Raw genomic sequence first — 458307 nt, 5'->3', positions numbered from 1 at the left:
CGCCAGCAGTTGATACTTGACGAAGATTTCCCGGCTGATGAGGAAGTTGGCATTGTTGTCCGCAGCCAGCAGCACGGCAGGCAACTGGTTTGGCAGGCCGGTGGAGTCACGTTCGTTGGTCATGGCCAGTACCCCGAAGATACTGCTTTCCTCGCTGTTCTTGTCGGTGTAGGCGTAGCTCATGGACGTTGCTCGCAGCCATTTGAAATCCTCGCTTTCCTTGCCCATGTTGTTGATCAGTACGGTGCTGAACAGGGTGTCGAACTTCTTCAGGTTCTCGGGCTGGTTCAGCCAGGCTTCAAGTACGCCGCGCATCACACTCTGGTCGATGCCGCTCAAGACGTTGCCCGGGTCCTTGAGGGCAATCACCGCAGCGATTGGGTCATCAGGGTCGGTCGCCTGGGTGTTGATCTGCAGCTCGTATTTACCGTCAGAGGCCGATATCGGGTTGGGCGCCGGGAAGTAGCTGAGCTTGACGTAGACATCCGCAGACATCCCCTGGACCTGGTAGGTCTTGCCACCGAGGCCTTTGTAAGTCCCTGAACCAAAGGGTATGCGTACCTTGACGTTGCGCCCGTCGCCACCGGTGGTAATTGACCAGGCATCGAAGTCGGCCTTGAGCGAGAAGCTGTCGACCCCGGCGTCCATGTTGGCGGGGTAGGTTTTTTCCAGTGCTATGCGCTGGTTTAGCGCGGAGACCCGGCAGATGCTCACGGTATCCCAGCCGTTGGTCGAGACCGGGCTGGCCAATGTTGCGGCATTGGTCAGTAGCTGCGCGGCATGCAAGGCGTCTTCGGAACTGTGTACGCGCGCCGCGTTGCGGTATAGGGGCGATTCGCGCAGGGTCTGGCGCGCGGTTTCGTTGAGGTGATCGAGTCGCAGCGAGATGGGCTGGGCAAACCCGGACAGCATGACCTTGCTTTCATTGCTCATGATACGGCTCCTTGTGTTGGTGGGGTCACACGTAGTTGATGACAAGGGCCTCGGCGAGGTAGCTCGACGAAGCAGTATGCGTGTCGTTACTCCAGGACACGCAATCGATGGTGTCAGCCTTGACCGAGCCGCCACGCGCGGCGATGGCGCTGATCAGGTCGTCCGAGATGACAGCAGTGACGATGTGGGTGATCAGGCTGACGATGGGTGAGAGCCAGGCCAGGTACCAGGGAATATGCACTTCCTTTCTGAAGTCGGATGATTGCTTGACGAAGCTGATGGTGTTGCCATCGAACACCAGCTTCATCCGCAACCAGCCGTTCCACTTCATGTCGATACCTGCGTGCAGGTCGCAATCGCCCTGATAATCGACGGTGATGAAGTCACCGAGCATGCGTGCGGGGTTGCAACCGGCGAATACGACGGGGGTGTACCAGATGGCCCCTGACTTGATTGCCTTCATGCGCAAGGTTGAAATGTTCACCATTTGCGTATTGTCGATGCGGTAGTCCTGCGCCGTGGCGCCCTGGTAGAGCTGCAGCAGCCCAGGCAAGACCAGGTGTTCCAGGACCAGGCGTGGTGACAGCACATAGCTCGACTGCCCACCTTGGCTGATGCCCGACACATCGATATCCAGTGGCAGTTCACCAATGTCGCGTTCGGTACACACCGCCATGATTGCCAGAAAACCCGAATCGAGGTAGGCGTACGTGCATTTGCGTGGCCGGGCCCAATCGGGGGCGCTGGCTTTGCTGAAGTTGATAGTGGCGAAGGTATGGGTGAACTGTCGGGGCTGTTCGACCAGATAGTTGCAGATGCAATCCAGCACCACGGTGGCGAAAGGGCCTAACGAGCCGTCAGGGTCTTGCAGGGTAATACCGCGCAGCCAGCCACCTTCGTCGCCTTGTAGTTGTCGAGTGGAATCGGCTTTATGCAGAAAGGCCGACTTCAACTGCATCTGGCTATCGCCTTGTGGCAACAACGACAACGTGACCTCGATGATGGCTACCGCGCCGGCCAGCGAGCGGCTGGTGCCGCTGGCCTCGAAAAAGCCGGAACGTACAGGCATACGCAAACGCAACAAACGACCACCACCACCATTGATCACCGACCAGCAGTCGAAGACCCCGTGGCAGGCGTAGCCTTCATCCGAGGTGTAGGAAAATTCGTGGTCAAGGTTCTTCCAACTGGCCGCCATGTCACTGTTCACACTGTCCTGGCGAACGATGCTGATGGTGTCCCATCCTTTTGTCTGCATGAACGAACCCTCCGGGCGCACTGGGTAGGCGCCACGTTCCATGGGTGGATGATTTAACGCGCTTGAAGAGTCTGGCAGAGCCGTGTTGCCTGGCAAATGCACGGGCAGATCGTTTGGCGATCAAGCCATGCAAACCTTATAGCGGTGATGTCATTGAGCCTTGACGCTGCTGGGGCAGCTTTGAGTGCTCTTTGTGATCATTGAATTGTCAGTTTCGATCATTGAGCCAATTCAAACGGCTGTTTAATGTCGCTGACAGACAAACGACGGGCCCCGCCGACCAGTGAGGTGCCCGCATACCGTGATCACGCCACCAGGGGACCTTTCCATGGCCGCCGACCGCTACCCGCACCTGCTTGCCCCGCTGCACCTGGGCTTCACCACCCTGCGCAACCGCACCCTGATGGGCTCGATGCACACTGGCCTCGAGGAGCGCCCCGGCGGTTTCGAGCGCATGGCCGCATACTTTGCCGAGCGCGCCCGGGGTGGCGTTGGCTTGATCGTCACCGGCGGTATCGCGCCCAACGATGAAGGCGGGGGATACTCCGGCGCGGCCAAGCTCACTACCGAAGAGGAATCAGACAAGCATCGTGTCGTCACCCAGGCCGTGCATGCGGCAGGAGGCAAGATCTGCCTGCAAATCCTGCATACCGGCCGCTATGCCTACAGCCCACGCCTGGTGGCGCCGAGCGCGATCCAGGCGCCTATCAACCCGTTCAAGCCCAAGGAGCTGGACGAGGCGGGCATCGAGAAGCAGATTGCCGACTTCGTCAATTGTGCGGTGCTGGCGCAGCGTGCCGGCTACGACGGCGTCGAAGTCATGGGGTCGGAAGGCTACTTCATCAACCAGTTCCTTGCCGCCCATACCAACCACCGGACCGACCGCTGGGGCGGTAGTTACGAGAACCGAATGCGCCTGGCGGTGGAAATTGTCAGCCGGGTGCGTGGCGCGGTAGGGCCGAACTTCATCATCATTTTCCGCCTGTCGATGCTCGACCTGGTCGAAGGCGGCAGCACCTGGGACGAAATCGAGCTGCTGGCCAAGGCCATCGAGCAAGCCGGCGCGACATTGATCAACACAGGCATCGGCTGGCACGAAGCGCGTATCCCGACCATCGCCACCAAGGTGCCGCGTGCGGCATTCAGCAAAGTCACCGCCAAACTGCGCGGTGTGGTGAAGATTCCGCTGATCACCACCAACCGTATCAATACCCCTGAAGTGGCCGAGGCGGTGCTGGCCGAGGGCGATGCCGACATGGTCTCGATGGCGCGGCCGTTCCTGGCCGACCCGGACTTCGTCAACAAGGCGGCCGCTGGCCGCAGTGATGAAATCAACACGTGCATCGGCTGCAACCAGGCCTGCCTGGACCACATCTTCGGCGGCAAGCTGACCAGTTGCCTGGTCAACCCGCGTGCTTGCCACGAAACCGAACTCAACTACCTGCCTGTGCGCACGCTGAAGCGCATTGCCGTGGTCGGCGCCGGCCCCGCAGGTTTGGCAGCGGCCACCGTGGCAGCCGAGCGTGGCCACGCGGTGACCCTGTTTGACGCCGCCAGCGAAATCGGTGGCCAGTTCAACGTGGCCAAGCGGGTGCCGGGCAAGGAGGAGTTCTTCGAGACCCTGCGCTACTTCCGCAACAAGGTGAACAGCACGGGTGTTGACCTGCGCCTGAATACCCGTGTCGACGTAAAGGCGCTGGTGGATGGCGGCTACGACGAAATCATCCTGGCCACCGGCATCGCCCCGCGTACCCCGGCCATTCCTGGTGTCGAGCATGCCAAGGTGCTGAGCTACCTGGACGTGCTGCTCGAGCGTAAGCCGGTGGGCAAGGCAGTTGCGGTGATTGGTGCGGGTGGCATCGGTTTCGATGTGTCCGAGTACCTGGTGCACGAGGGCGTGGCCACCAGCCAGGACCGTGAGGCGTTCTGGAAGGAGTGGGGCATCGATACCCATCTTGAGGCACGTGGTGGCGTGGCCGGGATCAAGGCCGAGCCGCACGCTCCGGCGCGGCAGGTCTACCTGTTGCAGCGCAAGCAGTCCAAGGTGGGTGATGGCCTGGGCAAGACGACCGGCTGGATTCACCGCACCGGGTTGAAGAACAAGCAGGTGCAGATGCTGAACAGCGTCGAGTACCTGGGTATCGATGATGCCGGCCTGCACATTCGTGTGGCGGGTGGCGAACCGCAAGTGCTGCCCGTGGACAACGTGGTGATCTGCGCGGGGCAGGACCCGCTGCGTGAGCTGCAGGACGGGCTGGTGGCTGCGGGGCAGTCGGTGCACCTGATTGGCGGGGCAGATGTGGCGGCCGAGCTGGATGCCAAGCGGGCGATCAACCAAGGGTCAAGGTTGGCGGCTGAGCTCTGAGATTGCCGGGGGCCGCTTTGCGGCCTTGTGGGAGCGGGTTCACCCGCGAAGAGGGCTGCGCGGTGTATGGCACCGGCTGCGCCGGTGTTCGCGGGTGAACCCGCTCCCACAGGGGTCGCGACGCGCCCCTATGATTTCGCTGTAAACTCGCACCATGCTTCTCGACCTTCCTCAAGCCCCGCTGCAACCCTTGAACCTACCCTGGCTGCAACAAGCCCAGGTCGAGGCCGCCATCCTGCGCCTGGACCTGATCGACCCTCTGATCAGCGGCAACAAGTGGTTCAAGCTTCGCCATCACCTGCAGCAGGCCAGCACCCGCAAAGCCCCGGGCCTGGTCAGCCTCGGCGGCAACCATTCCAACCACCTGCACGCCCTGGCTGCCGCCGGCAAGCGCTTCGGCTTCGCCACCGCCGGCCTGCTACGGGGCCACGCCCAGGACACACCCACTGTGCGTGACCTTCAGGCGCTGGGCATGGAGCTGCACTGGCTGGGCTACGGCGGCTACCGCGCGCGCAACGAACCCGGATTCTGGGCGCCCTGGCAGGCACGCTACCCCGGCTGGCATTGCATTCCCGAAGGCGGCGGCGGGCCGGCCGGTGCACAGGGCTGTGCCCTGATCATGGAGCAGGCCCGCGCACAGATCGCGGCGCTGGGCTGGCCGGACTACAACACCTGGTGGCTGGCTGCGGGAACGGGTACTACCTTGGCGGGCCTGGTGCTGGCCGAAGCGGGTGCACATGCCGTACATGGCGCACTGGCTGTGCCCAGGGATCATGGCGTGCCGGAGACGGTGGCCGCACTGGCCGGCGCGCATGGCTACCAGCTACACGACGCCTGCCGTGGTGGTTTTGGCAAATTCGACGATGAGCTGCTGGCTTTCATCGCCGAGTGCGAACAGCACAGCGGTGTGCCGTTCGAGGCCCTCTACACCGGCAAGGCCCTGCTGGCCCTGCGTGATCAGGTCGACGCCGGGCTGTTCGCGCCCGGCACCCGCCTGATCTTCGTACACACCGGTGGCCTGCAGGGCCGGCGCGGTTACTTGTAGGGCAGCATGCGCAGCAGCGTGTTGTCGCGCTGCACATAGTGGTGGTACAGCCCGGCCACCGCGTGCAGGCCGATCAGCCAGTAGCCCCAGCTGCCCACGCGTTCATGCCAGCCTTTGATGAACTTGGCCTGGTCCGGGTCCGGGCCGATCAGGTGCGGCAGCTCCAGGCCGAAGAACGGCACCGGTTTGTCGGCGGCGCTGAGGATCAGCCAGCCTGCCAGTGGCAGGCCGATCATCAGCAGGTACAGCGCCAGGTGCATCAGGTGCGCAAGGCCGGTCTGCCAGGCCGGCGGCTTGGGCACGATGGGCGGGGTAGGGCGGCTCAGGCGGACGGCCAGGCGCAGCCAGACCAGCACGAACACGCTGAGCCCGAGCATGAAGTGCAGGTCCTTCATCAGGTTGCGTTCGGCACTGTCCTTGGGGAACAGGCCACGCAGTTCGATGAGTGCATAGACAGCGGCCAGCAGCACCAGCATCAGCCAGTGCAGGGCGATGGACAGGCGCGCGTAATGGGGCGCGGGGGTGGATAAAACCATGATCGGTCCTCGTCATCAGGTCAAAATGGCGCTCTTGCTGGCGCTCAGGTACCACTGTAGTGGTTACCAGAAACAAATCTTTGCGCTGGGTCTGTGAAAATTGTGTTGCCTGTGCCGGCCTCTTCGCAGCACAAGGCTGCTCCTACAGGGGCGGCATGGCTCTCAAGACTTGTGCGGTCCCTGTAGGAGCAGCCTTGTGCTGCGAAGAGGCCGGCACAAGCAACATCATGCCTGCGCTGAAAATGGCCAACTGTCAGCCACCAGAAACACCCGCTCCACCTCCTGCCAGGCACCCTCAGCATCTGGCTCCAACCTCACCAGCAACTGCGCCGGCGCCTGCCGCTCCAGCACATGCAACCAGGCCGCAAACTGCTCCAGCGTCCAGCCTTCGCCTGCCTCGACCCGCGCCGGTGCCAGCCAGGCATGCCGCTGCAACGGCTGCCAATGTTCACCCTCAGCCATGACCCAGTCGCGCCGGCGTACCCAGCGCCCGCGCAAGTGCTGCGGGTTGGCGCCCGCGGGTGGCTCGGCATGCCCAGGCCACGGATAGAACAGGTAGCCACCCAGCCACACGTGTGCCTGCACCTGCTCAACCCCCAACCGCGCCAGCAGCTCGCGGCTGTGCGTGCCGTTCGACATGGGCAACTGGTGCCCGGTCAGGTGCGCAAGTTTGGTCCCCAGCCGGTCATGGCACCCAGGCCCCACCCAGGCATGCGGGTCGTGTGCGGCGCCCTGCGGCCCCAGGTACAGCTTGATCGCCAGTTCCAGGTGGTGCACGCCGTCTCGGTCGCGCAGCACCACGTCCAGCTCGCCCAGGGTGTGCCCAGCGTCACGGATTGCCAGGTTGGCCGCCAACAGCTCGATGCCGGGTGCCTGGTCCAGGGCAAATTGCCACAGCCGTTCGTAGTACAGCCCCAGCCGCCGGCTACCGAGCTTTGCCAGCCACTCGCACAACGGGCGGTCATCGGCATCCAGCGCGCGCAACCAGCCCTCCAGGCGCTGCGGCTGCTCCGCCCAGAGGCTGCCGGTCAGCGGGTGGCGCTGGGGGCAGGGCGGGGCGCTGAGCAGGGGCGGCGACAGCAGGGCCCAGGCCAGGTCGCGCACGGCGGGGCGGCGTAGCTGCCGGGGCAGGTCGATGAGCAGGGCGAATGGCATCATCCAGCGAGCATAGCCGGTTTGCCGCTGCCCGGTGGTTTCGCCCATAATCGGTCCATCGTCACCCGTCGCAGAGCCCCGCAGGAGCCCCATGGAGCAATTTCGCAATATCGGTATCATCGGTCGCCTTGGCAGCTCGCAGGTGCTCGACACCATTCGCCGACTGAAAAAATTCCTCCTCGAGCGCCACTTGCATGTGATTCTCGAAGACACCATTGCCGAAGTGCTGCCCGGCCACGGCCTGCAAACCTCCACCCGCAAGCTGCTGGGCGAGGTCTGTGACCTGGTCATCGTGGTCGGCGGCGACGGCAGCCTGCTGGGCGCCGCCCGTGCACTGGCCCGGCACAATATTCCGGTGCTGGGCATCAACCGTGGCAACCTGGGCTTCCTCACCGACATCCGCCCCGACGAGCTGGAAGAGAAAGTAGCCGAAGTGCTCGACGGCCACTACCTGGTGGAAAACCGCTTCCTGCTGCAGGCCGAGGTGCGCCGCCATCACGAAGCCATCGGCCAGGGTGATGCGCTGAACGACGTGGTGCTGCACCCGGGCAAGTCCACGCGCATGATCGAGTTCGAGATCTACATCGATGGCCAGTTCGTCTGCAGCCAGAAGGCCGACGGCCTGATCGTCGCCACCCCCACCGGTTCCACCGCCTACGCGCTGTCGGCCGGTGGCCCGATCATGCACCCCAAGCTCGACGCCATTGTCATCGTGCCAATGTACCCGCACACCTTGTCGGGCCGGCCGATCGTGGTCGACGGCAACAGCGAGCTGAAGATCGTGGTGTCCAAGGACCTGCAGATCTACCCGCAGGTGTCCTGTGACGGCCAGAACCACTTCACCTGCGCCCCCGGCGACACCATCACGGTGAGCAAGAAGCCGCAGAAGCTGCGCCTGATCCACCCGCTGGACCACAATTACTACGAGGTCTGCCGCACCAAACTGGGTTGGGGCAGCCGTCTTGGGAGCAGGGACGACTGATGCTCGATCCGGCGCGAAGTTTCGACATCATTGGTGACGTGCACGGCTGCGCACTGACCCTTGAACGCCTGCTCGACGCCCTCGGTTACAAGCGTGTGGCCGGCGTATGGCGCCACCCACGGCGGCTGGCGCTGTTCCTGGGCGATATCGTCGACCGCGGGCCACGCATTCGCGAGGCGTTGCACATCGTCCATGACATGGTCGAGGCCGGCCAGGCCTTCTGCATCATGGGCAACCACGAATACAACGCACTGGGCTGGGTCACCCCGGCGCTGCCCGGTAGCGGCAAAGCGTATGTGCGCGAGCACACGCCACGCCATGCCCGGCTGATCGACGAAACCCTCACCCAGTTCGCCCACCACCCCGGCGACTGGCACGACTTCGTCAACTGGTTCTACCAGCTGCCGCTGTTCATCGACGCCGGGCGCTTCCGCCTGGTGCACGCCTGCTGGGACCCTCGGTTGATCGAGCCGTTGCGCCAGCAATACCCCGACGGGCGCATCGATGAACACTTCATCCAGGCCTCGGCGGTGAGTGGCAGTTTCGCCGACACGGTGTGCAACCGCCTGCTGCGCGGCACCGACATGCGCCTGCCGGACGGCCTGACCCTGACCGGGGGCGACGGCCTGACCCGTGCCTTTTTCCGTACCAAGTTCTGGGAAGAAGACCCGCAAACCTACGGCGACATCGTGTTCCAACCCGATGCCCTTCCCGAGGACGTGGCCAGTACCCCGCTCAGCCACAGCCAGAAGAACGCCTTGCTGCGCTATGCCGAAGACGAGCCCTTGCTGTTCGTTGGCCACTACTGGCGCAGCGGCCGACCGGCGCCGATACGGTCCAACCTGGCCTGCCTGGACTACAGTGCCGTGCTCTACGGCAAGCTGGCCGCCTACCGGCTGGATGATGAAACCCGCATCGACCCGCACAAGTTCGTCTGGGTCGACGTCGACCGCCCACAGGCCAACCAATGAACATTATCGAAGTGATGCGCCTGCCGCTGTCGGTCGACCTCAGCGGCTTTATCCACCTGCTGCAGCGCCTGCAGGTGCCGCACCGGGTGAGCGAGGATGGCGATTCCCAGGTGCTCTGGGCCCCTGACACCCTGGTCGAGGACGTGCTGCAACTCTACCAGCGCTACCCCGACGGCAACGCCGACATCCAGGCAACCGACGAACCTGTGGGAGCGGGCTTGTCGGGGCGCCGAACCGCCGCGAATAGCCCCACACAGCCCTCCCTGGTAGAACAGGCCAAAGCCTGCAAGGTCACCACCCTCACGCTGCTGCTGTGCTTCATCGTCGCCGGCCTCACCAGTCTGGGCGACAACTTCACCACCATCAGCTGGTTCACCTTCCTCGACTTCCGCGTCCAGGGCGACTACCTGTACTTCAGCTCACTGGCGCAAGTGCTGGACGAAGGCCAGTGGTGGCGCCTGGTATCGCCCATGTTGATGCACTTCGGTGTGCTGCACCTGGCCATGAACAGCCTGTGGTACTGGGAGCTGGGTAAACGGATCGAACTGCGCCAGGGCCCCTGGATGTTGCTGGGCCTGACCCTGCTGTTCAGCCTGGTGTCCAACCTGGCCCAGCACTACACCAGCGGGCCGAGCCTGTTCGGCGGCCTGTCCGGCGTGCTGTACGGCTTGCTCGGGCATATCTGGCTGTATCAGTGGCTGGCGCCCAACCGTTACTTCGACCTGCCCAAGGGCGTGCTGGTGATGATGCTGATCTGGCTGGTGGTATGCCTGACCGGCGTGGTCGGCACCCTGGGCCTGGGCCAGATCGCCAACGCCGCCCATGTTGGCGGGCTGCTCATCGGATGCCTGACCGGGCTCTTGGGTGGGGCGCTGGCCCGGCGTAAACTGTCGGCTTGAATCAGGAGACACTATGTCCACTTTCGCGCAAATGATTGAAAACATCACACCGGAAATCTACGAGAGCCTGAAACTGGCCGTGGAAATCGGCAAATGGTCCGATGGCCGCAAGCTCACCGCCGAGCAGAAAGAGCTGTCGCTGCAGGCCGTGATCGCCTGGGAGATCCAGAACCTGCCTGAAGACCAGCGCACCGGCTACATGGGCCCGCAGGAATGCGCGTCGAAGTCTGCGCCGATCGCCAACATTCTGTTCAAGTCGGACTCGGTACATTGATCGAACTCGCTCGTGGCTCATTGAGCAAAATGGCGGTAAGCCTGCAGGCACCCGTGGTGCAATACAGCTTCCGCCTGGATGACACGCAGGTGCCGGTCAACCCGCTGATCGGCCAGCGCCTGCGCCTGGAATACCTCGGCGCCATTCACTGCAACCACTGCGGCAAGCGCACCAAGACCAGCTTCAGCCAGGGGTACTGCTACCCGTGCATGACCAAGCTGGCCCAGTGCGACGTGTGCATCATGGCCCCGGAAAAATGCCACTACGACGCCGGCACCTGCCGTGAGCCGTCGTGGGGCGAGCAGTTCTGCATGACCGACCACGTGGTCTACCTGGCCAATTCGTCAGGGATCAAGGTCGGCATCACCCGCGCCACCCAGCTGCCCACCCGCTGGCTCGACCAGGGCGCCAGCCAGGCCCTGCCGATCATGCGCGTGGCTACCCGTCAGCAGTCAGGCCTAGTCGAAGACGTACTGCGCAGCCAGGTGCCGGACCGCACCAACTGGCGCACGCTGCTCAAAGGCGACGCCGAGGTGCTCGACCTGCCGGCTATCCGCGATCAGATCTTCGATGCCTGCGCCGATGGGCTGCGCGAGCTGCACGGGCGCTTTGGCCTGCAGGCGATCCAGCCGCTGCCCGACGCCGAAGTGGTGCAGATGAAGTACCCGGTCGAGGCCTACCCGAAAAAGATCGTCAGCTTCAACCTCGACAAGGACCCGGTGGCCGAAGGCACGCTGCTGGGTGTCAAAGGTCAGTACCTGATCTTCGACACCGGTGTGATCAATATTCGCAAGTACACGGCCTACCAGTTGGCCGTGCTCCAGTAAAAAGGACCTGCACATGCGTACCGAACAACCGCAAGTGATCTACCTGAAGGATTACCAGGCGCCCGAGTACCTGATCGACGAGACGCACCTGACCTTCGAGCTGTTCGAGGACCACACCCTGGTTCACGCGCAACTGGTCATGCGCCGCAACCCGGCACGCGGTGCCGGCCTGCCGCCCCTGGTGCTCGACGGCCAGCAGCTGGAACTGCTGCGCGCCGCGCTGGACGACCAGGAACTGCAGGCGGGCGAGTACCAGCTCGAAGCCGACAGCCTGACGCTGCACCCCAAGGCCGAGCAGTTCACCCTCGACACCAGCGTGAAGATCCACCCCGAGAGCAATACCGCACTGGAAGGCCTGTACAAGTCGGGCAAGATGTTCTGCACCCAGTGCGAGGCCGAGGGCTTCCGCAAGATCACCTACTACCTCGACCGCCCGGACGTGATGAGCACCTTCACCACCACGGTGATCGCCGAGCAGCATCGCTACCCGGTGCTGCTGTCGAACGGCAACCCGACCGGCAGCGGGCCGGCCGAGGATGGCCGCCACTGGGCAACCTGGGAGGACCCGTTCAAGAAGCCCGCCTACCTGTTCGCGCTGGTGGCCGGTGACCTGTGGTGCGTCGAGGACACCTTCACGCGCCAGTCTGGCCGTGATGTGATGCTGCGCATCTATGTCGAGCCCGAGAACCTCGACAAGTGCGACCACGCCATGGTCAGCCTGAAGAAGTCCATGCGCTGGGACGAAGAAGTCTACGGCCGCGAGTACGACCTGGACATCTTCATGATTGTTGCGGTCAACGACTTCAACATGGGCGCCATGGAAAACAAGGGCCTGAACATCTTCAACTCCAGCTGTGTGCTGGCCCGTGCCGAAACCGCCACCGATGCCGCGCACCAGCGCGTCGAAGGCGTGGTCGCCCACGAGTACTTCCACAACTGGTCGGGCAACCGTGTCACCTGCCGTGACTGGTTCCAGCTTTCGCTGAAAGAAGGCTTCACGGTGTTCCGCGATGCCGAGTTCAGCGCCGACATGAACTCGCGCACGGTCAAGCGCATCGAAGACGTCGCCTACCTGCGCACCCACCAGTTCGCCGAAGACGCCGGCCCCATGGCCCACCCGGTGCGCCCGGACAGCTTCATCGAAATCTCCAACTTCTACACCCTGACCGTGTACGAGAAGGGCGCCGAAGTGGTGCGCATGGTGCGTACCCTGCTGGGTAACGAGGGCTTCCGCAAAGGCAGCGACCTGTACTTTGAACGCCATGATGGCCAGGCGGTGACCACCGACGACTTCATCAAGGCCATGGAAGACGCCAACGGTGTCGACTTCACCCAGTTCAAGCGTTGGTACAGCCAGGCGGGCACCCCGCGCCTGGAAGTCAGCGAGGCCTACGATGCTGGCGCTCAGACCTACAGCCTGACCTTCCGCCAGAGCTGCCCGCAAACCCCGGACAAGGCCGAAAAGCTGCCGTTCGTGATCCCGGTGGAGCTGGGCCTGCTGGACGCTGCGGGCAACGACCTGCCGCTGCAACTGGCCGGTGAAGCTGCTGCCAATGGCACCAGCCGTGTGCTGTCGGTGACCGAGGCCGAGCAAACCTTCACTTTCGAGGGTGTCCAGGCCAAGCCGCTGCCTTCGCTGCTGCGCGGTTTCAGTGCGCCGGTGAAGCTCAGCTTCCCTTACGACCGCGACCAGCTGATGTTCCTGATGCAGCACGACAGCGACGGCTTCAACCGCTGGGAAGCGGGCCAGCAGCTGTCGGTGCAAGTGCTGCAAGAGCTGATCGGCCAGCATCAACGCGGCGAAGCCCTGAAACTCGACCAGCGCCTGATCACTGCCCTGGGCACCGTGCTGGGCAACGAGTCGCTGGACCCGGCCATGGTTGCCGAAATGCTGTCGCTGCCGGGCGAGGCGTACCTCACCGAGATCAGCCAGGTGGCCGACGTCGACGCCATCCACGCTGCCCGCGAGTTCGCCCGCCAGCAGATCGCCGCGCAGCTGTTCGACGCCCTGTGGGCGCGCTACCAGGCCAACCGTGACGTGTCGCGCAGCACCGCCTACGTGGCTTCTGCCGAGCACTTCGCCCGCCGTAGCCTGCAGAACATTGCCCTGTCGTACCTGATGCAGAGCGGCAAGCCGCAGGTGCTGGAAGCGACCCTGGAGCAGTTCGATCAGTGCGACAACATGACCGAACGCCTCACGGCCCTGGCGGTACTGGTCAACTCGCCGTTCGAAGCCGAGCGGGGCAAGGCCCTGGAAGCCTTTGCCGAGCACTTCAAGGACAACCCGCTGGTCATGGACCAGTGGTTCAGCGTGCAGGCGGCCAGCGCGCTGCCGGGCGGGCTGGCGCGGGTCAAGGCGTTGATGCAGCACCCGGCGTTCACCCTGAAGAACCCGAACAAGGTACGTGCGCTGGTGGGGGCGTTTGCCGGGCAGAACCTGGTCAACTTCCATGCGGCGGATGGCTCGGGCTACCGCTTCCTGGCAGACCTGGTGATCGAGCTGAATGCGCTGAACCCGCAGATTGCCTCGCGGCAACTGGCCCCGCTGACCCGCTGGCGCAAGTATGACGATGCGCGCCAGGCCCTGATGAAGGGCGAGCTGGAGCGGATTCTGGCTTCTGGCGAGCTGTCCAGTGATGTGTATGAAGTGGTAAGCAAGAGCCTGGCTTAAGTTTTCTGTAGTCAGGGCTGGCCTCTTCGCGGGTAAACCCGCTCCCACAGGTACTGCACCGTCCATGATAACGGTGCAGTACCTGTGGGAGCGGGTTTACCCGCGAAGCTTTTTGGGCCGACAACAAAACATAACACCCCGCCCGTTGTATCCCCGCCAACATCCCCGCTACAGTCCCCTCAAGCTATTGCAGGCCTCTAGATCAGGCTTTTCGCAGTACCTGCAATGCATTGACCCACCAAAAAGAACACAACAAGGGGGCAGTCATGAGGGAACAGCTACCGGCGCCAGCCAGGCGTGGTGCCTGGCCATGGGCGGCCAGCGCAGTGCTGGCACTGGCATTGGGGGTGTGGGCCGACAGTGCCCAGGCCGCCGCCGCCGACGAATACTCCACCGAATCCGCCAAGGCCAGCCAAAGCCTGCTGATCGGCGCCACCCATGCCGGCAAGCGTCTGGTGGTGGTGGGTGATCGCGGCCACATTCTGTTCTCCGACGACCAGGGCAGCACCTGGACCCAGGCCCGGGTACCTACCCGGCAATTGCTCACCGCCGTGTTCTTCCTCGATGACAAACGCGGCTGGGCGGTCGGCCATGATGCGCAGATCCTCGCCAGCAGCGACGGCGGGGCGACCTGGAGCAAGCAGTTCGAAGACCTCGCCCGTGAAGCGCCCTTGCTCGATGTCGCCTTCCTCGATGCCCAGCACGGCTTTGCCGTGGGTGCCTACGGCGCCTTGCTGGAAACCACAGACGGCGGCCAGCACTGGCAGGACGTGGCCGAGCGCCTGGACAACCCTGACCAGTTGCACCTGAACGGAATCGCCCGAGTACGTGACGCCGGCCTGTTCATCGTCGGCGAGCAGGGTGGCATGTTCCGCTCGGCAGACAACGGCCAGACCTGGAGCAGGGTCCAAGGCCCCTACGAGGGCTCGCTGTTCGGCGTGATCGGCACCGCCCAGCCGCACACCCTGCTGGCCTACGGCCTGCGCGGCAACCTGTTCCGTTCCACCGATTTTGGTGACAGCTGGCAGCCGATCGAGCTCAAGGCCACGCGCGGTGACCTCGAATTCGGCCTGGCAAGCGCTACGCTTCTCGATGATGGCACCCTGGTGCTGGTCGGCAACGGCGGCAGCGTGCTGCGCAGTACCGATGGCGGCCAGGCCTTCAGCGTGTACAACCGTGCCGACCGTATCGCCCTGGCTGGCGTCAGCGGCCTGGCCAATGGCGGCCTGCTGCTGGTAGGGCAGGGCGGTGTACACCTGGCGGATGCCCAGGGTGCCGAGGGGGCGAGCCAATGACCAGCAGGGAGAGCATTACCATGCACCCGCACCACCAGGACAAGGCCACGCTGCTCGAACGCCTGATCTTCAACAACCGCCCCGTGGTCATCGCGCTGTGCGTGCTGGTGAGCATTTTCCTGTTCTGGCAGGCCACGCAGATTCGCCCGTCCACCAGCTTCGAGAAGATGATCCCGCTGCAGCACCCGTTCATCGAGCAGATGATGGAGCACCGCAACGACCTGGCCAACCTCGGCAACACCGTGCGCATTTCGGTCGAGGCGGTGAACGGCGACATTTTCGACAAGGACTACATGGAGACCCTGCGTCAGGTCCATGACGAGGTGTTCTACATTCCCGGCGTCGACCGTGCGGGGCTGAAATCGCTGTGGAGCCCCAGCGTGCGCTGGAGCGAGGTTACCGAAGAAGGGTTTTCCGGTGGCGAGGTGATCCCCAACACCTACAACGGTTCGCAGGACAGCCTCGACACCCTGCGCGACAACGTGCTCAAGTCCGGCCAGGTGGGGCGGCTGGTGGGCAACAACTTCAAGTCCAGCATCGTCGACGTGCCGCTGCTGGAGAGCTACCCCGACCCGCAGGACCCCGGCAAGCAGGTGAAGCTGGACTACCAGCAGTTCTCGCACCTGCTTGAAGAGAAGATCCGCGACAAGTTCCAGGCGCAGAACCCCAATGTGAAAATCCACATTGTCGGTTTCGCCAAGAAGGTCGGTGACCTGATCGACGGCCTGGTGATGGTGGCGATGTTCTTTGGCGTCGCCCTGGCCATTACCTGGGTGCTGTTGTACTGGTTCACCTGGTGCATCCGCAGCACCATCGCCGTGCTCATCACCACCCTGGTGGCGGTGGTCTGGCAACTGGGGCTGATGCATGCGGTGGGCTTTGGCCTGGACCCCTACTCGATGCTGGTGCCGTTCCTGATCTTCGCCATCGGCATTTCCCACGGGGTGCAGAAGATCAACGGCATCGCCTTGCAGTCGAGTGACGCCGACAACGCCCTCACGGCGGCCCGGCGCACCTTCCGCCAGCTGTTCCTGCCGGGCATGATCGCCATCCTCGCCGACGCAGTGGGCTTCATCACCCTGCTGATCATCGACATCGGGGTGATTCGCGAGCTGGCCATCGGCGCCTCCATCGGCGTGGCGGTGATCGTGTTCACCAACCTGATCCTGCTGCCGGTGGCCATTTCCTATGTCGGCATCAGCAAGAAGGCCATCGAGCGCAGCAAGAAGGACGCGACCTGCGAGCACCCGTTCTGGCGCCTGTTGTCGAACTTCGCCAGTGCCAAGGTGGCGCCGGTGTCGGTAACCCTGGCGCTGATCGCCTTCGCTGGTGGCCTGTGGTACAGCCAGAACCTGAAGATCGGCGACCTCGACCAGGGCGCGCCGGAGCTGCGGCCCGACTCGCGCTACAACCAGGACAACAGCTTCATCATCAGCAACTATTCGACCAGTTCCGACGTGCTGGTGATCATGGTCAAGACCCCGTCGGAGCAGTGCTCGATCCACTCGACCATGGCGCCGATCGACGAGCTGATGTGGACCATGCAGAACACCCCGGGTGTGCAGTCGGCGATTTCCCTGGTGACCGTGTCCAAGCAGGTGATCAAGGGCATGAACGAGGGCAGCCTGAAATGGGAAACCCTGTCGCGTAACCCGGACATCCTCAACAACTCCATCGCCCGTGCCGACGGCCTGTACAACGGTGACTGCTCGCTGGCGCCGGTGCTGGTGTTCCTCAACGACCACAAGGCCGAGACCCTGGAGCGGGTCACTGCCGCGGCCAAGGCATTTGCCGACAGCCACAACAAGGAGGGCCTGCAGTTCCTGCTGGCGGCGGGTAACGCCGGGATCGAGGCGGCGACCAACGAGGTCATCAAGTCGGCCGAGCTGACCATCCTGATCCTGGTGTACATCTGCGTGGCGGTGATGTGCCTGATCACCTTCCGCTCGTTCGCCGCCACCCTGTGCATCGTCCTGCCGCTGGTACTGACCTCGGTGCTGGGCAATGCGCTGATGGCCTACATGGGCATCGGGGTGAAGGTGGCGACCTTGCCGGTGGTGGCGCTGGGCGTGGGGATTGGCGTGGATTACGGCATCTACATCTACAGCCGCCTGGAAAGCTTCCTGCGGGCCGGGCTGCCGTTGCAGGAGGCCTACTACCAGACCCTGCGCTCGACCGGTAAAGCCGTGTTGTTCACTGGCTTGTGCCTGGCCATCGGCGTGTGCACCTGGATCTTCTCGGCGATCAAGTTCCAGGCCGACATGGGGCTGATGTTGACCTTCATGCTGCTGTGGAACATGTTTGGCGCGCTGTGGCTGCTGCCGGCGCTGGCACGGTTCCTGATCAAGCCTGAGAAGATGGTGGGCAAGGAGGGTGGGTCGATTTTTGCCCATTGAATCGCAGGGGGCCGCTTTGCGGCCCATTCGCAGCACAAGGCTGCTCCTACAAGGGTTACGCGATCCCCTGTAGGAGCAGCCTTGTGCTGCGAATGGGCTGCAAAGCAGCCCCAAGGCTATAATGCCAACTCATTTCAGATTGGTACCCCCATGTCCCCCCTCGCCACCGCCCTGCAGTCCTGCGACATGCTCCTGATCGACGGCCTGCACGCCTTCGATTTCACCGCCGACGAATCCGGCCTCACCGTCGAATGCATGGACGGGCGCCAGCTGCGCCGCTGGTCCTTCACCCCCGATCAAGTCGCAGCCGCCATCGCCACCGGTGATGAATGGCAACTCAACGATGCCAACGGCGAGCATCGGCTAGTCTGTATGAGTGCCTTTCGTGCCCCGGATGATGACCAAGATGAACCGGACCTGGACGAGCCTGCTGACCGCTAGCCTGATGAGCCTGACAATTCACGCCCACGCCGCCACCTTGCTGGTGGGCAGCTACACCGATGGCGCCAGCCAGGGTATCTACCTCTACCAGTTCGACGACAAGGCCGGCCAGATCGACCCCACACCCCTGCAGGTGGTGAAGAGCGTCAGCCCTTCGTGGCTGGTGCTGTCGGCCGACCAGCGTCAGCTGTTCGCGGTGAATGAGACCCCGCAGGGCCATGCCAGCAGTTTCAGCATCAGCAGCGAAGGCGACATCAAGCCGCTCAACCAGGTGGCCTCCCAGGGCGACGAGCCGACCCACGCCAGCCTCAGCCGTGACCAGCGCTTCCTGTTCGTGGCCAACTACGCGGTCAACCCCGACCCCGGTGGCAGCCTGGTGGTGATCCCGGTGGGCAGGGACGGCAAGCTCAAGCCCGTGGTGCAACAGGCCCGGCACAAGGCGAGCGGGGTCAACCCTGAGCGCCAGGCCGGTGCCCACGTGCATTCGCTGGTGTTGTCGCCGGACGGTCAGCACCTGTACGCCAGCGACCTGGGTGCCGACAAGGTGTTCATCTACCGCTACGACGGTGCCAGTGCGGACCACCCGTTGACGGCGGCGATACCTGCGTCCGTGGCCTTGCCGCCGGGCAGCGGGCCGCGTCACCTGCTGTTCGACGCCAAGGGCCGGCACGCCTACCTCACCCTGGAGATGAACGCCGAAGTGGTGATGTTCGATGTGCAGGACGGCAACCTGATTGAACGCCAGCGCCTGCCACTTACCGAGCGCCCAGAGGCGGCGGCGAAAGCGGGGGGTGGCTTGCACCTGTCGGCGGATGGGCGCTTCCTGTACGTGAGCAACCGTGGCACGGCCAATGAAATTGTGGCGTTCAGCGTGGGCAAGCAGGACGGCCAGCTGAAGCTCCTGCAGCGTCGCTCGGTGGAAGGCGATCACCCCCGGGAGTTTGCCCTGGACCCGAGTGACAACTTCCTGCTGGTGGCCAACCAGAAGAGCAACCAGATTGTGGTGATACGTCGCGATCCGCGCAGTGGCAAGCTGCTGGAGACGGTGCAGACGCTGAAGCAGGAGGCACCCTCGGACCTCAAGTTCATCGAGTGATATCGATCAGCGTGATAATCGGTACTGCCGCAATGAATTTTTGCGTGCGGCCTTGGCGGCGTAAGTTTGACCCAAGGCCCAAACGGGTCACCGTCAAACCACCGCCGTCGAGGTCAGCCCAGATGAACTTCAATCTCTTCCCGGTCATTGCCGCATCCGCCATTTCCGCATCGGTCGTATTGCCAACGCATGCCCATGCCGACAGCAGCGCCAAGGCGTCCGCTACCCACAGCTACACCGAACAGTACCTGCGCCAGAGCGCCAACTTCCATGCGGCCCTGAGTGGCAAACAGCACCACTGAATCCTGTACTGGCCCTATCGCCGGCAAGCCAGCTCCCACAGGGGTTATGCAGGCCTTAGGTCCAGCGCTGTACCTGTGGGAGCTGGCTTGCCGGCGATAGGGCCAGTACAGGAAACAGGTTTCATTTGGCCATGACTGACCTGAACAGCGCCGAAGCCAGCCACCCCTCCAGCCAGCTCCGCACCCGCGGATAAGCCGCCTCGGCGAACCACTGCGGTTCGACCCCGGCAAACTGGCGCATCAGGGGCAGCAACGCGGCATCGGCAATGCTCGGGTGGTCGGCCAGCAGGTAGGGTCGCGCTACCAGCAGGCCTTCGAGCTCCGCCAGCCAGGTTTCGGCCTGCTGGCGGTAATGCTCGCGGGAATGCTCCGGGTAGCGCTCGGCATACTTGTACAGGTTCACCTGCGCCTTGAACGTGGTGTCATTGCGCGCAATCAGGGCTTGCGCCTGCTGCGCGGCCACAGGGTCAGCCTGTAGCTGCCAGTCCTGCGGGTCGTTTTGCGTCAGCGCCCAACGCATGATGTCCAGGCTCTCTTCCAGTACCCCGGCACCGGTATCCAGTACCGGCACCGTGCCCTTGGGCGACAAGGCCAGCAGTGCTGCCGGCTTGTTCTTCATCGCCACCTCACAGATTTCCACGTCGCACCCGGCATAACGCAAGGCCAGGCGCGCGCGCATGGCCCAGGGGCAGCGGCGGAACGAGTAGAGGATCACCCGCACACCTCCACATCGCTCAGTCCATTGCCCTGGCGACGCACCTGGATCTGCACCGGGATGCGCTCGTGCATTTCCTGCACGTGGGAGATCACCGCCACTTTGCGGCCCTGGGCCTGCAAGCCGTCGAGTGCGTCCATGGCCAGTTGCAGCGACTCGGGGTCGAGGCTGCCGAAGCCTTCGTCGATGAACAGCGACTCGATGCGCAGGGTGCTGGAGGCCATCGAGGCCAGGCCAAGGGCAAGGGCCAGCGAGACCAGGAAGGTTTCCCCACCCGACAGCGAGTGCACCGAACGCAGCTCGTCGCCCATCTCGGTGTCCAGCACCAGCAGGCCCAGGGCGCTGCCGCCGCGCTTGAGGCGGTAGCGGCGGGCCAGCTGGCGCAGCTGGGTGTTGGCGTGGTGCAGCAGCAGGTCGAGGTTGTAACCCTGGGCGATCTTGCGGAACACATCGCCCGAGGCCGAACCGATCAGGGCGTTCAGGCGCGCCCAGCGTTGCCATTGCTGATGGGCCTGTTCGATTTCTGCCGCCAACGCCTGGTGTGCCTGCTGGCGACGCTGGTCGTCGGCCTGCTGTGCACGCAGTTCGGCGCACTGTTGCTCGTGGCCGGCCAGGCGCTCGCGCAGTTCGGCCAGGGCTTGCTCCAGCGCTTCGCTTGAGGTGTCCACGGTCATTTGTGCGGCGTGTTGTTGCAGGCGCTGCTCGCGCTCTTGCAGCAGCACACGGCCCTGTTCGATGGCTTTTTCGGCGTTTTGCAGGTGCTGGCGCAGCTCACTGACTTGCGCATCGTCCATGGCTAGCAGGCGGTCCAGGCCTGCGTCATCCAGTTCCGGATGCTCACTGCGCCACTGGGTGATCTGGCCCTGCAACTGCTGGCACTCGGCGTCCAGCGCCTGTTGCTGCTGGGCATTGGCCTTGAGCTCACTGGCCAGTTGCACGCCCTGGGTGCGCAAGTCTTGCAGGCGCTGGGCGGTGTCGGCGTCGAGGGCGCGGGCTTGCTCCAGCACGGTGTCCATGTGCTGTTGCCAGGTTTCGGCGCTGGCATGTTCACCGAGCAGTTCGCCAAGCGAGGCCTGGGCTTGCTGGCGTTGCGCGTCGAGGGCGGCCAGATTCTGCTGCAATTGCTGCTGGCCTTGCACACGCGCTTGTTGCTGGTCGCGCAGCTTGTCCAGCTGGGCCTGGCGGGCTTGCTGTTCTTCCAGCTCGTCCTTGCGTTGATCCAGTTGCTGCAGGCGCTGGGCAATTTGCTGGTCCAGGGCGAGGAAGGCATTGGCCGGGTCGTCGTTAAGGGCCTTGACGGCGTCCTCGGGCAACACGCCGGCCAGGTCGTTCAGGCCTTGCTGCAGTTGCTGCTCGTCGTTGGCCAAGGCCTGGTGCTGGTGCTCCAGGTGGCGCTGGGCCTGCTGTTGCGCTTCTTGGGCGGCCTGCAACTGTTGGTTGAGGCGGGATGCATCTTTTTGCAGGGCGAGCAGGGCGCTCTGGCGCTTCTGGTCCTGACCGATTTCTTCTTCAAGGCGCCGCAGTTGGCTGTCAAGCCAGGTGCTGCGGGCCTTGTCGTCCTGCGGGGCGAGGGCAGGCCACAGGCTGTGCGCCTGTACCTCGGCCACCAGCGGCTGCAGCTGTTCGCCCAGTTGCTGCTGTTGTTGCTGGTAGTCCTTGAGCTGGGCGTTGATCACACCCAGCTGGGTACGCAGGTCTACCAGCTTGCTGCTGAGTGCTTCGACCTGCTTCTTCGCGGCGTCCACTTCGGCCTGATCGTGACGACCCAGGCTTTGCAGCAGCGCTTCGGGTTGATGGAACGGGTGCTCGGCGCTGCCGCACACGGGGCAGGGCTCGCCGTCGCGCAGCTGACCGCGCAGTTCTTCGACGCTGGTGTTGCGCGCCAGGCGCTGGCGTTCCAGCAACTGGCGGGTGAGGTTCAGCGCTTGCTCGGCGGCTTCCAGCTCGGCCTTGGCAGCGGTGCCTTCGGTAATCAGTTGCTGGCGTTGCTGCATGGCCTGCTGCTGCCGTTCGCGCACGGCATACAGCTGCTGGCGCAGCTCTTGTTCGCGGCCATGCAGGCGCGACAGTTCTTCGACGGCGCGCTGCTGCTTGCGGTTGTCCTGCAGCATGCCACCGAGCAGGTCGATTTGCTCGGCAAGGGCCTGCGGTTCGGCCTTGGCTTCGCGGAACAGCAGGTCGTAGGCGTCACGCTCGGCCTGCAAGTGCGCGTTGGCCTGACTGGCCTGGGCCTGCAGGCCGGGCAGCTCTTCACGGCCTTTGGCCAGGCGCCCACCGATCACCATCACCTGCTTCAGCTGTGGCAGGTAGGCGTGCCAGGCATTGGCCAGGCCCGCCAAGTGCTGGCTGTCGGCCAGCGCGGTGTCGATCTGGGCCAGTTGCTGCAGGCTGCGCTGCTGGTTGTCTTCCAGCTGCTGCACCTGCTGCTGGCCGTCGGCGACCTGCTGTTCAGCCTGTTGGCTGGTGCTGCGCTGTGCGGCCAGCTCTTGGTCCAGGCGGGCCAGGTTGTCCTGGGCGGCAAAGGCCTGACGCAGGCGCGGTGCGTTCTCGCCATGTTGGGCCTGGCTGTCGGCAAGCGCCTGGCGTGCGGTGCCCAGCGCCTGTTCGAGCTCAAGGGTGCGCACCTGCAACTCGGTTTGCTGCTGCTGTTGCTCAGCGATCTTCGCGGCCACGGGTGCCAGTTGCGCAGTCAGCGCCTGCTGGCGGTGGAACTGGTGGCGCTGCGGGGCCAGGCGCTCCAGGCGAACGAGGTCCAGGCGGGATTCGGCCAGTTGCTGCCAGGTGTGTTCGGCGGCCTGTAGCGCGGTGCCGGCTTCGGCATGCTGGGCCTGCAACTGGCGTTGTTCATTCAGCCAGTTGCGTTGCTGTTCCAGTTGGCGCTCGTCGGCTTGGTCGGCCTTGAACTGCTGTTGTGCTTGTTCCAGGCGCTGGTCAAGCTCGGCGCGGGCTTCGGCGGCCATCGGCAGCAGGTGGCTGGCGCGGTCATTCAGGGCCTTGTGGATTTCACCCGCATCGCGGGCTTTGCTGAAGGCACGCTGGCCAAGACGCGTGTAGATGGCGGTATTGGTGAGCTTTTCCAGCAGCTCGCTGCGCTCTCTGTCGTCAGCCTTGAGGAAGGCGCCAAACTCGCTCTGGGCCAGCATCACTGCACGGGTGAACTGCTCGAAGTTCAGGCCAAGGCGCGCTTCGACCAGTTGCTTGTATTCGTTCTTGCCGCTGCCCAGCACCTGTTCGCTGTCCAGGTCGTAGAAGCTCTGGCGGCTGTGTTGCAGCTTGCCATTGGCCTTGTCGCGGGCGCGGTTGGCTTCCCAGCGGGCGCGGTAGCGGCGGCCGTCGATGCCGACGAAATCGACCTCGGCAAAGCCACTGCCGGTACCACGACGCAGCAGGTTACGTGGGTCGTAGGTGGGGATTTCGCCGTCGGCATCGGGCACCTTGGCCTCGCGGCCGATGTCGTTCAGGCGTGGCACCGTGCCAAACAACGCCAGGCACAGGGCGTCGAGCAGGGTGCTTTTGCCGGCCCCCGTAGGCCCGGTAATGGCGAACAGGCCAGCGCTGGCCAAGGGCTCTGCGGTGAAGTCGATTTCGACCGGGCCGGCCAGCGATGCCAGGTTCTTCAGGCGAATGGCGAGAATCTTCATGGCTGTTCCTCTTCCTGCTGCACGTCCTGCAACAGCAGGGCAAAGTCGGCCAGCGCCTGCTCATCTGCGGGGTTGCCGTAAGCCTGCTCCCAGGCGCGGCTGAACAGGTCTTGCGGGGTCATCTGGGACAGCTCGACAAAGGCCAGGTCATCGTCTTCGGTGTTATTGCGGCCGGCGTATTCGGCGCTGATACGGATCAGCCGCACGGCCTTGCCTTCCAGTGCCGTTTCAACCTGCTGGCGCAGGTCGGGTTGCGGCTCGTCCAGTATCACCCGCACCTCCAGCCAGGGCTGGCGGTTGGGGTCTTCGAGCAGGTCGATTACAGGTAGCTCTGCCAGCTGTGCCAGTAACTCGCCCAACGGCGCCGGGCCGACCCGTTGCAGGGCCACCGCCCGGGGAACCGGGCGCGGTTCGACGCTGACCAGTTCGGTGCCGTCCAGCTCCACTTCCAGCACCTGGTGCGGGTAGTTGATTTCGGCGAACGACAGCGGGATCGGCGAGCCGCTGTAGCGGATGCGGTCTTCGCGGTTGACCTTCTGCGGTTTGTGCAGGTGGCCCAGGGCGACATAGCTGATGGCCTTGTCGAACAGCTTGGCCGGCAGCGCCTCGGCGTTGCCGATGATCAGGCTGCGCTCCGAGTCTTCCGACACCGAGCCACCGGCCATGTGTGCATGGCTGATGGCGATCAGCGCCTGGTCTTTCTTGCGCTTTTTCTGCGCGGCGGCGATCAGTTGCTGGTGCACCTGGGTGATGCCTTGCAGATAGTCGTCGCCCAGGTTCGGGCCGGTGACCTCGGCCGGGCGCAGGAAGGGCAGGGCCAGGCACCAGGCAGCGACCTTGCCGCGGCCGTTGGTCAGCGGGATCAACAGGCGCTCGGCATCCAGCTGGCCTTCGTCCAGCCAGTGCACACGGCCCAGGGCATGGGTACGCAGCCGGCGCATCAGTGCGGCAGGCAGCTCGATGCGCGAGCCGGAGTCGTGGTTGCCGGCGATCATCACGATGTCCAGCTTGGGCTGTTGCTCGTGGGCCTGGACGATGAAGTCGTAGAGCCGTTCCTGGGCTTTGACCGGTGGGTTGACCGTGTCGAAGATGTCGCCGGCAATCAGCAGCGCATCGGGCTGACGCAGGCGCAGTTGGCCGAGCAGCCAGTCGAAGAAGCAGGCGTGTTCGAAGTCGCGTTCCTGGCCGTGCAGGCTTTGGCCCAGGTGCCAGTCGGAGGTATGAAACAGACGCATGGATGACCTGTTGGTGTCGAGTCGAGCAAGCGGGGGAAAGGGCGGTATGGTAACCCATGCATGGGGCCGCTGTGCGGCCCAATCGCGGACAGCCAGCGCCCGCAGATATTGCACAAGGTTCAATGTATGCCCGGTCCCACATGGGCCGCGCTCGCCTGGCATTTTTGTCAGTTGCCTTGCCGTTGTTTATGGCTGAAAAATTGTGCTCGAGCAGACTACAACTGGCTCACTTGCATGAGGCTAGGCGATGGCAACCTTGACGCAGGTCTCTACGGCATTCGGGTACTCCGAACGGCCATTGAATAGCACGGTACTTGGCTTCAATGGTGAGCGGCTGGCCGTCGAGTTGGCGGGTTACCTGTTGGGCAATGGGTATCGAGCGTTCAGCCCGGTTCTGATGCGCTTCCGGTCGCCCGACAGCTTCAGCCCGTTTGGTGAGGGTGGGTTTAATCGCTATGCGTATTGTTCGAATGATCCGGTTAATCGGAGGGATCCCACTGGGCATGTATTTGAACGCAACGTTGGTACCCGGCGACCTATCCGCATCAAGCCTGTTCCCCCAATAAAAATGCAGTCGCTGACTACGGAGCGGCTGGTTAAAAGGTACAACGCGCTGGGCTCGCGAATGATCGAAAACAAACTCTCTAACGCCAGGACAACGCATAGCGAGTTCTACGACCAGCAGATGTTGCTGATCAACGAGCTGGCATCCAGGCAGGTCAAGAGAGGTCCTTCACTCCAAACGATTGAATCACAAGGCATGGTATCGGCAGCAACGCCGATGATCCACGCATTGTTGAATCCGAATGATTCATTTCCTCCCAGGTTTGGTCCTGCCGAAGTGGTCGCAGAACAACCATTGCAGTCGGCTGCGTGGCTGCGCGGCGATGAATGGTTTTAAACATGTCGTCCAGGTATTCGCGGTTCACTGGTGGAGCAACTGTCTTGCACCATCACTCAGGCTACCGCATCACCAGGTAGGAGCAGCCTTGTGCTGCGAAGAGGCCGGTAGGGCTGAAAATCATCTTTGGCTGCAACGGCCTCTTCGCAGCACAAGGCTGCTCCTACAGGTCCTGTACTTGCCTTGGAGTCGAGACAGTCAGTTGGACCAGCTGCCTGGCTGAAAATCTAAAACGGGGCATGCCCCGTGTGGGAGCGGGCTTGCCCGCGAAGAATGCGACGCGGTGGATGTCACCGGCTGCGCCGGTGTTCGCGGGCGCGCCCGCTCCCACAGGGATTGCGTCCAGCCCATAAATTGAGCCAGACACCGGTCCTGTGGGAGCAACTGTCTTGCACCATCACTCAGGCTACCGCATCACCAGGTAGGAGCAGCCTTGTGCTGCGAAGAGGCCGGTAGGGCTGAAAATCATCTTTGGCTGCAACGGCCTCTTCGCAGCACAAGGCTGCTCCTACAGGTCCTGTACTTGCCTTGGAATCGAGACAGTCAGTTGGACCAGCTGCCTGGCTGAAAATCTAAAAGGGGGCACGCCCCCGTGTGGGAGCGGGTTCACCCGCGAAGAGGCCGGTACTTGCAGCGCATTACTTGGGATAGAGCGGCGGCAAGCTGCCGTTTTCACCCGCTGGCAGCAACACCTGCTCGGCCGGCGGAATGGTGCCGATCGCCCGCCACAAGTCCTCACCCTGCCAATACTGCCCGCTCTCGCTGTACAACGCCCCGTTCAACCCGTCCAGCGCATCCGACAACGGCACGAAGCGCGCCGCCATCTCGGCCAGGGTTTCCGGCTGTTGCCGGGCCCAGGCATCCAGCGCCTGGCGGGTAGCCTGCGGGTCGTTGGCCAGGCACGCACGCTTGAGGTCGTCCAGCAGGGTACGCGGGCTTGGCCCGTTCTGCGCAGCACGCAGCACCGCAGGCCGCGAGCGGGCGCGCCACCACAGGGCGAAGCCAAGCAGGGTGGTCAGGGCGAACACCAGGGTGGCCAACTGCCAAGGCCACAGCAGGGTACTGGCGCTGCTGGTGTCACCCACCGGGGTGTCGGCGCTCAGCGCCGGGTTGTCCTGCACGTTCAGCGTGCGCGCCGGCAGGCTGGTGTGCTCCAGGTGGTCTTCGCGGGTGTTCCACCAGGCCACTTCCAGCGCCGGCAGGGCCAGCGTGCCCGCGTGGGTGGGCACCAGGGCCTCGCGCTCTTCGCGGTTGGCGGTCATGCCGCGCTCGTTGATTTCGTTGCGCAGCAGCGGCTGGTCGGGGTAGCGGCGCAGGCCGATGATCTCTGTGGCCGGCAGCGGTGGCAGCTGGGTGCTGGACAGGCCTTCGGCGCGCAGGGTGATGTTGCGCGTCAGCGAGTCGCCAATCTGTACCTGCTGGCTGTCGGGGGCGGGGTTCCAGTGTTCTTCCAGGGTCAGGCTACGCGCAGGCAGCCACGGCACACCGGCTGGCCAGGCGGCCGGTATGGGGCGCACGGCCAGCCGCAGCGGCAGCGAGCTGACCTGTACCTGGCGGCCGGCGCGGGCCGTACCGCTGGCCTGCGGGGCTTCGTCATTGCTGGCTGCGGCGGTGGCAGTGAACGTCAGCGGCGGGATTTCGAGGGTGCCGCTTTGCTGGGCGTACACCGCATAGCGGGTTTCGATCACCCCGTGACGCACGCCGTTGATTTCCTTTTCATACGTGCGCGATTCGCCCAGCGGCTCGACCTTGGCGTTCTCCAGTTGCAGCGGGCTGAGGTTGCTGTCGTCGTACAGCGCCACCGAATGGTAGATGCGCAGGGTCAGCACGGCCTGGGCCTGGACGTAGACGTCGCTGCTGTCGAGGGTGGCTTCGATGAACACTTGCGAGGCGCTGTCCTGGCGGCTGGCGTCGGCCTGCAGCACTTGCAGTTCGATGGCCTGGCTGTGCGACTGGCCCAGCTGCAGCTCGGGAATGCGCAGGCTGCCGCTGCGCCGTGGCAGCAGGGTGATGATCCACCGGGTGCTGGCGCGGGTTTCGCCGTCGAGGGTGTGCAGGCTGTTCAACTGGCGCGTGCCACGCACTTCGAAGTCGCCGTCCAGGGCGTGCAGGTCGGGCTTGCCGAACTGGGTGACGTCCTGGCTTTCCAGGGTCAGCTCCAGGCTCTCGCCGGCTTCAAGGCGGGTGCGGTCAACGCTGGCTTGCAGCAGCGGCTCGGCCTGGGCCAGTACGGCCCAGAGCAGGGTGAGAAGAAAGACGCCGAAGCGACTCATCGTGGGGTTTCCTGATGCAATTGCTGTTCATACCAGAATTTGCGCCGCAGCAGCTCCGCCGGGTTATCGGGGATCTCCCGCAGCCATTGTTCCAGGGCCTGGCGCTGTTCGGTGTCGAGGTTGGTCGATACCGGGCGCTGTGGCGGCTGGATGACATTGTCGTCAGCACCCGCCTGGTTGCCGGGCGAGGCCTGGCTGTTGTTGCTGCCTTCGCCGGGCTGTTCGGCGTTGGCTTGTTCGTCACTGCCGGGCGTGCCTTGGGCCGGGCTGCTGGCTGAACTGCTGTTACCCTCGGTTTCGCTGCCGGGGGTACCTTGGGCATCGCTGTTGGCCGGCTGTTCTTCGGCCTTGGCCTCGCGCTGTTGCAGCATCTGTTGCACCAGCGCCTGGTTGTCCAGCGCGGGTTGCAGGTCTGGCTGCCGCTCCAGGGCTTGCTCGTAGGCGTCCAGGGCGGCCTCCAGTTCGCCGCTGCGGGCCAGGGCATTGCCTCGATTGTAGTGGGCGGCGGCCGTATCGCCTTGGGAAAACGCCTCGGCGGCACCGGCGTAGTCACCGGCCTGGTACAGGGCCATGCCGCGCCACTGCGGGTTGTGGAAGTGGCGAGCGGCGCTGGCCGGGCGGTTTTGCTCCAGCAGGCGTTGGCCTTGCTGGTCGGGGCGCAGCCACAGGTCGGTGAACTCGAAGGCCTGGCTGGGCTGTGGCAGGGCCAGCAGCAGTGGCAGGCAGAACAGCCAGCCACGACGGCCGGCACAGGCAGCCAGCAACAGCAACGGGATCAGCAGCCAGTAACCCTGGTCGGCCCAGCTGTCCAGTTGCAGGGTCTGGCCGTCATTGCGCGCGGTGCGGGGGTTGTCGAACAGGCCCAGGCCGCGCAGGTCGAGGTCGTCGATGCGGGCATGCCGGTAGCGCCCGCCAGTGCCGCTGATGAAGCTTTTGAGGCTGGCGCTGTCCAGCCGTGGCAGCAGGATGCCGCCCTGGTCGTCCTTGAGGTATTCGCCGCTGGCCTGGCGCACCGGGGCGCCTTCGCGGCTGCCGATACCCAGCATCAGCAGGCTCGGGCCCTGCCGGCCGAGAGCCTGGCTGATCCCTTGGCGTTCCGGGGCGCTCAGCGACGAGCCGATCAGCAGCAAACGGCCTTGGCCCAGGCCACTCTGGGCCAGCAGGGCCAGGCCCTTTTGCACGGCCAGGTCGGCGCGCTGGCCGGGTTTTGGCATGATCGACGGGTCGATGGCCTCCAGCAGGTTGCGGGTAGTGGCCAGGTCATCGGACAGCGGCACCAGGGTGTGCGCGGAGCCTGCATACACCACCAGCGCAGTCTGGCTGTCGCGGCGGTGTTCGAGCAGGTCGAGGACCTTGCGCCGCGCCTGTTCCAGGCGGTTGGGCGGGCTGTCTTCGGCGAGCATCTGCGGGGTCAGCTCCAGCAGGATCACCAGTGGGTCGGCCGGGCGTTGGCGGCTTTCTTCCACGCGCTGCCAGCTGGGCCCGAGCAGGGCCAGGACCACCAGCGCCCAGGCCAGGCCCAGTGCTATCCACGGCAGCTTGCTGGAGCTGCCGCTGCCACCGCCCAGCAATACGCCATGGAAGGCGGGCGGCAAGATCATCTGCCAGCGCCCGGCGCGCTTGCGCCGGTGCCACAGCTTGTACAGCAGCCAGCCGAGCAGGGGCACGGCCAGCAACCACAGCGGGCGCAGCCATTGGGGCCACAGGTCGATCATCGCCGCCTCCTCAGGCGCAGGCGCTTCAGGCGCTGGCGCCATTCGGGGTGCGGCTGCAGGAAACGCCGCTTGCGCAGCAGGCGTTGCAGCAGGTTGTCGGGCCATTGCACAGCCACCACCAGCAGCACGCTGAGCAGCAGCGCCAGGGCCAGGGGCCAGGCGTACAGGGCCTGGGCCGTGCGTGCCTGGGTCGGCTGCTGGGCTACCGGCTCCAGTTGGTCGAGGGTGTCGCCGATGGTGTCCAGTTCGGCACCGTCGTGGGCACGGAAATAGGCGCCGTGGGTAATGTCGGCGATTTCCTTGAGTGAGGCTTCATCCAGGTCCAGGCTTGGGTTGAGGCCAAGCAGGCCGGGGGTGCCACTGGCCTCGGGGTTGGCGCCGATGCCGATGGTGTAGATGCGCACCCCTTCCTGGGCAGCCAAACGGGCAGCGGTCAACGGGTGGATTTGCCCGCCGTTGTTGGCGCCGTCGGTGATCAGCACCAGCACCCGGCTTTGTGCCGGCCGCTGGCGCAGGCGCTTGACTGCCAGGCCAATGGCGTCACCGATGGCGGTGTTCTTGCCGGCGATGCCGATCTGCGCTTCGTCGAGGAAGGTGCGCACCGTGCGCCGGTCGAAGGTGAGTGGCGCCTGCAGGTAGGCCTGGCTGCCGAACAGGATCAGGCCCACGCGGTCGCCTTCACGGTCTTGCAGGAAGTCGCCCATCAGCGCCTTGACCAGGTCGAGGCGGCTGATGTCTTCGTTTTGCCACTGCATGTCGGGGAAGTCCATCGACCCGGACACGTCCACCGCCACCAGCAGGTCACGGCCACTGGCGGCCACCGGTACCGGTTCACCCAGCCATTGCGGGCGGGCGGCGGCGCACAGCAGCAACAGCCAGATGACGACGAACGGCGCCTGCTGGCGCCAGGTGGGCAGGTTGAGCCGTGCGCGACGCCCGGCCAGGCCTTCCAGTTCGTCGAGGAAGCCTACCTTGAGCACCGGCTCGCCGCTGTCGGCGGCCGGCAGCAGCAGGCGCGCCAGCCAAGGCAGCGGCAACAGGGCGAAGACCCACGGCCAGGCCAGTTCAAACATGCTTGCGGATCCAGGTTTCGACGGCTTGGCTGAGCCCGACAATGGCCTTGTCGTCGAGCTTGCACTCGGGCTTGTAGGCGCCCTCGACCAGTACCATCCAGCGGGTCAGGCCGGCGGCCGGGCAACGGTTGTCGAGAAACGCCAGCCACTGGCGGCCGTTGAGGGTGTGGCTGTTGGCGCCCGGGTAATGGCTGCGGCACAGGCGCTTGAGCAGGGCATTGATCTGTTGCAGCCAGGCGCCGGCCGGGGCGCCGTCGTACGGGCGCGGCAGGCGTGCCAGCTCGACCAGGGCTTCCACACGCACCGGGTCCAAGGGTTGTTCGGCGCGCACGATGCGGCGTTTGCCCGGGCGCCAACGGCGCAGCCGCCACAGGCCCCAGCCCAGCAATGGCAGCACAGCCAGCAGCAGCCACCAGCCGGGTGCCGGCGGCCACAGGCCGACAGGCGTCGGGTCGATCAGCGGGTGCAGCTGGTCGAGCGGGTTCATGACGCGCTCCTTGGCCGCTGGGCGTTCAGGTATTCGCGCAACTGCTCGATCATGTCGCTTTGGGTGCTGAGTGGCATCAGCACGACACGCAGCTTCTGGGCCATCAGCTCCCAGCGCTCGATGCGTGCTTCGGCCTGCTTGCGATAGGCCTGACGCAGGTTGGCGTCCAGGGTGTCGAGCTCCAGCTGCGCGCCGCGCTGGGCGAAGCGTAACAGGCCGGCAGCGGGCAGGGCGTGGTCGAGCGGGTCGGATACCGGCAACAGCAGCAGGTCGCAGTGGCGCGAGAGCATGGCCAGGTGCTGTTCGCACTGTGCGGTCAACGAACGCTCGTCACAGATGACAATGGCCAGGCTGCCCGGGCGCAGTACCTCGCGCGCCCGGCGCAAGGCCAGGCCAAGGCTGTCGGCCTGGGGCACGGCTTCGGTGTGCAGCGACTGGTTGACCTTGGCCAGGCGGTTGAGCAGTTGCAGCAGGCTCTGCTTGCTGCGCCGGGGCTTGATTTCGTGGGGGTCGTTGTCGCCGAACACCAGCCCGCCGATGCGGTCGTTGTGGCCCAGCGCGGCCCAGCCGAACAGGGCCGCGGCCTGGGCCGCCAGCACCGACTTGAACAGCAGGCCCGAACCGAAGAACAGCCGCTGGCTTTGCTCGACGAGGATGAAGATCGGCCGCTCGCGCTCTTCGTGGAACAGCTTGGTGTGCGGTTCCTGGGTGCGTGCGGTGACGCGCCAGTCGATGTTGCGCACATCGTCGCCGGCCTGGTACACGCGCACCTGGTCGAAGTCCACCCCGCGCCCACGCAGTTTGGAGTGGTGCAGGCCCACCAGCGGGCTGCGCTGGCCGGGCTTGGAAAACAGCTGGATTTCGCGCACGCGGTGGCGCATGTCGATCAGCTCGGCAAGGCCGATGCGGATGCCGGGTTCGGCCAGCTGCGCGGTGGGCATGGGCTCAGGCAACGGCGACGACGTCGAGGATGCGCTGGACCACGCGGTCCTGGTCGATCCCCGCCGCCTCGGCCTCGAACGAGAGGATGATGCGGTGGCGCAGCACGTCGAACAGCACTGCCTGGATGTCTTCGGGGCTGACGAAGTCGCGCCCGGCCAGCCAGGCATGGGCCCGCGCACAGCGGTCCAGCGAGATGGAGCCGCGTGGGCTGGCGCCGTAGGCGATCCAGTCGGCCAGTTCGGTGTCGAACTTGGCCGGGGTGCGGGTGGCCATCACCAGCTGCACCAGGTACTCCTCCACCGCGTCGGCCATATAAAGGCCAAGGATTTCCTTGCGCGCGGCAAAGATGGCCTGCTGGCTGACCCGGCGCTCGGGCTTGGTTTCGCCGCCCAGGGCTTCGCCACGGGCCTGCGCCAGGATGCGCCGCTCTACCGCAGCGTCGGGGAAGCCGATTTTCACGTGCATCAGGAAGCGGTCGAGCTGGGCTTCGGGCAGTGGGTAGGTACCCTCCTGCTCGATCGGGTTCTGCGTGGCCATGACCAGGAACAGCGGCGACAGGTCGTAGGTGCTGCGGCCCACACTGACCTGGCGCTCGGCCATGGCTTCGAGCAGTGCCGACTGCACCTTGGCCGGGGCGCGGTTGATTTCGTCGGCCAGTACCAGGTTATGGAAGATCGGCCCCTGCTGGAACACGAAGCTGCCGGTTTCCGGGCGGTAGATTTCGGTGCCGGTGATGTCGGCCGGGAGCAGGTCGGGGGTGAACTGGATGCGATGGAACTGCGCCTCGATGCCTTCGGCGAGCTCTTTGATGGCCTTGGTCTTGGCCAGGCCCGGGGCACCTTCGACCAGCATGTGGCCGTCGGCCAGCAGCACGATCAACAGCCGTTCGACCAGTTTCTCCTGGCCTAGGATCTGGGAAGAAAGAAAGGTGCGCAGCGCGGTCAGCGCTTCACGGTGTTCCATCGGCGACGGTTCCTGGTATGGGGCCGCAGGCGGGGCTGGAGGCCGCTGCCCTGGCAAGGGGTGATACTTTAATCCATCCGGGGGGGTGGCGACCAATGGCGGCTGGGAAATTTATCCGGTCCCGTGCCATGCAATCACAGAAATGTCCTGCAGATGGCTGGCCATTGGCTGATGTTCTGCGGCGGCGCCCTGGCGCCTGCTTGTGTTTTTGACGCAAGCAGGAGCGCAACGATGATCTTGAGATTTGGCGTGTTTTTCGATGGCACCGGTAATAACCAGCACAATGTGACGCCGACAGAGTCGAACGGCAGCAAGGGTGCCAGTTATTTCAACACCTTGAGCAATGTGGCCCTGCTGCACGCGCTTTATCCGGCAGGGGGGGCCGGCGCCGACGGCTCCATGGCGTTTCTCAGCCGCTACGTCGAGGGGGTGGGAACCCTGGCGGGCGAGGAGGATCATGCGTATGCCTCGGCTACGGGGCGGGGGCGCACCGGCGTCGAAGCGCGAGTCACCGAGGCATTGGCGGGTATCGCCGGGCAGTTGCGGGATTGGGCGCACGCCCATCCGCACGCAAGGCTCGAGGGGGTCGAGTTCGACCTGTTCGGCTTCAGTCGCGGTGCCGCAGCGGTGCGTCACCTGGCCAATCTGCTGCATGCTGACGGGGGCAGGGTGTTGGCCGTCACTTGCCCCATCACGATCAATTTCATAGGCCTGTTCGATACCGTGGCGGCGATCATTGCGCCGTTACAGGGCGACTTTGACCCTGCCGATGCCCGCCATGGCGGTTTACGCCTGGGCCTGGGGGCGGGTATGGCCCGGAAGGTAGCGCAACTGGTGGCAGGGGATGAGCAGCGGTACAACTTCCCGCTGGTGAGCAGTGGTCACGACATCGTGTTGCCGGGTGTGCATTCGAACATCGGCGGTGGTTACCCGGACTTCACCCAGGAGCAGGTGCTGTTGTGCAAACCTCAGTCACAACGTGTGCCATCGGCTATGCGCGCCGAGCAGACGTGTGTGCATGCCAAGGTGAGCGACCTGCTGGGCGCAGCGTTTGGTGGCCTGGGTGCAAGGGTGATTACCTGGGAGGAACCGATTGCCGGCGGGCGTCCGGACGAGGCGCAGAAGCAGGTGTATGCGGCGGTGTACCGGGAGCGGGAGGTGGCTGGCCAGCTTTCACGGGTTTACCTGAGTGTCATGCGTGCGCTGGCGGTGCGTGCGGGGGTGCCGTTTGGTCCGTTGGGCGGGCAGGCGGAGCACCAGGTGCCAGATGAATTGGTGGGTATTAGCCGCAAGCTGCATGATTTTGCCTTGGGTGTCAGTGACGAGATGGGGTTGACCGAACAGGAGCAGTGCTTGCTGCGCGACAGGTACGTGCATACGTCGGCGAACTGGAATGCCTTGAAGGGGTTGCGCAACAGTGTGCTGGATGTGTTGTTCGTCAACAGGCCCGGAGTGGATGGACGTTTAGTGCATGCGACCCCGGCATCCTGAACAACCGGCAGTGCATCGCCGACCTTGTGGGAGCGGACAAACCCGCTCAAGGATCGCCCAGGCTTCAGGCTTATGCAGTACCTGTGGGAGCGGCTTTAGCCGCGAACACCGGCGAAGCCGGTGCCATCCACCGCGCTGGGTTCTTCGCGGGTGAACCCGCTCCCACAGTGATGGCGCAATCTTTTAGGGTATTGAGCAGGACAGTTGGTCCTACACGGTGCGCGCCAGCGGTTCGGCAGCTCGTTTCCTGGCCAGGTACACCTCCTGTGCCAAGGTCAGCAGCACGGTCAGCAGCATGAACACCACCGAAGCGATGAAGATGCCTTCAGGCAGGCGCTGGTCGAGCATCCAGCCAAACGCCACGGGCCCGATGGCGCCGCCGATGTTGAAGCCGGTCGAGACCAGCCCGAAGGTTTTGCCCTCGGCACCCCGTGGCGCTGCTGCCTTGACCAACATGTCCCGCGATGGCGCGATGACCCCGGTCAGCAAGCCAACGGCCCCCAGCACCACCACCAATGCCCAGCCCTGCACCAGCCCCAGCGCCACCAGCGTAGTCAGTGCCGCCGCCAGTGCGAAGGCCAGGGCCGCCACCAGGCCATGGCGGCGGGTGCGGTCAGCCAAGGCCCCGCCGCACAAAACGCCCACGGCACTGCACAGCAGAAAGGCCGTAAGCGCCGTGTTCGCCCAGGCCAGGGTCAGGCCTTGGCCCTGCACCAGGGCGGCCACGGAGAATTTCTCGATGGCACTGGTACTCAGGTTCAGCAGGACGAACAGCACCGTCAACACACCGATCATCGGCGTGAGCAAGCGCACGCCGCCCGGCGCAGCGGCCGCTCCGGCGTCACTTGAGCGGCCATGCCCGAATACCTGATAGACACCGCTGCCTGGCACCGAGATCAGCAGCAGCGCGGCAACACCCACCACTGCACCCGCTGCCAAGGCCGCCTGCGTACCGAACGCGGCGGCAATGCCGAGAAACACCGCTGGCGTTACCGCCGAACCTAGAAAGCCGGCGAACGTATGGATCGAAAACGAGCGCCCCAGGCGGCCTTGCTCGATGCCGTTGGCCAGCAGCGCGTAATCGGCAGGGTGGTAAACGCCATTGGCCAGGCCGGCCATGGCCATCGCTACCAGCAATACCGCATAGCCGGGGCTGACCGCCAGCAGCAGGAAACTGAGGCTGCCCAGCAGCAACCCGGCCTTGAGCACCTTGCGCGCACCGTAGTGGTCGACGGCATAGCCCAGCGGTGCCTGCACCAGGGCGGAAACGATGTTGAACACCGCCAGGGCTACGCCAAGCTCGACGAAGCCCACGCCCAGCAGGCCAGGGAGTACGGGCAGCAATGCCGGGATCAGCATGATGTGCACATGGCTGACGAAGTGCACGGCAGCAATTTGTGTAAGTAGCTTGGGGCGAGCGTGGGGCATGTCGATACCTGTCGAACGGCGTAGGCACATGGCGCAGGGTAGGGGGGCAAGCTTTTACCGGTGTGAGCGATTGATGCGGGGCAGGCGCCCGTTCAGCACGGCATAGGCCAGCAGGCCAATGACCAGCCCCCAGAACGCCCCGCCAATGCCGAACAGGCTGATGTTGGCCGCTGCCGCCAGAAAGGTGACCAGCGCGGCTTCGCGCGAGCGGGCATCGGCCATTGCACTGGCCAGGCTGCCACCGATGGTGCCCAGCAGGGCAAGGCCAGCCAGGGTGGTGATGAAGGTACCCGGCAGGGCCATGAACACACTCGCCAGGGTGACCCCGAATATCCCCACGAGGATGTAGCAGACACCGGCAGCAATCCCCGCCAGCCAGCGCTTGCCCGGGTCTTCATGGGCTTCTTTGCCGGTGCAGATGGCCGCGGTGATGGCGGCGATGTTGAAGGCGTGTGAACCGAATGGCGCCATCAGCAACGAGCCCAGGCCGGTGACCGCGACAATCGGGTTGGCGCTGGTCTTGAAGCCGTCGTTGCGCAGGACCAGCATGCCGGGCATGTACTGGCCGGTGAGGGTGATCAGGAACAATGGCAGGGCCACGCTGAGGGCGGCGTTGAGGGAGAAGGTGGGCGCCGTGAACACCGGTGCGGCGAACTCCAGGCGCAGTGTCGCCAGGCCTGCTTGCCCCTGCAGCAGCAGGTAGCCCAGCCCCAGTGCCAGAATGCCCACCACGGCGTAGCGGGCGGTGAAGCGTTTGAAGGCCACGTAGGCCACAATCAGCAGCCCTGCCAGCGTCGGGTCGACCGACAGGCCGGCAAAGGCGCCGATGCCGAACTGCAGCAGGATACCCGCCAGCAATCCGGCCGCAACGCCTGCGGGGATGATCCGCACCAGGCGCTCGAAGCACCCGGTCAGCCCCAGTACCACGAAGCCGACGGCCGACAACAAGTAGGCACCGATGGCTTCGCTGTAGGGCACGCTGGCCAGGGCCGTGACCAAAAAGGCGGCTGCCGGCGTGGACCAGGCGGTGATCACCGGTTCGCGGCTGTACCAGGACAGCACCAGGCCGCTGAGGCCGACACCGATCGACACGGCCCAGACCCAGGATGAAGTCAACTCCGGGCTCAGCCCGGCCACCTTGGCGGCCTGGAACACCAGGATGAAAGTGCCGCCGTAATTGACGATGACTGAAACGAGCCCCGCCACGATGGGGTGGAGGAGGTCTGTCAGCCGTAATGGCGTTGAAGGGCTGTGAGCAGGCGCGTCCATGGTTGCCTCTGGTCAAAAGTCAGGTTCAGGCACAGCACAAGGCTGTCCCTGCAGGAAAGACGATGCCCGGCAGCGTAGTGCCGCCGGGCGTGTTTCACGGTTAACTGGCCAGTTCGGCCAGCAGGCCTTTCAGGTAAGTGCTGCCCTGCGCATCCAGCGGCTGCAGGGGCAGGCGTGGGGCGCCGACATCCTGGCCAAGCATTTTCAGGCCGGCCTTGATGGTGGTGGGCAGGCCACGGCGGGTGATGTACTCCAGCAGCTCGAACTGGCGGTAGAACAGCGCGCGGGCTTCAGCCAGGTCGCCTTGCTGCACGGCGTCCCACAGCGCCAGGTTCAGTGCGGGGATCAGGTTGGGTGCGGCGGTGCACCAGCCCGTGGCGCCGGCCACCAGCGCTTCCAGGGTCAGCGGGTTGCAGCCGTTGTAGAACGCCACCTGGCCATCGGTGGCCTTGAACAGGCGGTGCATGCGCTGAATGTCACCGGTGCTTTCCTTGACCATGGTCACATTGGGCACTTCGCCGAGGATGCGCAGGATCAGCTCCACCGACAGGTCGGTGCCGCTGGTGCCTGGGTTGTTGTAGAGCATGATCGGGATGTCGATGGCCGCGCCGACGGCCTTGTAGTGGGCGATCACTTCGGCTTCGGTGAGCTTCCAGTAGGAAATGGGCAGCACCATCACCGCCGTGGCGCCGCAGGCTTGCGCCAGGCGGGCGCGCTGCACGGTGCGAGCGGTGGTCAGGTCGGAAACGCTGACCACGCTGGGCACGCGCCCGGCAATGCGTGCCTGGCTGAAGCGCACCACGGTTTCCCATTCGCTGTCGGAGAGGTAGGCCCCTTCTCCAGTGCTGCCCAGCGGGGCGATGGCGTGCACGCCGTCTGCGATCAGGCTGTCGATGGATGTGCCCAGGGCATCCAGGTCCAGCGTGCCGTCAGCCGTGAAGGGAGTGATGGTGTAGCCGATAACGCCGCGAATTACAGGTGTAGACATGACCAGGCACCTCTGCCGTTGTTGAGGAAAGAGTACAGCTTCGATCAGCCCAGGCAGTCGCCGTGGGCACGCAAGGCCCGGCGTGCGTAGTAGCTGAACGCGGCGCCGTGACGTTTGGGGGTGGAGATCCAGTCGTGGGCTTCTTTGCCCAGTGCTTCGGGGATTGGGCGGATGTCACCGGCGCCCATGGCCAGCAGTTGCATCTTTGCTGCGCGCTCGAACAGCAGGGCGAGTACGCAGGCTTCCTCGATCGAGCCACCGGCAATCAGCAGGCCGTGGTGCGAAAGCAGGATCGCACGCTTGTCACCGATCGCCTTGGCGATGATTTCACCTTCCTCGTTGCCCACCGGCACGCCGGGCCATTCCTTGAGGAATGCGCAGTCGTCAAACAGCGGGCACAGGTCCATGTGCGAGATGGCCAGCGGCACCTCCAGCATCGACAGGGCAGCGCTGTGCAGCGGGTGGGTGTGGATGATGCAGTTGACGTCGGGGCGGGCCCGGTACAGCCAGCTGTGGAAACGGTTGGCCGGGTTGGCCATGCCGCGGCCTTGCAACACGGTGAGGTCCTCGTCCACCACCAGCAGGTTGGAAGCGGCGATTTCGTCGAAGCCCAAGCCCAGTTGCTGGGTGTAGTAGGTGCCAGGCTCCTGCGCACGTGCGGTGATTTGCCCGGCCAGGCCAGAGTCGTGGCCGCCGTCGAACAGGATGCGGCAGGTGAGGGCAAGTTTTTGCCGGGCGGTGTAGGTGTTGTCGGCCAGCGCCGTCAGCATCTGTTGCTGGGCGAGTTTGACCAACTGGTCCTTGGGGGTGTGCATGGTGGTCGTCATGGGCGGTACCTGCTTGGAAAAGGGCGGGCACTGGCTGATCGTCGTAGTGGCGCTGCCAGGACACATGGCGATCTTAATGACACCTTGTGTCATATGCAAGCATTGTGTCATCCGCAAGAACGGGGCTGCTGCGGAGCCCATCCGACCGCGCATGCCTGCAAGCATGCGTGGTAGGGTCTGATGACAAACACACTGAAAGGAAGCACAGGTGACCTCTGTACGCAGCTGGCTCGAATGGATGACAGCCAAAAGACCGGTATCCGAATGGGCCGACTGGCGGCGCAACGAAGCGCTGGAGCTGATTGCGCGTGCTGACCAGGACGGCAGCTGGGAGGCATTGAGCCGTCATTCCAATGGTTTTGTGCGCGAGGTGGCAGTGCGGGCATTGAGCACCGATGCTTCGCCTCAGGCATTGGTGGCGTTGGTCGAGCGCCTGAATGACTGGGTCCCGCAGGTGCGTGAATTGGCCGCTGCGGGTGTACAGCCCTACCTGACCAGCGAGCATGTACCGTCATTGCTGCATGCACTCGACCCGTTGATGGCGCTGGCAGGCCAACACCGCATCGATCATGGCGCAACACTGGTCAGCGTGCGTCAGATCCTGCAAGTGCCACAGGTGCGCGCCCAAGTGCTGGGCAATTTCATGGAGCGCCAGGGTAAGGCGGCGCGGTTTCTGTTTGCGCTGCTGCTCGATACCGACGAGCCGGCAACGCCACTTCTGGGCAACGCGCTGGCCCACCGCGAAATCGTCGTGCGCTGCCTGGCCGTTGATGCCTGTCGCAAGCTTCCCCCAGCGCAGGCATTGCCGCTGTTGCATGCGGCCCTGGCGCAGCCGGTTGCTCGGGTTCGTGTCGGTGCGTTGCAAGTACTGCTGCCTTTGCTCGACGACCCGCGGGAGGTGCTGCGTGTGGCGCTGCTGGATGCATCGGCAGCCGTGCGTAGCCTGGCGCGTTGGGAGGCCAAACGACAGGGTATCGATGCCGGGGCGGTGCTGAATGCTGCGCTGGCGGGCAGCATGCCAACCCATAAGCGCGAGTGGCTGGGGCTGCTTGGTCTTGCCATTGAACTTGACCAGCAAGTGCCTGAGGTTTGGTGGCGGTCTGCCCTGCGTTCGCGCTGTTCGTCTGTTCGGCTTCGTGCGGTAAGCATGCCCGGAGATTGGCCGCTGTACGCGTTGCTCGACGCGCTGGACGACCCCTGCGACAAGGTGTTCAAGGGCATGATAAATCGCTTGGTCAAGCTGCCGTGGTCCGCCCTTGGCGAGCCACTGGTTACCAGGCTGGATAGCTGTTGGCAGGAATGCTCGCCAGCGCGTCGGCTGATGATGCTGCAGTTGCTGGCAGGCTGGCAGCAACTGGCATACCTGCTGAAACGGCTGGACAACGAACCTGTGCTCGAGGCCGTCTGGCTGCGCGAAATTGCGCAGTGGTGCGACCGCCAATATCGGATCATCGACCCGGTCACCCCTGTTGCGGAGCGCGATAGGCTGATGGCGACGCTGCGCCGCCTTGCTGAGTTGAACCTTGTCGATCGCGCCGCGATTGATCGGGTGGATGGCTGAATTATTTATACGGTGAAGAAATGGCTTTGGAATCACATATTCGGCTCGCCCGGCAAGCCGACCTTGATGCGCTCTTTGATCTTGATGTCATCGCGCAGCGCGAAGAAAGCCGGCGGGATTTCATTGCCCACGCGGTAGCTTGCGGCCAGTGCTGGGTGGCAATGGATGCTGACGATACTGCGCTGCTGGTGGGCTATGGCCTCCTGGACAACTCATTTTTCGGGCAGGAGTTCATCCCGCTCATCGTGGTACGGGATTCGGCCCGTCGGCGTGGCGTAGGCGCAGCGCTACTTCGTGGGCTGGAGTCCCGGGCCCTGGGGACCAAGCTGTTCACCTCGACCAATGCGTCAAACCTGCCGATGCAGGCGCTGCTTGAAAAGTGCGGTTTTATCGGCAGTGGTCAGGTTGAAAACCTGGATGAAGGCGACCCAGAGCTTGTTTTTGTGAAGTTCAGATCCTGATGCCTGCACGGCAACGCCGATGCCATTCACCGCGCTGGATGCTTCGCGGGCACGCCCGCTCCCACAGGTACAGCGCAGCCTTCAGCCTTATGCAGCACCTGTAGGAGCGGCTTCAGCCGCGAACACCGGCAAAGCCGGTGCCATTCACCGCGTTGGATTCTTCGCGGGTGAACCCGCTCCCACAGGGACAGCGCAGGCTTCAGGCTAATGCAGTACCTGTGGGAGCGGCTTCAGCCGCGAACACCGGCAAGGCCGGTGCCATCCACCGCGCTGGATGCTTCGCGGGCACGCCCGCTCCCACAGGAACAGCGCAGGCTTCAGGCTAATGCAGTACCTGTGGGAGCGGCTTCAGCCGCGAACACCGGCGAAGCCGGTGCCATCCTCCGCGCTGGATGCTTCGCGGGTGAACCCGCTCCCACAGGGACAGCGCAGGCTTCAGGCTAATGCAGTACCTGTGGGAGCGGCTTCAGCCGCGAACACCGGCGAAGCCGGTGCCATCCTCCGCGCTGGATGCTTCGCGGGTGAACCCGCTCCCACAGGGACAGCGCGGGCTTCAAGCTTATGCAGTACCTGTGGGAGCGGGCGTGCCCGCGAACACCGGCGAAGCCGGTGCCATTCACAGTGTTGGATTCTCCGCGGGCGAACCCGCTTCTACAAGGAGGATAGACCGTTGTTCTTGCGTCAATGGGTCACGCGCCCATGCAAAGGTCGTCCAGTCGGGTTGCCACATCCCTTTGCGGATACTGCCGGTAAGCATCTGAAATGGCGGCGATCAGTTGCGCATCCCTGATCCGGTCCAGCCCCGGAAAACGCTTGCCGTTGCAATCAACGTCGTGGGTAAGCACGGCCTCGACACTGGCGTCGTTTTCCCTGTAAACCCGCCTGATGGCCTGCGCTTCCAGCGCCTTGTCGTCTTTGCAGTGCAGGGCATGGTGAATGGCCAGGGCCGCGCCAAACGCCAGCGCCGGGGTTTCAATACCATGCTTGCGTGCAAGGTCGATGCTGCTGAGGATGCGTTCATTGCGTTGAAGCTTGCGCAGCGGGTCGCGCCCCACCCGGGCGCAAGGGTCCTTGAACGAGGTTTTACAGCGTTCCAGGAAGGTATCGGAAAACTGGCTGACCACCTCCGCCATCTCTGGGGACGCGGCCACCAGCGCGGGCCCGACTTCCTGGCGAATCAGGCGTTCGGCCAGTTCGCTCACACGTGCATCGCCCATACCCTGGCCTACCGAGTCATGGCCCAGCAGGCTGGCGTACCAGGCAACGATGGCATGCGGGCCATTCCACAGGCGGTTCTTGATGACCTGGATCTGGGTGATGTCAGGCACCGTCTTCACTTGGCGCAGGCGTTCGAGCAGGTCGCTGCCGTACTCGACATACAGCGGCATGTCGGGTTCGCTGTTGAACAGGATCAGGTGCAACTGGCTCATCGCGCTGCTGGGCTGGGCGAAGGGCCTGAAGCGCCCGATCAGTCGTTCGTATTCCGGCACTGGTGTCGATGCCTTTGCGGCGACTGCCGGCTCGTCTTCCAGGCTGTTCTGGAACATCTGCGACTTGATGCGCAGTTGCCGCACCAGTGCATCGTTGCTGAGCTTGGAGACGATGCGGCTGACGACTGTTTCGGCGAAATGGGTCTTTTCCAGCACCTGCTGGCCGATGGCTGGCGGGCACAGCAATGCCAGCTCTGCCTGCACATGGCGGCGCACGAACGCGGCGCCGCCCACCTTGTTCAGCACGATCAGCAACGTCAGCTCGCGGCCACGTCGTTCGAAACGTTGCAGCAGCCCCTTGGCAATCACCTTCGCCTGGTTGCGGATGGCCTGTTCGGGCAGGCTCAGGCCGATGATTTCGGCCGTGGTGTACATGCCGATGACTGCGTCGTCATCGTCCATGTCGATCATGCGCACGTTGTCGATGGTCTGGTCGAACGATGTAGCACCGTAGCGCACGCTGTAACGGCCGAAGGCATTGACGCTTTCACGCAGCATCCGCGAGCGGGTCGCGGCGATGATTTCACACGGCCGGGTGTAGCCATCCCAATGGGAAAAGACCTGCGTCAGGTAGCCACCCCCGATGGCGCCGAAACCATGAATGCCCACGCGGAACTGGTTCATGGAGGCCGGGAAGCTATCGTTCAGTTCGGGCATGCCCAGGTCGGGAACGCACTCGCTCAAATCGGCCAGGAACTCGGTCATGCTGCGGTAGGCCTTGAGCGCGCCGGCCTTGATTTCGGGGGCTGGTGGCTTGATGTCTTCGATCAGGATTGCCTGGCCTTCTGCACGGATGGCCGAGAGCATGCCGTTCTCCGAATCCTCGACCATGAAGCATTGGCCCGGCTCGCAATTGAGCGCGCGGGCGGCTTTCAGGAAAATCTCGGGGTGGGGTTTGCCCTGGCTGACTTCATCGCCACAGACGGTGATGTCGAAGTACTTCAGCACGTTGGCGTTGATCAGGTATTCCTCGGCTATGGCACGGCGGCTGGACGTGGCCACCGCCATGGTCAGGCCCGACTTGCGCAGGCGCTCCAGCACTTCCAGCAGGCCGGCCTTGATCGGTACGCCATGATTGCGCACGTACTCCAGCTCAAGTTCATCCGCGCGTTTGCGGATCTCGGCGTATGGGAAGTCTTCACCGTTATGCGCCTTGGCCAGCGCTTCGGCCTTGGTCGCGCTCAGCCCCAGCGAGCCGATCAATGTGTCCTCGCTCAGCGCTTTGCCGAAGATTTCCAGCGAGGCTTGCTTCAGCGTCTTGAAGCGCAAGCGCTCGGTGTCGAAGAGGGTGCCATCCATATCGAAGATGGCGCTGAGAATCTGTTTACCTTGAAATAAAAGCATTGAGTGTTGCCCCTGTGGGTGCGTCAGACATCTCGCCTGTAGCAAGCGAGTACGGCGTGTGAGCTGCAGCGTCGGCAGTCAGGTCGGGGGCACGCGTTTGTCAGGTGCACGCTCGGGCGTGACACAGAGATACGGCGGGGCAGAGCGGGGAGTGCAGAGGAGGTTTGCAACCTTTGAGGCAAGGCGGGCGGCTGGTTTGGCCTTGAAGTCACGCCCACTGGCTGCAGTCGGTTTTGCAGGCAGTGGGCGCAAGTAGCGATGGATACGTGTGATTCCAAGCATAAGGTGCTTTGCTTCCTTTTCGTCATGGGTGATCCTTTTTCAGCCTTGCACGTATGCGCCGCGACATGCAAGGCTTGGCCTTTCGCTCGAATCCCGCAACAAGGTGAACCGCAATGACCAAAGCTACCGACCAGGCTTTTTATGACCGTGCCGATGCGCACATCGAACTGGCGAACCAGCAGATCGAAAAGTTCGAGGACCTGGGCAAGGTCAGCGCCTCGCTGACCTTCGGTGCCGCGCGCTTCAGCGCCTGGATGAGCGCCCGCAGCTTCAAGAGTGGCGCCGAGCTTGGCGCCGCGCGGGAAGAGATTCTGAAGTACTTCTGCGATCAGTACCGGATGATGCTTGAGGACAACCTCGACGAGCATATCGAGCATTTTGACCAGTACATGCTGGGCAAGAACGGCTGAGGCTTCGCGGGCATGCCCGCTCCCACAGGGATAGCGTATCCCTGCACTCAACGCGGAACCTGTGGGAGCGGGTTCACCCGCGAACACCGGCAAAGCCGGTGCCATTCACTGCGGTGGCTTCTTCGCGGGTAAACCCGCTCCCACAGGTCCCTTGACGAGTGGTCACAGATGAGGCAGCGGCAGGGTGGGCCAAGCCTCAGCGATTGGTCCATTTCTCCAGCAAGATCGAAACGAACTTCTCCGCTGCAGGCGACAACGATGCGCCGCGCCGGTACACCAAACCCAGGGTGCGGCTAACCTGCGGCTCGATCAGCGGCACGCTGACCAGCGTCGGGTGGTCGGCGTCGGGCATGGCCAGGCTGGGCATGGCGGATACGCCCAGCCCGGCCTCGACCATGCCCAGCGACGTGGACAGGTGTTGCACTTCGTAGAACCATTTGGGCCGCAGGTTGAGCCCGGACAACGCGTGGTCCAGCAGCATGCGGTTGCCGCTCAGGCGGCCGACGCCGATCAGGCGGTAGTCAGCCAGTTCCGTCCAGGTAACGGAGGTCCGGTTCGCCAGTGGGTGGTCGCGCCTGCAGGCCAGCACAAAGTGCTCTTGCACCAGCGTGACAAACTCGATGTCCGGGTGCTGGCCGCTCATCATGTTGATGCCGAAGTCGGCCTCGCCGCGTAACACGGCTTCCAGCCCGTCGTTGGCGCTAAGGTCCAGCAGGCGAATGCGGATTTTCGGGTACTGCTCGTTGTAATCGCGAATCACCGACGGCAGGAAGTAGAACGCTGCGGTGGGAATGCAGGCGAGGGTAACCTGGCCGGTCTGGCGCTCGGCCAGCTCGCGGATGCTGAGGATCGAGTCTTCAAAATCATCCAGCAAACGCCTGGCCTTGGGCAGGAAGTCGCGGCCCACGCTGGTCAGGCTGACCCGGCGGGTGGTGCGCTCCAGTAGCGAGGTGCCCAGGCCTTCCTCCAGCTTCTTGATCCGCCGACTCAAGGCCGGCTGGGACAGGTGAAGCGCTTCGGCGGCCTCGTGAAAACTGCCAAGTTCGGCGATTTTCACGAAAGATCTGATGTCTTGCAGCTCATATTCCATAAGAAGACCCGCTACTGTCGCCGTGTTTGATTGATGTTTGAATCGCAATAATGGCTACGATATTTGCATTGGATTGATTTATCCATGCCTGTCACTCTTTTGCTCACAGCATCAATGATGTCCATTGATCAACAAGAGTGCAAAATCATGCAACGAATTCCTTGCGTACTCATGCGCGGTGGTACCTCGAAAGGGCCGTTCTTCCACGCCTGGGACCTGCCTGCCAATGTTGTCGAACGTGACGAGTTGCTGATCAACCTGATGGGCTCTGGCCATGAGCTGGAAATCGATGGCATCGGTGGCGGCAGCCCACAAACCAGCAAGGTGGCGATCGTCAGCCCTTCGTTGCACCCCGAGGCTGACGTCGATTACCTGTTCGTTCAGGTGATGGTCGCCCAGCGCCGCGTCGACACCGCGCCCAATTGCGGCAACATGCTGTGCGCCGTGGGCCCGTTCGCCATCGAGCAAGGCCTGGTGAAAGGCCAGGATGGCAAGACCCTGGTGCGCATCCGCAACCTGAACACTGGCACCTTGGTCAACTCGCTGGTGGAAACCCCCGGCGGTATCGTGCGCTACGAAGGCCGCACGGCAATCGATGGTGTACCGGGCACAGCCGCCCCGGTGCACCTGACCTTTCTCGATGCTGTGGGCAGCAAGACCGGCAAGCTGTTCCCCACCGGCAAGCCCACGGATGTGATCGATGGCGTACCGGTAACCTGCATCGACATGGCCATGCCCATGATGGTCGTGCAGGCCAGTCAACTGGGGGTGACCGGATCGGAAACCCCTGCAGAACTCGATGCCAATGAAAAACTGCTCAAGCGCCTTGAAGCACTGCGCCTGAAAGCGGGTAAGGCCATGGGCCTTGGCGACGTCAGTGGCATGGTCATCCCCAAGCCGGTGCTGGTGTCTGCGCCACGGTACGACGGCACGTTGCAGGTGCGTTACTTCATGCCGCACAACTGCCACCGTGCGTTGGCCATTACCGGGGCGGTCGGGCTGGCGACTGCCTGCGTCAGCCCCGGCACGGTAATCGCCGAACTGCTTGGCGAGGGCGCCCGGCAGTTGACCGAAGTGCGCCTTGAGCACCCGAGTGGCGGTATCGATGTGGCGCTGTCGCGCAGTGCTGCCGACGGCAAGACAACCCAGGTGTCGGTGGTACGAACCGCCCGGCGGCTCTTCTCGGGCTTCGTCTATGCCCCTACCTTGCGCAGGCTGGCAGGGTAGCCAGAGGCGGCCCAGCCGCCTGCTTTACACATGCACCAAGCGCATCCGCACAATTTCAACAATGGTGATGCCCCATGAAACTCGCCAAATCGCTGTATTTCCAGATCCTTTGCGCCGTCCTGCTGGGTGTATTGGTCGGCCACTTCCGGGCGCAACAGGCCGTTGCGCTCAAGCCCTTGGGTGATGCCTTCATCAAGCTGATCAAGATGATGATCGCCCCGGTGGTGTTCTGCACCATTGTCACCGGCATCGCCGGGATGACCGACAAGCGCTCGCTGGGGCGCCTGATGAGCAAGACGTTGCTGTTGTTCCTGGGCCTCACGGTGGTGAGCCTGGTGATTGGCCTGGCGGCGGTTTACCTGTTCAAACCCGGTGCGGGCATGAACATCGACCCCGCTACCCTCAGCACCGAAGGCCTCAGCCAGTACACCGCCTCGGCAGCCAAGCTGGGCGTGGTCGATTTTTTCATGCACATCATTCCCGATACCTTCATAGGTGCCTTCAACAAGGGCGAGGTGTTACCGGTGCTGTTCATCGCCGTGCTCAGCGGCTTTGCGTTGTCGTCCATGGGGGACAAGGGCAAGCCCGTGCTGGATGTGCTGGAGTCTGCCTCGACCATGGTGTTCCGCATTTTTGGCTACCTGATGCGCTTTGCGCCGGTGGGTGCCTTTGGTGCGCTGGCTTTTACCGTCGGGCAGTACGGCATCACCTCGCTCGGTGCCCTGGCCAAGCTGGTGGGTACGCTGTACATCGCCTGCGCGTTCTTCGTACTGGTCGTACTGGGTGGCATCTGCCGTGCCCACGGCTTCAGCCTGTGGAAACTGCTGCGCTATTTCCGCGAGGAATTCCTGGTGGTGCTGGGTACTTCGTCCACCGAGCCCGTGCTCCCGCGCATGCTGGAAAAGCTCGAAAAGCTGGGCTGCAAGAAAGGCGTGGTAGGCCTGGTGTTGCCAACCGGTTACTCGTTCAACCTCGACGGCACAGCCATCTACCTGTCGCTGGCGGCCATCTTCATCGCCCAGGCTTGCAACATCGACATCACCCTGGGGCAGACGCTGACCATGCTGGCGATCATGCTGCTGTCGTCCAAGGGGGCGGCCGGGGTGACCGGCAGTGGCTTCGTCGCGCTGGCCTCGACCCTGACCGTGATCCACGATATTCCGCTGGCTGGCCTGGCGCTGCTGATCGGTATCGACCGCTTCATGTCCGAAGCCCGTGCCCTGACCAGCCTTGCCAGCAATGCGGTGGCCACCGTGGTGATCTCGCTGTCCGAGAGTGCCTGTGAGCGGGATACCCTGTTGCGCACGCTCAATGGTGAGCAACCGGTACAGCCGGACTGCGCTGCACCCGAACAGACCGCCTGGCCCGCCGAGCCTCGCCGCCACGGCTGATCGCCCTTTGCACTACTGAACATTGACTTAGAATTCCACTCAGCGTCGCAGCGATGCCGAGTGGGGTTGGAGGCTGCCTGCCCGGCGGGCGGCCACGCACAATAAAAACAAGAGAGAAAGACCATGCTCGCACTCCTGGGCCTGATCATGGTGGTGACGTTCACCTACCTGATCATGAGCAAGCGCCTGTCGCCTATCGTTGCGCTGACCGTTGTCCCGATCGTCTTCGCCGTCATCGGCGGTTTTGCCCCCGAACTCGGCAAGATGATGCTCGACGGCTTGAAAATGGTCGCGCCATCGGCAGCCTTGCTGCTGTTTGCCATCCTGTTCTTCGGCCTGATGATCGATGCCGGCCTGTTCGATCCGCTGATTCGCAAGATCCTCAAGCGGGTAAACGGCGACCCGGTCAAGATCGCCATCGGCACGGCATTGCTGTCACTGCTGGTGGCGCTGGACGGCGACGGCACGACCACCTACATGATCACCTGTGCCGCCATGCTGCCGCTCTACAAGCGTATCGGCATGAACCCGATGATTCTGGCCACGGTGTCGATGCTGTCGCTGAGCATCATGAGCGGCCTGAGCCCCTGGGGCGGGCCGGCCACGCGGGCCATCGCCGCCCTTGGGCTGGACGCCAGCGAGTACTTCATCCCGATGTTGCCGACCATGATCGGCGGTGCAGCCTGGGTGGTGTTCACGGCCTTCCTGCTGGGGCGCACTGAGCGCCGTCGTATCGGCAACATCGCCCTGGAGTCCGGTGGTGGCAACTGCTACATCAAGGAAATCCTTGGCGACAAACCGTACAAGCGCCCGCGCCTGGCCTATGTGAACCTGTTGCTGGTGATCGCCGTCATGACCGCACTGGTGATGGGGCTGATGCATGCCGCCATCCTGTTCATGATCGGCTTCGTCGCCGCGCTGATGATCAATTACCCCCAGCTGGAACTGCAGAAGGAGCGCATTCTGGCGCATTCGGGTAACGCCATGACGGTGGTGCTGCTGGTGTTTGCCGCAGGTATCTTTGCCGGGATCTTCTCGGGTACCAAGATGGTCGACGCCCTGGCGCAAACCCTGGTGGACTGGATTCCCGAAGAATGGAGCCACTGGTTCCCGCTGGTGGTGGCGCTGACCAGCATGCCGCTGACCTTCGTGCTGTCCAACGACGCCTACTACTTCGGCGTGGTGCCGATCCTGGCCAACGCCGCAGCGGCGTATGGCATCGACCCGCTGGAAATTGCCCGCGCCTCGGTGCTCGGCCAGCCGGTGCACCTGATGAGCCCGCTGGTGGCTTCGACGTTGCTGCTGGTCGGCATGGTTGACCGTGACATCGGCGACTTCCAGAAGGCCACCTTCAAGTGGGCCGTGCTGACCTCGCTGGTGATCACCGCGCTGGCGTTGCTCACAGGGGCCTTGTCCTTCTTCGTCTGAGTGTTACCGGGCGCTGCCTGGCGCCCGCACCTTGTGCATCCTGAAAACAACAACAAGAGTACCGATCATGTCCCGTGCTGTGTTCCGTGGGGCCACTTGTGGCCTGCTCTGCGGCTGGCTGCCTGTTGCCGGCGCCGCCGGTTTTGTCGATGACAGCAAGCTCAAGCTGCAACTGCGCAACGTCTACTTCAACGAGAATTTCCGCGACGAACAGGGCATGAGTGCGCGTGCTGCCGCCAGTGCCAAAAGCGAGCGGGTGGAGTGGGCACAGGGTTTTCTGCTGGACTACCAATCCGGATTCACCCCCGGTGCATTGGGCGTAGGGCTGGATGCCCTGGGGCTGGTGGGTGTCAGGCTGGACTCTGGCCGTGGGCGCAGCGGCACAGGGCTGCTGCCGGTGCATGACGACGGCCGTGCGGCGGACGAATTCGCCAGCGCCGGGGTAACGGCCAAGGCCCGCGTCGGGCAGACTGTGGCCAAGCACGGTACCTTGCTGCCGAAAACGCCGGTGCTGGTCTACAACGATGCGCGGCTGTTGCCGCAGACGTACCAGGGCACGCAACTGACCAGCACGGATATCGACGGGCTGACACTGACGGCGGGGCACCTGGACCGCTTCAAGCAGCGTGATTCTTCGGACAGCACCGGGCTGTACCTGGATGGGTACGCGGGCGGCAAGACCGGTGACTTCAACTTCGCCGGCGCCGATTATGCCGTCAGCAAACAACTGCGCCTGAGCTACTTCCATGGCCAGCTTGAGCACTTCTACCGCCAGGACTTCGCCGGCCTGGTACATGAGCTGCCGCTGGCCGGCGGGGTACTGACCACAGACTTGCGCTACTTCAGGAGCCGAGACAGCGGCGCGGCCTACGGCGGCGGCATCGATAACCACATGTTCAGCGGCCAGCTGGCGTATGCGCATTCCGGTCATACCCTTGGCGCCGGCTACCAGGTGCTCGATGGTGACGCCGGCTTGCCGTACATCAGTGGTGCGACCGTGTATTCGTTCAGCAACGTCGGCATCGGCAAGTTCATCGAGGAAGAAGAAAAGACCTGGATGGCCAGCTACGTCTACAACTTTGCGGCAGCAGGCGTGCCGGGCCTGACGTTCATGGCACGGTACCTGAGTGGCGACAATGGCCGCTCGGGTGCCGAGGGCATCAAGGAGTGGGAGCGTGACGCCGAGCTTGCCTACGTGGTGCAGGGCGGGCCGCTGAAGGGGCTGGGGGTGAAGCTGCGCAACTATGTCTATCGCTCGGATTTTGCCCGAGGGCGCGACAGCAATCGCGTGTACCTTACCTACGATATCGCCATCTGGTAATGGCGCGGGCCGGATGGCATACCCGGCCCTGGCCCTGCTTGCGGTGCCGTGTTCAGCGGCGCAGCAGGCGCGACACCAGCAGCGTGGCGGCAGCAGTGATGGCCAATGCGGCGAACGGCTTTTCCTTGACGAACGAAGACACCGTGTCCAGGGCATCACCATAGGTCTTGGTCACCTGGCCAGCAGCTTGACGCGCATCGCCCTCGGCTTCCAGCGACGGGTCTTCGACCAGCCTGCCTACAGCGCTCTGCGCTTTGCCTGCAAGGTTCTCTGCAACACCTTCGATCTGTTCGCGTTTCATGATGGCTTAGTTCCTTCCTGTGAGCGGCTAGGGTTAACAGCACAGGCTTAGGGCGTTGGCAGGCCGCAATGGTTCCAAACGATTGCTTATCACCTTCAGGCCACGCGGTCCCTGTAGGAGCGGCCTTGTGTCGCGATCGGGCCGCAAAGCGGCCCCAGGATTTCAGCCACGATGCACAAATTGCCGGGGCTGCCTTGCAGCCCGATCGCGACACAAGGCCGCTCCTACAAGGGATCGCACTTGGCCTGAGAGGTCGAGGCTAGCGGGCCTTCTTCTCAAGGATTCGCGCGCCGGCACCTTCCTTGGCCAGAACATCCTCGGGGTTACGCAGCGGGCAGTCTTCCAGCGACAGGCAGCCGCACCCAATGCAGTTGTCGAGGCTGTCGCGCAACGCCTCCAGCGTGCGAATCCGGGCGTTAAGGTCTTCGCGCCAGGCCGTGGACATCTCGCCCCATTGCGCCGCCGTAAGCTTGCTGTTGGGCGCATACCGGCTGAATGCCTGCTTGATTTCCTCCAGCGGAATACCCGTGCGCTGCGCCACTTTGATGATCGCCAGCGTGCGCAGCACCAGCGAGGGATAGCGGCGCTGGTTGCCTGCGGTACGGACGCTGGCGATCAGCCCCTTGGTTTCGTAGAAGTGCAGCGCAGACACCGCCACGCCACTGCGTTTGGCCACTTCACCCACTGTGAGCATCCGCGTGTTGTCCGCTGCCATGCCTGTTGACCTCAAGTTAAGTTGAGCTCTTATAGTCCTGCCCGATCTTCCCCGCAACCGCTTTCCCCATGATCGGAGCTCTGCATGAACAAACGCACGTTACTGGCCTGGGCCGGCGCTGTAGCCGGCGTGTTGGCCGCTGCCTATGCGCTGGTGGGTAGCGGTTCGGCGGCACCCGCTGCGGCGGCGTGGCCGGCGACCAAGGTGGCGCTGGCCACGGCCGAGCAGGTGCCGCTGGCGCGGCAGAACTTTGCTTCGGGGGAGCTGGAGGCGGTCAACCAGGTGCAGGTAGCGGCCGAGACGGCGGGGCGCATTACCCGCATCGCCTTCGAGTCGGGGCAGGCGGTAACGGCCGGGCAGTTGCTGGTGCAGCTCAACGACGCGCCGGAGCAGGCCCAGCGGGTGCAGTTGCGGGCGAAGTTGCGTAACGCGCAAGTGGTGCTGCAGCGCAGCCGCAAGCTGCGGGCGATGAATGCCGTGTCGCAAGAGCTGCTGGACAACGCCGCCACTGCCGTGGACGTGGCCGGCGGTGAGCTGCAGCATGTCGAAGCGCTGATCGCGCAGAAGGCCATTCGCGCACCGTTTGCCGGCAAGCTGGGTATTCGGCGTGTGCATCAGGGCCAGTACCTGGGCGCCGGCGAGGCGATCGTCAGCCTGGCTGACATCAGCCAGTTGCATGTGAATTTTGCCCTGGGCGAGCAGGCCGCCCCCGAAGTGCACGTCGGGCAAGTGCTGGCACTGACGGTGGACGCGGCGCGCGGGCAAGGCTTCCAGGCCCGGGTGGTGGCGGTCGACCCGGTGGTCAGCAAGGCGCGCCTGGTGCAGGTGCAGGCAGCCTTGCCGAACCCGGACGGGCAGTTGCAGCCGGGCATGTACGCCGCCGTACGGCTGGATGCCGCGCAGCCGTCGAGCGTGCTGGCCGTGCCGGAAACCGCGATTACCTACACCGCTTATGGCCAGACGGTATTCGTTGCGACCCAGGACCCGGCGCATGGCACCCGGGTCAGCCGGGTGCGGGTAACCACCGGTGAGCGCTGGCAGGGGCGGGTGGAGGTTACCTCTGGCCTGGCGCCCGGTGACCGGGTGGTGGTTTCCGGCCAGTTGAAGCTCAGTGACGGCATGCCGGTCGAACCCGTGGCGCAGGACAGCCTGCAGGCCAGCCAGGGAGGGCGGCAGTCGTGAAGTTTACCGATGTCTTTGTGCGCCGCCCGGTGCTGGCGCTGGTGGTCAGCAGCCTGATCATCCTGATGGGGCTGTTTGCCATGGGCAAGTTGCCGATCCGTCAGTACCCGTTGCTGGCAAGCTCGACCATTACCATCAGCACCGAGTACCCCGGTGCCTCCGCCGAGCTGATGCAGGGCTTCGTGACCCAGCCGATCACCCAGGCCGTGTCGTCGGTGGAGGGCATCGACTACCTGTCCTCGTCGTCGCAGCAGGGTCGCAGCCTGATTACCTTGCGCATGGTGCTCAACCGCGATTCGACCCAGGCGCTGGCCGAGACCATGGCCAAGGTCAACCAGGTGCGCTATCGCCTGCCGGAAAAGGCCTACGACCCGGTGGTGGAGCTGTCGGCAGGCGACTCCACCGCCGTGGCCTACGTGGGCTTTGCCAGCGACAGCCTGTCGATCCCGGAGCTGAGCGATTACCTGTCGCGCGTGGTGGAGCCGCAGTTTTCCGGCATCGACGGCGTGGCCAAGGTGCAGTCGTTTGGCGGGCAGCGCCTGGCCATGCGCCTGTGGCTGGACAGCGAACAGATGGCCGGGCGCGGGGTGACGGCAGCGGACGTGGCGCAGGCGGTGCGGGCCAACAACTACCAGGCGACGCCGGGCCAGGTGCGCGGGCAGTACGTGCTGGCCGATATCCAGGTGGACACCGACCTGACCCGGGTCGAGGACTTCCGTGAACTGATCATCCGCAACGATGGCACCGACCTGGTGCGCCTGCGCGATGTTGGCACTGTCGAGCTGAGCGCGGCGGCCACCCAGACCAGCGCCACCATGGACGGCAAGCCTGCCGTGCACCTGGGGCTGTTCCCCACGCCGACCGGCAACCCGCTGGTGATCGTCGAGGGCATTCGCCAGCTGCTGCCGCAGATCCAGCAGACCCTGCCGCCCGGGGTTAAGGTAGCGTTGGCTTATGAGACTGCGCGCTTCATCGATGCTTCGATCCAAGAGGTGCTGCGCACCCTGGTGGAGGCGATGCTGATCGTGGTACTGGTGATCTGGCTGTGCCTGGGTTCGCTGCGCAGCGTGCTGATCGCGGTGGTGGCCATCCCGCTGTCGATGCTCGGTGCCGCTGGGCTGATGCTGCTGTTCGGCTTTAGCCTCAACTTGCTGACCTTGCTGGCGATGGTGCTGGCCATCGGCCTGGTGGTGGACGATGCCATCGTGGTGGTGGAGAACGTGCACCGGCATATCGAGGAGGGCAAGTCGCCGGTTGCTGCGGCATTGGCCGGGGCGCGGGAAATTGCCGGGCCGGTAATCGCCATGACCCTGACCCTGGCGGCGGTGTATGCACCGATCGGGTTGATGGGCGGGCTGACCGGCACGCTGTTCCGCGAATTTGCCCTGACCTTGGCGGGGGCGGTGATCGTGTCCGGCATTGTGGCGCTGACCTTGTCGCCGGTGATGAGCTCGTTGCTGTTGCAACCCGGGCAGCAGCATGGCGTGATGGCCAACATGGCCGATCGGTTGTTTGCTGCGGTGACCGGGGCCTATGGGCGGGTGCTGGCCTACTCCCTGGCGCATCGCTGGATCAGCGCGGGTGTGGCGCTGCTGGTGTGCCTGAGCCTGCCCTGGCTTTACCTGCTGCCCCAACGCGAGCTGGCGCCCCCCGAGGACCAGGCGGCGGTGCTGACCGCCATCAAGTCGCCGCAGCATGCCAGCCTCGAATATGCCGAACACTTTGCACTGAAGCTGGATCAGGTGATGAAGTCCATCGGCGAAACCACCGACACCTGGATCATCAACGGCACCGACGGCCCGGCCGCCAGTTTCGGGGGTATCAACCTCAGCGCCTGGCAGGCGCGCGAGCGCTCTGCCGCACAGGTGCAGGCGCAGTTGCAGCAGGCGGTGGCGGATATCGAAGGCAGCAGCATCTTCGCCTTCCAGGTCGCTGCGCTGCCGGGCTCCAGTGGCGGCCTGCCGGTGCAGATGGTGCTGCGCAGCGCCCAGGATTACCCCGAGCTGTACCAGACCATGGAAGTGCTCAAGCAACGCGCCCGCGACAGCGGCCTGTTCGCCGTGGTGGACAGCGACCTCGACTACAACAACCCGGTGGTCAAGGTGCGCATCGACCGGGCCAAGGCGGCCAGCCTGGGCATCAGCATGCAGGCCATTGGCGAGTCGCTGGGTGTGCTGGTGGGTGAGCAGTACCTCAACCGCTTTGCCCTGTTCGGGCGTTCCTATGACGTGATCCCGCAGAGTATCCAGGACCAGCGCCTGACGCCTGCGGCGCTGAACCGCCAGTATGTGCGCGCCGACGATGGCAGCCTGGTGCCGCTGGCCACGGTGGTGCACCTGGAGATCGAAGTGGCGCCCAACCGCCTGTTGCAGTTCGATCAGCAGAACGCCAGTACCTTGCAGGCCATCCCGGCGCCGGGGGTGTCGATGGGCAACGCCGTGGCCTTTCTCGAACAGCTCACCGCCGAACTGCCGCCGGGCTTCAGCCACGACTGGCAATCGGAATCGCGCCAGTATGTGCAGGAGGGCTTTGCCTTGATGTGGGCGTTTCTCGCCGCTTTGGTGGTGATCTACCTGGTGCTGGCGGCGCAGTACGAAAGCCTGGTCGACCCACTGATCATCCTGGTGACGGTGCCGCTGTCGATCTGCGGTGCGCTGCTGCCGCTGGCGTTGGGCTGGGCCACGTTGAACATCTACACGCAGATAGGCCTGGTGACGCTGATCGGCCTGATCAGCAAGCACGGCATCCTGATGGTGGAGTTCGCCAACGAGATGCAGGTGCGCGACAACCTCGACCGTGCCGCCGCCATTGTCCGTGCCGCGCAGATACGTTTGCGGCCGGTGTTGATGACCACCGCAGCGATGACGTTCGGCGTGCTGCCGCTGCTGTTTGCCAGCGGCGCCGGGGCCAACAGCCGCTTCGGGCTGGGGGTGGTGATCGTGTGCGGGATGCTGGTGGGAACCTTGTTCACCCTGTTCGTGCTGCCGACAATCTATGGGTGGCTGGCGCGGGATCACAGGGTGACCACGGTGCGGGGTCAGCAGTTGATCGAAGCCGAACAACAAATGCGTGCCCTCTAGGATCAACTGTCCTGCTCAAAAGCTAAGCGTTGCGCGATCCCTGTGGGAGCGGGCATGCCCGCGAACACCGGCGAAGCCGGTGCCATGCACCGCGTTGCATTCTTCGCGGGTGAACCCGCTCCCACAGGGGCCCGTATGGGCCTTGCTGTCAGGCGGGTGAGCGATCCCGGCGCATCTGGGTCACCAGGGTGAAGCGGTCATCCGGGTGCACGGTTTCGGAAACCGCCATCAAATCACCATTTTCCTCGCGGTAATGGCGGATGATCTTCAGCCCCGGTGAACCCGCCTCGGCCTTCAGCGCCTTGGCCATCTCTGCCGTCAGCAGCACTGCCCGCACCTGCTGGTCGACCACCGCGATTGCCCGGCCAAAGTGCTGCTCGATCAGCCCGGCAATCAGCTGGTCGGGGTGCTCGCGGGCCCGCTCGATGACCTCGGCATAGTCGCGCTGCGCATACACATCGGTCCAGCACAGCGGCGCCGCATTGTGCAGGCGGTCGACGCGGATGCTCGACACGCAAAAGTAGTGTTCCCCCGGTACCAACCCCAGCCGCGCCGCTTCGCTCAGGTCGGCGACGAAGTGGCGCACGTCCTGGATTTCCCGCTGCTGGGTTTCGGCCAGGTGCGCCAGGTCGGCCACGCTGGCCAGCGACTGCGAGTAGCCGCCGCGTGGGCTGCTGGCCTCGACCCGGGTGCCCACGCGCTTGCGCCGCGACACCAACCCCTGGTTGAGCAGCTGGTTGATCGCCGCGCGCACCGTGTGCCGGCTCACATCGTAAAGGTCGCACAGCTCGAACTCGGTCGGCAGCAGGCTACCCACCGGGTAGCGGCCATTGGCGATGCCTTCCATCAAGTCCTTTGCCACGGTGGTGTAGCGCGTCGGGTTCATACCTTTGGTCTGTCTCGCAAATTTCATCGGTTGACAGTGTAACAGCGGTGGGGCAAGAATTATGTACGGACATAAACAATATGTCCGGTCAAAAAATAACATTTCAGGATCCCTGCCCATGTCCACCACCGTTTTCGATTCCACCCTGTTCCGCGACATGTTCGGCACCGCCGAAATGCGTGCGGTGTTCTCCGACAAATCGCTGATCGAGCGTTACATCGAAGTGGAAGTGGCCTTGGCCAAGGCCGAAGCCCGTTGCGGCGTCATCCCTGGCGAAGCCGCCGTGCAGATTGCCGAGCTATCGCGCTACGAGGCCCTGGACCTGGCGCTGATGCAGCACGAGACCGAAATCGTCGGTTACCCGATCCTGCCGCTGGTCGAGCAGCTGTCGAAGCTGTGCGGCGAAGCGGGCCGCTACGTGCACTGGGGCGCCACCACCCAGGACATCATGGACACCGCCGTGGTCCTGCAGGTGCGTGCCGCCCTGGCTATCGTCGAGCGCGACATCCAGGCCGTGCGCGGCCTGCTGGCCGAGCTGGCGCTGCGCTACCGTGATACGCCGATGGCCGGCCGCACCCACCTGCAACATGCACTGCCGATCACCTTCGGCTACAAGTGCGCGGTGTGGCTGAGCATGTTCGACCGCCATGCCGAGCGCCTGGTCGAGCTGCGCCCGCGGGTGGAAGTGGGGCAGTTTGCCGGTGCCGCCGGTACCCTGGCTTCGCTGGGCGATAAGGGCCTTGAAGTACAAGCTGCGCTGATGGACGAACTGGGCCTGGGCGTGCCGCAAGCCACCTGGCACGTGGCCCGTGACGGCCTGGCCGAAACTCTGAACTTCCTCGGCCTGGTCACGGCCTCGCTGGGCAAGGTGGCGCTGGACATCATGATGATGATGACCAGCGAGCTGGGCGAAGCCTACGAGCCGTTCGTCAAGGGCCGTGGCGCCAGCAGCACCATGCCGCAGAAGCGCAACCCGATTTCCTGCGAGCTGATGTATGCCGCTGCCAAAGGCGTGCGCCAGCAGGCTGGCTTGATGCTCGACGCCATGATCCAGGACTTCGAGCGCTCCACCGGCCCATGGCAGGCCGAGTGGATCGCCATCCCCGAAGCCTTCGCCCTGACTGGCGCTTCGCTGGGCCAGGCGCGCTTCATGCTGGCCGGCCTGGACGTGCGCACCGAGCGCATGCGCAAAAACCTCGACATGACCCAAGGCCTGATCGTGGCTGAAGCAGTGATGATGGGCCTGGCCCCGGCGCTGGGTCGCCAGGTGGCCCACGACGTGGTCTACGCCGCCTGCCGCCTGGCCAATGACCAGGGCATCAGCCTGCTGGAAGCGCTGAAGGCCCAGGGCGAGGCCACCGCGCATGTCGACCTGGCCACCCTTGAGCAGCTGTGCGACCCGACCAATTACCTGGGCCTGGCGCCGCAGATGGTCGACCAGGCGCTGGCCCGCCCGGGTGCCGTCGCCCGTTGATCCGCTCGGGGCCCGGCTGCTGCTGGGCCCCGTCCTCTGCTTTTCGACAAGAACAATGAGAAAACAACCATGTCTTCCACTTCGAAAAAGCCGCTGTACAAAGACCTGACGTTTCAGGTCATCGCTGCGATGCTGCTGGGCATCGCCTTCGGTTTCCTCGCCCCCGAGCTCGCTGCCAAGTTCAAGATCCTCGGGGACATCTTTCTCAAACTGATCAAGACGGCCGTTGCGCCACTGGTGTTCTTCACCGTGGTCCACGGCATTGCCTCGGCCGGTGACATCAAGCGCGTGGGTAAAGTGGGCTGGCGCGCACTGGTGTACTTCGAGCTGCTGTCCACCTTCGCGTTGGCCCTGGGCCTGCTGTGGGGCAACCTGATCGGTATCGGCTCGGGCATGCACGGCGCGCACGCCAGCAGTGCCGCCTCGGCTGCCGCCAGCGCTGCCGTCGCCAAGGGCCACGCGCCGGCGTCGACCATGGACTTCATCTACAACATATTCCCCGACAACTTCGTAGGTGCCTTTGCCGGTGGCCAGCTGTTGCAGGTGCTGGTGATCGCCGTGCTGTTCGGCTTTGCCTTGCTGGCCTTGAAGCATGAGCGGCGTGCGGTGATCGAGGACGGCCTGAATCGGGTGTCGGAGTGCTTCTTCGAGTTCATCAACCTGATCATGAAGTTCGCCCCGCTGGGTGCGTTCGGCTCGGTGGCTTACGCGGTGGGCAGCAATGGCTCGGCCGTGCTCATGTCGTTGGCCAACCTGGTGCTGATGTTCTACGTGGCGATCGCCTTCTTCCTGTTCGTGGTGCTGGGCGCCGTGTGCCGGTTGTCCGGGTTCAGCCTGTGGCGCTTCTTGAAGTACATCAAGGACGAGATCTTCATCGTGCTTGGCACTGCGTCGTCGGAGAGTGCACTGCCACGCCTGCTGCAAAAACTTGAGCGCTTCGGCTGCTCGAAACAGAGCGTGGGCCTGGTGCTGCCGACGGGGTATGCCTTCAACCTGGATGGCACCTCGATCTACATGTCGATGTGCGTGCTGTTCATTGCCAATGCCTACGGCGTGCCGCTGGGGTGGGAGCAGCAACTGGGTATTCTGGCGATCATGCTGGTGACCTCCAAAGGTGCGGCGGCGGTGTCGGGTGGCAGCTTCGTGGTGTTTGCTGCGACGGTGACAGCCATTGGCGTGCTGCCGGTTGAAGGCCTGGCGCTGCTGTTTGGCGTGTACCGCTTCATGTCCATGGCCATGGCGGCCTGCAACACCATTGGCAACAGCGTGGCGACGGTGGTGGTGGCGAAGTGGGCCGGGGAGTTTACCGAGCAGAACGCGCGTGAAGAATATTCACGGGTGCTGGGCCGCGCGCCTGGGGCCGCACTTTAAGCGCATGCCCATTCAGTAGCCGTTATGCATTTCCTGTAGGAGCAGCCTTGTGCTGCGAAGAGGCCATTACTGCCAAAAAATTTGTTGGCTATGCCGGCCTCTTCGCAGCACAAGGCTGCTCCTACAGGGAGATGTGTCGGCATCAGAGCTGGTGTTTTGACCGTAACAGCAATGCCGCTACTGCACACCCGATCAACGCCAGGCAGGCCAGGTAGAACGCATCACTGTAAGCCATCAGGTAAGCCTCCCGCCGAATCGTCCCCGCCAACCCCTCCAGCAGCTGCTGCTGGTGCGGCAACCAGCTCTGCACTGTCTGGTTGATGCGCTCTTGCACGCCAGGCTCGAACACCGTCACTTGCTCGTGAATGCGCTCACTGTGAAAGCGCTCACGGCTCGCCACCAGTTGCGTCAGCCCGGCGGTGCCGATGGCGCCACCGAGGTTGCGCAGCATCGAGAACACTGCCGAGGCCGAGCCGGCTTCACGCTTGTCCAGCCCGGCCACCGCCAGCACCGACAACGCCACCATGATGAAGGGCTGGCCAATACCGCGCACCACCGTGGACGGGATGATCACGTTGTCAGCACTGTCGGCGCTCAGGCTCGCCCCCAGCCAGCAGCCCAGGGCCATGATCAGAAAGCCGCTGGCAACCATGAACTTGGCACTGGTCCAGCCCATCAGCCGGGGCATCAACGGCGCCAGCAGCAACTGCACCACGCCATAGGCAATCAGCGCTACGCCCACGTCGCGGGCGCTGAAACCCTGCAACTGCGACAGGTAGTTGGGCACCAGGAACACCAGGCCGAATGTGGCGCCGCCAAAGATGAACATGGCCGCACTGGCGACGCCGAAGTTGTAGCGCCCGAGCAAGCGCAGGTTGATGAAGGCGCGCTGGCCGAACAGCTGGGTCACCACGAACACCACCAGGGCAATGGCGGCGATAACACTCATGGCGACGATGAATGGCGAGCCGAACCAGTCCAGCCGACCGCCTTCCTCCAGCACGATCTGCAAACCACCCAGGCCGATCACCATGGCGGCGATACCCAGCCAGTCACCTTTGCGTAGCAGCTCAAGCTTCATCGGCCTGGCCTCGATCGACCAGGCGATGGCGAACAGCAGTGCAATGCCGGGGAACAGTTGCAAATAAAAGATCCAGCGCCACGAATAGGCATCGGTCAGCCAGCCACCAATCGATGGCCCAGCCGCCTGCGCGACGCTGTTGGCCAGGCTGAACAGCGCCATGCCCATGGCCATCTTGCTGGCCGGCAGTTCGGTGATGATCAGCTGGAACGACAGGGGAATCAGCACCGCGCCCGCAGCACCCTGGATCACCCGCATAGTAATCATCGCCTCCAGGTTGGGCGCCCAGGAACAGGCCACCGAAGCTACAAGGAATATGAGTGAGCCGGTCCACATCACCCGGCGCAGCGAGAACACTTCCACCAGCCAGGCCGTCAGCGGAATCATCACGATTTCCGCCACCAGGTAGGCGGTGGAAATCCATGAGCCTTCCTCGAAGCTGGCACCCAGCGAGCCGCGGATTTCCGGCAGCGCGGCGCTGGTGACATGCACGTTCATGCCGGCCATGAAACAGCCGAACAAGCCGCCGAGCACCGCCACCCAGGCGCGCAGCGAGACAGGTTGTTCAGTGCGCATCGGCCACCTCTGCGGGGCGGGTGTCAACCGTGCTCACCACCGACATGCCGGGCAGTACCTGCGGGCCATCCAGCGGTGTGTCGAGCAGAATGCGCACCGGGAAGCGCTGGACGATCTTGGTGAAATTGCCGGTGGCATTGTCCGAGGGCAGCAATGCGAAGACATTGCCTGAGGCCGGCGAGAAACTGGCCACATGGCCTTGCAGTGGCTGGCTGGCGAAGCTGTCGACGCGGATTTCCACTGGCTGCCCCGGGCGCATGTTGGCCAACTGGGTTTCCTTGAAGTTGGCCACTACATAGGCCTGCTGCAAGGGCACCACGGCCAGCAGCGGCTGGCCCGGCACCACGTACTGGCCGGCGCGCACGCGGCGTTGGCCGACTACGCCCGTGATCGGTGCACGTATCACGGTGTCCTGTTCGTCCTGCTCGGCCAGCTGTTGGCGGGCCTGGGCGCGGGCCAACGCTGCTGCGCGCTGTTGCAGTTCGGCGTCAGCCTGGGCTGACAGCCCCTTGGCCATGGCGAGTTGTGAGTGTTGCTCGCGCAGCGCGGCCTGGGCACCCTGCAGTAAGGCTTGCGCCTGGGTGGCGCTTGCGCTGGCGGTTTCCAGGCGCTGCACGGTCGCGGCGTTGTCGCGCACAAGGCCACGGTAGCGTTGCATGTCCAGTTCACTGCGGCGCTGTTCAGCAGTAGCGCTGCGCAGGGTTGCTTCAGCCTGCAGGATGGCTTGCTGTTGCTGGTTGATGCGCTCGCTGGCGACCTGTTGGCGGGCCTGGGCGGCGAGCAGTGCCGCCTGCGCCTCGGCCACGCCCGCCTGTGCCTGGTCGAGTCGGGCGCGGTAGTCGCGGTTTTGCAGGCGCACCAGTACATCGCCGGCCTTTACTGGCTGGTCGTCAGCCACCGCGACCTCGGCCACGTAACCGGCCACCCGTGGGCTCAGGGCCACCCAGTCGGCGCGGACGTAGGCGTCGTCGGTGGTCTCCAGGTAGCGGCCGGTGGTGAGCCAGTAGCTGGTGAAGGCCAGCAGCGCGAGTGCTGCCAGGCTGCCGCTAGCGGTGTAGGCCAGGCGGCGACGGGATCTGGCTTGCCGCTCGCCCGCAGCAGGCACGTTTTTTTCTACGGCGACATTCATGTTCGGTTTCCATTCTTGAGTTTGGGGCTGCTGCGCAGCCCATCGCCGGCAAGCCAGCTCCCACCCCGACCGCGTTGAACTCAGGTCATGTGCAATCCCTGTGGGAGCTGGCTTGCCGGCGATGGGGCGCGCAGCGGCCCCATGGATTTTTGCTGCTGGCTACCACCGCCCGCCCAGTGCGCGAAACAGGTTGACCTGCGCCTGCGCCAGCCGCCCTCGGGCTTCTACGTGGCTACCCCGCAGGCGAATCAGTTCGCGCTCGCTGTCGAGCAAGGCCAGCCCGTCCACGGTGCCGGCGCGGTAGTTGCCCTGGGCCAGGGCATAACCGCGCTGGCTGTGTGCCAAGGCGGCATCCAGCGCCTGCAACCGCTGCCGTTCACCGTCATAGCGGGCCAGGGCCTGGCGCACGTCTTTGAGCGCGCTCAGCGCCATGCCGCGGTAATGGGCAACCTGCGCCTGCTGCAAGGCTTCGGCTTTGCCGACCCGTGCGCGGTTGGCCTTGATATTGGGGAACTCCCAACGGATCAGTGGGCCAATGCCGAACATCACCGCGCGGCTGTCGCCAAGGTTGGCAAGGTGATAGTCCGAGGACGTCAGCGAAGCGCCGAAGCTGACCTTCGGGTACAGGTCGGCGCGGACGATGTCGGTTTCCAGGCTTGCAGCCTGCAACTCCCGTTCGGCCTGGCGCACATCCGGCCGACGTTCGAGCAAATGCCAGCCATCGCCAGCCGGCAACGGCGTCGACAGCGTGGGGATGGTTTTGCAAGTCGCGGTGTCAGCCAGCGAAGCCTGGCCACTGAGCATGCTCAGCTCAAAAAGCGCCATCTGCCGCCGGGCTACAAGCATCGGCAGTTGCGCCCGCACCTGTTCCCGCAAACCCAGCAGGCGCTCGCTGTCGAGGGCGGTGGCCACGCCGGCCTGGCGCTGGCGTTCGCTGAGTTGCACGCTGTGGTCGAGGGTTTGCAAGGACTGCCTTGCCTCGTCCAGGCGTGCGGCGTAGACGCACTGGTCGATGTAGGCGCGGCTGGTCTGGGCGACCACTTGCACGCGCACCAGGTCCAGCGCCGCAGCACTGGCTTCGGCCTGGGCCCGGGCGCGCTCGATGGCAGCGCGCACCTGGCCCCAGACATCCACCTGATAGGCCAACTCGATACCTGGGTTGAATTGCCATTGCGACGGCGCGTGGCTGTCGGTCGCCTCGGCCAGGGTCTGGTCATCGGCGCTCTTGCCATAGATAGCGGCGAAGCCCACTGAGGTTGACGGCCATCGCCTGGCATCGAACTCGCCGATGCCGGCCAGCATGGCCTGCACGTTGGCCTCGGCCTGTGCCAGGTCCTGGTTGTGCGTGAGGGCTTGCTGTACCCATTGGTTGAGTTGCGGGTCCTGGAACAGCGCCCACCATTGTTCCGGCAATGCTTGCCGGCTGACACCGGCCGGTACAATCGCCAGCGGGTTAGCCTGCAGCGCTGCGGGTGGCTCGGCAGGTGCGGGTTGCCGGGTGCACGCCGCCAGCAGGCCGAGCATGCCGAGTGCGGCAAGCCGGGCAGGGGAGGGAAATGAAGGCAGTAAGGGCATCACACATGTCGCTCAAGGGTGGTGATGCGAGGTTAACGAGGGTGGGGCGCATGCCGCTGTCGCAAGCGGGACAACCCTGCGCGCAAGTGGGACAACCTGCGGCTCAGTAGCCGCGCGCGGTACTGTTTTGCCAATCGCTCGGCGCGTAGCCGAGAATGCGCTTGAACATGGCGGCAAAGGCGCTGGCGCTCTGGTAGCCGTGCTCCAGCGCCACGTTCAGGATCGGCTTGCCTTCGGCCAGGCACTGCTGGCTGAGCATCACCCGGGCACGGGCGCGCCATTCGCCATACGACATGCCCACCTCACGCTGGAACAGCCGCGCCACGCTGCGGGCACTCATGTTCAGTTGCGCACCGCATTGCTCCAGGGTCAGGTCCTGGGCCGGGTCCTGCAGGAAGCGCTCGCACCAGGTGCGCAGCCGCGCATGGTGCGGCAGCTGCACAAAGGCATCGATGCGCCTGGCAGTGGCCAACTCAAGCTGGATCAGTGCCCGCACGTGCTCGCCGTCACGCAGGTCGAGCATGCGTGACGCAGCCAGGATCAGCTCGTGCAGCAGGCCGGATACCACAATGACCTGGCAACGCTCGATACGTGCTTCAAGCAGCAAGGTCCGCATGCAGACCGCGCCTTCCATGCGGATGGCATGGCTGACCCCGGCGGGCATCCACAAGGCATGCCCGCCGGGGATCACCCAGCTGCCCCCCTCACTGGCGACCCGCATCACGCCGCTGGCGGCGTAGATCAGCTGGTCTTCGGCGTGGCAGTGGCTGGCCACCTCTTCGCCGTGTCCGTAATCCATTTCCAATGCTTGCATGCGGGGCATCCTCGGTGTTGGATCCGATTATACGGCGGATTATTGATGCTGGATTGCGAAGGTTGGTGGTTCGACGCAATTATTCAGCGCCTGTGAGATCGAGCGCCGCCCGCGCGGCGCATCGCGAGCTGCGCTCGCTCCTACGTTTGTTTCGGGCCAGTCATGCCTGTGAAAAACGCGCGCGACCGCCTTGTTTGTACGACACGATATCGAGCCGTGCGCCAAGGCGTTCGCGCGTAAATCCCGCAGGAATAATTGGCCCGAAACAAACGTAGGAGCGAGCGCAGCTCGCGATGCGCCGCGCGGGCGGCGCTCGATCTCACAGGCGCCGAACATGTTGCGGCAAGCACCTGATGGCCCTGACCCGATCCCATGCCAGCCCCCCCAAAACCATACCCTGTAAGACATTTCTGAACATGAAACCAAATGCTTCAGAATCAACCCGTTTAGGAATTATCCTACGCGCGCTGCTGAACTATCGCTGTTGTCGGGGAAGTACCTCAGGGATAACGTTTTCGCGTCGCTCCGGCGACCGGGCGTGAGAACCCGACTGATACAAAGCTCCGTCGTTATGGCGGCCGTGCGCGGGCAGGCTTAGGCCTGGCCGAGTTTTGCCTTTGTTCCTCGGTTTCTCACCCCGCGCACGGCTGCCACCCACAATCCGTGAGAAAGATTGAAGTGGCAGTCTCCTTGGGCAGAACAAAGGTGATAGCCATGAAAAAGCTCGTACCCGATCCACCCCGCCGACCCATCAACACGCCATTCTTCACCGTCAAATCCGACATCTACCCACCCGTCGCCCTCGCACATGTGATCGAACTGCTACGCGGCGTCATCGAAACCCTCGACGAACACTGCCGCAGCCACGCTTGCGATGCCGGCCTGGGCAATGCCCTGCATGCAACTGAAATCGCCCATTCGCTGGTAACCCATTCCCATGCACGGCTGTTCGGCCAAAAGGAAGAGGCGTGAAAACATGGCAGACGAACCCAAGGTCATCGTCACCATCGGTGCAGAAACCTTCCTCGAAGTCGGCAACCCGCCAAAGGATCTGCTGCGGGTTCAGCCCGGCATTCCTATTGATGATGCCTACGAGCAAGTTTCGATCCTGCTGAGCTACATCAAGCATCTGCTGCGTGAAGGCGATATGGAGGACGACCACAAACTCCTGGGCGCCGCCGATTACCTCACGGCGTTGGCCAAGGCGTTGATGAACGAAGTTGAGCTGACCAAAAACACCCTCCGCTGAACAGCTGCCCTGGGGGGGCCGCTTTGCGGCCCTTATTGCGACACATGGCCCGATGGACCGGTCCATCGCGGTGTGTGCCTTCTGGTCACGCCTGGGTGGGCAAGCTCATATGCAGCAACGGGAATGGCCGGCCTTCGCCATCCAGCGGCGAGCGGCCGGTCTGGACGAAGCCGTAGTGCTGGTAAAACCCGGTTGCCTGGGGGTTCTGCTCGTTGACATCGACACTCATCGCGCTACGCGACTGGCGGCCAAAATCCAGCAGCGCCCGGCCAATACCCTGGCCATGTCGCTCGGGGTCGACGAAGAGCATTTCCACGTGGTGTTCATTGAAACCGATAAAGCCCAGCGGCTGGTCATCGGTGTCTACTGCAACCCACAGCTCGACGGCCGGGAAGTACACGTCACGCAGCTGTGGCAACAGCGCGTCGATGTCGGACGGTTGCAAAAAGTGGTGCGTGGCGCGTACGGCGCGCAGCCAGATGTCGAGCAGCTGCGGGTAGTCTGCAGCAATGGCTTGGCGAATGATCATGGGGTCATCCTGAATGTATAGATGGCGGATGGGCACGCCAAAGGTGGCTGCCCTTCGGGTGTCGGCATCATGAATGACCGCTTCGCGATTTAACGCCTGGGCGGTACACGGCAGGGGAGGCCGGAAGGGAAGAGTGCGGAAGGTTACCCGGGTTGCGCAGGGCGGCTCAAGCCTGCTCATCGGACTCTAGCCGCCAGCGCTGTGCAAGGGCTCCAGGGCGTTGTTCAGATACACCAACGCTCGCTGAAAGACTGGATGGCAGTCGTTGCAGGGCAGGTCGTCGAACGCGGCCCAGAAGAACGTGAACAGGTGGCCATGGTCATCCTGTGTCTGGTGGGACCAGTGTTCGGGCAGGGCACCTTCCACCTGGCACAGGTGAAACGACCACACTTGCCCGAGGTGTTCGGCATCCCAGCAGCCCAGGTCCTGCTTGACCGTAGCGTTGGTGATGCCTGATTCCTCACCCAATTCACGCAAGGCGGCCACGGCCGGCGCTTCGCCTTGTTCGATGGTGCCTTTCACCAGTTGCACGCCAGCCAAGGGGTGGCGGAACAGCAGGATTTTCGCAGGCAACGTGGATGAAAGGACCACGGGGCAGGCTTTATTCGGACGCATGAGCGATTTCCCTGTCTGCTAACAATATTCATGGGCTGACGCGGTCCCTTTAGGAGCGGCCTTGTGTCGCGATGGGCTGCGCAGCGGCCCCAGGGTTTCAGCCAGGCTGCACAAATTGCCGGGGCCGCTTTGCGGCCCATCGCGACACAAGGCCGCTCCTACAGGGGTTGCGGCGCGCATTCGGCCGAGTAGACGATGCCGGTTTCGGGCCAGCTTACAACAGTGTCTAGTGCAAGGCATTCAAGGTTGACTGATGTCATTTTGATGCTATTTTTGACGCCTTTTTGACGTCAAGGAATGTTGCAAATGGACCACGTAGGGTTTGCCCTCGCCATGGCCGCGCTGGCAATGGGCGCGCTGTGCGGGCTGTATCGGCAATACGTCATCATGCTGGTGACTGCATTCATCCTCGCCGCGCTGGTGGCCCACGGCGAAGCCGCTCACCACTGGCTGGCCACCTTCGTGGACAACCTGTTCCCGATGTTCCTCTGCAGCGCACTGGCTGCGCACATCGGCTATTTTGTCACCCGCTGGATCCCTGCGGTGTTGAAGCGCGCACGCAGCAAGCCAGCCGAGCCCACGCCTGGTCAAGACCAATGGAAATCCCTCGGTTGAGGCCTGCGCCGTCGGCAGCGTCGATCGACAGCTGGCCGCTGACCTTCCGTTTCGGCCAAGGCAAAGCCTTCACCGAGCGTTGGTCGGTCAACCGCAAGCGGGGTGTATTGCTGGCGCCTGCCAGCTCGGCCCTGCCGCTGATGCTGCATGGCGTCCGCGATCTGATGGTGCTTACACCTGGCCCCACCCGGGCAGACATGCCGTTGGGGTGGATTTATGATCTGGACGGTATCGACCAGGTGCTGGAGCACGTTTGCTTGTGATGGAGCGCCGAAGTCCTGCGTGCCTTGAGCAGGGCTTTGCCGCGGATTTCAGACGCCGCACTGGGCTACCGGGTTGAAATGGCGTGGCCCAGCACGATGCTTTTTAGCTTGGGGGTGGTGACAGTGCGTGGTTGAGTTGATTGCTTGTCAGTTACCTTCATTGAACGCTTGGGGCGTCCGGCGTTTGCGTGGTTTTTTCGTCGGGCGCTTGCCTGGCCGAAGTTGCCATAGGTCGGCATTGGCAAGTAGGCGCTCCTGGGTTGCAGGTGGGTAGTCGCTCAGTGTGGTTACAGGCGGCACAGGTTTGCCTGGCATGCCGGCCTCGCGGATTACTTTCGGCCAGCGCGGTCGCCAGCACAGCAGCAGGCTGAGCCAGTGCCCGGTGCCGATGATGACGAAGGCGGGCCAGACCATCAGCAAGATGACTTTGAACAGCCAGCTGCTTTTGCGGAAGAAACGACCAAGGCCTTCGAACTGGGCGCTGAAGGCCTGGATGGGTGAGGGCAGTTGCGTGCTCAGGCGGGGGCGGGGGACGGCGTGTGGGCCTTCTTCCATGTAGCGGCGAATGAACTCCCACTCGTCACGCAGTTCGCTGCCGCCTTGGCCTTGTTTGCCGAGTAGGGCCATTTCCATGTGCGGTAAACCGGTGCGGCTGGGGTGCCAGACCAGACCGAGTCGCATGCCCACGCTGAGTGAGTCATCTTCTGGGTCGATGCCTGTGCTTGCGGTTGTTCTCCATGGGAAGGTTACGATGCCGCCGCAGTATTTCGGCCGATGGAGGTGGACGTGTTGAGTCACTCGATTGAAGCGAATGACTAGGTGACGGCTTGTCAGCATTTCCAGTCGGCTGATTTTTATGCCGTACTTTGAATAGAAATACAGTGCTGACCCTGAAGCCAAGGCCAATGCAATAGCTAGTATGACTGTCAGAAAGGAGCTGGATTCCGGCTGGGTAAAGTCAAGCCAAATAGATCCGGCAGATATGATCGTGCCGAACGCTATGCCGGGGAGCACTCCGCCTAGCGTGACTAATGTAATAAGGCCACGTTTCTCTTCCGACCCGCCACAGCGCATCTCCATGAATGTTTCATTGAATGCATAAACAGGACCGCGTACGAGAGGACTTTGGCTAACGGGGCGAAAGTGGATTTCTTCGTCTAAGTCAGCCTCATAAAAATCATTCCTTGTGCGCTTTTCTGCTGGCGTCATCTCGGCTTCATAAGCGCTCCTAGCATGCTCCGATTCAGTTGCCATTTGCCAGAAGCCCCATTCGATCAGATACATTATAAAACCTCCGTGAAGGCTGAATGTAGGGTGCTAAGCTCATCCTGCTCTTCGTGGGGCTTGGAATTTTTTTCGATCCGAAAGCTGCTGCGTTTGCACCACTTTTCGAGAGCATCATCTTCAAAGAGGTAAATGATAAGTGTGAGTGCGAGACCTACCCGAAAGGCGCCTAGTACTAGACGCGCAAGTAGCAGGCGAGCGCTTTGTGTTCCCAGCTTTTTTGCAAGCTCACCCATAGAGGTTGCGAGCATTCTCACAACTTTGCTTTTAGCGCTGTGAGAGAGATGGTCAAACAACGGTTTTGCTACAGCAATTGCTGTTCCTGCTTCTGCCAGGGAGAGCGTGATGGTTGCCAGTGCGCGCATTGCGTATGCTAACGCCAGCGTTCTGGTTTTTTTCGTGCCCTGTCCGGTAGGTTCCTGCTGGCGGTATTTAAAGTTTTCGGCTGCGTCGGCAAAGTCCCACCATGCCAATACCAGTCCCCCAGTACCAGCCAGACCAGCCCCCCACAACTTCAACCTCCCCAAGGTTGCCGTAGCACCTCTGCCAGTCACACTTCTGGCGCCGTATCGGGTTACCACCTGGTCCACATAGCTGGCACCGACTTCAAAGCCGGCCGCTGCCGTGGTCATCGCGGCCGCCAGGAGTTCGGTCTTCACCCGCGCATCGCTGTCAGGCAGTTCCCGCGCCTTGAACGCCATTAGCATACCTTCCAGCAGGCATACCAGGCCGGCGGAACGGACTTTATAGAAGTCACTTTTCTTACCGTCAGCCTGCATCAAGCTCTCAGCCCAGGCCTGATCCAGATAGCGCGCAATCTGGCCGCCGCTGCGTTGTGGGTTAATGGGCTGCCCGCTACGCGCCGCTTCGCTCAGGCGTATCTCGACCGCCGTTTCATGTACCGAAGCAAACAACGCCAGGCGTAGTCCGTGGTGCAACGCTCGGTCTGCACTGTTGGGCGCGCCGGTTCGTAGTACTTGTCGCCCAAGCGCCACATACCACGCATGCAGGCCGATGCTGGCGGTGTTGTTGCTCTTCTGCAATTCCTCGTACAGCGAGTTGATACGCCCGAAAGCATTCGCGGCGATATGCGCCTGCCGGGCGAGCGATTCGCGAAGTACGAACGACGACTCTGCCGGTGGTTCGGCCTTGGCCGCTTTCAGCAGCGCCGCAAGCTCCTCCCGGATGTCGTCCTGGTTGTAGCTGATGCCGCGTATTGCCAGGTTTGCCCGGTCGGCCACGTCACTGCGCCACCAGTGGTCCAGCACCTTAGTGCCCCATTCACTCAACTCCATGCCGATCACACACTGGCCGGTCTGCTCGGCAAAGGCCAGTCCGTTGATAAGATCCGCGTTGTCGTAGCGGTCCAGCGCTTGCAGCAAACGCTCGCTGATCACCCAGCGGGCTTGGTCTTTGGCGCGGTCTTCTGCGGCTTGTTGGGCTTGATGCATGGCCTGCTCGAAACCATCGAGCTGATCGTGCATGGCCTGGCGGTCGACCAGGTGGCCGTATTTCTGGTCGAATTGCTTGCTGAACTCGCCGGCCTCCTGACGGGCCTGGACCTTGGCCCGGACGTCGCGCTCGAACTGCGCCAGGTGAGGCTTCATGCGCTCGTCATGTGCATCGGCCTGCTGCCTGGCCCGTTCGGAAAACGCATAGATCTCCGCATGCACGTAGGGTTGGTTACGTATGTTTTCTGCCATGACTTCACGCTTGACGATCTGCTCGGCCATCATCTGCGGGTAGAGCTTTTCGATCTCCAGGAACGACTGCGCGACCAGCAGCTTGCGCTCGTTGTCCACGCCGGGTTCCACGGTGCGCTCCAGCCATTTGGTCTTCACATCATCGACAGCGGCGTTGCGCCAGGCGTTGAGCTCCTGGGTGATACCGATGGCGTCTTCGATGACGATGGCCGCGCCACGGGGTTTGCTCTGGTTCACCAGCGGTGCCAGCGCTTGCCGGGAGGCGTGCGGCGAGACGATCTGGTCATGGTTGAACGGCTGCAGGTCCAGCAGCGCCTGCAGATCTGCATCGTTCTGGGCCTTGAAGTCGGCGACCCAGCCCAGTTGATCGTGCTTGAGCACGTTGGGCTGTGGCGGGGCGTCGGAAGGCTGGATGAAGCGGGCGATATCAATTGCGGGCAGGCTGTTGCGGTACTCATCTTCGAGCAGACGATAGTTGTCGAGCATGCGCGGGGTAAGCGGGGAGGGACTGAACAGCGGGCGCAGCTCCTGGATATCGTCGAGGTCGTAGAGGGTGATGGTCCAGCCGAAGCTGCGGATGATCTCGTCCAGGTTGCCAGCGAGGGGGGCGGGCTCCCAGGGAGCATCGGCGCTGATGTACAGCAGTGAGCCGTTGGGTGCCACGCGGTACTGGCTGTGCCACTCGTAGGCCGGTGCGCTGTGGCGCTTGATCAGCAGATAGAGAAAGCCTTCGCGCAGGGGGCGGATGGCGTAGCTGGAATGCGTCATCTCGCCGACATCCTGGAACGGGCTGAGATAGCCTGGCAGTTTGGGCAGACGGGCGCGTTGTGCCGGGTTGCCGCCGATGGCGGCGTAGCGCAGGGGCAGCAGTTCGAAGCGGCGGGTGCAGTCGGCGACCGGGCTGTTGCGCAGGGCGGGGCGGTAGCCGGTGGTGATGCGCCTGCACAGCTCGAGGGTTTCGTTCAATGAGTCCATGGATATGCTCCAGTGAGCAGGAGTGATCATCAAATGCATGCAACGCGCTGCATTCGACCCGAACCTGGACCCTAGCGAGGAATCACTTCTTGCTGGAGCTTCGCGCTTCCGATGATCGTGTAGGAGATTTCTGAAAATGCGGTGGTATTGACTTCGGTAGGTGTTTTCACCCGCTTTCACGTCAACGATGCGGCTTCTCGTTACGATACGGCAGGTCGGCGGGAGAGCCAGCCTGACAGGTTTTTTTACTGTGGTCTGGCCTCTCAAAAGGGCCGCAAAGCGGCCCAAGGGAATTTAGAGATATGTTTCAGAACGCGCCTTGCAAGGTCACCATGAAGTTGCGCGGTTCGCCATAGAAGTTGCCCCAGGCCGGCGCACCGATGGTGGCGTAGTACTTCTTGTCGAACAGGTTGTTGCCGTTGAGAGCGACGGTCCAGTTCGGATCGATGCGGTACTGCACGCGGCCGTTCCACACGGTGTAGCCTGCCTGCTCGACACGGGTAGTGCCGGTAGTGCGGAAGTTTTCGCTCTGGCTGTTCAGGCCGGCGCCGACGGTGAAGCGCTCCAGTGCACCGCCCAGTTGGTAATCACCCCACACCTTGAGCATGTGCCGCGGAATGAAGCTGGAGGTGAAGGTCAGCTCGGTCGGGTCGGTGTCTTCGATGGTATTCAGGTACTTGGTCTGGGTGTAGGTGTAGCCCGCCAGCAATTGCAAACGCTCGATTGGCGAGCCGCTGATTTCGGCCTCGAAGCCCTGGGCGCGCACCTTGCCGCTGTCGGTGTAGCAATAGCCATCACCTGACGGGCAGGCCTCGTTGTAGTCGCTTTCTGCGCGGTGTTTCTCGACAGTGCGGAACAGGTTGAACGAGGTGTTCAGCGCGCCGCCAAGCAGCTCGCCCTTGATGCCAACCTCGTAGTTGGCACCGGTCTTGGGCTGAAGCGACTGCCGCTCGGCGTTTACCTTGTCGCTTTGCGGCTGGAAGATGTCGGCGTAGCTGGCGTAGGCGGTCCACTGGTCGTTCAGGTCGTACAGCACGGCGGCGAACGGCGTGACCTGGCCGTTTTCCTGGCTGCGGTTATTCACCCAGTAATCGTAGAGCTGGGTGTAGGAGTCGCTCTTGTTGCGGTACCAGCTGACCCGCGCGCCCAGCACCAGGGTCAGTGGCTCCGCCAGCTTCAGGCGCAGGTTGGCGTAGGTGCCGTACTGCGTGGTGGTGGAGTCGGTTGGCACGCTGCCACCGCGGGTCGGGTTGACCAGGTAATCGCCCTTGGACGGGTGTGGGAAGTTCGGCGAGGGGGCGAACGGGTTTTGCTTGCCGTCCAGCAGTATCAGCGCGAAGTAATCATGGGTTTTCTGCCGGCTGGCGTTGGCGCCGATGATCAGCTCGTGCTGCAGGCCAAACGCCTCGAACTTGCCATCGACATAGCTATCGAAGCCGTAGTCGTCCTGGTCGTAGTCGAAACGACCGGCGCGGACGTTCATGCTGGCGGTGCTGGCGCCGACCGGCACCGTGCCTTCGGAGTAGGCGTATTCGATGTCCTGGTTGTTGTGGGTGTAGACCGAGGCGAAATTCAGCGTCCAGTCATCGTTGAAGCGGTGCTTGAGGTCGGCAAAGCCGGTAATGCGCTGGCTTTGCAGGTCGTTCCAGCTGGCCCCCAGGCAGGTGGAGCGCGACAGCTTCAGGTCACTGCCATCGGCGTAGCGTGGCACACCGGCATAGCACGGTGTGGCATCGACATCCTCGTAGGCCAGGCCAAAGCCCAGGGTGGTGTCGGCGGTGACGTCCCAGTCGATCGCGCCATACAGTATCTGGTCCTGGCGCTTGCCCACGTCATAGAAGTACTGGCGGTCCTGCAGCGTCGCCACGGCGCGACCGCGCACGGTACCCGATTCGTTCAGCGGGCCACCCACATCCACCTGGCCGCGATAGTTGTCCCAGCTGCCGGCAGACAGGGTGACGGTGGTGGCAGCCTTTTCCTGGCCACGCTTGCGCACGAAGTTGACGCCGCCGGCGGAGGAGCCGGAGCCCTTCATCATGCCGGCGGCGCCCTTGAGGATTTCGACGCGGTCGTAGAACGCCATGTCGCTGGAAAAGCTGTTGGCCTGCACGTAGTTGCCGCCCACGTCCAGCGGCACGCCGTCGTACTGGTACTGGCCGTCCAGGTTGAAACCGCGGGAGTAGAAATATTTGCCGCCCATGGGCGAGTCGTACACGGTGATGCCCGGGGTCTTGTCCAGCACCTGTTCCAGCGTGTTGAGGTTCTGGTCGTCGAGCATCTTGCGGGTCATCACGGTGACCGATTGCGGGGTTTCCTTCAGCGTGTGCACGCCCTTGCCGATGGTGACGGCACGGGCGGTGTACGACTGGGTGCCCTCACTGGTTGCATCCAGCCGGTTGGCGTCGATGGTCAGCGGCCCCAGTTCCATCGCCGAGCCGTTGTCTGCAGGTATCAGCACATAGCCGCCATTGCCCTGGCGCTGCGCCTGCAAGCCACTGTTGGCCAACAGGCGGATCAGCCCTTCATCGATGCTGTAGCTGCCTTCCAGGCCTGCGCTGCTCAGGTTGTGCGTTTGTGTGGTGTCGAACGAAATGGTCACACCCGCCTGCACGCCAAACTGGGTGATGGCGTTGCCCAGTGGGCCAGCGGGGACATGGTAGGCGGTCTGGCTTTGGGCCATGGCCTGGGCAGGCATCAGCAGCAGGCCCGGCGCGCTGGCCAGGGACATGCCGAACAGCACCAGGCGCACGGCCTGGCTCAGCTTGGTTGCAGGGGTGGGGTGCAGATGGGGCATTGCGTGATCCTTCCGTGTCATGGCAGAAAGTCGCTGTCGTCGCGGCTTGTGTCAGGGACGGGCGAGAATCGAAATCAGCAAGGTGTGGGTGAAATTATTTTTGCGCAGTTACTCAGGCGGGCTCCACGCTTACCCAGTAACGGCTGAGGTAGCGCACCTTCACAGGCAGGGTTTTCGGCAAGTTGGCCAATGCAATATCGGTATCGTCGATGCGGAATGCGCCGGAAATGCTCATGGACCGGATCGAGGCGGCGCAGCGCAGCACCCCTTGTCGGTAACGCCCCAGCTCCTCGACAAAGTCGCCCAGGTGCCAGTCGTTCACGCTCAACATGCCCTGCAGCCAGGCTGTGGAGTCGACGGGAAGGGCATGGGCGATGGCGAAGTCGTCGCGGTCAAAACTCACCTGCTGCCCGGCCTGCAGTTGCAGGACCCGATCAGGGTGGTGCTGCGGGCGTACTTCGACAGAGGCTTGCAGCACGCCTACGCGCGTTTGCTGGGCAAGTTTGCGGATGCTGAACTCGGTACTGCGGGCAAGTACGCTGCCATCTTCGGTGTGCACGATGAACGGGCGCTGCTGATGGCCACTGATCGGGCGGACGAGGATTTCCCCTTGGTAAAGCTGAATAGCCCGTACTTTTGCGTCATAGCGCACATCCAGCGCAGTATCCACGTTCAGCTCAAGCTGCGAGCCATCTTCCAGTTGCACGGTACGCCGTTCGCCGCTGCGGGTAAGTTGCTGGGCCAGCAAGGCGCGATAGGGCACCTGTTCGACTGCCAACCAGCTCCCAGCGCCCATGGCCAGTAACAGGCTCAGCACCTTCAGCACATCGCGCCGCTGTGCCTGCGCCGCGCCCAGGCTGGACAGCGCCGCCTGCGGCGGCACCATGGCCCATTGCTGCTGCAGTTTTTCTACCCGCGCCCAGGCGGCAGCGTGTTGCGGGCTGGCCTGCAGCCACTGCCGCCAGGCGTGGGTGCGGGCCTCGTTGCTGGCGCCATCGTTGAGCTGCACATACCAGGTGGCAGCGGCTTCGAGTGTCTTGATGTCCATTGCCCTCAGCCTTCGACTGCGAGCAGGCAGCGGGTCATGGCCTTGATCAGGTGGTTCTTCACGGTGGTAACCGACACGCCGAAGCGCTCGGCCGCAGCACCGTAGGTCAGGCCTTCGAGTTGAACGGCGAGGAAGATGGCGCGGGTCTTGGCGCCGAGTTCGTCGAGCAGGGTGTCGACGGCCACCAGCATTTCGATGATCGACAAGCGCACCTCCGGCGATACCTCTACCGGCTCCGGGCGTAGGGCCAGGGCTTGCAGGTACGCTTTTTCGATGGTTCGACGGCGGGCTTTGTCGATCAGCAGCGAGCGGGCGATCGCGCTCAGGTAGCTGCGCGGCTCGCGGATCGGCAACTGATTACGCGCGGTCATTACCCGCAGGAAGGTGTCATGCGCCAGGTCGGAAGCATCGGCGGCGTTGCCCAGGCGGGCGCGCAGCCAGCCCTTCAGCCAGCCGTTGTTTTCGCTGTACAGCTGGTGCAGGGCCTGGGGATCGAGCGTCGACATGGCGTCAAATTCGCAATATGAATAGGAATTGATCGCATTGTCGCGATGAGCCAAGGTGATTGCAAGGAGGGTTTGTGCCATTGGGGCCGCTTCGCGGCCCATCGCAGGCAAGCCAGCTCCCACAAGTTCGGCGCAGACCTCAGGCATTGCACATCCCTGTGGGAGCTGGCTTGCCTGCGATGGGCTGCGCAGCAGCCCCAAGTGTTGTGATTAGAAACCCGCCTCCAGGCTCAGCAGGTCCTGCACCGTCTGCCGGCGGCGGATCATCCGCAGCGCCCCGTTCTCGATCAGGAACTCCGGCAGCAGCGGCCGGCTGTTGTAGTTCGACGACATAGACGCGCCGTAGGCGCCGGCGTCGTGAATCACCAGCAGGTCGCCCACCTGTGCCTGAGGCAGGTCCTGCGGGGTCAGTTCCTGGTCATCCTGGGTGAACACGTCACCCGATTCGCACAACGGCCCGGCCACCACGGTCGGCTGACGTGGGCGGTCTACCGGCTGGCCGTTGGCATCGAGCAGGGTCATGCCGTGGTAGGCGCCGTACATCGCCGGGCGCATCAGGTCGTTGAAGCCGGCATCGATCATGACGAAGGTATTGCGGCCCACTTGCTTGACGGCCCGTACTTCCGCCACCAGGTAACCCGACTCGGCCACCAGGAAGCGCCCTGGCTCGATTTCCATGCGCACGGGGTGGCCCAGCATGGCTTCGATTTCCTTGCGCGCCACCGCCCAGGTCTGGGCGTAGCGTTGCAGGTCGACCGGCTTGTCGGTGCTGCGGTAAGGGGTAGACAGCCCGCCACCGATGGAGAACGCCTCGATGTCCACGCCCAGGCGGCCGATCAGCTCGATCATCGAGCGGGCCACCTGCTCCAGGTGCTGGTAGTCCACCCCGGAACCAATGTGCATGTGCACGCCCACCAGGTGCAGGTCATGGGCCGTGATGCACGCCAGCGCCTCGTCCAGTTCCTCGTGCCAGATGCCATGCTTGCTGTTTTCGCCGCCGGTGTTGGTCTTGCGGCTATGGCCATGGCCGTAGCCCGGGTTGATGCGGACCCACACGCGGTGGCCGGGCGAGCGTTCACCCAGTTGGCGCAGCATGTCGATGGAGCCGGCGTTGACTTCGATCTTCTCTGCCACCACCCGCTCCAGGGTTGGCCGGTCCAGCGCGTCGCAGGTCAGCACCACGCCGGCAGGGTCACCGTCCACGCTCGCACCTGCGGCGAAGGCCCGCTCCATCTCGCCCAGCGACACGGCATCCAGCACCAGGCCGTGGGCGCGCATCAAGCGCAGTACATGCAGGTTGGGGTTGGCTTTCTGGGCGAAACGCACGGTGTCGAATACGTTCAGTTGCTCGACACGCTCGGCGATGGTGCTGGCGTCGTATGCCCACAGCGGCGAGCCGTGCTGGCGAACCGCCTCGGCCAGAAGGGTGAAGGGTGCGGTCATGGTGGCGTTACTCGTATAAGGAAGGCCACGAGAATGAATCAAACCGTGAATTCAGAAAAATAGCTATTTTTCTGCAAGCCATTCATATCTGATATACCCATTGTCGACTCACCGGGTGTTGCCGTGAAACTGTCCGTCCGCCACATCGAAGTGTTCCGCGCCATCATGGCCGCTGGCAGTGTCACCGGGGCGGCGCGCCTGCTGTTCACCTCGCAGCCCACTGTCAGCCGCGAGCTGGCGCGGCTGGAGCAGGTGACTGGCTTGAACCTGTTCGAGCGCGAGGGTGGGCGCCTGGTGGCGACGGCCCAGGCATTGCTGTTGATCGAGGAGGTCGAGCGTGCCTACGTCGGGCTGGAGCGCATTGATCGCTTTGCCCAGGCCATTCGCAATTTCGAGCAGGGGCGGCTGGCCATCACCTGCCTGCCGTTGTTCTCGCAAACCTTGCTACCCAAGGCCTGCCAGCGTTTTCACCTGCAGCACCGGGGTGTGAGCGTGAGCATCGTGGCGCAGGAATCGCCGTTGCTGGAGGAGTCACTGGTCGCCCAGCAGCATGATCTTGGCTTGACCGAGGTCGAGCAGATACCGCGCGGCGCTTATGGTGAACTGCTGTTCAGCGCCAACATGGTGTGCGTGCTGCCCGAGCATCACCCGTTGCAGGCCAAGGCCGAGCTGGAGCTGAGCGACTTTCACGAAGTCGATTTCATCAACCTGGCCAGCCTGGACACCTACCGCCAGCGCCTGGACCAGCACTTTCGCGCGGCAGGGGTGAACCGCCGTACGGTGATCGAGACCACCAGTGCCGCCTCGGTGTGCGCCATGGTCAGGCAAGGCCTTGGCGTGGCGATCATCAACCCGCTGAGCGGCCTGGAGGCGGCGCAGGGCGGGCTACCCATCCGCAGGCTGCGGGTGTCGGTGCCGTACCAGGTGATGCTGATACGCCCGGACCACCGGCCGGCATCGGCAGCGGTGGAACCGTTTTGCGAGGCGCTGCGGGTGCAGGCGCAGCAGATGCAGGCAGCGTTGATTTAAGGCCTGGTGTGCGCCCACCTGCCCTGTGTTGATTTAAAGGCAAGCACAAGTCCTGTAGGAGCAGCCTTGCGCTGCGAAGAGGCCATTGCAGCCGCAGATAGTCTTGAGCCTTACCGGCCTCTTCGCAGCACAAGGCTGCTCCTACAAAGTGATGCGGCAGCCTGATGATGTGCAAGGCAGTTGCATCCACAAGGGACCGCGTTCAAATTTCGCAGACGAAGGTCCCGGTGCCGGCCAGGATGTTTTCCAGGGTTTGCTTCACTTCATCCAGGTCACTCAGGTCGCTGGTCAGGTTGATCTCCAGCACCTCGTCCCCCTTCAACGCATCCTGGTCGCCGGCCGCCACTTCGATCAGCAGGCGCTTGGCACTCAGCGTCACTTTCAGGCCATCCAGCGTCGACGGCTCGTCATCCAGGGTCAGGTCGACGGTGTCTTCGTCCGGGTAGCGGGTAAGCAGGAACATCTGACCCTTGTCGCTGTGGCAGCACAGGGTCGCCATGTTGTCTTCCTCGTCATCGCAAGGGGTGGCGAACAGCAGGGCGGTGTTGATTTGCATGAGCAGGCTCGGATCAAAGGAAACGGAAGGGAATTCTGACAGTCTTGCGTACAGGCATAAACGTAAAGTTACCGCCCCTTGACCGAAATTGTCGCAGCGCTGCAAGCGTTGATGACCGATCAGTCGTTAAGCTTCGGCGAGCCCTGAGCGTGCCTGCGCACGTTCAACGCCTGGTTTTACCGTCCGCCTTGCCACGGGTTGGCTATCGTTGATCCGTACACGGCGCACGCAGCGACGCTTCAACTATTACAAAGCCCAAGCGGAGTACCACAGATGGCGTTTTTCACCGCAGCCAGCAAAGCCGACTTCCAGCATCAACTGCAAGCGGCCCTGGCGCAGCACATCAGCGAGCAGTCCCTGCCACAAGTGGCGCTGTTCGCCGAGCAGTTCTTCGGCATCATCTCTCTGGACGAACTCACCCAACGCAGGCTTTCCGACCTGGCCGGCTGCACCCTCTCAGCCTGGCGCATCATCGAACGTTTCGACCCCGAATACCCGCAAGTGCGGGTGTACAACCCCGATTACGAACGCAATGGCTGGCAGTCGACCCATACTGTGGTCGAAGTGCTGCACCACGACCTGCCGTTTTTGGTCGACTCTGTGCGCACCGAGCTCAACCGCCGCGGCTATAGCATCCACACCCTGCAAACCACCGTGCTCAGCGTGCGCCGTGGCGCCAAGGGCGAGCTGCTGGAACTGCTGCCCAAGGGCACCCAGGGCGAAGGCGTGCGCCATGAGTCGCTGATGTACCTGGAGATTGACCGCTGCGCGAACGCTGCCGAACTGACGGTGCTGACCCGCGAGATCGAACAGGTGCTGGCCGAGGTACGGGTGGCTGTGGCCGACTTCGAACCGATGAAGGCCAAGCTGCGTGAAGTGGTAGCGCAGGTGGAACAGACCGCCTTTGGCCCTGCCCAGCACGAGAAGGGCGAGGTCAAGGCCTTCCTCGAGTGGCTGCTGGACAACCACTTCACCTTCCTGGGCTATGAAGAATTCACCGTCAAGCGCGACGCCGACGGCGGCCAGATGGTCTACGACGAGCCGTCGTTCCTCGGCCTGCCGCGCCGCCTGCGCGTAGGCCTGACGGCCGAAGAGCTGCGCATCGAAGACTACGCCGTGGCGTACCTCAACGAACCGCTGCTGCTGTCGTTTGCCAAGGCCGCGCTGCCCAGCCGCGTCCACCGCCCGGCCTACCCGGACTATGTGTCGATCCGCCAGCTGGACGCCGACGGCAAAGTCATCAAGGAACACCGCTTCATGGGCCTGTACACCTCGTCGGTGTATGGCGAAAGCGTGCATGCCATTCCGTATATCCGCGTGAAGGTGGCTGAAGTCGAGCGCCGCTCGGGCTTCGACGCCAAGGCCCACCTGGGCAAGGAACTGGCCCAGGTACTGGAAGTGTTGCCGCGCGACGACCTGTTCCAGACGCCGATCGACGAGCTGTTCACCACCGTGATGGCGATCGTGCAGATCCAGGAGCGCAACAAGATTCGCGTGTTCCTGCGCAAAGACCCGTACGGCCGCTTCTGCTACTGCCTGGCCTATGTGCCGCGGGAGATCTACTCCACCGAAGTACGGCAGAAGATCCAGCAAGTGCTGATGGAGCGCCTGAAGGCCAGCGACTGCGAATTCTGGACCTTCTTCTCCGAGTCGGTGCTGGCACGCGTGCAGCTGATTTTGCGGGTCGACCCGAAAAACCGCATCGACATCGACCCACAGCAGCTGGAACGCGAAGTGATCCAGGCCTGCCGCTCGTGGCATGACGACTACTCGACGCTGGTGGTCGAGAACTTCGGCGAAGCCCAAGGCACCAATATCCTGGCCGACTTCCCCAAGGGCTTCCCGGCCGGCTACCGTGAGCGCTTCGCCGCGCACTCGGCAGTGGTCGACCTGCAGCACGTGCTGAACCTGTCGGAAAGCAAGCCGCTGGCGATGAGCTTCTACCAGCCGCTAACCCAGGTTGGCGAGCGCATCCTGCACTGCAAGCTGTACCACGCCGATACGCCACTGGCGTTGTCTGACGTGCTGCCGATCCTGGAAAACCTCGGCCTGCGCGTGCTTGGCGAGTTCCCCTACCGCCTGCGCCATGCCAATGGCCGCGAGTACTGGATCCACGACTTCGCCTTCACCTACAGCGAAGGCCTGAGCCTGGATATCCAGCAGCTCAACGACACCCTGCAGGACGCCTTCATCCACATTGTGGGTGGCGATGCCGAGAACGATGCCTTCAACCGCCTGGTGCTCACCGCCGGCCTGCCATGGCGCGACGTGGCGCTGCTGCGCGCCTACGCCCGTTACCTGAAGCAGATCCGCCTGGGCTTCGACCTGGGCTACATCGCCAGCACCCTGAACAACCACACCGACATCGCTCGCGAGCTGACCCGGTTGTTCAAGACCCGCTTCTACCTGGCCCGCAAGCTCACCCAGGAAGACCTGGACGACAAGCAGCTGCGCCTGGAACAAGCGATTTTGACCGCGCTGGACGACGTACAGGTCCTCAACGAAGACCGCATCCTGCGCCGCTACCTGGACCTGATCAAGGCCACCCTGCGCACCAACTTCTACCAACCGGACGCCAACGGCCAGAACAAGTCGTACTTCAGCTTCAAGTTCAACCCCAAGCTGATCCCCGAACTGCCCAAGCCGGTGCCCAAGTTCGAAATCTTCGTCTATTCGCCGCGCGTCGAGGGCGTGCACCTGCGCTTTGGCAACGTCGCCCGTGGCGGCCTGCGCTGGTCCGACCGCGAGGAAGACTTCCGTACCGAAGTACTGGGCCTGGTAAAAGCCCAGCAGGTGAAGAACTCGGTCATCGTGCCGGTCGGCGCCAAGGGCGGCTTCCTGCCGCGTCGCCTGCCACTGGGTGGCGGCCGTGACGAGATCGCCGCCGAGGGCGTGGCGTGCTACCGCATCTTCATTTCCGGCCTGCTCGACATCACCGACAACCTCAAGGACGGCGGCGTGGTGCCACCGGCCAACGTGGTGCGCCACGACGATGACGACCCGTACCTGGTGGTGGCGGCCGACAAAGGCACGGCAACCTTCTCCGACATCGCCAACGGCATCGCCATCGACTACGGCTTCTGGCTGGGCGACGCCTTTGCCTCGGGCGGTTCGGCCGGTTACGACCACAAGAAGATGGGCATTACCGCACGCGGCGCCTGGGTGGGCGTGCAGCGCCACTTCCGCGAGCGCGGCATCAACGTGCAGGAAGACCCGATCACCGTGATCGGCGTGGGCGACATGGCCGGCGACGTATTCGGCAACGGCCTGCTGATGTCTGACAAGCTGCAATTGGTGGCGGCGTTCAACCACCTGCACATCTTCATCGACCCGAACCCGGAGCCCGCGTCCAGCTTTGCCGAGCGCAAGCGCCTGTTCGACCTGCCGCGTTCGGCCTGGAGCGATTACGACGCCAGCATCATGTCCGAAGGCGGCGGGATCTTCCCGCGCAGTGCCAAGAGCATCGCCATCAGCCCGCAGATGAAAGAGCGCTTCGCCATCGAAGCCGACCGCCTGACCCCGACCGAGCTGCTCAACGCGCTGCTCAAGGCACCGGTCGACCTGCTGTGGAACGGCGGCATTGGTACCTACGTGAAGGCCAGCACCGAAAGCCACGCCGATGTCGGCGACAAGGCCAACGATGCGCTGCGGGTCAACGGCAACGAACTGCGCTGCAAAGTGGTGGGCGAGGGCGGCAACCTGGGCATGACCCAGCTTGGCCGGGTCGAGTTCGGCCTGAGCGGCGGCGCCACCAACACCGACTTCATCGACAACGCCGGCGGCGTGGACTGCTCCGACCACGAGGTCAACATCAAGATCCTGCTCAACGAAGTGGTGCAGGGTGGCGACATGACCGAGAAGCAGCGCAACCAGCTGCTGGGCAGCATGACCGACGAAGTGGCCGGCCTGGTGCTGGGCAACAACTACAAGCAGACCCAGGCGCTGTCGCTGGCGGCCCGCCGTGCCCGCGAGCGGATTGCCGAGTACAAGCGCCTGATGGCCGACCTGGAAGCCCGTGGCAAGCTGGACCGTGCCATCGAGTTCCTGCCGTCCGAAGAGCAACTGGCCGAGCGCCTGGCTGCCGGCCATGGGCTGACCCGCGCCGAGCTGTCGGTGCTGATCTCGTACAGCAAGATCGACCTCAAGGAGCAGCTGCTGAAGTCGCTGGTGCCGGACGACGACTACCTGACCCGCGACATGGAGACCGCCTTCCCGCCGTCGCTGGTGAGCAAGTTTGCCGAAGCCATGCGCCGTCACCGCCTGAAGCGCGAAATCGTCAGCACCCAGATCGCCAACGACCTGGTCAACAACATGGGCATCACTTTCGTCCAGCGCCTGAAGGAGTCGACTGGCATGAGCCCGGCCAACGTGGCCGGGGCCTATGTGATCGTGCGTGACATCTTCCACCTGCCACACTGGTTCCGCCAGATCGAGGCACTGGACTACCAGGTGCCGGCAGAAGTCCAGCTCACCCTGATGGACGAGCTGATGCGCCTGGGCCGCCGTGCCACACGCTGGTTCCTGCGCAGCCGCCGCAACGAGCAGGACGCCGGGCGTGATACCGCGCACTTCGGGCCGAAAATCGCGCAACTCGGGCTCAAGCTTGATGAGCTGCTCGAAGGCCCGACCCGCGAACGCTGGATGGTGCGCTACCAGGGCTTTGTCGATGCCGGTGTGCCAGAACTGCTGGCGCGCATGGTGGCGGGTACCAGCCACCTGTACACCCTGCTGCCGATCATCGAAGCGGCCGACGTCACCGGTCACGACCCGGCACAGGTGGCCAAGGCGTTCTTCGCCGTGGGCAGCTCGCTGGACCTGACCTGGTACCTGCAGGAAATCAGCAACTTGCCGGTGGAGAACAACTGGCAGGCGCTGGCCCGCGAGGCGTTCCGCGACGACATCGACCTGCAGCAGCGGGCAATCACCATCTCGGTCCTGCAGATGGCCGATGCGCCGGATGACATGGACGCCCGTGTGGCGCTGTGGGCCGAGCAGCACCGGGTGATGGTGGAGCGCTGGCGTGCCATGCTGGACGACCTGCGCAATGCCACTGGCACCGACTATGCGATGTACGCGGTGGCCAACCGCGAGCTGGTCGACCTGGCCATGAGCGGGCAGGCGGCGGTGGTGCCGTCCTGAGCTTGAGCTGAAATGAAAAACCCGGCAGAGATGCCGGGTTTTTTTATCCCTGTGCTGGCCCTTTCGCGGGTAAACCCGCTCCCACAGGGATATCACAGGGCTTGAGTGCAGTGAGGTCCCTGTGGGAGCGGGTTTACCCGCGAAGAGGCCGGTTCAGGCTTACTTGAATCGCCGCTCCACGCCTTTCTCGACCAGAATCTTCGCCGAAATCTCTTCCACCGAAAAATGCGTGGAATTGATGTTGGGAATGTTCTCGCGGCGGAACAGGCTCTCTACCTCGCGCACTTCGAACTCGCACTGGGCAAAGCTGGAGTAGCGGCTGTTGGGCTTGCGTTCGTGGCGGATGGCGGTAAGGCGATCGGGGTCGATGGTCAGGCCGAACAGCTTGCTGTGGTGCTTTTTCAGCACCGCCGGCAGCTGCAGGCGCTCCATGTCATCTTCGGTCAGCGGGTAGTTGGCGGCACGGATGCCGAACTGCATGGCCATGTACAGGCAGGTGGGGGTCTTGCCGCAGCGTGACACACCCACCAGAATCAGGTCGGCCTTGTCGTAGTAGTGGGTGCGCGCGCCGTCGTCGTTGTCCAGGGCGAAATTCACCGCCTCGATGCGTTCCATGTAGTTGGAATTGCCGCCAATCGAGTGCGATTTGCCCACGGAATACGACGAATGGGCGGTCAATTCCTGCTCTAGCGGGGATAAAAACGAAGAAAAGATGTCGATCATGAAGCCGTTCGACGTCGCCAGGATCTCCCGGATGTCCTGGTTGACGATGGTGTCGAAGATGATCGGGCGCACCCCGTCACGCTCGGCCGCAGCGTTGATTTGCTGCACCATGGCCCGCGCTTTGTCTGGCGAATCGATGTACGGACGGGTGAATTTGTTGAACGGAATGCTCTCGAATTGCGCGAGCAAACTCTGGCCCAGGGTTTCGGCAGTGATACCGGTGCCGTCGGAGATGAAGAACGCGGTTCGTTTCATTTGCGATCTGGGCCTTAAGCTGATGACGATTCTTGGATATGATAAGTTCGGTTTGCCGAATGCGGCTGTCGGCATTCTCACTTATTTTCCAGGTACAGGCCACAAACGCCCGGCCAAGTCACCGAAGACAGGCGGGCGCCTTTTTGAGCTTTTCCAACACAGTTAGTGGAGAGATCACCTTGGTAGAGTACGTAGTTTCCCTCGATAAGCTCGGCGTCCATGATGTAGAGCATGTGGGGGGCAAGAACGCATCCCTGGGCGAGATGATCAGCAACCTTGCCGGTGCTGGTGTATCGGTGCCGGGCGGCTTTGCCACTACGGCGCAGGCGTACCGCGATTTTCTCGAACAGAGTGGTCTGAACGACAAGATTCACGCCGCGCTCGACGCGCTCGACGTGGATGACATCAATGCCCTGACCAAAACCGGCGCACAAATCCGCCAGTGGGTCATGGAAGCCGAGTTCCCCGCGCGTCTGGATTCGGAAATCCGAACCGCCTTCGCCGCCATGGCCGCCGGCAACGACAACATGGCCGTTGCCGTGCGTTCCTCGGCCACTGCCGAAGACTTGCCGGACGCCTCGTTCGCCGGCCAGCAGGAAACCTTCCTCAACATCCGTGGCGTCGACAACGTGATCCGCGCGGCCAAGGAAGTGTTCGCCTCGCTGTTCAACGACCGCGCCATCGCCTACCGCGTGCACCAGGGCTTCGACCACAAGCTGGTCGCCCTGTCGGCCGGCGTGCAGCGCATGGTCCGCTCCGAAACCGGCACTGCAGGCGTGATGTTCACCCTCGACACCGAGTCGGGCTTCCGCGACGTGGTGTTCATCACCGGCGCCTACGGCCTGGGCGAAACCGTGGTGCAGGGTGCGGTCAACCCTGACGAATTCTACGTGCACAAGCAAACCTTGCAGGCCGGCCGCCCGGCCATCCTGCGTCGCAACCTGGGCAGCAAGGCCATCAAGATGGTCTATGGCGAAGAAGCCAAGGCCGGCCGTTCGGTCAAGACTGTCGAAGTTGACCGTGCCGAGCGTGCGCGCTTCTGCCTGAGCGACGACGAAGTAAACGAACTGGCCAAGCAGGCCATGATCATCGAGCAGCACTACCAGCGCCCGATGGACATCGAGTGGGCCAAAGACGGTGACGACGGCAAGCTGTACATCGTGCAGGCACGCCCGGAAACGGTGAAAAGCCGTTCCAGCGCCAACGTCATGGAACGCTACCTGCTGAAAGAAAAAGGCACTGTACTGGTCGAAGGCCGTGCCATCGGCCAGCGCATCGGTGCCGGCAAGGTGCGCGTGATCAACGACGTATCGGAAATGGACAAGGTCCAGCCGGGCGACGTACTGGTCTCCGACATGACCGACCCGGACTGGGAACCGGTGATGAAGCGCGCCAGCGCCATCGTTACCAACCGCGGCGGCCGTACCTGCCACGCGGCGATCATCGCCCGTGAGCTGGGTATTCCGGCCGTGGTCGGTTGCGGCAACGCCACCCAGCTGCTGAAAGACGGCCAGGGTGTGACCGTGTCCTGCGCCGAAGGCGACACCGGTTTCATCTTCGAAGGCGAGCTGGGCTTCGACATCAAGCAGAACTCGGTTGATGCCATGCCGGAGCTGCCGTTCAAGATCATGATGAACGTCGGCAACCCCGACCGTGCCTTCGATTTTGCCCAGTTGCCCAACGCCGGTGTCGGCCTGGCGCGCCTGGAATTCATCATCAACCGCATGATCGGTGTGCACCCCAAGGCGCTGCTGAACTACGCCGGCCTGCCACCGGAGCTGAAAGAGAGCGTCGACAAGCGCATTGCCGGTTACAACGACCCGGTCGGTTTCTATGTCGAGAAGCTGGTCGAAGGCATCAGTACCCTGGCTGCGGCCTTCTACCCGAAAAAGGTCATCGTGCGCCTGTCGGACTTCAAGTCCAACGAGTACGCCAACCTGATCGGCGGCAAGTTGTACGAGCCGGAAGAAGAAAACCCGATGCTGGGCTTCCGCGGCGCTTCGCGTTACATCAGCGAGTCGTTCCGTGACTGCTTCGAGCTCGAGTGCCGTGCGCTGAAGCGTGTGCGCAACGAGATGGGCCTGACCAACGTCGAGATCATGGTCCCGTTCGTGCGTACCCTGGGCGAAGCCAGCCAGGTCGTCGACCTGCTCGCCGAAAACGGCTTGTCCCGTGGCGACAACGGCCTGCGCGTGATCATGATGTGCGAACTGCCGTCCAACGCCATTCTGGCCGAGGAGTTCCTTGAGTACTTCGACGGCTTCTCGATCGGCTCCAACGACCTGACCCAGCTGACCCTGGGCCTGGACCGTGACTCGGGCATCATCGCTCACCTGTTCGACGAGCGTAACCCTGCGGTGAAGAAGCTGCTGGCCAACGCCATTGCCGCGTGCAACAAGGCCGGCAAGTACATCGGCATCTGCGGTCAGGGCCCATCGGACCACCCGGACCTGGCCAAGTGGCTGATGGAGCAGGGCATCGAAAGCGTGTCGCTGAACCCGGACTCGGTACTCGAGACCTGGTTCTTCCTGGCCGAGGGCCAGGGCGCAGCCTGACGCGGTAAAACGCGGGGGGACGTCTGGCGTACCCCCGCCTGGTTTTTTCCAGGGCGTGTTCCAGTAATGGTCCCCGCCCTTTTTTGTGCACCAAGCAACCTTATGCAAAGCAGCAGCACTCTATTTCCTGTGGCCCTGCTCAGTGCCGAGCGCCGCGGCGACCTCAGCGAAGACGTGTACCGGATCAAGGCCGGCAATGGCCCTGACCCTAGCGTCGAGCTTGCCCTTACCCGCCTGGGGCTGGCCGATCAGGGCCAGCCTCTGGGCGTGCCGGTCATTCTCCTGCACGGCAGTTTTTCCAATCGGCGTTTCTGGTACTCGCCCAAAGGGATTGGCCTGGGCGCCTATCTGGCCCGTGCCGGTTTCGATGTGTGGATCCCGGAAATGCGCGGCCACGGCCTGTCGCCGCGTAACCACGCCTGGCAGCACAATAACGTAGCCGCCTATGCCCGTGACGACCTGCCGCTGATTGCCGCGTTCGTGCGCGAACAGTCGGGCCAGGCGCCACACTGGATCGGCCACTCCCTGGGCGGCACCACCCTGGCGGCAGCCCTGGGCGGTGGTTTTCTGGCTGCCGGGCAGGTGGCCAGCGTGGCCCTGTTCGGTACCCAGATCAGCCGCGTGTATTGGCCGCTGAAAGTGCCACCGCTGGCCTGGGGCGCGAAGCTGGTGCTCAAGCGCTGGGGGCAGATTTCCGGGCCGCGTTTCAAGCGTGGGCCGGAGGACGAGCCGATCGGCCTGGCGCTGGAGAGCATGCGCTGGCACGGCCTGTTCGGGCGCTTTGGCGACAAGCAGAGCGACTGGTGGGCGGGGCTGGCAGAGGTGGATGTGCCGCTGCTGGCGGTGGCCGGCGCGGGGGATTTCCAGGACCCGGTGTGGGCCTGCCGCAAGCTGTTCGAGCAGCTGGGGGGTGAGCGCAAGCAGTTCCTGCGGCTGGGGCGTGAGGAAGGCTTCGACGCCTTCGGGCATGTCGACATGCTGGTGAGCAAGGCTGCGCAGGTGCAGGTGTGGCCGCTGGTAGAGCGCTGGTTACGCAACCCGCTGCTGCCGGTGCATGAGTCCACTGTGGCAGCGGAGCCGGTGGCGGTCAGTTAGTTTTGGATTGCCTGTAATGGCCCTATCGCCGGCAAGCCAGCTCCCACAAGTACCCCACAGGCCTTGAGGGCAGTGGTGTTCTTGTGGGAGCTGGCTTGCCGGCGATAGGGCCGGTACAGGATGAATACAAATGACTGCTTGGTCCCGGATGACTGCGACAGCCTTCAAGGTGTAGCCTTGGCCGATACCCGCTTTCGTTGTGACTGACAGGAGCCTCCCATGCAGCATTACGTAACGCCCGACCTGTGTGACGCCTACCCGGACCTGGTACAAGTGCTGGAACCGATGTTCAGCAATTTCGGCGGCCGCGACTCGTTCGGTGGCCAGATCGTCACCATCAAGTGCTTCGAGGACAACTCGCTGGTCAAGGAGCAGGTCGAACTCGACGGCAAGGGCAAGGTGCTGGTCGTCGATGGCGGTGGCTCGCTGCGCCGCGCGCTGCTGGGCGACATGCTCGCGGAAAAGGCCGCCAAGAACGGTTGGGAAGGCCTGGTGATCTACGGCTGCGTGCGTGACGTAGACGTATTGATCCAGACCGACGTCGGCGTACAGGCCCTGGCCAGCCACCCGATGAAAACCGACAAGCGCGGCATCGGTGACCTCAACGTGACGGTGACCTTCGCCGGTGTGACCTTCCGCCCGGGCGAGTACGTGTATGCCGACAACAATGGCGTGCTGGTCTCGCCAAGCCCGCTGAAAATGCCGGAGTGATGCGCCGCACGCGCTGATGGAGCTTTGATGTTCGAGGAAGACAACGCGCAGTGGGGGCTGGTGCATGCCCTGGTGCTCGATGGTAAAGGCGGCGCGCGCTCGATTGCCCGTACCGAACTGGACGACCTGCAGCTGCAACCGGAGCAGAGCCTGTGGCTGCACTGGGACCGCAGCCATCCACAAACCCGCACCTGGCTGCTGCATGACAGCGGCCTGAGCGAGTTCGCCTGCGAGCTGCTGCTGGAAGAAAACACCCGGCCGCGCCTGCTGCCCATGGCGGACGAACAGCTGTTGCTGTTTTTGCGTGGGGTCAACCTCAACCCGGGCGCAGAGCCCGAAGACATGGTCTCGGTGCGCATCTTCGCCCAGGCGCAGCGGGTCATCTCGCTGCGCTTGCGGCCGTTGCGCGCCAGTGACGAGATTCTTCAGTTGCTGGAGCAGGGCAGGGGGCCGAAGTCGGCGTCCGAGCTGTTGCTGCTGATGGGCGAACTGCTGACTGAAAAGGTCCAGGGCCTGGTCAGCGACCTGTCCGAACTGGTCGACCTGGAAGAAGAAAAGGTCGAATCCGACGAACGGTACACTCCGGAGAACGGCAGCCTCCAGCAGATCCGCCGGCGTGCGGCGGGCCTGAGGCGGTTCCTGGCCCCGCAGCGGGACATCTACGCCCAGCTGTCGCGCAGCAAGTGGAGCTGGTTTGCCGATGCCGATGCCGATTACTGGAACGAGCTGAACAACAGCCTGATCCGCTACCTCGAAGAGCTGGAACTGACCCGCGAGCGTGCCGCGCTGGTGCTGGAAAGCGAAGACCGCCGGCGCAGCGAGCGGATGAACCGCACCATGTACCGCTTCGGCATCATCACCTGCATCTTCTTGCCCATGAGCTTTATCACCGGGCTGCTGGGCATCAATGTCGGCGGTATCCCGGGGGCAGAAAACCCCTATGGCTTCCTGTTCGCCTGCATTGTCGTGCTGGGGCTGGCGGTGGGGCAGTGGTGGATGTTCCGGCGGTTGCGATGGGTGTAGGTGTTCATTTTGAAACATTCGTCCCAATCGGATGTGTGACCCATTGCCCGGCCATCTCGTCTCTTGCTGACACTGCGCGAGGTGCCCATGCACGATCCGTTTGAAGAATCCCTGCGTGACCTGCTCAAGGCGTCACCCTCCGGCAATGACCGCGATGACCGGGATGACGCTGCCTGCCTGGGTCGCGTGCTGAAAACCGCCAACCGCCAGGTTGGCGCGGGTGATCTGTTCAGCCTGCTTGGCCGCTGGAGCCAGGCGCTGCTGATTGCCGTCAATAATGGCTCGGCGCATGTCGCGCCGGTGCGTCGACACTCTTCCCGCAACGCTGCCACCGGCGGCAAAGCAGATAAGGCCGATTGAATATGGAACTCGATCTCTGGACCCAGAGCCTGGTCGCCGCGATGACCGCCCTTTGGACCAAGGTAGCGAACTTCATCCCCAACCTGTTCGGCGCGCTGGTCGTGGTGCTGCTCGGTTTCGTGGTGGCCAAGCTCCTCGACACGCTGTTGTCCAAACTGCTGGCCAAGCTTGGCCTGGACCGCCTGATGGGCGGCACCGGCCTTACCAAGATGCTTGGCCGGGTCGGCATCCAGGTGCCGATCTCGACCCTGATCGGCAAGATTGTCTACTGGTTCGTGCTGCTCATCTTCCTCGTCTCGGCCGCTGAGTCGCTAGGCCTGGAGCGGGTTTCGGCCACCCTCGACATGCTCGCCCTGTACCTGCCAAAAGTGTTCGGCGCCGCCTTGGTGTTGCTGGCCGGCGTGCTGCTTGCTCAGGTGGCCAACGGCCTGGTGCGCGGCGCCGCCGAAGGCATCGGCCTGGAATATTCGGCAGGCCTTGGGCGTATCACCCAGGGCCTGGTGATCATCATCAGCATCTCGGTCGCCATCAGCCAGCTGGAGGTGAAAACCGACCTGCTGAACCACGTGATCGTCATCGGGCTGATTACCGTTGGTCTGGCCGTAGCCTTGGCCATGGGCCTTGGTAGCCGCGAAATTGCCGGGCAGATTCTGGCCGGCATTTACGTGCGCGAGCTCTACCAGGTCGGCCAGCAGGTGCGAATTGGAGAGGTCGAAGGGCATATCGAGGAAATCGGCACGGTCAAGACAACGCTGCTGACCGATGATGGCGAACTGGTGTCGCTGGCCAATCGCGAGCTGCTTGAGCAGCGCGTCAATAGCCGCTAACCGCACAAAAGCTGTTAATGTATGCCGCCGCGAAATTCGACCCACGGGGTCGCGCGGCGACATTGACCTGACTGTCGGCCAGATCCGTTTTGAATAAAGTTCATTCGCCGCCCATGCGTTATGACCCCCGCGAGCTCACCGATGAAGAGTTGGTGGCGCGTTCGCATGAGGAGCTGTACCACGTTACCCGCGCCTATGAGGAGCTCATGCGGCGCTACCAGCGGACCCTGTTCAACGTCTGTGCGCGTTATTTGGGGAACGACCGTGACGCGGACGATGTCTGTCAGGAAGTGATGCTCAAGGTGCTGTACGGGCTGAAGAACTTCGAGGGTAAATCCAAGTTCAAGACCTGGCTCTACAGCATCACCTACAACGAGTGCATCACCCAGTACCGCAAGGAGCGCCGTAAACGCCGGTTGATGGATGCCTTGAGTCTGGACCCTATTGAAGAGGCGTCCGAAGACAAGGCCCCGAAGCCGGAAGAAAAAGGTGGGCTGGACAAATGGCTGGTGCACGTGAACCCGATTGACCGGGAAATTCTGGTGCTGCGTTTTGTCGCAGAGCTGGAATTTCAGGAAATTGCAGACATCATGCACATGGGCCTGAGCGCAACGAAAATGCGCTACAAGCGTGCGCTAGACAAGCTTCGTGAGAAATTTGCCGGCCTTGATGAAACTTAGTGGCGTGCAAATATCTCTAACGAATCGGCGAGTTCTGCTAGACTTGCCGTCGAGTTGTCCCCCTTGTTTGTGGTGGGACTGCTTAACTATCACCAGATGGGGATTTAACGGATGAAATTGAAAAACACCTTGGGCTTGGCCATTGGTTCGCTCGTAGCCGCTACCTCGATTGGCGCTATGGCACAAGGCACAGGCGCTGTGGAAGTCGAAGGCTTCTACAAGAAAGAATTCTTCGACAGCCAGCGTGACTTCAAGAACGACGGCAACCTGTTCGGCGGCTCGATCGGTTACTTCCTGACCGACGACGTTGAACTGCGTCTGGGTTATGACGAAGTCCACAACGCTCGTGGCGAAGACGGCAAGAACATCAAGGGCTCGAACACCGCCCTGGACGCCGTTTACCACTTCAACAACCCGTATGACGCCATCCGTCCGTACGTTTCCGCTGGTTTCTCGCACCAGTCGCTGGGCCAGACCGGCCGTGGCGGTCGTGACCACTCCACCTTCGCCAACGTTGGCGCTGGCGCCAAGTGGTACATCACCGACATGTTCTACGCCCGTGCCGGCGTAGAAGCTCAGTACAACATCGACCAGGGCGACACCGAGTGGGCCCCAAGCGTTGGTGTTGGCCTGAACTTCGGCGGTAGCCCGAAGCAAGCCGAAGCCGCTCCAGCTCCAGTTGCTGAAGTCTGCTCCGACTCCGACAACGACGGCGTTTGCGACAACGTCGACAAGTGCCCAGACACCCCGGCCAACGTTACCGTTGACGCCGACGGCTGCCCGGCTGTTGCCGAAGTCGTTCGTGTTGAGCTGGACGTCAAGTTCGACTTCGACAAGTCGGTCGTCAAGCCTAACAGCTACGGCGACATCAAGAACCTGGCTGACTTCATGAAGCAGTACCCACAAACCACCACCGTGGTTGAAGGTCACACTGACTCCGTGGGTCCAGACGCTTACAACCAGAAGCTGTCCGAGCGTCGTGCCAACGCTGTCAAGCAAGTCCTGACCCAGCAGTACGGCGTAGAATCTACCCGTGTTGACTCGGTAGGCTACGGCGAAACCCGTCCGGTTGCTGACAACGCCACCGAAGAAGGCCGTGCTGTCAACCGTCGCGTTGAAGCTCAGGTAGAAGCTCAGTCCAAGTAATTGGCCTGATGTTTCATGAAAAACCCGGCCTCGGCCGGGTTTTTCTTTGCCTGGGTTTTAACCGGCCTCAAAGCCTGCACAGCACCTGTAGGAGCAGCCTTGTGCTGCGAAGAGGCCATTACAGCAACAGAATACCTTTGCCCTTACCGGCCTCTTCGCAGCACAAGGCTGCTCCTGCAGTGACGGGTAATCAGCCCGCGATTGAAACCAGATCCAAAGCCTGCTGTTCCCCAACCACTTCCCCAATCACCAGAATCGCCGGGCTACGCAAGCCAAACCCTCGCGGATCGACCACCATCCCCCGCACATCGCTCCTGCACTCCCGCTGCTGCGGCAACGAGGCATTCTCGATCATCGCCACCGGCATGCCCGCGGCCATGCCGCCATCCAGCAACCCTTGGCGTACCTGTGCCAGGGCCGCCCAGTTCAGCTCGCTGTCGTCCTGGGTGTGCGCCGTCACCAGCGTCACCCCGCGGCTGACACCGCGTGAAGTCAGCGAAATATCGGGGTATTCCTCATCGGCAGGGTGCGTTCAGCCTTTTAGCAGGCTGAGCAGCAAAATCAGGTTGAACAGCAAAGACAGCAGGGCCAGGGTGCGCCACACCTTCAGCGGCTCGCGCTCCAGCAATGGCCGTGGGCGGCTGGGCAGTTCCTGGCGGTCGCCGCGTTCAAGCAGCAGCAACCAGTGTTCGGCCGTTTCGAAGCGTTGCGCCGGGTCGGCGGCCACCGCCTGTTGCAGGTTGTGTTGCAGCCATTCCGGCAGGTCGGGGCGGTAGCGTGCGGCGTTGATTGGCTGGCCGAAACGCGGGCGCTGGAAGGCTTCCAGCTCGCCATAGGGGTAGTGCCCGGTCAGCAGGTGGTACAGCGTCACGCCCACGGCATACAGGTCTTGGCGCGGGCTGGGCGGTTGGCCATCGAAGGCTTCCGGGGCGATGTACGAGGGTGTGCCGGGCACGTCGTGCAGCGGGTCTTCGGACAGGCCCGGGCAGTAGGCCAGGCCGAAATCCAGCAGGCGCAGCTGGCCATCGCTGCCCAGGTGAAGGTTGTCTGGCTTGATATCGCGGTGCAGCAGGTTGCGCCGGTGCAATACACCGACCGCCTGCAGCAGTTGCCGGGCCATTTCCAGCCATTGCGGCAGGGGCAGCGGGCCGCGTTCGGCCAGCAGCGCCGCAAGGGTCTGGCCGGGGTATTCGCGCATCACGTAGTACAGGTGTTGCCGCTGGCTGGCAGCATGCAGCTCGGGGAAATGGCGGCCAGCGACCCGGCGCAGGAACCATTCTTCCAGCAACAGCCCTTGCGCTGCCTTAGGCTCCTGCTCGCGTGCGCCAGGCAAGGTCTTGAGCAGCCAGGGCTGACCTTGGCCGTCGCGCACCCGGTACAGCAGCGACTGGCGGCTGTGCGACAGCAGCTGTTCGGTGTGCCAGCCATCGATCACCTGGCCTTCGCGCAGCGGGCCGGGTAACGGCCATTGCTGTAGCTGTGCCAGGGTGTCGCCGAGGTTGCTCGTGCCCAGTTGCTCGACCTGCACCAGCAAGGCACTGGCGTTGTCCTGGCTACCATTGAGGTGCGCGCTGGCTACCAGCGTGTCGGCTGCCAGTTGCAGGTCGGGCTGCTCACGCAGCACCGCCTGGATGTGCTGGTCACCCAGGCTGGCCCAGACCCCGTCGCTAAGCAGCAGGAAGCACTCACCCGCCTGCAGCTCGCCCTCCAGGTAATCCACCAGCAGGTGTTGGTCCAGGCCCAGTGCGCGTTTCAGCACATGCTGCATGCCCGGCTGGTCCCACACATGGTCTTCGCTCAGGCACTGCAGGTGCCCAGCGCACCAGCGGTACACGCGGCAGTCGCCGACATGGGCCAGGGTGAAGCGCCGGCCCCGCAGCACCAGTGCGCTGAGGGTGGTCAACAATGGCTGGCCGCTACCCTGGGCGCGCAGCCAGCGGTTCTGCGCCAGCAGTAGGCGATCGAGTGCCTGGGCCACGCTCCAGGTGGCGGGGGTGGCGTAGTAGTCCAGGGCCAGGGCCTGCAAGCTGGCGCGGGCTGCCAGGCCGCCATCGGCGCATTGGCTGACGCCGTCGGCAAGGGCGAACAGGTAGCCCTTGCTGGCGGCCAGCTCTGGCGCCGGGGTCACCAGGCGCAGGGCGTCCTGGTTCTCCGCACGCGGCCCGGTGGCGCTGGCCTGGGCAAAACTCAGTTGCAGGCTCACTGGCGTGCCTCAGACCCGCGCTGCAGTGACTGCAGCCGAGCCCCAGGTAGTGCGCCAGCGTTGTTTCACGCCGTGCAGGCCGAACCACGCCAGCAGGCCCAGGCTGGCGAACAGCCACAGCCCCAACTGGTAGTCGCCGGTGTGCTGCTTGATGGTGCCAAGCCCGGCCGCCAGCAGGAAGCCGCCGATGCCGCCGGCCATGCCGATCAGCCCGGTCATTACGCCGATTTCCTGGCGGAAGCGTTGTGGCACCAGCTGGAATACCGCGCCATTGCCAGCGCCCAGGCCAAGCATGGCACTGATGAACAGCGCCAGTGCGGCGGCCGCAGATGGCAGGTTGAAACCGACTGCGGCAATGCAGATGGCGGCCACGCTGTACATGCCCAGCAGGGTGCGGATGCCGCCGAAGCGGTCGGCCAGGGCGCCGCCGAGCGGGCGCATCAGGCTGCCGGCGAACACGCAGGCAGCGGTGTAGTAGCCGGCGGTGACCGGGCTCAGGCCGTACTGGTCGCTGAAGTAGCCGGGCAGGGCGCTGGCCAGGCCGATGAAACCGCCGAAGGTGACGCTGTAGAAGAACATGAACCACCAGCTGTCACGGTCGCCGAGGGCCTTGAGGTAGTCCGCCATGGCTTTTGGCTTGGGGCGCTCTGGGGCGTTGCGTGCCAGGAGGGCGAACACCACCAGCGTCAGCGTCAACGGAATCAGCGCGAAGCCGAACACATTGTTCCAGCCAAAGCCGACGGCCAGCACCGGGGCCAGCAGGGCGGCGAACACCGTGCCGGAGTTGCCGGCGCCAGCAATGCCCATGGCTTTGCCCTGGTGTTGCGGCGGGTACCACTGCGACGCCAGCGGCAGCGAAACGGCGAACGAAGCGCCGGCAAAGCCGAGGAACAAGCCCAGCAGCAGCACCTGTTCATAGCTGTGTACGCCGAAGTGCCAGGCCGCCGCCAATGCGACGATGACCACCACCTGGCCTATCAGGCCAGCGGTCTTGGGCGACAGGCGGTCGACCAGCATGCCCATGGCAAAGCGCAGGATTGCCCCGGACAGGATCGGCATGGCCACCATCAGGCCCCGTTGTTGTGCACTCAGTTGCAGGTCACCGGCAATCTGCACCGCCATCGGGCCCAGCAGGTACCAGACCATGAAGCTCAGGTCGAAGTACAGGAACGCAGCGAACAGCGTGGGCACATGCCCGGATTTCCAGAAGCTGGTACTCATCGAACACCTCACTCGGCATAGCAACGGAACGAAAAAGACGCCGCTACCCGCTCCACGCAGGTGGAGGGGAGAGCGACGTCTTTGTCGGGATTTAAGTGGGGCAACCGCCGTTGGCTACCGGTGATGTTTGTTCAGCAAGAGATGGGCCAACTTCTGGGAGCGGCCGGCATGACATTTTCTGCGCCTGTGAGATCGAGCGCCGCCCGCGCGGCGCATCGCGAGCTGCGCTCGCTCCTACGTTTGTTTTCGGCCAGTAACGCCTGCGGCAGGCACGCGCGACCGCCTTGTTTGTACGGCGCGTTATCAAGCCATGCGACAAGGCATTCGCGCGCAAATGGCGCAGGAATAATTGGCCCGAAACAAACGTAGGAGCGAGCGCAGCTCGCGATGCGCCGCGCGGGCGGCGCTCGATCTCACAGGCGCCAACAATCTCATGGCGAGCACATCAGCCGAGCATCTCGTGCATGGCAATGATCTGTTCTGCCACCTGAATCAGCTTCTGCTGCCGGCTCATGGCCTGGCGGCGCATCAGGGTGTAGGCCTGTTCTTCGTTGCAGTCTTTCATTTTCATCAGCAAACCCTTGGCCTGCTCGATGCGTTTGCGTTCGGCCAGTTGCTGGTCGCGGGCTACCAACTGCGCCTTCAGTGCCTGGTCGCTTTCGAAGCGGGCCATGGCCACGTCCAGAATCGGCTGCAAACGGGCGGCATGAATGCCTTCGACGATATAGGCACTGACGCCCGCCTGGATCGCCTGGCGCATCACCCCGGGGTCGTGCTCGTCGGTAAACAGCACGATGGGGCGCGGCTGGTCACGGCTGACCAGTACCACCTGTTCCATCACATCGCGGTCAGGTGAGTCGGTGTCGATCAGCACCACATCCGGGCGCACCGTTTCGACGCAGGCGGGCAGGTCGATGGTCAGGCCTGGGGCTTCGGTGACCTCGAAGCCGGCCTCGATCAATGCCGCCTTGAGGCGGCCGAGTTTGTGCTGGGTGTCGTCGATCAGCAGGATGCGCAACATGGTGGCCCCCTCACGCGCCGACACGGGCATCGGGCCAGTCGCCCAGTGCATGCAGGCTGAAACTGCGGGCATAGCCGGAGGGGTCGCTGCCGTCCCAGCGGGTGCCGTCGATCAGCAGGCTGCTGCGCATCGGCTGCTCGGGGCACGCTACGCCCATGCTCTGCGCTGCCTCGCTGTACAGTGCCAGTTGCTGTACCTGGCGGGCTACGCCGAGGTAGTCGGGGTCTTCGCGCAGCAGGCCCCAGCGGCGGAACTGGGTCATGAACCACATGCCGTCGGACAGATACGGCAGGTTGGCCCGGCCATGGTCGAACAGGCGCAGGGCATGCCGGTCTTGCCAGTGGTTGCCCAGTCCATCCTGATAGTTGCCAAGCAAGCGTGGCTCGATGCTCTCCAGCGGTGTGTCCAGGTAGGCGCTGCCGCTGAGCAGTTGCGCGGTGCTGCGGCGGTTTTCCGGGCTTTGCTCGATGAACCGGCTGGCGGCGAGGATTGCCTTGATCAAGGCGCGGGCGCTGTTGGGGTACTGTTCGGCGAAGGCGCGGGCGCAAGCCAGGACTTTTTCCGGGTGGTCCGGCCAGATCGACTGGCTGGTTGCCAGGGTGAAGCCCTGGCCCTTGGCCACCGCATCGGCGGCCCAGGGCTCCCCTACGCAAAAGCCGTCGATGCGCCCGGCCTGGATATGTGCGGCCATCTGTGCCGGCGGCACCACCACGCTGTCGACGTCGCGCAGCGGGTGGATGCCCTGGCTGGCCAACCAGTAATACAGCCACATGGCGTGGGTGCCGGTGGGGAAGGTCTGGGCGAAGGTCAGGCGCGCGCCATGCTGGTGCACCCATCGCGCCAGTGCTTCAGGGTTGATCACGCCTTTGCGCTGCAGGGCCGGGGACAGGTTGATGGCCTGGGCGTTCTGGTTCAGGCCCATGAGCACCGCCATGTCACTGGCCGCTACGCCCCCAATGCCCAGATGCACGGCGTAGACCAGGCCATACAGGCAATGTGCGGCGTCCAGCTCACCACTGACCAGCTTGTCGCGCAGCCCCGCCCAGGAGCCCTGGCGCTTGAGGTTGAGGGTAAGGCCATGTTGCTGGGCGAAGCCCTGGGTGGCCGCGACCACCACCGAGGCGCAGTCGGTCAGGGCCATGTAGCCGATGTTCAGGCTGGGCTTCTCGGGCGCATCGCTGCCGTTGACCCAGGCCAGGGGCGTTGCTCGGGGTGCAGTGTTCACAAGGTTCCTCGCCTGTACTGATTAGGCTGTGGGCCAAACCGGTGCAACCGATGTGCCAGGGCTGCAGTGGCCCCATGATTTACTGTCCTGCCGGCGCCACGGTGGCTATAATCGCCCCCTCACTCACCCCGAGTCTTGCCCGCCCATGTATACCCTGGCCCGCCAGCTGCTGTTCAAGCTTTCTCCGGAAACTTCCCACGACCTGTCCCTGGACCTGATCGGTGCCGGTGGCCGCCTTGGCCTCAATGGCATGCTGTGCAAGCAGCCGGCGGCATTGCCGGTCACGGTCATGGGCTTGAACTTCGCCAACCCGGTGGGCCTGGCTGCCGGCCTGGACAAGAACGGCGCGGCCATCGACGGTTTTGCCCAGCTGGGCTTCGGCTTTGTCGAGATCGGCACCGTCACCCCGCGCCCGCAGCCGGGCAACCCCAAGCCACGGCTGTTCCGCCTGCCGGAAGCCTCGGCCATCATCAACCGCATGGGCTTCAACAACCTGGGGGTCGATAACCTGCTCGACCGTGTACGTGCTTCGCGTTACAGCGGCGTGCTGGGCATCAACATCGGCAAGAACTTCGACACCCCGGTCGAGCGTGCCGTCGATGACTACCTGATCTGCCTGGATAAGGTGTACACCGCCGCCAGCTACATCACTGTCAACGTCAGTTCGCCGAACACCCCGGGCCTGCGCAGCCTGCAGTTTGGCGATTCGCTCAAGCAGTTGCTCGATGCCCTGGCCGTGCGCCGTGAGCAGCTGGCCGCCACCCATGGCAAGCGCGTGCCGCTGGCCATCAAGATTGCCCCGGACATGAGCGACGAAGAAACCGCGTTGGTGGCAGCCGCATTGATGGAATCGGGTATGGATGCGGTGATCGCCACCAACACCACGCTGGGCCGTGAAGGTGTCGAGGGGCTGCCGTACGGTGGCGAGGCGGGCGGCCTGTCGGGCGCGCCGGTGCTGGAAAAGAGCACCCACATCGTCAAGGTGCTGGCAGGCGAGTTGGGCGGCAAGCTGCCGATCATTGCTGCCGGTGGCATTACCGAAGGCCGCCACGCTGCCGAGAAAATCGCCGCCGGGGCGAGCCTGGTGCAGATCTACTCGGGCTTCATTTATAAAGGCCCGGCGCTGATCCGCGAGGCGGTGGACGCTATCGCGGCAATGCCACGGGGTTGATCGACAGGCAAAAAAAGGGCCCCTTCAAGGGGCCCTTGGGCCTTCGCCCGCCGCCCGGATGGGGCGTGCATGGTAAATCGAATTCAGTGTCCTCGATCAGCCAACGGCGTGATTTTCGTTGAGTCTATGGATGCCAGCGGTGCCAGTCATTCCGTCCCAGTTATCACCGCGACCTTCGCGCCAGCCGTTGATCCAGGCTTGGCGAACAGAAGGAAGATTGAAAGGGCAAAGTTCGCGGGATTTGCCGGTGACCCCGTATTGGTAGCCACGTGAATATGCTCTTTCCAACGGATCACGCTTAAGTCTTCTCATAGGGTGTTGCCCTCACTTGTTGACTGTAATGTCCCGTCGGCCTCTCTGAGGCCGGGCAGAGTCTTTCTGCCGGTTTGCGCTCGCTGCCGGCGTGGCGAGCTGAAGGTGCCGCCTCGTTGCGAAGCGGCCTGAGACCAGTTCTAACGAATGCGAGTCACGGTGTGAATGATCGATTTGTCATAAGCACGTAACCTTTCATAGGGTCAGGGGATAAGTAAATAAATGCGACTTAACCTTATTTGAGGTTGAGCCCGCTATGATCGGGGTTTGCTGATCATTGACGTCATTTCGCCAGCGTTGCTCGTGGGTGACAGAAATAATTTTAAATGCGACGAAGGGTCACACGGGCCCCGCCATCGCCAGAATTTTTTGTACTGCCTGATGATCTAAGCTGTCTTTGCCACTGTGGCCGAGCGCAGATCGGTCAGGCGGCCCGGCCCTTCGCGGCACGCTTATGTGCCAGAAAAGGCCACCCGCACGCCTGCTGGAAAGGCATGCGGGCAAACATCGCGGGGCGATGCGTCGCCTCGTCAGTCAAATAGCCCAAGGCTCTGGAATACTCATGTCGGACCGTTTCGAACTCTACCTCACCTGCCCCAAAGGCCTCGAAAGCCTGCTTGCCGAAGAGGCCAAGGGCCTTGGCCTTGACGAGGTGCGTGAGCACACCTCGGCCATTCGCGGCGAGGCCGACATGGAAACCGCCTACCGCCTTTGCGTCTGGTCGCGCCTGGCCAACCGGGTGCTGCTGGTGCTCAAGCGCTTCTCCATGAAGAACGCCGACGATCTTTACGATGGCGTCAACGCGGTTGACTGGGCCGACCACCTGGCAGCCGACGGCACCCTGGCGGTGGAGTTCAGTGGCCATGGCTCGGGCATCGACAACACCCACTTCGGTGCGCTGAAGGTCAAGGATGCAATCGTCGACAAGCTGCGCAACCGCGAAGGCCTGCGCCCGTCGGTGGAAAAGATCGACCCTGACGTGCGTGTGCACCTGCGCCTGGACCGTGGCGAGGCCATTCTTTCCCTCGACCTGTCCGGCCACAGCCTGCACCAGCGCGGCTACCGCCTGCAGCAAGGTGCTGCGCCGCTGAAGGAAAACCTGGCGGCAGCCGTGCTGATCCGCTCGGGCTGGCCGCGCATTGCCGCCGAAGGTGGCGCCCTGGCCGACCCGATGTGCGGTGTGGGTACCTTCCTGGTCGAAGCCGCGATGATCGCTGCCGATATCGCGCCCAACCTCAAGCGTGAGCGCTGGGGTTTCAGTGCCTGGCTCGGCCACGTGCCGGCGCTGTGGCGCAAGGTGCACGACGAGGCGCAGGCGCGGGCGCAGGCCGGCCTGGCCAAGCCACCGCTGTGGATCCGCGGCTACGAAGCCGACCCGCGGCTGATCCAGCCGGGTCGCAACAACGTCGAGCGCGCTGGCCTGGGCGACTGGGTGAAAATCTATCAGGGCGAGGTCAGTACCTTCGAGCCACGCCCGGACCAGAACCAGAAAGGCCTCGTCATCAGCAACCCGCCCTATGGCGAGCGCCTGGGTGACGAAGCCAGCCTGCTGTACCTCTACCAGAACCTGGGTGAGCGCCTGCGCCAGGCCTGCATGGGCTGGGAGGCGGCGGTGTTCACCGGCGCGCCTCAGCTGGGCAAGCGCATGGGTATTCGCAGCCACAAGCAGTACGCGTTCTGGAACGGCGCCTTGCCGTGCAAGCTGCTGCTGTTCAAGGTGCAGCCCGACCAGTTCGTGACCGGCGAGCGCCGCGAAGCGCAGGCTGACAACACTGAAGTCCGTGAGCAAGCGCCGGTAGCCAGTGAGCCGGCGCGCCTGTCGGAAGGGGCGCAGATGTTTGCCAACCGCCTGCAGAAGAACCTCAAGCAACTGGGCAAGTGGGCCCGCCGCGAGCAGGTTGACTGCTACCGCCTGTACGATGCCGACATGCCCGAGTACGCCCTGGCGGTCGACCTGTACCACGACTGGGTGCACGTGCAGGAGTACGCCGCGCCACGTTCGATCGACCCGGAAAAGGCCCAGTCGCGCCTGCTCGATGCGCTGGCCGCTATCCCCCAGGCACTGGGTATTTCACCGCAACGTGTGGTGCTCAAGCGCCGCGAGCGGCAGAGTGGTACCCGCCAGTACGAGCGCCAGGCCACCGAGGGCCGCTTCCAGGAAGTGAACGAAGGTGGCGTCAAGCTGCTGGTCAACCTCACCGACTACCTCGACACCGGGCTGTTCCTTGACCACCGCCCGATGCGCATGCGTATTCAGCGCGAGGCTGCCGGCAAGCGTTTCCTCAACCTGTTCTGCTACACCGCCACGGCTTCGGTGCATGCGGCCAAGGGCGGCGCACGCAGCACCACCAGCGTCGACCTGTCGAAAACCTACCTCGACTGGGCGCGGCGCAACCTGGCGCTCAATGGCTTCTCCGAGCGCAACCGCCTGGAGCAGGGCGATGTGATGGCGTGGCTGGAAGCTAACCGCGACAGCTACGACCTGATCTTCATCGACCCGCCAACCTTCTCCAACTCCAAGCGCATGGAAGGCGTGTTCGACGTGCAGCGTGACCACGTGCAGCTGCTGGACCTGGCCATGGCTCGCCTGGCGCCGGATGGCGTGTTGTATTTCTCCAACAACTTCCGCAAGTTCCAGCTCGACGAGCACCTGATGACGCGCTACGCGGTAGAGGAAATCACCGCCCAGACACTGGACCCGGACTTTGCCCGCAACAACCGGATCCACCGCGCCTGGCGCCTGCAATTGCGTTGAGCCGACGAGGTACATTGCGCGGATAATGGCCAATAGCTATAAATGAGAGGAGGGCGAGATAATCCGCAGGACGCTGACGTGACGAGATGGGTGTATGTCAAAGTGTGGCGTGCGTGCGCGGTTATTTGGCCTGTGCACAGAAGCGGTGTCCGCCTGGGCGGTGGCGCTGGTGGCTTTGGTGGCGGGCGGCCTGTTGACGGCCGCCTTGGCGCTTGCCGCGCATACGTTTTACAAGCAGCAGCTGCGCCAGCGTTTCGAGTTGCTGGCCAGCGAGCGCTTTAGCCGCATTGCCGAGCGCTTTGACGAACAGCAGCAGCGCCTGGACGGCCTGCGGCGGTTCTTCAGCTTTTCCAACGAAGTCACCCCGCTCGAATTTGACGGTTATGCCCAGCCGTTGCTGCAACGCACCCTGGCCTACGCTTGGGCGCCGCGTGTCGAAGCCGCACAACGCGTCGAGTTCGAACGCCATGCCAGTGAGCATTCAGGCCCGGGCTATGTGATTCGTGACCAGGACGCACAAGGCCAATGGCGCCCCGCGCCGCTGCGCGATCATTACTTCCCTGTGTTGTATACCCAATCCGGTGAAATGCCAGGGCTGCCCTATGGGCTGGACCTTGCCGGCCAGGCTGCATCCCAAGCTGCCCTGGCACGGGCACTCGGGCCTGGCAGCATGGCGGTGTCCGAACCCTTGGTCATGTACGAGATCCCTTCGTACGCGCGTGGCTTGCTGCTGGTGGCACCGGTGTTTTCCGACGCCAACCCGCATGGCGCAGCCGTAGGCTATGTGACGGCCTTGCTGAGCATGCGCGAGCTGGTCAGCGATGGGCGGCCAGTACCGGCGGATGACAACCTGGTGGTGCGTATCGTTGATCCGTCCGGGATGCAGGGGCCGCAAGTGTTGTTCGACTCGCTGAACCAGGTCGCCCCCTTGTCGCTGGCCAGCAACCAGCTGTTGCACCTCGCCGACCACCACTTCCAGTTGAGCATCCTGCCGAGCCTGGCGTTCGTGCAGGCCAATCGTTCGTCGGCAGTGCTGGCAGTCGTCCTGCTGGGTGGGTTGTTGAGCCTGCTGCTCAGCGCCTTGCTCTACAGCCTGTTCAGCCAGCGTCAGCGCGCCTTGGCCCTGGTCGAGCAGCGCACCGCCGAACTGCGGGTCAGCGAGCAGTCGCTGCGCGGTACCCACAACCAGCTACGCAGCGTGCTGGATGCGGCGACCCAGGTGGCAATCATTGCCACCAACCTCAAGGGTGTGGTCAGTACCTTCAATGCCGGTGCAGAGCGGATGTTCGGTTACCCGGCCAGCGAGGCGATCGGCCAGTTGCGCCTTGAGCACCTGGTGCTGCCCGAGGAGCTGAGCCTGCGCGGCCATGCCCTGAGCCTGCGCTATGGTCGCCCGATTGCCGGTGGCCAGGCGATGTTCGCCGAAACAGTCCAAGAGCATGGCGCAGAGCCTGGGGAATGGACCTTGGTGCGCGCCGATGGCAGCCAGCTGGTGGCCAACATGCTGGTTACCGCCATGCTGGATGAACAGGGCTTGTGGGTTGGCTACCTGGCCATCTGCATTGATGTCACCGAGCGGCGGCGGGTGCACGAGGCGCTGGCCGCGCGCGACCGGCTGCTGGAAAAGCTCAGTGCCGAGGTGCCGGGCGGTATCTACCAGTACCGCCTGGATGCCGACGGCCATTCGTGCTTTCCCTATGCCAGCCAGGGCCTGTACGACATCTACGAAGTGGACCTGCAGCAGTTGCGCGAGGATGCCACGCTGGTGTTCGAGCGCATCCACCCCGATGACCTGGACCGCGTGCGCCGCTCGGTGCGGTACTCGGCCGAGCACCTGGCGCCCTGGCGCGAGGAATACCGGGTGTGCCTGCCGCGTGCCGGCCTGCGCTGGGTGCGTGGCGAAGCGACGCCGGAGGTGGGAGAGCAAGGCTGTACCCTGTGGCATGGCTACCTGACGGATATCTCCGACCTCAAAGGCGTGGAGGAGGAACTGCGGGCGTTGTCGGTGACCGACTCGCTGACCGGCATCCATAACCGCCGCTACTTCCAGGACCGGCTCAAGGTCGAACTGGAACGCGCCCAGCGCGACGGCCTGGCGTTGGCCGTGATCATGCTCGACATCGATCACTTCAAATGCATCAACGACCGCTTCGGCCATGCCATGGGCGACCGCGTGCTGCGCAGCCTGTGTCAGCGTATTGGCCAGCGCTTGCGGCGTACTGATGTGTTCTGCCGGCTGGGTGGGGAAGAATTCATGGTGTTGTGCCCGGGCAGTGATGCCGAGCAGGCGCGGCTGCTGGCGCTTGAGTTATGGCAAGGGGTGCGCACGGTGCCGGTGGAAGGCGTGGGCCAGGTGACCGCGAGTTTTGGTGTGGCGGGCTGGCGGCCAGGGGAGGGCGCTGATGCCTTGCTGCTACGGGCTGATGCGGGTGTCTATGCAGCCAAGCAGGCCGGGCGGGACCGGGTGGAAGGGGAGTCCGCCTGATAGCTGCCAGTTGTCGGTACTGGCCCTTTCGCGGCTAAAGCCGCTCCCACAGGTATTGCGTGGGCCCGAAGCCTGCGCTGTACCTGTGGGAGCGGCTTTAGCCGCGAAAGGGCCGGCACTGGCTGACCAATCAGTTGGCCGCTGTGCTACCGGCCAGCTTCGGCTGGCGATACAGGTCGAGCAGCACCTGGTCGAGCACCTGCGAAGCACCCCACGGTTTCGGGTCGTTGAGGATCGCCGCCACCGCCCAGGTATGGCCGTTGCTGTCGCGGCTGAAGCCGGCAATCGCCCGCACGGTGTTCAGCGTGCCGGTCTTGATGTGCCCTTCGCCGGTCATGGCGGTGCGCTTCAGGCGCTTGCGCATGGTGCCGTCCATGCCTACCAGCGGCATCGAGCTCATGAACTCGGCAGCGTAGGGGCTCTTCCAGGCGGCCTGCAGCATCTCGGCCATTTCCCGGGTGCTGACCCGCTCGGCACGCGACAGGCCAGAGCCGTTCTCCATGACCAGGTGCGGCGCGGTAATGCCCTTTTTCGCCAGCCATTGGCGTACCACGCGCTGGGCGGCGCGGGCATCGTCGCCATCGGCATCGGTGCGGAACTGCGCACCCAGGCTCAGGAACAGCTGCTGGGCCATGGTGTTGTTGCTGTACTTGTTGATGTCGCGGATCACTTCCACCAGGTCTGGCGAGAAGGCGCGGGCCAGCAGGCGAGCACTCTTGGGCACGTTCTCGATGCGGTCGCCACCCTGGATGCTGCCACCCAGCTCGTTCCAGATCGCGCGCACGGCACCGGCGGCGTAGGTGGCGTGGTCCAGCAGCGACAGGTAGGTCTGCGAGTTGCAGCCGTCACCCAGCTGGCCGCTGACGGTCACGCTGATGCCATCGGCCTGGGGCACCGGGTTGTAGCGCACATCGCCTGTGCACTGCTTTGATGCCACCGCCTTGACCTGGTTGTCGATGCGGATGCTGGCAATCGGTGGCTCGACCGCGATGGTGACCTTGCCACCATCGTTACGGGCCACGAAGCGCAGGGCCTTGAGGTTGACCAGCAGCGAGTCGGGCTTGACCAGGAACGGCTTGTTCTCATCACCGCCGTCATCGTTGAACTGCGGCAGGTTGGGCTGCACGAAGTGGCTACGGTCCAGCACCAGGTCACCGGTGATGGTGCGCACGCCATTGGCGCGCAGGTCACGCATCAGCAGCCACAGCTTTTCCATGTTCAGTTTCGGGTCGCCGCCACCTTTGAGGTACAGGTTGCCATTGAGCACGCCGTTGCTCAGGGTGCCGTCGGTATAGAACTCGGTTTTCCACTGGAAGGTCGGGCCGAGCAGTTCGAGGGCCGCGTAGGTCGTGACCAGTTTCATGGTCGAGGCCGGGTTGACCGAAACATCGGCGTTGAACACGGTCGGCGTGCCGGGGCCGTCCAGCGGCAGCATCACCAGCGACAGGGCAGTGTCCTGCAGCTTGTTGGCCTTGAGCGCCTGCTGCACTTTGGCGGGCAGGGTGGTATTGACAGCGGCGGCCTGGCTGGGCAGTGCGAGTGGCAACAGCAGGCTTGCAAGAACGAAGGGACGAAGCGTTTTGATCATAATGGATAAATACCCTGCGGCGAGGGAAAAGGGCATTGGGGCTGTAAGAGATGGTGGCCCCACGACGAAAGAGTACGCATTATGCCCCAAGCGTAGCGACGATGCGCCACGTTCGACGGAAAAGCACCGCCAATAAAAAAGGCCACCCGCAAGGGCAGCCTTTTCAGCAATCAAGCCAGGCAGGGATCACTCAGCCTTGTTGATCGGCTTTTCCGGGTACCAGGCGTCCAGCAGCGGGCTGACTTCGATCTTGGTCAGTTCGCTACGGCCCTTGAGCCAGGCTTCAACGGCGGCGCGCTGTTCTTCGCTGGCCGAGCCGCGCTTGATCGAGCACACCAGGCCGTAATCGTCACCGCCTACATAGTCCAGGCCGTTGGCGTCCATCGCTTCTTCCAGGAACGCATCGAGGAAAGCATCGATAGCCTGGTCATCCAGATCTTCCTTGAATTCCAGGTTCAGCTCGAAGCCCAATTCCTGAAACTCGTCGACACACAGCTTTTTGCGCAGACGACGGGAGCGGTTTGTGGCCATGAAACAATCCTCTTAGGTAATAACGCCGCGCAGTCTACCAGTTAACACGCCTGGTTGCCTGCCTGAGTGCATGCGCCGGTGCCCAGTTCCCTGGCCAAAGCCCGTTCCACCCGGCACATGTGCCGCGCCAGCGCCTGGCGCCGCAACCGCAGCTGGTGGGTAGGCAAGCCGCAGGTCTCCAGCGCTTCGCAGGCCGCCATCAGGTCGGGTGCTTCCAGCATGCGCGCGGCGCTCAGTACCTTGTGGGCCTGCTCGGCAATGGCGTCGCCGTCATGCTCCGGATGCAGCGCCATCAAGCTGGCCAGGTCGGCCTGCAGGCTTTGCTGCAAGGCCAGCAGGAAACGCTGGCGGTCGGCGGGGTCATGCCCGACCACGGCAGCCAGGCCGTCCAGGTGGTACAGCTTGCGCCGGGGCTTTCCTTGGCCGCGCGGGCGAATGCTCGCCAGGCGCTGGCTGAGGGTACCCAGGCTGATTGGCTTGAGCAGGCAGTCGTCCATACCGGCGCTCAGGCACTGGCGGCGTACTTCTGGTTGTGCGTTGGCGGTGTAGCCGAGAATGGTGCAGCGCCTCCGCTTGCCATGGCGTTCTTCGGTACGGACGGCGGTCGCCAGCTGGTAGCCGTTCATGTGCGGCATGTTGCAGTCGAGCACCAGCACATCGAAGTCGCCTGCCCGCCAGGTGGCCAGGCCTTCGCGGCCATCGCGGGCGCTGGCGTGTGCCAGGCCCAGATAGCCGAGTTGCTGCGCCATCAGTTGCAGATTGGCCGGGTGGTCGTCGATCACCAGCACGTTCAGCCGCGGGTCGGGCACGTCGAGGTGCTCCAGAAGCGGTGCTGGCAGCGCGCCGCCATCAATCCGTTGCAGCGGCATCTTCAGGCGTACCTGGGTGCCTACATCTTCCAGGCTCTTGATGGTCAGGCTGCCGCCCATCATTTCGCACAGGCTGCGGCAGATGGCCAGGCCCAGCCCGGTACCCGCACGGGCGCCCTGGCTATGCGGGTTGACCTGGATAAACGGGTTGAACAGGCGCTGCAAATCGTCGGCATGTATGCCGATGCCACTGTCGCGCACCTCCAGCTCCAGCACTGCGGGCGTGGTATTGCCGTTATCCAGCAGGCCGACGCAGATGCGAACCTGGCCATGTTCGGTGAACTTGATGGCGTTGCTCACCAGGTTGGACAGCACCTGTTTGAAACGCAAGGGGTCGAGCAGGGCATGGCAGCGCGCGGCGGGTGTGATGATCACCTCCAGGGCGAGGCCTTTCTGCCGCGCCTGCCCCTCGAAAATACGCCCCACCGATTCGACCAGGGCTGCAAGGTCGACGGCCTCGGGGGCCAGGGACAAGTGCCCGGACTCGATGCGCGCGATGTCGAGAATATCGCCGATCAGGCCAAGCAGGTCCTTGGCTGAATGGTGCGCCAGCTCCAGTGCACTGCGGTCCACCCGGCCTTGGTCGGCGCGTTTGACCGCCAGTTCGAGCATGCCGATCACCGCGTTCATCGGGGTGCGGATCTCGTGGCTGATGGTGGCCAGGAAGGTACTCTTGGCGCGGTTGGCGTCGTCGGCCTGCTGCTTGGCCTGGCGCAGCTCCATTACCAACTGGCGACGCTCGCTGATGTTGATCCAGCCGCCGATGATGCCCTGCACCTCTCCCAGCGAGTCGCGGTACGGCAGTATCCAGTGATAGATGGTCATTTCGCGGCCTCTGATCTGCAGCGTCCGGTCCATGATCAATGGCGAGCCTGCGGCCATGACCTTCAGGTAGTCGGCCTGGATCTGCCGGGTCTGCGCGCCGTCGGCAAACAGGCTGCCGTCCAGCTGTTTGCCGATGACTTCGTCGGAGCGGGCCTGCACGGCCTCCAGATAGCTGTAGTTGCAGCTTTGCAGGCAGCCCTCGCGGTCACGCACGTACATGGGGTGGGGTGTGCCGTTGAGCAGGGCACGCATGAACGCCAGTTGGTCGTTCAGTGCACGTTCGGCGCGTTGGCGCTGGCGGATCTGCAGGCGCAGGCGGGCGTTCCAGAGCAAGGCCAGCAACAGGAGCGCGACCGTACCCAGCACCGCTTGTAACGCAAGCCGGCTATAGCCTTTGTCGTTGCCATCGTCGTGCTGTCCGAAACCGCGCCAGCGGTTGTTGATCACCCCGAGTTCTTCGGGCGAGATGCTCAGCAGCGCCTTGTCGAGGATCGACACCATTGCCTGTGACGGGGTGCTGGTGGCCATGGCGAAGTTGGCGGGTTCGCTGCCGACCGTGGTACGGATGACCAGCCCGGGGTTGCTGGCCAAGGCATGGTTGGCGTCGATCAATGTGGTGATCACCGCATCGACGGCACCGCTGTTGAGCAATGCCATGGAATAGAACGCGCTTTCGGTCTCGACCCAGCCAATTTTCGGATAATGCCGAGACAACATGGCGCCCATGGCGCTATGGCGGGTAATGGCAACGCGATGCTCCTGCAACTGCTCCAGCGTGCTCAGCCCCTTGTCGTCCTTGCGGCCGACCAGCACGAAAGCGCTCTCCAGGTAGGGGCGGCTGACCTGCAGGTCGTTTTCGGTCACCCCGCCAGTGGCCAGAGCGGCAATTACATCTGCACGGCCATCTTTGAGGCGGGTGATCATGTCGGCGATGCCGCTGGCACGCTGCACTTCAAAGCGCAAGCCGGTGCGCAGGCTGATCAGCTCCAGCAGGTCGGCGGTGATGCCGCGAAAATGCCCCGAGCTATTGAAATACGATAGCGGCGCAGCCGTATCATCGATCGTCACGCGCATCACCGGGTGGTCTTGCAGCCATTGTTCCTCGGCGTCGGTCAGTTGCAGCTTGCGGTCGGTCAGCAGCAGGTCGCTGCCGGCGCTCCAGCGTTTGAAGATGCTGGCGCGCAGGGCCGGGGTCTGGCTGTCCAGAGTGGCGTTCACCAGCGCCAGTAAAAGCGTGTCCTGCTGGCGCAAGGCAAAGCCGAAACCAATGGCCTCGTGCTGGCCAAAATTTGCCATGCGCAGGCGCGGCAGGTGGCCGCGGTTGAGCAGGTAGTGGGTGGAGATGGTGTCGCCGATGTACACGTCGGCCTGGCCGAACGCCACGGCGTTCAAGGCTTGGCTGGAGGAGCCAAAGGCCAGCAGCTCGGCCATGGGGTAGGTGCTGCGTACCTCCTGCTTGGGCAAGTAATGGTAAAGCATGCCCAGGCGCATGCCGGTCAGGTCCATGTCGAGCGGGCGGCTTTCGTCTTCGCGTGTCACCAGTACCGGTTGGTCAACGGCATACGGGTGCGACAGGGCCAGCGCGTCGCTGGCAGCTTCGTAGCCATTGGCGGTGCCAAGCAGGTCGATATCGCCCTGCCTGAGCGCCTCTACCGCCGCCTGGCGGCTGGGGAAGCGCAGCACCCGTACGGGTAACTGCAACGCCGCGCCGATCAGGCTTGCGTATTCGGCGGTGAGCCCCTGGTAGTCGCGGCCGCCACTGGTGATGTCGAACGGCGGGTAGTCCGGAGCCGACGTGCCCAGTACCAGTTCCTGACGGCTTTCGAGCCATTGTTGTTGCTCGGCCGTGAGCATGGGTTGGGTCGGCTTGGCAGATGAACGGGCCAGTAAGGTATAGGACGAGGCTTCGTGGTAGGTAGCCTGTGCTACGCCGCTGAAGAGAAGCAGGGCGAGCAGCAGGCGAGTGACGGGGCGCGCCATGACCACCCTCAGACCAGCGCGTTGCGTTTGGCCATTTCGATCAGGTCGACCAGCGTACTGACCTGAAGTTTGTGCATGAGGCGCTTCTTGTAGGTGCTGACCGTCTTGCTGCTGAGGAACATGCCCTTGGCTATTTCCTTGTTGCTGCGGCCTTGGGCAAAGAGTTGCAGTACCATCAGTTCGCGGTCATTTACCTGGCGGAAAAGTTGCAGGTCGGTGTTGGCTGTCTGGTTATGCTTTATTGCCTGGCTGGGGAAATAGTTGTAACCGGCCAGCACTGCCTTGATTGCACTAAGCAGTTCACCCAGGTCTTCCTGCTTGCACACATAGCCTGCGGCCCCGGAGTGCATGCAACGCACGGCAAACAGTGCGGGAGACTGTGCGGTCAGTACCAGCACCTTCAATGGCAGGGCCATGGCCTGGAAGCGGGAAAGCACCTCCAGGCCGTCTAACTTGGGAATGCTGATGTCGAGGATGACCAGGTCGGGAGCCGTTTCACGAATCATCTGCATGGCGTCCACGCCATTGTCCGACTCGCCGACAATCTTGTAGTTCTGGTTTTCCAGCAGCATACGGACGGCCAGGCGGATGACAGGATGATCGTCGACAATAAATATGGAATGCATGTTCAACTTCCCTGCGGGCGATTGAGGGGGACAGCCGGCACCTTATCGCAGTTGCAAGTCATCGGGCATGCGAGGAAGGGCGATTCGCCTCTTATGGGAAATGGATTACAAGATAAAACAAAACGGGCTACGAAATTTAGGTTTTTGACCCAATGTCAAAGCGTGATTAGTAACTTTTCATGGACTTTTATTCGTGCTGTTTAACTTGCCGACAGTATATGTAGGAAGTTTCCTGCAACACCCCGTGCAGCAACGGCTCAAGGGCCGAGGCTGCACGGGCGTGCTTCAGGTGGGGCTGGAGCGGCCGGTCATTTCCCTGGCCATTTCGCTGGCGTAGCTGTCGGTCATCCCGGCGATGAAGTCGATCATGCGCAGGAAGGCGCTGTGCAGAGAGGCATGCGGGTCCGGGGCATTGTTGCCGATCAGGTCCAGCACCCGGCGGCTTTTGAACGAGGGTGTGCGCCCGCCGTGCTGTTCGAGCGCTGCGCCACAAAAGGTGTTGAGCAGAATCTCCAGTGTGGTGTAGGCGCCGATTTCGTGCAGGGTCTTGCGCTTGTCCTGGAAGATCTTGTTGCGCGCCATGTCCTTGGCCTGCAGCACGCAGCGCTTGGCCGGGCCGTGCATGTGCTCGACCAGGTCGCCCGTCAGGTGCCCAGCCAGCAATGCCTGCTGCTGCTCGACGAACGCCTGGGCGGCGGCGTTGGTCAGGTGCTCGATAGCCTTGCCACGCAGAATCGCCAGCTTGCGCCGGCGGGAATCGCGTGGGCCGAGTTGGCGATAGGTTTCTGGCAGGTCTTCGCCGACCAGGTCAAGCAGCAGCGCTTCCACTTCAGTGTATTCCAGCAGCTCCATTTCCAGGCCGTCTTCCAGGTCGATCAGCGCATAGCAGATGTCATCGGCGGCCTCCATCAGGTACACCAGCGGGTGGCGCGCCCAGCGCTGCTCGTCCAGTTGTGGCATGCCGAGCTTGCGGGCGATCTGCTCCAGCAGGGGCAGTTCGCTCTGGTAGCTGCCGAACTTGTGCTTCTTGTAGCCCAGGGCGTCAGCGTGGCGCGCGCTCCAGGGGTATTTGAGGTAGGTGCCGAGGGTGGCATAGGTCAGCCGGGTACCGCCGTCGAACTGGTGGTACTCCAGTTGGGTGAGTACGCGAAAGCCCTGGGCGTTGCCCTCGAAATTCAGGAAGTCAGCCCGCTCGTCGTCGCTCATGTCATCCAGCCAGCCGCGCCCTGCGGCCTGCTGGAACCAGTGGCGGATGGCATCCTCGCCGGAATGGCCGAAGGGCGGGTTGCCGATGTCGTGGGCCAGGCAGGCTGACTGCACGATCATGCCCAGGTCGCTGGGGGCGCACCAGCCGGGCAGGTTGTCGCGCAGGGTTTCACCGACGCGCATGCCCAGCGAGCGACCTACGCAGCTGACTTCCAGCGAGTGGGTCAGACGCGTGTGGATATGGTCGTTGCTGGAAACCGGGTGCACCTGGGTCTTGCGCCCGAGGCGGCGAAAGGCGCCGGAGAAGATGATGCGGTCATGGTCTTTGTGGAAGGGGCTGCGCCCGAGTTCATCGGCGCTGTAGAGGGCTTTACCCAGGCGTTCGCGGGTGAGCAGGGTGTGCCAGTCCAAGGCGCATTCTCCTGTGGATCGAAGGAAGCAGCATAACCTGTAGGAGCAGCCTTGTGCTGCGAAGAGGCCCGGTTGATCGACACACGTGTGTCGCCGGGCCGGCCTCTTCGCAGCACAAGGCTGCTCCTACAAAGGGACGTGCAGTGTTCAGGGGCGGCGGTTGCCTTGCAGGTACAGGCGCACCAGCGGCAGCAGGCTGCTGCCCAGGCGCACCAGCCGTGCCAGGTTACCGCTGCGCACACCTTTGCCGGTGAGGAAACCCAGCGCCACCACGGCGCCAATCCCCCACAAGGGCGCATGCTTGATCCCCAGCCCTTCGTGCAGTGAACTGCCCATGCCGCGCACGCGGCGCAACGGTTCCATCAGTTGGCCGGACTCATGGCGGATTTCCTGGCGGTGCATCTCCATGCGCAGGCGCAGCAGTGCTTTGCGCAGTTCGCGCGGGTTACGGGTGTTTGGCAGTTGTGGCAGGCTCATGGCAACAGGCGCTCCCGGTCCTTGGCGAGTTCGTCGAGGGTGGCCCCGAAGGGCGACGATTCGTCGAACACCGCAGCCTTCAGGCGCAAGCCGCAGTACAGCGCGGCAAGGCCATAGAACACGCACAGGCCGATGATGCCGGCCAGGCGATAACTGTCCCACAGCAGCACCAGCAACAACCCGGAAAGGGCTGTCAGCAGCAGCAGGGCAAACACCAGGGCCAGGCCGGCGAACAGCAGCAGGCGCAAGGTGCGGCCCTTCTGCTCCTGCAACTCGATGCCGAACAGTTCAATGTGGCTGTGCAGCAGCCCCAGCGCAGCCGCGCCCAGGCGCTTGCCCGAGGCGCTGGCGCCGTTGGCTTCATTCTCCATGGGAACCCCTTAGCGCCGGTTGGCCAGCAGGCCGATCAACAGGCCGACGCCGGCCGCGATGCCGATTGCCTGCCACGGGTTTTCCTGCACGTACTGCTCGGCGCTGCCCAGCGCGGCCTGGCCGCGTTCGCGTACCGAGTCCTGGGTCAGTTGCAGGGTTTCGCGAGCCTGGGTCAGGCGGTCGTGAATCTGTTCGCGCAATTCGTCGGCCTGGTCGCCGGCCAGGTTGGCAGTGTCGGCCAGCAGCCGCTCGGTATCGCGTACCAAAGCCTGAAAGTCAGCCATCAGTATTTCTTGTGCAGTCTTTGCCGATTTGCTGGCCATGGGCGTCTCCCTGTCGATGAGTGTTGGTAGTTCGAGTAATAGCACGCGCGGAAGGTTCAAGTGGCGGCGCTGGTATGGGCTTTGCTATGGCTTTGCCACGTTGCGGGGCGTCGCTGGGGCGCATTGCGCCGATTCAGGGCGCCAGCGCAGCGAATATCGATAAACCTTAACCCAATCCACGACAAACCCAAGAAAAAACCACGCAGGCTCCGACCCGCTCACCGAAAGAGGGCAGGGGGCTGGCACCGATTCGGTGCAGGGATGCAGGTTCTTGAACTGTCCTGGTGCCTTTTTCAGCAGGTCTGCCTATTTCATGGAAAACATGCACAGCGCGATGGACTCCCTGGTCCACGGTTCCAACACCCTGTTCATTCTCATGGGCGCCATTCTGGTGCTGGCCATGCATGCCGGCTTCGCGTTCCTCGAGGTGGGCACGGTGCGCCACAAGAACCAGGTCAACGCCTTGTCGAAGATCCTCAGCGACTTCGCCATCTCGGCGCTGGTGTATTTCTTCATCGGTTACTGGATAGCCTACGGGGTCAATTTCTTCCAGCCGGCAGCGGTGCTGGCGGTCGACCATGGTTATGCGCTGGTCAAATGCTTCTTTCTGCTGACGTTCGCTGCGGCGATTCCGGCGATCATCTCTGGGGGCATCGCCGAGCGCGCGCGCTTCGTGCCGCAATTGTGTGCCACGGCATTGATCGTGGCGTTTATCTACCCGTTCTTCGAGGGTGTGGTCTGGAATGGCAACCTGGGGCTGCAAGCCTGGTTGCAGGCCCGCTTTGGTGCGCCTTTCCATGATTTTGCAGGGTCGGTGGTGGTGCATGCCATGGGCGGTTGGCTGGCCTTGGCGGCGGTGCTGCTGCTGGGGGCGCGCCGCGGGCGCTACCGCGATGGCCGGCTGGTGGCGTTTGCCCCGTCGAGCATTCCCTTCCTGGCGCTGGGCTCGTGGATTCTGATCATCGGCTGGTTCGGCTTCAACGTGATGAGTGCTCAGACACTGCAGGGCGTCAGTGGCCTGGTAGCGATCAACTCGCTCATGGCCATGGTCGGCGGCACCCTGTCGGCCTTGCTGGCCGGGCGTAACGACCCGGGCTTCCTGCACAACGGGCCGTTGGCCGGCCTGGTGGCGATCTGCGCCGGCTCCGACCTGATGCACCCGATTGGCGCACTGGCCACCGGCCTGGTGGCCGGCGCATTGTTCGTCTGGACCTTCACCGCAGCGCAAAACCGCTGGAAGATCGACGACGTGCTGGGCGTGTGGCCACTGCACGGCCTGTGCGGCGTGTGGGGTGGCATTGCCTGCGGAGTCTTTGGCCAGACGGCACTGGGTGGCATGGGTGGTGTCAGCCTGGTCAGCCAGTTGCTGGGCAGCTTGATGGGCGTGGTGGTGGCACTGGTCGGCGGCTTTGCCGTCTATGGCGCAATCCGGGCGCTGCATGGGCTGCGCTTGAGCCATGAGCAGGAGTTCCAGGGCGCGGACTTGTCGCTGCACCGTATCGGCGCCACCAGCCAGGATTGAGCCAGGTCAGGTGCATGACGGGCGTGACAGACCTAGAATAGGTTTTTCTGCATGCCAAACCGGGACCTGCCCATGCTGCCTGAATGCCAACTGTTCGGCACCCTCGGCTGCCACCTGTGTGAAGTGGCCGAGGCTGTGCTGATGCCTTTCGTCGATCATGGCCTGCTGGTCGAGCTGGTCGACATTGCCGAGAGCGAGCCCATGTTCGAGCGTTATGGCCTGATCATTCCAGTGTTGCGGCGCTGCGACACCGCCGCCGAGCTGCACTGGCCGTTCGATGCCGAGCAGGTGGTGGCGTTCCTGGGGCAATGAGGGCAACAGGGGAGCTGCAACCCCGCTCCATGGTCTGTGCAGCGAGCTGATGATCAGGTGCCGGCGCACTGGCGCCGATAACTTTCCTCATCATCGGAACAGCTCGTCATGTTGATCACGCCACATTTCAAATTCAATGAAATGACCGTTTCGCAGCTCGCCTCCAGGGACGGGTTCGATAACACTCCCCCTCCCGAAGCTCGGGCCAACCTGCAGCTGCTGTGTTGTGCGCTTGAGCAAGTGCGTGCACTGTTCGGTGTTCCAATTTTCATCAGCAGCGGATATCGCAGTGAGAAAGTCAACCGGCTGATCGGTGGCGCCCCGAATAGCCAGCATGTACAAGGGCTGGCGGCAGACTTTACGGTCGTTGAGGTCACCCCGCGTGAGACCGTGCGCCGGATCAGCGAGAGTGATATCCCTTTCGATCAGCTGATCCTGGAATTTGACAGATGGGTGCACCTTTCGGTGACGCGTGGCACCCCGCGTAGACAGGTGCTGACCATGCGCAAAGGCAGCGGTTACCTGGCAGGCTTGCAATGAAGCGCATTGACGGCGGCAAGGGGATGTTCGTATGCTGTATATAAATACAGTATCGAGGTAAAGCCATGCTCAACGTCGAGCAACTCAAGTACAGCGTCAACCGCATGCCCGTCGAGCGGGTGGCCGACGCCGTGCTGGAACTGCGCCTCGAAGGCCTGGTCACCGATGACCGTACCCCGTTCGGCAAGGTCCACTTCAACACCTGCTTCGCCGAAATCGAAGCCCTGTTCCAGCGTGCCGGTTACCACCGCGGGCTGGACGTGGTGGGCTACCAGGGGTTGTTGTATGCGCTGTATGACCCCGGCCGCTGGGAGCCCGTACAGGTGCTGCGCTGGCTGAAGGCGCGCAGCGAGGCCATGGACGAGGCTGGTTGAGGGCGCTGGCTTGGGGGATAATGCGCGGCCTTGCACGCTTCGAGCCCTGCCATGACCACGCCTTTCGACCCCGCCCACCAGCAAGCCAGCACGGTGTGCCTGCCCCCCGGTAACTGGGCGACAGTGCTCGATTGCCTGTGCGACCATTTCAAGGCCATCGACCGCGCTCAGTGGCTCGACCGCTTTGCCCGTGGCCGCGTACTGGATGCCGAGGGGCGGGCGGTATCGGCCGAGTTGCCGTACAAACGCGGCATGCGCTTGCACTACTTCCGTGAAGTGCCGAACGAGCGACCCATCCCGGTGCAGGAGACGGTACTGCACATGGATGAGCACCTGGTGGTGGCCGACAAGCCGCATTTCCTGCCGGTAACGCCAACCGGTGAATACGTCGAGCACACCTTGCTGCGCCGCCTGATTCGCCGCCTGGACAACCCGCACCTGGTGCCGTTGCACCGTATCGACCGGCACACCGCAGGGCTTGTGCTGTTTTCTGCCAACCCGCACACCCGCAGTGCCTACCAACGGCTATTCCCTGAACGGCGCATCGACAAGCGCTACCAGGCCATTGCCGCAGCCATGACGCAGCACACGTTCCCGCTGGTGCATAAAAGCCGGCTGGTGCATGGCGAGCCGTTTTTCCGCATGCACGAAGTGGACGGGGAGGCCAACAGCGAAACTTTGGCCGAGGTGCTGGAGAAGAACGGTGAACTGTGGCGCTATGGGCTGTCGCCGGTGACCGGCAAGACCCATCAGTTGCGCGTGCACATGGCGGCGTTGGGGGCGGGGATCTGCAACGACCCGTTCTATCCGCAGTTGCTTCAGGAAGAAGATGACTACCAGCGGCCACTGAAGCTGTTGGCGCAGAGCCTGCGTTTCGAGGACCCGTTGAGCGGCGAAGAACGGTATTTCGAAAGCCGCTTGCGGCTGGACTGGTAGCGAGGCAAGCAGATGTGGGAGCAACTGTCTTGATCAAAATCTAAAAGATTGCGCGATCACTGTGGGAGCGGGCTTGCCCGCGAACACGGGCGAAGCCCGTGCCATCCAACGCGTCGCCTGCTTCGCGGGCAAGCCCGCTCCCACACCAATCACGCTGCCTTCTTGATCTACGTTGCATCTGCCGGCTGAGGCAGGATCAAATCTCGCCATGGCGTACCCGTTTTTAGCATCGCATTGAGCCGTACGATAAAGGTCCTCATGCATGCCACGAGAGCGACTTTGGCTACTTTGCCCCGATCGCGAAGCGCCTCATACCGAGCCTTGAGCGCTGGGTTGTACTTCACAGCCACAAGGACGGCCATATACAGCGTCCGCCTGATCTCAAACCGGCCTCCTGAGATTGAACGCTTGCCGACCGACTTTCCGCTGTCGTGGTTAAACGGCGCAACACCGACCAGGGACGCTATTTCCCTGGATTCCACGCGGCCTAGCTCTGGCAGCAACGTTACAAGCTTGCCCGCTGTCACCATCCCAATGCCCTTGACCCGAGTCAGCTGAGTAATTCGCTCATCGTTCAGTTTTACGGCCTGCTGTTTGATCTCTTGCTCCACCAACCTGATCTGCGACCGGAAATACTCGAGGTTGGCTTTCAGGAAATTAGCCACGACAAGTGACTGGGCTTGTTTCAGGCGCCGCCGGTCATCGTCTCGCTGCTGAACCAGGCGATCACGTTGCTGCAGCAGCTCTCGTAACAGCGCCCTGTCGGGGCTGATTCGCAGGGTAGGCTGGTCCGGAATGACCTCGGCGAAGTGGGCCAGCACTTCAGCGTCGAGAGCATCGGTCTTGGCTTTGACGCCCATCGAGTCAGCGAATTTCCTGGCTCGCAAGGGATTGACGCGTATGACCTTGTAGCCAGCGTCCTGCAGAAAGCGCAGAACATCACGCTCGTAGCCACCTGTAGCTTCTAGCAAGACGCGCTTGATACTGAACTTGCGCAGGATCCTTTCCAGCGCCTCAAATCCAGCCGGGTCATTGGTCACAGCAATTTTGACGCCCTGCGGACTCACCCAGCCATCCAGAGAAAGTTTGGAAACATCGATACCCAAGAAGGAAGCCATCACCAAAACCTCCTAAACTCAACACAGTGAGAGGACTTTGGCTTGGCCCACGCTTGTGATTCGAGATCAGAGCCGCATCCAACTGTTCGGGCTCTCGCCAAAGTAGAACGGTGAATGGCAGCTTGTGCTCCCACTCGTGCTCATGGCACCTGCGGCATTCAGCTGGCCATTCACCGCTCTCACTCCAGATTCTAATCCCACCTCAAGACACAAGCGGCCTTGTGTCGCGAAAGGGCCGCGCAGCGGCCCCAGGATTTCAGCTGAGATGCAAAAAATGATGGGGCCGCTGCGCGGCCCTTTCGCGACACAAGGCCGCTCCCACATTGACCGCATCGCCTTCAAGTCAAGCGCCGTACCTGTGGGCGCTTTCACAAGGGCAACTGAAGCCTAGGTAACGTTAGCGGTTGAACCGCTCCACCAAAGAATACTGGCTCCCCGCCGTGCTGGTCAGTTCTTCACTAAGCAGCGCGGAGTGTTGGGCCTGTTCGGCGGTCTGGTCGGCCAGTTCGGCGATGGTGCTGATGTTGCGGCTGATCTCATCAGCCACTGCGGTCTGCTCCTCGGTCGCCGCGGCAATCTGGGTGGCCATGTCGGTGATGTTGGCCACCGCTTCGCTGATCCCAACCAATGCCTCGTCAGCCTGCATCACCCTGTCGACGCCTTCCTGCGCCTGGCGGTGGCCGGTTTCCATGGTCAGCACGGCGTTGCTTGCGGTTTGCTGCAGCTTGGCGATCAGACCGTGGATCTGCCCGGTGGACTCAGCAGTACGCTGGGCCAACTGGCGCACTTCGTCGGCCACTACGGCAAAGCCACGGCCCATCTCACCGGCCCGTGCGGCTTCGATGGCCGCGTTCAGTGCCAGCAGGTTGGTCTGGTCGGCAATGCCCTTGATCACATCGACCACGCCGCCAATTTCGTCGCTGTCCTTGGCCAGTTGGGTGACCGTCTGGCCGGTTTCACCCACCGCCGCCGACAGGCGCTCGATGGCCTCGCGGGTTTCCCCGGCAATCTGCCGGCCCTGGCTGGTCAGGCGGTTGGCTTCCTGGGTGGCGTCGGCGGTGCGCTGTACGTGGTTGGCCACTTCCTGGGTGGTGGCGGCCATCTGGTTGACGGCGGCGGCGACCTGCTCGGTTTCTACCCGCTGGCGCTCCAGCCCCGAAGAACTCTTGTGCGCCAGGGCGTCGGACTGGCGTGCCTGGTCGCTGAGGTGTTCGGCACTGTCCTGCAGGCGGGTCAGGCAGGTTTTCATGCGGGCATCCTGGCTGAGCATGGCCATTTCCAGGCGCGCCTGCACGCCACGGCTGTCGGTGAACATCTGCGCGATCAGCGGGTCGGAAGTGGTCTGTTCGGCCAGGCGCAACAGGCGCTTGAGGCCACGCTGCTGCCAGCTCAAGCCGAGCAGGCCCAGGGGTACGGATAGCCCGGCAGCCAGGGCAAAGCCCCAGGAGTGGCCCAGCCAGTTGCCGATCAGGAAGCCGACCTGGCTGATCAGGATGAACGGCAGCCAGTCCTGCAGCACCGGCAGCCACTTGTCCCTGCGAGGTACAGCTGGCTTGCCCTGGTTGATGCGCTGGTACAGTGCTTCGGCGCGGCGGATCTGCTCGGCGGTTGGCTTGACCCGCACCGACTCGAAACCGACGACCTGGTTGTTGTCGTAAATCGGTGTGACGTAGGCGTTGACCCAGTAGTGGTCGCCGGACTTGCAGCGGTTCTTGACGATGCCCATCCATGGCTGGCCTTGCTTGAGGGTTTGCCACATGTGGGCAAACACGGCAGGCGGCACATCGGGGTGACGGACCAGGTTGTGCGGCGCGCCGGTCAACTCTTCGCGGGTAAACCCACTGATCTCGATGAAGGCATCGTTACAGTAGGTGATCACGCCCTTGGCGTTGGTGGTGGAGATCAACCGCTGCTGGGCAGGGAAAGTCCGTTCTCTCTGGGTAATCGGCTGGTTGTTACGCATGGGTTGATAGTCCGCAGGGCTTTGGACAGGTATCGGCAAGCCACTGGTTTTATTGAATGATTATTTAATATTACTGGGTTTGGGGTTCGTCGTTGGAGCGGTGGCGCCTGTGAAATCGAGCGCCGCCCGCGCGGCGCATCGCGAGCTGCGCTCGCTCCTACGTTTGTTTCGGGCCAGTTATTCCTGTGGCATTTGCGCGCGAACGCCTTGGCGCATGGCACGATTTCGTGCTGTACAAACAAGGCGGTCGCGCGCGCCTGTAACAGGCGTTACTGGCCAAAAAACAAACGTAGGAGCGAGCGCAGCTCGCGACGCGCCGCGCGGGCGGCGCTCGATCTTGAACACGTCGCAAAACGCCAGACAAGCCTGTAAGCCTCAGCCAGCGATCAGCTGGCGCAACACATAATGCAGAATCCCACCTGCCTTGAAGTACTCCACTTCATTGAGCGTATCGATCCGGCACAACACTTCGATCTGTTCCTGTTGCCCGTCCTCGCGTGTAATGCGTAAAGGCAGGCTCATGCCCGGGCGGATCTGTGCACCGTTCAAACCCAGCACATCGATCCGCTCCTTGCCGGTCAGCCCCAGCTGCTTGCGGTCGTGGCCGGCCTTGAACTGCAGCGGCAGCACGCCCATGCCCACCAGGTTGGAGCGGTGAATGCGCTCGAAGCTTTCCGCCAGCACCGCCTTGACCCCCAGCAGGTTGGTGCCCTTGGCTGCCCAGTCGCGGCTTGAGCCGGTGCCATACTCCTGGCCGGCAATCACCACCAGCGGGGTGCCTTCCTGCTGGTAGCGCATGGCTGCGTCGTAGATCGACAACTTCTCGCCAGTGGGCACATGCAAGGTGTTGCCACCTTCTTCACCCCCCAGCATTTCGTTGCGGATACGGATGTTGGCGAAGGTGCCGCGCATCATCACTTCATGGTTGCCACGGCGCGAGCCGTAGGAGTTGAAGTCCCGTGGCTCCACCCCTTGTTCACGCAGGTAGCGCCCGGCGGGGCTATCGGCCTTGATGTTGCCGGCCGGTGAGATGTGGTCGGTGGTCACCGAATCGCCCAGCAGCGCCAGCACCCGGGCGCCGCGGATGTCGGTGATTTGTGGCGGCGGTCCGCCGATGTCGTCGAAGAACGGTGGGTGCTGGATGTAGGTAGAGTCGGGCTGCCACACGTAGGTGGCAGCCTGTGGCACCTCGATGGCCTGCCACTGCGCATCGCCGGCAAACACTTCGGCATATTCCTTGTGGAACATCGCGGTATTGACCTTGGCCACGGCTGCGGCAATTTCCTGCTGGCTGGGCCAGATATCGTGCAGGTACACCGGCTGGCCGTCCTTGCCGGTGCCAAGCGGGTCGCGGGTCAGGTCCAGGCGCACGCTGCCGGCCAGTGCGTAGGCCACCACCAACGGTGGCGAGGCCAGCCAGTTGGTCTTGACCAGCGGGTGCACGCGGCCCTCGAAGTTGCGGTTGCCGGACAGCACCGATGCGACGGTGAGGTCAGCGCTACCGATGGCTTTCTCGATCGCTTCGTCCAGTGGGCCGGAGTTGCCGATGCAGGTGGTGCAGCCATAGCCGACCAGGTCGAAGCCCAGTTGGTCGAGGTAGAGGGTGAGCCCGGCTGCCTCGAAATAGTCGGTGACTACCTTGGAGCCCGGCGCCAGCGAGCTCTTGACCCAGGGTTTGCGTTGCAGGCCTTTTTCCAGGGCCTTTTTCGCCACCAGCCCGGCCGCCATCATCACACTGGGGTTGGAGGTGTTGGTGCACGAGGTGATTGCGGCAATCACCACGGCGCCATCGCGCAGGGTGTGAGTCTGGCCTCCATGGCTGTAGTCGATCTCGCCAGCCTGGTCGGCGTTGCCCACCGCTACACCGCCGCCGCCCTCGCTTTCCAGGCGGCCGACTTCCTTCGCCAGCGGCTTGGGTTGCAGTTCGATGAAATGGTCAAAGGCCTGGCTGACCTGGCCCAGCGCCACGCGGTCCTGCGGCCGCTTGGGCCCGGCCAGGCTGGCTTCGACCTCGTGCATGTCCAGGGCCAGGCTGTCGCTGAACAACGGCTCCTGCCCCGGCAGGCGCCACAGGCCCTGGGCCTTGCAATACTGCTCGACCAGTTGCACGGTCGCGTCCGGTCTGCCCGACAGGCGCAGGTAGTCCAGGGTCACCTCGTCAACCGGGAAGAAACCGCAGGTGGCGCCGTATTCCGGTGCCATGTTGGCGATGGTCGCCCGGTCTGCCAGCGGCAGTTCGGCCAGGCCGTCGCCATAGAATTCGACGAACTTGCCCACCACACCCTTCTTGCGCAGCATCTGCGTTACCGTCAGCACCAGGTCGGTGGCGGTGATGCCCTCGCGCAGCTTGCCGGTGAGTTTGAAGCCGATTACCTCGGGGATCAGCATCGACACGGGCTGGCCGAGCATGGCCGCCTCTGCTTCGATGCCACCCACACCCCAGCCGAGCACGCCCAGGCCATTGATCATGGTGGTGTGCGAGTCGGTACCGACGAGGGTGTCGGGGAAGGCGTAGGTGCGGCCATCGGCTTCACGGGTCCACACCGTACGGCCCAGGTATTCCAGGTTGACCTGGTGGCAGATGCCGGTGCCCGGCGGCACTACACGGAAGTTGTCGAAGGCGCTCTGGCCCCAGCGCAGAAAGGCATAGCGCTCGCCATTGCGCTGCATTTCGATGTCCACGTTCTCGCCGAAGGCCTGCGGCGTGCCGTAATGGTCGACCATTACCGAGTGGTCGATCACCAGGTCCACCGGTGACAACGGGTTGATCCGCTGTGGGTCGCCGCCGGCCTTGGCCATGGCTGCGCGCATGGCCGCCAGGTCGACCACGGCCGGCACGCCGGTGAAGTCCTGCATCAGCACCCGCGCCGGGCGATACTGGATCTCGCGGTCGGAGCGCCGCTCGCTTAGCCACTGGGCAAGGGCGCGCAAATCGTCGCCGGTGACGGTGTGGCCGTCCTCCCAGCGCAGCAGGTTTTCCAGCAGCACCTTCAGCGACATGGGCAGGCGTTGCAGGTCGCCCAGCTGGCGGGCGGCCTCGGTAAGGCTGAAATAGTGATAGGTCTGGTTGCCGACCTGGAGGGTCTTGAGGGTGTTCAGGCTGTCGAGCGAGGGCATTGCCAACTCCTTCTGCGCCGGTGCCCGGCAAATACGCAAGGTCTGCCGGTGTCACCGCTCTGTGTCGATCCGCACGGTACGGACCTGGCTGAGTGGTCAGGTTAGACCGCTTTGCGGCCCCTGACCCTTTTCTGGACCGGCGGGGCGTGTCGCAGGTTCCGAACTTCCTTTATCATCGCCGCCCTGCCGGCGCCTGTTGCGCGCCAGCCGTAGTGGAGTGAGAGATGAATACCCTGTTCATGCATTGCCGGCCCGGTTTCGAGGGCGAGGTGTGCGCCGAAATCAGCGAACATGCCGCCCGCCTGGGCATTGCGGGCTATGCCAAAGGCAAGCCGCACAGTGCTAGCGCCGAGTTTGTCTGTACCGAAGATGGCGGTGCCGAGCGGCTGATGGGGGCACTGCGTTTCAGCGAGCTGATTTTCCCGCGCCAGTGGGCCCGGGGCGGCTACGTCGAGTTGCCGGAAACTGACCGCATCAGTGTGTTGCTGGCGGAGCTGGCCGACTTGCCTGTGTTCGGCAGCCTGTGGCTGGAAGTGCTGGACAGTAACGAGGGCAAGGAACTGTCCACCTTCTGCCGCAAGTTCGAAGTGCCGCTGCGCAAGGCGCTGGAAAAGGCCGGCCGCCTGGTTGAGGACGCCAGCCGCCCACGCCTGCTGCTCACCTTCATCAGCGGCCGGCGGGTGTTCGCCGGCGTTGCCCCGGCCAACAACAGTGCCCTGTGGCCCATGGGCATTCCGCGCCTGAAATTCCCCCGCGAGGCACCCAGCCGCTCGACCCTCAAGCTGGAAGAGGCGTGGCACCAGTTCATCCCGCGCGAGCAATGGGAGCAGCGCCTGGGCGATGACATGACCGGCGTTGACCTGGGTGCCTCGCCGGGTGGCTGGACTTACCAGCTGGTGCGCCGGGGCATGCTGGTGACCGCTATCGACAACGGCCCGATGGCCGAAAGCCTGATGGACACCGGCCTGGTTCAGCACCTGATGGCGGATGGTTTTACCTGGCAGCCGAAGCAGCCGGTGGACTGGATGGTGTGCGACATCGTCGAGAAACCGGCGCGTACCACCTCGCTGATCGAAGCCTGGCTGGGCGAGGGGCTGTGCCGCGAGGCGGTGGTCAACCTGAAGCTGCCGATGAAGCAGCGCTACGCCGAAGTACGCAGGTTGCTCGACCGCATGGAGGCGACGTTCAAGGCGCGCAAGATCAGGGTATCGATTGCCTGCAAGCAGCTGTACCACGACCGTGAGGAAGTGACCTGCCACCTGCGCCGGCTCGATCTGAAACCACGCTGAGCGTAGCGCGCCTATCGCGCTGGTCTTGCTCTTGCCCTTGCTTCGGCTTTTGCTTCTAAGCGCGCGGTAGTCCAGGCGACGCAGATTGCGACTTCAGGAGGCCGAGCGCAGGGCTTGCGAAGGGAGGTGACGGGCATGGATGCCCGTCAAGCGCTGGGCCCCAGGATGGGGCCTGCAGCGCGGTCCTCCCGGGAGCAAGCCCGGAGCGAGGGGACCCCGGAGCGCAGCGCAGGGGCCGGATGATGGGAGCGGACGGTTTTTGGTTTCTTTTTGCCACGACAAAAAGGGACCCGCCGTGAGGGCGGAAAGGTGACTCAGCGCCACCTGCGCGAACGAATGTCTACACTGTGTTGAGGCCCACATCCCGAGATCAAGAGCTTCTGCGGCGGTATTGAAACGGAGAACAGTCCGTTTGTGATGGCGACGCATACTCACCTTTTCGCCCTTACGGCGAGTCACTTTTTGTCAAACGCGACAAAAAGTAACCAAAAAACGCTGCGCTCCGATCATCCGGCCCCTGCGCTGCGCTCCGGGGTTCCCTCACTCCGGCCTTGCTCCCGGGAGGACCGCGCTGCAGGCCCCATCCTGGGGCCCAGCGCTTGACGGGCATCCATGCCCGTCACCTCCCTCCGCAAGGCCTGCGTTCGGCCTCCTGAAGTCGCGAAGATCAAGATCAAGATCAAGATCAAGATCAAGATCAAGATCAAGATCTGGGCTGGCTGGCTGGCAGCTGCGCGTTTCTCAAGCGGTGCTTGGACCGCGTCGCGCTATGCGCGACAATGGCGATCATTTTCGGAGCCCCCCATGACCGATTTCACCCCCGACGCCATCCTCGATGCCACCGGCCTGAACTGCCCGGAACCGGTGATGATGCTGCACCAGCACGTGCGTGACCTGGCCGCTGGCGGCCTGCTCAAGGTCATCGCCACCGACCCGTCGACCCGCCGCGACATCCCCAAGTTCTGCAACTTCCTCGGCCACGAACTGCTGCAGCAGCAAGAAGACGCCGGCACCTTCCTGTACTGGATCCGCAAGAAAGCCGACTGAAGCGCTCTGGAACACGCCCGGCGTTGCGCCTACACTGCGTTCCCCAGACAGGAGAGCGCCATGCTGATAGTTGCCGACGAGAACATCCCGCTGCTCGATGCCTTCTTCCAGGGTTTCGGTGAAATCCGCCGTTACCCCGGCCGAAGCCTCGATGCCGCCAGCGTCAAGGACGCCGATATCCTGCTGGTGCGCTCGGTAACCAAAGTCGACCGGCAGTTGCTCGAAGGCAGCCGCGTACGCTTTGTCGGCACCTGCACCATCGGCACCGATCACCTGGGCCTGGACTACTTTGCCGAAGCCGGCATTCGCTGGAGCAGTGCGCCGGGCTGTAATGCCCGCGGTGTGGTCGACTACGTACTGGGCAGCCTGTTGACCCTGGCCGAGCTGGATGGCGCGGCACTGCCCGAGCGCGTGTATGGCGTGGTGGGCGCGGGTGAGGTGGGCGGCCGCCTGGTGCGGGTGCTGCATGGCCTGGGCTGGAAGGTGCTGGTGTGCGATCCGCTACGCCAGGCCGCCGAGGGCGGCAACTACGTCAGCCTGGAAACCATCGTGCAACAGTGCGATGTGATCAGCCTGCATACCCCGTTGCAGCGCGGTGGCGAGCACCCGACCTGGCACCTGTTGGGCCAGGCGCAGCTGGCGCAGTTGCGCCCGGGCGCCTGGCTGATCAACGCCAGCCGTGGCCCGGTGGTGGACAACGCCGCCCTGCGCGAGCTGCTGCTGGACCGTGAAGACGTGCATGCGGTGCTGGACGTGTGGGAGGGCGAGCCACAGGTCGACCTGCAACTGGCCGACCTGTGCACACTGGCCTCGCCGCACATTGCCGGCTACAGCCTCGACGGCCGCCAGCGTGGCACGGCGCAGATCTACCAGGCGCTGTGCCGTTTCCTGGGTGTGGACGAACAGGTGCAGCTGGCCGACTTGCTGCCCCGACCGCCGCTGGCGCAGATCGAGCTGGATGCCAGCACCGATCCGGCCTGGGCCTTGGCCACCCTGTGCCGCGCCGTGTACGACCCACGCCGCGACGATGCCGACTTCCGCCGCAGCCTGAGCGATGACCCGCAGCAGCAGCGCGCGGCGTTTGACCAATTGCGCAAGCAATACCCGCCTCGGCGCGAGATCGAAGGGTTGGCGGTGCGCTTGCGTGGGGAGTCGCCGCAGCTGGCGCAGCTGGTCAGTGCCTTGGGTGCGGAGCTGGTCTGATAACTCGTTGAAAGCTTTGCTGGCCTCTTCGCGGGTGAACCCGCTCCCACAGGATCCTCACTTGGCTCAGGCCCTGTGCAATCCCGGTGGGAGCGGGTTCACCCGCGAAGAGGCCGGTACAGGATTACGGGCAATAAAAACCCGGCGCAAGGGCCGGGTTGCAAAAATTCGCCGATCAACCTTTGTGTACGCGCTCGACCCGGCTTTCTTCCAGGGCCTTGCAGGCTTGCTGGATCATCTGCTCGGTAATAGGCACTTCGCGCCCCTCGCCGTCGATGATCGAACCGCATGCCTGGGGTGGCGGGGTGGTCTGAGGCTTCTGGTTGTCACTGCCATGTTGCAAGCTCATGCACTGTCTCCTCTTCAGGTTCAAGTTCAGGGTAGCCCTGCGCCGTGACCGGCCTGTGACAGCTTCTGTGTCACGGCAGCAACAGTCCAACAGAAACCCTGTGAAAGCTCCATCCTCTGTTTAGACCGATGCGTTATAGCAACCTGCATCCATTCCCCCAGCCCGGATGAGTGGTAGTCTGCGGTGTCCCCGCCAATGTAGCCGCCGCCATGCCCGAACCGGTTTCCGCTCGCCAACGCCGTGCCTTGCGCCTGGCTTGGCAGTTCGTTCGTCCGTACCGTCGACAGGTGCTGTTGGCCTTGTTGGCCCTGGTGGTCACTGCCGCCATCACGCTGTCCATGGGGCAGGGCATCCGCCTGCTGGTAGACCAGGGCTTCATGACCCGCTCGGCGCACCAGCTCAACCAGACCATCGGCCTGTTCCTGCTGCTGGTACTGGCCCTGGCGGTGGGCACCTTCAGCCGTTTCTACCTGGTGTCGTGGATTGGCGAGCGTTGCGTGGCCGATATCCGCCGTGCCGTGTTCGACTACCTGATCGGCCTGCACCCCGGCTTTTTCGAAGACAACCGCAGCTCCGAGATCCAGTCGCGGCTGACCGCCGACACCACCTTGCTGCAATCGGTCATCGGTTCATCGCTGTCGATGTTCCTGCGCAACGCGCTGATGGTCATCGGCGGTGTGGTGCTGCTGTTCATCACCAACCCCAAGCTCACCAGCATCGTGGTGGTCGCCTTGCCGCTGGTGCTGGCACCGATCCTGCTGTTCGGTCGACGGGTGCGCAGCCTGTCGCGCCAGAGCCTGGACCGGGTGGCCGATGTGGGCAGCTACGTGGCCGAGACCCTGGGGCAGATCAAGACGGTGCAGGCCTACAACCACCAGGCGCACGACCGCGAACGGTTCGCCGACACGGTAGAAGCCGCCTTTGGCGTGGCCCGCAAGCGGATTGCCCAGCGTGCCTGGCTGATTACCCTGGTGATCGTGCTGGTGTTGGGGGCGGTGGGGGTGATGCTGTGGGTCGGCGGCATGGATGTGATCGCCGGGCGTATCTCCGCAGGCGAACTGGCGGCGTTCGTGTTCTACAGCCTGATCGTCGGTAGCGCCTTCGGCACCCTCAGTGAGGTGATCGGCGAGCTGCAACGTGCAGCGGGTGCGGCCGAGCGCATTGCCGAACTGTTGGCGGCGCGCAGTGCGATCCTGCCACCCACCGTGGCGCAAGAGCTACCGCAGCAGCGGGTCAGTGGACGTATCGAGCTGCAGCAGCTGGTGTTCGCCTACCCATCACGGCCTTCGGTGGCAGCCGTCGATGGCCTGAGCCTGGTCATCGAGCCCGGGCAGACCGTGGCCCTGGTTGGGCCCTCGGGGGCGGGCAAATCGACCCTGTTCGATTTGCTGCTGCGTTTTTACGACCCGCAGCAAGGGCGCATCCTGCTCGATGGCCAGCCGGTTACCGAGCTGGACCCCGACCAGTTGCGCCGGCAGTTCGCGCTGGTGGCGCAAAACCCCTCACTGTTTCGCGGAACGGTGGAGGCCAATATCCGCTATGGCCGGCCCGATGCGACCTTGGCCGAAGTCGAAGCAGCGGCGCACGGTGCCCATGCCGACGAATTCATCCGGCAGCTACCGCAAGGCTACCAGACGCCGTTGGGCGAGGGCGGCATCGGCCTTTCCGGCGGGCAACGCCAGCGCCTGGCGATTGCCCGGGCGTTGCTGGTGGATGCACCGATCCTGCTGCTGGACGAGGCCACCAGCGCGCTCGATGCGCAAAGCGAGCACCTGATCCAGCAGGCGTTGCCCAGCCTGATGGCCGGGCGTACCACGCTGGTGATCGCCCATCGCCTGGCCACGGTGCAGCATGCCGAGCGCATCGCGGTCATCGACAAGGGCCGGGTGGTGGCGGTGGGTACCCACCGCCAGTTGATCGAGGAAAGCCCGCTGTATGCGCGGCTGGCGGCCTTGCAATTCACAAGCGGCTAACGCGTCGCTAGTTTGTAACAATTTTGTAGCAATTGCCTGAGAGTATCTGGCTCAACTGTTGCGTAAGTGCTCGACCTGGCTGCCATTGCTTGATGGCAGCTTTTTTTTGGCCTGCCAACAAGGACATGGAATGTCTTACCTGGTGTTGCGGATGCGCGCCATTCCTTTCCTTTCGGTTCCGAGATCCACGATGTTGCGTAAATCCCTCAGAGTGCAAATTCTCTCGCTGCTCGGCGGCAGCCTGGTGGCGATGCTGTTGATCGCCCTGGTGTGTTTCCAGTTTTTGTCGTCCAGCGTGCGCGGTTATGCCGAGCTGGTGGACGGGCCGCTGCGGGCCTCGCAATTGATTGACGAAGCCAACCTGCAATTCAAGATCCAGGTGCAGGAATGGAAGAACGTGCTGCTGCGCGGGCGCCAGCCGGCTGACATGGACAAGTACTGGCAGCAGTTCCAGGCCCGCGAACAGCAGGTGCAACAACTGCTCGGGCAACTGATCGACAGCAGCGACGCCAGGCTCAAGGCGCCGTTGCAGCAACTGCGTGACAGCCACCGGCAGTTGGGCCAGGCCTATGCGCAGGGCCGCCAGGCCTTCCTCGCCGCCGGTGGCGACCCGGTAGCCGGCGACCTGGCGGTGAAGGGTATGGACCGCGCCGCCAGTGAGCAGATGAGCGAACTGGTCGAGCAACTGCGTGCCGATGCCCGCCAGCGTGCGGCCAGCATCAACGCCAGCGCCGAACGCACGGTATGGTTGGGCCTGCTGGTAATGCTGGCCTCGGCGGTACTGGTGGGGCTGCTCAGCCTGTGGCTGGTCAACCGCAGCCTGATCGAGCCGATCCGCCAGTTGATCGAGTACGTCGCGCAACTTAGCCAGGGCCGTTTTGCCGCCCGGGTGGACAGCCGTCGCGAGGATGAACTGGGGCGCCTGGCGCGGGCGGCCAACACTCTGCGCGACTTCCTCGCCGACACCGTTGGTCGGCTGAAGGACAACGCCCAGGAGCTGGAAGGGGCCAGCGGCCAGTTGCGCAGCATTGCCGGCGACATGGCCCGCGGCACCCATGACCAGTTCCAGCGTACCGACCAGGTGGCGACGGCCATGCACGAGATGTCTGCCACCGCCCAGGAAGTGGCCCGCCATGCTGCCGAAGCGGCCCGCGCGGCGGATGACGCCGACCACAGTGCCCAGGCGGGTGAGCAGGTGATGCAGCAGACCATCGATATCATCGGTGTGGTCAACCGCGAAATCGCCGGCACGGCGGCGGTAATCCGCGACTTGGAACACGACAGCACGCGCATCGGCAAAGTGCTGGAAGTGATCCGCGGGATTGCCGAGCAGACCAACCTGCTGGCGCTGAACGCGGCCATCGAAGCGGCCCGTGCCGGTGAGGCCGGGCGTGGCTTCGCGGTGGTGGCCGATGAGGTGCGCAGCCTGGCCCAGCGCACGGCAGCCTCGATTGCCGAGATCCACCAGATCATCGAAGCGGTGCAGTCGGGTGCGGTGGAAGCGGTCAAGGCCATCGAAAGCGGCCAGCAGCGAAGCGAAGAGGGGGCCGAGCAGGTGCAACAGGCCGGGCAGATGCTGCAGCGCATCACCCAGGCGGTAGAGGCGATCCGCGACATGAACCGGCAGATCGCCACGGCGGCCGAAGAGCAGACCAGCGTGGCCGAAGACATCTCGCGCAACCTGATCGAAATCACCCGCATTGCCACCGCCAACCAGGCGTCGGTGCAGTACACCGAGCAGGCAGGGCAACGCCTGCATGGGTTGTCGGGGCAACTGGGTGATGTGACCTCACGCCTGAGTGCCTGACACTTTTCAGGCGCAACAAAAAGCCCGCGCAAGGCGGGCTTTTTTGATGAGGATCTGGTCGGAGAGACAGGATTCGAACCTGCGGCCTTCTCGTCCCGAACGAGACGCGCTACCTGGCTGCGCTACACTCCGATGAACAAAATCCTACTGCATCCCGTTTTCGCCCACAAGCCCTTGTAGTTGAAAGGGGCTTTGCCAAAACGGGTGCCTTGTCAGAGCTCTTTTACGGTGCGGATCTGGTCCTTGTTCAGGCGAGTGCGCTTGCCGTCAAGCTGCTCGAATTCGTAGAAGCCGGAGTCTTCATCGAACTTCGGGGTGTCGGTGGCCTGGATTTCGCGGCCATCGTTCAGGGTAATGACGGTCGGCGATGCACAGCCGGCAAGGGCGCCCAGGCCCAGGGCGAGCAAGAAAGCAGGAAGGGTCCGTTTGATCATCGTGATTCTCCAGTTGCGATGGTGCTGAATGACAGTTAAGACGCAGGGCATTGGTGCAAGTTCCTTTCAAGTGCAGCATAGCGACAAATCTGGCCGGTTGACCCAGGGCAATGATCGTGGGCGCAGCGCTGGCAAAGTTGCGCTGTGTTATAACTGCGGCCATCCATCTTCTGGTGACGGACACCCATGAAAGCCAAGGCAGATACCCCCTTCGTGCCGTTGAATATCGCCGTGCTCACGGTCAGCGACACCCGCACTTTCGACACCGATACCTCCGGGCAATTGTTCGTCGACCGCCTGAGCGCAGCTGGCCATTGTCTGGCCGAGCGTGTGCTGCTCAAGGACGACCTGTACAAGATCCGCGCCCAGGTCGCCACCTGGATTGCCGATGACTATGTGCAGGTGGTACTGATCACCGGTGGCACCGGTTTCACCGGCCGTGACAGCACGCCCGAGGCGGTGGCCTGCCTGCTGGACAAGCAGGTCGAAGGCTTTGGCGAGCTGTTCCGGCAGATTTCCGTGGCCGACATCGGCACCTCCACCGTGCAGTCGCGCGCCCTGGCCGGGCTGGCCAACGGCACTCTGGTGTGCTGCCTGCCGGGCTCGACCAATGCGGTGCGCACCGGCTGGGACGGCATCCTGGCCGAGCAGCTCGATGCACGCCATCGCCCCTGCAACTTCGTGCCGCACCTGAAGCAGGCAGCGGCCTGTGACAGCCGTGGCTGAGGTCATCCAGGCCCGGCCACTGATGCCGGTGGAGCAAGCCCTGGAGCAACTGCTGGCGCTGGCCGAAGCGGCGCCAATTCGTGACACCGAGAACCTGCCATTGGCCGAGGCCGAGGGCCGCGTGCTGGCCACCGACCTGGTGGCCTCGCTCGACCTGCCGCCGTGGCCGAACAGTGCCATGGACGGCTATGCCCTGCGCAAAGCCGACTGGCAGGGCGAGCCACTGCCGGTCAGCCAGCGGATTTTCGCCGGCCATGCACCGCAGCCCCTGCAGCCGGGCACCTGTGCGCGCATCTTCACCGGCGCGCCAGTGCCTGAAGGTGCCGACTGCGTCGAGATGCAGGAAAACATCGAAGTGGCCGACGACGGTCGGGTGCGCTTTCTCGAACCCTTGCATGCCGATCAGAACATCCGCCCCCAAGGCCAGGAAACCCGCAAGGGCGAACAGGTGATGAGCGCCGGTACCCGGCTGGGGCCGATCGAACTGGGCCTGGCGGCGACCTTGGGTCATGGCCGCCTGGACGTGGTGCGCAAGGTGCGGGTGGCGGTACTGTCCACGGGTGACGAACTGGTCGAGCCCGGTTTGCCGCTGGGGCCGGGGCAAATCTACAACAGCAACCGCCGGCTGCTGGTCAGCTGGTTGCAGCGGCTGGGCTGCGACGTGGTTGATGCCGGCATCCTGCCGGATGATCTGGCGCTTACCCGCGCCTGCCTGGCCTCGCTGGGCGACGTTGATCTGATCTTGTCCACCGGCGGTGTCTCGGTGGGCGAGGCTGACTACCTGGGTGCGGCCCTGCGCGAAGCCGGCGAGCTGGCTTTGTGGAAGCTGGCGATCAAGCCGGGCAAGCCACTCACCTTCGGTCACTACCAGGGCGTACCGGTGATCGGCCTGCCGGGTAACCCGGCCTCCACCCTGGTCACCTTTGGCCTGCTGACCCGGCCCTATCTGTTACGTCGCCAAGGCGTGGGCGATGTCACGCCATTGCGTTTCGACATGCCGGCAGGCTTTGACTGGCCCAAGCCCGGCACGCGGCGCGAGTACCTGCGTGCACGCATCGAGCAAGGCCAGGTGCGTATCTACAAGAACCAGAGCTCCGGTGTGCTGCGCAGCGCAGCGTGGGCCGAGGGTTTGGTGGAAGTGCGAGAGGGCAGCACGCCGAAACAGGGCGACAGCGTGCCGTTCATTCCCTTCAGCGAGCTACTTGGCTGAGCGGCCCAGCCAGGCACTGCCCAGCGGCGCGGCCTCGGCCGGCGCTGCCTGCGCCAGGCGCATGTGCACGTTCTCCAGTTGCTGGGCGGCCACGCTCCAGTCGTGGCGCTGGCGGGCGAACTGGCGCCCGGCAGCGCTCAACTGGCTCATGCGCCAGGGCTGGTTGAGCAGTTGGGTGATCAGCAGGGCCAGCTGGTCGCCGTCATCACTGCCCAGATAGTGCTCGCCATTGTTTGCGCTCAAGCCCGATACGCCTTTGCCGGTGGTGATTACCGGTAGGCCTGCGGCCATGGCCTCGAGGATTTTTACCTTGGAGCCCCCGGCATAGCGCAGCGGCGCGAAGAACAGTGCCGAACGTTTTTGCAACTCACGCAGGTCAGGGCGGTAGCCGAGCCATTCGATGCGCGGGTCGTTCCAGTGCAGTTTCCAGCTGGCCGGCAGGGCATGCCCGGCTATCGCCAGGCGCACTGCCGGGTTGCTCATCCACGCCTGCGGCATGATGTCTTCCAGCGCCCACTCGATGGCCTCAAGGTTGGCGCCGTATTCGAAGTTGCCGACGAACAGCAGGCGCTGGCTGTGCAGCGCGGGCTCCACGTGCTGGTAGAAGTCACAATCCACACCATTGACCACCACGTTCACCGGTCGCCCGCTGATCTGCGCGATCAGCTCGGCGTCGTGGGCGCTGACGGCCACCAGCTCGGTGGGTTGGCATAGCACCCGTTGTTCCCAGCGCCGGTAGCGCCAGCGGTCGAAGGCGTTGAGTGGGCGCAGCCACAGGGGCAGCCGGTCGTGGCAGGCACCGCCCATCACCGACTCGAGCGTGTGTTCGCTGAGCATGTAGGGCAGCCCGCGGGCCTGCAGGGCTTTTTCGAACGGTTGAAAACTGTAGCTGTGTTCGATCTGGATCACGTCCCAGGGTTCGTCCAGCAATTGCTCGAAACGGTGCCGCAGGCAAGGGGACAGGCCGTTGATGATGGCCCGCATGGGGTAGTCGATGATGGGCGAAGCCAATAGGTTCAGCGGGCTGTGCAGTGGCCGGCGGGGCATCACGATCAGGCGTTCAAGCAGTGGCTCCAAAGCCTCGCGGGCTGGATCGCTGAGGGGGATTTTCGACTGCGCCAACAGGGTAATGCGGTGGCCCTGCTGTGCCAGTGCGCGCATCAGGTGGTATTGCCGGGTCTTGCTGCCGCTGGTGGTCGGCCAGGGTAGGTAGGGCAGTGTCCAGAGAATGCGCATGACCCGGAATCCTCGTGAAAGGCCGCGGATGAAAAGACGCGCCCATCGGCAGTGTGTTGAACACCACTGCCGGGGCGCGTCCATGGCTAGGGTTTCGAGCCCGGCAAACAGAAGTCAAAAGGCTGACTGCCCAGGGAGCGTTGTTTGCCTAGGTCAAAAACTTGTCAAAAGTTCATTTTCTGAGCATAGCGCGCATTGTCGGGTGTGGGAAAAAGACCACGCTGGCTTCGCTATTTTTTTGTGGGCATGCAACGATCGGGCAGCGTGCATGGTCGAGATCAGGGTCGGTCAACTTCACGGAGACGCGCGATGCAAGGGCGCAAGGCAATGCTGATCCTGCACGGCAAGCAGGCGATGAATGAAGCGCTGCGCAGCGCCGTGTGCGACCTGCGCGATACCGGCTGGGTGCTGGATGTGCGTGTCACCTGGGAGGCCGGTGACGCGCAGCGCCTGGTCGGCGAGGCGCTCGCGGCGGGCTACAGCCATATCGTCGCAGGCGGTGGGGACGGCACGTTGCGGGATGTGGCCGAGGCCATGGGCCTGGCGGATGCCGAGGCCAGCCTGGCGCTGTTGCCGCTGGGCACGGCCAACGACTTCGCCAAGGCCGCTGGCATACCCCTGGAGCCTGCCGAGGCACTTGCGCTGCTGAATACGCCGGCGCAGGCCATCGACCTGGGCCAGGCTGGCGACCAGTTGTTCCTCAACATGGCCACGGGTGGGTTTGGTAGCCAGGTCACCGCCAACACCTCCGAAGACCTGAAGAAGGTGCTGGGTGCTGCGGCTTACCTGTTTACCGGGTTGTCGCGCTTCAGCGAGCTGCAGGCAGCCTCGGTGGAGCTGCAAGGGCCTGACTTCCAGTGGCAAGGGAGCCTATTGGCGCTGGGTATCGGCAATGGTCGCCAGGCTGGGGGTGGGCAAGTGCTGTGCCCCGAAGCGGTAGTGAACGACGGTTTGCTCGACATCGCCATCCTGCCAGCGCCGCAAGAGGTGGTCGGGGCACTGCGCGACCTGTTGGCCGGTGACGGGCTTTTCGTCCGCGCCAGGTTGCCCTGGGTCGAGATCAAGAGCGCGCAGGGCCTGGACATCAACCTCGATGGCGAGCCGTTGCAGGCCGGCAACCTGCGCTTTCAGGCCAGGCCTGGAGCGTTACGCCTGCACCTGCCGGCCGGGTCGCCGTTGCTTAGTCATCCAGGCTGATGATTTTCTCGCGTACAGCGAACAGCACCAGGCCGGCCACGTCATGAATCTGCAGGCGCTTCATGATTTGCGAGCGGTGGGTTTCCACGGTCTTGATCGACAGGCCCAGGCCCGTGGCGATTTCCCGGGTGGACTTGCCGCGCACGATCAGGCGCAGGATTTCCAGTTGTCGCGCAGTGAGGTTATGCCGCTCTCCAGGCGCTTGCTTGCCCTGCTTGGTGTGCCGTAGGGCCTGGTTGATGACGGTGTGGGCAATGGCCGGGCTGAGGTAGCGCTCGCCGTTGCGCACTGCCCCCAGGGCCTGTTCCAGCTCGGTAGCGCTGGTGTCCTTGAGCAGGTAGCCGTGGGCGCCGCTTTCCAGGGCGCGCATGATCAGGTCCGGGTCGGTGTGCATCGACAGGATCAGCACTTTGCAGGTACTGCCGCTTGCCCGCAGTTGGGTGAGGGCGTCCAGGCCGCTGGTCGAACGCATGGAGATGTCCAGCAAGACGATGTCGGGCGCCAGCGCGCGGACCTGTTCTAGCAGTTGGCTGCCGTCGTCGGCCTCCCCGATCACCTCATAGCCGGGGATGTCGCAGACCAACGCGCGCACGCCGGCGCGGATCAGCGAGTGGTCGTCTACCAGCAGCAGTCTACAGGTCATGGGTGGCCTTGCTCCCGGCGCGTTGCCGGGTACGTGCAGGCCACGGGAACACCGCGTCGATCCGCGTGCCCAGGCCGAGCTGGCTGGTGATGTCGAGGCGGCCCTTCAAGGCGGTGACCCGCTCCTGCATGCCGGCCAGGCCGCGCTGGCCAGCCTCGGCCGGGTCCCGTGCCGGGACGAAACCGCAGCCGTCGTCGTGGATCGACAACGCCAGCCCCTCGGGGGTGCGCTGCAGCTGAATGATCAGGTTACCAGCCTGGGCGTGGCGCAGCATGTTGGTCACGGCTTCCTGGGTAATGCGAAACACCGCCATGGCCACGGCCTCGTCGATACCGCCCAGGCGCTGGTTGCACGCCAGGCTCCAGTGCACGCTGCTGCTGGCCAGGGTGCGCACCAGGTGCGCGCGCAGGCTGGCTTCCAGGCCCAGGCTGGCCAATTGCCGAGGGTTTAGCAGGGCGGACACGTCGCGCACGTTGCCCAAGGCGTCATCCAGCGTGCTGCGCAGGGTGTTGCAGTGGCCCTGCAGCTCGTCGGGCATGCGCCGTTGCAGCCACTGCAGTTGCAGTTTGGCGGCGGTGAGCAGCTGGCCGATGTCGTCGTGCAGTTCCCGGCCCAAGTGCTGGCGCTCGTCTTCCTGGACCTTGAGCATGCGCTCGGCCAGTTCTGCCGGGCGCAGGCTGATCGACCTGGCGCTCAGCCCCAGGTAGACGACGGTACCCAGCGTAGCGACCAGTTGCAGCACCAGCAGGCTGGCCGGGACTGCCTGGTCGGCCAGGTAGAGCATCAGGTTGGCGACCAGCGAGGCCACGCATAGCGCGGCCGTCACCCAACGCAGCAGGGCAACGCGGGAGCAGCAACGCAAAGAAGTCTTCAAGCGTGGAAGCATAGGTAGGGAAGCCACTGAAGTATTGCTGATGGAGGCCTTGCACAATGCTGCTCAGAGGCTTTGGCGCACTACTTTCGATGTTTTTTCGAACACGTGATCGTTCAACCTTTCTTCAGGTTGCAAGCGTTTCTGGGGGCGCATATTACCACTTCGCACTGTATAGGTCGCGGCTGGGTAATGCCTTGAAACGCCTGCTGGTCGGGCACTGGCGGGTAGCAAAGTGCCAGCCGTTGATCGCGCATTCCGCACTTGTTGTGCAACTAGCGCGTTTAACATTCATCTGGGCCCGCGAAAACTTGGCTAACTTCCCAAGTTCGATCTGTGCGGGGCTTGAACGAACGTACTTAGTTGCACTTTGTGTCAGGTTAATACGGTGGATTCCACCGGCCTGTGCCTGTGCCGCGTGCCACTGGAGTATGCGGGTGGAGGCACACGCTGCCGTGCTCGTCGCAGGAAGCACAGGCTGGCGCAAAGGGTTGCTTCACGACCTTGGCCAGCTCGCTCAGCAGCACCAGTTGCTCGCCGATGTCCAGGTTCAGCCGCCCGGTACGGGTATCGACCAGCTCCAGTTGCCAGGCCAGCAAGGTAAGGCAGGCCCCTAGTGCGGGCAGGGCTTCACGTTGCAGGCAACCGCTGTGACAGGCGGGGGCAAGCAACTGTTGCAGGGCGTTGGTGTAATGGGCGACTTCACGCAGGCCCAGGCGTGTAGCCTGCCGGGCAAGGCTGTCGAGGGTGTTGTCCAGGCAGCGGCAGGCATCCGGATCGTTGTCGATCAGTTCCAGATGCTGCAGGCACTCCTGGGCCTGGGTCAGCAATACCTGGGCATCCAGCAGGTAACCCTGCAGGGCGTCATCGAACGATAAGGCAGTGTCCATGATCAGGTCCCCGCGCGTGGGGCAGGCGCAGGGGGCGGGCACGCCGAAACGATAGCTAGCAAAAGCCTGACTCCATTCATGCATTGAGAATGGCGTCACATTAATGGCTAAAGGATATCGCGAACATCAGGTTGCACCCGATTGCTGCTAAGGGTTTCCCTGATGTCGGGCTAAGGTGGGGAACTTTTTCGCCCCGGTTGATTCGCCGTGGAATGCCCGCAGTAAAGCATGATGGTAAAGTGATATCAATTGCCTTCACGGCATTTTCCCGCAAGGGTCAAGGTGTGCGTGAAACCGCCGATACAGGGTGGATGTATTCACTTTTTTGACTCAAGCCTGGAGGTTTTCCAATGGCTGGCATTCTCGACACAGTAGACCAACGCACGCAACTGGTGGGTGAGAACCGCCTGGAAATTCTGATGTTTCGCCTGGCCGGCCGCCAGTTGTTCGCGATCAACGTGTTCAAGGTGCAGGAAGTGCTGCAACTGCCCAAGCTGACCCTGATGCCCCAGCGCCACGCCTTCGTCTGCGGGGTGGTCAACCTGCGCGGCCAGACCCTGCCGGTGATCGACCTGTCCCAGGCGATCGGCATGCGCCCGCTGCAGCCGGGGCCGGACAGCACCATCATCGTCACCGAGTACAACCGTTCGGTGCAGGCCTTCCTGGTGGGTGGTGTCGACCGTATCGTCAACATGAACTGGGAGTCGATCATGCCGCCGCCTGCCAGCGCCGGTCGCCAGCACTACCTGACCGCCATCACCAAGGTGGATGAAAAGCTGGTGGAGGTGATCGACGTCGAGAAGGTGCTGGCTGAGATTGTGCCGTACAACGCCCGGGTTTCCGGCGATAAGCTTGCCGACCCGGTGCTGGCCCGTGCCCGCGGCCGCGAGGTGCTGCTGGTGGACGACTCCAGCGTGGCCCTGGCGCAATTGCGCGACACCCTGTCCCAGCTGGGCGTGAAGCTGCACGTGGCCAGTGATGGCCTGAAGGCGTTGCGCATGCTCAAGGGCTGGGCCGATGCGGGCGAGGATGTGTGCGAAAAGCTGCTGATGGTGTTCACCGACGCCGAAATGCCCGAAATGGACGGCTACCGGCTGACCACCGAGATTCGCAGCGATGCCCGTTTGCGCCAGCTCTACGTCGTGCTGCACACCTCGCTGTCGGGCAGCTTCAACGAATCCATGGTGAAGAAGGTGGGTTGCGACAACTTCCTTTCCAAGTTCCAGCCTGATCGCCTGGTCGATGTGGTCAAGCAACGCCTGCTGCTGGATACCGCCACTGCGTGATCGCTGGGCCAGCCAGGTATAAGCTTGGCTTTTGGCATGACGCGAGGCGGCAGGGATGTTTCTCAGTGAGTTGTATCGATACCCGGTGAAGTCGGGCCAGGCGCAAAGCCTGCAGGCATCACCGGTGGGGCTGTTGGGGTTGCAGGGCGACCGGCGCTGGATGGTGGTCGAGGAAGAAAACGGACGCTTCCTGACCCAGCGAGCCTGGCCGCAACTTGGCCAGGTTCAGGCGCACGATGACGACAACGGCCAGCTGCTGTTGCAGGCGCCCGGTATGGCGCCGTTGCGGGTGCCTGTGCCTGCTGCCGATGACGCCCTGCGTGGTGTGACGATCTGGCGCGACACCCTGCGCGTGCCGGACGCCGGCGACGCAGCGGCGGCCTGGTTGAGTGCGTTGCTGGGCAAGGCCGTGCGGCTGGTACATTGCCCGGAGCAGCGGGCGCGTTACCTGCCTAATGGTTACGGCTTCAACAGTGATCGGGCGGCGTTTCCCGATGGTTTCCCCTTGCTGCTGATTGGCCAGGGCTCGCTCGACGAGCTCAACCGGCGTATTGGCCGGCCCATGGAAATGCTGCGCTTTCGACCCAACCTGGTGGTGCAGGGGGCGGAGCCGTTTGCCGAGGATGGCTGGAAGCGGATTCGCATCGGCAGCCTGGAGTTTCGCGTGCTCAAGCCCAGTGTACGGTGCATCTTCACCACGATTGACCCGGCAACAGGGGAGCGCAGTGCGGACCGCGAGCCGATGGTCACGCTCAAGACCTTCCGCGAGAAGGAAGGGGATGTGCTGTTCGGCCAGAACCTGGCAGTGGATGGCAGTGGGTGGCTTGAAGCAGGAATGCAGGTGGAAGTTCTGGAGTGATGGGTTTGCTGTACCGGCCTCTTCGCGGGTAAACCCGCTCCCACTGGTACTCCATTCTTCTCAGGAACAAGGGAATCCTGTGGGAGCGGGTTCACCCGCGAAGAGGCCGGTTCAGGTTCAGCAGGCCTTACATGTCATCGAAATACCGCTCATGCCAATCCACCAGCGGCTGCGGCGAATTCAGCTTCTGCCCGTAGATCACCGAATACGACAGCACGTTCTGCACATATTGGCGCGTTTCGTCGAACGGGATCGACTCCACCCACACATCGAAGCTCAGGTGCTTGGCGCCTTTCAGCCACTGCCGCACGCGGCCAGGCCCGGCGTTGTAGGCCGCCGAAGCCAGCACCCGGTTGCCGTTGAACTGGCTGTGCACCTGGCTCAGGTAGGCCGCGCCCAGTTGGATGTTCTTGTCCGGGTTCAGCACCTGCGCCGGTGATGCCAGCGGGATGCTGAACTTGCGCGCGGTCTCTTTGGCCGTGGCCGGCATCAGCTGCATCAGGCCGCTGGCGCCCACCGGCGAGCGCGCATCCTCCATGAATGCACTTTCCTGGCGGGTGATGGCGAATACCCAGCTCGAATGCAGGCCACGGACCTTGGCTTCGCGCACCAGGGTGTCGCGGTGGGCCATCGGGAAACGGATGTCCAGGTCGTCCCAGTATTGCGCCTGGCTGATGGTGCGGATAGCCGGGAAGTACCAGCGCAGGTCGTAGCCCAGGCGTGCCTGGGCTACCATTTCGTCGCGGGTGAAGTGGCGGCTGACGTGGTACCACTCGCGGCGGCCCTCGACGATCTGGCCACGGGCGTGGAATTCAAGTGCACGCTGGATGCCGGGCGTGTTGCGCACCTTCTTGACCAGTTGCGGGCTCAGCAGCAGCGGTTTGTTGTTCAGCTGGTATGGCGTCTGCGCCCGGTCGGCGGCGAGGAAGCCATAGAAGTCGCGCTCACGTGCCACGGTCTTGTACAGCAGCGGGATCTGCGGGTTGTTCGGCTGGGCCAGCTCCAGGCTGCGTGCCTGCCAGTATTTCCAGCGGCTGCTGCTGGCCAGGTCCTGGGGGAGGCGCTTGGTCAGCTCGTAGGCGTCTCCCCAGCGGCCCAGGCGCAGCAACAGGCGCAGGCGCCATTCGCTGACGGTGTTGTCGCGCAATTCGGGGTCGTAGCGGGTCATCAGGTCGAGCGCACGCGGGTCATAGCGGCGTGCCAGGGTCAGGCCGATTTCGCGGGCGATGGCCACCTTCTCGTCGCGGGAAAAGTGCATGCGCTGGGCGTAATCGTCGAGCAGTGCCATGGCCCGCTCCGGGTCCTGCCGGGCCAGGCGGCGCAGGCCGAGGCTGACGACATCGGACATGGCTTCGTTGACCGGGGTGAAGCGCGACGGCTGGTTGAGCAGCTCAGGCTTCTGCGCCACGTCGACCAGCAGGCGCCCCTGCGGGCCGAGGGTGGTCAGCGTCTTGACCAGGTTGTTGGCCAGCGCGTAGTTGCGCGTCTGGGCCGCCAGTTTGGTGCGTTCCCAGCGCTTGGCCTCGGTCAGCTGGCCTTCGGCCGCCCACATGCCGAACAGCGTGTCGCAGGCGGCAGGTTGCGACTTGCCGACGTTCCACAGTTTGTCGGCGGTGGCGTAGCCCTCGGCGCGCAGGCCATGGCTGAGCTGATACTGACCGTTGAGGCAGTCCAGTTCGGTGAAGTTGAGCTTGGGGTCGTAGTATTTGACGAAGGTGTCCCATTCGCCGCGTTCGGCCAGCCAGCGTAGCCAGCGCAGTTTCATCCAGTTGGCCTGAGGCAGGTCGCCATGCTTGGCGAGAAAGCCTTCGATCTCCTGGTTGCTGGCACTTTTGAGGCGGGCCGTGAGCTCGTCGTAGGCCAGGTAAGGCGTGAGCGGGTAGTCGCTCAAGGCTTGGGCATAGCGCAGGTACGGGCCTTTGTCGCCCTTGGCCAGCGCGCGCTTGGCCTCGTCGTAGTACTGGCGCTGCTGGATGAGGTCGGTGGCCTGCGCCGCGCAGGTGGCGGCGGTGAGCAGCAGGCAGGATGCAATATGTAACAGGCGGCTGCGCATGATACGTCCGGGCAGTTGAACCATGGGGAAGTGACGGCGGAGCCAGCACACTTGGAAGCAATTGCCTTAGCTTAGCCGTTTGCCGGCAGCGGGTGAAAGCACTGTGCTTGTATCGGGATATTAAGTTCGACCAGATGTCGCAAAGCGCTCGTCGGGTGGCCAAGCGGATGCCGTCGAGGGCCAAGTCAGGTAGAATGCGCGCCCGATTTATGGAGACCAACATGACCCTGCTCAAATTCAGCGATGTGTCCCTCGCATTCGGCGCCATGCCGCTGCTGGACAAAGTGTCCTGGCAGATCGCTCGTGGTGAGCGGGTGTGCATCATCGGCCGCAACGGTACTGGCAAATCCAGCATGCTGCGCCTGGTCAAGGGCGAGCAGAAGGGCGACGACGGTGAAGTCTGGCGTGCCCCAGGCCTGAAGATCGGCGAGCTGCCGCAGGAACTGCCGGTGGCCGACGATCGCACGGTGTTCGACGTTGTGGCCGCAGGCCTGGATGGCGTCGGCGAGTTGCTGGCACAGTTCCATCACCTGAGCATGAATATCCAGAACGACGAAGACCTGGAAAAACTCATGCACGTCCAGCACGAGCTGGAAGCCCGTGATGGCTGGCGCCTGCAGCAAGTGGTGGAGAGCACCCTGAGCCGCCTGCAGTTGCCGGCCGACAAGACCCTGGCCGAGCTGTCCGGTGGCTGGCGCCGCCGTGTGCTGCTGGCCCAGGCGCTGGTGTCCGAGCCCGACCTGCTGTTGCTTGACGAGCCGACCAACCACCTGGACATCGGTGCCATTGCCTGGCTCGAAGAGGCCCTGCGCAGCTTCAACGGCGCGGTGCTGTTCATCACCCACGACCGGTCCTTCCTGCAGAACCTGGCCACCCGCATCCTTGAACTGGACCGTGGCGGCCTGATCGACTGGAACGGTGATTACGCCAGCTTCCTGGTGCACAAGGAGGCCGCACTGGCCGCCGAAGAAACCGCCAACGCGCTGTTCGACAAGCGCCTGGCCCAGGAAGAAGTGTGGATTCGCCAAGGCATCAAGGCCCGCCGCACCCGTAACGAAGGCCGCGTGCGTGCGCTGAAAGCCTTGCGCGTGGAGCGTGGCGAGCGCCGCGAACGCCAGGGCAAGGCCAACATCCAGATCGAGTCGGCAGAAAAATCCGGCAAGCAGGTGATGGTGCTGGAAAACGTCAGCTTCCATCACCCCGAAGGGCCGATGCTGGTCAAGGACTTTTCCATGGTCCTGCAGCGCCAGGACCGTATCGGCCTGCTGGGCGCCAACGGCACCGGCAAGACCACCCTGCTCAAGCTGATGCTCGGCGGCCTGGAACCCACTTCGGGCAAGGTCGAGAGCGGCACCAAGCTGGAAGTGGCCTACTTCGACCAGATGCGCCACCAGCTCGAGCTGGAAAAGACCGTGATCGACAACCTGGCCGAAGGCCGTGACTTCATCGAGATCGACGGCCAGAACCGCCACGTGCTGAGCTACCTGGGCGACTTCCTGTTCAGCCCCCAGCGTGCCCGCACGCCGGTCAAGGCACTGTCGGGTGGCGAGCGTGCGCGCCTGTTGCTGGCCAAGCTGTTCAGCAAGCCGGCCAACCTGCTGGTGCTCGACGAACCGACCAACGACCTGGACGTTGAAACCCTCGAACTGCTCGAAGAAGTGCTGTCCAACTACAAGGGCACCGTGCTGATGGTCAGCCACGACCGGGCCTTCCTCGACAACGTCGTCACCAGCACCCTGGTGTTCGAAGGCGAGGGCAAGGTGCGTGAGTACGTCGGCGGCTACGAGGACTGGATTCGCCAGGGTGGCTCGCCGAAGCTGCTGGGCGTGACCGAGAGCAAAGGCGGCAAGTCTGCGCTCAACAGTGCAGTGGTGGAGAAAGTCGAGGACAAGCCCGCGCCAGTGGCTGCGCCGGTGGCGGAAGAAGCTTCGAAGAAGAAACTCAGCTACAAGCTGCAGCGTGAGCTGGAGATGCTGCCAGGGCAGATCGACCAGGTTGAGCAACGCATGGCTGAGGCTCAGGAAGAAGTGAATGCGGCGGGCTTCTACCAGCGGTCGATTGCTGAAACTTCCGCAGTGCTCGCGAAGATCGAAAAGCTGCAGGGTGAGCTGGATGCGCTGGTAGAGCGCTGGGCCGAGCTGGAAGGCTGATCGGCGATAGCCTGATACTGCCTCTTCGCGGGTAAACCCGCTCCCACAGGGGTCGCGCCGCTATTGAGTGCGGCGCAATACCTGTGGGAGCGGGTTTACCCGCGAAAGGGCCGGTACAGGTTAAATCATTCCTTCTTCTGCAACCGCACCGCCAGAACATCGCACGGTGCACCATGCAGCACGTCATTGGCCGTGGAGCCCAGCAGCAACGCCAGGCCATGGCGGCCATGGCTGCCGACCACGATCAGGTCGCACTTCTGGTCCTTGGCCAGTTGGTGGATTTCCTGGCGCGGTTGGCCATAGGTCAGGTGCGAATCACCGCGCTGGATGCCCGGGTATTTGTTGAACAGGCGCTCCATGCGCTCCTTGGCCTGGTCGAACTGTTGCTGTTGCAGCTGCGACAGGTCCATGGGCACGTCACCGCCGAATGCCATGGCCATCGGCTCGACGATGTGTACCAGGGACACCTTGGCGCCTGAGGGCTCGGCGAGCTTCATGGCACGCTTGATCACCGGGTCGCATTCTTCGGTCAGGTCGACGGCGACCAACAAATGTTCGTATTGCATGAGCGGTACTCCTGGCAATCGCGATAGAAGAAGTATGGTCGCTTTCGGGCGGGTCTTCCGTGAAAAATGGCTAACCAGCTCATTTGCAACGCTTTATGGGAACTACTGATATGACGGTATTGCTGGTGGTGTCAATCCTTGCGCTGATTCTCAGCCCGCTTTCCTGGCTGCGCAGCTCGCGCAAGCAGAGCGAGCAGATGAAGCTGCGCCTGGAGGCACGGCGCATGGGGCTTGCCATGCAGCTGGCGCCGCAGCAGTGGCCGCACTGGCTCGAAAAGGAGCCGCCAAGCCCTTGCCCGCAGTACCATCGGGCACGGCGTCGCGGGCATGAGGACAGCTTCAGCTTCTGGCAGATCAGCCCGGGGGTGTGGTGGAACCAGTGGCGCGAGCCCTGCGAAGATCCGCGCTTCATTGAGCCCCTGGCGCGCTTGCCGGCGAGCGTCTACAAGGTCGAAGCCGATGCGCGGATGATCGCCCTGTACTGGACTGAACGGGGCGATACGGCTGTGTTGCAGGATGTTGCCTACGTCCTCGAAACCCTGGCCTGAAACCCCGCGGGACCACGCCGTACCTGTAGGAGCAGCCTTGTGCTGCGAAGAGGCCGGTATGCCTGATAGAGATGTTCCGGGCGTATCGGCCTCTTCGCAGCACAAGGCTGCTCCTACAGGTACGGCGTAGGCGTTCAGGGCTTTAAACGACAAAGCGGCGGCTTGGCATAACCCTGAAGGGATGGGGTGCCAAGTCGCCGCTTTGCGTTCTGCTGCGCAGAAAAGGCCAGGCAGGCCGGGTATTCATTCAAGCAGGTGGCAGTGTAGCCGCCTTGTGTAGCCGCGCAAGCCGAATGTCGCAGCAGAATACAGTCGCGCGTGGTCAATCGCTGACATGAATGGTCGGCGATCACTGTCATCATGTTTTGTACCCGGACGATACAAAGTGACTGGAAAGTCGCGTTTTCGCCGTGCTCGTGAGCATTTGACAACGCTGATCTTTTCGGAGAATGTGTGCACACCCAAATCAAACGGGCGTATGAATTGAGCGTTTGTATGTCATGACGCCAAGCCATACTTCCGACTAGCGCGCTGACGGGTGTGCCTGGGGCAGGGCAGCTAAGCCTGCTTCTGCTGCAGCGATCGGCGTGTACAGTTCAGCTTCCATATCGTGGAGATCAGTTGATGATTTACGAAGGTAAAGCCATCACGGTTAAGGCTCTTGAAAGTGGCATCGTCGAGCTCAAGTTCGACCTCAAGGGTGAGTCCGTCAACAAGTTCAACCGCCTGACCCTGAACGAGCTTCGCCAGGCCGTCGATGCCATCAAGGCCGACGCCTCGGTCAAGGGCGTGATCGTCAGCAGTGGCAAGGACGTGTTCATCGTCGGCGCCGACATCACCGAGTTCGTCGACAACTTCAAGCTGCCCGAGGCCGAACTGGTCGCCGGCAACCTGGAAGCCAACCGCATCTTCAGCGCCTTCGAAGACCTCGAAGTGCCGACCGTTGCGGCCATCAACGGCATCGCCCTGGGCGGCGGCCTGGAAATGTGCCTGGCCGCCGACTACCGGGTCATGTCCACCAGCGCCAAGATCGGCCTGCCAGAAGTCAAGCTGGGCATCTACCCTGGCTTTGGCGGCACCGTGCGCCTGCCGCGGCTGATCGGTTCGGACAACGCTGTCGAGTGGATCGCCTCCGGCAAGGAAAACCGTGCCGAAGACGCCCTGAAAGTGGGTGCCGTCGACGCCGTGGTCGCCCCTGAGTTGCTGCAGGCCGGTGCCTTGGACCTGATCAAGCGCGCCATCAGTGGCGAGCTGGACTACAAGGCCAAGCGTCAGCCCAAGCTGGAAAAGCTCAAGCTCAATGCCATCGAGCAGATGATGGCCTTCGAGACCGCCAAGGGCTTCGTCGCCGGCCAGGCCGGCCCGAACTACCCGGCCCCGGTCGAAGCCATCAAGACCATCCAGAAAGCCGCCAACTTCGGCCGCGACAAGGCCCTGGAAGTCGAAGCCGCAGGCTTTGCCAAACTGGCCAAGACTTCGGTTGCCGAAAGCCTGATCGGCCTGTTCCTGAACGACCAGGAGCTCAAGCGCAAGGCCAAGGCGCATGACGAGATCGCCCACGACGTGAAGCAGGCCGCCGTGCTCGGCGCCGGCATCATGGGTGGCGGCATCGCCTACCAGTCGGCGGTCAAGGGCACCCCGATCCTGATGAAGGATATCCGCGAGGAAGCCATTCAGCTGGGCCTGAACGAGGCCTCCAAGCTGCTCGGCAACCGCGTCGACAAGGGCCGCCTGACCCCGGCCAAGATGGCCGAGGCGCTCAATGCCATTCGCCCGACCCTGTCCTATGGCGATTTCGCCAATGTCGACATCGTCGTCGAAGCCGTGGTCGAGAACCCGAAAGTGAAGCAGGCCGTGCTGGCCGAAGTGGAAGGCCAGGTGAAAGAGGATGCGATCCTTGCGTCCAACACCTCGACCATCTCCATCAACCTGCTGGCAAAAGCGCTCAAGCGCCCGGAAAACTTCGTCGGCATGCACTTCTTCAACCCGGTGCACATGATGCCGCTGGTGGAAGTGATCCGTGGCGAGAAGTCCAGTGAAGTGGCGGTCGCCACCACCGTGGCCTACGCCAAGAAAATGGGCAAGAACCCGATCGTGGTCAACGACTGCCCGGGCTTCCTGGTCAACCGCGTGCTGTTCCCGTATTTCGGCGGCTTTGCCAAGCTGGTCAGTGCCGGTGTCGACTTCGTGCGCATCGACAAGGTCATGGAAAAGTTCGGCTGGCCGATGGGCCCGGCGTACCTGATGGACGTGGTCGGCATCGACACCGGCCACCACGGGCGTGACGTGATGGCCGAAGGCTTCCCGGACCGCATGAAGGACGAGCGCCGCTCGGCCGTCGACGCGCTGTACGAGGCCAACCGCCTGGGCCAGAAGAACGGCAAGGGCTTCTATGCCTACGAAACCGACAAGCGCGGCAAGCCGAAGAAAGTCTTCGACGCCGCCGTGCTGGACGTGCTCAAGCCAATCGTGTTCGAGCAGCGTGAAGTCACCGACGAAGACATCATCAACTGGATGATGGTCCCACTGTGCCTGGAGACCGTGCGCTGCCTGGAAGACGGCATTGTCGAAACCGCCGCCGAAGCCGACATGGGCCTGGTCTATGGCATTGGTTTCCCTCCCTTCCGCGGTGGTGCGCTGCGTTACATCGACTCGATCGGTGTGGCCGAATTCGTCGCCCTGGCCGATCAGTACGCCGATCTGGGGCCGCTGTACCACCCGACTGCGAAGCTGCGTGAAATGGCCAAGAACGGCCAGCGCTTCTTCAACTGAGCGGTCAACGAGCTAGAGCGAGAGATTTGATATGAGCCTGAATCCAAGAGACGTGGTGATTGTCGACTTCGGTCGCACGCCAATGGGCCGCTCCAAGGGTGGCATGCACCGCAATACCCGCGCCGAAGACATGTCGGCGCACCTGATCAGCAAGCTGCTGGAACGTAACGACAAGGTCGACCCGAAGGAAGTCGAGGACGTGATCTGGGGCTGCGTCAACCAGACCCTGGAACAGGGCTGGAACATCGCCCGCATGGCGTCGCTGATGACCCCGATCCCGCACACGTCTGCAGCGCAGACCGTCAGCCGCCTGTGTGGCTCGTCGATGAGCGCACTGCACACCGCTGCCCAGGCGATCATGACCGGTAACGGCGATGTGTTCGTCATCGGCGGCGTGGAGCACATGGGCCACGTCAGCATGATGCACGGCGTCGACCCCAACCCGCACCTGTCCTTGCATGCTGCCAAGGCTTCCGGGATGATGGGCCTGACTGCAGAAATGCTCGGCAAGATGCACGGCATCACCCGTGAGCAGCAGGACCTGTTCGGCCTGCGTTCGCACCAGTTGGCCCACAAGGCCACGGTCGAAGGCAAGTTCAAGGACGAGATCATCCCGATGCAGGGCTATGACGAGAACGGCTTCCTGAAGGTGTTCGATTTCGACGAAACCATTCGCCCGGAAACCACCCTCGAAGGCCTGGCGTCGCTCAAGCCCGCGTTCAACCCGAAAGGCGGTACCGTCACTGCCGGTACATCGTCGCAGATCACCGACGGCGCTTCGTGCATGATCGTCATGTCCGGCCAGCGTGCGATGGACCTGGGTATCCAGCCATTGGCGGTGATCCGTTCGATGGCGGTAGCGGGTGTCGACCCGGCGATCATGGGTTATGGCCCGGTGCCGTCGACCCAGAAAGCGCTCAAGCGTGCCGGGCTGACCATGGCCGACATCGACTTCATCGAGCTCAACGAAGCCTTTGCTGCACAGGCCTTGCCAGTGCTGAAAGACTTGAAAGTGCTCGACAAGATGGATGAGAAGGTTAACCTGCACGGCGGCGCCATTGCTTTGGGCCACCCGTTCGGTTGCTCCGGGGCACGCATTTCCGGCACCCTGCTCAACGTCATGAAGCAGAATGGCGGTACCCTGGGCGTGGCGACCATGTGCGTCGGCCTCGGCCAAGGTATCACCACTGTCTTCGAACGCGTCTGATCGCGTAGCGGGACAGCAACCGGGGCCTTGTGCCCCGGTTTTGTTTTTACAGGATTTATTCAGGAGGGTGGGCAACATGCAGATACAACCAGGCGTATACCGGCATTACAAAGGGCCTGAGTACCGTGTCTTCAGTGTTGCACGGCACTCCGAAAACGAAGAGTGGATGGTGTTCTACCAATGCCTGTATGGTGATTACAGCTTCTGGGTGCGCCCCCTTTTGATGTTCCAGGAGTCTGTCGAGGTTGACGGCGAGCAGGTGCCACGCTTTGCTTTGGTCAAGGCCGAAGAGGGGCTGCCTGGGTTGCTGGGCAAGTCGCACGAGTGAACGTCCGAGCTTGACCTCACACTTTTGCCACTATATATAGCGGTGCCGCGTGTGGCACCTGACGCGTTTTTCATTTTCAGATTCAGGAATACTCCGATCCATGGGCAAATCGCTGGTCATTGTGGAATCCCCGGCCAAGGCCAAGACCATCAACAAGTATTTGGGCAACCAGTACGTGGTGAAGTCGAGTATCGGCCATATCCGAGACCTCCCCACCAGCGGTTCGGCCAGCGCAAGCAAAGAGCCAGCCGCCAAGCGTGGCAAGGCCGCGGGTGAGGCTCCGGCGCTGTCGCCGAAAGAAAAGGCCCGCCGCCAGCTGGTGGCACGCATGGGCGTCGACCCGGATCACGGCTGGAAGGCCAAGTACGAGATCCTGCCTGGCAAGGAAAAGGTGATCGAAGAGCTGCGTCGCCTGGCCAAGGATGCCGACACCATCTATCTCGCAACCGACTTGGACCGCGAGGGGGAAGCCATTGCCTGGCACCTGCGCGAAGCCATCGGTGGTGACGACACCCGCTACAAGCGCGTGGTGTTCAACGAAATTACCAAGAAGGCCATCCAGGAGGCTTTCTCGCAGCCGGGTGAGCTGGACATCGACCGCGTCAATGCCCAGCAGGCGCGGCGGTTCCTCGACCGTGTGGTCGGTTACATGGTTTCGCCGCTGCTGTGGGCCAAGATTGCCCGTGGCCTGTCCGCTGGCCGTGTGCAGTCGGTCGCGGTAAAGCTGGTGGTGGAGCGCGAGCGCGAAATCCGCGCATTCATCCCGGAAGAGTACTGGGAGATCCACGCCGACCTCGGTACCGCCAAGAACGCCAAGGTGCGTTTCGAGGTGTCGCGCGAGAAGGGCGAGGCGTTCAAACCGCTGAACGAAGCCCAGGCCATGGCCGCGCTGGAGAAGCTCAAGGCTTCCAGCTACAGCGTGGTCAAGCGTGAAGACCGCCCGACCAGCAGCAAGCCGTCGGCACCGTTCATTACCTCCACCTTGCAGCAGGCAGCCAGTAACCGCCTGGGCTTCGGGGTGAAGAAGACCATGATGATGGCCCAGCGCTTGTACGAAGCTGGCTACATCACTTACATGCGTACCGACTCGACCAACCTGTCGGTCGACGCCCTGGACATGGCGCGCAGCTATATCGAGCGCGAGTTCGGCAAGCAGTACCTGCCGGAGGCGCCGCTGGTATACGGCAGCAAGGAAGGGGCCCAGGAGGCGCACGAAGCGATTCGTCCTTCCGATGTGAATACCCATCCGACCAAGCTCAGTGGCATGGAGCGAGACGCCGAGCGCCTGTACGAGCTGATCTGGCGCCAGTTCCTGGCCTGCCAGATGCCCCCGGCGCAGTACCTGTCCACCAGCGTCACCGTGGCTGCCGGCGACTTCGAGCTGCGTGCCAAGGGCCGTATCCTCAAGTTCGACGGTTATACCCGTGTGCTGCCGCAACAGAGCAAGCCGGGCGAAGATGACGTGCTGCCAGAGATGGTCCAGGGCGAAGCGCTGAAGCTGATTCAGATCGACCCGAGCCAGCACTTCACCAAGCCACCGGCGCGCTTCACCGAAGCCAGCCTGGTCAAGGAAATGGAAAAGCGCGGTATTGGTCGCCCGTCGACTTATGCGGCGATCATCTCGACCATCCAGGACCGTGGCTATGTGACCCTGCACAACCGCCGCTTCTACTCCGAGAAGATGGGCGACATCGTTACCGAGCGCCTGTCGGAAAGCTTCTCCAACCTGATGGACTACGGCTTTACCGCCGACATGGAAGAGAACCTCGACGACGTGGCCCAGGGCGAGCGTGACTGGAAGAACGTGCTCGACGAGTTCTACGTCGACTTCAGCAAGAAGCTGCAAACCGCCGAGTCGAGCGAAGACGGCATGCGTGCCAATCAGCCGACCATGACCAACATTCCGTGCAAGGAATGTGGCCGGCCGATGATGATTCGCACCGCGTCCACCGGTGTGTTCCTGGGTTGCTCGGGTTACACCTTGCCGCCAAAAGAGCGCTGCAAGGCCACCGTCAACCTGGTGCCGGGTGACGAGATCGCCGCTGACGACGAGGGTGAATCGGAATCCCGCGTGCTGCTGGGTAAGCACCGTTGCCCGATCTGCGCCACGGCGATGGACGCCTACCTGCTGGATGAGAAGCACAAGCTGCACATTTGCGGTAACAACCCCGATTGCGTTGGCTACGAGATCGAAGAAGGCAGCTACCGCATCAAGGGGTACGAAGGGCCGAGCCTGGAGTGCGACAAGTGTGGCAGCGAGATGCAGTTGAAGACCGGCCGTTTTGGCAAGTTCTTTGGCTGCACCAACCCGTCCTGCAAGAACACCCGCAAGCTGCTCAAGAGCGGCGAGGCGGCACCACCGAAGATGGACAAGGTGGACATGCCGGAGCTCAAGTGCGAGAAGGTCGACGACACTTACGTGCTGCGTGACGGCGCTTCGGGGTTGTTCCTGGCCGCCAGCCAGTTCCCGAAAAACCGCGAAACCCGTGCGCCGCTGGTGATGGAGATCGTGCCGCACAAGCATGAGATCGATCCGAAGTACCACTTCCTGTGCGATGCGCCGCAGAAAGACCCGGAAGGCCGCCCGACAGTAATCCGCTACAGCCGCAAGACCAAGGAGCAGTACGTGCAGTCCGAAGTCGATGGCAAGCCGACCGGCTGGAAGGCGTTCTACGACGGCAATGCGTGGAAGGTCGAAGACAAGCGCTGATCTTTCAGTGCTTTGATTGGGGCCGCTTCGCGCCCCTTCGCGGCACAAGGCCGCTCCTACAAGGGATCGCGTTTTCTTGTAGGAGCGGCCTTGTGCCGCGAAGGGGCGCAAAGCGGCCCCAATCATTTATGATGCACACATCCGCCTTGCAGCCTCATGGGAGGGCACAGAGATGGCCCAGGAACTCTACACCCGCACCAACCAGAAACTGTTCTTTGCTGGCCTCGCCCTGGAGTCCATGGCCAAAGCTGAGCAAAGCCAGGCCATGAATGCCCAGGGCCTGGTCCAGGCCGAGCGCGAGTCGGCGCTGTTCCACCTGTATGGTGCGCTGCTGGGGCTGTGCCATGAAATCGGTGGCTTTTACCGCTTGCCGGTTGTAGCAACGGTCGAGCAGGCGCTGGCCGACGATGCGCTCAATGGCATCGCCATACCGGAAGTGGCCGAGTTGCTGGAATTGGCCCGCCAACGCGAAACCTGGTTGGCGCAGATGCTGGGTAGTTATGCCGATTTGTTCCGACCACCGGTCGCCAGAAAAGCGCCCAAGACCGACGTCACCCAGCCATTGATCCAGGCCGTCAATCTCGATGAGCCCGAGCATCCTGCGCTGTCGCGTGCCGAGCTGGAAAGCTGGCGCAACAACCTCAAGGGCTTGGTGAGACGTTTCCGCGACGCGTTGAGTGAGTGCTGATAGCCGTTACGGCTGGTACAATGCTGGCCTTTCGCGGAGAACTGCCATTTATGTCTACGTCTTTTCTGGAAATTGTCGAGTTGCCTGATGGCCGCATCGAACTGCGTCGCGCCGAGGATGAAGGCTCCCTGGTAACCTTGGATTTCTCGGAAGACGCCAAGGCGTTCCTGCAGGGCCAGCATGTAGAAGTGGCCAAGGCCATGCTCAGCGTGGGTGTGCAGATGGCAGGTCGCCTGATGGATGGCGAGCTTGAGCGTGATGAAGGGCCGCGCGTGCTGCACTGAGGTGCAGCAGGGCATCAGGTTTTTTCAAGTGACAGGCAAAGCCTGAACATCAGCCGAGGCGGATGTTCAGGCTTTGTGCGTTTCCGACACTGGCAGCGCGCAGCAATTGCTGGCGTGCGGTGGCGTTGACGTTGCCCAGCCAACTGACCACGGTGTGACTGAGGCCCAGGCGCAAGGCTTCGCAGGCCAGTTGCAGCGGGGTTTGGTTGCCGCGAGGTTGCAGCAGCAGGATGCGTTCACGGTTGAGGCCGGCATCGCGCAGCCAGGCCTGGGTCAGGCTTGACGGCGGGGCGATCAGGGTCAGCCAGCGGGTCTCGTCCTCTTCACTCAGTTCGCGCAGTACCGGTGCCAGCAGGCTTTGGCAGTGCCCGGGGGCGCCGCGCAGCGACAATTCGCTGAACAGTTCTGGCTGGTTGCTCTTGCGCGCCAGCTCGCTGGCTTTCAGGCCCGGTAGTACGGGCTGGGCGAGAAATGCTTCGAACAGGGGCAACTGGGCTTGCTCGGGTGCGTGAATGAACTGCTGCATGAGGCCTCCTGGATCAGCGGCGAATGACGCCGACGCTCAAACCCTCAATCACCAGTTCCTGATCTTTCAGGTCGACTTCGATGGGGGCGAATTCGGGGTTTTCGGCAAGCAGCCAGACCTTGCTGCCTTCACGCTTGAAGCGCTTGACGGTCACTTCGTCACCGATGCGGGCCACGACAATCTGACCGTTGCGGGCTTCGCGGCAGGTGTGTACGGCCAGCAGATCGCCGTCGAAGATACCGACGTCCTTCATGCTCATGCCGTGGACGCGCAGCAAATAGTCGGCCTGTGGGTGGAAGAAGGCAGGGTTGATATTGCAGGATTGCTCAATGTGTTGTTCGGCAAGAATCGGCGCGCCGGCAGCAACCCGGCCGATGATCGGCAGGCCGCTTTCTTCTGTCTTGGTTTCCAGGCCGGGGATGCGGATGCCGCGGGAAGCGCCCGGGGTCATTTCGATCGCGCCCTTGCGGGCGAGGGCCTTGAGGTGCTCCTCGGCGGCGTTGGGCGACTTGAAGCCCAGCTCCTGAGCGATCTCGGCGCGTGTCGGCGGGAAGCCGTTGTCTTCCAGGCAGCGCTTGATGAACGCGAGAATTTCGGCTTGGCGTGGCGTCAGTTTCAACATGGTGAGCGCTCTGTCTTTTTGTACAGTGACTGGGATTATATACAGTACTGGATGCGCTGCAAGCCAAAAGCCGCAATAAACATGAGCGGTGGCGCTTGCAGCCTGCGATCTGGCGTTTTTAAATGGCGACCGCCCGGTCACCGAGCCTTGACAGAAGCAGGGCTGAAACGTATGTTTCAAACACTTGTTTGTCTGGCGGAGTACGCGGAGTAGTCATGGCCCAATCGGAAACCGTTGAACGCATTCTCGATGCTGCCGAGCAGCTGTTCGCGGAAAGGGGGTTCGCCGAAACCTCGTTGCGGCTGATTACCAGCAAGGCCGGGGTCAACCTGGCGGCCGTCAACTATCACTTCGGCTCCAAGAAGGCGTTGATCCAGGCGGTGTTCTCGCGCTTCCTCGGGCCATTCTGCGCCAGCCTCGAGCGGGAGCTGGAGCGTCGCCAGGCCAAGCCGGAGCACAAGCCCAGCCTCGAAGAGCTGCTGGAAATGCTGGTGGAGCAGGCGTTGGCCGTACAGCCTCGCAGCAATAATGACCTGTCGATCTTCATGCGCCTGCTGGGCCTGGCCTTCAGCCAGAGCCAGGGCCACCTGCGGCGTTACCTGGAAGACATGTACGGCAAGGTGTTCCGCCGCTACATGCTGCTGGTCAACGAGGCCGCACCTCGCATTCCGCCACTGGAGCTGTTCTGGCGCGTGCACTTCATGCTGGGCGCCGCCGCCTTCAGCATGTCCGGTATCAAGGCCCTGCGGGCAATTGCCGAGACTGACTTCGGCATCAACACCTCGATCGAGCAGGTGATGCGCCTGATGGTACCGTTCCTGGCTGCAGGCATGCGTGCCGACAGCGGTGTCACCGACGAGGCCATGGCCACGGCGCAGCTGCGCCCACGCACCAAGACTACCGCTATCACCGCCAAAGCCTGAAGGCTGGGCGGGGCAGGGCGCTTCGGCTAAGCTAGCGCCCATGCCCGATCTCGACCTGCTGCACATTTCCCTCGCCGACCAATGCCTGTATGGCTTTGCCCGTGGCCAACTGCGCGTGCGCCTGCCGGTTTCCACGGCGCGCAACGGTGCCGGCGAGCGCAATGGCTCGGGCTGCACACCGCGTGGCCTGCACCAGGTACGGGCGAAGATCGGCGCGGGCCTGCCGCTTAATGCAGTACTGGCCGGGCGGCGCTGGACAGGTGAGGTGTGGTCGCCGGCGTTGCACGCGCAGTACCCCGGCCGCGACTGGATACTGACTCGCATTCTCTGGCTCAGCGGCTGCGAACCTGGTGTCAACCGCCTGGGCGCGGTCGACACCTTCCGCCGCTATATCTACCTGCACGGCACCCCGGATACGGAACCCATGGGCGTAGCGCTGTCCCATGGCTGCATACGCCTGCGCAACACTGACTTGCTTGGCCTGTTCGACCGTATCGGGGTGCATTGCCCGGTGCAGGTCGCAGAGGCTGCATGCCCTGATTGGGCTTCTCTCGTTCTGCAATGAAGGATTACCTATGACCGTCAGCCTGCAAGGCTCCCTGATGGTGGATATCGCCGGTAAATGGCTGACCGCCGAAGACCGTCACTTGCTGCGCCAACCCGAAGTGGCCGGCCTGATCATCTTTGCCCGCAACATCGACAGCCCGCGTCAGGTGCGCGAGCTGTGCGCGTCGATCCGCGCCATCCGCCCCGACCTGATTCTGGCGGTGGACCAGGAAGGCGGTCGCGTGCAGCGCTTGCGCCAGGGCTTCGTGCGCCTGCCGGCCATGCGCGCGCTGGCCGACAATGACAACGCCGAGTACCTGGCGGAGCAGTGCGGTTGGCTGATGGCGACCGAGGTGCTGGCGGTTGGCCTGGACCTCAGCTTTGCCCCGGTGCTCGACCTGGACCACCAGCGTAGCGCCGTGGTCGGAAGCCGTGCCTTCGAGGGTGATCCGCTGCGTGCCACGCAACTGGCGGGGGCGTTCATTCGCGGCATGAACGCGGCGGGCATGGCTGCCTGTGGCAAGCACTTCCCGGGGCATGGTTGGGCCGAGGCTGACTCGCATGTGGCCATTCCCACCGACGAGCGCAGCCTTGAGCAGCTGCGCCAGGCCGACCTGGTGCCGTTCACGCGGCTGAGTGGGCAACTGGCGGCGGTGATGCCGGCGCACGTCATCTACCCGCAGGTCGACAACCAGCCAGCCGGTTTCTCCCGGCGCTGGCTGCAGGACATCTTGCGAGGCGAGCTGGGCTTTGACGGGGTGATCTTCAGTGATGACCTGTCGATGGCCGGTGCGCATGTGGTGGGTGATGCGGCCAGCCGTATCGAGGCGGCGTTGAGCGCCGGCTGTGACATGGGCCTGGTGTGCAATGACCGGGCGGCAGCAGAGCTGGCACTGAGTGCGGCGCAGCGCATGAAGGTCAAGCCATCGCCGCGGATTGCGCGGATGCGCGGGCAAGGTTTTGCGCGGACCGATTATCGCCAGCAGCCGCGCTGGCTGGAGGCGCTGGGGGCGTTGAAGGAGGCTCAGTTGGTCGATTGACCGCGCTGGCCCCTTCGCGGGTAAACCCGCTCCCACAGGGACCGCACCGCTGCCAAAGGCTATGCAGTACCTGTGGGAGCGGGTTCACCCGCGAAGAGGCCGGCATAGGCAGTGCAAAATGGCTGAGTTACCGCCCGCGCTTCCCGGGCAAGGGGGCAAACAAAGCCTCGATTTCTTCATCACCCATGCGCCATTGCCCGGCCTGCCCGCCATCAAGCAGGCTTGCCGCCAGTGCCGCCTTCTCTTGCTGCAATACCTGGATCTTCTCTTCCACCGTACCCCGGGTGATCAGCTTGAACACGAACACCGGCTTGTCCTGGCCGATGCGGTAGGCACGGTCCGTGGCCTGGTTTTCGCTGGCCGGGTTCCACCAGGGGTCGAAGTGGATCACCGTGTCCGCGGCCGTCAGGTTCAAGCCCACGCCGCCGGCCTTGAGGCTGATCAGGAACACTTCGCTGTCGCCCTGCTGGAACTGCTGCACGGGTGTGCGCCGGTCGCGGGTGTCACCGGTCAGCAGGCTGTAGCGGATCTTGCGCTTCTGAAGCTCCTGCTCGATCAGCGCCAGCATCGAGGTGAACTGCGAGAACAGCAGCACCCGGCGCCCTTCGCTCAGCAGTTCTTCGAGCATTTCCAGCAGTGCGCCCAGCTTGCCCTTGTCGGCCTGGTTACCTTTGCTCTCCACGCCTTTGACCAGCCGCAGGTCGCAGCACACCTGGCGCAGTTTGAGCAGGGCGTCGAGGATGACGATCTGGCTGCGTGCCGCGCCATTGCGGGCGATTTCGTCGCGGACTTTCTTGTCCATGGCCACCCGCACGGCCTCGTAGGTATCGCGCTGGGCGTCGCTGAGCTCGACCCAGTGCACCATCTCGGTCTTGGCCGGCAACTCGGTGGCTACCTGCTCCTTGGTGCGGCGCAACAGGAACGGGCGGATGCGGGTGACCAGGTGGCCCAGCCGCTCAGCGTCGCCGTGGCGTTCGATCGGGGTGCGGTAGTCCTGGTTGAAGCGTTTCACATCACCCAGCCAGCCGGGCATGAGGAAGTGGAAGATCGACCACAGCTCGCCCAGGTTGTTTTCCATCGGCGTACCGGTCAGGCACAGGCGCTGGCCAGCCTGTAGCTCGCAGACGGCAAGGGCGGCCTTGCTGGTGCTGCTCTTGATGTTCTGTGCCTCGTCCAGTACCAGCACGTGCCAGGCCTGGGCGCGCAGGTGTTCGAGGTCGCGAGGCACCAGGGCATAGGTGGTCAGGACCAGGTCGTATTCATGCAGCTTGGCAAAATGCTTGCTTCGCCCCGGGCCATGCAGTGCCAGCACGCGCAGGTCGGGGGCGAAACGCTGCGCTTCGTCCAGCCAGTTGGGTATCAGGCTGGTGGGCATGACCGCCAGGGCGGGTGCTTCCAGGCGCCCGGACTCTTTTTCCAGCAGCAGGTGTGCCAGGGCCTGCAGGGTCTTGCCCAGGCCCATGTCGTCACCGAGGATGCCACCGGTGCCCATCTCCCGCAGTGCCTGCAGCCAGTTCAGGCCCTGCTGCTGATAGGGGCGCAAGCTGGCCTGCAGCCCGGCGGGTGGTGCCACTTGCAGGTCGCGGGCATCGCGCAGGCGGCGGCCCAGGTCGCGCACATGCTGGCCACCTTCCCAGTGCAGGGGCAGGCCTTCGATGTCGTTCAGCCGCGCGGCGTCGGCGCGCTCCATGCGCAGGGCCGGGCCTGCTGTGTCTTCGTGCAGGTACAGCTCGCCCAAGGTACCCATCACGGCCTTGATGCGGCCGTAGGGCAGGGCGACGCGCAACGCCGGGGCATCCAGGCGGCCGCGGTTCAGGTCGATCAACAGGTGTTCATCGTCACTGCGCCGCGCCAGTTCGTTGGGGCGCAGCAGCTCCGGGCTGCTGCGCAGCAGTTGCAACACGATGGGCAGCAGGCTGTGGCGCTGGCCATCGACCACGATGCCCAGCTCCAGGTCGAACCATTCATGGCCGGGCGCTTCGTCGATGGTGGCGTACCAGTCGTCCACCTCCTGCAGGTTGAAGGCGAAGTCGCGGTGGACGTCTATGTGCCAACCGGCCTGGCGCAGGCGCGGCAGGCCTTCGCGGGCAAAGCGCAGCCAGGCTTCGTCGTCGGGCAACTGGAACATTTCGCCGGCGCTGTCGGGCAGTGCCTTGCTCTGCCGGGTAGCGGCCTTGAAGCCCAGGTCGCGTAACACCTTGCGCAGGGCCTGCTCGGCTTGCGGCTGGCGGCGGATGCGCTGGCTGGTATTGCCGACCAGGCGGGTCAGTGGTTTTTCGTCGTTGCCGCTGGCGCGCAGGTCGTCGTAGTCGAACGCCAGCGCGGCACGGTGTTGCATTTGCCGCTGCATACGCCCGGTCTTGGGCATATAAGCGCTGAATTCGAGGCTGCCCAGCGTCAATCGCCCTTTTGGCGTGATGTCTTCGATGTGCTCGGTGCTCACGGCAGTGGGCGTGGGGACGTGACGGTTCAAGGCGTTCAATCGATGGCTCAAGGGGATGACCAGGTGCTCGGGCACAATGGGTGCGCGCGCAAGCTGGCTGGCAATGAAGGGGTCGAGGTCGTGGCGCAGCTTGCCGGTCAGATGCTGCTGTCGGTCGACATAGTGCATGGGCTCGATGGGCACCGCCTGCAACTGCTCGTGACCATTGTGGTACCACGCGCCACGGTAGCTGCCATTGTCCAGCCTGACCCAACGGAATTCGGCATGTAGCTCCGGCCCCGGGGCCAGTGGCGCCAAGTCGTCTTCAAACAGCAGGCGGCCCGTGGCCAGGGCATAGCTGTAGAGCTCACCGCCCTGTTTGCCTTCCAGTTGCACCGTGGGCGCCATCGTTTCGCGACGGGCATCGATCAGGCGCAAAAGCCGCGCATCGTCTTCTGAGACGTAGCGAGGCGTGTAGTAGAGCATTTCGGGCATCGATGTGATGCGGCCGATCTTCAATGTGTCGTCTGCCTGGCGGGTGCCTTTGATCGGCTCGAGTCGCCAGAGCCCGTGATCCACTTGAATGCGGTAATAGATTGCCGGGCCTTTGCGCGCTGGCCCTTGAGGCGTTGGTTGCGAGGGGGATTCAAGGGCTTCAACCCACAGGTTGAGGTCCGGTGGCAGCGACAGGGCGGATTGTTCATGGGGCGCTGCGGCGTCGAGGCCGTCCTGCAATTGCAGCAGCGCCGCAACGCAGTGCTTGCAATTGAGCCCGACTGGACAGCTGCAGCGCCCAAATACCCGCAGGTCTGCGTAATTGACGACCAGGCGGATGTGCTGCTGGTAGGTCTCGCCTGCCGAGCCCTTGCAGATGGCCTCGATGGTTGCGCCATCCTGCGACAGGATGCGTGCCCGCGCTTGCGCAGCATAGCTGCGGCCTCGTGCCAGGGTGCCGGCCTCGATGAAGTCGACCCAGGTCGGGTAGGCCCTCAGTAGCTGCTGCGCATCGCCATCGCTCACATCACTGCTCCATCATCTCCGGGTCCATCACCGGCATTTTCGGCGTGCCCGGTGGTGTCACCTTCAGCAGCACCGCCAGGTGGCCGCCGTCGAGGAAGGTCAGCTGGCCGCCCTTGACGTTGCGGTTGCTCTGCTTGAACTGCTCGCTTTGCAGGACGCTGCCGTTGCCGTCCAGCTGGTTGACCCAGAAGTTGGCCTCGACCGCGATAAAGCGGCCTTCAGCGATGCTCAGGTTGCCTTCGATGGGGAAGTGGCCGAACTGTTCGGCGCCTTCGCCCAGGGCGATGCGGCTGGGCTCGCTGCCGACCTGCTGCTGCCATGCCTTGTGCATCAAGACGGTGTAGTCGGCGGTGGCTTCCAGGCGGGTGGCTTCGTCTTCCAGTGCCAGGCGGCGCTCGGCGTCTTTTGCCAGGCGCGGGGCACCGCCGCTCCAGTCTTCGGGGGCGAACGGGCTGGTGAAGGCGGGCACGCTGTTCTGCCGCACGAGGAGCATTTCTACCTGATACAGGCCTTCGGCGAAGGCGGCTGGCGCGAACAGCGCCAGCAGCAGGGTCAGGCAACGGATGGCACGCATGGATCTTCCTTAGGCAGGCTGTGGTGTCAGGCGCTCGAACAGCGCCTCCAGGGTATTGAAGCGTTCGTCGGGGCGTTCCATCGGGACCAGGAAGCGGAACTGGGTGGCGCCTTCGAACTTGTAGCGTTTGGGCTGGCCCTGGATCAGCTTGATGAGGGTCAGCGGGTCGACCGGGGTTTCGGCCTCGAACTCGAGCTTGCCGCCATTGGGGCCGGCATCGACTTTCTTGATGCCGAGCTTTTCTGCGTGCAGCTTGAGCGAAGTCAGGCGCATCAGGTTCTTGGTCGGCTCTGGCAGCAGGCCGAAGCGGTCGATCATTTCCACTTGCAGGTCCTTGAGGCCTTCTTCGTCGGCGGCCGAGGCAATGCGCTTGTACAGGATCAGCCGTGCATGCACGTCGGGCAGGTAGCTCTCGGGGATCAGTGCCGGCAGGCGCAGGTTGATCTCCGGGCCGCCGCCCAGCGGCTGCTCAAGATTCGGCTGGGTACCCTTGCGGATCGCCTTGACCGCGCGCTCGAGCATTTCCATGTACAGGGTGAAGCCCACCGCCTGGATCTGCCCGCTCTGGCCTTCGCCCAGCAGTTCGCCGGCACCGCGGATTTCCAGGTCGTTGGTGGCCAGCACGAAGCCAGCGCCCAGGTCCTGGGTGTTGGCGATGGCCTCCAGGCGTTTTTCGGCGTCGGCGCTGACTTTTTGCCGGGTTGGCGTCAGCAGGTAGGCGTAGGCCTGGTGGTGGCTACGGCCGACCCGGCCACGCAACTGGTGCAGCTGGGCCAGGCCAAACTTGTCGGCGCGCTCGATGACGATGGTGTTGGCGCTGGGCACGTCGATGCCGGTTTCGATGATGGTCGAGGCCACCAGCACGTTGAAGCGCTTGTGGTAGAAATCGCTCATCACCTGTTCCAGCTCGCGCTCGCGCATTTGCCCATGGCCGATGCCGATGCGTGCCTCGGGCACCAGTTCGGCAAGGTCGGCGGCGCATTTTTCGATGGTTTTCACATCGTTGTGCAGGTAGTACACCTGGCCACCGCGCAGCAGTTCACGCAGCAGCGCCTCCTTCACGGTGCTGTTGTTGTGCTCCATGACGAAGGTGCGCACCGACAGGCGGCGCGCCGGCGGCGTGGCGATGATCGACAGGTCGCGCATGCCGGCCACTGCCATGTTCAGCGTGCGCGGAATCGGCGTGGCGGTCAGGGTGAGGATGTCGACCTCGCTGCGCAGGGCCTTCAGCTGCTCTTTCTGGCGCACGCCAAAGCGGTGCTCTTCGTCGATGATGGCCAGGCCCAGGTCCTTGAAGCGCACATCGTCCTGCAGCAGCTTGTGGGTGCCGATAAGGATGTCGATCTTGCCTTCGGCCAGGTCGGCGGCGGCGGCGGCCACTTCCTTGGCCGACTTGAAGCGGCTCATTACTTCCACGGTCACCGGCCAGTCGGCAAAGCGGTCGCGGAAGCTGTTGTAGTGTTGCTGGGCGAGCAGGGTGGTGGGCACCAGTACGGCTACCTGGCGGCCACTGTGCACGGCGATGAACGCGGCGCGCATGGCCACTTCGGTCTTGCCGAAGCCGACGTCGCCGCACACCAGGCGGTCCATCGGCTTGGGCGCCAGCATGTCGGCCCGCACGGCCTCGATGGCGGTTTGCTGGTCCGGGGTTTCTTCGAACGGGAAGCCGGCGCTGAAAGTGGCGTAGTCGGCGGACGGGTCGGCAAACGCATAACCCTTGCGCGCGGCGCGGCGGGCATAGATGTCGAGCAGTTCGGCGGCCACGTCGCGCACCTGTTCGGCGGCCTTGCGCTTGGCTTTCTGCCAGGCTTCGGAGCCCAGCCGGTGCAGCGGTGCCAGGGCATCGTCGCTGCCGGTGTAGCGGGCGATCAGGTGCAGGTTGGCCACCGGCACGTACAGCTTGGCGTTCTCGGCATATTCCAGGGTGAGGAACTCGGCCGCCTGGCCGTCGATCTCCAGGGTGGCCAGGCCCAGGTAGCGGCCCACGCCATGGTCGATGTGCACCACCGGCGCGCCTTCGCGCAGCTCGGTGAGGTTCTTGATGACCGCGTCGTTGGCGGTTTCGCCACGCTTGTCGCGGCGGCGGCGCTGCATCACGCGCTGGCCGAACAACGGGCTTTCCGCGACCAGGGCCAGGCCTGGGTCGTCCAGCACCAGGCCGTCATCCAGCGGGGCGATGGTGATCGCCAGGCGCTCGCTGCCGGTAATGAAGTCGGCCCAGCCGTCGACGGTGTGCGGGCGCAGTTTCAGCCGTTCGAGCAGCTCCAGCAGCACTTCGCGGCGGCCCGCCGACTCGGCGGTGAACAGCACCCGGCCGGGGAACTGGTCGAGGAAGTTGGCCAGTTCGGCCAGCGGCTGGTTGGCCTTGGCCTCGATGGCCAGGTTGGGCAAGGCGCGCGCGGGGAAGCGCTCGCGACCGACGCCCGGTTCGATATCTTCGCTGCTGACCACCACCCGCGGCCATTGCTTGAGCCGGGCGAAGCAGTCTTCCACCGGCATGAACAGCTCGGCGGGCGGCAGCAGCGGGCGGCTGAGGTCGCCGCGGCGGTCTTCATAACGCCCGCGCACGTCGTTCCAGAAGTGTTCGGCGGCCTGTTCCACGCCGGGCAGCGAAAACACCTGGGTGTCGGCTGGCAGGTAGTCGAACAGGGTGGCGGTTTCTTCGAAGAACAGCGGCAGGTAGTACTCGATACCGGCAGGGATGATGCCGCTGGCCAGGTCCTGGAAGATCGCGCTGCGGCGGAAGTCGACGTCGAAGCGTTCACGGAAGCGTGCCTTGAAGCGGGTCACTTCCTCTTTTTGCATCGGAAATTCGCGTGCCGGCAGCAGGCGCACCGAATCCACCTTGTCGATCGAGCGCTGGGTCTCGGGGTCGAAGGTGCGCAGTGTCTCGATCTCGTCATCGAACAGATCGATGCGGTAGGGCAGCTTGCTGCCCATCGGGAACAGGTCGATCAGCGCGCCGCGCACGGCGAACTCGCCATGCTCGTAGACGGTGTCGACGCAACGGTAGCCACTGGCCTCAAGGCGCGTGCGCATCTGCTCCACGTCGATGGTCTGGCCCACGTCCAGTACCAGGCTGCTGCCCAGCAGGAAGCGTGTGGGCGCCAGGCGGTGCAGCGCGGTGGTGACCGGCACCACGAGAATGCCGTGGCTCAGCTCCGGCAGGCGGTACAGGCTGGCAATGCGCTGGGAGATGATGTCCTGGTGCGGCGAGAACAGGTCGTAGGGCAGGGTTTCCCAGTCGGGGAACGGCAGCACTGGCAGGTCCGGGGCGAAGAAGCGCAGCTCCTGCTCCAGACGGTCGGCGGCCTGGCTGTCGGCGGTCAGCAGCAGGGTGAAGCGGCCAGCGTTGCTGGCAGCCTCGGCGATGGCAAGGCTGAGGGCGGCACCGGGCAGGTTACCCCAGGTTTGTTTGCCGGCCGTGGCCGACATGTGCGGTAGGCGCAGAACTGACACGGGAGATTGCACTCCAAGCGTTGCGGCAAAGACACCGATTGTACCGGTGAGCGTGCCGGCTGTCAGGCTCGAAAGGGCGTGAACGCTGGCTTGCATCACTACGACAGGCGCTCATTGCCGGTTCCGCGTCGGGGCGTCATAATGTAGCCCCTTTTTTCTGTCCCTACATGTGGAAGGTTCCCGTGACTCAGAAGCCCGACCAGTGTCTTGGTGAGTGGATTGATCGTGAAGCTCTGGCTGAAGCGATGATCCCGCTTATCGGTCAGCTCTACCGCAACAACAACGTGGTGAGCTCGATTTATGGCCGTAGCCTGATCAACCGTTCGGTTATCTCGATCCTCAAGGCGCACCGCTTTGCGCGTCATCGTCAAGCCGACGAAACCGAACTGTCCGTCCACGAGACATTCCCCCTGCTCAAGGCCATGAGCGAGCTGAAACTGGGCGCCGCTTCGGTCGACCTGGGCAAGCTGGCCAACAAGTTCAAGCAGGAAGGCAATGGCCGTACTGCCGAGCAGTTCGTCCGTGAAGAGCTGGCCGACGTGGTTGGCCAGCAGAACGCTTCGGCGCGCAAAGGCACCGACGTTGTGCTGTACGGCTTCGGCCGCATCGGCCGCCTGCTGGCGCGCATCCTGATCGAGAAGACCGGTGGTGGCGACGGCCTGCGCCTGCGTGCCATCGTCGTGCGCAAAGGCGCCGAGAACGACCTGGTCAAGCGTGCCAGCCTGCTGCGCCGTGACTCGGTGCACGGCCCGTTCGATGGCACCATCACCATCGACGAAGCCAACAACACCATCACCGCCAACGGCAACCTGATCCAGGTTATCTACGCCAAGAGCCCGAGCGAAGTCGACTACACCCAGTACGGCATCGACAACGCGCTGATCGTCGACAACACCGGCGTATGGCGTGATGCCGACGGCCTGGGCCAGCACCTGGCCTGCCCGGGCGCTGCCCGCGTGATCCTCACCGCACCTGGCAAGGGCGCGCTGAAGAACATCGTGCACGGCATCAACCACGGTGACATCGCTGCTGATGACAAGATCATCTCGGCGGCATCCTGCACCACCAACGCCATCGTGCCGGTGCTGAAGGCTGTCAACGACAAGTACGGCATCATCAATGGCCACGTCGAAACCGTTCACTCGTTCACCAACGACCAGAACCTGATCGACAACTTCCACAAGGGCAGCCGCCGTGGCCGTGCCGCGCCGCTGAACATGGTCATCACCGAAACCGGCGCCGCCACTGCCGCTGCCAAGGCGCTGCCAGTGCTGAAGGGCAAGCTGACCGGCAACGCCATTCGCGTGCCGACGCCGAACGTTTCGATGGCCATCCTGAACCTGAACCTGGAAAAGGCCACCAACCGCGACGAAATCAACGAGTACCTGCGCCAGACGGCCATGCACTCGGAACTGCACAAGCAGATCGACTACGTCAGCTCGCAGGAAGTGGTTTCGACCGACTTCGTTGGCTCGCGCCACGCCGGTGTGGTTGACGCTGAAGCCACCATCGCCAACGATAACCGCGTTGTCCTGTACGTCTGGTACGACAACGAATTCGGTTACAGCTGCCAGGTGGTTCGCGTGATGGAAGACATGGCCGGTGTGAACCCGCCAGCGTTTCCACGCTGATTCGCTTGTAAGGCAATGAAAAAACGGGAACCTTCGGGTTCCCGTTTTTTTATTCAGAATCAGTGTTGCCTGTACTGGCCTCTTCGCGGGTGAACCCGCTCCCACAGGGATATCACAGCTCTTGAGGCAAGCGATAATCCTGTGGGAGCGGGTTTACCCGCGAAGAGGGCGGCACAGGCAACCGAGAGCCCGAACCTTGCGCACAGCCTTACTGTTCATCCTCCTGCTGCTCACCGCCTGCAACCAGGGCCCCACCCTGGAGCGCCTGGGCGGCCCGACCATGGGCAGCAGCTACAGCATCCAGTACGTCCGCGAGCCCGGAGGCCCGGCGCCGGCCCAGGTGCAAGCGGCGGTCGAAACCATCCTTGGCGACATCGACCGGCACTATTCGACCTACCGCGGCGACTCCACCGTCAGCCGTTTCAACCAGTTGCCCGCCAACCAGTGCCTGGCCCTGCCGCCCGACATGCTCGAGCTGGTTGCCCTTGGCCAGCACCTTGCCGAGCAGAGCGACGGCGCCTTCGACCTCACCGTCGAGCCCTTGCTCGACCTGTGGGGCTTCGGCCCCCAGGCCCGCCACGAGCAGGTGCCCGACCCGCAAGCCCTGGCCCAGGTTCGCCAGCGTGTGGGCTATCGGCATTTGCACATCGAAGGCCAGGCCCTGTGCAAGGATGCCCCGGTGCAGCTCGACTTCAACAGCATCGCCGCCGGCCATGCGGTCGACCTGATCGCCGCACGCCTGCAGGCGATGGGTGTGGCCAGCTTTGTCGCCGAAGCTACCGGCGAGCTGAAGGCGGTTGGCCACAAGCCCGACGGCAGCCCCTGGCGCATCGCCCTGGAGTTGCCCCGCGAAGACCGCCAGATCGCCCGGCAGATCATTCCGGTCAATGGCCTTTCAGTTTCAACCTCGGGTGACTATCGGCACTATTTCGAGGAGAATGGCCGGCGCTATTCGCACACCTTCGATGCCCGCCTCGGGCGCCCTGTGCAGCACGACCTGGCTGCAGTCACCGTACTTGACGCCTCGGCGTTGCAGGCCGACGGCTATTCGACGCTGCTGCTGATCCTTGGCCCTGAGCGTGGCTGGGATTTTGCCGTGGCGCATGGCTTGGCTGCGGTATTGGTGACTCGGGCCGAGGGTGGCTTCGTCTCTCGAGCGACGCCCGCATTCGAACGGGCAGTGAAAGGCGATTGAAAGCGCAGGCAGGGATGATTGCCGCCAGGGAATGGGTGAACCATATGTAGTGCGGGCGAAATTGGCCTACGACGCGACCAAGGGTTAATGTGCGCGGCGTTCACGCTTGATTAGACTGCACCCGAATTTTCTCATGACGCCCCGGCGGCATGATCGCGTCCCGCAAGCGACCGTGGCTTGCGGGCCAGTTCTGAAGGAGTACGCATGGCTGTCTACAACTACGACGTAGTGGTGCTGGGTTCCGGCCCGGCCGGTGAAGGCGCGGCAATGAACGCCGCCAAAGCAGGGCGCAAGGTAGCGATGGTCGATGACCGTCGCCAGGTCGGTGGCAACTGCACGCACCTGGGTACCATCCCGTCCAAGGCACTGCGTCACTCGGTGCGGCAGATCATGCAGTTCAACACCAACCCGATGTTCCGGGCCATCGGTGAGCCGCGCTGGTTCTCGTTCCCGGACGTGCTGAAAAGCGCCGAGAAGGTGATTTCCAAGCAAGTGGCATCGCGCACCGGCTACTACGCCCGCAACCGCGTCGATCTGTTCTTCGGCACCGGCAGCTTCGCTGACGAGCAAACCGTTGAAGTGGTGTGCCCGAACGGTGTGGTGGAAAAGCTCAACGCCAAGCACATCATCATTGCCACCGGCTCGCGCCCATACCGCCCGGCCGACATCGACTTCCACCACCCGCGCGTCTACGACAGCGACACCATCCTCAGCCTCAGCCACACCCCGCGCAAGCTGATCGTGTACGGCGCCGGCGTAATTGGTTGTGAATACGCGTCGATCTTCAGCGGCCTGGGCGTGCTGGTAGAGCTGGTGGACAACCGTGGCCAGCTGCTGAGCTTCCTGGATTCGGAAATCTCCCAGGCACTGAGCTACCACTTCAGCAACAACAACATCACCGTGCGCCACAACGAAGAGTATGAGCGCGTCGAAGGCCTGGACAACGGGGTGATCCTGCACTTGAAGTCGGGCAAGAAGATCAAGGCCGACGCCTTGCTGTGGTGCAACGGCCGTACCGGCAACACCGACAAACTGGGCCTGGAAAACATTGGCATCAAGGTCAACAGCCGTGGCCAGATCGAGGTCGACCAGGCTTACCGCACCACCGTGCCGAACATCTACGGCGCCGGTGACGTGATCGGCTGGCCGAGCCTGGCCAGTGCCGCCCATGACCAGGGCCGCTCGGCGGCTGGCAGCATCGTCGACAATGGCAGCTGGCGCTTCGTCAACGACGTACCGACCGGCATCTACACCATTCCGGAAATCAGCTCGATCGGCAAGAACGAGCAGGAACTGACCCAGGCCAAGGTGCCGTACGAAGTGGGCAAGGCCTTCTTCAAGGGCATGGCGCGTGCGCAGATCGCCGGGGAGCCGCAGGGCATGCTGAAGATCCTGTTCCACCGTGAAACCCTGGAAATCCTCGGCGTGCACTGCTTCGGCTACCAGGCTTCGGAAATCGTCCACATTGGCCAGGCGATCATGAACCAGCCGGGTGAGCTGAATAACCTGAAGTACTTCGTCAACACCACGTTCAACTACCCGACCATGGCCGAAGCCTACCGGGTAGCTGCCTACGACGGCCTGAACCGGCTTTTTTGAGCGGCTCCGACCGGTGGCCTGAGCCGGTCGGAGAGACCGATTTCAACCCTACCCGAGGGTGGTCTTGGCCAAACCGGGAAAGTCTGTAATCAGGCTGTCCACGCCAAAGTCAGCAAGCCGGCGCATCAGTGCCGGCTCGTTGACCGTCCACACCGACACGTGCAAACCCTGGCCCTGAGCTTTGAGCAGGCGCTCGGGGGTGCACAGTGTCCAGTTCAATGCCAGCAGCTCGCAACCGTAGTTCTGTGCCACCTTCAGCGGGTCGAGCCAGGCGTACTCGGCGACCAGCCCGCGTTTCACGTCCGGCACCAGCTCCAGGGCAGCGCCCAGCACTTCGCGTGAGCTGGAAGTGATGGTGACCTTGTCCAGCAGGCCGTACTGCTGGGCCAGTTCGCGAATCGCCAGCACGGTAGTGGCGGCGCGGGTGCGCGAAGCGCTTTTCACCTCCAGCTGCCAGTGCTCGAACGGGCATTTCTCGAACAGCTCTTCCAGTTTAGGGATAGGGCAGGGCTGCACGTGGCCCGGGCCGCCGTTGCGCGCATCGATCTTCACCAGGTCGGCGGCAGGGTGGTCGACCACCTTGCCACGTCGGCCGGTGGTGCGCTTGAGGGTTGGGTCGTGGATCACCATCAGCTCGTTGTCGGCCGACAGGTGCAGGTCCAGTTCGCAGCGGGTGACGCCGTGGGACAGGCACTGGCGGAAGCTGTGCAGGGTATTCTCGGGCGCTTCGCCCTTGGCGCCGCGATGGCCGTAGATCAGGGTCACGTTCGTTCCTTCAAATCAGAGAAAAATAGGCTCATGAGGCGGGATCGTTCTGTTCCAGCTGCTGGCGCCGTTGTTGTTGCTGGCGCTGCAGGATATAGCGCGCCAGCAGTTGACGCTGGGCGTCGGTCATGTCGATGAATTCGGTGCCGACCTCGAAGCCGCCCTCGGGGCGTGGGTCGCAATGGGTGACCTTGCCGCGCAGCAGCAGGCCATGGGCGCGCGGCATCAGCACCATCTTCACTTTCACCCGGGTGCCCGGGGCAATCTGCGTCGCCTGCGCGAATTCGATACCGCCTTCGGAAAGCACCACCGGCAGCGGCTGGCCTACTTCGCCGAGCAGGGTCTGGGCCACGACTGCGCTGAGCAGATCGAGGCGTTTGTTCTGCGCCCGCAGGAAGGCCGCGAGGGTGCGGTCCTTGTCGCTCAGCTGACGCAGCAGGTGCTGCGACTCGAAGTCGGACAGGTGCAGTTCGCTGAGCAGGTTGAACAGCGGGGAATCATCTTGCAATACATCTGGGTCAAGGGCTTCGGCCGCGCTGAGGGGGCTGATTTGAAGTGCGATCCGATCTTCGATGCGGTAGTATTCGCGGCGATCTTCTTCGTCTAATGTCGTCATGGCGAACCCAAGGTAGCGGCGGTGGTCCGAGTGTAAAGCCGCCGTAGGCGCCTCGCCACAAGGACGTTCCCTTTCATCCGAACAAGCCCCGACATGTTCAGACCTCTTTTCGCATTCATAGGCACGCGTTATACCCGTGCCAAACGCCGTAATCACTTCGTCTCGTTCATTTCCCTGACCTCGATGATCGGCCTCGCCCTGGGCGTGGTGGTGATGATCGTGGTGCTGTCGGTGATGAACGGTTTCGATCACGAAATGCGCACCCGCGTGCTGGGCATGATCCCCCATGCCACGCTGGAGAGCGGCCAGCCCATTGCCGACTGGCCTGCCCTTGCCCAACAAGTAAAGCAGAATCCGCAGGTGGTGGCGGTTGCGCCGTTCACCCAGATGCAAGGCCTGCTGACCCATGACGGCAAGGTGCAGAAGGTGCTGCTCAACGGCATCGACCCGGCCCGCGAGCGCGAAGTGTCGATCATCGACAACTTTGTCCTGCAAGGCCGCCTCGACCAGTTGGCGCCGGGTGAGTGGGGCATCATGATCGGCGACAAGGCCGCGGCCAAGCTGGGTGTGGCCATCGGCGACAAACTCACCTTCGTCGCCCCCGAAGTCAGCGTGACGCCGGCCGGCATGTTCCCGCGCATGAAGCGCTTCACCGTGGTTGGCACCTTCCACGTGGGCGCGGGCGAGATCGACGGTTACCTGGGGCTGACCAACATCAGCGACCTTTCCCGGCTGCACCGCTGGAAGCCCGACCAGGTGCAGGGCCTGCGCCTGAAGTTCGACGACCTGTTCCAGGCGCCACGCGTGGCCTGGAGCATCGCCCAGCAGCTGGGCGACCAGGAGTTCTACAGCCGTGACTGGACCCGCACCCACGGCAACCTGTACCAGGCCATCCGCATGGAAAAGGCCATGATCGGCCTGCTGTTGCTGCTGATTGTGGCGGTGGCGGCGTTCAACATCATTTCCACCCTGGTGATGGTGGTCAATGACAAGCGCGGCGACATTGCCATCCTGCGCACGCTGGGCGCCACGCCGGGGCAGATCATGCTCATCTTCATGGTCCAGGGCACGGTGATCGGGGTGATCGGTACCCTGATCGGCGCCGTGGTCGGCATCATCGCCGCACTGAACGTGAGCGCGGCGATCGCCGGCATCGAGAAGCTGATCGGGCACAAGTTCCTGAACGCCGACGTGTACTTCATCGATTACCTGCCGTCGCAGATCCAGTCCCAGGACGTGTACATGGTCTGCGGTGCGGCGCTGGTCCTGAGTTTCTTCGCCACCCTGTACCCGGCCTGGCGTGCGGCCCGCACCCAGCCTGCAGAGGCGCTACGTTATGAGTGAGTCGCGCATGAGTGATAAAGCCGTTCTGAGTTGCCGCAACCTGGGCAAGTCCTACGACGAGGGCCCGGAGTCGGTGAAGGTGCTGTCCGGCCTCAACCTGGAGCTGCACGCTGGTGAGCGGGTGGCCATTGTCGGTAGCTCCGGCTCGGGCAAGAGTACCTTGCTCAACCTGCTGGGCGGCCTCGACCGGCCGACCCAGGGTAGCGTCTGGCTGGCTGGCGAAGAGCTGTCGGCGCTGGGCGAGCGTGCCCGTGGCCTGCTGCGCAACCGTGAGCTGGGCTTTGTCTACCAGTTCCACCACCTGCTGCCGGAATTCACCGCCATCGAGAACGTGTGCATGCCTCTGCTGATCGGCCGCACGCCCATCCCCGAGGCCCGGGAGCGTGCCGAAGCGCTGCTCAAGCGCGTGGGCCTGGGCCACCGCTTGAGCCACAAGCCGGCCGAGCTGTCTGGCGGTGAGCGCCAGCGTGTGGCGATTGCCCGGGCACTGGTCAACCGCCCCGGCCTGGTGATGCTCGATGAGCCTACCGGCAACCTCGACCACCATACCGCCCAGGGCATCCAGGAACTGATGCAGGAGCTGTCCAGCTCGTCGCGCACGGCGTTCCTGGTAGTGACCCACGACCTCAACCTGGCGCGGCAGATGGACCGTGTATTGAAGCTCGACGACGGCCACCTGGTGGCGATCTGATCGACTGCTCGGGGCGGCAGGTGCCGCCCCGTTTTCCTGTTTTCATTGGGTGATTTCGTACATGTTCAGACCCTTGCCCATCTTCATCGGCGCGCGCTACACCCGAGCCAAGCGCCGCAACCACTTCATCTCGTTCATCTCGATGACCTCGATGATCGGCCTGTCGCTGGGCGTGCTGGCGATGATCGTGGTGCTGTCGGTGATGAACGGCTTCCAGCGCGAAATGAGCTCGCGCATTCTCGGCCTGGTACCGCATGCCGCCATCCTCGGCGTGCAGCCGCTGGACGACTGGCACAAGGTGGCCGACGCCGCCATGCAGAACCCGGCGGTGATGGCGGCAGCGCCGATTACCGAAATGGAGGGCATGCTGTCGTACAAGGGGGCGATGCAGCCGATCCAGGTGGGCGGTATCGACCCGGCCGAAGAGGGCAAGGTCTCGATCGTTGGCCAGCACATTGTCCAGGGCCGCCTGCAGGGCCTGCAGCCGGGTGAGTTCGGTGTGGTCATTGGTGAATTGACCGCACGGCGCTTTCGTCTGAACACCGGCGACAAGCTGACCCTGATCGTGCCGGAAATCAGCAAGGAACCGGGTGGTATTACCCCGCGCATGCAGCGCCTGACGGTGGTCGGCATCTTCAAGGTCGGCGCCGAGCTGGATGGTTCGCAGGCCTACATCCACGTGGCCGATGCCGGTGAGATGCAGCGCTGGGCACCGGGCCAGGTGCAGGGCGTGCGCCTGAAACTGCATGACCTGTATGCGGCGCCGCAGGTGTCCAAGGCGATCGTTGCCGGGCTGGGTGACGCCTACCGCGCCGATGACTGGTCGCACACCCAGGGCAGCCTGTTCAGCGCCATGAAGATGGAAAAGACCATGATCGGCCTGCTGTTGATGATGATCATCGCCGTGGCGGCATTCAACATCATTGCCACCCTGGTGATGGTGGTGAACGACAAGGGGCCGGACATTGCCATCCTGCGTACCCTGGGTGCAACGCCGGCGCAGATCATGGGCACGTTCATGGTCCAGGGCAGCCTGATTGGTGTGGTCGGGACGCTTATCGGGGGCGTGCTGGGCGTGATTGCGGCGTTCAATGTCAGCCAGATCGTGGGTTGGCTGGAGCGGGTGAGCGGGCAGCACATCTTTACGTCGGATGTGTACTTCGTCAGCAGCTTGCCGTCGCAGTTGCAGTGGGGCGATGTGGCGATGATTTGTACGGCTGGACTGGTGATGAGCTTTTTGGCGACTATATACCCGGCTTATCGGGCGTCGCAGGTGCAGCCGGCGATTGGCCTGGCAGTTTGAGTAACAGCTGAAGGCCCTATCGCCGGCAAGCCAGCTCCCACAGGTACTGCGCAGTCCTAGGGCTTGACGCAATCCTGTGGGAGCTGGCTTGCCGGCGATGGGCTGCGAAGCAGCCCCGATTCACCGATCCTGACTGAACTCGATCACAAACCGAGTCCACCCATCCCCACACTCCGCCCGAATGCACCCGCCATGGGCCTGCACAATCGACCGGGTAATCGCCAAGCCCAACCCCGCATGCTCGCTACTGCCTTCCCGCCGTGCCGGGTCTACCCGGTAGAAGCGGTCGAACAGCCGCGGCAAAGCCGCCGGCTCGATGGCCAGCCCGGTATTGGCCACGCTGATTGTCGGCCCCGGCCCCAGCGTCACCCTTATCTGTCCACCCGCCGGAGTAAACCGCATGGCGTTATCCAGCAGGTTGGACAATGCCCGGCGCAGCATATGCCGGTCACCGTGCAGCACGGCTTCCCCCTCGCGCAGCATCTGCACGTTGCTGTCTTCGGCCAGCGGCGCGTAGTACTCCAGCAGTGCATCCACCTCGTCATGCAGCGCCAAAGGCGCTTGCCCCGGTACCAGCAGGCCGTGGTCGGCCTTGGCCAGGAACAACATGTCGTTGATCATCTGCGCCATCCACTGCAGTTCTTCCAGGTTGCCATGCAGCGCCTCGCGGTACTCCTCGAGGCTGCGCGGGCGGGTGAGGGTGACCTGGGTGTGGGTCAGCAGGTTGGACAGCGGCGTGCGCAGCTCGTGGGCGATGTCCGCAGAAAATGCCGACAGGCGCTGGAAGGCATCGTCCAGGCGCTGCAGCATGGCGTTCATGCTGGTGGCCAGTTCGGCCAGCTCTTCGGGCATCTGCGCCACCGGCAGGCGTGTGGTGAGCGAGCGTGCCGATACGCTGGCGGCCACCTGGCCCATCTGCCGTAACGGGCGCAGGCCGCTGCGTACCGCCCAGGCGCCGAGCAGCGCGGTGGCCAGCGCTGAGAGGCCGACTGTCAGCCAGATCAGCCGTTGCATACCCTGCAGGAAATGCTGGTGGTGGGTGATGTCGAGGTACAGGGCAAGCTGTGGCGACTGCACGGCGCCCTGCGCCAGGTGCACAGCCAGGCTGCGGTAATCGGTGCCTTGTGCATGCAGGGTGGCCAGTCCGTTGGGCAGCGGTGCGTGCGGTAGCCCGCTGCGGCTTTCGAACCAGGTGGTACCGTCGCTGCCGCTGATGCGCAGGGCCAGGTCGGCCTGGTGGCTCAGCTCATCGCGCAGGGCGGGCAGGTGTGCCTGCAGCTCGGTCGGGGTGGCGATGCCAGCCAGTTGCGTGCGGAACAGCGACAGGCGCGAGTCCAGCAGTTGCTGGTCGAGTTCGACGAAGTGCTGCTCGCTGGCCCGGCTGAACAGCAGGCCGGCGCCGAGCGAGACGGCGGCGGTGCAGGCGGCGAACAACAGGGCCAGACGGCTGCCGAGGGAAACCTTGCGCATCATTCCGTGCGCTCTTCGAGCACATAGCCCATGCCGCGTACGGTGTGGATCAGCTTGTTGGGGTGCGGGTCGTCGATCTTCAGGCGCAGGCGGCGGATCGCTACCTCGATGACATTGGTGTCGCTGTCGAAATTCATGTCCCACACCTGCGAGGCGATCAGTGACTTTGGCAAGACCTCGCCCTGGCGGCGCAGCAGCAGTTCGAGCAGGGCGAATTCCTTGGCGGTCAGGTCGATGCGCTGGCCGGCGCGCTCGGCGCGGCGGCGGATCAGGTCCAGGCGCAGGTCGGCCAGGCTCAGGGTGGTGTCCTGACTGGGGCTGGTGCCACGGCGCAGCAGGCTGCGCACCCGGGCCAGCAGTTCGGAAAAGGCGAACGGCTTGACCAGGTAGTCGTCGGCGCCCAGCTCCAGGCCATGCACGCGGTCCTCGACGGCATCGCGTGCGGTGAGGAACAGCACTGGCGTATCCAGGCCGGCCTGGCGCACGGCCTGGAGGATCTGCCAGCCGTCACGGCCAGGCAACATCACGTCAAGGATCAGCAGGTCGTGGTCGCCGGTCAGGGCCAGGAACTGGCCGGTTTCGCCATCAGCCGCCAGCTCGGTGGCGAAGCCTGCCTCGCTCAAGCCCTGGCTCAGGTACTGCCCAGTGCGGGCCTGGTCTTCGACGATCAGCAGTTTCATGTTTTTACCAAGATGTCAGGAGAGACACGGTCACTGTGGGAGCGGGCATGCCCGCGAAGAGGCCAACACGTTGGATGGCACGGGCTTTGCCCGTGTTCGCGGGCATGCCCGCTCCCAGAAATTGTGCAGCCTGTTGGGTGTTGGACAAGACAGCTACCCCACAGCGCCCAGGCTTTAGTTGAAATGATACGTGACGAACTGCAGGCACGCCCAAGCTGACAAAGTTGTAATCTCCCTGTCAGGTAGCTGCCAGTCGCCTCTGACTAAGGTGGCTTCATCCCGTTGTGTATTACCGGAGTCATCATGAAACGCCTGTTCATCGCCGCCACCCTTGCCCTGGCCAGCCTGCCGACCTTTGCCGGCGAGGCGCAAACCTTCGCCTTTGGCGAGCCGGCCCCGGCGAACAAAGCCACCCGCACGGTCAACGTGGTGCTCAAGGACATCGCCTTCGAGCCCAAAAACCTGCAGGTAAAAGCCGGCGAAACGGTGCGCTTCGTGCTGGTCAACGAGGGCAAGCTGCCGCATGAATTCAACCTGGGTGACAAGGCCATGCATGCCGAACACCAGAAGGAAATGGTCGCCATGCAAGGCAAGATGTTTACCGAGGCCATGAACCACGAAGGCATGGACCACGGCCAGATGATGGATCACGGCGGCGGCCATGGCCACGGTGGCGGCAACACGGTACTGGTCATGCCAGGCCAGCGCGCCGAGCTGACCTGGACCTTCCGCAAGTCGGCCCCCATCGAGTTTGCCTGCAACGTGCCGGGCCATTACCAGGCTGGTATGGTCGGGGCGTTGACCATCGAGTGACTCTCGCTCCAAGGCGGGGAGCAAAACCGGTAGACTAGGGGCAATTTCGAACCTCTAGGTCAGTTTCCATGCATCCTGCTGCCGAACACTCGCCGCTGGGCAAGTCCAGCGAATACATTGCCACTTACTCCCCGGAGCAGCTGTTCCCGATTCCGCGCACTGCCAAGTGGGCCGAACTGGGCGTTACCGCGCAGACCTTGCCCTGGCAGGGCGTGGATTACTGGAACTGCTTCGAGCTGAGCTGGCTGCTGCCCTCGGGCAAACCGGTGGTGGCGATCGGTGAGTTCGCCATCCCGGCAGATTCGCCGAACATCATCGAATCCAAGTCGTTCAAGCTGTACCTCAACTCGCTGAACCAGACGGTGTTTGCCTCGCTGGGCGAATTGCAGGCCTGCCTTGAGAAAGACCTGTCTGCCGCCGCCGGCAAGCCGGTGGGCGTGAAGGTGCGCACCTTGGCCGAAGTCGAGGCCCAGGGCGTGGAGGCCTTGCCGGGGGTGTGCATCGATGCGCTGGACGTTGCCATCAGCAACTACGAGCAGCCGCAGCCAGAGCTGCTGCGCTGCAACCCGGAGCACATGGTGGAAGAAACCGTGCACAGCCACCTGCTGAAGTCCAACTGCCCGGTAACCGGCCAGCCGGACTGGGGCAGCGTGGTGGTCGAGTACAAGGGCAGGGCGCTGGACCACGCCAGCCTGCTGACTTACCTGATCAGCTTCCGCCAGCATGCCGACTTCCATGAGCAGTGCGTCGAGCGTATTTACCTGGATTTGAAGAACCTGCTGCAGCCCGAGCACCTGACGGTGTATGCGCGGTATGTGCGCCGGGGTGGGCTGGATATCAACCCGTACCGTAGCACCGGGGCGATCAGCCCGGATAACAAGCGGCTGGTTCGGCAGTAAGGCTCAAGTACGTTGGGGGCGCTCTGCGCCCCTTTCGCGACACAAGGCCGCTCCCACAGGTTCAGCGCATGATCAGGGTTTTGCGCTGAACCTGTAGGAGCAGCCTTGTGCTGCGAATGGGCCGCAGAGCGGCCCCAGCTATTTCAGATCCCCATGCTGTGCAACGAGTTGGCAATGCTGCGCAGGGTGGCGGTGAGGTCGGGGTGGTCGGCCTCGAAGCGTTCGATGGCCAGGTTCACGCCATCCACCAGGTTGTTGTCCGGCGTGGCTTCCTCAAGTTTCAGTTGCGCCTCGATCTGGCGTGCTTCTTCGTGCAACGCGGCCAGTTCGTCTTCCGAAAGCGGTACGTTGCGGTCCAGTTGCTCGCGCAAGCTGTTCAGGCGCTCTTGCAATTCGCGGGCAGGCATTGGCATTTCTCCATCAATGGCTTGGCAAGCCATGGACCTCGGCGACGCAGCAAAGGTTCTGGCCTGCCTTCAGCGTAATCCACCTGCCGCCGCTTTGCATGATGCGCGTCAAAGGTGCTGTATCAGGGTTTTTCACCTTTGCGACGGCGCTGGGCGATGTCCTGCAGGCAGGTGTCCAGCGCTTCCAGGTGGTCGATTACCGAGTGCACGCCCAGGCCGAACAGTTCCAGCGTCGCCTTGCCACGGGCCACGTCCTGTTGCTGCGAGGTCATGGCCTGCCATTGCCGCGAGCTGCGGTCGCAGAACGGGCTGCAGGCGGCCAGGCCCACCGTCCACAAGCCCGCGTTAAGCCCGGACTGCAGCAGGCGCGGGTCGCCGCTGACCAGTACGCAGCCATCCAGGCGTTCACTGTCCAGGGTCATCAGCGCCTGCCAACAGGCGTTGGGCGCCGGCCAGCGTACGCCGTTTACCGAATGCCCCGGCAGCCAGTCGGGCAGTACGTGGGCCAGGCGCTTGCTTTGCGTGGCACTGAGGTCATCCAGCCAGATGCACGGCACCTGGTGCTGGCGCAGGCTGGCGAGGGTAGCCAGGGCGCCGGGGGCGGGCGAGGGGGCGCCACCATTGGCGGCCTGTACCAGGCAGCCGCGCAAGCCGAACAGCACAGCAGTGAAGGCGGGTGCAGCGTCCATGGCAACTTCCCCCAAATAGTCCGCAGGCTATGCGGTGATTGTTACCGCCCTGTGACACCCGGTCTCTGCAACAGTTATTCACAAAATATTGAGCAAACATGTGTAAAGCTGTTTATCAGCCCGCAAGCCTCTATACTGCCGCCTTACCAGCAGCGCGACCCGTTGCGTTTGCGGCCGAGAAATTCGATGGAGAGACATCTATGCGTAGGATCGGTGCCAGTGTGATCGAACGAGTCACCCAGGCCTGTGTCTGCGCCAGCATGCTGCTGGCGCCCGTGGCAGCCACCCAGGCAGCCACCGAGGAAGATCCCTGGGAAGCGGTCAACCGCCCGATCTTCCGTTTCAACGATACCCTCGACACCTATGCCCTCAAGCCGTTGGCCAAGGGCTACCAGGCGGTCACTCCGCAGTTTCTTGAAGATGGCATCCACAACATCTTCCGCAACCTGGGTGATGTGACCAACCTGGCCAACGACGTGCTGCAGCTCAAGCCTCATGCGGCGGGCGTGGATACTGCGCGGCTGATCGTCAACACCACCTTCGGCCTGGGCGGTTTCTTCGACGTGGGCACCAAGATGGGCCTGCAGCGCAATGACGAAGACTTCGGGCAGACCCTGGGCTACTGGGGTGTGCCGAGCGGCCCGTACGTGGTCATCCCGCTGCTGGGGCCAAGCACGGTGCGTGACGGCGTGGCCAAGTACCCGGACAGCTACACCAAGCCTTACCGCTACATCGACCATGTGCCGACGCGCAACTCGATCTTCGCCCTGGACGTGATCGACACCCGTGCCGACCTGCTGTCTGCCGAGAAGCTGATTCAGGGTGACAAGTACATCTTCATTCGTAACGCCTACCTCCAGAACCGCGAGTTCAAGGTCAAGGATGGCGAAGTCGAAGACGACTTCTGATCCGTAGACGGGGGCCGCAATGGCCCCTGTTCAATGCATGGCCAGAATGCGCAGCCCGAACTTCTGCTGCCCACCCGGCTGGTCGGCAATCCACACCACTTCGGTGCTGGCATGCAGCCCTTTGAGCGCCGGGTGGTCAGAATCGATCCGCACCTCAATATGATCGCCCACCTGGAACCGCTGTGGTGCCTGCACCTGCATGCCGCCGCTGGACAGGTCCAGGCACACGGCTGCGATCACCTGGCCTTCATGCAGCAGGCTGACCTCGGTGTCGATGCGCATGCGGATGAAATCGCGTTTTTCGCTGTGGCTGGAGGGCGTGTGAGGCATGCTGCATCCTTCCCATCGGGTTGCGCTGGTCGACTTTCTTATAACTCCCGGTGATTTGCCCTGTAAAGAGCGGCGAGGTCGACCCTTGCATGCTTGAAACGCTTGGCGGATGGGAGTACCGTCTGCGCCTTACAAGGTAGCTCTCACAGTTGCCGGATAGTTGCCGGGCAGGTGTTCTTGTCCTACAACTCAAGTAGAGTGTGACCACAAAGAATTCCCGTAGCTGGCCGTCTGCTTTGCCGACACCGCTGCACCAACCTAAATCGGCGCCGTTCGCCCACATGCAGAAAACCAGTGCAACGCTGCTGATTATCGATGACGACGACGTGGTCCGTGCGAGCCTCGCCGCCTATCTTGAAGACAGTGGCTTCAGCGTCCTCCAGGCCGGTAATGGCCAGCAGGGGCTTCAGGTCTTCGAAGAACACCAGCCCGACCTCGTGATCTGCGATCTGCGCATGCCGCAGATGGGCGGCCTCGAACTGATCCGTCAGGTCAGCGAGCGTGCGCCGCAGTTGCCGGTGATCGTGGTGTCCGGTGCCGGTGTCATGAGTGACGCGGTGGAAGCGTTGCGCCTGGGCGCCGCCGACTACCTGATCAAGCCGCTGGAAGATCTGGCCGTGCTTGAGCATTCGGTGCGCCGTGCCCTCGACCGCTCGCGCCTGGTGCTGGAAAACCAGCGCTACCGCGACAAGCTCGAAACGGCCAACCGCGAACTGGAGGCCAGCCTGCACCTGCTGCAGGAGGACCAGACCGCCGGTCGCCAGGTGCAGATGAACATGCTGCCGGAAAGCCCCTGGGTGGCTGGGGAGTTCGCCTTCGAGCACCAGATCATCCCGTCGTTGTACCTGTCGGGTGATTTTGTCGATTACTTCCGCGTGGACGAGCGGCGCATTGCCTTCTACCTTGCCGATGTCTCCGGGCATGGCGCGTCGTCGGCCTTTGTCACCGTGCTGTTGAAGTTCATGACCACGCGGCTCATGTTTGAGCTCAAGCGCAGCAAGATGCGTGAGTTCAAGCCGTCCGAAGTGCTCAGCCACATCAACCGCGGCCTGATCAATAGCAAGCTGGGCAAGCACGTGACCATGGTCGGCGGGGTGATCGACGAAGAGGCGGGTCTGTTGACCTACGCCGTGGGTGGCCACTTGCCGCTGCCCGTGCTGCACACCCCCGGGCATACCCGCTACCTGGAAGGCCGTGGCCTGCCGGTGGGGCTGTTCGACGAGGCGACCTACCAGGACCTGGTGGTGGAGCTGCCACCGCAGTTCAGCCTCAGCCTGATGTCCGATGGCATTCTGGACCTTTTGCCGGGTGACACGCTCAAAGATAAAGAAGCCGCCTTGCCGGAGATCGTCAAGGCAGCAGGTGGCAGCCTGGATGGGCTGCGTCAACGATTCGGATTAGCTACGCTTGGGGATATGCCGGATGATATCGCCCTATTGGTGTTGAGCAGGAACTTTCAATGAGTACCGGTAGAATCCAGTTCGCCGAGCAGAGTGGTACCTTCGTACTGAAGTTCGTCGGTGAAGTGCGCCTGACCCTGTGTTCGGCGCTGGATGCGACGATCGAGAAGATTTTCACGGCGTTGAACTTCTCGGCGATTGTCATCGACCTGACCGAAACCGAGAGCATCGACAGCACCACCCTGGGCCTGCTGGCCAAGCTGTCGATCCTGTCACGGCAGAAGGTAGGCCTGTTGCCGACTGTGGTCACCACCAACCCGGACATTTCCCGGTTGTTGCAGTCGATGGGCTTCGATCAGGTGTTCAACATCGTCGATCGCCCGATTCCGTGCCCCGAGTGCCTGACCGACCTGCCGTCGCAGGACCAGAACGAAGAGGTGGTGCGCTCCAAGGTGCTGGAGGCGCACAAGATCCTCATGGGCCTGAATGACTCCAACCGCGAAGCGTTCCATGACCTGGTCAATGCGCTGGAGCGGACCTGATTTTTAACCTGTGCCGGCCCTTTCGCGGGTAAACCCGCTCCCACAGGGATCTGCACAGGTCTGAAAGGCCCACGATGCCTGTGGGAGCGGGTTTACCCGCGAAGAGGCCGGCACAGGCTGAAGACTATTTGCTGCCAACAAACTCCGTAGCCTCACCCCCACCTGCATCCAGCTGATACACCCGCATCGGCCGCCCCTGTTCATCAAAGAACACCTGCCCCAACCCTGCGCCATTCCACAAGCGCTCCCCGGCCTTGCTGTGGCTGGGCGTACGCGGTACCACCTCCATCTCCCGGCGCTTGGTAAACCAGTTGAGTGGCGAGCGCGGCGCATACAGCCAGCGGTTGAGCCGGTCGAGCACATCCAGCAGGCGCCGGGGGAACTCGTTCTTGATCCCGCTGCTGGTCACCTGCCATAAATGCGGGCTGCGCTGGCGGTGGCGGATCAGCACTTCATAGACGAACGAGTAGTGCACATCCCCGGACAACACCACGTAGTGCCCCGGTGTGCGCGAGTGGCGGAAGATGTTGAGGATGACCTGCGCCGCACCCCGGTGGGCCATCCAGTTTTCGGCATCCACCAACAGCGGGTAGCCCAGCCAGCTGAACACCTTCTGCACGGTCTCGATCAGCTTCACGCCAAAAATCGGCGCAGGCGAGACGATGACCGCTGACGGGTGGTCGAGCAGCGCCTGCTGCAACTCGCTCAGCGCTTCCCAGTCAAGCAGGCCGGACGGTTTAGCCAGGTTGCTTTCGCTGCGCCAGCGGCGGGTACGGGTGTCCAGCACCAGCAAGGGAGGATTTGTTGGCAGGCTGAATTGCCAGCCCTGAAAGCGCAGCAGTTCGCCGATCAGTTCATCGCGGGCCTGGCTGCACAGTGCCTGGCATTGATTGACCAGTGGCTTGCAGCTGTCCGGATCGTTGCCCCAGGCCTGACACAGCAGGTAGCCCAGCAGGGCATTGCCGATGATCCGCCGCGAGAACAGGTGGCCGTAGGCGGTTTCTTCCCACTGTGCCGAAAGGTTCCAGTCGTCGGTGATGTCGTGGTCGTCGAATATCATCAGGCAGGGCAGGTGGGCCATCACCCGCGCCACCTGGCCGAGGTTCCCCGCAAACGCCTGGATCAGCGGCAGCTCCTGCCTATAACGGGCCTGGCGCTGGTCGGTCAGCCCGCTGGGCATCGCCATATCCACCAACTGCCAAGGCACGGGTGACCACACCAGCAGGTACATGGCCATGACCTCGGCGAAGGTCACCAGGTGGTTGTCGGCGTTGCTGGACGAGAAGATCGGCTTGCGCTTGCCGCCAAAAAACCGCTCGCGCAAGGTGTCGTTGGTTTCCTGCGCTGGCAGCAGGTCGGCGCGGTGGTAGTAGCTGGCCGGGTGCCGGTACAGCGCCTGGCTGTCGGCGACCACTGCGCCATCCAGTTGCTCGTCGAACAGGCCCAGGCGCTCAATCAGGCTATGGATAGCACGCAGCATCGGGCCGGCGACATCGTCGGCGTACACCTGGTCGCCGGTCATCAGCAGCACGGCCGGGCGGTCTTCCGGCTGCTCGCAGGCCTGCAGCAGGCGGTCAGCGCACAGCAGGCCATCGGCAGCGGGGTGGTGCGGCTTGCGGCAAGAACCGTGCAGCAGGTGGTCGAGACGGTCGCGCAGCACCAGGCTCGGGCGCTGGGTGCCGGGGTAGAGCAGGTGCGGTGCCCAGCTTGCGATGCCCTGGCCGTTGATCAGCAGGTCGTAGTCAAGCTGCTGGTTGCAGGGCAGGGGGTTGGCGAAGTGGATTTCCAGCAGGTGGATGAAGGCGTGCTGGCCGACCGGGACGACCTGGCAATCAATCTTGGCCTCGCTTGCCGGGAAGATGAATTCGGGTTGTAGCGATCGGGTCGCGACCAGCCAGATGGCCAGGCGCTGGGGTTCCAGACGGCGCAGTACCGGGCCGGTGAGTACGAGGGGCAAGGATGGGGTCATCAACAGCTCTGAAGGCTAGTCGACCCCTTCGCGGGCAAGCCCGCTCCCACAGGTGCGGCAATGCACTCAAGGGCTGCACTTTACCTGTGGGAGCGGGCTTGCCCGCGAAAGGGCCCTTGGATTCAAGAAAATGCTAAAGCCTGGCGCGGAAACGATAGCAAACAAAAACGGGCGGAAAATGCTGAACACTTCCCGCCCGTCAGGCAAATCCGATATGTATCAGGCTTTTTCAGCCATCAACTTCTCCAGCTTCTCCTGGTCCCGCGCAAACTGGCGAATACCCTCGGCCAGCTTCTCGGTGCCCATGGCATCTTCGTTCATCGCCCAGCGGAACTGGCTTTCGTTCAACTGCTGCTTGGGTTCACCCGCATTGCCAGGCTTGAGCACGCGCGGCAGTTCACCCTGGTCATCGCTCAACTGCTGCAACAGCTCAGGGCTGATGGTGAGGCGGTCACAGCCGGCCAGTTGCTCGATCTGGCCGATATTGCGGAAGCTGGCGCCCATGACCACCGTGTTGTAGCCATTGGCCTTGTAGTAGTCGTAGATGCGCGTCACTGATTGCACGCCAGGGTCCTCGGCGCCCACGTATTCCTTGCCGGTGCTCTTCTTGTACCAGTCGTAGATACGGCCCACGAACGGCGAAATCAGGAACACCCCGGCATCGGCGCAGGCCTGGGCCTGGGCGAAGGAGAACAGCAGCGTGAGGTTGGTCTGGATGCCTTCCTTCTCCAGCTGCTCGGCAGCACGGATGCCTTCCCAGGTGGAGGCCAGCTTGATCAGCACGCGGTCTTTGGAGACCCCGGCTGCGTCATACAGCTCGATCAGTTGGCGGGCTTTGTTCAGCAGCGCGGGTTCATCGAACGACAGGCGGGCATCCACCTCGGTGGAGATACGCCCCGGAATGACCTTGAGGATGCCCGAACCCACGGCCACCGCGAACTTGTCGCAGGCCAGGTCGACATCGCCCTTGGCATCGGCTTTCACCTGCTTGAGCAAGTCGGCGTACCCAGGGATGGCGGCAGCCTTGAGCAGCAGGGACGGGTTGGTGGTGGTATCGACCGGCTTCAGGCGGGTGATGGCGTCCAGGTCCCCGGTGTCGGCGACCACGGTGGTGAACTGCTTGAGTTGTTCCAGCTTGGAAGTCATGGGCGTGCTCTGTCCTGTGCATTTACTCGACATTACCCGAGCCCCGACAGCCGCTCAAGGGCTGTAGAAGCGGGCTTGCCCGCGAAGGGCGGTGCGAGAGGTGAAGATTCGAGTGCCAGGCCGCCATGAGGTTCCGCATACACAAATTCCGAACCCTGCACGACCCCTTGTAGGAGCAACTGTCTTGTTCAAAATCTAAGCGTTTACGCGATCACTGTGGGAGCGGGCGTGCCCGCGAACACCGGCGAAACCGGTGCCATCCACCGCGCAGGATTCTTCGCGGGCATGCCCGCTCCCACAGGGGAAAGCGGAGCTTGCCCAAGCAACATCACCGCCCCTGCAACAACTCCACCGCCTGGTCAAACACCGCCAACGGCTCGGCCGCCTTGTGAATATCCGCCGACAGCAATTGACGGAAGCGCCGCGCCCCTTTGAACCCTTGGGCCAGCCCCAGAATATGCCGGGTAACGTGGTGCATCGCGCCACCGCTTTCCATATGCGCCACGATATAAGGCCGCAACTGCGCCAGCGCCTCGCTCCGGCTGACCGCCGGCACATCGCTGCCGAACAGCTGCTGGTCCACCTCGGCCAGCAGGTAAGGGTTGTGATAGGCCTCACGCCCCAGCATCACGCCATCGAAGGTTTCAAGGTGCGCCCGGCATTCGTCCAGGGTCTTGATCCCGCCATTGAGCACGATCTCCAGGTCCGGGAAGTCCGCCTTCAACTGCGCTGCCACGTCATAGCGCAGCGGCGGAACCTCGCGGTTTTCCTTCGGCGACAGCCCTTCCAGAATCGCGATACGCGCATGCACGGTAAAACTCCGGCACCCCGCCTCGCGCACCTGCCCAACGAAGTCGCACAGTTCGGCATAGCTGTCGCGGCCATTGATGCCGATGCGGTGCTTCACCGTCACCGGCGTCGACACCGCATCACGCATGGCCTTCACGCAATCGGCCACCAGCGCCGGGTGAGCCATCAGGCAGGCGCCGATCATGTTGTTCTGCACCCGGTCGCTGGGGCAGCCGACGTTGAGGTTCACCTCGTCGTAGCCCGCTTCCTCCGCAAGGCGCGCGCAGGCGGCCAGGTCAGCGGGCATGCTACCGCCCAGTTGCAGGGCCAGCGGGTGCTCGGAGACATCGTGGCGCAGGAAACGGTTGGCGTCGTTGTGTAGCAAGGCACCGGTGGTGACCATTTCGGTGTAGAGCAAGGTTTGCTTGGAGAGCAGGCGCAGGAAGAAGCGGCAGTGGCGGTCTGTCCAGTCCATCATCGGTGCAACGGAAAACCGGCGGGCCGGCTCCGCACGTTGATTTACAGCTGATTCTTGGGGCATCTGGGGCACGTATCTGATACCCGGCTCGGTTGCCCGGCGCCGGGTGGATTTGGGGAATGGGCATAGTCTACCAATTTGGCCCGCCATGCGTCTGGACCAGTGATGGTTGGCTTCTCCTGCTGCCCGTTGCCCGGCCTACTTCAGCGGCACATAAATATCCGTTTCCCACTGCTCCAGCGGCGTTTCCGGATACACGCTCAGGTATTGGAAGAACAACGGATGGTCGCGCAGCTCTTCATTGCTCGACGGCAGCCAGTCCCGGTATAGCGGATAAATGGTTTCGCCAATGTAGTCAGGCGAGCCACTGTGCCGAATCACCGCACAACGCCCCGCCGGTATAACCCGTTCATGCACACCAAACTCATTGGGCTGCACAGCCTCGTCCATCTCCCCACAAACGGCGAAGCGAAAGGCGTCGGGTGGGGTGGTGTCGGGGTTGTCGTAGGGGATGCCGAAGGTGCGGCTGCTGGCCACCGGCGACTGGCCGCTGTTTATGCGCCATTGGCGAAAACGCGCAACGCTTTCACCGACCAGGCTGGGCGGCCCTCGGTGGTCGAGCGCGGCTACGCGGGTTTCGGCGAAATCCACGATACGGATCTGCATGGTGATACTCCTGGAAAGGTGTGGAACAACGAATACCGCACTCCAGGCCTGCCAGTTCGGCGCCTTGGCGAACACGCTCGGCGCCATGCCGAAGGCACGCTTGAACGCCCTGGAAAAGGCTTCGGGGCTTTCGAAGCCGGCGCCGAATGCGGCTTCCAGTACGGGCGTTGCGGGCGAGGCGACCAGTTGGTGCGCCGCACGTCGAAGCCTCATCAGTTGCACGTAACGTGAAACCGGAACGCCCATGTATGCCGTGAACTGCCGGTGAAAGTGAAACGCCGAGAAGTTGGCGATGCGGCTCAGGGCATTCACCGACAGGTCACCTTCGAGGTGGCTGTCGATGTAGGCAAGCACGGCTTCGAACCGTTTTGCGTAGGTAGGGCTGTGCTGTGAGTCAGTCAACGAACGGAACCTCCGGAAGGTGCGGTGAGCGCTAGCATCCGTTGTTCAGGCATCGTGGTGCCTAGCCGTGATTGCTCTGTTGCGGTTTGGTCTCTTCACGTTCAGCGTGGCTGCAGTGTGCGTACCACGGGGCAGCAGAATCGAGGTGAAGGTGTTTCTGCTGCTTGGGCAGGAAGGGAGTATCAAGCGTGCCCAGCGCTATCGATATCCAGTCGGCAAACTCACCTTGGGTGCGTGACCAGAACAAGGTCGAGCCGCACTCCACGCAGAACTCCCGCGCGACCATCGGCGAAGACGCGTAGGTCTTGATACTGGTGGCGCCGCGAAGGATGCGCAGCATGCCGCGCGGAACGCTGCCGTAGGACGCGAATGCTGCCCCGTGCCCTTTGCGGCACTGGCTGCAATGGCAGTGGCTCACGGCCTTTGGCGGGGTAAGTAGCAGGTAACTGACCGCTGCACACAAGCAGCTTCCTTGGTATGCCTCTTTCACTGGCGCTTCCGTGCAGGTGGAAAACGCCAGCGTAACCGCCCGGGCCTGATCAGTCGACCGTCGCACGCCTGCTTCGGCTTCAGCACGGGATCGATTACAAGCATGCAAAATTATTTTTGGGCCAGTGCATCCAGAACGGCACCCGATGGGTAGTTCTTATCAGGCAGTCGGTGATTGCCTGCCCCATGCCCCTTGAGGAGTTCGCCCCATGATCATCAAGCCCGCTTTCTCCATGCTCGCCGCCTGCCTTGTACTTGCGTCTGCACCCGCCCATGCCCAGTCGGGCGTCCCGGACGCAGTCAAGGTTCCCGATGGCCACGCCATCATGCTGGAAACCGTCGGTGTCGGTGAGATCACCTACGAATGCCGAGACAAGGCCAATGCGCCAGGCCAGACGGAGTGGACTTTCGTCGGCCCCAAGGCGGTGCTCAATGATCGCAGCGGCAAGCCTGTCGGTGACTATTTCGGTCCTCCGGCCACCTGGCAGGCCAAGGACGGTTCGAAAGTGACCGGCACCCAGCTTGCCGTTGCCCCGGCGGCCAAAGGCGATATCCCGTATCAACTGGTCAAGGCCAACCCTGCCGAGGGCAAGGGTGCAATGCAAGGGGTCAGCTACATCCAGCGCCTGGCGACGCGCGGTGGCGTAGCGCCTTCGGTGGACTGCACGGCGCAGAGCAAAGGCGCGCAGCAAGTAGTCAAGTACCAGGCGGACTACGTGTTCTGGTCAGCCAAGTGACGAGGGCTTGAGCGGCACGCCAGCGATTGATCATCTACGCTGCTGGACGTGCCCCAGGCCGGTAAGGCTGGGCACCGTCCAGGTTTCATGATGAAGGAACGACCCCATTTTGAATTCGCCCGTTGTTCCATTTGATTTCGAGGGCTGTCTTGCCGCTTGTGCCCAAGGAGACCGCCGCGCCTTGCAGGCGCTCTACGAGCATGAGGGGCCGCGTTTGCTGGGCGTCGCACGGCGCATCGCGCGCGACCAGGCGAGCGCGGAGGACATCGTTCACGATGCCTTTGTGCGTATCTGGACACGTGCTGCCAGCTATGACCCATCGCGCGGGTCAGCCCGGGGCTGGGTCTACAGCATTACCCGTCACCTGGCGCTGAACTTCGTGCGTGACAGCCGCTGGGAAACCGACCTGGGCGAGACTGGCATGATCGCGACTGTAACCCTGGCCCCGGAGCTGGACGACCTGCAACTGTGGTCAGGCTCGGCGAAAATCTATCGCTGCCTTGAGCAACTGCAACCCGCTCCCCAGCGTTGCATCCTGCACGCGTATGTGGACGGTTGCAGCAATGCCGAAATCGCAGCGCTGCTGGGTGCGCCGCTAGGCACCGTGAAGGCATGGATCAAGCGAAGCCTGAAGGCCCTGCGGGAGTGCATGACATGAAGCGTACCCCAGGTGATGACAGCGCCGAAGCCCTGGACGACCTGGCAGCCGAGTACGTGCTGGGAACCTTGAGTGGCGAGCAGCGTGCTGCCATGCAGGACCGGTTGAACACGGAGCCGGCCGTACGCGCCGCAGTGGATGCCTGGGAGGCCCGCCTGCTCGAACTGACCACGCAGGTTGAACCCATCACGCCAAGCCACCGCTTGTGGGGCCGGATCGAGCGCAGCCTTGAAGAGGCTCAACCGCCCAGGCATCCACGCGCTGGCTGGTGGCAGCGGCTTGGGCTCTGGCAGGGCTTGAGCGCTGCGGGGCTTGCCGCGAGCTTGCTTCTCGCCTTGGCGCTGTTGACCAAGGCACCGCCTGTGACCACCTATATGGTGGTGCTGGTAGCGCCGTCGGGCCAGGCCCCGGGGTGGGTAGTGCAAGCCAATGACGCGAGCATGATCGAACTGATCCCGCTTGGCGTGGACGATGTGCCCGAAGGCATGACCTTGCAGTTCTGGACCAAGGGCGAGCAGTGGCGCGCACCTGTTTCGCTGGGGCTGGTCAAACCGGGCGAACAGTACCGCGTGCCGCTGAGGCGCTTGCCTGCGCTTGAGCCTAATCAGCTGTTCGAGCTGACCCTTGAGAAAGCGGGAGGCTCCCCGACCGGTGCACCAACGGGCCCGGTGAAGTTCATTGGCCGCGCGGTGAAAGTCATATGAGCCCCCGCGGTGAATATCGTGCACAAGCGGCTTGACCCTGAAGTGGCTACAACCCTCACGCTGGTAGCCAGTTTCTCTCTACCAGGCATTCATCATGGACAACCGTATTCCTCCGCCGCTGGTCGCTACCCTGTTCGGTCTGTTGGCGTGGTTCGCAGCTCGACACTTGCCGGGAACACTGGAGCTGACTCTCGAATGGCGCATTGGCCTGGCGCTGGTGGTATTGCTGGCAGGCGTAGCGGTTTGCCTGGCCGGCGTGCTTTCTTTCCGACACGCACGTACAACGGTCAACCCGCTGAAGCCTGAAACGGCTTCGGCCTTGGCCCGCTCGGGCGTTTACAGGTACACACGCAACCCCATGTACTTGGGCTTCGCCACAGTGCTGATAGCCTGGTCGATCTTCCTCGCCTGGCCGCCAGCACTGCTTGGTGTGTTGGGCTTTGTGATCTACATGAACCGCTTCCAGATCGGGCCGGAGGAGCGGGCCTTTGCCAGCCTCTTCGGGGGGGAGTTTACGCAGTACTGCAAACAGGTCAGGCGTTGGCTCTAGGCCCGAACACCCTCATATAAATCCTGACGTGTCGGCAACCCCAAGCGCTGGCAACCTGTTGCCCAAACCCGTGAAAGGTCATTGCCGTCCATCACAGCGGCTGGCCAGGTATTGGGCAATCATTTGAGCTGCTTGGTCGCCCGAAGGCTTTAGGTTTAAAGTCAACTTCAAGGTCGATAGTGCTTCAAGGGTGGGTTATGAGAATTGGCGAACTGGCGAAAATCAGCGGGTTGGCACCGTCACGCATCCGGTTCTACGAGGCTAGCGGCTTGATCAGATCTGTCGAGCGCAAAGCAAATGGCTACAGGGACTACGCGCCGGATACCCAGTGGGTTCTGGAGATCATTACCGGAGCGCAGGCGGCGGGGTTTTCATTGGAAGAAATCCGGCAACTGATGCCGACGAATGCCAGCGGCTGGCAGCACGACGAGTTGCTCAGTGGACTCAAGCAAAAAGTTGAGGAAATTGGTGTTCTACAGCAACGGCTAGCGCAGAACAAAGCCCAACTTCTGCTCGTCATCAAAGGCATCGAGGGTAAGCCCGAAGATATGGAGTGTGCGGAAAATGCGCAAATGCTGATCAATCGTTTGCGTGAAGAAGGGGTTGGCCAAGCTTCAGGCAAGCGTAAAGTGAAACCCTCGTCCCGGCTGGTGCGATGAACCTCGGCTGACCTGAAAAAGGTATTGACCTTAAAGTTTACTTTAATCTTAAGGTGGCCTCATCTTCAGTTGAGGACTGCCCCATGAATGTATTCGACACCCTGATGCTCCCCAACGGTTCGACCATCAAGAACCGCATCGCCAAAGCCGCCATGGAAGAGAACATGGCAGATGCCGATCAGGCGCCTTCCGAAGCACTGATGCGTCTCTATCAAGCATGGGCCGACGGTGGTGCCGGCCTGATTATCACCGGCAACGTGATGGTCGACGGCCGCGCCATGACCGGGCCGGGTGGCGTGGTGTTGCAGGACGATCAGCAACTGGACAAGTTCAAGCGCTGGGCGCGTGTGGGTCGCTCCGGCGGTGCGCAGTTCTGGTTGCAGATCAACCACCCAGGTCGGCAGATGCTGTCCAATCTCGGGCAAAAAACCTGGGCACCCTCAGCCGTGCCGCTGGAACTGGGCCAAATGTCGAAGCGTTTTGCCACGCCTCATGCAATGACCCCTGGCGTGATCGAGGAGGTTATTCAGCGCTTTGCGAGTACCGCACGCCTCGCTGAACAAGCCGGGTTCACCGGTGTGGAAATTCACGCTGCCCATGGCTATTTACTGAGCCAGTTCCTTTCACCGTTGACCAATCAAAGGACGGACGAGTGGGGTGGCTCCCTGGAAAACCGCGCGCGGCTGTTGCTCGAAATCGTCAGGGCGGTCAGGGCTTTGGTGCCCGCGGATTTTGCAGTGGCGGTCAAACTCAACTCCGCCGATTTCCAGCGCGGAGGATTCACCGCCGATGACGCTAAAAAAGTGGTTGAGTTGCTTAACGGCCTGGGCGTCGACATGGTGGAGTTATCGGGCGGCAGCTATGAAGTACCCGCCATGCAGGGTGACGCGCGCGATGGTCGCACCCTGGCTCGCGAAGCTTATTTCGTCGAGTTCGCCCGCGATATACAAACCGTCGCCAAAATGCCGGTGATGGTCACCGGCGGTATACGTCGCCGCCCTGTGGCCGAAATGGTCGTGCAAAGTGGTGTGGACATGGTGGGCATCGGAACGGCGTTAGCCATCAAACCGCACTTGCCTCGTGACTGGTTACAGGGCAAAGACAGCGCCCCGCAATTGCCACCGATCACCTGGAAAAACAAAGCTATTGCGGCCCTGGCGAACATGGCGGTCGTGAAGTTTCAATTGGGCAAACTCAGCCGGGCTAAAAAGCCCAACCCAAGCGTTTCACCGCTCCGCGCGCTGATCCTGCAACAGCTCGCCATGGCCTTTCGCACTCGCCAGTATCGGAGATGGATAGAAAAGTCTTCGCACTACAACGGCCTGGAGGACGCAAGAAGGCCATAGCGATAGAGCATTTCCCAGTGTACTCAGGCAGTGCCGCTCTCGGTCCAGAGCCGGCATAAATGAGCCTCCTTGATTACGAATTCTTCAAGATGGCCTCAAAATGCGACTGACCTACGATGCTCAGCCGTTGCAACCACCTTGCCGCGCTTGAGCACCATCAGCCGTGTCGGCAGGTCGAGAATGACATCGGCCACAGCCCGGCAATCGACCATCACCAGGTCGGCATCATTGCCCACCGCCAAGCCGTGGCGTTTCAACCCCAAGGCTTTGGCAGGGTTTGTCGTGAGCATCGACAACACGGTGGCCTGATCATCCGCGCCGCCCAGGTGGCACGCGGGAATGGCCAGTTGCGCAATGTGCAGCAGGTCGCCAGTGCCATACGGTGTGAATGCGTTGCGGATGTTGTTGGTGGCCAGGCAAACCGTGACCCCGCCGTCGCGCAGTGCACGCACCGGCGTCAGGGTGCGTCTGACATTGTGACTGTCACCCCGAGCCCCCAGGTGCAGGTCGGTGGCGGGCAGGCACATCACGCTGATGTCGGCCTCACGTAGCAACGCAATCACCTGTGCCTGTCGCGCTGGCGAGGCGGCGGCCAGGCTGGTCAGATGCCCAACGCAGACCCGCCCTTGGTAGCCTTCGGCAATGGTTCGACGTGCCACGTACTCGATGGTCATGTGCTCGGCGTCATCGGCGAAGTCCTGGTGCAAGTCGATGTCTTTGCCGTAGCGCTTGGCCAAGTCAAAGACGAAATCAATGTGCTCCAGCGGCGACACGTCGTTGTAGGGAATGCCGCCCACCACATCGGCCCCCATCTCCATTGCCTGGGTCATCATGGCCTGCATGCCAGGCAGCTTGAGAATGCCTTCTTGCGGAAACGCCACGACCTGGATGTCGATCACCTCGCGAAACTGCTCGCGCAACTCCAGCACCACTTCGAGCCCGGTGAAGCCTTGGGCGGGGTCGAACTCGGCATGGGCACGCACATGCGTGGTACCGGCCTGAACCAGTGCGCGCAGCACCTGGATCGAACGTTCGCGGATATCCTCACGGGTCAGTGTGGGCTTCAGTTCGGCGGTGACGGCGATTGCTTCCTTCAAGGTGCCGGAACGGTTGGCCTTGCGCTGCATGACGTTGGCTTTTTCCAGGTGCAGGTGGCCTTCGACAAACCCAGCAACCAACACTTTGCCGTCGCCCTGGATTTCGTGCGCTGCGGTGGTGGCGATGTGTTGTGCGATCTCGGCGATTTTGCCTGCTTGCACGGCCACATCTACCAGCGGCTGGGCGTCGTCAATGCGTACATTGCGAAAGATAAGGTCCATCAACTTCAGTCCTCATATGGAGTGCTGCCGCGCTGCGACGGCCGGGCTCAGTTATTCGAGCAACCATTGCCCATCACTCGGTACTCAAGCACATGCTTGTTGCCTTGGGAGTCTTCGTACGTCATGCGAGCGGGCACCACCCGGCAGACATCAGGGACCTCGCTCATGGAAATGACGCGAGCGATATCGAGGTGCTGGGAGTAGCTGTACTGTTCAACCGGTGCCTGCCCGACCTGTTGCTCAACGTCGGCAGCCATCGCCACGTTGCACAGCCCGCCGAGTATCAATGCGAACAACGCTTTCAATTTTGATCACCTTCAGGTTGTGGCTCGGCCGCAACATTGCGGCCGAGCCCATGTGTCGTAGCCAGATCAGAACGGTTTGGTGGGCAGGTATTTGCCATCCAGGGTGATCACCGCGCGCGAGCCACCCTCGGGGTCTTCGACTTTCTGGATGTCCAGCTTGAAATTGATGGCACTGATGATGCCGTCGCCGAACTTTTCATGAACCAGCGCCTTCAACGTGGTGCCGTACACCTGCAACATCTCGTAGAAGCGGTAGATGGTCGGGTCGGTCGGGATTCCATTTTGAATGCTGCCGCGCAGTGGCACGGTCTGCAGCAGTGCGATGCCGTCCGCGTCGAGGCCAAGCTTGTCACCCACCACCTGGGCGGCGCTCGCCGGCAACGGGTGCTGGCCCAACAGTGCTGCGGTCACGAACGCTTCGGACAAGCCGGTGCCTTCGGTGATCTGGGCGAACGACAGGTCTTTGCGGGCTTTGGCCAGAAGGATGACTTCGCTCAGGGCAAGGCGGGCGTTCTGGCTGATTTGCGATTGGATCATGGTGTTTCTCCTTGGTTGAAAGATGTTCAGGCAACGCGCTTGGGTTGCTGGGAAACGGCGTGTACGTCGGGGTTGTCGGCGAGCGATACGAATGTGTCGGTACTGCCATCGAAGGCCTCGATCAGCCCGCTTTCGATGTCGTAGATCCAGCCATGCAAGGTCACGCGGCCTTCTTCGAGGGCCAGGCGCACCGAGGGGTGGGTCTGGATGTTGGCAAGCTGGGCGATCACGTTTTCGCGCACCATGGCTTCGACCTTGGCCTGCGGGCCGAAATGGTTGTGGGCTTCGTTTACCACTCGGGCGGAATCGGCGTAGCGCAGCCAGCCAGCCACTGCGGGCATGTGGTCCAGGCATTTGCAGGTGGCGATGGCTGTCATGGCACCGCAATCGGAGTGGCCGCAGATGACGATGTCGGAAACCTGCAAGGCCGCCACGGCATATTCGACCGAGGCCGATACGCCCCCAGGCTCGGGCCCGTAGGACGGCACGATGTTGCCTGCATTGCGGATGACGAACAGGTCTCCGGGTTCGCGCTGGGTGACCAGCTCTGGCACCAGGCGGCTGTCGGAGCATGAGATGAACAGGGCACGTGGGCTCTGCTGGTTCGCCAGGTCCTTGAACAGTTTGATGCGCTCGGGATAGGCGTTTTTCTGGAACTTCAGAAACCCGTCGATGATGTCTTTCATGGCTGACTCCTTGGGGTGACGCGATGTGTTGAAGCAAAGGTTACGCAGCACTTTGAATAAGGTAAAAGTCTGATTTATTATCAAGCGGATCAGATAATCTTATAGGTACACCCATGCTTGCCCGACACATCCAGTACTTCATCGCAGTGGCAGAACATCTCAGTTTCACGCGCGCCGCAGCGGCCCTGCATGTGTCTCAACCGGCCTTGTCGCAGCAGGTTCGGCAGCTGGAAGAGAGTCTCGGCACAACGTTGTTCGATCGCTCCGGCCGCACCACGCGACTGACGGATGCCGGCGAGGTGTACCTGCGCTATGCCAAGCGAGCCGCGCAGGCACTGCAGGAGGCAAAACGAGCCATTGATGACCTCGGCGATCTGAGCCGCGGATCACTCCGGGTGGGGGTAACACCGACATTCACCAGCTACCTCGTTGGCCCGCTGGTTGAAGCGTTCCATGGCCGGTACCCGAGCATCACGCTGGTGGTGCGGGAGATCGCTCAAGAGGCGATGGAAGAACTGTTGTTGGCCGACGAGGTTGATGTGGGCATAGCGTTCGACAACGGCCATCATCTGGACCTGGAGGCCCAAGCGCTCCTGGTCGAAACCCTGGCGCTGGTGGTCGGCAAGCAGCACCCTCTCGCCACGACGGGCAGTATTGGCCTGGAGGCGTTGAACTCAGAATCGTTGATACTCTTGAGCGCCGAATTCGCCACGCGTGAGCAGATCGACAGCTACTGCCGCCAGCACAACATTCGCCCTCACGTACAAGTGGAAGCCAATACCATCAGTGCGCTGATCGAAGTGGTCAGCAGGACCACGCTCTCGACCTTGTTGCCGGCCACCATCGCCCTGGCTCACGAGCAGTTGGTCGCTATCGAGCTCGACCAGCAGCGCTTGCAACGCACCGCTGTTCTGATGCAACGAAAAGGGGTTTACCAAACGGCTGCCGCGAAGGCCTTTGTCGAACTGGCGATGAAAGTGGCCAAGCAACTTGAGGCGCCAGGCTGCTCCGCCCGGCTGATGTAGAAGGGCGCGATTGGCTGCTATCGACCTATCGCAGATTTAACGTCAGGCAGCAGCCATCGCGTGCAAGCCCTTCTGGCCAGTAGATTTGGCTACGGAATGCTTCCCCAACAGCGTGGTCTGTTGAACCACTCTGCAAAGGATATGCACCATGTCGATACGCACTGCACGCTGTTTACTGGTCCTGCCATTGTTCGCGGGCTGCCAGTACCTCCCTCATACCGACTACTTCGTCGCGCCTGAAAGCGAGCCCAATCCTGCCTGGGTACGCATCGTCAACTTCACTCAGCATGCCGATATCTACCAATATGAAAACGGTGTGCGCTCGGGCGGCGTGATCCGCACCGGGCCGCTCCCGTTCATCCATACACAGGATCAAAACATGCCCAAGGCAGGGCAGGACTTGACGTTCGACTACTTCGAAACACGCGTCCGGCCCGGTATCGAAACACAGGTGGGGATGTTCTGGGAGGGACCGCGTACCCAGTCGTGCATGGTCACAACCAGGTTCACCCCCCAGGCAGGGCGCTACTATCAGTTCAGGATGACATCAGGTTCGGGCGGTACCTGCACGCTGTACCCGTCGCTGATCGAGCGCGACAAGGACGGCGCCGTGTGGCGCCTTGTCCCCAACCAGGAAGTGATGTACCCGCACGGCGGGCCTACTGCCAAAACCACTTACAGTAACAGTCAGTTCAAGGACCCTGATTACCAGCCTCCAGCAGGCCTGTATCCGGGCATGTAGGGGAGTTGAACCCATGACGGAAAAGCCCGTGTACCTGTTTGCCAAGCTGCGGCAGCCTTGTGAGTACCGCCCCCACGTAACGGCTATCGTGCTGTTTGGTCTTGAGGTCGAGGGAGAAGGCGAAGCGCCGGTCTACCTGGAGATTCGGTATATCGATTACTGCCGTCAGCAGATTGAAGGCGACCACCTGATGTTGTCATTGGAGGAGGCCCTTGAGTCCGCGCGTGTCGACTACGGTATTTTACGGACTGATTGGCGTGCGATGAGCCGAGCGGAGATCAATCGGATTGATGGATAGGGCGCTGTCGACGGCAACACGGCCAAGTACAGGAGGCGATAGTGGAGGCGTGAATGTCCGCTATCGACCCATAGCTGCCATTGCGAAAATGCTGCCATTGCTCATCTTCCGAGGCCGGCACGAACCCTGTTGAAGCAACTGTCCTGTTCAAACTCTGAAAGTTTGCGCGATCACTGTGGGAGCGGGTTCACCCGCGAAGAATCATGCGCGGTGGATGGCACCGGCTTCGCCGGTGTTCGCGGCTAAAGCCGCTCCCACAGGTACTGCATGAGCCTGAATCCTGCGCACTCCCTGTGGGAGCGGGCATGCCCGCGAAGAACCCAGCGCGCTCCTGAGATATGACTGGCAGCTATGGGTCGAAAGCAGCCACAGGTGGCTGCTTCCAATCCCGATCAGTGCTGCGCGCTATCCACCGCAATGCTTTCACCAGATACCTCGGTGTACCTGGCGTTGCGGTTGGCAATGGCGTAATGAATCAACCCGCCCAAACCCGCCCCGAAGAACCAGGAGAACTGCGACAGCGTCTCGAACGCCGGCACCAGCGCCAGCACGATGGCGATCAGCGCAGCCGGGATGAACGCCGCGACGGCGCGCAGGTTGACCCCGCCACTGTAGTGATACGCGGCCTCCGGGCTTTCGCTATACAGCTGCGGCAGGTTCACCCGGCTGCGTCGTACCAGGTAGTAGTCGGTGACGATGATGCCGTACAGCGGGCCGAGCAGGGCGCCCAGGCCGCCGAGGAAATACACGATCACCGACGGGCTGTTGTACAGGTGCCAGGGCAGGATCACCACTGCGATGGCGGCGCTGAGCAAGCCTGCGCGACGGAAGTTCAGCAGGTTTGGCGCCAGGTTGGCCAGCACGTAGGCCGGGGCGACGAAGTTGGCCATGATGTTCACCGCCACGGTGACGATCAGGAAGGCCAGGCAGGCCAGCACCAGGCCGGCGGTGTTGGGGATGGCGGCGACGATTTCGGTCGGGCCCTGCACCAGCTTGCCGTCGATGCTGAACTGCGCGCCGGCGAGCACCACGGCAATCAGCGCGAAGCCGAGCATGTTCACCGGCAGGCCCCAGAAGTTGCCCACGCTGATGGTGCGCCGGTCCGGGCAGTTACGGGTAAAGTCGCAGAAGTTGAGAATCATGGTGCCGTACAGCGAGACCCACAACGCGGCGGCGCCGAGCACCTTCAACCACATTGTGGAGCCGGTTGGCGCGTTGCCGCTCGACCAGGAAATCGACAGGCCACTGCGCCAGTACATCCAGCCCGCCAGGCAGGCGAAAGCCACCAGGATGATCGGCCCGGTGATGGACTCGAAGCGGCGCACCATTTCCATGCCGTAGGCGAAGATTGCCACCTGCACGCACCAGATGCCGAGGAAGGTGACCCAGCCCAGGGTCGACAGGCCGAGGATCGAGTTCTGGTCGTAGGCCTTGAGGTCCGGCGCGATGGCGGTCAGCAGCACGCGCAGGACGACCGAGGCGAGGTAGGTCTGGATGCCGAACCAGGCGATGGCGATCACCGCGCGGATCAGTGCCGGGATCTGCGCCCCATGGATGCCGAAGCTGATCCGGCACATGACGGGGTAGGGCAGGCCGGTCTTCTGGCCCATGTAGCCGGACAGGTTCATCAGGCCGTAGATCACCAGCGCGCCGAGCGCGAAGGCGGCGAGGATCTGCGCGCCGCTCATGCCCAGGGCGAAGAGGCCGATGGCGAAGGAATAGTTGGCGATGTTATGTACATCGTTGGTCCACAGCGCAAACAGGCTGTAGCGCCCCCAGGTGCGATTTGCCGCGCGGGTCGGTGCAAGGTCGGCACTGTACAGGCGCGGGCTCAACGGCAGCGCGCTGGACCCAGCCGTATCGGCGGGGAGCGCATCGAGCTGGTCAACATCGGAACGTGAAATCGACGCCATCGGGACTCCATGATGGTTGTGTACTTTTATTGTTGGATTTGTATACACACAAGAATCATACCAACCCATGCGTTTGGCTAGGTCCATGGTTCCATGGCCTTCATTCGGCATTTTCTGTGGCGTGCGTTGGGCTTTTAAGTGGGAATTTTGTGCACAGTTACCGTGCACAGTTGTTACCACCTGCACCAGGTGTGGTCGCGCGCCAACCCGGTAGCTTGGGCTGGCGCGTTGAACGGGTGGCTTTGCGGGTAATGTTCCGACTAAGCTGGCGGCAGGGTTCTATGGGGGGCAATAGGATGTTGCATGTAACGCTCGGATTGGGTCTGTTACTCGCCGCTGCCTTGGTCGAAGCGGCGCCACTGCAGGTACCCACACCGGCCGCACTCAGGAGCCAGCTTGAAAGCCTCAAGCCTGGCCAGTTTCTCTGGTACCCGCAGGTTTCACCGGTGGGGCCGGTGACCGTAGTGGTCAGCCTTACCGAGCAACGGGCCTACGTCTATCGCAATGGCATCGCCATTGGTGTCAGCACCGTGAGCAGCGGCAAGGCAGGGCGGGAAACCCCCACCGGGGTATTCAGCATTCTGCAGAAGAAGGTCGAGCATAAGTCCAGCCTCTACAACAGCGCACCGATGCCCTACATGGAGCGCCTGACGTGGGACGGCATTGCCCTGCACGCTGGCCATCTACCGGGGTACCCCGCCTCGCATGGTTGCGTGCGCCTGCCGATGGGCTTTGCCAAGAAGTTGTATGAAGTCACCGGTTTCAGTTCGACCACTGTCATCGTTTCCGATACCAGTAGTGCCCCGGTGGAGGTCTACCACCCGGGCGTGCTGGCGCCGACGGTCAGCGATGGCAAGGCCCAAGGCCCGCTGATGCTGAGCAACCAGCAATTCTGGAACGACCCAGACCCCACGGCAGGGCCCCTGTCCATCCTGATCAGCCGCGCCGACTTGCGTGCCTATGTGTACCGGGGTGGGCAGCTGGTTGGCTCGGCGCCAGCACTTTCGCCTGAAGGCAGCCAGCACCGCAGTGGCATGGCGGTGTATTCCCTGCTGCAAAAACCATCCGCCCTGGCACTCGATGGCGCGCTACCCTTACGGTGGTCGGTGGTGGGCCTGAGCAACCCGGAGTACGGCAATACGCCCTATGAACAACTGGGGCAACTGAACATCAACCCGGAGTTTCGCCGTCATTTACGCACGGCGATGGACGTCGGCACGATGCTGGTGATCACCGACTGGGCGTCGACCCGGGATACCCGCACCGAAGGAAAATTCACGGTGATCAGCACCGAAGGCAGTGAAGAATCTAAACCATTGGTCAAGAAGTGATCGGCTTTCCTGAGGTAATCAAGCAAAGTAGCCGCTTTTGGCTGCAAACAAGGCAAGAAAAGCCAGGTTTTCAACAGGGTATTCCATGTCGATGTTCGAACCATTGCGGGGAGCCTTTCGGCTCTCAGCGGCCAGTATTGGCCTGTTTTTCCTCAGCGCCTGGCATGCTGCCTACGCGCAACCCCTGCCTAGCGCTGCCGAGCTGCAGCAGTTGGCGCCTAACGCCAGCCTTTCGACCCTGGCCCTGGCACTCACCGCCTACGCGTGCGCCAGCCACAGCGACGCAGACAAGTTGCTGACGGTGATCGATTACTCCAAGGCTTCGCGTGACAAGCGCCTGTGGGTGTTCGACCTGCTCGCCAGGAAGCTGTTATTCGAGGAGTGGGTCGCCCATGGCAAGAACAGCGGGGCTGATGTGCCGACCACGTTCTCCAACGCGCCGAACAGCTACCAGTCCTCCATCGGCCTGTATGAGACCGGTCAGACCTACAGCGGCAAGCACGGCCGCTCGCTGCGCCTGCAAGGGTTGGAGCCGGGGTTCAATGACAACAGCATGTCGCGGGCGATCGTGATGCATGCTGCCGCGTATGCCGACCCTAAGGTCGTGCCCGGCCTCGGGCGCCTGGGGCGCAGCCAGGGCTGCCCAGCGGTTCGACCGGCGATTGCCGGCAAGCTGATCGAAACGCTGCAACGCGGCAGCTACGTGTTTGCCTATTACCCGCAGCAGAACTGGCTGAAAACATCGCGTTTCCTTAACGCCCAGAGCTGCCCGCTGGCCAACCAGTCGATCGCCAGCAAGTAACAGCATCAACCGTCAGACAAGCACGGCCTTTGTGGGAGCGGCCTTGCGTCGCGAAAGGGCTGCGAAGCAGCCCCAGCAATTTGCGCGTCTGCGCTTGAATCCTGGGGCCGCTTTGCGGCCCTTTCGCGACGCAAGGCCGCTCCCACAGTGATCGCGCCAGCGCTTAGCTTTTGAACAAGACAGTTGCACCCACAAGGCGGCGCTGGGGCACCTGCATGTTTGGTCAGCCCAGATCACCCTCGATAATCAGCACCTCCCGGCGATAGGCGCGTAATGCCATCGCCTTCGCTTCTGCATAAGCCGGGTCGGCGTAGCACGCCTTGGCCTGGGCGTAGCTGTCGAACTCGACAGCCAGTGCGCGTGTACTGGTATGCGATTCCACAAGTGCAGCCGGGTCGAGGACTTTGAGTTTTGCGCCGTACTGCTCGGCGATAGGGCCCCACAACCGCCCGTACTCCTGCTGAGCCTCTGTATCGCTAACAGCGCTGCCCAGAATGATCCAGTAACCCTTCATCAACGACTCCTGTTGTCACTTATCTGAATGAGTGTTTCGGCAGCAGTAGGCTACCTCAGGGCGCTAGCCAGGAGGAATGCCACATGCCCTCGTGGTGCCGGAAGCGCGCCCGCTGCTGAACAGGCTGGGTGAGGTCCAACCACTCCAGCGCCTGTGGCGTGATGCAGATGACCGCGAAATGTTCGAAACCGTCCTGGCTGCGTGCGTAGGCGCTTTCAGGGCTTGCAATGACCTGCCCCGGCACAGCGCCATGTCGAAACAGCGCCTGGGTCTTGTCGCGCGCCGCCGACCAGCACTGTTGGCGCTGGCCGATATCCTCGACCAGGCTGGCCAGCCCCTCCATGCGTACCTGCGTCAGGCCGCAAGGGCTCAATGCGGTCAGTGCTACGCGTGGGTCAGCGGTTATCTGTGCGCATTTGGCCGAGCGCCTGTCGGCATAGAAGTACAACGTGCCGGCACTGGCATCGGCGTCGCGCAGCACGACCGTTCTGGAAGCAGGCCAGCCTTGTTCGTCCAGCGTAGAAAGCTGCATGAGCCTGTAGGGGTTACGCATTGGGCCGACCGGGATGGCCAGCTGCGCCCAGATGCGTTGAAACAGATCGTCGAGCATGCGAGCACCCATGTTGCAGAAGGCGAAGGCCGCAGCAGCGCGTGCTGCGGCCACGGCAATCAGACGCTGCGGGTCACGCCGCCATCGACCTTGATGTTCTGCCCGGTGATGTAGGCAGCGCCCTCGCTGGCCAGAAACGCGATGGTGGCGGCGACTTCTTCGCTGGTGCCATAGCGTTTGAGCGGCACGCTGTCGCGGCGTTGTTCGGTGCCCGGCAGGCTGTCGATCCAGCCGGGGAGGACGTTGTTGATGCGCACGTTATCCCCGGCAAAATTGTCGGCGAAGATCTTGGTGAATGCGGCCAGGCCCGAGCGGAATACAGCTGATGTCGGGAACAGCTCACTCGGCTCGAACGCCCAGGCGGTGGAAATGTTGATGATCACGCCACCCTTCTGCTGCTGCATGTAAGGCGTCACCAGGCGAGTAGGGCGAATGACATTGAGCAGGTAGGTGTCCATGCCCTTGTGCCAGTCTTCGTCGCTGATCTCCAGGATCGGCGCACGAGGACCATGGCCGGCGCTGTTGACCAGCACGTCGATGCGGCCCCACTTTTCCACCACGGCGTCGACCAGGCGTTTCAGGTCTTCAACCGACTGGTTGCTGCCGGTTACGCCAATGCCGCCAAGCTCGGCAGCCAGCGCTTCGCCCTTGCCCGAAGAGGAAAGGATGCCAACCTTGAAGCCGTCAGCGGCCAAGCGCCGTGCTGCTGCCGCGCCCATGCCGCTGCCACCGGCCGTGATAATCGCAACTTTTTCTACTGACATGCTGCCTCCAGAACGTGAACTATGGATTGCTTAGGTGCACTTACCTTAGCAGCAGCCTCAGCGGCGAGGGAGACAGCCAAACTTTACCGTGGCAGTAGATTAACTATCGTCTGCCTGTTGCTTGAGCCAGCGTTGGACGATGCTTAGCGACTCCGGCTGCTGCAGCTTTCGTGGCCACACCAGGTAGAACGACTTGTCCAGCCTGAGTTGCTGAACGAACACCTGAACCAGCCTGCCCGCAACGATGTCATCGCTGACGAACGCCAGGCTGGCCAACGCAATGCCCTGACCACTGATGGCCGCATCGATGGCCAGTGAGGTCTGGTTGAACCGCAGGTTCTTGGCAGTAGGTTGGGCGTGTTGCGGGAACGCAGCAGCAAGGTACTGGGGCCAAAAATTATGGGCATCGTGAAGCATGATGAAGTCTTGAAGCTGCGCAAAGCTGGTAGGGACATGTGTGCCTTCAAACAGCTTCGGGCTGGCTACGGCGACGATGCGCTGCTCCATCAACAGTTCGCTGTTCAGGCCCGCGCCGATTTCGGGCTTGCCATAGCGGACTGCGATATCCACGCCATCGGTGCTGAAGTGCGACAGCCGATCTGTGGCTAGCACGCGCAGGTCAATCTCCGGGTGGCTTTGCGCAAAGCTGCCCAGCCTGGGAATAAGCCACTTGGAGGCAAAGGTGGGGGTAACGCTGACGGTCAGGTGAGAGGTTTGTGGCCGGAGCAGGCGGGTTGCCTCATCGATCATCGCCAAGGCGCTGCGAATGCTGCCGCTGTAGCCCAGGCCCGCATCGGTCAGCGCCAGGCCCCGGGGCAGGCGCTCGAACAGGCGAAGGTTCAGGTTCGCTTCCAGCCCGCGTATCTGTTGCGCAACTGCCGCCTGGGTCACGCCCAGTTCCTCGGCAGCCAGGCGGAAGTTCAGGTGGCGGGCAACCACTTCAAACACGCGTAGCGCGTTAAGCGGGGGTAATTCAGGGAAACCGTTTGGCATGACGAGGGCAATGGCCGGGCTGGGAAGATTCACCGCCGAGGCTACTCCCTGAGCACCTTTAAAGAAACCCGCGCCACCGTTGCCAATCCGCATCCTTGCGCCCCAAACCCTCTGTTCGTTGCAGCACAAATTCAGGGTTCGGCTTGACTCGTGAAAATTTTCATGTAATTTTTCATGAAAAATAACACTAAAAATTTCACGGCAGCCCAATCGATGAAGATGCACGAAGAGGTTGAAGCCCTCGCGATCCTTATTCACGACCTGCGCAAATTCAAGAACCTGACCCTGGGCGAGCTGGCCGAGCGCATCAACCGCTCGGTCGGCTTCCTCTCTCAGGTTGAACGCGGTGTTTCGCGCCCTACTGTGGCGGACCTCACCGCCATTAGCGAAGCGCTCGGCGTGTCCACCGCGTACTTCTACAACCTGAGCAAGCCCCGCAGCATTGGTTGGGTCACGCGCCCCCACGAGCGGCGCACGCTGTACCTGGAGTCGGGCATCACCGATGTGCTGGCTTCCCCCACCATCGCCGGCGCCTTTTCCATGCTCGACAGCCACCTTGAGCCTGGCGCCACCAGTGGCGAGGCGTACCTGAGTGACCGCTCCGAGCAGGGCTGTTTCGTGCTTGAAGGCGAACTCACGGTATGGCTGGACGACGGCGAGGCCGTGACCCTGCAGGCCAACGACTGCTTCCAGGTGCAGCCCCACGCGCAGTTCCGTTACGCCAACCTGACGGCAAAACCCACCCGCGTGCTCTGGGTCTTCAATTGAATTCGTTCACCTCACAAGGATAAGAAGATGAGTGTCATCTTTGCGGATCTGCTGGCTGAAGTGCGCTCGTTCCGGGCGGAGCACCCAGAAATTCGTTATGTCGACCTGATTGCGCTGGATATCCCCGGGCACTTCTACGGCAAGCGCTACCCCATAGACATGCTGGAAAAAGTCGCCGCTGGCGCGCCGCTGAAGCTGCCGCAGAACTGTGTGTTGTTGGGCACCCAGGGCGGCCTTTACCCGATTGGTGATTACTGCTTTGCCGACGGCGACCCGGATGCTGTCCGCCGCCTGGTGCCGGGTACCCTGAAGCCGGTGCGCTGGGAAAAGGAAGTGATTGCCCAGATGCTCATCACCTCCGACGGCACCGCCAAGCCTATCGAGTTCGAACCCCGTGAAGTGCTGGCCCGGGTGATTCAGCGCCTGGCCAAGCGTGGCATCCGCCCGGTGGTGGCCTTCGAGCTGGAGTTCTACCTGTTCGACCGCAAGCTCGACAACGGCCTGCCACAGTACCCACGCGACACGGCGACCGGGGACGAAGACGACCAGCCCAACATGCACATCGAGCGGCTTTCGCGCTTCTCGTCGGTGCTGCACGAAATGGTCGATGGCGCCAACGAGCAGGGCGTGCCGGCGAACGTCATTACCGCAGAGCTGGGCCCTGGCCAGTTCGAGATCAACTTCTCCCACAGCGACGATGCCCTGAGCGCGGCGGACTGGTCGGCGCTGTTCTGCCGCAGTACCCGCGGTATCGCCATGAAACACGGCTACCGCGCCAGCTTCATGAGCAAGCCATACCTGGACGCACCGGGCAGCGGCATGCATGTACACGTCAGCCTGTATGACGCCGCCGGCAACAACATCCTGGCGGGCGCTGAACAGCGCAAGCTGCGCCACGCGGTGGCGGGGTGCCTGGAGCTGCTGCCGCACTGCATGCCGATCTTTGCCCCCAACCACAATGCTTACCGCCGCTACGGCGCCATGGTGAATGCGGCGAGCAAGGCCAGTTGGGGCTTCGAAGACCGTGATGCGTGCATACGCATTCCCGAGTCCGACCCGCGCAACCTGCGCATCGAGCACCGCCTTGCTGGCGCCGATGCCAACCCGTACCTGGTGCTGGCGGCCATCCTGACCGGCATGGAGCATGGCTTGGACCGCGGCGTCGAGCCCATTGCCCCGCTGAACGAAAACCGTCAGAGCGGCATCGATTTCCCCAAGGATGCCCTCAGCGCCCTGGCCGCCATGCGTCACCACCCGGCGGTCAACGAAGGCCTGGGCAGTGAGTTCGTGATGGTCTATTGCGAAAACAAATACCAGGAGCAACTGGACTTCATGCGCCACATCGATGCCCGCGAATACCGCTGGTTCCTGTAGGTGCCGAAGTTCGAACAGCGACGCTGCACCCTCCCTTTCAACACAACGCGCAATATGGATTTGCCGGAGGAAGATATGCCACGTGTGCCCGTTATCGGCATTACCGCATGCACCAGCATGATCGAGCTGCATGCAACCCAGACCATCAGCGAGAAGTACGCACGCGCGGCAGCCAAGGCGGCGTGTGGGCTGCCCATCGTCATTCCCAGCCTCGGTGAGCTGATGGACAGCGCCGATATTCTCGACGTGGTGGATGGGCTGATCTTCACCGGTTCGCCGTCCAACATCGAGCCGTTCCACTACAACGGCGCGGCCAGTGCAGCGGGTACCCATCACGACCCGCTGCGTGATGCCACCACCTTGCCGCTGATGCGTGCGGCCATCGCCGCCGGCGTGCCGGTGCTGGGTATTTGCCGTGGCTTTCAGGAAATGAACGTGGCACTGGGCGGCACCCTGCACCAGAAGGTGCACGAAACCGGTGTGTTCATGGACCACCGCGAAGGCAAGGGTGAGCCCATCGACAAGCAATACGGGCCGCGCCACACCATGCATGTAGAGCCCGGCGGCCTGCTCGACCGCATGGGCTTGCCGGCGATCTTCGACGTTAATTCCATCCACGGCCAGGGCATTGATGTGCTGGCCCCGGGGCTACGGGTGGAGGCGCTGGCACCCGATGGCCTGGTGGAAGCGATTTCGGTCGAGAACGGCAAGGGGTTTGCCCTGGCCGTGCAATGGCACCCCGAGTTCCAGGTCATGGACAACCCGCATTACCTGACCATCTTCCAGTCCTTTGGCAAGGCCTGCCGGCAGCGCTCGGTACTGCGCCAGAGGCTGTTGCTGTCGGCCTGAACACCGACCGTTCCCAACTATGAAAAGTACCCGCGCAGCCTGGCTGCGCAACTTGATGGAGTAGAAGTCAATGAGTGAACAGAATTCGCAGACCCTGGCCTGGCAATCGATGAGCCGCGACCACCACCTGGCCCCGTTCAGCGATGTCAAACAGCTGGCCGAGAAAGGCCCGCGCATCATCACCTCGGCCAAGGGCGTGTACCTGTGGGACAGCGAGGGCAACAAGATTCTTGATGGCATGGCGGGCCTGTGGTGCGTGGCGGTCGGCTACGGTCGCGATGAGCTGGCCGAGGTCGCCAGCCAGCAGATGAAGCAGCTGCCTTACTACAACCTGTTCTTCCAGACCGCGCACCCGCCCGCGCTGGAGCTGGCCAAGGCCATCGCCGATGTGGCGCCGCAAGGCATGAACCATGTGTTCTTCACCGGCTCCGGCTCCGAAGGCAACGACACCGTGCTGCGCATGGTTCGCCATTACTGGGCGCTGAAGGGCAAGAAGAACAAGAACGTCATCATTGGCCGCATCAACGGTTACCACGGCTCTACCGTGGCCGGTGCAGCCCTGGGCGGCATGAGCGGCATGCACCAGCAGGGCGGGGTGATCCCGGATATCGTGCACATCCCGCAGCCGTACTGGTTCGGCGAAGGCGGCGACATGACCGAGGCCGACTTCGGGGTGTGGGCGGCCGAGCAGCTGGAGAAGAAGATCCTCGAAGTTGGTGTGGACAACGTTGCCGCCTTCATCGCCGAACCGATCCAGGGTGCCGGTGGCGTGATCATTCCGCCACAAACCTACTGGCCGAAGGTCAAGGAAATCCTGGCCCGGTACGACATCCTCTTCGTCGCCGACGAAGTGATTTGCGGTTTTGGCCGTACCGGTGAGTGGTTCGGTACCGACTACTACGACCTCAAGCCTGACCTGATGACCATTGCCAAGGGCCTGACCTCCGGTTACATCCCCATGGGCGGGGTGATCGTGCGTGACGAAGTGGCCAAGGTCATCAGCGAAGGCGGCGACTTCAACCACGGCTTCACCTATTCCGGCCACCCGGTGGCGGCTGCGGTGGGCCTGGAGAACCTGCGCATCCTGCGTGACGAGCAGATCATCCAGCAGGTGCACGATAAAACCGCGCCTTACCTGCAACAACGCCTGCGCGAATTGGCCGACCACCCGTTGGTAGGCGAAGTGCGCGGCCTGGGCATGCTCGGCGCAATCGAGCTGGTGAAAGACAAGGCCACCCGCGCCCGGTACGAAGGCAAAGGTGTCGGCATGATCTGCAGCCAGCACTGCTTCGACAACGGCCTGATCATGCGCGCCGTGGGCGACACCATGATCATCGCGCCGCCGCTGGTGATCAGCATCGAAGAGATCGACGAGCTGGTGGAAAAAGCCCGCAAGTGCCTGGACCTGACCTACGAGGCTGTCCGCTAAGGGCAGGGGCTTGGCTGTATATTTTCAACGCCTGTGAGATCGAGCGCCGCCCGCGCGGCGCATCGCGAGCTGCGCTCGCTCCTACGCTTGTTTTTGGCCAGTAACGCCTGTGACACGGGTGCGCGACCGCCTTGTTTTCACGACGCGATAGCGCGCCATGCGCCAAGGCGTGCGCGTGCAAATGGCACAGGAATCATTGGCCCGAAACAAACGTAGGAGCGAGCGCAGCTCGCGATGCGCCGCGCGGGCGGCGCTCGATCTGCGCCCCAACCGCAAAACCCGCGTCAGGTACCTCCCCCAAAGCATTTTGCTTTGTGAGATGAATCATGTACTTTTCAGGGCATTAATTTCCCGTCCGAAAGTCGCGATTCAACTATGAAAGTGCACGAAGAAATCGAAGGCCTGGCAGTACTGATTCGCGACCTGCGCAAGTTCAAAGGCCTGACGCTGGGCGAGCTGGCTCAGCGTATCGGCCGTTCGGTGGGCTTTCTGTCCCAGGTCGAACGGGGCGTCTCGCGCCCGACCGTGGCCGACCTCACAGCCATCAGCGAAGAGCTCGGCGTCTCGACCGCCTACTTTTACAAGCTGGACAAGCCTCGCGAGCTCGACTGGGTCACCCGCCCTCACGAGCGGCGCACCCTCCACCTGGCCGGTGGCATCACCGATGTGCTGGCATCTCCTACGATAACGGGCGCGTTCTCCATGCTCGACAGCCACCTGGAACCGGGGGCGAGCAGTGGTGAAGAGTACCTGGACGACAGCTCGGAGCAGGGCTGCTTTGTGCTCGAAGGCGAGCTGACGGTGTGGCTGGATGGCGGCGAGCCGGTAACGCTGCACGCCAGCGACAGTTTTCAGCTGCAACCCCACGCCAGTTTTCGCTACGCCAACCTCACCGACAAGCCCACCCGCGTGCTCTGGGTGTTCAGCTAAAGGCGCACAGGCTTAGGTTGGTTGTCGCTTACCTTCAGATCAGCAATCCTGGATTTACCCTGTTTGCGCTGGCCACGCACACTGCGCGACTGGTCCAACTAGTCAGGGTTTCTCATGCACTTCCAGGATGAACGCACGATAGCTGTGTCAAAGCCCCTGTTCAGCTTGTTCTGTTTTGCCAGCTACCTGTTGTCGCTGTCCTATGGCTCGACCTTCCTGCTGGCATTGCTGGTGGGCGCGCACGGTGGCAACGAACAGGATGCCGGCCACGTAATTTCAGCCGCCATGCTAAGTACATTTGCTGCCGTGCTGGTGTCCGGGCATTTGTCGGACCGCCTCGGTGCGGCACGCTCGATTGCGCTGTGCGGCCTGGCGCTGGTCATTGCAAACCTTGGGTTCGCCGTGAGTGCCAGCCACCAGCATCTGCTGATGATGTTCGGCTTGCTGCTGGGTGTGGGCTGGGGCGTTTTCTACACCTTGGGCCCGATAATCGTGGCCATGATCGTGCCACCGGCACAGCGCTCGCGGTACTTTGCGCTGCTCTCGGGCAGCATGATGAGCGGTATCGGCTCGGCGCCCCTGGTCGGGCGCCTGGCAAGCCAGCTGGGCCTGCCGGTGACTGCAACGTTTTATGTGGCAGCGCTGGCCAGCCTGATCGGCGTGGCCCTGTTCTGGCGTATGGCGAAACCGTTGGGACAACTGCCCGAGCGCTTCAGTGCTGCTGTCTCCAGGCTGTCCTGGCAGGCCACACAAAAAGTCCTGGGCTCAAGGGCCTTGTTCCCGATCCTCATGGTTGGCCTGGGCGGCGCAATCTTTGGTGGGCTGTCGAGTTTTCAAACGAGCTATGCCCACGAAAAAGCACTCGATTACTCGCTGTTTTTTGTCGGCTTCATGAGCGCTGCCATTGCTGGGCGCATGTTTGTAGCCGGGCTGGTGGTAAGGCGCGACCCCTATCGGATGTCGTGCCTGCTGTCGGGGTTGATCGTGGTATCCCTGCTGATGTTCAAGTTCGTGGTGGCCGGTAGCCTTGGGTACATTCTGGCGGCGATTGTGCTGGGTGTCGGTTATGGCCTCACCTACTCGGTGATCAATGGCCTTGCAGCGAATGAAGCGCCAGAAGGCACCACGACCCAGTCCTTGCTGTTGTTCAGCCTTTCCTATTTCGTCGGTGTATTCGGCTTTCCGTTCCTGGCCGGCAAAATCATCATCGATAACGGGCTATCGATGATGCTGCTGATCCTTCTGGGGATCTCCTTGCTCAATTGGTCGATTACGCTTGGGCGGCTGGTTTGGCGCAAGGCCAATGTACGCAACGCCATGGCGTAGATTTCACTCAACCAAGGCAAGCCATGGCCAGCGTTCCCGGTAGCTGGCGGCTTTTGCCCTGAATAAGTCTGGGCGGGGGTTCAGCTCGTTCATTCTCAGCAGGTTGTTCTGCAAGTCTTCCAGGCCATGCGTGCTGTAGAGCGCACCTGTATGCACATCAACGCCCAGGCAGGTCGAGCGGATCAGGTACCGGTCGATGCCATCCGTGACCTTGAGCAGCGGTGTGTAAGCGCCGCCGAATTTCGCGTGGTACCACAGGTGAACGCGGGCCTGGTTGCGCACTTCCACGTTGACACCCAGATGCGCGCACGCCTGCTGAACCGTGGTGATGACCCGGTCCTCTGCCTCCCAGGACACGTCGGCGTCGAAATAGGCAATGTCATAGTCCTTGATGCCCCACCCGGCAGGCAGCCCTGCGCGGTGGTTCCAGAACGTCTGGAACAGGGCACCTGCCACCAGCATGCAGTGGGGGATCTCCAGCGTTGCCAGCAGCGCCAGGAGCGCCCGGTTTACCGGGTTCTCGCGGATGATCGCCAGCACCTGCTCGTCAGTCAGTGAATGCATGGGTACCGTCCTTGATGGTTGCATTGCGGGGCTGAGCTTACCTTAAAGCGCCGGGGCAGGCGGCCTGCTACAACGCGCCATGAAAGCGTTGGTTACATTGCTGTGCGCCGTTAGCTGGCCTCGGCCTCACAAGCGCTGGATTTGATCCTGGAATTGTCCAGGCGGATGTGCTGGAGGCGCGGGATGAGGAAGTGATTCTGGCCCTGCAGCGGCTGGCGCGGTTGGCTCTTTGATGGGCACAAGCCACGCGAAGTTGTGAGGGGTGCAAGGAATTTTCAGGTAAGGCCTGCTTGGTCCTACAAGATAGAATCAGTTTTTTTCCCTTCCGTGTAGTCCATTTCTGAATCATCCTTTTCAAGCCTTTTACCATTGCGATGGAAACCTGAGCCCCCTAGTCTCGACCTGTCGTTGCAAATTCAACGACCGGGTCTGCAAGCCCGTTGCTTGGTCTGGTCTCAGTTTGCTGTTGGCTTCGGTCAATGGTGGCTGCGTGCGGGTGGCCTTCGGGCCAGCCGGGGAACGACCTCCAAGCCCGGTCTTGCAGGCCCGCATGTAGCCGCCACCCTATCATCTGCAAGTGATCTGGCGACGGTCCGACTTGTCATTGTCTGGAGGCTGTCATGCTTAAACTCGTTCCCGATCCACCTTTCACCGCTGACCCATCGCACCACCTGGAAGACACTCTGATCCAGGCCACCGAATACGTACTCTGTGCCTTGTCCGTAGGCCATCACGCCATCTCCACGCTACCCAAGTCTCCCGCCACCATCATGACCCTGGCGGTCATGCATGAAGTGGAGGCTGTGCGTTCGTTGCTGGAGTCGGCGATTGCGCAGGTGCAGTTCAGGAGCAGGCCGCAGATGCATACGTTGCATTGAAGGCACGGGCTGCGCCCGTGTTCGCGGGTGAACCCGCTCCCACAGGATAGGGGGAGCAGCCCCAGGTTTTGATTACTGCGCGACCGCGTAGCAGGGCCGTTGCAGTAGGGTAGCTTCACTTGCCGGCAAAATCAGAAGAGGTTTCAGATGGATAAAGAGTTGGATGACGACACCGGTACCTTGGGCCTGACTGTAGGCTCGGCCACGTTCCTGGACGGTACCATCGACGGCAAGAAGCTGTTCCGTGTCGAACCCGGTAACTGTTGCGACCATGCCGTCGAACAGGCCTCAGTGTTGATGGACTGCTCGCGGCGGGCATCGTTTATCGGGGTGATGGACAACGAACCGGTGCTGGTCTGGGCCTCGCACTTTCTTTGCGACATGGCCAAGGCCTTGATGGATGATGCTCACATGGGCATGCGCAAAAACCGGTGAGTTAGCAGCAAGCGGCGATGTTGCGCAGGCAACAGTGATCCGACAGCGTGTTTGACCACATGCAGCCAACATCGCCGGCCTGTATCGCTAACTCCTTGAAAACCAAGAAAGCCAGCCGTTGGCACAGTTGCTGCTCCTACCTCCGTGAACCCCCAAGGATTCCCGAGGAGCCGCCCCATGAGCCACACCCCGATCAAGTTCGCCTACTGGGTCCCCAACGTCAGCGGTGGCCTGGTGGTCAGCACCATCGAGCAGCGCACGAGCTGGGACATCGACTACAACCGCAAGCTTGCGCAAATTGCCGAAAAGTCCGGCTTCGATTATGCCCTGTCGCAAATCCGCTTTACCGCTGGCTACGGCGCTGACAACCAGCACGAGTCGGTCACCATCAGCCACGCACTGCTGGCTGCAACCGAAAAGCTCAAGGTCATCGCCGCCATTTTGCCTGGCCCGTGGAACCCGACGCTGGCGGCCAAGCAGTTGGCGAGCATCGACCAGTTCACCAATGGCCGAATCGCCATCAACGTGGTCTCGGGCTGGTTCAAGGGCGAGTTCCATGCGGTCGGTGAGCCGTGGCTGGACCACGACGAGCGCTATCGCCGTTCCGAGGAATTCATCCGCGCGCTGAAGGGTATCTGGACGCAAGACAACTTCACCTTCAACGGCGACTTCTATCGCTTCCGTAACTACAACCTCAAACCCAAGCCGCTGCAGCAACCGCACCCCGAGATCTTCCAGGGCGGCAGTTCGCGTGCGGCGCGGGACATGGCCGCGCGGGTGTCGGACTGGTACTTCACCAACGGCAACAGCGTGGAAGGGATTAAGGCCCAGGTCGATGACCTCCGCGCCAAGGCCGCAGCCAATGGCCACTCGGTCAAGGTTGGGGTGAATGCCTTCATCATCGCCCGCGACACCGAGGAAGAGGCGCGCGCGGTGTTGCAGGAGATCATCGACAAGGCCAACCCCGAGGCGGTGCGGGCGTTTGGCCAGGAAGTGAAGCACGCCGGGGCTGCCAGCCCGGAAGGCGAGGGCAACTGGGCGAAATCCAGCTTCGAGGACCTGGTGCAGTACAACGATGGTTTCAAGACCAACCTGATCGGCACGCCACGGCAAATTGCCGAGCGCATTGTTGCGCTGAAGGCCGTAGGGGTAGATCTGATCCTGTCCGGCTTCCTGCATTTCCAGGAAGAAGTGGCGTACTTCGGCGAGCACGTATTGCCGCTGGTGCGTGAGCTGGAAGCCGGGCGCAGCACGGAAAAAGCGGTTGCCTGAGGCCTGCCGGGGCTGCGCAGCAGCCCCCTTGGCCCTTCAATACCGCTGCAGATGCTCGGCAAACGTCGCCCCGTGATACCGCTCACGGAACAACCCGCGCTCTACCAGCCGCGGCACCACCTCATCCAGAAAGCTGTACACCGAGCCAAACGAGCCCCCCGGCGCAGCGATAAAACCATCCATCACCCCCGCCTCGGCCCAGTCGGCAATTTCCGCAACGGCGTCATCGGCTGTGCCAATCACCTGCCAGTGCGCAGCCGACAGCACTTCCGGGCGCATCAGCAGTTCTTCCGGCAGCAGCGACTCACGTTCGATCAGCCGCCGCAGCAAGCTCACATGGGTCCGGCTGGCGCCGGGCAGCAACTGCAGCGGCGGCAAGTCGGCTGCATGAATGCGCCGGTCACTCGGCCAGTTGGCCAGATCGATGCCGATCATCTTCTCGATGGCAGCGTACTTGCGTGCCTTGTCCACCCGGGCGTGGGTTTCCATGAACAGTTCGCGTGCCTGCTGGCGGGTGGGTGCCAGGTACAGGCTCAGGCCAGGCAGCAGGCGAACATCGTCGGCCTGGCGGCCATGTTTTTGCGCGCGACGTGACAGGTCACGGCGCAGGTCCGCAGCGGCGGCCTGGTCGGGGGTAGGGGCAAAAACGATGTCGGCGACGCGCGCCGCGAAGTCCCGACCGCTGTCGGAGGCGCCGGCCTGGATCAGCGGAATGCGTGCGCCCTGTTCGGGCAGGTTGAGCGGGCCCTGCACCTGCAGGAAGTCACCTTGGTGGTTGATTGGCTGAACCTGCGCCGGGTCGGCGTAAACACCGTTTTCGCGGTCGATGCGCAGCGCCTGTTGCGGGAAGCTGCGCCACAGCTGCTGCACCACCTCGGTGAACTCGGCTGCGCGGGCATAGCGTTCTTCGGCGCTGGGCATGGCCGCCAGGCCGAAGTTCTCGTGGCCTTGCAGGGCGGTGACGATGTTCCAGCCAACCCGGCCCTGGCTCAGCCAGTTCAGCGACTGCAACTGGCGTGCGACCAGGTAGGGTGGGAAAAAGGTGGTCGAGACGGTCGACACCAGGCCGATGTGGCTGGTCTCGCGGGTGAGCGCGGCCAGCAGCACGGTGGGGTCGAGGCTGGTGAAGCCCGAGCCGCTTTCCAGGGCGTCGGCCACCACGCAACTGACGTCGGGGCGGAACACGAAGTCCAGGTGCGCGGCTTCGGCGCGGCGCGCGATGTCCATGGCGAAGTCGCTGCCGAACAGCGTTTCGACGCGGCTGTCGGTACGCCGCCAGCCCTCGCCGCTGAGCCAGGTGGGGGCGAGCGACATGCCAATGTGCAGGCCTTTTTTGAATGTCATCAGGGTCTCCAGATGCTGGCTTTTGGTGGTAGGTCTGCTTTGCAGCCCTTCGCGGGCACGCCCGCTCCCACAGGGGTGGGTGATGACCTGTGGGAGCGGGCGTGCCCGCGAAGGGCCGCAAAGCGGCCCCGGTTGGTATCAGAAGGCGCCTTTGATGCCGACACCCACGGTGCGCGGTTCGGTCATGCTCGCTTCGATACCGCCGATACCACGGTTGGTCTGCATATAGGTCGGGGTGCGCTCGTCGAATACGTTCTTCACGTAGGTGTACACCTGCACCTGGTCGTTGAAGCGGTAGCTCATGCGCGCGTCGGCCACGGTGTAGCCGTCGATGGCATAGCTCTTGGTGTTGGCCACGTCCGAGTAGTAGCCGTCGATGTGCCGCACCTGGGCATTGAAGTTCAGGCGGTCGGTAATGTCCCAGCTCGGGCCGAAGCTGACGGTGTAGCCGGGCGAGCGGGCAAACTCGTTGCCGGCGTAGCTGCTGTTGGCGTCGATGTCGTCGATGCGGGTTTGCAGGGCACCGGCGCTGGCCTTGAGGGTGAGGTTGTCCAGCACCCGGTAGTCCGCCGACAGCTCGAAACCATAGGCATGGGCCTTTTCGGCGTTGATGGTGTAGGACTGGGTCAGGCCGGAGGCCAGCACCACCGGGATGTTGTACTGGGCATCCTGCATGTCCATGTAGAACAGGTTGGCGTTCAGGTGCAGGCGGTCGTCCAGCAGGCTGGCGCGGGCGAACAGTTCGTAGTTCCACATGCGCTCATCGTCGAATTCCTCGAAGCGCTTGCTGCTCAGGTTCAGCGACACGCCGCCCGGGTTGTAGCCGCGGCTGACCATGCCGCCGACAGTCCATTGCGGGGTCAGGGCGTAGGCCAGCGACACTTTGGGCAGGAGTGCGGTGAAGGTCTTGTCGTAGTCCAGCCCGTTGGCGGCGAACGGCGAGGTGCCGCTGCGCTGGATCTTGTCCTGTTGCAGGCGCAGGGCGGTGGTGAGCGTCCAGCGGTCATTCAGGCGGTAGCTGACTTCACCGAACACGCCCAGGTTGCGCTTGGTGTCGTCGAAGTCCGAGATGCCACCGTAATACAGGATTTCGTCCGAGTCGGTGCGCGCCAGGTACAGGCCGGCCATGCCGCTGAGGGTGTCCTGCTGCTCGCCAAAGGTGATGCGGCTTTCGTTGGAGAAGTTCTTCTGGCGAATGTCGGCATCGCCGCCGTTCGCCACGCCAATGACCCGGTGCACGTTGGACAACGAGTACTGGGTCTGGTTGAACAGCTTCATGCCGTTGTCCAGCTCGTAATCCACGTCGACGATGTGCGTGTTGCTCTGCTGGTGCCAGCTGGGCATGGTGGCGCCGGCGTGGTTCAGGTCGTGGAAGGGGCGCGAGGCCGCTTCCTGGGTGGGGCGGTTGGAGTCACCGTGGGCGAAGGTGTACTTCAGGCCCAGGCCGGGTACCGCCTCGGGCAGCCACAGCAGTTTGCCGCGCAGGTTCAGGGCGCGGAAGTCCTGGTCGGTGTTGTGGCTGGCAAACGCGGGGTTGGTGTAGTCGATGAAGGTGTCGCGCGCCGAATAGTCCAGCGCCAGGCGCCCGGCGAGGTTGTCGGTGAGTGGGCCGGACACTGCCAGCGAGCTGCGCCGCGAGTGGTAGCTGCCGATCTCGGCCTGGTAGGCCGCCTCGGGGGTAAAGGTCGGGTCCTTGGTCTTGACCACGATGGCCCCGGCGATGGCGTTGGCACCCTGGCTGGTGGTCTGCGGGCCGCGATACACCTCGATGCTGTCCACGTCCCACATCGACGGCGCGCCAAAGTACATCTCGTTGTAGTTCAGGTAGTGCCCATCGAGGTTGATGGTGGCGCGCGGCACGGTGCCGCCCCAGAACACGTTGGCGCCGTTGTTCGGGCCCTGGGTGTCCTGGCCGCGAATGATCGGCGCGCCCACCGTATCGGTGTAGATCACGTTGGGCACGTCGTTGAGCACTTCGTGCACCGAGGCGTTGCCGGTCTTGAGGCTGTCGATTTCGCTGGCGCTTTTCACCGATACCGAAGAGGCGGTGTTGCGCAGGTCTCGCTCGACCTTTTCGCCGCTGACCAGTACGGGGCTAAGGACCAGTTGCGAGCTCCCGGCAGTGGGGCCTTGTTCGGCCAGGGCGTGGGGTGCAGCAAGCAGGGTAGACAGGGTCAGCACACCGAATCCATGGCTGATCGAGCGTTGCGCAGGGTACTTCAAGACAACCTCCAAATGAGAACGATCCTCGTTTGCGGCGCAAGGTATCACGGTGCCATTGTATTCCGCAATAAAGAATCTATTCCTCAAAGTGGTATGGTGCTGCCGGCGTTTGCCAGCACCCGCGCCAGGCCGGGTTGCGGGCGGTATGATAGGCAGCCGCGCTAACCGGCCACCGTGATGGCGCCTGGCCGGATAATCAGAAATGAGGAGATAGCCCCGTTGAACACTTTGCAGTCCCCCGCCGACACGGAGCCCGAGAGCCCGGGCGAGAAGCGTTCCGGCACCATCCAGTCGGTGTCGATCGCTGCGCGGTTCCTGAATGTTCTGGCCAATGCGGAGAACGAACTGAGCCTGGGCGAGGTGGCCCGGCGCACCGGCACCGGCGGCTCCACGGCGCACCGCTACCTGCAAAGCCTGGTGAAGGAGGGGCTGGCCAAGCAGGACCCGGCCAGTGCGTTGTACGACCTGGGCCCGGCCGCGCTCAGCATCGGCATCGGCGCCCTCAAGCGTGTGGATGCCGTGGAAATCGCCGCCCAGCACATGAAGGGTCTGGCCCAGCGGCATGCTGCCAGCGGTGGGGTGGCGATCTGGACCGACCGCGGGCCGACCCTGGTGCGTTGGTACCGCAGCGCCTACTTCTCGATCAACCCGTTGGCATTGGGCGACATCCTGCCCATCGACAACACCGCCTGCGGGCTGATCTTCCAGGCGTTTCTGCCCAAGGCCACCATCGATGCCGCCCGCAAGTTGCAGCCGGCGCATTTTCGCGGCACCCCGCCCAGCGCCAAGGTGCTGGAGCAGATCCGCCAGCATTGCTGGGCCGAACTGACCAGCCACCTGTTGTCCAGCGTGACCGGGCAGGCGGCGCCGGTGTTTGATGCGCAGCAGGAGATTGTGTGCGTGATGACCACGGTGACCGACCTGGGGCAGCTACGGGCGCCGGAGGATCGCCAGGCGTTGTTCCATGAAGCGGGGCTGGTCAACCAGGCTACCGGTGGGCGCATGCTCGGTGCGCCTGAGCCGGTGTTACCGGATTAAGCCTAACCAAAGCCATTGGGGCTGCTGCGCAGCCATCGCCGGCAAGCCAGCTCCCACAGGGACCGCATGGTGCTGAAGGCTTGCGCAGTACCTGTGGGAGCTGGCTTGCCGGCGATGGGCCGCACGGCGGCCCTGAAGAATACAGCCTTAACGGTTTTCACTGCGCCCACGCGGCACCAGCATCGGCGTCCCGCTTACTGGGTCCTCAATCACCAGCCCCGACAACCCGAACACCTGCTGCACCAGTGCCTCGGTAAAAATCTCTGCCGGCGCACCCTGGGCAACGATGGCCCCATCGCGCATGGCCACCAGGTGGCTGGCATAGCGGCAGGCCTGGTTCAGGTCGTGCAATACCGCCACGATGGTGCGCCCTTGGCGGTTCAGGTCGCGCAGCAACTCCAGCAATTCGAACTGGTGGGCAATGTCCAGGTAGGTAGTGGGCTCGTCCAGTAGCAACAGCGGGGTGTCCTGCGCCAGCACCATGGCAATCCACACACGCTGGCGCTGGCCGCCAGACAACGCTTGCAGCGGCCGTTCGGCCAGGTCTTCGATACCCGTCGCGTGCATTGCCCGCTGTACCGCCTGCTCATCTTCGACCGACCACTGTTGCCACAGGCGCTGGTGCGGGTAGCGGCCGCGCGCGACCAGCTCCGCCACGCGGATGCCGTCTGGTGCGTTGGCGCTCTGTGGCAGCAGGGCCAGGCGCCGGGCCACGTCCTTGGCGGGGCGCAACTGGATGTCCTGGCCATCGAGCAGCACCTGGCCGCAACTGGGCGCCAGCAGCCGCGACAGCGCCGCCAGCAGGGTCGACTTGCCGCAGGCGTTGGGGCCGACGATCACGGTAAAGGCGCCATCGGGGATGTCCAGCGACAGGTCGTGCGACAGTGTTCGGTTATCGCGGCGCAGGGTCAGCGCGCGGGCTTGCAGGCGAGGGCTCATGGTCGGTCCTTGGCAATGCATGATTTGCGGAACGTATTCTACATGATGGAATTATCTGCATGAGAAGTATTATCATGCGCAGCTGACTCCCCCCAAGGCGAAGCCCATCGATGAAGCGTTTTCGAGTTTGTGCAGCACTGGCCGCCGTCGCCCTGACGCTGGCTGGCGTAACCCCGACCGTAGCGGCCGCGCCTGCGCGCATCGTCTCCACCACCCCGAGCGTGACCGGCATCCTGCTGGCCATGCAGGCGCCGCTGGTGGCCAGCGCCGCAGCCACGCCCAGCCGCCTGACCGATGACAAGGGCTTCTTCTCGCAATGGGCCGCGGTGGCCGACCAGCGTGAGGTGCAGGTGCTGTACCGCAACCTGCAGTTCGATATCGAAGCCGTGGTGGCCAGCGCGCCGGACCTGCTGGTGGTGTCTGCCACCGGGGCCGACAGCGCTGCGCCGCATTTGGCGGAACTGAAGGCCCAGGGCGTACAGACGCTGGTGGTGAACTACTCCAACCAGTCCTGGCAGGAACTGGCCACCGAGCTGGGCGCGCGCACTGGCCTGCACCAGCAGGCCAAGGCCGTGATCCAGCAGTTCGACGACTACACCCGCGAAACGGCAGCCCGCCTGCAGCCCTCGCCAAGGCCGGTGGTACTGATCGGCTACAACATCGGTGGCAGTTACTCCATCGGCCGCGCCATCAGCCCGCAGGCCCGGTTGCTGACGGCGCTCGGCTTCCAGGTGCGCGAGCTGCCCGAGGCCATGGCGGGGCAGGTGATTCGCGCCACCGAGTTCCAGTTCATTTCCCGCGAGAACCTGGCCGCTGCCATCGGTGATGCCGATGTGTTCCTGCTCAGTGCCGATGACAAAGACGCCCAGGCCTTCCTCAGTGACCCGGTACTGGCCAACCTGCCTGCGGTGCAGCACCAGCGCGTGTACCCGCTGGGGCCCAGCTCGTTCCGCATCGACTACTACTCCGGGCGGCAGATGCTCGACACCGTCGCCGGTTACTTCCGCTGACCATGGCAGGCCAAACCTTGCGCCCTGCGCTGCTGGCAGGGCTGTTGCTGTTGTTGGTGGCAGCGCTGGCGAGCCTGCTGATCGGTTCGCACCCGATTGCTATCGGCGTGGTGTTCGATGCCCTCTACCAGCCCGACCTGCATAACGACGAGCACCTGATCGTGCGCGAGTTGCGCGTGCCACGCACACTGGTGGCGTTGCTGGCTGGCCTGGCGCTGGGCGCGGCGGGTACGGTGATGCAGGCGTTGACGCGCAACCCGTTGGCCGAGCCCGGCCTGTTGGGCGTCAATGCCGGCGCCGCGCTGGCGGTGATCCTTGGCGTCGCGTTGTTTGGCCTGACCCAGGTCAGCCAGTACATCCCGCTGGCCTTTCTAGGTGCAGGTATGGCCGGCATTGCCGTGTTTCTGCTTGGCCAGGCGGGATCTGCCGACAGTAACCCGGTGCGCCTGATACTGGCCGGCGCGGGGCTGAGCATGCTGCTGGCCTCGCTCACGGCAATCGTGGTGCTCAACACCCCGCCGCAGGTCTACGACCATTTCCGCAATTGGGCGGCGGGCTCGTTGGCTGGCAGCAGCACGGCTGCATTGCCATTGCCGACCTTGGCCATCGCCTTGGGGCTGGCCCTGGCGGCAGCCTTGATGCCACAACTCAACGCCCTGGCGCTGGGCCGTGATCTGGGCCGGGCGCTGGGTGTGAACGTACGCATGACCTGGGCGTTGGCGTGCGTGGCGCTGATGCTGCTGGCCGGCAGCGCAACCGCCATTGCCGGGCCGATCGGCTTTGTCGGCCTGGTGGCGCCACACCTGGCACGGTTGCTGGTGGGGCCGGACTACCGGCGCATGCTGCCGTATGCCGCCCTGATCGCGGCCCTGTTACTGCTGGGTGCCGACTTGCTTGGCCGCGTGCTGGCAGCACCCGCGGAGCTGGCCGCCGGAACCCTGGCGCTGTTACTGGGCGGGCCGGCCTTTATCGTACTGATCGGCAGGTTTCGGCTATGTCAGCTGTGAATGGATTGCGCGTGTTTCGGTGTGGGCCCCTGAGCCTGCGCTTCAGCCTGCGTGCAGTGCTGGTCGGCAGCATCTTGTCGTTACTGGTGATAAGCCTGGCGGTGCTGCTGCTGGGGACGGGTAGCCTGCCGATTCGTGCAAGCGAGGTATTGGCCAGCCTGCTGGGGCAGGGTGATAACGCGATGGTGGACCGCATCGTCAGCCGCGTGCGTTTGCCGCGGGTGCTCACGGCGGTGCTGGTAGGCTCGGCGCTGGGCATGGCCGGGGCGATCTTCCAGTCGATCGCCCGCAACCCCTTGGGCTCGCCCGATGTCATCGGCTTTACCACCGGTGCGGCGAGCGGTGCCATCGTGCAGATCATCCTGTTCGATGCCGGGCCGTTGGCCACCGCATTGGCGGCGGTGGCGGCCGGCATGCTCACGGCACTGCTGGTACTGCTGCTGGCGCGTCGTGGGCAGGGCAGCCAGGGTTATCGGCTGGTGCTGGTGGGCATCGGCATGGGCGCCACGCTGTCGGGCCTGAACCAGCTGCTGCTGGTTACCGGCGACCTTGATCAGGCGTTGTTCGCCCAGCTGTGGCTGGCCGGTTCACTCAACACCCGCACCTGGGCGCATGTGATGCCGGCCGCGCTGGGGCTGGCGTTGATTGTGCCGGTGGCTTTGCTGCACAGGCGTGAACTGGCGCTGATGGAAATGGGCGATGGCACGGCCAGCCAGCTGGGCGTGGCGGTGGAGCGGTCGCGGTTTCGGCTGGTACTTGCCGCTGTGGGCCTTACGGCGATTGCCACTGCCGCGGCCGGGCCAATTTCCTTCATCGCCCTGGCCGGCCCGCAACTGGCACGGCGGCTGACACGTACGGCGGGGGTGCCGCTGGTGTGCGCTGCCTTGATGGGCGCAGCTTTGCTGCTGGTGGCGGACTGGCTGAGCCAGCGCCTGGCGGCCACGGCGCAGTTACCGGTGGGACTGGTGACCGGGGTGTTGGGTGGTTGCTATTTGCTGTGGTTGATCACCGCCCAGCGAGCTCAGCAGCCTGAATAGCTGCAAGACCTTGCGCGCTCTGCTCTTGTGGGAGCAACTGTCTTGTTCAAACTCTAAGAGTTTGCCCGATCACTGTGGGAGCGGGCGTGCCCGCGAACACCGGCGAAGCCGGTGCCATCCACCGCGCTGGGTTCTTCGCGGGCATGCCCGCTCCCACAGAAGCAGACTGCGCCGCTGTAGAAAACATTCGCGTCGGTTTCAGGATGCGCCTGGTCGTTCGCACGCTACCCCCTGGCGCCATAAGTGCCATGCTTGCAGGATGCCTTCGGACCAGCGTGCGCAGATGCGCGGCCGTGGGCAAGGAGGCCGTCAGCGCCGCGCAACCGTGACGTGGCCGACGCGCCGCAGCAGAACACGCCGGATACCTGCCCCCACAACAATTCAGGCGGGGTCCGTGATGCCGAGGTCCGCTGTATGCCTGATGAATTGCTCCACCTGCCCGTGATCCAGCGCATTCTGGCCCGCGACAAGGACGCCCCCGGTGCCCTGTTGCCCATCCTGCATGCCATCCAGCACGACATCGGCTTTATCCCCGATGCGGCTGTCCCCGAAATTGCCCATGCCCTGAACCTCAGCCTGGCTGAAGTGCGCGGGGTGATCAGCTTCTACCACGACTTCCGTACTTCGCCACCGGCGCGGCACACCCTGCGCCTGTGCCGCGCCGAATCGTGCCAGAGCCGCGGCGCCGAGGCCCTGGCCGCGCAACTGCGTGATCAGCTGGCACTGGACGACCATGGCACCAGCGCCGACGGCGCCATCAGCCTGCGCCCGGTGTACTGCCTGGGTGCCTGCGCCTGCTCGCCGGCGCTGGAACTGGACGGCCAGGTGCACGCGCGGCTGACCCCTGAGCGGCTGCGCGCCCTGGTGAACGCTTGCCGGGAGGACGCAGCATGCTGAAGCTCTACATCCCCTGCGACTCGGTGGCCCGTGCCGTAGGGGCCGACCAGGTTGCCGATGCCCTGCAGCGTGAGGCCGAGCGCCGCCAGTTGCCGCTGGGCATCCAGCGCACCAGCTCGCGCGGGCTGTACTGGCTGGAGCCGCTGATCGAGTGCGACAGTGCGCAAGGGCGCCTGGGCTTCGGCCCGGTTACGGCGCAAGACGTGCCGTCACTGCTCGATGCCCTGGCCGGTGAACCCGGTGGCCGCTCGCTGGCGTTGGGGCCTGTCGAAGAAATCCCTTACCTGAAAACCCAGCAGCGGTTGCTGTTCGCCCGCGCCGGCATCACCCGCCCGTTGTCGCTGGACGACTATCGCGCCCATGGCGGTTTCGCCGGCCTTGAAGCGGCCGTGGCCCTGAACGGTGCCGATGTGGTCGCGGCCGTGCTCGACTCCGGCCTGCGTGGCCGTGGCGGTGCGGCGTTCCCGGCCGGTATCAAGTGGCGCACCGTGCGTGACGCCGGCGCTGGGCAGAAGTACGTAGTGTGCAACGCCGACGAGGGTGACTCCGGTACTTTTGCCGACCGCATGCTGATGGAAGGTGACCCCTTCCTGCTGATCGAGGGCATGATCATTGCCGGCCTCGCCGTGGGGGCCGACAAGGGCTACATCTATGTGCGCTCGGAATACCCCGACGCCATCCGCGTGCTCGACCAGGCGTTTGCCATCGCCCGTGACGCCGGCTACCTCGGCACCGATGTGGCCGGCAGCGGCCAGGCATTCGACCTTGAAGTGCGGGTGGGTGCCGGCGCTTATATCTGCGGCGAAGAAACTGCGCTGCTCGAATCCATTGAAGGCAAGCGCGGCATCGTCCGCGCCAAGCCGCCGCTGCCCGCGCTACAGGGCCTGTTCGGCTTGCCCACGCTGGTGCACAACGTGCTCACCCTGGCTTCAGTGCCCATCATTCTGGCCAAGGGCGCAGCGTTCTATCGCGATTTCGGCATTGGCCGCTCGCTGGGCACCATGCCGTTCCAGCTGGCCGGCAACATCCGCCAGGGTGGCCTGGTGGAGCGTGCGTTCGGCCTGACCCTGCGCGAGCTGGTGGAGGGCTACGGCGGCGGTACGGCCAGTGGCCGGCCGCTGAAGGCCGCGCAGGTCGGTGGCCCGCTCGGCGCCTGGGTTCCCCCTAGCCACTTCGACACCCCGCTGGACTATGAGGCCTTCGCCGCCATGGGCGCGATGCTCGGCCACGGCGGTGTGGTGGTGGCCGACGACACCCTGAACATGGCCAGCATGGCGCGCTTCGCCCTGCAGTTTTGCGCCGAAGAATCCTGCGGCAAGTGCACCCCGTGCCGTATCGGCTCCACCCGTGGCATGGAAGTGGTCGACCGGTTGATCGCAACGACTGATTTCACCGAACGCCACGACCAGGCCCTGCTGCTGCGCGACCTGTGCGACACGATGCAGTACGGCTCGCTGTGCGCCATGGGCGGCATGACTGCCTACCCGGTTGCCAGCGCCCTCAAGTACTTCCCCGCCGATTTTGGGCTGACTACCACGGAGGCCGCGCAGTGATCAATTTCTTCGACCCCGCTTCTGATAAAAGCAGCGACCTCGGCACCCCGGCCCGTGACAGCGACGTGCAGGTCAGCCTGAGCATCGACGGCCGCGCCATCAGCGTGCCTGCCGGCACCTCGGTGATGCGCGCTGCGGCCATGCTCGGCACCAGTATCCCCAAATTGTGCGCCACCGACAGCCTCGAAGCCTTTGGCTCGTGCCGCATGTGCATGGTGGAAATCGACGGCATGCGCGGCTACCCGGCGTCCTGCACCACGCCGGTCAGCGAAGGCATGGTGGTGCGTACCGAAACGCCACGCCTGGCCGGCCTGCGCCGCAACGTGATGGAGTTGTACATTTCCGACCACCCGCTGGACTGCCTGACCTGCTCGGCCAACGGCAACTGCGAGCTGCAGACCGTGGCCGGCCAGGTGGGCCTGCGCGAGGTGCGCTACGGTTACGACGGCGCCAACCACCTGGCCGAGAAAAAGGACGTCTCCAACCCGTATTTCGACTACGAGCCCAGCAAGTGCATCGTCTGCAGCCGCTGCGTGCGCGCCTGCGAAGATATCCAGGGCACCTTCGCCCTGACCATCACCGGCCGCGGTTTCGAGTCGCGGGTGGCGGCTGCGGGTGGCGATAACTTCCTCGCCTCCGAATGCGTGTCGTGCGGCGCCTGCGTGCAGGCCTGCCCAACCGCGACGCTGACGGAAAAGAGCCTGGTGCAGCTTGGCCAGCCCGAGCGTTCGGTGATCACCACCTGTGCCTACTGCGGCGTGGGTTGTTCGTTCCGCGCCGAAATGAAAGGCGACCAGCTGGTGCGCATGGTCCCGGACAAGAACGGCGGCGCCAACCACGGCCACGCCTGCGTCAAGGGCCGCTTCGCCTGGGGCTACGCCACCCATCCGGACCGCATCACCAAGCCGATGATCCGCAAGCGCCTGGAAGACCCGTGGCAGGAAGTGAGCTGGGACGAAGCGGTAACCTACGCTGCCAGCGAGTTCCGCCGCATCCAGCTCAAGTACGGGCGCGACTCCATCGGCGGCATCACTTCCAGCCGCTGCACCAACGAAGAAGCCTACCTGGTACAGAAACTGGTGCGCACCGCGTTCGGCAACAACAACGTCGATACCTGTGCGCGGGTGTGCCACTCGCCCACCGGCTATGGCCTGAAACAGACCCTGGGTGAGTCGGCCGGCACGCAAAGTTTCGATTCGGTGATGCAGGCCGACGTGGTGCTGGTGATTGGCGCCAACCCCACTGACGCTCACCCGGTGTTCGGCTCGCAGCTCAAGCGCCGCCTGCGTCAGGGTGCGCGGCTGATCGTGATCGACCCACGGCGCATCGACCTGGTCGACTCCCCGCACGCCCGCGCCGAGTTGCACCTGCAACTGCGCCCGGGCACCAACGTGGCCATGCTCAACGCCCTGGCCCATGTGATCGTCACCGAGGGCCTGCTGGCCCAGCGCTTCATCGATGCCCGCTGCGAAACCGAAGACTTTGCCCGCTGGCGCGATTTCGTCAGCCTGTCCGATAACGCTCCCGAAGTGCTCGGCCCGGTCTGCGGGGTGCCCGCCGAACAGATCCGCGCTGCGGCGCGCCTGTATGCCACCGGTGGCAACGCGGCCATCTACTACGGCCTGGGCGTGACCGAGCACAGCCAGGGCAGTACCGCCGTGATGGGCATCGCCAACCTGGCCATGGCCACCGGCAACATTGGCCGTGAAGGGGTAGGGGTGAACCCGCTGCGCGGGCAGAACAACGTGCAGGGTTCGTGCGACATGGGCTCGTTCCCCCACGAACTGCCCGGCTATCGGCATATTTCCAACGAAGGCGTGCGCGCGGAGTTCGAACGCGCCTGGGGCGTGACCTTGCAGCCCGACCCGGGCCTGCGCATCCCCAACATGTTCGAGGCAGCGCTGGACGGCAGCTTCAAGGCGCTGTACTGCCAGGGCGAGGACATCGCCCAGAGCGACCCCAACACCCAGCATGTCACGGCGGCCTTGCACGCCATGGAATGCGTGGTGGTGCAGGACATCTTCCTCAACGAAACGGCCAAATTCGCCCATGTGTTCCTGCCGGGCAGCTCGTTCCTGGAAAAGGACGGCACTTTCACCAACGCCGAACGGCGCATTTCCCGGGTGCGCAAGGTCATGGAGCCGTTGGCCGGCAAGGCCGACTGGGAAGCCACCGTAGCCCTGGCCAACGCCTTGGGCTACCCGATGAGCTACCGCCACCCGTCCGAGATCATGGACGAAATCGCCCGCCTGACGCCGACCTTCCGCCGTGTCAGCTACGCCGAGATCGACCGCCATGGCAGCCTGCAGTGGCCGTGCAACGACGCGGCGCCCGATGGCACGCCGACCATGCACATCGACCAGTTCGTGCGTGGCAAGGGCCGCTTCATGCTCACCGGTTATGTGCCCACCGACGAGAAGGTCAACAACCGCTACCCGTTGCTGCTCACCACCGGTCGCATCCTCAGCCAGTACAACGTCGGCGCCCAGACCCGGCGCACCGGCAACGTCGCCTGGCATGACGCCGACCGCCTGGAAATCCACCCGACCGACGCCGAAAGCCGTGGTATTCAGGACGGTGACTGGGTCGGCATTGGCAGCCGCGCCGGGCAGACTGTGCTGCGCGCCAAGGTCAGTGCGCGGGTGGCGCCGGGGGTGGTGTACACCACGTTCCACTTCCCTGAGTCGGGGGCCAACGTGATTACCACCGACAACTCCGACTGGGCCACCAACTGCCCCGAGTACAAGGTGACGGCAGTGGAAGTGGTGAAAGTGTTCCAGCCGTCGCAATGGCAGAAGCGTTACCAGGACTTCAGTGATGAACAGCGGCGCTTGCTGAAGGAGCGCCGTACCGCGGAGAAAGCCGAGGTGCGCCGATGAGCAGCGACAACCTGGTCAAGATGGCCAACCAGATTGCCCATTACTTCGACAGCGAGCCAAACCGGGCGCTGGCGGTGCAAGGGGTGCGGCAGCATCTGCAGAGCTTCTGGACGCCGGCCATGCGCCGGCAACTGGCGGAGTGGATCGAGGCCAATGCGGGGGAGGGCCTGGACCCCAAGGTGCGCGAGGCGATGGCCTAGATTTTGAGGCAGAAGGGAAGCCCTGTGGGAGCGGGTTCACCCGCGAATGCGTCGTCACGTTCACTGACGCATTCGCGGGTAAACCCGCTCCCACAGGGACCGTGCAAAATCAACAAATCATGTGTGATCCCACAGTACGGGATCAGCCGCGGGCCAGTTCGGCCTGGTGGGCGATGGCTTCTTCGCTCTTGAGTACCAGCACATCCCCCTCCAGTTCATCCAGCACCACCTCCGAGGTATTGCCAATCAACGCCCCGGAGATCCCGGTGCGGCACACGGTGCCGATCACCGTCACCACCGCATCAAGCTTCTTCTCGGTAAACGGAATCAGCACATCCGCCGGCCCTTCAGCCACATGCAGGCAATCGTCGCTGATGCCGTATTCAGCCTGGAACGCCTTGCACGCTTCGCGGTAGCGCTGTTCGATGGTCTCGCTCAACTGGTACGTCGGGTCCGACGCCGACAGCATCGGCGACGGGTGGGCACTGATGACATGCAGTTCGCCCTTGGCCAGCCCGGCGATGGCATAGCCATGGTCGATGATGCTCGCATGCAGGCGGCGGTGGTCGTCGTCCTGGTTGCCCACGTCCACCGCAGCCAGAATCTTGCCGCCGGTCCACGGCCGTTCGCTCTTGACCATCAGCACGGCACACGGGCACTGGCGCAGCAGCTTCCAGTCACTGGGGGTGAGCAGGGCTTTTTTCAGCGGGTTGTCCGGGCGGTGTTCCTTGATCACCAGCTCGCAGCCCTCGGCCTGCTGTACATAGATGATGGTGTCATGCAGGTTGTCGCGCCAGGCCTCTTCATGGGTGACGTTGTCGTACCCGTCATCGTGCAGCTGGCTGCTCAGCAGGCTCAGCAGTGCGTGGTGGTCATGCTTCTTGTCGCACATCAGCAGGTGCAGGCGTGCGCCAGTGACGCCGGCAATCAGCTTGGCCCGGGTCAGCGCCCGGCTGTGGGCGTGCTCAGGGTCGAGGACGACGAGGATGCTGCGGACGGCTTGCATGGGCGTTAGCTCCCTTCAAAGGTGGCGACCGATGCCTGACTATAGACGGCGCGCCCCCCGCTGGCGCTTGATGTACATCAAGAAGCATAGCCACTGGCGCCGCCCGCCGCCGCCGGTATAATCGCCGGCCCTGCCTGTTCTGTGTGGTTGCACGCTTATGTCCCTGATCCCCGAAATCGATGCCTTTCTTGGCTGCCCGACGCCAGACGCCTGGATCGAAGCGGCGCTCGCCGACCAGGAAACCCTGCTGATCGACCACAAGAACTGCGAATTCAAGGCCGCCAGCACCGCCTTGAGCCTGATGGCCAAGTACAACACCCACCTCGACCTGATCAACATGATGTCGCGCCTGGCCCGCGAGGAACTGGTGCACCACGAACAGGTGCTGCGCCTGATGAAGCGCCGTGGCGTGCCATTGCGGCCGGTGTCGGCGGGCCGCTATGCCTCAGGGCTGCGCCGCCTGGTGCGCTCTCACGAGCCGGTCAAGCTGGTGGACACGCTGGTGGTGGGGGCGTTCATCGAGGCACGCAGTTGCGAGCGCTTTGCCGCGCTGGTGCCGCACCTGGACGAAGAATTGGGCCGCTTCTACCACGGCCTGCTGAAAAGCGAAGCGCGCCATTACCAGGGCTACCTGAAACTGGCGCACAACTACGGTGATGAGGCGGACATCGCCCGCCGGGTTGAACTGGTGCGCGCTGCAGAAATGGAACTTATCCAGTCACCGGACCAGGAACTGCGCTTCCACAGCGGTATCCCGCAAGCGCTGGCCGCCTGATTCGCACCAGGCGGCCCAGGCTTCAGTTGCGCCGCCCCAGCAGCAGCCCCACCACCAGCCCCAGGCCGGCGGAAATGGCGACGGTCTGCCAAGGGTGGCCGCCGATGTAGTCCTGGGTGGCGTCCACCACCGGTTGCGCTTTGTCGCGCATGGTGCCAGCGGCCTGGCGCGCCTGTTTCAGTTTGAGGCTGACCTGCGCTCGCAGGGTTTCTGCTTCTTCGCCGACCAGGGCGGCGCTGTCGTTCAGCAGCTTTTCCGATTCTTCGATCAGCGATTGCAGTTCGCTGAATACCTGGTCCTTGATCTGATCGCTGTCCGCCAGTGTGGCGTTTTTACGGGCCATGAACTCGTCCTCGTTGATGGGGTGGTGTGAACAATGGATGCCGCTGCGTCGGGAAAGTTGCGGCGGCTTTCCGATGTTGCGTTAGCTGGGTGTAAGATAGCGGCCATTTTCAAACCTGCAGGTACCTTCATGAGTTTCAATCTGGCCAACATGAGCTTCGAGGAACGGGCGCAGATCGAGGCAGAGAAGGCGCGGCTGTTCGAGCTGTGGCAGAGCAGCCTGGGCAAGGCCAAGGGCGATGCGGCCCGGCTGATCGCCGAAAAGCCGCGGCGCAAGGGTAAATGGGCCGAGTGGGTGCGCGCCGAACTGGAGGGCATGTCGCCCCCCGAATACGCCAGCATGGTGCGCAGCGAAGTCAACAAGCTGATGGCCGCCGCCAGCGCCAGCCGCTGAATACCCCCGGCGGGCGCTTACCAGTTAGCGCCTTTGGGCAGGTCCAGCTTGCCCTCGTCAGTAAAGCGCACGGTCCCCAGCAACCCGCCCGCCAGCTTGCCGCGCAGCTTGTAGGGCAAGCCTTTCAGTGAGTCCACCGTGCCTAGCCCATAGGCCTGGCGCAGGAAGGAAAATGCCGTGATGCTCACCGGCACCACGATCACCGCTTCGTCATAGCGGCCAATGTGCCCCTGCTGGTCGCTGACCCCGGCGGCCAGCGGCTGGCCGTTCACTTCCAGGTTCAGGGCAATCCCGTTGTAGTCGATCGGCGACTCGTTGGGGTTTTGCACCCGCATTTTCACCGCCATGCGCAGCTCCAGTTCCTGCCCGGGCAACGGCTCGATGCCGATCACGCTGATGTTGACCGGGTCGCGTGGCTGGAACAGTGCGCAGGCACTCATGCCATGCGCCATCAGCAGGACGAGAAACAGGCGGATACAGCGGTGCAGGCGGGCAGTCATTGCGGGCGACCTTGCCAGAGTGAGCGAACCGTCAGTGTGGCAAATGCGCGTCGGCGTTGAAAGTCTCCTTGCAGATGAAAGATACTGTTTCTCATTAACGCCCGATAACTCATCCTACTGGCAGTGCCCAAATCCATGCTGACGTCACCCGTGTCGGGCCTGCTGGCGACTTTCCAGGAGCACTACGACGACCTGTTGCAGTTCCTGACCCGGCGCATGAGCGACCGCCAGCGCGCCGCCGACGTGGCGCAGGAAACCTACCTGAAGCTGGTGAAAGTCGATGAACAGGCGGTGCCGGTGCTGCACGCCCGCAGCTTCATTTTCCGCGTGGCCGGTAACCTGGCAATCGATGCCTTGCGCCGCGAGCAGCGCCTTGCTGCCAGCCATGACGACTGTGACGGCGCCGGTGAACTGACCTGCCCGGCGCCAGCGCCCGAGGCGGCGTTGCTGGCCCGGGAGCGCCTGCAAATCCTTGACGATGCGCTGCTGAAACTGCCCGACAAGGCCCGCCAGGCGTTGTTGCTGAACCGCGTCGAAGGCCTGACCCAGGCGCAGATCGCCCAGCGGCTGGGGGTTTCCGAGAGCATGGTGGCCAAATACATCGGCCAGGCCCTGCGCCACTGTCGCGACTGGCTCAAGCAGGCCGGTGTGGCCGCCTCTGTGGTGTTGCTGGTCGCCGCTGTGGCGGGTTGGCAGCAGGCGCCGATGCTGTGGGCGGACTACCACACTGCGGTGGGTGAACGGCAGGTGATTACCCTGGCGGATGGCACGCGTGTGACGCTGAACAGCGCCAGTGCGCTGAGTGTGGTGTTCAGTGAGCATGAACGCCGGGTGGTGCTGGATGCCGGTGAGGCCCTGTTCGAGACCACTGACGATTCGCGGCCTTTTGTGGTCGATACGGCAGGCGAGCGGGTGCAGGGTGGTGCCGCCACCTTCAGCGTGCGGCGCGATGGCCGCGTGGTGCTGGCACGCGGTGAAGCCAAGGTTGGCGAAACTGAACTGGCGGTGGCGGCCGATGCCGGTGCGCAGATGGCCTGGCAGCGCGGCAAGCTGATCTTCAACGGCAAGCCGCTGGGGCAGGTGCTGACGGAGCTTGAGCGTTACCGTCATGGGCGGATCGTGCTGTCCGACAGCAAGCTGGCGGCGATGGAGGTGAGCGGGGTGTTTGACCTTGACGAGCCTGAGGCACTGCTGCGCACGCTTGAGCAGCGCTATGGGCTGAAGGTGACCTACCTGCCGTGGTTGGCGGTTGTTCATTGACTGCCTGTACCGGCCTCTTCGCAGCGCAAGGCTGCTCCTACAGGGATCGCACATGCCTGTAGGAGCAGCCTTGTGCTGCGAAGAGGCCGGCACAGAAATAAAAATATTTTCCATTTGGCACTGCAAGTTCCTGCAAGCCAGATCGTCGTAGTGGGACTGATCAGCAACCCATTCTCATTTACGACTTGTCAGGAAGCTCATTCGTGCCTCTGATGCTCAAGCCCTTGCACCGCCGTCGCGGTTCTCTTCACCACGCCCTGATGTCCTGCAGCGCCCTGGCCATGCTGGTCGGCCCGCTGCATGCGTGGGCCGCGACCACTGCCGAACAGGCCCAGATGCAGGCCCGCCAGGTTCAGCTCGACCTGCCCGCCCAGCCGCTGGACCAGGCCCTGACCACCTTCGCCGACCAGGCCGGCCTGCACTTGCTGTACACCACAGGCGATGTAGCAGGCGTTGCCAGCCCGGCCTTGCACGGCAGCTACAGCGTCGAGCAGGCCCTGCAGCAGCTGCTGGCCGGCAGTGGCATGAGCTGGCACTTCAGTGACGCGCGCACCGTGACCCTGCGCAAGGCCCAGGCAGCGCCACAGGCGGTGAACCTCAAGCCGATCGAAGTCAGCGTGGCTTCGCGCACCAGTACCGCAATCAGCGAAATCCCCGGCACCGTCTGGGTGGTCGACCAGCAGCAGCTGCGCGAGCAGATCGACAGCGGCGTCAGCCTGAAAGAAGCCATCGGCAAGCTGGTACCGGGCCTCGACCTGGCACCGGAAGGGCGTACCAACTATGGCCAGAACATGCGTGGGCGCAATGTGCTGGTGATGATCGACGGGGTCAGCCAGAACAGCTCGCGCGGTCTGTCGCGTCAGTTCGACAGCATTTCGCCGTTCAACGTCGAGCGTGTCGAGGTGTTGTCCGGCGCCAGCGCCATCTACGGCGGCGGTGCCACCGGCGGCATCATCAACATCGTGACCAAGAAGGGCGAGCCCGGCCCGGCGCGCTTCGAAACCCAGCTCGGCGCCAGCAGCGGCTTCAACAACAGCGATGACCTGGCCACCCGCTTTGCCCAGTCGATAAGCGGCGGCAACGAGCGGGTCAATGCCCGGCTGGGTATTTCCGGTGAGCAGAACGAAGCCTTCTACGACGGCGCCGGCGACCAGATTTTCATCGACAACACCCAGACCGACCTGCAGTACAACCGCACCATCGACGTGCTCGGCACCCTGGGCTTGCAGTTGAACGACCAGCAGAGCCTCGACCTGCTGGCCCAGTACTACGATTCGGGCAACCACGGCAGCACGGGGATCTACTTCCCCAACCTCAACTACAACGCGCCGTCAGACCTGGAGGACGCCGAGCTGCGCAGCGGCTATTCGTCCGACCTGGAGCCGCGTACCCGGCGCTTGTTGCTGAACGCCAATTACCACCACAGCGACGTGCTGGGCCAGGATTTCTACCTGCAGGCCTCGTACCGCAAGGAAGACGACAACTTCTACCCGTTCCCGTACTACAACCGCGCCACGCCCACGGGCTCGCGCGGGGTGTACTTTGCTGCCTCGCAGCAGAACTTCGAGGTCACCAGCCTCAAGGGCCTGTTCGCCAAACAGTGGGACACGTTGAAGCTGACCTACGGCGTCGACCTTGACCGCGAGCGCTTCAATGCCGAACAGACCACCTTCAACGCCCTGACCTCGTCCGAATCGGGCGGCCTGGAGATGGAAAAGGACAGCAAGGCCGCGCGCTATCCAAGCTACCGGGTCGATGGTGTGTCGGTGTACGCGCAGCTGGACTGGCATGCCACCGACAACCTGACGTTCTCCGGCGGCGCCCGTCGCCAACAGATGGACGTGGACGTCAGCGACTTCAAGGGCGTGCCGGGCGGCAACAACGATTACCAGGTCAACCTGTTCAACGTCGGCGCCATCTACGACTTCAAGAACGGCCACCAGGTGTGGACCAACTACGGCGAAGGCTTCGACCTGCCGGACCCTGCCAAGTACTACGGCAAGCCGGGCCTGAGCGTGGCCGACAACCCGCTTGCCGGCATCAAGAGCCGCCAGGTGGAGCTGGGCTGGCGCTATGCCGACCTGGACTGGGATGCCCAGGCGGCGCTGTACTACATCTGGTCGGACAAGATCATCAACGTCGATTCGCAAACGCTGACGATCAACGTGGAAGAGCAGAAAAGCCGCGACTTCGGCTTTGAAGGTGCACTGACCCGGCACTTCCAGACGGGCTGGGAAGCGGGCGGTACCCTGCACCTGACCCGCTCCGAGGAAGAGGCTGCCGACGGCGGCTGGAACAAGCGTGATGCCCGTTATGCATCCTTGTCCAAGGCCACTGCATTTGTTGGCTGGAAGGGCGATGGCCGCAGTGCGCGGCTGCAAGCCAACCATGCGTTCAGCCTGAAGGACGATGCCGACCACGAGATCGACGGTTACACCACCTTCGACCTGCTCGGCAGCCAGGACACCGGCTTCGGCACCTTCAGTGCCGGTATCCAGAACCTGCTGGACAAGCAGTACAGCACGGTCTGGGGGCAGCGCGCGACGCTGTTCTATTCGCCGACCTACGGCCCGGCGTACCTGTATGACTACCAAGGGCGCGGGCGTACCTACACCCTGACCTGGAGCATGGCTTACTGACAGCTGTCGCCTGAACCGGCCTCTTCGCGGGTAAACCCGCTCCCACAGGGATTTCACAATGCCTGAGGGCGGCGCCGTACCTGTGGGAGCGGGTTTACCCGCGAAGAGGCCGGCTCAGGAAAATGCGGCCAGCAAATCCTGCGCAAACGCCCGCTGTGCTTCATCAACCCCCTGTGCCCGGTGCCGGGCCAGGGTAAACGGCACCACAAAATCCAGCCCCGGGTCCAATGCCCACAACAACCCCTCGGCCTCCCACCCCAGCGCGCAATGGCAGGGCAGATAACCAATATGCCGCCCCGACAGAATGAACGTCAGCACGCTTTCAATCTGCTCCGCCACCGCCATGCTGCGCCGGCTCTGAAACGGCTCACCCCCTTTCAGAAACCGGTAGGGATGGCGCACCTGGTCCATCGCCAGCAACCGCTCAAGCCCGACATCCGCCTCGCCGAACAGCACATGCCCCTTGCCGCAATACAGCCGTTGCCGTTCCTCGAACAAGGGCTGGTAATCAAAGGCCGCCTGGTTGCCGGAAAAGTAGCTGATGGCGTAGTCCAGCCGCTGCTCCAGCAACAACCGCTCCAGCTCCGCGGGCGGCGCGCTGATCAGCTCCAGCTGCACCGACTCCTCTCGCTTGCGAAACGTCGCAATGGCCGCCGCCAGCCGCAGGCTCACGGCCTTGTCCTGGTTTTCCGCCATGCCGATGCGCACGGTCCCCAGCAACCGCCCGGCCACGCCGTTGGCTTGCTGGCGGAATTGCTCGATGTTCAGCAACAGGCCGCGCGCCGCTTCCAGTAGCAACGTGCCTTTCTCCGTCAGGTGAAAGCCGCCCTTGCCGCGGCTGCACAGGCGGTAGCCCAGGCGTGCTTCCAGCTGCGCCATGCGCTGGCTGATGGTGGGCTGGCTCAGGCCCAGCACGCCTTGCGCGGCGCTGAAGCCGCCGGCCTCGACTACAGTGACGAACAGCCGCAGCAGGTGCAGGTCGGGGTCGTGCACTTGTCCGAGCATTACATTGCTCCTGATGAATGTCAGCTTTGCAAACTTGCCATTCCTGCAATGTAACCCGGCTGGCATGCTCGCGGCATCCACCCATTTGCCGAGGTGTCCGTCATGCGTCGATCGTTGTGCCTGTTGTCCCTGGTCCTGGCCTTGCCGCTGCAGGCCGAAGAAAAGGTCGTCAACCTCTACAGCTGGGCGGACTACATCGCCCCGCAAACCCTTCAGCGCTTCGAACAGGAAACCGGCTACAAGGTGCGCTACGACACCTTCGACACCACCGAAGTGCTTGAGACCAAGCTGCTCACCGGTGGCAGTGGTTACGACGTGGTGGTGCCATCAACGACCGTGCTGGCCCGGGCGCTCAAGGCCAATGCCCTGCAACCGCTCGACCCCCAGGCCATGCCCGGCTACAGCAACCTCGACAAGGACCTGCTGGCCAAGCTCGCCGAGGCCGACCCCGGCAACCGCCATGCCGTGCCGTACACCTGGGGTACGCTGGGCCTTGGTGTGAATGTGGAGGCCGTGCGCCAGCGCCTGGGCGACGTGCCGCTGGACAGCCTCGACCTGCTGTTCAAGCCCGAATACGCCAGCCGGCTGAAGGACTGTGGCATTGCCATGCCCGATTCGCCGCAGGAAGTGATTGGCGTGGCCCTGAACTACCTGGGCAAGGACCCTTACAGCCAGGACAAGGATGACTTGGCCGCCGCGCAGAAACTGCTGAGCCAGCTGCAACCCTCAATCAGCTACGTCGCCAATGGCCGGCAGATCAGCGACCTGGCCAATGGCAGCGTGTGCCTGGCGCTAACCTACAACGGTGATGCCGCGATGGCGGCCGACCAGGCCCGCCGCGCCGGCAAGCCGTTCGAGCTGATCTACCGCATCCCGCGTGAAGGCACGTTGGTGTGGCAGGACAACCTGGTCATCCCCAAGGACGCCCCGCACCCCGAGGCAGCACGGGCGTTCATCGCCTTCATGCTCAAGCCCGAGTCGGTGGCTGCGCTGACCAACACACTGTTCTTCGCCAATGCCAACCAGGCCGCCACGCGGTTGGTGGACGAGGCGGTGCGCAACGACCCGGACATCTACCCGCCTGCCGAGGTGCGCCAGCGCCTGTTCGCCGACCGCAGCATGGCGCTGGCTGACCTGCGCCAGCGCAACCGCCTATGGACGGCCTTCCGCAGCCGCCAGTGACTGATCACAACCAAGGAGCCCGACCGTGGAGCAAGCCGCAAGCAACGACCAGGCGATGACCCGCGACAGCCTGTATGGCACTGCCGCAGAAAGTACCTACGCCGGTATTACCAGTTTCTCCCGCCGCCGCTACAGCCGCGACTTGCGCGGTGTGGACGTGGTGGTCAGCGGCGTGCCGTTCGACACCGCCACCAGCAACCGGCCAGGTGCGCGTTTCGGCCCGCGGGCGATCCGCGCTGCCTCGGTGCAGCAGGCCTGGGCCCGGCACTGGCCGTGGGCGTTCGACCCGTTCGACCACCTGGCCGTGATCGACTATGGCGACTGCGCTTTCGACAGCGGCACACCGCAGTCGGTACCGGACAGCATCGAGGCCCATGCCGACCATATTCTGGACGCGGGCTGCGCCATGCTTACCCTCGGTGGCGACCACTTCATCAGCTACCCGCTGCTCAAGGCCCACGCCCGTCGCCATGGCCCGCTGGCGCTGATCCACTTCGATGCCCACAGCGACACCTGGCCGGATGAGGAGGGCAAGCGTATCGACCATGGCACCATGTTCTGGCATGCCGCCCGTGAGGGCCTGGTGGACCCGGCCTGTTCGGTGCAGATCGGCCTGCGCACCACCAATGACGACAGCCAGGGCTTTGCCATCCTCGATGCACGACAGGTGCACCGCCAGGGCACCGAGGCGGTGATTGCAGCCATTCGCCAGCGCGTGGGCGAGCGGCCGGTGTACCTGACCTTCGATATCGACTGCCTCGACCCGGCCTATGCGCCTGGCACAGGTACGCCGGTGTGTGGCGGGTTGAGCACGGTGCAGGCGCTGGAGATTCTGGGCGGGCTGCGGGGGATCAACCTGGTGGGCATGGACCTGGTGGAGGTGGCGCCGGCCTATGACCATGCCGATATCACGGCGCTGGCGGGGGCGACGCTGGCGATGGAGATGCTGTGCCTTTATGCGGCGCGGCATAAGGTGGATAAGGCCCAGTAATTTGGGGCCGCTTTGCGGCCCATTCGCAGCACAAGGCTGCTCCTACAGGGGAATGCATACGCCTGTAGGAGCAGCCTTGTGCTGCGAATGGGCGCATACTGAAACATCAGGAATCATCTCCACGCATATTCACACTTTTGCAGCGAACCCCTAGCGCCTTAGGCTATCAAACCCACCAGGCGCGGCATTTTCGTACAGGAGGTGAAGCATGACCCCGACATTGCCCATCCTGGCCCTCGGCCTGGCGTTGTGCCTGCCCGCGCACGCGGCCCCGCCGCAGCCTTTGCAGCTTGCGGCCGGCAACAACAACCCCTACAACAGCCCGATCCAGCGCGCCAACCCCAACAGCCGCCAGGGCAGCATGCCGGCCACGCCCCCCGTGCGCGGCCCGTCCACCGACCCGTACCAGCGCACGCCCAGCCTGGACAACCGCGGCATCGGCAACGGTGACAACTTGCGTCGGCAGCAACAAACCCCAAACCTGGAACCGACCCGGCCACCCCGCGACAGCACGCGTGCGCCGTGAGCCCCTATGAAAGGAATCCTGCATGCCTAAAGCAACCTGGCTAACCACCCTGGCTGCTGCCGCACTCATGCCGCTGTTGGCACAGGCGGCAGCAGAGCAACAGTTTCGCAGCGAAGAAGGCACGTTGACTGTCAGCACCCTGGCCGACGGCCTGCGCAACCCTTGGGCGTTGGCGTTTCTGCCGGGCGGCAAGGACATGCTGGTCACCGAGCGCGCCGGCAACCTGCGGCTGGTCAACGCTGAAGGCAAGGTGGGCGCGCCGATCAGCGGCGTGCCCAAGGTCTGGGCCGAGGGGCAGGGCGGCTTGCTGGATGTGGTGCTGTCACCGGAGTTCGACAAGGACCGCACCCTGTACCTGTCCTACGCCGAGGAGGGCAATGACGGCAAGGCCGGTACCGCTGTCGGGCGCGGCCAACTGTCCGAAGACCGCGCGCGGCTGGAAAACTTCAGCGTGATCTTCCGCCAACAGCCCAAACTGTCGGTGGGCAACCACTTCGGCTCGCGCCTGGTGTTCGACCGCGACGGCTACCTGTTCATCGCCCTGGGCGAGAACAACCAGCGCCCCACTGCCCAGGACCTGGACAAGCTGCAAGGCAAGATTGTGCGCATCTTCCCGGACGGTGAAGTGCCCAAGGACAACCCCTTCGTCGGCAAGGATAACGTGCGGCCGGAGATCTGGTCGTTCGGCCACCGCAACCAGCAAGGCGCCGCGCTGAACCCCTGGACCGGCAAGCTGTGGACACACGAGCACGGCCCGCGCGGCGGCGATGAAATCAACATCCCCGAGCCTGGCAAGAACTACGGTTGGCCAATTGCGACCCATGGCATCAACTACTCGTTGTTGCCGATCCCCGAGGCCAAGGGCAAGCATGTGGACGGCATGGTCGACCCACACCATGTGTGGGAGAAGTCGCCGGGCATTAGTGGCATGGCGTTCTACGACAGCCCCACATTCAAGGCCTGGGACCACAACCTGTTCATTGGGGCGCTGGCGACACAGGAGCTGATCCGCTTGCAGTTGAAGGGAAATAAAGTGGTGCATGAGGAGCGTTTGCTCGGTGATTTGAAGGCGCGTATCCGCGATGTGCGGGTTGGGCCGGATGGGTACATCTATGTGCTGACGGACGACAAGGACGGCGCGTTGCTGAAGGTAGGCCTGGCCGACTGACGCGGTCCCTGTAGGAGCGGCCTTGCGCCGCGAATGGGGTGCGAAGCGCCCCCATTATCGTGCATCAAGCCGAGATTGCCGGGGCCGCTTTGCGGCCCTTTCGCGGCACAAGGCCGCTCCTACACGAATAGCGTTTGCCGTGTAGAATTCGTTATGGCCATCGACCCCAAATCCTTTTATCAGCAAGCCCTTACCAGCCAGGGCTATGTCGCCGACCCAGCCCAGGCCAATGCCGTCGAGGCCCTGCAAGCCTGCTTCCAGTCCGTCGAACAGGGCCGCCCGACTCAGGGCATCTATCTCTGGGGCCCGGTCGGTCGCGGCAAGACCTGGCTGATGGACCAGTTCCACCGCTGCCTGTGCGTAACCAGCCGGCGCCAACACTTCCATCACTTCATGGCCTGGGTCCACCAGCGCCTGTTCCAGCTCAATGGCACCGCTGACCCGCTGATGGCATTGGCCCGGGAGCTGGCCGGGCAGATTCGCGTGCTGTGCTTCGACGAACTGTTCGTCAACGACATCGGCGACGCGATCATCCTCGGCCGGCTGTTCCAGGTACTGTTCGACCAGGGCGTGGTGATTGTCGCCACCTCCAACCAGCCACCCGATCAGCTCTACCGCGACGGTTTCAACCGCGAACGGTTCCTGCCGGCCATCGCCGCCGTTGAGCGGCACATGCAGGTACTGCCGGTGACGGGCGAGCAGGACCACCGCTTGCACCCCGGTGCAGAGCGGCAGCGATACTGGGTGGCAGCGGCAGGGCAGGCTAGCCCGTTGGGCGAGGTGTTTTGCCAGCTCAGCCCGGATCACACGGGTACTGATAAGCCCTTGGTTATCGGCTCCAGGCATGTGCAGGTGGTGCGGCGCAGCGAGCAGGCTGTCTGGTGCCGCTTCACCGACCTGTGCGAACAACCGCTGGCGGCCATGGAATTCATGGCGCTGTGCGACCGTTTTCCGGCCATCCTGGTGTCGGGTATTCCGGCGCTGGGCGGTAAGCAGCAGGCCGGTCGCATTGCGCGTGGCACTGAAGATGGTGCGGCGCGGGTGGTGGCAGGCGACCGTGAACTGCCGGCGCTGTCGCCCAAGGACGATGCGGTGCGCCGCTTCATCGCGTTGGTCGATGAGTGCTATGACCGTCGCGTAGCGCTGTACCTGGAGGCCGAGGTGCCGCTGGAACAGTTGTATACGCAGGGGTATCTGGCATTCCCGTACCAGCGGACCTTGAGCCGTTTGCGGGAGATGCAACTACAGCGGTTTGGCTGAAGATTGCAGGGGGCCGCAAAGCGCCCCCCGATTCACTGGTTCAGCCACTCGACCAGCGTACGGTTGAACCGCACCGGTTCTTCGATCTGCGGGGCGTGCCCCATGCCTTCGAAGGTGATCAGCTCACCCTTGGGGATCAGCTTGGCCACCTGTGGTCCCAGCACTTCATACTTGCCCAGCTTCGCCTTCACCTCCGGCGGCGCGATATCACTGCCAATGGCCGTGGTGTCCTTGTCGCCGATCAGCAGCAAGGTCGGCATCTGCAGGTCCTTGAACTCGTGGTACACCGGTTGGGTGAAGATCATGTCGTAGATCAGCGCCGAGTTCCACGCCACCGCTTCATGCCCCGGCCCCTTGTTCAGCCCCACCAGCATCTGTACCCAGCGCTCGTACTCCGGCTTCCAGCGCCCGGCGTAGTAGGTCTTGCGCTCATACTCGCGCACGCCCTCGGCATCCAGCTTGAGCTCGCGTGCATACCACTGGTCCACCGTACGGTAGGGCACGCCCAGGGCTTTCCAGTCTTCCAGGCCAATCGGGTTGACCATGGCCAGGCGTTCCACCTGCTGCGGGTACATCAGCGCATAGCGGGTGGCGAGCATGCCGCCCGTGGAGTGGCCAAGCACGATGGATTGCTTGATGCCCAGCTGTTCGAGCAAGGCATGGGTGTTGTCCGCCAGCTGCTGGAAGCTGTACTGGTAGTGCGCTGGCTTGCTGGACGTACAGAAGCCGACCTGGTCGGGGGTGATGACCCGGTAACCGGCCTTGCTCAGTGCGTCGATGGTGGTTTCCCAGGTGGCGGCGCAGAAGTTCTTGCCGTGCATCAGCACCACGCTGTGGCCGTTGGCCTGGCCTTGTGCAGGGACGTCCATGTAGCCCATCTGCAGGGCCTGGCCCTGGGACTTGAAGTCAAAATGCTTGAGCGGGTGGGGGTAGCTGAAGCCTTCGAGCTGGGGGCCGTAGGTAGGCGGTTCGGCGGCGATGGCCGGGCTGCCGGCAAGGCAGGCCAGGGCCAGGGCCAGGGCGGTTGCGCGCAGCATGGGGGCACTCCGTGTAGGGCCGTGTAGGAGTGGGCGACTTTAGCAGCCAGGCGCGCGACCGGAACGTGAAAGGTGTTACCAGGCGTGAAACCAGCCCAGGGTAATCATGGCCAGCACCGCGTAACGGCCAGCCTTCGCCAGGGTGACCAGCAGCAGGAAGCGCCAGAACGGCTCGCGCATGATGCCGGCGATCAACGTCAGCGGGTCGCCGATCACCGGCATCCAGCTGAGCAGCAATGACCATTGCCCCCAGCGCTGGTAACGCTGCTGCGCCCGCTCCAGCTGGGCCGCACTGAACGGGAACCAGCGTTTGTCGCGCAGGTGCTCGACGGCGCGGCCCAGCAGCCAGTTCACGACCGAACCCAGCACATTACCCAGGGTGACCACCAGCAGCAGGGTTGCCCAGGCCTCGGGCTGGCGCAGCAACAGGCCGACCAGTACGGCCTCCGATTGCAGCGGCAGCAGGGTGGCGGCGCCGAAGGCGCTAAGGAACAGCGCCCACAGGCTGAGCATCAGTAGTTGGCTACAACGGTGTCCTGGCCATCCTGGGTGACGCCGATGACCTGGTAGGCATCCTTGTGGTCACCCATTTCCATGCCGGGCGAGCCCATGGGCATGCCCGGCACGGCCAGGCCCTTGAGGTCGCTACGCTTGGCCAGCAGGCGCACCTGCTCGGCCGGCACATGGCCTTCGACGAACTTGCCGTCGATCACCCCGGTGTGGCACGACGCCAGGCGCGGCGCCACGCCCAGGCGCTGCTTGACCGCGCTCATGTTCGGCTCGACGTGGTCGTTGACGGTGAAACCGTTGTCACGCAGGTGGCTGATCCAGGCCTTGCAGCAACCGCAGTTGGGGTCGCGGTAGACGTCGATGGTCTCGGCGGCCTGGGCCAGGCCGGTGATGGCGAGCAGGCCCAGGGTCAGCAGGTGTTTGCGCAGCATGGTGAAGCACTCCTTTAAAAACGCAGGCGGATACCGGCGACCAGGCGGGTCTGGCCCAGGTCTTCGCCGTCTTCGCGGGCCTGGTCGGCACGGGTGCCGTGCAGGCGGTTGAAACTGACCCCGACGTAGGGGGCGAAGCCGCGGGTGATCTCGTAGCGCAGGCGCAGACCCACCTCGCTGTCGGCCAGCCCTGCGCCTTGCTCGCGCCCGGCGTCGTTGCGGCCGTAGAGGTTGGCTTCCAGGGTCGGTTCCAGTATCCAGCGGTTGGTCAGCAGCATAGCGTAAGCGGCCTCCAGACGCAGCGCGGTCTGTTGCCGCTCGCCGGCGTAGGCGGTGGCCTGCAGCTCCAGGCCATACAGCGGCGTGCCCTGAATGCCGAAAGCGGCCCAGGCCTGGCCGCTGGCGGGCTTGAAGTCCTGGCGTACGCCGGCCACCAGTTCCCACCACGGGCTCACGGCATGGCCCCACAGCGCCTGCAATTCGGCCTTGTGGGTCTTGCCCTGCTCGCGTTCGCCTTCCGTGCGTAGCCACAGGCGGTCGATATCGCCGCCGACCCAGGCCGTGGCGTTCCAGTTCAGGGCACTGCTGCTCTCGAAGTGCTGGTATTCGAGCTTGTCGACGATCACTGCCCAGTTCAGCGCCCGGTCGTGCACCTGGTGCCCCGGCAGAGGCGGGAAGGCGGCGCGGCGGTCGGCGTCGGTGAGGGCGGGCAGAGGCGTGCGCGGCTGGCTGGGCGTTGCCGGGGCATGGCCCATGCCTTCATGGTTCATCTGGCCATGGTTCATGTGCTCCATGCTGGCGGCCAGCGCGCGTTCACTGGCGAGCAGGGTCAGCAGGGCCACGCCGGCCACGATGCTGCGGTTGCGGGTGTCATTCATCGACGCGTACCTCGCGGAACATGCCGGTCTCCATGTGGTAGAGCAGGTGGCAGTGGTAGGCCCAGCGGCCAAGGGCGTCGGCAGTCACCCGGTAGGAACGCCGGCTGCCGGGCGGGATGTCGACGGTGTGCTTGCGCACCAGAAACTGGCCGTGCTCGTCTTCCAGGTCGCTCCACATGCCGTGCAGGTGGATGGGGTGGGTCATCATGGTGTCGTTCACCAAGGTGATGCGCACCCGCTCGCCGTAGGTCAGGCGCAGCGGCGCGGCGTCGCTGAACTTGATGCCGTCGAACGACCAGGCGAAGCGCTCCATGTGGCCAGTCAGGTGCAGTTCGATGTCGCGCGATGGCGCGCGGCCGTCCGGGTCGGGGTAGGGGCTGCGCAGGTCGGCGTAGGTCAGCACGCGGCGGCCATTGTTGCGCAGGCCTATGCCGGGGTCGGCCAGGTTGGCGCGCGGGGCCATGGTCTGCATGTCCACCAGCGGGTTGCCGGTTTCACTGGCCGGGTGTTGTTGCATCGTGGGCATGGCCGCGTGGTCCATGCCGGCCATGTTGCTGTGGTCCATGCCCGCCATGCTGCTCATCCCGCCGTGGCCCATGTCGTCCATGCTCAGCACCGGGCGCGGGTCGGGTGCAGGCACTGGGGCCTGCAGCCCGGCGGCGCGGGCCAGGGTGCCGCGGGCGAAGCCGGTGCGGTCCATGCTCTGGGCGAACAGGGTGTAGGCAGGCTGGTCGCCCACGGTCACCAGCACGTCATAGGTTTCGGCCACGGCAATGCGCAGTTCATCCACGCTCACCGGCGTCACCGGTAAACCGTCGGCGGCGATCACCGTCAGCTTCAGCCCGGGGATGCGGAAATCGAAGTAGGTCATGGCCGAGGCGTTGATCAGCCGCAGGCGCACGGTTTCGCCCGGCTGGAACAGGCAGGTGAAGTTGCCCTCCGGCGGCTGGCCGTTGAGCAGGTAGGTGTAGGTGGCGGCGCTGATATCCGCCAGGTCGGTAGGGCTCATGCGCATACGCGCCCAGGCCGTGCGTTCGGCGACGGTGGGGGTCCAGCCGTTGTCGGCCACGTCATCGATGAAATCGCCGGCCGTGCGCTTGTGGTAGTTGTACGCGTCGGACTGTTTCTTCAGGGAGGCCATCAGCTGTTCCGGCGCCTGGTCTGACCAGTCGCTGAACAGCAGCACGTGGTCGCGCTGGTAGGCGTGCGGTTCGGGTTCGCGCGGCTCGATCACGATGGCCCCGTATACCCCGGCCTGTTCCTGCAACCCTGAGTGGCTGTGGTACCAGTAGGTACCGCTCTGGCGCAGGGTGAACCGGTACAGGTAGTCGCCGCCGGGTTCGATGCCGGCGAAGCTCAGGCCTGGTACGCCGTCCATGTTGGCCGGCAGGATGATGCCGTGCCAGTGGATCGAGGTGTCCTGTGCCAGGCGGTTGCGCACGCGCAGGGTCACGGTGTCGCCTTCGCGCCAGCGCAGCAGTGGGCCGGGCAGGCTGTTGTTGATGGTCAGTGCGGTGCGTGGCCGGCCGGTGATGTTGACCGGGGTCTGGCCGATGAACAGCTCGAAGTGCTGGCCGGCCAGGTCCTGGCCTTCGGCGGCCTGGGCCAGCGGGCGCCACAGCCCCAGGCCCGCCAGTGTGCTGGCGGCGCCCAGGCCTTTGACGAAGGTACGGCGGGTGGGGGTGCGCAACATGGCGTGGCCTCATGCGGGGGAGCCACGATGTTCGCTGCAGGCGCCTGTCAGGTAGCTGAGGTGCACATTACAGCGTTGTCAGCTTGCCACCTCGTCGGCGCGCAGGTCGCGCATCAGCAGGGCGTAATCGAGTGAAACCTGTTCAGGGATGGGCAGGTACACCACATGGCCGTCGCCCGGTGCCACGTCGATGGCCTGCTGCTGGCGGTTGCACAGGCGGTGCAGGTCGAAGTGGTAGTTGCCACGCGGGGTCATCAGCTCCAGGTGGTCACCCACGGCAAAGCGGTTTTTCACCTTGACCTCGGCCAGGCCATCGACACGTACGCCGGTCAGTTCGCCGACGAACTGCTGGCGGTCCGAGACCGAGTTGCCGCGCTGGTAGTTCTGGTATTCGTCGTGCACATGGCGGCGCAGGAAGCCTTCGGTGTAGCCGCGTTGCGCGAGGGATTCCAGGTTGCCCATCAAGGCACGGTCGAACGGCCGCCCGGCCACGGCGTCGTCGATCGCCTGGCGGTACGACTGTACGGCACGGGCGCAATAGAAGTGCGACTTGGTGCGGCCTTCGATCTTCAGCGAATGCACGCCCATGCCGGCCAGGCGCTCGACGTGCTGGATGGCGCGCAGGTCCTTGGCATTCATGATGTAGGTACCGTGCTCATCTTCGAACGCCGGCATTTCGGTGCCTGGGCGGTTGCTTTCCTGCAGCAGGAAAACCTGCCCGGTAGGGGCGCCCAGGCCAAGGGTGGGCTGCACTTCGCGCACGATGTCGCCGGTGGCGTTCTCGGTGGCCGGCGTGGCGTCGTACTTCCAGCGGCAGGCGTTGGTGCAGGTGCCCTGGTTGGCGTCACGCTTGTTGAGGTAGCCCGACAGCAGGCAACGGCCGGAGTAGGCCATGCACAGGGCGCCGTGGACGAACACCTCCAGCTCCATGCCCGGCACCTGCTGGCGGATTTCCTCGATCTCTTCCAGGGACAGCTCGCGTGACAGGATCACCCGGCTCAAGCCCATTTGCTGCCAGAACTGCACGCTGGCCCAGTTGACCGTGTTGGCCTGCACGGAAAGGTGCACCGGCATCTGCGGGAAGTGCTGGCGCACCAGCATGATCAGGCCGGGGTCGGACATGATCAGCGCGTCCGGTGCCATGGCGATGACCGGTGCCAGGTCCTTGAGGAAGGTCTTGAGCTTGGCGTTGTGCGGGGCGATGTTGACCACCACGTAGAAGCGCTTGCCCAGGGCATGCGCCTCCTGGATGCCCAGCGCCAGGTTGGCGTGGTCGAATTCGTTGTTGCGCACCCGCAAGCTGTAGCGCGGCTGGCCGGCGTAGACCGCGTCGGCGCCGTAGGCAAAGGCGTAGCGCATGGTCTTGAGGGTGCCGGCGGGGGCCAGCAGTTCGGGCTTGGCGGTAGGGTTCATGTGCGCACCGGGGCAAAAAGGCCGGGATGCTAGGGCCGATGGACAAGGCGCGTATTGATTTGCGTCAAGTGAGCACGGCACTTTTGCCCGAGTGCCGTGCACTAAACACTCACAAGCCATGTGAGGAACTGCAATGAACGAAACCGCGCTACAGAACAAAGCCCTGGCAGTACTCCTGGCGCTGGTGACCATTGCCTTCTTCTGGATCCTGCTGCCGTACTACGGTGCAATCTTCTGGGCGGTGATCCTCGGCATCCTGTTCGCCCCGCTGCAGCGCCACCTGCTGATCCGCTTCGGGCGGCGGCGCAACCTGGCCGCGGCCACGACCACGCTGGTATGCCTGCTGGTGGCGATCCTGCCGGTGATCATCACCAGTGCGCTGCTGGTCCAGGAGGGCGCCACGCTGTACCAGCGTATCGAAAGCGGGCAACTGGACATCGCCGGTTACGTCGAGCACGGCAAGGACCTGCTCCCGGCATTCGCCCAGCATGGCCTGGACAACATGGGCATGGGCAACCTCGACGGGTTGCGTGACAAGATCACCAAGTGGGCAACCCAGGGGAGCCAGGCACTGGCCAGCCAGGCGTTCAGCTTTGGCCAGGGCACGTTCGAGTTCGTGATCAGCTTTGGCATCATGATGTACCTGCTGTTCTTCTTCCTGCGCGACGGCCCGGAAGTGGCCCGCCGGGTGCGGCTGGCCGTGCCGCTGCCCGAGCACCAGAAGCGCCGTTTGCAGCTGAAATTCAACCGTGTGGTGCGGGCGACGGTGAAAGGCAACGTACTGGTGGCCATTACGCAAGGGGCGCTGGGTGGGTTCATCTTCTGGGTGCTGGACATTCCCAGTGCGCTGGTGTGGGCGGTGCTGATGGCGTTTCTGTCGCTGCTGCCGGCGGTGGGCGCGGGCATCGTCTGGGCGCCGGTGGCCGCTTATTTCCTGCTGACCGGGGCGATACTGCCGGGGATTATCCTGACCGCGTTCGGGGTACTGGTGATTGGCCTGGTGGATAACGTGTTGCGGCCGATCCTGGTGGGCAAGGATACGCGCATGCCGGACTACCTGATTCTGGTGTCGACGCTGGGTGGCCTGGCGGTGTTCGGGCTCAACGGTTTCGTGATCGGGCCATTGATCGCGGCGCTGTTCGTGTCCAGCTGGGCGATCTTTGCCGCGACCAAGCCGCAGGTGCAATTGCCACAATAGGGCTTTACCGACGGGCCAAAGGTTGGGTTCAATGCCGTCACAGACGCCGTTATGGAAAACAGCCAGATCGACAAGCCCAGCTACACCTACCAGGCGGTCTACCGCTACTTGCTCGACAGGATCGAAGCAGCACCTTGCGATGTGGAGCAGCGCTTGCCGTCGCTGCGCCAACTTGCCCGGCAATTGTGCGTTTCGGTATCCAGTACCAAGTACGCCTATGCGCTGCTGGAAGACGAAGGGCGGGTGTATGCCAAGCCGAAACTGGGCTACTTCAGCCGTACCCGTCCCCCTGCCGCGCATGGGCAGCATTCGCAGAACCTGCTCGACACGGTATTCGCCAGCGCCCGTCAGCCGGGCATGCTGGCCCTGGGCAGTGATGCGCCGGCCATGTTGCTGTCGCTACAGCAGCCGCTACTGATGATCGAGCGCGAGCTGGCGCGCCAGTACCCGCACTCGCTGGCGCCGTTGTTCCAGCCGTTCGGTGAGCCCGAGTTGCGCAGCGTACTGGCCGACCGCTACACCCGTTCGGCGCAGCAATACTGGAGCGCCGATCAGGTGTTCATCGGTGCAGACCTGCGCAGCATCCTCGAATTGTCGTTACGCGCCCTCGACCTTGAAGGGCAGGTGGCGCTGGTGGAGTCGCCCTGTAACTGGGCGGTGCTGAGGCAGTTGCAAGCTGCGCGCATGACCATCATCGAAGTGCCACTGGGCGATGACGGGCGTTTCGACCTGCCGCAGTTTCACCGGCTGCTGTGTGATCATCCTGTGCGCCTGGCAGTACTGTCGTCAGCGGCCAACGTGCCGCATGGTGGCCTGATGCCTGCAGCGGACAAGCAGCAGATCTGCAGCTGGCTGGCCGAGCACGCGGTGTGGCTGTTTGAAAACGATGGCTACGGCGAGTTGTGTTTCGACGCGTCAGCGGCGCGCTACCGGGACTTTGCCGACCCTGACCGGCTGCTGGTGTTTTCGACCTTCGACAAGCTGATCGGCGCGGAGGCGCCCTTTGGCTACCTGCTTTGCCGGCAGCATGCCGCGCGTTTGCAGCAGCTCTTTCTGGAGCGTGCCTTCCGCTTGTCACCGATTCGCCAAAAGGCCATCGCCAGGCTGTTTACCTCGCGCCGGGTCGAGCTGCATGTCCAGCGTTTGCTGCCCATGTTGCGCGAGCGCTTGCAGCAGATGAAGGTGCTGCTGCAAGCGCACGGCCAGGGCTGGCTGCGTATAGCCGAGCCGCAAGGCGGGGCCAGCCTGTGGTTGCAGGCGACCCGGCCGGTGGATATGCGCAGGGTCTTCGAGCGGTTGCTGGCGCAGCGCATCGTTATCGCCCCCGGGGAGCTTTTCAGCCAGTGCGGCCTATGGCGCAGCCACCTGCGGCTGTGCTGCACGCTGGACTGGAGCAAGGATATTGCCCAGGCACTGAAATGCCTGGTCAAGGCCATTCAGGACGAAGCTCAAGCCCCGTAGCAGTGCTGCAGGGCAGGGAACGCCCCATCGCGTACGTCGTCGGCATAACGGGCGCAGGCCTCGCGGATCACCTGGCCGACGTCGGCATACTGCTTGACGAAGCGTGGTACGTGGTCACCCCCCAGCCCCAGCAGGTCTTCAGTGACCAGCACCTGGCCATCGCAGGTGGGTGAGGCGCCAATGCCAATGGTCGGTTTGTCGCTGGCCTCGGTGATGGCGCGGGCCACGGGCTCGGCCACACCCTCCAGCAGCAGGCTGAAGGCACCGGCGTGCAGGTTGGCCTGTGCATCGGCCCGCAGCGCTGCAGCGCTGGCCGGGCTCAGCCCTTGGGCCTTGTAGCCGCCCATGGCATTGACGAACTGCGGCATCAGGCCGATGTGCGCCATGATCGGGATACCCCGTGCAACCAGGAACTCGACGGTGCTCGCCAACGCCTGGTTGGCCTCAAGCTTGAGTGCGTCGCAGCCGGTGCTGGCCATTACCTGCGCGCAGTTGCGAAAGGCTTGTTCGTGGGATTCCTGGTAGCTGCCAAACGGCATGTCGGCGATCACGCAGGCCAGGCGGCTGCTGTCGACCACGGCGCGGGTATGGGCGATGGTCTCGTCCAGGCGCATGCCCAGGGTGGACGGCCGGCCGTATGCGACCATGGCCGTGGAATCGCCGACCAGGATGAAGTCGACCAGCGGGTCGATCACCCGGGCGATGGCGCTTGAGTAGGCCGTCAGCGAAACAATCTTCTGCCGGCCTTTCATGGCCACCAGTTGCGGGACGGTGAGGCGGCTGGTGCGGGCGTGTGTGCTCATCGGGGGCTGGGCATCTCAGGACAGGGATGGCCCATGTTTTGTTAATTGCAGTGGCAACTCAATGTACAGATTCGGGCCAAATCGCAACCCAGAACAAGGGGGCCGTAAAGCGGCCCCAATGGTCAGCTCAGAAGGTTTGCGGCATCTCGCCCTTGGCCAGGCGTCGGTTGATGTCGGCAATCACTTCGGGCAGGTCGTTGATGGTGTCGATCAGGTAGTGCGGGCGCGAGCCGGCGAACAGCGCATGGATGCGTTTGCGCTCGCTTTCCAGCTTCTCGGCACTCAGTGCGCGGAAGCCTTCCCAGGTCAGGCCCAGGGCGTTGCCCGAGCACACCAGCGCCACGGTCCACATGCCGGCACGGCGGCCTTCGAGAATGCCCGGCACGGTGTCGTCGACCTTCACGCAGGCCGCCACATCGTCAATGCCCAGTGCAATCACATTGGCCAGGGCCTGGGCTGGCCATGGGCGGCCGTTCGGGGTTTCGTCGGTGGCCACCACATGGTCGGCCACGTAGCCGTTCTGCGCGGCCAACTCCACCACCTTGTCCATCACCACTTTCGGGTAGCCCGAGCACGAGCCGATTTTCAGGCCTTCCTGGCGCAGCCCGGTGAGGGTGTCCAGCGCGCCGGGGATCAGCGCCGAGTGCACGGCGATTTTCTCGATTTGCAGCGGCATGAAGCGGTTGTAGATGGCGGTGACGTCATCGTCGGTGGGGGTGCGGCCGAACACCTTGCGGTAGCGCTCGGCAATTTCCGGCACATCGCACAGGGTGCGGATGTGGTCCCACTTGCCCATGCCCATCGGGCCTCGGGCTTCTTCGATGGACACCTGCACGTCGAACTCGGCGAAGGCTTCGACAAAGATCTGGGTGGGGGCGAAGGAGCCGAAATCGACCACGGTGCCAGCCCAGTCGAGGATGGCGGCTTGCAGCTGGGTTGGGTTGCTGTAGTTCATGTGCGCTAATTCCTGAATTCGGGTGGGCAGAGGGTCAGATGTCCAGCACTTCCATTTCCCGCAGCACATCGGCCACGGCATTCACGGCGGCTTGCATGCCGTCCGGCCCGACCACGCCGATGCAGCCGACACGGAAGGTTTCGACCTGGGTCAGCTTGCCCGGGTAGAGGATGAAACCCTTGGCCTTGACCCGCTCGTAGAAGTCCTTGAACTGGTAGCGGGCATCGTTCGGTGCGTGGAAGGTGACGATGATCGGCGCCTGGATGTCGGCGGGCAGGAAGCTGCGCAGGCCGATGGCGGCCATGCCGTCGAGCAGGGTCTTGCAGTTGTCGGCGTAGCGCTGGTGGCGGGCTGGCAGGCCGCCTTCCTCATTGTATTGCTGCAGTGCTTCGTGCAGGGCCGCGACCACGTGGGTAGGCGGGGTGAAGCGCCACTGGCCGGTCTTGGCCATGTAGGTGTGCTGGTCGTGCAGGTCCATGGCCAGCGAGTGGGCATTGCCTTCGGCGGCGGCCAGGGCGGCTTTTTCGGCGAAGACGAAGCCCATGCCGGGCACGCCTTCCAGGCACTTGCCAGAGGCGGCGATCAACGCTTCGAAGGGGATTTCGCGGGCATCGATCGGCAGCGCGCCGAACGAGCTCATGGCATCGATGATCAGGCGCTTGCCGTGGCGTTTGATCACCTGGGCGATTTCGGGCAGCGGGTTGAGGATGCCGGTGCTGGTTTCGCAGTGGATCAATGCCACGTGGGTGACGGCGGGGTCGGCGGCCAGCAGGCGGTCGACATCGGCGGCGGTGGTCGGCTGGTCTTCGGCGGTTTCGAAGGTGCTGTAGGTGCGGCCCAGCACTTTGCAGATCTTCGCCAGGCGCTGGCCATAAGCGCCATTGATCAGCACCAGCACCTTGCCATCGCGGGGCACCAGGGTGCCGATGGCCGCTTCCACGGCGAAGGTGCCGCTGCCTTGCAGGGGCACGCAGTGGTGGCTGGCGCTGCCGTCGATGATCGCCAGCAGTTGCTCGCAGACGCTGGCGGTCAGTTGGTTGAAGTCTCGGTCCCAGGAGCCCCAGTCCACCAGCATGGCTTGGCGGGTGCGGATTGATGTGGTCAGGGGACCGGGCGTCAGCAGGATAGGGGCGTTGCTCATTCCGTTTTTCCTCACAAGCGGTGGCGTGAAACTACGGGGCCTAGGTTGCAATTTGCGCTGCCATCAATCAAATTGTTTGTTGTTATCTCAGCTATAAGTAAGACCGATAGATATGAACCTGTTCCAGCTACGCGCCTTCGATGCTGTCGCCCGTGAAGGCAGCTTTACCCGTGCTGCCGAGCGCCTGTTCATCAGCCAGCCGGCGGTGACCGGGCATGTCAAGGCACTGGAGGAGCACTACCAGATCACCTTGCTTCGGCGCACCGCACGGCGCGTCGAGTTGACCGAAGAGGGCATCCGCCTGGCAGCCATCACCCGCGCCATGTTCGGGCTGGCCGAAGAAGCGCAGGCCATGCTCGAAGCCAACCGCCAATTGCTGACCGGGCGCCTGGAGGTAGCGGCCGATGGCCCGCACCGGGTCATGCCCATGCTGGCGTTGCTGCGCGAGCGCTACCCGGGCATCACCGTCAATTTGCGTTTGGGCAATGCCCAGGAAACCTTGGCCGCGTTGCTAAGCGAGCATGCCGACGTGGCCGTGCTGACCGAAATCGAGCCGCGCAAGGGCCTTTATCTGCAGCGCCTTTGCGAGTCGCGCCTGTGTGCCTTGCTGCCGGCCGGGCACCCTTGGGCCAGCGGCGAGGGTGACCTGCCGCTGGCCGAACTGCATCAGCAGATCATGGTATTGCGCGAGCCTAGCTCTACCACCCGGCGCACGTTTGACAAGGCCTGCGGCAAGGCCGGCGTGCAACCGCGCGTACTGCTGGAGCTGGACAGCCGCGAAGCGGTGACTGAAGCGGTGGCGTCGGAACTGGGCATTGGCGTGGTTTCATCCACCGAGGTGGCCAACGATCCGCGGGTGGTGGCGCGGCCATTGTCCGGTGAAGGGCTGGTCAACCAGCACCTGATCGGCTGCCTGGAGCGCCGCCGCGAGCTGCGCCTGATTCAGGCATTCCTCGGCCTGGCTGCGGGGCTGTGATGGCTGTTTCAGGCAGGACGACCTAAGATGGCCAGCACTGAGCCGACGGGACCGTCGATGAGCGAAAAAGACACCATTTCCATGCAGTTGGTGCGTGAAGCCCTGCTGCAAAGCTGCCCTGCTGGCGAGCCGGATGCCGGGTTGCTGGCGCGGGCCGGCATCGACGTGGGGCAATTGCACCTGCCTGCGGCACGGGTCAGCGCCGAGTCCTATGCCCGGCTGTGGCGTTTGCTGGCGCGGCGCTGCAACGACGAGTTCTTCGCCATGGACCCGCGTGGCCTGCGCAGCGGCAGCCTGGCCTTCATGTGCCGGGCGAGCATGGGCCAACCCAACGTGGGCGCGGGGCTGGACACCGCATTGTCGTTCCTGTCGCTGATGCTCGAAGACTTGCAACCGAGCCTGGTGCGCCAGGAAGGCCTGGCCGAAATCGTCATCAACGAGCCGCGTGACGAACCGCGCCGCGCCTTCACCTACTTCACCTTCTGGATGATCGTGCACGGCGTCGCCTGCTGGCTGGCCGGGCGGCGCATTCCGATCCTGGCCATCGACCTGCGTTGTGCCGAGCCGCCATTCTGTGACGATTACCGGGTGATGTTTTCTGAAAACCTGCAATTTGGCCGGCCGCGCACGCGCATGATCATCGCTGCAGATTGCCTGTCCCTGACCCCAAGGCGCACAACGCAAGACCTGCAACGCTTTCTGGCGGAGGCGCCTGGCAACATCCTGGTCAAGTACCGTGATCCGGATAGCCTGGCGCGGCGTATCCGGCACGACTTGCGCCTGTGCGATCCGGCGGCCTGGCCAGACGCCGAGCGTCTGGCGCTGGCGCTGTGCATGTCGGCCTCGACACTGCGCAGGCGCCTGGCAGAAGAGGGGCAGACCTACCAGGGGCTCAAGGACAGCGTGCGCCGCGAATTGGCGATCAGTTGGCTGGCCGACACGGGGCTGGGCCTGGCAGAGGTCGCCGAGCGGCTGGGGTTCGCCGACAACAGTTCGTTCTACAAGGCCTTTCGCAAGTGGTTCGGCTGCAACCCCGGCCATTACCGCACGTTGATATTGCAAGGGGACAGCCCTGCCTGAGCGGTGGCACTTCCGGGTGCACGTGGGGCAGCCGACGGCTCAGGGTGAGGCACTTTGAGCTGACTGGAGCCTGGCCCCATGCCCCGACCGAACCCACCCGAGCGCAGTAACGCAATAACCGACGAATTCATTGGCCATATTCTGCCCACCTGGTTGCGTCAGGCATCGCCTGCCCAGATTCGCACCCTGCGTAGCCTGTTCAAGGCTCACGCCGCAAGCCAGGATCGGGTGCGCAATGCCATGCGGGAGCTGGTACCGCTGCAGCGCTTTGCCCGGCAGGAGCTTGCCACCCTGCTCGCCGGGCGCCTGCCCCACGGAACAGACCCTGAGCCGTTGCAATGGCTGGAGGTCACGCCGAGCTTCGAGCGCGTTCCCGGCGCACTGTGGCCGCTCTATCAACCTGCATACAAGCGCCAGCATGGCACCTTGCGCCTGATGCAGAACTTTGCCGAAGGCGTGTCGTTCTACGAAGGAACCGGGCTTGTGCAACCCGGTGATTACCGTGTGTTGTCGGGCGATGCCGCTACGCTGGTGGCCGATTGCCGAGCGCTCGACCTGGGGGCGCGCTACCAGGCTTTGCTAGGTCGGGTGTTCAACCCGACAACCTGTGCATGGCTGGCCGAAGACAAGCGTGCAGGCCTGAAGCTGGCGATCGAGATCGCCAACCTGCAAGGGCACTTGCAGGCATTCGAACAGATTGCCCTGCGCGAAATTGCGGACGGTAATCCTGTGTTGCAGGAAGCGGGATTGCGCAGTACCGCGAGGACGCTGAAGGTACTGGGCTGCGTCGTTGCCGACGCCATGGTCGTGCAGTTGCGTGACAACAGCGGTGCCGACCGTGGTGCGGTGCTGTATCTGCCGAGCGCGCCGTCCATGGCCTTGCGCTGCTATCCCACATGGGGCGCCTTGGGCGATCAGCTTGTCCATGCGCTCAGGGGCGATGATTATCGGGAGTATTTCAGCCAGCTGATCGCTATCGGCGAACGTAGCACCTTCCTCGACACCTTGGGCCAACGGCTCAAAGATGATCAGCCTGACCTGGGCCTTGAACAGGTCGAGGCAGAGGGTGATATTTTCGCTGCGCTGGTGGGCCAGCAGGTGCAGCGGGCCAAGGATGATGCGCGCTTGCTGCTGGTGTGTACGGCCGACGCAGACGAACATGCCGCCGGGCAACGTTTGCAGCAATGGCGTTCTGCCGGGATGACCCTGGCCAGCCTGGCAGGGCTGTTCATACCGGTGGTCGGTGAACTGTTGCTCGGGCAGTTTGTGGTCCAGGTCACCCGGGAGGTCTACGAGGGCTTGTCCGACTGGCACCAGGGGCATCAGCACGAGGCACTGGAGCACATGCTGGGGGTTGCCGAGGTACTGGCGGTGAACGCAGCGGTGGCTGGCGGCGCCAGTGTGATGGCCTCGGCATTCACCCGCAGCCGCTTCGTCGAAGGGCTGGACCCGGTTGATGTGGAAGGCCGAAAGCGGTTGTGGTCCAACGACCTTGGCCCTTACACCGGCCTTCCGGACGCCGATGGCTCCATGTTCACCGGTGCCAGTGCCCAGCCTCGGCCCTGGTTGCGGCTGCACGGCCATTACTATCAGGTACATCGCCCTGTGGTGAACGGGCCCTGGCGCCTGCTGCACCGGCAGCGGGCGCGGGCTTATGGGCCTGCCGTCGACCGCATCGGTGAGCACGGTTGGCGCCTTCGCCAGGCGCGTCCGCTGGAGTGGCAGGACGAGGCGAGGATGCTTGACAGCCTGTGGCCACAGCAGGCTGGGTTCGATGTGCGTCAGGCACGCCAGGTATTGAACGCGGCAGGCATGGACCAGGATGAACTGCGTGGCCTGCTGGTGGAGAACCGCGAGTTGCCGGTGAACCTGCGCGACACGCTGCAGCGGCTGGGCGCGGATGCACGCATCGAGCGCTTCTTTCGCGCTATCCAGTATGACGCGGCTACCGCACATGACACGGAAATCCAGGAATGGTGCATGCAGCAGGTCGGCATCAGGGGCGTGGAGGAAAACCATGTCGCGTCGGCCCTTCTTGCGGCCGAGCCGGGGTTGCGTGAACCCTTGCTCGAGCACCTTACGCGTGCGGCAGCCAACAATGACCCACTGCTGACACTGTTGCGCCGTGATTTTCCTGGTTTGCCGCAAGCGTATGCCGAGTCGCTGCTGACGCAAGTGACGGGGCTGCAGCGTACGCTGGCGCTTGCCGAAGCCAAATTGCCCTTGAGTGTCGCGGGCAAGGCTCGCTCATTGTCGCAATCGGCCAGGTTGAACCGCAGCGTTGAAGGGCTCTATTCGGCCAGCAGCTGTGGCGATGACAGCGCTGCATTGGTACTTGCCTTGCTTGGGCAGTTGCCGAACTGGCCCAAGGGCGTCAACCTCGCTTTGCACGAAGGCTCACCATTCGGGCGCCGCCTGGCGCTGCTCGACACTCAGGGTGAAGCGGCAGCCACCACGGTGCTGGTCCGCCAACAGGGGCAATTCCGCGTGTATGACAGCCAGGGCCTGGCGCTTGGGCTTGAAGGCGAGGCGCCCACCGGACTGTTCGAGGTAATCACGGCATTGCTGTCGGCCGAGCAACGCAAAGCGCTTTCCCTGGGTGATGACCAGCCTGCTGCGCGGTTGCGCGAAATGCTGCACACCTTGTTGCCCGATACGACTGCGCAGCGAATACGCTTGCTGGGCTGGCGCGAGGAACCTGCCTGGTTCAACCCGGGCAGGCGCCTGCCGGATGGCCGGGTAGGCTACCCGCTCAGTGGGCGAGGGCAAGGTGTGCGTGATGCACGTCAGGTGCTGCGCGATCGGCTGCGGGCACTGTACCCTGGCCTGGCGGATGCGGAGCTTGACCAGGAACTCGAGCAGTTGCTGGCTGAAGCAGGCCCTGCCTACTCACGCCTGTTGGAGCGTGAGGACGATTACGATCAGCTTGAGCAGCACCTGAACCGGTGGGTGAGTGCCGACCTTCAGGAAAGCCGGCAGGCGGTACGCCAGCGGTTTTCCGAAACCGTGCAACGGGCCTGGCGCAGGCAGGGTGACCCCTCACGCAGTGGCCAGGGGCAGCGCCTCAGCGTGAACAACCTGTCGGTACGAACGCTGCCGCAATTGCCGGGGCAGGTGGCGTTCCCCCAGATCACCGAACTGGTCATCAACGACACGCCACTCAGTGTCGTACCGCCGGAGTTCCTGCAGGGTTTCCAGGCGCTGCGTGAACTGAACCTGGCCAACAACCAGTTGCTGCAGTTGCCTGCCGGCATCGGCTATCTGGTCGGCTTGCGCAGCCTCAGGCTGGGTTACAACCGCATTCGTATGGACAGCCGGGCTGTGGCAGCACTGGCCAGCCTGCCTGAGCTCAGCCACCTGGACCTGAGCCACAACCCGATAGGCGCACTGCAGATGCGCTTCAACCAGCTACCGCGCTTGTCTGAGCTGAACTTGCGTCACTGCGGCCTAGTAGCCTGGCCAAGCAACATCGAGCTGTGCGGCTTGCTGCAGCGGGCTGATCTGCGTGGGAACCAGCTGTCTGTCGTGCCGCCGGATATTCTGCAGATGCCTCATGCCTATCGCCGGGTATTTCTGGTAGACGGTAACCCTTTTCCGAGAATGGAAGTGATGCGCCTGTTCGCACTGGACCCGGTGCAGGAACATCTTCACCTGCCCGAGGCATTGCACGTGGTCGATGTGCAGCGCACGCGCAACTTGTGGGTTGCGGCTGACGCCAGCGACGTGGATGCGCAACGCTGGGACGCGTTGCAGTCGATGCCAGGCAGTGCAGGGTTTATACGTTTGCTGGGCCTGCTCGAACATACCAGTGATTTTACCGAGGCCCACGCTGTGCTGGCAGGGCGGGTCAGCGGGCTGCTCTCGGCGATCGAGAGGGATGCCGGGCTGCGCGAGGACGTGTTTGCCCTGGCCGACCAGCCGGTGGCCTGCGAGAACAGTGTCGCGGCCCGCTTCAGTGACCTGCAGGTCAGGCTTGCGACAGCGCAGGCCGACCAGCTTGAACCGGGAGCCATGCAGGGTACCGAACTGCTGGCGTTGGGGCGTGGGCTGTTTCGCTTGCAGCGCCTGGAACGGTTTGCCCTGAATGAAATCAGGGGGCGGGTAGAAGCGCGCGAGCGCGTGGACCGCGACGCTGTCACGCTGTTCTACCGGGTACAATTGCGCCAGCGCCTGAGCTTGCCAGGCCAGCCTGTTTCAATGTTGCACGGCACCGCCGCTGAAGTGAGCCCGGCACAGGTTGAGGCTGCGTTGGCAGCCGTGCGTGCTGCCGAGACGCCCCAAGCACTTGCGCACGATTTGAGCCAGCGCCGGTTCTGGCAGCGCTTTCTGCGCAACCGCCAGGGCGCTGCCTTTACCGCCATCGAGCAAACCTACACCCAGCGCCTCGGGCAACTGGAGGGGCAGGTGCCACCGTTGCCGGACGATGAACTGCGCAGGCAGCGAGGTGAGTTGGCCGGGCAGCAGGCAGCGGAACTGGAATTGCTGATGCACGAACTCACCCGGCAGTTTCTCTATGGGCTGGAGCGCGGTAGAAGCTGACCGGTCATCTGGCGAAATTCCCTGTGCCATGCCGGGCGCCCCTTGCCCACTGTAGGGGCTTCCCCGTCAGCACAGGTGCAATCATGCCGCAAGCCGTCACCACCACCCTCGACAACGCCACGGACCGGTTCGTGGCGTCCCGTCTGCCTCAATGGCTCAAGCAGGCCTCGCAAGGCCAGATCAACACGCTGCGAGACTGCTATGCGGCGCACCGGGCCAGCCATGAAAAACTGCTCAGCGCCCTCGGTGTGTTGCCATCACCCCAAGCGTTCGCGCGCCAGGCGTTCACCGGCCTGCTGAGTGCAGAGGCTGCCAACATTGGCCTTGAGCAGCTTGAATGGCTGGAAGTTCGCCGCCGCTTTGCGGTACAGCCTGGTATCGGACTGCCTGAGGATGAAATCAGCCATGTGCGCAGCCCGGCGTTACTCAGGTTGATGCAGAACTTCCCTGCGGGAGACCCCTTTTATGACGGCAGTGGGCTGGTGCCCAAGGGTGAGGGCACGTTACTGACGGCAGATGTGAATGCGTTCAGCAGACGCTGTCGGGAGCTGGATGCGGGGGGACAGTACCAGACCTTGCTGGGCAAGACGGTAACCGAGGGTGTTCGCGCTGCACTGAGCGATCACAAGCGCACAGGTTTCGACCTTGCCTTGGAACTGGCGGCGCTAAAGGGTGAGATTCCCGATGGTGTACTGGGTGCGGTACGTGCGGTGTTCGGCAAGGACGCTGCGTTGCAACCGGCCAGTGCCTATGTCGGCACGCTCAGCGTGCTGGGGCACGATGCACTGGACGGATTGTTGATCCAGTTGCGTCACACCGAAGGCGAGGATGCTGGCATGGTGTTGTACTTGCCTGCTGCGTTCAAGCATCCATTGCGTCATTTCACCGACCGGCCCAGTCTCAACGAGCACTTGGCCAGCGACCTCAAGACCCCTGCGGTGCACCGCAGAATCGGGGAACTGGTGCAGTTGAGCGACCGTACAGCGTTCCTGAACAAGCTGGACAAGCGCCTGAGTGACAGTGAACCCGACCTTGAACTGGAAGGCCGGACGGTGATCGGCAGTGCATTCATGGCGCTGGCCGAGGCCCATGTACAACGCCTGCGTGCGGATGCAGGCATGCTGCTGGTGCCCACCGTTGAAGCCGACAAGACCGAGGCCAAAGCGCGGCTTGCCCGCTGGGAGAGTATCGGCATGAATGCCCTGGGTATCGCTGGCCTGTTCGTGCCGGGGCTGGGCGAACTGCTACTGGCGCAGTTGGCAGTGCACGTCTGCGAGCAGGCGTACGACGGCATCGCCGACTGGGCGCAGGGGCACCAGCATGAGGCTGTCGAGCATCTGCTAGGCGTTGCCGAAATCGTCGCTGTTACTGCCACGACCGCAGCCGGGGCAGGGTTGATAGCGCGGGGTTTTTCACGCAGCGCCTTCGTCGATGAACTGGAGCCGGTGAGCGTTGAAGGAGATCAGCGCTTGTGGGCCCATGACTTGAGCCGTTACGAGGTTGACCCGGGTCAGGCGTCGATGCAGGACAATGGCCTGTACGGCGAGGGTACACGGCGCTTCCTGCGCATCGAGTCGCGCTACTATGAAGTGCACCGGCCGGAGCAACATGGGCCATGGCTACTGCGCCATCCACTGCGTAGCAATGGCTTCGAGCCGGAGCTGGTCAGCAATGGCGAGCGCTGCTGGCGCCTTCGCCTGGAGCGCCCGCTGGAGTGGGATGACAGCACACTGATGCTCGACCGGCTGTGGCCAAGCCATCCGCCCTTGCAGGCACCGCAGGTCGAACAGATGCTTCGGGTGGCGGGTGTCGACCAGGACGAACTGCGCGGGCTGTTGGTGGAAAGTCGACCATTGCCGGTCAATCTGCGCGATACCCTCCGCCGTTTTGAAGCCGACGCACGGCTCACCCTCATGTTCGAGCGTTTGCAGCAGTCGCCAACGGCAACGGTGGAAGACGACGTGCTTGAGTGGTGCAAGCAGCAGCCGCAGTTGCAGGGGTTGAGCGCTGCGCAGGTTGCCGACGCATTGCGCGAAGACCCGCGCACGTGGCGGGGGCCATTGCTTGAGCACCTGGCATCACCTGTGCTGTCGGATGATGAACTGGTAACGCTGCTCAAGCGTGATTTCCCTGGCCTGCCTGATGCCTATGCCGAGGAAGCCTTGCTTGAGCTGAACCCTGTAGCACGTACTGTCGCCTTGCAGGAACAGCGCGTTCCGCTGGCCCTGGCCTCCCGGGCGCGCTCGCTGTTGCGGCTGGCCCGGGTCAATCGTGCGCTCGAGGGTTTATACCTGCCGGGCGCATACACCGACGAAACCGGCGAGCTGGTATTCGCTTTGCTGAGAAGGCTGCCCAGGTGGCCCCGCAGGCTCAAACTCGAGCTACGCAAAGGCACCGAAAGCGGCCGCTTGCTGGCGCAACTGGATCCGCAGGGCGCCGCTGCTTCACGCACCGTGCTGGTCTATCGGGACGGTGGTTTCAGCCTGTATGACTTGCACGGGCTGGAACTTGACGTGGAGGTCGCAGAACCGGCCAGCCTCTTCGATGCCCTGCTGGCGTTGCTCAGCCCCACCGAACGCACGGCGCTGGGGCTGACACAGGAGCGGGCGGCAGAGCAGTTGCGCGAGCGACTGGCGGAGGGTTTGCCTGGGGCGCGCAGGGAGCTACTGAGCCTGGCGGGTTGGCGTGATGAAGCGCCGTGGTTCAACCCCGGCTCACGCCTGCCAGATGGCCGTGTGGGCTACGAACTGGGGGGGCGTGTACCCAGCAGAGAGACGTCGGCCACAACGCTACGTGACCGTATCCGCGTGTTGTACCCAGGGTTCAGCGAGGCGCAGGTCGAAAGCCTTTTCCAAGGCCTTTTGCAAGAACCGGGATCGCCGTTCGATCTGCTGCTCGAGCACGAGCGCAATTACTCACAACTGGATCGTGCGCTCAATCATTGGGCAGCAGGCGCCTCCGATGGCGCTTTGCGTAACCAACAGCAGCATTTTGCCCAGCAACTGCGGCGGGCATGGCGGCTGGACGGCGAGATAGAGTTCAGTTCTGCCAGCCGAGTCGGCACCATGCGCCTCAACCTCAGTGGCTGGCGCATCAGTCACTTGCCCTCGTTGCCCGCTGAAGTTGACATGAGCCACGTTGGCGAATTGATGTTGGCCGGGATGGGGTTGCAGGAGGTGCCGGCTAATTTCTTGCGTTGTTTCGACCGTGTGCATACGTTGGTGCTTACCAATAATCGCCTGTCGGCCATTCCCTCGGGGCTCGCGCACCTTCGCCAACTGCGTTCGCTGCGGATGATGGCCAACAGTATTCGCATGAACTCGCACAGCCAGACCGTGCTGTCGTCGCTGTGGCACCTTGATACGCTGGACCTGAGCCATAATCCGTTGCGTTCGATCAGCCTGCGTTTCGAGGAGCCGTCGCAGTTGCAGACCCTGCGCCTGGGCCACTGTCAGTTGCGTGCGGTACCCGATGGGCTCGAACAATGCAGCATGCTGGCTTTCGCCGACCTCAGCAACAATCAGATCGAGGCCTTTCCGGATGCGTTGGTACGCATGCCCTGGAGTTTCCGCGCCAGGCTGAACCTGGCCCGCAACCGGATCAGCCCCGCCGAGCAGGAGCGCCTGTGGGGGATGGATCGTCATGGTGCGGCTGCGCGGCTACCCGCGGCAGGCGAAGACCTCATGGGCCGCTGGCTGGGCAACCAGCCCGAGGCAGAGCGTCAGGCGCGCGTTGCGCTTTGGCAGCGGGTGCATCGCGAGCAAGGCAGTAACGGGCTGTTCGAACTGTTGCAAGCATTGACCGATGGCAGCGATTACCGCAAAGCCAGGGATTATGTGAGTGGTCAGGTCTGGGGTTTGCTCGATGCAATCAGCCAGGATGCCGTGCTGCGGGAGCGGATCTTTGAAACGGCGGGTGAGCCTTTGGGCTGTGTCGACAGCTCGGCAGAGCGGTTCAGCCGCTTGCAGATCCAGGTGCTGGCGCACCAGGCCGGCCAGGGCAGTGCCATGGCCGAGTCTGGCGCGCAGTTGCTGGAGCTGGGGCGGCGCCTGTTCCGCCTGGAGGCGCTGGACCGCTTTGCCTTCCGCGCCGTTGACCGGCGGCGCCTGGCCGAGGGCGAAGTGGACGACCTTGAGATCGTGCTTGGCTACCGTATCCAGCTTGCCCAGGCCCTCGACCTGCCTTGCCAGCCACGGACGATGACATTCAACTCGCTGGCTGATATCACGCTGCAACGCGAGCAGGAGGCCTTGCAAGCGGTGCTCGCTGCGCAAACCCCCGAGGCATTGGCGCAGAGCCTGGCGCGTCAGGGATTCTGGACCGGCTACCTGCGCAAGCGACACCCGAAGCCGTTCGCGGCTATCAGTAGCGACTTCGATGGCCGCGGCGAAGCCCTTGAAGCGCAAGCCGAAACGCTGACCACCGAGGTGTATGTCAACCAATGGGATGCGCTCAAATCAGAACGGGAAGCTGCCGAGCATGAACTGTGCCTGCTGTTGACCCGTGATGCCCTGGGCGACGAGGGCACACACTAGCGGCCAAACCGCTCATCCAGATTGACAGCTTTGGCCATTGTCCGAGCGCTGCCTTGGCGTGACCATCATCAGACCTTTGGTGCGATTCCAACAATAAGAAACCAGGAGTCTGACGATGCGCGATTACGCCGAAGCCGTCCGTTCGTTTGCCCATGCCGATGCTGCCAGCACGGCGTTGAAGGGTAACCTGACGGCGCTCAATGCCTGTGTCGAATGTTGCGATCGCCATGCAGGCGGGGACAGGACGGCGCTGATCTGGGAGGATCGTGAGGGTAACGGCAAACGTTACAGCTTCGATCAGCTGCAAGGCATGGCGGCGCGCTTTGCCAATGTCTTGCGCGCGCAGGGCGTGGGCCCGGGGGACCGGGTTGCAGGCCTTTTGCCGCGCACACCGGAACTGCTGGTGACCATTCTTGCCACCTGGCGGCTGGGGGCGGTCTATCAGCCGCTGTTCACCGCTTTTGGCCCCAAGGCCATCGAGCATCGCCTGACCCAATCCCATGCCAAGGTGGTGGTCACCGACCGGGGCAATCGGGGCAAGCTCGATGAGGTAGACGACTGCCCCGCTTGCATCACCGTCGGCGCTTTAGCAGGAGAGCCGGACTTCGGGCAGTTGCTCGCTGCCGCCGAGCCTGAGTGCGACCCGGTCATGCGTAGCGGCAACGACCCGTTCCTGCTGATGTTCACTTCAGGCACCACCGGCCCAGCCAAGCCGCTGGAAGTGCCGTTGCGGGCGATTGTCGCGTTCCAGGGCTACATGCGCGATGCCATCGACCTGCGCCCTGAGGACAACTTCTGGAACCTGGCCGACCCGGGTTGGGCCTATGGGCTGTATTACGCGGTCACCGGCCCGTTGTCGCTGGGCCACGCTACCACCTTCTACGATGGCCCGTTCAGCGTTGAAAGCTGCGCCCGGGTAATCGACAAACTGGGCATCACCAACCTGGCCGGCTCGCCCACAGCGTACCGTTTGTTGATCGCTGCCGGCAGCGAATTCTCGTCACCCATCAAAGGGCGCCTGCGCGTGGTCAGCAGTGCCGGCGAGCCGCTGAACCCGGAAGTGATCCGCTGGTTCGCCGATGAACTGGGCGTGACCATCCACGACCACTACGGCCAGACCGAACTGGGCATGGTGCTGTGCAACCACCACGGCCTTGCACACCCCGTGCACCTGGGGTCGGCCGGCTTCGCCATCCCCGGCCATCGCATCGTCGTGCTGGACGAGCAGGGCAGGGAATTGCCGGCCGGCCAGCCGGGCATCCTTGCCGTCGACCGCGAGCAATCGCCGCTATGCTGGTTCGGTGGTTACCACGGCCTGCCGACCAAGGCGTTCGTTGGCAAGTACTACCTCAGCGGCGATACCGTGGAGCTGAACGCGGACGGCAGCATCAGTTTCGTCGGCCGCAGCGACGATGTGATCACCACCTCCGGGTACCGGGTAGGCCCATTCGACGTGGAAAGCGCCTTGATCGAGCACCCTGCGGTCGTAGAGGCAGCGGTGATCGGCAAACCGGACCCTGAACGCACCGAACTGATCAAGGCGTTCGTGGTGCTCTCCAGTGGCGTACAGGCCAGCATCGAGCTTGAGGATGCACTGCGTCAGCACGTGCGCCAGCGTTTGTATGCCCACGCCTACCCCCGCGAAATCGAATTCGTCAGCGAGCTGCCCAAGACCCCGAGCGGCAAGCTGCAACGCTTCATCCTGCGTAACCAGGAAGTCGCCAAACAAAACGCGCAACAGGCCACCCCTGCCAGCGCCTGAAAGGAAACCGATCATGCAGATAGCCAATAAACACTTCATCGTCAGCGGCGCCGCCTCCGGGCTGGGTGCTGCCACTGCGCAGATGCTGGTCGAGGCCGGCGCCAAGGTCATGCTGGTCGACCTCAATGCCCAGGCCGTCGAGGCCAAGGCCCGCGAGCTGGGCGACAACGCTCGCTTCGCGGTGGCCGACATCAGCGACGAGCAGGCCGCCCAGGCGGCAGTCGATGCGGCCGTCAGCGCCTTTGGGAGCCTGCACGGGCTGGTCAACTGCGCGGGTATCGTCGGTGCCGAAAAGGTGCTGGGCAAGCAGGGGCCGCACGGTCTGGCCAGCTTCGCCAAGGTCATCAATGTCAACCTGGTCGGCAGCTTCAACCTGCTGCGCCTGGCGGCGGCGGCCATGGCCGAAGGAGCAGCCGATGACGGGGGGGAGCGCGGTGTGATCATCAACACCGCCTCCATCGCCGCCTACGACGGCCAGATCGGCCAGGCTGCCTACGCTGCCTCCAAAGGCGCCATCGCCAGCCTGACCCTGCCTGTGGCCCGTGAACTGGCGCGCTTCGGCATCCGTGTGATGACCATCGCCCCGGGCATCTTCGAAACGCCGATGATGGCCGGCATGACGGAAGAAGTGCGTGCTTCGCTGGCTGCCGGGGTACCGTTCCCGCCGCGCCTGGGCCGCCCGCAGGAATACGCCGCGCTGGCCCGTCACATCATCGAGAACAGCATGCTCAACGGCGAGGTGATCCGCCTCGACGGTGCGCTGCGCATGGCTGCCAAGTAAGGAGAGCGAACATGACCCTCGCCAATGATCCGATCGTTATCGTCAGCGCCGTGCGCACGCCCATGGGCGGCCTGCAGGGCGACCTCAAGAGCCTGACTGCGCCGCAACTGGGCAGCGCGGCCATTCGTGGTGCCGTAGAGCGTGCCGGCATCGATGCCGCCAGTGTCGAGCAGGTGCTGTTCGGCTGTGTACTGCCGGCCGGGCTGGGCCAGGCGCCAGCACGCCAGGCGGCACTGGGTGCCGGGCTGGACGAGCACACCACCTGCACCACCCTGAACAAGATGTGCGGCTCGGGCATGCAGGCCGCAATCATGGCCCATGACCTGCTGCTGGCCGGCAGCGCAGAAGTGGTAGTGGCGGGTGGCATGGAAAGCATGACCAACGCCCCGTACCTGCTGGACAAAGCCCGTGGCGGTTACCGCATGGGCCACGGCAGGATCATCGACCACATGTTCATGGACGGCCTGGAAGACGCCTACGACAAAGGCCGGCTCATGGGTACCTTTGCCGAAGATTGCGCCCAGGCCAACGCCTTCAGCCGCGAAGCCCAGGACCAGTTCGCCATCGCTTCGCTCACCCGTGCCCAGGACGCGATCAAGAGCGGCCGCTTTGCCGCCGAGATCGTGCCGGTGGAAGTGACCGAGGGCAAGGAAAAGCGCGTGATCAAGGACGACGAGCAGCCGCCCAAGGCGCGCCTGGACAAGATCCCGCAGCTCAAGCCTGCCTTCCGTGAAGGCGGTACCGTGACTGCAGCCAACGCCAGCTCGATTTCCGACGGTGCTGCGGCGCTGGTGCTGATGCGCCGCTCCGAAGCCGACAAGCGCGGCCTCAAGCCACTTGCAGTCATCCATGGCCACGCGGCCTTCGCCGACACCCCGGCGTTGTTCCCGACCGCGCCGATAGGTGCCATCGACAAGCTGCTGAAACGCACCGGCTGGAACCTGGCCGAAGTCGACCTGTTCGAGATCAACGAGGCGTTCGCCGTGGTTACCCTGGCCGCCATGAAACATTTCGACCTGCCACACGAAAAGGTCAACATCCACGGCGGCGCCTGCGCCCTGGGGCACCCGATCGGCGCTTCTGGCGCACGCATCCTGGTGACCCTGCTGTCGGCCCTGCGCCAGAACAACCTGCGCCGCGGCGTGGCCGCCATCTGCATTGGCGGCGGCGAGGCCACGGCCATGGCCGTCGAATGCCTGTACTGAGGTGAACCATGCTGGTAACTGACGAGCAACAACAGATCGCCGATGCGGTACGCACCTTTGCCCAGGAACGCCTGAAACCCTTTGCCGAGCAGTGGGACAAAGAGCATCGTTTCCCCAAGGAGGCCATCGCGGAGATGGCCGAACTGGGCCTGTTCGGCATGCTGGTCCCGGAACAGTGGGGCGGCAGCGACACCGGTTACGTGGCCTATGCCATGGCCCTGGAAGAAATCGCCGCTGGTGATGGCGCCTGCTCGACGATCATGAGCGTGCACAACTCGGTAGGTTGTGTACCGATCCTGCGTTTTGGCAGCGAGCAGCAGAAGGCGCTGTTCCTCACCCCCCTGGCAACCGGCGCGATGCTGGGTGCCTTTGCCCTCACCGAACCGCAGGCGGGCTCCGATGCCAGCAGCCTGAAAACCCGTGCAAAGCTTGATGGCGACCACTACGTGCTCAATGGCAGCAAGCAGTTCATCACCTCCGGGCAGAACGCCGGCGTGGTGATCGTGTTTGCCGTGACTGACCCAGAGGCCGGCAAGCGCGGGATCAGCGCCTTCATCGTGCCCACGGATTCGCCGGGTTACCAGGTAGCGCGGGTCGAGGACAAGCTCGGCCAGCATGCTTCCGACACCTGCCAGATTGTTTTCGACAACGTGCGTGTGCCGGTGGCCAACCGCCTGGGCGCGGAAGGCGAGGGTTACAAGATTGCCCTGGCCAACCTTGAAGGCGGGCGCATCGGTATCGCTTCGCAGGCCGTGGGCATGGCCCGTGCGGCGTTCGAAGTGGCGCGTGACTATGCCAATGAGCGGCAAAGCTTTGGCAAGGCGCTGATCGAGCACCAGGCCGTGGCCTTCCGCCTGGCCGACATGGCGACGAAAATTGCCGTGGCCCGGCAGATGGTGCTGCACGCCGCCGCGCTGCGTGACGCCGGGCGCCCGGCGCTGGTGGAAGCGTCGATGGCCAAGCTGTTTGCCTCGGAAATGGCCGAAAAGGTCTGTTCGGATGCCTTGCAGACCCTGGGCGGTTATGGCTATCTGAGTGACTTCCCGCTGGAGCGGATCTACCGCGACGTTCGGGTTTGCCAGATCTACGAAGGCACCAGCGACATTCAGCGCATGGTCATTGCGCGCAATCTTTGAAGGAGCAGACTGCATGGCATTCGAAACCATCCTGTTGGACATCCACGGCAAGGTCGGCCTGATCACCCTCAACCGCCCACAGGCGTTGAACGCGCTGAACGCGCAGATCGTTGGCGAGATAAACCAGGCGCTGGACCAGCTAGAGCGCGACCCGAACATCGGCTGTGTGGTGCTCACGGGTTCGGCCAAGGCCTTTGCCGCGGGTGCCGACATCAAGGAGATGGCCGACCTGCAATACCCGCAGATCTACGTCGATGACTTGTTCAGCGATGCCGACCGCATTGCCAACCGGCGCAAGCCGATCATTGCTGCGGTATCCGGTTTCGCCCTGGGCGGCGGCTGTGAGCTGGCGATGATGTGCGACTTCATCCTGGCTGCCGATAACGCGAAGTTCGGCCAGCCGGAAATCAACCTTGGCGTGCTGCCGGGCATGGGCGGCACTCAGCGTCTGACCCGTGCAGTCGGTAAGGCCAAGGCCATGGAGCTGTGCCTGACCGGTCGCCTGATGGGGGCCGAGGAGGCTGAGCGTGCTGGCCTGGTGGCGCGCATCGTGCCGCAGGCGGAGCTGGTGGAAGAGGCGCTGAAAGTAGCGGCGACCATTGCCAGCAAGTCGATCCCGGTGAGCATGATGGTCAAGGAGAGCGTCAACCGGGCGTTCGAAGTTACCCTCAGCGAGGGTGTGCGCTTCGAGCGTCGGGTGTTCCACGCGGCGTTCTCCACTGAAGACCAGAAAGAAGGCATGGCTGCGTTCATCGCCAAGCGCGAGGCGCAGTTCAAGGACCGGTAAACCGTGGGGCGCCCTGACGCCCATCGCCGGCAAGCCGGCCCACAGAGAGGGTGCATTGGCTGTGGGGGCTGGCTTGCCTTCTACAAGGCTTCAGATGGCGAAAAAGTATTGCCGGGCTGCCGCCAGGTCGATCGGGCTGCGGTAGACCTCGACCTCGTGGCCGCTGGCGTCCTTGGCGAAGCGGCCCTGGTCATAGCGCTGGGCGGCCGTCTTCAAGTGGCCTGCGGTATAGGCAACCTGTTCCACATCCTTGTCGGCGTAGTGGAAGTGGGCATACCAGAGCTCGCTGCCGTCATGGCTGATGGCGAACTCTTCCAGGTAGTCGTCGCTACGCCCGGCCCTTCTGGCCAGGAGCCGACGCGGGCCTGTCGCGCGTATCTGCACCTGCTCACGGGCCAGCAGGAATTGCAGTTCGCTCATTCTCGGTTTCTGCAGCAACGCAACCCGGCCCCTTTGGTTGACGGCTTCCTCTGCCAGTGTCGCCGACAGGTCCTCGATGGCCTTGATGTTCAGGGCTGCGTCAGCGTCGGCGACGCGTTCATCCGTCTGGTTTTCACGTGTCAGGCTCAACTCGATGGCTGAACGATGGTCGTCCAGAATATTCCGGTGCTGGAGGAGAATGTCTTCGATGTCCACCGGCAGGTAGCTGTTGGCTTTACTGCCTTGCATCAGCTTGAGCATCTTGCGGGCACTGGCCAGTCGGCTTTCGCTTTGGCTGAGGAGCGTCTTCAGCTTGCCGGGCGAATGGCGGGTGGCTTTACGCGGCTGCGGGCCCAGCGCGATCCACTGCTGTTGCTCGCGCTTGTAGCTGCGGGTGACCGATCCCGTTTCGGCGCCCGGAATGTCCACGATGCTGGCATCATCCGCCCGCGGTTGACCCAGTAGCAGCCCATCATCGCGGGTTTCGATTAGACCGGGCAATTGCCTGCTCAATTGCGATACGGTGCTGCGTTGTGGCAGGTCAGGGTACTCAGCCAGTTCGCCTGCCAGCTCGGCAGCCATGGCTGAGAGGTCTGCTTGCAGTCGCTGAAGCGCAGGCGGTACTGCGGCCTCGTCGAACAGGCCTTGCAAGACGTGCAGGCGACCTTTTGCGGTGGTCAGGTGCTGCCTGATGTTGTCCAGCAACCGGTGTTTCAGTTCGTCGCTGGCTTGGGGGCGCTGGTTCAGTTGCAGCCGCTGACTGATGGCCAGTTCAATGCTTTCCCAGGTGCGGTCCAGCCAGAACGTGCCATTGTCCTCCATCTTTTCCAGACCGATGCGGTTGACACTGTTCTCGATCCGCATGAACCGCCAGTAGAACGGTGTGCTATTGCCGTTTCGCCTTTCGAGGGTGTCGAGCATGTCCACGGTTTTTGGCAGAGAAGGGCTGGCAAGCCTGGATAGCTCTTCCAGGCCTTGCCCGAAGGCCTCGGCATTCTTGAAAAGGTCGTCAATCAGAGCGGCGAGGCCGCCCAGGCGTCGGCCCAGAATCGCCTCGTCCTGAGGCACCGCTTGAGCCCCTTGTTCGGCCATGTCCAGCAAGTGCGCGCGCTCTGGTTTGTACAGTTGCATCAGCAAACCGCGAATTTTCAACAGGCAATCAAGCTGGTGATACAGCGTACCGGCTCGCTTGGCCTTGTAGTCGCTGATCGGCGTCTGGGCATTGAGCTCATGAAGGCGCTGGATGTGCTCGGCGACGAAGGCCTCGAAGACGTGTAGTTTTTCCAGGCAATTGCGGATGATGCGCGGCTCATCGGAGCGTTGCCCCAGCGCGTGTATTTTCCTGATTTCGGGCAACCGCTCGGTCACGCTTTTCGAGTCGGCGATGACCCGGTCACGCAGTGCTTCGGTGGCTTTCTTGCGCTCAGCCTGGAGCTTGGCTACCCGGCTGGAAAATGGCATGCCGCCTCGCAGGCGCAAGCTGAGGTCGAGCGTCCAGCGGCCCACTTCATCGCGCATGAGCCAGGGGCCTTCGTGGTTGCCGTCGGCCCCGCCGACGATTCGCGCCCGTTCAGAGTGCGGGTCGAGTTTCACCTTGAACACCTTGCCTTCGATCAGCCCCCAGAGTTGATCGGCATGCAGGTACAGGCCTTGCATCGGGCCGGTTGGCACTGGCGAGCCCAGGGCGTCGACCGGCACATGGGCCTGTAGTTCGGCGAGTGCCTGGGCTTGTGTCGTGTCGAGTTTCAGCGAGGGTTGCGCCCAGCTGAAGTCGAGCCGGGTTTCGGTCGGGCTGGTAATCACCACGGGGGCGGGCGTCGGCGTGCGGTGTGGGTAAGGGGGCAGGGCGGCGTCCAGAGGGTGTTGTTGCTCCATGCGCTTCATGGCGTGATTGAAGATCAGGAAGGCGACGTTGACCAGCAACTCGATCCAGTCCGCGCTGTGGTCAGCCGGTGGCTGATTCTCGCTGGCTTCCACCAGTCGGGCGAATGCGGTTTCCATCTGCACCAGCCAGGCGGCTTCGGCCACCGGGCCTTCGACGAAGGGCAGTACGCTGTTGAGCAGCAGCCAGCCCAGTTCCTGCCAGCGTTGCCAGCGGCTTGCATCACTGCTGGTCGAGTGCTCCCTGAAGTTGCTCAATGTCTCTTCGACACACGCCAGGTAAATGGCCCGGGCCACATCAGCTGTGGGCGTTTCGCGCGACAGGGTCACCGGTGCCGGCTTGCCCGGCGCGATCGCCCAGTCATCTTCCATTGGGTGGAACAGGTGGGGCTCGATGAAACCACCATGCTTGTAGATGCGCCGGTCTTCCTCAGGTAGCCGGTGGATGATGTCGTTCTGAAGATCGCCCTGCTCACTGAGCGCCACGAGAAGCGCAAGCCGGTCTTTGAACTCCAGGATCGGTTCACTGTGCAGCGGGCGGTACAGCAGGCAACTGGCGTGGGCCAAGCTATCGTTTTCGATCAGCCATGCGTTGCTCGGGTGATCGGGGCTGGCATCCATCGTGCGTAGCAGGCCTAACGGGCGCAGGACCCAATGGCTGTGTTCATCGGCCAGCGGGGCAAACAGGTTTTCGATGGCGATGATCGCCGACAGCGAGGGGTACCCGTGCCGGATATAGCTGGTCATGACCTGCGCCGGCAGTTGAGTGCTCAGTTGGTTGGCCAGCAGCCGTTGGCGGCGGCTGCATTCTTGCGGGTCGTCGAGCAGTATGGCTTTGAGCTTTTGCGGATAGTTTGCGCCGATATCGGCTTCGGTTATCAGGGCGCGCAACGCCGTTGTGTCAAACCAGTCCGGTACGGGTTGGCTATCGCTGGCCTGAAGTGTTACGCGTCCGGGTCTCAGCAGACCAAGATTGGTGATGGCCAACTGGGTCAGGCTGAACGTCACCGGTATCGTGCTGCCCCCACTGAACACTTGACCCGCTCCCGCCGGAATCGCCGTGGCCGTGGTCTGGAGGTTGATCACTTGCACGGTGGCAGGATCCAGGGTCGATTCGGGGTGGTCCCGACGGATCAGTTCGGCCAGGCGCTCACAGGCGAACGCCTGGGCGCTGGGCACATCGTCCAGCCAGGTCTTGCCGTCGGCTTGCGCGCTGCTGCGTGCGACATCGGCAAGCATCGAACTGTAGACGACCAGTGCCCTGGGGTTGCCTTCGCGCATCCAGGCGGGCAGCTGGTCGATCAGTTGTGAATGGCTGGCATCGTCCTCGCGGCTGCACAGGTGGGCCAGCGAGGTGAGGTGGTCCAAGGCATTGGCAAGGTGCTGGGCGCTGCCCTGTGCATGAAAGGCCGTGGCGGCAATCTCGATGCCTTCGAGTTGTTGTTGCAGCAGGTTTGCAGCCTGTCCCTGGAACAATTGCCGATCGGGTGTACCCAGTTTTACGGTCGGGGGCGACTTGGCGAGTATCGCAGGCCAATGCTCGCTGACGGCTTCCAGAAAGCGGCTGCGAGAAGTAAATGACAACAGACGGCCCTCTGGAGTAAACAGCGCGGTGAAGGGTGTACGGTCAGGTGTTTCGCCACCCTCGATCAGCAGGGCGCTGGCCAGGTTAGGGTCCAGTTGCCAGTCGGCGGAAAAGTTGGAGACTACCGTCTGCAAGGTGATGCCATGGTCAGAGCAGAGCTTGATCAGGTCGTCGTGCCCGGCGCAACCGTTGGCCAGCGCCTGGAGCGTGGGTTGTGCTGCGCTCAGCACATGATCCGGGGAGATCTGCGCTACCGCAGTGCGGAATTGCGATTGCAGATGGTTGGCCAGCCAGGACCAGGGTGTCTCACCACTGGCGTCGGCCGCGCACCAGAAGTCGACCAACGCCGCGCTCAGCTTGTCCAGTAGAAGTGGGCCACAGTCGTTGAGCAGGGCTTCCAGTTGCCGCAGATCGACTGGGACGACCTGTTCGGGTTCGTTATCAAGTTCGCGGCAGACGACGTCCTGCCCTGGGGTGAGGTTCAGCGTGGTGCGCAGGCAGAAACGCTCGACCAGCACCTGATACAGCGGGCGGAGATAGACGACACCTGGCACGGGGCCGAAACTGGCCAGTTGCAGCTCCACGGCATCGAGTGCTGTGTCGAGCCCATACGCAGGCCATTGTTCAAGCAGCAGGCTGGCGGCGGCCTCGAACAGGCGTGGGCGGTTGGCGAATGTGCGGGCAATATCGCAGGGCAGCGTGGTGCTGCGGGGGAGCCTTGTAGCAGGCATGGCGGTGGCCTCGGATAAAGGTGACGCCGCCATTGGGCCGTCAGGCCGAAGGCCCCGGGTGCTACAGATCTACTGCCTGGACGAGGGCAGGTATGGAGAAGTGCCAGGGTAACTGAACGGAAAGTGACAGCCGGCAGGCAGATTAACCGTCAATTCGGTCAATTCCACCCTCAATGGTGTTGCCCCTGGCGACGTGGCGCCTTAGACTGCCGCCCCCTGTAAAAGAGTGCCGGTTGGCGCTTGAAGAATTCCGCGGCCGATGCCAAGGCGTCGGCGGCACATGAATCGCCCAAATGCACATTTTTTCATAGAGAAATCGATGACCAAGGAACAGTTGCTGGCCATGTCGGCCGATGACTACATGAACCCTGAACAGCTGGCCTTCTTCACTGAGCTGCTGCAGGCGATGAAAGTCGACACCCATGAGCGCATCGAGCTCAGCCGCACCACCATCGAAGGTCTGGACACGCCGTCGGACCCGGCCGATGTGGCTTCGGTTGAAGAAGAGCGTAGCTGGCTGGTCAATGCCATCGACCGCGACCAGCGCCTGCTGCCTCAGCTGGAAATGGCGCTGGACCGTATCTCCGACGAGAGCTTCGGATGGTGCGATGACAGCGGTGAGCCGATTGGCCTGAAGCGCCTGCTGATCAGCCCGACCACCAAGTACTGCATCGAAGCGCAGGAGCGCCACGAGCAGCTCGACCGCCACCAGCGCCAGGTCTGAACCCGCGCGCGGTGCCAAGCCCCACGGAGCTATCCCTGGGGCTTTTTGCGTTTCTTGCGTGTGCTGGTTTTGTTGCTCCGAACGTAACACTGCTGTACCGCGAAGCGCTGTTTTCTCCAGGCGGGCAGGCGTATCATGGCGTCATCGTTAGGGTGCTAACTAAATGTCGGAGGGCATGATGAATAGCCGGGTCGATGTAGCCGTGATGATAGGTTCGGGTGTGCCAGCCACCTTGCAGGCGCTGGGCAAACGCATTTGCTGGGTGGTGCTGGTCAATGGCGAGCGCCGGGGCACAGCCTTTGCCACACGTGAAGAGGCGCTGGAGTGCCAGGCTGCCTGGCAGCAGCAACTGAAGAAAGGCCTGGCTGCCTGAAATTGTTTATTGCCTCTCGACGGGTTTCAGTGTTTTCGGGCATATTTGTCCTACAGTAATGCGCATACGGATGCCTTGGCTTGTCTTCTTGCAGGCCTACCCCCGTGCTTGCGTTTTCTGGTGAGTGATCTCAGGCATCACCGTTCCCAGGCCGGGAGTGAGCCAAACGCCTTCGGTTGAGGGCGAATCTGGCAAACCAGAGTAAAGATTCCTGCACGCTGCATCGTCAGCGGGCACAGACATTTCGCATATCGCTTTATTACTCTTTTCGCCTATCGATAAGAAATGGCCGTGCCTCCCCGAGCTTGGGGGAGGGCGGGTTGTAACCGGTTGAGGATTACTTCATTGGCAGTCAGCACACTTGATACCCATGCGTTGTTCGCCCTGGGCGACCTGCGCGGTAAATTGGCCCAGCTGTTCCAGGGCCGCTTTATCTACGTTACCGAACAAACTCCTGAAGGCCTTTACATGGCCGAAATCGACACCGAAGACGCATTGGTGGTCGATGACAAGCAGCGCCTTGAACTGAAGGTCGGCGACCACTTCCGCGCCGCTGTGTTGCCCAGCCGTGAAGGTGGCAAGCTGGAAATGCGCTTTCGCGAAATCAAACTGAATGTGTATGGCGTGGGTGATTATGCCTTCGTGTCGGTACCTGAAGGCGAGGGCATCGTGTTGCGCGAGGGGCATGGCGTGATGCTGGTTTTCGCTGCGCAACAGCAGGTGCAGGAAGGCCTGGGCAAACTGCTCAAGGCGGTGACCGGCAAGGTTGCCAAATGGCGCAAAGGCGAGCTGACCACCTTCAAGGCCAGTGAATGAGTGACGGTGCGCTTGCCACACGTGCCGACTTTCATCGGCAGCACCAGGCGCACGCCCTGGCCGAGGCCGAACGTTTGCTGGCCAGGCGAGGGGAGCTGCAAGGCACCTGGTTGAACTGGGTAGCGGGTGAGCTGTACCGGCTCGGCCCGCCACCTTATGTCGCCATGGTGCGGCGGGAGCTGCAGCGCCTCAGCCAAGGGTGAGGCGGCGGCCCTTCAGTTGCCGCGGTCGCGGCCGCTGCTGACTTCTTCAGGCACTGGCTCTTTCGACATGCGCTTGCGAAACAACGCCGCCCGGGCCAGCAGCAGCGTGGTCACCGGCACGGTGATCGACAGCAGGATGGGGATCAGCCAGGCGTGCAGTACCGGTGCTTCCTTGAGCCACGAGAAGTAGATGATCGAGGCCAGCGCCACGCACCAGGCGCCAATGGTCGAAGCCAGCGCCGGCGGGTGCATGCGCTGGAAGTAGTCTTTCAGGCGCACCAGGCCTATCGCACCCACCAGCGCGAACAGGCTGCCGGTCAGCAGCAGCGCTGCGGTGACCACTTCCAGCCAGAAGGGCAGTACCAGAGTCTCGGTCATTCGATCACCTCACCGCGCAGCAGGAACTTGGCCAGGGCGAACGAACCGACGAAGCCGAACAGCGCAATCAGCAGGGCACCTTCAAAATAGGTGTCACTGGCATAACGGATCCCCAGCACCAGCATCGTCAGCATGGCCAGGATGTACAGGTAGTCCAGCGCCAGCACCCGGTCCTGGGCGGACGGGCCACGGAACAGCCGGATCAGCGCCAGGGCCATGGCCAAGGCGAAGATGAACAGGCTGGCAAGGACAGCATTGGCGAGCAGGCCTGTCATTGGAATATCTCCATCAGCGGGCGTTCATAGGTGTCCTTGAAGTGCTGGATAAAAGCTGCCTCATCGTCCAGGTCGAACACATGCAGCAGCAATACGCTGCGGTCCAGCGCCAGCTCCGACCAGACCGTGCCGGGCACGACCGTGGTGATCATCGACAGTGCCGCCAGCCCATGCGCATCGTGCAGGGCCAGCGGAATGTGCACGAACGCCGAGCGTGGTGGTTGCTTGCCGGCACGCAGCACGCCACGGGCCACCAGCAGGTTGGACATGATCACATCGATGCCTACCCGGCCGATCAGCCGGACGATGACCATTGGCCGACGCACGTGGGCATGCTGTGGGCGCAGTGGCGCCATCAGCAGTGGCGCCAGCACGCCAAGTGCGGCAGCCAGCAACAGGTTACCTGGGCTGACCGAGAGGTTCAGCAGCAGCCACAGGCCGAACAGCGAAACCGATAGCAGCGGGGCGGGGAACAGTCGGTTCATGGCTGCACCTGTACGTCGAGCGAGGTGGGGCCAGGAATCGGCCGGGCGGCCATCACGGCTTCGATATAGGCATTGGGGGCCTGCAGGCTGGCGGCGGTGTCCTGGGTGTAGCGCAGCAAAGGCTCGGCCTTGAGGCTGAGGATGATGCACAGGCCAAGCAGGATGACGATGGGCAGGCACTCATAGCGGCGCAGCACTGGCGACGGGCGCTCCTCGGGCTTCCAGAAACGCTGGATGCCGACGCGGCCGAAGGCGATCAGCGAGGCCATGCCGGACAGGATCAGCAGCGCGACCAGGGCCCAGCCCGCTGCACTCAGCGGCTGCTCGGCCGGCACGCCCAGACCCTGTGGGTTGAACAATGCGCTGATGAGGTTGAGCTTGCCGACGAAGCCAGACAGCGGCGGCATGCCGATGATCAGCAAGGCGCAGGCGATGAAGCTGAGGCCGAGGAAGGCCATGGTCCACGGGATAATCTGGCCGATCACCGCTTTTTGTTCATCGTCGAGGTTGATGCCTTTGGGCGGATGCAGTGATTCCAGAGGCGGCGGCATGGCACCTTCCTCATCCTCCAGTGGCGCTTCATTGGCCGAGCGCGAGCGTTCGACCAGTTCGGCGAGCAGGAACAGCGCGCACAGCGCCAGGGTCGAGTTGACCAGGTAGAACAGCGCCGCACCCGTCAGCGCCGACTGGGCAAAGCCGACGGCGCCAAGCAGGGTACCTGCCGAGACCAGGATGCTGAGCGCCGCCATGCGTTCCAGGCGTTGTGCCGCCAGGATCGATACTGCTGCCACTGCCAGGGTGACCAGGCCACCGTACACCAGCCATTCGCCACCGAAATGCGCCGAGGCCCCGGCCTGCCCGGAGAACAGCAGGGTCCACAGGCGCAGCAGGGCGTACAGGCCGACCTTGGTCATGATGGCGAACAACGCAGCTACCGGCGCGCTGGCCGAGGAGTAGGCCGGGACCAGCCAGAAGTTCAGCGGCCAGATACCGGCCTTGACCAGGAAGGCCATGGCCAGGATCGCCGCGCCGGCATGCAGCAGGCCACGGTCGGCCTCCGGTACCAGCGGAATTTTCAGCGCCAGGTCGGCCATGTTCAGGGTGCCGGTTACCCCATACAGCATTGCCGCGCCGATCAGGAACAGCGACGAGGCGAACAGGTTGATGGCGATGTAGTGCAGGCCGGCCCGCACCCGCGCGCGCCCCGAGCCATGCAGCAGCAAGCCATAGGAGGCTGCCAGCAGCACTTCGAAGAACACGAACAGGTTGAACAGGTCGGCGGTGAGGAAGGCGCCGTACAGGCCCATCAGCTGGATCTGGAACAGCGCGTGGAAGCTTGCGCCGGCACCGTCCCAGCGGGCGCGGGCAAACAGCAGGGCGCTGAAACCGATGACCCCGGTGAGGGTCAGCAGCAGTGCCGACAGGTGGTCCACCACCAGGACAATACCGAAAGGTGCTGGCCAGTTGCCCGGCAGGTAGACACCGATCGATTCCGCCTGGCCCTGGGTGCGCACCCACAGCAGCAGGCTGACCGCGATGGCCAGGCCGGCGAAGGTCGACAGCAGGTTAAGCCGGGCTTTTACATGCCGGTGTTTCTCACCCAGCAGCAACATCACTGCCGCCGTCACCAGTGGCAGCAGAATGGGCGCGACAATCAGTTGGCTCATGCCATTCATTCGTCACGCTCCCGGCCATCCACGTGGTCGGTACCGGTCAGGCCGCGAGAGGCCAGCAACACCACCAGGAACAGCGCGGTCATGGCGAAGCTGATGACGATGGCCGTCAGCACCAAAGCCTGCGGCAATGGGTCGGTGTAGTGCAGCAGGTCCTGGGTGACGCCATCCTTGATAATCGGTTCCTTGCCGATGAACAGGCTGCCCATGCTGAAGATGAACAGGTTTACGCCGTACGACAGCAGGCACAGGCCCATGATCACCTGGTAGGTTCGCGGGCGCAGGATCAGCCACACCCCCGAGGCGGCCAGCACGCCGATGGCGACTGCGATGACTTCTTCCATCAGGCGGCTCCTGCTTGACTGGTTTTCGATGAATTGCCCGGGCGGTAGGCGCGCACCGACTGGTGCGCCAGGGCAGTGAGGATCAGCAGGGTCGAGCCGACCACCACGGTGTACACGCCAACATCGAAGAACAGCGCGCTGGCCACGTGCACATCACCGAGCAACGGCAGGTGCAAGTGGGCGGTATGGGTGGTCAGGAACGGGTAGCCCAGCAGCATGGCGCCGACCCCGGTCAGGGTGGCGCACAGCAACCCGGTGCCCATCCAGCGCAGTGGGCGCAGGCTCATCTGCGCCTCTACCCACTGGGTGCCAGCCACCATGTACTGCAGGATGAACGCCACCGACATCACCAGGCCGGCGACGAAGCCGCCGCCAGGCTGGTTGTGGCCACGCATGAACAGGTACATCGACACCAGCAGGGCGATGGGCAGCAGCAGGCGTACCAGCACCGCAGGCACCATCATGAAGCCCAGGGCAGTGTCGGTGGCATGCCGCGGGTTGATCAGGTCGGTGACCACATCCGGCGCGAGCTGACGTTGTTGCGCCGGCAACTGCATGCTCTCTTTCGGCGGGCGGAAGCGCCGCAGCAGGGCGAACACGGTCAGCGCCACGGCCACCAACACGGTGATTTCGCCGAGGGTATCGAAGCCGCGGAAGTCGACCAGCATGACATTGACCACGTTGGTGCCGCCGCCTTGGGGCAGCGCCCGGCTCAGGTAGAACGAGGAAATGTCGTTGGGCGTCGGCCGGGTCAGCATGGCGTAAGACAGCACGGCCATGCCACCACCCACCAGCACTGCCAGCAGCAGGTCGCGCAGGCGGCGCATGCGCGCACGCTCCAGGCTGCCCGGTAGCGGCGACACGCCTTCGATACGCCGTGGCAGCCAGCGCAGGCCCAGCAGGATCAGCACCGTGGTGACCACTTCCACCACCAGCTGGGTCAGGGCCAGGTCGGGTGCGGAGAACCAGACAAAGGTGATGCAGGTCATCAGGCCGCAGACACTGACCATGATCAGTGCCGCCAGGCGATGGTACTTGGCCTGGTAGGCGGCGCCGATGGCGCAGGCGATGGCGATCAGCCATAGCGCGACGAACACGCCCGAGCCCGGAATCTTGGGCCGGTCGCCCCAGCTGAGCCCGCTGTAGAGCATGGGCGTGAGGCCGGCGAGGAAGGCGGCGACCACCAGCATGAACAGCTGCGACTGAAGGCGACGGGTAGTGAGCAGGCGCTCTGCGTGCCGGGCCAGCAGCATCAGGTGCACCAGCCCGTGCTCGAACAGGCGCTTGCCATTGAAGCGCTCGATCACCGGTGGGTACGGGAAGCGGCCCAGGCGCAGCTGCTTGCGCAGCAGCAGGTACAGCACGATACCGCCGCTCATCGCCACCAGGCTCATGATCAGGGGAGCATTCCAGCCATGCCAGATGGCCAGGCTGTACTCCGGCAGGGTACCGCCTACCACGGGGAGGGCTGCGGCGGCCAGCAGCGGGCCAACCGACTGGGCGGGGAAGATGCCCACCACCAGGCAGGTAAGTACCAGCAGCTCGACCGGCGCACGCATCCAGCGTGGAGGCTCGTGCGGGGTGTGGGGCAGGTCCTGGGCGGTGGGGCCGAAGAACACATCCACGGTAAAGCGCAAGGCGTAGGCCACGCTGAAGGTACCCGCCAGGGTGGCGATAACCGGCAGTGTTGCTTCGACCCAGGCAGTGGAGCTGATGAACACCGTTTCGGCGAAGAACATCTCCTTGGACAGGAAGCCATTCATCAGCGGCACGCCGGCCATGGAGGCGCTGGCCACCATGGCCAGGGTGGCAGTGTACGGTACCAGGCGGATCAGGCCGCTGAGGCGGCGGATGTCACGGGTGCCGCTCTCGTGGTCGATGATGCCGGCGGCCATGAACAGCGAGGCCTTGAAGGTAGCGTGGTTGAGAATGTGGAACACGGCGGCGACCGCGGCCAGCGGGCTGTTCAGGCCCAGCAGCAGGGTGATCAGGCCCAGGTGGCTGATGGTCGAATAGGCCAGCAGGCCTTTGAGGTCGTTCTGGAACATGGCGGCGAAAGCGCCGAGCAGCAGGGTGAGGGCACCGGCACCGCCGACGATCCAGAACCACTCTTCGCTGCCCGACAACACCGGCCAGAAGCGCGCCAGCAGGAACACCCCGGCCTTGACCATGGTGGCAGAGTGCAGATAGGCCGATACCGGGGTGGGCGCTGCCATGGCATGGGGCAGCCAGAAATGGAAGGGGAACTGTGCGCTTTTGCTCAAGGCGCCGATGAGGATCAGGGGTAGCAGCACCGGGTACAGCGCATGCTGGCGGATGGTGTCGCCGGCAGCCAGGACCTTGTCCAGGTCGTAGCTGCCGACCACATGGCCGAGCAGCAGGGCACCCACCAGCAGGCACAAGCCACCCGCGCCGGTCACCATGAGCGCCATGTAGGCGCCACGCCGGGCGTCTGCGCGGTGGTGCCAGTAGCCGATCAGCAGGAAGGAGAACAGGCTGGTCAGCTCCCAGAAGAACACCAGCTGGATCAGGTTGCCGGAGATGACCAGGCCGAGCATGGCGCCCATGAAGGCCAGGAAGAAGGCGAAGAAGCGCGGGACCGGGTCCTGTGGCGACATGTAGTAGCGCGCATACAGCGACACCAGCGTGCCGATACCCAGCACCAGCAGCGAGAACAGCCAGGCAAAGCCGTCCATGCGCAGTACCAGGTTCAACCCCAGGCTGGGCAGCCAGAGGAATTCTTCGCGAATTACGCCCCCGTCGGCAATTTGAGGGTACAGCAGTGCTACCTGGACGGTGCCGACCAGGGCCACGAGCCCGGCAAGGATGGACTCGGCGTTACGTGCGTTGTGCGGCAGCACGGCTGCCAGGCAACTGCCCACGAACGGCAGAAGCAATAGCACTATCAATGACATAGGGGCCTATTCTGGAGAAGTTTGCAAAGATCATACGTGCCGGGGGGGTGATCACCAACACGCAAGCTGTCGCAGAATCCTACAAACAGGCTGTGACAAGCTGTTTTTTTATAACAGTTTTTTACAAAGCATAGTCGCTGTTGTCATCTTTACAGCCCGGTCTGGCGCTCGCCTTCACCCTGGACGTCGCGTGCTTCGACGCTTTCGCGGGGGCGGCGTACCTTGAGTTCGCTGACTATCACCGCGATCACGATGAGCAGGCCACCGAGCAGCGCCACACCCGGCAGGCGTTCGCCGGCGATGCGCCCGACAATCCCGGCCCACACCGGTTCACCGGCATAGATGAGGGTGGCGCGGGTAGGCGAGACCGATTTCTGTGCCCAGTTCATGGCTACCTGTATCACCGCGCTCATGGCGCCCAGGCCTACTGCGCTGGCCAGCAGCAGCCAGGAGAAGTCGGGGATGCGTTCCTGAGTTGGCACGATCATCAGGAACGCCAGCAGCGAAGCGGTCGCCAATTGCACCACGGTGACCCGGCGCACATCAACCTGACCGGCGTAACGGCTGATCAGGATGATTTCGGCGGCGATGGCGACGGCGCTGACCAGGGTAACCACCTCGCCCTCGCTGAAGTGCAGGCTGCCGCCTTCCGGCCCGGCCAGCAGCATCAGGCCGATGAATGCCAGGCAAATGCCGAGGCTGGGCATCAGGCCGGGCCGGCGGCCCAGCACCAGCCACTGCAACAGCGGCACGAACGGCACGTACAGCGCCGTGATGAACGCCGACTGGCTGCTGCTGATGGTCTGCAGGCCCATGGTTTGCAGGCCGTAGCCGAGCATGATCGACACGCCGATCAGCATGCCGGCCTTGAGCTCGGTGAGGGTCAGCCCGGGCAACGCCCGCGCCGAAACCACGCCTACGAACAGCGCTGCCGCAGCGAAGCGCAGGCCGACGAAGAACATCGGACCGCTGACGGTCATCACGTTATGCACCAGCAGGAAAGTACCGCCCCACAACATGGTGATGAACACCAGCACCAGTTCAGCCTTGCTCAGGCGGAAGGTAACGGTGGGGGTCGGTTTGTTGCGGGCCTGGCTCATGGTCTTGCGCACTCGGAGGGGGCGGCGCACAATCGCCGCAAAGTGGGCAGTATACTGCGCAATCTCGACCAGTGAGCAATATAGTGCACAAAGATACTTCGCATCGGGCATCGGTGCTGCAACATGTCAGCCTCAACGTACGCAGCCTGCGCAACGCTGCCGGGCTGAGCCAGACTGCATTGGCCGAGCGCTCAGGGGTCAGCCGGCGGATGCTGGTGGCAATCGAGGCGGGCGAGAAGAACGTCAGTCTGACCACTCTCGACCTGATCGCTGAGGCCTTGGGGGTGGCTTTCAGCACCTTGATCCAGGCGCCTGACCAGCGTGACCCCGGGCGCATCGAGGAGCTGGCCTGGGCCGGTGAATACCCACAGAGCAGGGCAGTGCTGCTGGGTAGCAGTGCGGCACGGCGTGAGGTGGAACTTTGGGAGTGGACCCTGGCACCGGGCGAGTGCTATTCCAGCGAGGCAGATGCCGAAGGCTGGAGCGAGCAGATCTATGTGGCAGAAGGGCAACTGACGCTGGTCATCGAAGGGGTTGAGCATCGGCTGCTGGTGGGGCAGTTCCATGTGTTCCCGAGCAACTGCCGGTATGCGTACCGCAACGATGGGGTGGTGGCAGTGCGCTTTGTACGCAATGTTGTGATTTGACAGGGGCGCAGAGCGCCCCCAAAGATCTCAAGCCGATCAGCCTTTCAGTAACTCATCGGTCTTCACCACCGACGCATAGGCAAACGCCAAGGCCGCCATCACCGAATCATGCACCTGCGCCGCCGGCACCTGCTTGCCGTCGAACTCCAGCGGCAAGGTCGCGCAGGCATCATGCGCCACGGTCACCGTGTAGCCCAGGTCGGCCGCGGCCCGGGTGGCGGCATCGATGCACATGTGGCTCATGCTGCCAACGATGGTCAGGGCTTCGACGCCATGCCGGTCCAGCGTGTGCTCAAGGTCGGTGCCCAGGAAGGCGTTGACCTTGTGCTTGAGCACCACCGGCTCACCTGCCACCGGCTCGACCTTGGTGTGGATGGCCGCACCCGGCGAACCGGGCGCGAAAAATGGCGCATCGGCGCTGTCGAACTCATGCCGCACATGCACCACCAGGTCGCCGCGCTGGCGAGCCGCCGCCAGCAGCCGGGCGGCGTTGTCGGCCGCCTGGTCGGCGCCATCGAGGGTCCACTTGCCGCCCGGGAAGTAGTCGTTCTGGATGTCGATGATGATCAGCGCCTGCTTGCTCATGCTGCCTCCTGTGGCAGTAGTCGTCGTGAGACGTTAGTTATAGGCTGTTTGCACAGACTTGAGGATTGGCACGATCGGCACTAGGTAGGCAGAAAGCGCTTGACCTTGACTTTACTTGAGGTTTTACCCTGCTCGGCATTGCCAAGCATGCGTCCGTAACCAGGAGAACGTCGATGTCGGCCAACCCCCATGCGCTGTGGTTCACCCAGATGATCGAATACGAAGTGCCCAGCCTGTGCCAGCAAGCGCTGGCCCAGGCGCTGGTGGCGCGCAGCGAGGCGCTGGCCACGCGCTGCGCAGGGCTGCAGGGTGTCAGCATCCAGGCCAGTGACGATGGCAGCCGGGTGCTGCAATACCTGCAATGGCAATCACGTCAGGCGTGGGCGGCGGCGGCCGTGTACTTCGTCGAGGAACCCTTCCTTGAGCTGCTGGGCCAACATCAGGCGCGTGGCGTCAACTTTGCCGCCTACCAGACCCTGCGCAGCCTGGTGCGTGGCGCCGATGGTGGCCTGCAGTGCGAGGTGGGTGAGCCTCAGGCGTACCAAGGGGCGTAGTGCGGGTAGCGGTCCAGGCGGGCACCGATCACCATTTCGCTGATCCAGGCGGCCAGGATCGAGCTGTAGGCTTTCTGGCTCGCCTCGCTGGACAGTGCGTGGTCGGCACCGTCGACGATGCGATGGGTGAGTGAATGGGCGCTGACGAATGCCGAGCGGTAGCTCATCAGCGTGCTGTGCGGCACATAGTCGTCCTGCTCGGACTCCACCAGCAACACATCGCCGCCGAATTCTGCGCATGCCGCCAGCGCGCGGTTATCCGCCGGGCCCAGCGATTGCTGGCGGTAGGCGTTCAGGCGTTGGCGGTCGAGGGTTTGCTTGGGCGTGTTCCATTCGTCGTCCCAGTACATGGCCGGCACCCGCAAGGCCAGCCATTTGACTGGCCGTTCGCGGGTCAGCAAGGTTGCCAGGTATCCCCCATAGCTGCTGCCGATGATGGCGATGGCACTGCTGTCTACGGCCGGATGGCTGAGCAGCCGGTCGTAGGCTACCAACAGGTCCTGCAGGTTCTGTTCACGGGTGACCGTCAGGCGTTGGCTTTCGGTCTTTTCGTGGCCGCGCAGGTCGAAGGTCATGCACACGCAGCCCAGCCCGGTGATGTGCCGGGCACGGGCCAGATCACGCTGCTGGCTACCGCCCCAGCCGTGGACGAAGAGGATGCCCGGCATCTTGCTGCCTGGGCTGACCAGGGTGCCGACAATGCTGTCTTTGTCGACTTGCAGTTCAACGGTTTCACTCTGAACGGCCATGTTCGCGAATCCGTGCAAATTTGCTGAGTTGTCCGAGTTCACTGTCGTTTCCTTGGTAGAAGAGGGTGGCGTCGGCGGGCAGGTCGGGGGTGCCGAACACTTCATGGGTGGATGCGCGCACCCGCTGCAATGCCGGGTCATCGGCAAATGCCTGCAAGGCCAACAGCTCGGCACTGCTGGCACCGCCCAGGCGCCAGGATTGTTCGAGCACGCCGCTGCGCAGGTGGCCCTGGGGGTTCAGTCCGCGCGCAATGTCGTAGTTGCGCCGCGAGGCGATGAAACCGGGGAAGTGTTGCTCGGCAGCCTGCTCGTAGGCGATGGCCTGGTTGATGGCCAGGCGCAGGTGGTCTTCCAGAGGAAGTTGCAGCAACGCCTGGTAGTCGCCACGTACCACCACCAGGTCGGAGCCGCCGTACACCTCGGTGCCCTGATGGTCGTGCGTCAATTGCTGGGTGCCGTGATAGCTGCAGGTCAGCCCGGCCACGCGTACCTGGCCGACGCTGAAGGTTTCTACGTCGCTCAAATCTTCTTCGAGCACCAGCCCCCACAGCGCCAGCATCTGGTCATCCACGCCCGCCAGCAGCGGCTCTAGCGCGTCTGCAGTGGTGATGACCTGCTGCCCGCGGCCTGCGCAGGCCAGCACGGGCTTGACCCGCACAGCGCCATCAAGCAGCAGCAACTGTGCGGCGGTGCGCGCATCGGCCTTGCTGAACACGGTATAGCCGCGCAGCAGAGCGTCGCTTGCCTGCACGGCGAAGGCATCGGTCCAGCCGGGGGGGAAGCTGGCCCCGGCCGGCAGCGGGTGGGAGATCGCCTTGGTCGCCATGTAGGGGTGTGGCACCAGCCCGCCAAACAGGTCCTGTTCGTTGAGAATGCCCAGGGCGGCATAGCGCTTTGGGTCTATCAGGGTCTCGGTAGGCAGGTAATAGTAGCCATCGGCGGCGGCGGGCTGCTGACTGGGCTGTATATGAGGGCAACCCAGCAGGTGGGCCAGGCCATCGGCAAGCTTGAGGTGCGCGCCGTGCTCATGGTCAGGCGTGTGTTCGCGGGTGTCGAGCAGCACTACGCCGGCTTTCGGTTCGCTGGCACTGGGCATGGTCATTTGCCTGTGTGCAATGAATGTACTGTGTGTGAAGCCAGTGTCCTGGGGAAGTTCAGCGGAACTTGATCGGTGGTCCTGGCCCTTTTGCAGGAAGCGTCCTGATGGCACAGGGCGTGGCGGGCAATGCATGCCGTGTCCTGGTCTTCGCGATTGCAGGGCTCTGGCGGCTGTTCCATTATCAGCGTATTGGATCAACCGTGATGTAGCCGCAGGAGAGCGCATGAACGTCCAGACCACACTTGAACAAAGCGTGCCGCAGCGTTTGGCGCGCGTGCGTCAGGCCATGGCCGCAGAGGGCATCGATGCCTTGCTGGTGCCCTCGGCCGACCCTCACCTTTCCGAATACCTGCCCGGTTACTGGCAGGGGCGCCAGTGGCTGTCGGGTTTTCACGGCTCGGTTGGCACGCTGGTCGTCACGCCCGGCTTTGCGGGCTTGTGGGTCGATAGCCGGTACTGGGAACAGGCGGATTACGAGCTGGCCGGCAGCGGTATCGAACTGATGAAGCTCTCGCCAGGCAAGCCCGGGGCGTTGGAATGGCTGGGCGATAATGTCGAGCCCAACGGCAACGTCGCGGTGGATGGTGCGGTCATGGCCCTGGCTTCGGCGCGCCAGTTGGGTGAGCGGCTGAAGGCGCGTGGGGCACAGCTGGTGACCGACAAGGACCTGCTAAACCAGGTTTGGGACGGGCGCCCGGTGCTACCAGCCAATCCGGTGTACCAGCACTTGCCGCCGCACGCCACGGTCAACCGGGCAGAAAAGCTCGCGCAATTGCGCCAGGGCATCCAGGCCAAAGGGGCCGACTGGCACTTTATTGCAACACTTGATGACATTGCCTGGCTGTTCAACCTGCGTGGCAGCGATGTTTCGTACAACCCGGTCTTCCTGGCCTTTGCCTTGATCAGTCAGCAGCAGGCCATCCTGTTCGTGGGCCAGGACAAGGTCGACACACACTTGCGTCAAGTGCTGGCGGTCGACGGTATCGAGGTGCGCGACTACAGCGAAGCTGGCAAGGCGCTCGGCGCTGTCCCGGTCGGGAGCCGGTTGCTGCTGGACCCCGCACGGGTCACCTGTGGATTGCTGGAGAGCCTGCCTGCCGAGGTGATGCTGGTAGAGGGGCTCAACCCCACCACCCTGAGCAAGTCATGCAAAGGCGATGAAGACCTTGTGCACATCCGCCAGGTCATGGAGCAAGACGGCGCCGCCTTGTGCGAGTTCTTCGCCTGGTTCGAGGCCAACCTCGGCCAGGAGGTCATTACCGAGCTGACGGTTGACGAGCAACTGAGCGCCGCACGTGCCCGGCGCCCGAACTTCGTGTCGCTGAGCTTTTCGACCATTGCCGCCTTCAATGGCAATGGTGCCATGCCGCATTACCGTGCCACCGAGCAGTCGCATGCGGTCATCGAGGGGGATGGCTTGCTATTGATCGACTCCGGCGGGCAATACCTGGGTGGCACCACCGACATCACCCGCATGGTGCCCGTCGGTAACCCCAGCCACGCACAGAAGCAGGACTGCACCCGGGTCCTCAAGGGCATGATCGCCCTGTCGCGTGCCACCTTCCCGCGAGGGGTGCTGTCGCCGCTGCTGGATGCCATTGCCCGGGCGCCGATCTGGGCTGATCAGGTCGATTATGGCCACGGTACCGGGCACGGGGTTGGCTACTTCATGAACGTGCATGAGGGGCCGCAAGTGATTGCCTACCAGGCAGCTCCTGGGCCGCAAACGGCGATGCAGGCGGGCATGATCAGCTCGATCGAGCCGGGTACGTACCGCCCGGGGCAGTGGGGTGTCCGTATCGAGAACCTGGTGGTCAACCGTGAGGCGGGCAAGAGTGCCTTCGGCGACTTCCTGCGCTTCGAGACCTTGACGCTGTGCCCGATCGATACCCGCTGCCTGTTGCCCGAGCTGCTGGCCAGGGAAGAGGTGGAGTGGCTGAATGGCTATCACGCGAACGTGCGCGAGCGTCTGGCGCCGCTGCTCAAGGGGGATGCGCTGGCCTGGCTGCAGGTGCGTACCGCGCCCCTCTAAGGGCAAATGAAAAAGGGCAGCCTGTGAGCTGCCCTTCTTTCTACTTGCAGATGACGATCATGCTGCGGCTGGTGTAGCCCGCCGGGTTGATGCCGAACAAGTAGTCACCGGCCTCTTCGTCGCTATCGCCCGAGCGAGCAATGACCCGATAGCCGCGTGTGCTGCAGGAGGTCGCGGCCTTGCTGTAGCAGTTGTCCCATGAAGAGGAAAGGCCGGAGCAATTGATATGCAGGCCCTTCTTGCCCCTTTTGACCTCAGTCTTGGCTGTGGCGGCACATCCAGCAATAGCCAAGATGGCCAGGATGAGAAAAATACGTTTCATTCCTGTCCTTAAATGCAGGGCGGATCAGCTGCCTGGCCCTGTCGTTATCGCTTTGCTTCTTCCTGAAATATCCCCAGCATCCGTGTTCGGTCTAGTAGATAGCGTAAAGATGATGATTCTGTGACAGCTTAATCAGCGAAACGGGCGGCTACAATCACTAATCCTGTCTCAAATGAAAATATTTCTCATATCAGTCTGCTGCGACAGCCGGGGTGGGCTCCTTGCGCATGGACAGGGTCGTGCCGACCGACGCGGCGATGATTGCCCCGATCGCCAGCCATTGGGTGAGCGTCAGCACCTCGCCGAGGAACAGCAGGCCGGACAATGCACCAAAAGCCGGTTCGATGCTCATCAAGGTGCCGAAGGTGCGTGCCGGGATACGCGTGAGGGCAACCATCTCCAGGCTGTAGGGCAGGGCGGTGGACAACACTGCAACGGCTAGCGCCATGGGGATCAGCGCAGGTGTGAGCAGTGCGCTGCCCGCGTGGGCGATACCGATGGGGGCGACGAACAGGGCGGCGACTACCACCCCCAAGGCTGCACTCTGGATACCGTGCTCGGCCCCGGCGCGTTGCCCGAACAGAATATAGAGGGCCCAGCATACACCTGCGCCCAAGGCGTAAGCAGCGCCCACCGGGTCGAGTGCCTGGCCGCTGTGGCCAGCCGGCAGCAACAGCAACAGGCCGGCGATGGCCAGGGCAATCCACAGGAAGTCGATCGGCCTGCGCGAGGAGAAGATCGCCACTGCCAGTGGGCCGGTGAACTCCAGGGCCACGGCGATGCCGATCGGCACTGTTTGCAGGGCCATATAGAAGAGGAAGTTCATCCCGCCCAGCGCCATGCCATAGATGACCACGTTGCGCAGGGTCGTGGCGGTCATGCGAACCCGCCATGGGCGCAATATAAGCAGCATGATGATGCTGGCGAAGAGCAGGCGCAGGGTGGTCGTGCCTTGTGCGCCGATGATGGGGAACATGCTTTTGGCCAGGGAGGCTCCGGACTGGATCGATGCCATGGCGATAAGCAGCAGGCCGATCGGAAAGAGGGTAGCGGCCAGGCTGCGGGGTTGGGTGTTCATTGAGGTGCGGCGATCCTTGGGCGGGGTAGGGATGAGCAATATAGTGCGCAATTGCTGGGGCGCGTGATAGCCCTCAGGTGGCTTCGCCACAAATATTTCAAATCATTGAAATTAAAGGTTGACCTGCGTAATGAGCGCCCTATAATGCGCACCATTCCAACGGGGTAGCGAAGTAAAGCTAGCCGCCCGGTTGAGTCAAGTGTTTGAAGCTAAACGAGTTTCTCGCAAAAAACTTCAAAATAAACGCTTGACAGGCTCTGAGGAAAGCGTAGAATGCGCGCCTCGGTTGAGACGAAAAGCTCTTAACCAAACGCTCTTTAACAAATTGAATCAAGCAATTCGTGTGGGTGCTTGTGAGTACGGACTGATAGTCAAAAAGATTATCAGCATCACAAGTGACCATGCGAGAAATCACATAGTCATTTGAGATTGCTGAGCCAAGTTTAGGGTTTCTTAAAAACCCAAGTAGTATTGAACTGAAGAGTTTGATCATGGCTCAGATTGAACGCTGGCGGCAGGCCTAACACATGCAAGTCGAGCGGATGAGAAGAGCTTGCTCTTCGATTCAGCGGCGGACGGGTGAGTAATGCCTAGGAATCTGCCTGGTAGTGGGGGACAACGTTTCGAAAGGAACGCTAATACCGCATACGTCCTACGGGAGAAAGCAGGGGACCTTCGGGCCTTGCGCTATCAGATGAGCCTAGGTCGGATTAGCTAGTTGGTGAGGTAATGGCTCACCAAGGCGACGATCCGTAACTGGTCTGAGAGGATGATCAGTCACACTGGAACTGAGACACGGTCCAGACTCCTACGGGAGGCAGCAGTGGGGAATATTGGACAATGGGCGAAAGCCTGATCCAGCCATGCCGCGTGTGTGAAGAAGGTCTTCGGATTGTAAAGCACTTTAAGTTGGGAGGAAGGGCATTAACCTAATACGTTAGTGTTTTGACGTTACCGACAGAATAAGCACCGGCTAACTCTGTGCCAGCAGCCGCGGTAATACAGAGGGTGCAAGCGTTAATCGGAATTACTGGGCGTAAAGCGCGCGTAGGTGGTTTGTTAAGTTGAATGTGAAAGCCCCGGGCTCAACCTGGGAACTGCATCCAAAACTGGCAAGCTAGAGTACGGTAGAGGGTGGTGGAATTTCCTGTGTAGCGGTGAAATGCGTAGATATAGGAAGGAACACCAGTGGCGAAGGCGACCACCTGGACTGATACTGACACTGAGGTGCGAAAGCGTGGGGAGCAAACAGGATTAGATACCCTGGTAGTCCACGCCGTAAACGATGTCAACTAGCCGTTGGAATCCTTGAGATTTTAGTGGCGCAGCTAACGCATTAAGTTGACCGCCTGGGGAGTACGGCCGCAAGGTTAAAACTCAAATGAATTGACGGGGGCCCGCACAAGCGGTGGAGCATGTGGTTTAATTCGAAGCAACGCGAAGAACCTTACCAGGCCTTGACATGCAGAGAACTTTCCAGAGATGGATTGGTGCCTTCGGGAACTCTGACACAGGTGCTGCATGGCTGTCGTCAGCTCGTGTCGTGAGATGTTGGGTTAAGTCCCGTAACGAGCGCAACCCTTGTCCTTAGTTACCAGCACGTTATGGTGGGCACTCTAAGGAGACTGCCGGTGACAAACCGGAGGAAGGTGGGGATGACGTCAAGTCATCATGGCCCTTACGGCCTGGGCTACACACGTGCTACAATGGTCGGTACAGAGGGTTGCCAAGCCGCGAGGTGGAGCTAATCTCACAAAACCGATCGTAGTCCGGATCGCAGTCTGCAACTCGACTGCGTGAAGTCGGAATCGCTAGTAATCGCGAATCAGAATGTCGCGGTGAATACGTTCCCGGGCCTTGTACACACCGCCCGTCACACCATGGGAGTGGGTTGCACCAGAAGTAGCTAGTCTAACCTTCGGGAGGACGGTTACCACGGTGTGATTCATGACTGGGGTGAAGTCGTAACAAGGTAGCCGTAGGGGAACCTGCGGCTGGATCACCTCCTTAATCGACGACATCAGCCTGCTGATGAGCTCCCACACGAATTGCTTGATTCACTTGTATAAAGACGATGCTGTAACGCGACCCTGTTATAGGTCTGTAGCTCAGTTGGTTAGAGCGCACCCCTGATAAGGGTGAGGTCGGCAGTTCAAATCTGCCCAGACCTACCATTACATGGTTTAGCCATGCTGTTGTAACAGATAGACGGGGCCATAGCTCAGCTGGGAGAGCGCCTGCCTTGCACGCAGGAGGTCAGCGGTTCGATCCCGCTTGGCTCCACCACTTTCGCTGTACTCAGTCACTTGCCAGAAATTAGAAATGAACATTCGTTGATGAATGTTGATTTCTGACTTTTGTCAGATCGTTCTTTAAAAATTCGGATATGTGATAGAAATAGACTGACATGCACTTTCACTGGTGTGTGATCAGGCTAAGGTAAAATTTGTGAGTTCTGCTCGAAAGAGCAGCGTGCGAATTTTCGGCGAATGTCGTCTTCACAGTATAACCAGATTGCTTGGGGTTATATGGTCAAGTGAAGAAGCGCATACGGTGGATGCCTTGGCAGTCAGAGGCGATGAAAGACGTGGTAGCCTGCGATAAGCTTTGGGGAGTCGGCAAACAGACTGTGATCCAGAGATCTCTGAATGGGGGAACCCAGCCAGCACAAGCTGGTTATCTTGTACTGAATACATAGGTGCAAGAGGCGAACCAGGGGAACTGAAACATCTAAGTACCCTGAGGAAAAGAAATCAACCGAGATTCCCTTAGTAGTGGCGAGCGAACGGGGACCAGCCCTTAAGTTGGTTTGAGATTAGTGGAACGCTCTGGAAAGTGCGGCCATAGTGGGTGATAGCCCCGTACACGAAAATCTCTTGTCAATGAAATCGAGTAGGACGGAGCACGAGAAACTTTGTCTGAATATGGGGGGACCATCCTCCAAGGCTAAATACTACTGACTGACCGATAGTGAACTAGTACCGTGAGGGAAAGGCGAAAAGAACCCCGGAGAGGGGAGTGAAATAGATCCTGAAACCGTATGCGTACAAGCAGTGGGAGCCTACTTTGTTAGGTGACTGCGTACCTTTTGTATAATGGGTCAGCGACTTATATTCAGTGGCGAGCTTAACCGAATAGGGGAGGCGTAGCGAAAGCGAGTCTTAATAGGGCGTTTAGTCGCTGGGTATAGACCCGAAACCGGGCGATCTATCCATGGGCAGGTTGAAGGTTAGGTAACACTGACTGGAGGACCGAACCGACTACCGTTGAAAAGTTAGCGGATGACCTGTGGATCGGAGTGAAAGGCTAATCAAGCTCGGAGATAGCTGGTTCTCCTCGAAAGCTATTTAGGTAGCGCCTCATGTATCACTGTAGGGGGTAGAGCACTGTTTCGGCTAGGGGGTCATCCCGACTTACCAAACCGATGCAAACTCCGAATACCTACAAGTGCCGAGCATGGGAGACACACGGCGGGTGCTAACGTCCGTCGTGAAAAGGGAAACAACCCAGACCGTCAGCTAAGGTCCCAAAGTCATGGTTAAGTGGGAAACGATGTGGGAAGGCTTAGACAGCTAGGAGGTTGGCTTAGAAGCAGCCACCCTTTAAAGAAAGCGTAATAGCTCACTAGTCGAGTCGGCCTGCGCGGAAGATGTAACGGGGCTCAAACCATGCACCGAAGCTACGGGTATCACCTTTTGGTGATGCGGTAGAGGAGCGTTCTGTAAGCCTGTGAAGGTGAGTTGAGAAGCTTGCTGGAGGTATCAGAAGTGCGAATGCTGACATGAGTAACGACAATGCGAGTGAAAAACTCGCACGCCGAAAGACCAAGGTTTCCTGCGCAACGTTAATCGACGCAGGGTTAGTCGGTCCCTAAGGCGAGGCTGAAAAGCGTAGTCGATGGAAAACAGGTTAATATTCCTGTACTTCCAGTTATTGCGATGGAGGGACGGAGAAGGTTAGGCCAGCCTGGCGTTGGTTGTCCAGGTTTAAGGTGGTAGGCTGGAATCTTAGGCAAATCCGGGATTCCAAGGCCGAGAGCTGATGACGAGTTGCCTTTAGGCGACGAAGTGGTTGATACCATGCTTCCAAGAAAAGCTCCTAAGCTTCAGATAACTGGGAACCGTACCCCAAACCGACACAGGTGGTTAGGTAGAGAATACCAAGGCGCTTGAGAGAACTCGGGTGAAGGAACTAGGCAAAATGGCACCGTAACTTCGGGAGAAGGTGCGCCGGCGAGGGTCAAGGACTTGCTCCGTAAGCCCATGCCGGTCGAAGATACCAGGCCGCTGCGACTGTTTATTAAAAACACAGCACTCTGCAAACACGAAAGTGGACGTATAGGGTGTGACGCCTGCCCGGTGCCGGAAGGTTAATTGATGGGGTTAGCGCAAGCGAAGCTCTTGATCGAAGCCCCGGTAAACGGCGGCCGTAACTATAACGGTCCTAAGGTAGCGAAATTCCTTGTCGGGTAAGTTCCGACCTGCACGAATGGCGTAACGATGGCGGCGCTGTCTCCACCCGAGACTCAGTGAAATTGAAATCGCTGTGAAGATGCAGTGTATCCGCGGCTAGACGGAAAGACCCCGTGAACCTTTACTATAGCTTTGCACTGGACTTTGAATTTGCTTGTGTAGGATAGGTGGGAGGCTTTGAAGTGGGGACGCCAGTTCTCATGGAGCCATCCTTGAAATACCACCCTGGCAACTTTGAGGTTCTAACTCAGGTCCGTTATCCGGATCGAGGACAGTGTATGGTGGGTAGTTTGACTGGGGCGGTCTCCTCCCAAAGAGTAACGGAGGAGTACGAAGGTGCGCTCAGACCGGTCGGAAATCGGTCGTAGAGTATAAAGGCAAAAGCGCGCTTGACTGCGAGACACACACGTCGAGCAGGTACGAAAGTAGGTCTTAGTGATCCGGTGGTTCTGTATGGAAGGGCCATCGCTCAACGGATAAAAGGTACTCCGGGGATAACAGGCTGATACCGCCCAAGAGTTCATATCGACGGCGGTGTTTGGCACCTCGATGTCGGCTCATCACATCCTGGGGCTGAAGCCGGTCCCAAGGGTATGGCTGTTCGCCATTTAAAGTGGTACGCGAGCTGGGTTTAGAACGTCGTGAGACAGTTCGGTCCCTATCTGCCGTGGACGTTTGAGATTTGAGAGGGGCTGCTCCTAGTACGAGAGGACCGGAGTGGACGAACCTCTGGTGTTCCGGTTGTCACGCCAGTGGCATTGCCGGGTAGCTATGTTCGGAAGAGATAACCGCTGAAAGCATCTAAGCGGGAAACTTGCCTCAAGATGAGATCTCACTGGGATCTTGAATCCCCTAAAGGGCCGTCGAAGACTACGACGTTGATAGGTTGGGTGTGTAAGCGCTGTGAGGCGTTGAGCTAACCAATACTAATTGCCCGTGAGGCTTGACCATATAACACCCAAGCAATTTGCTAACGCAGATTGCGGTGGTGAAGATGATACGAACCGAAAGTTCGCAACAAACCACAAATATCGCATATCCGAATTCGCTGGGCTGTCCATCTGGACATTCTGGCTACAGAATTTCTTGACGACCATAGAGCATTGGAACCACCTGATCCCATCCCGAACTCAGTAGTGAAACGATGCATCGCCGATGGTAGTGTGGGGTTTCCCCATGTGAGAGTAGGTCATCGTCAAGATTCATTTCGCAAAACCCCTATCTGCGCATGCAGGTAGGGGTTTTGTCTTTTTGGTCGAAAAACCAATCCAGCAGCCTTGTGCGGTGCCCTGTAGGAGCGGCCTTGTGTCGCGATCGGGCGCGAAGCGGCCGCAAAACCCGCATCCCCGGTTTTCCAGACAAACAGCGGCGCCTGGATTACGGCCGCTTCGCGCCCGATCGCGACACAAGGCCGCTCCTACAGGGGCCGTGCAACCGGTCAGGATCATGAAATGTACGTCATCTATACCTGATAAACCGTAGGGCAATGCTACGCTCGCGGAAATACTCAGCACGGATACCCACCATGGACATGAACTGGCACCAGGCCCTGCAAGAGAGCCTGAGATGGCTGGCAATCGCTTCGTTCATCACCCTTGTCTGCTTTGCCGCTGCCGCGACGCTGGCTGTACGTTGCACACGCTGGGGCAGCCAGTTCTGGCAGCTTGCCGGGCCCTATTTCAGTTTCAGGCGCAGTTGGCGGCCATTGTTGGTGTTTGCGCTGTTGCTGGTGTTGACGCTGTTCTCGGTGCGCCTGAACGTACTGTTCTCGTTCTGGTACAACGGCTTCTACAGCGCCTTGCAGGGCCTGGATCAAGCCGCGTTCTGGTACATGCTCGGCGTCTTTGCCGTATTGGCCACCATCCACGTACTGCGCTCGCTGTTCACCTTTTATGTAACCCAGGCATTCAGCATCCGTTGGCGGGTCTGGCTCACCGAGCGCCTGACCCACGACTGGATGCACGGCGATGCCTACTACCGTGGTCAGTTTCTCGCCGAGCCGGTAGACAACCCTGACCAACGTATCGAACTGGACGCCAATGCCTTTGTCACCAACTCGGTATCCCTCGCCCTGGGCGCAGTCAGTGCGCTGGTGTCGCTGGTGGCGTTTACCGGGATCCTCTGGGCGCTGTCCGCACCGCTGGCGGTTGCCGGTGTAGAGGTCCCTCGTGCGATGGTGTTTGCCGTGTACCTGTATGTCATCGTCGCCACCTGGATTGCCTTCCGCCTGGGGCGCCCCTTGATCCGCCTGAACTTCCTCAACGAGAAGCTCACCGCCAACTTTCGTTATGCACTGATGCGCCTGCGCGAGAATGCCGAGAACATTGCCTTCTACCAAGGTACCTTGGTGGAGCGGGGCACGTTGCTGGGCCGCTTTGGCGCCTTGATCGTCAATGCCTGGGCGCTGGTGTTCCGGAACCTGAAATTCAGTGGTTTCAACCTGGGTGTCAGCCAGGTTGCCGTGGTGTTCCCGTTTATCCTCCAGGCGCCACGCTTCTTCAGCGGTGCGATCAAGTTGGGTGACGTCATGCAGACCGCCCAGGCCTTTGGCCAGGTGCAGGATTCGTTGTCGTTCTTCCGCGAATCTTACGATGCGTTCGCTCAATACAGGGCCACCCTCGACCGTCTGACCGGTTTTCTTGATGCCAACGCGCAGGCGAGCGCCTTGCCGCGGGTCACTACCGAGGCTCAGCAACATGCGCTGGAAATCACTGATCTGCAGGTGCTGCGCCCGGACGGGCACGCCCTTGTCGCTGACCTTGACCTGAGCCTGCACGCAGGTCACGCACTGTTGATCAAGGGCCCGTCGGGCAGCGGCAAAACCACGCTGCTGCGAGCCCTGGCGGGCCTTTGGCCATACGCTGAAGGGAAGGTCAGGCGCCCGCCAGGCCATCAGGCGTTGTTCCTGTCGCAGCGTCCCTACCTGCCGCTGGGCGACTTGCGGACGGTCATCGCCTACCCGGCAGCCAGCAAGCCCGAAGACGAAGTACGTATGCAGCAGGCCTTGCGCCAGGTCAACCTGGCTCATCTGGCAGAGCGGCTGGAGATCAGTTGCGACTGGTCGCATATTCTCTCGGTGGGCGAGCAGCAGCGCTTGGCGTTCGCCCGGGTGCTGTTCAACCGGCCTCAGGTAGTGTTCCTCGACGAGTCCACCTCGGCGATGGACGAAGGGCTCGAGCACGCCCTGTATTCGCTGTTGCGCACGGAAATGCCGGGCGCGCTGCTGGTCAGTGTTGGCCATCGCAGTACGCTTGCAGGGTTTCACACTCACCGGCTGGAGGTGGATGGGCAGGGGGGCTGGTCGTTGCTCAAGCAGGAACCGGCGTTGGCCTAGCCCGGTGTGCTCAACGTAACAGCATCACCCCCATCAGGGTGGTGCTGGCGAGCCCTGCTCCGACCAGGAAGGTTGCCTGGAACCCCGCACCATCCCACAACAACCCCGCCACCACGCTGGCCGCCAGCAGTGCTACCCCGGTCAGCAGGTTGAACAGGCCGAAGGCGGTACCGCGCAGGTTGGCGGGTGCGCTGTCGGCGATCATGGCCGCGAAGATGCCTTGGGTGAAGCCCAGGTGCAGGCCCCAGGCAGCAACCCCCAGGGCCAACCCCCCCCAGCCAGGCATCAGGGCCAGCAGCAGGTCGGCGGCGATCAGCAGCCCCAGCCCCGTCATCAGCACGCCGCGGCGCCCCAGGCGGTCCGACAGCACCCCGGCAGGGTAGGCCGACACCGAGTAGGCCAGCGCCATCAGCACCAGCACCGCAGGCGCCCACATTGGGGCCAGGCCCATGTCCTGGGCGCGCAATAGCAGGAAGGCCTCGCTGAAGCGGGCAAGGGTGAACAACGTGGCCAGGCCGATCAGCCGCCAATAGGCCGGGCCCAGGCGTAGCAGTTCGTGCAGCGCCAGCGGTGCACGCACCGGCCGTGTCGTGGCCGGCGCTTCAGGTTCGCGCACGAAGGCGATGAGGATGTACACCGCCACAAACGCCGGGATCACCGCCACCCAGAACACCGTCTGGAAGTGGCTCGCGGTCAGCCACATCAGCACGATCGCCAGCAACGGCCCGAGGAAAGCGCCAACCGTATCCAGCGCCTGACGCAGGCCGAAGGCGGCGCCACGCAACTCGGGGGGCGTGACATCAGCCACCAGGGCGTCGCGCGGCGCCCCACGGATGCCTTTGCCGACCCGGTCGACGAAACGTGCTGCGGTCAGCCACTCCAGCCCGGAGGCCATGGGGAACACCGGCTTGGTCAGCGCCCCCAGGCCATACCCGAGCACGGTCAGTAGCTTGCGCTTGCCCAGGCGGTCGCTGAGCGCACCGGAAAACACCTTGGTGATCGAGGCGGTCGCCTCGGCGATACCTTCGATAACGCCCACCGCCACCACCGAAGTGCCGAGCACGGTGACCATGTACAGTGGCAGCAGGGCGTGGATCATCCCCGAGGAAATGTCCATGAACATCGACACGAAGCCCAGCGCCCAGACACTGCGCGGGATCTTTGGCAGGGTTCGGCTGGCATTTGCGGCGCTGCTTTCTTCATTGCTGCGCATCTGGGCTCTCGTCAGTGTTGCTACGTTCAAACTGTAGGAGCCCGCGCGCAGGATGCAAACCCGGAAGCAGGCCCGCTCAGGCCAACCTGCGCACCCGTCGCCAGACGGTGCTGCGGCTCACCCCCAGTCGCCTTGCGGCCTCGTCCATGTCGCCATCGCAGCAGTCCAGCACTTGACGCGCATGGGCCGTTTCGGCTGCTTTGCCCAGGCTGCGCAGGTTGTCGACGGCGGCGGGGGGCAGGTTCGCCGCCGTAGCCGCGCCGGTCTTGAAGAACTCCGGAAACAGCGTGGCCAGGTCGACCTCGTCATCGTGGCCCAGCGTACCCAGGCACAAGGCGGCGCGCTCGGCGATGTTTTCCAGCTCACGCATGTTGCCGGGCCAAGGGTGGTGCAGCATCAGTGGCAAAAGGCGCTGCACGTGCACCTCGCTTGAAGGCGGCAAGCCACTTGCACGGCAGTGCCGCGCAAGCAGGGCATTGAACAGCGGAACGATGTCTGCGATGCGCTCGCGTAGCGGCGGTACGGCCAGGCGCAGGATGTTCAGGCGGTAATACAGGTCCTGGCGAAAGCGCTGGTCGGCAATGCGCGCAGGCAGGTCGCAATGGGTGGCGGCAATCACCCGGATATCTACTGCCTTTGGCTCGCAAGCGCCCAAACGCAGCACCTCGCGCTCCTGCAGCACACGCAGCAGGCGGGTTTGCAGGGCCACCGGCATGTCGCCTATTTCGTCGAGGAACAAGGTGCCGGTGTGCGCCAGCTCGATCAGGCCGGGCTTGCCGCCTTTGCGCGAACCGGTGAAGGCACCGTCCTCGTAGCCAAACAGTTCACTTTCAAGCAGCGACTCGGGCAGCGCCGCACAGTTGATCGCCACGAACGGCCCCTGTTGGCGCGGGCTGGCGTGGTGCATGCTTTGCGCCAGCAACTCCTTGCCGGTACCACTTTCGCCGGTGATCAGCACCGTGGCGTCGGCCTGTGCGTAGCGCTGAGCCAGGCTCAGGATGGCGCGAAATGCCGGCGCGTCACCGAGCAGTTGCTCGAAGCGATGGCGCGCCTTGAACGGGCGCGCATCGGGTTGTTCACGGTTGCCCCGTGGCAGGCGGCGTGTGGGTGCCTCATCAGCCTTGGCACTCAGGGTCACCAGGCTGTCGAAGGTATGGCGCAGGCTTTCGGCATCCAGCGCCAGCACACCTTGGGCACCCGCTGCGTCGGCCAACTGACATACCGTTGGCGAGCCGATGATCACCTCGAAGCCATCCGCGACCAAGCGTTCGACCTGATCCTGGGCCTGCTCCAGGCTGATGTAGGTGTGCTCGCGAATCTGCAGGGTGAACAGCGCCTGCATCGCCGCCAGTGCCGGGTACGGCTGGCCGAAGCTGAGAATACCCACCCGGCTGGCCCGGTCGCGGGCCTGCACCAGGGCACGGATCAGGTCGAACTCGCCCAGGTGCAGGGCCCGCACCGAGGTACTCAGGTGCTGCCTCAAGTAATCGGCGGCAGCCCCGGAACACAGAATGACGTCTGCCTGCTGGCGGCTTTCCAGCTCGCGCGCCAGTGGCAGCAGGTCGGCCAGGGTGGTTTCGATGACCTCTATACGGGCTTGTTGCCGGTAGTCGGCGCTTACTTGCTCGATCAATTGCGCCATGCGGCTGGGGGCGGCGGGGCGATGCAGGTGGGTAACCAACGCCACCACGCGGGGCAGGTAAGTGGGGACGGGCATACAGGCTCCTTGTCTGCAGCAATTGAGGTATTACAGAGGGTTTACCAGGTGCCCGCCATCCACGGCCACGATGCTGCCGGTCATGAATGCGCCGGCATCACTGGCCAGCAACAGCAAAGGGCCGTCCAGTTCGTGCAGCTGCCCCAGGCGGCGCATCGGCACCTGGTTTTTGATGTATCCCTGGCCGTCTTCGCTGTCGAAGTAGTCTTCGTTCATCTCGGTCTTGAAGTAGCCTGGGGCAATGGCATTGACGCGGATCCGGTAGCGGGCCAGTTCCAGTGCCATGGCCTTGGTCAGTTGCACCACGGCGGCCTTGGCCGTGCAGTAGTGGCTCAGGCCGCTGCCTACCCGCAGGCCGAGGATCGAGGCGATGTTGACGATGCTGCCTGGCTGCCCGGTCTTGACCAGGCGCTGGGCTGCGCACTGGGCGACATGAAACACACCGTCGAGGTTGGTCGAGAGCATGCGCTGCCAGTCTTGCTCGCTCAGGTCCAGGAAGCGCCCGGGGTCGCCGATACCGGCATTGTTGATGACCACGTCGACCACGCCAAAGCGCGCCTGCGCCTGGTCAAAAGCCAGTTCGACACTGTCGCGGCGGGTCACGTCCAGTGCCACGGCAAGTGCTTCACCGCCATTGACCTGCAGTGCTTCAGCCAGCACCTGCAGGCGCTCGACCCGACGCGCCGCAAGCACCACACGGGCGCCATTGGCCTGGGCCAGGCGTGCGAAATGCGCGCCCAGGCCACTGGAGGCACCGGTAACCAGCACGGTCTTGCCGGCCAGGGAAAATGTGTTTGCAAGCATGTTGTCGCCCTTGGTCAAAGTACTTCGAACAGGCCGGCGGCACCCATGCCACCGCCCACGCACATGGTCACCACCACGTAGCGCACCCCGCGCCGTTTGCCTTCGAGCAAGGCATGCCCGACCATCCGCGCGCCGCTCATGCCATAGGGGTGGCCGATGGCGATGGCACCGCCGTTGACGTTCAGCCGCGCGGGGTCGATGCCCAGCTTGTCGCGGCAATACAGCACTTGGCAGGCGAACGCCTCGTTGAGTTCCCACAGACCGATGTCGTCCATTTTCAGCCCCTGCTGCTTGAGCAGGCGCGGCACGGCGTAGACCGGGCCAATGCCCATCTCTTCCGGAGCCAGGCCGGCCACCGCGATGCCCCGGTACAGGCCCAGCGGCTCAAGGTTGCGCTGCTCGGCCAGGCGCGCATCCATCAGTACGCAGGCGCTGGCACCGTCGGACAGCTGGCTGGCATTGCCGGCGGTGATGCAGCCGCCTTCGAGCACGGGGTTCAAGCCGGTCAGGTCCTCCAGGCGGGTCTGCGGGCGGTTGCCTTCGTCCTGCGTCAGGGTCACCTCGCGGTAACTGACCTCGCCGCTCTGCTTGTCCTTGATCAACTGCTGCGCTGTCACCGGCACGATTTCGGCCTCGAACAGCCCGTTGCGCTGGGCGGCGGCGGTGCGCAGCTGTGACTGCAGGGCGTAGGCGTCCTGGGCGTCGCGGCTGATGCCATAGCGCTTGGCCACGTGCTCGGCGGTCTGCAGCATCGGCATGTAGGCGTGTGGGACGCGTTGGATCACGCTGCTGTCCTGCTCGGCCAATGCCCATTCCAGGTTGCGCGCCTGTACCGCGCTGATGTTTTCCTGGCCGGCGCCGACGGTCACCTGCATGCCATCGACCATGATCTGTTTGGCGGCGGTGGCGATTGCCATCAGCCCGGAGGCGCACTGGCGGTCCAGGGTCTGGCCGCTGACCGACACCGGCAGGCCGGCAGCCAGCGCGCTCATGCGGCCCAGGTTCCAGCCGGCGGTGCCAGAGGGCATCGCGGTACCCATCACCAGGTCTTCGACTTCATCACCGGCGATGCCGGCGCGGACCACCGCCGCCTGGATGGCATGCGCGGCCAGGCTCGGCGAGCGGGTGTTGTTCAGCGCACCGCGAAAGGCCTTGCCGATCGGGGTGCGGGCGGTAGAGAGAATGACGGCTTCTTTCATGTCCGGGGTTCCTTGATGACCAGGGGAGAACAGCTCAGAGGCTGGCTGTGCGCAACTTCGCGCTGGCAGCCAGGCGGCGCAGCAAAGGGGCTGGCTGCAGCCACATGTGGCCATAGGCGCCGAGCGCGTCGCGCTGTTGCTCGATGCCCGCCAGCACGTTGTCCAGGCCCAGCTCGCGGGCATAGTGCAGCGGGCCCCCACGCCAGGCCGGGAAGCCGTAGCCGTTGGTCCACACCAGGTCGATGTCGCCACTGCGCAGGGCAATGCCTTCATCGAGCAACTGCAAGCCCTCGTTGACCAGCATGAACAGGCAGCGGTCGTGGATTTCGGCGTCGCTGATGGTGCGCCGGGTGATGCCCAGCCTGGCGGCCAGTTGTGCCGCGATCTGCTCCACTTCCGGGTCTTCGATGCGTTCGCGGCCTTCGTAGCGGTAGAACCCGCGCCCGCTCTTCTGGCCGTGGCGGCCCAGGCTGTAGAGCTCGTCGGCCAGGCGGAAGTAGCTCGGGTCGTGGGCGATTTCACTGCGCCGGGCCTGGCGCACCAGGTAACCGACATCGATGCCGGCCAGGTCGTACATGGCGAACACGCCCATGGCCAGGCCCAGGCCGGTGAGCACCTTGTCCACCTGGGCCGGCGAAGCGCCTTCAAGCACCAGGCGGTGGGCTTCGCGGGCATAGGGTTCGAGCATGCGGTTGCCGATGAAGCCAAAGCACACGCCCGACACCACTGGCAGTTTGCCGATGCGCTTGGCGACCTTCAGCGTGGTGGCCAGCACGTCGGGCGCCGTCAGCCGGCCGCGCACCACTTCGAGCAGGCGCATGACGTTGGCCGGGCTGAAGAAATGCAGGCCGACCACGTCCTGCGGGCGACGGGTACAGGCGGCTATGCGGTCGACGTCCAGGGTGGAGGTGTTGCTGGCGAGGATCGCGCCCGGTTTGCACACGCGGTCCAGGGTGCGGAACACCTGCTGCTTGATCGACAGGTCCTCGAACACCGCCTCGATCACCAGGTCGGCGTGGGTCAGGTCGGCATAATCGAGGGTGCCTTGCAGCAGGCTCATACGTTGTTCGAGCTGTTCGGCGCTGAGCTTGCCGCGCTTGATGCTGCCTTCGTAGTGCTTGCGGATTTGCGCCAGGCCCCGGTCCAGCGCTTCGGGCTTGAGCTCCAGCAGGCGCACCGGGATACCAGCGTTGATGAAGTTCATGGCGATGCCGGCGCCCATGGTGCCGGCGCCGATCACCGCTACCTGGGCAATGGGGCGTAGCGCCGTGCTGGCATCGATGCTCGGCACGCGCTGTGCCTCGCGCTCGGCAAAGAACTGGTGGCGCAGGGCGGTGGCCTGTGGGTCTTGCAGCGCTTCGCGGAACAGTACCTGCTCGCGGGCAAGTCCCTCGGCCAGGGGCATCTCGCACGCGGCGCGTACCGCGGCCAGCACTCGCAGGGGCGCGTGCTGGCCGGGCTTGCGGGCGATCAGTTGTGCCTCGCGGCTGGCGAAAAAATCGCTTTCCAGGCCGTCGGCCAAGGGTGTTGCCGGGGCGCTTGGCAGGGCAGGTTGGGCCAGTTGCTCGCGGGCGAAGGTGCAGGCTGCGTCGAGCAAGTCCTGCCCGCTTTCGACCAGGCGGTCGACCAAACCCAGGGCAAGGCCCTGACGGGCATCGATCGGGTCGCCGCTGAGCATCATCTCCAGCGCCGGGGCCACGCCGATCAGGCGCGGCAGGCGCTGGGTGCCGCCAGCACCGGGCAACAGGCCCAGGCGGACTTCGGGCAGCCCCAGGCGTGCGGTGGCGGTAGCCAGACGATGGCTGCAAGCCAGGGCCAGTTCCAGGCCGCCGCCCAAGGCCACCCCGTCGATGGCGGCAACCAGGGGTTTTTCGATGCGGGTCAGGGCATCAAGGAGTTCGGGCAGTGCCGGCGCCTCCCAGGTGCGTGGGCTGCCGAACTCGCTGATGTCGGCACCGGCACTGAACGGCAGTTGCTGACCGTGCAGGATGATGGCCTGTACTTCGGGGTCGGCAGCGGCCTTGCTGCAGGCCAGCATCAGTGCCTGGCGCAAGTCATGGCCAAGGGCGTTGACCGGCGCGTGGCGCAGGCCGATCAGGGCCAGTTGGTTGTCGCGGCGATAATCGATGAGTTGCATGGGGGTAACCTTCTTGTTATTGGGCCGTGTGGGAGCGGGCGTGCCCGCTCCCACAGGATAAAGCGGCGCTTATCGGGGCTTTGACACGCGCGGTTGACTCAACGGGCGAAGGCGGCCTCGCTGATGCCCATCAGGTTGTCGCTGCCGGTGCGGATCAGCGTTTCATGCAGGTTGGCGCGTGGCATCAGGCGCTCCAGGTAGAAGCGCGCGGTCTCGCGCTTGCCCTGGTAGAACGCCACCTCGTCGCTGCCGGCAGCCAGTGCCCGTTCGGCCACGCACGCAGCGCGCAGCCAGAGGTAGCCGAGCAGGGTGTAACCGCTGAGCATCAGGTAGTCGTAGGCGCTGCCGCCGATCAGGTTGGCATCGCCTGCGCTGGCGTCACGCAGCCAGGCACTGACTTCACGCCAGGCAATCACTTGCCTGAGCAGCGCCTGGGCCAGGTGGGCAGGGGCGCTGGTGCTCTGGGTGAAGTCTTCGATTTCACCGAGCAGTTCGCCCAAGGCCTCGCCGCCATCGGCCAGCACCTTGCGGGTCAGCAGGTCGAGGCCCTGGATGGTGTTGGTGCCTTCGTAGATCGCGGTGATGCGCACGTCGCGCGCAATCTGCTCCATTCCCCACTCGCGGATGTAGCCGTGGCCACCGAATACCTGGATACCCAGTTGCGCGGCTTCGTTGCCCGTTTCGGTGAGGAAGCCTTTGGCAATCGGCGTGAGCAGTGCCAGGCGGCGCGCCGCAGCCTCGCGCACGCCGGCGCTGGCGCCGTGGTGCAGCTGGTCGACGCCCTTGGCGCAGGTGTAGGCGAGCATGCGGCCGCCTTCGGCATAGGCCTTCTGGGTCAGCAGCATGCGCCGCACATCGGCATGGCCGATGATCGGGTCGGCTGGCTGGTCACTGCGCAGGCGTGGCGTGGCGCGCATCTGCACGCGGTCGCGGGCATAGGCCAAGGCACCCTGGAACGACGTTTCGGCGTGGGCCTGGGCCTGCTGGGACACCGCCAGGCGCGACTCGTTGATATAGGTGAACATGGCGTTCAGGCCGCGGTTGGCCTCGTCCAGCAGGTAGCCGGTAGCGCAGTCGAAGTTGAGCACGCAGGTGGCGTTGCCGTGGATGCCCATCTTGTGTTCGATGGAGCCGCAGCTCACACCGTTGGGTGCGCCAAGCTGGCCTTGGGCATCGACCTGGATCTTCGGCACGGCGAACAGCGAAATGCCTTTGACCCCCGCGGGCGCGCCTTCGATGCGCGCCAGCACCAGGTGGACGATGTTCTCGGTCATGTCATGTTCACCGGCGGAGATGAACATCTTGCTGCCGCTGACCTGGTAGCTGCCGTCGGCCTGAGGCTTGGCGCTGGTGCGCAGCAGGCCAAGGTCCGAACCGCAGTGGGCCTCGGTCAGGCACATGGTGCCGCCCCAGCGGCCGGCGATCATCGGTGGCAGGAAGCGCTGCTGCAGGGCTTCGTCGGCATGCTCGCTGAGGGTGCTGATGGCGCCACCGGCGAGGTTGCCGTACATGCCCCAGGCGTGGTTGGCGCTGCACACCATCTCGTAGTTGACGAACCCCAGCGACGGCGGCAGGCCCTGGCCACCGAAGGCCGGGTCCTTGTCCAGGCCCAGCCAGCCGTTGTCGGCGAAGCGTTTGTAGGCATCGGCAAAGCCGGGCGGGGTGGTGACCTTGCCGTCCTGCCACTGGCAGCCGTGCTGGTCGCCCACGGCGTTGAGCGGGGCCAGTTCCTGTTCGGCGAATTTGGCACCTTCCTCGACGATGGCGGCGAAGGTGGCTGCGTCCGGGGCTTCACAGCCAGTCAGTTGTTGGTAGTGGCGGCTCAGGTCGAGCAGCTCTTGGGCAACAAAGGTGATATCGCGCAATGGGGCGGTGTAGCTGGGCATGCCGGACTCCTGGCTGGGTGGACTCGGCATGTTGTAACAGGCAGGCCCCGGCGCCGCGTCCACCCCCGGGTGGAATGGCGGGTGGAATCGGGGCACGGGCCAGGTGGAGGTCAGCTCAGCAGTTGCAGTTCGCGCGCCGAACACAGGGCGCTGTCGCGGTCGGCCACGTCGAGCTTGCGGAACAGGTTGTTGATGTGGGTCTTGACCGTGCTCAGGCTGACGAACATCGCCTCGGCGATCTGCCCGTTGCTCTGCCCGCGGGCCATGCGCTGCAGCACCTCCAGTTCGCGGCGAGAGAGCGGCACGATCAGGGCGCTTTCCAGGTTTTCCTTGTTCGCCAGCAATGGCCGGAACAGGGCATTCAGGTGCTCGCGCGAGGGCGCTGGGGCCTCCAGGCGCAGGCGTTCGCGCACCTGGGGCAGCAGCAGTTGGCGCAGGGGCTCCAGGCAGGCATCGCCCTCATACTGCAACAGTTGCCCTAAGCCGTAGGTGCAGGCCAATTGCAGCGCCTGTTCGAGGCTGAGCAAGGCGTCGTCGCGGGCGCCACGGTCCTGTAACAGGGCAGCGTCGAGCAGCAGTGCGTCGAGCAGCAAGCGGCGGTTGCCTTGCGCCTGCGCTTGAGCCTGCAAGTGCTGCTGGATCTGCCAGGCCTTGTCGCGCTGGCCGAGGTGGCGTTGCACCCAGGCATAGGCCAGCCACTCTTCGGGCAACAGTTGCTCGCCATACTGGCGCCGGCACCAGTGCCATTGGTCGAGCCAGTCGGGCAGGTAGTCCTGGTCATGGTCGCGCAAGGCCAGGCGCGCGAGCCAGGCGCCGGCCTGGCGGTAGAGGGTGAGCAAACGGTTCTGCCGGGCCAGCCGGCGTACCTCTGCCCAACGTGCCTTGGCCTGGCCGGTCTCACCCAGCGCCCAGTGCAGGCATGCCTGGTGGTGGAACACCCAGGGCAACGCAGCGCTGTGGGGGAAGCCCAATGCCAGCACTTCGGCCTGGGCCAGGGCTTGGCGTGCCGGGGCCAGGCGGTTGGCTTGCAGCAGTGCCAGGCCTTTGCCCAGGTGGCGGAACAGTTCATAGAAGCGCCCCGAACTGCCGGCGGCAGGCAGCTCGGCCATGCCTTGCAGGCGCGCCCAGGCGGCGTCGTTGGCGCCTTGGGCCAGTTCGATCTGCGCCAGCAACAGTTGCAGCAGGTTGGTGTAGCCGCTCAGGCCAAAGCCCTGCAGCTCGCGCAGGGCACGGCTGCCTTCTGTGTGGGCCTGCTCCAGTTGACCGAGCGCAGCCAGGCAGTTGGCGCGGTCGAAATACAGCACCGAGCGCGCCGCGTTGTGCTGGGGAAACTGCTGCAATGCCCGCGCCGCGAGGGCCAGGGCGTGCCCCAGGTTGCCCCCCAGGTAGGCCAGGCGGCTGCGCAGAAACATCACCGTCTGCTGCACCCGCTCGGGGTGGCGCGGCACTGCCTGGCGGCGCTGCAGGGCGTAGAGCTGGTGCAGGCACTGGCAGGCCTGGGCGATGTCGTTGGTGACCATCACCGTGGAGGCCTCGGTCACCGCCAAGGTAAAGCTGTCGTTGCCGGCATGGCCGGCGACCTCGTCGAGCACATCGACCAGGGTGTTGACCTTGCCCTCGCGCAGCAGCTCGAAAGCGTGCCGGTCGACGATGTTGAGCACGGCATCCAGGTCGCGTGCCCGGCCGAACTGGTAGATCGCCTCGGTGTAGCGGCGCTGGGCCAGCAGCCAGTTGGCAGCCTGGCGATGCAGTTGGCGCAGGTGCTGGGGGTCGCGTTGTTCCAGGCGTTGGTAGAGGCTGTTGCGCAGGGCCGGGTGGTAGCGGTACTCGGCGTGGCTGCCCTGGGGGACTTCGATGATCAGGTCCAGGCGCTGCAGCTGGCGCAGCGCGGCGGGCACATCGGCATGGGCGGCCAGTTCGCTGGCAAGGCCTGCATCGAACACCTGGGCCACGGCGGTGTGTTCCAGAAATGCGCGCAACGGCACGGGCAAGCGCTGCAGCCGTTCTTCTTCGAGAAACTGCCGGGCATGGGCATAGGCCTGGCGGGTGATCGGGCGCAGGTCAGCGGGCGCCTGGCCGGTGCTGTGCAGCGCCTCGCGGTAGGCCTCGAACCAGAACAGCACACCACTGGGCCAGCCTTCGCTGCCGGCGCGCAGCTGGTACAGCGCATCGCTGCCCAGGTTGACGTCGCGGGCCTGCGCCAACTGGTGTGTCTCTTCGCTGTCCAGGGCCAGGTCACGGGCGCCCAGCACAATCAGCCGGCCATCGCGGCGCAAGTGGGCCAGCGGCAGCGGCGGCGGCCCTTCGCTGGCGGCGACCAGGCGCAGCGCAGGTGGCGGGTAGTGTAACAGCGTGTCGAGGTACTGCCAGGCGGGCGCGGCGTTGAGCAGGTGCAGGTCGTCGAGCAGCAGCGTCAGCGGCACCTGGCGGGCCTCCAGGTCGGCCAGGATCAGGCTCCACAGGTGCTCGGCCTGGGGCGTCTCGCGTTGTTGCGCAGGCAGTTGCAGCGCAGCGTGCAGGTGCAGCAGCAGGGCCAGTGGCTGATTCTCGGCGCGGGTCAGGCGCAGCCATGCCCAGGGCCCGGCCAGGCTGCGGGTGAACTGGCCAAGCAGTGTGCTCTTGCCATAGCCCAGCGGTGCTTGCAGGAGCACGACGCTGCCTTCGCCCAGGGCGTTGGCCAGCGGCTCGAGCAGCCGCGCTCGCACCACGCCCCTGGTCGGCTCGGCGGGCGGGCGCAGCTGGTTCGGTTTGAGCGCGGGAAGATGCATGGCCAGCAGGTTCCATCGGTTCGGCCAGACATCCTAGCCGAGCGCGCGCCCGGCGCGGGGAAATTCTGCAGGGGGAGGGCGGTGGCTTGCTGTGCAGCATTGAACGGCAGTTTCAGGTTTGCCATGGCGCTGTTCAGGTTTGATTTGAAAGGCGTTGAGAGCGTTTGAAAATTTAATCCAAGTAATTGATTTAAATCGTATTTTTCAAATCAAAAGAAGCTGGCAACCATCTTGCTTAGCGCCATGGCACGTGTGAACAGTGAGTGGGACCGACCATGCCAAGCAGTCATTTCGCGCAGCAATCCAGTGCTCGCATCGACGTCGCAGACGCCCATGAGGTGCTGTCTGCCTATCTACAGGAGCGCCTTCACGGCCAGCCGGTGCGCATTACCCATAGCGAGCGATTGTCGGGTGGCGCCATCCAGGAAAACTGGTTGCTCAAAGCCGAAGTTGCCGGTGTGGCGCAGCGGTGGGTACTGCGCACCGATGCGGCTTCCGCCGTGGCCGCCAGCATGAGCCGCGAGCAGGAGTTCGCTGTGCTCAGCGCCGTTCACCAGGTGGGTGTGAAGGTGCCCGAGCCGTTGTGGCTGTGCCAGACGCCGCAGGTGATCGGGCGCGATTTCTTCATCATGCAGGCCCTGGCCGGCAACGCTGGCGGCCACCGCTTGACCAGCAGCCAAGGCGCCCCCGAGGGCAACCCGGGGCTGTGCCGGGCGCTTGGGGCCAACCTCGCACGCCTGCACCAGCTGCGCCCACCGCAAGCGGCGCTGGCGTTCCTGCCTGCACCGGTGGCCGACGCCGTGCAGGCCAGTGTCGACCAGTACCGCGTGTTCCTCGATGCCTTACCGGGCAGCCATCCCATCATCGAATGGGGCCTGCGCTGGTGCGAGCTGAACAAACCTGCCCCCCTTGCCACCTGCCTGATCCACCGCGACTACCGCACCGGCAACTACATGGTCGAGGGTGGGGAGCTGTGCGGCGTGCTGGACTGGGAATTTGCCGGTTGGGGCGACCCGCGCGAAGACCTGGGCTGGTTCACCGCACGCTGCTGGCGCTTCGCCCGACCCGACCTGGAAGCCGGTGGCGTCGGCCATCTGGACGACCTGCTCGCCGGCTACCGCAGCGTCTCGCCACTCGACCTGGACAGCGACACGCTGCGCTTCTGGCAGGTCATGGCCCACCTGCGCTGGGCAGTGATCGCCCTGCAGCAGGCCGAACGCCATGCCTCAGGCCAGCAACGTTCGCTGGAGCTGGCGTTGACCGGGCGCATGGTCAGTGAACTCGAACAGGAACTGCTGTTGCTCACCCAAGGAGGCCGCGCATGAACCAGCCCGATGCCCAGGACTTGCTGCTGACGGCGCGTGACGCCGTGCTCAGGCAGTTGTTGCCCGCATTGCCAGCGCACCTGCACTACGAAGCGCGGATGGTGGCCAGCGCGCTGCTGATCGCCAGCCGCGAGGCTGCCCAGGGGGCGACCTGTGCCGACATCGAACGCCAGGCCATGGCCGGGTTGCTGCAAGGCCAGGGCTCGCCCGAGCAAGCCCGCAGCGAGCTCGGCCAGCGCATTCGCCAGGGCGTCTACGACCAGGCCGGCGAGCCCCGCGCCCGCCTGCTGGCGGCACTGCGAACCATCAACCGTGCACAACTGAGCATCAGCAACCCCAAGGTACTGACCCATGACTGACCAGGCCGTGCGTCGCCGCCGCTGCTACCTGGTGCGCCATGGCCATGTCGACTACTTCGACGCCAGCGGCCGCCCCCTCGACCCGCGCAGCGTGCCGTTGTCAGCCAAGGGCGTGGCCCAGGCCCAGGCGCTGGGCCAGGTGCTGGCGCACACGCCATTCGACCGCGCCGTGTGCTCGGACTACCCGCGCACCCGGCAAACCCTCGACCAGCTTCTGGGCGGCCGTATCCAGCCTGTGGAAGAGCGCCCCGGGTTTCGTGAAATCCGTGCCGGCCGCTTGCGGGAAATCCCCCGCGAAAGCCTGCACCGCGAAGTGGCCCAGGCCTACCAGCTCGCCGATCGCGCCGACGCAGCCTTCTTGCGCGGCGAGCCGTGGGTGGCATTCCAGCAACGCGTGCTGGGCAGCTTCCAGCAGTTGCTGGCAGCGCCTGACTGGAATGCGCTGCTGCTGGTCAGCCACGACGCGGTCAACCGCATTCTCCTGGCCTGGGCCTGCGGCGCCGGCCTTGGTGCCTTGGCTGCCTTCGAGCAGGACCCGGCCTGCCTGAACATCGTCGACATCGACATGGCCGGCCCGCAGGTGCTGCGTGCCTGCATCCGCACCCTCAACTACTCAGCCTACGACCCTGCCAAGGCAACGATCGACCAGACCGTCATGGAGCATGTGCACGCCTCCATCGACCCGCGTCGCCTGCACGCCTGACCCCTGATGATCCCACTAAGGAACACCGCCATGCATTTCGCCCTGTCTGCCGAGTTGACTGCCCTGCAAGCCAAAGTCCGGCAGTTCGTCGCTGACGTCGTCATCCCCCTGGAGCGCGACCCGCGCCAGACACCCCATGGTCCGTCGCCCGAGCTGCGCCAGGTGCTGATCGAGCGCGCCCGTGAACACGGCCTGCTGACCCCGCATGCCTCGCGTGAGATGGGCGGGCTGGGCCTAAGCCACATCGAGAAGGCGATCCTCTTCGAAGAGGCCGGCTATTCGCCGCTGGGGCCGGTGGCCCTGAATATCCATGCTCCCGACGAAGGCAATATTCACCTGATGGAACAAGTGGCAACGCCTGCGCAAAAAGACCGCTGGCTCAAGCCGCTTGTGCAGGGCCGGATCCGCTCCTGCTTCGCCATGACCGAGCCAAGCCCGGGCGCCGGTTCCGATCCGTCGATGCTGACCACCCAGGCCGTGTGCGAGGGCGACGACTACATCATCAACGGCCAGAAGTGGTTCATCACCGGTGCCGAAGGCGCGCAAGTGGCAATCATCATGGCGCGCATGGAAGACGGCAGCGCGACCATGTTCCTCACCGACACCGACCGCCCCGGTTTCATCCTCGAGCGCATGATGGACTCGCTCGACAGTTGCTTCGCCGGCGGCCACGCGGTGCTGCGCTTCGACAACCTGCGCATTCCCGCCAGCGATGTGCTGGGCGAAGTGGGCAAAGGCTTCCGTTACGCCCAGGTGCGCCTGGCCCCGGCGCGCCTGACCCATTGCATGCGCTGGCTGGGCCAGGCCCGTCGTGCCCATGACGAAGCCTGCCGCTACGCCAGCCACCGGGTGTCGTTCGGCAAGCCGCTGGGCGAGCATCAGGGCGTGGGCTTCATGCTCGCCGACAACGAAATGGACCTGCACACCACGCGCCTGTCGATCTGGCACTGCGCCTGGGTACTGGACCAGGACGAGCGCGGCAATTTCGAGTCAAGCATGGCCAAGGTGCTCAGTTCCGAGGCCATCTGGCGGGTGATCGACCGTTGTGTGCAGGTGCTGGGCGGGCAGGGCGTTACCGGCGAGTCGATCGTCGAGCGGATTTTCCGCGATGCGCGCAGTTTCCGCATCTATGACGGCCCCAACGAAGTGCACCGCATGAGCCTGGCGAAGAAGATCCTCGCCCGTACCGCGTCGGGGGTGGCCGGATGAACCTGGGCAGCTATCGCGACCAGGTGGTGATGATCACCGGCGCCGCCAGCGGTTTTGGCGCGCTGTTGGCCGAGCGCCTGGGCGGGCTGGGTGCCCGGCTGGTGCTCGGCGACCGCGACGTGGCGGGCCTGGAAAGGGTGGCCGGCGCACTGCGCGAGGCCGGCACCACGGTGCTGGCGGTGCCGTGCGACGTGACCCGCGAGGTGCAGGTCAAGGCGCTGGTGGACGCCGCCATGGCCACCTTCGGCCGCCTCGATGTGGGGGTGAACAACGCCGGTATCCTTACGCCAATGAAGCGCTTCGTCGACACCACCGAAGAAGAGCTGGACCGCAGCCACGCGGTCAACACCAAGGGCGTGTTCTTCTGCATGCAGCAACAGCTGCGCCAGATGCTGCCGCAAGGCGGCGGGGTGATCCTCAACATCGCCTCCATGGCCGGGCTCGGCGGTGCGCCCAAGCTGGCCGCCTATGCCGCGGCCAAGCATGCGGTGGTCGGGCTGACCCGAACGGCGGCGGTCGAATATGCCCGCCGAGGTATCCGCATCAACGCGCTGTGCCCATTCTACAGCGCCACGCCCATGGTTACCGGGAGCGATGTGGGCGAGCAGCAGGCGTTTCTCGCCCAGGGCTCGCCGATGAAGCGCCTGGGCACCCCCGAGGAAATCGTTGCGGCCATGTTGATGCTATGTGCACGTGAAAACAGCTACATGACCGGCCAGGCGATTGCCGTGGACGGGGGTATTTCGGCCTTCTGAGCCATTGTCCGCAGTGCCCCGGTGGCGAAACCGCGGGCGCTGTCATGAACTGAAAAACCGTTGTCGTCCGATGATAAGCGGCACATTACGCAACGGCCTAAATTGCCCTTCAAGACGAATGTTGCTGTTCAACAAAAACTACAAGAAGGAAGATTGGCATGGCCAAAGCGGTACGTTTCTACGAAACCGGAGGGCCTGAGGTCCTGCGTTACGAAGACGTCGAAGTCGGCGAACCGGGCCCTGGGCAGGTGCGCCTGCGCCACGTGGCGGTCGGCCTGAACTACGCCGACACCTACTTCCGCAACGGCACCTACCCGATCCCGCTGGCCAACGGCATGGGCGTGGAAGCGTCCGGTGTGGTCCAGGCGGTGGGCGAGGGTGTCAGCCACGTCGCGGTCGGCGACCGGGTGACCTACACCGGCTTCATGAACACCCTCGGCGCCTACAGCACCGAGCGCCTTATCCCTGCCGCGCCGCTGATCAAGCTGCCGGAAACCATCGCGTTCGAAACGGCCGCGGCCATGACCATGCGTGGCCTTACGGCGTCGTACCTGATGCGCCGCCTGTACGACTTCAAGCCAGGTGACAGCATCCTGCTGCACGCCGCTGCGGGTGGTGTCGGGTTGATCGTCTCGCAGTGGGCCAAGCTGCTGGGCCTGACCGTGATCGGCACTGTCTCCACCGACGCCAAGGCTGAAGTGGCGCGTGCCCATGGTTGCGACCACACCATCAACTACAGCCATGAAGACGTGGCCAAGCGCGTGCGCGAGCTGACCGATGGCGTGGGCGTCAACGTGGTGTTCGACAGCGTCGGGCGCGACACCTTCATGGGCTCGCTGGACTCGCTCAAGCGCCGTGGCCTGATGGTCTGCGTGGGCACCGCCTCCGGTACCATCGAGCCGTTCAACCCGCAGATCCTGGCGATGAAGGGTTCATTGTTCATGACCCGCCCGGCACTGGCCGATTACATCGCCGACCCGGCCGAGAAAGCCGCCTTGGCAGGCGAGCTGTTCGGCCATGTGGGCAGTGGCCGCATCAAGATCGAGATCAACCAGCACTACGCCTTGCAGGACGCGGTTCAGGCGCACCGTGATCTGGAATCGCGCAAGACCACCGGCTCGTCGATCTTCGTCATCTGAGGAGGGCACTGCCATGCAAGTCGAACAATTGACCTGCGCCATCGGTGCCGAACTGGTCGGCGTCAGGCTGGCCGATGCGATTCATGATGACGGCCTGTTTGCCGAGGTCCGTGCCCAGTTGCTCAAGCACCGGGTGCTGTTCCTGCGTGACCAGGACATCAGCCGCGCCGAGCACGTGGCGTTCGCCCGCCGCTTCGGCGAGCTGGAGGACCACCCCGTGGTCGGCAGCGACCCGGACCACCCCGGCCTGGTGCAGATCTACAAGTCGCCAGAAACCCCGGTGGACCGTTACGAGAATGCCTGGCACACCGACGCCACCTGGCGTGAAAAGCCACCCATGGGCTGTGTGCTGCGCTGCGTGGAAAGCCCGGCGGTGGGCGGCGACACGATGTGGACCAACATGGTGCTGGCCTACGACAACCTGCCAAGCGAGATCAAGGCACGCATTGAGGGGCTGCGTGCGCGCCACAGCATCGAGGCCAGCTTCGGCGCGGCCATGCCGATCGAAAAACGCCTTGCTCTCAAGGGCCTCTTTCCCGATGCCGAGCATCCGGTGGTGCGTACCCACCCGGAAACTGGCGAGAAGGTGCTGTTCGTCAACGCCTTCGCCACCCATTTCAGCAACTACCACACCCCCGAGCGCGTGCGTTTCGGCCAGGACGCCAACCCTGGCGCCGGTGAGTTGCTGCGCTACCTGATCAGCCAGGCCTACATCCCCGAGTACCAGGTGCGCTGGCGCTGGAAGCCCAACAGCATTGCCATCTGGGACAACCGCAGTACCCAGCATTACGCCGTCATGGATTACCCCGCCTGCCACCGAAAGATGGAACGCGCCGGGATCATGGGGGATGCGACTTTCTGACCCGTCAGACACGTTGGGGCTGCTGCGCAGCCCATCGCCGGCAAGCCAGCTCCCACAGGGACCGCGCAATACTGAAGAGCTGCACAGCACCTGTGGGAGCTGGCTTGCCGGCGATGGGCCGCAATGCGGCCCCAAACGCTACGCGATAGCCTGTAAGCAATAACAACAAAAAACTCAGATATCCGAGGAGGCAGCATGGCCACCTATCACGCCAGTGCGGCAGAACCAGGCACTGATACTTCGCTCGGCATTCCACGGCGCTACGCCTGGATCGTTTTCGCCCTGACCTTCGGCCTGCTGATTTCCGACTACATGTCGCGGCAAGTGCTCAACGCCGTCTTCCCGCTGCTCAAGCACGAATGGCAGCTCAGCGACAGCCAGCTCGGGCTGCTCAGCGGCATCGTCGCGCTGATGGTCGGTTTGCTGACCTTCCCCCTGTCGTTGCTGGCCGACCGCATTGGCCGGATCAAGAGCCTGACCTTCATGGCCGTGATGTGGAGCCTGGCTACCTTGGGTTGCGCCCTGGCGGAAAACTACCAGCAGATGTTCATCGCGCGCTTTCTGGTCGGCGTTGGCGAGGCGGCCTACGGCAGCGTCGGCATTGCCGTGGTGGTGGCGGTGTTCCCGCGTGAGATGCGCGCCACCCTGGCCGGCTCGTTCATGGCCGGTGGCATGTTCGGTTCGGTACTGGGCATGGGCCTGGGCGGTGTGATGGCCCAGCACCTGGGCTGGCGCTGGGCATTTGCCGGCATGGCCTGCTTCGGCCTGGCGCTGGCGCTGCTGTATCCGCTCATCGTGCGCGAGGCGCGCATTGCCCCCAAAGGCCTGGCGGCGACGCCCGACAAGGCTGCGCTCAAGGCAATGCGGCCACTGCGTACCCTGTATTCCAGCCGCTCGGTCATCAGCGCCTACGTCGGCAGCGGTTTGCAGTTGTTCGTCGGTGGCACGGTGATCGTGTGGTTCCCCAGCTACCTGAACCGCTACTACGCCATGAGCACTGACCGCGCCGGCGCCGTGGCGGCGATCATCGTGCTGTGCAGCGGGGTGGGCATCGTGCTGTGCGGCATGCTTTGCGACCGCATGGGGCGCAAGCGCCCGGACCACAAGATCAGCCTGGCCATCGCCTACTGCCTGGGCAGCTGTGTGCTGCTGTCAGTGGCCTTTGCCTTGCCGCCGGGCATGCCACAACTGGTGCTGATTTGCCTGGGCATGATGATCGCCGCCGGCACCAATGGCCCGTCCAGCGCCATGGTCGCCAACCTCACCCACTACACGGTGCACGGCACCGCGTTTGCCACGCTGACCTTGTGCAACAACCTGCTCGGGTTGGCCACCGGCCCGCTGATCACCGGCAAGGTGTCTGACCTGATCGGTTTGCAGTCGGCATTCCAGCTGGTGCCGTTGATCAGCATCGGCGCTGCAGCGGTGTTCATGTATGCCAAGCGTCACTATCACCTGGACATGGCGCGCCTGCCGCTCGGTGAAACCGCCCAGGCGCCCGTCCAGCCAGAACTGGAGGCCCGCTCGTGAAGCGTTCGTTGTCGATTGATGTGTACTTCGATTTTATCTGCCCGTGGTGCCTGATAGGCCGCCGGCAATTGCAAGCCGCCCTGGCGCAGTTCAAGGCAGCGCAGCCAGAGGTTGAGGTCAACCTGGCCTGGCAGGGCGTGCAACTGTTGCCTGAGCTGCCATTCGACGGCCAGCCGTTCGCCGAGTTCTACCGGCGACGCATGGGCAGCGATCAGGCGGTGCGGCAACGTCAGGCCCAGGTGCGCGAAGCGGCCAGCGCCGTCGGCGAGCAGATCGAATTCAGCCGCATCGAGCGCATGCCCAATACCGCCGACGCCCATCGCCTGTTGCTTCACGCCAGTGAGCTGGGCAGCGAAGCACAGGTAGAGGCGCTGCTGGAGCGGTTACTGGCTGCGTATTTCAGGCAGGGTGAAGACCTGGGCGACCGCGCTACGCTGTTGGGCATCGCCGAGCAGTGCGGCTTTGCCCCAGATGCCCTGGCCGGCAGCTTGCGTGGCGATGGCCTGCCGTTCGCCAGTGCCATCGCTGACATCGCCGCCCGCGGCGTGCCGTGCTTCGTTTTCGACGACCGGCTGCAAGTGGTTGGCGCCCAGCCGGCCGAGGCCTTGCTGGAGGCCATGCATCTGGCGGCGTCGGGCCTGGCGGATATGAAGGCATGAGTACGCTGGCGTTTGCCCAGGTCAACAACCGCGTGCGCGACCTGGCGCCGGGCCTGATCGTCAGCTTGATCGCCGCAGGTGCGGCGAGCTTCCTGGCCGAACACTACGGCGCGCCGGTGATGCTGTTCGCCCTGCTGCTGGGGCTGGCACTGAACTTTCTGAGCGCGGACGGCAAGTGCAAGGCCGGCATCGAGTTTACCGCGCGCAGCGTGCTGCGCCTGGGCGTCGCGCTGCTGGGCATGCGCATCACCCTGGAGCAGATGGCTGGCCTTGGCTGGAAGGCGGTGGCGCTGGTGGTGATCCTGGTGGTGGTGACCATTGGCGTGTCGATGGTGGCGGCCAAGGCCATGGGCTTCCAGCGCTTGTTCGGCATGCTCACCGGCGGCGCCACGGCGATCTGCGGTGCTTCGGCGGCGCTGGCGCTGGCGGCTGCATTGCCTAGCCACCCGCAGAAGGAACGGGCCACGCTGTTCACCGTGATCGGCGTGTCGGCGCTGTCGACCCTGGCGATGATCCTCTACCCGATGATCGCCAATGCCCTGGGCCTGTCGCCGCAAGCCGCCGGCGTATTCCTCGGTGCCACCATCCATGATGTGGCGCAGGTGGTGGGGGCGGGCTACAGCATGTCCACCGAAACTGGCGATACCGCCACGGTGGTCAAGCTGATGCGCGTGGCCATGCTGGTGCCGGTGATCGTCGTCGCGGCCATGATCGCCCGTCGCCAGGGTATCGACAGCACCGGCAAGCGCCCACCGTTGCTGCCATGGTTCGCGGTCGGCTTCCTGATCCTTGCCTGCGTCAACAGCACCGGCTGGGTGCCGCTGGTGGTGCAGGGCAGTATCAACGAACTGTCGCGCGGGTGCCTGGTGGTATCGATCGCAGCCCTGGGTATGAAAACCCAGCTCAAGGAGCTGGCCGCCGTAGGCATCAAACCGATTTTGCTGATGGTGGGCGAGACGGTGTTCCTGGTGCTGCTGGTGCTGGGGCTGATGCACGTCGGCATGTAGCCCACAGGCCAAGGGCCGTCAGCGTACGCTGGTGGTTGCCTGGGCGGCGCTGCGGCTGCGCCTGGTTTGTGTGTGCGGCTCATGCTGCGCACGCCAGGTGGCTGGCGGCTGGCCGAACTGGCTGATGAACCAGCGGGTGAACGAGCTGTGCATCGAATAGCCGAGCATGTCGGCGATGCGCCCCAGCGAATAGCCAGGGCTTTCCAGGTAGCGCAGCACCAGGTCGCGCCGTACGCCGTTGACCAGCTCGCTGAAGGTCGCGCCTTCTTCTTCCAGGCGCCGCTGCAAGGTGCGCACGTTCATGCCTTGGGTCTGGGCGATGTGCTCGATGGTGGCGCGGCCCATGGGCATCAGCAGGAAGATCGCCTTGCGCACTTCCAGCGTCAGCGACGGCAGGTTTTCGTCCTGCAGCAACCCCACATAACGTTGCGCCAGCCGCGCCATGCCTTCGTTGGCCTGGGGGTTGGCGGTGTCCAGGTCGGACGCCGAGCAGACGATGCCATTGAAGTCGGTGTTGAACTCCAGCTTGCAGCCGAAGATGCGCCGGTGGATGGCCAGGTCTGCGGGGGCGGCGTGGGTGAAGTTGGCGCTGATCGGGTGCCAGTGCGAGCCCAGCAGCGCCGAGCAGAAGCGGTGCATCACGCCGATGGCCAGTTCGATGGCCTGGCGGCTGTGCATCGGCTGGTCGGTGATGACCTCCTGGCGGATGATCACCGTCTTGCCGATTTCCTCGATGTGGATGGCCAGTGCGTTGTTGAGCAGGTGGCGGTACTGCACGATCACCTGCAGGGCGTCGCGCAGCGAGTGCTGATGGCTGATCAGCAGGCTGACCTGGCCAAAATCCGACAACTGGCGCAGTTCGGCCATGCGCAGGCCGAAGGCTTCGCAGCCGCTCAGCCGCGCCGACTCCTCCAGCACGTTGATGGCGGCGGCCACCGGGATGCGCTGATCGGGGGTTTCCAGCAGCGATGCACTGAGGCCGGCCTGAGCCAGCAGGCCATGGCCGTTGAGGCCCAGATGGCGTGAAACTTCCAGGTAATTGGTGAGGGTTGCAGCACGGGCGAGCACGGTCATTTTATTGTTTTCCACGTGATCTTGATGAGCTTCCGCTGCGCTGGCGGGGTGGTCTTTTATAGCGGTTGTGTCGTCAGATGCAAAGCCATTTCCGAGCAGCGGAGCCCGGGCCTGGGCGGCACAGCCGCCGTGTCATCAACTGAAAAGTTCGTGACGCGCAATGTAAAGCGGCTGGCAGGGCGACTCTTTACTCTGGCTTCAAGCAGTCGGCAATCGACCGAGTTGACCAGAGCAAGGGCCCTGACGTGGAAAAACTGCAAACCGCCGCAACCGTGCTGATCGTGCCTGGCTTGCGTGACCATGTACCCGAACATTGGCAAACCCTGCTGCAAGCGCGCCTGCACAAGGTTCGCTCGGTACCACCGCTGGAAACCGACAAGCTCAGTTGCAGCACGCGCGTTGAAGCGATCGAGCGCGAACTGGCCAGCATCGAAGGCCCGGTGATCCTGGTCGCGCACAGCGCCGGTGTGCTGATGGTGGCGCACTGGGCCGCCCGCTACCAACGCCCGATCAAGGGCGCCTTGCTGGCCGCGCCACCAGACCTGGACATGGACTGGCCGGCCAATTACCCCACCCCCGACACCCTGCGCGCCAACGGCTGGGCACCCCTGCCGAGCGGTCGGCTGCCATTCCCGAGCCTGGTCGCCGCCAGCAGCAACGACCACCTGGCGAGCTTCGAAGCGGTCGCCCGCATGGCCGACGAGTGGGGCAGCGAACTGGTCGAACTCGGCGCCGTTGGCCACCTCAACCCAGCCTCGGGCTTCGGCCCATGGCCACACGCCGAGGCCTTGATCCAGCAACTCGATCGCTAAACCGCGCGGGGCACGCGCACTCAGGGTCAGGCCGGCGCCCGATCGTTGCTGGCACCTTGCACATCCCAAGCAGAGATACCGCATGAACAACAATAAGAACGTTCTCTTCTGCCTTCACCGCCGCAATCTGTTGGCCACCCTGGTACTGGTCGCCGGCGCGCCGGCTGCCCAGGCATTCCAGCTCGACCTCGCCGACCCTGACTGGAACGTGCGCTTCGACAACACCGCCAAGCTCAGCTACGGCCAGCGGGTGGAGGGCCAGAACGCCAAGGTCGCCCGCACCGCCAACCTCAACGACGGTGACAAGAACTTCAGCGTCGGCAGCGCGGTGACCCAGCGGGTCGACCTGCTGACCGAACTGGACGTGGTGTACCAGGGCAGCATGGGTATGCGTGTCAGTGCTGCGAGCTGGTACGACCACGCTTATGACGACGTGGACTCCAACTCCAACCCGTTTCCCGGCCAGGCGGGCAATGCCGGCAACCTGGTGCTGGCGCGACCGGCCGGTGGCCTGCCGGCCGGCACTGTGCTGCAGGGCGGCCCGTCCAGGCGCCATGGCCTGAGCAATTACAGCGACCGGTACTACAACGGCCCGTCTGGCGAGTTTCTCGATGCCTTCGTGTTCTACAGCACCGAAATCGGTGACGAGTCGATGGTGAGCGGCAAGCTCGGCTGGCACTCGGTGTACTGGGGCGAGACCTTGTTCAACGCTGCCAACGGCATCAACTATGGCCAGTCGGCACTGGACCTGGCCAAGCTGTACAACGTGCCCGGCACCGAAACCAAGGAACTGTTCCTGCCGCGCAAACAGCTGTCGCTGAGCTACACGATCAACCCGGAACTGACCCTGGCGGCCCAGTACTTTCTCGAATTCGACAACTCGCGCCTGCCTGAAGGGGGCACCTACATGGGCGCCTACGACATGCTTGGCGACGGTGCCGACATTTTCTGGCTGCCGGTGCCCAACGCGGTCGGCGCTGCCGGTGCCTTTTATGGCGCACCCCGCGGGCATGACATCCGCCCGCACAACAGTGGCGATTTCGGCGTAATGGCCAAGTGGAGCCCGGAATGGCTCGACGGCACCCTGGGCTTCTACTACCGCAACACCTCCGACCCGACCCCCGCGGTGCTGATCAATGCCCCCAACCTGCACACGGGCAGCCTTGAAGGCACCAGCTACATGACGGCCTACGCGGACGACATCGATATCTACGGCATCAGCCTGGCCAAGAGCGTCGGCCCGGTGAGCGTGGGGCTGGACGTCAACTACCGCGAAAACATGCCGCTGATCAGCAACTTCACCACCATCAACGGGCCGTTGTACCAGGCCCTGGCCGGCACCGCCGGCGGCACCAACCTGATCGGCGAAGTGCCAGGCCACGGTGAAACCGGGCTGGCCCGCGGCAAGACCTTGCATGTGGTACTCAACGGCCTGGTGGCGTTCGGCGCCACACCGCTGTGGAACGCTTCGTCGCTGGCCGTGGAAGGCGCCATGACCCACCTGGTCAGCGTCGACAAGGGCGAGCAGACCTTCAAGGGCGACGCCAGCTACGAAGGCGTCGACAAGGTCACCACCAACGCCTACACCCTGGCGGTCAACTTCACCCCGACCTGGTTCCAGGCGCTGCCAGGGGTCGATATCACCCTGCCGCTGTCCTACAACGTCGGCCTCAAGGGCAACTCGGCCGTGCAGCTGGGTGGTAACGAAGACTCCGGCAGCTACTCGATCGGGATCGCCGCCGACGTCTACCAGAAGTACAAGTTCGACCTGAAGTACGTCGACTCCTTCGGCAAGTTCGATACCTGCGAAACCGGCACCGACAACAACACCCCGGGCACCAACGGGCGCTACCAGTGCATCCCCGGGCAGATCACTTCGCAGGCCGGGCTGGCGCCGCTGCTGAAAGATCGCGGCATGGTCACGGCCTCGTTCAAGACCACCTTCTGAAGCTCCTAGTACAACAACAAGCGGAGAAACGCGATGAAGTATCTCAATAGCCTGCTGTCGGCCTCGCTTGCGGTCGTTATTGCCGGTAATGCCCATGCGGCCGCCCCGGCCCAGGACGTCGCCCGGCTGGGCAAGGACCTGACCCTGGTCGGCGCCGACAAGGCCGCCAGTGCCGACGGCGCGATCCCGGCCTACCAGGGTGGCCTGAACACCCCGCCTGCCGGCTTCAAGCAGGGCGATACCGTGCGCCCCGACCCCTTCGCCTCGGAGAAACCGCTGCTGGTGATCGACGGCAAGAACGTCGACCAGTACAAGGATTCGCTGACCGCTACCACCGTAGAGCTGGCCAAGCGCTTCCCGAGCTTTCACATCGATGTGTACCCCAGCCACCGCACCGCGGCGTTGCCCAAGGTGCTGCTCGACAACACCCTGAAAAATGCCGCCAATGCCAAGTCCCTGCAGGACGGCATGGCCATCGAAAATGTGCTGCCCGGCGTGCCGTTCCCGATCCCGCAGTCGGGCGCCGAGGCCATGTGGAACCACCTGCTGCGCTACCAGGGTGTGGCACAGAAAGCCAAGTATGATTCCTGGAACGTCGACTCCGCCGGCGTCGCGGCCCTGGCCACCACGGGCCTGGCGTACAACGCCTACCCGATCTACGAAGACCTGAACAAGGTCATCGAGCCCAAGGACATCTACTTCCAGACCAAGCTGTACTTCGAAGGCCCGGCACGCCGCGCCGGTGAGTCGATGATGCTCAAGGACGCCGCCAACCCGCTGGTGCAAGAGCGCCGTGCCTGGCAGTACCTGCCTGGGCAGCGCCGGGTGAAGCTGGCGCCGAACCTGGCCTACGACACGCCAAACCCCGGCACCGCAGGCTCCGGCACCTTCGACGATGTGTACGTGTTCAACGGTGCGCTGGACCGTTACGACTGGCAGCTGGTCGGCAAGAAAGAAATGTACGTGCCGTACAACACCTACAAGCTCACCTACATCCACGACCCGAAACCCCTGACCACGCCGAACCACCTCTCGCCCGACCAGGTGCGCTGGGAAAAGCACCGCGTCTGGGTAGTGGAGGGCACCCTCAAGGGCAATGCCCGCCACATCTATGCCAAGCGCCGCTTCTACCTGGACGAGGACAGCTGGTTTGCGCTGGCTTCTGACCAGTACGACGCCCGTGGCCAGTTGTATCGCGGCTCGTTCAGCTTCTTCACCCAGAGCTACGACGTGCAGATTCCCAACAACAACCCGCACGTGGTCTACGACCTGGTCGGTGGCACCTACAACGTCAACGGCCTGATCGGCCCGCACGGCGGTATCGAGTACATCGCTCCTCTGTCCAAGGCGCAGTGGTCGCCGGAAGCCCTGGCCGGCGCCGGCATTCGCTGACCCCGACGACCCGTCCGGCGGCGGCCCGCAAGTGGCCGCCGTCAGGTTTTGCAGAGGATGTGGCATGGCTTCTTTGAACAAGTATGCGCCGTGGGCGTTGGCAATCACGCTCGCCCTGGGCGGCAGCTGCGGTATGGCCCAGGCGGCCTACGTCGATGTGCTGGACCTGCCGGCCGAGCCTAGTGCGCTAGCGGTGCACAGCGCCCTGCGCGATGTGGTGCGGGCCGGTGAGCGGCTGGTCGCGGTGGGGCCCCGTGGGCACATCGTGTATTCCGACAACCAGGGCCAGGACTGGCGCCAGGCCAGCGTACCGGTAAGCGCCGACCTCAACGCCCTGGCGTTCCCAACCCCGCAGGAGGGGTGGGCGGTCGGCAACGATGGTGTGGTGCTGCACAGCCGTGACGGCGGTGTGAACTGGGCCGTGCAGCTCGATGGCCGGAAGATCGGCGCGCTGGTCACGGCCCATTACCAGGCCTTGGCACAGGCCTACCCCGACGATGCGCAATGGCCGCAGTTCGTCGCCGAAGGCCAGCGCCTGGATAAGGAGGGTGCCGACAAGCCGTTTCTGGGTGTGTGGTTCACCGATGCCCGGCACGGCTATGTGGTGGGCGTGTTCAACCTGATCCTGCGCACCGACGACGGTGGCGAAAGCTGGGTGCCGATGCAGGACCGCACCGACAACCCGCAAGGCCTGCACCTCAATGCCATCCGGGCGGTTGGCGATGACCTTTACGTGGCCGGCGAGCAGGGCCTGCTGCTCAAGTGGAACGCCCGGCAGCAGCGCTTCCTCGCCCTGCCTGGCCCTTACCAGGGCACCTGGTTCGGCATTCTCGGCAAGCCCGGCGAAGTGCTTGCCTATGGCCTGCGTGGCCATGTGGCACGCAGCCTCGACGGCGGCCAGAGCTGGACCAAGGTCGACACCGGGCTGGGCCAGAGCATCACCGCCGCCAGCCTCGACAGCCAGGGTGACTACTGGCTGTTCAGCCAGGCCGGGCATGTGCTGCGCAGCCACGACGGCGGCCAGAGCTTCGCCCTGCAACCGCAGGTGCCGCTGGCACCCGTGGCGGCTGCCCTGCAGACCCGCGGCAACGGCACCGTGCTGGTAGGTGAGCGCGGTGTGCGCGTGCTGCCAGCCCGCTAAGACCCACAAGCATTCCAAGAGAGCCTCGTGATGGCCAACATCAAGCAAGACACCATGCCGGTGATCCGCGACCTGCGGGATTTCGATCCACGTTCCGGCAACCTGCTCGAACGCATGATCTTCAACTATCGCCCGCTGTTCATGCTGTTCATGGTGCTGGCCACGCTGGTGCTCGGGTATGTGGCTGTCACCCGCCTGGAGCTGCGGCCCAGCTTCGAGAAAATGATCCCGCAGAGCCAGCCCTACATCCAGAACTACCTGGACAACCGCAAGTCGCTGCGCGGCCTGGGCAACTCGGTGCGGGTAGTGGTGGAGAACACCCAGGGCGATATCTTCGACCCCGAATACCTGGACGTGCTGAAAAAGATCAACGACGAGCTGTTCCTTGCCCAGGGCGTCGACCGTGCCTGGATGAAGTCGTTGTGGAGCCCGGGGGTGCGCTGGACCGAGGTCACCGAAGAAGGCTTCCAGGGTGGCGCGGTGATGCCCGATGACTACCAGGGCAAGCCGGCCGACATCGAGCAGCTGCGCCAGAACATCAACCGTGCCGGCATTGTCGGCAGCCTGGTGGCGACCGACTTCAAGTCCAGCATGCTGGTGGTGCCGCTGCTCGACCACGACCTGGCCACCGGGCGCGGTATCGACTACCGGCAGTTCTCGCAGATGCTCGAACAGCAGTTGCGCGACAAGTACGAATACGGCGGCGACAGCAAGGCGCGCGCGTCCGGCAAGGAAGGCGAGGGCAAGTACAAGGTGCGGGTCATCGGGTTTGCCAAACTGATGGGCGACCTGATCGACGGCCTGATCCAGGTGATGATGTTCTTCGCCCTGGCGGTGGTCACCTCGCTGGTGATCATCTTCCTGTACACCCGCTGCGTGCGCAGTACCCTCCTGGTGGTGTTCTGCTCCCTGGCGGCGGTGGTGTGGCAGTTGGGTATTGTCGGCTGGCTGGGCTATGCCATCGACCCGTACTCGATCCTGGTGCCGTTCCTGATCTTCGCCATCGGCGTGTCGCACGCGGCGCAGAAGATGAACGGCATCATGCAGGACATCGGCCGTGGCACCCACAAGCTGGTGGCGGCGCGCTATACCTTCCGCCGCCTGTTCGTGGCCGGGGTCACGGCCCTGCTGGCTGATGCCGTGGGCTTTGCCGTGCTGATGCTGATCGACATTCCGGTGATCAAGGACCTGGCGATCACCGCGAGCATCGGCGTGGCGGTGCTGATCTTCACCTCGCTGCTGTTGATTCCGGTGTCGCTGTCTTACGTTGGCGTGGGCCGCAAGGCGTCCGAGCGTGCCTTGCGCATTGACCAGCGCGCCGCCGAGCACCGGGGCTTCGGCAAGCTGTGGGATGCCCTCGACCGCTTCACCACGCGCAAGTGGGCCACCGGCGCGGTGCTGGTGGCCACGCTGCTGGGCCTGGGCGGCTTCTGGGTGAGCCTGCAGCTGAAGATCGGCGACCTCGACAGTGGCGCGCCGGAGCTGCGCGCCGATTCGCGCTACAACCGCGACAACGCCTACATCACCAGCCACTACGCGCTGTCCAGCGACCTGTTCGCGGTGATGATCAAGACCCCGCCGGAAGGCTGCCTGAGCTACAAGACGCTGATTCTCGCCGACCGCCTGGCCTGGCAACTGCAGCAGTACCCCGGGGTGCAGACCACGGTGTCGCTGGTCAACGCCGTGCGCCAGATCATTGCGGGCTCCTTCGAAGGCAACCCGAAGATGAGCAGCCTGCAGCGCAACCAGGACATGCTCAACTACGCCGCCCAGCAGGCCTCGGTCAACGCCCCGGAGCTGTTCAACACCGATTGCTCGATGATGCCGGTGATCGCCTACCTCAAGGACCACAAGGCCCAGACCCTGGACGATGTGGTGGCCATTGCCGACCGCTTCGCCCGCGAGAACAGCAGCCCCGACCGGCAGTTTCTGCTGGCCGCCGGCAGCGCCGGTATCGAAGCCGCCACCAACATCGTGGTGCGCGAAGCCAACCGCACCATGCTGCTGTTCGTCTACCTGGCGGTCACGCTGTTCTGCCTGATCACCTTCCGCAGCTGGCGCGCCACCCTGGTGGCGCTGCTGCCTCTGGTGCTGACCTCGGTGCTGTGCGAGGCGCTGATGGTGGCCATGGGCATTGGCGTGAAAGTGGCCACCTTGCCAGTGATCGCCCTGGGCGTCGGCATCGGCGTGGACTACGCGCTGTACCTGCTCAGTGTGCAGCTGCACTACCAGCGCCAGGGCCGCACGCTGGGCGAGGCCTACCAGAACGCCGTGGCCTTCACCGGCCGGGTGGTCGGGCTGGTGGGTATCACCCTGGCCGCTGGCGTGGTCGCCTGGGCATGGTCGCCGATCAAGTTCCAGGCCGACATGGGCATCCTGCTGACCTTCATGTTCCTCTGGAACATGCTCGGCGCACTGCTGCTGATCCCGGCCCTGTCGCACTTCCTGCTGCCGGACAAGCGCTTTGTCGCGGCGGCCCCCACGGCCTGCGAAGCCGCACCACAGCCCCGTGACAGCACCCAGGTGCCGCGCGCGCAAGCGCGGGTGCAGGTGTAGTCAGCTTTTTAGTCGAATCGAACATGGAAACGGGAGCCAACGTCATGGCCAAGACAAAAATAATGCCGCCGGCAGCCGGCGCCTATGCCTACCCCTTGCTGATCAAACGCCTGCTGATGTCGGGTGTGCGGCACCAGCCGGACCAGCAGATCGTCTACGCCGACACGCTGCGCTACACCTACCGCGAGCTTGAGCAGCGGGTGCGGCGCCTGGCCAACGTGCTGCGCGCAGCCGGCGTGCAGGCCGGTGACACCGTCGCGCTGCTGGACTGGGACAGCCACCGTTCGCTGGAGTGCTTCTTCGCCGTGCCGATGCTTGGCGCGGTGCTGCACACGGTGAACATTCGCCTGTCGCCGGAGCAGGTGGCCTACACCATGAACCACGCCGGGGATGACCTGGTGCTGGTGCATGACGACTTTGTGCCGCTGCTTGAGCAGCTGCACGGCCAGTTGCGCACGGTCAAAGGCTACCTGCAACTGACGGACGGGGAGGCTGCGGCCACCTCGCTGCCGGTGCTTGGCGAGTACGAAGCGCTGCTGGGGGCAGCCAGCCCCGAGGCCGAGTTCGAGGACTTCGACGAGCAGTCAGTGGCCACGCTGTTCTACACCACCGGCACCACCGGCAACCCCAAGGGGGTGTACTTCTCGCACCGCCAGCTCGTGCTGCACACCCTGAACCAGTTGGGCACCTTCGCCGCCTACGACGGCCAGCCGTTGCTGCGTTCCAGCGACGTGTACATGCCGATCACCCCGATGTTCCATGTGCACGCCTGGGGCGTGCCCTACACGGCCACGATGCTGGGCATCAAGCAGGTGTATCCGGGCCGCTACGAGCCGGACAAGCTGGTGCGCCTGTACCGCGATGAAGGGGTGACATTCTCCCACTGCGTACCGACCTTGTTGCAGATGATGCTCGACAGCGAACAAAGCCGGCACACCGATTTCAGCCGCTGGAAGATCCTGCTCGGCGGCAGCGCGCTTACCCACGGCCTGGCGCGCCAGGCCAGCGAGCGCGGCATGCTGATCTTCAGCGGCTACGGCATGTCGGAAACCTGCCCGCTGCTGACCCTGACCCACCTGCGCGACGAAGACCTGGCCTTGCCCATGGGCGAGCAGGTGGCGCAGCGGATCAAGACCGGCGCCCCGGTGGCGATGGTCGACCTGCGCATCGTCGATGCGGCCGGCGTCGAGGTGGCCCACGACGGTGAGGCGCTGGGCGAGATCGTGGTGCGCTCGCCGTGGCTGACCCAGGGCTACCTGCACGAGCCGCAAATGGGTGTCGAACTGTGGCAGGACGGTTGGCTGCACACCGGCGACATGGGCTCGATCGACCGCCACGGGGTGCTGGAGATCAAGGACCGCATCAAGGACGTGATCAAGACCGGTGGTGAATGGATCAGCTCGCTGGCACTGGAAAACCTGATCAGCCAGCACGCGGCGGTCAATGCCGTGGCGGTGGTGGGCATTCCCGACGAGCACTGGGGCGAGCGGCCGATTGCGCTGGTGGTGTGCATGCCGGGTGACAGCCTCGACCAGGTAGGGCTCGAAGCGCACCTCAAGCAGTTTGTCGACAGTGGCCAGATCAACAAGTGGGCGATTCCGCGGCAGGTGCACTTCGTGGCGGACATCCCCAAGACCAGTGTCGGCAAGATCAACAAGAAGCTGATCCGCGAAATGCATTGCTGAAACCCAATAGCCGTCGGTCTGTACCGACACCTTTCCAACAATCACAAGATAAGGAACACCCCATGAACTTCCTTGATGGCCACCTGTTCACCGAGAACCAGCAGCCGTTGATCATCACCGCAGCGCCCTATGCGCCTTCCTGGGTGCCGTCCGACTTCCCTGAGGACATTCCGGTGACCATGGCCGAGCAGGTACAGAAGGCCGTGGACTGCTACAACGCCGGCGCCACGGTGCTCCACCTGCATGTGCGCGAGCTGGATGGCAAGGGCTCCAAGCGCCTGTCCAAGTTCAACGAGCTGATCGCCGGTGTGCGTGAAGCGGTACCGGAAATGATCATCCAGGTGGGTGGTTCGATCAGCTTTGCCCCGGAGACCGAAGGCGCTGCGGCCAAGTGGCTGAGCGACGACACCCGCCACATGCTGGCCGAGCTCGACCCCAAGCCCGATCAGGTCACGGTCACGGTCAACACCTCGCAGATGAACGTGGTGGAGCACTGGGGCTACCAGGATGTGCGCGGGACCTCGATGGAAGACCCGGCGGTGTATGAGGCCTACAAGGAAATGACCGTGCCCGCGCAGCCGGGCTGGGTCGAGGAGCACGTGCGCCGCCTTAGCGCCGCCGGTATCCAGAGCGCCTTCCAGTGCTACAACCTGAACAGCTTCGAGTCGGTCGAGCGCCTGATGCGCCGTGGCATCTACAAAGGCCCGTTGGTGATGAACTGGGTAGCCATCGGCGGCGGCATGGACGTGCCGAACATCTACAGCCTGGCCAACATCGTGCGGGCCGTGCCCGACGGGGCGGTGCTCACCGTGGAAAGCTCGATGCGCAACGTGCTGCCGATCAACATGATGGGCATCGCCATGGGCCTGCACGTGCGCTGCGGCATTGAAGACAACCTGTGGAACCAGGGGCAGACCGAGAAGATGTCCACGGTGCAGCAGATCGAGCAGCTGGTGCGCATTTCGCGCGAGTTCGGTCGGCCGATCGCCACGGCCAAAGAGGCTCGCGAAATCAGCAAGATCGGCGTGTTCTACGACACCGTCGAAGAAAGCCTGCAGGCCAATGGTTTCGCGCCAAACCGCAATGGCGGCCAGCAGGGTTTCTTGCGCAAGACGGCTGAAACCGCTGACGGCAACTGAGCATTCGTTGAAGAATCCTCAAAGACAGTTGCGCCTACAGGTATCGCATTAGCCTGAAGCCTGCACGGTACCTGTGGGAGCGGGCATGCCCGCGAAGAATCCAGCGGGGTGGATGGCACCGGCTGCGCCGGTGTTCGCGGGCTCGCCCGCTCCCACAATGAATCGCAGGGACATCCAAAGTTTGCGTAAGACAGTTGTTCCGACGGGCGCCGCGCAAGGCTGCAGCTGCCCGGCAACCTCAAATACTCAACCACAGTGCCAGGGCCGCCAAGGTCACCAGCAGCACTGGCACGGTCAGCAGTACGCCGACCTTGAAGTAATACCCCCAGCCGATCACCACCCCTTTGCGCGCCAGCACATGCAGCCACAGCAACGTGGCCAGGCTGCCGATCGGGGTGATTTTCGGGCCCAGGTCGCAGCCGATGACATTGGCGTAGATCATCGCCTCGCGCACCACGCCCTGGGTTTCGCTGGCATGGATCGACAAGGCGCCGATCAGCACACTGGGCAGGTTGTTCATCAGGGATGACAGCAGTGCCGCGATCAGCCCGGTGCCCAGCGTCGCCGCCCACAGCCCATGCCCGGCGAGCCAGTCCAGTACCCCGGCAAGGGCGTCGGTCAGGCCGGCATTGCGCAGCCCGTACACCACCAGGTACATCCCCAGCGAGAACACCACGATCTGCCACGGTGCTTCGCGCAGCACCCGGCGGGTTGAAATCACGTGGCCGCGGGCGGCCACTGCGAAGAGCACGGCGGCGCAGGCCGAGGCCACGGCGCTGACCGGAATGCCCAGCGGCTCCAGCACGAACAGCGCGGCCAGCAACACCACCAGGACCACCCAGCCCGCGCGGAACGTGGCGCGGTCGCGCACTGCCAGGGCAGGCAACTGCAAGTCGTCGGTGGCGTAGCGCAGCGGGATGTCGCGGCGAAAATACAGCCACAGCACCAGCAGGGTGGCCGCTACCGCCACCAGGTTCACCGGCACCATCACGGCGGCGTAGGCGTTGAAGCCGAGCCCGAAGTAGTCCGCCGACACGATGTTCACCAGGTTCGATACCACCAGCGGCAGGCTGGCGGTGTCGGCAATAAAACCGGCGCCCATCACGAAGGCCAGGGTTGCCGTGGGGGAAAAGCGCAGCGCCAGCAGCATCGACATGACGATGGGGGTGAGGATCAGTGCTGCGCCATCGTTGGCGAACAGCGCCGATACCGCTGCCCCCAGCAGCACCATGAAGGCAAACAGGCGGCGCCCGTCGCCATGGGCCCAACGCGCCACATGCAGCGCCGTCCAGGCGAAGAAACCGGCTTCGTCCAGCAACAGGCTGATGACGATCAGGGCGATGAAGGTGGCGGTGGCATTCCAGATGATTGCCCAGACGGTGGGGATATCGTGCAGTGACACCACGCCGCACAGCAGGGCCAGAACCGCACCGAGGGTGGCGCTCCAGCCAACGCCAAGGCCTTTGGGTTGCCAGATGACCAGGGTCAGGGTGAACAGGAAAATCAGCGTGGCTGGGAGCATGAACAGATGGCTCGGGTCAGGGGAAGGCAAGTGTAGCCAGTGCAGAAGGCAATTACTTCAGCATGGCCAGGATTCTGCGTGGGCGGGGATGCGGCGCTCTACCGCGCGGTTCAGCAAAGTTCAGTTACAAACATGTAAACTTCGTAAATAAGATTTACTCGCATTTGCAACTCCCTATATTTACCACCCCTGTTGGCCACCAGACTGTGTTTGCGGGCCGGTGGGCGAGGGCTCCCGGTTTCCGACAGGGATGTGCCGTTTCGCTCATGATTCGCAGGAGATGTACCCATGCAGTGCAGAACTTCACCCAACAGCCTGGCCCTGGCGTTCGTCGCGCTGGCGTCACCGGCCATGGTGGCCACCGCGGCCCAGGCCGAAGAGCAGCGCGCGGGTGAGGTGCTGGAAGTGCCGGTTGCCGATAACGCGCTGGTGATTCAGGACACCCTGATCACTGCCGAGCGCGAGGCGCGCCAGGCCTTGGGTTCGTCGATCATCACCGCCGACGACATCAAGCGCCACCCGCCGTCCAATGACCTGTCCGATATCATCCGCCGCGAGCCCGGCGTCAACCTGACCGGCAACAGCGCCAGCGGCGCACGCGGCAACAACCGGCAGATCGACCTGCGCGGCATGGGCCCGGAAAACACCCTGATCCTCATCGACGGTAAGCCTTCCAGTGCACGCAATGCCGTGCGTTATGGCTGGAACGGTGACCGTGATACCCGGGGTGAGACCAACTGGGTGCCGGCCGAAGCGGTCGAGCGCATCGAGATCCTGCGTGGCCCGGCGGCCGCACGCTACGGCTCTGGCGCCATGGGCGGGGTGGTCAACATCATCACCAAACGCCCTACCGACGAACTGAAAGGCAGCGTCAGCCTGTACACGCAGCTGCCCGAAGACAGCGCTGAAGGCGCCAGCCAGCGGGCCAACTTCAACCTCGGCGGGGGCCTCACCGATAACCTTGGCTTCCGCCTGTTCGGCGGCCTGGCCAAGACCGACGCCGACGACCTGGACATCAACGCCAGCCACGCCAACAGCGCCCTGGTGGCCGGTCGCGAGGGTGTGCGCAACAAGGACATCAACGGCCTGCTGAGCTGGAAGCTCAACGACGAGCACCGCTTCGAAGCCAGTGCGGGCTACAGCCGGCAAGGCAACATCTACGCTGGCGACACCATGAACAGCAACGGCGGCAGCGACGTCGCGCTGATTTCCAGCCTGTATGGCCACGAAACCAACGTCATGCAGCGCAGCACTTACGACCTGACCCACCTGGGTGACTTCACCTGGGGCACCAGCAAGACCACCCTGGCTTACGAATACGTGCGCAACTGGCGCCTCAACGAGGGCCTGGCCGGTGGCCCGGAAGGGGCGATCAACGACAGCGGCGCGGCGATGTCGCGGCTGCGCAACACGCGTTTGAACAGTGAGGTCAACTTGCCGTTCGCCGTGGGCAGCACTGAGCACGTGCTGACCCTGGGGGGCGAGTACCTGTACGAGTCGCTCAACGACCAGGGCTCGTTCCGCCCGCAAAGCTTCGACCCGAGTGGGTCGGGCAATGACGCGATCAGCGGGTTCGACCGCAGCAACTCGAAGATGACTGCCAGAAGTTACGCGTTGTTCGTCGAAGACAACATTGTCATCGGTGACACAACGGTGACGCCTGGCGTGCGTTTTGACCATCACGAGATGTTTGGCGACAACTTCAGCCCGAGCCTGAACCTGTCGCACAAGCTCACCGAGGCGCTGTCGGTCAAAGGCGGTATTGCTCGCGCCTACAAGGTGCCGAACCTTTACCAGTCCAACCCCAACTACCTGCTGTACAGCCGCGGCCAGGGCTGTAGCGTGGAGCAGACCAACTCCGGCGGCTGCTACCTGCAAGGTAACGCCGACCTCAAGCCAGAGATCAGCGTGAACAAGGAAATCGGCCTGCTGTACGACCGCGGCACCTGGCGTACCAGCGCGACCTACTTCCGCAATGACTACAAGAACAAGATCATCGGCGGTACCGATGTGCTCTATGCCATCAACAGCGGCCGCCGCGTGACCGAGTGGGAGAACGCCGGCGAGGCCCGGGTGGAAGGCATCGAAGGCAACTTCTTCATCGAATTGACGCCGACCCTGGACTGGAACACCAACCTGACCTGGATGCTCGACAACGACAACCGCGAGACCGGCGAGCCGCTGTCGGTGATCCCGGAGTACACGGTCAACACCACCCTGGACTGGCGCGCGACCGAGCAGCTGTCGTTCCAGGTGGCGGGCACCTACTTCGGCAAGCAGAAGTCGCCGACCTACAACTACCGCACCCAGGAAAACTACGACCAGGCCGCGCAGCAGGACGTCGAGGCCTATGGCTTGGTGGATCTGAGCGCCGGGTACAAGTTCAACGCCAACTACGACGTGCGGGTGGGGGTGAACAACGTGTTCGACAAGCAGATCCTGCGTGGCGGCAACGCCAGCAGTTCGGGGGCCAATACGTATAACCAGCCGGGCAGGGCGGTGTTTGCTGCGCTGAACATCAACTTCTGATCCAAGGGGCCGCTGTGCGGCCCATTCGCCGGCAAGCCAGCTCCCACAGAATCTGCACGGTCGTCGAGCCCTGTGCAGTCCCTGTGGGAGCTGGCTTGCCGGCGATTGGGCTGCGCAGCAGCCCTGGCCTCATCACTGGACTCAAGGAGCCCTCCGATGATCAAAGCTCCCGCCTGGCTACAGATCCTCTCCCGCAGCAGTGCCGCGTTGCTCGGCGGCTACGCCCTCAGCTACGCCGCCAGTGCCTGCCTGGCCCGCATCCTGCCGCTTTCTGCCGCCGATGCAGTCATCGTCGCAACCCTGCCGGCGTTCATGTTCTACACCGTCGCCATCCTCTGGGCCTTCGCCTGCCGTGATGCCCTGCGCGCCTGGGCGCCGCTGGCACTGGCCGCGCCCCTTGCCCTGATTGGCTTCTGGCCGCAGGTACTGGAGCGGCTGGCATGAAGAATACCTTCACCCAATCGATGGCCTGGCTGCACACCTGGGCCGGGCTGATCTTCGGCTGGCTGCTGTTCGCCATCTTCGTCACCGGCACCCTGGCGGTGTTCGACAAGGAACTCAACCACTGGATGCAGCCGGAAATCCCGGCCACCCAGGTGTCCCAGGCCGACGCTGCCCGGCGCGCTATCGATTATCTGCAGGCCCATGAACCGCAGGCTGGCAACTGGGGTATCAGCCTGCCGAGCGAACGTGCGCCCGGGCTGCGCGTTTCTACGGGCGAGCGCCGCCACGGCGGTGGCGTGCAGCTCGACCCGCGTACCGGCGAGGCCATCGAGGTGCGCGACAGCGTCGGCGGCAACTTCTTCTTCCGCTTCCACTTCACCCTCGACCTGCCACGCAACTGGGGCATTTTCGTGGTCGGTGCGCTGGCGCTGGTGATGCTTGCGGCACTGGTGACCGGCATCGTCATCCACAAGAAGATCTTCAAGGAGTTCTTCACCTTCCGGCCAAACAAGGGCCAGCGTTCGTGGCTGGATTTCCACAACGCCAGTGCGGTGCTGTTGCTGCCGTTCCACCTGATGATCACCTACACCGGCCTGGTGATCTTCATGCTCATCTACATTCCCGCCGGGGTCGATGCGCTGTTTGCCGGTGACACGCGCGCCTACTTCCAGGCCCAGGGCAACGCCCGCGTGGAACAGCCCCGGGGCCTGGCCAGGCAGCCGGCCGCGCTGGTGGATGTAGCACCGCTGCTGGCCCAGGCCGAGGCGCGGCTGGGGCCGATTGGCGGATTGAACATTCGCAACCCGAACACGGCAGCGGCGCGCGTTGAAATCCGCCCCGAGCTGGGCAATCGCATCGCACTGGCCAAGGGGCAGGCCATGGTCTTCGATGGCGTCAGCGGGCAACTGCTCAGCGACGTGCCTGAATGGCGCACGGTGCCTTTGACCCAGCGGGTCATGGTCGGCCTGCAATTCGCCCAGTTCGGTGGTTACCCGATGCGTTGGCTGTACTTCGTCTGCGGGCTGGTCAGCTGCCTGATGATCGCCAGCGGCCTGGTGCTGTTCTGCGTGAAACGCGGGCGCAAGTATGCCAGTGCCACTGCCGACGCGTCGGCACGGCGTTGGTACCGGGTGGCCGAGGTGTGCAACGTGGGCTTCATCAGCGGTTTGCTGCTGGCGTGCGTGGGGCTGCTGTGGGCCAGCCGCTTGTTGCCGGTGGAACTGGTACAGCGCGAGGGCTGGGAAGTACGTGCGTTCTTTGGTGTCTGGCTGCTGGCGCTGTTGCATGCGGGCGTCAGGCCGGCACGCCGCGCATGGGCCGAGCAACTGTGGCTGACGGCCTTGCTGTGCATCGGCCTGGGTGCGTTTGGCGGCCTCGAAGACGCCATGCGCCTGGGCGTAGCGGCCTGTGCGCTGGTGCTGGGCGTGTTGGTTGGGCTGGTGGCCTGGCGGGTGCGCCAAGCACAGCCGGTGCAGCAGAAGGCCCGGGCAGGGCGGCAGCAGGAGGCCGAGGCATGATGATGTGGATTGCAGGCGCAGTGCTGTTCGCGTATGCCGGTATGCTCGGGCTGTGCCAGGGGCTGGAGCGGCATTACAAACAGGTGTGGAATCGCACCTGCCCACGCGTGTGGCGTATCAGCCTGCGCAGTGCCGGTTGGTTGGCGTTGCTGGCCAGCCTTGTGCTGTGCGCCCAGGCCTGGGGCTGGGCCATGGGGCCGGTGGCCTGGTTTGGTGCGATGTCGTTGGCGGGGATGGTGCTGGTAATGTTGCTGCCGTACTGGCCGCGGCTGGCGGTGGGGTTGGTGGGAGCGCTGCCGGTATGGGGATTGGTGCAGGTGGTTACCCATCTATGACCTGAACGCGCCCACACGGGATACGCGTTTGTGCGGGCGGCGACATTGTTGCAGCCAAAAGCCTCGCAGCATGCTAAACCATGGGCCCCAGCCTGCTGCGAGAGAGACCCGGTGAAAGCCGTCCGCCTGACCCTGATCTGCCATGCCCTGACCCAGGCCCAGAAGACCGGGCGCCTGCACCGTGCAGAGGACGGCATCTTGCCGTTGACCCAACAACCTGACGCTATTGTGCCCGGCATGCAGGTGCTGACTGCGCCAGAGCGGCGGGCCTGCGAGACGGCGGCGTGGTTGTCAGAGAAGGTGGAGATCGAGCCGGCATTGGCCGATTGCGACCTGGGGCGTTGGCAGGGTTTGCCGCTGAAGCAGTTGCAAACCGAACAGCCGCAGGCGTTGGCAGACTGGCTGCAAGACCCGGCCAGTGCGATGCATGGTGGGGAGTCGTTCGCTGCTATATGCGAGCGTGTGGCCACCTGGCTGGCGGCTTTCGACACGCCGGGTGAGTGGCTGGCGGTGACTCACCCGATGGTCATGCGCGCCGTGCTGGTACAGGTGTTGGGCTGCCCGATGCAGGCCAGCCAGCGTATCGACGTGCTGCCGCTTTCGCGCCTTGAGCTGAGCTTTACCGGGCAGTGGCGCCTGCGCTTGGGCTGAGGATCAGAACGCCAGCTTGTAGCCGATCAGCAACAGCATCGCCGCCAGGCATGGACGCAGCACGCGGTCGGAGATGCGACCGGTGAGGTGGCTGCCCAGGTAAATGCCCGGCAGCGAGCCCAGCAGCAGGTAACCCAGCAGCGACCAGTCCATGTTGCCCATGCCGGCGTGGCCCAGGCCTGCTACCAGGGTGAGCGGCACGGCGTGAGCGATTTCGGTACCCACCAGGCGGCGCGTAACCAGAAACGGGTACAGCAGGAACAGCGCCACGGTACCCAGTGCGCCAGCACCGATGGAGGTAAGGGTGACCATTATCCCCAGCACCACGCCGGTGAGCACGGTGAGGGTGTTCAGGCTACGGTCGCTGAGGTGGTAGTGGTCACCGGCATGGCGGCTGGCAAAGGCCTGCAGGCGCGACTTGAACAGGATGGCCAGCGCGGTCAGGATCAGTACCACCGCCAGGCCCTGCTTGATGATGGCGTTGAGCGCCGAGGTGTCGGTGTGCAGGGTGCTGAGGAACCACAGCGTCAGCGCTGCGGCCGGCACGCTGCCCAGGCTGAGCAGGCCGGTGATCTTCCAGTCGATGTTCTTCTGGCGCGCATGCACCCAGACGCCACTGGCCTTGGTGATTGCCGCATAGAGCAGGTCGGTGCCGACGGCTGTCGCCGGGTTGATGCCAAACCACAACAGGATCGGGGTCATCAGCGAGCCGCCACCAACGCCGGTCATGCCGACGATGAAACCCACGACCAGGCCAGCAATGGTGAAACCGAAAGAACCTACATCCATACGCTACTCGACTGCCCATCTCTGCCCGTTATCGGATGCAGCCAGCATATAGATTTTTTTATAGCCAAATAGACTTGTTCGTTATTAGGTTATAACCGCGCAGCCCTTCAGCGATCGGTCATCACCACCATCACATGCGCGTCCCCACCATCCTCACTTTCCGACAGGTAGATGTGCCCCACCTGGCTGTCGAAGTATGCGGTTTCCTGCGGCCCGATGCTCACGGCTTCACCGGTTTCGAACTCGATACGCACGCGCCCGCTCAACACCAGGGCGAACTCTTGCCCGGGGTGGCGGATAAAGTCGTCGAACTGGCCCCGTTCGCGGGCGATGATGCGGGCATAGGCGGGGGTCATGCGTCGCTCGGGGAAGTCCCCGGCGATCGGGTGATAGTCGTAGGTGCCGGTGGAGTACCCCGCCGCTGCAGGTAACGAGTCGACCACCACGGTCACCGGCACCGGGGTGGTGACCGTACCGCTGGCGCGAAACAACTGGGCAATGTCGACATTCAACGCCCGTGCGGCGGCGGCCAGCTTCTCGTAGCTGACCGAGACTTGTGCCAGCTCCATCTTCGACAGGGTGGACACCGGCACGCCACTGGCTTCGGACAATTGCTTGAGGGTCATCTGGCGCGCCTTGCGCACCTGGCGCAGGCGCTGGCCGACTACAGTGCGGTCAAGCAGGGGTAGGGCAGCGGGCATTCAGGGCTCTCGGCATACGGCGTTGGTCGGGCATCTTACCTTGGACACTTGCGTATTTCTAAATTCTCATATATTAGAATTCTCATAAATGATAATTAGCCTGGCAGGAGCGCGCATGACCCCGACCTACGACACCCTGATCATCGGCGCCGGCATTGCCGGTGCGTCGCTGGGCTATCGCCTGGCTGGCCAGCAGCGCGTACTGTTGCTCGAGCGCGAGTCGCAGCCGGGTTACCATTCCACCGGGCGTTCGGCGGCCATGTTCATGGAGGCCTACGGCACCCCGCAGATCCAGGCACTGACCCGCGCCAGCCGGGCCTTCTACGAAAAGCCGCCGCAAGGCTTCTGCGAGCACCCGCTGCTGGAGCCGCGCGGCTGCCTGTATGTGGCCAGCGTGGAGCAGCGCGAGCTGCTTGAGCAGACCCACGCGCAGAACCTGGCCAATGGCACCGAAGTCAGCCTGCTTGACCGTGACGCCGCCCTGGCCCTGGTGCCCAGCCTGCGTGGCGAAATCCTGGCCGGCGCAGTGCTTGAACCGGGTGCGATGGACCTGGATGTTCACGCCTTGCACCAAGGCTTCTTGCGCGGTTATCGCGCTGCCGGCGGTGAGCTGCGCTGCAACGCCGAGCTGATCCAGGCCTGGTACCTGGACGGCCTGTGGCAGGTGGAACTGGGCGACGGCAGCCGGTTGCAGGCGCGCCAGCTGGTCAACGCCGCGGGCGCCTGGGCTGACCGCGTGGCCGAGCAGTGCGGCGTGGCGCGCATCGGGTTGCAACCTTGCCGGCGCAGCGCCTTCACCTTCCCCGGCCCTGCAGACCAGGACTTCGCCCGCTGGCCGGCAGTGATCGGCGTCGACGAAAGCTTCTACTTCAAACCCGACGCCGGCCAGTTGCTGGGGTCGCCAGCCAATGCCGACCCGGTCGAACCCCAGGACGCCGCGCCCGAAGAGCTCGACGTCGCCTTGGGCATCTACAACATCGAAGCCATGACCACCTTGGCGATCCGCCGCCCCAGCCACACCTGGGCCGGGCTGCGCTCGTTCGTCGCCGACGGTGACCTGGTGATCGGTTTCGATGCGCACGTCCCCGCGTTTTTCTGGCTGGCGGCGCAAGGTGGCTATGGCATCCAGTCCGCCGCCGGCGCCTCGCGCCTGGCCGCCGACCTGCTGCTTGGCCAACCCCTGTGCCCTGGTCTTGTCAGCCAGGGCGTGGCGCCCGAGCGCCTGTCCCCGGCCCGTTTCCAGCAACCTTGAAAGGAGCATCCCATGAGCAATGACATCCAGCGTTTCCCCAGCAGCCTGCCGTTCCCGTTTTCCCGTGCCGTGAAGGCCGGTGGTTTCCTGTTCCTCTCCGGCCAGGTGCCGATGAGTGCCAGCGGCGAAGTGGTGCGCGGTGATATCCAGACCCAGACCCGCGCCGCCTGCGAGCGCATCGCCGAAAGCCTGGCGGCGTGCGGCGGGCGTTTCGACCAAGTGGTAAAGGCCACGGTATGGCTGTCTGACATGAGCCACTTCGCCGGTTTCAACGAGGTCTACAAAGAGTTCTTCGGCGCGGCGCTGCCGGTGCGTTCGACCGTGGCCTCGGCCTTGGCGCTGGGGGTGGATGTGGAGATTGAAGTGCAGGCGTTTGTCGGCGACGAGTAACCAAACACAGAGCTTTTGTAGGAGCAGCCTTGCGCTGCGAAGAGGCCGGTAAGGTCGTTGCAAGTGCTTTGGCTTTACTGGCCTCTTCGCAGCGCAAGGCTGCTCCTATGTATGGACTCGCCCACACTGTCTAGCTGCTTTTGAACATAGGAGCCCGGTTGCATCTATGTATCAGGCCTATTCGAGGAAGCTTTTCGCTTCTGGCCAACATCGTGGTGAGCTCGCAGCGTGCCGTTTACATTGAGGCCAGTACATCAGGCCTGTAGGAGCGGAGGCATCTGTCTGCGACGGTCTTACCAAAGGTCAATGTTCACTAGCAGGGGTTGGAGCGCTCGGCGCCCCGGTGGCATTGCTCGGTTGGTCAGAGGCTCATAGCAGCCTCCGAGTTGTTGTTCGGTTTGCGTTGGTAAACCTGATTGCTCTGTAACAGGGCCCAGATAATGCGCAGATTTCGATTAGCCAGCCTGATCGCCGCCTCCTTGCGCCCAAGGCGGGACAGCCAGCGCAAGAGGCGGCGATCGTCTGGCTGATCGGAATCAGGCCTCAGCTGACTCAAGACAGCATGCGCGCCTTGGATCATCAGGCTGCGTATGTAGCCGTCACCTCGCTTGCTCATCCTGCCCAGTCTGATTTTGTTTCCGCTGCTGTGCTGGTCGGGCACGATACCGAAGAAAGCAGAATACATTCGGCCACTGGCGAAGCGGCTGGGCTCCGTCTGTTTCGCCACGATTGCCGTGGCAATGATTGGGCCGACGCCACGAATGGTGGTCAGCCGCTGTGCGACCTCATCTTCCTGGGCTGTTGCTTCGAGCCGCCTACTCAGCACCGCAATGCGCTCACCTAGATAGAGCCAGTCAGCCAGCAGCTCATCGAGCAACTCGCGCAACAAATCAGGCAGGGGCAAGGTGGCATCCTCAAGAGCTCGCGGTACATGCGCACTGATCGCGGCATCGCCTTGGGGCATCGACACGCCATGCTCAAGCAGCAAGCCACGTATCTGATTGCCCAGTGCTGTATGCCGCTTGATGCTGCCGCGTCGGACACGGTGCAACGCTTGAATTGCCAATGCTGTGGTGCTCTTGATCGGTATCGAGGCAATGCTGGTATCGCGACCGGCACGCAAAATGGCATGGGCGTCGTTTCGGTCGTTCTTCGCGCCGCTGCGGTGTTCGGCCACTCGTTGCGCAGGCAGGATGCGAACCGGATTACCTTGGGTCTGCAGCAGCCTGGCCCAGGCTTGTGCACCTGGACCGCATTCCATCAAGACGGTCACTGTCGCTGGCAGCTTGAGCAGGAAATCATGGAAAGCCTGCCGTGATTTGATGCGATCTTCGTAGATCACCCGACCGGCAGCATCCTCGCCTGCTAACTGGAAGACCTGTTTGGCCAGGTCTACGCAGATGGTTGTGCAAAGCTCCACATCAGTGGAAGACAGGGGATCGTGCTTCGAACTATGCTTTTTCATGGTCTCGCCCTCGCTGCCGTTGGCTTCTTTGAACGCCACCGTGGCACTGTGATGCCTCGGCGGGGGCGAGTCCATCGATTACAAGAGATATGCAGTGGCAGTAAGACAACAACAATAAATCCAGAGGTTCACATGCAAGAGCAGCTGAAGATTGCCGGTGCATTTGTCGGCGTGATCGTGGGGGCGGGGTTCGCTTCGGGGCGGGAACTGTTGTTGTTCTTTGTCGATTTCGGCATGTGGGGGCTGGTCGGGGCGATGGTCAGCGCCGCCCTGTTCACCTTCCTTGGCATGGCCTTGGCGGCGTTGGGCAACCGCCAGCAGGCCACCTCGCACAAGGATGTGATCCAGGCCATCTGCGGCCGCCACCTGGGCCTGTTCGTCGACTGGCTGATCACCTTTTTCATGTTCGCCGTCACCGTGGTCATGCTGGCCGGCGGGGGCGCGCTGCTGGAGCAGCAGTTCGGCATTCCGGCACTGACCGGCAGCGTGCTGGTAACGCTGGTGGTGGTGGGCATCGTGTGCCTGGACGTACGCAAGGTGATCCTGGCCATTGGCGCCATCACCCCACTGTTGATCCTGGTGGCGTCGGCAATCGCGTTGTACGCCGTGTTCACCCGCGAGCAGAGCTTCGCCGCCCTCGATCACCTGGCCAGCCAGCAGCAGGCCGGCACCCGCCACTGGCTGCTGGGCGCGTTCTTGTATGTGTCTTACAACATCGTGGCCGGCGCGCCGATCCTGGCCATTCTGGGCGGTTCGGCCAAGGGCGAAAAAACCGCCATGTGGGGTGGCCTGCTCGGTGGCGCGGCGCTGGGCGGCCTGATGCTGGTGATGAGTGCCGGGCTCTTGTCGCGCCTGGACAGCGTGGCCGACTTGCCCATGCCGATGCTGTCGATTGCCAACGAGGTGTCGCCTTTGCTGGGGCTGGTGATGTGCCTGATCATTTTCGGCATGATCGTCAACACCGCGGTGGGTACGTTGTTCTCGTTCCTTTCGCGGCTGCTGCCGGCGGGCACGGCGAAGTTCCGCTGGGGCTCGGTGGTTACCGGGGTGGTGGCGTTTGGTTGCAGCCTGGTCGGGTTCATCAGTCTGGTGGGCGAGGTGTACCCGTTCTTTGGCTACCTGGGGTTCGTGCTGATGGCGGCCGTATTGCTGGCCTGGGTACGGCGGGGCAGGGCCGTTAAAGCAGCGGTGGCATAAGGGGCTGCTGCGCAGCCCAATCGCCGGCAAGCCAGCTCCCACAGGTACTGCACAGGCCTTGCGGTCGGCGCGGTCAAGTGGGAGCTGGCTTGCCGGCGATTGGGCCGGTACAGGCGACAACAAGCATTGGCCGTTGCCGCCTGAATCCAGCGGTTAGATCCTGAAGCTGCCCACCAGCTGCTTCAGGCGCCCGGCCTGCTGGGCCAGCTGGTCGCAATGGCGCAGGGTGTCGTTGAGGTTCTCCACCCCCTGCTGGTTCAGGGCGTTGATCTGGGTGATGTCCAGGTTGAGGCTCTCGACCACGGCAGTCTGTTCTTCGGTAGCGGTAGCCACCGACTGGTTCATGCCATCGATTTCACCAATGCGCTGGGTCACGCTGGCCAGGCGCACACCGGCCTGGTTGGCCACTTGCACGGTCTGCTCGCTGGAGACCTGGCTGGTGTTCATGGTGTGCACCGCTTCGCGCGAGCCTACTTGCAGGCTGGTGATCATGCGGTGAATCTCTTCCGCCGATTCCTGGGTGCGGTGCGCCAGGTTGCGCACTTCATCGGCCACCACGGCAAAGCCACGGCCGGCTTCCCCGGCACGGGCCGCCTCGATGGCGGCGTTCAGGGCCAGCAGGTTGGTCTGCTGCGAGATGCCCTTGATCACATCAAGGATCTTGCCGATCTCATCAGTGCTGGCATTGAGCGTTTCGATCTGCGCGCAGGACTCGCTGATGCGCTGCGACAGGGCGGTCATGGCGCTGATCGCTTCCTCGACCACTTCACGGCCACCGTGGGCCTGCTCGCTGGCGCCGCTGGCGTGCTGCGAGGCATCGGCGGCGTTGCGGGCGATTTCCTGGGTGGCGGCACCCAGTTCGTTGATGGCCGCGGCCACGCTGTTGGTGCGCATGCTCTGTTCTTCAGAACCGCTGATCGAGGCGTTGGACGCGCTGACCACTTTCTCCGACAGGTCATGCACCAGGCGGGTGGCCGAGGACACTTCGCTGATCGAGGCATGAATGCGTTCGACAAAGCGGTTGAACGAGGTGGCCAGCTCGCCGAACTCGTCCTTGTTCTGCACGGTCAGGCGGCGGGTAAGGTCACCTTCACCCTCGGCGATGTCGCGCATGGCACGGCCCATGGTGGTCAACGGGCTCATCAGCACCGGGATCAGCAGGCCGAGCAGGCCGGCGATGGCCGCCACGGCAATCAGCATGGCGATGATCGCCGAGGTGCGGAACTGGCTGAGCGCGGCGTAAGCCTTGTCCTTATCGATCGACAAGCCGATGAACCACTGCGCCGAAGGCAGGCCGGCCACCGGGGCGAAGGAGATGATGCGCTCCTGGCCGTTGAGGGTGACATCCTGCATGCCGGCGGCAACCCGCAGGTTGCTGCCGGGGTAGATGTCCTTGAGGTTTTTCATCACCTGATCTTTGTCGGGGCTGACGATGACCTGGCCATTGGCGTCGGCCAGGAAGGCATGGCCGATGCCGCCGAAATCGACCGAGTTGATGATTTCGACCAGGGTGTCGAGGGTCACGTCACCACCGACCACACCCAGCAGTTCGCCATTGCTCTTGCTCTTCACCGGGGTGGCGATGGTCACCATCAGGCCACCGACCGCGCCTTGGTACGGGGCTGTCAGTACGGTTTGCCCGGCGCTGGCGGCGGCGCCATACCACGGGCGCTGGCGGGGGTCGTAACCGGCAGGCATCTGGGTGTCCGGGCGCTGGGTGAACACCCCGTTGGCCTGGCCCAGGTAGGTGAACAGGAAATTGCGCGTGTAGGAAGGCTGCTCGATCAGCCCGGCCAGGGTCTCGCCGGCACCTTGCTGACCGATGTCCTGGGCCAGGTTTTCCAGCACCAGGATGCGCCCGCTCATCCAGTTTTGCACGCTGCTGGCGGTCAGTGCACCGGACTGCTGCACCGAGGCTTCGATGTTCTGGCGAATAGTGTTGCGTTGCAGGTAGTCGTTGTAGAGCGTGAACAGGGCAAATGCCAGGACCACGACGCCGCAGGCGCTGAGCAGGATCTTGTGGCGAAATTTCAGGTTCATGTTTCGAGACCTTGAGCCAATGAGGGGAGGTCGCAGCGCGCTCATGACGCATTGCGGGGCCTATCGACCGGGATATCGGCTCAAGGGGTAAAAGATTGAAGCGCTTACAGAAAATTCTTACGGCTGTTTCGACAGACGGCAATCAATGGCTGCCGAGTTGCTCGATCAACAGCCGTGCGGCTTGCTGTAGCGGCTGCTGTTTGCGCCACAAGACGTGTACCGGCAACTGCAGTTCGTTGCGGGTATTGCGAAAATCCAGGCGTACCAAACGCCCGCTTGCCAGTAGCGGCGCGACCCGCGACAGCGGCAGGTCGCCCCAGCCCAGGCCGGCTTCGACCATCTGCAACGCCAGGTCGAAGCTGTCGGTGGACCAATGCGTTGCGCCGATCAGCGGGCGCGGGTCGGCCAGCGGCAGGTCGCGGCTGCGTACCAGAATCTGGCGCACCCGGGTCAGGTCTTCGAGGTAGTGGATGCGCCCCTCGCGCAAGGCTGGGTGGGTGGGCGACAGGGTCGCCACCAGCGACTCCATGCCGATGTGCTGGAAGCCTCGCCGTGCATCGACCTGCAGGCCGGCAAAGGCCACACAGAGGTCGGCCCGACCACTGTCCAGCAGATGCAGGGCTTCTTCCTGTGGGGCGCTGAGCAGGGCGATGTCCAGCAACGGGTGGCGCTCGCCGAGGCTGGCGATGGCGGCCAGCAACGGGCGGTGGTCGATGTCAGGCACAACGGCCACGCTCAGGCTGCTTTCCAGCCCCTGGGACAGCTCCAGGGCATGCACCTGCAGCAGCCCCAGTTGCTCGGCAATCAGCCTGGCGTGTGGCTCCAGGGCCAAGGCCTTTGCGGTAGGCCGAACCTCGCGTGAGCCGCGTTCGAACAGGCTGTAGCCCAACTCTGCCTCCAGGTTGCCGATGGCCATGCTCACGGCCGAAGGCACCCGCTGCAGGGCGCGTGCGGCGGCGGAAAACGAGCCGCGATCGAGCACGGCAAGAAACAGCTGGATGTTGTCGCTGGAAAAGTTCATGGCAGCCTCCTGTCAGTAGATCTGACAGCTGCTGACTTTTGCTGTCAAGCACGATGAAGCATGATCGCGCCCCATCGCTATTGTCATTGGAGGTAACCCCGGGTGCAGGGACTGAAACGCAAACTGGTCTACGTGACTTTCTATGAACTGATCGGGCTGTGCATGTCGACCCTCGGGCTGGCCTACCTGTCGGACACCCAGGCGTCGCATACCGGGCCGCTGGCGGTCATGATCACCACCATCGCCATGCTCTGGAACCTGGTCTACAACACCCTGTTCGAACGCTGGGAGAGCCGCCAGGCCACGCGTGGGCGCAGCGTGGGGCGCCGAGTGGCGCATGCCATCGGCTTCCAGCTGACCCTGGTGGTGTACCTGATCCCGTTGATTGCCTGGTGGCTGGACATGACGCTGGCTGAAGCGCTGTTGGTGGACATGGCGTTCATCATTCTGGTGCCGTGCTACACCTTTGCCTACAACTGGGCGTTTGACCGGGTGTTTGGGCTGCCTCGCTCGGCCATGGCTACCGCTTGATGTAACTTGTCCCGGCCTCTTCGCAGCACAAGGCTGCTCCTACAGGGATCGCACAACCTTCAGGCGGGTGCGGCCCCTGTAGGAGCAGCCTTGCGCTGCGAAGAGGCCGGCACAGAAAAACGCCTAAGGCGGCAAGCGGATGATCAAAGGTTCTTGCTGCTGCTTCACCTGCTGCTCCACCGGCCGTGGCATGCTGGCCAGCAAGCTGTCCTCAACCTGCCCCGACAGGTAATACACCCCCGCCATGGCCCCGCTCTGGCGGTTCTCCATCAACTCCTGCCATTCCTGGTTCAGTGCCACGTTGAGAATCACCCGCAACTGCTCGACCATCTGCGGCTGTTCGCGGTCATGGGTCATCATGCCGTAGCCGGCCGCGGCGATCGAAATCATGGCCCCTGCCACTTTGCCGACGGCCGATGCCACGGCGCTGGCGATACCGCGTGGGGCCAGGGTAGCGCCGAGCTTGTCGCTCGCCTGGGTGGCCACCGAATTCAGCCCGACATCGGTCCTTCCGGGGCCTTTGCTGGCCAGTTGGTGAAGGTGCTGGCGCATGGCTTGCCAGGCCGGCTGCTGGTCCAGCGGCTTGGCCCGGAGCAGTTGATACAGGCTGGCATTGCGCGCATCCGGTGGCCCTAGGGCGATGGCGGGGATGCGGTTGAGGCGCTGGCTGATTTGCTCAGGCGGCGCGTTGTAGCGGCTGATGATGGCTGGCAGTTGCTGGCCGAACAGCTGCAGGTACAGCTCGCAGGCCCTGTCGCGGATGCCCTCGGGGTTGATCTGTTCGGCCACCGGCTCGATCACCCGCTCGTGGTATTGTTCCTGCAGGTACAGGGCCAGGCGCTTTTCCGCAGGCTCCCGGCCTTTGCCACTGTCCAGTTTGTACCAGGCCACCTTGAGGGTCAGCCACTGCTGGGTCCAGTAGCCGGTGAACCAGGGGATGAAGTCACTTTCGGTACGCTGTTGTACCTGCTCCCGCCATACCCGCATGGAGCGCCGGGCATAGTCGTTGGCCGAACCGGCGGCGCCGACCGAGGCATCGATCAGTTCCTGGTCGATGCGTTGCCAGGTGGCAGGGGTAAGTACTGCTGGCGGTGGCGGGGCAGGTGGGCGTTTGCCTGCGCAACCGGCGAGCGCCAGCAGAAGGCACAGCAACAGAGGGATTCGAGAGCTCACGCAACCGCCTCCCTGGTAGAGGCTGGGGTGGTTCTCGCAGTATAGGGTGGGGGGCGAGCTGCTGCCGTGCAGCCCATCGCCCGGTCAGCACCGACATAAATGCCTGTGTGGACGCGGTCTCTGTGGGAGCGGGCTTGCCCGCGAACACGGGCAAAGCCCGTGCCATCCACCGCGACAGCTTCTTCGCGGGCAAGCCCGCTCCCACAGGGGTGCGCCGTTTTATTTCAGGTCGAGCTTTTCTTCCAGGCGGTCCAGGTGCTTGTGCATCAGCCCAAGCGCCGCCTCGGCATCGCCTTGCTCCACGGCATCGATGATCGCCGCATGTTCCTGCCAGGCGCAGTGGTCGCAGCACGGCGATTCGTAGCGGGCGATGATCAGCGAAGTCATTGGCACCAGGCCATTGAGAAACCGCGCCAGTGGCGCATTGGCTGCTACCTGCGCCAGTTTCAGGTGAAACTCGCCGCCCAGGCGGATCGCTGCGCACCGTTCGCCGCTTTCATGGTGCTGGCGTTCGCGCTCCACCAGTTGCCGCAGCTGGCGCACCTGCGCCGGCCGGGCGCGTTGGGCGGCGAGGGTGATCAGCGTGGTTTCGGCCAGGTGCCGGGCACTGAGTACCTGGCGCGCCTGGTCCGGGTCGGGCGCGGCCAGGTGCGCGGTGTGGCTGGGGCGCTGCACCACCACCTGCTGGTCGGACAGGCGCCCAAGCACACGCCGAATCACGGTGCGGCTGACACCAAAGGCATGGCCCAGCGCCTGCTCGGGCAACAGGGCACCCGGTGGCAGGCGCTGTTCGAGAATGGCGTCGAACAGCCGAGGGTAGATCTGCTCGGCCGACAGGCGGGTTTCGCCAGCAGCCAGCAGGGCTGGCAGGTGGGGGGCGGCGTTCATGGTCGCTCTCCTGGGGTCATGGGCGCGGGTGGTCGTCCGGGATGTTCAACGGGATGCCCATGCGCTGGCCTTCGGCCAGAATGTGCTGGCGCATCTGGGCGCTGGCCTGGGCACTGTTGCGTTCGCGAATGGCGCGTACCACGGCTTCGTTTTCCTTGAGCCGCGCGGCCAGGTGTTCGGGCGAATTGCGCAGCATGTCGGCACTTTGCTTCAAGGCATTGCCGGTCTGCTGCACCACGCTCTGGAAGATCGGGTTGGTGGTGAGGGTGAACAACGCCTCATGGAAGGCGATGTAGGCTTTTACCCCGGCTTCGCTGTCATCGGCCTCCAGCGCTTCACGCATGTCCATCAGGGTGAGGCGCAACTGGCCGACGTCCTGGCTGTTGGCCGACTGCGCCACCAGCCCGACGATGAACGGTTCGAGGGTGTAGCGCAGCTCCAGTACATCGGCCAGGCTGGCCGCGGCGCTGGTGTCCATGCCCGGTTCCTGGGTCACGGCGTCGGCATCCAGCACCAGTACGCCCTTGCCCGGCAGCGAGCGCACCAGGCCCAGGGTTTCCAGTACGGTCACCGCTTCGCGCAGGCTTGGGCGGCTGATGCCCAGCTGTTCGGCCAGCTCACGCTGGCCCGGCAGCATGTCGCCGGTGCGCCATTGGCCCCGGGCCAGGGCCTGGCGCAGTTTTTCCACCACTGAGGTGACGACGGTCGATGAGCTGATCACGGTTCGCTCCTGCAAGGGCCGGCGTCATCGCCGGCCACTTTCGGTCAAAATTCCTGTTGATGGTGGGTGTTGGGCTGTTTGCGCGGCGTTGGGGTAAAGCCGAGCTTGCCGTCGAGCACGTTCTGCGCGCGCTCCAGGTCAATGTCCTTTTCCCAGCGGGCGATGGCCACGGTGGCCACGCAGTTGCCAATCAGGTTGGTCAACGCCCGGCCGATGCCCATGAACCAGTCCACCGCCAGCACCAGCACCAGGCCCACTACCGGAATTGCCGGCACGGCAGTCAAGGTGGCGGCGAGGATTACCAGCGCCGAGCCTGGGATGCCGTGAGCCCCCTTGGAAGTCACCAGCGACACCAGCAGGATGGTCAGCAGGTCGGTCATTTCCAGCGGCGTGCCGGTGGCGTTGGCGATGAACACGATGGCCAGGGTCAGGTAGATGGAGAAGCCGTCCAGGTTGAACGAGTAGCCGGTGGGGATGACCAGGCCGACCGTGGAGCTGCCGATGCCCAGGTGTTCCAGCTTGCGCATGATCTGTGGCAGCACGGCGTCGGAAGACGCGGTGCCAAGGACGATGGTCAGCTCTTCACGCAGGTACTTGATCAGCGGCAGCAGCTTCAGGCCCGACAGGCGCATCACCGTGCCCAGCACGATCAGCACGAAGCCGGCGCAGGTCAAGTAGAACAGTGCCACCAAACCGCCCAGGTGTTGCAGCGATTCCAGGCCGTACTTGCTGGTGGTGAAGGCGATGGCGCCGAACACACCGATGGGGGCCAGGCGCACGATCATGCCCATGATGCGGAAGATCACGTGGCTCAGTTCGTTGATCAGCCGCGAGATGCCGGCGGCCGAGTCACCCACCAGGTTCAGGGCGCTGCCGAACAGCACCGAGAACAGCAGTACCTGAAGAATGTTGTTGTCGGCGAAGGCACCCACCACCGAGGTGGGGATCAGGTCCATGAAGAACGCCGTGGCGCCATGGATATGCTGGCCGCGCTCGGCCAGGCCGTTGGCATCGGCGCTGGACAACTGGTCCAGATGGATGTTGGCACCGGTACCGATGCCACTGCTGAAGGCGAACACCAGGCCGATCACCAGCGCCAGGGTGGTCAGCACTTCAAAGTAGATCACCGATTTCAGGCCGATGCGCCCGACCTTTTTCAGGTCGCCCGCGCCCGAGATACCGCTGACCACCACGCAGAACACGATCAGGCCGATGAGCATCTTGATCAGCTTGATGAAGCCGTCGCCCAGGGGTTTGAGTTGCAGGGAAACTTCGGGAAAACTGAGACCGCAGGCGATGCCGAGGGCAAGGCCAAGCACGACTTGCAGGAATATCGAACGCGAGCACCATTTGAGCATGGAGGGAGTCTCTGATCGGTGTCCTTGCTTCGGTAGCCGCACGGGGCGAAAGAGCGCAGGACTTAATTATTGTGGTCTTACCGGTTTGTTCAGCGCGAAGCCATAAAAGCGCGAAAAATCCGACTTTGCAAGGGTTTTTGGCCTTACCGGTCTGACCAGTTATGGGGCAGTCTGACTTCCCAGGCTCTAGTTCGGTGCGTGCCGTGAATGCGGCTCGTACGAATTTGTGCAGGGCCTGGACAGTGCCCAGGCCAACGTTGCAATCCGCTTGCCAAGCGCAGCAGCGCGCGATCAATCGTCGATAACGTTATGATCCGTAAGGTTTATTTGCTTTATGTGGTGGGGCTCGTAGAATCCGCGCCTGACCGGGCAGTCACTAAGAGGGCATTTGCGGATTTTTTTATCCCGCAAAGGCTCGCAGCAGGCGCCTGGCACCCCCATGAATGGAGTCTCATCGTGCGTCTCAACCTGCCGGTAACCCCGGTCGAGCAACGTTTTCCCTCTGGTCAGCGGCTGATTTCGGCTACCGATACCACCAGCCTGATCACCTATTGCAACCCCGAATTCGCCGCCATCAGCGGCTACAGCCAGGCTGAACTGATCGGCAGCCCGCACAACCTGGTGCGCCACCCGGACATGCCGCCGGCAGTGTACGAGCTGATGTGGCGCTACCTGAAGGCTGGCAAGAGCTGGATGGGCATCGTCAAGAACCGCTGCCGTAACGGCGACTATTACTGGGTCAACGCCTACGTCACGCCTATCCTCGAAGGCGGGCGGGTGGTTGGCTATGAGTCGGTACGGGTGTGCCCCACCCGTGAGCAAGTGGCCCGCGCCGAGGCCCTGTATGCGCGGATGCGTGCCGGCCAGGCGGCACTGTCCGCGCTGCGCCGTCTGAGTCTGCTGGCGCAGGCCCTGGCCTTGCCCCTGGCCGGTGGGCTGTTGGCGCTGGGCGCCAACCAGCTGTGGCCTGGCCTGGTGGGGCAGGGGCTGACCGTGGGGTTGTTCGTGGCCTATGGCCTGTGGGCACGCAACGCCCTCGGGCGCCAGATGCAGCAGGTGGTCGAGGGGGCCGAAGGTACCTTCGCCGACCCGGTCGCGGCGTTGACCTACAGCGACCTGCCTGGCGCTGCCGGGCAGCTTCAGCTGATGCTGATCAGCGAAGAGGCACGGCTGAAAACTGCGTTGACGCGGTTGAGCGACCTGGCCGGGCAAATGGCCGTGGCGGCCCACGATGCCGGGCAGCTGTCACGCGGTACCGAGGCGGCGTTGCTGAAGCAGCGCGCAGAGACCGACCTGAGTGCCACGGCAATGAACCAGATGGCGGCTTCCATCGGTGAAGTGGCCAACCACGTGCAGTTGACTGCGGCTGAAGCCCACACGGCGCACCAGTTGGCCGAACAGGGCAGCCAGGTAGCCGATGCCAGCGGCGCGGCCATTCGCACGTTGGCCAGCACCGTCACCCAGATCAACCAGGCAGTCAGCCACCTGGCCGGTCAGACCGGTGCCATCGCCGAGGCGGCCGGTATGATCCGCGGTATTGCCGAGCAAACCAACCTGTTGGCACTCAACGCAGCCATTGAAGCCGCGCGTGCGGGCGAGCAGGGCCGTGGTTTTGCCGTGGTTGCCGATGAGGTGCGGGCATTGGCTGACAAGACCCGCCAGTCGACCCTGCATATCCAGACCATCATCGACACCCTGCGCAGTGGCGCCGAGGAAGCCGTGGCAATTGCCAGCCAGGGCATCACGGGCGCCGAGCAGGGCGTTGCCCAGGTGCTCGAAGCTCGCCAGGCACTGCATGGCATTCGTGACGCGGTGCAGCGCATCAGCGACATGAGTCAGCAGATGGCCACCGCCTCTCAGCAGCAGTCGGCGGTGGCTGAAGACGTTTCGCGGCAGATCAACGGTGTAGCCGGCATTGCCCAGCACAGCGCCCACAGTGCCAACGCCGCCGCTTCGCGCGGCGCTGAACTGGAGCAGGTGTGCGCCGGGTTGCGCGCTCTGGTGGAGCGCTTCAACCGCTGAGACAGGCTGCTTGATCGGGTTACCGGCAGCGAGCGAATGGGAGGTTGATCGAGGCGATCAGGCAAGCGTGCTGGCCAAGGCCTCGGTCAGGTTGCGCAGCAATGCCTGTTCCGCCTCCCTGCGGGTAGTGAGCAGCAGGGCGCTGGCACGTTGGTAAATGACGCTCTCGTCGACATAGCGTCCGGAAACCAGGTCAACCCGCTGCACCGTACCGTTGCGCCGCCAATGCAGCCCCTCGATGTCGCCCAGTTCCCGCTCCAGCGCATCAATGTAGGCTGCCGGTACACTGGGCCCGGTATAGCCACCTGGGGTGTCCGTGGCTTCGGTCAGTTCGCTGTGGTACTCGCTCGCGGCGTCCCAGTCCCTGGCCAGTGCGTCGAATTCAACAGCACGTAGCCGGCGTAGCCAACTCTGCCAGAACGGCTGGTCGCAGGCCCATTGGCTGAACAGGGCGGGGTTTACCTCGGCCCTCACGGCAGCACCCAGGCGGTTCACGGTCGCGGGGCTCAGGCGGGCGAGATAGTCGAACAGGATCTGCTGCGGTTGGGGTGGCAGCCCGAGTGGTTCGCGCAGCTGCATGCGCGCGTGCAGGGCCATCTCGATTTCGTCTATGTGATAGTCCGGCTCGGTCAGTGCGTGGTCGTCGAGGTCGTCGTCGGCATCCAGGGGCGGTGCGGCTTCTCGCGCTGCGGCGTCTGGTGCTTCTGTCAATGCCCGGCGCCTGGCCACGCGGGCGTTGTACAAGGCGCCCACGCGCTCGTCGAGGCGCAGCTGGCGCAGCAGCCCGGCGGCGCTGTGCAGCACGACTTGCGCGCTCGGCGCATCGGGCGCGGCGGTATTGATCGCGTCCCACAGGATGACATCGGTTTCGATCTGCTGGAACAGCAGGCTGGCCTGGTCGACACAGCCCTCGGTCGCGTCGTTGATCGCTTCCATGATCTGCTCGTGCAGTTGCGCACGGCCCCATCCGCCGCTGCCTGCCTCGCCCGGTGTGGCGCTGAGCGTGCGCAGGACGTGCTGCATGCGGGCTCGCATCTGGGTGGGCTGGCTCAGGTAGTCCGCTGTTCGCGTCAGCCGCTCGAACAGCAGATACAGGGGCTGCCAGGACGGTTCGTTGGCGGTCAGCGCCTGGTGTTCCAGCAGTTCGTCAGGCCAGTCGATGTACCAAGGGTCGTCGGCATCGCCGACACTGATGGCGGGCAGTCCGGCATCGGCCAGGCGTTGTTGGGCCTGCTCATTGAACGGGTTGTTGTCGAAGTCGAAGTATGCACTTGGCGGTTCTGTATTCACGGCCTCGGCGAAGGCGCTGCCTTGCAGGTAGGGCGCATCGGTGAGCTGATTTTCGCTGAGGTCCAGGCTGCGCAGTTGCAAGGGGCGCTGGTGCAGCAGTTCGGTGAGGCCGGTGGGCCATTGGCCGATGCCGGTCTGTTGCAGGTCCAGTGCCTGCAGCTGGTGCCATCCGCTGACATCGGGCGGAAGGTCCAGCGGGTTTTCACTGGCGAACAGGTTGTGCAGGCGGTTCAGCCGGGCGAGGGCGGCCTGGCTTTGCTCGGTCAAGGTGGTGTCGTTTCCGGCCATGCTCAGGTCGGTCAGTGATGGCCAGCGTTCCAATGCCTGGAAGTGCTCGGCAGTGAGGTTCAGTCCATTGCTGTCGATTGCCAGGGCGGCCAATAACGGCAGGTTGGCCAATTGGTCCAAGGCAGCGACCGGCAGTGCCTCTAGCGCATTGCCCAGGTTCAGACGCACGAGGTTGCTGCGCCCTGCCAGCAGATCGAGGGTTGCGTTGTCGGTCAGGTCCAGGCCATTGCTCGACAGATCGAGGTTTTGCAGTTGGTCCATCTGCCCGATCGAGGGCGGGAGGTGTTCAAGCATGTTGCTCTCAAGGTCCAGAACGCGCAGGTTGGGGAACCTGCCGAGGAAACTGTCCAGGCTGGCGTGTGAGGGCTCAGACAAGAAGGTAACGCGCAACTGGCGGACATGAGGCATGGGTGCAGGCAGTGTGGGTAACGTACCGAGGTTGCGGCCATCGAGTTCGAGAATCACGTGCTCGATGCTGCTGGCGACGTTGGTCGATTCCCTGCGCCAGGCCATGCGCAGACGTCTGGCCGCTTCGCTGCGCACTGCGCGTTGTGCGACGAATGTACTGCCATTGGTGACGTGAGGGCTGTGAATCCATAACTGCAGGCTGCTTTCCAGCTGCATGTATTCGTCCCTGAGGCGTTCAAGCAACGTGCCAAACGGTTGTCCACCGGCTTCCTGAATCAGGCGTTGGCGCAGGACCAGGCGCGCTTGCGGCTCGGTGGAAGGGAACAACCGGTTGAACAGCTCATCGTCAGTGATCCACCCTTGGCCGCGTCCGCTCAACGGGTAGCCGATCTGGCCACCGGGCAGCCGTCGTGGCAAGCCGTACCAGGGGCGCACCGGTTGCAGGCCCAGGTACCGCGCTGTTGTGGCGCGTTCGCTGGCAAGCTTGTCGAACAGCGCACCCTTGAGCCTGTCGGGCTCATGGATCTGCACGCCGAGCGAGGTGCGCTCGCTATCGGGCAAGGCATTGAGGATCGCCTGGAAAATATCGTCCCGGTTGGCCAGTGTTTCGCCGTTTTCGCTGCGGGGCTCATACCCTTTTTCGGTGCGTATGACGGTTTTTGCAGGCAGTGTTTCTGTGCCGCAGGCATGCAGCAGGCGGCCGGAAGCTGAACCGTCCCGCAGTTCAATGCGTACCTCGCCCGTCCAGCCGGCCAACTGTTGGAGGGCGCCGAATACCAAGGCGTCGCGATCTGTGACCGGGCCATCGGGCTGGTGCAAACGGGCCAGTGCGCGATTGATACGCGCCTCCCTCAGGTACAGGCGGGCTGTTTCGGCCAGGCGCATGGGCAGGCGCTGGGTCCGTTGCATCTGCAGCAGGTCTGCTGGGCTGGCCTGGTCCAGTATCTCCGCCTGCGCCCTGGCGCTGAGTGAAGGGAAATCCCGTGCCAGCAGGGCGCCGTTGGTTGCGCGCATCGGCGGCGCAGGCAATTGGCCGCCTAGCATCTCCAGGCTGTCGAGGAGCAACGCCGGGGCGGGCTCGCGGTCGACCATTACCCGGCGCAGAATGGCTTCGTCGTACCCGCTGCATTGCAAGGCGCGCTGCAGGGCAGCCTGCTCCAGGCCCGTGGTGCTCTGGGCCAATCGCTGTAATAGCTGTGCGCGGTCCCAGTGCAACGGTTGTTCATGGGCGAAAATCCACGGCCCAGGTTCCTGGCCCTGCAAAGCCGGCTTGATGCGCGGCCCGGCGCCTGCGGCCAGGCGTTGGCCGCGGAAGGGCGTGAGGTCGCCGTGCCATAACCGCGTGCCCACCTCGCTGTCGACCAAATGCCAACCCTGCAATGGCCCGGCGGGTGCGTTCAAGCCCTCCACGGCGCCCAGGGCGGCGAACTGCACCAGGCTCTCGACTACGCCGAACAGGTGGGCGATTGCCTCGTCACTGTCTTGCTGGTTGGCAGCGTGCACGCCTTCGAGGAATTCGTCGACGATCTGGGCGCCGCCCACCACCAGCATCAACTCGGCAAGGCCCGGGACAAAGAAACTGGCCATGTTCAGCACCGTCAGCCCGGCGCCCAGCCAACTCTCCAGGCGCTCCAGTTGCGCGCGTGCGTCGAGCTGGTCGACCGGTACGGCGACACTTGCGGCATCGATGAACTTGCGTTCCACCAAGGTTCGCGCCCGTGCCCGGAAGCAGTCGGCTGGCCATGGCGCCAGGGTCAACGGCAGCCTGACGTTCTTGTCGCGGGTTTCCTGCCAGATGTCACGAGGCCCTGGAAACGCGCGCTTCAGCCAGCTGAACCGGTCACCTTTTTCCACTACCGGCGTTGTGGCTTGCAGCTCGGCATAAGGGTAGTGTGGGTACAGGGTTTCTCGCAGGTGTTGCAGGAACCCGGCCTGTTGGGGCAGCGGAACGTGACGGATGAAGAAGGTGCGGAACGCGTGATCGGCCAAGCGGTCGGTGAGGTGGCTCTTCAAACTGCCCAGCGAGGCATGCTGGCGCAGTGCACCTTGCGGGTCGCCCGGCAAATACAGCAGGCAGGGCTCGTCGGCATCAGGGGCCTCTAGCTGGATGACCAGCGGGCCGTTCAACGGGGTCCCGAACAGGCTGACAAACTGGCACATTACCCTTCGTCTGCCGATCTCGGTCACTGGTTGCGCAGGGTTGTCCAACGCGGCCTGCGCCAGCGCTGCGCCGTGGCTGTCAATGTGGTCACGCAGGCGGGCCATGGCCAGTTCGGCGCACAATGCGCTGCGGTCGTGGGTTTCAAGCAGGGCGCGAAATGCATCGTTATCGACGATGTCGCCCAGGTGGTAGCGGTAGCGCTGGCCCAGGTCCAGGTTGCGAATGCCCTGGATCAGCTTCGCGGCATCCAGACTCAAGGGGTTGAAGTCAGCGCCGAGCAGCCTGGCGGGGGTATCGGCTTCAGCATTCTGCAGGGCGGCTTCGAGCATCGACAGGTGTCTGGGGCGCGCTGCGCCGGTGAACATGACCCGTGCCTGGAGCAATGTTGCCACTGGGGTGTCCGGGAACCAGCGTGCCAATGCTTGCGTCAGCAGCGGCTGGCAGAACGCATCCACGGGCTGCAAAGCCGCCATGGCCTGTTTCAGGCGTTGTGTGTGGCGTTCGCTGTCGCGGATCAGCAGGGCCAGTTCGGCGCGCTGGGCCGGGCTGGCCAGGCGTAACCACTGCGGGATCTGACGCTGGACAAGGGCGAGATGGGAGTGGTGTGCATGTGTCATCGACGGCTCCTGCTGGAAGGGAGCCACGAGCCTAGCGATGACCGGTGCAGGCGGGCGGGTAGATAGACACTACCTGTCGAAAGCACGCAGCCGCTTGTAAAGCGTGGTCCGGCTGATGCCCAGCCCACGCGCCACTGCCGAAAGGTTGCCGTTGGCCTGCTGCACAAGTACTTGCAGGTCTTGTTGTTCTGGCACATTCCACACGGGCAACCGCGATTCGGCAAGAAAACCCGCTGGCAAGTGCTCGATGCCGACCGGTTCATCACCCGCCAAGGCCAGCGCCACCTGCAGCACACTCACCAGCTCACGCAGGTTGCCTGGCCAAGGGTGCTGGTCAAGCAGGTCGATGATGGCGGTGGCCAGCCGCGCAGGTTGCCTGGCGTCACGGTAACGGGCATGCACTTGTTCGATCAGCCGGCGCCGGTCAGCGCGCTCGCGCAGCGGTGGCAATACCACGGCCAGGCCGGCGATGCGGTAATACAGGTCCTGGCGAAAGCGCCCGGCGCGCACTTCTTCGGCCAGGTCGCGGTTGCTGGCCGACACCACGCGGATATCCACTGCCACCGGCTCGCCACTGCCCAGCGGCTGAATGCTGCGCGACTGCAATACGCGCAGCAGGCGTGCCTGGATGGCCAGTGGCATATCGCCGATTTCATCGAGAAACAGGATGCCGTGGTCGGCCTTGCGGATCAGCCCCGGGTTGCCTTTGTGGTGCGCGCCGGTGAAGGCGCCTTTGTCGTAGCCGAACAGCTCCGACTCCACCAGTTCGGCGGGGATCGCCGCGCAGTTGACGGCGACCAGCGGCCGGTTGGCGCGGCTGCTGGCGCGGTGCAGGGTGTCGACGAACACTTCCTTGCCGACGCCGGTTTCACCTTGCACCAACACCGGGATGTCTTTTTCCAGTAACAGGCCGGCCTGTTGCAAGGCTTTTTGCAGGCGCGGCTCACCACTGCCGGCCTCGGGGCGGCGAGCGGTTTCGCGTGGGGGGTGCCACTGGCAATGAAAGCGGTTGCGCCCCGTGGCCTGCAGGGCGAAGGCCTGTTCTCGGGGATGACTGAGCAGCTGTTGCAGGGGCAACTGGAACAGCTGTTCGATGTTCTGCCGCAGCGGGTTACCGCCAAGCAGGCTGTCGGCCCGGTGATTGGCGGCCAGCACCTGGCCGCGCTCATCGAATACCAGCAGGCCGGCCCAAGGGCTGTCGAGGTTGTCGGAGGCACTGTTGAAGATGAGTTGCGCATGCCGGTCGGCATGCTCGGCGAGGATCAGCCGGTTTTCCAGGCCCTGGCCCATCATGCGCACCAGGCCAAGTGTCTGGCTGGCCGGCAGGTAGCCGTCGCTGGCAACGTCGAGCACCCCGACCAGCTGCCGCGCGGCGTCGAACAGTGGGGCGGCGGCGCTGGACATGTAGCGGTTCTGGCGCAGGAAGTGCTCGTCCTGGCCCACGTGGATCGCCTCGGTGCAAATCAGCGTGGTGCCCAGGGCATTGGTGCCGACGCCACGCTCGAGCCAATGGGCACCGGCGCTGAAACCATGCTGCTGGTTCGGCTCGATGAAACGCCGCGAGCCCCAGCTATCGAGTATGCAGCCGCTGGCATCGGCCAGCATCACCAGGTAGCTGGCGTTGCCCAGCAGGTGTGTGTATTGCGGCAGCACTTCCTCGCGGGTCAGGCGCAGCAGGGCCTGGCGCCGTTCCAGCAGGGCGCTGAGCTCGGTGCGGGTCAGGCAGTCGAAATCCGGCGCGTGCTGCGGCTGCAGGCCGTGATCGCGGCAGCGGGCCCAGGAAGCCTGGATCAGCTGGGCGTGGGTCGAAGCGGATGCGGCCATGGGCCTGTCCTGTGGGGTTGTTGTTATGGGCCGACCGCTGTTCAGTGTTGTCCACCGGTGTTCATTGTCAAACCGGCAAGTGTTCAGGTGTTCAGCGATTGTGTTCAGGTGTGAAGCCGCGACTTGCCAGCGCTGCCACCCAAGCCCCGGACCAGAGCACCGGGGAGCGATTGGCACGGAACTGGCTGTACCTGGTGGACAACAATCACAAGAAGGCCACGCCATGTCCCTGGTGCTGGAGCAGGTCAGCCGCAGCGTCGATAACCAGCCCTGGATCGTCGATGCTTCGCTGCGTTTCGAGCCCGGTTCGTTCAACGTGCTGCTGGGCCGCACCCTCGCCGGCAAGACCAGCCTGATGCGCCTGATGGCCGGGCTCGACCGCCCGGACCGGGGCCGGGTGCTGATGGATGGCCAGGACGTCACCGGTGTGCCGGTACGCCAGCGCAATGTGTCGATGGTGTATCAGCAGTTCATCAATTACCCGACCTTGAGCGTGTTCGAAAACATCGCCTCGCCGCTGCGCCAGGCGCGCATGGCCGAGGACCAGATCCGCCGGCGGGTGCAGGAAACCGCCGAGATGCTGCGCATCGAATCCTACCTGCAACGCCTGCCGCTGGAACTGTCCGGCGGCCAGCAGCAACGCACGGCGATGGCCAGGGCATTGGTCAAGGATGCCTCGTTGATCCTCTTCGACGAGCCATTGGTGAACCTCGACTACAAGTTGCGCGAAGGCCTGCGCCAGGAGCTGCGCGAGCTGTTTGCGGCGCGTCATTGCATCGCCGTGTACGCCACCACCGAGGCCAACGAGGCACTGGCGCTGGGCGGCACCACCACCCTCGTGCACGAAGGCCGGATCGTGCAGAGCGGGCCCACCGCCGAGGTGTATCAGCGTCCGGGCAGTGTGCTGGCTGCCGAGCTGTTTTCCGAGCCGCCGATAAACCTGGTGGCCGGCCATATCAGTGGCAACGAGGTGAGCCTGGCCCAGGCTGTGCACTTCGCCCGCAATGCCGACTTGCAGCCGCTGGCCGAAGGCGACTACCGCTTTGGCGTGCGCCCCAGCCATATCACCCTGGTGCCGGCCCATGATGATGACCTGGAGCTGGCGGTGCTGGTGGAACTGGCAGAGATCAGCGGTTCAGAAACCTTCCTGCATGTGCGCAACGAATACTGGCGCATGGTCCTGCACTTGCCCGGGGTGCACGAATATCAGGTGGACACGCCGATCAGGGTGTTTATCCCCACGCACAAGCTGTTCGTCTTCGACAGCGCCGGGGCGTTGGTGCAGGCCCCGGGGCTGCGCCAGGCAAGGAGAGGGTGATGGCCGAAATCCGCCTGTGCCAACTGGCGCACAGTTACAGCCGCCAGCCCGCCAGCGAGGCCGACTATGCCCTGCACGCACTGGATCATGTGTGGGAGCAGGGCGGTGCCTATGCCTTGCTCGGGCCCTCGGGCTGCGGCAAGTCGACCTTGCTCAATATCATTTCCGGGCTGTTGACACCGTCCCATGGCGAAGTGCTGTTCGACGGCAAACCGGTCAACCAGCTGTCACCCCAGGCGCGCAATATCGCCCAGGTGTTCCAGTTCCCGGTGGTGTACGACACCATGACGGTGTTCGACAACCTGGCCTTCCCCTTGCGCAACCAGGGGCTGGATGAAGCCCGGGTGCGTGCCCGGGTGGAAGAAATTGCCGAGGTGCTCGACCTGGCGGGTGTGTTGCGCAAGAAGGCGCGCAACCTCAGTGCCGACGAAAAACAGAAAGTCTCCATGGGGCGCGGCCTGGTGCGCGATGACGTGTCGGCGATCCTGTTCGACGAGCCGCTGACGGTGATCGACCCGCACCTGAAGTGGAAGCTGCGGCGCAAGCTGAAACAGATCCACGAGCAGTTCAACATCACCATGATCTACGTCACCCACGACCAGCTGGAGGCGTCCACCTTCGCCGACAAGATCGCGGTGATGCACGGCGGGCGCATCGTCCAGTTCGGCACCCCGCGCGAGCTGTTCGAGCGGCCGCGGCATACCTTCGTCGGCTACTTCATCGGCAGCCCGGGTATGAACCTGATCGACGTGCGTGCCAAGGCGGACGGGATGGCTTTCGGCGATGTCCACCTGGCGCTGCCCGATGGTTTGCGCGAGCGCCTGGCGGCGACGGCGGGTGGGCGACTGCAGGTGGGCATTCGCCCGGAGTTCGTGCAGCTGTGGGACAGCCCGTTCGAGGGTGCCCACCCGGCACGGGTGCTGGATGTCGAAGACCTGGGCACCTACCGCATCGTCACCCTCGAACTGGGCGGTGTCGCGATCAAGGCGCGGCTGGGCGAGGACCGCCCGTTGCCCGTGGACCAGGCCTGGGTCAGCCTGCCGGCGCAGTGGCTGATGCTGTACGTCGACGATGTGCTGCTGGAGGCCGGGCCATGAACAACAAGGTGCAGAACAACAAGGCCTGGTGGCTGGTGCTACCGGTGTTCCTGCTGGTGGCGTTCAGCGCCGTGGTACCGATGATGACGGTGGTCAACTACTCGGTGCAGGACATCTTCGACCAGTCCAACCGCTACTTCGTCGGTGCCGACTGGTACCGCCAGGTGCTGCGTGACCCAGCGCTGCATGATGCGCTGCTACGCCAGTTCATCTATTCCGCCTGCGTGCTGCTGATCGAGATCCCGCTGGGTATCGGCATTGCCCTGACCATGCCGACCAAGGGCCGTATGGCCTCGGTGTGCCTGATCGTCATGGCGATCCCGTTGCTGATTCCGTGGAACGTGGTCGGCACCATCTGGCAGATTTTCGGCCGCGCCGACATCGGCTTGCTCGGCGCCACCCTGGCCAAGCTCGGGGTCAGCTACAACTACGCCGGCGACCCGTTCGACGCCTGGCTCACCGTGCTGGTGATGGATGTGTGGCACTGGACCTCGTTGGTGGCGCTGCTGTGCTATTCGGGGCTGCGCGCCATCCCCGACGTGTACTACCAGGCTGCACGCATCGACCGTGCCTCGGGCTGGGCGGTGTTCCGCCATATCCAGCTGCCCAAGCTGAAGAACGTGCTGCTGATCGCGGTGATGCTGCGCTTCATGGACAGTTTCATGATCTACACCGAGCCGTTCGTGCTGACCGGGGGCGGGCCGGGCAACGCCACCACGTTCCTCAGCCAGACCCTCACGCGCATGGCCGTGGGGCAGTTCGACCTGGGCCCGGCGGCGGCGTTCTCGCTGGTGTACTTCCTGATCATCCTGCTGGTGTCGTGGCTGTTCTACACAGCGATGACCCATAGCGACAAGGAGTAGGCCATGAGCACGCGCAAATCGCTGGCCCTGCTGCTGTACTTCTTCTTCCTGCTGGTGCCGATCTACTGGCTGCTGAACATGTCGTTCAAGAGCAACACCGAGATCCTGGGTGGCCTGACCCTGTGGCCGCAGGCGTTCACCCTCGACAACTACCGGGTGATCTTCACCGATGCCAGCTGGTACAGCGGCTACATCAACTCGCTGTACTACGTGTGCCTCAACACGCTGATTTCGCTGCTGGTGGCGTTGCCGGCGGCGTATGCCTTCTCGCGTTACCGCTTCCTCGGTGACCGCCACCTGTTCTTCTGGCTGCTGACCAACCGCATGGCGCCACCGGCGGTGTTCCTGCTGCCGTTCTTCCAGCTGTACTCGTCGATTGGCCTGTTCGATACCCATATCGCCGTGGCCCTGGCCCACTGCCTGTTCAACGTGCCCCTGGCGGTGTGGATCCTGGAGGGGTTCATGTCGGGGGTGCCCAAGGAAATCGACGAAACCGCCTACATCGACGGCTACAGCTTCCCGCGCTTCTTCGTGAAGATATTCATTCCGCTGATTGGCTCCGGCATCGGCGTCACGGCGTTTTTCTGCTTCATGTTCTCCTGGGTCGAGTTGCTGCTGGCGCGCACCCTGACCTCGGTGAATGCCAAGCCGATTGCCGCGGTGATGACCCGCACCGTGTCGGCATCAGGCATCGACTGGGGCGTGCTGGCGGCGGCAGGGGTACTGACCATCTTGCCGGGCATGCTGGTGATCTGGTTCGTGCGCAACCATGTGGCCAAGGGCTTTGCCCTTGGCCGGGTGTGAGGAGGGCAACGCATGGAGTGGATGGCCTGGACCTTGCCGACGGCGCTGTTCTTCGTCGCCGTGGGCGTGCTGCTGCTGGGCATGACCCTGCTTGAACTGCGCCGCCCCTGCGTGGAACGACGGGGCTTCTTGCCGCTGGTCACCAGCCGTGGTGACCGCTTGTTCATCGGCCTGCTGGCCAGCGCCTACCTGCACCTGCTGGTGGTCGGCGTCAGCGACTGGCCCTTGTGGGTGGCCTCGCTACTGTCGTTGGCGTGGCTGGTGATGGTGCTGCGCTGGGGCTGAGCGAGCGGCCCTGTGGGATAACTGAAACGGGAGATCACAATGTTCGATAACAAGCACAACAGGCGACATTTGACCCTTGCCGCGTTGCTGGTACTGGCCAGTGTGCACGGCGTTGCCTGGGCAGACCAGTACGAAGAGGCGGCAAAAAAATGGATCGGCAGCGAGTTCAAGCCGTCAACCCTTACCCCTGAACAGCAACTGGCCGAATTGCAGTGGTTCATCAAGGCCGCCGAGCCGTTTCGTGGCATGAAGATCAATGTGGTGTCGGAAACCATCACAACCCATGAGTATGAGTCCAAGGTGCTGGCCAAGGCCTTCAGCGAGATCACCGGCATCCAGTTGACCCACGACCTGCTGCAGGAAGGCGATGTGGTGGAAAAACTGCAGACGCAGATGCAGTCGGACAAGAACATCTACGACGGCTGGGTCAACGACTCCGACCTGATCGGTACGCACTTTCGCTATGGCAAGGTGGAATCGATTACCGACCTGATGGCCAACGAGGGCAAGGCTTACACCTCGCCGACCCTCGATCTGAAGGATTTCATCGGTATTTCCTTCACCACTGCGCCGGATGGCAAGGTCTACCAGTTACCCGACCAGCAGTTCGCCAACCTGTACTGGTTCCGTGCCGACTGGTTCGAGCGGCCAGAGCTGAAGGCCAAATTCAAGGAAAAGTACGGCTATGAGCTGGGCGTGCCGGTCAACTGGTCGGCCTACGAGGACATTGCCAAGTTCTTCACCGAAGACGTCAAGGAAATCGACGGCAAGCGCGTCTACGGGCACATGGACTACGGCAAGAAAGACCCCTCGCTGGGCTGGCGCTTCACCGATGCCTGGTTCTCCATGGCCGGTGGTGGTGACAAGGGCCTGCCCAACGGCCTGCCGGTGGATGAATGGGGCATTCGCGTCGAGGATTGTCATCCGGTGGGCTCCAGCGTGACCCGCGGTGGCGACACCAACGGCCCGGCCGCCGTCTATGCCACACAAAAGTACGTGGACTGGATGCGTGCCTACGCGCCCAAGGAAGCCCAGGGCATGACCTTCTCCGAAGCAGGCCCGGTACCGGCGCAGGGCAACATTGCCCAGCAGATATTCTGGTACACCGCATTTACTGCCGACATGACCAAGCCCGGCTTGCCGGTGGTGAACGCCGACGGTACGCCGAAGTGGCGCATGGCGCCCTCGCCGAAGGGGCCGTATTGGGAAGAGGGGATGAAACTGGGTTACCAGGACACCGGCTCCTGGACCTTCTTCAAGTCCACCCCCGAGAAACAACGCCTGGCGGCGTGGCTGTATGCTCAATTCGTCACCTCCAAGACCGTGTCGCTGAAAAAGACCATCGTCGGCCTGACGCCGATTCGTGAGTCGGACATCAACTCCCAGGCCATGACCGACCTGGCGCCCAAGCTGGGCGGGCTGGTGGAGTTCTATCGCAGCCCGGCGCGGGTGCAGTGGACGCCGACCGGCACCAACGTGCCGGATTACCCGCGGCTGGCGCAGCTGTGGTGGAGCCATATCGCCGAAGTGGCCAGTGGCGAGAAGACCCCGCAGGAAGCGCTGGACGGCCTGGCCCGCGACCAGGACCGCATGATGGAACGCTTGCAGCGCTCCAATGCCCAGGCGACCTGTGCACCCAAGATGAACCCGGAGAAGGACGCCCAGTACTGGTTCGACCAGCCGGGGGCGCCGAAACCCAAGCTGGCCAACGAAAAGCCCAAGGGCGAGACAGTCAGCTACACCGAACTGCTGAAGTCGTGGGAGGCGGCCAGGAAGTGATCGGCTGAGCACGGCGTTGGCTTCTTCGCGGGCAAGCCCGCGAAGAGGCCAGCAAAGCCACTGCATAAACCACAGGCAAAAAAAACGGCACCTGCCAGAGGTGCCGTTTTCGCATCACGCGCTATTACTTATGCAGCTCTTCCGCCGCATACAGCGTGTTTTCCAGCAGGCAGGCCCGGGTCATCGGCCCGACGCCACCTGGCACCGGGGTGATCCAGCCAGCGCGGGGCAGGGCGGTCTCGTAGACCACGTCGCCGACCAGCTTGCCGTCTTCCTGGCGGTTGATGCCCACGTCAATGACGATGGCGCCTTCCTTGACCCACTCACCCTTGACCAGGCCCGGCTTGCCGGCAGCCACGACCACCAGGTCGGCACGCCCGACATGGCCGGCCAGGTCCTTGGTGAAGCGGTGGCAGACGGTCACGGTGCAGCCGGCCAGCAGCAGTTCCATGGCCATCGGGCGGCCGACGATGTTGGAGGCGCCGACGATCACCGCATCCATGCCATACAGGTCCTGACCGGTGCTTTCCAGCAAGGTCATGATGCCTTTCGGTGTGCAGGGGCGCAGCAGCGGAATGCGCTGGGCCAGGCGGCCTACGTTGTACGGGTGGAAGCCGTCCACGTCCTTGTCCGGGCGAATGCGCTCGAGCAGCAGCGAGGCGTCCAGGTGCTCCGGCAGCGGCAGTTGCAGCAGGATGCCGTCTACAGCCGGGTCGTCATTGAGGCGATCGATCAGCTCGGTCAGGGCCTGCTGCGAGGTTTCGCTGGGCAGGTCGAATGCCTGCGAAATGAAACCGACCTCTTCGCAGTCCTTGCGCTTGTGCGAGACATAGACTTGCGAGGCGGGGTCGGTACCGACCAGGATCACTGCCAGGCCGGGCGTACGCAGGCCTTGCTGGCGACGCTCCACGACACGTTGAGCGATCTGCTTGCGCAGGCTGGCGGCGATCGCCTTGCCATCGATTAGGTGTGCAGTCATAGACGCGTGATTAACCATCGAGAAGGAAACAATAAAGAGCGCGTATTCTCGCACGACACGCGCCAAGGGCAAAGGCGGGTGGTCGGGCAAATCCCCTAACCCCTTAAATAATTTAAATTTTTTTGAAAAAGGTGTTGACGACTTTCGGGGTCGCCTATAAGATTCGCCGCACTTGTCGGGCACAGCCTAGCACTGGTTGGCTAAGTCGGGCAGAATGAGTGGTTTGGCAGTTACCTGTTAATGACTCATTCGGTTAGGCTTCAAGCTTAAGCGCCCGTAGCTCAGCTGGATAGAGCATCCGCCTTCTAAGCGGATGGTCGCAGGTTCGAGTCCTGCCGGGTGCGCCATTAGGCAGCATGGGCAAGCAAGTAAGGCTGTAATGCAATATGGTGGGCGTAGCTCAGTTGGTAGAGCGCCGGATTGTGATTCCGGTTGTCGTGGGTTCGATTCCCATCGTCCACCCCATATTCTTCGAAGGCGCCTCGATAGCATCTGGCGCCTTTGTTTTAAGCGTTACGCGGACGTGGTGAAATTGGTAGACACACTGGATTTAGGTTCCAGCGGCGCAAGCTGTAAGAGTTCGAGTCTCTTCGTCCGCACCATGCTTCTGTAAAGTTGTACTGCAACACCGCAATATGGTGGGCGTAGCTCAGTTGGTAGAGCGCCGGATTGTGATTCCGGTTGTCGTGGGTTCGATTCCCATCGTCCACCCCATATTCTAGAAAAGGCGCCTTGATCGTGAGATCGGGCGCCTTTTTGTTTTGGGCTCTGGTTGGTGGCCGCGCGCTCAGGTGGGGGTGGGGCCGTTTTCTGGTACCAGGCGCACCTCTACGCGTTGCCCGAGGGCCCGTGCTGCGCTGGCCAAAGTCGCCAGTGTCATGCCGGGGTCGTTCTGGTCCAGTGCGCGGTCAACCGCAGTTCTGCTGGTGTGCATGCGCTCGGCCAGTGCCTTCTTGCTGACTTTCTGCGCTTTCATGGCTTCGGCGATCTGCCAGGCGATCACGCGCTTGAGGGCGGCTGCAGATACCGCTTCGTCAAGCTGCTCGCTTGCCAGGAAATCGTCGAAGTCAGTGCCGATATGTGGATTCATTGCTGGTGCCTCTCTATGGCGGCTTTGCGCTGCCTGGCGGTGGCTAGGTCTGGTGCTGGTGTTTTCTGGCTCTTCTTGATGAAGCCGTGAAGCAGGATCATGGTGTTTCCGTCCACGGTAAAAAGAACCCGGGCGGTCTGGTTTGCCAGGTTTACCCTGGCCTCCCATAAGCCCTGGCCGAGCTTTCTCACAATGGGCATGCCTAGTGGCCAGCCAATTTGTATTGTCTTGATCTCGGTGCCGATCAGGTGTTTGTCCGCGCGCTGGAGGGATGCCAGCCATTCGCGTACGGGTTCATTACCGCTTTCGGTGCAGAAGAAGCGGGCTTGCAGTGTCAGGTGGTTCCTGTCCATGGAAGTGTACCAAAAAAGGTACTCCATTCAAGCCTCGGGCGGTCGCTCGTGCCATAGGGCTTTTCCTGTGATGTTGTGGGGCTATTTGGCGTGTTGGAAATCAATGCGTTGCGCCCCTTGCAATCCTCTGGTGGCGTCCCAATAAAAGCTGTTAGATTTCAGCCGGTTGAAACACCGGCCTGGTTGGCCGGCAGAGGAACAGCCAATGATTGCAAAAGAATCCCGTCAGGCCCTTGCGCTACAGCGCTTTGCCGAGGCCAACCCGCATTTGCTCGAAGAGATCCGCGAGCTGGATGCGCGCGAGCAGGCCCAGCAGATCGAGTGGGCATTCGAGGATGCGGCCGATGAGCAGGGCATCCAGCCCTGGGAGCTGGCGCTGCAATTGATTGCCGAAACCCCGGCGCAGCTGCAGGCCATGCGCCTGGAAACGCACCGCGAGGTGGCCGAGGCGCTGGGGATGGAGTGGGAAGAGTACTGCCAGTTCAATGAAATCGATCCTGAATAAAGGAAGCGAATTCGCTACTGGCAGTTGTTTGACAAGGTATTTCGGCTGCAGGTCGCCCCGGGCGTCGTGCGGCCCTTATTGAAGCAGGCTCGGCGGTATGCCGTGCGGGCCTTGAAAGCTAATCGACCGGCGTGGTTTCCCGTCGTCCCGAGTGGGGTGACTTCTGCTGCGCGACTCACTAGAATGCTTGCCCTTGATTCTGGAGTCGGGCTAACGCCGGCTAACGTCTGTGCAACGAGGAATATCCATGCAAGTTTCTGTTGAAAACACTTCCGCTCTCGAGCGCCGCATGACCATCGCCGTTCCGGCCGAGCGCGTCGAGAACGAAGTCAACAAGCGTCTGCAGCAGACTGCCAAGCGCGCCAAGATTGCGGGCTTCCGTCCTGGCAAAGTGCCGATGAACGTGATCCGTCAGCGTTTCGAGGCTGACGCCCGTCAAGAGGCTTTCGGTGACCTGGTCCAGGCTTCCTTCTACGAAGCCATCGTCGAGCAGAAGCTGAACCCGGCTGGCGCCCCTGCTGTAGAGCCAAAGTCCTTCGAAAAAGGCAAGGACCTGGAATTCGTTGCCATCTTCGAAGTGTTCCCGGAGTTCACCGTTGCCGGCCTCGAGTCGATCAACGTCGAGCGCCTGAGCGCCGAAGTGGCTGACGCCGACCTGGACAACATGCTGGAAGTGCTGCGCAAGCAGAACACCCGTTTCGAGGCTGTCGAGCGCGCCGCGCAGAACGACGACCAGGTCAACATCGACTTCGTCGGCAAGGTCGACGGTGAAGTGTTCGCCGGCGGTTCGGCCAAGGGCACCCCGCTGGTGCTGGGCTCCGGCCGCATGATCCCGGGCTTCGAAGAAGGCCTGGTTGGCGCCAAGGCTGGCGAAGAGCGCGTTGTCAACGTGACCTTCCCAGAGGACTACCAGAACCTGGACCTGGCTGGCAAAGCTGCCGAGTTCACCATCACCGTCAACAGCGTTGCCGCCCCTGTGCTGCCAGAGCTGAACGAAGAGTTCTTCGCCCAGTTCGGTATCAAAGAGTCGACCCTGGAAGGCTTCCGCACCGAAGTTCGCAAGAACATGGAGCGTGAACTGCGCCAGGCGATCAAGACCAAGGTGAAAAACCAGGTCATGGACGGTCTGCTGGCCGCCAACCCGATCGAAGTGCCAAAGGCCCTGCTGGAAAACGAAGTCAACCGTCTGCGCGTGCAGGCTGTTCAGCAGTTCGGTGGCAACATCAAGCCTGAGCAGCTGCCTGCCGAGCTGTTCACCGAGCAAGCCAAGCGCCGCGTAGTGCTGGGCCTGATCGTGGCTGAAGTGGTCAAGCAGTTCGAACTGAAGCCGGACGACGCCAAGGTCCGCGAGATGATCGAAGAAATGGCTTCGGCTTACCAGGAGCCTGAGCAGGTCATCGCCTGGTACTACAAGAACGACCAGCAAATGAACGAAGTGCGTTCGGTTGTGCTGGAAGAACAAGTTGTAGATACTGTTCTGCAGAAAGCGACTGTGACCGACAAGTCGGTCTCGTACGAAGAAGCCGTAAAACCAGCTGAGGCACCAGCCGAAGCCGAGTAATACGTTTTCTCTCGTAGGAAACCCCCACAAGCCAGCCTTCGCGCTGGCTTGTGCGTATTCAAGCCATGACTATTTGGGAGTGAGCGCAGGACATGTCCCGCAATTCTTATATTCAGCAGAGCTCTGACATCCAGGCCGCAGGCGGCCTGGTCCCGATGGTTATCGAGCAGTCCGCCCGTGGCGAACGTGCCTATGACATCTACTCGCGCCTGTTGAAGGAGCGAGTGATCTTCCTGGTAGGCCCTGTAGAAGACTACATGGCCAACCTGGTAGTGGCGCAGATGCTGTTCCTTGAGGCGGAAAACCCGGACAAGGATATCCATCTTTACATCAACTCCCCAGGCGGCTCGGTGACTGCTGGCATGTCGATCTACGACACCATGCAGTTCATCAAGCCGGACGTCTCGACCATCTGCATCGGCCAGGCCTGCAGCATGGGTGCCTTCCTGTTGACCGCCGGTGCCAAGGGCAAGCGTCACTGCCTGCCTAACTCGCGGGTGATGATTCACCAGCCATTGGGCGGCTTCCAGGGCCAGGCGACCGACATCCAGATCCACGCCCAGGAAATCCTCAGCATCAAGGCGCGTCTCAACGAGCTGCTGGCCTACCACACCGGCCAGGACCTCGAGACCATCCAGCGTGACACTGAGCGTGACAACTTCATGAGCGCCTCGCGCGCGGCCGAGTACGGCCTGATCGACTCGGTCTACGACAAGCGGCAACTGGCCTCCTGAACCGGGGGGTCAGAGCAGGTAGGCGCGGAAACCGCCTACCTGCGGACTTGAAAAAGCCCGCAATTGCCTTCATCTTGTGTTGCAAGCCTACCGGATTGGATCGATCGAATGACTGACACCCGTAACGGCGAGGACAGCGGCAAATTGCTCTATTGCTCCTTCTGCGGCAAAAGCCAGCACGAAGTGCGCAAATTGATTGCCGGGCCCTCGGTATTTATCTGCGACGAGTGCGTCGACCTGTGCAACGACATCATCCGTGAGGAGGTGCAGGAAGCCCAGGCCGAGAGCAGCGCGCACAAATTGCCTTCGCCGAAAGAAATCAGCGGCATCCTGGACCAGTACGTCATTGGTCAGGAGCGCGCGAAAAAGGTGCTGGCCGTAGCGGTATACAACCACTACAAGCGCCTGAACCAGCGTGACAAGAAGGGCGACGAAGTCGAACTGGGCAAGAGCAACATCCTGCTCATCGGGCCGACCGGCTCGGGCAAGACCCTGCTCGCCGAAACCCTGGCACGCCTGTTAAACGTACCGTTTACCATTGCTGACGCCACCACCCTGACCGAAGCCGGTTATGTGGGTGAGGACGTCGAAAACATTATTCAGAAGCTGTTGCAGAAGTGCGACTACGACGTGGAAAAGGCCCAGATGGGCATTGTCTACATCGACGAAATCGACAAGATTTCGCGCAAGTCGGACAACCCGTCCATTACCCGTGACGTCTCGGGCGAGGGCGTGCAGCAGGCGCTGCTGAAGCTGATCGAGGGCACCGTGGCCTCGGTACCGCCGCAAGGTGGGCGCAAGCACCCGCAACAGGAATTCCTGCAGGTCGATACCCGCAATATCCTGTTCATTTGCGGTGGCGCGTTCTCGGGCCTGGAAAAAGTCATCCAGGGCCGTTCCACCAAGGGTGGCATCGGTTTTGGCGCAGAAGTGCGCAGCAAGGAAGAAGGCAAGAAGGTTGGCGAGTCCCTGCGTGAGGTCGAGCCGGACGATCTGGTCAAGTTTGGCCTGATTCCGGAATTCGTCGGCCGTCTGCCGGTGCTGGCTACCCTCGACGAGCTGGATGAGGCTGCGTTGATGCAGATCCTCACCGAGCCGAAGAACGCCCTGACCAAGCAGTATGCCAAGCTGTTCGAGATGGAAAGCGTCGATCTCGAGTTCCGCAGCGATGCACTCAAGGCCGTTGCACGCAAGGCCCTGGAGCGCAAGACTGGCGCCCGTGGCCTGCGTTCGATCCTCGAAGGCGTGCTGCTCGACACCATGTACGAGATCCCTTCGAAGAAGGATGTCAGCAAGGTGGTGATCGACGAGAGCGTCATCGAAGGCACCTCGCAGCCGCTGATGATCTACGAGAACAGCGAGCCGCAAGCCAAGGCCGCGCCAGACGCCTGATTCAGGCAATGGCCGGTGACGGTTGCAAGCAAGAAGGGGGCCTACGGGCCCCTTTCTGCTTTTCCTGCGCTAGCGCTTGTAATTTCCCAAGCGTGCCCCCACATTAGGTCCAAGCATCATTTCCACCGGTTTCCGGCCATAAGGCCGCTGTAGAGGCGAAATCATGAAGACCACCCTCGACTTGCCTCTTTTGCCATTGCGCGATGTCGTTGTTTACCCGCACATGGTTATCCCGCTGTTCGTGGGGCGCGAAAAATCCATCGAAGCCCTCGAGGCCGCGATGACGGGCGAAAAGCAGATCCTCCTGCTCGCCCAGAAAAACCCGGCCGACGACGATCCGGGCGAGGACGCCCTGTACCGTGTCGGCACCGTTGCCACTGTGCTGCAGCTGCTGAAACTGCCTGATGGCACCGTCAAGGTGCTGGTCGAGGGCGAGCAGCGTGGCGCGGTTGAGCGTTTCACCGAAGTAGAAGGGCACATCCGTGCCGAAGTCTCCCTGATCGACGAAACCGACGCCGCCGAGCGCGAGTCGGAAGTGTTCGTGCGCACGTTGCTGTCGCAATTCGAGCAGTACGTGCAGCTGGGCAAGAAAGTCCCTGCCGAAGTGCTGTCCTCGCTGAACAGCATCGAAGAGCCGGGGCGTCTGGTCGATACCATGGCCGCCCACATGGCCTTGAAAATCGAGCAGAAGCAGGAAATTCTCGAAATTGTCGACCTGACCACCCGTGTCGAGCACGTGCTGGCGCTGCTGGATGCCGAAATCGACCTGCTGCAGGTTGAAAAGCGCATTCGTGGTCGGGTCAAGAAGCAGATGGAGCGCAGCCAGCGCGAGTACTACCTGAATGAGCAGATGAAGGCCATTCAGAAAGAGCTCGGTGATGGCGACGAAGGCCACAACGAAGTCGAAGAGCTGAAAAAGCGCATCGAAGCCGCTGGCCTGCCCAAGGATGCCCTGACCAAGGCCCAGGCCGAGCTGAACAAGCTCAAGCAGATGTCGCCGATGTCGGCCGAGGCCACCGTGGTGCGTTCGTACCTCGACTGGCTCGTGCAGGTGCCGTGGAAGGCCCAGAGCAAGGTGCGTCTGGACCTGACCAAGGCCGAGGAAATTCTCGATGCCGACCACTATGGCCTGGAAGAGGTCAAGGAACGCATCCTCGAGTACCTTGCCGTGCAGAAGCGCGTCAAGAAAATCCGCGGCCCGGTACTGTGCCTGGTCGGCCCACCTGGCGTGGGCAAGACCTCGCTGGCCGAGTCGATCGCTGCTGCCACCAACCGCAAGTTCGTGCGCATGGCCTTGGGTGGCGTGCGTGACGAGGCCGAGATCCGTGGCCACCGCCGTACCTATATCGGCTCCATGCCTGGCCGTCTGATCCAGAAGATGACCAAGGTGGGCGTGCGCAACCCGCTGTTCCTGCTCGACGAAATCGACAAGATGGGCAGCGACATGCGTGGCGACCCGGCCTCGGCACTGCTGGAAGTGCTCGACCCGGAGCAGAACCACAACTTCAACGACCACTACCTGGAAGTCGACTACGACCTCTCGGACGTGATGTTCCTGTGCACCTCGAACTCGATGAATATCCCGCCGGCGCTGCTGGACCGGATGGAAGTCATCCGCCTGCCGGGCTACACCGAGGACGAGAAGATCAACATCGCGGTCAAGTACCTGGTGCCCAAGCAGGTCAAGGCCAACGGCTTGAAGAAGGAAGAGCTTGAGGTCGACGTTTCGGCGATCCGCGACATCATCCGCTACTACACCCGCGAAGCCGGTGTGCGTGGCCTGGAGCGGCAAATTGCCAAGGTCTGCCGCAAGGTGGTCAAGGAACATACCGGGCAGAAGCAGGTCAAGGTCAAGGTCAAGGTGGCCAGCGAGCAGCTGGAGCATCTGCTGGGCGTGCGCAAGTTCCGTTACGGCCTGGCCGAGCAGCAGGACCAGATCGGTCAGGTCACCGGCCTGGCCTGGACCCAGGTGGGTGGCGAACTGCTGACCATCGAAGCCGTGGTCATCCCCGGCAAGGGCCAGTTGATCAAGACCGGCTCGCTGGGCGATGTGATGGTCGAATCGATCACCGCCGCACAGACCGTGGTACGCAGCCGCGCCCGTAGCCTGGGGATTGCCGCCGATTTCCACGAGAAGCGCGACGTGCACATCCACATGCCGGAAGGCGCCACGCCGAAGGACGGCCCAAGCGCGGGTGTGGGCATGTGCACCGCATTGGTGTCGGCGCTGACGCAGATTCCGGTACGTGCCGACGTGGCCATGACCGGCGAAATCACCCTGCGTGGCCAGGTGCTGGCCATTGGCGGGCTGAAGGAAAAACTGCTGGCGGCACACCGTGGTGGCATCAAGACGGTGATCATTCCAGAGGAGAATGTTCGCGATCTGAAGGAGATTCCGGAAAATATCAAACAGGATCTTCAGATCAAACCGGTCAAATGGATTGACGAAGTCCTGCAAATTGCGCTGCAATACGCCCCGGAGCCCTTGCCAGATGTGGCTCCTGAGATTGTCGCGAAAGATGAAAAGCGCGACGGCGATGCTAAGGAAAGAATCAGCACGCATTAGTAGTTTTTGGCTGGGGGGCTTTCCTTGACAGTTTTTTCGGGCCCTTGCTATAAAGCGGCACGCTATTGTCATCAAGCCACCCAGCGCACGTTTCATAAGCTTTTCATTACATACTTAGAAACAAACTCAATAGAGAAATAAGGGGACTTAGAGTGAACAAGTCGGAACTGATTGACGCTATCGCTGCATCGGCTGACATTTCCAAAGCTACCGCAGGTAAGGCTCTGGACGCTGTGATCGACTCCGTAACCGGTGCCCTGAAAGCAGGCGACGACGTCGTTCTGGTTGGCTTCGGTACCTTCTCGGTCAAGGACCGCGCCGAGCGTACTGGCCGTAACCCGCAAACCGGTAAGGCGATCAAGATCGAAGCCGCCAAGGTTCCAGGTTTCAAGGCTGGCAAAGGCCTGAAAGACGCCGTCAACTAAGTCGTCTTTCAGCCGGGCCTGGCCTTGCCGGGTCCGAGCACGCTGAAGGCGGGGCGCAAACGTTCCCGCCTGACACGTTTGCTAAGAAAAGGCGCATCCTCGGATGCGCCTTTCTTTTATCAGGATTCTACCCACGCTCCGCGGTTGTCGACGCAGTGGTACAGCCGTTTCTGGGGGACGCATGCTGCAAAATATCAGGGACAATTCACAAGGTTGGATTGCCAAGACCATCATCGGCCTTATCGTCGTCTTGATGGCATTGACCGGTTTCGAAGCCATTTTCCAGGCCGCCACCCATAGCCAGGACGCCGCCAAGGTAAACGGCCAGACCATCAGCCAGAACGAGCTGGCCCAGGCGGCCGACATGCAGCGCCGTCAGTTGATGCAACAGTTGGGCAAGGATTTCGACCCAGCGCTGCTGGAAGACAAATTGCTGCGTGAAGAGGCGCTCAAGGGCCTTATCAGCCGCAAGTTGCTGCTGCAAGGCGCCGAAGATGCCAAGTTTGCCTTCTCCGAGGCCGCGCTGGATCAGGTGATCCTGCAAACGCCGGAGTTCCAGGTGGACGGCAAGTTCAGTGCTGACCGTTTCGACCAGGTCATACGCCAGATGGGCTACGGCCGCATGCAGTTCCGCGAGATGCTCGCCGAGGAAATGCTCATTGGCCAGCTGCGCACCGGCCTGGCCGGCAGCAGCTTTGTCACCGACCAGCAGGTCGATGCCTTCGCTCGCCTGGAGAAGCAGACCCGCGACTTCGCCTCCCTGACCTTCAAGGCCGACCCGGCCGCGGTCAAGGTCAGCGACGAAGAGGTCAAGGCGCATTACGAGCAGCACGCCAAGGAGTTCATGTCGCCTGACCAGGTGGTGATCGACTACATCGAGCTGAAGAAGTCGGTGTTCTTCGACCAGGTCAAAGTGACCGACGAAGAGCTCAAGGCCCAGTACGAGAAGGAAATCGCCAACCTCGCCGAGCAGCGCCATGCCGCGCACATCCTCATCGAGGTCAACGACAAGGTCACCGACGCCCAGGCCAAGGCCCGTGCCGAAGAGATCGAGCAGCGCCTGGCCAAGGGTGAAGACTTTGCCGCGCTGGCCAAGGAGTTCTCCCAGGACCCGGGCTCGGCCAACAGCGGTGGTGACCTCGGCTTTGCCGGCCCGGGTGTCTACGACCCGGCGTTCGAGGACGCGCTGTACAAGCTGCAGGACGGCCAGGTCTCGGCGCCAGTGCGCACCGAGTTTGGCTACCACCTGATCAAGCTGCTGGGTGTGCAGGCGCCTGAAGTGCCGAGTTTCGCCAGCTTGAAGGACAAGCTGACCCGCGACCTGAAAACCCCGCTGGTCGAACAGCGCTACGTCGATGCCAGCAAGCAGCTGCAGGATGCTGCCTACGAGGCTTCCGACCTGGCCCAGCCGGCCCAGGACCTGAACCTCAAGGTGCAGACCTCCGCAGCCTTCGGTCGCGAGGGTGGTGAGGGCATTACCGCCAATCGTTCGGTGGTGCAGGCTGCGTTCTCCGAAGAAGTGCTGGAGGAGGCTGCCAACAGCACCGCCATCGAGCTCGACCCGGAGACCACCGTGGTATTGCGCGTCAAGGAGCACCGCAAGCCGGAGCAACTGCCGCTGGAAGCGGTGGCCACGAACATCCGCGAACACCTGGCCAAAGAGAAGGCAACTGCCGAGCTCAAGACCAAGGCGGACAAGCTGATTGCCGGCCTGCGTGACGGTTCCATTGCAGTAGGCAGCGTGCACGAAGGGCAAGGCTGGAAGGCCTACGAAGCAGTCACCCGTGGCGAGGACGGTATTGACCCGGCCGAACTGCAGGCGCTGTTCCGCCTGGGCAAGCCGCAAGCCAAGGACAAGCCGGTGTATGGCAGCGTCGTGCTGCGTGACGGTAGCCTGGTGGTGCTGCAGCTCAAGGGTGTCAACGAAGGCGCTACCGCCACCGACGAAGAGAAGCAGCAGATCCGCCGCTACCTCGCGTCGCGTGCTGGCCAGCAGGACTTCGCGGCGTACCGCAAGCAGCTGGAAGCCAATGCGGATATCACCCGTTACTAAGGTGATCGCTGCATGAAGAAACAGGCCGCCTCGTGCGGCCTGTTTCGTTTCTGTCGCCTGTGCCGGCCTCTTCGCGGGTGAACCCGCTCCCACAGGTACTGCGCCAGATCCAAGGTCAGCGCGGTCCCTGTGGGAGCGGGTTCACCCGCGAAGAGGCCGGCACAGGCGCTACGACGCTTAGCGCTTCACGCCTTCATAGTTATCCAGCGTATCCCGCGCAATCTCCCGTCCCAGGGCAATCAGCTCGGGCGCCTTGTAGAACTCGAAGAACCGGCACACACGCTTGGGCACGTTGATCAGCACATCCGGTGGATACCCGGCGATCTTGTACTGCGCCAGCGACGTCTGCATGACCTCGAAGCTCTGGTTGATCAGGTCCAGCAGCGAAGCAGGCCCCACGTTGTCGATGATGAACGAGCCAGTCGCGGACTTTGGCGCGCCCTCGCGTTCCGGTGCTGCCGCCGGTTGCTGGCCTTCCGGGGCGGCGGCATCTGCCAGCCACGGGTTGGGCGGCGCCAGGCCTTCGGCGACTATTTCCTGTTCGATGCGCATCAGCTCTTCCGCCTGCTTGCGCCGGAACGGCAAGTGAGAGCCCAACGAGCTCAGCAGGGAGTCAAAACGCATCTTGAAGGCCGCTGGGCGCTCGATCACCGGTAACTGGTATTGCTTCTGGTTGGTGGCGTTAAGGTTGACCGCGATGATCAGGTCGCAGTGGCTGGACACCACAGGCACAATCGGCAGCGGGTTGAGGATGCCCCCGTCCACCAGCATGCGGTTGCCCTGGATCACGGGGGTAAACAGGCTGGGGATGGCCGCCGAGGCGCGCATCGCCTGGTGCAGGCAGCCTTCCTGAAACCAGATTTCCTGTTGGTTGGTGAGGTCGGTCGCAACCGCTGTATAGGGGATGCGCAATTGCTCGATGTTGATCTCGCCAACGATCTTGCGGATTTGCCCGAACACCTTGTCGCCACGAATGGCGCCGAGGCGAAAGCTGACGTCGACCAGGCGCAGTACATCCAGGTAGTCGAGGCTCTCGATCCAGTTGCGATAGTCGCTCAGCTTGCCGGCAGCATAGATGCCGCCAACCACTGCACCCATGGAGCAGCCGGCAATGCAGGCAATGTCGTAGCCGCGCCGCTCGATTTCCTCGATCACACCGATGTGTGCATACCCCCGGGCTCCGCCCGAGCCCAGTACCAGTGCCACGCGTTTGCTCATGAATATTCCCCGTCCAGTGCAACCATGGTCCTACAATGCACCCATCACAGGCTGTGCTTCAATGTAGATCGCGCTGAGCTACTGTAATAAAACCGGCCCGGTACAGCTGGCCAGGCAGGGCACTTTTCAGCTGCCGGGGCGTCGAACAGCCACTGTTTTTCCATTGAGGTATTACTGATGAAAGCCTGGATCTGCCTTCCACTGATTGCCTTGGCCCTTGCTGGCTGCGCGGGCAAGACGGCCTACCGTGACAGCTGCGCGACCCAGCTGGATGCCGCCTGGAAGGAACTGGACCTGGCCAAGGCCGAAGGCTTTGCCGGTGCTGTGAGTTACTCCAAGGCGTTGTCGCTGCTGACCGGGGCCAAGACCCAGCAGCAGTTCGAAGGTTACGAAAGCTGTACGCGCAAAGCCGAAAAGGCGCGCTTCTACATTCGTGAGTCGCGCGCCGGGCGCTGACCAAGGAGCGTCGTATGTCTGCCATGCTAGACCATGTAGTAGCCCAGATACTGACCTTGCAGGTGCGCCTGATGGCCTGCCGCGAACGCCTGGCTGCCGACACCGACAGCGAGGCCTTGCACGACTTGCGCATCAGCTTGCGGCGCCTGCGCAGCCTGCTGCGGCCCCTGCGTGGGCTGCCTGGCGTGGAGCAGCTCGATGATGCCGCCAGCGCGCTGGGTACCTTGACCACGCCGCTGCGTGATCGGGAGGTGCTGGCAGCCGAGCTGATCGGGCGCGGCTATCCTGCCGCCGGCCATCGGCGCCTGGAAGGGCGTGGCAGGACCTTTGCCAGTGTCGCTGCCAGCCCGCAGCTGGCCCGGGTGCTGACGATTGTCGACGCGTTTCCGTTGTTCCTGCGGGCGGCAGGCCGCGAGGGGCTGGTCAAGTCGCTGGACAAACGCATCGACAAGCGCCTGGTGAAGCAGTGGCGCAAGTTGCACGAAGCCTTGCAGGACCCCGCTCACGACCGCCACCGCCTGCGCTTGCTGATCAAGCGTGCGCGCTATGGCGACGAGGCCTATCCGCAACTCGACCACGCCGGGAAGAAACTGCAGCGCCTGCTGAAGAAGGCACAGGGCGACCTGGGCAACTGGCATGACCGCCTGCAGTGGTTGCTGCAGGCGCGCGACCATGCTGACCTGGCCCCCTGCAAAGCTGCTTGGGAGCAGGAACTGCACGAGGCCGAGCGCAAGTCGGATGTGACGCTGGATGCCCTGATGCAGGCGCTGGCGCGTCGCTAGCCCGAAAATTGACCGATATGCGGGCTGATCGCCCGGGGTTTGCTGGCTACGATGAGCAGACCTTTTCGCTGCGGGCAGGAGCCAGCCAATGAACTTCAACCAACTGCTCGACGCCGTGCGGGCCAACCCGGATGCCGTCAGCATCCCGCCCAGCTGGGCCCAGGGCCGCGCTGCCTTTGGCGGGCTGATGGCGGCCATGGTCTACGAGGCCATGCGCCTGAAACTCTCCGACAGCCGCCCTGTGCGCTCGCTGGCCATCAGCTTTGTAGCGCCTGCGGCTGCGGATGTGCCAATCCGTTTCGAGGTGGAGGTGCTGCGTGAAGGCAAGGCGGTCAGCACCTTGCTCGGCCGCGCCGTTCAGGATGGCCAGGTGGTGACCTTGGTGCAGGGCAATTTCGGTGCAGGCCGGCCTTCGGTGGTCGATGTGCCGGCGTTACCGGCGATGGAAATGCCAGCGCTCGCCGACGCAGCGCCCGAGTTGCCCTATATCAAGGGCGTGACGCCCGAATTCATGCGCCATGTAGCCTTGCGTTGGGCGGTGGGTGGGTTGCCGTTCAGTGGCAATCAGTCGCGCAAGATGGGTGGCTGGGTGCGCTTGCGGGATGTGGCGCAAGAGCAGGTCAATGAGTCGCACTTGCTGGCGTTGGTCGATGCCTGGCCGCCGAGCCTGATGCCCTTTCTCAAGCAGCCCGCAGCGGGCAGCACATTGACCTGGACCATCGAGTTCATCCAGCCCACGGCGAAGCTGTCGACCCTGGACTGGTGCCGGTATTGCGTGGAGACCGAGCATGCGCGGGAGGGTTATGGGCACGCTGCTGCCGCGTTGTGGACGGCAGAAGGTGAGTTGCTGGCCCTGAGCCGACAGACCGTCACCGTGTTTGCCTAACCCCCAGTCACAGCAATTAACTGTAGGAGCGGCCTTGTGTCGCGATCGGGCCGCAAAGCGGCCCCGGCAATCTCTGCTGCGAAGCTGCAATACTGGGGCTGCTGCGCAGCCCGATCGCGACACAAGGCCGCTCCTACAAAATATTGCGCATGATCGTCATATCAATGCCGGTGTTTATGCCGCTCCCGCCAGGCCTTCCACCAGGCCCCGCTCAGCAAAAAGCGCGGAAAGGTGATGAACTGCTCTGTCAGTAAGCGCTGCACGGCATCCTGGCGGTTGGCGAACGGCTCGGGCTGCTCGGCCTCCAGGCGGTGGCCATGGCGCTGCAAGCCAAGGCCCGCAATCAGGGCAATCACGCCAACGGCAATCTGGCCCAGGTCCAGGCCGAACAGGCCGGATAGAATCAGCAGTGCGCCGAGGATGAACAGCGGCACGGCAATCAGGTGCAGCACCAGGTTGGCCGGGTGGCGGTGGTTATGGTGGTAGCCGCGCCATTGCCAGGCGGGCAGGTTGGGCAGGCGTTTGCTCATGGGCATTTCCTCTCGGTCATGCTCAAAGCTTAGTGCGGCCCCCGGCCGGGGGCCAATCGATGCAGGCTATGGCAACTATAGCTTGAGCTGGCCAATGACCCTGTTCAGTTCGCCGGCCAGGGTTGCCAGTTCGCTGCTGGTGGTTGCCGAGCCCACCGTCTGTTGCACGGTCTGTTCGGTGACATCGCGGATGCTCACCACGGCGCGGTTCATTTCCTCGGCCACCTGGCTTTGCTGCTCGGCCGCCACGGCAATCTGGGTGTTGCTTTCGCGCATCTGCGCCACAGCACCGGTGATCTCCGCCAGCGCTTCGCCGGCCTCTTGGGCCTGGCGGACGCAATCGTCGGCCTTGTACGAGCTTTCCTGCATGAATTCCACTGCATCGCGGGTGCCCGATTGCAGGGCGGAGACCATGGTGGTGATTTCGTCGGTAGAGGTTTGCACGCGCTTGGCCAGGTTGCGCACCTCATCGGCCACCACGGCAAAGCCGCGGCCCAGATCACCGGCGCGCGCCGCTTCGATGGCTGCGTTGAGCGCCAGCAGGTTGGTCTGCTCGGCGATGCTGTGGATTACGCCGACCACGCTGTTGATCTTCTGGCTGTCTTCGGCCAGTTGGCGAATCATTTCGGCGGTTTGCTGCACACCGCTGGACAGCCCGGAAATCGAATCCTGCACCCGGCTGACCACCTCTTTGCCGCTGCCGGCCAGGGTGTCGGCGGTTTGTGACAGGTCACGGGTGGCGCCTGCATGCTGGGCAATGTGGTGCACCGTCGCCGACATTTCGTTGATGGCGGTGGCAGCCTGGTCTGTCTCGCTCTGCTGGCCGAGCATGCCGTGGCGTACGTTGCTCATGCTGGCCGCCAGGCGTGCGGCGCCCGAATCCAGCTGTGCAGCGGTGTGGGCGACAGTGCTGACCACGCGGTGGTAGGTGGCCTGCATGGCATTGAAAGCCCCGGCCATCTGGCCGACCTCGTCGCCGCAGGCCAGCGGCACACGGGCCGCCAGGTCGCCGGTCTTTTCCACGTGCAGCATCACGTCCTTCAGGGTATTGAGCTGGCTGAGCAGGAAGCGGATCAGCAATTGCGAGGCGCCGAGCATGGCCAGCATCAGGATCAGCACGCATACCGCGTAGTTGCCGAAGCGCTCGAAGAATACCTGGCGCAGGCTTGGCGACTGGGCGAGCACGGCCACCTGTTGGTCGCCGTGGCGCAATACCTGCGCGCCGCGCAGCGGGTTGTCCCCGAGGATCCAGGCGCTCGGTAGCTCCACCCAGCCCTGGGCGTTGCGCAGGCTATCGAGTGCCTCACCGGCGAACGTCGGCGTTTGCCCGGCCGACCAGCTGATGACGTTGTCCGGGCGCGGCAATGCTTGCCCGGCAGGCCAGGCAGCCAGCAGTTGGGCTTGCGCTGCCGCCTGCGCCTGCGCAGCTTCCGCGCGGGCGCGTTGCTCCAGGTGCACGGCGTAGAGCACCAGCAGCAAGGTCGTGACAAAGGCCACCGCATTGACGGCCCAAAATTTGTACTTCAGGGAAACATTGCTAAGCCAGGCACCCATGGGCAGGTCTTCTCTGAGTTGAGCGGAAACAATATCGGCAAGGTGCCATCATTGTGCCTGCACTTGCTCAGCAAGATGTTGACCCATATCAACAGCCAGCGCGCAGGCTTCAGGGGAGCTGGAAGAACGCCCGCGCCGTCGCCGTGCTATGCGCTGCCGTGTGCTCGACCGATTCGCCCCGATGCAGCGCCACTTCGCGCAACACCTCCGGCAGAAACGCCGGTTCGTTACGCCCGTTCTTCGGCTTGGGCCGCAGGCTGCGCGGCAGCAGGTAGGGGGCATCGCTCTCCAGCATCAGCCGCCCTTCGGCAATGTTGCCCACCAGCGGATGCAGGTGGGTGCCGCGGCGTTCGTCGCAGATCCAGCCGGTGATGCCGATGTGCAGGTCCATGTCCAGGTAGGCGAACAGCGCTTCGCGCTCGCCGGTAAAGCAGTGCACCACCGCGCCGGTCAGGTGATCGCGGTAATTCTTGAGGATTGCCAGCAAGCGTTCGCTGGCGTCGCGTTCGTGCAGGAACACCGGCAGGCGCAGCTCTGCGGCCAGGGCCAGCTGGGCCTCCAGGGCTTTTTCCTGCAGTGGGCGAGGGGAGAAGTCGCGGTTGAAGTCCAGGCCGCATTCGCCCACGGCGCGCACGCGCGGTTCGTTCAACAGCTGGCGCAACTGGCGCTCGCTGCCGGCATCCCAGGCCTTGGCATCGTGGGGGTGCACGCCCGCTGTGGCAAACAGGTGCGCACCGCTGGCGTCCAGCTGCTGGCACAACTCCAGCGCTTGTTCGCTGACGGCCAGGCTGGTGCCTGTCAGCACCATTTGTGTGACCCCGGCCTCAAGGGCGCGCTCGACGATTGCCGCTTGTTGGTCGTGGAAACTGCTGTTGGTCAGGTTGACGCCGATATCGATCAGTTGCATGGTGCTACCTCGTGCCGCGGGGCGGCCAGCATAGCAAAATTCGCGTTTTTCTGAAAAAACCAAGAACTTCATGCTGTTACCGTGGTCTTTTACCGTCATTTCTCATTTGGCGGTGCAACCCATGGATGCCGCCCAACCACCACGGACACGTTCTCGCATGCTGCGATGCTGGCTTGTTTTCCTGCTGACGCTCGGGCTCACCCTGACCGGCCCGGCCCAGGCGCGCGCGCCGGGACCGCAGCAGAACATACCGCCCGCCAAGGTGCGTGACCTGCAGCAGGTTCGCACCAGTAAAGTGCTGCGGGTGCTGGTCAACCAGAGCCGCAACAGCTCCGGTGAGGTCAAAGGCGAGCCGGTCGGCATCGAGTATTACCGCCTGCGGGCCCTGGAGCATTACCTCAATGCCCGCGCCGCCGATGACCAGCAGATCCAGCTAAAGCTCATTCCGCGGGCCAAGGAGCAGTTGCTCGGCGCTCTGGCTCGCGGCGAGGGCGACTTGGCTGCGCCGGGCGAGTTGCTCGACCCCAGCACGGTTCGCGGCGTCAGCAGCAGTGCGCCGCTACTCGACCAGGTGCCGTTGATGCTGGTCGGACGCAAAGGCGAGCGCAGCTTCAGCAAGGTCGAGCAGCTGTCCGGGCGTACCGTGGCCTTGACCAGCGCCAGTGCCGCCGGCCCGCTGATCCAGCAGGTCAATCAGCAACTGGCACTGCGCAAGCGCCCGCCGATCAAGGTGGAGTGGGTCGACTCGACGCTGGCGGTGGAGGATGTACTGGAGATGGTGCAGGCTGGCATCTACCACCTGACCGTGGTCGAGCAGCCCATTGCCCGGCGTTGGGCGCGGGTCATGCCGCGCCTGCGCCTGGACAGCCGGGTGCACCTGGGGGCGCCGCAAGCCATGCGCTGGTATGTGGGGCGTGATGCGCCGCAATTGTTGGCCACGGTCGATCACTTCCTCAAAGGTTACCGCGCGCCAGACAACCAGGATGCCGCCTTCGAGCGCATCTACCGGCGCCAGTACCGGGTGCACAACCCCTTGGCCAGCAAGGACCGCCAGCGCTTGGCCTCGGTGCGGGCGGTGCTGCAGAAGCATGGCCAGGCGCAGCAGATCGACTGGCTCAACCTGGCGGCCCTGGGCTACAAGGAGTCGACGCTCAACCCGGCTGCACGCGGCACGGGCGGTGCCCATGGCCTGATGCAGATTACCCCTTCAGCCGCCCAGCGCGTGGGGGTGAGCAACACCACCACGGTAGATGGCAATGTGCAGGCCAGCGCACGCTACCTGGCGCTGATCCGGCGCAAGTTCTTCGCCAGTGCCAAGATCAACGAGCGTGAGCGCATGGCCTTCACGCTGGCGGCCTACAACCTCGGCCCCGAGCGGGTCCAGGGTATGCGTGCCGAAGCCCGGCGGCGCGGCCTCAACGGTGATCAGTGGTTCTTCCAGACCGAACGCATCGCCATGGAGCAGGTGGGCATGGGCCCGGTCAACTTCGTCAACAGTGTCAACAAGTACTTTTTGGCGTTCAACCGCGAGCGGGCTGCGCTGGAGCGTGTGGCAAAGCGCTGAAAAATCGATTTTATCGATTGTTTTGTTGGGGTTTTTGCGATTTTCATATTTATTGAATTGATTATGATGGCGCCCATCCCAACACAACATCTTCGCTTCAAGGACGCTTCGATATGAACAACACTACCCTCAATGCCCTGTTCTCCACCCGCGCCGGCGCCGGTCTCAGCGTTATCCGCATCCTGGTCGGCATCATCTTCATGGCGCATGGCGCGCAAAAACTGTTCGGCCTGTTCGGCGGTTATGGCCTGGAAGGTACTGGCCAGTGGATGGAAAGCATCGGCCTGGCCCCGGGCTACCTGATGGCCCTGTTGTCCGGTAGTGCCGAATTCTTCGGCGGCCTGGCACTGGTGGTCGGCCTGCTGGCCCGCCCGGCGGCCCTGGCGCTGAGCGTAACGCTGGTGGTGGCGATCCTCTCCGTGCACATCGGCAACGGCCTGTTCATGTCAAACAACGGCTATGAGTTCGCCCTGGCGCTGCTGGCCGGCACGGTTGCCGTCATGATCGAAGGCGCTGGCCGCTTCTCGCTGGACCGCCTAATCGCCCGGTAATCAGCTGCAAGCAGTGAGCTGCAAGCCGCAAGCAAGAGCGGGCCAGTACTCGGCCTGCTTTTGCTTGCGGCTTGTCGCTTGCAACTTGTAGCTCATCGCTCTAGCATACCGCCTGCGCCGATTTAAACAGCTACTTGCGGGGCGCAGGAAAGCCCCACCTCCGGGCCATCCGAAATACCGCTAAAGCGCTGGTTCGGTGACGCCTCCCACCGCTGCCCAGCGGGATTTGCGAGGCGGAGAGAAGCTCCATGAGTTGCCCACGTACCAGTGTTTGCTTGAGCCCTTTGCCTGCCAGCCAGGCGTCCCGCACACCGCGCATTCTGCTCGGCGGCCAGCATCAGCCCACCCTTTTGCGTCACCTCGAAGGCCTGTCCCGGCGCAAGGGCCAGGCGCGCGCCTTTCTGATCCAGTTCGTCGATATCGGCTGCTACCTGGCGCAATACGGCAATGACCGTTTCGACCTGGCCGTTATCCAGGCCCCGGCGCCGGACGAGGCCGCCGAAATCATTGGCCACCTCACCCGCATCGCGCGCCAAGGCCTGATTACCCGCCGCTGAGGAGTGCGCTGTTGAGTACCAACATCATCACCACGGAAGGCCATGAGGCGCTGAAGAAAGAGCTGGACCACCTGTGGCGCGTCTATCGTCCGGAGATCACCCAGAAAGTTGCCTGGGCGGCGTCACTGGGCGACCGCAGCGAAAACGCCGACTACCAGTACAACAAGAAGCTGTTGCGCGAAATCGACCGCCGGGTGCGTTACCTGCGCAAGCGGCTTGAAGATGTGAAGGTGGTGGCTTATTCGCCGCAGCAGGAAGGCAGGGTGTTTTTCGGTGCCTGGGTCGAGATCGAGAATGACGATGGCGAGACCATGAAGTTTCGCATTGTCGGCTATGACGAGATCTACGGGCGCAACGATTACATCTCGATCGATTCGCCCATGGCCCGTGCCTTGCTCAAGAAGGAGGAGGGCGATGAGGTGGTGGTGCACACGCCTACCGGTGAAGCGACCTGGTATGTGAAGAGCATCACTTACGGCCAGTAAATTGATGTTGCCTGTGGGGGCCTCTTCGCGGGTAAACCCGCTCCCACAGGTACTGCGTCGTCCTTGAAGCAGTGGGGTCCTTGTGGGAGCGGGTTTACCCGCGAAGAGGCACCCACAAGCCTCCATCAACTGTCGCGCAAGACCGCCAACGGGCTGGCATTCAACGCCCGTCGCGTCCCCAGCACCCCCGCACCGCCCACCAGCAGCGCCCCCATCAGCGGCAACGCCAGCAGCCAAGGGTGCGGGCTCCACTGCAAGTCGAAAGCATAGCGGTACAGCACCAGGGTAATCAGCTCACAGCCCACTGCTGCCAACAACCCGCTGGCTGCCCCCAGCAAGCCGAACTCGATACGCCGTGCCTTGACCAGCAACGGTCGCGCCGCCCCCAGCGCACGCAGCAAGGCACCCTGGCGAATGCGTTCGTCCAGCGTTGACTGCAAGCCGGCAAATAGCACCGCCAGCCCGGCGGCTAGCACGAACAGCAGCACATACTCCACCGCCAGGGTCACCTGGGCGAGGATGCTGCGCAGTTGGTCTAGCAAGGCATCCACCTGCAGGATGGTCACCGCCGGGAATGCCCGTGACAGTGCCACCACATCCAGGTCGTGACCCGGCGCCAGGTAGAAGCTGGTCAGGTAGGTGGTCGGCAGCCCTTGCAATGTGCCGGGCTGGAAGATCATGTAGAAGTTCGGCTGGAAGCTGTCCCAGTGCACGCTGCGCAGGCTGCTGACCCGGGCCTGGCGCTGCTGGCCACCGATGTCGAAGGTCAGCAGGTCGCCCATTTTCAGTTTCAGGCTGCTGGCCAGCTCCGCCTCCACCGATACACCGGGGATTTCGTCGGCGGCGGGCAAGGCTTGCCACCAGTTGCCTGCGGTCAGTGCATTGCCTTCGGGCAGCTCGGCGGCCCAGGTCAGGCTGAGGTCGCGCTGCACGGCGCGCTCGCCCGCCGAGTCCTTGCTGACGATTTGCTGTACCGGTTGCTCGTTGATCTGTACCAGGCGCCCGGGCGTTACCGGATACAGCGGCGCTGAAGTGGCGTTGACCTGGTGCAGGCGTTGAGCGAACGGCTCACGATCATCCGGCAGGATGTTCAGGGCGAAATGGTTGGGCGCATCCTTGGGTAACTGAGCTTGCCAGGTGTCGAGCAATTCTGCGCGTAGCAGGGCGACCAACGCCATGGCTAGCAGGATCAGGCCGAAGGCCAAGGCCTGACCGGCGGCGGCCGTGGGGTGGCGCAGCAACTGGCCCAGCCCCAGGCGCCAGGCCAGTGGCGCCCCGGCCAGCAGCTGGCGCAGGCTGCGCAAGCCGAGCAACAGCAGGCCGCCGAGCAGTAGTGCGGCGACCAGGCCACCACCGAGCAGGGCGAATGTGAGCAACAGATCGAGGCTCAGGCGCCACATGATCAGGCCAAGGGCAAACAGAGCGGCGCCGTACACCAACCAGCTGCTGGGTGGTATTGGCAACAGATCACGGCGCAGTACCCGCAGTGGTGGAACGTGGCCCAGCGCGGCAATGGGTGGCAGGGCGAAGCCGGCCAGTGCGACCAGCCCGGTGCCGATGCCGGCCAGGGCCGGAATGATGCCGCCTGCCGGCACCACGCTTGGCAGCAGGCCGTGCAGCAGGCGGAACAGGCCCAGCTGTGCCAGCCAGCCGAGCAGGGCGCCGGCAAGGGCGGCAACCAGGCCGAGCATCGCCAGCTGCAGGCAATACAGGCCCAGTGCCTGGCGGCGAGAGAGCCCCAGGCAGCGCAGCAGCGCGCTGGCATCCAGGCGGCGGGCGGCATAACGGCTGGCCGACAAGGCCACGGCGACCCCGGCCAGCAGCACAGCCACCAGGCTGGCCATGTTCAGGTAGCGTTCGGCCTTGCCCAGGGCGCCGCCGATCTGCTGGTTGCCATCGCGTGTGTCACGCAGGCGCTGGCTGGCTGCCAGGTCTTTTTCCACGCCCTGGCGGTATTGGGCCAGCGCCTCGGCATCGCCGCGCCACAGGTCGCGGTAGGTAACCCGGCTGCCCGGCTGGATCACGCCGGTCGCGTCCAGGTCGGCCAGGTTCATCATCACCCGCGGGGTAAGGCTGTAGAAGTTGTTGGCGCGGTCCGGTTCGTAGGTCAGCACACGGCTCATTCGCAGGGTTTTCATGCCTACGTCGATGTTGTCGCCAATCGCCAGCCCCAGCGCTGCCAGCAGGCGGGGCTCGACCCACGCCTCGCCAGGTGCCGGGCCGCCGCCAGGTGTTTCCTCGGCATAGGGCGCCGGGGCGCTGCGGACTTGCCCGCGCAAGGGGTAGGCGCCGTCGGTGGCCTTGACGCTGGACAGCTGGATACCGTTGTCGCCGCCGACCACACTGGTGAACTCGACCACCTGAGCATGGCGCAAGCCAAGTGCGGTGCCGGTATCGATCTGCTGCGCGCGGGCGGGGGCGCTGCCCTGCAGCACCAGGTCGGCGCCCAGGAATTCGCTGGCGCGCAGTTGCATGGCGCCGTTCAGGCGGGCACCGAAGTAACCGATGGCGGTGCTGGCTGCCACCGCCACCAGCAGGGCAAAGAACAGCACGCGTACTTCGCTGGCGCGAATGTCGCGCAGCAACTGGCGCAGGGCCAGGCCGCACAGGCGGGACAACGGCATGTGGTTCATCAGGCCTCCACTGGCGCCACCAGGCGCCCCGCGTCCAGGCGGATCTGGCGGCGGCAGCGCCGGGCCAGGCGTTCGTCATGGGTGACCAGCACCAGGGTGGTGCCGCGCTCTTTGTTCAATTCAAACAGCAGGTCGCTGATGCGCTCACCCGTGTGGCTGTCGAGGTTGCCGGTGGGTTCGTCGGCAAACAACACCGCAGGCTGTGCGGCGAAGGCGCGGGCGATGGCCACCCGCTGCTGTTCGCCGCCCGACAATTGGCGTGGGGTGTGGCTCAGGCGCTTGCCCAGGCCGACCCGCTCCAGCAGGGAGCGCGCCTGCTCGCGGGCATCGCGGCGGCCGTCCAGCTCCAGTGGCAGCATGACGTTTTCCAGCGCATTGAGGCTGTCGAGCAACTGGAATGACTGGAACACGAAACCCACATGTTCGGCGCGTACCCGGGCGCGCTGGTCTTCATCCAGTGGCCCCAGGTCGTTGCCGGCGAGGATGACCTTGCCGGCGCTGGGCTGGTCGAGGCCGGCGAGCAGGCCGAGCAGGGTCGACTTGCCCGAGCCCGAGGCGCCGACGATGGCCAGGCTGTCGCCTTTGGCCAGTTCGAGGGAGAGTGCGTGGAGGATGGTCAGGTCACCTTCCGCGCTGGGGACCACTTTGCTAAGGTTCTGCGCAACGAGTATGTTGGGGCCCATGGAGAATCCGATGCGAGTGTGGTGGTTGAGTGCCGGTCTGGCCCTGTATTGCCTGGCCCAGAGCGCGGCGGCGGGAACACTGCTGGTTGTTGGCGATAGTATCAGCGCCGGTTTTGGCCTGGATACCCGCCAGGGTTGGGTCACTCTGTTGCAGACCCGCCTCAAGGACGAAGGTTTCGACGACAAAGTGGTCAATGCGTCGATCAGCGGCGACACCAGCGCAGGTGGCCAGGCGCGGCTGCCGGCGCTGCTTGCAGCGCATAAACCGAGCCTGGTGGTGCTGGAGCTGGGCGGCAACGATGGCCTGCGTGGGCAACCGCCCGCGCAATTGCAACAAAATCTTGCCTCGATGATCGAGGGCGCGCGCCAGGCCGGTGCCAAGGTGGTGCTGCTGGGCATGCGCCTGCCGCCCAATTACGGGGTGCGCTATACCACCGCTTTTGCCAAGGTGTATGAACAGCTGGCTGCGGACAAACAGGTGCCGTTGGTGCCGTTTTTCCTCGAAGGGGTAGGGGGCGTGCCTGAGTTGATGCAGGCCGATGGCATCCATCCGGCCCAGGGCGCCCAGCAGCGCCTGCTGGAAAATGCCTGGCCGGCGATAAAACCCTTGCTGTGACGCTTTAAACGGGGCGGGCTTTCGGCTAATGTTGCGCCCCCCGTTTCGAGTGCCCCCGATGCCGCGCCCTGCCTGGTCCCTGTATGCCTACCAACTGATCGAGCCCGATGAGCAGCTCGACCTGTTCGCCTGCCAGGAAATCCGCGTCCACCTGGTGGCCCGCCAGCTTGAGTTGGGCGTGCCGGTCGACCGTACCTTGTGCGGTGGGCTGCTGCCGGCGCAGCCGCGCTGGTCGGGAGTGCCGCGTGCAATCTACCGCGACAGCCGCCTGTGTGACCTGTGCCGGGCCATCCTCGATGCCCAGCGGCGCGGCATGCGCCCGGTGTGGCCAGAGCTGCACGCCAGCTGAACGGCAAGCACCTTTCATCATCTGAAACGCTTGCATCGCGCCAATGCCTCCCGCTTGCATCGGCGCAGGTGTACAATCGATCGTCTTGACCCACCTTTCGAAGGATTTACCGGATGTTGCCGCGCTTTCCTGCCGTCACCCGTAGCCTGTCCCTGGCCGCCCTGCTGGTAGCGGGTCCCGCTGCTGCGCTGGAGCTGCCACTGCCACCGCCCGGTGAAGACATCGTCGGCCAGGTGCATGTGATCAAGGCAAAGTACGAGGACACGTTCGCCGATATCGGCACCGCCAACGACCTCGGCTACCTGGAAATGATTGCCGCCAACCCGGGCGTAGACCCTTGGCTGCCGGGCGCCGGCACCGAAATCATCCTGCCGACCCGCTACGTGCTACCGCCAGGCCCGCGCGAAGGTATCGTCATCAACCTGGCCGAGTACCGCCTGTACTACTTCCCGAAAGGGCAGAACGTGGTGCATACCTTCCCGCTGGGTATTGGTCGTGAGGGTTGGGGGTCGCCAATCGCCAACACCAAGATCACCGCCAAGACGCCGAACCCGACCTGGACGCCACCTGCTTCGATCCGCAAAGAGCACGCGGCCGACGGTGACATCCTGCCGACCGTGGTGCCGGCTGGCCCGGACAACCCACTGGGGCCGTTCAAGTTCACCTTGGGCGTGCCTGGCTACCTGATCCACGGTTCGAACAAGAAGTTCGGCATTGGCATGCGCACCAGCCACGGCTGCTTCCGCATGCTCAACAACAACGTGCTGGAACTGTCAAAGATGGTGCCGGTGGGTACTCCGGTGCGCATCATCAACGAGCCTTACAAGTTCGGTATCAGTGGCGGCAAGGTCTATCTGGAGGCGCACACGCCGCTGGACGATCAGGGTAACCCGTCGGTGGTCGACAAACACACCGCCGTTATCAACGCCTTGCTCAAGCGTGAAGACCTGGCCAATAACCTGCGTATGAACTGGGACATGGTGCGTGACGTGGTGGCCGCAGAAGATGGCATGCCGGTAGAAATTGCCGTGCCGGTCGAGAACCAGGGTAGTGCACCCATGGTGTCGAGCATTCCGCCCGAACTGCAGTAAGGTAATTGCGACACATCACGGCCCGCCTTAGTGCGGGCCTTTTCGTTACTGCGTGGCGCATTTACCTTGCTGGCAGGCAATAAAAAAGCCGACCCACAAGTGGGTCGGCTTCTTAACAATCCGTGAGGATTATTACTTGCGGCTGGCTTTGTCCAGCATACGCAGAGCGCGCTCGTTGGCTTCGTCAGCGGTCTGCTGAGCCTTCTGAGCGGCTGCCAGTGCGTCGTCAGCCTTACGGTAGGCTTCGTCAGCACGAGCTTGAGCGCGAGCTGCTGCGTCTTCAGTCGCAGTCAGACGAGCTTCGGTTTCTTTGGAGACGCTGCTGCAACCGGTAGCCAGAACTGCGGCCAGAGCCAGAGCAGAGAATTTCAGAACGTTGTTCATCGTGTTCCCCTTCAAGGACTTTCTATTAAATAGCCATCTCTCAGGAAAGAGAAACTGGCCGGCGTACATAGTACCCATTACTTGTAGTAAGTAAACTGACTGAGCGCAAGAACTGCAAAAAAAATGTCGCTTGGCGTCACACCGACAAGATTTGCGACGTGCGTGTGAAAAAAACGTGCAAGGTTCGCAAGCGATTGTAGTACCGGAACTTTTTTGTTGAACTAACGGTGACTTTAACTGTCCTTCGACGTCTTAAGCCCTACAACATCCGGCGGCTGTTGAAGGTAGCAGGGAAGAGTCGCTTTCTCAGCATTTTCGCCATTTTTAGCCGTCGCCACCTTGAGCAATCCCATTTGTGGCGCCTACTATCTTGTGAGTGCCAGAGGATCCGAACGATTACAATCGTCCAGAGGTCGAAGGGGCATCAGGTGGCGTAGAGGATTTAACGCCGGATAAACCACCATCGGTTAAGGTATGGGTCTGCCGAGAAGACCTGCGAGGAGTAGTGATGAGCGAAGCGCTGACCATCCACCATGACCAGGCCGGTCATCAGTTCGAGACCAACGTGGACGGTCATCGTGCCTATCTGACGTACATGGATCTGGGCAAGCAGACGCTGGACATCTATCGCACCTTCGTGCCCAACGCCTTGCGGGGCCGCGGGATTGCTGCCGCATTGACCGAGCGGGCGCTGGAGTACGCTGAACAGATGGGCTACACGGTGATTCCGTCCTGCTCATATGTGGAACGCTACATGGAGCGCCAGCAGCGGCATTCGAGCAAGGCTTGAATCTGTAAATAACAGCGGGGCCGCTTCGCGCCCCATCGCGACACAAGGCCGCTCCTACAGGGATATGCGATCTCCTGTAGGAGCGGCCTTGTGTCGCGATGGGGCGCGAAGCGGCCCCGCTTTTTTACATCGATCAGCCGCGCTTACGCTGCGGCAGCACATCCTTCAACTTGGCATGCATGCTGCGCAGGGTCTTCTCGGTCGCGGACCAGTCGATGCACGAGTCGGTGACCGAAACGCCGTACTGCAATTCGTTCAGGTCTTTCGGAATCGACTGGCAGCCCCAGTTCAGGTGGCTTTCCACCATCAGGCCGATGATCGACTGGTTGCCTTCGAGGATCTGGTTGGCAACGTTCTCCATGACCAGCGGCTGCAGGGCCGGGTCCTTGTTGGAGTTGGCGTGGCTGCAATCGACCATGATGTTGGCCTTGATCTTGGCTTTGGCCAGGTCTTGCTCGCACAGGGCGACGCTGACCGAGTCGTAGTTCGGCTTGCCGTTGCCGCCGCGCAGTACCACGTGGCCGTACGGGTTGCCCTTGGTGGTGACGATCGACACGCCGCCTTCCTGGTTGATGCCGAGGAAACGGTGGGGCTTGGACACCGACTGCAGGGCATTGATGGCAACGGTCAGGCCGCCGTCGGTACCGTTCTTGAAGCCGACCGCCGACGACAGGCCCGAGGCCATTTCGCGGTGGGTCTGCGATTCGGTGGTGCGTGCGCCGATGGCCGACCAACTGATCAGGTCCTGCAGGTATTGCGGGGAAATCGGGTCAAGCGCTTCGGTAGCGGTCGGCAGGCCCATTTCAGCCAGGTCCAGCAGCAGCTGGCGGCCGATGTGCAGGCCATCCTGAATCTTGAACGAGTCATCCAGGTACGGGTCGTTGATCAGGCCCTTCCAGCCGACGGTGGTGCGCGGCTTTTCGAAGTACACACGCATGACCAGGTACAGCGTATCGGACACTTCTGCGGCCAGGACCTTCAGCCGCTCGGCGTATTCGTGGGCGGCCTTGATGTCGTGGATGGAGCAAGGGCCGACCACGACGAACAGGCGATGGTCCTTGCCGTCGAGAATATTGCGCACCACTTCACGGCCGGCAGTCACGGTCTGCAGGGCCTTGGCGCTGAGGGGGATTTCCTTCTTGAGCTGATCGGGGGTGATCAGGGTCTCGTTGGAGGCAACGTTCAAGTCATCGATCGGTAAATCAGCCATCGTGTTACTCGTCAGGTCACGGGTGCCGGCCGCCAACTGTCCCCGTGCGGCCCAGCAGCAAGAATAATCGCAGCGGGGAGCCGAACCTTAGCGCGTTACGGGTGGCGCGACAATGGGCGCAAGTCCCGTCAGCATGCTGTTTTCCCTGCTGCTGTGGCGCGTTGGCGTGCATGGGCTACCTGACAGTGTGCAAGCTGTGTAAAAAGAAAGCTGACATTGACCTGGAGATCGGCATGCATCCGCACACACCACGCATCGGCATCATTGGCAGCGGGGCTATCGGTGGCTTCTATGGGTTGATGCTGGCCCGGGCCGGTTTCGATGTGCATTTTCTGCTGCGCAGCGAGTACCAGGTTGTCCGCGAACAGGGGTTGGCGCTGGACAGTGCAGTGCACGGCCCGCTACAGATGAAGGTGCAGGCCTATGCCAGTGCCGCCGACATGCCGCCTTGCGACTGGTTGCTGGTCGGCGCCAAGGCCACCAGCAATGACCAGCTGGCGCCACTGATCGTGCAGGCCGCTGCGCCCGGCGCCAAGGTCTTGCTGTTGCAAAACGGCCTGGGTGTGGAGGAGCAGTTGCGTCCGGCCTTGCGCCGCGACATGCACCTGCTCGGCGGCCTGTGTTTCATCTGCGTCAACCGCCACGCGCTGGGCGTGATTCGTCACCAGGCGCTGGGGGCGGTCAACCTGGGCTATCACAGTGGGCCGGCCAGTGATGGTGGTGCCGCAGTGGTCAGTGAAGGTGCAAAGTTGCTCCAGGCGGCGGGCATCGATTCGCAGGCCATGGCGAACCTGGACCTGGCGCGCTGGCAGAAACTGGTGTGGAACGTGCCGTACAACGGCCTGTCGGTACTGCTGGGCGCAGGCATCGAAGGGCTGATGGCAAGCAGCCACAGCCGTGAACTGATCCAGGCCTTGATGGCCGAGGTGGTGCAAGGCGCTGCCGCCTGCGGGCATGTGTTGCCGGACGGGTATGCCGAGCACCTGTTCCAGATGACCGAGCGCATGCCGGACTATTGGCCAAGCATGTATCACGACTATGCCCTCATGCGCCCGCTGGAGCTGCAGGCTATCTATGCAGAGCCGCTGGCGCGTGCGCGTGCGGCAGGCTGCAGCTTGCCGCGCATGGAAACGCTGTACCAGGCACTGAGTTTCCTCGACACCAGCGATAGGCCCCGCTGACGACGGCATTGTCCCCGGCGTTGCGTTTTTGCGCGGGCCTGCAGGCCACGCCGGCAGCGCGCCGGACGGCAAAGCGTGCGTTCGGCGCGCTGCTAAGCTGAAGCTTGCTCTGCCGCTGCGGCAGTCGAGGAGGTCGAATGATCCGCTCCATGCTGTACGCCACCGACCTCGGTGTCTACGCCCCTTTTGTGATGCAACACGCGCTGGCCTTGGCGCGCACGTTCAATGCCGAGTTGTATGTGATTCACGCCGTGGAGCCAATGGGCCAGTTCGCCGAATCCCTCCTGCAAAGCTACCTCGATGAGCAGACGCTCGACCAGTTGCACAGCCAGGGGGTGAACGCGGTGATGGCCAACATCGAGCAGCGCGTACTGGAGAACTTTCGTGATGAGCTGGGCGAGGAGGCCGACCTTGCGGTGATCAAGGCGGTGCGGGTTCGTCAGGGCGACCCGGCGCAGGTGATCCTTGACCAGGCACAGCGGCTTAGCGTCGACCTGTTGATTTTCGGCAGCCACAGCGCCGGCGCCGGGGTGGATGTGCCCTTGGGCCGCACGGCAGTGCGACTGCTGCAACTGTCGCCGGTGCCGGTGTACATGGTGCCTTTGGCGCAGCACCTGGGGCGTAGGAAAACGTGAAGAGGGGCGCCTGCTATTTCCGGGGGCACGTAACAAAATAGTTCTAGATTTATTTCCAGAACCACTAATATAGTTATATATCGTCGCTGCCTGCTGCCGCGGACTCATCGCTGAACCGAGGGAAACCTATGAAGCTTCAACAACTGCGCTACATCTGGGAAGTGGCGCACCATGACCTCAACGTCTCCGCGACGGCGCAGAGCCTGTATACCTCCCAGCCAGGTATCAGCAAGCAGATCCGCCTGCTCGAAGACGAACTGGGTGTTGAAGTCTTTGCTCGCAGCGGCAAGCACCTGACCCGTGTCACCCCGGCCGGTGAGCGCATCATCAATACCGCCGGCGAAATCCTGCGCAAGGTCGAAAGCATCAAGCAGATTGCCCAGGAGTTCTCCAACGAGAAGAAGGGCACGCTGTCCATTGCCACCACCCACACCCAGGCGCGCTATGCCTTGCCGCCGGTGATCAGCAGCTTTATCAAGCAGTACCCGGAAGTGTCCCTGCACATGCACCAGGGTTCGCCCATGCAGATTGCCGAGATGGCTGCGGACGGTACGGTCGACTTCGCCATCGCCACCGAGGCGCTGGAGCTGTTCGGCGACCTGATCATGATGCCGTGCTACAAGTGGAACCGTTGCGTGGTGGTGCCGCAAGGTCACCCGCTGGCCAAGCTGCCGAAACTGACCCTGGAAGCGGTTGCCGAATACCCGATCGTTACCTATGTGTTCGGCTTCACCGGGCGCTCGAAACTGGACGAAGCCTTCAACCACCGTGGCCTCACGCCAAAAGTGGTGTTCACCGCGGCAGACGCCGACGTGATCAAGACCTATGTGCGCCTGGGGCTGGGCGTGGGTATCGTCGCGGGTATGGCTGTGGACGCCAAACTCGACAATGACCTGGTGGCCCTGGATGCCAGCGAGCTGTTCGAAGCCAGCATCACCAAGATCGGCTTCCGCCGTGGCACCTTCCTGCGTGGCTTCATGTGCGACTTCATCGAGAAGTTCGCCCCGCACCTGACTCGCGAAGTGATGGCCAAGGCCATCCAGTGCCATAACAAGCAAGAGCTTGAAGAGCTGTTCGCAGGCGTTGAACTGCCGGTGCACTGATCCGCAATTGTAGGGGGCCGCTTTGCGGCCCTGTGGGAGCGGGTTCACCCGCGAAGAAGGCTTCGCGGTTGTATGGCACCGGCTTCGCCGGTGTTCGCGGGTAAACCCGCTCCTACAGAACCCTTCGGCTATCTCAAGCCTTGCTGATCAGGTTGCCTGCGTGCAACCCGCATTCCTTCTGCGTCGACTCTTCCCACCACCAGCGCCCTTCACGCTCATGCTGGTTCGGCAGTACCGGCCGGGTGCATGGCTCGCAGCCGATGCTGATGAAACCGCGCTCATGCAGGCTGTTGTAGGGCAGCTCAAGCATGCGGATGTAACCCCACACCTCTTCACTGCTCATCTGCGCCAGCGGGTTGAACTTGTACAGGGTGCGCTCGGGCGTCGAGAAGGCGCTGTCGACTTCCAGTGCCGCCACCTGGCTGCGGGTGCCCGGGCTCTGGTCGCGGCGCTGGCCGGTGGCCCAGGCGCTCACGGTGGCCAGCTTGCGGCGCAGCGGCTCGATCTTGCGAATACCGCAGCACTCGCCGTGGCCGTCCTTGTAGAAGCTGAACAGGCCCTTTTCCTTGACGAACGGGTCGAGTTTGGCGCGGTCGGGGCTGAGGAGTTCAATCGGCAGGTTGTACTGCTCGCGCACCTGGTCGATGAACCGGTAGGTCTCCGGGTGCAGGCGGCCGGTGTCGAGGCTGAACACCTTGACCTGCTTGTTCAGCTTCCAGGCCATGTCGACCAGCACCACGTCCTCGGCGCCGCTGAAGGAGATCCACAGGTCATCACCAAAATGCTCGAAGGCGAGCTTGAGAATGTCCTGCGGGGACTTGTTGGCGTAGGTCGCGGCCAGGGCGGCGACGTCGAAGGGTTGGCTCATCAGGCGGTTTCCATCTTGGCTGTGGCGCTGTGCGCTCGTAGTAAGGTGATGGTAACAAAAAAACGCGGGCTAGACGGACTCACAAGGCCTGCAAGGTCTGCATCAGCACCCGCACTTTGGCGATCGACTCTTCATATTCGGCCTGCCATTCGGAGTCGGCCACCACCGCACCGCCGCCCCAGCAACTGACCTGGCCGTCCTTGACCAGCAGGCTGCGAATGGCAATCGAGCTGTCCATCTCGCCGCGCACATCCACGTACAGCAGCGAGCCGCAGTACAGCGCCCTGCGTGCCGGCTCCAGCTCGTCGATGATCTGCATGGCGCGAATCTTCGGCGCCCCGGTGATCGAGCCGCCGGGGAAGCTGTCGCCGATCAGGTGAAGGGCATCCTTGTCGGTGGCCAGCTGGCCGGTGATGCTGCTGACCAGGTGGTGGACGTTGGGGTAGCTCTCCAGGCTGAACAGCTCCGGTACCTTCACCGAACCGATCTTGCAGGTGCGTCCCAGGTCGTTGCGCAGCAGGTCGACGATCATCAGGTTTTCCGAGCGGTCCTTGGGGCTGTGCAGCAGCTCCTCGGCATTGCGCTTGTCTTCAATCGGGTCGCTGGCGCGCGGGCGAGTGCCCTTGATTGGCCGGGTTTCCACCTGGCCCTGGCTGACGCGAATGAAGCGCTCGGGCGAGAAGCTGAGCAAGGCGCTGCCATCGGCCAGTTGCTGGTAGCCGGAAAACGGCGTCGGGCAAGCTTGGCGCAGGGCCTGGTAGGCACGCCAGGGGTCGCCCTGGCAGGGCGCGCGGAAGCGTTGGGTAAGGTTGATCTGGTAGCAGTCGCCGGCCTGGATGTAGCGCTGTACCTGGTCGAAGGCGGCCCGGTACTGTTCGGGCTGCAGGTCGCCGGCCATCGGCGCGAGCAGCTGGAAGTCGCCGCTTGCAGTGCTGCTGGCGCCTTCGAAAAGTGTGATCAGGCGTTCGCGTTCACTGCCTGCCAGGCTTGGGTGGAACACCAGTTGGCTGGTGCCGTGCAGGTGGTCGCTGACCAGTGCCCAGGCATACAAACCCAGTTGCGCGTCGGGCAGGCCGAGGTCATCCACGGCCAGGCTTGGCAGGTGTTCCAGGCGGCGGCCGAAGTCGTAGCTCAGGTAGCCGATCAGGCCGCCGGCGAAGGGCAGCTCGCTGCCTTCGGGCAGTTGCGCAGGGCCCAGCTGGGCCAGGCCGGCACGCAGGCGCTGGAGGAAGGTGTGGCCTTCTTCATCGGGGTGCGCTTGCAGCTGTTGCAGCGGCCAGGCGCTGAGCAGGTCGAAGCGGCCGCGTTCGGCGCCGGGGCGGGCGCTGTCGAGCAGGATCGCGCCGGGGGCCTGGCGCAGGCGGGCGAAATAGGCGGCAGGGTCGGGCTGGTAGGGCAGGGGGTAAAGCGTACAGGTCGGCATCAGTGTGGACGGCGATGTAAAAGCGAGGAGGGCGATTGTAGACCTGTGTAGGAAAAGCGCCTAGCACTGGGCGCGACATTCAACAGTGTGTTTGGCCCATTCGCAGCACAAGGCTGCTCCTACAGGTGAAACGCAGCCCTGGAAACCTGCGCAGTACCTGTAGGAGCAGCCTTGTGCTGCGAATGGGCTGCAAGGCAGCCCCGGCAAATCAGCGGTTAGGCACGTGCCCGAACAAGCCCTGAGCTACCCGAACCCGCTGTTCGGCATCTTCGGTAATGCCATCCTTGGCCAGCGCTTCGATGTGCGCCTCGATGGCGTGGGTGCGCTGGGTCAGGCCGCAGTCGTTGGCAATCTGGATGTTCAGGCCCGGGCGGGCGTTGAGCTCCAGAATCAGCGGGCCTTTTTCCTGGTCCAGCACCATGTCCACACCGATGTAACCCAGCCCGCACAGTTCATAGCAACCGGCGGCCAGCTTCATGAAGCCGTCCCAGTTCGGCAGCTGCACGCCGTCCACCGCATTGGTGGTGTCCGGGTGCTTGCTGATGATGTTGTTCAGCCAGGTGCCGCGCAGGGTCACGCCGGTGGCCAGGTCGACGCCCACGCCGATGGCGCCCTGGTGCAGGTTGGCCTTGCCGCCGGACTGGCGGGTCGGCAGGCGCAGCATGGCCATTACCGGGTAGCCCATCAGCACGATGATGCGGATGTCTGGCACGCCTTCGTAGCTGATGCTCTTGAAGATCTGGTCGGGGGTAACCCGGTACTCGATCAGCGCACGGTCGCGGTGGCCGCCCAGCGAGTACAGGCCGGTGAGGATGCTCGAAATCTGGTGCTCGATTTCCTCGTGGCTGATGATCTTTCCCGACACCGTGCGGTAGCGGTCCTCGAAGCGGTCGGCGATGACCAGGATGCCGTCACCGCCGGCGCCTTGCGCCGGCTTGATGACGAAATCGCTGCGCCCGCCAATGATCTGGTCGAGCTTATCGATTTCTTTCTCGGTTTCGATGATGCCGTACATTTCCGGCACATGGATGCCGGCCGCCAGGGCGCGCTCCTTGGTGATGATCTTGTCGTCGACGATCGGGTACAGGCTGCGCTTGTTGTACTTCAACACGTAGTCCGCGTTGCGCCGGTTGATACCCATGATGCCCCGGGCCTCCAGGGCTTTCCACGTCTTGATCAGGCCGAACATCAGGCGTCAGCCTTCTTCAGGAATGCCTTGAAGCGCACCAGCTCGGTCAGGCGGTAGCCGCGGTAGCGGCCCATCGCCAGCATGAAGCCCACCAGGATCAGCAGTACGGCCGGGAAGGTGAACACGAAGTACACCAGCTCCGGCACCATCATCAGCAGGTGTGCAACAGAGGCGGCAAACAGGGTGCCGATGGCCACTTTCATGGCATGGCCGCCGCCACGCTCTTCCCAGGTGATCGACAGGCGCTCGATGGTCATGGTCAGGATCACCATCGGGAACAGTGCCACCGACAGCCCGCGCTCAAGGCCCAGCTTGTGGCTGAACAGGCTGATGGCGGCGATCAGCACCACGACGAAGGTCAGTACCACCGACAGGCGTGGCAGCATTTGCAGCTTGAGGTGTTCCAGGTAGGAGCGTAACGACAGGCCAAGGGCGGTAATCACCGTGAACAACACGATGCCGAAGCCCAGCTGGGTCTCGCGGAAGGCCAGGGCGATCAGCACCGGGGTGAACGTGCCCAGGGTCTGCAGGCCGACCAGGTTGCGCAGCACCAGAATCACCAGTACGCCGATCGGGATCATTACCATGATCATGAAGGTTTGCTGGGTCTGCAGCGGCAGGCTGTACAGCGAGTACTCGAGGAAGTCGGCGTCGGTGTTCTCGTCGGTCAGCTTGGCCAGGCGGATGGCGTTCATCTCGCTGTTGTTCATGCTGAAGGTGACGTTGGCCTTCTTGCCGCCATCGACGGTGATCAGGTTGTCGTCACCGGTCCACCACAGCAGGCGGTCGCTGGGCAGGCCTTGCTCGCCGGTGTCCGGGTTGAAGTACAGCCAGTCGTTACCGTTGAAGCTGCGCAGCCACAGTTCCGGGGTTTGCGGGGTGTCGGCCACCAGGCGGATGGTGTGCACCTTTTCCATCGGCACGTGGGCGATCGACAGCAGCAGGTCGATGATCTGGGCTTTCTTCATCGGCGAGGTGTCGCCGGCCAGCAGCAGCTTGACGTTGTCGTCGTTGAGGTTGTTGACCCGCTTGATGGTCTCGCTGACGAAGGTTTCGACGTCGGCAGAGTGCTGGCGAATCGGCGCCATCAGGGCTTCGGCGGCGATCTTCTCGGGGCCTTCGATAGCCAGGCTGTCACGGAAGGTCGGGCCTTTGACCGTGGTCTTTTCGTTGCTGTAGCGTTTGGTCAGCACCAGGCGGTAGTAGAGGGTCTGGTTGCCGCTGGCGCGGCGGGCCGACCAGGTGACCTTGCGGTTGCCGTCGGCACGGTTGACGCTCACCCCGTAGTTGTTGGAGATGAAGCTCTCGTTGAGGCTGACGTAGTCGCGGTTCAGCGGTGGCACGAACATCTGCACCTTGACCGGGTCCTTGGTGCTGGCCACGAACTCGACCTTGGCGTCGATGTTCCACAGGTCGTCGGTTTCATCCTCGGTCACCGGGATGCCGAGGAAGAAGATCTGGTAAGCCGTGACCGCCACACCCAGTAGCACCAGTACGGTGATCAGGACTTTCAGATGGAGGGTAAGAGAGCGCATCGGAATTACTCTGCTTTGTGAGCGTCGGTGGCACAGGCAGGTTTGCCGGCCGCATATTTAAGGCTTGGGTCGACCAGCGCGTCGAAGTGCTTGAGTGCCTCGGAGCCGATCAGCAGCGGGAACTGGAAGGCGCTGCGGTCGGTGAGGTTGACTTCGATGGTGCGCATGGCCTGGCCCATGCAGATTTCAAGTTCGATGACCGGGCGTGCCGTGTAGGCCTTGCCCGATTCGGCATCATAGTCGCCGGCCCGGCGCTTGATCTTGCTGACGCGTGCCAGCGGGCGCTCGATCGGGTGCGAGTGGGCAGCATCGATGGCCAGGTAGAAGCGCACCCAGCTTTCGCCGTTGCGCTTGAACCGCTTGATATCGCGGGCGCTGAGCGAGGCGGTTTTGGCGCCGGTGTCGAGCTTGGCGGCCACTTCCAGGTCCAGGTCGCCCAGCCGTGCATATTCGTTGAGACCATAGACGGTCTTGCCCGCAGCCTGACCAAGGGCCGGCAGCAGGGTGAGGCATAGCAGCAATAAAACGGGTGTAAGTCTCATAATCCTGGCGCGGTGCAGTGCAAGGTTCTAGGCAAGGTTCTGGTCAAGGCGACTGGCAACTACTGCGCAAGCTTCCTCTTTATATCTGTCAACAAGCATGAATGTATGACAGACAGGCTATCCATACCCCATCGGAGGCGCGGCATTCTATCACGCCGACGTCTTGACGCCAGCGGTGCGCGATCTGACAGCGCCGGGCCGGGGTTAGTTCGTTATTAGACGATTGTCGACAATATTCATTTTGTCTTTGACTGGCGCGCTTGATTTCGTTAATTTCTGGCGAAGAGATTTTCAAGGTGTCGACAATATGCAGGACCTTTCCATCCCCAGCCCGGTGCTGACAGACGAAACGGAAACCTTGTCTGAAAACGTCTTCAGGCGCATTCAGGCGGCCATCGTCAAGGGCGAAATTGCCCCCGGCAGCAAGATTTCCGAGCCGGAGCTGGCGCGCACCTACGGCATCAGCCGCGGGCCGTTGCGCGAGGCCATCCACCGCCTGGAAGGCCAGCGCCTGCTGGTGCGCGTACCGCATGTGGGTGCGCGCGTGGTGTCGCTGAACCACGCCGAACTGATCGAACTGTACGAAATTCGCGAGTCGCTGGAAGGCATGGCCTGCCGCCTGGCAGCCGAACGCATGAGCCAGGGCGACATCGACGAGCTGCGCCGGGTGCTCGATACCCATGAGCGCGATGCCGCGTTCCAGGCCGGTGTGGGTTACTACCAGCAGGAAGGCGACTACGACTTCCATTACCGGATCATCCAGGGCAGCGGCAACCAGACCCTGGTCAAGATGCTGTGCGGCGAACTGTACCAACTGGTGCGCATGTACCGCATCCAGTTCTCTGCCACGCCCAATCGGCCACGCCAGGCCTTTGCCGAACACCACCGCATCCTAGATGCCATCGCCGACCGTGACGGCGAGCTGGCCGAACTCCTGATGCGCCGCCACATCGGCGCGTCCAAGCGCAACATCGAGCGTCACTATCTGGACGCCCACAACAACAGCCCACGAGGTGAGAAATGACTGTGAAGAGCACCCCCGGTCAGCGTTTCCGCGACGCCGTTGCTGCCGAACATCCCCTGCAGGTGGTTGGCGCCATCAACGCCAACCATGCCCTGCTGGCCAAACGCGCCGGCTTCAAGGCCATCTACCTGTCCGGTGGCGGCGTGGCCGCAGGCTCGCTGGGCTTGCCGGACCTGGGCATCACCGGCCTGGACGACGTGCTCACCGATGTGCGCCGCATTACCGACGTGTGCGACGTGCCGCTGCTGGTGGATGTCGACACCGGCTTCGGTGCGTCGGCCTTCAACGTCGCCCGCACCGTGCGCTCGATGAGCAAGTTCGGCGCTGCTGCCATCCATATCGAGGACCAGGTTGGCGCCAAACGCTGTGGCCACCGCCCGAACAAGGAAATCGTCAGCCAGCAGGAAATGGTCGACCGTATCAAGGCCGCCGTCGATGCCCGTAGCGACGACAGCTTCGTGATCATGGCGCGCACCGACGCCTTGGCCGTCGAAGGCCTGAACGCTGCCCTGGATCGCGCCGAGGCGTGCATCGAGGCTGGCGCCGACATGATCTTCCCGGAAGCCATCACCGAACTGCAGATGTACAAGACGTTCGCTGATCGGGTGAAGGCACCGATCCTGGCCAACATCACCGAATTCGGCGCCACGCCGTTGTACACCACCGAAGAGCTGGCCTCGGTCGACGTGTCGCTGGTGCTGTACCCGCTGTCGGCGTTCCGTGCCATGAACAAGGCCGCCGAGAACGTGTACACCGCGCTGCGCCGCGACGGCACGCAGAAAAACGTGATCGACACCATGCAGACCCGCATGGAGCTCTACGATGCCATTGGTTACCACGCCTTCGAGCAGAGCCTCGACGCGCTGTTTGCCCAGAAGAAAGGGTAAGTGATGCTGCCTGTGCCGGCCTCTTCGCGGGTAAACCCGCTCCCACAGGTACAGCACAGCTTTTGAAACGTGTGTTTTACCTGTGGGAGCGGGTTTACCCGCGAAGAGGCCGGCACGGATGAACCGAATTAGCCAGCAAGATATCCATAACAAATTCAAGAAAGGAGAAACACCATGGCCGAAGCGAAAGTACTCAGTGGCGCAGGCCTGCGTGGCCAGGTGGCCGGCCAGACCGCACTGTCCACCGTGGGCCAGGCCGGTGCCGGGCTGACCTACCGGGGTTACGACGTGCGTGACCTGGCAGCAGGTGCCGAATTCGAAGAAGTCGCTTACCTGCTGCTGTACGGCGAGCTGCCAACCCAGGCCGAACTGGTGGACTACAAGCGCAAGCTCAAGGGCCTGCGTGACCTGCCACAAGCGTTGAAGGAAGTGCTGGAGCGCATCCCGCGTGACGCCCACCCGATGGACGTGATGCGCACCGGGTGCTCGGTACTGGGCACCCTGGAGCCAGAGCTCACCTTCGAAGCCCAGCACGACAAGACCGACCGCCTGCTGGCGCTGTTCCCGGCGGTGATGTGCTACTGGTACCGCTTCACCCACCATGGCGTGCGCATTGACTGCACCAGTGACGAAGACACCCTGGGCGGCCACTTCCTGCACCTGCTGCACGGCAAGAAGCCAAGCGAGCTGCACGTCAAAGTGATGAATGTGTCGCTGATCCTGTATGCCGAGCACGAGTTCAACGCCTCGACTTTCACTGCTCGCGTCTGCGCCTCGACCCTGTCCGACCTGTACTCCTGCGTCACCGCCGCCATCGGCTCGCTGCGCGGCCCGCTGCACGGCGGTGCCAACGAGGCGGCGATGGAGCTGATCGAGCGCTTCCAGAGCCCGCAGGAAGCCACTGCCGAGCTGCTGCGCATGCTGGAGCGCAAGGACAAGATCATGGGCTTTGGCCATGCCATCTACAAAGAGTCCGACCCGCGCAACGAGGTGATCAAGGGCTGGTCGAAGCAACTGGCCGACGAAGTGGGCGACAAGGTGCTGTACCCGGTGTCCGAAGCCATCGACAAGACCATGTGGGAGCAGAAGCGCCTGTTCCCCAACGCCGACTTCTACCATGCCTCGGCGTACCACTTCATGGGCATCCCGACCAAGCTGTTCACCCCGATCTTCGTCTGCTCGCGCCTGACCGGCTGGGCGGCGCATGTCTTCGAACAGCGTGCCAACAACCGCATCATCCGTCCGAGCGCCGAGTATGTCGGCGTCGAGCAGCGTCAGTTCGTGCCGATCGAGCAGCGCTGAATAGAAATGAGAGAGGCAACCCGTTTCCCCTGTGGGAGCGGGCTTGCCCGCGAATGCGCCCGACCGGGCAACCGCAGCCGCACCTGCTGACGCATTCGCGGGCAAGCCCGCTCCCACAAGGGGGCGGTGGAGCTTTCCGAATCCTTGACCGAGCCTGAATGATGAATACTGCATACCGCAAAAACCTGCCAGGCACCGACCTGGACTACTTCGATGCCCGTGCGGCGGTCGAGGCGATCAAGCCCGGCGCCTACGACGGCCTGCCTTACACGTCCCGCGTGCTCGCCGAAAACCTGGTGCGCCGCTGCGACCCGGCCACCCTCGACGCCTCGCTGGGCCAACTGATCGAACGCCAGCGCGACCTCGACTTCCCGTGGTTCCCGGCCCGCGTGGTGTGCCACGACATCCTCGGCCAGACCGCGCTGGTCGACCTCGCCGGCCTGCGTGATGCCATCGCCGACAAAGGTGGCGACCCGGCCGCCGTCAACCCGGTAGTGCCGGTGCAGCTGATCGTCGACCACTCGCTGGCAGTGGAGTGCGGTGGCTTCGACCCACAGGCCTTCGAAAAGAACCGCGCCATTGAAGACCGCCGCAACGAAGACCGCTTCCACTTCATCAACTGGACCAAGAAGGCGTTCAAGAACGTCGACGTGATCCAGCCGGGCAACGGCATCATGCACCAGATCAACCTGGAGAAGATGTCGCCTGTCATCCACAGTGACCGCGGCGTGGCCTACCCGGACACCTGCGTCGGCACCGACAGCCACACCCCGCATGTCGACGCCCTGGGCGTGATCGCCATCGGCGTGGGCGGCCTGGAAGCCGAAAACGTGATGCTCGGCCGCGCTTCGTGGATGCGCCTGCCGGAAATCGTCGGCGTCGAGCTGACCGGCAAACTGGCACCCAACATCACCGCCACCGACCTAGTGCTGGCCCTGACCGAGTTCCTGCGTAAACAGAAAGTCGTCGGCGCCTACCTGGAATTCCACGGCGAGGGCGCCCGCGCGCTGACCCTGGGTGACCGTGCCACCATTTCCAACATGGCCCCGGAATACGGCGCCACCGCCGCGATGTTCGCCATCGACCAGCAGACCATCGACTACCTGCGCCTGACCGGCCGTGAAGAGCAGCAGGTCAAGCTGGTGGAAACCTACGCCAAGGCGACCGGCCTGTGGGCCGACAGCCTGGACGGCGCCGTCTACGAGCGCACCCTGAGCTTCGACCTGTCGAGCGTGGTGCGCAACATGGCCGGCCCGTCCAACCCGCACGCCCGCGTTGCCACCAGTGACCTGGCCGCCAAAGGCATCGCCGGCAGCTGGGAAGAAGTGCCGGGGCAGATGCCCGACGGCGCGGTGATCATCGCCGCCATCACCAGCTGCACCAACACCAGCAACCCACGCAACGTGATTGCCGCAGGCCTCATCGCGCGCAATGCCAACAAGCTGGGCCTGGCCCGCAAGCCGTGGGTCAAGTCGTCGCTGGCGCCGGGTTCCAAGGCTGTGAAGCTGTATCTGGAAGAAGCCGGCCTGGAGAAAGAGCTCGAACAACTCGGCTTTGGCATCGTCGCCTTCGCCTGCACCACCTGCAACGGGATGTCCGGCGCACTGGACCCGGCGATCCAGCAAGAAATCATCGACCGTGACCTGTACGCCACCGCCGTGCTGTCGGGCAACCGCAACTTCGACGGGCGTATCCACCCGTATGCCAAGCAGGCCTTCCTGGCCTCGCCGCCGCTGGTGGTGGCCTATGCCATTGCCGGTACCATCCGCTTCGACATCGAGAAGGATGTGCTGGGCGTGGTCGATGGCAAGGAAATCCGCCTCAAGGACATCTGGCCGAGCGATGAAGAGATCGACGCCGTGGTGCGTGCTGCGGTCAAGCCGGAACAGTTCCGCAAGGTGTACATCCCGATGTTCGCCATCGAGGAGGACCGTGGGCCGAAGGTGGCGCCGCTGTACGACTGGCGCCCTATGAGCACTTACATCCGCCGCCCGCCGTATTGGGAAGGTGCGCTGGCCGGTGAACGTACCCTGCGCGGCATGCGCCCGCTGGCGGTGCTGCCGGACAATATCACCACCGATCACCTGTCGCCGTCCAACGCCATCATGCTCGACAGCGCCGCCGGTGAGTACCTGGCGAAAATGGGCTTGCCGGAAGAGGACTTCAACTCCTACGCCACCCACCGCGGCGACCACCTGACCGCCCAGCGTGCCACGTTCGCCAACCCCAAACTGTTCAACGAAATGGTGCGCAAGGAAGACGGCAGCGTGAAGCAGGGCTCGCTGGCGCGTATCGAGCCGGAAGGCAAGGTCACCCGCATGTGGGAGGCGATCGAGACCTACATGCAGCGCAAGCAGCCGCTGATCATTGTTGCCGGCGCTGACTACGGCCAGGGGTCGTCCCGTGACTGGGCGGCCAAGGGCGTGCGCCTGGCGGGCGTCGAGGCGATTGTCGCCGAAGGCTTCGAGCGCATCCACCGCACCAACCTGGTGGGCATGGGCGTGTTGCCGCTGGAGTTCAAGCCAGGCACCGACCGCAAGACCCTGGGCCTGGACGGCAGCGAGACCTATGACGTACTGGGCGCGCGTACGCCACGGGCGACCCTGACGTTGGTGGTTACCCGCAGCAATGGCGAGCGCCTGGAAGTGCCGGTGACCTGCCGCCTGGACACCGCCGAGGAAGTGTCGATCTACGAGGCGGGCGGGGTGCTGCAGCGCTTCGCCCAGGACTTCCTCGAAGCGACCGTGTAATTGCAAGGGGCCGCTTTGCGGCCCATCGCGACACAAGGCCGCTCCTACAACGGGCGGCGCAGTACCTGTGGGAGCGGCCTTGTGTCGCGAAAGGGCTGCCAAGCAGCCCCAGGGTATTTCACCGGACTATCAGGATGCCCAAGACAATGGCACATGTACCCCAGATCAAAATCCCCGCCACCTACATCCGTGGCGGCACCAGCAAAGGCGTGTTCTTCCGCCTGCAAGACCTGCCCGAGCAGGCGCAGGTCCCCGGCCCGGCCCGCGATGCACTGCTGCTGCGGGTAATCGGCAGCCCCGACCCCTACGGCAAGCAGATCGACGGCATGGGCGGTGCGACGTCCAGCACCAGCAAGACCGTGATCCTGTCGCCAAGCATCAAGCCCGAACACGATGTCGACTACCTGTTCGGCCAGGTCAGTATCGACAAGGCCTTCGTCGACTGGAGCGGCAACTGCGGCAACCTGTCGGCTGCGGTCGGTTCGTTCGCCATCAGCAGTGGCCTGGTCGACCCGGCGCGCATTCCGCGCAACGGCATCGCCACGGTGCGCATCTGGCAGGCCAACATCGGCAAGACCATCGTCGCCCACGTGCCGATCACCGAAGGTGAAGTGCAGGAAACCGGCGATTTCGAACTAGACGGGGTGACCTTCCCGGCGGCCGAGGTGCAGCTGGAGTTCCTTGACCCGGCAGCCGATGAAGACGGCGGCGGCGGTGCCATGTTCCCTACCGGCAAGCTGGTCGATGACCTGGAAGTGCCGGGCGTGGGCACCTTCAAGGCAACCTTGATCAATGCCGGTATCCCGACCATTTTTGTCAATGCTGCCGACATCGGCTACACCGGCACCGAACTGCAGGACGCCATCAACGGCGACCCGCAGGCGCTGCTGCGTTTCGAGGCCATTCGTGCTTATGGCGCCGTGCGCATGGGCTTGATTGACAATGTCGACCAGGCTGCCGGGCGTCAGCACACACCAAAAGTGGCGTTCGTTGCGCCACCGAGCACCTACACTGCGTCCAGTGGCAAGGCAGTGCAGGCAGGCGATATCGACCTGCTGGTACGGGCCCTGTCGATGGGCAAGCTGCACCATGCCATGATGGGTACCGCGGCGGTGGCGATCGGCACCGCAGCGGCCATCCCGGGCACGCTGGTCAACCTCGCCGCTGGCGGGGGCGAGCGCAGCGCTGTGCGTTTTGGCCACCCTTCGGGCACCTTGCGGGTCGGGGCCGAGGCCCGCCGGGTGGAGGGTGAATGGACAGTGACCAAGGCAATCATGAGTCGCAGTGCTCGCGTGCTGATGGAGGGCTGGGTTCGCGTGCCTGGCGATAGCTTCTAAAGCACCACTGGCGCTCGGCTTCAAGAGTGGCCGCTTTGCGGCCCTTCGCGGGCTTGCCCGCTCCCACAGGTAATCACAGGGTTTGAATGCTGTGATATCCCTGTGGGAGCGGGCAAGCCCGCGAAGGGCTGCACAGCAGCCCCCTTTCACAGGAGCTGGATATGAGCGCCAATGTAGACCTCAATGACCGCCCGGACTACGACCGGGTGCTGCAAACCCTGGCCGACTACGCCCTCGGCTATCGGGTCGATTCCGCCGAAGCCCTGGCCACCGCACGCAACTGCCTGATGGACACCCTCGGCTGCGGCCTGCTGGCCCTGCGCTTTCCTGAATGCACCAAACTGCTCGGCCCTCAGGTGGAAGGTACGCTGGTCCCCAATGGTGCCCGCGTCCCCGGCACCGCCTACCGCCTCGACCCGGTCAAGGCCGCCTGGGACATCGGCTGCACGGTGCGCTGGCTGGACTACAACGACACCTGGCTGGCCGCTGAATGGGCCCATCCTTCGGACAACCTTGGCGGCATCCTGGCTGTTGCCGATCACCTGTCGCAGAAGCACGTCGCTGCAGGTGAGGCGCCGCTGCTGATGCGTGAGGTGCTTGAAGCCATGGTCATGGCTCACGAGATCCAGGGTGTGCTGGCACTGGAAAATTCGTTCAATCGCGTCGGCCTCGACCACGTGATTCTGGTGAAGGTAGCCTCGACCGCTGTGTGTGCCAGGCTGATGGGGGCCAATCGCGAGCAGATGCTTTCGGCCTTGTCCCACGCCTTTGTCGACGGCCAGGCCCTGCGTACCTACCGCCACGCGCCCAACGCCGGCTCCCGCAAGTCCTGGGCAGCTGGCGATGCTTCCAGCCGGGGCGTGCGCCTGGCCGATATCGCCCTGCGCGGCGAGATGGGCGTGCCGGGCGTGCTCACGGCGCCGCAGTGGGGGTTCTACGACGTGTCGTTCAGTCATACCAACAAGGACCTGGCGCTCAAGCCTGCCGGGCAGTACGAGCTGCGTCTGCCTCAGGCCTTGGGCAGCTATGTGATGGAAAACGTGTTGTTCAAGGTCAGTTTCCCTGCCGAGTTTCATGCCCAGACCGCCTGTGAGGCGGCAGTGACCCTGCATCCGCTGGTACGCAACCGCCTGCATGAAATCGACCGCATCGTCATCACCACCCAGGAATCGGCGATCCGCATCATTTCCAAGAGCGGCCCGCTGGCCAATGCGGCCGACCGTGACCACTGCCTACAGTACATGGTGGCGGTACCGTTGATATTCGGCCATTTGGTGGCGGAGCACTATGAAGATGCTTTCCATGCGAACCACCCGAGCATCGACCGCCTGCGCGAGAAGATGGAGGTGGTGGAGGATCTGCGCTTCAGCCGCGAGTACCTGGAGCCGGACAAGCGCTCGATCGCCAACGCGCTGCAGGTGTTCTTCAAGGATGGCAGCAGCACTGACCAAGTGGTGGTGGAATACCCGATCGGGCACCGGCGGCGGCGAGGGGAGGGCATACCGTTGCTGGAGGCCAAGTTCAGGGCGAACCTGGCGACGCGTTTTGCCCGGCAGCGGTGTGCGGAGATTGTGGGTGTGTGCAAGGACCAGCAGCGGCTGGAGGGGATGGCGGTGCACAGGTTTGTGGATATGTTTGTGATCTGAGGTTGCCTGTACTGGCCCTATCGCCGGCAAGCCAGCTCCCACAGGTGCCCTCCGTCCTCAAGACCTGTGGAGTACCTGTGGGAGCTGGCTTGCCGGCGATAGGGCCAGTACAGGCTGAAACAAAAAAGCCCCGGCATCGCTGCCGGGGCTTTTTCTTGTAGCTTGTAGCTTACAACTTGCCGCTCAGCTTACGCCTGAACCACCGGGATCTTGGCGTTGGCTGCCGCTTCGCGGAACTCGGCGATCTGGTCGAAGCTCAGGTAGCGGTAAACGTCGGCAGCCATGCTATCGATGTCTTTCGCGTACTGCATGTACTCTTCGACGGTCGGCAGCTTGCCGATGATCGAAGCGACAGCAGCCAGTTCGGCCGATGCCAGGTACACGTTGGTGGCGTCGCCCAGACGGTTCGGGAAGTTACGGGTCGAGGTGGAGACCACGGTCGAACCGGTCTGCACACGTGCCTGGTTACCCATGCACAGCGAGCAGCCTGGCATTTCCATGCGCGCACCGGCCTTGCCGTAGATGCCGTAGTAGCCTTCTTCGGTCAGCTGGTGAGCGTCCATCTTGGTTGGCGGAGCCAGCCACAGACGGGTCGGGATACCGCCCTTGACCTTGTCCAGCAGCTTGCCGGCAGCGCGGAAGTGACCGATGTTGGTCATGCACGAACCGATGAACACTTCGTCGATCTTCTCGCCCTGTACCGAAGACAGCAGGCGGGCATCGTCCGGGTCGTTCGGCGCGCAGAGCACAGGCTCCTTGACGTCGGCCAGGTCGATTTCGATGATTTCGGCGTATTCGGCATCGGCGTCAGCCGACAGCAGCTCAGGGTTGGCCAGCCAGGCTTCCATGGCCTGGGCGCGACGCTCCAGGGTACGTGGGTCGCCGTAGCCTTCGCCGATCATCCAGCGCAGCAGGGTGATGTTGGACGTCAGGTACTCGGCAATGGCCTTCTCTGGCAGCTTGATGGTGCAACCGGCAGCGGAACGCTCGGCCGAGGCGTCGGACAGCTCGAAAGCTTGCTCAACGGTCAGTTCGTCCAGGCCTTCGATTTCCAGGATGCGGCCGGAGAAGGCGTTTTTCTTGCCTTTCTTCTCGACGGTCAGCAGGCCTTTCTGGATGGCGTAGTAAGGGATGGCATGAACCAGGTCACGCAGGGTGATGCCGGGTTGCAGTTTGCCCTTGAAGCGCACCAGGATCGATTCTGGCATGTCCAGCGGCATGACGCCGGTGGCGGCAGCGAAGGCCACCAGGCCGGAACCGGCCGGGAACGAGATGCCGATCGGGAAGCGGGTGTGCGAGTCGCCACCGGTACCGACGGTGTCAGGCATCAGCATGCGGTTAAGCCAGCTGTGGATGATGCCGTCGCCTGGGCGCAGCGACACGCCGCCACGGGTGCGGATGAAGTCTGGCAGGGTGTGGTGGGTGGTGACGTCGATCGGCTTCGGATAGGCCGCGGTGTGGCAGAACGACTGCATGACCAGGTCGGCAGAGAAGCCCAGGCACGCCAGGTCTTTCAGCTCGTCGCGGGTCATCGGGCCAGTGGTGTCCTGGGAACCGACGGTGGTCATCTTCGGCTCGCAGTAGGCACCTGGGCGCACGCCCTGGCCTTCTGCCAGGCCGCAGGCACGGCCGACCATTTTCTGCGCCAGGGTGAAGCCCTTGCCGGAATCGGCAGGTTGCTCTGGTTTCTTGAACAGGTCGGAAGCACCCAGGCCCAGCTCGGCGCGGGCTTTTTCGGTCAGGCCACGGCCGACGATCAGCGGGATACGGCCGCCAGCGCGGACTTCGTCCAGCAGTACCTCGGTTTTCAGCTCGAAGTTGGTGACCAGTTCGTCGCTGCCGTGACGGCGCACTTCACCTTTGTAAGGGTAAACGTCGATGACGTCGCCCATGCCCAGGTTGGTGCAGTCGAACTCGATCGGCAGGGCGCCGGCGTCTTCCATGGTGTTGTAGAAGATCGGGGCGATCTTGGTGCCGAAGCAGAAGCCACCGGCGCGCTTGTTCGGCACGTACGGGATGTCGTCGCCGAAGAACCACAGTACCGAGTTGGTAGCGGATTTACGCGAGGAGCCGGTACCGACCACGTCACCTACATAGGCAACCGGGAAGCCCTTGGCCTTGACGGCTTCGATCTGCGCCAGCGGGCCGACCGAACCTGGCTGCGAAGGCTCGATGCCGTCGCGGGCCATTTTCAGCATCGCCAGGGCGTGCAGCGGGATGTCAGGGCGCGACCAGGCGTCCGGAGCAGGCGACAGGTCGTCGGTGTTGGTTTCGCCTGGCACCTTGAACACGGTCAGGGTGTACTTCTCGGCGATGGCCGGGCGGGCGGTGAACCACTCGCCGGCAGCCCAGGAGTCCAGCACGGCCTTGGCGTGAGCGTTGCCGGCCTTGGCTTTTTCAGCCACGTCGTGGAAGGCATCGAACATCAGCAGGGTGTGCTTGAGCTGTTCGGCCGCGACGGCGCCCAGTTCGGCGTCATCCAGCAGTGCGACCAGCGTTTCGATGTTATAGCCGCCCTGCATGGTGCCCAGCAGTTCGGTGGCGTGCTTGCGGTCGATCAGCGGCGACTTGGCTTCGCCCTTGGCGACGGCGGAGAGGAAAGCGGCCTTGACGTAGGCAGCTTCGTCGACCCCTGGCGGTACGCGGTTGGTGATCAGGTCTACGAGGAAGGCTTCTTCGCCGGCCGGCGGGTTTTTCAGCAGCTCGACCAGGCCTGCGGTTTGTTCGGCGTTCAGCGGCTGGGGCACGATACCCAGGGCGGCACGCTCTTCGATGTGTTTGCGGTAGGCTTCAAGCACAGTTATTTCCCTCATCAGTGGTCCCTAAAGGGGGTCCGGGACGCTTATCCAGCATTCAATGCACCCATGCGCTGCCACGGCTTTGTGGGCCGCCCAGCCAGAGTCGCAAAGAATCCTTACAGAAGCTGCTTTCAAAGTTTTACGCCTGCAGAACGGGGAGCTGATGAGGGCTGGCGCGGGCATGCGAGGGATGCATGGCCCGGGCCAACGCCGTTCTACCGGATTAACTGTGCTCGTGACGCTTTGAAAACAGCTTCCAACGGACATTGTTGCCTTTGAAAAGGCCGGATGATTCTACGGCAAAAAAAGCCTGAAAGTAAGGCGCAGAAGATGACTTTAACGAGTGACCCTGGTTAGACAAAGGGCTAACATGGGTCCGTGTTCCTCCGCCAAACTGTTGTTTTTCATGTCCAACAAGTCCATCAAGACCCCTTGCGTCGGCCTGTGCTCCACGGTGTACGGAGACACGGTGTGCCGTGGCTGCAAGCGTTTTCACCACGAAGTGATCAACTGGAACGGCTATGACGACTCGCAAAAGCGCGCGGTGTGGCTGCGCCTTGAGCAGTTGCTGGTGCAGGTGATGATGGCCAAGCTGGAGGTGTTCGACAAAAGCCTGCTGCGTCAGCAACTGGAGCAGCGCTCCATCCGCTTTGTCGAGCAGCAGTCGGAATATTGCTGGGCCTACCAGCTGATAGCCCGCGGGGCGCGGATGATCCGTGACCTGGAGGCCTACGGCATGGTGTTGCTGCCAGAGTTCCGCGACTGGGAACTGCCGCAATTGCGCGATGCCATCGATCGCGAGTTCTTCCTGCTTTCAGAGGCGCATTACCAGCGCTACATCGCCCCCAGTTTCCTGCGTGATGCCTTGCAGGCGGGTCAAGGCTGAAGCCTTTTTGATAAAGCTACCGGCCTCTTCGCGGGCTCGCCCGCTCCCACAGGTACATCACAGCCCTCAAGAACGGTGATAATCCTGTGGGAGCGGGCGAGCCCGCGAAGAGGCCAGCACATCACTTGAATCAGTCGCCGGTGTATTCGCAACCGCTGGTGCAGGTTTCGTGGATGCGCACCTTGGACAGTTCCGGCATCAGCGGCTTGACCTGGTCCCAGATCCACTTGGCGATCACTTCGCTGGTGGGGTTTTCCAGGCCCGGGATGTCGTTCAGGTAGTTGTGGTCCAGTTGCTCGTAGATCGGCTTGAAGATCGCCTTGACCTCGGCGAAGTCGCGGATCCAGCCGGTGTGCGGGTCGAGCGGGCCGGTCAGGTGCAGGCCGACCTTGAACGAGTGGCCATGCAGGCGGCCGCATTTGTGCCCTTCAGGGACGTGGGGCAGGCGGTGGGCCGATTCGAATGTAAATTCCTTGAAGATTTCCACGCTGTCTTAACTCTGTGTGAATCAATAATGCGCGCAGTCTACCAGCATGGCCGTTACAAGGCTTGCAGGCGTTCATGCAGCCGCCCGGTGGCGACCAGCTCCAGCAACTCGTCGCCCAGGCGCTGGCTTTCGGCGATGGCCTTGTACCAATAGCGCTTGCGGCCCGGCGCATCGCCGATGAAGCGCTTGAAGTCGTTGCGGTCGGGCAGCTTGCCGTAGGGCAGGGCGGCCAGGTACTGCGGCGAAGGGGTCATCAGCAGCACGTTCTGCAGGCGGGTGGCATCGCCCTTGCGCCAGGGCAAGGCCTTGTCGAACCAGCCGGGTACCACCTTGTCGGTGAAGTGCGGATACAGTACCAGGTCGTCGCCGCGGTAGGGCAGGTCGAGGTGGTAGTCGAGCAGGCCGCCGTCGCGGTAGGTGCCTGCACCCGCGCCGGGGATGTCTTTCACACCCTGCATGACCATCGGGATCGAGCCCGAGGCGAGCAGGGCGTGGCGCAGGTTGGCCAGGTCCAGCGGCAGGTAGCGTGAAGGGAAGTCGGTCAGTGCGTCGAGCGGCGGCGTGGCGCGCCCGTCGTGCAGGATGATGCGCTCGAAGTGGCGCGCCAGGCGCGAACGGCCGAGCAGGTTGCTGGCGACCACCGAGCCCAGGCCCAGCCCTAGGCGGCCGCGATGGTCGTGGGCAAGCTGGCCATGGCTTTTCACCACCAGGATATTCAGGTGATAGTGCGGGTTGGCCAGCAGCTGGCCGTCGCGGCCCTGCAGCAGGTCATCGAGCATGCGTTGGCAGCTGTGGCTGATTTCGGCCGGGGTGACGCCCTTGGCAAAATCCAGTTCGGTGTACAGCTCGCCCAGGCGGCGGATACCGGCGACCGGGTCGTCGAGGCAAGCACTGGCGAAGCGCCAGGCGCCGATCGAAGCGCCAATCAGGGCGCGCTGGCGCGGTGCCGAAGGCAGCCACTCGCCGAACAGTGCCAGGTCCAGGCCCTGGATGCCCAGCGGCTTCGGGCCACCAGCCGCACCCGGGAGCACCCCGACATCGGCCGCCTGCAGGCCGCGCTCGCGGATGTGCCGCAGGGCGCGCTGGCCGGCCTTGAAGGTGAGGGCGGGGTACTTGATGTGGATGGCGCTCATGGCGGATCTCTTGGGCTTGTAGGAGCAGCCTTGTGCTGCGAAAGGGCCGGTACAGACTACACAACTGTTGTACCTGCACGGGCCCTTTCGCAGCACAAGGCTGCTCCTACAGGGGAGCGAGTCTGGCTGGAGGTGTAACTGCGCTATCATGGCGCCAGCTGTTTTCAGGTTCAATTAAGGACCGGTGGTTAGTCTTGATCCCGTAGACAACTTACACAGTTCTCAGGAGAGAAGAACGATGAAAACCTTTACTGCCCTGTTTACCGCCGCTGCCCTTGCCCTGGGCGCTAATGTCGCCCTGGCCGATGTCCCGGCCCACGAAATCAGCGCGCTGGAAAAAGCTGGCACCGTGCAGTCCCTGCAAAAGCTGGCGGACGTTGCCAAGGCCAAGCACCCTGGCGCGACCATCACCGACTCCGAGCTGGAAAACGAGTACGGCCGCTACATCCTCAAGGTTGAGTTGCGCGACGCGCAGAACGTTGAATGGGATGTTGATCTGGATGCCAAGACCGGTGAAGTGCTGAAGGACAAACAGGACCGCTGATGATCCATTTACCACGGCCGGCGCGCTACCTCGCGCTGGCGCTGCTGGCCGTGTGCTCCCTGGCCGCTGCCCGCGACCTTGACCAGGACGAAGCCCTGAAGCTGCGGCAGAAGGGCGTCATCCTGCCGCTCGAGCAATTGCTGGAAACCGCCTTGGGGCGTTACCCCGGGGCGCGTCTTCTGGAAGCCGAGCTGGAAGAAGACGACGATCGCTACGAATATGAAGTCGAACTGCTGACGGCTGAAGGTGTGGTGCGCGAGATCAAGCTCGATGCCAGCACCGGTGCCCTGCTCAAAGACGAGGAAGACGACTGAATGCGCCTGTTGCTTGTCGAGGACAATGTACCGCTGGCCGACGAACTGACCGCAGGCCTGCAGCGCCAGGGCTATGCCGTGGACTGGCTGGCCGACGGCCGCGACGCGGTTTACCAAGGGCAGAGCGAACCCTACGACCTGATCATTCTCGACCTTGGCCTGCCGGGCTTGCCGGGCCTGGATGTGCTGGCCCAGTGGCGCGCTGCCGGCCTGGCCACGCCGGTGCTGATCCTCACCGCCCGCGGCTCGTGGGCCGAGCGCATCGAGGGGCTGAAGGCCGGGGCCGATGACTACCTGAGCAAACCGTTCCACCCGGAAGAGCTGCAATTGCGTATCCAGGCACTGCTGCGCCGGGCCCGGGGCCTGGCCAACCAGCCGAAACTGGAGGCCGCCGGGCTGCACCTGGATGAAAGCCGCCAGTGTGTGAGCCGTGACGGCATGGATGTGCAACTGACCGCCGCCGAGTTTCGGCTGCTGCGGTACTTCATGCTGCACCCGCAGCAGATCCTGTCCAAAAGCCACTTGGCCGAGCACCTTTATGACGGCGAAACCGAGCGGGACTCCAACGTGCTGGAAGTGCACGTCAACCACTTGCGGCGCAAGCTGGGCCGCAGCGTGATCGAGACCCGTCGCGGGCAAGGCTACATCTACGCCGGGAGCCCCGGGTGAAGTCGATCCAGGCGCGGCTGAGCCTGGGCCTGGTGGCGGTGTTGGTGGTGGCCGGTGTAGTGCTGGCGCAACTGACGTTGTGGCTGTTCGAAGCTGGCCTGCAGCGCTACCTGGAAAACGGCCTGCGCAAGGAAAGCGAGAACCTGCTGGTGGCCCTGGTGCGCGGCCCTTCGGGCTTGCAGCTGGACGAACGGCGTATTTCTGCCGCTTACCAGCGGCCGTTCTCCGGCTATTACTTTCGCATCGATTTTGACCAGGGCACCTGGCGCTCGCGCTCGCTGTGGGACCTGGACATGCCAAAACCCGCCGCCCCCGGCCTTTCCGACAGCCATGAACTAGGCCCGGAAGGGCAGCAGCTGCTGGCCTTGCGTGCCGACTATCGGCGCCTGGGCCAGGACATCTCGATCAGCGTGGCACAGGACTATTCACCGGTGCGCGAAGGCTTCCGGCGCCTGCAGCAGATTGGCCTGGGCATGGGCTTGGTGGCGCTGATCCTGGTGCTGGTGCTGCAGCGCATCACCGTGACCCGCTCGTTGCGGCCGCTGGAGCGCGCACGCCGGCAGATCGCCCAGTTGCAGCAGGGCCAGCGTTCGCAACTGGATGCTGAGGTGCCCAGCGAGCTGGTGCCGCTGGTGGGGCAGATCAACCACCTGCTCAGCCACACCGAAGACAGCCTGCGCCGTTCGCGCAATGCCTTGGGCAACCTCGGGCATGCGCTGAAGACGCCGCTGGCGGTACTGCTGAGCCTGGCCTCCAGCGAACGCCTAAAGGATCTGCCCGAAGTCCGCGCGCAGATGCGCGAGCAGCTGGAGCAGATTCAGCAACGGCTGGCACGCGAGCTGAACCGCGCGCGGCTGGCAGGGGATGCGCTGCCGGGCGCGCAGTTCGACTGTGACGCCGAGTTGCCGGGGTTGCTCGGAACGTTGGGCATGATCCATGGCGAGGGCCTGTTGTTGGCAAGTGATGCACCGCCCGGGCTGTTGTTGCCATGGGACCGTGAGGACTTCCTGGAGCTGCTGGGCAACCTGCTGGACAACGCCTGCAAGTGGGCTGACAGCGAGGTGCGGCTGGGCATTGAGCCGAAGGCCGAGGGCTACCAGCTGTGGGTTGATGACGATGGCCCCGGCATCCCCGAGAGCCAACGGCAGCAAGTGCTGGAACGCGGCTCGCGGCTGGACGAGCAGGTGGACGGGCATGGCCTGGGGTTGGGCATCGTGCGCGATATCGTCGACGCATGGGGCGGGCGGCTGGCCTTGCTGGAGAGCCCGCTGGGCGGGTTGCGGGTGAGCATCGACCTGCCACGCAAGGCTCGGTAATACCGGGGCTGCGATCTCTTGTGGGAGCGGGTTCACCCGCGAAGAAGCCAGCGCGGTGGATGGCACCGGCTTCGCCGGTGTTCGCGGGTGAACCCGCTCCCACAGTTCCAGTGGCCCGCTTGGGCAATGTCAGTACTGCAAAAAAATTGCAGTACAGCCGCAGTTTTTTGAATTAGCCCAAATTCCCCCCACCCGGCAAAATCCCCCCACGAAACCCTGCGGTTTCCATCTCTCCACGGACGGAGCCCCTTGTGGTATTGCACGCGCAATACGAGGCCCAGGCCAGCTCGGCTGGGCTTTCTTTTTAATCAGAACAAACCAAAGACCCCGATTACCCAATGTCTGCCTCGCGTTCCGAAAGCCGTCTGCAGCGCCTGTTGCCGGCGCCCCTGAATACCCCTCCAAAAGAATGGTTGCGTGCCGGTATCGGTGCGTTGCTCGGTCTGTTCCTCGCTGGCTGGCTGACCAGCATGGCCTATGGCCCCGGCATCGCCTTGCACCTGCTGGGCCCGCTGGCGGCCTCGGCAGTGCTGGTGTTCGCCGTGCATTCCGGCCCGTTGGCCCAACCTTGGCCGGTGCTGGGCAGCTACGCGCTGGCTGGCGCGGTCGGCCTGGCCATGCGCCAAGGCTTCGGCCCGGAGCTGTGGGTGGCCGCAGCGGCCCTGGGCGTCTCGATCCTGGTGATGTGCCTGCTGCGTTGCCTGCACCCGCCGGGTGGCGGGGTGGCTGTGAGTGCCGTACTGGCCGACTCAGGGCTGACCGCCATGGGCGATCACCTGCTTGAGCCCATCCTGCTCAACGCGCTGATCCTGGTGAGCGTGGCGGTTGTCTATAACCGCCTGACCGGGGTGCGCTACCCGAAAGGCATGGCGCCGCGCAAAGATGTGCACCACACCCACGACCCGCTGCCCAGTGAGCGGGTCGGCATCCGTGGCGAGGACCTGGACCAGGCCCTGGAAGAGTTGGGTGAGTTCGTCGACGTCACCCGTGACGAGCTGGAACGCATCATCCTGGCCACCGAGCAGCACGCCCTGGAGCGCAGCCTTGGCGGCATTACCGCAGCTTCGGTGATGTCGCGCGATGTGCAGTTCGCCACGCCCGAGACCACCCTCGAGCAGGCCTGGAAAATGCTTGCCAGCCACCACCTGAAAACCCTGCCGGTATTGCAGGAGGGCAAGCTGGTGGGCATCGTCAGCCTCAGCGACCTGGTCGGCCCGGCCATGCAGCGTGGCCGTTTCAGCTGGCGCGGGCTGTTCGGCCGCAAGGCGGTGCGTATGGAGCAGGTGATGAGCCGGCGGGTGGTCAGTGTCAGCAGCCAGCATCCGCTGGAGCGCCTGTTGCCGCTTCTGTGCGAGCAGGGCCTGCATTGCCTGCCGGTGCTCGATGCCGGCAAGCTGGTGGGGGTAATCACCCAGACCGACCTGATCGCCGGCCTCAAGCGCCAGTTGCTCAGCAAAGCCGAGGCTTCAGATAACCGGGTCCCAGCGTTGTGACCAGTCGCTGGCGCCGGCGGCCACCAGCCGGCGCAGGATGGCGAAGGCCTGTTGCAGGGCTTCGCTGTCGCGCTTGCGGGGGTACACCAGGAAGGTCGGGTAGGTGAATTCCGGCGCCTGTGGCACCCGCTCGAACACGCCGCTGTCCAGGTAGGCCTGCACCACCCGCGTGCGGAAGTAACCGCTGCCGCCCTGGTCGAGGATGAACTGCAAGGCCAGTGGGCCCAGGTTGAAGCTGAGCGCCGGGCGAGCGCAGTCGGGCAGGGCGGCATCGTGCTGGCGGCGGAAGGCCTCGCCCCAGTCGATGTAGATGTAGGGTTCTGGCTGGTCGACCCGGCGCACGCGGATCAGCTTTTCTTCCATCAACTGTTCCACCTGCAAGCCCGGCCCGTAGGTCGGCTGGTACACCAGTGCAGCGTCCAGCAAACCCATCTCGACCTTGCGCAGCAGCGACTCGCCGTCACTCACCTCGCTGCGGATGGCATGGCCGGGCAGCTCACGGTGCAGGGTACTGACCCAGTCGAGCAACATCGGGTTGCCCAGGCTTACTTCGCCCCCCACATGCAGCACTTGCTGGCAGCCTTCGGGCAGCGGCAGGTCGCGCCGCGCCGCTTCCCAGGTTTGCACCAGCTGGTTGGCATAACTGACGAAAGCTTCGCCGTCGCTGGTCAGGCTGGCGCCGTTGCGGCTGCGCACGAACAGCTGGCAACCCAGTTGCTGCTCCAGGCGCTGCACGCGGGCGGTAATTGCCGTCTGTGACACGAACAGGCGTTCGGCGGCGGCGACCAGGCTGCCGCAACGCACGATTTCCAGAAAGGTTCGGGCCTGATCGATATCCATGGGCTGCTCGGTGGCTGAAGGGTGGCCTATTCTAGAGGCTTCGCACCGTTATGGGGCGTTTTTGCGTTGTCTGCAAATTTGCAGGTCGGTTGTGACTTTAGTCCCATGGCGGCGCGGGTGTAGCGGTCCATACTCAGAGTTCGCCCTTCAATAACAACAAGTACCGGGTTCCCTTCGATATGAGCTACCAGCACAGCTACGCCCATTCCATTTCCGACCCTGCCGCTTTCTGGGCGGAACAGGCCGCGCACCTGGCCTGGCACCGCAAGCCTGCCCTTACCCTGCAGGACAACGCCGACGGTACCCACCGCTGGTTCGCCGATGGCCGCCTGAACAGTTGCTACCTGGCCCTCGATCACCAGATCGAGTTGGGCCGTGGCGAGCAGGTGGCGCTGATCTACGATTCGCCAGTCACTGGTGTGCAGCAGGCCTACACCTACAATCAGTTGCGCGATGAAGTGGCGCGCCTGGCCGGTTTGCTGCGCCAGCTAGGGGTGAAGAAGGGCGATGGCGTGATCATCTACATGCCCATGGTGCCGCAAGCGGCCATGGCCATGCTGGCCTGCGCGCGGATTGGCGCGGTGCATTCGGTGGTGTTCGGCGGCTTTGCCGCCAACGAGCTGGCCCTGCGCATCGATGACGCCCGGCCGACCCTGCTGCTGACGGCGTCCTGCGGGCTGGAATTCGACAAGGTGATTGCCTACAAGCCGCTGGTCGACCGCGCCTTGCAGCTGGCCCGGCACCAGCCGCGCAATGTGCTGGTGCTGCAACGGCCGCAGGCGCAGGCACAGCTGCAGCCAGGCCGCGACCTGGACTGGCACACCGCCTTGGCCGGCGCCCAGCCGGTGACACCGGTCGAGCTGGATGCCGGTGACCCGCTGTACATCATGTATACCTCCGGCACCACCGGCAAACCCAAGGGTATTGTCCGGGAAAACGGCGGCAATGCCGTGGCGCTGTGCTACGCCATGCGCCATATCTACGGCATGCAGGCCGGCGACATATGGTGGGGCATTTCCGATGTGGGGTGGGTGGTCGGCCATTCGCTGATCGTCTATGGGCCGCTGATGAGCGGCTGCACCACGGTGTTCTACGAAGGCAAGCCGATCCGCACCCCGGACGCCTCGGCTTACTGGCGGGTGGTGGAGCAATACAAGGTCAACGCGCTGTTCTGTGCGCCCACCGCCATGCGTGCCATCCGCAAGGAAGACCCGGAAGGCGAGCTGATCCGCAAGCACGACCTCAGTTCGCTGCGCCAGCTGTTCCTGGCCGGTGAGAAGCTTGATTCCAGCACCCATGAATGGCTGGAGCGGGTCAGTGGCAAGCCGGTGCATGACCACTGGTGGCAGACCGAGACCGGCTGGCCGGTCACCGCGCCCTGCGTGGGGCTGGAGGGCAGTGCGGCGAAGCCGGGCTCCAGCAACCGGGCGGTACCGGGCTATCACGTGCGTGTGGTGGATGACGAGGGCCACTTGCTGGGCCCCAACCACCAGGGCTCGATCGTCATTGCCTTGCCATTGCCGCCCGGGTGCAGCCAGACCCTCTGGGGCGACCACGAGCGTTACTTGCAGGCTTACCTGCGCACCTACCCGGGGTATTACCACACGGGTGACGGCGGCTTTCTGGACGATGACGGTTTCGTCTACATCATGGGGCGCACGGATGATGTGATCAACGTGTCCGGGCACCGGCTGTCCACCGGCGAAATGGAGGACCTGGTGGCCTGCCACCCGGCGGTGGCCGAGTGTGCGGTGATTGGCGTGCACGATGAAATCAAGGGGCAAGTGCCGTTGGCCCTTGTTGTGCTCAAGGACGGCGAGGGCATTGCCGAGGCGCAGTTGCTGGTGGACCTGGTGGGCAGCGTGCGCGAAGCGATTGGCCCGCTGGCCTGTTTCAACCGGGTTCGGCTTGTGAAGCGGTTGCCCAAGACCCGCTCGGGGAAAATCTTGCGGGCGGTGCTGCGCAAGATTGCCGACGGGCAGGACTATGTACCGCCTTCGACCCTGGATGACCCGGCAGTGCTGGGCGAGATCGAGGCGGTGCTGGCGGATTTGCCCAGGGCCGGTTGATGGGGAGACCTTGATGGCCTCTTCGCGGGTGAACCCGCTTCCACAGGTACTGCACAGTACTCAAGGCCTGTGTGACCCCTGTGGGAGCGGGTTCACCCGCGAAAGGTCCGTTTCACGCAATACAGCTCTAAACGGCTACCTGGTGCAGTTGCCCCAACCGGCTGCGGGTACGCATCAGGTCGGCAAGCGGGCCACCGAGGCTTTCTTCCAGCGGCCGTTTGCCAATCACTGTCACCTGTCGGTCCTGGTCATACAGCACATCCACCAGGTTGACGAAGCGCTGCTGAGCCGCCAGCGAACACTCCGCCAGGTCATCCAGCCCATCGATGATCCATTCATCGTACTGCTGCGCCAGCGCCAGGTAGTCGATTACCGCCGTGGCCTTTTCGCACAAATCGTCAAAACCAAGCACCACTCGACGGTCATCGATGGCCAGCGCACGCAGCGGGCGTTTGTTCACATCAAGCATTACCGGCTGCTCGTCCGGCACGCCCAGCGCCTGGCGCTGCGCTGCCGTCCCCGGCCATACATAGTGGCCTTGGGTAAACCGCTGGTGCTCACGGTTGGCCGGCAAACTGCGAAAATCGGTGTCGCCACCCACTTCCAGAACCTGCATGCGCCCGTTGATCAGGCGGATTACCGGCAAGAAGCGCTCGTGGTACAGCGGGTTGGGCAGCAGCCCTTCAGGCGCGTAGTTGGAGGTCACCAGCAGGAACACACCGCGTGCGAACAGGGCGTTGAACAGGCGGGTGAGCAGCATGGCATCGCCGATGTCATGCACGTGGAATTCGTCGAAGCACAGCACCTGGCAGCCACCCACCAGTTCGTCGAGGGTGGCGCCCAGCGCATCATCCAGCGCCCGGTGGCGGTGCATGCCCTGGTGCAGGCGGGCAAAAAAATCATGAAAGTGCAGGCGGCGCTTGGCCTCGACTGGCACCGCCTGGAAGAAGCCGTCCAGCAGCCAGCTCTTGCCGCGCCCCACCGAACCGTACAGGTACAGGCTGCGTGGCTGCCCTTGTTCAAGCAGTGCCAGTTGTTCGGCCATGCAGTGGATCACCCGTCGCTGGCCGTCACTCAGCTGGTAACCCCGGCTTCGGGCTTTGTCCTCGAACCAGTCGAGCAGTTCGCTCTGGCTGGTGGTGGCGCCACGTAGGCGCTGGCCAAGCTGGCGCAGTGGGGCAGGGATCCAGGCAGACAAAAGCAAAGCTCCTTGGGCGATGGCGGGGCAGCGTGCAGCTTGCCCGAGGGCGGCCATTTTGACTAATACAGAAAGTGACCGGCAATGATCACTTCATGCGATAGGTCTGGCTGCACACCTGCATTGCCTAGGCTTTGCGCTCCAGTTGACGCTCGATCATGTATTTCACCGCCAGGCGGCGTTCCTTGAGGTGGCGCAGGTCTTCGTCAACGAAGTTGCCCGCCGAGATCGATTCGGCGGCCAGCACCTGATTGTCGATGTCCATGTACTCGTCCAGCAGCCGGTCCAGCGCTTTGTCCTGCTGGCGGCGCTGCTGGACGATTTCGCGCGGGTAGTGCAGGTCCTGGTAGAGGTCGTGAGAGACAGGCATGGGGTCCTCCTTGGTCAATGCAATGGGCTCAATTGATTGGAAGGGAGGAATACGATTGTGTTGAAGCGAAGCGGGGGGAAAGCGACGGATGGTCGCTGCGCAGACCGCTGAAATGACTAACCCGCTGTTTTTTGACAATTTTTTTTCATCAGGGGCTTCACAGATCAAAACTTTGTTGTTAAAGTGCCGCGCATTCCAAGACAACAACCCAGTTGTCACTCAGTTGGAATTGTCAGAGCAGCGAATGCTGCATCCGATACAGGGGCGTCGCCAAGCGGTAAGGCAGCAGGTTTTGATCCTGCCATGCGTTGGTTCGAATCCAGCCGCCCCTGCCATTTTCCAGATTCAAACGTATTCAACCTAGTGCTTAAAAGCCCTGGGTTTTGTCGTTTCCGTGATTTCAATTCCTAGCGCGATCCCTTGTAGGAGCGGCCTTGTGTCGCGATCGGGCTGCGCAGCAGCCCCAAGATTGCAGAGACAGCACAGATTGCCGGGGCTGCTTCGCAGCCCGATCGCGACACAAGGCCGCTCCTACAAAGGTTTGTGCTTTCCCGAATTAACCTGTAATGCCCAGCAGCTCGTTCAGCACCCTGGCCAGTTCATCCGCTTGCGCCGGCTTCTGAACCACCACGCTGCTCGGCAACTCCAGCCCCTGCAACTCGGCATAGCCAGTCAGGAACACCACCGGCAGGCGCGGGTACCGTTCGCGTGCCGCCAGCGCCAGTTGCGCGCCGTTGAACTCGGGCATGGCGAAATCGGTAAGCAACAGGTCGATCTCGTCGTCCAGCAAGGCCAATGCCTGCTCGCCGCTGTGCGCCTGACGCACCTGGTAGCCATATTGGCGCAACACATCGCCAAGCATGTCACGCACCAGATGGTCATCATCCACCAGCAGCACCGTGCGGTTGCGGCCGCTGTCGCTGACCGGCTGGCCGAGCGTCGGGATCACCGGCTCGCTCACGATCTGGTCCTTGACGGCGGGCAGGTACACCGCCACCTGCGTGCCGCGGCCCGGTGTGGTGTCGATGCGTACACCACCCCCGGACTGCTTGGCGAAGCCGAACACCTGGGCCAGGCCCAGGCCCGAGCCCTTGCCGATGTCCTTGGTGGTAAAGAACGGCTCGAACACCTTGGCCAGCACGTCTTCGCTCATACCGCAGCCGGTATCGCGGATGCTCAGCATCACGTACTCGCCCGGGTCCGGGTCTTCCGGGCGTTGCGGGCGGTTGTCGATGCGGGTGTTGCGGGTGGTCAGCGTCAGCTGGCCGCCGTCAGGCATGGCATCGCGGGCGTTGATCGCCAGGTTGAGGATGATCATCTCGGTCTGGGTGGGGTCGGTCAGTGCCTGCCACAGGGCCCGGTCCAGGTCCAGGCGCACCGAGACGTTGCCACCCAGGGTGCGGCGCAACAGCTCTTCCAGGCCGGCCAGGGTCTGGTTGAGGTTGAGCGCTACCGGCTCCAGGCGCTGGCGGCGGGAAAATGCCAGCAGCTGCGAGGTCAGCTTGGCGCCACGCTCGCCGGCTTCGCGGATATGCGTGACGCGCGTGCGGGCCTTGTCCAGGTTGGCCTTGGCCAGGTCGCGTTCAAGGAAGCTGGCACCGGTGAGGATCACCGTCAGCAGGTTGTTGAAGTCGTGGGCCACGCCAGCGGTCAGTTGACCGACTGCTTCGAGCCGCTGCATCTGCTGCAGCGCAGCCTCGATGCGCTCGCGTTCGTTGATCTGCTCGCGCAGCCGGGCGTTGGCTTCTGCCAGGCCCAAGGCGGCTTCACGCTCGCTGGTGATGTCGCGTGCAACCACGTACAGCAGGGTGTCCTCCGGCACCACCACCCACGACAGCCAGCGCTGCTGGCCGCCAGCATGCATAATTCGCCCTACGAAACGTGCGCTGGTACGGCCATGGGCGAGGGCGGCCAGTTCGGTCAGCAACAATTCCTGGTCGGCCTCGGGCAGCAGATGCAGCAACGACGACTTGCTCAGGCGCTCGCGGGAGAAGCCCAGGCTGGCCTCCCAGGCAGGGTTGAGTGCGACGGGGGTCAGGTCCTTGTTCAGCACGGCCAGCAGGTCTTGCGACAGCTCCCAGGCGCGGTCCCGCTCGCGGGTCCGGCGTTCAACCCTTTCCCCCAGCATCTCGTTGAGCTGACGCAGCGCCTGGGTGGCCAGGCGTTGCGTGTGGATGTCCTGCAGCACGCCGGAAAAGCGTACGCACTGGTCATCGACGAACTGGCTCTGGCCGCTGCTGAGCAACCAGCGCGGCTCCAGGCCATTGGGCTGGGCGATACGGAACTCGACCCGGTAGTGGCCACCGCTTTCCGGGCGCATGGCGTGCTCCACCGCCTCACGCACCAGCGGCACGTCGTCGGGGTAGATGCCGGCATAGAACACAGCCAGGCTCATTTCAGTGCTGGTGGGCAGGCCGAACAAGGTCTTGCAGCGGTCATCCCACAGCAACAGGCCTTCTTGCGGGCGCAGGTCCCAGGTGCCCATGCCGGCAGCGTCGATGGCGATACGTGCACGTGCCTCGACGTCCGCCAGGGCCTCTTCCGCGCGGCGCCGGCGCTGGCGTTCATGCACCTCGGTCAGTGCCCGGCGCACAGCCTTGGGCAGCAGCGGCAGGTTCTTCTTCAGCACATAGTCGGTGGCGCCCAGGCGGATCATTTCCACCGCGTGCTCTTCACCGTAGATGCCGGACAGGAAGATGAACGGGGTGTCGGGTGCCAGGCGTTGGGCGATGGCCAGCACCTCGGTGCCAGACGACCCCGGCAGCACGCAGTCGCACAGGATCAGGTCGTAGCGGGCGTGGTGCAGGGCATGTTCGACACCCACATGGTCGAACACCAGTTGTGACTGCACGTGCAGCCCGCTGCGCTCAAGGCGCATCAGCGTCAGCTCGGCATCCATCGAGCTGTCTTCGACCATCAGTAGTTTCAACGGCGTTTGCTGCATCGTTGCGGCGGCCTCAGTTGCTACCGCGACGATTCAGCCGCAGTGAGCCGGGTGGCGGTTCGTTAAGCACTGCCCAGAATACCCCGAGGTCAGAGATGGCGGCGACGAATTCCTTGAATTCCACCGGCTTGACCACGTAGGCATTGACCCCGAGTTCATAGGCGCGCAACAGGTCGGGCTCCTCCCGCGAGGAGGTCAGCATCACCGTGGGGATGCTGCGCAGTTCGGCGGTGGTGCGCACTGCCTTGAGCACTTCCAGGCCGTCGACCTTGGGCAGTTTCAGGTCCAGCAGCAAGACGGCGGGGTTGCCGTCGTCGCGGTCGGCATAGGTGTTGCGGCGCAGCAGGTAGTCAAGTGCCTCGGCGCCGTCGCGCAGCACGATGACTTCGTTGGCCAACTGGCTGCGCTCCAGGGCCAGCAGGGTCAGTTCCAGGTCCCGGGGGTTGTCTTCGACCAGCAGGATGGGTTTGAGCATGATGGTAGCGGTGCCTCAGGTAGCAGTGTTTCGGGGGAGGGTGAAGTGGAAGCTGGCGCCCTGGTCGACCTGGCCTTCAGCCCAGACCCGGCCGTCATGGCGCTCGATGATGCGGCGCACGCTTGCCAGGCCTATCCCTGTGCCCTCGAAATCTTCCATGCGATGCAGGCGCTGGAAAACGCCGAACAGCTTGTTGGCATAGGCCATGTCGAAGCCCACGCCATTGTCGCGGATGCAGACCTCGGTTTCGCCAGGATGCTCCACGGCACTGATCCCGATGTGTGCAGGGGTACGGCCGCGTGTGTACTTGATGGCATTGGCGATCAGGTTGTGCAATGCCATGTTGATGAACGCCGGGTCGCCGATCACCTTGGGCAGCGGGGCGATGTCCCAAACGATTGCGCGGCCTTCGTAATCGGGGGCCAGTTCGCTGCGAATGGCCTCCACCAACGCGTTCAGGTCGACGTCGGACAGGCGCAAGGCCGAGCGGCCCATCTGCGAGAAGTTGAGCAGGTTGTCGACCAGGCTGCCGGCAAAGTGCGCCGCTTCACCGATATGCTGCAGGAAGCGCTTGCCGCGCTCGCTCAGGCCCTGGCCTTCCATTTCACCCAGCAGCTCGGTGTAGCCGGCGATGTGCCGCAGGGGCGCGCGCAGGTCGTGGGAAACACTGTAGGAAAACGCTTCAAGTTCCTTGTTCGAACGGCGCAAGTCACCCGCCAGCTGTGCCAGTTCTTCGGCTTTGCGCAGGACTATGCCAAGTACGGCGGTGCGCAGTTCCAGCACGCCCTCGATCACCAGCGGGTCCCAAGGCTCGCTGTAGCCGCGCAGCTCTTCCTGCCAGCGTTCGAAACTGTGCCGTGGGTCGAGGTTGCCCTGCGGCCCGACCCGTTTGGTCGGCTGGCCCGCCCAGTTCACCGTGCGCACTTGCTCGGGCCGGAACCACAGCAGGTAGTGCGAGTGGATCTGCGAGATGGCCACCGCCAGCACACCACCGGCGTGATTGGCCAGTTCAGGCAAGTCCGTGATGTCGCGGCGCACGTTGTCACTGTGGAATACAGTGTCTTCGCCGCGCTGGCCAAGCCAGTGCACCAGCGCAGTCACCTGGGCTTCAGGCGGGGTCTGGCCGATCAGGTCACAGCGTTCGGCCGAGATGACGGCGGCGCCCTGGGCGCCGGCAAAGGCCAGCAACACCTGGGGCAGGTCGCGCAGGCCGTCACTGACGCTGTCGTGGTCGGCCATGGACGAGATCATGCGCACGATGTGTTGGCGCAACGCCAGCAGCTTGCGCGTGCTGGCATGGGACTCGCGGGATTCGATCTGCAGCGACAGCACACTGGCCAGCAATTCGCAGGCCGTGCGGGTACGCAGGTCCACCGCACGCGGCTGTTGGTGGTGGCAGGAAATCAGCCCCCACAGCTCGCCGTCGACCACGATCGACAGCGACATTGAGGCCAGCGTGCCCATGTTGCGCATGTACTGCAGGTGCACCGGCGACACACTGCGCAGCGCGGCAAAACTCATGTCCAATGCCTTGTCGGTGCGCGGGTTGATGGCCGGCAGCAGGGGCGAGGGCTGGTAGTTGGCATCCTCGATCACGCGGATGCGGTTGACCCGGTACAGCTCTCGCGCCTGGCGCGGGATGTCAGCAGCCGGGAAGCACAGGCCCAGGTAACCGGGGTAGCCTGGGTCGGCCGCCTCGGCCAGCACCTGGCCGTTGCCCTCGGCATCGAAACGATACGCCTTGACCCGGCCAAAACCGGTAATGCGCTTGAGCTGGAGCACCGTTTGCTGCAGCAGGTCTTCGAGGCTGCTGGCCAGTTGCAGGCTGCCGACAAAGCTGCGCACCAGCGGGTAATAGTCGCCTTGCCCGGCCAGTTCCGGCGACAGACGAGGGGGTTCGAATTCGGCAACCAGCACTTCGTCGTGGCCGTGCACCAGCAAATGCAGCGGGGTGCTGTAAGGCGCACCTTGACGCAAGCGCACGTCGCCGATGTGGAATGGGAAGACTTCATCTTCCGGCAGCCGTTTGAGCTGCGCGTGCAGGTCAAAGCCGTCGCTGACCAGGTTGGCGAAGGGGCAACCGATCAGTTCACGGGCCGGCAAGCCCAGCCAGTGCTCGACGTTTTCACTGGCCTGCAGCACGCACAGGTCGGTGGCATCCAGCACCAGCAGAAAGCCGTGGGGCTGAATGCTGCTTGGCACGTGGATCGGCTCCCGGGCACAGCGCTCCATGGCTTCTGCCAGCGTGTTGTCTGCAGTCATCAATGAAAACGCTCCTGTCATGTCCGTCCATGTACGGCAGAGGTGCCTGGCACAGGATTTGTTTGGTTCACCCTAACAGAAATCAGGCACATTTACCGGCTCTCGGCCATTGGAGGCCCGGGGATGGCCTGGGGTTCTGTGCCGTTCCGGCTTTTTTTGAAGGGGCGCTATCGCTTTATCGCTAATCCAAAAAAACGGCTGGATGCCGCCCCCGTTGCGCGGCCTCGCTGCTACGCTCTGTTCAGGACGTTTCGACAAGGATAATAAGGTGACGGAGCGCTTGGTGGCCGCGTTGTTGGGCCTGTTGTTCAGCGGCAGTACCGTGGCAACGGATTTTCTCGTGGAAGTGCGGGTGCTGGTGCAGCGTGGGTGCATGCTGGTCAACCAGACGCGTGACGCGGGAGCCCAGGCCCTGGGACGGATTGACCTGGGCAGCACGGCACGCCTGGACGGCCCTGGTGCGCCGCTGAGCGGCGTACTGCTGAGCCAGCGCCCGCCGCGCCTTGAGTGCAACCCGGACACCCCCTATCAGGTGCGCGTCGATGGCGGCCAGCACGGCGGCGTCGGCGAGCTGCGTTTCCTGGCCAGCGACGACCACACGGCTCGGCCCATCCCTTATCGCTTGTACCGCGACGCTGCCTGGCGTGAGCCTCTGGCGGTAGGGGTGGCCCAGTCGGCGCGGGTACCGAGCAGCGGCTCGGTCGAGCTGCCGTTGTACGCACGCATCGACAAACTGGCCTGGGTACCGGATGCAGGGGTGTACGCCGACCTGCTCAAAGTCACGGTCACCTGGTAGGGATGCCACCATGCACAAGGACGCCATGCCATGAACCGCACTTCGATCCTGTTGCTTACCCTGGGCCCGCTGCTGGTCCCTGGTGGTGAGGCGCATGGCAGCACCACCGGCTTCATCCAGGCGCGGCTGGTGATCAGCGCGGCCTGCCAGATCAGCAGTAACGACACGCAACCGGCCGTGCTGGGCAACCCGGGTGTACTGGACTTTGGCGAGCGCGGTCCGAACTGGGACCAGCCGCTGCGCAGCCGGGTTGACGAAGCGGGCGGCGAGGGTAGCTTGCAGATCAGCTGCACGCCCGAAGTAAGGGCGTTCAATGTGCGGATCAATGGCGGTTTGAATGGCGACGACGGCGTGCGCCGGCTGAGCAACGGCCGTGAGCTGATCCCTTATCAACTGGCAGTCGACCCGGGTGGCAACAGCCGCTACGTCATCGGCCAGGCGCGAGCCTTCACCATCAACAGCAGCAGGCAAGTACCGATCCCCATTTACGGTGTGGTAGTGGCGCAACCGCGCGCACTGCCGGCCGGGCTGTACCGCGACACCCTCAGAGTGACCCTGGACTGGTAACCACGCAAGGAGACTCCGATGCGAACGAACCTTTCATGCTGCATCCTCGCAGGCCTTGGCCTGGCCTTGGGTTCCCAGGCCCAGGCCGCCACGGTGACCGGCAGCATCAACTCGACCCTGACGCTGATTTCGGCGTGCCAGGTAAATGGTAGTTCGGGCACCTCGGGGCTCAACTTCGGTGCCTTGAACTTCGGTACCCAGGATGCCTTGTTCGTCACCGCCAATGCCCAGGTGCTGGGCGGCGGGGGTGGTGCCATGAGCGTCCTGTGCTCGGCGGGTACGGTGCCTGTGATCAAGGTGCGTGCAGGCCTGCATGACGGCCAGTCGAGCGGTGGCACGCGTGCGCTCGCCGACGGTTCCGGCAATTTTGTGCCGTATGACCTCTATACAGACACCGGGCGTACGACGTTGCTGGCCGTCGACGGCACCATCACCCTGCCGACCAGTACTGGCGTGGCCCAGACCGTCAACCTGTACGGCAAGGCCGTGGGCAAGGCGGGCCTGCCCGCAGGGGTCTACAGCGACACGATCTCGGTCGAGCTGTCGTTCTGACCCATGCGCGGCTGGCTGGCAGGTGGCCTGACCGGAATCGGCCTGCTGTTGGCCGCCCCGTTGGGGGCGGTGACCACCAGCACCTTCACGGTAACGGCACAGATTGTCGCCGGGTGCCTGGTGGGGGGCGGTGTTACCAGTTACGGCACGCTCGATTATGGCTCGCAGTCGGCACTGTCCAAAGCGTTGCTCAGCACCTCGCTGGGCGGCACGACAGTGACCTTCCAGTGCACGCCGGGCGTGGCCATGAGCATGAGCGTGGACGGCGGGCAGAACAGTGCCAGTGGCACGCGCAACCTGAAACGCACCAGCGGCACGCAAGTGCTGGCTTACCAGTTGTACCGGGACGCGGCCTACAGCCAGGCCCTGGGAATCGGCCAGAGCGTGGCCGTGACCTATTCCGACCCGACGGCGATCAAGCTGCCGGTCTACGGGCGGGTCCAGCTGACCGGCGTGCTGCCGGCAGGGACCTACACCGATGTGGTGCAAGTGACGGTGACCTGGTAAACGCCAGCGCACCAACGACAAGTGTCTAAGGAGAGCTGCATGCGGGCAGGCGCGAAGTGGGCGCGTGGATTGATCGGATTGTTGTGGCTGGCAAGCCTGCCGGCCGGGGCGGCCACCTCGGTGCTGATCTGGCCGATCGACCCGGTGCTGGAGGCCGACCAGAAGGCCGGTGCACTGTGGCTGGAAAACCGTGGCACTGAGCCGGCCAATTTGCAGGTACGGGTATTCGCCTGGCGCCAGGGTGATTACCAGGAACAGTTCCAGGCGCAGCGCGAGATCATCGGCAGCCCGCCGGTCGCCAACATCGCCCCCGGGCAGAAGCAGCTGATCCGCCTGACCCGTACCGGCCCTTCACCTGCCGGCCAGGAACAGAGCTACCGCATCATCATCGACGAGATCCCGCCCGCCATCCCGGTCGAAAAGGCCGAGCCCGGCGCGACTGCGGCCATCCGTTTGCAGATGCGTTATTCGGTGCCGCTGTTCGTCTATGGCGAAGGACTGTGGGGCAAGGCCGACCCTGAAGGCAAACGCAATGCCGAAGGCGTGGGCAAGCCGCAGCTCAGCTGGCGGCCGGTGATGGTGCAGGGCAAACCTTACGTTGAACTGCGTAACACCGGCCCCGTGCATGCGCGGCTGACCGATGTGGTGGTGCAGCAAGGCAGCCAGAGCAAGCCACTGGCCGAAGGCCTGTTGGGCTATGTGCTGCCGGGCGCGAGCATGCGCTGGCCTGCCCCCCTGGCGTCCACCAGCGGCAGCGTGCTGAAGGGCAGGGTCAACGGCCAGAGCGCGGCGGACGCCATCCGCCAAGGCCAATGAGCCAACGACTGAATGCAGTGCAGGGGCCAGGGAGGACCCGGCAATGGTTGGAAACCGTGTGTGAAATGGCTTTCGGCGACGACGCGCCGCTGGTGCCTGGGGCTGGCCATGGTCAGCCCCGGGCTGGCGCTGGCCGACGACCTGCCCCCGCCGCCCACGGAGATGTCCGCCATCGCCGACGCCATCCTGTACCTCGACCTGGTGGTGAACCAGATGCCCAGGGCTGAACTGGTACCGGTGCAGCAGCGGGCCGGGCAGTTGTACCTGGGCAGCGAGGTACTGCGGGCCGCCGGTATCTCGTTGCCGGGCAACCCCCAGGGCGAGGTGGCCCTGGACAGCATCGCGGGGCTGCACACCGACTACGACAGCCAGAACCAGCGCCTGCTGCTGCAGGTGCCGCCGGCCTGGTTGCCAGACCAGCAAGTGGGCGACCGCAACCTGTACCCGGCCAGCGATGCGCGCAGCAGTTTCGGCGCCTTGTTCAACTACGACCTGTATCTGAACGACACCGATGAGGGCGGCACCTACCTGGCCGCCTGGAACGAGCTGCGCCTGTTCGACAGTTGGGGGACCTTCTCCAGTACCGGGCAATGGCGCCAGTCATTCAATGGCGCACAGGGGGACGATACCCGCCAGGGCTTCATGCGTTACGACACCACCTGGCGCTTCACCGACGAGCAGCGCCTGCTCACCTACGAAGCGGGTGACTTCGTGACCGGTGCCTTGCCCTGGAGCAGTTCGGTGCGGGTGGGCGGCCTGCAAGTGTCACGCGACTTCGCAGCACGCCCTGACCTGGTCACTTACCCGTTGCCGGCGTTCGCCGGCGAAGCCGCGGTGCCGACCTCGCTCGACCTGTTCATCAACGGTTTCAAGTCCAGCACCACCGAGCTGCAGCCAGGGCCTTACACCCTGACCAACGTGCCGTTCATCAACGGTGCCGGCGAGGCAGTGGTGGTTACCACGGATGCCCTTGGCCGGCAGGTGTCGACTACCTTGCCGTTCTATGTCACCAGCAGCCTGTTGCAGAAGGGCCTGTCGGACTACTCGGTGGCCGCCGGTAGCCTGCGCCGTGATTACGCCGTGCGCGATTTCAGCTATGGAACGGGTGTTGCTTCGGGCAGCCTGCGCTATGGCGTCAGCGACATCTTCACCCTGGAAACCCACGCCGAAACTGCCGAATCGCTGATGCTTGGCGGCTTGGGCGGCAACATGCGCCTGGGCAACTTCGGCGTGCTCAATGCCGCCCTTGCGCAAAGCCGGTTCGACGGTGACAAGGGCCACCAGGTCGCCCTGGGTTACCAGTACAACAGCCAGCGCATCGGCTTCAGTTACCAGCGCCTGCAACGCCACGGCGACTACGCCGACCTGACCCGGGTCGATTCCCCGGACATGCAACTGAGCAAAAGCAGTGAACAGGTCACCCTCAGCCTCAACCTGAACGAATACGGCAGCATCGGCGCCGGCTATTTCGACGTGCGCGCCGGCGATGGCACGCGTACCCGGCTGGTCAACCTGAGTTACAGCAGGCCGCTGTGGGGCAGCAGCAGTATGTACCTGTCAGCCAACCGTGAGGTCGGTGACAGCCAATGGGCAGTGCAGGCGCAACTGGTGATCCCGTTCGACCTGCACGGCACCCTGGCCCTGGGCATGGAGCGCAGCAAGGAAGGCGAGAGCCTGCAAAGGGTCAACTACAGCCATGCAGTGCCGGCGGGAGTCGGCGTCGGTTACAACCTGGGCTATGCCGCAGGCAGCGACCGTGATGCCTACCGCCAGGCCGACGTCACTTGGCGCTTGCAGTCGGTGCAGTTGCAGGCCGGTGTGTATGGCAGCAGCGGCGCGATGACCCGCTGGGCCGACGCCAGTGGCTCGCTGGTGTGGATGGATGCCGGCGTATTCGCCGCCAATCGCATCGACGATGCCTTCGTGGTGGTCAGTACCGCAGGCTACGCCGATGTGCCGGTGCGCTACGAAAACCAGGAGGTCGGCCGCACGGATGCCAAGGGGCATTTGCTGGTGCCGTACAGCAGTGGTTACTACCGTGGCAAATATGAAATCGACCCCATGGACCTGCCACCGGATGTCCTCGCGCCGAACGTCGAGCAGCGTGTGGCGGTACGTCGGGGCAGTGGCTACCTGCTGGAGTTCCCGCTCAAGCGTGTGATGGCGGCCAGTGTCGAACTGGTCGACAGCGACCAGCAGGCGCTCAAGCTGGGGAGCCGCGTTACGCATGCTGAAAGCGGCAGCCAGGCGGTAGTCGGTTGGGATGGTCTGGTGTATCTGGAGAACCTCTCGCCGCATAACAGCCTGCAGGTTGAGGTTGAAGGCGGTGGACATTGTCAGGTGGCCTTCGACCTGCCCAAGGCCGAAGGTTCGATCCCCCTGATTGGCCCGTTGGTATGCAGATGAAGGCTGGTTGGCGCGTGTTGTCCGCCGTTGCCTTGCTACTGTGGGCCGGTTCGGCCTTGGCCAAGTGCACGATAGTGTCGACACTGCCGGTGCTGTTCGGCGCTGTCAATTCGACCCAGGTGCGGCTCGCGAGCCAGGCGGCCTCTACCACCAACGCGGGCTTGCAGTGCAACGGGACGGTGCTGAGCGTGCTCAGCAGCGGCGACTCGTTCAAGCTGACCGTGACCCCGGCCACTGGCGGATTGGTAGGGCCTACCGGTGATGTTATCCCTTACACCCTGTATGCCGATTCCACCACCAACTTCCCGATTACCCGAAATGTGGCTTTCGAGTTTGGTCGCACCGGTATTCTCGACCTGCTCGGCCTGCTCAACGGCACGCCCAAGGCGGTGCCGCTGTATATCCGCACGCAGATTGGCAGTAACGTTGCAGCTGGGTTGTACCAGGAAACCCTCTCCTTGGCGTGGGCGTGGAACTATTGCGAAGGGATTGCCATCGGCGGGCTTTGTATCGGGCGTGACAATAGCTCGGGCTCGGCGAGCCTCACCGTGAGCCTGACAGTGACGAATGACTGCCAGATCACCACGCCTGACATCAACTTCGCCAGCGCGCCAGTGGTGGCTGGGTTCGGCACAGTGAGCCAGAGCCTGAGTGTGTCGTGCACCAAGGGCAGCAGCTACACGGTGGGCTTGAATGACGGGCAGAACGTGGCCAACGGTCGGCGGCGAATGAAGTCGGCCGCCAACAACTACCTGGCCTATGACATTTTCAAAAGTGCCGGGACGGTACGCTGGGGTTCATCCGGGGCCGCCAGGCGTTCCAGCACGGATGCCGACGTCAACCCTGGTGCGGGTACAGGCACGGGGAGCCAGATATTCAACTACAACGCCAAGGTCTATACCGACCAGGCTACGCCGCCGGCAGCCACCTATTCCGACAGCGTGATACTGGATGTGCAGTTCTGACAGAACCCTACTCCTGCCGCAGACGCGGTCCCTTGTAGGAGCGGCCTTGTGCCGCGATGGGCTGCGCAGCAGCCCCAAAATTGCAGAAACAGCACCGATTGCCGGGGCTGCTGCGCAGCCCATCGCGGCACAAGGCCGCTCCTACAGGGACCGTGTGAGGCAAAGCTCAGCGCAAATCGTCCGCCATTTTTGACAGGGTCTCCAGCACCGCCCCGGCCAGCGCCTTCGACCGTTCCCCCGACCACCCGGTTACCGCATCGGGCGCGTCGTCATGGTCCTTGAACGGCATCTCCAGCGTCAGCGACAGGCAGTCATGGGCCATCCCCACCGCATTGCAGGCCAGCGTGGTGTTGGCCTGGCCCGGTTCGTCGCGGGTATAGCCATGCACGGTCTGGAAGTCCTTGGTCAGGCTGCACAAGGTGCTGCGGAACTGCTCTTCGAGTTTTGCCAGCCGCGGCGTGTAACCCGGGTTGCCCTCGCAGGCGGCGGTGAACACATGGGGGATTTCTTCGTCGCCATGCACATCGACGAAGGCATCCACGCCGTACTGCTTCATCTGCGCCTGGGCGAAGAACACCTCCGGGGTCAGCTCGACGCTGGCGTCCTGCCAGGCGCGGTTGAGGTCCTTGCCCTTGAAGTTGGTGCGCAGGTGGCCGAGGAAGGCGCCGTCGGGGTTCATGTTGGGGATCAGGTACAGGTCGGCCTTGGCCAGCAAACCCTGGATCACCGCGTCGTTGGCTTGCAGGCGGTCGATCACGCCTTCCATGAACCACTCGGCCATGTGTTCGCCCGGGTGCTGCTGGGCAATCAGCCACAGTTTGCGCTTGCCTGCGGCGCCATCGCCGGCACGCAGCAGGGGAATGTCGCGGCCCTGCACGCTGCGGCCGCTGGCCAGCAACTCCACCCCCGGCAGCTGCTGCGCGCGTTCGATCAACTGGTTGTGGCGCGCGCGCGGGTAGGGCTCGAAGTAGGCGAACCAGATCTGGTCCTGCTCTGCTTTCACTTCGAACGACAGCGCCGTGCCGTCGAACTGGCTGGGCACGCGGAACCAGCTTTGCTGGTCGTAGGAGGCCACCGCGTTGTAACCGCTCCAGGCATTCTCGTACGAGGAGCCGGAGGCATTGTCGAGGCTGAAGCGATGGACCTGGCCCGGCGTCAGCCCGCTGACCTTGAAGTGGAACCACTGGTAGTGGCCGCTGTGGGTGTCCGGGCGGATGGCCAGGTGCACCTGGGCCGGGTTGCTGGCGTCCAGCACCTGGATGTTGCCGGAATCGAAAGCGCAGTCGATCTGCAGGGGGGACAGCGTCACGGTCATGGGCCGGGCTCCTTTGCGGGCATTGTTGTAGGGGTACTTTACACGGCTTGGCAGGTTTGCTGCGCATTAACGCGGTTGTCATGCGTTCATGGCAGCATCCGGGTCCCCCTTCGCACAGGTGAAACCACAGTGCATTCCGGCATGACCCGCAAGCCCTTCATTCTCCGCTCCCGCGACATGCGCAGCGATGACTTCGGTGCCTTGTTCACCCAGATGTTCGGCAGCCTGTATGCCGACATGCCGCCGCTGGCCGAGGGCATCAGCATTGGCGGCGTGTATGGGCGCTTTGAAGGCATGAGCGTGCGGCGCATGCAGTATGGCGGGGATTTCAGCATCACCCTGCCCACGCCACAGGACGAGATCACCTTCGTGCTGTCCACTGCTGGCAAGATCATTTTCGATCACCGAGGCGAATCGATTGGTGGTGCCCAGGTGGGGCTGGCGGTCGACAAACGGGACATTCGCACGGTGCGTTTTGCCGAAAACCATGCCCAGTGCGGCATGTCGATCCGCCGCGGGTTGTTTGCCGAGCGCCTGTCCCTGTTGTTAGGCCAGCCCTTGGCGGCACCGGTGTGTTTTGCCCCGGTGGTGGACCTGGCGTTGCCGGTGTTCCAGGGCATACGTGCGTTGCTGGAAATGGCCACCGGTACGCAGTTCGACCAGCTGATCAATACCGGCGTGCTGATGCCGGCCCGCCTGCAGGAAATGCTGGTGGATGCGGTGCTGGAGGCCTGGCCGCACAACTACAGTGATGCACTGCGCAGCCCTGCACCCGGGTTGGCGCCGCGCCATGTGAAGCTGGCGATGGCCTACCTGCACGAACACCCGGCGCGCTTGGTCAGTGGCACCGAGCTGGCGGGGTTGGCCAACGTCAGCCTGCGCGCCTTGCAGGATGGCTTTCGCCGTTTTGCCGGGACCTCGATTGTCGGATATCAACGGCAGGTGCGGCTGGAAAGTGCGCGCCAGGTGCTGGCGCGCGGGGAGGGCGAGTCGGTGGCCGAAGTGGCCTTGCGACATGGGTTCAGCAACGCGGGGCGTTTTGCCCAGTACTTCCAGCAGGCGTTCGGGGTAAGCCCGGCCGAAGTACGGCGCGGCGGTTAACACAGCCTGGCAGCGGCTGCGCCGGTTTCGCGGGTAAACCCGCTCCCACAGGTTCAGTACGGCCTTCAAAAATGTTGCAGTACCCGTGGGTGCAGGCCGGATCATAGTCTGCAAGGTCAGCGCCGCCCGTGTGGGAGCGGGTTCACCCGCGAACACCGGCGCAGCCGGTGCCAGCGGTTAAAGGGTTAGAATGCGTAGCTGGCCTTGAGGCTGCCACTCACCCCGTGGCTGTTGCCACCCCCCATCGCCGCCACTTCGGCGCCGACACTCAACGCACCCAGGTTGGCCATCAGGTTCACCCCGCCAGTGAACTGGTCGCGGTTGTCGAACGCTGCCCGTTGCTCGATATCCAGCCCCAGCAGATGCCCCTGGCTGTCCACCTGCTGATCACCCAGGGCATGCTCGTAACCCACTTCCACCCCCGGCACCAACTGCCAGCTGCCTGCGGGAATCGGCGCGAACGACGCCTTGAGGTTGGCCACCACACTGCGACGGGTTTCTTTCAGGTCGTCCACCTGCAGGGCCAGTTCGCTGCCTTTCTCGGTGAAGCCGTTCAGGTCGATGCGGCTGACCCGCACGCCAAGGCTTGGCTCCAGCACCAGGCCATGGGTGGGCAGGCGGTAACCCAATGCCAGGCTGGCACCCGCCAGGGTGCCGTGGCTGTCACCCTTGGCCGTGCCCAGGCCGCCGCCCAGTTCGCGCTTGCTGGAGTAGTCGAGCCAGCCGCCGCTGATGTCGGCATCGATGAACAGCCCGCTGTCCAGGCTCCCAGGGGCAAAGCGTGCGCCCAGGCTGAGGAAGGTCAGGTCGGTATCGGCCTCGCCACCGGCACCGCCCACATTGCCGCGGTTGTAGCCAAAGCCGGCGTGGCCGCTGAGCTGTTCCGAGAAACGCTGGGTCATGCCCACCATCAACCCTTGGCTGTGTTCGTTGCTGCTGGCCGCGTGGGCTGAGCCGTCAGTGCCCAGGTAGCCCGCCAGTGCCGTGCTCCACAGGCGCGCCTGGCCGACCTTGAGGTTGCTGGCGTCGGCGAACGGCGAAGCCGCACGCGCCACCATGGCGCCCTGGCGCAGCAGGTAGCTGGCGGCATCCGCGTGCACCTGGCCGCCAACGGTCGACGTCACGCCACCCAAGGTGCCCGCATCGATGGCCGATTGCAGGTAGTAGTTGTAGGCGCTGTAGCTGCCTGACAGCGACGTGTCCTGCAGCTCGCGCAACAGCTGCGCGCCGGCCGCGGCGTTGCCCAGCAGGCCAGCCTCGCCGGGCAGGGAGCCATAGCGCACCATCTTGCCGCGCAACACGTAGAGGGTTTCCTGGCTCAGGCCCAGGCCCTGCTTGAGGTAGTTGTCCATGCTGCCGTACGCGGCGCTGACTTCATCCAGGCCGGCCTGCAGGTAGCTGGCCTCAACCCCGAGCAACGGCGCGTAGATGGCGGCCATGCTCGCAGGCATCGCCGCCAGGGTCGCCGCCACGCGGGCAGCGGTGTAGTCGTTGGTGGCCAGGTAGTTGCTCATGATGGTGGCATCGTCCACCCCGGCGATGCTCAGCAGCACGGCGGCCGTCCAGCCGGTGCGGTCCTTGCCGGCGGTACAGTGGAACAGCGCGGCGCCGTCGGCGGCAGCCAGCTCGTTGAACAGCACGGTGAACTGGCCACGCATGCCGGCGTCGCTGACGAAGGCGCGGTTGGTTTCCTGCATCATTGCCCGCGCCTGTTCTGCGCTGCTGAACGAAATGTTGGTGATGTTGGCGCCCGAGGTGGTGCTGCCAATGATGTCGATGTTGGTATAGCTGGCGCCGTCCGGCAGGGTATCGGGCGTGCTGGCGATTTCGCTCGGCGTGCGCAGGTCGTACACATCGCTGATGCCCAGGCCATTGAGGGTGGCCAGGTCGGCAGCGGTCGGGGTAAGGGCATTGGAGCGGTAGAACACGCCGGCCCGCATCGTGCCGTCATGGCTTGTGGTGTAGGCGCTGGTGGTGCCGGCGATGTCGCGGAAATTGTCCATGCCGGCCAGGCGCGGTGTGTCGAGCGCTTCGGCGGCGTGGGCGGTGGAAATGGCAAGGGTGAGCAGGGACATGGAGCAGAGCACACGTTGCAGCACGGATAAGGCCTCGGGCAGTGGGTTGGGCTGCCTACTGTCCGGGGGCGATATGAAACTTAATGTTACAAGTTGCGGAAGCGGGTGAATGGGTGCGCGATCGGTCTTTCTCCTGCGCGTTTTGTCTGTCAGGCACTGCTGTTTCCGGTGACAGCGTACGCGCTGCCTTTGGTGGGCAGACATAACTACCGCCGTGGCGTTGCCCCATGGGGTGTGATGGTGCCTTTGCAGAATGGAGAGGCCCAGATGCCAACCCCCGCAGGTTCCGTCGACACCTTGATTGCCAGCCAGTTGCCCGACTGGCTGACGCGAGCCACAGCCACCCGCCTGGCCGAGCTGCATGACTGCTTGCGTGAGCAACAGGCCGTGCAGCAACGTTTGCAGGAATTGTTTGGCGGCCTGGTACCCCTGGATGTCTTTGCTGCACCCTTGCTCCAGGGTGCGCTTGCCGAGCAGCTTGGGCCTACGCTGGATGTGCGCAAGGCCATGCTGAAATTACACTTCATCGAACGTTATCCCGGCTCCCGCCCGGAAGTACCACCAGGTGTTCGCGAGCGCACCCTGCAGCACAGCTTGCTGGCCGCTGCACTGCACAATTTCAGCCACGGCGAGACCCGTTCGCTTGGGCTCGCAGATCAATCAAGGCTGCAGGATGCGCAAGGCAGCGTTCTGCCCATGACGGCCAGGGCCTTTGCCGGCCTCTGCCGCACGCTGGACCTTGGTGGGCAGTACCAGGCCTACCTGAAAGCACAGTTGACCGCGCCGGGGGAGGTTGGGCAGCGTGTGGCGACGTTGCTCGAGCAAGGCCAGCGCCACGCGTTTGAAGCTGCTTTGCGTATCGCTGCCCTCAAAGGTGACATCGATGAGGCTACGCAGGTGCAATGCCTGGCGGCGGTCAGCGTTGAACAAGGCGCGGTAACGCCGATGCACCCGAACGCATTGCGTGTGCTGGGCAAGCGTGTACGGGGGCTGTGGCCTTCGAGCTGCACCGCGAAGGCCTGGGCAAGGGGCAGCTGCAAGGCGTGTTGTGCTGGTTGCCTGACGACCCGCACGGAGCCATGACCTGGCAGGCGTCCTGGGAAGCACTGTTTCACACCCTGGGCAGGCGGTTTCGGTTGCCCGGCTACCCTGAGTACTTCCAGCGGTTCATCAGCGAGCGCGACCGCGAGCGTTTCACACTGACATTGAACCGCGCGTTGGCCCAGGGGGGGACACAAACCGCCGTGGTGCTTGATGGGCGCTACGAAGTTATCCGCGAACCCTTGTTCCGGTTCCTGAGGACAAGCCAGCTCGACACCCTGTTCGACGATGCGCAGGTGCTGGCTGTGCCTACTGCAATCCAGGACAGTGCCGAACGTGATCGGCGGCTGCACTTCTACGCAAGTCTCGGCCTCGACTTGGTGGGGCTGGCGAGCTTCTACGTGCCGGGGCTCGGCCTGCCACTTCTGGGCATCGCGGCGCTGCAAGTGGTGGATGACGTTTATGAGGGCTACGTCGACTGGCAGCTGGGTGACCGGCAGAGCGCGCTGGAACATGCTTTCAGCGTGGCGGTGAACGTGGCACAAACGGCGCTGACTGCCGCGGCAGGAGCAGCTTCGGAGCACCTGCTACGCCGCGCTTCATTCGTTGACACGCTGGCGCCCGTGCAAACGGCGCAGGGGCGGTACAAATTGCTTGACCCACGGTTGGAGGCCTACGCGCTGGATGATGACCATCTTGCCACCGGGCAGTATGCCAGCGTCGAGGGTCAGGCTCACTTACGGACGCACCAGGCGGCTTACCGCGTAGCCGGCGACTTTCACCAAGGTGAGCTGTACATCCAGCATCCGCAGCGTGACGGAGCCTATGCGCCAACGCTGCGCCACCTCGGGGACGGCGCATGGCGGCATGAGCTGGAAACACCGCGGCATGGCAGGGGGTAGCGTTGCTGCGGCGCCTGAACAGTGGTCTGGCCGAGGTGGATGAGCAGGCGGCCCGCGATGTGCTGTTGGCCACGGGCTACGATGAGGACCGGTTGCGGCGTTTGCATCTGGAGGAGGGGGCGGCACCGGCACGGTTGTTCGATGCCCTGCAGCGTCGGGCGCTGCATGAGCAATTTCCGAGGCTGCAAGGGGCTGGGTTCGAGCAGCACTTTCTTGAACAGCAGCGGGTGCCGTCACCTGCCGAACAGGTTTTACTGCGTGATTTCCCGGGGCTGACGGCCAGGGGCGCGAATGAAATCGTGCAACAGGCTGATGAGCTGCTGGTCGAGCGCATGGTTGACCAGCAACGGGTGCCGCTGGCCTTGGCTGAGCAAGCCCGCTGGTTGCTCAAGGACAGCCGCCTGGACCGGGCGTGCGCGGGGCTTGGCCAGGCGGTGGCAGTCAATGCCGACACCGAGCGCCTGGCGTTCGGGTTGCTGGCTGAGTGGTTGAGCTGGCCCGATACGCAGCGAATAGAGCTGCGTGAAGCCGAGCCAGGGGCAGTGGTATTGGCCAGCATGGGCGCTCGCTCCGCAGCCGAAGTACGCGTGGTCGCCAAGGGGCGCTACGGTTACCAGGCTTTGGACGGTTCGGGCTTGCCGCTACCGGGAGCGAGCAGGCATGACAGCCTTGTGCAGGCGCTGCTGTGGCAACTGAATGATGCACAGCGACAGGCGCTGGGGGATGCCGGGCAATCAGCCGCACAGTTGGCACAGGCGCTGGCACAGCGGGCCTGCGCACAGCGCGACCAGTTGGCCACCTTGCTGGGCATGGCACCCGTGGGGGGCAGCGTGCGCCCGCCGGTGCGCTTGGGCGATGGTCGCCTTGGCTACCCGCTCAGCGGGCGGGGAGAAAGCAGCACTGAAGCGTTGCACCGGGCGATCAGGCGTTTGTTTCCGAGTTTCACCGATGCCGAGCTGGAGGCGTTGATCGCCTCGGCCGACCGCCAGGGCGTGACGCCTTGGCATTACTGCTTCCAGCTGCGCGAGCAGTCGCGTCTTCTGGAAAGCGCACTGAGCGACTGGCGGCGAGCGTCTGCCGGCCCGGTGCAAAACGTGCGCCGCGCCTGGGTGGCCAGGGTGATTCGCCGCGCCTGGCAGCGCCAGCATCGGGATGGCCATGGCAGCTACCAGCTGCTCATCAATGGCTGGCGGGTAGGGCGACTGCCAAGGCTGCCTGAAGCCGTGGACTTCAGCCATGTTGCCCGCCTGACCTTGCGCAACATGAGCCTGTTGGAGATCGAGCCCGCTTTCCTTCAGCGTTTCAGTCGGGTGCACAGCCTGGACCTGCGCGGCAACTTGCTGACGGCGATGCCCGCCAGCATCGAGCAACTGGTGGAGCTTGGGGAGCTGAACCTTGCCGAAAACCACATCGTCCTGACACATGAAGGCAGCCAGCGTCTTTCTGCGCTGCACCGGCTGGTGGCCCTCGACCTGCACGGCAACCTGTTGGGGCGGGCCCCTGATGTGCGCCCACTGCACCGCCTGCGGGTGCTCAACATGCGCACGACGGGGCTGCGCGAAGTGCCGGTGGCCCTGCTCGAATCGCCCACGCTGTCCCTGATCGATCTGCGCGAAAACGGTATCAGCGAGCTGCCCGATGCGGCGCTGCAACTGATCAGGCGCGACCCGGGCCGGGTTCATCTGCATGGCAACCCCCTGTCGCCGCGGGCCGTCCGTCAACTGTATGGGCTGGTGGACAACCCGGCAGCATCGGTGTTGCCAGTTCGTGCACATGAGGCGTCGCTTGAAGATGAGCGCCTGCGTTACCTGGACGGCGTGGCGCCCAATGACCGCAGCCAACGCCTGGCGCAATGGAGCAACCTGGCTGCGGAGGAGGGTGCACAAGACCTGTTCCGCTTCTTTGCCGACTTTTCACGGTCCGCGGATTTTCAGCGCCAGTCACATGAGATGAGCCGCCGGGTGTGGGGCATCATCGAGGCCTGCGAGCTGAACGGCGAAGTGCGCGAAGCGGTATTTCAGCAAGCCGCCGGGCCGCGCAGCTGCGCCGACCAGATGTTGTTGATCCTCAGTGCCCTTGAGGTACGCACCCTGGCGGCGCAGCGAACTGCGGGGCTGGAAGGGGCCTATGCCATGCGGGCGCTGCTGCAGTTGGGGAGGGAGCTGTTCCGTCTGGATCAGGTCGACCGTATTGCCGGTCTGCACATCCAGCAAATGCGCATGGCCGACCCCTACCTGGCGATCGACGACGTAGAGGTCCACCTGGCCTACCGGGTTGGCTTGGCACAGGCACTCGGCTTGCCAGGGCAGCCCCCGACAATGAACTATTCAGACATCAGTGGCGTGAGCAAGCATGACCTGGAGCTCGCCAGGCTTGAGGTCGGGCTTGCCGAAAACAGTGAAGCGTTAAGCCGTTCAATGGCCGAGCGCGACTTCTGGCAACAATACCTGCAGCGCCTGTATGGCGACAGGTTCGAGGCCACGAACGGGCCGTTCCATGAGCGGCTCGAGGCAATCTTCGACCAGCGCGAGCAGATGTCGGACCAGGTGTTTCGCGAGTCAGCCGAGGCGGTGCAAGCCGAGCGCTCGGCAGCGGAGCGGGCGTTGTACCTTGATCTGACACGTCAGGCGTATGAGCGGCATCCCGGCTGACGTTTCACGAGGGGCTTGTGATCGAGATATTTTGCATATTAGCTTATATCATTTATTACTTTTATTTATTTGGTGCGACCCGCTAGATTCGCAGTTCCTCAACCTGCAAGGAACTGCGGATGTCCCTCCGATCTCGCCTGCTCCTCGTCGCCACTGCCACACTGCTGGCCACACAGGCATTTGCCAGTGATCGCCTGACCCTGCGCATCGGTGACCAGAAAGGCAATATGCGCGCCCAGCTGGAGGCAGCCGATGCCCTGCGCGACCTGCCTTACGACATCCACTGGGCTGAATTCCCCGCTGCCGCGCCTTTGGCCGAAGCACTCAATGCCGGGGCGATCGATGCGGGCATCATCGGTGATGCGCCATTGCTGTTCGTGCTGGCTTCCGGTGCGCCGGTCAAGGCCATTGCCGTGGACAAGTCCGACCCGTATGGCACGGCGCTGCTGGTGCGCCCCGATGCAGCGCTGCACAGCGCTGCCGAGCTCAAGGGCAAACGCATTGCCACTGGGCGTGGCTCGATTGGCCATCATCTGGCGCTGAAGGCGCTGGATCAGGTCGGGCTCAGCGAAAAGGACGTGGAGTTCCGCTTTCTCGGCCCGGTCGACGCCAAGATCGCCCTGGCCAACGGCTCGGTGGACGCCTGGTCGACCTGGGAACCCTACACCGCGCTGGCCGAGCTGAGCGGTCAGGGCAAAGTGCTGGTCAATGGCCGTGGGTTGTCCAGTGGCAACAGTTTCCTGGCGGCCACCGACAAGGCGCTGGATGACCCGGCGCGCAAGGCCGCATTGCAGGACTACCTTGCCCGCCTGGCCGACGCCCAGGTGTGGGCCTACCAGCACCTGGACAGCTATTCGCAAACCCTGGCTGCGATCATCGGCTTCCCGCAGGATGCCGCCCGCCTGCAGTTCGAGCGGCGCCAGTTGCGCTGGCAGGCCATCGACGCGAGGACCATCGGCGAACAGCAGGAAACCGCCGACTTCTACCACGCCCACGGCCTGATGAACCAACGCCTTGACGTGGCCCCGACCTTTGCCAGTGGCTTTACCGTGCCCGCCTCTGAGCCACTGGCCCAACATTGACCTGGAGACACACCATGCTGCACCGCAAACGCCTGCGCCACCTGGCCCTTGGCCTGCTGCTTGGCGGCCTGCTGCCGTCGCTTGCCAGCGCCGAACAGACCCTGCGCATCGGTTACCAGAAATCATCGACCTTGCTCACCCTGCTGAAGGCCCGTGGCACGCTGGAGCAGCGCCTGCAGGCCGAAGGTATCCGCGTCAGCTGGCACGAGTTTCCCAGCGGTCTGCCACTGCTGGAGGCGCTGAACCTGGGCAATGTCGACCTCTCGGCGGACGTGGCCGATACCGTACCGGTGTTTACCCAGGCGGCCGGTGCCAAGCTCACCTATTTTGCCCGTGAGGCGCCATCACCCACGGCCCAGGCCATCCTGGTACCCGCCGGTTCGCCGCTCAGGACCCTCGCCGACCTCAAGGGCAAACGGGTGGCGGTGACCAAGGCCGCGGGCAGCCATTACCTGTTGATCCAGGCCTTGGCCAACGCCGGCCTCAGCTTCAAGGACATTACCCCGGCATACCTGATCCCTGCTGACGGCCGGGCGGCGTTCGAGAATGGCAAGGTCGATGCCTGGGTCACCTGGGACCCCTACGTGGCCAGCGCCCAGCGCCAGCAGAACGCCCGCGTCCTGGCCGATGGCAGCGGGCTGGCAAGTTACCAGCGCTACTACCTGGCCGGCAGCGACTACGCCAAGGCACACCCTGAAGTGCTGCAGCAGGTGTATCAGGCGCTGCGCGAGATCGGTGCCTGGACCAAGGCCAACCCCGCGGCAGCTGCCCGGGTGCTGGGGCCGCTGTGGGGCAACCTGGACAGCGCCACGGTGCAGCAGGCCAATGGCCGACGCAGCTATGACGTGCAGCCGGTGCAACTGGACAATTTGGGAGAGCAACAGCAGATTGCCGATGCCTTTTATCGCGAGGGGCTGTTGCCCAAACCGGTGGATGCGCGAGCGGTGACTGTATTCGAGCCCAAGGCTGCTGACTGAGGGTGCCTGTGCCGGCCTCTTCGCGGGTAAACCCGCTCCCACAGGTATCGCATAAGCCTGAAGCCTTCACGGTACCTGTGGGAGCGGGTTTACCCGCGAAGAGGCCGGAGCAGACAACCTGTAGCCTGTGGTTTATTTGAAGAACTGGCTGGGCGTGGTACCGAACTGGCGCTTGAACATGCTGGCAAAGGCGCTGGGGCTGTCATACCCCAGCGCCCCGGCCACATCGATGATCCGCTCGCCCAGGGCAATCCGCTCCAATGCCTGCATCAACCGCGCCTGCTGGCGCCACTGGCCGAAGGTCATGCCGGTTTCCTTGCGGAACAACCGTTGGATGGTCTTTTCGTCCACCCCCAGCTGCAGGCCCCAGTCGGCCACGGTGGCGTCATGGTCGGGCCGCTCATGCAGTGCCGTGCAGATCACCCGCAGGCGCTTGTCGCTGGGCTGCGACAGCTTCAGCGGCAAGGTCGGCAGCACGCAGATCTCGTCGAGGATCAGGCGCATTACCCGGGCTTCCCGCGAGTCCTCGGCAAACGGTGCCGTGAAGGCCACCGATGCCTTGATCAGCTCGCTGAGCAGCGGCGAGATACTGATGGCTTTGCTCTGCAGGGGCAGGCCCGCTGCCGCGTCGGTGCGCACGAATACGCTGCGCATTTTCACATCGCCGACACAGCGGATGGCGTGCACCTGGCCGCAAGGCATCCATACACCGCGGCTGGATGGCACCGTCCAGCATTCGTTACCGGACTCGACGATCATCAGGCCTTTGATGGCATAGATCAGTTGATGCTTGGCATGGGTATGGGGCTCGATGAACCAGTCGCTGGGGTAGTCGGTCGCACGGCTACCCACTTCCCACGTCCACTGATCGACCTCCACCAGCAATTCACGCTGCGGCTTTACCATCGTGACCTCGTGTAGATGCGGCCTGGCAGCGCCACTTTAGCAGCAACGGCTGGGCCTGGCCTGTGAGCGGGTTGACGGCAGCAGTGCGGTCGCCAGCCCGAGCAGCGGCAGGAAAGCGATGGCCTGGTACACCCACTCGATGCCATGCCGGTCGGCCAGCTCGCCCAGGCCGGCAGCGCCGATGCCGCTGATGCCGAACATCAGCCCGAACATCACCCCCGAGACCAGGCCGACCCGGCCCGGCACTGCCTCCTGGGCATAGACTACCAGGGCCGCGAAAGCCGATGACATCACCAGGCCGATGGCCACCGCCAGTACCGCTGTCCAGGCCAGGTTGGCATGGGGCAGGGCAAGGGCGAAGGGCGCCACGCCAAGAAACGAAACCCAGATGACCGCCTTGCGCCCGATGCGGTCGCCCACCGGGCCACCGGCAAAGGTACCCAGTGCCACGGCAGCGAGGAATACGAACAGGTACAGCTGGCTGTGTTGCACGCTCAGGCCGAAATGCTCGATCAGGTAGAAGGTGAAGTAGTTGGTGAACGAGGCAATGTAGACGAACTTGGCGAACATCAGCACGGCGACCACCGCCACCGCGCGCCACATGGCGCCCCGCGACAGCCCGGGGGCCTGCTGCCCGGCAAAGCTTTTGAGCCGGGCCTGGCCGTGGCGCATGCTCCAGCCTGTCACCCGCAGCAACACCAGCACGGCCAGCCCTGCCGCCAGCATGAACCAGGCAATGGCGGGCTGGCCGTGTGGAATGACGACGGCAGCGGTCAGCAACGGCCCAAGCGCGGAGCCGGTATTGCCGCCAACCTGGAAGGTCGACTGAGCGGTGCCGAAGCGCCCGCCGGAGGCCATGCGGGCCACCCGCGAAGCTTCGGGGTGGAAGGTTGCCGAACCTACGCCGACCACCGCAGCGGCCACCAGCAGCATTTCATAGCTGCCGGCAAAGGCGAGCAGGGCGATGCCCCCCAGTGTCACCAGCATGCCTGCCGGCAACAGGTACGGTTGCGGGTGCTTGTCGGTGTACATGCCGACCCAGGGTTGCAGCAGAGAGGCAGTCACCTGGTAGACAAGCGCGATCCAGCCGATCTGGGCAAAGCTCAACGCGAAATCGCTCTTGAGCATCGGGTAGATCGACGGCAGCACGGCCTGGATCAGGTCGTTGAGCAGGTGGGCGAATGCAGCGGCCCCGACGATACGGACTACAAAGCCCTGAGGTTGGTCGGTGGGCGTGGCGGCGGCCACTGAGGCGGTGGAAGTTGTCATGGGCAAGGTTCTTCTGTGGCAAGGGAGCAAGGCATTGCCGCAGCAGGTTAGCCAGTGCCTGGGTTGCCTGTCTCACGCCAAACAGGCAGCCACTGTCGCGTTTCGGGCACCCTGGCTCAGTTGCCCAAACGCGATGCTGGTGGGAGCAACTGTCTTGCTCAAAATTCAAGAGTTTGCGCGATGACTGTGGGAGCGGGCGTGCCCGCGAACACCGGCGAAGCCGGTGCCATCCACCGCGCCGGGTTCTTCGCGGGCACGCCCGCTCCCACAGTGATCGCGGCAACGTTTAGTTTTTGTGGAAGACAGTTGATCGCGGTGACAGATCAGTGCGCTGCTTCCTTCAGATTCATTATTGGTGCCGCGCCATCCAGCGCAGCAATGCTGCGATCGGTACGCTGCGGTGAGCCTCGTGCCGGTACGGCTTACCTTCGGCGGTATAGCGTTCGCGATAGCGGCTGAGGACCAGATGACGGCCATCGGCAGACACCCGCGCCTCCAGTTCGTGCAGCAACAACGGTTGCCGGGCGGCGCCTTCCAGCCGGCGGAACAGCAGCATGGCCGCCTGAGCGTCATTCATGGCCGGTTACCTGCGGGCAACCGGCTTTCCACGTTCCGGGCCTGCCGGCCTTGCCTTCTGCTACCAGGCTGCGACGCTGCTGCGCGGTGTAGTCGCGCAGCGCCAGGTAATAATCGGGCCAGGTTTGCAGCAAGTCGGTCACCGGCAGCGCGGCGGCACGGCTGTCCACGACGTGCCCGGCAGTGGCCACGGTACCCAGGGTGTCGACGGTATCGCTGTTGTCGCCAAACGGGTCCACCGCCAGGCTCAACAGGCTGCCCGTTGCGTCACGCAGGTTGTGCGTACCCAGCAGTGGCAGTTCGACGATGGGACCATTGGCGATGCCCCAAACCCCGAAGGTCTGGCCAAAGTCAGACCTGTGCTGGCTCAGGCCCATTCTGCCTGCTACATCGACCATGCCCGCCACACCCAGGGTGGTGTTGAAGATGAAACGTGTGAGGCTGGTCATTGCCCGCTCGCCATTACCCTGCAGCAGGTCATTGACGAACACCTTGGGCTCGCCAAAGTTGTTGGCAAAGTTGTGCACGCCTTGCCGGGCAAAGCCGGGCAGCGCGCCATAGCCCCGGGCGACAGGGGCCAGCAGGTAGTCGTCGACCGTGCGGTTGAAGGCGAATACGGCGCGGTTGGCCGGCTCCAGCGGGTCACTGACCTGATAGGCGAGATTACTGCAAGCGCTGGTGGCGTGAGCGCGTTGGCTACAGCCCCCGGCCGCAAGCAGCGATAACACCAGCGCAGCAGAGCGCGCCGTACGGGAGGTAGATGATGAACGGGACATAGGCACATTCCTGGCAAGAACTGGCGGCGATGCTGCGCAATGTTCGTTGCCCGGTAATGTCCGGATCGTCTCGGCCCTGACACTTTGTTTCCGGGTTGAAATATATGACGACCGCAGGGGCGTGGCCTTAAAGTACGGCTTGTTTACCTTGTCTGTGGTGCGTTTTCGTGAGCCAGTTGCTGATAGTCGACGATGATGTCGAGGTGCTTGACCTGCTGCAGAAGTTTCTTCGCCAGCATGGTTACGAAGTGGACGTGGCCCGGGATGGCCAGGGGCTGTGGCAGGCGCTGGATCGGCGGGTGCCTGACCTGGTCATCCTCGATGTGATGTTGCCCGGCGACAGCGGCCTTGTGTTGTGCCAGCGGTTGCTGGCCCAACACAAGGTGGCGGTGATCATGCTCACGGCCATGGGCGAATTGAGCGACCGCGTCGTGGGCCTGGAGCTGGGGGCTGACGACTACGTGACCAAGCCCTTTGCTGCCCGCGAACTGCTGGCGCGGGTAAGGGCAGTATTGCGTCGGGCCGGCGAAAAAGCAGGGGGCACGGCGGGCCAAACCAGTGGCAGCCTTGAGTTTGCCGGCTGGCAGCTGGACGTGGTGCGGCGCGAATTGCGCTCGCCGGACAACGTCATGATCCCCTTGTCCAATGGCGAATTCGAACTGCTGCTGGTGTTTGCCGAACACCCGCGCCGGGTGCTCAGCCGCCAGCAATTGCTGGACATGGCCCGTGGCGATGCCTACGACGCTTATGACCGCAGCATTGACGTGCAAGTAAGCCGGCTGCGCCGCAAGCTTGAAATCGACAACGGCCATGAGCCCTTGATCCGTACACTGCGCAACGCCGGTTACCTGTTCACCCCCACGGTCGCGAAGCGATGAGCCTGTTTGCCCGGGTCCGCCAAGCCCTGCCGCAGCCCAGAATCACCATCGCCCGGTGGATTGCGTTGACGACGCTGACGGCGATGCTTTTCCTGTTGCTGCTCAAGGGGCTGTTCAGCCTGTTGCTGAGCGTGTGGGCGCAACCACCGCTGCTGGAGAGCGGGGTGATCGAAAAAGTGGCAGCGGTGACCCGCATCCTTGATGCCGCGCCCAGGGCGCAGCGTGCCACTCTCGCCAGCGCCGCAGGTGACGGCTCCTATTCCGTGCGA

The 458307-nt window shown here is 63.5% G+C and carries 383 protein-coding genes, 8 tRNA genes, 3 rRNA genes and 5 pseudogenes (2 of these 399 only partly in view); 230 read left to right on the top strand and 169 right to left on the bottom strand.

Annotated elements, in window-relative coordinates:
* Positions 1–933: the 5' portion of a TULIP family P47-like protein gene (locus ABOC32_RS24275; protein ID WP_426809181.1), read on the bottom strand. 711 nt of this gene lie to the left of the window's left edge; only the first 933 of its 1644 coding nucleotides appear in the window; the start codon lies at positions 931–933; its stop codon lies beyond the left edge, outside the window.
* 25 nt (positions 934–958) lie between these two features.
* On the bottom strand, positions 959–2191 hold the full coding sequence (locus ABOC32_RS24270) for a TULIP family P47-like protein (RefSeq protein WP_426809180.1): 1233 nt from the start codon (positions 2189–2191) through the stop codon (positions 959–961).
* A 328-nt stretch (positions 2192–2519) separates the two neighbouring features.
* On the opposite strand from ABOC32_RS24270, the gene ABOC32_RS24265 reads away from it, so the two are divergent.
* Positions 2520–4556 (top strand): FAD-dependent oxidoreductase, encoded by a 2037-nt coding sequence (locus tag ABOC32_RS24265; RefSeq protein ID WP_426809179.1) that lies wholly within the window; start codon positions 2520–2522, stop codon positions 4554–4556.
* A gap of 154 nt (positions 4557–4710) precedes the next feature.
* Positions 4711–5601, top strand: coding sequence for a 1-aminocyclopropane-1-carboxylate deaminase/D-cysteine desulfhydrase (locus ABOC32_RS24260; protein ID WP_426809178.1), 891 nt, complete (start codon positions 4711–4713; stop codon positions 5599–5601).
* Here ABOC32_RS24260 and ABOC32_RS24255 read toward each other — a convergent pair.
* Together ABOC32_RS24255 and ABOC32_RS24250 are read right to left on the bottom strand one after the other, a co-directional pair.
* On the bottom strand, positions 5592–6137 hold the full coding sequence (locus tag ABOC32_RS24255) for a cytochrome b (protein ID WP_426809177.1): 546 nt from the start codon (positions 6135–6137) through the stop codon (positions 5592–5594). The genes ABOC32_RS24260 and ABOC32_RS24255 overlap by 10 nt on opposite strands.
* A gap of 225 nt (positions 6138–6362) precedes the next feature.
* Positions 6363–7340, bottom strand: coding sequence for a DUF1853 family protein (locus ABOC32_RS24250; protein WP_426809176.1), 978 nt, complete (start codon positions 7338–7340; stop codon positions 6363–6365).
* Positions 7341–7383: 43 nt separating this feature from the next.
* Between ABOC32_RS24250 and ABOC32_RS24245 the strand changes: the two genes are divergently transcribed.
* The 11 genes from ABOC32_RS24245 to ABOC32_RS24195 all read left to right on the top strand — a co-directional run bounded on the left by ABOC32_RS24245 (position 7384) and on the right by ABOC32_RS24195 (position 19446).
* Positions 7384–8274 carry an NAD(+) kinase gene (locus tag ABOC32_RS24245; RefSeq protein WP_008090067.1) on the top strand — a complete coding sequence of 297 codons (891 nt, stop codon included), beginning with the start codon at positions 7384–7386 and terminating at the stop codon, positions 8272–8274.
* Positions 8271–9245: a metallophosphoesterase gene (locus tag ABOC32_RS24240; RefSeq protein ID WP_426811655.1), complete on the top strand. Its 975-nt coding sequence runs from the start codon at positions 8271–8273 to the stop codon at positions 9243–9245. Before ABOC32_RS24245 ends, ABOC32_RS24240 begins: the two co-directional genes overlap by 4 nt.
* A complete protein-coding gene (locus ABOC32_RS24235; RefSeq protein ID WP_426809175.1) occupies positions 9242–10144 on the top strand; it encodes a rhomboid family intramembrane serine protease in 903 nt (300 codons plus the stop codon). Before ABOC32_RS24240 ends, ABOC32_RS24235 begins: the two co-directional genes overlap by 4 nt.
* Positions 10145–10157: 13 nt before the next feature.
* Positions 10158–10418 carry a YeaC family protein gene (locus ABOC32_RS24230; protein WP_016500845.1) on the top strand — a complete coding sequence of 87 codons (261 nt, stop codon included), beginning with the start codon at positions 10158–10160 and terminating at the stop codon, positions 10416–10418.
* Positions 10415–11245, top strand: a complete 831-nt coding sequence (locus ABOC32_RS24225; RefSeq protein WP_426809174.1) for a DUF2797 domain-containing protein — start codon at positions 10415–10417, stop codon at positions 11243–11245. The genes ABOC32_RS24230 and ABOC32_RS24225 overlap by 4 nt, the downstream gene beginning before the upstream one ends.
* A 13-nt stretch (positions 11246–11258) precedes the next feature.
* Positions 11259–13916, top strand: a complete 2658-nt coding sequence (pepN, locus tag ABOC32_RS24220) for an aminopeptidase N (protein ID WP_426809173.1) — start codon at positions 11259–11261, stop codon at positions 13914–13916.
* A 266-nt stretch (positions 13917–14182) separates the two neighbouring features.
* Positions 14183–15211, top strand: coding sequence for a WD40/YVTN/BNR-like repeat-containing protein (locus ABOC32_RS24215; protein ID WP_426809172.1), 1029 nt, complete (start codon positions 14183–14185; stop codon positions 15209–15211).
* A 20-nt stretch (positions 15212–15231) separates the two neighbouring features.
* On the top strand, positions 15232–17607 hold the full coding sequence (locus tag ABOC32_RS24210) for an efflux RND transporter permease subunit (protein ID WP_426809171.1): 2376 nt from the start codon (positions 15232–15234) through the stop codon (positions 17605–17607).
* A 150-nt stretch (positions 17608–17757) separates the two neighbouring features.
* A complete protein-coding gene (locus ABOC32_RS24205; protein WP_426809170.1) occupies positions 17758–18048 on the top strand; it encodes a DUF5629 family protein in 291 nt (96 codons plus the stop codon).
* Positions 18014–19144: a lactonase family protein gene (locus ABOC32_RS24200; RefSeq protein ID WP_426809169.1), complete on the top strand. Its 1131-nt coding sequence runs from the start codon at positions 18014–18016 to the stop codon at positions 19142–19144. Before ABOC32_RS24205 ends, ABOC32_RS24200 begins: the two co-directional genes overlap by 35 nt.
* 122 nt (positions 19145–19266) lie before the next feature.
* On the top strand, positions 19267–19446 hold the full coding sequence (locus ABOC32_RS24195; protein WP_264362313.1) for a hypothetical protein: 180 nt from the start codon (positions 19267–19269) through the stop codon (positions 19444–19446).
* Between the two features lie 121 nt (positions 19447–19567).
* Here the strand turns inward: ABOC32_RS24195 and ABOC32_RS24190 are convergent, their stop codons facing one another.
* The 3 genes from ABOC32_RS24190 to ABOC32_RS24180 are packed head-to-tail and all read right to left on the bottom strand — an operon-like array spanning position 19568 to position 25037.
* Positions 19568–20161: a glutathione S-transferase gene (locus tag ABOC32_RS24190; RefSeq protein WP_426809168.1), complete on the bottom strand. Its 594-nt coding sequence runs from the start codon at positions 20159–20161 to the stop codon at positions 19568–19570.
* Positions 20158–23802 carry an AAA family ATPase gene (locus ABOC32_RS24185; protein WP_426809167.1) on the bottom strand — a complete coding sequence of 1215 codons (3645 nt, stop codon included), beginning with the start codon at positions 23800–23802 and terminating at the stop codon, positions 20158–20160. Before ABOC32_RS24185 ends, ABOC32_RS24190 begins: the two co-directional genes overlap by 4 nt.
* Positions 23799–25037, bottom strand: coding sequence for an exonuclease SbcCD subunit D C-terminal domain-containing protein (locus tag ABOC32_RS24180; RefSeq protein WP_426809166.1), 1239 nt, complete (start codon positions 25035–25037; stop codon positions 23799–23801). The genes ABOC32_RS24185 and ABOC32_RS24180 overlap by 4 nt, the downstream gene beginning before the upstream one ends.
* Before the next feature lie 283 nt (positions 25038–25320).
* Here ABOC32_RS24180 and ABOC32_RS24175 point away from each other — a divergent pair.
* Positions 25321–25549 (top strand): annotated as a pseudogene (locus ABOC32_RS24175) (RHS repeat-associated core domain-containing protein); the annotation flags it as partial.
* 1027 nt (positions 25550–26576) lie between these two features.
* Here ABOC32_RS24175 and ABOC32_RS24170 read toward each other — a convergent pair.
* The 6 genes from ABOC32_RS24170 to ABOC32_RS24145 are packed head-to-tail and all read right to left on the bottom strand — an operon-like array spanning position 26577 to position 33391.
* Positions 26577–28211 (bottom strand): BatD family protein, encoded by a 1635-nt coding sequence (locus tag ABOC32_RS24170; RefSeq protein WP_426809165.1) that lies wholly within the window; start codon positions 28209–28211, stop codon positions 26577–26579.
* Positions 28208–29926 carry a tetratricopeptide repeat protein gene (locus tag ABOC32_RS24165; RefSeq protein ID WP_426809164.1) on the bottom strand — a complete coding sequence of 573 codons (1719 nt, stop codon included), beginning with the start codon at positions 29924–29926 and terminating at the stop codon, positions 28208–28210. The genes ABOC32_RS24170 and ABOC32_RS24165 overlap by 4 nt, the downstream gene beginning before the upstream one ends.
* Positions 29923–30999 (bottom strand): vWA domain-containing protein, encoded by a 1077-nt coding sequence (locus ABOC32_RS24160; RefSeq protein WP_426809163.1) that lies wholly within the window; start codon positions 30997–30999, stop codon positions 29923–29925. Before ABOC32_RS24160 ends, ABOC32_RS24165 begins: the two co-directional genes overlap by 4 nt.
* On the bottom strand, positions 30992–31486 hold the full coding sequence (locus tag ABOC32_RS24155; protein ID WP_426809162.1) for a DUF4381 domain-containing protein: 495 nt from the start codon (positions 31484–31486) through the stop codon (positions 30992–30994). Before ABOC32_RS24155 ends, ABOC32_RS24160 begins: the two co-directional genes overlap by 8 nt.
* Complete coding sequence (locus ABOC32_RS24150; RefSeq protein ID WP_234229554.1) at positions 31483–32427, bottom strand: DUF58 domain-containing protein; 945 nt, start codon at positions 32425–32427, stop codon at positions 31483–31485. The genes ABOC32_RS24155 and ABOC32_RS24150 overlap by 4 nt, the downstream gene beginning before the upstream one ends.
* 4 nt (positions 32428–32431) lie before the next feature.
* Positions 32432–33391 carry an AAA family ATPase gene (locus ABOC32_RS24145; RefSeq protein ID WP_016500830.1) on the bottom strand — a complete coding sequence of 320 codons (960 nt, stop codon included), beginning with the start codon at positions 33389–33391 and terminating at the stop codon, positions 32432–32434.
* A 231-nt stretch (positions 33392–33622) separates the two neighbouring features.
* On the opposite strand from ABOC32_RS24145, the gene ABOC32_RS24140 reads away from it, so the two are divergent.
* Positions 33623–34882, top strand: coding sequence for a T6SS phospholipase effector Tle1-like catalytic domain-containing protein (locus ABOC32_RS24140; RefSeq protein ID WP_426809161.1), 1260 nt, complete (start codon positions 33623–33625; stop codon positions 34880–34882).
* Positions 34883–35092: 210 nt separating this feature from the next.
* Here ABOC32_RS24140 and ABOC32_RS24135 read toward each other — a convergent pair whose 3' ends face one another.
* The 4 genes from ABOC32_RS24135 to ABOC32_RS24120 all read right to left on the bottom strand — a co-directional run bounded on the left by ABOC32_RS24135 (position 35093) and on the right by ABOC32_RS24120 (position 39394).
* On the bottom strand, positions 35093–36310 hold the full coding sequence (locus ABOC32_RS24135; RefSeq protein WP_426809160.1) for an MFS transporter: 1218 nt from the start codon (positions 36308–36310) through the stop codon (positions 35093–35095).
* 54 nt (positions 36311–36364) lie between these two features.
* Positions 36365–37579 carry a benzoate/H(+) symporter BenE family transporter gene (locus ABOC32_RS24130; RefSeq protein ID WP_426809159.1) on the bottom strand — a complete coding sequence of 405 codons (1215 nt, stop codon included), beginning with the start codon at positions 37577–37579 and terminating at the stop codon, positions 36365–36367.
* 100 nt (positions 37580–37679) lie between these two features.
* Positions 37680–38567: a dihydrodipicolinate synthase family protein gene (locus tag ABOC32_RS24125; RefSeq protein ID WP_426809158.1), complete on the bottom strand. Its 888-nt coding sequence runs from the start codon at positions 38565–38567 to the stop codon at positions 37680–37682.
* Positions 38568–38611: 44 nt separating this feature from the next.
* A complete protein-coding gene (locus ABOC32_RS24120) occupies positions 38612–39394 on the bottom strand; it encodes an aldolase (RefSeq protein ID WP_012271240.1) in 783 nt (260 codons plus the stop codon).
* Positions 39395–39602: 208 nt separating this feature from the next.
* On the opposite strand from ABOC32_RS24120, the gene ABOC32_RS24115 reads away from it, so the two are divergent.
* Both ABOC32_RS24115 and ABOC32_RS24110 read left to right on the top strand, forming a co-directional pair.
* On the top strand, positions 39603–40955 hold the full coding sequence (locus ABOC32_RS24115; RefSeq protein WP_426809157.1) for a HEAT repeat domain-containing protein: 1353 nt from the start codon (positions 39603–39605) through the stop codon (positions 40953–40955).
* A gap of 20 nt (positions 40956–40975) precedes the next feature.
* The gene (locus ABOC32_RS24110; protein WP_426809156.1) at positions 40976–41416 is read left to right on the top strand and encodes an N-acetyltransferase family protein; all 441 of its coding nucleotides are present in this window, start codon (positions 40976–40978) and stop codon (positions 41414–41416) included.
* A 689-nt stretch (positions 41417–42105) separates the two neighbouring features.
* On the opposite strand, the gene mtlD is transcribed toward ABOC32_RS24110, so the two are convergent.
* A complete protein-coding gene (gene mtlD, locus ABOC32_RS24105) occupies positions 42106–44250 on the bottom strand; it encodes a bifunctional mannitol-1-phosphate dehydrogenase/phosphatase (protein WP_426809155.1) in 2145 nt (714 codons plus the stop codon).
* Positions 44251–44645: 395 nt separating this feature from the next.
* Between mtlD and ABOC32_RS24100 the strand changes: the two genes are divergently transcribed.
* Positions 44646–44942 (top strand): DUF3144 domain-containing protein, encoded by a 297-nt coding sequence (locus ABOC32_RS24100; RefSeq protein WP_426809154.1) that lies wholly within the window; start codon positions 44646–44648, stop codon positions 44940–44942.
* A gap of 196 nt (positions 44943–45138) precedes the next feature.
* Here the strand turns inward: ABOC32_RS24100 and ABOC32_RS24095 are convergent, their stop codons facing one another.
* Positions 45139–46032: a LysR family transcriptional regulator gene (locus tag ABOC32_RS24095; RefSeq protein WP_426809153.1), complete on the bottom strand. Its 894-nt coding sequence runs from the start codon at positions 46030–46032 to the stop codon at positions 45139–45141.
* A gap of 147 nt (positions 46033–46179) precedes the next feature.
* Between ABOC32_RS24095 and ABOC32_RS24090 the strand changes: the two genes are divergently transcribed.
* From ABOC32_RS24090 to ABOC32_RS24075, 4 genes are all read left to right on the top strand, one after another.
* On the top strand, positions 46180–47259 hold the full coding sequence (locus ABOC32_RS24090; RefSeq protein ID WP_426809152.1) for a 4-oxalomesaconate tautomerase: 1080 nt from the start codon (positions 46180–46182) through the stop codon (positions 47257–47259).
* A gap of 74 nt (positions 47260–47333) precedes the next feature.
* Positions 47334–48650 carry a dicarboxylate/amino acid:cation symporter gene (locus ABOC32_RS24085; RefSeq protein ID WP_426809151.1) on the top strand — a complete coding sequence of 439 codons (1317 nt, stop codon included), beginning with the start codon at positions 47334–47336 and terminating at the stop codon, positions 48648–48650.
* A gap of 123 nt (positions 48651–48773) precedes the next feature.
* Positions 48774–50078, top strand: a complete 1305-nt coding sequence (locus tag ABOC32_RS24080; protein WP_426809150.1) for a CitMHS family transporter — start codon at positions 48774–48776, stop codon at positions 50076–50078.
* Between the two features lie 67 nt (positions 50079–50145).
* Positions 50146–51399, top strand: a complete 1254-nt coding sequence (locus ABOC32_RS24075) for an OprD family porin (protein WP_426809149.1) — start codon at positions 50146–50148, stop codon at positions 51397–51399.
* 52 nt (positions 51400–51451) lie between these two features.
* Here ABOC32_RS24075 and ABOC32_RS24070 read toward each other — a convergent pair whose 3' ends face one another.
* Together ABOC32_RS24070 and soxR are read right to left on the bottom strand one after the other, a co-directional pair.
* A complete protein-coding gene (locus tag ABOC32_RS24070; RefSeq protein WP_426809148.1) occupies positions 51452–51700 on the bottom strand; it encodes a CsbD family protein in 249 nt (82 codons plus the stop codon).
* A 259-nt stretch (positions 51701–51959) separates the two neighbouring features.
* Positions 51960–52415 (bottom strand): redox-sensitive transcriptional activator SoxR, encoded by a 456-nt coding sequence (gene soxR, locus ABOC32_RS24065; protein ID WP_234229564.1) that lies wholly within the window; start codon positions 52413–52415, stop codon positions 51960–51962.
* 84 nt (positions 52416–52499) lie between these two features.
* Between soxR and ABOC32_RS24060 the strand changes: the two genes are divergently transcribed.
* Together ABOC32_RS24060 and ABOC32_RS24055 are read left to right on the top strand one after the other, a co-directional pair.
* The gene (locus ABOC32_RS24060; protein WP_426809147.1) at positions 52500–53597 is read left to right on the top strand and encodes an efflux RND transporter periplasmic adaptor subunit; all 1098 of its coding nucleotides are present in this window, start codon (positions 52500–52502) and stop codon (positions 53595–53597) included.
* Positions 53594–56677 (top strand): MexW/MexI family multidrug efflux RND transporter permease subunit, encoded by a 3084-nt coding sequence (locus tag ABOC32_RS24055; RefSeq protein WP_426809146.1) that lies wholly within the window; start codon positions 53594–53596, stop codon positions 56675–56677. Before ABOC32_RS24060 ends, ABOC32_RS24055 begins: the two co-directional genes overlap by 4 nt.
* Before the next feature lie 148 nt (positions 56678–56825).
* On the opposite strand, the gene ABOC32_RS24050 is transcribed toward ABOC32_RS24055, so the two are convergent.
* Positions 56826–57563: a GntR family transcriptional regulator gene (locus ABOC32_RS24050; RefSeq protein WP_426809145.1), complete on the bottom strand. Its 738-nt coding sequence runs from the start codon at positions 57561–57563 to the stop codon at positions 56826–56828.
* A 118-nt stretch (positions 57564–57681) separates the two neighbouring features.
* On the opposite strand from ABOC32_RS24050, the gene ABOC32_RS24045 reads away from it, so the two are divergent.
* A complete protein-coding gene (locus ABOC32_RS24045) occupies positions 57682–59037 on the top strand; it encodes a class-II fumarase/aspartase family protein (protein ID WP_426809144.1) in 1356 nt (451 codons plus the stop codon).
* 69 nt (positions 59038–59106) lie between these two features.
* On the top strand, positions 59107–60408 hold the full coding sequence (locus tag ABOC32_RS24040; protein ID WP_234229568.1) for a cation:dicarboxylate symporter family transporter: 1302 nt from the start codon (positions 59107–59109) through the stop codon (positions 60406–60408).
* 142 nt (positions 60409–60550) lie between these two features.
* On the opposite strand, the gene ABOC32_RS24035 is transcribed toward ABOC32_RS24040, so the two are convergent.
* The 4 genes from ABOC32_RS24035 to ABOC32_RS24020 all read right to left on the bottom strand — a co-directional run bounded on the left by ABOC32_RS24035 (position 60551) and on the right by ABOC32_RS24020 (position 65583).
* On the bottom strand, positions 60551–62065 hold the full coding sequence (locus tag ABOC32_RS24035; RefSeq protein ID WP_426809143.1) for a DHA2 family efflux MFS transporter permease subunit: 1515 nt from the start codon (positions 62063–62065) through the stop codon (positions 60551–60553).
* A complete protein-coding gene (locus ABOC32_RS24030) occupies positions 62055–63194 on the bottom strand; it encodes an HlyD family secretion protein (RefSeq protein WP_426809142.1) in 1140 nt (379 codons plus the stop codon). Before ABOC32_RS24030 ends, ABOC32_RS24035 begins: the two co-directional genes overlap by 11 nt.
* Before the next feature lie 159 nt (positions 63195–63353).
* Positions 63354–64769: an efflux transporter outer membrane subunit gene (locus ABOC32_RS24025; protein WP_426809141.1), complete on the bottom strand. Its 1416-nt coding sequence runs from the start codon at positions 64767–64769 to the stop codon at positions 63354–63356.
* Between the two features lie 103 nt (positions 64770–64872).
* Positions 64873–65583: an AraC family transcriptional regulator gene (locus tag ABOC32_RS24020; protein ID WP_426809140.1), complete on the bottom strand. Its 711-nt coding sequence runs from the start codon at positions 65581–65583 to the stop codon at positions 64873–64875.
* A 714-nt stretch (positions 65584–66297) separates the two neighbouring features.
* On the opposite strand from ABOC32_RS24020, the gene ABOC32_RS24015 reads away from it, so the two are divergent.
* On the top strand, positions 66298–66555 hold the full coding sequence (locus ABOC32_RS24015) for a hypothetical protein (RefSeq protein ID WP_426809139.1): 258 nt from the start codon (positions 66298–66300) through the stop codon (positions 66553–66555).
* A 4-nt stretch (positions 66556–66559) separates the two neighbouring features.
* A complete protein-coding gene (locus ABOC32_RS24010) occupies positions 66560–66832 on the top strand; it encodes a DUF3077 domain-containing protein (protein WP_426809138.1) in 273 nt (90 codons plus the stop codon).
* An 85-nt stretch (positions 66833–66917) separates the two neighbouring features.
* On the opposite strand, the gene ABOC32_RS24005 is transcribed toward ABOC32_RS24010, so the two are convergent.
* Entirely contained in the window at positions 66918–67361 is a 444-nt protein-coding gene (locus ABOC32_RS24005; RefSeq protein ID WP_426809137.1) for an acetyltransferase, read from the bottom strand.
* Between the two features lie 186 nt (positions 67362–67547).
* Entirely contained in the window at positions 67548–67976 is a 429-nt protein-coding gene (locus ABOC32_RS24000) for an NUDIX hydrolase (protein WP_426809136.1), read from the bottom strand.
* 306 nt (positions 67977–68282) lie between these two features.
* Here ABOC32_RS24000 and ABOC32_RS23995 point away from each other — a divergent pair, with 306 nt between their 5' ends.
* Positions 68283–68591 (top strand): hypothetical protein, encoded by a 309-nt coding sequence (locus ABOC32_RS23995; RefSeq protein WP_426809135.1) that lies wholly within the window; start codon positions 68283–68285, stop codon positions 68589–68591.
* Positions 68573–68854, top strand: coding sequence for a hypothetical protein (locus ABOC32_RS23990; RefSeq protein ID WP_426809134.1), 282 nt, complete (start codon positions 68573–68575; stop codon positions 68852–68854). The genes ABOC32_RS23995 and ABOC32_RS23990 overlap by 19 nt, the downstream gene beginning before the upstream one ends.
* A gap of 147 nt (positions 68855–69001) precedes the next feature.
* Here the strand turns inward: ABOC32_RS23990 and ABOC32_RS23985 are convergent, their stop codons facing one another.
* From ABOC32_RS23985 to lysA, 6 genes are all read right to left on the bottom strand, one after another.
* Positions 69002–70138 (bottom strand): DUF6708 domain-containing protein, encoded by a 1137-nt coding sequence (locus ABOC32_RS23985; RefSeq protein ID WP_426809133.1) that lies wholly within the window; start codon positions 70136–70138, stop codon positions 69002–69004.
* Complete coding sequence (locus ABOC32_RS23980) at positions 70138–72816, bottom strand: T6SS effector BTH_I2691 family protein (RefSeq protein ID WP_426809132.1); 2679 nt, start codon at positions 72814–72816, stop codon at positions 70138–70140. Before ABOC32_RS23980 ends, ABOC32_RS23985 begins: the two co-directional genes overlap by 1 nt.
* Positions 72817–73123: 307 nt before the next feature.
* Positions 73124–75610, bottom strand: a complete 2487-nt coding sequence (locus ABOC32_RS23975; protein WP_426809131.1) for a TonB-dependent siderophore receptor — start codon at positions 75608–75610, stop codon at positions 73124–73126.
* A gap of 112 nt (positions 75611–75722) precedes the next feature.
* Complete coding sequence (locus ABOC32_RS23970) at positions 75723–76658, bottom strand: FecR domain-containing protein (RefSeq protein WP_426809130.1); 936 nt, start codon at positions 76656–76658, stop codon at positions 75723–75725.
* 5 nt (positions 76659–76663) lie between these two features.
* Positions 76664–77164, bottom strand: a complete 501-nt coding sequence (locus ABOC32_RS23965; protein WP_426809129.1) for a sigma-70 family RNA polymerase sigma factor — start codon at positions 77162–77164, stop codon at positions 76664–76666.
* Between the two features lie 210 nt (positions 77165–77374).
* Entirely contained in the window at positions 77375–78607 is a 1233-nt protein-coding gene (gene lysA / locus ABOC32_RS23960; RefSeq protein WP_426809128.1) for a diaminopimelate decarboxylase, read from the bottom strand.
* Between the two features lie 123 nt (positions 78608–78730).
* Here lysA and ABOC32_RS23955 point away from each other — a divergent pair, with 123 nt between their 5' ends.
* Complete coding sequence (locus ABOC32_RS23955) at positions 78731–79636, top strand: LysR family transcriptional regulator (protein ID WP_426809127.1); 906 nt, start codon at positions 78731–78733, stop codon at positions 79634–79636.
* Between the two features lie 202 nt (positions 79637–79838).
* Here ABOC32_RS23955 and ABOC32_RS23950 read toward each other — a convergent pair whose 3' ends face one another.
* The gene (locus tag ABOC32_RS23950) at positions 79839–80192 is read right to left on the bottom strand and encodes a hypothetical protein (RefSeq protein WP_234229583.1); all 354 of its coding nucleotides are present in this window, start codon (positions 80190–80192) and stop codon (positions 79839–79841) included.
* 273 nt (positions 80193–80465) lie between these two features.
* On the opposite strand from ABOC32_RS23950, the gene ABOC32_RS23945 reads away from it, so the two are divergent.
* Positions 80466–85331, top strand: coding sequence for an NAD-glutamate dehydrogenase (locus ABOC32_RS23945; protein WP_426809126.1), 4866 nt, complete (start codon positions 80466–80468; stop codon positions 85329–85331).
* A gap of 159 nt (positions 85332–85490) precedes the next feature.
* On the opposite strand, the gene ppsR is transcribed toward ABOC32_RS23945, so the two are convergent.
* The gene (gene ppsR, locus ABOC32_RS23940; RefSeq protein WP_086976272.1) at positions 85491–86309 is read right to left on the bottom strand and encodes a posphoenolpyruvate synthetase regulatory kinase/phosphorylase PpsR; all 819 of its coding nucleotides are present in this window, start codon (positions 86307–86309) and stop codon (positions 85491–85493) included.
* A gap of 179 nt (positions 86310–86488) precedes the next feature.
* On the opposite strand from ppsR, the gene ppsA reads away from it, so the two are divergent.
* The 8 genes from ppsA to ABOC32_RS23900 all read left to right on the top strand — a co-directional run bounded on the left by ppsA (position 86489) and on the right by ABOC32_RS23900 (position 94706).
* Complete coding sequence (ppsA, locus tag ABOC32_RS23935; protein ID WP_426809125.1) at positions 86489–88864, top strand: phosphoenolpyruvate synthase; 2376 nt, start codon at positions 86489–86491, stop codon at positions 88862–88864.
* A 66-nt stretch (positions 88865–88930) separates the two neighbouring features.
* Positions 88931–89959: an alpha/beta fold hydrolase gene (locus ABOC32_RS23930; RefSeq protein WP_426809124.1), complete on the top strand. Its 1029-nt coding sequence runs from the start codon at positions 88931–88933 to the stop codon at positions 89957–89959.
* Positions 89960–90178: 219 nt separating this feature from the next.
* Positions 90179–90670 (top strand): ribonuclease E activity regulator RraA, encoded by a 492-nt coding sequence (gene rraA / locus ABOC32_RS23925; RefSeq protein ID WP_426809123.1) that lies wholly within the window; start codon positions 90179–90181, stop codon positions 90668–90670.
* Between the two features lie 27 nt (positions 90671–90697).
* Positions 90698–91693: a zinc transporter ZntB gene (locus tag ABOC32_RS23920; protein WP_426809122.1), complete on the top strand. Its 996-nt coding sequence runs from the start codon at positions 90698–90700 to the stop codon at positions 91691–91693.
* An 87-nt stretch (positions 91694–91780) separates the two neighbouring features.
* A complete protein-coding gene (locus tag ABOC32_RS23915) occupies positions 91781–92053 on the top strand; it encodes a CrfX protein (protein ID WP_426809121.1) in 273 nt (90 codons plus the stop codon).
* 2 nt (positions 92054–92055) lie between these two features.
* Complete coding sequence (locus tag ABOC32_RS23910) at positions 92056–92880, top strand: mechanosensitive ion channel family protein (RefSeq protein ID WP_043203343.1); 825 nt, start codon at positions 92056–92058, stop codon at positions 92878–92880.
* A gap of 113 nt (positions 92881–92993) precedes the next feature.
* A complete protein-coding gene (sigX, locus tag ABOC32_RS23905; RefSeq protein WP_016500791.1) occupies positions 92994–93560 on the top strand; it encodes an RNA polymerase sigma factor SigX in 567 nt (188 codons plus the stop codon).
* A 111-nt stretch (positions 93561–93671) separates the two neighbouring features.
* The gene (locus ABOC32_RS23900) at positions 93672–94706 is read left to right on the top strand and encodes an OmpA family protein (protein WP_016500790.1); all 1035 of its coding nucleotides are present in this window, start codon (positions 93672–93674) and stop codon (positions 94704–94706) included.
* Between the two features lie 190 nt (positions 94707–94896).
* Here ABOC32_RS23900 and ABOC32_RS23895 read toward each other — a convergent pair.
* The 5 genes and pseudogenes from ABOC32_RS23895 to ABOC32_RS23875 all read right to left on the bottom strand — a co-directional run.
* A pseudogene (locus ABOC32_RS23895) lies at positions 94897–95208 on the bottom strand (uroporphyrinogen-III C-methyltransferase); the annotation flags it as partial.
* A gap of 30 nt (positions 95209–95238) precedes the next feature.
* Positions 95239–96909 carry a protein kinase domain-containing protein gene (locus ABOC32_RS23890; protein ID WP_426809120.1) on the bottom strand — a complete coding sequence of 557 codons (1671 nt, stop codon included), beginning with the start codon at positions 96907–96909 and terminating at the stop codon, positions 95239–95241.
* Between the two features lie 9 nt (positions 96910–96918).
* Positions 96919–98130, bottom strand: a complete 1212-nt coding sequence (locus tag ABOC32_RS23885; protein WP_426809119.1) for a nitrate/nitrite transporter — start codon at positions 98128–98130, stop codon at positions 96919–96921.
* Between the two features lie 445 nt (positions 98131–98575).
* On the bottom strand, positions 98576–99151 hold the full coding sequence (locus tag ABOC32_RS23880) for an ANTAR domain-containing response regulator (protein WP_016500786.1): 576 nt from the start codon (positions 99149–99151) through the stop codon (positions 98576–98578).
* 10 nt (positions 99152–99161) lie between these two features.
* Positions 99162–100376 (bottom strand): CmpA/NrtA family ABC transporter substrate-binding protein, encoded by a 1215-nt coding sequence (locus ABOC32_RS23875; RefSeq protein WP_426809118.1) that lies wholly within the window; start codon positions 100374–100376, stop codon positions 99162–99164.
* Positions 100377–100521: 145 nt separating this feature from the next.
* On the opposite strand from ABOC32_RS23875, the gene ABOC32_RS23870 reads away from it, so the two are divergent.
* The gene (locus ABOC32_RS23870; protein WP_426809117.1) at positions 100522–101547 is read left to right on the top strand and encodes a quinone-dependent dihydroorotate dehydrogenase; all 1026 of its coding nucleotides are present in this window, start codon (positions 100522–100524) and stop codon (positions 101545–101547) included.
* A 96-nt stretch (positions 101548–101643) separates the two neighbouring features.
* On the opposite strand, the gene rmf is transcribed toward ABOC32_RS23870, so the two are convergent.
* Positions 101644–101859 carry a ribosome modulation factor gene (gene rmf / locus ABOC32_RS23865; protein WP_003248687.1) on the bottom strand — a complete coding sequence of 72 codons (216 nt, stop codon included), beginning with the start codon at positions 101857–101859 and terminating at the stop codon, positions 101644–101646.
* A gap of 562 nt (positions 101860–102421) precedes the next feature.
* On the opposite strand from rmf, the gene rlmKL reads away from it, so the two are divergent.
* Together rlmKL and ABOC32_RS23855 are read left to right on the top strand one after the other, a co-directional pair.
* Positions 102422–104614: a bifunctional 23S rRNA (guanine(2069)-N(7))-methyltransferase RlmK/23S rRNA (guanine(2445)-N(2))-methyltransferase RlmL gene (gene rlmKL, locus ABOC32_RS23860; protein ID WP_086976281.1), complete on the top strand. Its 2193-nt coding sequence runs from the start codon at positions 102422–102424 to the stop codon at positions 104612–104614.
* Between the two features lie 94 nt (positions 104615–104708).
* Positions 104709–107099: a diguanylate cyclase gene (locus tag ABOC32_RS23855; RefSeq protein ID WP_426809116.1), complete on the top strand. Its 2391-nt coding sequence runs from the start codon at positions 104709–104711 to the stop codon at positions 107097–107099.
* Between the two features lie 130 nt (positions 107100–107229).
* Here ABOC32_RS23855 and dacB read toward each other — a convergent pair whose 3' ends face one another.
* The 8 genes from dacB to ABOC32_RS23815 form a co-directional block, all read right to left on the bottom strand.
* Entirely contained in the window at positions 107230–108687 is a 1458-nt protein-coding gene (gene dacB, locus ABOC32_RS23850) for a D-alanyl-D-alanine carboxypeptidase/D-alanyl-D-alanine endopeptidase (RefSeq protein ID WP_234229597.1), read from the bottom strand.
* A 186-nt stretch (positions 108688–108873) separates the two neighbouring features.
* Entirely contained in the window at positions 108874–109218 is a 345-nt protein-coding gene (locus ABOC32_RS23845; RefSeq protein ID WP_043203364.1) for a YggL family protein, read from the bottom strand.
* A 41-nt stretch (positions 109219–109259) separates the two neighbouring features.
* Positions 109260–112892: an ATP-binding protein gene (locus ABOC32_RS23840; protein ID WP_426809115.1), complete on the bottom strand. Its 3633-nt coding sequence runs from the start codon at positions 112890–112892 to the stop codon at positions 109260–109262.
* A gap of 8 nt (positions 112893–112900) precedes the next feature.
* Positions 112901–113518 carry a response regulator gene (locus ABOC32_RS23835; RefSeq protein ID WP_426809114.1) on the bottom strand — a complete coding sequence of 206 codons (618 nt, stop codon included), beginning with the start codon at positions 113516–113518 and terminating at the stop codon, positions 112901–112903.
* Between the two features lie 285 nt (positions 113519–113803).
* Positions 113804–115135, bottom strand: a complete 1332-nt coding sequence (locus ABOC32_RS23830) for a deoxyguanosinetriphosphate triphosphohydrolase (RefSeq protein ID WP_426809113.1) — start codon at positions 115133–115135, stop codon at positions 113804–113806.
* Between the two features lie 147 nt (positions 115136–115282).
* Positions 115283–115612, bottom strand: a complete 330-nt coding sequence (locus ABOC32_RS23825) for a hypothetical protein (protein WP_016500775.1) — start codon at positions 115610–115612, stop codon at positions 115283–115285.
* A complete protein-coding gene (locus tag ABOC32_RS23820) occupies positions 115609–115983 on the bottom strand; it encodes a phage holin family protein (RefSeq protein WP_426809112.1) in 375 nt (124 codons plus the stop codon). The genes ABOC32_RS23825 and ABOC32_RS23820 overlap by 4 nt, the downstream gene beginning before the upstream one ends.
* A gap of 9 nt (positions 115984–115992) precedes the next feature.
* Positions 115993–116307, bottom strand: coding sequence for a DUF883 family protein (locus tag ABOC32_RS23815; protein WP_016500773.1), 315 nt, complete (start codon positions 116305–116307; stop codon positions 115993–115995).
* 313 nt (positions 116308–116620) lie between these two features.
* Here ABOC32_RS23815 and ABOC32_RS23810 point away from each other — a divergent pair, with 313 nt between their 5' ends.
* The 5 genes from ABOC32_RS23810 (at position 116621) to ABOC32_RS23790 (ending at position 119991) form a co-directional block, all read left to right on the top strand.
* The gene (locus ABOC32_RS23810; RefSeq protein WP_426809111.1) at positions 116621–117829 is read left to right on the top strand and encodes an ammonium transporter; all 1209 of its coding nucleotides are present in this window, start codon (positions 116621–116623) and stop codon (positions 117827–117829) included.
* Positions 117830–117901: 72 nt separating this feature from the next.
* Positions 117902–118141 carry a glutaredoxin family protein gene (locus ABOC32_RS23805; protein ID WP_043203376.1) on the top strand — a complete coding sequence of 80 codons (240 nt, stop codon included), beginning with the start codon at positions 117902–117904 and terminating at the stop codon, positions 118139–118141.
* A gap of 108 nt (positions 118142–118249) precedes the next feature.
* The gene (locus tag ABOC32_RS23800) at positions 118250–118681 is read left to right on the top strand and encodes a D-Ala-D-Ala carboxypeptidase family metallohydrolase (protein ID WP_426809110.1); all 432 of its coding nucleotides are present in this window, start codon (positions 118250–118252) and stop codon (positions 118679–118681) included.
* Positions 118682–118746: 65 nt separating this feature from the next.
* Entirely contained in the window at positions 118747–119055 is a 309-nt protein-coding gene (locus ABOC32_RS23795) for a transcriptional regulator (protein WP_264362406.1), read from the top strand.
* Positions 119056–119106: 51 nt separating this feature from the next.
* A complete protein-coding gene (locus tag ABOC32_RS23790) occupies positions 119107–119991 on the top strand; it encodes a pseudouridine synthase (RefSeq protein ID WP_426809109.1) in 885 nt (294 codons plus the stop codon).
* A gap of 167 nt (positions 119992–120158) precedes the next feature.
* Here ABOC32_RS23790 and ABOC32_RS23785 read toward each other — a convergent pair whose 3' ends face one another.
* The 3 genes from ABOC32_RS23785 to acnA form a co-directional block, all read right to left on the bottom strand.
* Positions 120159–121109 carry an IS110 family transposase gene (locus ABOC32_RS23785; protein WP_426809108.1) on the bottom strand — a complete coding sequence of 317 codons (951 nt, stop codon included), beginning with the start codon at positions 121107–121109 and terminating at the stop codon, positions 120159–120161.
* A 397-nt stretch (positions 121110–121506) separates the two neighbouring features.
* On the bottom strand, positions 121507–123072 hold the full coding sequence (locus tag ABOC32_RS23780; RefSeq protein ID WP_049272873.1) for a methyl-accepting chemotaxis protein: 1566 nt from the start codon (positions 123070–123072) through the stop codon (positions 121507–121509).
* A 375-nt stretch (positions 123073–123447) separates the two neighbouring features.
* Positions 123448–126189 carry an aconitate hydratase AcnA gene (gene acnA, locus ABOC32_RS23775; protein ID WP_426809107.1) on the bottom strand — a complete coding sequence of 914 codons (2742 nt, stop codon included), beginning with the start codon at positions 126187–126189 and terminating at the stop codon, positions 123448–123450.
* 224 nt (positions 126190–126413) lie between these two features.
* On the opposite strand from acnA, the gene rlmM reads away from it, so the two are divergent.
* The 3 genes from rlmM to pdxB all read left to right on the top strand — a co-directional run bounded on the left by rlmM (position 126414) and on the right by pdxB (position 129728).
* A complete protein-coding gene (rlmM, locus tag ABOC32_RS23770) occupies positions 126414–127478 on the top strand; it encodes a 23S rRNA (cytidine(2498)-2'-O)-methyltransferase RlmM (RefSeq protein WP_426809106.1) in 1065 nt (354 codons plus the stop codon).
* Between the two features lie 804 nt (positions 127479–128282).
* On the top strand, positions 128283–128525 hold the full coding sequence (gene tusA / locus ABOC32_RS23765) for a sulfurtransferase TusA (protein WP_016500764.1): 243 nt from the start codon (positions 128283–128285) through the stop codon (positions 128523–128525).
* 60 nt (positions 128526–128585) lie between these two features.
* The gene (gene pdxB, locus ABOC32_RS23760) at positions 128586–129728 is read left to right on the top strand and encodes a 4-phosphoerythronate dehydrogenase PdxB (protein ID WP_426809105.1); all 1143 of its coding nucleotides are present in this window, start codon (positions 128586–128588) and stop codon (positions 129726–129728) included.
* Between the two features lie 175 nt (positions 129729–129903).
* Here the strand turns inward: pdxB and ABOC32_RS23755 are convergent, their stop codons facing one another.
* Complete coding sequence (locus ABOC32_RS23755) at positions 129904–130077, bottom strand: PA1571 family protein (protein WP_426809104.1); 174 nt, start codon at positions 130075–130077, stop codon at positions 129904–129906.
* A 209-nt stretch (positions 130078–130286) separates the two neighbouring features.
* Between ABOC32_RS23755 and ABOC32_RS23750 the strand changes: the two genes are divergently transcribed.
* The 3 genes and pseudogenes from ABOC32_RS23750 to ABOC32_RS23740 all read left to right on the top strand — a co-directional run bounded on the left by ABOC32_RS23750 (position 130287) and on the right by ABOC32_RS23740 (position 133857).
* On the top strand, positions 130287–132050 hold the full coding sequence (locus ABOC32_RS23750; RefSeq protein ID WP_426809103.1) for an ABC transporter transmembrane domain-containing protein: 1764 nt from the start codon (positions 130287–130289) through the stop codon (positions 132048–132050).
* Between the two features lie 130 nt (positions 132051–132180).
* A pseudogene (locus ABOC32_RS23745) lies at positions 132181–132924 on the top strand (methyl-accepting chemotaxis protein); the annotation flags it as partial.
* A gap of 165 nt (positions 132925–133089) precedes the next feature.
* On the top strand, positions 133090–133857 hold the full coding sequence (locus ABOC32_RS23740; RefSeq protein WP_426811654.1) for a methyl-accepting chemotaxis protein: 768 nt from the start codon (positions 133090–133092) through the stop codon (positions 133855–133857).
* A 55-nt stretch (positions 133858–133912) separates the two neighbouring features.
* Here ABOC32_RS23740 and ABOC32_RS23735 read toward each other — a convergent pair.
* Positions 133913–133989 (bottom strand) — tRNA-Pro (locus tag ABOC32_RS23735).
* An 80-nt stretch (positions 133990–134069) separates the two neighbouring features.
* Complete coding sequence (locus ABOC32_RS23730; RefSeq protein WP_012271328.1) at positions 134070–134291, bottom strand: YgdI/YgdR family lipoprotein; 222 nt, start codon at positions 134289–134291, stop codon at positions 134070–134072.
* A gap of 186 nt (positions 134292–134477) precedes the next feature.
* Here ABOC32_RS23730 and moaB point away from each other — a divergent pair, with 186 nt between their 5' ends.
* Complete coding sequence (gene moaB / locus ABOC32_RS23725) at positions 134478–135017, top strand: molybdenum cofactor biosynthesis protein B (protein WP_426809102.1); 540 nt, start codon at positions 134478–134480, stop codon at positions 135015–135017.
* The gene (gene glp / locus ABOC32_RS23720) at positions 135001–136227 is read left to right on the top strand and encodes a gephyrin-like molybdotransferase Glp (RefSeq protein ID WP_426809101.1); all 1227 of its coding nucleotides are present in this window, start codon (positions 135001–135003) and stop codon (positions 136225–136227) included. The genes moaB and glp overlap by 17 nt, the downstream gene beginning before the upstream one ends.
* Here glp and ABOC32_RS23715 read toward each other — a convergent pair.
* Positions 136216–137463 (bottom strand): glycosyltransferase family 4 protein, encoded by a 1248-nt coding sequence (locus ABOC32_RS23715; RefSeq protein ID WP_426809100.1) that lies wholly within the window; start codon positions 137461–137463, stop codon positions 136216–136218. The two genes, glp and ABOC32_RS23715, sit on opposite strands and share 12 nt — an antisense overlap.
* A 309-nt stretch (positions 137464–137772) precedes the next feature.
* Between ABOC32_RS23715 and yegS the strand changes: the two genes are divergently transcribed.
* On the top strand, positions 137773–138660 hold the full coding sequence (gene yegS / locus ABOC32_RS23710; RefSeq protein WP_426809099.1) for a lipid kinase YegS: 888 nt from the start codon (positions 137773–137775) through the stop codon (positions 138658–138660).
* On the opposite strand, the gene ABOC32_RS23705 is transcribed toward yegS, so the two are convergent.
* The 3 genes from ABOC32_RS23705 to ABOC32_RS23695 all read right to left on the bottom strand — a co-directional run bounded on the left by ABOC32_RS23705 (position 138644) and on the right by ABOC32_RS23695 (position 141064).
* Positions 138644–139303, bottom strand: coding sequence for a response regulator (locus tag ABOC32_RS23705; protein WP_426809098.1), 660 nt, complete (start codon positions 139301–139303; stop codon positions 138644–138646). The genes yegS and ABOC32_RS23705 overlap by 17 nt on opposite strands.
* On the bottom strand, positions 139293–140189 hold the full coding sequence (locus tag ABOC32_RS23700) for a sensor histidine kinase (protein WP_426809097.1): 897 nt from the start codon (positions 140187–140189) through the stop codon (positions 139293–139295). The genes ABOC32_RS23705 and ABOC32_RS23700 overlap by 11 nt, the downstream gene beginning before the upstream one ends.
* A gap of 365 nt (positions 140190–140554) precedes the next feature.
* Positions 140555–141064: a histidine kinase gene (locus tag ABOC32_RS23695; RefSeq protein ID WP_426809096.1), complete on the bottom strand. Its 510-nt coding sequence runs from the start codon at positions 141062–141064 to the stop codon at positions 140555–140557.
* A gap of 350 nt (positions 141065–141414) precedes the next feature.
* Between ABOC32_RS23695 and ABOC32_RS23690 the strand changes: the two genes are divergently transcribed.
* Complete coding sequence (locus tag ABOC32_RS23690; RefSeq protein WP_426809095.1) at positions 141415–142350, top strand: chemotaxis protein CheV; 936 nt, start codon at positions 141415–141417, stop codon at positions 142348–142350.
* A 55-nt stretch (positions 142351–142405) separates the two neighbouring features.
* Positions 142406–143209 (top strand): MOSC domain-containing protein, encoded by an 804-nt coding sequence (locus ABOC32_RS23685; protein ID WP_426809094.1) that lies wholly within the window; start codon positions 142406–142408, stop codon positions 143207–143209.
* Between the two features lie 127 nt (positions 143210–143336).
* Here the strand turns inward: ABOC32_RS23685 and ABOC32_RS23680 are convergent, their stop codons facing one another.
* On the bottom strand, positions 143337–145262 hold the full coding sequence (locus tag ABOC32_RS23680) for a transglycosylase SLT domain-containing protein (RefSeq protein WP_426809093.1): 1926 nt from the start codon (positions 145260–145262) through the stop codon (positions 143337–143339).
* A 221-nt stretch (positions 145263–145483) separates the two neighbouring features.
* Here ABOC32_RS23680 and ABOC32_RS23675 point away from each other — a divergent pair, with 221 nt between their 5' ends.
* On the top strand, positions 145484–147412 hold the full coding sequence (locus ABOC32_RS23675) for an ATP-binding cassette domain-containing protein (RefSeq protein ID WP_086974581.1): 1929 nt from the start codon (positions 145484–145486) through the stop codon (positions 147410–147412).
* Positions 147413–147537: 125 nt separating this feature from the next.
* Here the strand turns inward: ABOC32_RS23675 and ABOC32_RS23670 are convergent, their stop codons facing one another.
* Positions 147538–147978, bottom strand: a complete 441-nt coding sequence (locus tag ABOC32_RS23670; protein WP_043198370.1) for a universal stress protein — start codon at positions 147976–147978, stop codon at positions 147538–147540.
* A 110-nt stretch (positions 147979–148088) separates the two neighbouring features.
* Between ABOC32_RS23670 and ABOC32_RS23665 the strand changes: the two genes are divergently transcribed.
* From ABOC32_RS23665 to ABOC32_RS23635, 7 genes are all read left to right on the top strand, one after another.
* A complete protein-coding gene (locus ABOC32_RS23665; protein WP_426809092.1) occupies positions 148089–148526 on the top strand; it encodes a hypothetical protein in 438 nt (145 codons plus the stop codon).
* Positions 148527–149150: 624 nt separating this feature from the next.
* Entirely contained in the window at positions 149151–151298 is a 2148-nt protein-coding gene (fadB, locus tag ABOC32_RS23660; RefSeq protein WP_016500746.1) for a fatty acid oxidation complex subunit alpha FadB, read from the top strand.
* A gap of 31 nt (positions 151299–151329) precedes the next feature.
* Positions 151330–152505, top strand: coding sequence for an acetyl-CoA C-acyltransferase FadA (gene fadA, locus ABOC32_RS23655; RefSeq protein WP_426809091.1), 1176 nt, complete (start codon positions 151330–151332; stop codon positions 152503–152505).
* A 76-nt stretch (positions 152506–152581) separates the two neighbouring features.
* Positions 152582–152833 (top strand): DUF1653 domain-containing protein, encoded by a 252-nt coding sequence (locus tag ABOC32_RS23650; RefSeq protein ID WP_016485639.1) that lies wholly within the window; start codon positions 152582–152584, stop codon positions 152831–152833.
* A 100-nt stretch (positions 152834–152933) separates the two neighbouring features.
* Positions 152934–155543 carry a type I DNA topoisomerase gene (topA, locus tag ABOC32_RS23645; protein ID WP_426809090.1) on the top strand — a complete coding sequence of 870 codons (2610 nt, stop codon included), beginning with the start codon at positions 152934–152936 and terminating at the stop codon, positions 155541–155543.
* A gap of 172 nt (positions 155544–155715) precedes the next feature.
* Positions 155716–156231, top strand: a complete 516-nt coding sequence (locus ABOC32_RS23640) for a DUF6586 family protein (protein WP_426809089.1) — start codon at positions 155716–155718, stop codon at positions 156229–156231.
* Between the two features lie 50 nt (positions 156232–156281).
* A complete protein-coding gene (locus ABOC32_RS23635; protein WP_004376430.1) occupies positions 156282–156515 on the top strand; it encodes a hypothetical protein in 234 nt (77 codons plus the stop codon).
* Positions 156516–156564: 49 nt separating this feature from the next.
* Here ABOC32_RS23635 and sulA read toward each other — a convergent pair whose 3' ends face one another.
* Both sulA and lexA read right to left on the bottom strand, forming a co-directional pair.
* Positions 156565–157041, bottom strand: coding sequence for an SOS-induced cell division inhibitor SulA (sulA, locus tag ABOC32_RS23630; RefSeq protein WP_426809088.1), 477 nt, complete (start codon positions 157039–157041; stop codon positions 156565–156567).
* Between the two features lie 13 nt (positions 157042–157054).
* A complete protein-coding gene (lexA, locus tag ABOC32_RS23625; protein WP_426809087.1) occupies positions 157055–157663 on the bottom strand; it encodes a transcriptional repressor LexA in 609 nt (202 codons plus the stop codon).
* Positions 157664–157878: 215 nt separating this feature from the next.
* Here lexA and ABOC32_RS23620 point away from each other — a divergent pair, with 215 nt between their 5' ends.
* The 3 genes from ABOC32_RS23620 to nagZ are packed head-to-tail and all read left to right on the top strand — an operon-like array spanning position 157879 to position 160172.
* Positions 157879–158586: a TetR/AcrR family transcriptional regulator gene (locus ABOC32_RS23620; RefSeq protein WP_426809086.1), complete on the top strand. Its 708-nt coding sequence runs from the start codon at positions 157879–157881 to the stop codon at positions 158584–158586.
* A gap of 40 nt (positions 158587–158626) precedes the next feature.
* Positions 158627–159151, top strand: coding sequence for a L,D-transpeptidase (locus ABOC32_RS23615; protein ID WP_234229441.1), 525 nt, complete (start codon positions 158627–158629; stop codon positions 159149–159151).
* A gap of 22 nt (positions 159152–159173) precedes the next feature.
* The gene (gene nagZ / locus ABOC32_RS23610) at positions 159174–160172 is read left to right on the top strand and encodes a beta-N-acetylhexosaminidase (RefSeq protein WP_172455937.1); all 999 of its coding nucleotides are present in this window, start codon (positions 159174–159176) and stop codon (positions 160170–160172) included.
* 127 nt (positions 160173–160299) lie between these two features.
* Here nagZ and ABOC32_RS23605 read toward each other — a convergent pair whose 3' ends face one another.
* The 3 genes from ABOC32_RS23605 to mfd are packed head-to-tail and all read right to left on the bottom strand — an operon-like array spanning position 160300 to position 167647.
* The gene (locus ABOC32_RS23605) at positions 160300–163614 is read right to left on the bottom strand and encodes an SNF2-related protein (protein ID WP_426809085.1); all 3315 of its coding nucleotides are present in this window, start codon (positions 163612–163614) and stop codon (positions 160300–160302) included.
* A 1-nt stretch (position 163615) separates the two neighbouring features.
* Positions 163616–164188: a CsiV family protein gene (locus ABOC32_RS23600; RefSeq protein ID WP_426809084.1), complete on the bottom strand. Its 573-nt coding sequence runs from the start codon at positions 164186–164188 to the stop codon at positions 163616–163618.
* 9 nt (positions 164189–164197) lie between these two features.
* Positions 164198–167647 carry a transcription-repair coupling factor gene (gene mfd, locus ABOC32_RS23595; protein WP_426809083.1) on the bottom strand — a complete coding sequence of 1150 codons (3450 nt, stop codon included), beginning with the start codon at positions 167645–167647 and terminating at the stop codon, positions 164198–164200.
* Positions 167648–167814: 167 nt separating this feature from the next.
* Between mfd and ABOC32_RS23590 the strand changes: the two genes are divergently transcribed.
* The 3 genes from ABOC32_RS23590 (at position 167815) to sthA (ending at position 172072) form a co-directional block, all read left to right on the top strand.
* A complete protein-coding gene (locus ABOC32_RS23590) occupies positions 167815–169278 on the top strand; it encodes a glyceraldehyde-3-phosphate dehydrogenase (RefSeq protein WP_063425190.1) in 1464 nt (487 codons plus the stop codon).
* 196 nt (positions 169279–169474) lie between these two features.
* Positions 169475–170473: an FAD:protein FMN transferase gene (locus ABOC32_RS23585; protein ID WP_426809082.1), complete on the top strand. Its 999-nt coding sequence runs from the start codon at positions 169475–169477 to the stop codon at positions 170471–170473.
* Positions 170474–170677: 204 nt separating this feature from the next.
* Entirely contained in the window at positions 170678–172072 is a 1395-nt protein-coding gene (gene sthA / locus ABOC32_RS23580) for a Si-specific NAD(P)(+) transhydrogenase (protein ID WP_043198393.1), read from the top strand.
* A gap of 48 nt (positions 172073–172120) precedes the next feature.
* Here sthA and ABOC32_RS23575 read toward each other — a convergent pair whose 3' ends face one another.
* Both ABOC32_RS23575 and ABOC32_RS23570 read right to left on the bottom strand, forming a co-directional pair.
* Entirely contained in the window at positions 172121–172837 is a 717-nt protein-coding gene (locus ABOC32_RS23575) for a glycerophosphodiester phosphodiesterase (protein WP_063425194.1), read from the bottom strand.
* A gap of 31 nt (positions 172838–172868) precedes the next feature.
* Positions 172869–173453, bottom strand: coding sequence for a PilZ domain-containing protein (locus ABOC32_RS23570; RefSeq protein ID WP_086974593.1), 585 nt, complete (start codon positions 173451–173453; stop codon positions 172869–172871).
* A 93-nt stretch (positions 173454–173546) separates the two neighbouring features.
* Here ABOC32_RS23570 and ABOC32_RS23565 point away from each other — a divergent pair, with 93 nt between their 5' ends.
* From ABOC32_RS23565 to ABOC32_RS23555, 3 genes are all read left to right on the top strand, one after another.
* Positions 173547–174797 (top strand): lipoprotein-releasing ABC transporter permease subunit, encoded by a 1251-nt coding sequence (locus ABOC32_RS23565; RefSeq protein ID WP_264362435.1) that lies wholly within the window; start codon positions 173547–173549, stop codon positions 174795–174797.
* Positions 174798–174804: 7 nt separating this feature from the next.
* Positions 174805–175488: a lipoprotein-releasing ABC transporter ATP-binding protein LolD gene (gene lolD / locus ABOC32_RS23560; protein ID WP_169725112.1), complete on the top strand. Its 684-nt coding sequence runs from the start codon at positions 174805–174807 to the stop codon at positions 175486–175488.
* 61 nt (positions 175489–175549) lie between these two features.
* Positions 175550–176791, top strand: coding sequence for a lipoprotein-releasing ABC transporter permease subunit (locus ABOC32_RS23555; protein ID WP_426809081.1), 1242 nt, complete (start codon positions 175550–175552; stop codon positions 176789–176791).
* 120 nt (positions 176792–176911) lie between these two features.
* Here ABOC32_RS23555 and ABOC32_RS23550 read toward each other — a convergent pair whose 3' ends face one another.
* Together ABOC32_RS23550 and cinR are read right to left on the bottom strand one after the other, a co-directional pair.
* Complete coding sequence (locus tag ABOC32_RS23550) at positions 176912–178264, bottom strand: heavy metal sensor histidine kinase (protein ID WP_426809080.1); 1353 nt, start codon at positions 178262–178264, stop codon at positions 176912–176914.
* A complete protein-coding gene (gene cinR / locus ABOC32_RS23545; RefSeq protein WP_086974596.1) occupies positions 178261–178941 on the bottom strand; it encodes a two-component system response regulator CinR in 681 nt (226 codons plus the stop codon). The genes ABOC32_RS23550 and cinR overlap by 4 nt, the downstream gene beginning before the upstream one ends.
* Positions 178942–179244: 303 nt before the next feature.
* On the opposite strand from cinR, the gene ABOC32_RS23540 reads away from it, so the two are divergent.
* Positions 179245–179754 carry a cupredoxin domain-containing protein gene (locus ABOC32_RS23540; RefSeq protein ID WP_426809079.1) on the top strand — a complete coding sequence of 170 codons (510 nt, stop codon included), beginning with the start codon at positions 179245–179247 and terminating at the stop codon, positions 179752–179754.
* Positions 179755–179822: 68 nt separating this feature from the next.
* Positions 179823–180653, top strand: coding sequence for an NADPH-dependent 7-cyano-7-deazaguanine reductase QueF (queF, locus tag ABOC32_RS23535; protein WP_426809078.1), 831 nt, complete (start codon positions 179823–179825; stop codon positions 180651–180653).
* Positions 180654–180796: 143 nt separating this feature from the next.
* Here queF and ABOC32_RS23530 read toward each other — a convergent pair whose 3' ends face one another.
* Both ABOC32_RS23530 and ABOC32_RS23525 read right to left on the bottom strand, forming a co-directional pair.
* Positions 180797–181060, bottom strand: a complete 264-nt coding sequence (locus tag ABOC32_RS23530; protein ID WP_019471256.1) for a DUF4404 family protein — start codon at positions 181058–181060, stop codon at positions 180797–180799.
* Positions 181061–181182: 122 nt separating this feature from the next.
* The gene (locus tag ABOC32_RS23525) at positions 181183–181749 is read right to left on the bottom strand and encodes a hypothetical protein (protein ID WP_063425202.1); all 567 of its coding nucleotides are present in this window, start codon (positions 181747–181749) and stop codon (positions 181183–181185) included.
* A gap of 200 nt (positions 181750–181949) precedes the next feature.
* Here ABOC32_RS23525 and ABOC32_RS23520 point away from each other — a divergent pair, with 200 nt between their 5' ends.
* A complete protein-coding gene (locus tag ABOC32_RS23520) occupies positions 181950–182657 on the top strand; it encodes an MlaA family lipoprotein (protein ID WP_063425204.1) in 708 nt (235 codons plus the stop codon).
* A gap of 30 nt (positions 182658–182687) precedes the next feature.
* Here ABOC32_RS23520 and ABOC32_RS23515 read toward each other — a convergent pair whose 3' ends face one another.
* On the bottom strand, positions 182688–182987 hold the full coding sequence (locus ABOC32_RS23515) for a PilZ domain-containing protein (RefSeq protein WP_426809077.1): 300 nt from the start codon (positions 182985–182987) through the stop codon (positions 182688–182690).
* Between the two features lie 281 nt (positions 182988–183268).
* On the opposite strand from ABOC32_RS23515, the gene rssB reads away from it, so the two are divergent.
* Together rssB and rssC are read left to right on the top strand one after the other, a co-directional pair.
* Positions 183269–184450: a two-component system response regulator RssB gene (gene rssB, locus ABOC32_RS23510; RefSeq protein ID WP_426809076.1), complete on the top strand. Its 1182-nt coding sequence runs from the start codon at positions 183269–183271 to the stop codon at positions 184448–184450.
* A complete protein-coding gene (gene rssC, locus ABOC32_RS23505; RefSeq protein WP_016500715.1) occupies positions 184447–184929 on the top strand; it encodes an anti-sigma factor antagonist RssC in 483 nt (160 codons plus the stop codon). The genes rssB and rssC overlap by 4 nt, the downstream gene beginning before the upstream one ends.
* A gap of 124 nt (positions 184930–185053) precedes the next feature.
* On the opposite strand, the gene ABOC32_RS23500 is transcribed toward rssC, so the two are convergent.
* From ABOC32_RS23500 to ABOC32_RS23480, 5 genes are all read right to left on the bottom strand, one after another.
* Complete coding sequence (locus tag ABOC32_RS23500; RefSeq protein ID WP_426809075.1) at positions 185054–186898, bottom strand: alkaline phosphatase D family protein; 1845 nt, start codon at positions 186896–186898, stop codon at positions 185054–185056.
* 219 nt (positions 186899–187117) lie between these two features.
* Positions 187118–188044, bottom strand: coding sequence for a transaldolase (gene tal / locus ABOC32_RS23495; protein ID WP_426809074.1), 927 nt, complete (start codon positions 188042–188044; stop codon positions 187118–187120).
* A 328-nt stretch (positions 188045–188372) separates the two neighbouring features.
* Positions 188373–189374 carry a tRNA dihydrouridine(20/20a) synthase DusA gene (gene dusA, locus ABOC32_RS23490; protein WP_426809073.1) on the bottom strand — a complete coding sequence of 334 codons (1002 nt, stop codon included), beginning with the start codon at positions 189372–189374 and terminating at the stop codon, positions 188373–188375.
* Between the two features lie 135 nt (positions 189375–189509).
* Positions 189510–190379, bottom strand: a complete 870-nt coding sequence (locus tag ABOC32_RS23485) for an AraC family transcriptional regulator (protein WP_426809072.1) — start codon at positions 190377–190379, stop codon at positions 189510–189512.
* 61 nt (positions 190380–190440) lie between these two features.
* On the bottom strand, positions 190441–190869 hold the full coding sequence (locus tag ABOC32_RS23480; RefSeq protein ID WP_426809071.1) for a GFA family protein: 429 nt from the start codon (positions 190867–190869) through the stop codon (positions 190441–190443).
* A 208-nt stretch (positions 190870–191077) separates the two neighbouring features.
* Here ABOC32_RS23480 and ABOC32_RS23475 point away from each other — a divergent pair, with 208 nt between their 5' ends.
* The 6 genes from ABOC32_RS23475 (at position 191078) to ABOC32_RS23450 (ending at position 195522) form a co-directional block, all read left to right on the top strand.
* Positions 191078–191605 (top strand): DUF3455 domain-containing protein, encoded by a 528-nt coding sequence (locus tag ABOC32_RS23475; RefSeq protein ID WP_426809070.1) that lies wholly within the window; start codon positions 191078–191080, stop codon positions 191603–191605.
* 109 nt (positions 191606–191714) lie between these two features.
* Entirely contained in the window at positions 191715–192263 is a 549-nt protein-coding gene (locus ABOC32_RS23470) for a sigma-70 family RNA polymerase sigma factor (protein ID WP_426809069.1), read from the top strand.
* Entirely contained in the window at positions 192260–192967 is a 708-nt protein-coding gene (locus tag ABOC32_RS23465; RefSeq protein WP_426809068.1) for an anti-sigma factor, read from the top strand. Before ABOC32_RS23470 ends, ABOC32_RS23465 begins: the two co-directional genes overlap by 4 nt.
* A 94-nt stretch (positions 192968–193061) precedes the next feature.
* On the top strand, positions 193062–193517 hold the full coding sequence (locus ABOC32_RS23460; protein ID WP_426809067.1) for a methyltransferase family protein: 456 nt from the start codon (positions 193062–193064) through the stop codon (positions 193515–193517).
* A gap of 197 nt (positions 193518–193714) precedes the next feature.
* Positions 193715–194176, top strand: a complete 462-nt coding sequence (locus tag ABOC32_RS23455; protein ID WP_426809066.1) for a MerR family transcriptional regulator — start codon at positions 193715–193717, stop codon at positions 194174–194176.
* An 83-nt stretch (positions 194177–194259) separates the two neighbouring features.
* On the top strand, positions 194260–195522 hold the full coding sequence (locus ABOC32_RS23450) for an NADH:flavin oxidoreductase/NADH oxidase family protein (RefSeq protein ID WP_426809065.1): 1263 nt from the start codon (positions 194260–194262) through the stop codon (positions 195520–195522).
* A gap of 95 nt (positions 195523–195617) precedes the next feature.
* On the opposite strand, the gene ABOC32_RS23445 is transcribed toward ABOC32_RS23450, so the two are convergent.
* The 4 genes from ABOC32_RS23445 to ABOC32_RS23430 form a co-directional block, all read right to left on the bottom strand.
* Entirely contained in the window at positions 195618–196841 is a 1224-nt protein-coding gene (locus ABOC32_RS23445) for an amidohydrolase family protein (protein ID WP_426809064.1), read from the bottom strand.
* A 47-nt stretch (positions 196842–196888) separates the two neighbouring features.
* Positions 196889–197146 carry a DUF2790 domain-containing protein gene (locus tag ABOC32_RS23440; RefSeq protein ID WP_426809063.1) on the bottom strand — a complete coding sequence of 86 codons (258 nt, stop codon included), beginning with the start codon at positions 197144–197146 and terminating at the stop codon, positions 196889–196891.
* Positions 197147–197212: 66 nt separating this feature from the next.
* On the bottom strand, positions 197213–197683 hold the full coding sequence (gene cynS, locus ABOC32_RS23435) for a cyanase (protein ID WP_234229410.1): 471 nt from the start codon (positions 197681–197683) through the stop codon (positions 197213–197215).
* A gap of 26 nt (positions 197684–197709) precedes the next feature.
* Positions 197710–198369 (bottom strand): carbonic anhydrase, encoded by a 660-nt coding sequence (locus tag ABOC32_RS23430; RefSeq protein WP_426809062.1) that lies wholly within the window; start codon positions 198367–198369, stop codon positions 197710–197712.
* A gap of 113 nt (positions 198370–198482) precedes the next feature.
* Between ABOC32_RS23430 and cynR the strand changes: the two genes are divergently transcribed.
* The 3 genes from cynR to ABOC32_RS23415 all read left to right on the top strand — a co-directional run bounded on the left by cynR (position 198483) and on the right by ABOC32_RS23415 (position 200434).
* Positions 198483–199394, top strand: coding sequence for a transcriptional regulator CynR (gene cynR / locus ABOC32_RS23425; RefSeq protein ID WP_426809061.1), 912 nt, complete (start codon positions 198483–198485; stop codon positions 199392–199394).
* A gap of 148 nt (positions 199395–199542) precedes the next feature.
* On the top strand, positions 199543–200136 hold the full coding sequence (locus ABOC32_RS23420) for a hypothetical protein (RefSeq protein WP_426809060.1): 594 nt from the start codon (positions 199543–199545) through the stop codon (positions 200134–200136).
* 13 nt (positions 200137–200149) lie between these two features.
* The gene (locus ABOC32_RS23415) at positions 200150–200434 is read left to right on the top strand and encodes a hypothetical protein (RefSeq protein WP_426809059.1); all 285 of its coding nucleotides are present in this window, start codon (positions 200150–200152) and stop codon (positions 200432–200434) included.
* A 392-nt stretch (positions 200435–200826) separates the two neighbouring features.
* Here ABOC32_RS23415 and ABOC32_RS23410 read toward each other — a convergent pair whose 3' ends face one another.
* Complete coding sequence (locus ABOC32_RS23410) at positions 200827–202416, bottom strand: NCS1 family nucleobase:cation symporter-1 (RefSeq protein WP_426811653.1); 1590 nt, start codon at positions 202414–202416, stop codon at positions 200827–200829.
* Between the two features lie 227 nt (positions 202417–202643).
* On the opposite strand from ABOC32_RS23410, the gene ABOC32_RS23405 reads away from it, so the two are divergent.
* Together ABOC32_RS23405 and ABOC32_RS23400 are read left to right on the top strand one after the other, a co-directional pair.
* Positions 202644–203678, top strand: a complete 1035-nt coding sequence (locus ABOC32_RS23405) for a L,D-transpeptidase (protein WP_426809058.1) — start codon at positions 202644–202646, stop codon at positions 203676–203678.
* Positions 203679–203763: 85 nt separating this feature from the next.
* Entirely contained in the window at positions 203764–204480 is a 717-nt protein-coding gene (locus tag ABOC32_RS23400; RefSeq protein ID WP_426809057.1) for a murein L,D-transpeptidase catalytic domain family protein, read from the top strand.
* A 223-nt stretch (positions 204481–204703) separates the two neighbouring features.
* Here ABOC32_RS23400 and ABOC32_RS23395 read toward each other — a convergent pair whose 3' ends face one another.
* The 4 genes from ABOC32_RS23395 to ABOC32_RS23380 all read right to left on the bottom strand — a co-directional run bounded on the left by ABOC32_RS23395 (position 204704) and on the right by ABOC32_RS23380 (position 207361).
* A complete protein-coding gene (locus tag ABOC32_RS23395; RefSeq protein WP_426809056.1) occupies positions 204704–204994 on the bottom strand; it encodes a DUF1330 domain-containing protein in 291 nt (96 codons plus the stop codon).
* A gap of 55 nt (positions 204995–205049) precedes the next feature.
* The gene (locus ABOC32_RS23390; RefSeq protein WP_426809055.1) at positions 205050–205604 is read right to left on the bottom strand and encodes a pyridoxamine 5'-phosphate oxidase family protein; all 555 of its coding nucleotides are present in this window, start codon (positions 205602–205604) and stop codon (positions 205050–205052) included.
* Positions 205605–205663: 59 nt separating this feature from the next.
* Entirely contained in the window at positions 205664–206368 is a 705-nt protein-coding gene (locus ABOC32_RS23385) for an SDR family oxidoreductase (protein ID WP_426809054.1), read from the bottom strand.
* A gap of 99 nt (positions 206369–206467) precedes the next feature.
* Positions 206468–207361 carry a LysR substrate-binding domain-containing protein gene (locus ABOC32_RS23380; RefSeq protein ID WP_426811652.1) on the bottom strand — a complete coding sequence of 298 codons (894 nt, stop codon included), beginning with the start codon at positions 207359–207361 and terminating at the stop codon, positions 206468–206470.
* Between the two features lie 213 nt (positions 207362–207574).
* Between ABOC32_RS23380 and ABOC32_RS23375 the strand changes: the two genes are divergently transcribed.
* The 6 genes from ABOC32_RS23375 to ABOC32_RS23350 all read left to right on the top strand — a co-directional run bounded on the left by ABOC32_RS23375 (position 207575) and on the right by ABOC32_RS23350 (position 214037).
* A complete protein-coding gene (locus ABOC32_RS23375) occupies positions 207575–208129 on the top strand; it encodes a helix-turn-helix domain-containing protein (protein WP_019473164.1) in 555 nt (184 codons plus the stop codon).
* A 27-nt stretch (positions 208130–208156) separates the two neighbouring features.
* Positions 208157–209503, top strand: coding sequence for a glutamine synthetase family protein (locus ABOC32_RS23370; RefSeq protein ID WP_426809053.1), 1347 nt, complete (start codon positions 208157–208159; stop codon positions 209501–209503).
* Positions 209504–209578: 75 nt separating this feature from the next.
* Positions 209579–210352, top strand: a complete 774-nt coding sequence (locus tag ABOC32_RS23365; protein ID WP_426809052.1) for a gamma-glutamyl-gamma-aminobutyrate hydrolase family protein — start codon at positions 209579–209581, stop codon at positions 210350–210352.
* 70 nt (positions 210353–210422) lie between these two features.
* Entirely contained in the window at positions 210423–211781 is a 1359-nt protein-coding gene (locus ABOC32_RS23360) for an aspartate aminotransferase family protein (RefSeq protein ID WP_426809051.1), read from the top strand.
* Positions 211782–212156: 375 nt separating this feature from the next.
* Positions 212157–212711 carry a helix-turn-helix domain-containing protein gene (locus ABOC32_RS23355; RefSeq protein ID WP_043198456.1) on the top strand — a complete coding sequence of 185 codons (555 nt, stop codon included), beginning with the start codon at positions 212157–212159 and terminating at the stop codon, positions 212709–212711.
* Positions 212712–212825: 114 nt separating this feature from the next.
* The gene (locus ABOC32_RS23350; RefSeq protein WP_426809050.1) at positions 212826–214037 is read left to right on the top strand and encodes an MFS transporter; all 1212 of its coding nucleotides are present in this window, start codon (positions 212826–212828) and stop codon (positions 214035–214037) included.
* Between the two features lie 3 nt (positions 214038–214040).
* Here ABOC32_RS23350 and ABOC32_RS23345 read toward each other — a convergent pair whose 3' ends face one another.
* Positions 214041–214601, bottom strand: a complete 561-nt coding sequence (locus ABOC32_RS23345) for a nucleotidyltransferase family protein (protein WP_426809049.1) — start codon at positions 214599–214601, stop codon at positions 214041–214043.
* Positions 214602–215221: 620 nt separating this feature from the next.
* On the opposite strand from ABOC32_RS23345, the gene ABOC32_RS23340 reads away from it, so the two are divergent.
* From ABOC32_RS23340 to sfnG, 3 genes are all read left to right on the top strand, one after another.
* The gene (locus ABOC32_RS23340) at positions 215222–215479 is read left to right on the top strand and encodes a hypothetical protein (RefSeq protein WP_426809048.1); all 258 of its coding nucleotides are present in this window, start codon (positions 215222–215224) and stop codon (positions 215477–215479) included.
* 147 nt (positions 215480–215626) lie between these two features.
* A complete protein-coding gene (locus ABOC32_RS23335; protein ID WP_426809047.1) occupies positions 215627–215914 on the top strand; it encodes a DUF3077 domain-containing protein in 288 nt (95 codons plus the stop codon).
* A 177-nt stretch (positions 215915–216091) separates the two neighbouring features.
* Positions 216092–217186 carry a dimethylsulfone monooxygenase SfnG gene (gene sfnG, locus ABOC32_RS23330; protein ID WP_426809046.1) on the top strand — a complete coding sequence of 365 codons (1095 nt, stop codon included), beginning with the start codon at positions 216092–216094 and terminating at the stop codon, positions 217184–217186.
* 36 nt (positions 217187–217222) lie between these two features.
* On the opposite strand, the gene ABOC32_RS23325 is transcribed toward sfnG, so the two are convergent.
* Positions 217223–218530 carry an NtaA/DmoA family FMN-dependent monooxygenase gene (locus tag ABOC32_RS23325; protein ID WP_426809045.1) on the bottom strand — a complete coding sequence of 436 codons (1308 nt, stop codon included), beginning with the start codon at positions 218528–218530 and terminating at the stop codon, positions 217223–217225.
* Between the two features lie 138 nt (positions 218531–218668).
* Positions 218669–220753 carry a TonB-dependent receptor gene (locus tag ABOC32_RS23320; RefSeq protein WP_426809044.1) on the bottom strand — a complete coding sequence of 695 codons (2085 nt, stop codon included), beginning with the start codon at positions 220751–220753 and terminating at the stop codon, positions 218669–218671.
* A 219-nt stretch (positions 220754–220972) separates the two neighbouring features.
* On the opposite strand from ABOC32_RS23320, the gene ABOC32_RS23315 reads away from it, so the two are divergent.
* Positions 220973–221791: an IclR family transcriptional regulator gene (locus ABOC32_RS23315; RefSeq protein WP_426809043.1), complete on the top strand. Its 819-nt coding sequence runs from the start codon at positions 220973–220975 to the stop codon at positions 221789–221791.
* Between the two features lie 147 nt (positions 221792–221938).
* On the opposite strand, the gene ABOC32_RS23310 is transcribed toward ABOC32_RS23315, so the two are convergent.
* Entirely contained in the window at positions 221939–222730 is a 792-nt protein-coding gene (locus tag ABOC32_RS23310) for an ABC transporter ATP-binding protein (RefSeq protein WP_426809042.1), read from the bottom strand.
* A 110-nt stretch (positions 222731–222840) separates the two neighbouring features.
* Between ABOC32_RS23310 and fepB the strand changes: the two genes are divergently transcribed.
* From fepB to ABOC32_RS23275, 7 genes are all read left to right on the top strand, one after another.
* A complete protein-coding gene (gene fepB, locus ABOC32_RS23305) occupies positions 222841–223740 on the top strand; it encodes a Fe2+-enterobactin ABC transporter substrate-binding protein (RefSeq protein WP_426809041.1) in 900 nt (299 codons plus the stop codon).
* Positions 223741–223742: 2 nt separating this feature from the next.
* Entirely contained in the window at positions 223743–224747 is a 1005-nt protein-coding gene (locus tag ABOC32_RS23300; protein WP_426809040.1) for a FecCD family ABC transporter permease, read from the top strand.
* Complete coding sequence (locus ABOC32_RS23295) at positions 224744–225784, top strand: FecCD family ABC transporter permease (RefSeq protein WP_426811651.1); 1041 nt, start codon at positions 224744–224746, stop codon at positions 225782–225784. The genes ABOC32_RS23300 and ABOC32_RS23295 overlap by 4 nt, the downstream gene beginning before the upstream one ends.
* A 414-nt stretch (positions 225785–226198) precedes the next feature.
* Complete coding sequence (locus ABOC32_RS23290; RefSeq protein WP_016500667.1) at positions 226199–226681, top strand: formate dehydrogenase subunit gamma; 483 nt, start codon at positions 226199–226201, stop codon at positions 226679–226681.
* Positions 226675–228234 (top strand): formate dehydrogenase beta subunit, encoded by a 1560-nt coding sequence (locus ABOC32_RS23285; protein ID WP_426809039.1) that lies wholly within the window; start codon positions 226675–226677, stop codon positions 228232–228234. The genes ABOC32_RS23290 and ABOC32_RS23285 overlap by 7 nt, the downstream gene beginning before the upstream one ends.
* Positions 228231–231113: a formate dehydrogenase subunit alpha gene (gene fdhF, locus ABOC32_RS23280; RefSeq protein WP_426809038.1), complete on the top strand. Its 2883-nt coding sequence runs from the start codon at positions 228231–228233 to the stop codon at positions 231111–231113. Before ABOC32_RS23285 ends, fdhF begins: the two co-directional genes overlap by 4 nt.
* Positions 231110–231313, top strand: a complete 204-nt coding sequence (locus ABOC32_RS23275; protein ID WP_012271472.1) for a formate dehydrogenase subunit delta — start codon at positions 231110–231112, stop codon at positions 231311–231313. Before fdhF ends, ABOC32_RS23275 begins: the two co-directional genes overlap by 4 nt.
* 142 nt (positions 231314–231455) lie before the next feature.
* On the opposite strand, the gene ABOC32_RS23270 is transcribed toward ABOC32_RS23275, so the two are convergent.
* A complete protein-coding gene (locus ABOC32_RS23270) occupies positions 231456–232319 on the bottom strand; it encodes a universal stress protein (protein ID WP_426809037.1) in 864 nt (287 codons plus the stop codon).
* Between the two features lie 157 nt (positions 232320–232476).
* Here ABOC32_RS23270 and ABOC32_RS23265 point away from each other — a divergent pair, with 157 nt between their 5' ends.
* On the top strand, positions 232477–233094 hold the full coding sequence (locus tag ABOC32_RS23265; RefSeq protein WP_043198484.1) for a tRNA-(ms[2]io[6]A)-hydroxylase: 618 nt from the start codon (positions 232477–232479) through the stop codon (positions 233092–233094).
* A gap of 22 nt (positions 233095–233116) precedes the next feature.
* Here the strand turns inward: ABOC32_RS23265 and ABOC32_RS23260 are convergent, their stop codons facing one another.
* A complete protein-coding gene (locus tag ABOC32_RS23260; protein ID WP_016500661.1) occupies positions 233117–233437 on the bottom strand; it encodes a DUF883 family protein in 321 nt (106 codons plus the stop codon).
* Between the two features lie 129 nt (positions 233438–233566).
* Here ABOC32_RS23260 and ABOC32_RS23255 point away from each other — a divergent pair, with 129 nt between their 5' ends.
* On the top strand, positions 233567–233830 hold the full coding sequence (locus ABOC32_RS23255) for a hypothetical protein (protein ID WP_043198486.1): 264 nt from the start codon (positions 233567–233569) through the stop codon (positions 233828–233830).
* A 17-nt stretch (positions 233831–233847) separates the two neighbouring features.
* On the opposite strand, the gene ABOC32_RS23250 is transcribed toward ABOC32_RS23255, so the two are convergent.
* On the bottom strand, positions 233848–234330 hold the full coding sequence (locus ABOC32_RS23250; RefSeq protein WP_426809036.1) for an LEA type 2 family protein: 483 nt from the start codon (positions 234328–234330) through the stop codon (positions 233848–233850).
* 135 nt (positions 234331–234465) lie between these two features.
* Between ABOC32_RS23250 and ABOC32_RS23245 the strand changes: the two genes are divergently transcribed.
* Positions 234466–235590: a sigma-70 family RNA polymerase sigma factor gene (locus tag ABOC32_RS23245; RefSeq protein ID WP_426809035.1), complete on the top strand. Its 1125-nt coding sequence runs from the start codon at positions 234466–234468 to the stop codon at positions 235588–235590.
* Positions 235591–235802: 212 nt separating this feature from the next.
* A complete protein-coding gene (locus ABOC32_RS23240) occupies positions 235803–238229 on the top strand; it encodes a TonB-dependent receptor (protein ID WP_426811650.1) in 2427 nt (808 codons plus the stop codon).
* A gap of 114 nt (positions 238230–238343) precedes the next feature.
* Here ABOC32_RS23240 and ABOC32_RS23235 read toward each other — a convergent pair whose 3' ends face one another.
* Entirely contained in the window at positions 238344–239234 is an 891-nt protein-coding gene (locus tag ABOC32_RS23235; protein ID WP_426809034.1) for a LysR family transcriptional regulator, read from the bottom strand.
* Positions 239235–239336: 102 nt separating this feature from the next.
* Here ABOC32_RS23235 and ABOC32_RS23230 point away from each other — a divergent pair, with 102 nt between their 5' ends.
* The 5 genes from ABOC32_RS23230 (at position 239337) to zapE (ABOC32_RS23210) (ending at position 244361) form a co-directional block, all read left to right on the top strand.
* The gene (locus ABOC32_RS23230; RefSeq protein WP_426809033.1) at positions 239337–240416 is read left to right on the top strand and encodes a polyamine ABC transporter substrate-binding protein; all 1080 of its coding nucleotides are present in this window, start codon (positions 239337–239339) and stop codon (positions 240414–240416) included.
* Positions 240417–240441: 25 nt separating this feature from the next.
* Positions 240442–241407 carry an agmatinase gene (gene speB, locus ABOC32_RS23225; RefSeq protein ID WP_426809032.1) on the top strand — a complete coding sequence of 322 codons (966 nt, stop codon included), beginning with the start codon at positions 240442–240444 and terminating at the stop codon, positions 241405–241407.
* 208 nt (positions 241408–241615) lie between these two features.
* Entirely contained in the window at positions 241616–241933 is a 318-nt protein-coding gene (locus ABOC32_RS23220) for a hypothetical protein (RefSeq protein WP_234229374.1), read from the top strand.
* A 22-nt stretch (positions 241934–241955) separates the two neighbouring features.
* Positions 241956–243101, top strand: a complete 1146-nt coding sequence (locus ABOC32_RS23215; protein ID WP_426809031.1) for a PQQ-dependent sugar dehydrogenase — start codon at positions 241956–241958, stop codon at positions 243099–243101.
* Between the two features lie 153 nt (positions 243102–243254).
* Positions 243255–244361, top strand: a complete 1107-nt coding sequence (gene zapE, locus ABOC32_RS23210; RefSeq protein WP_426809030.1) for a cell division protein ZapE — start codon at positions 243255–243257, stop codon at positions 244359–244361.
* A gap of 32 nt (positions 244362–244393) precedes the next feature.
* On the opposite strand, the gene ABOC32_RS23205 is transcribed toward zapE (ABOC32_RS23210), so the two are convergent.
* The 6 genes from ABOC32_RS23205 to yegQ all read right to left on the bottom strand — a co-directional run bounded on the left by ABOC32_RS23205 (position 244394) and on the right by yegQ (position 250323).
* Positions 244394–245398: an alpha/beta fold hydrolase gene (locus ABOC32_RS23205; RefSeq protein ID WP_426809029.1), complete on the bottom strand. Its 1005-nt coding sequence runs from the start codon at positions 245396–245398 to the stop codon at positions 244394–244396.
* A 75-nt stretch (positions 245399–245473) separates the two neighbouring features.
* Positions 245474–245911, bottom strand: a complete 438-nt coding sequence (locus ABOC32_RS23200) for a YqaA family protein (RefSeq protein ID WP_426809028.1) — start codon at positions 245909–245911, stop codon at positions 245474–245476.
* Positions 245911–246339 (bottom strand): DUF411 domain-containing protein, encoded by a 429-nt coding sequence (locus ABOC32_RS23195; RefSeq protein WP_086977007.1) that lies wholly within the window; start codon positions 246337–246339, stop codon positions 245911–245913. Before ABOC32_RS23195 ends, ABOC32_RS23200 begins: the two co-directional genes overlap by 1 nt.
* Positions 246340–246353: 14 nt before the next feature.
* Positions 246354–247217 carry a copper resistance protein B gene (locus ABOC32_RS23190; RefSeq protein ID WP_426809027.1) on the bottom strand — a complete coding sequence of 288 codons (864 nt, stop codon included), beginning with the start codon at positions 247215–247217 and terminating at the stop codon, positions 246354–246356.
* Positions 247210–248907: a copper resistance system multicopper oxidase gene (locus tag ABOC32_RS23185; RefSeq protein WP_426811649.1), complete on the bottom strand. Its 1698-nt coding sequence runs from the start codon at positions 248905–248907 to the stop codon at positions 247210–247212. The genes ABOC32_RS23190 and ABOC32_RS23185 overlap by 8 nt, the downstream gene beginning before the upstream one ends.
* Positions 248908–248988: 81 nt before the next feature.
* Positions 248989–250323: a tRNA 5-hydroxyuridine modification protein YegQ gene (yegQ, locus tag ABOC32_RS23180; RefSeq protein ID WP_426809026.1), complete on the bottom strand. Its 1335-nt coding sequence runs from the start codon at positions 250321–250323 to the stop codon at positions 248989–248991.
* 133 nt (positions 250324–250456) lie between these two features.
* On the opposite strand from yegQ, the gene ABOC32_RS23175 reads away from it, so the two are divergent.
* Entirely contained in the window at positions 250457–251521 is a 1065-nt protein-coding gene (locus tag ABOC32_RS23175; protein ID WP_426809025.1) for an AI-2E family transporter, read from the top strand.
* 51 nt (positions 251522–251572) lie between these two features.
* Positions 251573–252982 carry a PLP-dependent aminotransferase family protein gene (locus ABOC32_RS23170; RefSeq protein ID WP_426809024.1) on the top strand — a complete coding sequence of 470 codons (1410 nt, stop codon included), beginning with the start codon at positions 251573–251575 and terminating at the stop codon, positions 252980–252982.
* Here ABOC32_RS23170 and panB read toward each other — a convergent pair.
* The 3 genes from panB to ABOC32_RS23155 all read right to left on the bottom strand — a co-directional run bounded on the left by panB (position 252970) and on the right by ABOC32_RS23155 (position 255881).
* The gene (gene panB, locus ABOC32_RS23165) at positions 252970–253785 is read right to left on the bottom strand and encodes a 3-methyl-2-oxobutanoate hydroxymethyltransferase (RefSeq protein ID WP_426809023.1); all 816 of its coding nucleotides are present in this window, start codon (positions 253783–253785) and stop codon (positions 252970–252972) included. The two genes, ABOC32_RS23170 and panB, sit on opposite strands and share 13 nt — an antisense overlap.
* Positions 253786–253912: 127 nt before the next feature.
* Complete coding sequence (gene phnX, locus ABOC32_RS23160; protein ID WP_426809022.1) at positions 253913–254740, bottom strand: phosphonoacetaldehyde hydrolase; 828 nt, start codon at positions 254738–254740, stop codon at positions 253913–253915.
* Between the two features lie 34 nt (positions 254741–254774).
* A complete protein-coding gene (locus ABOC32_RS23155; protein ID WP_426809021.1) occupies positions 254775–255881 on the bottom strand; it encodes a 2-aminoethylphosphonate--pyruvate transaminase in 1107 nt (368 codons plus the stop codon).
* Positions 255882–255993: 112 nt separating this feature from the next.
* Here ABOC32_RS23155 and ABOC32_RS23150 point away from each other — a divergent pair, with 112 nt between their 5' ends.
* The 9 genes from ABOC32_RS23150 to ABOC32_RS23110 all read left to right on the top strand — a co-directional run bounded on the left by ABOC32_RS23150 (position 255994) and on the right by ABOC32_RS23110 (position 272682).
* The gene (locus ABOC32_RS23150) at positions 255994–256857 is read left to right on the top strand and encodes a LysR substrate-binding domain-containing protein (RefSeq protein ID WP_426809020.1); all 864 of its coding nucleotides are present in this window, start codon (positions 255994–255996) and stop codon (positions 256855–256857) included.
* 57 nt (positions 256858–256914) lie between these two features.
* Positions 256915–257937: an AraC family transcriptional regulator gene (locus ABOC32_RS23145; RefSeq protein WP_426809019.1), complete on the top strand. Its 1023-nt coding sequence runs from the start codon at positions 256915–256917 to the stop codon at positions 257935–257937.
* Between the two features lie 78 nt (positions 257938–258015).
* Entirely contained in the window at positions 258016–262476 is a 4461-nt protein-coding gene (locus ABOC32_RS23140; protein WP_426809018.1) for an NEL-type E3 ubiquitin ligase domain-containing protein, read from the top strand.
* An 83-nt stretch (positions 262477–262559) separates the two neighbouring features.
* Complete coding sequence (locus ABOC32_RS23135; protein WP_426809017.1) at positions 262560–267011, top strand: NEL-type E3 ubiquitin ligase domain-containing protein; 4452 nt, start codon at positions 262560–262562, stop codon at positions 267009–267011.
* 115 nt (positions 267012–267126) lie between these two features.
* A complete protein-coding gene (locus tag ABOC32_RS23130) occupies positions 267127–268773 on the top strand; it encodes an acyl-CoA synthetase (RefSeq protein ID WP_426809016.1) in 1647 nt (548 codons plus the stop codon).
* A gap of 13 nt (positions 268774–268786) precedes the next feature.
* Positions 268787–269554: an SDR family NAD(P)-dependent oxidoreductase gene (locus ABOC32_RS23125; protein ID WP_426809015.1), complete on the top strand. Its 768-nt coding sequence runs from the start codon at positions 268787–268789 to the stop codon at positions 269552–269554.
* An 11-nt stretch (positions 269555–269565) separates the two neighbouring features.
* Positions 269566–270759, top strand: coding sequence for an acetyl-CoA C-acyltransferase (locus tag ABOC32_RS23120; RefSeq protein WP_426809014.1), 1194 nt, complete (start codon positions 269566–269568; stop codon positions 270757–270759).
* A gap of 8 nt (positions 270760–270767) precedes the next feature.
* Complete coding sequence (locus tag ABOC32_RS23115) at positions 270768–271895, top strand: acyl-CoA dehydrogenase (RefSeq protein ID WP_426809013.1); 1128 nt, start codon at positions 270768–270770, stop codon at positions 271893–271895.
* Positions 271896–271908: 13 nt separating this feature from the next.
* Complete coding sequence (locus tag ABOC32_RS23110; protein ID WP_043198529.1) at positions 271909–272682, top strand: enoyl-CoA hydratase; 774 nt, start codon at positions 271909–271911, stop codon at positions 272680–272682.
* Positions 272683–272772: 90 nt separating this feature from the next.
* Here the strand turns inward: ABOC32_RS23110 and ABOC32_RS23105 are convergent, their stop codons facing one another.
* Positions 272773–277299: a hypothetical protein gene (locus ABOC32_RS23105; RefSeq protein ID WP_426809012.1), complete on the bottom strand. Its 4527-nt coding sequence runs from the start codon at positions 277297–277299 to the stop codon at positions 272773–272775.
* A gap of 319 nt (positions 277300–277618) precedes the next feature.
* Between ABOC32_RS23105 and ABOC32_RS23100 the strand changes: the two genes are divergently transcribed.
* From ABOC32_RS23100 to ABOC32_RS23085, 4 genes are all read left to right on the top strand, one after another.
* Positions 277619–278023, top strand: a complete 405-nt coding sequence (locus tag ABOC32_RS23100; protein ID WP_426809011.1) for a TraR/DksA family transcriptional regulator — start codon at positions 277619–277621, stop codon at positions 278021–278023.
* Between the two features lie 178 nt (positions 278024–278201).
* Positions 278202–278396, top strand: a complete 195-nt coding sequence (locus ABOC32_RS23095; RefSeq protein ID WP_012271507.1) for a hypothetical protein — start codon at positions 278202–278204, stop codon at positions 278394–278396.
* Positions 278397–278741: 345 nt separating this feature from the next.
* Complete coding sequence (locus tag ABOC32_RS23090; protein WP_043204286.1) at positions 278742–279212, top strand: hypothetical protein; 471 nt, start codon at positions 278742–278744, stop codon at positions 279210–279212.
* Positions 279209–279415 carry a hypothetical protein gene (locus ABOC32_RS23085; protein WP_426809010.1) on the top strand — a complete coding sequence of 69 codons (207 nt, stop codon included), beginning with the start codon at positions 279209–279211 and terminating at the stop codon, positions 279413–279415. Before ABOC32_RS23090 ends, ABOC32_RS23085 begins: the two co-directional genes overlap by 4 nt.
* A 12-nt stretch (positions 279416–279427) precedes the next feature.
* Here the strand turns inward: ABOC32_RS23085 and ABOC32_RS23080 are convergent, their stop codons facing one another.
* From ABOC32_RS23080 to ABOC32_RS23050, 7 genes are all read right to left on the bottom strand, one after another.
* The gene (locus tag ABOC32_RS23080) at positions 279428–279793 is read right to left on the bottom strand and encodes a Na+/H+ antiporter subunit G (protein WP_016500629.1); all 366 of its coding nucleotides are present in this window, start codon (positions 279791–279793) and stop codon (positions 279428–279430) included.
* The gene (locus ABOC32_RS23075; RefSeq protein WP_003259015.1) at positions 279790–280068 is read right to left on the bottom strand and encodes a K+/H+ antiporter subunit F; all 279 of its coding nucleotides are present in this window, start codon (positions 280066–280068) and stop codon (positions 279790–279792) included. The genes ABOC32_RS23080 and ABOC32_RS23075 overlap by 4 nt, the downstream gene beginning before the upstream one ends.
* The gene (locus tag ABOC32_RS23070; RefSeq protein ID WP_426809009.1) at positions 280065–280553 is read right to left on the bottom strand and encodes a Na+/H+ antiporter subunit E; all 489 of its coding nucleotides are present in this window, start codon (positions 280551–280553) and stop codon (positions 280065–280067) included. The genes ABOC32_RS23075 and ABOC32_RS23070 overlap by 4 nt, the downstream gene beginning before the upstream one ends.
* Positions 280550–282229 carry a monovalent cation/H+ antiporter subunit D gene (locus tag ABOC32_RS23065; RefSeq protein ID WP_426809008.1) on the bottom strand — a complete coding sequence of 560 codons (1680 nt, stop codon included), beginning with the start codon at positions 282227–282229 and terminating at the stop codon, positions 280550–280552. The genes ABOC32_RS23070 and ABOC32_RS23065 overlap by 4 nt, the downstream gene beginning before the upstream one ends.
* Positions 282226–282570, bottom strand: a complete 345-nt coding sequence (locus ABOC32_RS23060; protein ID WP_003250128.1) for a Na+/H+ antiporter subunit C — start codon at positions 282568–282570, stop codon at positions 282226–282228. The genes ABOC32_RS23065 and ABOC32_RS23060 overlap by 4 nt, the downstream gene beginning before the upstream one ends.
* The gene (locus ABOC32_RS23055; protein ID WP_426809007.1) at positions 282570–285485 is read right to left on the bottom strand and encodes a monovalent cation/H+ antiporter subunit A; all 2916 of its coding nucleotides are present in this window, start codon (positions 285483–285485) and stop codon (positions 282570–282572) included. The genes ABOC32_RS23060 and ABOC32_RS23055 overlap by 1 nt, the downstream gene beginning before the upstream one ends.
* 149 nt (positions 285486–285634) lie before the next feature.
* Positions 285635–286585 (bottom strand): DMT family transporter, encoded by a 951-nt coding sequence (locus tag ABOC32_RS23050; RefSeq protein ID WP_426809006.1) that lies wholly within the window; start codon positions 286583–286585, stop codon positions 285635–285637.
* 83 nt (positions 286586–286668) lie between these two features.
* Between ABOC32_RS23050 and ABOC32_RS23045 the strand changes: the two genes are divergently transcribed.
* Positions 286669–287232, top strand: coding sequence for a helix-turn-helix domain-containing protein (locus ABOC32_RS23045; RefSeq protein ID WP_426809005.1), 564 nt, complete (start codon positions 286669–286671; stop codon positions 287230–287232).
* Positions 287233–287268: 36 nt separating this feature from the next.
* Here ABOC32_RS23045 and ABOC32_RS23040 read toward each other — a convergent pair whose 3' ends face one another.
* On the bottom strand, positions 287269–287817 hold the full coding sequence (locus ABOC32_RS23040; RefSeq protein WP_426809004.1) for a cysteine hydrolase family protein: 549 nt from the start codon (positions 287815–287817) through the stop codon (positions 287269–287271).
* Between the two features lie 173 nt (positions 287818–287990).
* On the opposite strand from ABOC32_RS23040, the gene ABOC32_RS23035 reads away from it, so the two are divergent.
* On the top strand, positions 287991–288371 hold the full coding sequence (locus ABOC32_RS23035) for an antibiotic biosynthesis monooxygenase (RefSeq protein WP_426809003.1): 381 nt from the start codon (positions 287991–287993) through the stop codon (positions 288369–288371).
* On the opposite strand, the gene ABOC32_RS23030 is transcribed toward ABOC32_RS23035, so the two are convergent.
* Positions 288350–289120 carry an alpha/beta hydrolase family protein gene (locus ABOC32_RS23030; protein WP_426809002.1) on the bottom strand — a complete coding sequence of 257 codons (771 nt, stop codon included), beginning with the start codon at positions 289118–289120 and terminating at the stop codon, positions 288350–288352. The genes ABOC32_RS23035 and ABOC32_RS23030 overlap by 22 nt on opposite strands.
* Positions 289104–290222: a DUF3182 family protein gene (locus ABOC32_RS23025; protein WP_426809001.1), complete on the bottom strand. Its 1119-nt coding sequence runs from the start codon at positions 290220–290222 to the stop codon at positions 289104–289106. Before ABOC32_RS23025 ends, ABOC32_RS23030 begins: the two co-directional genes overlap by 17 nt.
* 220 nt (positions 290223–290442) lie before the next feature.
* Here ABOC32_RS23025 and ABOC32_RS23020 point away from each other — a divergent pair, with 220 nt between their 5' ends.
* Positions 290443–292251: an aminopeptidase P family protein gene (locus ABOC32_RS23020; RefSeq protein WP_426809000.1), complete on the top strand. Its 1809-nt coding sequence runs from the start codon at positions 290443–290445 to the stop codon at positions 292249–292251.
* 40 nt (positions 292252–292291) lie between these two features.
* Here the strand turns inward: ABOC32_RS23020 and ABOC32_RS23015 are convergent, their stop codons facing one another.
* Complete coding sequence (locus ABOC32_RS23015; protein ID WP_086974218.1) at positions 292292–292573, bottom strand: hypothetical protein; 282 nt, start codon at positions 292571–292573, stop codon at positions 292292–292294.
* A gap of 190 nt (positions 292574–292763) precedes the next feature.
* The gene (gene rhtA / locus ABOC32_RS23010) at positions 292764–293651 is read right to left on the bottom strand and encodes a threonine/homoserine exporter RhtA (RefSeq protein WP_426808999.1); all 888 of its coding nucleotides are present in this window, start codon (positions 293649–293651) and stop codon (positions 292764–292766) included.
* A 473-nt stretch (positions 293652–294124) separates the two neighbouring features.
* Between rhtA and ABOC32_RS23005 the strand changes: the two genes are divergently transcribed.
* The 6 genes from ABOC32_RS23005 to ABOC32_RS22980 all read left to right on the top strand — a co-directional run bounded on the left by ABOC32_RS23005 (position 294125) and on the right by ABOC32_RS22980 (position 301457).
* Positions 294125–295661 (top strand): 16S ribosomal RNA (locus tag ABOC32_RS23005).
* Positions 295662–295748: 87 nt separating this feature from the next.
* Positions 295749–295825, top strand: a tRNA-Ile gene (locus ABOC32_RS23000).
* Positions 295826–295861: 36 nt separating this feature from the next.
* Positions 295862–295937: transfer RNA gene (locus ABOC32_RS22995), tRNA-Ala, on the top strand.
* 244 nt (positions 295938–296181) lie between these two features.
* Positions 296182–299074, top strand: a 23S ribosomal RNA gene (locus ABOC32_RS22990).
* Between the two features lie 134 nt (positions 299075–299208).
* Positions 299209–299324 (top strand): 5S ribosomal RNA (gene rrf / locus ABOC32_RS22985).
* Together the 16S, 23S and 5S rRNA genes with 2 tRNA genes alongside form the textbook arrangement of a ribosomal RNA operon.
* Positions 299325–299648: 324 nt before the next feature.
* Positions 299649–301457, top strand: a complete 1809-nt coding sequence (locus ABOC32_RS22980; protein WP_426808998.1) for an ABC transporter ATP-binding protein/permease — start codon at positions 299649–299651, stop codon at positions 301455–301457.
* 10 nt (positions 301458–301467) lie between these two features.
* On the opposite strand, the gene ABOC32_RS22975 is transcribed toward ABOC32_RS22980, so the two are convergent.
* The 7 genes from ABOC32_RS22975 to ABOC32_RS22945 form a co-directional block, all read right to left on the bottom strand.
* Positions 301468–302670 carry an MFS transporter gene (locus ABOC32_RS22975; protein WP_426808997.1) on the bottom strand — a complete coding sequence of 401 codons (1203 nt, stop codon included), beginning with the start codon at positions 302668–302670 and terminating at the stop codon, positions 301468–301470.
* Between the two features lie 76 nt (positions 302671–302746).
* A complete protein-coding gene (prpR, locus tag ABOC32_RS22970) occupies positions 302747–304387 on the bottom strand; it encodes a propionate catabolism operon regulatory protein PrpR (protein WP_426808996.1) in 1641 nt (546 codons plus the stop codon).
* Between the two features lie 30 nt (positions 304388–304417).
* Entirely contained in the window at positions 304418–305191 is a 774-nt protein-coding gene (locus ABOC32_RS22965; RefSeq protein ID WP_426808995.1) for an SDR family NAD(P)-dependent oxidoreductase, read from the bottom strand.
* Between the two features lie 14 nt (positions 305192–305205).
* Entirely contained in the window at positions 305206–306390 is a 1185-nt protein-coding gene (locus ABOC32_RS22960) for an acetyl-CoA C-acyltransferase (RefSeq protein ID WP_426808994.1), read from the bottom strand.
* Between the two features lie 34 nt (positions 306391–306424).
* Complete coding sequence (locus tag ABOC32_RS22955) at positions 306425–308527, bottom strand: 3-hydroxyacyl-CoA dehydrogenase NAD-binding domain-containing protein (protein WP_426808993.1); 2103 nt, start codon at positions 308525–308527, stop codon at positions 306425–306427.
* A 98-nt stretch (positions 308528–308625) separates the two neighbouring features.
* Complete coding sequence (locus ABOC32_RS22950) at positions 308626–310413, bottom strand: acyl-CoA dehydrogenase C-terminal domain-containing protein (protein ID WP_426808992.1); 1788 nt, start codon at positions 310411–310413, stop codon at positions 308626–308628.
* Positions 310414–310523: 110 nt separating this feature from the next.
* Positions 310524–313181 carry a LuxR C-terminal-related transcriptional regulator gene (locus tag ABOC32_RS22945; protein ID WP_426808991.1) on the bottom strand — a complete coding sequence of 886 codons (2658 nt, stop codon included), beginning with the start codon at positions 313179–313181 and terminating at the stop codon, positions 310524–310526.
* 275 nt (positions 313182–313456) lie between these two features.
* Between ABOC32_RS22945 and ABOC32_RS22940 the strand changes: the two genes are divergently transcribed.
* The 10 genes from ABOC32_RS22940 to ABOC32_RS22895 all read left to right on the top strand — a co-directional run bounded on the left by ABOC32_RS22940 (position 313457) and on the right by ABOC32_RS22895 (position 322729).
* Positions 313457–314506 (top strand): phosphotransferase family protein, encoded by a 1050-nt coding sequence (locus ABOC32_RS22940; RefSeq protein WP_426808990.1) that lies wholly within the window; start codon positions 313457–313459, stop codon positions 314504–314506.
* A complete protein-coding gene (locus ABOC32_RS22935; protein ID WP_426808989.1) occupies positions 314503–314865 on the top strand; it encodes a DUF6285 domain-containing protein in 363 nt (120 codons plus the stop codon). The genes ABOC32_RS22940 and ABOC32_RS22935 overlap by 4 nt, the downstream gene beginning before the upstream one ends.
* Entirely contained in the window at positions 314858–315568 is a 711-nt protein-coding gene (locus ABOC32_RS22930) for a histidine phosphatase family protein (protein ID WP_426808988.1), read from the top strand. Before ABOC32_RS22935 ends, ABOC32_RS22930 begins: the two co-directional genes overlap by 8 nt.
* A 30-nt stretch (positions 315569–315598) precedes the next feature.
* Entirely contained in the window at positions 315599–316777 is a 1179-nt protein-coding gene (locus tag ABOC32_RS22925) for an acyl-CoA dehydrogenase family protein (protein WP_426808987.1), read from the top strand.
* The gene (locus ABOC32_RS22920; RefSeq protein WP_426808986.1) at positions 316774–317532 is read left to right on the top strand and encodes an SDR family NAD(P)-dependent oxidoreductase; all 759 of its coding nucleotides are present in this window, start codon (positions 316774–316776) and stop codon (positions 317530–317532) included. The genes ABOC32_RS22925 and ABOC32_RS22920 overlap by 4 nt, the downstream gene beginning before the upstream one ends.
* Positions 317533–317690: 158 nt before the next feature.
* Positions 317691–318671 carry a quinone oxidoreductase family protein gene (locus tag ABOC32_RS22915; protein WP_086977834.1) on the top strand — a complete coding sequence of 327 codons (981 nt, stop codon included), beginning with the start codon at positions 317691–317693 and terminating at the stop codon, positions 318669–318671.
* Positions 318672–318684: 13 nt separating this feature from the next.
* Entirely contained in the window at positions 318685–319533 is an 849-nt protein-coding gene (locus ABOC32_RS22910; RefSeq protein WP_043202996.1) for a TauD/TfdA dioxygenase family protein, read from the top strand.
* Between the two features lie 195 nt (positions 319534–319728).
* Positions 319729–321063 (top strand): MFS transporter, encoded by a 1335-nt coding sequence (locus ABOC32_RS22905; protein WP_426808985.1) that lies wholly within the window; start codon positions 319729–319731, stop codon positions 321061–321063.
* Positions 321060–321722, top strand: coding sequence for a DsbA family oxidoreductase (locus ABOC32_RS22900; protein WP_426808984.1), 663 nt, complete (start codon positions 321060–321062; stop codon positions 321720–321722). Before ABOC32_RS22905 ends, ABOC32_RS22900 begins: the two co-directional genes overlap by 4 nt.
* Positions 321719–322729, top strand: coding sequence for a YeiH family protein (locus tag ABOC32_RS22895; RefSeq protein WP_426808983.1), 1011 nt, complete (start codon positions 321719–321721; stop codon positions 322727–322729). Before ABOC32_RS22900 ends, ABOC32_RS22895 begins: the two co-directional genes overlap by 4 nt.
* An 18-nt stretch (positions 322730–322747) precedes the next feature.
* Here the strand turns inward: ABOC32_RS22895 and ABOC32_RS22890 are convergent, their stop codons facing one another.
* The gene (locus ABOC32_RS22890) at positions 322748–323803 is read right to left on the bottom strand and encodes an AraC family transcriptional regulator (RefSeq protein WP_426808982.1); all 1056 of its coding nucleotides are present in this window, start codon (positions 323801–323803) and stop codon (positions 322748–322750) included.
* A 245-nt stretch (positions 323804–324048) separates the two neighbouring features.
* Here ABOC32_RS22890 and ABOC32_RS22885 point away from each other — a divergent pair, with 245 nt between their 5' ends.
* The 7 genes from ABOC32_RS22885 to ABOC32_RS22855 all read left to right on the top strand — a co-directional run bounded on the left by ABOC32_RS22885 (position 324049) and on the right by ABOC32_RS22855 (position 334476).
* Positions 324049–324615 carry an RBBP9/YdeN family alpha/beta hydrolase gene (locus tag ABOC32_RS22885; protein WP_426808981.1) on the top strand — a complete coding sequence of 189 codons (567 nt, stop codon included), beginning with the start codon at positions 324049–324051 and terminating at the stop codon, positions 324613–324615.
* Between the two features lie 82 nt (positions 324616–324697).
* Complete coding sequence (locus tag ABOC32_RS22880) at positions 324698–326563, top strand: DUF1302 domain-containing protein (RefSeq protein ID WP_426808980.1); 1866 nt, start codon at positions 324698–324700, stop codon at positions 326561–326563.
* A 33-nt stretch (positions 326564–326596) separates the two neighbouring features.
* Positions 326597–327955 (top strand): DUF1329 domain-containing protein, encoded by a 1359-nt coding sequence (locus ABOC32_RS22875; RefSeq protein ID WP_043203011.1) that lies wholly within the window; start codon positions 326597–326599, stop codon positions 327953–327955.
* A 64-nt stretch (positions 327956–328019) separates the two neighbouring features.
* A complete protein-coding gene (locus ABOC32_RS22870) occupies positions 328020–329096 on the top strand; it encodes a WD40/YVTN/BNR-like repeat-containing protein (protein ID WP_426808979.1) in 1077 nt (358 codons plus the stop codon).
* 30 nt (positions 329097–329126) lie between these two features.
* Positions 329127–331652 carry an efflux RND transporter permease subunit gene (locus ABOC32_RS22865; protein WP_426808978.1) on the top strand — a complete coding sequence of 842 codons (2526 nt, stop codon included), beginning with the start codon at positions 329127–329129 and terminating at the stop codon, positions 331650–331652.
* Between the two features lie 44 nt (positions 331653–331696).
* Positions 331697–333337, top strand: a complete 1641-nt coding sequence (locus tag ABOC32_RS22860; protein WP_426808977.1) for a fatty acid--CoA ligase — start codon at positions 331697–331699, stop codon at positions 333335–333337.
* Positions 333338–333399: 62 nt separating this feature from the next.
* Positions 333400–334476, top strand: coding sequence for a 3-keto-5-aminohexanoate cleavage protein (locus tag ABOC32_RS22855; protein WP_086977823.1), 1077 nt, complete (start codon positions 333400–333402; stop codon positions 334474–334476).
* A 238-nt stretch (positions 334477–334714) separates the two neighbouring features.
* Here ABOC32_RS22855 and ABOC32_RS22850 read toward each other — a convergent pair whose 3' ends face one another.
* Positions 334715–335998 (bottom strand): arsenic transporter, encoded by a 1284-nt coding sequence (locus tag ABOC32_RS22850; protein WP_426808976.1) that lies wholly within the window; start codon positions 335996–335998, stop codon positions 334715–334717.
* 288 nt (positions 335999–336286) lie between these two features.
* On the opposite strand from ABOC32_RS22850, the gene ABOC32_RS22845 reads away from it, so the two are divergent.
* The 5 genes from ABOC32_RS22845 (at position 336287) to ABOC32_RS22825 (ending at position 341474) form a co-directional block, all read left to right on the top strand.
* A complete protein-coding gene (locus ABOC32_RS22845) occupies positions 336287–338527 on the top strand; it encodes a TonB-dependent siderophore receptor (RefSeq protein WP_426808975.1) in 2241 nt (746 codons plus the stop codon).
* A 156-nt stretch (positions 338528–338683) separates the two neighbouring features.
* Positions 338684–338971 carry an iron transporter gene (locus ABOC32_RS22840; RefSeq protein ID WP_426808974.1) on the top strand — a complete coding sequence of 96 codons (288 nt, stop codon included), beginning with the start codon at positions 338684–338686 and terminating at the stop codon, positions 338969–338971.
* Complete coding sequence (locus tag ABOC32_RS22835) at positions 338968–340488, top strand: PepSY-associated TM helix domain-containing protein (RefSeq protein WP_426808973.1); 1521 nt, start codon at positions 338968–338970, stop codon at positions 340486–340488. The genes ABOC32_RS22840 and ABOC32_RS22835 overlap by 4 nt, the downstream gene beginning before the upstream one ends.
* Entirely contained in the window at positions 340485–340823 is a 339-nt protein-coding gene (locus ABOC32_RS22830; RefSeq protein ID WP_426808972.1) for a DUF3325 domain-containing protein, read from the top strand. The genes ABOC32_RS22835 and ABOC32_RS22830 overlap by 4 nt, the downstream gene beginning before the upstream one ends.
* Before the next feature lie 111 nt (positions 340824–340934).
* Positions 340935–341474, top strand: coding sequence for a histidine phosphatase family protein (locus tag ABOC32_RS22825; protein WP_426808971.1), 540 nt, complete (start codon positions 340935–340937; stop codon positions 341472–341474).
* A 3-nt stretch (positions 341475–341477) separates the two neighbouring features.
* Here the strand turns inward: ABOC32_RS22825 and ABOC32_RS22820 are convergent, their stop codons facing one another.
* Positions 341478–342263 carry a sulfite exporter TauE/SafE family protein gene (locus ABOC32_RS22820; RefSeq protein WP_426808970.1) on the bottom strand — a complete coding sequence of 262 codons (786 nt, stop codon included), beginning with the start codon at positions 342261–342263 and terminating at the stop codon, positions 341478–341480.
* A gap of 107 nt (positions 342264–342370) precedes the next feature.
* Complete coding sequence (locus ABOC32_RS22815; RefSeq protein ID WP_234225938.1) at positions 342371–342964, bottom strand: XRE family transcriptional regulator; 594 nt, start codon at positions 342962–342964, stop codon at positions 342371–342373.
* Positions 342965–343079: 115 nt separating this feature from the next.
* Here ABOC32_RS22815 and ABOC32_RS22810 point away from each other — a divergent pair, with 115 nt between their 5' ends.
* Positions 343080–344216 (top strand): NAD(P)/FAD-dependent oxidoreductase, encoded by a 1137-nt coding sequence (locus ABOC32_RS22810; RefSeq protein WP_426808969.1) that lies wholly within the window; start codon positions 343080–343082, stop codon positions 344214–344216.
* 12 nt (positions 344217–344228) lie between these two features.
* Complete coding sequence (locus ABOC32_RS22805) at positions 344229–344606, top strand: RidA family protein (protein WP_426808968.1); 378 nt, start codon at positions 344229–344231, stop codon at positions 344604–344606.
* Between the two features lie 361 nt (positions 344607–344967).
* On the opposite strand, the gene ABOC32_RS22800 is transcribed toward ABOC32_RS22805, so the two are convergent.
* Entirely contained in the window at positions 344968–346026 is a 1059-nt protein-coding gene (locus tag ABOC32_RS22800) for an IS110 family transposase (RefSeq protein ID WP_426811631.1), read from the bottom strand.
* A 177-nt stretch (positions 346027–346203) separates the two neighbouring features.
* Here ABOC32_RS22800 and ABOC32_RS22795 point away from each other — a divergent pair, with 177 nt between their 5' ends.
* Positions 346204–347268 (top strand): YkvI family membrane protein, encoded by a 1065-nt coding sequence (locus ABOC32_RS22795; protein ID WP_426808967.1) that lies wholly within the window; start codon positions 346204–346206, stop codon positions 347266–347268.
* 153 nt (positions 347269–347421) lie between these two features.
* Here ABOC32_RS22795 and mcpA read toward each other — a convergent pair whose 3' ends face one another.
* On the bottom strand, positions 347422–349308 hold the full coding sequence (gene mcpA / locus ABOC32_RS22790) for a methyl-accepting chemotaxis protein McpA (RefSeq protein WP_426808966.1): 1887 nt from the start codon (positions 349306–349308) through the stop codon (positions 347422–347424).
* Between the two features lie 142 nt (positions 349309–349450).
* Positions 349451–350329 carry a LysR family transcriptional regulator gene (locus ABOC32_RS22785; protein WP_426808965.1) on the bottom strand — a complete coding sequence of 293 codons (879 nt, stop codon included), beginning with the start codon at positions 350327–350329 and terminating at the stop codon, positions 349451–349453.
* A 102-nt stretch (positions 350330–350431) separates the two neighbouring features.
* On the opposite strand from ABOC32_RS22785, the gene ABOC32_RS22780 reads away from it, so the two are divergent.
* Positions 350432–350860: a PACE efflux transporter gene (locus ABOC32_RS22780; RefSeq protein WP_426808964.1), complete on the top strand. Its 429-nt coding sequence runs from the start codon at positions 350432–350434 to the stop codon at positions 350858–350860.
* Positions 350861–350983: 123 nt separating this feature from the next.
* On the opposite strand, the gene ABOC32_RS22775 is transcribed toward ABOC32_RS22780, so the two are convergent.
* The 4 genes from ABOC32_RS22775 to ABOC32_RS22760 all read right to left on the bottom strand — a co-directional run bounded on the left by ABOC32_RS22775 (position 350984) and on the right by ABOC32_RS22760 (position 355000).
* Positions 350984–352033: a hypothetical protein gene (locus tag ABOC32_RS22775; RefSeq protein ID WP_426808963.1), complete on the bottom strand. Its 1050-nt coding sequence runs from the start codon at positions 352031–352033 to the stop codon at positions 350984–350986.
* A gap of 219 nt (positions 352034–352252) precedes the next feature.
* Positions 352253–352921, bottom strand: a complete 669-nt coding sequence (locus ABOC32_RS22770) for a GntR family transcriptional regulator (RefSeq protein ID WP_426808962.1) — start codon at positions 352919–352921, stop codon at positions 352253–352255.
* Positions 352922–352937: 16 nt separating this feature from the next.
* Positions 352938–353642: a FadR/GntR family transcriptional regulator gene (locus ABOC32_RS22765; RefSeq protein WP_086977807.1), complete on the bottom strand. Its 705-nt coding sequence runs from the start codon at positions 353640–353642 to the stop codon at positions 352938–352940.
* A 44-nt stretch (positions 353643–353686) separates the two neighbouring features.
* On the bottom strand, positions 353687–355000 hold the full coding sequence (locus tag ABOC32_RS22760) for a C4-dicarboxylate transporter DctA (protein ID WP_426808961.1): 1314 nt from the start codon (positions 354998–355000) through the stop codon (positions 353687–353689).
* A gap of 207 nt (positions 355001–355207) precedes the next feature.
* Between ABOC32_RS22760 and ABOC32_RS22755 the strand changes: the two are divergent.
* Both ABOC32_RS22755 and ABOC32_RS22750 read left to right on the top strand, forming a co-directional pair.
* Positions 355208–355738, top strand: a pseudogene (locus ABOC32_RS22755) (PAS domain-containing protein); the annotation flags it as partial.
* A 789-nt stretch (positions 355739–356527) separates the two neighbouring features.
* Positions 356528–357022: pseudogene (locus ABOC32_RS22750) on the top strand (methyl-accepting chemotaxis protein); the annotation flags it as partial.
* A 57-nt stretch (positions 357023–357079) separates the two neighbouring features.
* Here ABOC32_RS22750 and ABOC32_RS22745 read toward each other — a convergent pair.
* Both ABOC32_RS22745 and ABOC32_RS22740 read right to left on the bottom strand, forming a co-directional pair.
* Complete coding sequence (locus ABOC32_RS22745; protein ID WP_426808960.1) at positions 357080–361786, bottom strand: dermonecrotic toxin domain-containing protein; 4707 nt, start codon at positions 361784–361786, stop codon at positions 357080–357082.
* Positions 361787–361855: 69 nt separating this feature from the next.
* Positions 361856–363610, bottom strand: coding sequence for a sigma-54-dependent Fis family transcriptional regulator (locus ABOC32_RS22740; protein ID WP_426808959.1), 1755 nt, complete (start codon positions 363608–363610; stop codon positions 361856–361858).
* 223 nt (positions 363611–363833) lie between these two features.
* On the opposite strand from ABOC32_RS22740, the gene ABOC32_RS22735 reads away from it, so the two are divergent.
* Genes ABOC32_RS22735 through ABOC32_RS22710 form a run of 6 tightly spaced genes read left to right on the top strand, consistent with a single transcriptional unit; the run spans position 363834 to position 369756 of the window.
* The gene (locus ABOC32_RS22735) at positions 363834–364928 is read left to right on the top strand and encodes an ABC transporter ATP-binding protein (RefSeq protein WP_426808958.1); all 1095 of its coding nucleotides are present in this window, start codon (positions 363834–363836) and stop codon (positions 364926–364928) included.
* Positions 364928–366025, top strand: coding sequence for an ABC transporter ATP-binding protein (locus ABOC32_RS22730; RefSeq protein ID WP_426808957.1), 1098 nt, complete (start codon positions 364928–364930; stop codon positions 366023–366025). The genes ABOC32_RS22735 and ABOC32_RS22730 overlap by 1 nt, the downstream gene beginning before the upstream one ends.
* Positions 366022–366888 (top strand): carbohydrate ABC transporter permease, encoded by an 867-nt coding sequence (locus ABOC32_RS22725; protein ID WP_426808956.1) that lies wholly within the window; start codon positions 366022–366024, stop codon positions 366886–366888. The genes ABOC32_RS22730 and ABOC32_RS22725 overlap by 4 nt, the downstream gene beginning before the upstream one ends.
* Positions 366889–366891: 3 nt before the next feature.
* Positions 366892–367692: a carbohydrate ABC transporter permease gene (locus tag ABOC32_RS22720; protein WP_013971876.1), complete on the top strand. Its 801-nt coding sequence runs from the start codon at positions 366892–366894 to the stop codon at positions 367690–367692.
* Positions 367693–367704: 12 nt separating this feature from the next.
* Positions 367705–367977, top strand: a complete 273-nt coding sequence (locus tag ABOC32_RS22715) for a DUF2160 domain-containing protein (protein WP_426808955.1) — start codon at positions 367705–367707, stop codon at positions 367975–367977.
* A 39-nt stretch (positions 367978–368016) separates the two neighbouring features.
* Positions 368017–369756: a carbohydrate ABC transporter substrate-binding protein gene (locus ABOC32_RS22710; RefSeq protein ID WP_426808954.1), complete on the top strand. Its 1740-nt coding sequence runs from the start codon at positions 368017–368019 to the stop codon at positions 369754–369756.
* A gap of 124 nt (positions 369757–369880) precedes the next feature.
* Here ABOC32_RS22710 and folD read toward each other — a convergent pair whose 3' ends face one another.
* A complete protein-coding gene (gene folD / locus ABOC32_RS22705; RefSeq protein WP_016500563.1) occupies positions 369881–370735 on the bottom strand; it encodes a bifunctional methylenetetrahydrofolate dehydrogenase/methenyltetrahydrofolate cyclohydrolase FolD in 855 nt (284 codons plus the stop codon).
* 270 nt (positions 370736–371005) lie between these two features.
* On the opposite strand from folD, the gene ABOC32_RS22700 reads away from it, so the two are divergent.
* The 4 genes from ABOC32_RS22700 (at position 371006) to ABOC32_RS22685 (ending at position 371449) form a co-directional block, all read left to right on the top strand.
* Positions 371006–371082: transfer RNA gene (locus ABOC32_RS22700), tRNA-Arg, on the top strand.
* 42 nt (positions 371083–371124) lie between these two features.
* Positions 371125–371200 (top strand) — tRNA-His (locus tag ABOC32_RS22695).
* A gap of 52 nt (positions 371201–371252) precedes the next feature.
* Positions 371253–371337, top strand: a tRNA-Leu gene (locus ABOC32_RS22690).
* A gap of 36 nt (positions 371338–371373) precedes the next feature.
* Positions 371374–371449 (top strand) — tRNA-His (locus ABOC32_RS22685).
* Positions 371450–371522: 73 nt separating this feature from the next.
* On the opposite strand, the gene ABOC32_RS22680 is transcribed toward ABOC32_RS22685, so the two are convergent.
* Both ABOC32_RS22680 and ABOC32_RS22675 read right to left on the bottom strand, forming a co-directional pair.
* A complete protein-coding gene (locus ABOC32_RS22680; RefSeq protein ID WP_426808953.1) occupies positions 371523–371825 on the bottom strand; it encodes a helix-turn-helix domain-containing protein in 303 nt (100 codons plus the stop codon).
* A complete protein-coding gene (locus tag ABOC32_RS22675) occupies positions 371822–372178 on the bottom strand; it encodes a type II toxin-antitoxin system RelE/ParE family toxin (protein ID WP_426811648.1) in 357 nt (118 codons plus the stop codon). Before ABOC32_RS22675 ends, ABOC32_RS22680 begins: the two co-directional genes overlap by 4 nt.
* Positions 372179–372383: 205 nt before the next feature.
* On the opposite strand from ABOC32_RS22675, the gene ABOC32_RS22670 reads away from it, so the two are divergent.
* The 7 genes from ABOC32_RS22670 to ABOC32_RS22640 all read left to right on the top strand — a co-directional run bounded on the left by ABOC32_RS22670 (position 372384) and on the right by ABOC32_RS22640 (position 381414).
* Positions 372384–372683 (top strand): DUF6388 family protein, encoded by a 300-nt coding sequence (locus ABOC32_RS22670; RefSeq protein ID WP_426808952.1) that lies wholly within the window; start codon positions 372384–372386, stop codon positions 372681–372683.
* Positions 372684–372930: 247 nt separating this feature from the next.
* Positions 372931–374244 (top strand): trigger factor, encoded by a 1314-nt coding sequence (gene tig / locus ABOC32_RS22665; protein ID WP_016500559.1) that lies wholly within the window; start codon positions 372931–372933, stop codon positions 374242–374244.
* A 92-nt stretch (positions 374245–374336) separates the two neighbouring features.
* On the top strand, positions 374337–374978 hold the full coding sequence (gene clpP, locus ABOC32_RS22660; protein ID WP_012271562.1) for an ATP-dependent Clp endopeptidase proteolytic subunit ClpP: 642 nt from the start codon (positions 374337–374339) through the stop codon (positions 374976–374978).
* Between the two features lie 108 nt (positions 374979–375086).
* Positions 375087–376370 (top strand): ATP-dependent Clp protease ATP-binding subunit ClpX, encoded by a 1284-nt coding sequence (gene clpX, locus ABOC32_RS22655; protein ID WP_016485885.1) that lies wholly within the window; start codon positions 375087–375089, stop codon positions 376368–376370.
* A gap of 163 nt (positions 376371–376533) precedes the next feature.
* Positions 376534–378936, top strand: coding sequence for an endopeptidase La (lon, locus tag ABOC32_RS22650; protein WP_426808951.1), 2403 nt, complete (start codon positions 376534–376536; stop codon positions 378934–378936).
* Between the two features lie 152 nt (positions 378937–379088).
* Complete coding sequence (locus tag ABOC32_RS22645; protein WP_016485887.1) at positions 379089–379361, top strand: HU family DNA-binding protein; 273 nt, start codon at positions 379089–379091, stop codon at positions 379359–379361.
* A 181-nt stretch (positions 379362–379542) separates the two neighbouring features.
* On the top strand, positions 379543–381414 hold the full coding sequence (locus tag ABOC32_RS22640; protein WP_426808950.1) for a SurA N-terminal domain-containing protein: 1872 nt from the start codon (positions 379543–379545) through the stop codon (positions 381412–381414).
* A 177-nt stretch (positions 381415–381591) separates the two neighbouring features.
* Here the strand turns inward: ABOC32_RS22640 and ABOC32_RS22635 are convergent, their stop codons facing one another.
* A complete protein-coding gene (locus ABOC32_RS22635; protein ID WP_426808949.1) occupies positions 381592–382632 on the bottom strand; it encodes a patatin-like phospholipase family protein in 1041 nt (346 codons plus the stop codon).
* A gap of 177 nt (positions 382633–382809) precedes the next feature.
* Between ABOC32_RS22635 and ABOC32_RS22630 the strand changes: the two genes are divergently transcribed.
* From ABOC32_RS22630 to ABOC32_RS22620, 3 genes are all read left to right on the top strand, one after another.
* Positions 382810–383088 (top strand): lipoprotein, encoded by a 279-nt coding sequence (locus ABOC32_RS22630; RefSeq protein WP_003250254.1) that lies wholly within the window; start codon positions 382810–382812, stop codon positions 383086–383088.
* Between the two features lie 14 nt (positions 383089–383102).
* Positions 383103–383870, top strand: coding sequence for a CHAD domain-containing protein (locus tag ABOC32_RS22625; RefSeq protein WP_426808948.1), 768 nt, complete (start codon positions 383103–383105; stop codon positions 383868–383870).
* Between the two features lie 88 nt (positions 383871–383958).
* Positions 383959–384756 (top strand): acyl-CoA thioesterase, encoded by a 798-nt coding sequence (locus ABOC32_RS22620; protein ID WP_426808947.1) that lies wholly within the window; start codon positions 383959–383961, stop codon positions 384754–384756.
* A gap of 161 nt (positions 384757–384917) precedes the next feature.
* Here ABOC32_RS22620 and ABOC32_RS22615 read toward each other — a convergent pair whose 3' ends face one another.
* The 3 genes from ABOC32_RS22615 to ABOC32_RS22605 form a co-directional block, all read right to left on the bottom strand.
* Positions 384918–385286 carry an Mpo1-like protein gene (locus tag ABOC32_RS22615; RefSeq protein ID WP_426808946.1) on the bottom strand — a complete coding sequence of 123 codons (369 nt, stop codon included), beginning with the start codon at positions 385284–385286 and terminating at the stop codon, positions 384918–384920.
* A gap of 75 nt (positions 385287–385361) precedes the next feature.
* A complete protein-coding gene (locus ABOC32_RS22610) occupies positions 385362–386840 on the bottom strand; it encodes a methyl-accepting chemotaxis protein (protein WP_426808945.1) in 1479 nt (492 codons plus the stop codon).
* Between the two features lie 109 nt (positions 386841–386949).
* The gene (locus ABOC32_RS22605) at positions 386950–387747 is read right to left on the bottom strand and encodes a TatD family hydrolase (RefSeq protein ID WP_426808944.1); all 798 of its coding nucleotides are present in this window, start codon (positions 387745–387747) and stop codon (positions 386950–386952) included.
* A gap of 157 nt (positions 387748–387904) precedes the next feature.
* Between ABOC32_RS22605 and ABOC32_RS22600 the strand changes: the two genes are divergently transcribed.
* The 4 genes from ABOC32_RS22600 to greB all read left to right on the top strand — a co-directional run bounded on the left by ABOC32_RS22600 (position 387905) and on the right by greB (position 390904).
* Entirely contained in the window at positions 387905–389311 is a 1407-nt protein-coding gene (locus ABOC32_RS22600; protein ID WP_426808943.1) for a transglycosylase SLT domain-containing protein, read from the top strand.
* Between the two features lie 113 nt (positions 389312–389424).
* The gene (locus tag ABOC32_RS22595) at positions 389425–389862 is read left to right on the top strand and encodes a DoxX family protein (RefSeq protein WP_016500549.1); all 438 of its coding nucleotides are present in this window, start codon (positions 389425–389427) and stop codon (positions 389860–389862) included.
* Between the two features lie 248 nt (positions 389863–390110).
* Positions 390111–390419 (top strand): hypothetical protein, encoded by a 309-nt coding sequence (locus tag ABOC32_RS22590; RefSeq protein WP_426808942.1) that lies wholly within the window; start codon positions 390111–390113, stop codon positions 390417–390419.
* A gap of 11 nt (positions 390420–390430) precedes the next feature.
* A complete protein-coding gene (gene greB / locus ABOC32_RS22585) occupies positions 390431–390904 on the top strand; it encodes a transcription elongation factor GreB (RefSeq protein WP_086978305.1) in 474 nt (157 codons plus the stop codon).
* 125 nt (positions 390905–391029) lie between these two features.
* Here greB and ABOC32_RS22580 read toward each other — a convergent pair whose 3' ends face one another.
* Together ABOC32_RS22580 and ABOC32_RS22575 are read right to left on the bottom strand one after the other, a co-directional pair.
* Positions 391030–393537: an ABC transporter permease gene (locus ABOC32_RS22580; RefSeq protein ID WP_426808941.1), complete on the bottom strand. Its 2508-nt coding sequence runs from the start codon at positions 393535–393537 to the stop codon at positions 391030–391032.
* Positions 393537–394220, bottom strand: a complete 684-nt coding sequence (locus ABOC32_RS22575; RefSeq protein WP_234225890.1) for an ABC transporter ATP-binding protein — start codon at positions 394218–394220, stop codon at positions 393537–393539. Before ABOC32_RS22575 ends, ABOC32_RS22580 begins: the two co-directional genes overlap by 1 nt.
* A 10-nt stretch (positions 394221–394230) precedes the next feature.
* On the opposite strand from ABOC32_RS22575, the gene ABOC32_RS22570 reads away from it, so the two are divergent.
* The 3 genes from ABOC32_RS22570 (at position 394231) to ABOC32_RS22560 (ending at position 396276) form a co-directional block, all read left to right on the top strand.
* Positions 394231–394836: an arylesterase gene (locus tag ABOC32_RS22570; RefSeq protein WP_016500544.1), complete on the top strand. Its 606-nt coding sequence runs from the start codon at positions 394231–394233 to the stop codon at positions 394834–394836.
* A 58-nt stretch (positions 394837–394894) separates the two neighbouring features.
* Positions 394895–395185 (top strand): hypothetical protein, encoded by a 291-nt coding sequence (locus ABOC32_RS22565; RefSeq protein ID WP_426808940.1) that lies wholly within the window; start codon positions 394895–394897, stop codon positions 395183–395185.
* Between the two features lie 113 nt (positions 395186–395298).
* Positions 395299–396276: a L,D-transpeptidase family protein gene (locus tag ABOC32_RS22560; protein WP_016500543.1), complete on the top strand. Its 978-nt coding sequence runs from the start codon at positions 395299–395301 to the stop codon at positions 396274–396276.
* Between the two features lie 132 nt (positions 396277–396408).
* Here the strand turns inward: ABOC32_RS22560 and oprI are convergent, their stop codons facing one another.
* Positions 396409–396660, bottom strand: a complete 252-nt coding sequence (gene oprI / locus ABOC32_RS22555) for an outer membrane lipoprotei OprI (RefSeq protein ID WP_003259780.1) — start codon at positions 396658–396660, stop codon at positions 396409–396411.
* A gap of 508 nt (positions 396661–397168) precedes the next feature.
* On the opposite strand from oprI, the gene ABOC32_RS22550 reads away from it, so the two are divergent.
* The gene (locus ABOC32_RS22550) at positions 397169–397450 is read left to right on the top strand and encodes a GNAT family N-acetyltransferase (RefSeq protein WP_003250290.1); all 282 of its coding nucleotides are present in this window, start codon (positions 397169–397171) and stop codon (positions 397448–397450) included.
* Between the two features lie 133 nt (positions 397451–397583).
* On the opposite strand, the gene ABOC32_RS22545 is transcribed toward ABOC32_RS22550, so the two are convergent.
* The gene (locus ABOC32_RS22545) at positions 397584–398660 is read right to left on the bottom strand and encodes a 3-deoxy-7-phosphoheptulonate synthase (protein WP_341798154.1); all 1077 of its coding nucleotides are present in this window, start codon (positions 398658–398660) and stop codon (positions 397584–397586) included.
* Positions 398661–398893: 233 nt separating this feature from the next.
* Between ABOC32_RS22545 and ABOC32_RS22540 the strand changes: the two genes are divergently transcribed.
* The 3 genes from ABOC32_RS22540 to cysB all read left to right on the top strand — a co-directional run bounded on the left by ABOC32_RS22540 (position 398894) and on the right by cysB (position 401579).
* Positions 398894–399841, top strand: a complete 948-nt coding sequence (locus ABOC32_RS22540) for a putative 2-dehydropantoate 2-reductase (protein WP_426808939.1) — start codon at positions 398894–398896, stop codon at positions 399839–399841.
* A gap of 137 nt (positions 399842–399978) precedes the next feature.
* Complete coding sequence (locus ABOC32_RS22535; protein WP_016500539.1) at positions 399979–400476, top strand: universal stress protein; 498 nt, start codon at positions 399979–399981, stop codon at positions 400474–400476.
* Positions 400477–400604: 128 nt separating this feature from the next.
* The gene (gene cysB / locus ABOC32_RS22530; protein WP_016485905.1) at positions 400605–401579 is read left to right on the top strand and encodes an HTH-type transcriptional regulator CysB; all 975 of its coding nucleotides are present in this window, start codon (positions 400605–400607) and stop codon (positions 401577–401579) included.
* 133 nt (positions 401580–401712) lie between these two features.
* On the opposite strand, the gene ABOC32_RS22525 is transcribed toward cysB, so the two are convergent.
* The 5 genes from ABOC32_RS22525 to ABOC32_RS22505 form a co-directional block, all read right to left on the bottom strand.
* On the bottom strand, positions 401713–402447 hold the full coding sequence (locus ABOC32_RS22525) for a phosphoadenylyl-sulfate reductase (RefSeq protein WP_426808938.1): 735 nt from the start codon (positions 402445–402447) through the stop codon (positions 401713–401715).
* A gap of 79 nt (positions 402448–402526) precedes the next feature.
* Positions 402527–403870, bottom strand: coding sequence for an aminodeoxychorismate synthase component I (pabB, locus tag ABOC32_RS22520; RefSeq protein ID WP_426808937.1), 1344 nt, complete (start codon positions 403868–403870; stop codon positions 402527–402529).
* A gap of 208 nt (positions 403871–404078) precedes the next feature.
* Positions 404079–405059, bottom strand: a complete 981-nt coding sequence (locus ABOC32_RS22515; protein ID WP_016500536.1) for an alpha-L-glutamate ligase-like protein — start codon at positions 405057–405059, stop codon at positions 404079–404081.
* Complete coding sequence (locus ABOC32_RS22510; protein WP_426808936.1) at positions 405059–406594, bottom strand: inactive transglutaminase family protein; 1536 nt, start codon at positions 406592–406594, stop codon at positions 405059–405061. Before ABOC32_RS22510 ends, ABOC32_RS22515 begins: the two co-directional genes overlap by 1 nt.
* Positions 406595–406599: 5 nt before the next feature.
* On the bottom strand, positions 406600–407136 hold the full coding sequence (locus ABOC32_RS22505; protein ID WP_016500534.1) for an ATP-dependent zinc protease family protein: 537 nt from the start codon (positions 407134–407136) through the stop codon (positions 406600–406602).
* A gap of 307 nt (positions 407137–407443) precedes the next feature.
* Here ABOC32_RS22505 and ABOC32_RS22500 point away from each other — a divergent pair, with 307 nt between their 5' ends.
* The 6 genes from ABOC32_RS22500 (at position 407444) to prpD (ending at position 416082) form a co-directional block, all read left to right on the top strand.
* Complete coding sequence (locus ABOC32_RS22500) at positions 407444–408160, top strand: GntR family transcriptional regulator (RefSeq protein WP_426808935.1); 717 nt, start codon at positions 407444–407446, stop codon at positions 408158–408160.
* Entirely contained in the window at positions 408157–409047 is an 891-nt protein-coding gene (prpB, locus tag ABOC32_RS22495; RefSeq protein ID WP_016485912.1) for a methylisocitrate lyase, read from the top strand. The genes ABOC32_RS22500 and prpB overlap by 4 nt, the downstream gene beginning before the upstream one ends.
* A 174-nt stretch (positions 409048–409221) precedes the next feature.
* Positions 409222–410349 carry a bifunctional 2-methylcitrate synthase/citrate synthase gene (prpC, locus tag ABOC32_RS22490; RefSeq protein ID WP_368976371.1) on the top strand — a complete coding sequence of 376 codons (1128 nt, stop codon included), beginning with the start codon at positions 409222–409224 and terminating at the stop codon, positions 410347–410349.
* A 161-nt stretch (positions 410350–410510) separates the two neighbouring features.
* The gene (gene acnD / locus ABOC32_RS22485) at positions 410511–413099 is read left to right on the top strand and encodes a Fe/S-dependent 2-methylisocitrate dehydratase AcnD (protein WP_426811647.1); all 2589 of its coding nucleotides are present in this window, start codon (positions 410511–410513) and stop codon (positions 413097–413099) included.
* Positions 413100–413245: 146 nt separating this feature from the next.
* Positions 413246–414436 (top strand): 2-methylaconitate cis-trans isomerase PrpF, encoded by a 1191-nt coding sequence (gene prpF / locus ABOC32_RS22480; protein ID WP_426808934.1) that lies wholly within the window; start codon positions 413246–413248, stop codon positions 414434–414436.
* A gap of 161 nt (positions 414437–414597) precedes the next feature.
* On the top strand, positions 414598–416082 hold the full coding sequence (gene prpD, locus ABOC32_RS22475) for a 2-methylcitrate dehydratase (protein ID WP_426808933.1): 1485 nt from the start codon (positions 414598–414600) through the stop codon (positions 416080–416082).
* A gap of 188 nt (positions 416083–416270) precedes the next feature.
* Here the strand turns inward: prpD and acnB are convergent, their stop codons facing one another.
* On the bottom strand, positions 416271–418880 hold the full coding sequence (acnB, locus tag ABOC32_RS22470; RefSeq protein WP_426811646.1) for a bifunctional aconitate hydratase 2/2-methylisocitrate dehydratase: 2610 nt from the start codon (positions 418878–418880) through the stop codon (positions 416271–416273).
* Between the two features lie 406 nt (positions 418881–419286).
* Between acnB and ABOC32_RS22465 the strand changes: the two genes are divergently transcribed.
* The gene (locus ABOC32_RS22465) at positions 419287–419766 is read left to right on the top strand and encodes a DUF1289 domain-containing protein (protein WP_426808932.1); all 480 of its coding nucleotides are present in this window, start codon (positions 419287–419289) and stop codon (positions 419764–419766) included.
* A gap of 130 nt (positions 419767–419896) precedes the next feature.
* Here ABOC32_RS22465 and queD read toward each other — a convergent pair whose 3' ends face one another.
* On the bottom strand, positions 419897–420253 hold the full coding sequence (gene queD, locus ABOC32_RS22460) for a 6-carboxytetrahydropterin synthase QueD (RefSeq protein WP_012271598.1): 357 nt from the start codon (positions 420251–420253) through the stop codon (positions 419897–419899).
* 53 nt (positions 420254–420306) lie between these two features.
* Positions 420307–421386, bottom strand: a complete 1080-nt coding sequence (locus tag ABOC32_RS22455) for a patatin-like phospholipase family protein (RefSeq protein ID WP_426808931.1) — start codon at positions 421384–421386, stop codon at positions 420307–420309.
* A gap of 238 nt (positions 421387–421624) precedes the next feature.
* Between ABOC32_RS22455 and ABOC32_RS22450 the strand changes: the two genes are divergently transcribed.
* The 5 genes from ABOC32_RS22450 (at position 421625) to ABOC32_RS22430 (ending at position 425722) form a co-directional block, all read left to right on the top strand.
* Complete coding sequence (locus ABOC32_RS22450; RefSeq protein ID WP_426808930.1) at positions 421625–421930, top strand: PepSY domain-containing protein; 306 nt, start codon at positions 421625–421627, stop codon at positions 421928–421930.
* Complete coding sequence (locus ABOC32_RS22445) at positions 421930–422244, top strand: PepSY domain-containing protein (RefSeq protein WP_016485921.1); 315 nt, start codon at positions 421930–421932, stop codon at positions 422242–422244. The genes ABOC32_RS22450 and ABOC32_RS22445 overlap by 1 nt, the downstream gene beginning before the upstream one ends.
* Positions 422245–422913 carry a response regulator transcription factor gene (locus ABOC32_RS22440; protein ID WP_426808929.1) on the top strand — a complete coding sequence of 223 codons (669 nt, stop codon included), beginning with the start codon at positions 422245–422247 and terminating at the stop codon, positions 422911–422913. It abuts the gene before it with no gap.
* Entirely contained in the window at positions 422910–424229 is a 1320-nt protein-coding gene (locus ABOC32_RS22435) for a sensor histidine kinase (protein WP_426808928.1), read from the top strand. Before ABOC32_RS22440 ends, ABOC32_RS22435 begins: the two co-directional genes overlap by 4 nt.
* A gap of 338 nt (positions 424230–424567) precedes the next feature.
* Complete coding sequence (locus ABOC32_RS22430; protein WP_426808927.1) at positions 424568–425722, top strand: HPP family protein; 1155 nt, start codon at positions 424568–424570, stop codon at positions 425720–425722.
* On the opposite strand, the gene ABOC32_RS22425 is transcribed toward ABOC32_RS22430, so the two are convergent.
* Positions 425696–426562 (bottom strand): LysR family transcriptional regulator, encoded by an 867-nt coding sequence (locus ABOC32_RS22425; protein WP_426808926.1) that lies wholly within the window; start codon positions 426560–426562, stop codon positions 425696–425698. The genes ABOC32_RS22430 and ABOC32_RS22425 overlap by 27 nt on opposite strands.
* A 179-nt stretch (positions 426563–426741) precedes the next feature.
* Between ABOC32_RS22425 and ABOC32_RS22420 the strand changes: the two genes are divergently transcribed.
* On the top strand, positions 426742–428631 hold the full coding sequence (locus ABOC32_RS22420) for a propionyl-CoA synthetase (protein WP_426808925.1): 1890 nt from the start codon (positions 426742–426744) through the stop codon (positions 428629–428631).
* Positions 428632–428758: 127 nt separating this feature from the next.
* Here the strand turns inward: ABOC32_RS22420 and zapE (ABOC32_RS22415) are convergent, their stop codons facing one another.
* Positions 428759–429829, bottom strand: a complete 1071-nt coding sequence (zapE, locus tag ABOC32_RS22415) for a cell division protein ZapE (protein WP_426808924.1) — start codon at positions 429827–429829, stop codon at positions 428759–428761.
* Positions 429830–429956: 127 nt separating this feature from the next.
* Complete coding sequence (locus ABOC32_RS22410) at positions 429957–430199, bottom strand: hypothetical protein (protein WP_012271609.1); 243 nt, start codon at positions 430197–430199, stop codon at positions 429957–429959.
* A 260-nt stretch (positions 430200–430459) separates the two neighbouring features.
* Here ABOC32_RS22410 and ABOC32_RS22405 point away from each other — a divergent pair.
* Positions 430460–430534: transfer RNA gene (locus ABOC32_RS22405), tRNA-Gln, on the top strand.
* A 221-nt stretch (positions 430535–430755) separates the two neighbouring features.
* On the opposite strand, the gene ABOC32_RS22400 is transcribed toward ABOC32_RS22405, so the two are convergent.
* Genes ABOC32_RS22400 through ABOC32_RS22390 form a run of 3 tightly spaced genes read right to left on the bottom strand, consistent with a single transcriptional unit; the run spans position 430756 to position 435880 of the window.
* Positions 430756–433143, bottom strand: coding sequence for a response regulator (locus ABOC32_RS22400; protein WP_426808923.1), 2388 nt, complete (start codon positions 433141–433143; stop codon positions 430756–430758).
* 13 nt (positions 433144–433156) lie between these two features.
* Positions 433157–433618 carry a response regulator gene (locus tag ABOC32_RS22395; protein WP_426808922.1) on the bottom strand — a complete coding sequence of 154 codons (462 nt, stop codon included), beginning with the start codon at positions 433616–433618 and terminating at the stop codon, positions 433157–433159.
* A gap of 15 nt (positions 433619–433633) precedes the next feature.
* Positions 433634–435880 (bottom strand): ATP-binding protein, encoded by a 2247-nt coding sequence (locus tag ABOC32_RS22390; RefSeq protein ID WP_426808921.1) that lies wholly within the window; start codon positions 435878–435880, stop codon positions 433634–433636.
* A gap of 268 nt (positions 435881–436148) precedes the next feature.
* Here ABOC32_RS22390 and ABOC32_RS22385 point away from each other — a divergent pair, with 268 nt between their 5' ends.
* The 7 genes from ABOC32_RS22385 to ABOC32_RS22355 all read left to right on the top strand — a co-directional run bounded on the left by ABOC32_RS22385 (position 436149) and on the right by ABOC32_RS22355 (position 442489).
* On the top strand, positions 436149–436676 hold the full coding sequence (locus tag ABOC32_RS22385) for a Csu type fimbrial protein (RefSeq protein WP_426808920.1): 528 nt from the start codon (positions 436149–436151) through the stop codon (positions 436674–436676).
* A 30-nt stretch (positions 436677–436706) separates the two neighbouring features.
* Positions 436707–437243, top strand: coding sequence for a Csu type fimbrial protein (locus tag ABOC32_RS22380; RefSeq protein WP_426808919.1), 537 nt, complete (start codon positions 436707–436709; stop codon positions 437241–437243).
* Between the two features lie 18 nt (positions 437244–437261).
* Positions 437262–437795: a Csu type fimbrial protein gene (locus ABOC32_RS22375; protein WP_426808918.1), complete on the top strand. Its 534-nt coding sequence runs from the start codon at positions 437262–437264 to the stop codon at positions 437793–437795.
* A 3-nt stretch (positions 437796–437798) separates the two neighbouring features.
* Positions 437799–438302, top strand: a complete 504-nt coding sequence (locus ABOC32_RS22370; protein ID WP_426808917.1) for a Csu type fimbrial protein — start codon at positions 437799–437801, stop codon at positions 438300–438302.
* 39 nt (positions 438303–438341) lie between these two features.
* Positions 438342–439118 carry a fimbrial biogenesis chaperone gene (locus tag ABOC32_RS22365; RefSeq protein ID WP_426808916.1) on the top strand — a complete coding sequence of 259 codons (777 nt, stop codon included), beginning with the start codon at positions 438342–438344 and terminating at the stop codon, positions 439116–439118.
* Positions 439119–439226: 108 nt separating this feature from the next.
* Positions 439227–441524 carry a fimbria/pilus outer membrane usher protein gene (locus ABOC32_RS22360; RefSeq protein ID WP_426811645.1) on the top strand — a complete coding sequence of 766 codons (2298 nt, stop codon included), beginning with the start codon at positions 439227–439229 and terminating at the stop codon, positions 441522–441524.
* Complete coding sequence (locus tag ABOC32_RS22355) at positions 441521–442489, top strand: Csu type fimbrial protein (RefSeq protein ID WP_426808915.1); 969 nt, start codon at positions 441521–441523, stop codon at positions 442487–442489. The genes ABOC32_RS22360 and ABOC32_RS22355 overlap by 4 nt, the downstream gene beginning before the upstream one ends.
* 166 nt (positions 442490–442655) lie before the next feature.
* On the opposite strand, the gene ABOC32_RS22350 is transcribed toward ABOC32_RS22355, so the two are convergent.
* Complete coding sequence (locus tag ABOC32_RS22350; protein ID WP_426808914.1) at positions 442656–443804, bottom strand: M14 family metallopeptidase; 1149 nt, start codon at positions 443802–443804, stop codon at positions 442656–442658.
* Between the two features lie 141 nt (positions 443805–443945).
* Between ABOC32_RS22350 and ABOC32_RS22345 the strand changes: the two genes are divergently transcribed.
* A complete protein-coding gene (locus ABOC32_RS22345; RefSeq protein ID WP_426808913.1) occupies positions 443946–444905 on the top strand; it encodes an AraC family transcriptional regulator in 960 nt (319 codons plus the stop codon).
* Between the two features lie 185 nt (positions 444906–445090).
* On the opposite strand, the gene ABOC32_RS22340 is transcribed toward ABOC32_RS22345, so the two are convergent.
* Positions 445091–447004, bottom strand: coding sequence for a tyrosine-protein phosphatase (locus ABOC32_RS22340; RefSeq protein WP_426808912.1), 1914 nt, complete (start codon positions 447002–447004; stop codon positions 445091–445093).
* 243 nt (positions 447005–447247) lie between these two features.
* Here ABOC32_RS22340 and ABOC32_RS22335 point away from each other — a divergent pair, with 243 nt between their 5' ends.
* The 5 genes from ABOC32_RS22335 (at position 447248) to ABOC32_RS22315 (ending at position 453633) form a co-directional block, all read left to right on the top strand.
* Complete coding sequence (locus tag ABOC32_RS22335; RefSeq protein ID WP_426808911.1) at positions 447248–448063, top strand: dermonecrotic toxin domain-containing protein; 816 nt, start codon at positions 447248–447250, stop codon at positions 448061–448063.
* Positions 447973–448923 (top strand): hypothetical protein, encoded by a 951-nt coding sequence (locus ABOC32_RS22330; protein WP_426808910.1) that lies wholly within the window; start codon positions 447973–447975, stop codon positions 448921–448923. Before ABOC32_RS22335 ends, ABOC32_RS22330 begins: the two co-directional genes overlap by 91 nt.
* A gap of 2 nt (positions 448924–448925) precedes the next feature.
* The gene (locus ABOC32_RS22325) at positions 448926–451574 is read left to right on the top strand and encodes an NEL-type E3 ubiquitin ligase domain-containing protein (protein ID WP_426808909.1); all 2649 of its coding nucleotides are present in this window, start codon (positions 448926–448928) and stop codon (positions 451572–451574) included.
* A gap of 119 nt (positions 451575–451693) precedes the next feature.
* On the top strand, positions 451694–452656 hold the full coding sequence (locus ABOC32_RS22320; protein ID WP_426808908.1) for an ABC transporter substrate-binding protein: 963 nt from the start codon (positions 451694–451696) through the stop codon (positions 452654–452656).
* Between the two features lie 14 nt (positions 452657–452670).
* Complete coding sequence (locus ABOC32_RS22315; protein WP_426808907.1) at positions 452671–453633, top strand: aliphatic sulfonate ABC transporter substrate-binding protein; 963 nt, start codon at positions 452671–452673, stop codon at positions 453631–453633.
* Positions 453634–453765: 132 nt separating this feature from the next.
* On the opposite strand, the gene ABOC32_RS22310 is transcribed toward ABOC32_RS22315, so the two are convergent.
* The 4 genes from ABOC32_RS22310 to ABOC32_RS22295 all read right to left on the bottom strand — a co-directional run bounded on the left by ABOC32_RS22310 (position 453766) and on the right by ABOC32_RS22295 (position 457160).
* Positions 453766–454539 (bottom strand): AraC family transcriptional regulator, encoded by a 774-nt coding sequence (locus ABOC32_RS22310; RefSeq protein WP_426808906.1) that lies wholly within the window; start codon positions 454537–454539, stop codon positions 453766–453768.
* A gap of 36 nt (positions 454540–454575) precedes the next feature.
* Positions 454576–455808, bottom strand: coding sequence for an MFS transporter (locus ABOC32_RS22305; protein ID WP_426808905.1), 1233 nt, complete (start codon positions 455806–455808; stop codon positions 454576–454578).
* Between the two features lie 349 nt (positions 455809–456157).
* The gene (locus tag ABOC32_RS22300; protein ID WP_426808904.1) at positions 456158–456385 is read right to left on the bottom strand and encodes a hypothetical protein; all 228 of its coding nucleotides are present in this window, start codon (positions 456383–456385) and stop codon (positions 456158–456160) included.
* Entirely contained in the window at positions 456378–457160 is a 783-nt protein-coding gene (locus tag ABOC32_RS22295) for an MlaA family lipoprotein (protein WP_426808903.1), read from the bottom strand. The genes ABOC32_RS22300 and ABOC32_RS22295 overlap by 8 nt, the downstream gene beginning before the upstream one ends.
* Positions 457161–457327: 167 nt before the next feature.
* On the opposite strand from ABOC32_RS22295, the gene ABOC32_RS22290 reads away from it, so the two are divergent.
* Both ABOC32_RS22290 and ABOC32_RS22285 read left to right on the top strand, forming a co-directional pair.
* The gene (locus tag ABOC32_RS22290; RefSeq protein ID WP_426808902.1) at positions 457328–458038 is read left to right on the top strand and encodes a response regulator; all 711 of its coding nucleotides are present in this window, start codon (positions 457328–457330) and stop codon (positions 458036–458038) included.
* On the top strand, positions 458035–458307 hold the 5' portion of the coding sequence (locus ABOC32_RS22285; protein ID WP_426808901.1) for an ATP-binding protein. 1083 nt of this gene lie beyond the right edge of the window; 273 of the gene's 1356 nt are visible here — the first part of the coding sequence; it begins with the start codon at positions 458035–458037; the stop codon falls past the right edge of the window. Before ABOC32_RS22290 ends, ABOC32_RS22285 begins: the two co-directional genes overlap by 4 nt.

The sequence above is a fragment of the Pseudomonas sp. WOUb67 genome, assembly GCF_050058005.1.
In the GTDB taxonomy this organism is placed as follows: domain Bacteria; phylum Pseudomonadota; class Gammaproteobacteria; order Pseudomonadales; family Pseudomonadaceae; genus Aquipseudomonas; species Aquipseudomonas putida_R.
Note: the sequence above shows the minus strand (reverse complement) of the source record. Positions and strands in the feature narration are given on the sequence as shown.

Excerpts from the sequence above, each read along its gene's own strand:
- ABOC32_RS22505 (WP_016500534.1), bottom strand. The coding sequence starts at position 407,136 with ATGAGACTTACACCCGTTTTATTGCTGCTATGCCTCACCCTGCTGCCG.
- ABOC32_RS23200 (WP_426809028.1), bottom strand. The coding sequence starts at position 245,911 with ATGCTCAGCCTGTGGGCGCTGTTCCTTAGCGCCTTCGGCGCCGCCACC.
- soxR (WP_234229564.1), bottom strand. The coding sequence starts at position 52,415 with ATGGCAGCGGACAACACGCGGATGCTCACAGTGGGTGAAGTGGCCAAA.
- ABOC32_RS23450 (WP_426809065.1), top strand. The coding sequence starts at position 194,260 with ATGAATGTATTCGACACCCTGATGCTCCCCAACGGTTCGACCATCAAG.
- prpR (WP_426808996.1), bottom strand. The coding sequence starts at position 304,387 with ATGCCCGTCCCCACTTACCTGCCCCGCGTGGTGGCGTTGGTTACCCAC.
- ABOC32_RS24050 (WP_426809145.1), bottom strand. The coding sequence starts at position 57,563 with ATGAACCCGACGCGCTACACCACCGTGGCAAAGGACTTGATGGAAGGC.
- ABOC32_RS22675 (WP_426811648.1), bottom strand. The coding sequence starts at position 372,178 with ATGGACAGGAACCACCTGACACTGCAAGCCCGCTTCTTCTGCACCGAA.
- ABOC32_RS22425 (WP_426808926.1), bottom strand. The coding sequence starts at position 426,562 with ATGGATATCGATCAGGCCCGAACCTTTCTGGAAATCGTGCGTTGCGGC.
- ABOC32_RS23235 (WP_426809034.1), bottom strand. The coding sequence starts at position 239,234 with ATGCTCGGACAAGTGCACGACCCCGACCTGCACCTGCTGCGGCTGTTC.
- ABOC32_RS22550 (WP_003250290.1), top strand. The coding sequence starts at position 397,169 with ATGAGCGAAGCGCTGACCATCCACCATGACCAGGCCGGTCATCAGTTC.
- ABOC32_RS24165 (WP_426809164.1), bottom strand. The coding sequence starts at position 29,926 with ATGATCGACCTGTGGCCCCAATGGCTGCGCCCGCTGTGGTTGCTGGCC.
- ABOC32_RS22950 (WP_426808992.1), bottom strand. The coding sequence starts at position 310,413 with ATGCCCAGCTACACCGCCCCATTGCGCGATATCACCTTTGTTGCCCAA.
- ABOC32_RS23540 (WP_426809079.1), top strand. The coding sequence starts at position 179,245 with ATGAAACGCCTGTTCATCGCCGCCACCCTTGCCCTGGCCAGCCTGCCG.
- ABOC32_RS24245 (WP_008090067.1), top strand. The coding sequence starts at position 7,384 with ATGGAGCAATTTCGCAATATCGGTATCATCGGTCGCCTTGGCAGCTCG.
- ABOC32_RS22830 (WP_426808972.1), top strand. The coding sequence starts at position 340,485 with ATGATGATGTGGATTGCAGGCGCAGTGCTGTTCGCGTATGCCGGTATG.
- ABOC32_RS22910 (WP_043202996.1), top strand. The coding sequence starts at position 318,685 with ATGCAAGTCGAACAATTGACCTGCGCCATCGGTGCCGAACTGGTCGGC.
- ABOC32_RS23795 (WP_264362406.1), top strand. The coding sequence starts at position 118,747 with ATGCTCAACGTCGAGCAACTCAAGTACAGCGTCAACCGCATGCCCGTC.
- lon (WP_426808951.1), top strand. The coding sequence starts at position 376,534 with ATGAAGACCACCCTCGACTTGCCTCTTTTGCCATTGCGCGATGTCGTT.
- ABOC32_RS23455 (WP_426809066.1), top strand. The coding sequence starts at position 193,715 with ATGAGAATTGGCGAACTGGCGAAAATCAGCGGGTTGGCACCGTCACGC.
- ABOC32_RS23195 (WP_086977007.1), bottom strand. The coding sequence starts at position 246,339 with ATGCTGCGCAAACACCTGCTGACCCTGGGCCTGCTCGCCATCACCGGC.
- ABOC32_RS22445 (WP_016485921.1), top strand. The coding sequence starts at position 421,930 with ATGATCCATTTACCACGGCCGGCGCGCTACCTCGCGCTGGCGCTGCTG.
- ABOC32_RS23825 (WP_016500775.1), bottom strand. The coding sequence starts at position 115,612 with ATGAGCCTGCCACAACTGCCAAACACCCGTAACCCGCGCGAACTGCGC.
- ABOC32_RS24090 (WP_426809152.1), top strand. The coding sequence starts at position 46,180 with ATGCAACGAATTCCTTGCGTACTCATGCGCGGTGGTACCTCGAAAGGG.
- ABOC32_RS23420 (WP_426809060.1), top strand. The coding sequence starts at position 199,543 with ATGTCGATACGCACTGCACGCTGTTTACTGGTCCTGCCATTGTTCGCG.
- ABOC32_RS24270 (WP_426809180.1), bottom strand. The coding sequence starts at position 2,191 with ATGCAGACAAAAGGATGGGACACCATCAGCATCGTTCGCCAGGACAGT.
- ABOC32_RS22515 (WP_016500536.1), bottom strand. The coding sequence starts at position 405,059 with ATGTTCGGCCTGATCAAGACGTGGAAAGCCCTGGAGGCCCGGGGCATC.
- ABOC32_RS23395 (WP_426809056.1), bottom strand. The coding sequence starts at position 204,994 with ATGAAGGGTTACTGGATCATTCTGGGCAGCGCTGTTAGCGATACAGAG.
- ABOC32_RS23240 (WP_426811650.1), top strand. The coding sequence starts at position 235,803 with ATGCTCAAGCCCTTGCACCGCCGTCGCGGTTCTCTTCACCACGCCCTG.
- ABOC32_RS23805 (WP_043203376.1), top strand. The coding sequence starts at position 117,902 with ATGCTGCCTGAATGCCAACTGTTCGGCACCCTCGGCTGCCACCTGTGT.
- mtlD (WP_426809155.1), bottom strand. The coding sequence starts at position 44,250 with ATGCTTTTATTTCAAGGTAAACAGATTCTCAGCGCCATCTTCGATATG.
- prpB (WP_016485912.1), top strand. The coding sequence starts at position 408,157 with ATGACTGTGAAGAGCACCCCCGGTCAGCGTTTCCGCGACGCCGTTGCT.
- ABOC32_RS23050 (WP_426809006.1), bottom strand. The coding sequence starts at position 286,585 with ATGAGCCAGGCCCGCAACAAACCGACCCCCACCGTTACCTTCCGCCTG.
- ABOC32_RS22510 (WP_426808936.1), bottom strand. The coding sequence starts at position 406,594 with ATGCGCTCTCTTACCCTCCATCTGAAAGTCCTGATCACCGTACTGGTG.
- ABOC32_RS24215 (WP_426809172.1), top strand. The coding sequence starts at position 14,183 with ATGAGGGAACAGCTACCGGCGCCAGCCAGGCGTGGTGCCTGGCCATGG.
- ABOC32_RS22895 (WP_426808983.1), top strand. The coding sequence starts at position 321,719 with ATGAGTACGCTGGCGTTTGCCCAGGTCAACAACCGCGTGCGCGACCTG.
- ABOC32_RS23380 (WP_426811652.1), bottom strand. The coding sequence starts at position 207,361 with ATGCCAAACGGTTTCCCTGAATTACCCCCGCTTAACGCGCTACGCGTG.
- ABOC32_RS23840 (WP_426809115.1), bottom strand. The coding sequence starts at position 112,892 with ATGGCGCGCCCCGTCACTCGCCTGCTGCTCGCCCTGCTTCTCTTCAGC.
- ABOC32_RS24145 (WP_016500830.1), bottom strand. The coding sequence starts at position 33,391 with ATGGAACACCGTGAAGCGCTGACCGCGCTGCGCACCTTTCTTTCTTCC.
- ABOC32_RS23080 (WP_016500629.1), bottom strand. The coding sequence starts at position 279,793 with ATGACCGAGACTCTGGTACTGCCCTTCTGGCTGGAAGTGGTCACCGCA.
- ABOC32_RS22595 (WP_016500549.1), top strand. The coding sequence starts at position 389,425 with ATGAACAACACTACCCTCAATGCCCTGTTCTCCACCCGCGCCGGCGCC.
- ABOC32_RS23365 (WP_426809052.1), top strand. The coding sequence starts at position 209,579 with ATGCCACGTGTGCCCGTTATCGGCATTACCGCATGCACCAGCATGATC.
- rssC (WP_016500715.1), top strand. The coding sequence starts at position 184,447 with ATGAGTACCGGTAGAATCCAGTTCGCCGAGCAGAGTGGTACCTTCGTA.
- ABOC32_RS24085 (WP_426809151.1), top strand. The coding sequence starts at position 47,334 with ATGAAACTCGCCAAATCGCTGTATTTCCAGATCCTTTGCGCCGTCCTG.
- clpX (WP_016485885.1), top strand. The coding sequence starts at position 375,087 with ATGACTGACACCCGTAACGGCGAGGACAGCGGCAAATTGCTCTATTGC.
- ABOC32_RS23030 (WP_426809002.1), bottom strand. The coding sequence starts at position 289,120 with ATGGCCGTTCAGAGTGAAACCGTTGAACTGCAAGTCGACAAAGACAGC.
- ABOC32_RS23220 (WP_234229374.1), top strand. The coding sequence starts at position 241,616 with ATGACCCCGACATTGCCCATCCTGGCCCTCGGCCTGGCGTTGTGCCTG.
- ABOC32_RS23110 (WP_043198529.1), top strand. The coding sequence starts at position 271,909 with ATGGCATTCGAAACCATCCTGTTGGACATCCACGGCAAGGTCGGCCTG.
- ABOC32_RS24210 (WP_426809171.1), top strand. The coding sequence starts at position 15,232 with ATGCACCCGCACCACCAGGACAAGGCCACGCTGCTCGAACGCCTGATC.
- ABOC32_RS23075 (WP_003259015.1), bottom strand. The coding sequence starts at position 280,068 with ATGACAGGCCTGCTCGCCAATGCTGTCCTTGCCAGCCTGTTCATCTTC.
- queF (WP_426809078.1), top strand. The coding sequence starts at position 179,823 with ATGCATCCTGCTGCCGAACACTCGCCGCTGGGCAAGTCCAGCGAATAC.
- ABOC32_RS23780 (WP_049272873.1), bottom strand. The coding sequence starts at position 123,072 with ATGCGTAACAACCAGCCGATTACCCAGAGAGAACGGACTTTCCCTGCC.
- ABOC32_RS23995 (WP_426809135.1), top strand. The coding sequence starts at position 68,283 with ATGGACCACGTAGGGTTTGCCCTCGCCATGGCCGCGCTGGCAATGGGC.
- ABOC32_RS23620 (WP_426809086.1), top strand. The coding sequence starts at position 157,879 with ATGGCCCAATCGGAAACCGTTGAACGCATTCTCGATGCTGCCGAGCAG.
- ABOC32_RS22590 (WP_426808942.1), top strand. The coding sequence starts at position 390,111 with ATGAGTTGCCCACGTACCAGTGTTTGCTTGAGCCCTTTGCCTGCCAGC.
- ABOC32_RS23335 (WP_426809047.1), top strand. The coding sequence starts at position 215,627 with ATGGATAAAGAGTTGGATGACGACACCGGTACCTTGGGCCTGACTGTA.
- acnD (WP_426811647.1), top strand. The coding sequence starts at position 410,511 with ATGAATACTGCATACCGCAAAAACCTGCCAGGCACCGACCTGGACTAC.
- ABOC32_RS23065 (WP_426809008.1), bottom strand. The coding sequence starts at position 282,229 with ATGAATGGCATGAGCCAACTGATTGTCGCGCCCATTCTGCTGCCACTG.
- ABOC32_RS23685 (WP_426809094.1), top strand. The coding sequence starts at position 142,406 with ATGTTTCTCAGTGAGTTGTATCGATACCCGGTGAAGTCGGGCCAGGCG.
- ABOC32_RS22635 (WP_426808949.1), bottom strand. The coding sequence starts at position 382,632 with ATGAGCAAACGCGTGGCACTGGTACTGGGCTCGGGCGGAGCCCGGGGG.
- ABOC32_RS24120 (WP_012271240.1), bottom strand. The coding sequence starts at position 39,394 with ATGACGACCACCATGCACACCCCCAAGGACCAGTTGGTCAAACTCGCC.
- ABOC32_RS22345 (WP_426808913.1), top strand. The coding sequence starts at position 443,946 with ATGACCCGCAAGCCCTTCATTCTCCGCTCCCGCGACATGCGCAGCGAT.
- ABOC32_RS23465 (WP_426809068.1), top strand. The coding sequence starts at position 192,260 with ATGAAGCGTACCCCAGGTGATGACAGCGCCGAAGCCCTGGACGACCTG.
- ABOC32_RS22770 (WP_426808962.1), bottom strand. The coding sequence starts at position 352,921 with ATGAACGCCGCCCCCCACCTGCCAGCCCTGCTGGCTGCTGGCGAAACC.
- ABOC32_RS23820 (WP_426809112.1), bottom strand. The coding sequence starts at position 115,983 with ATGGAGAATGAAGCCAACGGCGCCAGCGCCTCGGGCAAGCGCCTGGGC.
- ABOC32_RS23550 (WP_426809080.1), bottom strand. The coding sequence starts at position 178,264 with ATGATGCGCAAGGTTTCCCTCGGCAGCCGTCTGGCCCTGTTGTTCGCC.
- ABOC32_RS23430 (WP_426809062.1), bottom strand. The coding sequence starts at position 198,369 with ATGAAAGACATCATCGACGGGTTTCTGAAGTTCCAGAAAAACGCCTAT.
- ABOC32_RS22455 (WP_426808931.1), bottom strand. The coding sequence starts at position 421,386 with ATGAGCGCCATCCACATCAAGTACCCCGCCCTCACCTTCAAGGCCGGC.
- ABOC32_RS22560 (WP_016500543.1), top strand. The coding sequence starts at position 395,299 with ATGTTGCCGCGCTTTCCTGCCGTCACCCGTAGCCTGTCCCTGGCCGCC.
- ABOC32_RS22905 (WP_426808985.1), top strand. The coding sequence starts at position 319,729 with ATGGCCACCTATCACGCCAGTGCGGCAGAACCAGGCACTGATACTTCG.
- oprI (WP_003259780.1), bottom strand. The coding sequence starts at position 396,660 with ATGAACAACGTTCTGAAATTCTCTGCTCTGGCTCTGGCCGCAGTTCTG.
- ABOC32_RS22640 (WP_426808950.1), top strand. The coding sequence starts at position 379,543 with ATGCTGCAAAATATCAGGGACAATTCACAAGGTTGGATTGCCAAGACC.
- ABOC32_RS22835 (WP_426808973.1), top strand. The coding sequence starts at position 338,968 with ATGAAGAATACCTTCACCCAATCGATGGCCTGGCTGCACACCTGGGCC.
- ABOC32_RS24185 (WP_426809167.1), bottom strand. The coding sequence starts at position 23,802 with ATGAAGATTCTCGCCATTCGCCTGAAGAACCTGGCATCGCTGGCCGGC.
- ABOC32_RS24035 (WP_426809143.1), bottom strand. The coding sequence starts at position 62,065 with ATGCGCACTGAACAACCTGTCTCGCTGCGCGCCTGGGTGGCGGTGCTC.
- cynR (WP_426809061.1), top strand. The coding sequence starts at position 198,483 with ATGCTTGCCCGACACATCCAGTACTTCATCGCAGTGGCAGAACATCTC.
- tusA (WP_016500764.1), top strand. The coding sequence starts at position 128,283 with ATGACCGATTTCACCCCCGACGCCATCCTCGATGCCACCGGCCTGAAC.
- ABOC32_RS23835 (WP_426809114.1), bottom strand. The coding sequence starts at position 113,518 with ATGCATTCCATATTTATTGTCGACGATCATCCTGTCATCCGCCTGGCC.
- rhtA (WP_426808999.1), bottom strand. The coding sequence starts at position 293,651 with ATGAACACCCAACCCCGCAGCCTGGCCGCTACCCTCTTTCCGATCGGC.
- ABOC32_RS22420 (WP_426808925.1), top strand. The coding sequence starts at position 426,742 with ATGAGCTACCAGCACAGCTACGCCCATTCCATTTCCGACCCTGCCGCT.
- yegQ (WP_426809026.1), bottom strand. The coding sequence starts at position 250,323 with ATGAACCCTACCGCCAAGCCCGAACTGCTGGCCCCCGCCGGCACCCTC.
- ABOC32_RS23215 (WP_426809031.1), top strand. The coding sequence starts at position 241,956 with ATGCCTAAAGCAACCTGGCTAACCACCCTGGCTGCTGCCGCACTCATG.
- ABOC32_RS23175 (WP_426809025.1), top strand. The coding sequence starts at position 250,457 with ATGAACGAAACCGCGCTACAGAACAAAGCCCTGGCAGTACTCCTGGCG.
- ABOC32_RS22580 (WP_426808941.1), bottom strand. The coding sequence starts at position 393,537 with ATGAACCACATGCCGTTGTCCCGCCTGTGCGGCCTGGCCCTGCGCCAG.
- ABOC32_RS23130 (WP_426809016.1), top strand. The coding sequence starts at position 267,127 with ATGCGCGATTACGCCGAAGCCGTCCGTTCGTTTGCCCATGCCGATGCT.
- tal (WP_426809074.1), bottom strand. The coding sequence starts at position 188,044 with ATGACTTCCAAGCTGGAACAACTCAAGCAGTTCACCACCGTGGTCGCC.
- zapE (WP_426809030.1), top strand. The coding sequence starts at position 243,255 with ATGGCCATCGACCCCAAATCCTTTTATCAGCAAGCCCTTACCAGCCAG.
- ABOC32_RS23155 (WP_426809021.1), bottom strand. The coding sequence starts at position 255,881 with ATGAGCAACGCCCCTATCCTGCTGACGCCCGGTCCCCTGACCACATCA.
- ABOC32_RS23390 (WP_426809055.1), bottom strand. The coding sequence starts at position 205,604 with ATGCTCGACGATCTGTTTCAACGCATCTGGGCGCAGCTGGCCATCCCG.
- ABOC32_RS23100 (WP_426809011.1), top strand. The coding sequence starts at position 277,619 with ATGACCAAGGAACAGTTGCTGGCCATGTCGGCCGATGACTACATGAAC.
- ABOC32_RS22945 (WP_426808991.1), bottom strand. The coding sequence starts at position 313,181 with ATGCATCTTCCCGCGCTCAAACCGAACCAGCTGCGCCCGCCCGCCGAG.
- ABOC32_RS22925 (WP_426808987.1), top strand. The coding sequence starts at position 315,599 with ATGCATTTCGCCCTGTCTGCCGAGTTGACTGCCCTGCAAGCCAAAGTC.
- cynS (WP_234229410.1), bottom strand. The coding sequence starts at position 197,683 with ATGATCCAATCGCAAATCAGCCAGAACGCCCGCCTTGCCCTGAGCGAA.
- ABOC32_RS23120 (WP_426809014.1), top strand. The coding sequence starts at position 269,566 with ATGACCCTCGCCAATGATCCGATCGTTATCGTCAGCGCCGTGCGCACG.
- folD (WP_016500563.1), bottom strand. The coding sequence starts at position 370,735 with ATGACTGCACACCTAATCGATGGCAAGGCGATCGCCGCCAGCCTGCGC.
- ABOC32_RS22875 (WP_043203011.1), top strand. The coding sequence starts at position 326,597 with ATGAAGTATCTCAATAGCCTGCTGTCGGCCTCGCTTGCGGTCGTTATT.
- ABOC32_RS23920 (WP_426809122.1), top strand. The coding sequence starts at position 90,698 with ATGTTCGAGGAAGACAACGCGCAGTGGGGGCTGGTGCATGCCCTGGTG.
- ABOC32_RS23375 (WP_019473164.1), top strand. The coding sequence starts at position 207,575 with ATGAAGATGCACGAAGAGGTTGAAGCCCTCGCGATCCTTATTCACGAC.
- ABOC32_RS22915 (WP_086977834.1), top strand. The coding sequence starts at position 317,691 with ATGGCCAAAGCGGTACGTTTCTACGAAACCGGAGGGCCTGAGGTCCTG.
- ABOC32_RS24260 (WP_426809178.1), top strand. The coding sequence starts at position 4,711 with ATGCTTCTCGACCTTCCTCAAGCCCCGCTGCAACCCTTGAACCTACCC.
- ABOC32_RS23990 (WP_426809134.1), top strand. The coding sequence starts at position 68,573 with ATGGAAATCCCTCGGTTGAGGCCTGCGCCGTCGGCAGCGTCGATCGAC.
- ABOC32_RS22810 (WP_426808969.1), top strand. The coding sequence starts at position 343,080 with ATGACCCCGACCTACGACACCCTGATCATCGGCGCCGGCATTGCCGGT.
- ABOC32_RS23910 (WP_043203343.1), top strand. The coding sequence starts at position 92,056 with ATGGAACTCGATCTCTGGACCCAGAGCCTGGTCGCCGCGATGACCGCC.
- ABOC32_RS23095 (WP_012271507.1), top strand. The coding sequence starts at position 278,202 with ATGAATAGCCGGGTCGATGTAGCCGTGATGATAGGTTCGGGTGTGCCA.
- ABOC32_RS22940 (WP_426808990.1), top strand. The coding sequence starts at position 313,457 with ATGCCAAGCAGTCATTTCGCGCAGCAATCCAGTGCTCGCATCGACGTC.
- lysA (WP_426809128.1), bottom strand. The coding sequence starts at position 78,607 with ATGACCGCACCCTTCACCCTTCTGGCCGAGGCGGTTCGCCAGCACGGC.
- ABOC32_RS23115 (WP_426809013.1), top strand. The coding sequence starts at position 270,768 with ATGCTGGTAACTGACGAGCAACAACAGATCGCCGATGCGGTACGCACC.
- ABOC32_RS22860 (WP_426808977.1), top strand. The coding sequence starts at position 331,697 with ATGGCCAAGACAAAAATAATGCCGCCGGCAGCCGGCGCCTATGCCTAC.
- ABOC32_RS24155 (WP_426809162.1), bottom strand. The coding sequence starts at position 31,486 with ATGAACCCGCTCGACCAGCTGCACCCGCTGATCGACCCGACGCCTGTC.
- ABOC32_RS23565 (WP_264362435.1), top strand. The coding sequence starts at position 173,547 with ATGTTCAGACCTCTTTTCGCATTCATAGGCACGCGTTATACCCGTGCC.
- sulA (WP_426809088.1), bottom strand. The coding sequence starts at position 157,041 with ATGCAGCAGTTCATTCACGCACCCGAGCAAGCCCAGTTGCCCCTGTTC.
- ABOC32_RS22605 (WP_426808944.1), bottom strand. The coding sequence starts at position 387,747 with ATGCAACTGATCGATATCGGCGTCAACCTGACCAACAGCAGTTTCCAC.
- ABOC32_RS23915 (WP_426809121.1), top strand. The coding sequence starts at position 91,781 with ATGCACGATCCGTTTGAAGAATCCCTGCGTGACCTGCTCAAGGCGTCA.
- ABOC32_RS23285 (WP_426809039.1), top strand. The coding sequence starts at position 226,675 with ATGCTGAAGCTCTACATCCCCTGCGACTCGGTGGCCCGTGCCGTAGGG.
- ABOC32_RS23170 (WP_426809024.1), top strand. The coding sequence starts at position 251,573 with ATGGAAAACAGCCAGATCGACAAGCCCAGCTACACCTACCAGGCGGTC.
- ABOC32_RS22720 (WP_013971876.1), top strand. The coding sequence starts at position 366,892 with ATGAGCACGCGCAAATCGCTGGCCCTGCTGCTGTACTTCTTCTTCCTG.
- ABOC32_RS23085 (WP_426809010.1), top strand. The coding sequence starts at position 279,209 with ATGAGTGACGGTGCGCTTGCCACACGTGCCGACTTTCATCGGCAGCAC.
- ABOC32_RS22820 (WP_426808970.1), bottom strand. The coding sequence starts at position 342,263 with ATGGATGTAGGTTCTTTCGGTTTCACCATTGCTGGCCTGGTCGTGGGT.
- ABOC32_RS24180 (WP_426809166.1), bottom strand. The coding sequence starts at position 25,037 with ATGCGTCTGTTTCATACCTCCGACTGGCACCTGGGCCAAAGCCTGCAC.
- ABOC32_RS22840 (WP_426808974.1), top strand. The coding sequence starts at position 338,684 with ATGATCAAAGCTCCCGCCTGGCTACAGATCCTCTCCCGCAGCAGTGCC.
- ABOC32_RS23885 (WP_426809119.1), bottom strand. The coding sequence starts at position 98,130 with ATGAGTACCAGCTTCTGGAAATCCGGGCATGTGCCCACGCTGTTCGCT.
- ABOC32_RS23815 (WP_016500773.1), bottom strand. The coding sequence starts at position 116,307 with ATGGCCAGCAAATCGGCAAAGACTGCACAAGAAATACTGATGGCTGAC.
- ABOC32_RS23460 (WP_426809067.1), top strand. The coding sequence starts at position 193,062 with ATGGACAACCGTATTCCTCCGCCGCTGGTCGCTACCCTGTTCGGTCTG.
- ABOC32_RS24150 (WP_234229554.1), bottom strand. The coding sequence starts at position 32,427 with ATGCCCACCGCGCAGCTGGCCGAACCCGGCATCCGCATCGGCCTTGCC.
- ABOC32_RS23300 (WP_426809040.1), top strand. The coding sequence starts at position 223,743 with ATGGCAGGCCAAACCTTGCGCCCTGCGCTGCTGGCAGGGCTGTTGCTG.
- ABOC32_RS24160 (WP_426809163.1), bottom strand. The coding sequence starts at position 30,999 with ATGTTTGAACTGGCCTGGCCGTGGGTCTTCGCCCTGTTGCCGCTGCCT.
- ABOC32_RS23275 (WP_012271472.1), top strand. The coding sequence starts at position 231,110 with ATGAGCAGCGACAACCTGGTCAAGATGGCCAACCAGATTGCCCATTAC.
- ABOC32_RS23265 (WP_043198484.1), top strand. The coding sequence starts at position 232,477 with ATGTCCCTGATCCCCGAAATCGATGCCTTTCTTGGCTGCCCGACGCCA.
- ABOC32_RS24265 (WP_426809179.1), top strand. The coding sequence starts at position 2,520 with ATGGCCGCCGACCGCTACCCGCACCTGCTTGCCCCGCTGCACCTGGGC.
- ABOC32_RS22570 (WP_016500544.1), top strand. The coding sequence starts at position 394,231 with ATGCGAGTGTGGTGGTTGAGTGCCGGTCTGGCCCTGTATTGCCTGGCC.
- ABOC32_RS23980 (WP_426809132.1), bottom strand. The coding sequence starts at position 72,816 with ATGGACTCATTGAACGAAACCCTCGAGCTGTGCAGGCGCATCACCACC.
- ABOC32_RS22920 (WP_426808986.1), top strand. The coding sequence starts at position 316,774 with ATGAACCTGGGCAGCTATCGCGACCAGGTGGTGATGATCACCGGCGCC.
- ABOC32_RS22310 (WP_426808906.1), bottom strand. The coding sequence starts at position 454,539 with ATGGTAAAGCCGCAGCGTGAATTGCTGGTGGAGGTCGATCAGTGGACG.
- ABOC32_RS23755 (WP_426809104.1), bottom strand. The coding sequence starts at position 130,077 with ATGAGCTTGCAACATGGCAGTGACAACCAGAAGCCTCAGACCACCCCG.
- ABOC32_RS24025 (WP_426809141.1), bottom strand. The coding sequence starts at position 64,769 with ATGCCCTTACTGCCTTCATTTCCCTCCCCTGCCCGGCTTGCCGCACTC.
- ABOC32_RS22615 (WP_426808946.1), bottom strand. The coding sequence starts at position 385,286 with ATGAGCAAACGCCTGCCCAACCTGCCCGCCTGGCAATGGCGCGGCTAC.
- ABOC32_RS23205 (WP_426809029.1), bottom strand. The coding sequence starts at position 245,398 with ATGCTGCGCGCAACCGCCCTGGCCCTGGCCCTGGCCTGCCTTGCCGGC.
- ABOC32_RS22865 (WP_426808978.1), top strand. The coding sequence starts at position 329,127 with ATGGCCAACATCAAGCAAGACACCATGCCGGTGATCCGCGACCTGCGG.
- ABOC32_RS22450 (WP_426808930.1), top strand. The coding sequence starts at position 421,625 with ATGAAAACCTTTACTGCCCTGTTTACCGCCGCTGCCCTTGCCCTGGGC.
- ABOC32_RS23410 (WP_426811653.1), bottom strand. The coding sequence starts at position 202,416 with ATGGGTTGGTATGATTCTTGTGTGTATACAAATCCAACAATAAAAGTA.
- ABOC32_RS24200 (WP_426809169.1), top strand. The coding sequence starts at position 18,014 with ATGAACCGGACCTGGACGAGCCTGCTGACCGCTAGCCTGATGAGCCTG.
- rlmKL (WP_086976281.1), top strand. The coding sequence starts at position 102,422 with ATGTCGGACCGTTTCGAACTCTACCTCACCTGCCCCAAAGGCCTCGAA.
- ABOC32_RS23260 (WP_016500661.1), bottom strand. The coding sequence starts at position 233,437 with ATGGCCCGTAAAAACGCCACACTGGCGGACAGCGATCAGATCAAGGAC.
- dacB (WP_234229597.1), bottom strand. The coding sequence starts at position 108,687 with ATGATCAAAACGCTTCGTCCCTTCGTTCTTGCAAGCCTGCTGTTGCCA.
- ABOC32_RS22760 (WP_426808961.1), bottom strand. The coding sequence starts at position 355,000 with ATGCTCAAATGGTGCTCGCGTTCGATATTCCTGCAAGTCGTGCTTGGC.
- ABOC32_RS22465 (WP_426808932.1), top strand. The coding sequence starts at position 419,287 with ATGTCCAACAAGTCCATCAAGACCCCTTGCGTCGGCCTGTGCTCCACG.
- ABOC32_RS22670 (WP_426808952.1), top strand. The coding sequence starts at position 372,384 with ATGATTGCAAAAGAATCCCGTCAGGCCCTTGCGCTACAGCGCTTTGCC.
- ABOC32_RS23150 (WP_426809020.1), top strand. The coding sequence starts at position 255,994 with ATGAACCTGTTCCAGCTACGCGCCTTCGATGCTGTCGCCCGTGAAGGC.
- sfnG (WP_426809046.1), top strand. The coding sequence starts at position 216,092 with ATGAGCCACACCCCGATCAAGTTCGCCTACTGGGTCCCCAACGTCAGC.
- topA (WP_426809090.1), top strand. The coding sequence starts at position 152,934 with ATGGGCAAATCGCTGGTCATTGTGGAATCCCCGGCCAAGGCCAAGACC.
- ABOC32_RS23255 (WP_043198486.1), top strand. The coding sequence starts at position 233,567 with ATGAGTTTCAATCTGGCCAACATGAGCTTCGAGGAACGGGCGCAGATC.
- ABOC32_RS23060 (WP_003250128.1), bottom strand. The coding sequence starts at position 282,570 with ATGGAAGAAGTCATCGCAGTCGCCATCGGCGTGCTGGCCGCCTCGGGG.
- pepN (WP_426809173.1), top strand. The coding sequence starts at position 11,259 with ATGCGTACCGAACAACCGCAAGTGATCTACCTGAAGGATTACCAGGCG.
- ABOC32_RS23400 (WP_426809057.1), top strand. The coding sequence starts at position 203,764 with ATGTCGATGTTCGAACCATTGCGGGGAGCCTTTCGGCTCTCAGCGGCC.
- ABOC32_RS24250 (WP_426809176.1), bottom strand. The coding sequence starts at position 7,340 with ATGGGCGAAACCACCGGGCAGCGGCAAACCGGCTATGCTCGCTGGATG.
- ABOC32_RS23520 (WP_063425204.1), top strand. The coding sequence starts at position 181,950 with ATGCGTAGGATCGGTGCCAGTGTGATCGAACGAGTCACCCAGGCCTGT.
- ABOC32_RS22845 (WP_426808975.1), top strand. The coding sequence starts at position 336,287 with ATGCAGTGCAGAACTTCACCCAACAGCCTGGCCCTGGCGTTCGTCGCG.
- ABOC32_RS23310 (WP_426809042.1), bottom strand. The coding sequence starts at position 222,730 with ATGAGCCCTCGCCTGCAAGCCCGCGCGCTGACCCTGCGCCGCGATAAC.
- ABOC32_RS23135 (WP_426809017.1), top strand. The coding sequence starts at position 262,560 with ATGCCGCAAGCCGTCACCACCACCCTCGACAACGCCACGGACCGGTTC.
- ABOC32_RS23515 (WP_426809077.1), bottom strand. The coding sequence starts at position 182,987 with ATGCCTCACACGCCCTCCAGCCACAGCGAAAAACGCGATTTCATCCGC.
- ABOC32_RS22440 (WP_426808929.1), top strand. The coding sequence starts at position 422,245 with ATGCGCCTGTTGCTTGTCGAGGACAATGTACCGCTGGCCGACGAACTG.
- ABOC32_RS22870 (WP_426808979.1), top strand. The coding sequence starts at position 328,020 with ATGGCTTCTTTGAACAAGTATGCGCCGTGGGCGTTGGCAATCACGCTC.
- ABOC32_RS23665 (WP_426809092.1), top strand. The coding sequence starts at position 148,089 with ATGACGGTATTGCTGGTGGTGTCAATCCTTGCGCTGATTCTCAGCCCG.
- ABOC32_RS23475 (WP_426809070.1), top strand. The coding sequence starts at position 191,078 with ATGATCATCAAGCCCGCTTTCTCCATGCTCGCCGCCTGCCTTGTACTT.
- ABOC32_RS22735 (WP_426808958.1), top strand. The coding sequence starts at position 363,834 with ATGTCCCTGGTGCTGGAGCAGGTCAGCCGCAGCGTCGATAACCAGCCC.
- ABOC32_RS23145 (WP_426809019.1), top strand. The coding sequence starts at position 256,915 with ATGAGCGAAAAAGACACCATTTCCATGCAGTTGGTGCGTGAAGCCCTG.
- ABOC32_RS22785 (WP_426808965.1), bottom strand. The coding sequence starts at position 350,329 with ATGAACTTTTCCAGCGACAACATCCAGCTGTTTCTTGCCGTGCTCGAT.
- moaB (WP_426809102.1), top strand. The coding sequence starts at position 134,478 with ATGAAAGCCAAGGCAGATACCCCCTTCGTGCCGTTGAATATCGCCGTG.
- ABOC32_RS23810 (WP_426809111.1), top strand. The coding sequence starts at position 116,621 with ATGGAAAACATGCACAGCGCGATGGACTCCCTGGTCCACGGTTCCAAC.
- ABOC32_RS23590 (WP_063425190.1), top strand. The coding sequence starts at position 167,815 with ATGTGGAAGGTTCCCGTGACTCAGAAGCCCGACCAGTGTCTTGGTGAG.
- ABOC32_RS23385 (WP_426809054.1), bottom strand. The coding sequence starts at position 206,368 with ATGTCAGTAGAAAAAGTTGCGATTATCACGGCCGGTGGCAGCGGCATG.
- ABOC32_RS23555 (WP_426809081.1), top strand. The coding sequence starts at position 175,550 with ATGTTCAGACCCTTGCCCATCTTCATCGGCGCGCGCTACACCCGAGCC.
- ABOC32_RS23900 (WP_016500790.1), top strand. The coding sequence starts at position 93,672 with ATGAAATTGAAAAACACCTTGGGCTTGGCCATTGGTTCGCTCGTAGCC.
- ABOC32_RS23695 (WP_426809096.1), bottom strand. The coding sequence starts at position 141,064 with ATGGACACTGCCTTATCGTTCGATGACGCCCTGCAGGGTTACCTGCTG.
- ABOC32_RS23040 (WP_426809004.1), bottom strand. The coding sequence starts at position 287,817 with ATGAGCAAGCAGGCGCTGATCATCATCGACATCCAGAACGACTACTTC.
- ABOC32_RS24230 (WP_016500845.1), top strand. The coding sequence starts at position 10,158 with ATGTCCACTTTCGCGCAAATGATTGAAAACATCACACCGGAAATCTAC.
- acnA (WP_426809107.1), bottom strand. The coding sequence starts at position 126,189 with ATGCCCTCGCTCGACAGCCTGAACACCCTCAAGACCCTCCAGGTCGGC.
- ABOC32_RS22360 (WP_426811645.1), top strand. The coding sequence starts at position 439,227 with ATGGTCAGCCCCGGGCTGGCGCTGGCCGACGACCTGCCCCCGCCGCCC.
- ABOC32_RS23105 (WP_426809012.1), bottom strand. The coding sequence starts at position 277,299 with ATGCCTGCTACAAGGCTCCCCCGCAGCACCACGCTGCCCTGCGATATT.
- ABOC32_RS22320 (WP_426808908.1), top strand. The coding sequence starts at position 451,694 with ATGTCCCTCCGATCTCGCCTGCTCCTCGTCGCCACTGCCACACTGCTG.
- ABOC32_RS23570 (WP_086974593.1), bottom strand. The coding sequence starts at position 173,453 with ATGACGACATTAGACGAAGAAGATCGCCGCGAATACTACCGCATCGAA.
- ABOC32_RS22955 (WP_426808993.1), bottom strand. The coding sequence starts at position 308,527 with ATGCAACTCATCGATTATCGCCGCGACAACCAACTGGCCCTGATCGGC.
- ABOC32_RS22535 (WP_016500539.1), top strand. The coding sequence starts at position 399,979 with ATGATCCGCTCCATGCTGTACGCCACCGACCTCGGTGTCTACGCCCCT.
- ABOC32_RS23800 (WP_426809110.1), top strand. The coding sequence starts at position 118,250 with ATGTTGATCACGCCACATTTCAAATTCAATGAAATGACCGTTTCGCAG.
- ABOC32_RS24015 (WP_426809139.1), top strand. The coding sequence starts at position 66,298 with ATGAAAAAGCTCGTACCCGATCCACCCCGCCGACCCATCAACACGCCA.
- ABOC32_RS24255 (WP_426809177.1), bottom strand. The coding sequence starts at position 6,137 with ATGGTTTTATCCACCCCCGCGCCCCATTACGCGCGCCTGTCCATCGCC.
- ABOC32_RS24070 (WP_426809148.1), bottom strand. The coding sequence starts at position 51,700 with ATGAAACGCGAACAGATCGAAGGTGTTGCAGAGAACCTTGCAGGCAAA.
- ABOC32_RS22300 (WP_426808904.1), bottom strand. The coding sequence starts at position 456,385 with ATGAATGACGCTCAGGCGGCCATGCTGCTGTTCCGCCGGCTGGAAGGC.
- ABOC32_RS22815 (WP_234225938.1), bottom strand. The coding sequence starts at position 342,964 with ATGCCCGCTGCCCTACCCCTGCTTGACCGCACTGTAGTCGGCCAGCGC.
- ABOC32_RS24170 (WP_426809165.1), bottom strand. The coding sequence starts at position 28,211 with ATGAGTCGCTTCGGCGTCTTTCTTCTCACCCTGCTCTGGGCCGTACTG.
- ABOC32_RS23730 (WP_012271328.1), bottom strand. The coding sequence starts at position 134,291 with ATGATCAAACGGACCCTTCCTGCTTTCTTGCTCGCCCTGGGCCTGGGC.
- ABOC32_RS22500 (WP_426808935.1), top strand. The coding sequence starts at position 407,444 with ATGCAGGACCTTTCCATCCCCAGCCCGGTGCTGACAGACGAAACGGAA.
- ABOC32_RS22545 (WP_341798154.1), bottom strand. The coding sequence starts at position 398,660 with ATGGCTGATTTACCGATCGATGACTTGAACGTTGCCTCCAACGAGACC.
- ABOC32_RS23965 (WP_426809129.1), bottom strand. The coding sequence starts at position 77,164 with ATGTCGACGCTCGATCCCCAGGCCCTGCACCAGCTGTACAGCGAAAAC.
- ABOC32_RS22960 (WP_426808994.1), bottom strand. The coding sequence starts at position 306,390 with ATGAAAGAAGCCGTCATTCTCTCTACCGCCCGCACCCCGATCGGCAAG.
- ABOC32_RS24235 (WP_426809175.1), top strand. The coding sequence starts at position 9,242 with ATGAACATTATCGAAGTGATGCGCCTGCCGCTGTCGGTCGACCTCAGC.
- ABOC32_RS22335 (WP_426808911.1), top strand. The coding sequence starts at position 447,248 with ATGCCAACCCCCGCAGGTTCCGTCGACACCTTGATTGCCAGCCAGTTG.
- ABOC32_RS23975 (WP_426809131.1), bottom strand. The coding sequence starts at position 75,610 with ATGCCCCATCTGCACCCCACCCCTGCAACCAAGCTGAGCCAGGCCGTG.
- dusA (WP_426809073.1), bottom strand. The coding sequence starts at position 189,374 with ATGCCCCAAGAATCAGCTGTAAATCAACGTGCGGAGCCGGCCCGCCGG.
- ABOC32_RS23245 (WP_426809035.1), top strand. The coding sequence starts at position 234,466 with ATGCTGACGTCACCCGTGTCGGGCCTGCTGGCGACTTTCCAGGAGCAC.
- ABOC32_RS23070 (WP_426809009.1), bottom strand. The coding sequence starts at position 280,553 with ATGAACCGACTGTTCCCCGCCCCGCTGCTATCGGTTTCGCTGTTCGGC.
- ABOC32_RS23700 (WP_426809097.1), bottom strand. The coding sequence starts at position 140,189 with ATGCTTCCACGCTTGAAGACTTCTTTGCGTTGCTGCTCCCGCGTTGCC.
- ABOC32_RS22305 (WP_426808905.1), bottom strand. The coding sequence starts at position 455,808 with ATGACAACTTCCACCGCCTCAGTGGCCGCCGCCACGCCCACCGACCAA.
- ABOC32_RS23950 (WP_234229583.1), bottom strand. The coding sequence starts at position 80,192 with ATGCAAATCAACACCGCCCTGCTGTTCGCCACCCCTTGCGATGACGAG.
- ABOC32_RS23855 (WP_426809116.1), top strand. The coding sequence starts at position 104,709 with ATGTCAAAGTGTGGCGTGCGTGCGCGGTTATTTGGCCTGTGCACAGAA.
- ABOC32_RS22430 (WP_426808927.1), top strand. The coding sequence starts at position 424,568 with ATGTCTGCCTCGCGTTCCGAAAGCCGTCTGCAGCGCCTGTTGCCGGCG.
- ABOC32_RS22375 (WP_426808918.1), top strand. The coding sequence starts at position 437,262 with ATGCGAACGAACCTTTCATGCTGCATCCTCGCAGGCCTTGGCCTGGCC.
- fadA (WP_426809091.1), top strand. The coding sequence starts at position 151,330 with ATGAGCCTGAATCCAAGAGACGTGGTGATTGTCGACTTCGGTCGCACG.
- ABOC32_RS24205 (WP_426809170.1), top strand. The coding sequence starts at position 17,758 with ATGTCCCCCCTCGCCACCGCCCTGCAGTCCTGCGACATGCTCCTGATC.
- ABOC32_RS22855 (WP_086977823.1), top strand. The coding sequence starts at position 333,400 with ATGAACTTCCTTGATGGCCACCTGTTCACCGAGAACCAGCAGCCGTTG.
- ABOC32_RS23190 (WP_426809027.1), bottom strand. The coding sequence starts at position 247,217 with ATGAATGACACCCGCAACCGCAGCATCGTGGCCGGCGTGGCCCTGCTG.
- ABOC32_RS22380 (WP_426808919.1), top strand. The coding sequence starts at position 436,707 with ATGAACCGCACTTCGATCCTGTTGCTTACCCTGGGCCCGCTGCTGGTC.
- mcpA (WP_426808966.1), bottom strand. The coding sequence starts at position 349,308 with ATGAACCTGAAATTTCGCCACAAGATCCTGCTCAGCGCCTGCGGCGTC.
- ABOC32_RS24045 (WP_426809144.1), top strand. The coding sequence starts at position 57,682 with ATGTCCACCACCGTTTTCGATTCCACCCTGTTCCGCGACATGTTCGGC.
- ABOC32_RS23015 (WP_086974218.1), bottom strand. The coding sequence starts at position 292,573 with ATGAAACGTATTTTTCTCATCCTGGCCATCTTGGCTATTGCTGGATGT.
- ABOC32_RS22745 (WP_426808960.1), bottom strand. The coding sequence starts at position 361,786 with ATGACACATGCACACCACTCCCATCTCGCCCTTGTCCAGCGTCAGATC.
- ABOC32_RS24140 (WP_426809161.1), top strand. The coding sequence starts at position 33,623 with ATGATCTTGAGATTTGGCGTGTTTTTCGATGGCACCGGTAATAACCAG.
- ABOC32_RS23020 (WP_426809000.1), top strand. The coding sequence starts at position 290,443 with ATGAACGTCCAGACCACACTTGAACAAAGCGTGCCGCAGCGTTTGGCG.
- ABOC32_RS23140 (WP_426809018.1), top strand. The coding sequence starts at position 258,016 with ATGCCCCGACCGAACCCACCCGAGCGCAGTAACGCAATAACCGACGAA.
- pabB (WP_426808937.1), bottom strand. The coding sequence starts at position 403,870 with ATGCCGACCTGTACGCTTTACCCCCTGCCCTACCAGCCCGACCCTGCC.
- ABOC32_RS23290 (WP_016500667.1), top strand. The coding sequence starts at position 226,199 with ATGCCTGATGAATTGCTCCACCTGCCCGTGATCCAGCGCATTCTGGCC.
- ABOC32_RS23600 (WP_426809084.1), bottom strand. The coding sequence starts at position 164,188 with ATGCGTGCCATCCGTTGCCTGACCCTGCTGCTGGCGCTGTTCGCGCCA.
- ABOC32_RS23360 (WP_426809051.1), top strand. The coding sequence starts at position 210,423 with ATGAGTGAACAGAATTCGCAGACCCTGGCCTGGCAATCGATGAGCCGC.
- ABOC32_RS22630 (WP_003250254.1), top strand. The coding sequence starts at position 382,810 with ATGAAAGCCTGGATCTGCCTTCCACTGATTGCCTTGGCCCTTGCTGGC.
- ABOC32_RS24135 (WP_426809160.1), bottom strand. The coding sequence starts at position 36,310 with ATGCCCCACGCTCGCCCCAAGCTACTTACACAAATTGCTGCCGTGCAC.
- ABOC32_RS22880 (WP_426808980.1), top strand. The coding sequence starts at position 324,698 with ATGAACAACAATAAGAACGTTCTCTTCTGCCTTCACCGCCGCAATCTG.
- ABOC32_RS24125 (WP_426809158.1), bottom strand. The coding sequence starts at position 38,567 with ATGTCTACACCTGTAATTCGCGGCGTTATCGGCTACACCATCACTCCC.
- ABOC32_RS23350 (WP_426809050.1), top strand. The coding sequence starts at position 212,826 with ATGCACTTCCAGGATGAACGCACGATAGCTGTGTCAAAGCCCCTGTTC.
- ABOC32_RS23670 (WP_043198370.1), bottom strand. The coding sequence starts at position 147,978 with ATGCAATACGAACATTTGTTGGTCGCCGTCGACCTGACCGAAGAATGC.
- ABOC32_RS22540 (WP_426808939.1), top strand. The coding sequence starts at position 398,894 with ATGCATCCGCACACACCACGCATCGGCATCATTGGCAGCGGGGCTATC.
- ABOC32_RS23880 (WP_016500786.1), bottom strand. The coding sequence starts at position 99,151 with ATGTTGCGCATCCTGCTGATCGACGACACCCAGCACAAACTCGGCCGC.
- ABOC32_RS23845 (WP_043203364.1), bottom strand. The coding sequence starts at position 109,218 with ATGGCCACAAACCGCTCCCGTCGTCTGCGCAAAAAGCTGTGTGTCGAC.
- ABOC32_RS22680 (WP_426808953.1), bottom strand. The coding sequence starts at position 371,825 with ATGAATCCACATATCGGCACTGACTTCGACGATTTCCTGGCAAGCGAG.
- ABOC32_RS22350 (WP_426808914.1), bottom strand. The coding sequence starts at position 443,804 with ATGACCGTGACGCTGTCCCCCCTGCAGATCGACTGCGCTTTCGATTCC.
- ABOC32_RS22410 (WP_012271609.1), bottom strand. The coding sequence starts at position 430,199 with ATGCCTGTCTCTCACGACCTCTACCAGGACCTGCACTACCCGCGCGAA.
- ABOC32_RS22315 (WP_426808907.1), top strand. The coding sequence starts at position 452,671 with ATGCTGCACCGCAAACGCCTGCGCCACCTGGCCCTTGGCCTGCTGCTT.
- ABOC32_RS22610 (WP_426808945.1), bottom strand. The coding sequence starts at position 386,840 with ATGGGTGCCTGGCTTAGCAATGTTTCCCTGAAGTACAAATTTTGGGCC.
- ABOC32_RS22600 (WP_426808943.1), top strand. The coding sequence starts at position 387,905 with ATGCTGCGATGCTGGCTTGTTTTCCTGCTGACGCTCGGGCTCACCCTG.
- rmf (WP_003248687.1), bottom strand. The coding sequence starts at position 101,859 with ATGAGAAGACTTAAGCGTGATCCGTTGGAAAGAGCATATTCACGTGGC.
- ABOC32_RS23650 (WP_016485639.1), top strand. The coding sequence starts at position 152,582 with ATGCAGATACAACCAGGCGTATACCGGCATTACAAAGGGCCTGAGTAC.
- ABOC32_RS24000 (WP_426809136.1), bottom strand. The coding sequence starts at position 67,976 with ATGCGTCCGAATAAAGCCTGCCCCGTGGTCCTTTCATCCACGTTGCCT.
- ABOC32_RS22725 (WP_426808956.1), top strand. The coding sequence starts at position 366,022 with ATGAACAACAAGGTGCAGAACAACAAGGCCTGGTGGCTGGTGCTACCG.
- ABOC32_RS23025 (WP_426809001.1), bottom strand. The coding sequence starts at position 290,222 with ATGACCATGCCCAGTGCCAGCGAACCGAAAGCCGGCGTAGTGCTGCTC.
- ABOC32_RS23445 (WP_426809064.1), bottom strand. The coding sequence starts at position 196,841 with ATGGACCTTATCTTTCGCAATGTACGCATTGACGACGCCCAGCCGCTG.
- ABOC32_RS23405 (WP_426809058.1), top strand. The coding sequence starts at position 202,644 with ATGTTGCATGTAACGCTCGGATTGGGTCTGTTACTCGCCGCTGCCTTG.
- ABOC32_RS24110 (WP_426809156.1), top strand. The coding sequence starts at position 40,976 with ATGGCTTTGGAATCACATATTCGGCTCGCCCGGCAAGCCGACCTTGAT.
- ABOC32_RS24195 (WP_264362313.1), top strand. The coding sequence starts at position 19,267 with ATGAACTTCAATCTCTTCCCGGTCATTGCCGCATCCGCCATTTCCGCA.
- ABOC32_RS24100 (WP_426809154.1), top strand. The coding sequence starts at position 44,646 with ATGACCAAAGCTACCGACCAGGCTTTTTATGACCGTGCCGATGCGCAC.
- ABOC32_RS24040 (WP_234229568.1), top strand. The coding sequence starts at position 59,107 with ATGTCTTCCACTTCGAAAAAGCCGCTGTACAAAGACCTGACGTTTCAG.
- ABOC32_RS23740 (WP_426811654.1), top strand. The coding sequence starts at position 133,090 with ATGGCCCGCGGCACCCATGACCAGTTCCAGCGTACCGACCAGGTGGCG.
- ABOC32_RS22400 (WP_426808923.1), bottom strand. The coding sequence starts at position 433,143 with ATGCAGCAAACGCCGTTGAAACTACTGATGGTCGAAGACAGCTCGATG.
- rraA (WP_426809123.1), top strand. The coding sequence starts at position 90,179 with ATGCAGCATTACGTAACGCCCGACCTGTGTGACGCCTACCCGGACCTG.
- ABOC32_RS22575 (WP_234225890.1), bottom strand. The coding sequence starts at position 394,220 with ATGGGCCCCAACATACTCGTTGCGCAGAACCTTAGCAAAGTGGTCCCC.
- ABOC32_RS23345 (WP_426809049.1), bottom strand. The coding sequence starts at position 214,601 with ATGCATTCACTGACTGACGAGCAGGTGCTGGCGATCATCCGCGAGAAC.
- ABOC32_RS24130 (WP_426809159.1), bottom strand. The coding sequence starts at position 37,579 with ATGGACGCGCCTGCTCACAGCCCTTCAACGCCATTACGGCTGACAGAC.
- sthA (WP_043198393.1), top strand. The coding sequence starts at position 170,678 with ATGGCTGTCTACAACTACGACGTAGTGGTGCTGGGTTCCGGCCCGGCC.
- ABOC32_RS24080 (WP_426809150.1), top strand. The coding sequence starts at position 48,774 with ATGCTCGCACTCCTGGGCCTGATCATGGTGGTGACGTTCACCTACCTG.
- rlmM (WP_426809106.1), top strand. The coding sequence starts at position 126,414 with ATGAATACCCTGTTCATGCATTGCCGGCCCGGTTTCGAGGGCGAGGTG.
- pdxB (WP_426809105.1), top strand. The coding sequence starts at position 128,586 with ATGCTGATAGTTGCCGACGAGAACATCCCGCTGCTCGATGCCTTCTTC.
- ABOC32_RS23270 (WP_426809037.1), bottom strand. The coding sequence starts at position 232,319 with ATGCAAGCCGTCCGCAGCATCCTCGTCGTCCTCGACCCTGAGCACGCC.
- ABOC32_RS23325 (WP_426809045.1), bottom strand. The coding sequence starts at position 218,530 with ATGACATTCAAAAAAGGCCTGCACATTGGCATGTCGCTCGCCCCCACC.
- ABOC32_RS23370 (WP_426809053.1), top strand. The coding sequence starts at position 208,157 with ATGAGTGTCATCTTTGCGGATCTGCTGGCTGAAGTGCGCTCGTTCCGG.
- ABOC32_RS23055 (WP_426809007.1), bottom strand. The coding sequence starts at position 285,485 with ATGTCATTGATAGTGCTATTGCTTCTGCCGTTCGTGGGCAGTTGCCTG.
- ABOC32_RS22850 (WP_426808976.1), bottom strand. The coding sequence starts at position 335,998 with ATGCTCCCAGCCACGCTGATTTTCCTGTTCACCCTGACCCTGGTCATC.
- prpC (WP_368976371.1), top strand. The coding sequence starts at position 409,222 with ATGGCCGAAGCGAAAGTACTCAGTGGCGCAGGCCTGCGTGGCCAGGTG.
- ABOC32_RS22355 (WP_426808915.1), top strand. The coding sequence starts at position 441,521 with ATGAAGGCTGGTTGGCGCGTGTTGTCCGCCGTTGCCTTGCTACTGTGG.
- ABOC32_RS24095 (WP_426809153.1), bottom strand. The coding sequence starts at position 46,032 with ATGGAATATGAGCTGCAAGACATCAGATCTTTCGTGAAAATCGCCGAA.
- ABOC32_RS23230 (WP_426809033.1), top strand. The coding sequence starts at position 239,337 with ATGCGTCGATCGTTGTGCCTGTTGTCCCTGGTCCTGGCCTTGCCGCTG.
- ABOC32_RS23525 (WP_063425202.1), bottom strand. The coding sequence starts at position 181,749 with ATGGACGCTGCACCCGCCTTCACTGCTGTGCTGTTCGGCTTGCGCGGC.
- ABOC32_RS23945 (WP_426809126.1), top strand. The coding sequence starts at position 80,466 with ATGGCGTTTTTCACCGCAGCCAGCAAAGCCGACTTCCAGCATCAACTG.
- lexA (WP_426809087.1), bottom strand. The coding sequence starts at position 157,663 with ATGTTGAAACTGACGCCACGCCAAGCCGAAATTCTCGCGTTCATCAAG.
- ABOC32_RS22620 (WP_426808947.1), top strand. The coding sequence starts at position 383,959 with ATGAACTTCAACCAACTGCTCGACGCCGTGCGGGCCAACCCGGATGCC.
- ABOC32_RS23635 (WP_004376430.1), top strand. The coding sequence starts at position 156,282 with ATGTCTACGTCTTTTCTGGAAATTGTCGAGTTGCCTGATGGCCGCATC.
- ABOC32_RS23615 (WP_234229441.1), top strand. The coding sequence starts at position 158,627 with ATGCCCGATCTCGACCTGCTGCACATTTCCCTCGCCGACCAATGCCTG.
- ABOC32_RS22625 (WP_426808948.1), top strand. The coding sequence starts at position 383,103 with ATGTCTGCCATGCTAGACCATGTAGTAGCCCAGATACTGACCTTGCAG.
- ABOC32_RS23500 (WP_426809075.1), bottom strand. The coding sequence starts at position 186,898 with ATGACCCCATCCTTGCCCCTCGTACTCACCGGCCCGGTACTGCGCCGT.
- clpP (WP_012271562.1), top strand. The coding sequence starts at position 374,337 with ATGTCCCGCAATTCTTATATTCAGCAGAGCTCTGACATCCAGGCCGCA.
- ABOC32_RS23870 (WP_426809117.1), top strand. The coding sequence starts at position 100,522 with ATGTATACCCTGGCCCGCCAGCTGCTGTTCAAGCTTTCTCCGGAAACT.
- ABOC32_RS22365 (WP_426808916.1), top strand. The coding sequence starts at position 438,342 with ATGCGGGCAGGCGCGAAGTGGGCGCGTGGATTGATCGGATTGTTGTGG.
- ABOC32_RS23930 (WP_426809124.1), top strand. The coding sequence starts at position 88,931 with ATGGTCCCCGCCCTTTTTTGTGCACCAAGCAACCTTATGCAAAGCAGC.
- ABOC32_RS23970 (WP_426809130.1), bottom strand. The coding sequence starts at position 76,658 with ATGGACATCAAGACACTCGAAGCCGCTGCCACCTGGTATGTGCAGCTC.
- ABOC32_RS23750 (WP_426809103.1), top strand. The coding sequence starts at position 130,287 with ATGCCCGAACCGGTTTCCGCTCGCCAACGCCGTGCCTTGCGCCTGGCT.
- ABOC32_RS23985 (WP_426809133.1), bottom strand. The coding sequence starts at position 70,138 with ATGTATCTGATCGAATGGGGCTTCTGGCAAATGGCAACTGAATCGGAG.
- panB (WP_426809023.1), bottom strand. The coding sequence starts at position 253,785 with ATGAGCACACACGCCCGCACCAGCCGCCTCACCGTCCCGCAACTGGTG.
- phnX (WP_426809022.1), bottom strand. The coding sequence starts at position 254,740 with ATGAACTACAGCAACCCAACCCAGCTGCAAGCCGCCATCCTCGACTGG.
- rssB (WP_426809076.1), top strand. The coding sequence starts at position 183,269 with ATGCAGAAAACCAGTGCAACGCTGCTGATTATCGATGACGACGACGTG.
- ABOC32_RS22805 (WP_426808968.1), top strand. The coding sequence starts at position 344,229 with ATGAGCAATGACATCCAGCGTTTCCCCAGCAGCCTGCCGTTCCCGTTT.
- ABOC32_RS23790 (WP_426809109.1), top strand. The coding sequence starts at position 119,107 with ATGACCACGCCTTTCGACCCCGCCCACCAGCAAGCCAGCACGGTGTGC.
- prpF (WP_426808934.1), top strand. The coding sequence starts at position 413,246 with ATGGCACATGTACCCCAGATCAAAATCCCCGCCACCTACATCCGTGGC.
- ABOC32_RS23035 (WP_426809003.1), top strand. The coding sequence starts at position 287,991 with ATGTCGGCCAACCCCCATGCGCTGTGGTTCACCCAGATGATCGAATAC.
- ABOC32_RS23705 (WP_426809098.1), bottom strand. The coding sequence starts at position 139,303 with ATGACCTGTAGACTGCTGCTGGTAGACGACCACTCGCTGATCCGCGCC.
- ABOC32_RS24060 (WP_426809147.1), top strand. The coding sequence starts at position 52,500 with ATGAACAAACGCACGTTACTGGCCTGGGCCGGCGCTGTAGCCGGCGTG.
- lolD (WP_169725112.1), top strand. The coding sequence starts at position 174,805 with ATGAGTGATAAAGCCGTTCTGAGTTGCCGCAACCTGGGCAAGTCCTAC.
- ABOC32_RS24075 (WP_426809149.1), top strand. The coding sequence starts at position 50,146 with ATGTCCCGTGCTGTGTTCCGTGGGGCCACTTGTGGCCTGCTCTGCGGC.
- ABOC32_RS24005 (WP_426809137.1), bottom strand. The coding sequence starts at position 67,361 with ATGATCATTCGCCAAGCCATTGCTGCAGACTACCCGCAGCTGCTCGAC.
- ABOC32_RS22525 (WP_426808938.1), bottom strand. The coding sequence starts at position 402,447 with ATGAGCCAACCCTTCGACGTCGCCGCCCTGGCCGCGACCTACGCCAAC.
- ABOC32_RS22710 (WP_426808954.1), top strand. The coding sequence starts at position 368,017 with ATGTTCGATAACAAGCACAACAGGCGACATTTGACCCTTGCCGCGTTG.
- prpD (WP_426808933.1), top strand. The coding sequence starts at position 414,598 with ATGAGCGCCAATGTAGACCTCAATGACCGCCCGGACTACGACCGGGTG.
- ABOC32_RS23530 (WP_019471256.1), bottom strand. The coding sequence starts at position 181,060 with ATGCCTGCCCGCGAATTGCAAGAGCGCCTGAACAGCTTGCGCGAGCAA.
- ABOC32_RS23125 (WP_426809015.1), top strand. The coding sequence starts at position 268,787 with ATGCAGATAGCCAATAAACACTTCATCGTCAGCGGCGCCGCCTCCGGG.
- ABOC32_RS22370 (WP_426808917.1), top strand. The coding sequence starts at position 437,799 with ATGCGCGGCTGGCTGGCAGGTGGCCTGACCGGAATCGGCCTGCTGTTG.
- ABOC32_RS23640 (WP_426809089.1), top strand. The coding sequence starts at position 155,716 with ATGGCCCAGGAACTCTACACCCGCACCAACCAGAAACTGTTCTTTGCT.
- ABOC32_RS22930 (WP_426808988.1), top strand. The coding sequence starts at position 314,858 with ATGACTGACCAGGCCGTGCGTCGCCGCCGCTGCTACCTGGTGCGCCAT.
- cysB (WP_016485905.1), top strand. The coding sequence starts at position 400,605 with ATGAAGCTTCAACAACTGCGCTACATCTGGGAAGTGGCGCACCATGAC.
- ABOC32_RS23355 (WP_043198456.1), top strand. The coding sequence starts at position 212,157 with ATGAAAGTGCACGAAGAAATCGAAGGCCTGGCAGTACTGATTCGCGAC.
- fepB (WP_426809041.1), top strand. The coding sequence starts at position 222,841 with ATGAAGCGTTTTCGAGTTTGTGCAGCACTGGCCGCCGTCGCCCTGACG.
- ABOC32_RS23675 (WP_086974581.1), top strand. The coding sequence starts at position 145,484 with ATGACCCTGCTCAAATTCAGCGATGTGTCCCTCGCATTCGGCGCCATG.
- ABOC32_RS24030 (WP_426809142.1), bottom strand. The coding sequence starts at position 63,194 with ATGAATGTCGCCGTAGAAAAAAACGTGCCTGCTGCGGGCGAGCGGCAA.
- ABOC32_RS24010 (WP_426809138.1), top strand. The coding sequence starts at position 66,560 with ATGGCAGACGAACCCAAGGTCATCGTCACCATCGGTGCAGAAACCTTC.
- ABOC32_RS23250 (WP_426809036.1), bottom strand. The coding sequence starts at position 234,330 with ATGACTGCCCGCCTGCACCGCTGTATCCGCCTGTTTCTCGTCCTGCTG.
- ABOC32_RS22935 (WP_426808989.1), top strand. The coding sequence starts at position 314,503 with ATGAACCAGCCCGATGCCCAGGACTTGCTGCTGACGGCGCGTGACGCC.
- ABOC32_RS22390 (WP_426808921.1), bottom strand. The coding sequence starts at position 435,880 with ATGACTGCAGACAACACGCTGGCAGAAGCCATGGAGCGCTGTGCCCGG.
- ABOC32_RS22565 (WP_426808940.1), top strand. The coding sequence starts at position 394,895 with ATGCCGCGCCCTGCCTGGTCCCTGTATGCCTACCAACTGATCGAGCCC.
- fadB (WP_016500746.1), top strand. The coding sequence starts at position 149,151 with ATGATTTACGAAGGTAAAGCCATCACGGTTAAGGCTCTTGAAAGTGGC.
- tig (WP_016500559.1), top strand. The coding sequence starts at position 372,931 with ATGCAAGTTTCTGTTGAAAACACTTCCGCTCTCGAGCGCCGCATGACC.
- ABOC32_RS22975 (WP_426808997.1), bottom strand. The coding sequence starts at position 302,670 with ATGCGCAGCAATGAAGAAAGCAGCGCCGCAAATGCCAGCCGAACCCTG.
- sigX (WP_016500791.1), top strand. The coding sequence starts at position 92,994 with ATGCGTTATGACCCCCGCGAGCTCACCGATGAAGAGTTGGTGGCGCGT.
- yegS (WP_426809099.1), top strand. The coding sequence starts at position 137,773 with ATGCAAGGGCGCAAGGCAATGCTGATCCTGCACGGCAAGCAGGCGATG.
- ABOC32_RS22980 (WP_426808998.1), top strand. The coding sequence starts at position 299,649 with ATGGACATGAACTGGCACCAGGCCCTGCAAGAGAGCCTGAGATGGCTG.
- ABOC32_RS23415 (WP_426809059.1), top strand. The coding sequence starts at position 200,150 with ATGACGGAAAAGCCCGTGTACCTGTTTGCCAAGCTGCGGCAGCCTTGT.
- ABOC32_RS22740 (WP_426808959.1), bottom strand. The coding sequence starts at position 363,610 with ATGGCCGCATCCGCTTCGACCCACGCCCAGCTGATCCAGGCTTCCTGG.
- ABOC32_RS24020 (WP_426809140.1), bottom strand. The coding sequence starts at position 65,583 with ATGCAAGCATTGGAAATGGATTACGGACACGGCGAAGAGGTGGCCAGC.
- ABOC32_RS23690 (WP_426809095.1), top strand. The coding sequence starts at position 141,415 with ATGGCTGGCATTCTCGACACAGTAGACCAACGCACGCAACTGGTGGGT.
- ABOC32_RS23785 (WP_426809108.1), bottom strand. The coding sequence starts at position 121,109 with ATGGCTTCCTTCTTGGGTATCGATGTTTCCAAACTTTCTCTGGATGGC.
- ABOC32_RS22715 (WP_426808955.1), top strand. The coding sequence starts at position 367,705 with ATGGAGTGGATGGCCTGGACCTTGCCGACGGCGCTGTTCTTCGTCGCC.
- ABOC32_RS22890 (WP_426808982.1), bottom strand. The coding sequence starts at position 323,803 with ATGACCGTGCTCGCCCGTGCTGCAACCCTCACCAATTACCTGGAAGTT.
- ABOC32_RS22395 (WP_426808922.1), bottom strand. The coding sequence starts at position 433,618 with ATGCTCAAACCCATCCTGCTGGTCGAAGACAACCCCCGGGACCTGGAA.
- ppsR (WP_086976272.1), bottom strand. The coding sequence starts at position 86,309 with ATGAAACGAACCGCGTTCTTCATCTCCGACGGCACCGGTATCACTGCC.
- ABOC32_RS22295 (WP_426808903.1), bottom strand. The coding sequence starts at position 457,160 with ATGTCCCGTTCATCATCTACCTCCCGTACGGCGCGCTCTGCTGCGCTG.
- ABOC32_RS23680 (WP_426809093.1), bottom strand. The coding sequence starts at position 145,262 with ATGCGCAGCCGCCTGTTACATATTGCATCCTGCCTGCTGCTCACCGCC.
- ABOC32_RS22965 (WP_426808995.1), bottom strand. The coding sequence starts at position 305,191 with ATGCTTGCAAACACATTTTCCCTGGCCGGCAAGACCGTGCTGGTTACC.
- ABOC32_RS23715 (WP_426809100.1), bottom strand. The coding sequence starts at position 137,463 with ATGCGCATTCTCTGGACACTGCCCTACCTACCCTGGCCGACCACCAGC.
- ABOC32_RS22795 (WP_426808967.1), top strand. The coding sequence starts at position 346,204 with ATGCAAGAGCAGCTGAAGATTGCCGGTGCATTTGTCGGCGTGATCGTG.
- ABOC32_RS23340 (WP_426809048.1), top strand. The coding sequence starts at position 215,222 with ATGCTTAAACTCGTTCCCGATCCACCTTTCACCGCTGACCCATCGCAC.
- cinR (WP_086974596.1), bottom strand. The coding sequence starts at position 178,941 with ATGAAACTGCTGATCGTCGAAGACCAGGCCCGCACTGGGCAGTACCTG.
- ABOC32_RS22730 (WP_426808957.1), top strand. The coding sequence starts at position 364,928 with ATGGCCGAAATCCGCCTGTGCCAACTGGCGCACAGTTACAGCCGCCAG.